Source organism: Streptosporangium sp. NPDC049376 (assembly GCF_044466505.1).
GTDB lineage: Bacteria > Actinomycetota > Actinomycetes > Streptosporangiales > Streptosporangiaceae > Streptosporangium.
The window spans coordinates 226,131-679,536 of the sequence record NZ_JBITMT010000002.1; the positions used below are offsets into that span (position 1 = coordinate 226,131).

Genomic DNA, 453,406 nt, shown 5'->3' on the forward strand with positions numbered 1-453,406 from the left:
AAGGACAACAACGACGTCACCGTCACGGCCACCCTCAAGAACCCCTTCAAGAAGGGCGCCGACGGGAAGTGGGCGAAGGACCAGGACAACAAGGCTGTACGGGACATCACCGCCCTCGGCGGGGAGATCGTCAAGACCGGGGCGACCACCGGCGCGAAGGTTGAGCTCGACCTTCCCGCCACTCCCACCATCACCGCGGACAACGAGCAGTCGGCCACCCTCGGCGAGGCCAAGGTGACCGGTAAGTTCACCGTCACCAAGGACGACAAGGACGGCAAGTGGCTGCTCAAGCTCAACCCCGTCCGCGGTAGCGCGCAGCCGTGTGTCGAGGAGATCGCGGTCGGCCCGCAGCTCAAGCTCGCGGGTGCCTCGGTGACCGACCCGGTCGTCGTCACCACGAACGACGACACCAAGGTCGCCGTCAAGGCCACCGTCCTCGGCGGCGCCACCTCGGTCTCGGCCCACCTCTACAGCAACGACGGCAACGACTCCGTCGACCTCAACCTCGACAAGGGCAACTCCGCCAACTCGTGGTACCAGGACACCTGGTTCGACAGCGACTTCAACACCGGCTCCTGGACCCTCGACGTGACCGTCACGCGCGGCAACGAGAGCATCAAGTACGAGCGGGCCGACGTCTTCACCGTCCAGCTCAAGAAGGCCAAGAAGAAGAAGGCCAAGACCAAGGTCTCCTTCGACGTCAACGCGAACAAGGTCCGCAAGGGCAAGACGGTCCGCTTCTACGGCGCCGCCTACCGGGGCAGCTCGGCCTACTCCGGCAAGGGCGTCGAGCTCTACTACCGCAAGAAGGGCTCCACCAAGTGGGTGTTCTTCGCCATCGCCAAGGCCAACCGCAGCGGTAAGTACAGCAAGGTCGTCAAGCCCAAGGCCGACGCCTACTGGCGCGCCGTGGTCACCGGCAACAGCACCACCTCCGGGTCGACCTCCGGTTACGAGTTCGTGGACGTCCGCTGACCACGAGCCCCACGTCACCTGTACCGCTCGCGTCCCCAACCCCGGGCGCAAGCCGTACAGAGGACTGACCGGCCGACGAGGACCGGGAGCGCCCGGCGGCACGGACCGCCGGGCGCTTCGCCGTTCCCGGCCGGGAGCACCTCACAACCCCAGATACGCCAGTACGGCCAGCACCCTGCGGTGGTCGCCGGGGGCGGGGTCGAGGCCGAGCTTGGCGAAGATGCCGGAGACGTGCTTCTCGACGGCCCCCGCCGTGACCGCCAGCCGGACGGCTATCGCCGAGTTCGAGCGGCCCTGCGCCATCAGGGCCAGCACCTCGCGCTCCCGCCCGCTCAGGGAGCCCAGCGGGCCGCCCGTGTGGTGGCGGTCGAGGAGCCGGTCGATCACCTCGGGGTCGAGGACCGTCCCTCCTGCCGCGACCCGGCGCACGGCGTCGAGGAAGTCGGTCACATCCGCTACCCGCTCCTTGAGCAGGTAGCCGAACGGTGCGGCTCCCCCACCGGCCAGTTCGGCCGCGTAACGCTCCTCGACGTACTGCGACAGCACCAGGACCGGCAGGGCCGGCTTCAGCGCACGGGCTTGGAGGGCCGCACGCAGTCCCTCGTCCCGATGGGTCGGCGGCATCCGCACGTCCACGATCGCCAGGTCGGGATCGTGCTCGGCGACCGCGGCCACCAGCGACGGGCCGTCGCCGACCGCCGCGACGGTCTCGATCCCGCCGTCATCGAGGAGCCTGGCCAGGCCCTCCCGGAGCAACACGGAGTCCTCGGCGATCACCACGCGCATGGTCCAAGTGTTCACCAGTCACAGGGGAGTTCGGCGCGGATCACGGTAGGGCCGCCCGGTGGGCTGTCCACCCCAAGGACGCCGTCAACGGTCGCCGCCCGGTCCGCCAGGCCCGCCAGCCCTCCTCCCGGACGGGCGAGCGCGCCGCCGGAACCGTTGTCGCGGACCTCGACGGACACCCGCCGGTCGCGCAGGCCGACCCGGACCGAGGCCTCGGTCGCCCCCGAATGCTTGGCCATGTTGGTCAGCGCCTCGGCCACCACGAAGTAGGCGACGCTCTCCACGGCCACCGGAGGCCGTTCGGCCAGTTCCACCGAAACGGCGACCCGCACGGGTGCCCTGGCCGCCAGCGCGGACAGGGCGGCGTCGAGGCCCCGGTCGGTGAGGATCGCCGGGTGGATGCCCCGCGCCAGATCGCGCAGTTCGGTGATTGCGGCCTTGGCCCCCTCGTGGGCCTGGGCGAGCAGCCGCCTGGCGGTCTCCGGGTCACTGTCCAGTTTGACCTGGGCGCGCCCCAGATCCATGGCCACCGACAGCAGCCGCTGCTGGGCGCCGTCGTGCAGGTCACGCTCGATCCTGCGCCGTTCGGCCTCGGCCGCGTCCGCCCCGCGCGCCCTGCTGGCGCGCAGCCGGGCCGATCCGGCGATCTTCTCCCCCGGGCCGAGCAGCGCCAGGGCCAGCTGCCCGTGCAGCCATGCCATCCCCCGCGTCGCGTACAGCGCCGCGACGAGCACCCCGAGCCCCGCCGGGACACACGCCAGCGCCCCGGCCGGGCCGTCGACCGTCAGCTCGCCGACGATCCGCACCTCCGTCACCCCGGACAGCACCAGTGGCGGCGTGACGAGCAGGGCGAGCGCGACGGCCCACAGGGCGGCCGAGACGACGAACTCCACCAGGCCGACCAGCGGTAACAGCAGCAGGTACAGCAGGTCCTTCCAGGTCGCGGGGTCGGCGAGCGCCCCTCCGCAGCGCAGCAGCGGGTTGCCGCCCCCACCCGGCCGGTAGGGGTCGGGGATCCTGACGCCGAAGGCCAGCCCGACGAGACGGCGTTCGAGCATCGCCGCGCCACGCCAGGCCACCATGGTCAGAGCGAGCAGCGGCGCCCCCACCCAGGCGACCGCCAGGGTCAGCGAGAACGGGATCACCGAGACCAGCACGGCGAAACAGACCAGGCCGTGGAACACGCTCCCCAGGAGGTACGGCAACGCCCGCCAGGTCATCGGGTCGACGAACATGCCCAGTGGACCGTTGGGACCCAGTGGGACGCGCAGTCTCAGCGGTGTCCGCGCCACGGGCGCCGTCCCAGCCGTCATGCGCGCCTCCCCACGCCCTGTCCGCTGTGCCCTGTAAGTGCCCTCGACGGGTCCTCCCGAGGTATGGATATCCCGGGGAGGCGGATCTCACAAGGGCCGGACAACGGCGAACGCCCCGGCCGTGAGGGCCGGGGCGTTCACCGTACGGGACGGGTGGGTCAGTCGCGATCGGAGCTGACGGTCGTCGTCCTGACCTGGAGGAGGAACTCCGCGTTGGACTTGGTCTCCTTCATCTTCTCCAGGAGAAGCTCCAGAGCCTGCTGCATGTCCAGCGCGTGCAGCACACGCCGCAGCTTCCAGATGATCTGGAGCTCGTCCTTGCCCAGGAGGATCTCCTCCTTGCGGGTGCCGGACGCGTCGACGTCAACCGCGGGGAAGATGCGCTTGTCCGCGAGCTGACGGTTGAGCTTGAGCTCCAGGTTTCCTGTGCCCTTGAACTCCTCGAAGATGACCTCGTCCATCTTGGAGCCGGTCTCGACCAGCGCCGTGGCGAGGATCGTCAGCGAGCCGCCGTTCTCGATGTTGCGGGCGGCACCGAAGAAGCGCTTCGGCGGGTAGAGCGCGGTCGAGTCGACACCACCGGACAGGATGCGTCCCGAGGCCGGGGCCGCCAGGTTGTAGGCGCGGCCGAGGCGGGTGATGGAGTCGAGGAGCACGACCACGTCGTGACCCAGCTCGACCAGGCGCTTGGCCCGCTCGATGGCGAGTTCGGCGACCGTGGTGTGGTCCTCAGCGGGACGGTCGAAGGTCGAGTGGATGACCTCGCCCTTCACCGACCGCTGCATGTCGGTGACCTCTTCGGGACGCTCGTCGACCAGGACGACCATCAGGTGGCACTCGGGGTTGTTCCTGGTGATCGCGTTGGCGATGGCCTGCAGGACCATGGTCTTGCCCGCTTTGGGCGGGGAGACGATGAGACCGCGCTGGCCCTTGCCGATCGGGGCGACCAGGTCGATGATCCTGGTGGTCAGGATGTTCGGCTCGGTCTCCAGGCGCAGCCGCTCCTGCGGGTAGAGCGGGATGAGCTTGTTGAAGTCGGGCCGCTGCCGCGCCTGCTCCGGGTCCATGCCGTTGACGGTGTCGAGGCGGACGAGGGCGTTGAACTTCTCGCGGCGCTCGCCGTCGCGGGGCTGACGCACCGCGCCGGTGATGACGTCACCCTTGCGCAGGCCGTTGCGGCGGATCTGGGCGAGTGAGACGTAGACGTCGTTGGCGCCCGGCAGGTAGCCGCTGGTCCGCACGAAGGCGTAGTTGTCGAGGATGTCCAGGATGCCGGCGATCGGGATCAGGACGTCGTCGTCACCGACCACGGGCTCGTTGCCGTCGAAGCGGTCGCGCCCACGGCGGTTGCGCTCCCTGAACCGGCCGCGACGCCCGCGACGGTCGTCGTCGTCGCCCACGCCGTGCTGGTCGTTGCGGTCCTGCGGGCCGCGGTTCTGCTGGTTCCTGTCGTTGCGGTCACCGCGGTCGTTCGACCGCTCGCCCCGGTCGTTACCGCGGTCGTTGCGGTCGTTCGACCGCTCCCCGCGGCTCTGGCCCGCGTCGGCGGCGCGCTGGTCGGGACGGCCCTCGCCGCGCTCACGCCTGTCGTTGCCGCGCTCGCCGCGCTCACCGCGGTCGCCGTTGCGGCGGCGGTCGCCGCGCTCACGGCGGCTCTCGCCGCGCTCGGGACGCGTCTCCGCCTGAACCGGCTCGGCCTGCTGCTCAACGACGGGAGCCGCGACGGGCTCGGCGGCGACGGGAGCGGGGGCCTGCTGGACGACGGGAGCGGGCTGCGCCTGCTCGGCGACCGGCTCCGCGGCCACCGGGGCGGCGGCGCGGGAACGTTCCCTCCGGCTGCGGGCCGGACGCTCGGCGACCGGCTCGGCCACGGGGGCCGCAGCGGCGGCGGGAGCGGGAGCCGCAGAGGCCTCCTTGGCCGCGACGGGAGCCGGGGCGCTCTCTGTGGCTACGCCCTGCTTCTCCTGGATCGCCGCGATGAGTTGGCTCTTGCGCATCCGCCCGGTCCCGCTGATGCCAAGGCCGGACGCGATGGCCTGCAGCTCAGGCAGCACCATGGCGGACAGGCCGGTGCCGGAGCGACGGCGCGGCTTGGCCGCGGCGCGGGTGGGGGTGTCGCCGGCCGTCGGCGATGCGCCGGCGGCGTCGGAGAGGAGTTCGGTGGTGTCGCTCACTAATGGGTCCTTCCCAGGGGTCGGGCGTGGCCATGATCAGCCAATCGTCCCGGTGGTGCGATCGACCCGGTGGGACAGACCGGGTCGGGTTGCACGTCGCGATCCTCGACGGCCCTTGGGGACCGCCGCCACTGTCGGGGAAGGGCACATCCATGCCGTCACCATCGAGATTCGCCGACGGTGGGGCTTGGAGGACACCCCCCGGATTGCTACCGGCAACCAGATGTCGAGGTAGTTCGAACGCGCATGTCCCCTCAAACGCCGCCTCTCGTTGCCCCAACCGAATGTGGAGCATTCGGAGGCGACGGATTCGGGGAGGCCACTGCGGCCCTCATGCCCCACGGTGTGGGAAATGAGACAGCGATGTGTGGCTGACAAGCACGCACCCAACAAGGGGGCACCTGGTGCGGCTACCAGCCTAACATCACCAGCGCACACAGCTATTCCCTGAAGGTCGAAGAGGTATCAGCGTGTCTCGGGAGAGACAACACGGGCACCGCGGGTTTCGACATCCAGTGGCTGGATGAGCCAATCCGTACCCACTTCCGGTGCGATCAAATCCTGCGTATCCACTGTGGAAAACGCAAGAATTGTGGGACCCGCTCCCGAGACCACGGCGGGGACCCCGATGCCGCGCAGACGTTGTACCAGATCCGCCGTACGTGGCATCGCAGGCGCGCGGTAGTCCTGGTGCAGCCGGTCCTCGGTCGCGGCGAGCAGCAGCTCCCGCTCGGGCCTGACGGTCAGCGCCGCCACGAGAAGCGCGGCCCGCCCCGCGTTCGCGGACGCGTCCGCGTGCGGCACGCTCTCGGGGAGGAGTCCCCGCGCGACCTCCGTCGAGAGGCGTTGGCGGGGAACGATGGCCACGGGCCGGATGTCGGCGTGCGGAACCAGTTTCAGCATATGCGGCGTGTTCGACCGGTCCGTCCAGGCGACGGTCAGGCCGCCCGCCAGGCAGGGGGCCACATTGTCGGGGTGTCCCTCGATCTCGGTGGCCAGGGCGAAGACGTCGTCGTCGCCGAGCGAGGACGTGCCCGCGAGCGCCCTGGCGGCCAGGACGCCCGCGCAGATCGCCGCGGAGGAGGAGCCCAGGCCCCGGGCGTGCGGAATGCGGTTGAGACAGTTCAGCCGGATGCCGTGTGGCTGCGGCAGGCCCATCCGCTCGAAGGTCGTGCGCATCGTCCTGACGATGAGGTGCCCCTCACCCTGGTCCAGCTCGCCGGCGCCCTCTCCCGAGACGGCGATCTCCACCGTCCCGGTATGGGAACCGTCCGGGGTGAACAGGCTCGCCTCGACCTCGTCGTAGAGGCCGAGGGCGAGTCCCAGGGTGTCGAACCCGGGCCCGAGGTTGGCCGATGTCGCCGGGACCCGGACGGTGACCTTGGTGCGTTCGGTCATCGAGAATCTGGGGCACGAGCCCCTGGCGTGGCCATGGGCGTGGAAGGCCCCTCCTCCTATCTGCCTGCTGTCCGCCTGACGCGGGACGGTCTGCCTGATGCTTCGGGAGTGCGCGCGAAGAGCCGCGGCGGCGGGGCCGCCGCGGCACGCGGGTCGGGGAGGTGCCCTGCGGACGGACGGTTCAGGCGAGTTCCAGCGCCTGGGCCGCGGCGTGGGCGTCGACCGAGATCGTCAGCGGGGTCGGCGCCCCGGAGATCGCCCAGTCGGGGTCCTTGAGGCCGTTGCCGGTGACCGTGCAGACGATCCGCTGGCCGGGGTCGACCAGGCCCTGGGAGTGGGCCTGCAGCAGGCCCGCGACGCTGGCGGCGGAGGCCAGCTCGACGAAGACGCCCTCCTCCTGGGCCAGCAGCTTGTAGGCGGCGGCGATCTGACGGTCGGTCACGGCCTGGATGACGCCGCCCGAGTCGTCACGGGCCGCTTCGGCCAGCTGCCAGGAGGCGGGGTTGCCGATGCGGATCGCGGTGGCGATCGTGTGCGGGTGGGGCACCGGGGCGCCGTTGACGATCGGCGCGGAGCCGCTGGCCTGGAAGCCGAACATGCGCGGGCTCCTGGTCGCGACGCCGTCCTTGGCGTACTCGGTGTAGCCCATCCAGTAGGCCGAGATGTTGCCCGCGTTGCCCACGGGGATGCAGTGGATGTCCGGGGCGTCGCCGAGGGCGTCCACGATCTCGAAGGCGGCGGTCTTCTGGCCCTGGAGCCGGAACGGGTTGACCGAGTTGACCAGCGCGATCGGGTAGCTCTCGGAGAGCTTCCTGGTCATGTCGAGACAGTCGTCGAAGGAGCCCTCGACCTGGATCAGCTTGGCCCCGTGGACGAGCGCCTGCGCCAGCTTGCCCATCGCGATCTTGCCGCGGGGCACGAGCACGGCGCAGGTCAGGCCCGCGCGGACGGCGTAGGCGGCGGCCGAGGCGCTGGTGTTGCCCGTCGAGGCGCAGATGACGGCCTTCGCGCCCTCCTCGACGGCCTTGCTGATGGCCATGGTCATGCCACGGTCCTTGAAGCTGCCGGTCGGGTTGGCCCCCTCGACCTTGAGGTAGACGTCGCAGCCGGTCAGCGCCGAGACCCGGTGTGCCGGAACGAGCGGTGTGCCGCCCTCCAGCAGCGTGACGACGGGCGTCGCCGTGGTCACCGGAAGTCGGTCACGGTACTCCTCGATGAGGCCACGCCACGCCCTGCTCATCATTGCTCCTCCCGCGCGTTCCCAGCACGCGCGTTCTACCTGCGGTGTTAGGCAGCAAGTCTACGGGTAATGGGATCTGAACCGGGATCTGCCGTCCACCAACTGGACACCTCAAGCGTCTCCCCAGGAAACGCTCAGGAAGCGTGGGTAGTGTCATCGGGTCCTGAGAAGCGGGAACGCAGACAAGGAGCGGCGGAACATGGCGGGCGGAGTGGCGACCAGACGGCCCCCGATCCGGCACAACGACTACTCCCCTCTCGATCCGCCGCCGCTGGGCGACTGGGCTCCCTCCCTGTCGGTCAGCGTGGTCGTCCCCGCGTACGGCGGGCAGCACGCGCTCGACCTCACCCTCGCCTCCCTGGCCGCGCAGACCTATCCCGGTCACCTCATGGAGGTGATCGTGGTCGACGACGGCAGCGATCCACCGCTGCGCCTGCCGGACATCGCCCCCGAGGGCGCCAGGATCGTTCCCTCCGCCTCGGACGGCTGGGGCATCGCGCACGCGCTCAACACCGGTGCCGCCGTGGCCGAGGGGCGGATCATCCAGCGGCTCGACGCCGACATGGTCGTCTGGCCCGAGCACATCGAGGCGCTGGCCCGCTGGCACCACCTGAGCGACTACCTGGTCACCATCGGCGCCAAGAGGTTCGTCGAGGAGCCGCCCCCGGACCTCTCCCCCGAGGAGCTCTACGAGCACGCGCGCGCCGGCTCCCTCGGCGAGGTCCTCGACCTGTCGAACGCGCTGGCCAGTTCGACGGAGCAGACGATCTCCCGGACCGACGGCCTGCGCAGCAGCCGCAACCCCTACCACGTGTGCACGGGGCCGACGGTCTCGATGCGGCGGGAGACCTTCCACGCCGTGGGCGGGGTCGATCCCGGCGTGCTCAGGGGTGAGGACACCGAGTTCGCCTACCGGCTGGCCACCCACGGGGTGGTCTTCGTCCCGGACATGGCGGCCAGGGCCGCGCACCTGGGGCTTCCCGCGCAGCGGGTCGACCGGGACCGGACGGTCAGGGCCGTCGCCCCCTACCTGGCCCACCGGGTTCCGCTCCGCCGCGACCTGCGCAAGGACGGGGGCAGACGGTGGCTGGTGCCGTACGTGGAGGTGGTCCTCCATGTCGACGGGGACGAGAGGCAGGTGCGGGCCGCGGTGAGCGCCGCGCTTGAGGGTTCGGTCTCCGACGTCCGGGTCACCCTGGTCGCGCCCTGGTCGCGTCTGTCGCCCGGACGGCACTCGGTGCTCGGCGACCCGTCGTTCGAGCTGCGCGTGATGCGGGAGCACTTCGCCCACGACGAGCGGATCAGGCTGGCCGACGAGGTCGTCCCGACGCCGGGGCCGACGCCGTTCCGCTACACGGGGCCGGTCTCGGTCCCGCTCGGCAGGGAGACGCTGGAGCGGATGATCGCCGCGGTCCAGGAGGACCGGTCGGGCATGCTCGTCGTCGATCTCGGTGAGGACGGGTCGGCGACGCTGGAACGGGCGGAGGCGCTGGGCAGGGCCAGGCTGCTCGGCGCGGACGACGTCGTCACCTCGATCAAGGCCACCCACGGGGTACGGCACGGCACGAAGGCGGAGTTCTGGCCCGCTCCCCGGCGTCAGGCACCCAGGCCGGCCCCGGCCAAGACCGCCAAGCCCTGCGCGAACCAGTCCTCCGCCTCCAGGGCGACCCGGTCCCTGCGTTCCAGGCTGGGGGCGGCCTTCAGGGAACTGCGGGCCTGACGGCGGAGGTCTCGCCCTGCTCCTGCTGCGGGCGGGGAACGACGCGCCGCCGTACGACCAGGCCGAAGGCGACGACGAGCAGGCCCGCGACACCCGCGACAGCGAACGGCGCCGCGGGCCGCCAGGAGCTGAAGAGCGTCCCGCCGACCGTGGAGATGACGAGGATGCCCACGGCGCCGCAGAGCGTCTGCACGCCGTAGGCGGAGGCGCGCACCGCCGGGGGGACCTGCTGGGCCAGCAGCGGACCCGCGCTGACGATGGCGGCGATCTCGCCGAGGCCGATGAGCGCGGCCACGGCCATCATGCCCGAGCCGAGCGGGTCGTCGACCAGCAGCGTGGACAGGTAGGCGACGGCGGCCAGGGCCTGGGCGACCAGGACGGCGTCCTGGCGGCGCAGCCGGTCGCCGAGCCAGCCGAACAGCGGGGCCCCGAGGGTGGCGACCGTCTGCGCGACACCGACCACGGCTCCGCCTCTGGCCACGGCCTCGACGGGGGACAGGCCGCCCTCCCTGACGCCGTGGACGACGACCCACAGCGGCAGGAACGCCGCGACGATGGACAGGTCGGCGCGGGCCACGAAGGAGGCCGCGTACGACAGCGCGACCCCGGGGTCGCGGGCGAGCGCGAACCCCTCCCTGACCAGGCGGACCAGCGGGATGCGCGCCGAGGCGGCGTCCACCCTGATCCTGGAGATGGTGACCCACATCAGCACGGCGACGGCCAGGATGATCACGGCGACGATCAGGAACGAGTAGCGGGCCGCGTCGACCGTGGCCGCCCTGCCTCCGTCCCCGCCGAGGTTCCTCTCGATGATCGCGGGCAGGCGGACCAGGCCGAGGACGGCCACCATGGCGCCCAGCCCGCTGAACAGGCCGATCAGTCCGTATGACTTGCCGCGTGAGCGGTCGCGGACGTAGTCGATGGCGACCGTGGCGAGCATCCCGTTGAGGGCCGCCACACCCAGGGCGAAGACGACCCTGAGCGCGACGAGCATGGTCACGTTGCCCGCGTAGGGGAACAGCAGGGTGGACAGGCCGCACAGCGCGAACCCGGTCACCACGACGGGCCGCCTGCCGAAGCGGTCGGCGAGCGCGCCGTACCAGGGGAGGCTGAGGATCATCGCGATCTCGGCGGCGGCGGCCAGCAGGGCGACCACCCTGCCCTGGTCGGCTCCCTGGCCGTCGAGCACGCCGAGCAGCAGGAGGGGCTGGGCGGCGGGCAGGAATGTGATGATCATGGTCGCCGCGAACGCCATGATCATGGACGCCACCAGGTTGCCTGGGCTGATGCCGTCGGACAGGTGAAGCCCGGCGAAACGGCGCGGGGGAAGGGCGGCCATGCGGCGATCTTGCCAGCCGCCTGATCACTTCTCCAGCGTTACCGCTCGATATGATCACGACAATTCCGGAAATATTTCTACCGGGGAGCAGCACGTGACCGATCAGGCACTAAAAGGCATCAACACCCAGATACCTAACGTTGCACGCATGTACGACTACTATCTGGGCGGCAAGGACAACTTTCCCGCTGACCGGGAGGCGGCGGAACGGGCCCTGACGGTCGTCCCCGAGATCAGGCACAGCGCCAGGTCGAACCGCGCCTTCCTGCGCCGCACGGTCGACTTCGTCGCCAGGACGGGCATCGACCAGTTCCTCGACCTCGGAGCCGGGCTGCCCACCCAGAACAACGTCCACCAGGTCGCCCCCGGCGCCAAGGTCGTCTACGTCGACAACGACCCGACCGTGCTGGTCCACGGCAGGGCGATCCTCGGCAAGAACGAGAACGTGACCATCGTCGAGGGGGACATGCGCCGCCCCCGCGAGATCCTGGAGCACCCGGACGTCCGCGCGGCGATCGACTTCGACAGGCCGGTCGGTGTCCTGCTCCTGGCGATCATGCACTTCGTGCCTGACGAGGACGACCCCTGCGGGATCCTCGCGACGTTCCGCGAGGCCATGGCCCCCGGCAGCCACCTGGTCATGTCACACGTCGCCATCGACGCCAGGCCCGCGGCGGCCGACGGGGTCACCAAGGTCTACGACCGGGCCTCCTCACCGTTCGTGGCCAGGACCAGCAAGGAGATCGTCCGGCTGTTCGAGGGCTTCGACGTGGTCGAGCCCGGCATCGTCAACCTGCCCGAGTGGCGCCCCGCCCCCGGGGACACCGTGCCGTACAAGGGGATCGGGTCCTACTTCCTGGGCGGGGTCGGAGTGGTCAACGGCGACGGGTGATCGCCCGCTTCACCGAGGACAGCAGACCGTACTGGACGACCTTCCTGGCCGCGGCCAGTTCCTTGCGCAGGGTACCGACCTCGCGCCGCAGCTCGACGGCGCTCCTGCGCCAGCGGCCCGCCTCCTCGCGCCACCGGGTCACCTGGCCGCGCAACCGCTCGGCCTCCTTGGTGAGGCGGGCGATCTCGGCCTGCGCCTCCGCCCTGGCCCGGTAGGCCCCCCTGCGCCCGGCCGGGGTCCTGGCCTCCCGCAGGAAGCCGTAGGTCTCCCCGTCCGCCCAGAAGACGCCGAAGGTGTCCTGGACCGCGTCGTCGAGCGGCTCGCCGTCGGCGGCCACGATGGCCGCGCGGGCGAAGGCCGCGGTCCGCTCCAGCCTGGCGACGGTGAGTCCCCGCTCCGCGTCTTCCGCCAGGAGCACACTGACCAGGCCGTATCCTCCGTCCGTCGCCAGGTCGAGCAGTCTGGCGAGGGTGTCCTCCCCCGGTGTCCATCCGGCGGGCAGCCGAAGCCGGTACGGCACCGCCCCCCACGACGACTCCCCCGGCCGTCCCGCCTGTCCCGGGGACGACGAGGTGAACCGCACCCGGCCCTCGTGCGCGTAGTGGCCGAGGATCAGCGTCAGGTCGAGGTGGGGGTCGCGCAGCGGGGCACGTCCCTCGACGCCCGCGTGCTCCCAGGGGCCGGGGACGGTGACCGCGACGTCGGGCACGGTGCCCGCGAGCACGGCGTCCACACTCGCCCTGACCTCGTCGTAGCCGGGGTCGCCGTCGCTCTCGACGACCACCTCCAGGTAGGGCACCTTCCACTGCCGCGCCGGGTGGGAACGCAGCCAGCGGTAGGCCGGGATCCGGTCGGCGACGAAGGCGTGACTGACCCGGTCGATCGGCGCCTTGTCACGCATCCGCATGGTCGGCCCCAGGTGGAAGGCGCGGGCCAGCGGCTCGGGCACGAAGACCGCGCCCGCCTGGGCGAGCCGGTAGCCCATCTCGGTGTCCTGACCGAGGACGAGATCGGTGTCCATGGGGCCCGCCTCGGCCAGCAACGCGGCGTTGACCGAGGTCGCGCCGCCGACGTGCAGGCTGAAGGCCCGGCTGCGGCCGTCGGTCAGGCCCGAGGTGCGTTCGATGAGGTCGACCAGCCAGGCGTGCGGCTCGGCGGGCTCGAACAGCTCGGCCAGGTCCGGCGCCTCGGCCACCTCCCGCGCCGTGGGCAGCGGCGCGGGCGTGAAACGCAGCCGCCCCGTCACCACGAGGTACGGCGCCGCGTGGTGCCAGCGCATGTGCGCCTCGACGGCCTGCCGGTCCAGGACCACGTCCGAGTCGAGCCAGTGGACCACGTCGCCGGTCGCGGCCCGCAGCCCGGCGTTTCGCGCGTGCGCCCTGCCCGGGACCGGGCAGGCGACCAGCCGGGTGCCCGCGGGCCTCAGCTCGGGCAGGCGCAGCGGCGGGTCGCTGCCGTTGTCGACCACGATGACCTCGGTCAGGTCCTCGGGGTAGGTCTGGCCCGCGAGCCCGGCGAGCACCAGGTCGAGCTTGTCCTGGCCGCCGTAGGCCGGCACGACCACGCTGACCCGCAGCGACGGGGTCCAGGCCCCCGGCTCCGGCGGGGTGAGGCTGCGGTAGTCGTTGCCCACGACCCGCGCGATCACGAGGCCTCCAGGATCAGGCTCGGCGCGAAGCCGTACCACTGGTACGACGCGACACGCAGGAAGTGGGCCAGCGGCAGCCGCCAGGTGTGCTCGGCGCTCACCGAGCGTCGCAGCACGTAGCCGAGACCGTGGGTGCGGTAGATCCGTGCCCCCTCGGCGTGTGCGGCCTTCAGGAAGGCCGCGTCGACCCCGCGCGGCAGGGCGGGGAAGCCCCCGGTCCGCGTGAACAGGTCTCTGCCGCTCAGGATCGTGCCGCCCGCGACGTGGTCGGACCAGATCTCACTGGTGTAGTCGGTGCGGCGGACCGTGACGCCCAGGGGCTCCAGGTGGAAGAACTCGGCGGCGGTGCCCACGATGTCGGCGCCCGAGTACGCCCTGGCCAGCAGAAGGTCGGCCAGGTGCTCGGGACCGTACCAGTCGTCGTCGTCCCACTTGGCGACGTACTCTCCCGACGCTCCGGCCGCCGCCAGGTTGAGCACCTCGCCGAAGGGCACGGCCGCGGGCGCCTCGGTCACCCTGACCGGCAGGCCGCTGTCCTCGACCGCGCGCCGTACCTCGGGGTGGTCGGCCGGGACGCCGTGCAGGCCGAGCAGGACCTCGGTCTCGACCCGGCGCTGGGCGGCTATCTGGGCGAGCGCCCCGCCGAGCAGGTGCGGGCGCATGGTGGACATCACGACGCTGACGGACGGGGTGCCCCGGGGAGGGACGCCCAGCAGGGACAGGCCGTGGCGGCGCAGCCGTACGCTGTGCTCCTCCCTGCGCAGGGCGGTCACCGAGTGCGGCGGCGGGTTCTCCTCCGGCTCTCCGGGGGTCCAGGCCGCCAGCAGGCGGGCCAGGCCGGGCTCGGCCCAGCCGGGCGAGGAGGCGGCGCGCAGCGGGACTCCGGCGGCGGCGAGCGCGGTGAGCGCGCCCGTGGGGACCTCCTGATCCGGCCAGCCGACGTTCAGGCCGAGCAGCGGCCTGAGCCTGTCGATCTCGGCGGCCTCCGGGCGCTCCCCGACGGGCTCACCCGCCGCGAGCCATGCGGAGCCGGACCACGTCAGCTCGGCCATCCCCTCCTTCGCCGTCCGCAGGAAGCCCGCCGGGGTCGCGGAAGGGGCCGGAACGGGCCCTGATGGGGGTGGGGACGTGGGCGGTGACGCGGAAAGGGCGGGGGAGGGCACCGACGCAGGATATCGAGGCCGGGAGATCACTTCCCAGCGCGTTCCAGGGTTGACACGGGCGCTCACCGACAGTCACTCACAGCATTCACCCAGGTCACAAAAACCTTGAGGTTTACCGTTTATCGCTATATCCACTCATGTGGAGTGGATAGCCTCGAACACTCCCCCCGACAGAACAGGCAACGAACGACAGAGCGGCACGGAAGGTAAGCGCGGATGTCCACGCCCCGAAAATTGACGCTACTGACGACGATCGCGGTCCCGCTGGTCGTGATCGCGCTGACCCTGCTCGCGGTCCTCGGCGCCGTCCCGGTCGTGGGCGCCCTCGGGCTCGCCGCGGCCGTGGCCGTGCTGGCCGCCCAGGCGCTGACCCTCGTCACCCTGCGCAGGACCGACGGGAAGGCCCAGCGTGTCGACAACCGGGTCAAGCGGCAGGAGGCGGAGCTGGCCAAGGTCAGGACGGCCGTCGAACGGCTGGACGGACGGCTCGACGAGATCGTCTCCCTGCTCAGGCAGGAGAGCGGCAGGCACGAGGAGGACCTGCGGGCGATCCTGGTCTCCCTGGGCGAGGACCGGCTGACGGCCGTTCCCCGGCGCAGGGAGATGGAGGAGTTGGTCAGCGAGCTGCTCCCCAAGCTCGCCGCGGCCGAGGCCAGGCCCTGGCGGGCCAGGCCGGAGGGCGCGGCGTGAGTGAGGCCCGAGAGCGCCGGGAGGCGGGTTCCGGTACGGCCGGCCCGTCCCTGGACGGAGAGGACGGCGCGCTCAGGACGGGCGGGGAGGACGGCACGGGACAGGTCGCCGTTCCCCCCGCCCGGAACACCGGAGGGGTTCCCAGGGTCAGGCACAACGACTACGGCTCGCTGACCCCGCCGGAACCCGGCCACTGGGAGCCCCGGCTCGGGGTGAGCGTGGTGATCGCCGCCTACGACTGCCAGGAGTCCCTCGACCGCACGCTCGCCTCCCTGGCCGCCCAGACCTACCCGGCCCATCTCACGGAGGTGGTCGTCGCCGACGACGGCAGCGAACCGCCGTTGCGGATCGACGGCCCCGCCCCGGCCGGAACCCGGATCGTCCGGGTGCCCGAGGGCCGCTGGGGACGCGGCTGGGCGCGCCAGACCGGTGCCGCCTCGGCGACCGGCGACGTCCTGCTCTGGGTGGACGCCGACGTGGTCCTCGACCGGGAGCACGTGGAGGCGCACATGCGCTGGCACCACCTGGCCCCGTACGCGGTCGTGCTCGGCGACATCCGCTTCACCCCCGAGCCGTCCGGGGACGCGCCGGGACCCGAAGAGGTCCTCGCGGCCGTACGGCGGGGGCGTGCCGAGGACCTCTTCCCCGTCTCCTCCCCGCACGCCTGGCGGGCCGAACGGTTCGCCGAGACCCGGCGGCTGCGGGAGGCCGGTTCCCGGGCCCACCTGCTCCACTCTGGGGCGGCGACCTCGGTCCCGCTGGCGCTGCTGCGCGCCGCGGGAGGGGTGAACACCGCGCTGAACATGGGTGAGGACACCGACCTGGGCTTCCGGCTGGCACAGGCGGGGGCGGTCTTCGTCCCCGACCCGCGCGCCACGGCCTGGCACCTCGGCCCCTCGACGGTCATGACCAGAGAGAAGGAGGTGCACCGGCACAACTGGTCGGTGCTGCCCGACCTCATCCCCGACCTGCGCTGGCTGCGCGCCCACCCGCGCAGGACCTGGCTGGTGCCGTACGTGCGCGTCGTCGTGGACGCGGCCGGGGCCACCTACGAGGAGGTCAGGACGAGTGTGGACGCCGCGCTCGCGGGCACCCTCGCCGACGTCGCCGTCACCGTGACCGGACCGTGGTCGGCCCTGCCCCGGGGACGTCGTTCCTCCCTCGACGAGCCGCTGCTCGACCTTCGCCTGGTGCGCAACCTGTACGGCGGCGAGCCGCGCGTCTCCTTCGCCGAGACCGTCCCCGACGCGGCCCCCGCCCCCTTTCGCCTCACCTGCCCCGCCGGATGGGCCCTCGGCCCCGACACCCTCGCCAGGCTGGTCGAACACGCGGAGAGCGAGGGGTACGGCCTGCTGAGCGTGGTGCTCGACGAGCGGGAGAACGGGGTCACCGCGGCCAGGCTCGAACGCACCTCGGCCTTCGCCAGGGCGGCGCTCGTCTCCGGGGACGACCGGGACGACCTGGTGCACGAGATGTTCGGCTCCCTGTGGGTGGGCGGGGAGGAGTTCGGCTTCACCCCCGCGGACCGGCCCCAGCCCGTCGCCGGGGACACCGCCAGGTGGCGGGCGGAGGCGGCCAGGTGGCGGCGCGAGGCCGAACGCCTTGAGGACGAGGTGCGGAGCCTGCGCCGGGAGGCGCAGGAGGCGCGCGAGCGGGCCGAACAGGCCGGGGCCGAACGGCGGCGTGGCCCGATCGGCGAGATCATCGCGACCGTCCGGCACAGGAGGGCGGGCTGATGTCGTTCCTGACCGACCTGCTCGGCGGCCGGGACGCGCGGGGCCTGCTGGTCTGCCACGCCGGGTTCGACACCCTCGAAAACCTGGAGCCGTACCGGGTGACGGACCTCGACGGCGACCTCGGCGGGCTGCCCGGAGCCCAGGACGGCGTGACGGAGGTCCTCGTCGTCGCCAGGACGCCGACCGACGTCCGCAGGGCCGCGGCGCTGCAGTCCCTGCTCCCCTCGGCCTCACGGGTCACGGTCGCCGTCGAGGAGGCCCCGTACTGGTACACCGCGCCGGTGATCTCCCCCGTCCCCGCGCACCGCTGGCGGTCCCTGACCGAACTGCGGGTGCACCGTCCCGCGAAGGACGCCTGGGCGGTCGAGGCGAGGTTCGCCAAGCCCACGCCCGCGGGCCGTACGCTCGCCGCGACCGCCAGGGCGTTCGGCGGGCACGGGATGGACGCGGTCGCGGCCCCGGTGGCCGGGCTGGCTGGCCCCGGAGCCGCCCACTGGCGTCCCGGCGACCCCAACGCCGCCCCCGCCGAGGTGACGGGCCCGGTCCCCGAGCGGTTCGGTGCCGCGGGAGCCGACCTGGTCCTGCGCGTCACCGACGAGGAGCCGCCCTCCTGGGAGGGCGCGGGGACCCCGATCGACCGCCCCGCCGCCGCGCTGATGAGCTGGGAACGGCTCGGCCGTCCGGGAGGGGCGGGCATCCTGCGCAGCGGCCTGGGAGACCTGTCGGAGCCCAGGACCATCCCGCCGGTCGACGACCGTTCGGTCAACCCGACGGGCTTCGTCACCGTGCCGTCGCTCGGCATGGCCGACCTGTCCGTCGAGTCGGGCCGCTGGGCGATCACCTGTGAGGGGCGCACGCTCACCGTCCTCGGCGCCTCCGGCTGCGTGACCGACGTGGACGTCACCAGGATCAGGCAGGTCAGAGGGGTGCGCGTGGACTGGCGGCGGGGCCACAGCGGGCCGGTCGCCGCGCTGCGGGTCGTCACCGGGCTCGCCGCGGCCGGGGTTCCGCTGGTCTGCGAGACCGTGCCCCCGTGGGCGGGCGCGCTCGGCCGGGACCTCGCCGAGCTGGTCACCTCCGCCGACGAGACCGCGCTCGCCGACGACCTGACACGTGAGGAGTACAGCGTACGGCTGCGCAGGCGGGCGCTGCGCGTCCACGGCGTACGGGCCCGCTGGGAGCAGCTCGGCGCCCCCGCCGTCCCCGTCCCCCTGGTCTCGGTGCTGCTGGCGACCCGGCGTCCCGAGATGGTGCGCTTCGCGTTCGAGCAGCTGTCCAGGCAGCGCGGCGCCGAGTTCGAGGTGATCCTCGCCCTGCACGGCATCCCCGCCGGACATCCGGACGTGGCGGAGGCGACGGCGTCCTTCGACCGGCCGCTCACCGTGTTCGAGACGGACCGGGCGAGCGTGTTCGGCACGGTACTCAACGAGGCCGCGGCCAGGGCGTCGGGGGCGTTCCTGCTGAAGATGGACGACGACGACTGGTACGGCCCCGACTTCGTCTCCGACCTGCTGCTGGCCCACTCCTACTCGGGGGCCGAGGTGGTCGGCATGGTGCCCGAGTTCGTCTACCTCGCCTCGATCGGGGTGACCGTCCACCGGGAACAGGTCACCGAGCAGATCACCAACTTCATCGCGGGAGGGACCATCCTCACCGAGCGTTCGGCCTTCCACGCGGTGGGAGGTTTCCGCCCGCTTCCCGGCACGATCGACGCCCAGTTCCAGCACGCCGTGCAGGGCGCGGGCGGGCGGATCTACCGCACCCAGGGGCTGGGGTACGTGCTGCGGCGCGGCAACGCCGCGGGGCACACCTGGCGGGAGCCCATCGGCACGTTCCTGCGCAGGAACAAACGCCAGTGGCGCGGCTTCCGGCCGAGCGCGCTGATGGAGCTGCCCGTGGAGGCGGGATGACCGCGCGGATCCCCGGCAACGACTACGGGGTGCTGGAGCCGCCCGCGCCCGGCACGTGGCGGCCCCGCATGGCGGTGAGCGTGGTGATCCCCGCCAGGGGCGGGCAGGAAAGACTCGACCTCACCCTGGCCGCCCTGGCCGCCCAGACCTACCCCGCCCACCTGCTTGAGGTGGTCGTCGTGGACGACGGAAGCGTTCCCCCGCTCCGTGTCCCCGGGATCGCCCCGGAACGCACCAGGATCGTCCGCTCCCCCCAGGGCAGGCGGGGCATCGCGGGCGCCATGGAGACCGGTACGGCCGCCGCCGACGGCGAGGTGATCCACAGGATGGACGCCGACATCGTCCCCTACCGCGACCACGTCGAGGCGCACATGCGCTGGCACCACCTGGCCGACTACCTGGTGGTGCTCGGGAGGCTGCGCTTCACCGCCGCGGCGGGCCCCCTCCCGGCCCCGGCCCAGGTCAGCGGGGTCGTCGCGGACGGCGGCGCCCACGGCCTCTTCGCGGAGGACCCCGAGCACGGGCACGACTGGATCGACGAGCTCGTCGCGGCCCATCGCGGCCTGCGCGACGCGCCAAGCCCCCTGCTGCACCGCGTCCACGTGGGGGCGACGGTCTCCTCACCCGCCGCCCTGCTGAAGGAGGCCGGCGGCCTGGACACCTCCCTGGCGCTCGGCGAGGACACCGAGCTGGGCTACCGGCTCACCCAGACCGGCGCGGTCTTCGTCCCCGACGCCGAGGCGGTGTGCTGGCACCTGGGCACCACGACGGCGATGCGCAGGCCCGCCGAGGTCAGACGGCACAACGGGCCGTTCATCGCCGACCGCGTGCCGTACCGGCGCAATCTGCGCTCCGACCCGGGCCGCCAGTGGCTGGTGCCGTACGTCGAGGTGGTCGTGGACGCGGCGGACGCCTCCTTCGAGGACGTCAGGGCGAGCGTGGACGGCGCGCTGGCGAGCACCCTGTCCGACGTGAGCGTGGTGTTGACCGGCCCGTGGGCCCTGCTCGACGCGCGTCCGCCCGGTGAGGAGGGCCGGACGCCGCTGGACGACCCGCTGCTCGACCTGAGGCTGGTGCGCGGGCAGTACGCGGGCGACGGCCGGGTGCGCCTGGCCGAGCGCGTCCCCGCGACCTCCTTTCCCGCTCCCTTCAGGCTCACCTGCCCGCCGGGGTGGGTGCCGGGGGCCGAGAGCCTGGCCATGTTGGTCGAGCAGGCCGACGGGGACGACGAGGGACTGCTGCTCGTCGCGCTCGACGAGAACGAGACCGGCGTCGTCACCGCGCGTCTCGAACGGACCTCGGCCGTCGCCAGGGCGCTGCGCGTCGCGGCCGAGGGCGAGTCCCTGGACGACGTGATCGCCGACCTGTACGGCGCCACCTGGCTGGACGCCGAGACCTGGCGGTTCCGGCCCGCCTCACGCGCCTATCCGGCCTGGGCCTCGGCCCGCAACAGGGAGGCCGTGCGCTGGCGCGCGGAGGCGGAGAGACACGGGCGGGAGGCCGAGCGCGCCAGGCAGCGGGTCGCCGCGCTCAAGGCCGAGCTGCGTGAACTGCGCGCCCAGGCGGCCAAGGGCGACCGCGCCGCCGCCCGGTGGAAGGAGAAGGCCGAGCAGCGCCGCCTCGAAGCCGTGGCCCTGCGCAGGGAACGGGACCGTTCCCTGCTGCGCCGTGCGGCCCGCAGGCTGCGGGGTCTCGCCGAGGGCGGCCGCTGACCCGCGCCTTCCCCTGCTTTCCCCCGCTTTCCCCTTGACACGCCTGGCATGCCTGGAACGGCGCCATGGTGACACCACAGCGGACTTGCCATGGCGCCATCGTGGCGTCATAGTGGCGTCATGGACCTGACGCCGTACGTCGATCACCTGCGCCGCGAGCTCACGGTCGTCGCGGAGACAGGCGGCGAGGAGGTGCGCGCCGCCGCCAGGCAGCTCACCTCCGCCCTTGAGTCGACCACCAGGCTCGTCCTGCTTGAGGCGCTGTCCACCGCCGCCGACGAGATCAGCCGCGACCTCGCCCCCGGCTCCGTCGAGGTACGGCTGCGCAGACGCGACCCCGACTTCGTGGTGACGCCTCCTCCGGCGGCCAGGCCGTTCGAGGAGGGCTTCGAGGCCGGGGCACCCACCGCCCAGGGCCCCGCCCCCACCGCGCCCGAGGCGGAGGACGGCGGCACGACACGCCTGTCCCTGCGGGTCCCCGAGCACCTCAAGCCGCGCATCGAGGAGGCGGCGGGCAAGGAGGGGCTTTCGGTCAACGCCTGGCTGGTCCGCGCCGTCTCCGCCGCCCTGGAGGCCGGGGCCCGCCCCTCGCCGCCTCCCCGGGTCTCCCAGCGAGGCGAACGGCGCTACACCGGCTGGGTGCGGTAGCCGACCGTCAGGAAGAGAGCGCCATGCCCACCTTCGACACCCCGGAACCGATCTTCGTCGTCATCGACATCGGGGCGGGCCACATCCGGCTCAACGCCGCCGAACGCGCGGACACGGTCGTCGACGTGCAGCCCGCCGACGAGCACGGCGGCGCCGACATCAGGGCCGCCGAGCAGACCCGGGTCGAGTACGACCAGGGCAGGCTCCTGGTCAAGGCCCCCAAGACCAGGATCGGCTCGCTGCTCGGGTGGGACGGCTCGGTCAGGGTCGTCATCGACCTGCCCGAGGGGTCCCGTGTCGACGTCAGCGCCATGGCCGACCTCCACTGCGAGGGGCGGCTCGGCGAGTCCACGCTGCGCACGGTCTCCGGCGACATCTGGCTCGGCCAGACCGGCGAGCTGCGGCTGAACACCGCCGACGGCGACATCACGGTGATCCGCTCCGTCGGGCGCACCGAGGTCACCACCTCCAACGGTGAGATCAGGATCGGCGAGATCGACGGCCCCGCGATGGTCAGGACCGCCAACGGCGGCATCACCATCGGCGAGGTCACCGGCGACCTGCGGCTGAACACGGCCTACGGCGACATCACCGTGGGCCGCGCGCTGGCCGGCGTCGACGCCAGGACGGTCTCCGGAGACATCCGCATCGGTGAGGCCGTACGCGGGTCGGTGGTCCTGGAGACCTCCTACGGCAAGCTGAAGGTCGGCATCCGGGAGGGAACCGCCGCCTGGCTCGACCTGAGCACGCCCTACGGCAGCGTGCGCAACACCCTGGAGGCCGTGGACGGCCCCTCCCCCTCTGACGAGACCGTCGAGGTGCGTGCCCGCACCCACTACGGCGACGTCGTGATCCATCGTTCCTGAAGTCCTGAAAGGCGAAACGAGGGACAGAATGCACAATTTCGCGATCTCGGCGTCCGGGCTGCGCGTGTCGTTCGGCGACAGGACCGTCCTGGACGGCGTCGACCTTGAGGTCCCCTCGGGGACGGTCTTCGCGCTGCTCGGCGCCGAGGGCTCGGGCAAGACCACGGTGATCCGCATCCTGTCCGGGGTGACCGGGGCCGACGGGGGCCTGGTGCGGATCACCGGGGAGCACGTGGGCCGCCGTTCTCCCCTGGACGACTCGCTCACCGGTGAGGACAACCTGCTCGCGGTCGCACGGCGGCGCGGGCTCGACCACGCCGAGGCCGCGCGGTGCGCCGCCGGGCTGCTCGGCCGCCTCGGTCTCACAGAGGCCTCAGGGACGGCCTCAGGGATGCCGGTCGCCGCCTACTCCGGCGGTATGCGGCACAGGCTCGGCATCGCGACGGCCCTGGTCGGCTCCCCCGAGGTGGTCCTCCTCGACGAGCCGACCGGCGGGCTCGACCCCAGTGGCCGCCGTGCCGTACGGCGGGTCCTGCGTGATCTCGCCGCGGAGGGCGTCACGGTCTTCCTGACGACGCGGCACCCACGGGACGCGGGCGAGCTGGCCGACCGGGTCGCGGTCCTGTCCCAGGGCAGGATCGTCGCCGAGGGGACCCCGCGGGAGCTGGGGCGCCTGGCCTCCTGCGGCCACGCCCACCTGCGTTTCGCCGACGCCGAGGAGCTCGAATGGGCCGTGCGCGTCCTGGGCGGCGTGCCCGGCGACGACGAGGCGTTCACCCTGCGGGTCCCGAACGACGGCAGCGTCGGCTCCCTGCGTGCCCTTCTCGACAGGATCGACCACCAGTTGCTCGCCGTGGACGGGCTCTCGGTCCACGCCCCCGACCCCGACGACGTCTTCCTCACGCTCACCGCCCGCCCCGTGACGGGCTGACAGGCCCGCCGTGACGGTCCACAGTACGGTCAGCCGCGGGCGCCGACCGCGTCCCGCAGCGTCATGACGACCGTGCCACGGCGTTCGCGGGCCGCCAGCCACGCCAGGAAGCCGTCCAGAACCTTCGGCGGCACCGAGTAGAGGCCGCAGTCGTCGCAGACCCGGTGGAACACCAGCGGAAGGACGCCGCCACCGGCCCGTTCCGCGTTGAGGACCAGCTGTCTCAGCTGCCGCAGCGAGGTGTCCTCACGGACGGAGCCCGGGGTGCGGATGCCGTACCGGTCCCGGGGGCGCCGGGGTTCGGTCTCCGGGCAGCCGGAGCAGCTCCACTGCCGCAGGCCGCCGACCGTGCGGGCGGCGTCGTAGCCGCATCCCCGCGCGACCTTCTTGGCCTGGGCGTCGACCGCGCCGAAGGGGTAGGCGAGGGTGACGGGACGCAGCCCCCAGGCGAGCAGCCTCCTGCGGTCGTCACAGATCTGCCCGCGCTGCTCGGCACGGGTCAGCTCGTCCAGCCGGACGTGGGTCAGGGTGTGGCCGCCGACCTCGTGCCCCGCCCGGGCCAGCGCGACGACCTGCTTGCGGGTCAGCTTGCCCGCGCGTCCGGCGGTCGCGGAGTTGACGTAGAACGTTCCCCGCATCCCTCTGCGCTCCAGCAGACGCGCCGCCGCCACGTGGGTGGCGTCCCCGTCGTCGAAGGTCAGCGAGACGACGGTCCTGACCTTCCCGGCGGTCTCGGCGGTCTCGGCTCTGGCGGGAAGTGCCCCGGCCAGTACGGCCAGCGCGACCGCCGGCGCGCCCAGCCGGTATGCGATCCTCACGACGGCCCGCCCTCCCCTACGACGCAGGCGCCCTCCCCGTCGCCGGGAAGGGCGCTCTTCGGCCTCGTCAGGAGGCGTCCTCACCCTCGACGCGCATGACGCTCACCACGTCACGGACGATGTCCATCTCCCGCAGGCCCTCGATGGTCGCCGAGAGGGCCGCGTCGCTGGCCCGGTGGGTGACCAGGACGAGCTGTGCGTCGTCGCCGTGCCCCTCCTGCCGGACGGTCTGGATGGAGACGTCCTGCTTGGCGAACATGTCGGCGACCCGGGCGAGGACACCCGGCTTGTCGGCGACGTCCAGGGAGACGTGGTAGCGCGTGACGGTCTCGCCCATCGCGTGCGCGCCCAGGTCGGCGTAGGTGGACTCCTCCGGGCCCCTGGTCCCGGCCAGGCGGTTGCGCCCGACGGCCACGAGGTCGCCGAGCACCGCGCTCGCGGTGGGGGCCCCACCGGCGCCCGCGCCGTAGAACATCAGCTGCCCCGCCGAGCGCGCCTCGACGAAGACCGCGTTGTAGGCCTCGCGCACCCCGGCCAGCGGGTGCGTCCTGGGGATCATGGCCGGGTGCACCCGGACGCCGAAGGAACGCCCGTCGTCGGAACGGGAGCAGATCGCCAGCAGCTTGATGACGTAGCCCATGGCCTTGGCGCTGGCCACGTCGGCCGCGGTGATCTCGGTGATGCCCTCGCGGTGCACGTCGGCGGCCGTCACCCGGCTGTGGAAGGCGATCCCGGCCAGAATGGCGGCCTTGGCCGCGGCGTCGAAGCCCTCCACGTCGGCCGTGGGGTCGGCCTCGGCGTAACCGAGCGCCTGGGCCTCCTCAAGCGCGTCGGAAAAGGAGGCGCCCGAGGAGTCCATCTTGTCGAGGATGTAGTTCGTCGTGCCGTTGACGATGCCCAGCACCCGGTGCACGTGGTCACCGGCGAGCGACTCGCGCAGCGGCCTGAGCAGCGGGATCGCGCCCGCGACGGCCGCCTCGTAGTACAGGTCGGCGTTGTTGGCCTTGGCCGCGGCGTGGATGGTCGCGCCGTCCTCGGCCAGCAGGGCCTTGTTCGCCGAGACGACCGACTTGCCGCTGTTCATCGCGGCCAGGATGAGCGATCTGGCCGGTTCGATGCCGCCGATCACCTCGACCACGATGTCCACGTCGTCCCGGGTGACCAGGGCCTCGGCGTCGGTGGTGAACAGCGCGGGGTCCACGTCGGTGTCCCGCCTGCGGCCCAGGCGCCGTACGGCGACGCCCGCCACCTCAAGCGGTGCCCCGATACGTGCGGCCAAGTCGTCGGCCTGCTCGTGCATCAGCCGGATCACCTGGGAACCGACGACGCCGCATCCGAGGAGGGCAACTTTCAGAGCCATACGGCCGCACTCCTCTTCTCGTTTCCGGATCGTTTCACGCTTGTCCCCTCAGGAGGTCGTCCTCGGTCTCGCGGCGGACGATCACGCGGGACTCCCCGTCCCTGACCGCGGCGACGGCGGGCTTGGGGAGGTAGTTGTAGTTGTTGGCGAGCGAGCGGCAGTAGGCGCCGGTGCCCGCGACGGCGATCAGGTCTCCGGTGGCCAGGTCTCCCGGCAGCCACAGGTCACGCACGACCATGTCACCGCTCTCGCAGTGCTTGCCGACCAGGCGGGAGAGCATCGGCTCGGCCGTGCTCTCGCGCGAGGCGAGCCGCGCGGTGTACTCCGCCCCGTAGAGCGCGGTGCGGATGTTGTCGCTCATGCCGCCGTCGACGCTGACGTAGGTCCGCAGCCCCTCGACGTCCTTGATCGTGCCGACCTCGTAGAGGGTCACGCCCGCCCGGCCCGCGATGGCGCGCCCCGGCTCGACGGTCAGCTTGGGGACGGGCAGCCCAGCGGCCTGGGCGACCTTGGTCACGATCTCCCGCAGGCCGTCGGCGATCTCCTTGACGTCGGGGGCGACGTCGCCCTCGACGTAGGGGATGCCGTAGCCGCCGCCGAGGTCGAGCTCGGGCAGGACGACGCCGTGCTCCTCCTTGATCTGCACCAGGAGCGTGGCCAGGCGGCGCGCGGCCACCTCGAACCCGGCGGTGTCGGTGATCTGGGACCCGATGTGGGAGTGCAGGCCGACCAGTTCGAGCTGGGGCAGGGCGAGGATGCGCCTGGCCGCCTCGGCCGCGGCTCCGCTGCTCAGCGAGAAGCCGAACTTCTGGTCGTCGTGCGCGGTGGCGATGAACTCGTGGGTGTGCGCCTCGACGCCGACGGTCACCCTGATCATGACCTGGGGGCGCCTGCCGTGCTTGTCGGCGAGGAAGCCGAGGCGGGCGATCTCCTCGAAGGAGTCGGCCACGATGTGCCCGACGCCGACCTCGACGGCCTTCTCCAGCTCGGCCGGGGACTTGTTGTTGCCGTGCATCGTGATCCGCTCGGGCGGGAAGCCGACGCTCAGCGCGACGGCCAGCTCACCGGCGCTGCACACGTCGAGGCCGAGGCCCTCCTGCATGATCCAGCGGGCGACCTCGCGGCACAGGAACGCCTTGCCCGCGTAGTGGACCTCGCCTCCGGCGAACGCCTCCCGGTAGTCGCGGCAGCGGGAGCGGAAGTCCTCCTCGTCCACCACGTAGAGCGGGCTGCCGTGCCGTGCCACCAGATCCCTGACGTCCGCGCCGCCGATCGTCACCGAACCGTCGACGCGGCCGGCCGTTCGCGGCCAGATCGTGGGGTCGAGCGTGTTCAGGTCGGCGGGTACGTGGGGAGGGCGGTCCTCGGGCAGCACTTCGGCGTGCCGGTCACCGGCGGGATGGGCGAATCGACTCACCCTATCGAGGCTATCGGACCCGGTGATCCCCATGGGACGCGTGCCCACGTATCGAGACGTGATCATCCTAAAAACCGCGTATTTTTCACGGTTTCTAGGGGTATAGGAGGATATTTTTGTGCTCGTGGACGGTTCCGCCGTCAGGACACCTGTCTGGCGGGGGCGACCCAGGTGTCACAGGAGGCCACCGTTCCCTTGCGCTCCCCTCGCTTCATCCATGCGACGGAGTGGGCCCATGAGCCGTGCGTGCGCAGGATCGCCGCCAGTTCCTCGGCCCTCCCGGGCTCCGCCTCCAGTCCGATGTAGGACGTGTACGTCTTCCGCGCGGATTCCAGTTCCTCCGGCAGCGCGGTGCGCAGCGTCACCGCGGCCAGGCAGCCGGCCTGCAGTTCGAGGCGGCGAAGAATGTCGTCGTCGACAGGCCGCGTCATCCACCGGTCGGTGATCGCGCCGGTGAACTGCGCGTGGTGGGCGTACTCGTGCGCGAACACGAACCAGGGCGTCGGCTCCCCATCCGTGATCAACACGTTGACCACGTTCTTCCCGTGGCAGTAGAGCCCGCCCCACTCGAAGGCGAGCGACGCGCAGGCCGCCTCCTCCGGGGTGCGGATCAGGCGTATCTCGGGTTTGACGTAGGTGACCCCGACCTTCGCCAGGGTGTCCGTCCACATGCGGTCGAGGCAGAGCGCCAGGGCCCGCAACGCCGGTTCGGGCTCGGCACCGGTTCTCAGGGACTCCGGCAGGTCGCACCGGGCGTCCACGGGGCCGAGTCCCCGGTAGGACTTGTGGGAGACTCTCAGCCACGCGGGCTGGGTCGGCGTCGCCGTGGGTGTTGCCGTAGGTGTCGCCGTGGGTTTCGTGGCCACGGCCGCCGCCCGTGCGGTCTCGTCCGGTCTTTCCAGGTTGGTGATGATGTAGACGGCGCCGGCGACGATCACCAGGACGATGAGGACCACCGGCACCCATCCGACGATGCCCCGGCGCCGTAATCCGGTTCCCACCCGTCCCCCTTATGGTCTTCCTGAACTACCGGATTTATCACAATCTGTCGGGAACTGTCTCACCAACTGCGGCCAACGCCTCGGTCAGCACCTCTCGTACGGCCTGCGCCAGCCGTACCCGGGCCGTGTGCAGCGCCGTGGGCTCCTCGTCCCCGGCGGGCAACGCCGGGGCGTGCTCGAAGGCGTCGTGGTAGGCCAGGGCGAGCTGCTCGGCATAGGCGGCCCAGCCGGGATCACGGCTGCCGCGCCTGCCGTACAGCTCGGCGAGCAACCTGAGCACCGCCCTGTCCTGCCGCCCGTCCAGCAGCTCGGGCAGGAACGGCCCCCCGACCCCCAGCTCGTCCGCCCAGCGCTGTACGGCCGCCGCCCTGACGCAGGCGTACCTGACCGTGAACCCCGGGTTCCGCCACGTCCTGGGGAAGTCGGGCCACGGCGACCCCGTTCCCGGGGAGGGAGCCACCGTCCCGGCGGCCCCGATCTCGGTCAGCAGTTCCCCGGGGGCCGTGACCACGATCTCCAGGAAGCCGCCGGGCCGTACCCGGACCTCGGCGACCCCCGGCAGGGCCCGCACCCGCGCCGCCAGCGCCTCGGGCTCCTCCCGCCCTCGAAGCGCAGCCGCCGAGACGTACAGCGCCTCCTTCTCCCACGTCCCACGCGGGACCGGCGGCGTACCGAGGACCTCCTCCAGCTGACCCGGCGTCATGCACGGCAGCCTAGTAAGGCCGTGACTCGCGGGGGCCGCGCGGTGGCGTGTGGACTCCCGTGCCGACGTCCGTCTCCCGGCCTGAGGCCGTGACGCGAAGGCACCGGGGAACGTGACCACCGCGGATTCGGTGACGGCCTCGCGTGACCGGCGCCGCCTGTGACATCGGCTCACATCACCAGGGGATCTCCTCTTTTCCGATGAGGTGCCGTACACCGCGTCGCGTCCACGGCCCGCGAAACCAGGTTGAAAAAGCTCATCGTCGTCCGCACCCTGGAGCAGGACGCCCCGCGAGACACACAGGAAATGCGACAGGAGTCCAGATGAACCGGCTTCCTTATATGGCGATCCTGGTTTTCGAGGTCATCGTGAAGGACGGCCGCACTCCTTCTGAGTACACCGAGGACTTCGTCGTCCTGTACGAGGAGTCGGACGAGAAGGCCCACGCGGCCGCCGAGGCGATGGGCCGCGAGGAGGAGACGTCGTACAGGAACCAGTACGGAGAGACCGTGGAATGGAAATTCCTCGGAACCGCGGACGTTCGGGCCGCCCTGTATGACGATCTGTCCTCGGAGACAAGTCTTTACACAAGAGGCTTCAGCGATATCTCACGTTACAGAGATCTCTTCTCCGTTTCTTTGCCGGACGACGGAAAAGAGGACCGGCGTCCTGGTTGAAATTCGCACGGTGACCGAAACGCAGAGCGCCGCCCGCTCCCATGCCCCCGGGCACGGGCGGCGCCCCGAGCACCTCACCGAGCCGACCAGTCGTCACGCCCGGCGGCCCGCGGCCCCGAGCCGCGAACGACTCACGGCCGGACGACCACCCGGCGGAACGGCAGGACCAGCAGGAGCGCGGTCGCGACCAGGGCGCCGCTGACCCAGACGGGGCCCGTTCCTGCGGAGCCGGTTGCCAGGGTGGCCGCGGCGAGGGCCGGACCGGCGACGGCCCCGACGTTGAGGGCGGCGGTGGCGTAGGACCCCGCCATGGTGGGTGCCCCCGGAGCCTCGTGGAGCACACGTGCGATCAGCGTGCTCCCGAGGCCGAAGGAGAGCGCCCCCTGGACGAGGGCCAGGACCAGCAGGGCGGCCGGATGGACGGCGGTGAGTCCGAGGACGACCCAGCCGCAGAGCAGCGACGGCCCGGCGACCGCGACGACCAGGCCGGGCCTCCGGTCGGACAGCCTCCCGGCGACGGTGACTCCGATGAAGGAACCAACACCGAACAGCACCAGCACGACGGGGACCCACAGCGGGTCGAGCCCGGCGACACCGGTGACGATCGGGGCCAGGAAGGTGAAGGTGCCGAAGGTCGCGGCGTTGACCAGCGCGCCCAGCGACAGGACCAGCACCAGCCTGGGGCGCCGCAGCTCGGCGAGCTCTCGGCGCAGGTCGGGAACCGGTCCGTCGGGCCGCGCCGTACCCGGGGGGACGCCGAGCACCACACCGAGCGCCGAGGGCACGCACAGCGCCGCGACCACCCAGAAGGTGGCGCGCCAGCCGAGCAGCGTCCCCAGCAGGGCGCCTCCCGGGACCCCGGCCACGGTGGCGATCGTGACGCCGCCCAGCAGGACGGCCAGTGCCCGGCCCCTCCGGTCGGCGGGCACCATCCCGGTGGCCGTGGTGAGCGCGACCGCCAGGAAGCCCGCGTTGGCGAGCGCCGCGAGGAACCGGGTGACGAACAGGACCGTGAAATCGCCGGTGAGGGCACCGGCGACGTGCGTGACCAGGAACAGGCCGAGGAGGCCCAGCAGGCCGGCCCGCCGTGGCCACCGGCGTGCGAGTCCCGCCGTGAGCGGGGCGCCCACCACCATCCCGGCGGCGAAGGCCGGGGTGAGCAGCCCCGCCGTCGCGACCGGGACACCGAGGTCGGCGGCGATGTCCGGCAGCAGACCGGCGAGCATGAATTCGGACGTGCCCATGGCGAAGATCGCCATGGAGAGCAGGTAGACGGGCAGAGGCATCGAGAGACCCCAGGGTGATGAGAGATCGGATGGGACGTCTCGTCACCGCGGTCAGCGGCCCGGCCGCTCCTGTCGCCACCGCCGTACGGCGGGACAGGGTCTTGAGTGGTTCAGGGGGCTGACGGGTGACCGAAAGCCCCCGTCCTGGATGCCTCAGGGCTCGACATGAAAGGCACGATACCCGAGCACACCGGTTCCATCCCCGCGAGAACCCGTCGGGCGCTCAACGACGTGTCGCCACCGAAGCCCCGTCGCCGTCAACCTGTACGGCGGCCACGGGGCGTGTCGAGCACCATGGACGAGTCGCCGAAGCCTGCAACGATCTTGAGCTGTACGTCACCCCAAGCGCGCCCGACGAATCAGAGTATTCGAACAGACACGATCCCCTCTCGGGACAACGCCAGGCCGTACGGTTCAGGCCAGGGCGTGGGGCTCCGGGGGGCCGTAGTCGACGAGCTGGGCGGAGCCGAGGAGCCAGCGGTCACGGTCACGCATGCGGACGTAGCCGAAGCGGTCGGCGGAGAAGACCTTCACCCCGTCCGTACGGCACTGCCGCATCAGCACCTCGTCCCACCCCTCGGAGACGTCGGCGAACCCGATCCCGCGCAGTACGGCCCGGCGGGCCAGCAGGGTGGCTCCCGCGACCTCGGGCAGGTAGGAGTACTCGGCGGACGGCTGGCGCAACACCGTCGCGGCGACGTCACGCAGGTGGGCGTAGTAGGCGGCCTTGCCGACGATGTCGGCGGTGGTGAACAGGAAGGCGCGGGCCAGGTCGGTCAGGTAGTGCTCGCCGTACACGTCCTGGGCGTCCATGACCGCGACCAGGTCGCCCTGGCACAGGTCGAGAGCCCGGTTCAGCATGGTGCCCGTGGTCAGCTCGGGGTCGCCGGGACGGACCACGACCTCGACCCCGGTGGGCATGGCGTCGCGGGCCCGCTTCAGGGCGTCCTCGGCGTCGGAGAGCAGGACGAGCTGGATGACGCCCTTCTGCGGCACGACCTGGGCGAGGGTGTGGTCGAGGTCGCCCCTGTCGATCATGATCACCGAGATGTTCAGGGTGGCGCGCGCGCTGGGCAGGCCGACCACGCCGAGCAGGTCGTCCACCTTCTGGCTCATCGTGCCCGAGGCGTAGGCCTGGCGCAGCGCCGCGTGCGCCCTGCGGGCCTCGGCGCCGGTGTCGGGTGTGGCGCCGAGCGGGAGGGGCTCGGCGGGCTGCGCGGGCGCCGCCAAGGGCGAGGCGGCGATCGGCGTGCCGCAGGCGGCCAGCTCGGCCATCCGCCACGGGTCGGTGCCCGGCGGGCAGTCGACGGCCTTCGGCCAGCGGTAGGAGGTGAGCACGTCGGGATAGGACAGGTGTGCCGGGAGCAGCTCCTCCAGGGTCAGCACCCGGTCGAAGCGGTCTCCGGCCAGCGGCAGCGGGTTGTGCACGCGGGGCTGCACGGCGAAGGGCAGCAGCCCGAGTGAGGGGGTGCGACGGCCCGGTTCCGGCTCGCAGGAGGCCAGGGCCGCCCCCCATTCGCCCACGCTCCTGGGCAGCGCGGTGACGATGTGCTCGAACAGCGAGGCGGCGGCGGAGAAGGCGGCCACCTCGCCCCCGGTGTGCCAGAAGACGGTGCGGATGCCCCGTTCGGCGCACCAGGCCAGCAGCGCGCGCAGCCCCTCACCGGCCCCCGCGAGCTCCTCGGCCCAGGGGCCGGTGGTGACCGACTCGACCAGCAGCAGGTGCGGCACCTCTGCGGCCAGCACCCTGGCGAAGTCGCGCGGGGTGAAGCCGGTGCTCTGGCGCCACTCGTAGCGCAGCAGCGCCTCGGCGTGCGGCTCGGCCACGACGGCGACGGTCAGGTGCGGTCGGGTGTTCGGGCCCGTCGGCACGCGGAAGGGCTTGAGCTTGACCGAGGCGCCGCCGACCGTCCTGGTCGAGGTGGTCGCCTGGAAGGAAGCGCCGGGGACCGGCTTGCCGGTGGCCCGCTGCGGGATCGGCTGCCGTTTGGGCGCCGCGGGGCGCTTGGCGGGTTTCGCGGCTCCGCGCAGCCCGCGGGCCAGCCGCACCGGGTTGCTCTTGCCGGTCCTGATCGCGTCGCCGAGCCTGGACCAGCGGGCCACCTGCACCGAGGACAGCTTCCACTTGGCCACCTCGGCCTGGTAGCGCTGCTCGGCAAGGTCCTTGCGGAGCTTCTCCTCGGCCGCCTGGACCTTCTGGAGCCGTTCCTCGGCCTCCTCCAGCCGCTCCTGGAGACCTCGCAGCTCGGCCGTCGCGTCCTGTGCCTCGGCCAGCCTGGCCTCCGCCGCGGCGAGCAGCCTGGCCAGCTCAGCGGCCCGCTCTCCTTGGGCCATGGCCTCCCGCAACGCCAGCCGGGTGCTTTCCAATTGCTCGTCCGCCACGCCGTCCTCCGTTTTCTGAGCCGGGCAAAGGATACCCTTTGCTCAATCGCGACACAGAGGAGTCAGCACGGTGCAGTGGCCGACGTTCAATGTGAGGCCGTACGTCTGCGGCGGCATCGGTCACCTCGACGAGGCCGCCCTTGAGACGCTGCGGAGCGCGGGACCGCGGGTCAGGCCCGCTCTGCGGACGCCGGAGGCCGCGCTGTTCAGCTCGGCGCCGCTGCCGCCGTACCGGCGGGACGAGCGGACGTGGGCCTTCGCCTGGGGCGAGCGCAGACCGGTCGGGGCGGGGTCGTGGATCTCCGTGGCCGAGGAGTTCGAGACGCCCGGGCTGATGGACGACGGCGAGCGGATCGTCCTGCACGCGGGCGGGCTCGGGCTGGTCGACGTCTACTACGTCATGCGCGGGGACGCGGTCTACTTCTCCTCGCTGCTCGAACCGCTGCTGTCGCTGGCGCGCACGCCGTACGAGGTGAACTGGGACGCCTGGGCCTCGATCATCAAACTGACCTTCCCGCTGCGGGACGACACCCCCTACGCCGAGGTCAGGCGGCTGGCCGGGGCCGGCGCGCTGGTCTTCGAGCGGGCCACGGGGCGGATCTCGACCCGCAGGGAGCTGCCCAGGTGGCTGCGGGAGGAGCCGCTGGACGCCGGGCACACGGCCGGGGAGATCCTGGAGATCCTGCACGACGTCTACAAGGAGTTCGACGGGCGGCCCCTGCTGGTGCCGGTCAGCGGCGGCTACGACTCGCGGCTGCTGTGCTCGGTGGCGGTGACCAGGGGCGCCGACGTCGAGTCGTGGACGACCAGCCCGGACGACGGCACCGACACCGACATCCCCTTCGCCCAGGCGATCACCCGTGAGCTGGGCGTGCCGCACCGGGTGATCGAGCAGGATCCCGCCGCCTACCCCGGTGACGCGCTGGCGGTCGCGCGGCGCCTTGAGTTCCTCACCCCGCACCACGCCTGGTACTCCCCCTTCGCCAGGGAGGTGCACCGGGCGGGGCGCACCCTGGTCGACGGGCTCGCCGGAGGCCCGCTGCTGAAGAACTTCATGGTCAGCGGGGCCGCCCTGGAGGCCTCCTCGCAGGCCGAGCGCAAGGCCGCGCTGCTCGGTTCGCTGGCGCTGGGCACCCCGTCGGTGCCGTTCCTGGCCGAGGAGGCCGCGGACTGGATCGCCTCCTCGGTCGGGGCCGCGTTCACCCAGGCGACCTCGATGCTGAACGGCCACCGGGCGGAGCTGCCGCTGTCCGTCCTGCACACCAGGACGGCGCGGGGCATCGCCCGTTCCCCGGTCAACCTGGTCGGTCCCGAGGTCTCCTTCGTGGCGCCGTTCATGCACCCGGCCTTCTTCGACGCCGCGCTCTCGGTCGGCGTGGCCCGCAAGGCCCGGGGCGCCTTCTACCGGGAGCTGCTGCACGCGGCCAACCCCCGGGTCGCCGCCCTGCCCTCGACCAACGTGGTCAAGCAGCCGCTGCGCCGGGTGCCGCTGCGTTCGGCCGCCGCCCCCGCCAGGGAGTACGGCCACCGCATGCTGGGCCGGGTCGCGGAGCTGGTGCCCACGCTGCTGTCGGAGCGGTTGCACGCCGTGGTCGCCGAGGGGCCGGACGCCCTGGCCCGGTTCAACGGGTGGAACGACCGGTTCTGGGTGCGGAGCCTGGTGTTGTTCGGAGCGTGGCTGGGCGACTACGAGAACCGGCTGACCGAACTCACCCCGCCCTGGTCTTGATCCCCTTTATGTAGATTTTACGGCTTCTTGTGTTTTTAAGGTAAAAATTCATGCCTTTTGATGGCATATCCAGGCGAGGGGATCGTCCGACCTTTACATGACTCTCGGTGAGCGTCCGAATCCACCACCGGATCGGGGTGCGGGAGGGGACGGAAGCCGGTTTTCACCCTCGGAAACCCGGCGTGCAAGGGCATGCGGCACCTCCGGCGGGGCCGTACCGAGCGCGAGTCGTCCACCGAGGTCAGGGCCCTGATCATCGCGTTCTCCACACCGAAGGACACTGGGTGAGCGGACGATTACGCGCCGACGACGCTAAGTTGACGGGATTCCGTGTCCCCTCGGGGAGAGGTACCTCTTTGGGAGGGCTTCGCAGCACTCACACGGCTGGTAGTCTTCGGCCCAGAAAGCGCCACAACGGATGGCACCGAACCACGAATTCGGTCCGCCGGGGGCATGGAGCACGTGGGGATGACGGCTCCTCCCAGCGCAGTCATCAAACATCATGAGCCGGACACTCCGGTGACTTCGTCCTGCCCTTTCTCACTGTGAGCGAGAACACGATGAATGCATCCCCCTGCCCGGATTCCGTGCCCGAGGATTTCGTCTCGGCCGATCCGCAGTGGTACAAGCGAGCGGTCTTCTACGAGGTGCTCGTCCGTGGGTTCAAGGACTCCAACGGCGACGGCACCGGGGACCTGCGTGGCTTGATCGAGAAACTGGACTACCTCCAGTGGCTCGGCGTGGACTGTTTGTGGCTGCTGCCTCTCTACGAGTCGCCGCTGCGCGACGGGGGCTATGACATCTCCGACTACATGAAGATCCTTCCGGACTTCGGGGACCTCGGAGACTTCATCCAGCTCATCGAGGAGGCGCACCGGCGCGGGCTGCGCATCATCACCGACCTGGTGATGAACCACACCAGCGACAAGCACCCCTGGTTCCAGGCCTCACGCCATGACCCGGAGGGGCCCTACGGGGACTTCTACGTCTGGGCCGACGAGCCGACCGGCTACCCCGACGCGCCGATCATCTTCATCGGCGCCGAGGAGTCCAACTGGACCTACGACCCGGTCCGCAAGCAGTACTACTGGCACCGGTTCTTCCACCACCAGCCCGACTTGAACTACGACAACCCCGCGGTTCAGGAGGCCATGCTGGAGGTGCTGCGCTTCTGGCTCGACCTGGGCATCGACGGCTTCCGGCTGGACGCGGTGCCGTACCTGTTCGAGCGTGAGGGCACCACCTGTTCCGGGCTGCCGGAAACCCACGCCTACCTGAAGAAGGTCCGCGCCGAGGTCGACCGGCTCTTCCCCGACCGGGTGCTGCTGGCCGAGGCCAACGGCTGGCCGGAGGACGTCGTCGAGTACTTCGGCGACCCCTCGGTCGGCGGTGACGAGTGCCACATGGCCTTCCACTTCCCGCTCATGCCGCGCATCTTCATGGCCGTACGGCGCGGCAGCCGCGAGCCGATCTCCGAGATCATGTCCAGGACCCCGAAGCTCCCCGACACCGCGCAGTGGGGCATCTTCCTGCGCAACCACGACGAGCTCACCCTGGAGACGGTCACCGAGGAGGAGCGCGACTACATGCACGCCGAGTACGCCAAGGACCCGCGGATGCGGGCCTACCTCGGCATCCGGCGCCGCCTGGCCCCGCTCCTGGAGAACCACAGGGACCAGATCGAGCTGTTCACCGCGCTGCTGCTGTCGCTGCCCGGCTCCCCCGTCATGTACTACGGCGACGAGATCGGCATGGGCGACAACATCTGGCTTGAGGACCGTGACGCGGTCCGCACCCCGATGCAGTGGAGCCCCGACCGCAACGCGGGCTTCTCGACCGCCGACCCGGGACGGCTCTACCTGCCCGCCGTCATGGACCCGATCTACGGCTACCAGGCGGTCAACGTCGAGGCGCAGCAGAACAACCCCGCCTCCCTGCTGCACTTCACCAAGCGGATGCTGGAGATCCGCCGTAACCACCCGGTCTTCGGCACCGGCGTCTACAACGAGCTGTGGTCCAGCAACCCCGCGGTGCTGTCCTACGTTCGCGAGGACGGTGACGACGTCATGCTGTGCGTCAACAACCTGTCGAAGTACCCCCAGCCGGTCGAGCTTGATCTGCGTCGTTTCGAGGGCATGACGCCGGTCGAGGCCAGGGGCGGCGTGCCGTTCCCCGTCGTCGGGGAGCTCCCCTACCTGCTGACCCTGCCGGGCCACGGGTTCTACTGGTTCTCCCTGCAGGGGTGACCCCGCGTACCGACGCCCGCCGTCCGGTGATCCCGGGCGGCGGGCGTCGGCGTGTCAGCGGGCCGTGACGGGCACCCGGGCGCGGGCCGCTCTTCTCGCGGGGATCAGCGCGACGAGCAGCGCCGCCCCGATCGCGGCCAGCACCGCCAGGACCAGGGTGAGCGCGGAGGGCGTACGGCCGATGCCCGCCCCGACGCCGCTGCTGTGCCCCTGAAGGTCGATCAGGCCGCCGACGACCGAGACCCCGGCGGCGGTTCCCGTGACGACGCCCAGCACGACGAGCAGGCCGGTTCCGGTGACCAGGGTCGCGGCGACCTGCCTCGGGGTCAGGCCCATCGCCTTGAGGACCGCCAGGTCGAACGCGTGGTCGCGCAGGCCCAGGGCGCTGGCGGTCAGCAGGTTGGCCAGGCCGAGCAGCGCGAGCACGGCGATCAGCGCCACGATCACCCCGCGGATGACCGAGAGCCGCTCGGCGGGGTTGACCACCCGCCGCGCCTCCAGCGCCTCGCCCGAGGCCGCGAGCAGCCGTGCCCTGACCGTCGCCGGGTCGGCCCCTTCCCTCAGCACCAGGCTGTGGAACTGCGGTGGCACGGCGTCCTTCGCCGCCAGGCTGTCCAGCCCCAGGGAGAGCACCTCGCCGTCCTGCTCGGGCTCGATCACCCGGCCGACGATGTGCACGATCAGCGGGGTGCCGCCGACGGTCATCCTGACGCGGTCGCCGATGCGCACCCCCATCAGGTCGAGCAGCCCCTGCCCGGCCACGGCCTCTCCCCTGGCGGTGAACATCCGCCCCTCGACCACGGAGAAGGGGTACGGCTGCGCCGAGGTGCCGACGGCACGCACGAGCACGCTCCTGGTCTGCTCGGGTTCGAGGGCGGCGACCTCGCTGCCCGGATAGACGGCCGCGACGTCCGGGTCGGCCCTGGCCAGCCTGGCCACATCCTCGGCCGGCAGCCGGTCCGAACGGACGGTGAGGGCCGCGGCCTGGCCGACCCGCTCCGGGTGGCTCAGGAAGTCGTCCAGGGTGGCCCAGCAGCCGAGCCCGACCACGATCATCATCATCGGGACCGCGAGGCCGAAGATGCTCAGGAACGCGGGCGCCCGCCTGCTGAAGGCGTCCCGGGTGCCGAGCACCAGGGCGGGCGGCAGCCGTACGAGGAGGGCGAGTCTGGCCATGCGCGACAGGTGGCCCCGCAGCGGCGCGGCCGGGGCGGCGGGGATGGGCGCGGTACGGCCGCCGCGCCAGGCGGGCAGGGCCACCGCGACGAGGACGACCACGGCGGTGCCCGCGGTGATGGCCAGCAGCGGCATCGGGGAGAGCGGCAGGATCGGCACGCCCCGCAGCGCGAAGGAGGAGGCGAGCTGCCCGCAGACGAGCCCGGCGGCGATGCCGATCATGCCGAGGGCGCCGTGCTCGGCCATGAGCAGGCCGAAGATCTGGCCCCTGGTGTAGCCGAGGGACTTGAGGGTGGCCAGGTCGCGGATCTGGCCGAGCACCCGGCCGCCGGCGGCGTTGGCGATGGCCAGGGCGGCGGCGACCATGCCGACGCCGCCGAACAGCGCCAGCAGCAGGCCGAGCAGCCGGTTGTCCAGCTCCATCGAGGCGCGCACCTCGCGCCAGGTGGACATGCGCTGGATCTGCCCGCCCAGCAAGGTGACCGCGCCGTGCACGACCGGCAGGGTGTCCTCGCCGTCGGCGAGCCTGAGCCCGGTGACCATCTCGCTGCGGCCGGGCGCGGGCTCGATCTTGACGAGGGTCGTGCCGAGGGTCCAGGCGAGGCCGGGCGTCGTCTCCGGGTAGAAGCCCTGGTCGGCCGTGTCCGCCAGGCCGACCACGTTCAGCGGGTGCAGCGCGCCGTTGAGGGCCGTCACGGTGAACGAGGAGCCGACCCGCAGGCCGAGCGCCTCGGCGAAGGACCGTTCGACGACCACCCCGTCGTCGTCCCCCTGGCGCAGCCACCGTCCGGCGCGGACCAGCGGCACGGCCACGTCCGGCGGCCTGGCCTCCATCCCGCGCAGCGTGACCGGCGTCCGCCTGCCGTTCATGGTGAGCATCACCGGCGCCGCCCGGTACGGCCCGGCGACCCTGACCACCCCCTGGAGGCGTGCCAGCGCCGCCACCTGGGGGGCGTCCCTGGTGTGGATCCACACGTGGGCGCCCTTGGACTCGGTGAACAGGCCCCGCCAGGGGTTGGTCCCGTCCTCAAGGAGGGTCGCCGCGGTGATCAGGGCGGTGACGATCCCGGCGACGGCGAGCACGGTCAGCAGCGCCTGCCCCCGTCGTGCCCTCAGGTCGGCCCTGACCCATCTGGCCGAGGCCCGCAGGGTGCTCACGTGGCCGCTCCGCTCGGGGGTGTGTTCTGGAACAACGCGGGCTATCCCCGCAGCTCGACGACGTCGCCCGCCGTGCCCCTCGGACGGCGGCGGGCGGTTCCCAGGGCTCCGTCGTCGACGATCTCGCCGTCGAGCAGGGTGATCACCCGGTCGGCCAGGCTGGCGACCCGGGCGTCGTGGGTGACCAGGACGATGGTCTGCCCGTCGCGGTGGACCTGGCCGAGCAGGCGCAGGACGTCACGGGTGTTGCGGCTGTCGAGGTTGCCGGTCGGCTCGTCGGCCAGCAGCAGGCTCGGCTTGTTGGCCAGCGCGCGGGCCAGCGCGACCCGCTGCTGCTCACCGCCGGCGAGCTGGGCGGGTGAGGCGTCGGCGCGGCCGGTCAGCCCGAGCTCGCCGAGCAGGTGCTCCCTGCGCTCCCTGGCGTCGCGGGCCGAGGCCCCGGCCAGCAGCGCGGGCAGCTCGACGTTGTCGGCCACGGTCATGTTGGCGACCAGGTTGAAGAACTGGAAGACGAAGCCGATCTTCCGGCGTCTGAGCAGCGCCCACGCGCTCTCGCTCATGGTGTCCGCCCGCTTGCCGTCCAGCCAGATCTCCCCGCTGGTGCGGGGGTCGAGGCCGCCGAGCATGTGCACCAGGGTCGACTTGCCCGAGCCGGAGGGGCCGGTGATCGCGACGAACTGTCCCGGCTCGACCACCAGGTCGACCCCGCGCACCGCGGGCACCGGCACGGCGCCGTTCTGGTAGATCTTGACCAGATTGACCGTACGGACGACCGGGGGGTGACTCACGAAAGGTCCTCCTGACATCGTTCGAGCCAGTCGAGGTCGGCCTGCAGATGCAGCATGGCCCCCTCGATCAGCAGGAGTGCGACGTAGTCCTCCCGGTCTGTCCGGTCGGCGAGTTCGTTGAGGTCGCGCATGAGCCCGAGATAGTGGCGGCGCTGGCGGTTGATCAGCGCCATCCGGTCGGCGATGCCGGTCATGGGGGCCAGGACGAGCTTCATGAAGAACTCGTCGCGGACCCTGGGGCCCTCGGTCGGCTCCTCCACCCACGCGTCCAGGGCGTCCCGGCCCGCGGCGGTCAGATAGTACACCTTCTTGTTCGGCCGGTTCGACTGCTCGACGTCCACGGCGCGGATCAGGCCGTCCTTCTCAAGACGGCCCAGCGTGACGTAGATCTGCCCGATGTTCGGTGACGGGTAGGCCCGGCCGAAGATCTGCTCAAGCGCCTGTTTCAGCTCGTATCCGTGGGCAGGTTCCTTCGCGAGGAGCGCCAGCAGCGACTGTCTCACCCCCCACCTCCTCGACATGCTCGTTACCTGAGCGTTACGGGACTATCCGTTGACGTCCACATTAACGCTGTGCATAACATGCATGCATCTACCTAACATGTATGTAGCCGCCAGGAAACAGGGAGGCAATCGTGCGCCACCTCCTTCTCGTCACTCTCGTCGTCGTTCTGGTGACGGGGTGTTCGGGAGCGGTCGCGCGGGACGCCGACCGCTCCGGCGGCAGCGGTCCGTTCACCTTCGTGACGGGCCGTGACACCACCGGTTATCTGCGACCGCTGATCGACCGGTGGAACCAGACGCACCCGGCGGAGCAGGCGACGCTCCTTGAGCTTCCCGAGGCCGCCGACGAGCAACGCGCGCAGATGGTCGCCAACCTGCAGGCCAAGAGCGACCGCTACGACGTGCTCGGCCTGGACGTGGTCTGGACGGCGGAGTTCGCCGACGCCGGCTGGATCGTGCCGCTCGAACGCGGCATGTTCCCGCTGGACAGGTTCCTGCCGTCCGTCACGGACACCGCCGTCCACCGGGGCAAGCTCTGGGCCGTGCCGTACACCAGCAACGCCGGGCTGCTCTACTACCGCAAGGACCTGCTGGCCAAGGAGGGCTTCACGCCGCCCACGACCTGGGCGGAGCTGCGCAGGCAGGCCCGTGCGCTGCACGACAGGTACGGCATCGGCGGCTACGCCGGGCAGTTCCTCGCCTACGAGGGGCTGACCGTCAACTTCGCCGAGGCCGTGCAGTCGGCGGGCGGGCAGATCCTCAACCGCGACGGCACCCAGGTCACGATGGACACCGCCAAGGCCACGACCGGGCTCGACTTCCTGGTCAACGGTCTTCGTGAGGGCTGGATCCCCCGCGAGTCCCTCTCCTACAAGGAGGAGGAGTCACGGCTGGCCTTCCAGGAGGGCCGCCTGGCCTTCTCCCGCAACTGGCCCCACGCCTACGGCCCGGCGACGACCTCGCCGATCGGCCGCAGGTTCGGGGTGACCCGGCTGCCCGGCCTCAACGGGCCCGGCTCCAGCTCGCTGGGCGGGATCAACCTCGCCATCAGCGCCTACTCCAAGCGGCAGAAGTCCGCCCTGGAGTTCATCCGCTACTTCACCGGGCTTGAGAACGAACGCCGGGTGCTCGCCGACGGGTCCTTCCCCCCCGTCTGGGCCGAGCTCTACGACGACCCCGCTCTGATCAAGCGCTTCCCCTACCTGCCGGTGCTCAAGGACAGCCTGCTGTCCGCGCGGCCCAGGCCGACGAGCGCCAACTACAACCAGCTGAGCCTGGTGATCGCCAGTGCGGTCTCCAACGCGCTCACCCCGCCCTTCGACGAGGACAGCGGCGACGTCGTCACCTCGATGAAGGGTCAGCTCGACGAGATCATCCGGGCTCGATGACGGGGGTCACCCCTCCGTTCCGCGAGTCGTCATCCCTTCCCTTCCCCTTGTTTCTGTCTCTTTCCGTCTCTCTCCGTTCTCGGCGGACGCCCGTGGGCATCCCCACCGCGCGGCGTCCGCCGTACCTCACGCCTCACCTCACCACCCCAGGACCGGGGACAGGCGGTCCCCCCGCACCGATCGCCTGTCCCCCATCTCCGTTCCGTCAGCACAGGAGGTTCGCCAGAATGCGTAAGACCATCGCCACGGTGACGTTGACGGGCCTGGCGCTCGCGCTCGCCGCGTGCGGCAGCCAGGACAACGCGTCCTCGACGCCCGCCCCGGGCGACAGCGCCCCGGCCTCCTCGGCCGCCTCGGGAGCCAAGACCCTGGACGGCGTGACCATCGAGGTCGCCGCCAAGTGGACGGGCCAGGAGCAGGAGAACTTCCAGCAGGTGCTCAAGGCGTTCGAGGCCAAGACCGGCGCCAAGGTCACCTACGCCTCGACCGGTGAGGACACCGGCGCCTACCTCGGCCCGCGCATCCAGGGCGGCAGCCCGCCGGACATCGCGATCCTGCCCCAGCCCGGCCTCGTCCAGCAGTACGCCAAGGAGAAGGCCCTCAAGCCGCTCACCGCCGAGGTCCAGAAGCAGATCGACGACAACTACACCCCGTACTGGAAGGAGCTCGGCTCCGCCGACGGCCAGGTCTACGGCGTGCTGGTCAAGGCCGCGCACAAGTCGCTCGTCTGGTACCGCGACCAGGCGTTCCAGGACGCGGGCGCCCAGCCCCCCGCCACCTGGGACGACCTCATCAAGACGGCCCAGACCGTCGCCGACTCCGGCACCGCCCCGTTCGCCCTCTGCGGCGCCTCCGGCTGGACGCTGACCGACCTGTTCGAGAACGTCTACCTCTCGACCGCCGGGCCGGACAACTACACCAAGCTCTCCAAGCACGAGATCCCGTGGACCGACGCGACCGTGACCACCGCGCTTGAGAAGATCGCGCAGATCGTCGGCAAGAAGGAGTTCCTGCTCGGCGGCCCCTCCGGCGCCCTGCAGACCGACTTCCCGACCTGCGCGACCCAGGTGTACGGCCAGGACAAGGCGGCGATGGTCATCGAGGCCGACTTCGTGGCCACCTCCGCCGAGCAGTCGGGCGCCAAGCTGGGCGAGGAGGCCAAGTACTTCCCCTTCCCCAAGGCCGGTGACACCGAGCCGGTCGTGCTCGGTGGCGACATCGCCGTGGCGCTGAAGGACTCCAAGGGGGGCATGGCCCTGCTTGAGTTCCTCGCCTCGAAGGAGGGCGGCGAGATCTGGGCCAAGCTGCCCGGCTACCTGTCGCCCAACCGCAACGTCTCGCCGGACAACTACCCGGCCGAGCTGACCAAGAAGCTCGCCCAGACGATCATCTCCGCCGGTGAGGCGGTCCGCTACGACATGTCCGACCTCGCGCCGAGCGCGTTCGGCGGCACCGAGGGCAAGGGCGAGTGGAAGCTCCTGCAGGACTTCGTCCGCGACCCCTCCGACGTCAAGGGGACCCAGACCAAGCTTGAGGACGAGGCCAAGAAGGCCTGGAAGTAGGGGGACCGGCCGTGACCAACCGGTTGGACGGCCCGCAGGGCCCGAGGGAGGGCGAGGGCGCCTCCCCCGGGCCCGGGCCCGGCCCCGCGACCCCGCAGGGCCAAGCGGACGATCCCCCGCCGTCCGCCACCGCGCCGGAGACGGCCGGGGCGACAGCGGGGGCCACGATGGGGGCCACGACGGCGGGAGCCGCGGCCCGGGGGTCTGCGGCTCCCGCTCCTCCCCCGAATCCCTCGAATCCCTCGGGCCGCCGGGGAAGGCTCGGCCCCTCCCCGACGCTGGCGCTGGTTTTCCTGCTGCCCGCCGCGGTCGTCCTCGGCGCGCTGGTGATCTACCCGATCGTCTACTCGATCTTCCGCAGCCTCTTCGACGCCACCGGGGACACCTTCGTCGGCGCCGGGAACTACGCCGCGATCTTCAGTGACTCCTCGACGCTGACCACGATCAGGAACAACCTGATCTGGGTCGTGTTCGCCCCCGCCATGGTCACCGCGATCGGCCTGATCTTCGCGGTGCTGACCGAGCGGATCCGCTGGGCCACCGCGTTCAAGCTGGTCGTCTTCATGCCGATGGCCGTCTCCCTGATGGCCTCCGGCGTCATCTTCAGGCTCGTCTACGAGCAGGACCCCGACCGGGGCGTGGCCAACGCCGTGATCACCTCGGTCCAGGGGATCTTCGGCCCCTCCCACGGCTATCCCGACGCCAGGCCGAGGGAGAACGACGCGGCGCCGGTCGTCCCACGCGACGGCGCGGTCGTGACCAGGCAGACCGTCAAGCCGGGCCAGGCCGTACAGGTGCCGCTGGTGGGCGTCAAGCCCGCGACGCTCGCCTCCGCCTCCGCGGCCAAGGCGGCGCAGCCGGTGCCCGGCGAGCTGACCGGCACCGTGTGGGTCGACTTCACCCAGGGCGGCGGCGGCACGCTCAACCAGGTCGACGGCACGGAGAAGGCGCTGGCCGGGGTGACGGTCGAGGCGGTGCGCGGCGACGCGGTCGCGGCGACGGCGACCACCGAGGCCGACGGAACCTTCCGCTTCGCCGGTCTGCCCCAGGGCGACTATCTCCTGCGGCTGCCGCCGTCGAACTTCCAGGAGCCCTTCAACGGCGTCTCCTGGCTCGGGCCGACCCTGATCACCCCGGCCATCATCGGGGCGTTCATCTGGGTGTGGGCCGGGTTCGCCATGGTGCTGATCGCGGCCGGGCTCGCGTCCATCCCGCGTGACGCGCTTGAGGCGGCCCGCATCGACGGGGCGACCGAGTGGCAGGTGTTCCGCAAGATCACCGTCCCGTTGCTCTCCCCCGTGCTGCTGGTCGTGTTCGTCACCATGATCATCAATACGCTCAAGGTCTTCGACCTGGTCTTCGTGATCGCCCCGGGCTCCGTGCAGCCGCAGGCGAACGTGATCGCGCTTGAGATGTGGCGGGTCTCCTTCGGCGGCGGAGGCAACCAGGGGCTGGGCAGCGCACTGGCCATCTTCCTGCTGATCCTGGTCCTGCCGTTCATGATCATCAATATCCGCCGGTTCAGAAGGGACAACCAGTGACGACCCCCGCGCTGGGCGCGCCGAGTCGCGGCCCCCTCGGCAGGGCCGTCGACCGGATCGGCGGCGGCCTGCTCCAGGCCCTGATGGTGGTGATCGGCCTGTTCTGGCTGGTTCCCACACTCGGCCTGTTCGTGGTCTCGATCAGGAACGAGACCGCCAACAACTCCACCGGCTGGTGGACGGCCCTGACCAGGCCGGCCGAGCTGACCCTCAGGAACTACTCGGACCTGCTGGCGACCGGCTTCACCTCCTCGTTCTGGAACACCGTCCTCATCACCGTCCCGACGACCGTCCTGGTGATCGGCATCGCCGCCATGGCGGCCTACGCCTTCGCCTGGATGGAGTTCCGGGGCAGGGACACCCTGTTCCTGGTGGTGGTCGGCCTGCTGGTCGTACCGGTCCAGATCGCGCTGATCCCGATCGCGAAGCTGTACGGCACGCTCGGGATCTTCGGCTCCATCGCCGGGGTCGTGCTCTTCCACACGGCCTTCGGCCTGCCGTTCGCGATCTTCCTGCTGCGCAACTTCTTCGCGGGCATCCCGCGCTCGCTGCTAGAGGCGGCGCGGATGGACGGCGCGGGCGAGTGGAAGATCTTCTCGACCGTGGTGTTCCCGCTGGCCAAGCCCGCGGTGGCCTCGCTGGGGATCTTCCAGTTCCTCTGGGTGTGGAACGACCTGCTCGTCGCCCTGGTCTTCGCCGACACCGGCAACCAGCCGATGACCAAGGCCCTGCAGTCTCAGATGCGGCAGTTCGGCACCAATATCGACATCCTTGCCCCCGGCGCCTTTTTGTCGCTGATAATACCGTTAATCCTGTTCTTCGCATTCCAGCGGTATTTCGTGCAGGGCATGATGGCGGGCTCCGTGAAATAACGACAGGGGCAGGTCAGGTACGGCTCGCGTGATTCGTCACGCGAGCCGTACCTGGTCGCAAAACTCGATAGGGTTTTCGGCATGGCCGCACGTCCTTTGAACGAAGTCGTGGAAGCCGGGTGGGCGCAGGCCCTGGAACCCGTCGCTGACAAGATCGCCGAGCTGGGTGACTTCCTCCGTCAGGAGGTCGCGGAAGGCAGGCAGTACCTCCCCGCGGGAGCCAACGTGCTCCGCGCCTTCCAGCAGCCCTTCGACCAGGTGAAGGTGCTTATCGTCGGGCAGGACCCCTACCCGACCCCGGGACACCCGATCGGCCTGAGCTTCTCGGTCGCCGCCGACGTGCGCCCGATCCCCGGCAGCCTCCGCAACATCTACAAGGAGCTGACCGAGGACCTCGGCCTGCCGATGCCGAGCAACGGCGACCTGACCCCCTGGACCGACCAGGGCGTCCTGTTGCTCAACAGGGTTCTCACCGTCATGCCCGGCAAGCCCGCCTCGCACCGCGGCAAGGGCTGGGAGGAGGTCACCGAGCAGGCCATCAAGGCCCTCGTCGCCCGCGACCAGCCCCTGGTCTCGATCCTGTGGGGCCGCGACGCCCGCTCGCTGCGCCCGATGCTCGGCTCGACCCCGGCCATCGAGTCGGCCCACCCGAGCCCGCTGTCGGCCCGCAGCGGCTTCTTCGGCTCCCGCCCCTTCAGCCGTGCCAACGACCTGCTGCAGCAGCAGGGCGCGGCACCGGTCGAATGGAAGCTGCCGTAGTCTGATCGTCCCCTGTCGGGGCACTAGGATTCCACCATGAGTGATGAATCGGGCACCGAACGCTATCTGCGTCTGACGATCGAGCTGACCGTTGAGGTGCAGGACCTCGCCGGGCTCCAGGAAGCCGCGCTGAAGGAGATCAACCACCCCGACGCCGACCTGGACGACGACGAGCGCAGGGAACAGGCGGAGATGGTCTCCGCCGACGAGACGGGGGCCACGGCCCTGCAGTGGCTCATCGAGCCGGACCACGTTCTGGGCCTGATCGAGCACGTGGAGCAGGTCGAGCCCCGCGAGGCCGTGCTGGGGGTCGAACCCTCAGACGGCCCCTCGGACGAGGAAGACGACCACGACCACCACGGCCACGACCACTGAGATCAGTCGTCGGCCTCGAAGCCGTCCCCGAAGGCCCAGAGCTGGCCCTCCAGATCGAAGGCCATGTAGATCCTGGTGCCCTCGGGGGTGGTCTCGGGCTCGACCACGATCTCGGCGCCCCGCGCCACGGCCTGCTCGTAGTGGGCCTCAAGATCCTCGACAACGACGAACACGCCCTGGCTGACCGCGGGCAGGTCGAGGGCGCTGCGCAGGTAGGGCTCGCCGGGCCGTACCGAGGCGAGCACGATCACCGCGTCCCCCAGAGTGAGCCGGGCGTACCCCACTCCCCCGTGAGAGCCGGGCACCGTGACCGACGGCCGGAAGCCGAAGACCTTGCCCAGCCATTCGATGGCGCCCGGGGCGTCCTGGTAACGAAGGAACGGAACCACACTGGGGTTCGACATGCGGCCCTCCACCGAGACGATGCGATGTCTTAAGCCCAGAGCTTGTCACCGTTGGCCGATCACGTCAGCATGTCCGCCACACCTTCCGTTCCGGCCGTCCGGTCCGCCCTCTCTCAGCCCGCGAGGAGTTCCTCCCTGCGGGCGATGAGCAGGTCGCGCTGACGCGCCAGCTCGGCGTGGTTGGTGGTCAGGGTCGCGACCGTCTCCTGCACCCATTGGGCGATCTCGGCGACCGCCTCGCCGGTGCGGGAGATCTTCTGGTGCTTGATCGCGTCCACGATGATGTTGTCGAAGAACATGTCGGCGAACCAGCGGGTGTCCACCTCGGGCATCTGGGGGTTGACGTGCACCCCGACGTCGGCCAGTTCCCTGGAGAAGACGTCCAGTGCCCGCTGCGCGTGCCAGGCCGCCTCGTCGGCGTTGCGCAGGTGGCCGTTCTCCACCATGTCGGCGAAGCCCCCGCCGCCACTCAGCATGTCCCAGCGGGAGGCGCCCCGGGCGCTGCCGAGACTGTGCAGGACCTGGCCAACGGCCTGGACCGCGCCGACCCCCGCCTGGCGCGCCTCCTCGTGCTCGCGCAGCCCGGCGTCGGTGTCGGCGAGCCGCCGGGAGATGTCGGTGAGCTCCCTGCCCTTCGGGTCGCCCGACTCGACCAGCATGCGCTCCTTGCGTTCGAGCAGCGCCGCGTACTCCTCGCGCGCCGTGCCCACCTCGGCGAGGCCGCTCTCCACGGCCGCCATGTCCGTCTCCAGCCACCCCAGGCGGCCGCGCTGCCCGTCAAGGCGCTGCCGTACGGCCTGCGCCTCGGCCCGCTCCTTGGCGAGCCGCTCCCCCTTCGAACCGGCGAGCCCCGCCAGGAACGCCGTGAAGCCGCCCGCCTCCAGCCGGGAGACGTCCTTCTCCTCCTCGGCGAGCCGTTCCTCAAGTTCCGCGAGCAGCCGCCCGACCTCGTCGAGTTGCAGGGCCAGTCCCTGACGCTGGGCCGTCAGCCGCTCAAGACGCCGTACCCGCTCACGGGCCGCGCGCAGGTCGTCGTCGATGCCGTCGAAGATCATCACATCAGTGCGACGTACGGCACAGGCGAATTGTTCCGCTCCCGACATATCAACACTTGCGGTCAGGGCCGAAACACGGCCCGCGACCTCACTCCATGGTCACCAGGGGTGGCGGGTAGCCCTCGACCCCGCCGGGCAGGCGCCAGGGCCGGTGAACCGCCCCGTCCGGTACGGCCCGCAGCTCGGGCACGTGACGACGGACGTACTCCCCCGCCGGGTCGAACCGTCTCGCCTGCCTCAGCGGGTTGACGACCCGGTTGGGCCTGGTGTCGTTGCCCGTCCCCGCGACCCACTGCCAGTTGCCGTAGTTGTCGGGCACGTCCCCGTCGAGCAGCAGCGAGAAGAAGTGCTCCGCGCCCACCCTCCAGTCCACGCCCAGCCTCCTGACCAGGAAGGACGCGGTGACCATCCGGGCGCGGCCGTGCATCCAGCCCTCGGCGAGCAGCTGCCGCATGCCCGCGTCCACGATCGGCACACCGGTCCTGCCCTCCCGCCAGGCCCGCGCGGCCTCCTCGTCGTGGCGCCAACGGTGTCCGCGCGGCCGGTAGTCGTCCCGCGTGATGCCCGGGAAGGCCCGCGTGACCTGGTGGAAGAAGTCGCGCCAGCAGAGCTGTCTGACGAGGTCGTCACCGGGCCGCCGTGATTCGAGCTCAAGGGGCGACAGGCAGCCGAAACGCAGGTAGGGGCTGAGCCGTGAGGTACGGTCGCCCGCGAGGTCGTCGCGCCTGTCGGCGTAGTTCTCCGCGTCGTACCTGAGCCAGGTGTTCATCCGCTCCCTGGCGGCCCGCTCACCGCCGGGAAAAGGCCCTCCGGGGCCGGGCTCGGGCAGGGTGCCGGCGTCGAGTCCCTCGGGCAGGACGACCTCGCGCGGGGCGTCCAGCAGCCGCCTGCGGCCGTGCTCCGCCCAGACCCGCCAGTAGGGCGTGAACACCCGATAGTGGTCACCGCCGCCGGAGGGCCGCAGGGCGCCGGGAGGCACGATCGTGACACCGGGGAAGGTCAGGAAGGCCGTCCGCGCGCGCTCGCACTCCTCGGCGAGCCTCCGCTGCCTACGCGAGGCCAGGGCGCTGACGTCCTCGCTGACATGCACGGCCCGGGCACCGACCTGACGGGCCAGACGCATCGTCTCGGTGACGGTGTCGCCCCGGCGGACCACCAGGTCGCCCCCTCGTTCGCGCAGGGACCGGCGCAGGTCGGCCAGGCTCTCGGCGAGGAAGGCCGCCCTGCCGTACGGCCGGACGGCGGGGTCGAGCACGAACAGCGGCACCACCCGGCGCGTCCCCGCGCACGCCTCGGTCAGCGCCGGGTGGTCATGGACCCGCAGGTCACGGGTGAAGAGGACGACGACGGTCTCGATCACACGGGGACCTTCGTTCCCGCGCTCCGCGTGGTTGCATCCGGCCGGGGCCGGGTGTCCGAAGGGATCGTCAGGGGGACGAGACTGGCAGGCTGTAGACCGTACGGGAGGGGCCCGTGGATGGGGTGAGACGGTGACGGACGAGCAGGAGCCGGGATACGGCATCGGGGCCGTCGCCCGCAGACTCGGTGTGCCCGCCCCGACCCTGCGCACCTGGAACCTGCGCTACGGCGTCGGCCCGAGCCGCCGCAGCCCCGGTGGGCACCGCCGCTACGACTCCGCCGATCTGCGCCGCCTTGAGGAGATGAACCGGCTGATCAGGCAGGGGGTTCCGGCGGCCGACGCCGCCAGGCGGGTCCTGCGGCCCGGCACCCTGCCCCTCCAGACGCCGGAGCCCGCGCCGGTCCCTGTCCCTGCCTCGGGTTCGGGCTCGGGCTCGGTCCCTGGCTCAGGTTCGGGCTCGGGCTCGGTCCCTGGCTCAGGTTCGGGCTCGGGTTCGGAAGGGGAGGCCGCGATCCCGACGGTGGCGATGCTGGCGCGGGCCGCGACCGCGTTGGACAGCGGGGGTGTCTCCGACTGGATCGACGCGGCGCTGGCCAGGCACGGCGTCGAGTGGACCTGGCACACCCTGGTGCTGCCGGTCTTCGAGGCCATCTGCAGGCGTCAGGCGGAGACCGGCGCGGGCATCGAGATCGAGCACCTGTTCTCCGAACGGCTGCTCGGCGCGCTGACCCGGATCGGTCGTCCCCCCGCCCTGCCGGTCAACGACCGTCCCGTACTGCTGGCCTGCGCGGAGAACGAGCTGCACAGCATGCCGGTCCACGCGCTGGCCGCCGCGCTGTCCCTGGAGGGCGTCCAGACGCGGGTGCTCGGCGCGCGGACGCCGTACCCGGCGCTGGGGGACGCGATGCGTCGTCTCGGCCCTGCGGTGGTCTTCGTCTGGTCCCAGATCCCCGAGACAGGGGATCCCGCGCCGCTCGCCTCGCTGCCTCCGCTGCGCCCGCCGAGCCGCCTCATCGTGGGCGGCGAGGGCTGGCGGGAGGGGTTGCCCGCCTCGGTTCTGCGGGTCTCCTCCTTCGCCGAGGCGCTCACCGGCGTCCACGCCGCACTGCGCTGACCTGCGCGAGTCGCTTGCCTTCATGCACGCCGGAGAGTATGAATAAGTTTTGAGTAGCTTTTTTCGGCAAGGGGGGCACCATGACAGACACCCTGAACGTCCGGTTCGCCGAGGGTGACGACGCGGCCCTGGCCGAGTGCCTCCACACGCACGGCTCGCTCGTGCGCTCCTACCTGCGGCGCTTCGTCGCCTTCCAGGACGTCGAGGACCTCCAGCAGGTCGTGTTCACCGAGGTCTGGCGGTCACGGCACCGCTTCGACCCGGCCCGCAGCCTTCCCGCCTGGCTGCTCGGCATCGCGCACAACCGGGCGGTCGACCACCTGCGGGTGCGCACGTTGCGGACGGTCCCGCTCGACGCGGTCGCCGACCCCGCGGGTCAGGACGGCAGGGCCCACGGGGAGGCCCTGGCCGAACGCGACGAGATACGGCGGGCGCTGGCCGAACTGCCCGCCCCGCAGCGCCAGGCCATCGAGCTGGCCTACTACGGCGACCTCACCCAGCGGGAGATCGCCGAGCGGCTGAGCGTTCCGCTCGGCACCGTCAAGGCCCGTACGGCCCGCGGACTGCGCCGCCTTTCGGCCCTGCTCACCCCCATGGCGGCGTGACCGTCAGCGGGTTTCTGGCCAGCGGCCGGTGGCCTTGGCGGCCTCGATCGCGGCGTGGCCCGCCGGGCGCATCCGGCCCTCGGCCGTCAGCGCCTCGGCCTTGGCGACGTTGATCTCCGACCAGGGGCTGCGGCGGGCGCGCGGTGAGTAACGCTGCAGGTAGTAGTCGCCGTCGAACGCCCTGCGGTGGCTGTCGATCCATCCGTGGCACAACGCCTCGTCGAGGGCCTCGTCCAGGGTGACGGTGGTGGCGTTGCCGTTCTTCTTGGCGATCATCAGCCAGACGTCGCGGGCGCTGTCGTGGTGCTCGGCCAGCCAGGCCTTCCAGGCGGCGGCGTCGTCCAGGATCAGGGCGTTCTCGGTCATCGTGGTCAGCCCTTCCGGCTCGCGAGGACGTTCATGTAGTGGTTGTTGATCATGATGCCGAGGATGTTGCCGAACGGGTCGCGCACCGAGGCGGTGACGAACCCGGGGCCGCGCTCGGTCGGCTTGTCGAACGGGACGGCCCCCATCTCCAGCAGCCGCTCCCAGGCCGCCTCCAGGTCGTCCACCGCCCAGTAGACGATCGCCCCGCCGTTCTCGGCGCTCCAGCCCTGCGGGGCGAAACGCGCGTCGATGATTCCCAGCTCGTGCTGGTAGTCACCCACCCGGAACTCCACATAGACCGGCTCGCCCTGCTCGGGCCGCTGGAAGTAGGCCTCCATCCCGAGAAACTCGGCGTACCAGTCACGGGCGGCGGCGACGTCGTGCGCGTAGAAGCTGATGGTGGTGAGTCCGCGAAGCATGTCCTGCTGCCTTCCGCTCGGTGGCTTGTGAGATCGATCCTGTCAGCCAAAGTGCTCACCAAATGAGCACTTTTATGGACGGTCATCTTTGGTTCAGCCAGCGTTGAGAAGAGCGCTGATGTCGCTCTCGCGGTAGCGACGCCGCCCGCTGGAGTTTCGCCCCGAGGGGATGCGGCCGGTCAACGCCCGGCGGTTGACGGTCCCGGTGTCAACGCACCTCGACGAGGTGCGGAGCCTGTCAGCCGTGGCCGGGGCGACGGCCTTGGGGAAAGCACGGAGTTCACCGCCACCGGCCGGAATCCTCCGTCAAGAGCGTGGAGAACGGCCCTTCCAGCTCACGGAGTCGACGCCTGAGCGCACCCGACGTCACGGCAGTGAGCGGGTGAGCCACACCACCTCACCGCTGTCCTCCGTGGAAAGGTGGTCCCGCTCGAAGCCGAGCTTCTCCAGGACACGGAGGGAGGGCGTGTTCCACGACCCGACGGTCGACCAGAGCCGTCTCCGCCCGGTCGCCACCGCCGCGTCGAGCACCGCGCGGGCCGCCTCGGTGGCGTATCCACGCCCGTGCACGCGCTGGAACAGCTCATACGCGATCTCGGGCTCCTCGACGGTGCAGCGGCCGACGATCAGCCCGCAGTAACCGATGAAGTCGCCCTCCGCCCGGCGCCGGATCGGCAGCAGCGCGATCCCCGTCGTCGCCGTCGCGGTGAGCTGCTTCACGATGATCGCCCGGACGTACTCGACCGTGGGTGTCCCCTTGCCACGTTCGGCATGCAGGTCCCGAAGCTCATCGGCGTCCGACTCGGCCCACGGCCGCAACGTCAGCCGCTCGGTCTCCAGATGAAACGCCATCGTCTCGTACGCGGCCATGACCCCACTCTGCCTCCCGTGGCCACCGGCCACTACCGTGCCCGACCCTAGGAGTCGATCTCCCAGAGGAGCGCGCCCTCCTCCTCCATGCCGGTAAGGATCTTCACCAGGGGATTCTGGGCGTCGGCACCTGGCGGGAGATCGACCGAGAGATAGGTGCCCTGCAACCACTCGTGAGCCAGCCCAATGGTCGCGACTTCGCCATGAAGAAGCTCGTGGAACCGGTCACGGTGAGGGTGCTCCCGGACCAGAGCGACCCGCAGGGTGCTGTGCCCCGACTTCTCGACCACGGCCGACACCAGGTGCCGGTCGTCGATGGTCACGACGTCGCGATGGCAGATGCCGTAGGTGAAGAACGGCAGACACGTGATCTCGAACCGGTCCGGGGCCACTCGGCGGGTCCACAGCTGTTCGCGCCAGCCGTCCACGCGCTCGGAAAGGTCCGCGTGGATCAGGTAGTCGCTGAGGTCGCGGCCGATCGGATCGTCGTGCGCGATGACGGTGATGACGCACCTTCCAGGTGAGAGCCGTTGATGTCAGATATCGGCCGCAGGGTCACTCAGCCCCGGACGACTGGAGTACCGCCAGCGATCTGGCGGGGAGAAGGAGGTCGGGGCCGGTCAGGGTGGTGGTCGGGTCGAGGGCCAGGAGGATGTGGCCGGGGCCGGTCGGCAGGGTGAGGGGGGTGGGGCCGAGGTTGGCCGCGATCCTCAGGGCGCCGCGCCGTACGAGGAGCCAGTCGTCGCCGTGCGAGACGGCGGTCCGGTCGAGCCGGGGGTCGGTCAGTTCGGGGTGGGCCCGGCGCAGCGCGATCAGGGCCCGGTACCAGTCGAGGTGGGCCCGGTGGGCGTCGTCGTCGAGTTCGCTCCAGTCGAGTTTGGAGCGCAGGAACGTCAGCTCCTCGCCGGGGTCGGGCGCCTTGTCCGCCCAGTCGTCGTAGCCGTGGCCGACGAACTCCCGGCGCCTCCGCTCCCCCTCGCCCTCGCGCAGCTGAGGCTCGACGTGGTCGGTGAAGAACAGGAACGGGGTGCGGGCCCCCCACTCCTCGCCCATGAACAGCATCGGGGTGAACGGGGAGGTCAGCAGCAGCCCGGCGGCCAGCCGCAGCGCCTCCGGCGGCATCCGGTCGCCCGTCGCGCGGTTGCCGATCTGGTCGTGGTTCTGCGCCGAGCAGACGAAGCGGTGGGCGGGCAGGTGCCCGGCCGGGCGGCCGTGACAGCGGCCCCTGAAGGAGGAGTAGGTGCCGTCGTGGTAGTACCCCGAGGTCAGCACCTTGGCCAGGGCCCCGGCCGGACCTGTGCCTGTGCCACCGACGACACCTCCGGCTGCGACCCCGGCGACGTCTCCGCCTGTGCTTCCGGCCGTGACCCCCGTTGTGGCCCCGGCTCCGGCCCCAACCACGGCCCCGGCTCCGGCGAAGTCGGCGTAGTAGCCGTGCCGTTCCCCGGTCACCGCCACGTGCAGCGCGTGGTGGACGTCGTCGTTCCAGGCCGCGGCCAGGCCGTACCCTCCCGCCTCGCGGGGGGTCATCAGCCGGGGGTCGTTGAGGTCGGACTCGGCGATCAGCGTCAGCGGCCTGCCGACGGCCGTGGAGAGGGCCTCGACCTCGACGGCCATCTCCTCAAGCAGGTGCACGGCCCGGGAGTCGTGCAGGGCGTGCACGGCGTCCAGGCGCAGGCCGTCCACGTGGTAGTCGCGCAGCCACTGCAGGGCGTTGCCCACGAAGTAGCGGCGCACCTCGTCGGAGCCGGGGCCGTCCAGGTTGACCGCCTGCCCCCAGAAGGAGGCGGCCGAGGGGTTGAAGTAGGGGCCGAAGGGGGCCAGGAAGTTGCCCGAGGGCCCCAGGTGGTTGTGAACGACGTCCAGGATCACCCCGAGTCCCCGCCGGTGGCAGGCGTCGACGAAGCGCTTGAACCCGTCGGGGCCGCCGTAGTTCTCGGTCACGGCCCACAGGTCGACCCCGTCGTAGCCCCAGTTGCGCGTGCCGGGCACCGGGGGGACCGGCATGACCTCGACGAAGTCGACGCCGAGTTCGGCCAGGTGCGGGAGCCTGTCGATCGCCGCGTCGAAGGTCCCCTCGGGGGTGAAGGCCCCGACGTGCAGCTCGTAGATCACCGAACCGGGCAGGGCGCGCCCGCGCCACAGGTCGTCGTTCCACGCGAACCTGTCGTGCTCGTAGACCCGGCTCGGCCCGAAGATCCCCTCCGGCTGCCTGCGTGACCTCGGGTCGGGCAGTCCGGGACCGCCGTCGAGGCTGAAGCGGTAGTCGGTGCCGTGGCCCGCGCCCGGCACCCGGGCAGACCACCAGCCGCCCGCGCCCAGGACCATCGGGTGGCGCACTCCGTCGATCTCCACGTCCACCGAGGACGCCTGCGGCGCCCAGACCTCGAACACGGGCTACTCCCTCTCAAGAAGCGCGACCGGGAAGACGGAAAGCAGGTGGGCCAGCGGGACACGCCCGGTGTGGCGGGCGCCGGACAGCAGGTCGAGCCATCTGCCGTGCGGCAGGGTGATCGTCTCACCGCCCCAGCCGCCGCGCGCGGCCAGGCCGACCGGCAGCCGGGTCGCGACCGCCACCGCCCTGTCCCCCCGGGCGAAGGCGACGGCGTGCTCCCCCGTCTCGACCGGCAGGTACGGCAGCGCCGGGTCGAGGCGTTTGCGCAGCCGCAGCGCCTGGGTGGTGACCAGCAGCTTGTCCTCGTCCCATGAGCCGCTCCTGGGCCCGCTCCCGGTCACGGCCAGCAGCGCGCGACGGCGGGCGAAGTCGACCGGGCGGCGGTTGTCCGGATCGACCAGCGAGAAGTCGGTGATCTCGTTGCCCCAGTAGAGGTCGGGCACGCCGGGCAGCATGAGCTGCACGAGCTTCTGGCCGAGGGAGTTGGACCTGGCGTACGGCTCGATCATGGCGGTGAACTCGGCGACCGAGGGGCCGCACTCGTCGACGGCCCGCATGACGAAGTCACGGACGCCCCGCTCGTAGGCGGGGTCCGGGGCCGCCCACGAGATCGCCGTCTTGGCCTCTCTGGCCGCCTTGAGCAGGTAGTCGAAGAACCTGCCCGGCTCGATCGGCCAGGCGGCCATCAGGTTCTGCCAGGCGAGATAGTCGAGCGCCGGGTCGAAGGAGACCTTCGCCGACCACTCCCCCACCGCCCGCGCCCACTCCTGCGGCATCTCGGAGAGTACGGCCAGCCGCGCCCGCACGTCCTCGGAGCGTTTGGTGTCGTGGGTGGACAACGTCGTCATGGTCCCCGGGGACATCTCCCCGCAGAAGGCGTGGAAGTCCCCGACGTCTCCGCCGAACCGGTCGGGCTCGCCGCCGACCTCGTTCAGGCAGGCCAGCGGGTACCACCGGTAGAGCGCGGTGTCCTCGACGCCCTTGGCCATCACGGGGCCACAGGTCTGCTGGAAGCGGACCACGGCGTCGGCGGGGCCGTACAGGACCCTGTCCACGACCTCGGCGACCGGGGCGCCCTCGGGCAGCCTGGCGGCGGCGGCCCGCCCCGCCGCCTCGACGATCGCCACCGACCGCTCGGGGACCGGCTCACCCGGCACGGCGTAGGCCCGGTAGACCGGCATCGCGACGAGCAGTTCGGCCAGCGCCGTACGGTCGGAGCCGATGACCGCGTGCAGCCGGTCGAGTTCGGCGCCGAGGAACAGGTCGATGACCTCCCGTTTCGCACGGCCGACCACGGCGGCGTACTCGCGGGGCATGCCGGTGCGCTCGACGAACAGGTCGGTCAGCGGCTCCTGCCCTGCCGGGTCGACGAACAGGCCGGTGATCCGGTTGAGCACCTCGTAACCGGTCGTGCCGTCGCAGTCCCAGTCGGCGGGCAGCCGTTCCTCCCCCACCAGGATCTTCTCGGCGACCGTCCACACCCCGCAGGCCTCGCGGAGCCTGGCGAGGTAGCCGCGCGGGTCGGCCAGGCCGTCCGGGTGGTCGACCCGCAGCCCGTGGACGATCCCGTCGCGGACCAGCCCGACGATCACCTCGTGGGTGGCGTCGAAGACCTTCTCGTCCTCGACCCGCAGCCCGATCAGCGAGGAGACGTCGAAGAAGCGCCGGTAGCCGGGGCCGCGACGCCAGTCGACCAGCCGGTAGTGGGTGTCGGGCAGCGGGAACTCGTGGTCGTGGTAGCGCAGCACGGGGCCGTCGGCGTGCGGCTCGACCTCGTCGCCGAGGACCGGCATGTCCACCCGGCCACCGCCGCCCGCCCAGTCGATGTCGAACCACCGCGCGTACGGCGAGGCCGGGCCGTCCCTGAGCACCGACCACAGCTGCCGGTTGCCCGACTCGGGGACCGGGACCGTCATGTGGTTGGGCACGATGTCGACCACGACGCCCAGGCCGTGCGCGGTCAGCCGCTCCGACAGCGCCCGCAGCCCCTCAAGGCCGCCGAACTCCTCCCTGATCCGGGAGTGGTCGGTCACGTCGTAGCCGTGGCGGGAGCGCGAGGTCGCCTGCAGGATCGGGGAGAGGTAGACGTGGCTCACCCCCAGGTCGCGCAGGTAGGGGGCCAGCTCGGCGACCTCGGCGAAGCCGAAGTCGGGGGTGAGCTGGAGCCGGTAGGTGGACAGCGGCGGTCCGAAGTCCCGCCCCGCGTTCTCCCTTCGCCCGTCAGACACGCCGCAACACCCGTACCGACCTGCCGGTCACCGGCACCTCCTCACCCGCTCTGCAGACCCTGGTGTCGACGATGATGGGCATCGCCGTGTCGATCTCCGTCACCCACATGTCGCCGTGGTCCTTGGGGATCGTGAACCCGATGACGTCGTGGTGGGCGTTGAACAGCAGCAGGAACGAGTCGTCGACGATCCGCCGTCCCCTGCGGTCCGGCTCGGTGATCGCGTCGCCGTTCAGGAAGACCGCCAGCGACTTGGCATAGCCCACGTTCCAGTCGGCGTCGGTCATCCGCTCCCCTCTCGGGGTGAACCAGGCGATGTCGCTGAGGTTGTCGCCGGAGCCCCGTACCGGGCGGCCGTAGAAGAAGCGGCGCCTGCGGAAGACGGGGTGCCCGGCGCGGAGCCTGGCCAGGCGCCGGGTGAACTCCAGCAGCAGCCAGTTCTCCCTGACGTCGGACCAGTCGACCCAGCTCAGCTCGTTGTCCTGGCAGTAGACGTTGTTGTTGCCCAGCTGGGTACGGCCGAGCTCGTCGCCGTGGGAGATCATCGGCACGCCCTGGGACAGGAACAGCGTCGTCAGGAAGTTGCGTTTCTGCTGCTCGCGCAGCGACTCGATCGCCAGCGAGGCGGGCCCCTCCGTGCCGCAGTTCCACGAACGGTTGTCGTCGGTGCCGTCCCGGTTGTCCTCGCCGTTGGCCTCGTTGTGCTTGCGGTCGTAGGAGACGAGGTCCTGCATGGTGAAGCCGTCGTGGCAGGTGACGAAGTTGATCGAGGCGGCGGGCCTGCGGCTGTCGTCCTGGTAGAGGTCGCTGGAGCCGGTCAGCCGGGAGGCGAACTCCGGCAGGGAGGCGGGCTCGCCGCGCCACAGGTCGCGGATCGTGTCGCGGTACATGCCGTTCCACTCGGTCCACCTGGCGGGGAAGTTGCCCACCTGGTAGCCGCCCGGGCCGACGTCCCAGGGTTCGGCGATCAGCTTGACCTGCGAGAGCACCGGGTCCTGCTGGACGAGGTCGAAGAAGGCGCTCAGCCGGTCGACCTCGTGCAGTTCCCTGGCCAGGGTGGCCGCCAGGTCGAACCTGAAGCCGTCCACGTGCATCTCGATGACCCAGTACCGCAGCGAGTCCATGATCATCTGGAGGACGTGCGGGGAGCGCATGAACAGGCTGTTGCCGGTCCCCGTCGTGTCCATGTAGTAGCGCCTGTCGTCGTCCACCAGCCGGTAGTAGCCGGGGTTGTCGATCCCCCGCATGCTCAGCGTCGGCCCCAGGTGGTTGCCCTCGGCGGTGTGGTTGTAGACCACGTCGAGGATGACCTCGATGTTCGCCTCGTGCAGCGCCTTGACCATGGCCTTGAACTCCAGCACCTGCCCGCCGCGCTGCCCGGTGCTCGAATAGGCGTTGTGCGGGGCGAAGAACCCGATGCTGTTGTAACCCCAGTAGTTCGTCAGGCCACGCTCGGCCAGGACGTGGTCGGTGACGAACTGGTGGACCGGCATCAGCTCGATCGCCGTGACGCCGAGGGAGGTCAGATGGTCGATGATCTCCGGGTGGCCGATGGCCGCGTAGGTGCCCCGGATCCGCTCGGGGATCTTCGGGTGGTTCACGGTCAGGCCCTTGACGTGCGCCTCGTAGATGACCGTGTCGTGGTACGGCGTCGCGGGCGGCCGGTCGTGTCCCCACCCGAAGAACGGGTTGATCACGATGGACCGGGGGACGAACGGGGCCGAGTCCGCGTCGTTGCGCAGGTCGGGGTCCCCGAAGCGGTAGCCGTACACGGCCTCGTCCCAGCGCATCTCCCCCTCGATGGCCTTGGCGTAGGGGTCGAGCAACAGCTTGGCGGGGTTACAGCGCACGCCCCTGGCGGGGTCGTAGGGGCCGTGCACGCGGTAGCCGTACCGCTGGCCCGGGCCGACGCCCGGCAGGTAGCCGTGCCAGACGTAGCCCTCGCACTCGGTGAAGGGGACCCGCGTCTCGTTGTCCTCCTCGTCGAACAGGCACAGTTCGACCCGCTCGGCGACCTCGGTGAAGAGCGCGAAGTTTGTCCCCGCGCCGTCGTAGGTGGCCCCGAGGGGATAGGGGTCACCGGGCCAGATCTCGATCATCACACCGCCCTTCAGCGGTGGGAAGACATGCCCCATGTTTCCCCTGTCATGCGTGGCGGTGCCCCGGCGTGAGCCTCGGCGCGGCGAAACCGGCATGACATGGGAGTATTCCTGGCCCTCAGGCGGGAGGACAGGACCGCGCCCGGCGATTCGCGGCCCGTCGCCGGGCCCGCCCGCCTACCGGCCCGTCCTCGCCTCCCCCACCGGCTCGGCCAGCCTGGCCTCCAGCTCGCGCAGCGCGGGCTCGTAGCGGGTCAGCCGGGCGCGAGTGACCAGGTCACGCGCCGCCCCCAGGTGGTCGTGGGCGCCCCGGACGTCGCCGTCGAGCAGGGCCAGCCGCCCCAGGCACAGGTCCGTCACCGACCAGCCGAGCAGCCTGCCCGCGTTGGGGGCGAGCAGGCCGTACAGGACACGTCCTGCCGCCCGCTCGCCCAGCGCCGCGCAGGCCTCGCTGAGGGCGTCGGGGACGAACCGGTAGGCCAGGTCGGGTCCGGCGGCCGCGAAGCCGTCCGCGGCGAGGACCGTGAAGACGGCGCGTGCCCGTTCGGTCTCACCCAGGTCGATCAGGGCCAGGCAGCGCAGGGCGAGCCAGGGCCGCTGCCCCGGGCGCAGGACGAGCATCTCGTCGGCGACGGCGAGCGCCCCGGCCGCGTCCCCGGCCGCCCGCAGCATCAGGAAGCGGAACACCCCGCGCCGCAGCCCGGCGTCGTCCCTGCCCAGCGCCCCCTCCGGGTAGGCGGCGGCGGACTCCTCGGCCGCGGTGAGGGCCGCCTCCGCGTGCCCGCACAGCCAGGCGTGCACGGCCCGCTGCCAGGCGGCCAGGCTCACCATCGAGGGGAGCCTGAGGCGTTCGGCCGTCTCGGTGAGCCAGGCCAGCAGTTCGGGGGCCCGTTCGGTCCTGCCCTGGGTGAGCAGCTCGACGTAGGCGGTCTCCCTGCCGACCCACTCGACGGCCAGGTCGCCGATGCGGTGGCCGATCTCGGTGATCTCGTCGATGACCGCCTGCCTGCGGTCGTGGTCGTGTTCGGTCCGGGACAGCAGCTCCTGGACGATCAACGTCTTGGCCAGCGTCCTGTCGTCACCGAGCCTGCGGGCCAGCCGTACGGCCTGCAGCGCGGTCCGCGTGCTCTCCTCGACGGGCCTGGTCGTCGCGCCGGTCAGCGCGGCGGCGGCCAGGAGCTGGGCCCGCCAGGGCGAGTCGGCGGCCAGCCCGGAGGCCAGGACCCGCTCGATCCGCTCGGCGAGCCGGTCGATGCCGGTCGTCTCCTCGTACATGGCCAGGGAGATCGGGTCGGTGAACCCCAGCACCGCCCTGGCCAGCCTGCTGTCGTCGCCGAGCCCCTCGGCGATCTCCGCCGCCGCCTCAAGGGAGGCGTGGGCCGCCACGCTCATCCCGGCGGCGCCCTGCGCCTCGGCCAGGTCGAGCAGCAGGTCGCAGCGGAGCGCGTCGTCGGATCTGGGCAGGGCGCCGACCAGCACGATCGCCTGCTCCAGGTTCTCCACCGCGTCCTCGTGGGCGAACTGCGCCGTGGCCTGCGCTGCGGCGCGCCGGGTGTAGCCGATCGCCTTGCCGGTCGTGGCGGCGGTGAGCAGACTCTGCCGGTAGTGGTGGGCGATCTCGGTCAGGCGCGCCCCGCCACGGGCCTCCAGCACCTCGGCGATCCGGGCGTGCAGGCGCCTGCGGCGCAGCGGGGGCAGCGCCTCGCGCAGCACGTCGCGGACGATGTCGTGGACGAAGCGGCAGGCGGGTCCCCGCCCCTCGGTCAGCAGCCCCGCGCCGACGGCGGCGTCCACGATGTCGAGCACCCGCTCGACGGACAGCCCGGTCACCTGGGTCAGGACGTCGGCGACCACCTGATCGCCGAGCAGCGCCGCGGTGGTCAGCACCTCCTCCGTCTCCGGAGGCAGGCCCGTCATCCGGCCGCGCACGACGTCGGAGAGCGCCGCCGGGGTCTCCCCGAGCCGCAGGACCTCCCCCAGGAAGAACGGGTTGCCCGCGGTCAGCCTGCCCATCTCCCCGGCCAGTCCGGGGTCGGCGCCGGCCCGCCCGAGGTACTCGCCGATCTCCGCCTCGCCGAGCCCCCGCAGCGGGAGCCTGCGCACGTACGGCAGCCGCGCCAGGGCGGCCAGGGCGTGTTCGAGCGCGCCGCCGGGCCGTACCTCGGTGTCGCGGTAGGTGGCGACCACGGTCAGCTTGGGGCACAGCCGGGTCGAGGCGAGGAATTCGAGCAGCCGCAGCGAGGAGGCGTCGGCCCACTGGAGGTCGTCGAGGACGACCAGGACCCTGCCGTGCTCGTTGAACAGCTCGGCGAAGGCCTCGTAGAGCTCGAAGCGGTCGCCTCCCGAGGGCCCGGCCTTGCCGCCCTGCCCGCCGGTCAGCTCCTGCGCGGCCTGCGTCCAGGGCCAGAAGGGCGGCGCTCCCGTGCCGTCCCAGCAACGGCCCCACACCACCCGGTTCCCCTCGGCCCGCGCGGTCCGCGCCGCCTGTTCGGCCAGGCTCGTCTTGCCGATGCCCGGCTCCCCGGCCAGCAGCACCACCCGGTACGGCCCGCCCGTGACCGCGGCGTCGAGCACCTCCGCCTCGGCGTCCCTGCCGATGAGCCGGGTCTCCCGAGGGTCCTCCGCGGGCCGGGGCGGAGCCGGTGTGGCCTGGACGCGGGGGGTCAGGGACGGGTCCTGGGCGAGGATGCGCCGTTCCATCTCCCTTGAGCGGGGGTCGGGGTCGAGGCCCAGCTCGTCGGCCAGTGTGTCGCGTCCCCTGGCCAGCACGGCGAGCGCGTCGGCCTGCCGTCCCGCCTGGTAGAGGGCGTGCGCGCCGAGCACGTGCAGGCGTTCCCTGAACGGGTTGGCGGCGACCAGCCGCGTCAGGGTGCCCGTCAGCTCCGCCCCCAGGCCGAGCGCGAGTTCGCACTCGGCGAGGTCCTCCTGCAGGGTCAGCCGCTGTTCACCCAGGTGGGCGGCCTCCCGCGTGGCCCACGAGGCCTCGGCGAAGTCGGCCAGCGGCTCCCCGCGCCACTCGGCCAGCGCCAGCCGCAGCCGTCCCGCCGCGGCCTCGTGCTCGCCCACGGCGGCCAGGCGCCTGCCCTCGGCCGCGTACCCCCGCACCCTGGTCAGGTCGAGGTCCCGTGCCGGGATGTCGAGGGCGTAGCCGCCCGGCTTGCTGACCAGGACCGTGGGCCGCGTGGCACGGCTCCTGCCGGGTTCGAGGGCCCGGCGGAGCTTGGAGACGTAGGCCTGGAGGGTGTTGAGCGCCCTGGGCGGCGGCTCGCCCTCCCAGAGCTCCTCCATCATCGTGGCCGCCCCGACGGGCCTGGGCGCGGCCAGCATGCACAGCGCCAGGACCGCACGCTGCTGGTGGGGACCGATGTCCAGCGGCGTCCCGTCACCGGTGATCACGCTGACCGGTCCCAGCACACGAAAGTCCATCAGGCACCTCGCTCACGAATTCGGCAGATGGTAACCCACCTCGGACCCGGACCGTAAAGTCGTGGTCGTGCGAACGTCATCGCTCAGTTACTCTCCGGGGCGGGCTTCGCGGTAGGCTCGGCGTCCACACGAGTGGAGGACGCACGGAATGACCGGATTCAAGAAGTTCCTGATGAGGGGCAACCTCGTCGAGCTCGCCGTGGCCGTGGTCATCGGCGCGACGTTCAGCGGCCTGGTCCAGGCCCTGGTCAAGGACCTCATCACCCCGCTGATCGCGGCGGTCACCGGCGGCAACGAGCCGGACTTCTCCGACTACGTCTTCACGGTCAACGGCGCCAAGTTCATGTACGGCGACTTCGTCAACCAGCTGCTGAGCTTCCTGATCATCGCCTCGGTCGTCTACTGGCTGGTCGTGCTGCCGATGAGCAGGGTCGTCGCCTACTTCGACAGGAACAAGGAGTCGACGGAGAAGAAGTGCCCCGAGTGCCTCAGCGACATTCCCGTCGCGGCCAGGCGCTGCGCGTTCTGCACGGCGGTGCTGGAGGACTCCGGAGCCACGGCCGCCTCCTGAGCGCCCTCCCCGTCGTCCGCGAGACGATGGGGTCATGAGTTTCGAACTGGCCGTCTGGCACGAACCCGAGCCGATCACCGCCGAGCGCGCGGCCGAGGTCCTGCGGGCGCTGCGCGAGGGCGACACCCGGGCCGTACGGCCTCATCCCGGGGTGACCGAGTTCACCGCCGCGTTCCCCGAGGCCGTGTCCTTCGGCGACTCCCCGGCTTACGCCCTGCTCACCGTGGACTTCGAACGCTCCGACGAGATCGCGGGCGAGGCCTTCGCCCTGGCCCGTGAGTGCGGGCTGGTCTGTTACGACCCGCAACGCGGGCTGGTGCACAACCTGGCCCCGCTGGGCGCCTATCCCGGCATGCAGCTGCGCACCGGGGACGGCATGATCGTCGTCGATCCCGACCTGCGGCTCGTCGGGGACGCGGTCGCCACGATGTCGCCGCAGAACCCGTTCACGGCGCTGGTCGTCTTCGGTGAGCACTTCGTCCAGTCGTCTCCGGAGATCACCGGATACGAGCTGGAGTACAAGGACAGCGCGCGGGACGTGATGGTCCGCACGCACGTCCCGGAGATCGGCGCGGTGCGGGAGGCCTTCGTCGAGTACGCCGAGGGGGGCCGTTCCTTCCTGGAACGCCACGACTGGCGCCGGGTCTAGGGCCTGTTTTGTGGATCTTTACGCCTACTGCGGTCGTCCAGGCGGCCCCCCGCCGCGTTGTCGTCGTCGCCCATAACTCCGTTATGAGCTCCTCCTCCGCCTTGCGGGGCATCCACCTGGACGATCCTCGCCACGGCGAAGATCCACAAAATAGGCCCTAGCGGCCGGGCGGGGCCGTACGGGGAGAGGGGCTGTGCACGGGCCGCCCCGGGGATGCGGGGGACGCCGGAAAACCGGCCGCGGGCTCATCGTCCACCACCCTCACCAGCCTTTTCACGACATAGACGACGCCAGGCGGAAAAAGGCGACAACACGGTGATGGCGGGGAAAAACAGTGATTTGTAAGCTGTGTCAGTAATATCGGTAAACCTCGGAGAATCCGAGAGGACACCGGCGGGAGCACCACGACCCAACCTTCCAGGAGCCCCCCGTGACCATCAAACGAGCCGCCTCGTACGCCCTGCTCGCCGCACTGACCGTCACCTCCTCGGTCGCCACGGCCGCCCCGTCGAGCGCGAACACGGCCGGCCACGCCGCGTTCGCCCTGACCAGCGCCGCCTTCACCGAGGGCGGGACGATCCCGAAGGTCCACGAGTGCACCAGCGGCGGCAACGACCCGCGCCAGCACAACGAGTCCCCGCCGCTGACGTGGGCGGGCGCGCCCACCGCCGCGCGCAGCTACGCGCTCGTCATGCGCGACCTCGACAACAACAACCTCATCCACTGGGTCATCTACGACATCCCGGTGAGCGTGACCTCGCTCCCGCAGAACGTCGATCACGCCTACCGGCCCACGGTCCCCTCGGGGGCCAGGCAGGTCTACTACCGCGGCAGCGCCAGCCTGTACGGCTACCAGGGCCCCTGCTCGCCCAGGACCGTCAACACCTACGAGTTCGTGGTCTACGCGCTCAACAGGGCGAGCCTGACCGAGCTGACCACGAGTTCCTCGACGCAGACCGCGGCCAGGGTCATCGCCAACGCGTCGCTGGGGTCGGCCAGGCTGACCGGGGAGTCCTGAGCGCTCCGTCAGCAGCCGCAGTCGCAACCGCAGCCGTCGCCGCAGCACCCGTCGCCGCCACAGCAGTCACAGCAGCTTCCGCAGTCGCCGCAGTTCCCGCAGCAGTCGCAGCCGCTGGCGTCGCACCGCTCACCGCATGACTTGTACCGGTCCTCATCCCACGGGGGCCGGTACAGGCCACAGGTGCAGCAGGCCATCGCCGCGCACATCATCGACAGCAGGCCGCCGGGGTCGGGCTTGAGCCGCGGGTCGCGGGGCCGGTCGTGGTGCGGGGTCTTGGGGTCCTTGTGACCCGGTCTCCCCCGCTGCCCGGCCAGGGCGAAGGTCCGTTCGACGGAGCGGGCGGTCTCCCTGACCAGCAGCGCCCTGACCAGGGTCCGCCGTTCCAGGTCGAGTTCGGCGACCGCGAGGCGCAGCCCGAGCAGCGCGTCGTCACAGTGGCGCCGGGCCTCGGTCAGGCCGGTCCCCGAGGCGATCAGCGGGTTGTAGGCGCCCCGGGCACGGTCCTCGGTCAGGTCCTCGACCGCGTCGAGCAGGTGGGCCAGGCGGCCGAAGTGGCGCCCCGCCTCCCGCAGCGCCTCCTGGTTGTGCGGCTTGCCGGTGAGCAGGGCGGTGTGCCCGAAGGCGGCGGCGACGGCCTCCTCGGTCGGGGCGGTCAGTTCGAGCAGCCGCAGCCCCGGCACGCCCTCCAGCCTGGTCTGCTCCGCCACCGCCCTGACCAGGACCTCGGGGTCGAAGCCGACCGCGACGGCCGTACCCGAGCCCGCCGCGGACCAGCGGGTGGCGACCCGGCCCGCGACGGCCGCGACCGGCCTGCGCGCGTAGGCGCCGTCCCCGTCCGCGACGTGGTCCCCGATCTTGCCCGCGGCCAGGATCAGCGAGACCGCCGCCGCGAGCCGTACCCCCTGCTGGGCCTCGACGACGTCGGCGCCCTTGAAGCCGCGCAGCGCGCACGCCGCGGCCCTGCGGTGCGGGGAGGAGGAGACGGCCTGGGCCTCGGTGAGCACCGAGACGAGCAGGCCGTCGTAGTTGGTGACCAGCCGGGAGAGGTGGCCGTGCTCGTCACGCAGCGCCAGGCAGAGCCCGCACAGGTGCGCCATCCACTCCTTGAACAACCCGTTGCACATCCCGTGGCGGCACGGACGGACGATTCCGAACATCTGCTTCCCTCTGTCACACGGCCGCCGTCGCACGGCACGCGAGCCACCGCCCTACCCCCCCGGTGGACAGGCGCTCCGGCGATAAGGATGCCCCATTTGGCCGTCTTGTGGGGATATATCGCACTAGGCGCGGACGGTGTCGCCCATTCTCCGATAAGCGGCGCGACAGAGGGCCCCTACGCCCGCCTCCAGCAGCCTTCAGCGGCCCCGGCGCGCCCGATGTGATCCATCAAAGACCCGGGGCCGTTTCGGCGGCTCGTAGGGCGGCTCAGCCCCGGGTGTCGGCGAGCAGGGCCTTGAGCACGAGGTTCGGGTGGTCGCGCAGCACGCCGCGCATGCGCCACTCGTCGCTGAACAGCGCGAGCAGCTCTCCGTCGATCGCCCGGGTGAGGACCTCGACACCCCGCTGACGGGCCAGGATGGGCGCGGACTCGGCGTCGGTGATCCTGGCCAGGCTGTAGTCGAGCCTGTCCATGACGATCTCGGTGTTGAACTCCCCCGCCAGGCGGTGCTTGACCACGTCGAACTGCATCGGGCCGACGGCGGCGAGCACCGGCGACTGGTCTCCTCTGATGTCGGAGCGCAGGACCTGGACGACGCCCTCGGCCTCCATCTGGTCGATGCCCTTGCGGAACTGCTTGGCCCTGCTCGAATCACGGCACCGGGCGGTCCAGAAGTGCTCGGGCGCGAAGCTGGGGATCTTGGGGAACTCCACGGGGACGCCGTCGTAGAGCGTGTCCCCCGGGCGCAGGGCGGTGGCGTTCACCAGGCCGACCACGTCGCCGGGGAAGGCCTCGTCGATGGTGGCGCGCTCCTGGCCGAAGACCGACTGGGCGTACTTGGTCGCGAAGGGACGGCCCGTCGCCGCGTGGGTCAGCACCATGCCGCGCTCGAAGCGCCCCGAGCAGACCCGGACGAAGGCGATCCGGTCGCGGTGCGAGGGGTCCATGTTGGCCTGCACCTTGAAGACCAGGCCGGAGAACGGCTTGTCGAGCGGGCGGGGGTCGTCCTTGACGTCAGGGCGGGGCGCCGGGGCCGGGGCGATGTCCACCATGGCGTCGAGCAGGCGGCCGACGCCGAAGTTGTTCAGCGCGGCGCCGAACAGCACCGGGGTCGACTCGTGGGCCTCGAAGGCCTTCTGGTCGTGGTCGGAGCCGATCGCCGACAGCAGGTCGGCCTCGTCCCTGGCCCGCTCCCAGTCCTCGCCGAGTTCGGCCGTGGCCAGCTCGGGGGTCAGCAGGGTCTCGATGGCCTTGGTCGCCCCACCGGGGGTCCGGGTGTAGCGGACCGCCTGCTCGGCGACGCGGTCGATCACCCCGTGGAAGAAGCCACCGGTGCCGATCGGCCAGGTGATCGGGGTCGGCCGCAGGCCGGTCTTCTCCTGGATCTCGTCGAGCAGCTCAAGGGCCTCCCTGCCGGGACGGTCCCACTTGTTGACGAACGTGATGACCGGGATGCGCCGGTGGCGGCAGACCTCGAACAGCTTCAGGGTCTGCGGCTCCATGCCCTTGGCCGCGTCGAGCAGCATGACCGCGCAGTCGACGGCGGCCAGCACCCGGTAGGTGTCCTCGGAGAAGTCGGCGTGGCCCGGGGTGTCGACCAGGTTGAACATGTGGCCGCGGTACTCGAACCGCAGGGCCGCCGAGGTGATGGAGATGCCCCTGGCCTTCTCCATGTCCATCCAGTCGGAGGTGACGCCACGCCTGCCGGCCTTGCCGTGCACGGCACCGGCCTCACTGATCGCCGAGGCGTGCAGCGCGAGCGCCTCCGTCATCGTGGACTTTCCCGCGTCGGGGTGGCTGATCACCGCGAACGTACGGCGCCGCCCCGCCTCCTGCGTGACCGCGGTCATTTCCTCAGCTCCTCGCCGTCCGGGGTGGTGGGGCTCCCGGCAATGTGTGCGGGGAGCCGAAACAGCTTACGCGCCACGGTGACCCCCAAAGGATGTGACGACACTTCCACAGGCCGCTTGCGCCACCATGGTGTTAAGTGGATTGTGGAACATCTCGGTTCGACCGTGCCGATTCCACCGCCCGAAAGCGACCCGCTCGTGCAACTCGACCTTCCAGTGGTGTGCAGATGATCACGCTCCGCTACGCAGCCGGTTCCGACGTCGGCCGTGTCCGCCAGGGCAACGAGGACGCCGGGTACGCCGGCGCCCGGCTGCTCGCCGTCGCCGACGGCATGGGCGGCCACGTGGGCGGGGAGGTCGCCAGTTCGGCGGCGATCGCCGCGGTCGCCTACCTGGACCACGAGTGTTCCGCCGACCTGGCGGCCGCGGCCGAGGCCGGGATACGCAGGGCCAACCAGCGCCTGCGCGAGCTCGTCGAGCAGGACCCGTCCCTCACCGGGATGGGCACGACGCTGACGATGATGCTCTGGGACGGCCCCCGGGTGGCCCTGGCCCACATCGGCGACTCCCGCGCCTACCTTCTGCGCAACGGCGACCTCTACCAGATCACCTACGACCACACCCTGGTGCAGACGCTGCTCGACGACGGCCGGATCACCCCGGAGGAGGCCGCCAGGCACCCGCACCGGTCGATCCTGCTGCAGGTCCTCGACGGCGGCGACAACGCCGACCCCGACCTGTCGCTGCGGGACGCCGAGGTCGGCGACCGCTACCTGCTGTGCTCGGACGGCCTGTCCGGGGTCGTCGAGGCCGAACGGCTGCGCCACGTGCTGGCCGAGGTCGACGACCTCTCCGAGGTGACGCGGCAGCTCATCGACCTGGCCTGCGAGGCGGGCGGCCCGGACAACATCACCTGTGTGGTGGCCGAGGTCGTCGAGGGACCCGGCTCCGAGGAACCGGTCGTCGTCGGCTCGGCGATTCCCTCCTGAGACCCCTTCTGACGGCCTTCCGAGGGTTCTGGTCGCGGCGCGGGGCAGGCGCTATCGTCGGTGCTCAGCGTTCCCGCAACGATCGTCACCCTCGAAGGGATGTCCGTCGTGTACAAGGAGTTCGCCATCGAGGCGATCGTGTGGCTCATCCCCGTCGTGATCCTCGTCGGGCTGGCCATCATGATCACGCGGCCCGCCTGAGGCCCCGAGGCCGGGGCGCGCAAGGCCCGCCGCCCCGGTTCTCACCCCTGCGACTACGCTGTTGGTGCCGATCAGCCTCCCACCGGGCCGGGCGGACACGTGTCAACCAGCGGGCGGTGCCGCCATCGCGGCCATCGTGCCGAGCGATCTCAGGGGATTAGGGAACAGTGAAGCTTCTCCACTCAGGGAAGGTCCGCGACGTCTACGAGGACCGGGGCGACATCATCCTGGTCGCCTCCGACCGGGTCTCGGTCTACGACGTGATCCTGCCCACGCCCATCCCCGACAAGGGAAGGATCCTCACCCAGCTCTCGCTGTGGTGGTTCGAGCAGCTCGCCGACGTCGTGCCCAACCACGTCATCTCCGCCACCGAGGTGCCCGACGAGTTCGAGGGCCGGGCCGTACGGTGCAGGCGGCTGGAGATGGTGCAGGTCGAGTGCATCGCCAGGGGTTACCTCACCGGCTCGGGCCTGAAGGAGTACCAGGCGACCGGCGCGGTCTCCGGGGTCGAGCTGCCGCCCGGCCTGGTCGAGGGCTCCAGGCTCCCCGAGCCGATCTTCACGCCGACCACGAAGGCGCCGCTCGGGCAGCACGACGAGTTCATCACCTTCGACGAGGTGGTGGCCCGGGAGGGCGCGGAGACCGCGCAGGAGCTGCGCCGGATCACCCTTGAGGTCTACCGGCGCGGCGCGGAGCTGGCACGCGAGCGCGGTGTGATCATCGCGGACACGAAGATCGAGCTCGGCCGGGACGCCGAGGGCACGCTGGTGCTCGGCGACGAGGTGCTCACCTCGGACTCCTCGCGGTTCTGGCCCGCCGACCAGTGGGAGCCGGGACGCCCGCAGTTCTCCTACGACAAGCAGTTCGTCCGCGACTGGGCGGCGAACAGCGGCTGGGACAAGAAGGGGCCCGCCCCCGAGGTGCCCGAGGAGGTCGTCGAGATCACCAGGGCCCGCTACATCGAGGCCTACGAGCGCATCACCGGCAGGACCTGGTAGTGCCGGGTCCGGTACGGCGGGCCGGCCTCCGATCCGCCCGCCGTACCGGTCACAGGGACAGTCTTCGCTCCGCCGCGGCGCCGACGACGAACCGGTTCGCGGAGGCGGGGTGGGTGCCGAAGTCGGCCACGACACAGGTGATGTTGTCGGGCCCGCCACCCCGGTTGGCCAGGTCGATGAGCCATCTGGCCGCCTCGTCGGGGTCGCCGATGTCGGTCAGCGTGTTGAACAGGGTCTCCGGGCCGACCACGGCGGTCAGGCCGTCCGAGCACAGCAGGTAGCGGTCGCCGACCTTGGCCTCGCGCAACGACAGGTCGAGCTCGCCGTCTCCGGTGCCCTCAAGGACCCGTAGCACCATGGAGCGGCGTGGGTGCTCGGCCGCCTGCTCCGGAGTGATCCGCCCGTCGTCGACCAGCGACTGGACCAGGGTGTGGTCGTGGGTGATCTGGTAGAGGGCGCCCTCGCGCAGCATGTAGGCGCGGGAGTCGCCGACGTGGGCCAGCGCGAAGGAGGCGCCGTCCCAGAGCATGGCGGTGAATGTGGTTCCCATCCCCCGCAGGGTGGGGTCCTGCTCGCTCCTCTCCCTCAGCGCGTGGTTGACGTCCCGCGCGGTGTTCTTGATGGTGGTCACCAGATCGACGCCACTCTGCGGGAGACTGTCGTCCAGTGCCGCCAGGGCCGTGACGGCCAGGGAGCTGGCGACCTCCCCGCCGGCGTGACCGCCCATGCCGTCCGCTATGGCCAGCAGGCGCGCGCTCGCGTAGCCCGAGTCCTCGTTCGCCTCACGGCGGACGCCGACATCCGAGCGGGCGGCATAGCGCAGTGCCGGTGCTTCGTTCAGTGCCATGAAGGCAGTAAATCATTGGTTGAAGCACTTCACAAGCAAAGCTGTTGTAGACCGCTGCGGCACAGTGAACTACTCTGGCCCAGTATGGAGGAGAGCCAGGAGATCACGGTGAACGCGGGCGACATCGCCCGGCTCGCCTCCGTCGGCCGTGCCGCGGTCAGCAACTGGCGCCGCCGCCACGACGACTTCCCCCAGCCGGTCGGCGGAACCACCTCCAGCCCGCTCTACTCCCTGCCCGAGATCGCCGCTTGGTTGCGCCGTAACGGCAAGACCTTCGAGGTCTCCCTCGGTGACCTGGTCTGGCAACGGCTGCGCACCTCGGCCGACGACCTGCGCCTCGGCGACCTGGTCGGCGGCGCCGGGGCCTTCCTGCTGTTCCTGCACCGTGAGCCTCGGGCCTGGCGTGAGCAGGGCAGACGCGCCCTGTCCCGGATCGCCGAGGTGACCGCCGACCTGCCCGGCACCCCGGCACGCGTCGACGACCCCGCGCTGCTGCGCCTGGTCGCCGAGCTGGCCGCCGAGCTCGGGCCGCTGCCCGCCTTCGAGTTCCTCTGCGAGCGCTACGTCGAGGCCCACTCCCGCAGGCTCTCGGTCACCAGGGACGACGTCGCCGCGCTCATGCACCGGCTGGCCGTGCAGGACGGCGGAACGGTGCTGGACCCGGCCTGCGGGGTCGGGACCCTTCTGCTGCACGCGGAGAACGCCCTCGGCCAGGAGATCAACGAGACGAACGCGCTGCTCACCGCGGTCAGGCTGCTGCTGCGGGGGACGAGGGCGCGGATCGTCGCGGGTGACTCGCTCCGCGAGGACGGCCTGTCGGACGAGCCCGCCGACGCCGTGGTCTGCGACCCGCCGTTCAACGAGCGCGCCTGGGGTTACGAGGAGCTCACCGGCGACCCCCGCTGGGAGTACGGCCTGCCGCCGCGCGGGGAGTCCGAGCTGGCCTGGGTGCAGCACTGCCTCGCCCGCGTACGGCCCGGCGGCCTGGTGGCGATCCTGATGCCCGCCGCCGCGGCGAGCCGCCGTCCCGGCAAGCGGATCAGGGGCAACCTGCTGCGCGCCGGGGCGCTGCGTGCGGTGGTCACGCTGAGCGCGGGCGGCCCCGACCTGTGGCTGCTGCGCCGTCCCGACGGGGAGAGGCCCCCCTCCCAGCTTCTGGTGGTCGACGCCAGTGAGAACCTGTCGGTCGTCGAACCCGCCTGGCGGGCCTACTGCGACGACCCAGAGGCCGAGATGACCGGCGAGAGCCGTACGGTGCGGATCATCGACCTGCTGGACGACGAGGTGGACCTCAGCCTGGCACGCGTCCGCCCCCAGCAGGGCGGCCCCGACTTCCTGCGTGACTTCACCGGGGCGCTCGACCGCTTCAGGGGCACCTCGGCGAGGCTCTCCGGCGCGCCCTTCGCCCTCGAACCGCTCACCGAACGGCAGGACCTGCCGACGACCACGGTGGGCGAGCTGGTCAAGGCGGGCCTGATCACGATCCTGCAGGCCCCGCCGAAGATGTCCGTCGAGAAGGGCCCGCTGCCGGTGCTGACCGCGGAGGACGCCGCCCTGGGCACCGCCCCCTCCGGCAGGACGACCCCTGACCCGGCGCCGGTCATGGTCACGCCCGGAGACGTCGTGACGACCGTCATGGGCGCGGTGCGGGTGGTCACGCACGGCGGGGCCGCGCTCGGCCCGCAGCTCACGCTCTACCGGGTCGATCCCGGGCGGCTCGACGCGGACTTCCTCGCCGGTTTCCTCCGTTCGGCGGACGCGGCGCGAATCCATCCCAGCTCAAGCCGCCTCGACGTACGGCGGGCCAGGGTGCCGATGCTTCCCCTGGTTGAGCAGCGCCGTTACGGCGCCGCCTTCCGTGAGCTGTTCGCCCTTGAGGACAGATTGCGCGAGACGGCGGCGCTGGGGGAAACCTTGATCCGGTTAGGCTTTGACGGACTGGTCGACGGTCATCTGCGGCCGTGCGACCAAGGAGTGTGATGTTCCGCGGGCTTGGAGGACCGGATGGTCATCGGCGACCGGTACGTGCTCGACGACCTCCCGCTCGGCCAGGGCGGCATGAGCGCCGTCTACGCGGGGCACGACAGGCATCTCGACCGCAGGGTCGCCGTGAAGTTCCTGCGGCTCGTCACGGGTCCCGACGAGGAGATGAAGCGGCGCTTCCTGCGTGAGGCGCGCATCCTGGCCAGGCTGGAGCATCCCGGCGCGCCCGTCCTGTACGACTTCGGCACCTTCGACCACCGGCTGTTCCAGGTGATGCAGTTCATCGCGGGCGTCACCGTGGCCGACCTGCTCAGCGAGCACGGCCCGCTGCCGGTTCCCTGGGCCGCCACGATAGCCGCGCAGGCCTGCGCGGTGCTGGTCGCGGCCCACGCGCTGAGCATCTACCACCGCGACCTCAAGCCGACCAATCTGATGCTCTGCCCCGACGGCAGCGTCAAGGTGCTGGACTTCGGGCTGGCCGTGCTCCGTGAGACCGGTTCGGCCCAGTTCACCCGGGTTGGGCAGATCCTCGGGACACCCGCCTACATGGCCCCCGAGCAGATCCAGAGCGGGATCGTCGGGCCCCGCAGCGACCTGTACGCCCTGGGCTGCGTGATCCACGAGATGCTGACGGGCGAGCAGTTGTTCACCGGCCCGACGGAGTACGCCGTGTTCGAGCGCCAGGTGAAGGAGCGCCCGCCCCCCGTCGGCGGCGTCCCCGCCGAGCTGAACCGGCTGATCCAGGACCTGCTGGAGAAGGACCCCGAACGGCGTCCCCCAGGGGCCGACGTCCTCTACGAACGGCTGCAGCCCTTCGCCGTGAACCCGCCGATGCTTCCCGGCTTCCTCAACCCGCCCTCGGTGCCCAGCCCGGGGCGGATGTACGCCCGGATGGTCGGCCGCGTGCTGGCCTGACGTTCAGGGGGCCGCGTCGACCGGCCTGCGGCACACGTACGCGATCCCCGGCGGGATGTTCCGCCAGACGGGCCCGGTGATCAGCACCTCGTCGAAGACCGCGCGCAGCCGCCGGCGCAGCGCCCTCGCCCCGGCCAGCGGCAGCGCGTGCAGGTAGGTCACGGTCGTGAACGCCCCGCCCGGGGCGAGGGCCCCGCTGATCTGGCCGAGGATGCGCTCCTGCACGTCGCCGGGGAAGAACGACCACGGCAGCGTGCTGACGACCGCGTCCACCCGCTCGACCCCCGCCTTGGCCAGCAGGGTGCCCAGGTCGGCGGCGTCGCCGTACAGGGTCTCCATCCACGGCCTGGTCCTGCGCAGGTGCGCGGCGAGGTCGGGGTCGATCTCGACGGCCAGGTGGCGGGAGCCGGGGGCCAGCCGTGCGTGGATGACCTCGCTGATCGGGCCGGTGCCGGGGCCAAGCTCGACCACGACCGACGCGTTCCCCGTGGGGACCACCGCGCTGAGCGCCCTGCCCAGGACGGGGGAACTCGGCGCGATCGCGCCGACGACGTGCTGTCTGCGCAGCGCGGCCGACATGAAGGCCCGCAGGTCCGGGCGTACGGCTGTCTGGTTCATGGCCCCCATGACACCGTCGCCGGGGTCGTGGACACAGGACGCCAAAGCCTAGTTTTCCGGGTATATCTGGCTATACCCCTATAAGTGGGGTTGCTCTCCTGGGGGCCTCCGCTCCGGGGACGTAGTGTCGTCGGATGCAGTCATCGGCGGCGTGGCGGGCCCTCACCCGGTGGGACCTGGTGCTGACCTCCTGGCCGTGGCGCTCGCTCGCCTACCTGGTCACCGGCGTGCTCGTCGGCGAGGTCGTCCTGGTGGTCTTCCTGCTGGGCCTGTTCACCGGGACCGTCCTGGCCGCGGTGCTGATCGGCGTGCCGCTACTGCTCGTGCTCGCCCTCGGCGGCATACCCGTGGCCGCGCTCGAACGCCGCAGGCTGCGGATCATCGACCCGGACCCGGCCCCGACCCCGCACCGCGCCGCGGAGTCCTCGGGGGTCGTCGCGTGGCTGCGGTTGCGGCTGCGGGAACAGGCCACCTGGCGGGAGCTCGGCTATCTGGTCCTGATGGTCACGGTGCTGTGGCCGATCGAGCTGCTGGCGGTGACCTTCGGCCTGGGCATGCCCGCCACGATGGTCCTGACCCCCGCCCTGCGCTCGCAGACGGGAGACGTCAGGGTGCTGAGGTTCTGGCTGGTCGACAACGACCTGTCGGCGATGGCCGCGCTCGCCATCGGCTCGCTCTGGCTCCTGCTGGCCCTGTACCCGCTGACGCTGCTCGCCCTGGCCCACGGCGCGCTGGCCAGGGCGATGCTGTCGCCGAAGGAGATCGACGCGGGACGGCGGCTCGCCGAGATCACCCGGTCGAGGACCCGGCTGGTCGCGGCCTTCGAGTCGGAGCGGCGCCGGATCGAACGCGACCTGCACGACGGCGCGCAGCAACGGCTGGTCGCGCTGACCATGACGCTCGGCATGGCCAGGCTGACGGAGGGCGAGGAGACCGCCGAGCTGGTCGCGCGGGCCCACGGCCAGGCGAAACTGGCCCTGGCCGAGATCCGCGACCTGATCAGGGGCATCCATCCGCAGATCCTCACCGACCGGGGCCTGCCCGCCGCCGTCGCCGACGTGGCCGACCGGTCGCCGATACCCGTCGACGTCTCGGTCACGCTGCCGCGCCTGCCCGAGGCCGTCGAGTCGGTCGCCTACTTCGTGGTCTCCGAGGCACTGGCCAACGTGGCCAGGCACAGCGGCGCCGCCCACGCCCGGGTCGAGGGCCGTCTCGACGGCGGCCTCCTGGTGGTCGAGGTCGGCGACGACGGCACGGGCGGCGCCGACCCCGCCAGGGGCAGCGGCCTGGCCGGTCTGGCCGACCGCGTCTCCGTCGTCGACGGCAGGCTCATGCTCTCCAGCCCCGCCGGGGGCCCTACCCTGCTACGTGTGGAGATCCCTTGCGTACCGACCGACCCCTCGACATAGTCCTCGCCGAGGACGGCGTCCTGCTGCGTGAGGGGCTCGCCGGGCTGCTGACCCGCTTCGGGCACCGGGTGGTCGCCTCGGTCGGCGACGCCGACGGCCTCGTCGAGGCGGTACGGGCACACACCCCTGACGTCGTGGTCACCGACGTGCGGATGCCGCCCGGCTTCACCGACGAGGGACTGCGGGCCGCGGTCGCGCTGCGCGCCGCCGACCCCCGCCTGCCCGTCCTGGTGCTGAGCCAGTACGTCGAGCAGACCTACGCCAGCGAGCTGCTCGACTCCGGCGACGGGACCGGGGTCGGCTATCTCCTCAAGGACCGGGTCGGCGACGTCGAGGAGTTCGTGGACGCGCTGTACGGCGTCGCCTCCGGCGGCACGGTCGTCGACCCTGAGGTGGTCAGGCAGTTGCTGCGCCGCCGCCGTGACCCGCTCGGCAGGCTCTCCCCGCGTGAGCGGGAGGTGCTGGCCCTGATGGCGGAGGGCCGTTCCAACGCGGCCATCGCCAGGGGGCTGGTGATCTCCGAGGCCGCCGTCGGCAAGCACATCGGGAGCATCCTGACCAAGCTCGACCTGCCGCCCGCCGAGGACGACCACCGCAGGGTCCTGGCCGTGGTGACCTACCTGCGCGGCTGACCTCCATGACCCGTGGACAAGCAGGCATATAAAGAATGAATTTTCCAGTTAAGGCCGGACTTTAAGGGTCATTGCCGCCTAAAAGGTCAATACAGCTGTTATGGACTCCAACACCGTACTGCTGGGAGTCGTGGTGGCCACCGCCCTGGCCTTCGACTTCACCAACGGATTCCACGACACGGCCAATGCGGCGGAGTCGTCGGGGCGACGCTGATCGCCGCGGGCCCCTCGGCCGTGAAGGCGGTCGGCATCGTCTCCAAGGTGCTGATCCCCGCCGTCCTGGCGCCGCTGGCCGCCATCCTGGTCGCGACCATCGGTACCTTCCTGGTCTACGTCATCACCAGGAACGTTCCCGAGGACATCCGCGGCAGAGGGTTCAGGATCGGCCAGGTCGGGTCGGCCTCACTCGTCTCGCTCGCCCACGGCACCAACGACGCCCAGAAGACCATGGGCATCATCACCCTCGCCCTGATCGCCAACGGCACCCTCGGCAAGGACGCGGGACCGCCGCTGTGGGTGATCGTCTGCAGTGCGAGCGCCATCGCCCTGGGCACCTACCTCGGCGGCTGGCGGATCATCCGTACCCTCGGCAAGGGGCTCACCGAGATCGAGACGCCGCAGGGCTTCGCCGCGGAGGGGTCCTCGGCGGCGGTCATCTTCGCCTCCTCCCACTTCGGCTTCCCGCTGTCCACGACGCACGTGTGCGCCGGGTCGGTGATCGGCTCCGGCCTCGGCAAGCGGCTGGCCGAGGTGCGCTGGAACGTGGCCGGTCAGATGGCCACCGCGTGGCTGCTGACGCTGCCCGCCGCCGCCCTGGTCGGCGCCGTCGCGTGGAAGGGCGCCGACCTCATCGGCGGGGCGGGCGGGGTGACCGTCGTCTTCCTGCTCGCGCTGCTCGGCGGCCTCGGTCTCTACCTCGCCTCCCGCCGCAGCACGGTGAACGCCGCCAACGTCAACGACGAGTGGACCGGACGCACCCCCGCCCCGGTCAAGGAGGCCGTGTGATGAACGCCTACCTCGACCTCGACGCCCTGTGGCGGGTCCTGGTCGCCGCCCTGGCCGGTGGCGCGGGGCTCGTCGCGGTCTTCTCCGTCGCCCTGGCCGGTCTGGCCGCCGCCCGGCCCACCTCGGCCGGAGGCGGCGGACGTCCCCTCGGCTGGGTCGTCGCGGTGGCCGGTTTCCTGATCGTCGTGAGCGGTGTCGCCCTCGGCATCTGGGTGATGCTGCACAAATGAGCCTCCCGTACGGCCCGGCCGCGCGGGCCGTACGGGAGAATGCCGTCCGTGGAGGGACGTTGGATCGAGGTCGCCGACCGGGTGCTGGTGCGGCGGCACAGTGAGCTCGACCTGTCCGTCGGGCTGGTCCTCGGCGACGGCGGCTGCCTGGTGGTCGACACGCGGGGCGACGCCCGGCAGGGCGCCGAACTGGCCGCCGAGGTACGGAGGATCACCCCGGATCCGTGGACGGTGGTGATCACCCACTCGCACTTCGACCACAGCTTCGGCACGGGCGCCTTCCTCGACTGCCCCGTCTGGGCGCACGAGGCCTGCCGTGGCGACCTGGTGGCGAACGGTTCGGCGGCCAGGGACACCTGGGCGCGGTGGTATCGCGACCAGGGGCGGGACGACGTCGCCGACGACATCGCGGGCACGGAGATCGCGCTGCCCGACCGCCTGGTGAGCTCGGGGGCCGAACTCGTCGCCGGAGGCAGGAGGGTCGTGCTGGCCCACTTCGGTCCCGGCCACTCCGGCAACGACCTCGTGGTCCACGTGCCGGACGCGGACGTGGTCTTCGCCGGTGACCTGGTGGAGAACGGCGCGCCGCCCGACTACGAGGACGCCGCTCCCCTGGCGTGGCCCGCCGCCCTCGACGGGCTGCTCGGGTTGCCCGGGACCACGGCGGCGACGACGGTCGTTCCCGGCCACGGCGACCCGGTCGGGCGCGGGTTCGTCGTCGCCCAGCGCGCGGAGATCGCCACCGTCGCCGACCTCTGCCGCCGGGTCGCCTCGGGCGAGCTGGACCGGGAGCACGCCGTACGGCTGTCGCCCTATCCGCGCGAGACGACCCTCACCGCCCTTGACCGTGTGTCATGAGGGCACGAAGCTGGGGGCCTCCCCGCTGAACTCGCTGTGCACGCGCTCACCGCGCACCCCCATGGCCAGCAGCCGCGCGGTCGTGTGGCGCACCATCTCCGGCGAGCCGCACACGTAGACGTCCCCGTCGGGGATGACCCGGTGGTATTCGAGGGCGTCGACCGCGGTGTGCCTCGGCCAGTGCTCGGGTTCGTCGGAGACGGCCTGGATGATCCGCAGACGCTTGTGCTGCGCCCGCAGGCGCCGCAGGTCGTGCATGTCGTAGGCCTCGGAGCTGTGCCGTACGCCGTGGAAGAGGTCGATGGAGGGGCGCTCCGGCGACCACGCCGACTCCTCAACGAGCGCCTTGAGCGGGGCGAGGCCGGTGCCGCCCGCCAGGAACACCAGGTGCGGGGTGCGCGCGTCGTTCAGCGAGAACGTCCCCCTCGGCGGGCCGATCAGGACGATGTCGCCGGGCTGGGTGTGCCGGACCAGCGCCGTGCTGACCCATCCGCCCGGCACGGCCCGCACGTGGAAGGACAGGCGGTTGTCGTGCCTGGGCGCGTTGGCGATCGAGTACGACCGCCACACCTTGGGCCACTGCCCGGTCTGCAGGGTGGCGTACTGACCCGCCCTGAAGGGGTAGGGCTGGTCGGGCTCGACGTTGATCACGGCGATGTCCCGGGTGCGCATCTCGTGCGAGACGACCGTGCCGATCCAGGAGGGCGGCGCGTGGACGGCGTCCTGTTCCGCGGCCTGGATCATCACCTCGGCGACGTAACGGTAGGCGTTCATCCACGCCTCGTCGTAGGCGGGCAGCCAGGCGCCGTGGGCGTTGGCCCGCATCGCGGCCACCAGGCAGTGGCCCAGCGCGGGGTAGTGCTCGGGGCGCACGCCGTACTTGCGGTGGTCCCTGGCGAGCTGGCCGAGGTAGTCGTCGAGCGGCTCACCGTTCTCCAGGCTGAGCACCACCTGGGTCAGCGCCTTGAGCAGACGGTCGCGCTGCACGTCCATCGCGGGCGGGAACATCTCTCTCACCTGCGGATACTCGGAGAAGAGCCTGCCGTAGAAGTGCATGGTGACCTTCTCGGCCACGGGGGCGACGAGCAGCCAGCTGTGGCGGATCAGCCCGATGTCGATCATCATGTCGTCACCCGGCCGGCTTCCCCGCCTTTTCCCTTTCCCTCTCGGCGGGCCACTCCCTCTCGGCGGGCAGCCCTCTTTCGATGGATCTCTCCCTTTCGACGGGCCGCTCTCCACGGCGGCCGACACCGAAGTGGTCCTCCCCCGCCGGTCTGCGCCGCGCTCCGTGCCTGCCTCCGCGTTCCTGCCTGGCCAGCAGCGGGATGTGCTTCGAGCAGTGGATGTAGGCCTCCTCGACCTCGATCCTGACCCAGCGCTCGGCCCTGCGTCCCGGGGCCGTCATGTCCTCGTCGGCCAGACCGTGGCGGCGGGCCGCGTCGTAGGCGGTGACGATGGTCGCCGAACCGTTGACGTGCAGCCCGACGAGCTCCTCGAAGAAGTCGACGAACAGCAGGCTGAGGTGCGGGTTCTCCATGATGTTGCCGAGACTGGCGAGCACACCGTTGCCGCGGAACTCCGGGTAGGCGAGCGTGGTCTCGTCGAGGACCCTGACGAATCCGGGAGGGCCGGCGCGGAAGGTCGTGTCGCAGTTTCCCGAGGCGTCGGCCGTACCCACGAAGACCATCTCCTGGCGGGCCACGAACTCCCTCATCCGCGGCGTCAGCCGGTCGGTGACCTGGCGTTCGTAGAACCTCTTCGCCCTGTCGCGGGTGGCGAACAGGAGCTGGAGCACGTGTTCCCCCCTCGAACCGGGGAGGTGGTCCCCGTCGTCCAGGCCGCCGCGCGGCGTGTACTGGTCCATCAACTCGACATCGCTCCCATCCATCGCGGACCCGTGGTCCGCGACGCGATCTGTGACATGGGCACGCGCCGGTCCTGCCTCCGACGGGAGCCGCTGGAGGAGGTCTGTGCCCGCTCCGTGCCCGCTCCTTGCCCACACAGGCGTTGGAGCCTAGACCACAAATCGTGCATGTCTTGAATGTTTACGAAACTTTCCTTCGGCTGTCACATCGGCCACTTCAGCCACAGCCGTCCCCGGTACCCGATGCCCGTGTGACCAAACACGGCTTCGCCAACTTCTTGTGACGGCCCCGCCCCGAGCCCGGTCGTCACACGTGTTTCGCCGAAATTAACAAAAAACACAGGAGAGAAAAAACAAACAGCTTCTCGACTGCCGGTGACGACTCGGCTACTCTTACTCGCATGACGAAGCGACAGGCCCTGACGCGGCGGCGGCACGTCGATCTCGCCCGCGTCTCCAGCGCCATCTGTCGTCCCCAGTCCTGAGAGCCCTTCCCCCTCTCACCCCCTCCCACCAGGCATTTCCCCCTTTCTCTGCCTGGCGTTCACGGCGTCGCCCCTCTTCCCAACCGCCTTCGGAATTCCCCTTCCAAGCGGTACGGCATCACATGTGAATTTGCCATGCCAATTTCCCGACCCCCCTTTTCTCGTCCGTCGTGAACGGTATTTCCCCATGCCGTGAACGACGACCACCCGGTTTTCTCCGTCATGCCCTCCCTCCATGTGCCGGGAGCCTTTCGATGTCCGCACCACCCTCCACAGAACCCGTGCGATTCGCCTACTGGGTGCCGAACGTCAGCGGCGGCCTGGTCACCAGCCGGATCGAACAACGCACCGACTGGAGCTACGAGTACAACCGTGACCTGGCCGTCCTCGCCGAGGAGAACGGCTTCGACTACGCCCTGAGCCAGGTCCGCTACATCGCCGGCTACGGCGCCGAGTACCAGCACGAGTCGACCGGCTTCAGCCTGGCCCTGCTGCTGGCCACCCGGCGGCTGAAGGTCATCGCCGCGGTCCACCCCGGCCTGTGGCATCCGGGGGTGCTGGCCAAGTTCGGCGCGACCGCCGACCACCTCTCCGGCGGCCGGTTCGCGGTGAACGTCGTCAGCGGCTGGTTCAAGGGCGAGTTCACCGCCCTCGGCGAGCCGTGGCTCGAACACGACGAGCGCTACCGCCGCTCAGAGGAGTTCATCCGCGCCCTGCGCGCCATCTGGACCGAGGACCACGCCGAGCTGGCCGGGGACTTCTACCGGATCCGCGACTTCTCCCTCAAGCCGAAGCCGCTGAGTTCCGCGGGCCGTCCGCACCCGGAGATCTTCCAGGGCGGCAACTCCACCGCCGCCCGCGCCATGGCGGGCCGGGTCTCCGACTGGTACTTCAGCAACGGCAGGGACTTCGACGGCGTCACCGAGCAGCTCGCGGACGTGCGCGCCGCCGCCGAGGGCGTGGGGCGCCGCCCGCCCCGCTTCGGTCTCAACGGCTTCCTCATCGCCCGCGACACCGAGGCCGAGGCCCGCGAGACCCTCAGGGAGATCGTCGCCAAGGCCGACACCGAGGCCGTGCGCGACTTCGGCGACGCCGTCAGGCAGGCGGGCCGTTCGACCGCCGACGGCAGGGGGATGTGGCAGGACTCGACCTTCGAGGACCTGGTCCAGTACAACGACGGGTTCCGCACCGGCCTGATCGGCACCCCCGAGCAGGTCGCCGAGCGCATCGTCGCCTACCGGCGGCTCGGCGTCGACCTCCTGCTGCTCGGCTTCCTGCACTACCACGAGGAGGTCGAGTACTTCGGCAGGCGGGTGCTGCCGCTCGTGCGCGAGCTGGAGTCCCGACTGCCCGGGAAGGAGAGCGAGCCCGCCACGCTCGGCTCCTGACCGCACCACCCCGGCCGCGGGCGCCGGGCGCGGGGCGCGGCCGGGGGCGCGGGCGCGCGCCACGGCGGCCCGCCGGCCCGGTACGGCCCGCGAGCCCGCCCCCGCCGCCACCCGACCGCCCCCCCAGCCCCCCCCCCCCGGAACAGCGAACCCACGACCGTCAGCCCGAACGAGAGGTCCGTCATGACCGCCGTCACTCCTTCCGCCTGGCAGACAGAGCCCTTCCCCGACAGCCCGCAAGGCTGGATCGACCGGGCCGCCGAGGTGGCCGCCGTGCTCTCGACCGACGCCGCCGCCCGTGACAAGGCCGCGGCGACGCCGTACGCCGAGGTCCGGTTGCTGAAGGACTCCGGGCTCGTCACCCTGCTCGGGCCCGCCGAGCACGGGGGCGGGGGCCAGAACTGGCCGACCGCCTACCGCGTCGTCCGTGAGATCTCCAAGGCGGACGGCTCCGTCGGCCAGCTGCTCGGCTACCACTACCTGTGGAACTGGGCGGCCAGGCTGGTCGGCACCCGTGAGCAGTGGGAGCACATCGAGGCGGAGGCCGCGCGCAACCGGTGGTTCTTCGGCGGCGCGGTCAACCCACGCGACAACGACGTCGTCGTCACCGAGGACGGCGACGACCTGGTCTTCACCGGGCGCAAGTCCTTCTCGACGGGCAGCAAGGTCTCCGACGTGACCGTCCTGGAAGGGGTGCTCGACGGGACGCAGACGCACATCTTCGCGATCGTGCCCTCCGACAGCCCGGGGCTGACCTTCCACGACGACTGGGACAACATCGGCCAGCGGCTCACCGAGAGCGGCAGCGTCACCCTCGACGGCGTCCGGACCCCCTGGGCCTCGGCGGCCGGTTTCGTGGACCGGGTGTTCCAGCCCCGCGTCTACAACACCCTCAACGTCCCGACGATCCAGCTCGTCTTCGTCAACCTCTACCTCGGCATAGCGGCGGGCGCCCTGGAGACGGCCGCGACCTACACCAGGACCAGGTCCCGTTCCTGGCTGCACGGCGGACACGACAACGCGGTGGACGAGCCGTACGTCATCGACGCCTACGGCGAGCTGACCTCCAGGCTCTGGGCGGCCGAGGCGCTGGCCGACCGGATCGCCGAGGAGGGTGAGAGGCTGCACGGCGACCCGGACGCGGTGACCGAGGCGGCGCGCGGGGAGTTCGAGGTGCGGGTCGCGGCGGCCAAGGCCGTGGCGACCGAGGTCTCCCTTGAGGTGACCGGCCGGATCTTCGAGGTCACCGGCGCGCGGGCGACCACGAGCGCCGAGGGCCTGGACCGGTTCTGGCGCAACGTCCGCACCCACACCCTGCACGACCCGGTCGCCTACAAGCGCCGGGAGGTCGGGCGTTTCGTCCTGACGGGCGAGATTCCCGAGCCGACCTGGTACTCCTGACCCCTCCGCGCCGGTGACCGCGGGCCCGGTCGTGACCGACACGGACGGCCACGACCGGGCACGCCCCGGTTCTCCCTGTACCGACCCCCTGGAGATCCCGCCGTGACCGCTCATGTGACCGCTCATGTGATCACCGACGACGCCGAGGCGCTGGAGACGGCCGGGAGGCTGGCCGCCGAGTTCCGCGCGGGCGCCTCCGAGCGGGACTCGGCGAGGAAGCTCCCGCACGCCGAGGTGGAGCGGCTCTCGGCGAGCGGGCTGCTCGGCGTCACCGTTCCCGCCGACCACGGTGGCGCCGACATCCGCCACGAGACACTGGCCGAGGTCTTCCGGCTGCTGGCCTCCGGCGATCCGAGCCTGGCGCAGATCCCGCAGAGCCACTTCGTCTACGTCAACGTCCTGCGCCGCCAGGGCACCCCGGCGCAGCGGGAGTTCTTCTTCGCCGAGGTGCTGGCGGGACGCAGGTTCGGCAACGCCCAGTCGGAGGCGGGCACCAGGCACGTCCAGGACATCCGTACCAGGCTCGTCCCGGCGCCGGACGGCTCGTTCCTGCTCAGCGGCGTCAAGCACTACTCGACCGGGGCGCTGTTCGCGCACTGGATCCCGGTGCTCGCCCGTGCCGAGGACGACACGCTCCACGTCGCCTACGTGCCGCGCGAGGCGCGGGGGCTGACCGTCGTCGACGACTGGGACGGCATGGGCCAGCGCACCACGGCGAGCGGGACCGTCAAGCTCGACCGGGTCGAGGTGCCCGCAGACCGGGTGGTGCCGCACCACCTGACCTTCCAGGGGCCGCAGCTGCACGGCGCGGTCGCCCAGCTGCTGCACACCGCCATCGACGTGGGGATCGCCGCCGCGGCCCTGGCCGAGGCCGCCGAGTTCGTCCGCACCAGGAGCAGGCCCTGGTTCGAGAGCGGTCACGAGAGCGCGGCCGACGACCCGCTGCTCATCCAGCGCTTCGGTGAGCTGGGCGTTCAGCTGCGCGCGGCCGAGGCGCTGCTGGCGACGGCCGCCAGGACCGTGGACACCGCGGGCACGCCGGGGGCCGGGCTCACCGAGGAAAGCGCGGCCGAGGCGTCCATCGCGGTGGCCGCCGCCAAGGCCTTCGCCGCGAGCGCCGCGGTCGACATCGGCGGCGCCCTGTTCGAGCTGGCCGGAACCCGCTCCGCGCTGGACGGCCTCAACCTGCACCGTTTCTGGCGGGACGCCAGGACCCACACCCTGCACGACCCGGCCAGGTGGAAGGTGCAGCACATCGGGCGTTACCTGCTCAACGGCACCCTGCCGCCCCGGCACGGCCTGCTCTGACCTTCTCCGGCGCGCCCTCTCTGGACCGTCCTCCGCGGTCGCGCGCCGTACGGGATCTTCGTGGCCCGTAATCCCCGGTGTCCGGATGGATATGTCCGGACATATAGAAAAACCGAGGGTTGACGGTGTATGTCAGCGCGAGTAGCTTCCCGAATTAAATAAGAAGGTTTCTTGTTTGTTGCTTCCCTGACGAGCGGATTCACCCGCCCGCCGGGAAGGTCACACGCGCGCGCGAACTATCTCGGGGGACACCTTTTTAGCTGCTTCGCCAGAGAGGAAGCACGATGTCCCGTCTCCGTTCATGGAGAGCAGTCGCCGTTGCGGTCATGTACGCGGCCGCAACGGCGGGAATGGCCGCGGTCGGTGCGCCCGCCGCGCACGCCGCGGCATCGCTGACCGCCAAGTTCTCCGCCTCCGACCGCGGTACCTGGTGGCAAGGAACGTACGAGGTGAAGAACGCCGGCGACTCGGCGGCGACCACCTGGACCCTCGAATTCGACCTCAACTCCGGCCAGTCCATCGGCAACTGGTGGAACGGCACGCCGACCATCAGCGGCAGCCACGTGACCGTCAAGCCCGGCAGCGGCAACGCCAACGTTCCCGCGGGCGGAAGCACGGGCGGCAACAGCTTCGGCTTCGTCGGCATGGGGCCGACCACCCCGCCGGCCAACTGCAAGATCAACGGCAACCCGTGTGAGGGCGGCCCGCCGCCGGACACCCCGCCGACCGCGCCGGGCAAGCCCGTCGCGACGCCGACGACCAACAGCGTCGCCCTGACCTGGGCCGCCTCGACCGACGACAAGGGCGTCGCGGGCTACGACGTCTACCAGGGCACCTCCAAGGTCACCTCGGTGGCGACCACCTCCGCGACGGTGAACGGCCTCACGCCCGACACCGAGTACACCTTCTCCGTCAAGGCGAAGGACACCGCGGGCCAGGAGTCGGCCTCCTCCCCCTCGACCACCGTCCGCACCCTCAAGGACGACACCCCCGACACCGAGGCGCCGACCACCCCCGGCACGCCGACCGTGAGCGGCAGGACGACCACCAGCATCACCCTGCAGTGGGGTGCCTCGACCGACAACAGGGGCGTCACCGCCTACGAGGTCTACAACGGTGACTCGTCGGCTTCCACTGTGACGGGGACGCCGCCGAACACGACCACCACGATCAACGGGCTGAGCGCCGACACCGAGTACACCTTCAAGGTCCGCGCCAAGGACGGAGCGGGCAACCAGTCCGGCTTCTCCGGGACCGTCACCGCCCGCACCGACAAGCCGGACACCGAGGCGCCGACCACCCCCGGCACGCCGACCGTGACCGGCAAGACGAACACCAGCATCACCCTGCAGTGGGGCGCCTCGACCGACAACAAGGGCGTCGTCTCCTACGAGGTCTACAACGGCAACTCCTCCGCGACCGTCGTGACCGGGACCCCGCCGGGTACGACCGCGACCGTCAGCGGCCTGACCGAGGACACCGAGTACACCTTCAAGGTCCGGGCCAAGGACGCCGTCGGCAACCAGTCCGACTTCTCCGGAACGGTCACCGGCCGCACCGACAAGCTGCCCACCGACCAGTCGGCCTGCCGTCCCGACGGCCTCTACCAGTCTCCCGGCGTGACCGGCGTGCCGTACTGCACGGTCTACGACAACAACGGGCGCGAGAAGATGGGCGCCGACCACCCGCGCCGCGTGGTGGGCTACTTCACCAGCTGGCGCACCGGCAAGGACGGTTCCCCGTCCTACCTCGCCAAGGACATCCCCTGGGACAAGATCACCCACATCAACTACGCCTTCGCCCACATCGACGGGCAGGGCAAGGTCTCCGTGGGCTCCCCCAGCGCGAACAACCCCTCCATCGGCATGGAGTGGCCGGGCGTCGCCGGGGCCGAGATGGACCCGGCCTACTCCTACAAGGGCCACTTCAACCAGCTCAACAAGTTCAAGAAGCAGCACCCCAACGTCAAGACGATCCTGTCGATCGGCGGCTGGGCCGAGACCGGTGGCTACATCGACGACAACGGCGTCCGGCAGGCCTCCGGCGGCTTCTACACGATGGCCAGCTCGCAGTCGAGCATCAACACCTTCGCCGACTCGGCCGTGAAGTTCATGAAGGACTACGGCTTCGACGGTGTGGACATCGACTACGAGTACGCGACCTCCGCCCCCAACGCCGGTAACCCCGACGACTTCAGCTTCTCCAACCCGCGCCGGGCGACGCTGATGGCGGGCTACGTCAACCTGATGAAGACCCTGCGGCAGAAGCTGGACGCCGCCGCCGCGGCCGACGGCAAGTACTACCTGCTCACCGCGGCGACCACCGCCTCCGGCTGGATCCTGCGCGGCAGCGAGACCTACCAGGTCACCCCGTACCTCGACTACGCCAACATGATGACCTACGACCTGCACGGGGCGTGGAACCACTTCGTCGGCCCGCTGCAGGCCCTCTACGACGACGGCAGCGACGCCGAGATGAAGTACTGGAACGTCTACGGCACCTACAGCGGCATCGGCTACATGAACGGCGACTGGGCCTTCCACCACCTGCGAGGCGCGATGCAGGCGGGCCGGATCAACCTGGGCGTCGGCTACTACAGCCGGGGATGGCAGCGCGTCACCGGAGGCACGGACGGCCTCTGGGGCACCTCCGACCTGCCGGACCAGAACAACTGCCCCGAGGGCACCGGCGGCAAGATCGGTTCCAAGGTGCCGTGTGGTGACGGCGCCATCGGCATCGACAACCTCTGGCACGACCTGGACAAGGCGGGCAAGGAAGTCCCGGCCGGCGTCAACCCGGTCTGGCACTTCAAGAACCTGCAGGAGGGCAAGCAGGGCAGCTACATCACCCAGTACGGCCTCACCCCGGACACCGACCCGACCGACCGCATCTCGGGCACCTACGTCCGTAAGTACTCCTCCTCCATGGTCGCCCCCTGGCTGTGGAACAACGACAAGAAGGTCTACCTGTCCACCGAGGACGACCAGTCCATCCAGGCCAAGGCCGACTACGTGGCCAACAAGGGCATGGGCGGCATCATGATCTGGGAGCTGGCCGGCGACTACAAGTACTACCCCGAGCGCGACGGCGGCAAGGGCGAGTACTTCATCGGCGACACCCTCACCACCAAGATCTACAACACCTTCAAGACGGCCGCGCCGTACGGGAACCTGAAGGCCGGCACCAGGACGATGCCGACCGAGACCCTCAACGTCCAGGCCGAGCTGTACGGCTTCGCGGTCGGCGACGCCAACTACCCGATCTCTCCCAAGTTCAAGTTCACCAACAACTCGACGACCACGATCCCCGGCGGCGCCACGATCGAGTTCGACTACGGCACCTCCGCCCCGGCGACCATGACCCAGCAGACGGGCTGGACGCTCTCGGTGGTCTCGACCGGGCACACCGGGCCGAACGTCGGCGGCCTCAAGGGCGACTTCCATCGGATACGGCTGACCGTTCCGACCTGGGAGAGCATCGCCCCGGGGCAGTCGAAGGAGGTCCAGCTCAGATACGACCTGCCCATCGCGACGCCGTCCAACTTCGTCGTGACCTTCGGCGGGAAGTCCTACCGGATGGCCGCCGACAACCCGCGGTGATCTCTCCCCGGTGATCTCCCGGTGATCCGGGAACCGCACCTTCGCTGACACGTTCCGCCCGGCCACACGGCCGGGCGGAATGTTTTTCCGCCCTTATCCAGCATTATCCAGATTGCTTACCTGTTGAGTCGGAAGCCAATAAGACCGCCCCACAACCCACATTGCATGCGCACTCAAAAACAAGGTTCACGGTGATATTGACCAAGCTTTACAACATGAGTGGCAATCTGGTATTAGTTAAAATATTGTTCCGCCTGTTCATATCAGGGAGGACGTGTTGGCTGGGCGCCCAGGTGCAACGAAAGGCGCGACCCGGATCCAACCGAAAAGGAATTCCATCGGAGAAAAGAATCATCACAGGGGTTCCGACGACGCCTACGGAGGCGTCCAGGTGACCCCCGTCGGTCTTCGCATCCCAGCGGAGTTGCCCTACGAGCTCTGGGAGAAGGCCGGTTTCCGGATTTCCGCGGTCGCCAACTCTTCCACATGGTGTCTCGGCGACTGGCTCGCCTACGGCCGGTCCCGCTACACCGACAGATACCGAAAAGCCATCGAGGCCATCGGCCTCGACTACCAGACACTTCGCAACTACGCCTGGGTCTCCAGGAGGGTCGACCTCTCCCGCAGACGCGACGGGCTGAGCTTCCAGCACCACGCGGAGGTGGCGTCACTGCCTCCCGAGGAGCAGGACCACTGGCTCGACCAGGCGCAACGGAACGGATGGACACGTAACCGGTTGAGGCGGAACCTCGCCGCCCTCCGCCAGGAGAAACCAGAGGCCGAAGGAAAGCGGGTCTCACTCGAACTCAGGCTGGGCGCCGACCGCATCGCCCGCTACCAGGAGGTCGCGGGCCAGTCGCAGACCAGCCTCGAATCCTGGATCGTCGAACAACTCGACACCGCGGCCGCCGCGTTTCTCGGCTGAACGGACCATCCGGGCGGACGACGCCGTCCGTAAATCTCAACAGGGGGCGAACGGCCTTCCCCTCTCGTTTTCCGGCCCGGCGCTCCCGTCATGTCCACGGTCTCTCCAGGCCCGACCGAGCGCGAAAGGACATCGGAAATGAGATCAACGCCGGAAGGAACGACCGGCGAACTCGACTGGGAGGTCTCCGAGGGGAAACCGGTGTCCGCGTGGCTCACCGGCCCCGACGACATCGCCGGGACCTGTGACCGGCTGAGCGCCCTCCTGCCCGAGTTGCGCGCGGCCCTGGCCGAACACGGTGCCGTCCACCTCCGGGGCCTGCCGCTGAAGGGCGTCGAGGACTTCGCGAGGGTGCGGGACGTGCTCATCCCCAGACACACGCCGTACCGGGAGAAGGCGACGCCGCGCAGCGACCTCGGCAGCGGGGTCTTCTCCTCGACCGACCTTCCCCCCTCGCAGCCGATCATGATGCACAACGAGAACAGCTACACCCTGACCTTCCCCGGACTGCTGCTGTTCGCCTGCCTGACCGCGCCGGAGGAGGGCGGGGCCACGCCGGTCGCCGACTGCAGGAAGGTTCTGCGGAACGTCCCCGCGCCCCTGGCCGAGAAGGTCCGGGCCTCCGGCTGGCTGCTGAGACGCGGCTACTCCGAGCACATCTCGACCGACTGGCGCACCGCCTTCTCCGCACAGGACAGGGGCGACGTCGAGCGCTACTGCGCCGACAACCTCATCGGCCACCGGTGGCAGGACGACGGGAACCTGCGCACCAGCCAGCTGCGCCCCGGCGTCATCAGGCACCCGCGCAGCGGGGAGGAGGTCTGGTTCAACCACCTGGCCTTCTGGAACGAGTGGTCCCTGGACGAGGAGCTCAGGGAGGTCCTCGTGACGGAGTTCGGGCGGGACGGCCTGCCGTTCAACACCGCCTTCGGCGACGGCGAACCCCTGACGCGGGACGACCTGGAGGACCTGCGGGCCGCCTACGAGGCGGCGACCGTACGCGAACGGTGGCGCCCCGGTGACCTGCTCATCGTCGACAACGTCCTGACGGCGCACGGCAGGGACCCCTTCCGCGGCGACCGCAGGATCGTGGTGGCGATGGGCGAGCCCGTCGACCTCCTCGACTGCGCGCCGACCGTCCAGCCCGCGGCCGGTCAGCTGTGAGCGGGCAGGAGCGGGACCTGCTGAGCCGTTTCTCCGCCACGGTCCGGCACGCGCCCGACCGGCCCGCGGTGCGCCACGGGGAGACCGTGCTCGACTTCGCCGAACTCGACGCCCGTACGGCCCGGCTCGCGGCGGCGCTGCGCGACCTGGGCGCCGGGCCGGGCCACCGGGTCGGGGTGAGCCTGCCCAGGGGCGCCGACCTGGTCGTGGCGCTGCTGGCGGTGTGGCGGGCGGGCGCGGCCTACGTCCCGCTCGATCCCGTCTACCCCGCCGACCGGCTCGCGTTCATGGCCGAGGACGCGGAGACGCGGATTCTGCTCCACACCGGTGAACGTCCCTCGTGGGCGGGTGGAGCGCGTTCCCTCACCCCGGATGCGACCTCGGGCAACGACGGGGCCTTGGACCTTCCGTCCGCCTCGGCCCCGGCGTACGTCATCCACACCTCGGGCTCGACCGGCAGGCCGAAGGGGGTCGAGGTGTCCCGGAGCTCCGTGGCCTCCATGGTCACCGCGCTCGAACGCTTCGGCGCCTACGCCGACCGTCCCCGGGTGGTCGCCTGGAACGCCAGCGTCTCCTTCGACGCCTCCGTGCAGCAGTGGGTCAGGGTGTGCCGGGGAGACACCCTGGTCGTGCTCGGCGAGCAGGACCGCACCGACCCGGCCCGGCTGCGCGCCCTGCTCGACGAGCACGCGGTGACCGACCTCGACCTGACCCCCTCACACTGGGAGACCCTGCGCGAGGAACTGCTCACCCCCCGCCCCGACGGACGTGTGCTGCGGCTGTTCCTCGGCGGCGAGGCCGTACCCGAACGGACCTGGCGGGAGATCGCAGGCTCGGAGCACGTGGAGGGGCTGAACCTGTACGGCCCAACGGAGTGCACGGTCAACGTCACCACCGCCTGGATCACCGGCGCCGGGCCGCACATCGGACGGCCGCTGTCCGGCTGCCACGTCCACGTGCTCGACGACGCCCTGCGCCCGGTGCCGCCCGGCGTGACCGGGGAGCTGTACGTCGCGGGCCCCCGCCTGGCCCTCGGTTACGTCGGCAGGCCCGCCCTCACCGCGGAGCGGTTCGTCGCCGACCCGTTCTCCGCGCCCGGCGCCCGGATGTACCGCACCGGCGACCTGGCCTCCCGCGCCGAGGACGGCACGCTGCGGTTCGCAGGGCGGGCCGACGGCCAGGTGAAGGTCCGCGGCTTCCGGATCGAGCCCGGCGAGATCGAGCACGCCCTCGGTGCCCACCCTGACGTGGCACGCGCCGTCGTCACGCTCCGCGGCGACCGGCTGGTGGCCCACGTGGTGCCCGCGGAAGGCCGCGAACCCTCCCCGGAACGGCTGCGGGAACACCTGGCCGCCGGGCTGCCGGAGTTCATGGTGCCCTCCGCCTTCGCCCTCGTCGAACGCCTCCCGCTCACCCCGAACGGCAAGCTCGACGTGGCCGCCCTCCCCGAGCCCGTGTGGGCCGCGGAACCCGGGGAAGCGCCGCGGGGCGAGTTCGAGGAGCTGATCGCGGGCGTGTGGGCGGAGGTCCTCGGCCGGGACGGGATCGGCCCCGACGACGACTTCTTCGCCCTCGGCGGCCACTCGCTGATGGCCATCCGGGTGGTCGCGCGGCTACGCAGGAACCTCGGCGTCGTCGTGCCGACCCGGCAGGTGTACCGGCATCCGCGCCTGCGCGACCTGGCCGGCTACGTCGAGTCGCTGCACCGCAACGGCTGAGGACCACGAGAGAGGAAAAGCGTGGACACCATCGTGGTGCGCCCCCGGCACCGGCCCGAGGCGACGCGGGCACTCGTCTGCCTGGGTTTCTGCGGCGGCGGCGCGGGCCCCTACCTGGGGTGGGCCGACGTCGTGCCGCAGGATGTGTCCCTGGCCGCGATCTGCTACCCCGGCAGGGAGGGCCGTTTCGCCGAGGCGTTCGCCACCGACTGGGACGAACTGGCCGAGGACGCGACCGCCGCCGTGCTCGCCGCCGCCGACCGGCCGTACGTCCTGTTCGGGCACAGCATGGGCGGCTGGATGGCCTTCGACGTCGCCTCCCGGCTCGAACGGCACGGCGGCAGGCCCCCCGAGGCGCTCGTCATCTCCTCGACGAACGCGCCGAGCGGCGGCCTGCGCCCCAGGGACATGTTCCCCGCCCAGGAGGAGACCGACGAGCAGTTGCTGCACTGGATGAGCGTCAACGGCCTGCTGCCCGCGCACGTGCTCGACGACCCTGACCTGAGCGAGATGGCGGTCGAGCTGATGCGCGCCGACATCAAGGTCCGCGACTCCTTCCGTCACCGGGCCGGGACACGCGCCCGGGTTCCCCTGCAGGTGCTCACCGGCGCCGCCGACGACGTCATCGAGCCCGAGGCGACCGAAAGGTGGCGGGAGCTGGCCGAGAGCGCCTTCCGGCACGACAGGCTGCCCGGTGGCCACTTCTACACCCCGGACGTCTGGGCGAGGCTGCCCGCGTTCATGGCACCGTTCGCCGGGGATCCGCCCGGGGCGTGAGCGGTCAGAGCAGGACGGTGCCCAGGGTCCGGGCGGCGGAGAGGTCGGCGCAGCCCGTCAGCAGCATGGCCTCACGCAGCTCGGCGCGCAGCAGGTCGAGCACCAGCCCGGCCCCCGCCTCGCCGTCCATCGCCAGCCCCCACAGCAGGGGACGGCCGAGCAGCACGCCGGCCGCGCCGTACGCCAGCGCGCGCAGCACGTCGGTGCCGCTCCTGACCCCGCTGTCGAACAGCACCTCGCACCGCCCGGCGACTGCCTCGACGACCCCCGGCAACGCCACGATGGACGGTACGGCCCCGGCCAGCTGACGACCGCCGTGGTTGGAGACGACCACGGCGCTCACCCCGGCCTCCACGGCCCGTACGGCGTCGCCCGGGTCGAGGACTCCCTTGAGCACGACGGGCAGGCCGGTGTGCCCGCGCAGCCAGGCCAGGTCGTCCCAGCCGAGCGTGTTCTCGAACATGATCCCGGTGTGGGAGGCGACGGCCGACCCGTGCGGCATGGGGACGTGCGCGGCCGACCCCGTCCCCTCGGGGAGGTTGGCGGCGACGACCGAGGCGGGCAGCGTGAACCCGTTGCGCATGTCGCGCGGTCGCCGCGCGGGCACCGGCACGTCCACGGTCAGCACCAGCGCCGTGCAGCCCGCCCGTTCCGCCCTGGCCAGCAGGTCGAGCACGAGCCCCCGGTCACGCAGCCAGTAGAGCTGGAACCACAGTGTCCCGGCGACCGCCGCGATCTCCTCGATCGGGACGCTGCTCAGCGTGGCGGCCGTGAACGGGACGCCCGCCTTCCCGGCGGCGCGGGCCATGGCGAGCTCGCCGTCAGGATGGCACAGCCGCTGGTAGGCCATGGGGGCGACGGCGACCGGCATCGCCGCCGTGCCGTGCAGCAGCCGTCCCGCCGTGTCGGCCCCGTCCGCCGAGGTCAGCACCCTGGGCACCAGGCGCACCCGGTCGAGGCAGGCGCGGTTGGCCGCCTGGGCGGACTCGTCTCCGCCTCCCCCGGCGACGAAGTCCCGGATGTCCGGCGGCAGGAGGTCCCCGGCGAGCCGTTCGACGTCCGCGACGCACACCGCCGCGTCCCCGGCGTTCACCGGGCCTGCCTGTTGCGCTGGATCTCCACCGCGGTGTAGAGGGCGTTGATGTTGCCGCTGCCGAAGGTGCGCGCCCCGGCCCGTTCGATCACCTCGAAGAAGAGGGTGCCGCGCGGGTGGACGCTCCTGGAGAAGATCTGCAGCAGCTGGCCGTCCTGGTCCTGGTCGACGAGGATGCTCAGCGCGCGCAGCTCTCCGAGGGAGTGCCTGGCCAGCCGCAGCCGCTCCGGCACCAGGTCGTAGTAGGCGCCGGGGGTGCCCAGGAACTCGATGCCGTTCTCCCGCAGCGTGCCCACCGCCCTGACGATGTCGCCGGTGGTGAAGGCGACGTGCTGGATGCCCGCCCCACCGTGGTCCTTGACGAACTGGTCGATCTGGCCGGGGTCGCGTGACACGTCGGGTTCGATCAGGGTGAGCGTCACCGCGCCGGAACGGCTCTGCACCACCTTCGAGTCCATGGCCTGGCGTCCGACGACGATGCGCTGGGTGAACACCATCTCAAAGTCGAGGGCCGTCTCGTAGAACTCGACCGTGGGGTCGAGCTGCCCGGCCTCCAGGCAGACGGCGAAGTGGTCGACCGTGCCGAGCCCGGCGTGTCCCGCCGGGTGCCGTTCCCCGGTGGCCGGGAACAGTCCGGGCAGGACACGCGGGTCGGTCGTGGGCGGGCGCTGGACGAAGGTGTGCAGGACGTCCGCGAAGCCGACGATCGAGGCGGTGACCACCCCGTCCCGTACGGCCGGCGGTGTCACGGGCCGGGCGCCGCGCCGTACGGCCTCGGTGTAGGCCGCCTCGGCGTCGCAGGTGCGCAGGGCGATGTCGGAGACCCCGTCGCCGTGCCGTTCCACGTAGGCGGCGGCCGGGTGGTCGGCGTCGCCCGCCTGGGTCAGCACCAGCCTGATGTCCTGGCAGCCGAGGGCGACGGTGAGGGCGCCCCCGGTCTCGGGGGGTTCCTCGGATCGGGCGTAGACGGTGAAGCCGTAGCGGTCGACGAAGAGTCTGGTCGTCTCCGCCAGATCGGCGACGGAGAATCCGACGTGGTCGACGGACAGCTCCTCGAAAACTGTCATCTCTTGCCTCCCTATGGGGCCTCACAACGCCGGGCGACGAAGCGCGCCAGCCGGTCGAGGCCGATGGTGATCTCGTCGGGCGTCAGATGGCTGAACGACAGTCGGATCTGCGGTCGTGGCAGGCCGTCGCCGTAGAAGTGGTGCATGGGCGTCCACAGGACGCGGTGCTCGCGGGCCGAGTGTTCGAGCAGTTCGTCGTCGGCGGGGAACGGGACGTCGAGGACGACGAAGAAGCCGCCCTCCGGGGTGTTCCAGCTGACGCGGCTCTCCGGTGGGAAGCGTTCGCGCAGCCCGTCGAGCATGTGCCGGAGGTTGCCCTGGTAGACCCGGGTCTCCCTGGCGTTCGCCGCGCGCAGGCTGCACCCGTTGGCGAGCAGTTTGCCGCCGATGACGGCCTGGGCGATGGGTGAGGTGTTGACCGTCAGCATGCTCTTGATCTTCGCCAGTTGGTCGGCGAGCAGCCCGTTCCCGGCGCGCTGGTCGGCCACGACGTAGCCGACCCTGGCACCGGGGATGCCGGTCTTGGCGAACGAACCGAGGTAGACCACCCGCCCGCCGGGGTCGAGGGCCTTGAGCGTCGGCGCCCGCTCCTCCTCGCCGTGGAAGAGGCCGTACGGATTGTCCTCAAGGATCAGCAGGTCGAGCTCCCCTGCCAGGGCGAGCAGGCGCTCACGGGTGGCGCGGCCGAGGCTGACGCCGGAGGGGTTGGCGAAGTCGGCGACCACGTACAGCGCGCGTGGCCGCATCCCGTCGGCCCTGGCCCGATGGACGGCCGCGACGAGGTCGTCCAGGTCGATCCCCTCCGGGGAGCCGACGACGGGCAGCAACGGCATGTCGGCCAGCGCCGCGGCGCCCGCCACCCCGACGTAGCACGGGAAGACGCTCAGCAGAGCGTCCCGCCCGTCGCGGCGCAGCGCCCGCACCGTGAGGTAGAGGGCCTCCTGGCAGCCAACCGTGACGACGATCGACTCGGGGTCGACGTCGATGCCCTCGTCCAGCAGGAGGTTCCTGGCCACGAGGTCGTGGATGACGCCCTTGGTGCGGCCGTACTGGAGCATGGTGCGCCTGACCAGGACCTCGTCCCCCAGCCGTTCCATCAGGTGGTCACGGTAGACGCGCAGGTAGCGGTGGACCTCCTCGATGTCGAAGAAGCCCTCGTAGGGCCGTCCCGCGGCGAAGGAGACCGCGTCGGGGAAGCGGCTGGAGACCTCGTTGAGGAAGTTCATCGACTCGATGACGGGAGAGCCGAGCGAGCCGTGCAGGCCGAGGAGGTCCAGGACGACCGTGTCGGCGAGGCCGGTGTCACGCGTCATGGGAGCCCGCCAGACCGCGGGGCCGCATGTCGGTCCAGTGCTCCTCCACGTAGGCGACGCAGTCGTCCCGGTGCGCGTCGTCGAGCCGCACCAGCCACCCGCCGGGTACGGCGGTGCCCGCGGGCCACAGTGAGTACTGGCCCTCGTCGTTGACCAGGACCTTGAACAGCCCCGTCTCCTCGTCGAACGGTCCGGGCATCTCAGCCTCCGCTTTCTCTCCCCGCCCCTCGCGGAGAGTCCGTCGTCATGTGGCCGTACCGGTGGGTCGCGCGGCGAGCATGAACCCCGCGCCGAGCACGGCGACCACCCCGCACAGCGCCCAGTGGCCGGCGGCGGTGTGCCCGTACAGGAAGCCGCCCGCGGCGGGGCCCGCCGTCTGGGCGACGGTCACCGCGACGCCCTCCGCGCCCTGGTAGCGCCCCCTGAGGTGGCCGGGCGCCAGCAGGCCCGGATAGGCCGTGGCCACCGGCGTGTAGACCATCTCGCCGAGCGTCCACAGCGCCACGGTCGCCACGAGCGCGGCCCGCTCGTCCGCGACCCCGGTCAGCGCGACCCCGGCGCCCAGCAGGACCACCCCGGCCGCGATCACGTACCGGGGCTGGCGGAGCTCGGTGAACCGGACGAGCGGCAGCTCGAACAGCACGATCAGCAGCGCGTTCACCCCGAGCAGCAGGCCGTAGAACTCGGTGCCGAGCCCCTGGTTCCTGACGTGCAGCGGGAGTGTCGCGATCGTCTGCGTGTAGACGTAGGTGGCGGCGGTCATCGACAGCAGGTACAGCACCATCGCCCGGTCGCGGAACACGGTCCGGTAGCCGCCGCGTGCCCCGGCGTCCTCGTGCTCGGGCGGGGCGGGCCTGGTCTCCGGCAGCAGCGTCAGCACCAGCAGCCCGAACAGCAGGCACGTCACCGCGTTGCCGACGAACAGGTAGGTGTAGGACAGCACGCTGAGCAGGCCGCCGACCACGCCGCCGACGGCCATCCCGAGGTTCATGGCCAGGCGCAGCAGGGAGACCGCGGCGATCAGGTCGCGGGCGGGCACGGTGTCGACGAGGATCGCGCCCGCCGCCGGGCGGTAGAGCTGCGCGAGGAATCCGACGGCCAGCGACAGCGCAACGATGACGCCGATGGTGTCGGCCAGCGGGACGAGCAGGGTGAAGACCGCGGTGCCGAACATCGAGGCGACGATCGTCCACCGTCTGCCGATCAGGTCCGCGATGCTTCCGCCGACCGCGTTGCCGAGGAAGCCGCCGAAGCCGACCGCGCCGAGCGCGAGCCCGGCCAGGAAGGCGGAGTACCCCCGGTGGGTGAGGTACAGGACCAGGAAGACGTTGAGGAAGGCGCCGAACTTGTTGACGAACATGCCCGCGCAGATGACCCAGGCCTCCCTGGGCAGGCCCATGATCCGCCGGGTGAGCGAGGTGGTGGTCGCGGTCATCGCGCGGAGCCACCGAGCGCGCGGAGCCCGTCCGTGCCTCCGTCCGTGCCTCCTTCGGTGTTCCCGTCCGTGCCCGCGTCTGTGTTCCCGCGTTGAGGGCCGCTCCGGTGGTCCGGGTCGGCGACGGCCTGGCGCAGCCTCGTGACGAACCCCTCGACCAGCCGCAGCGCGCTCTCCCGGTCGAACAGGTCGGTGGCGAACTCCGCGTAGCCGTCGAGCGCGCCGGGCGTGCCGTCCGCCTCCCGCCGGGCGATCAGGTCGAAGGTCAGGTCGAACCTGGCCGCCCCGGTCCTGGCCAGCGTCCACTCACCGCGCTCCGGCGTTCCGGGGGCCTGCGGATTCGTTCCGGGGGGCTCCGGCGTGAGGTCGAGGGCGAGGTCCGGGGCGTCGAGCAGGCCGAGCGTGACCTGGAAGACCGGGTGGCGGGACAGCCCGCGTGCCGGGTTGACCCGTTCGACCACCAGCTCGAAGGGGACGTCCTGGTTGGCCGAGGCGGGCAGCCAGCCGTCGCGCACCCGGCCGAGCAGCTCACGGAAGGTCGGTTCGCCCGAGGTGTCGGTCCGCAGCGCGACCATGTTGACGAAGAAGCCGACCAGCTCGTCGAGCGCCTCGGCCGTACGGCCCGCGGTCGGGCTGCCCACCACGATGTCGTGCCCGCAGCCCAGGTCGGTGAGCAGGTCCGCCAGCGCGGCGTGCAGCGTCATGAACAGCGTGGCCCGGCAGGAGCGCGCGAGGTCCTCAAGCCCCCGGCGCAGCTCGGCGGGGACGGTGAAGGCGACGGCGTCCCCCCGGTTGCCCGAGATCGGCGGCCGGGGCCGGTCCGGCGGCGGCGAGACCTCGTCGGGCAGGCCCGCGAGGCGCCGTTCCCAGTAGCGGAGCTGGGACGACAGCCTGCTGCCCGGGTCTCCGGCGTCGCCGAGCAGCTCACGGTGCCAGGCGGCGTAGTCGGCGTACTGCAGCGGCAGCGGGACGAACTCCGGGGCCGTACCCGCCAGCCTGGCCCGGTAGGCCAGGGACAGGTCGCGGCAGAGCGACGTCAGCGACCAGCCGTCTGCCGCGATGTGGTGCAGCACCAGCAGCAGTGTCGTCCCCCGCCCCTGGGACGGGCGCAGCAGCGCGCCGCGCAGCGGCAGGTCCTCGGTGATGTCGAACGGCCTGCGGACCTCGGCCGCGAGCAGCTCCTCCATCTCCGCCTCGGCGCAGACGGTGACCGTCAGCTCGGGGTCGCGCTCCCCGGGGTCCAGGACGCGCTGCCAGGGCCCCTCGTCGTCATAGTCGTCGGGGAAGACCGTGCGCAGGCTCTCGTGCCTGGTGACGACGTCGGCCATGGCCAGGCGCAGCGCGTCGGCGTCCACCTCGTACGGCAGGCGGAAGACCAGCGGGATGTGGTAGCCGGGGTCGCCCTCCTCCTGGAGCTGGTCGACGAACCACAGCCTGCGCTGGGCGTGGGACAGCGCGATCCGCTCCGGGCGCGGCTTCGGAACGGGCGGAAGGCAGAGACCCGCGGCGCGGGCCGGTGAGGTGAGGAGGCGTACGGCCAGCTCGGCGACCGTCGGCGCCTCGAAGACCTCCCCCGCCTCGACCCGGAGGCCGAGGGCGGCCTCGGCCCTGGCCGCCAGCCGGGTCGCCGCCAGCGAGTGGCCGCCCAGGTCGAAGAAGCCGTCGTTCACCCCGACCCGTTCGACGCCGAGCACGTCGGCGAACAGGTGGCACAGCACCTTCTCCGTCTCCGACGCGGGCTCCGCGCCACCCGCCGCGCGCGCCGGGGCGGGCAGCGCCCGTATGTCGAGCTTGCCGTTGTTGTTCAGCGGCAGCTCCCCGAGCACGACCAGCGCCGAGGGCACCATGTACGGCGGCAGCCGTTCGCGCAGGTGGCCCAGCAGGACGTCCGCCCAGGCGTCTCCGGTCTCCCCGGCGTCTCCGGCGTCCCCTGCGGGGACGACGTAGGCGGTCAGGGTCGTGTCGCCGTGCCGGTCGGCGGTGGCGACGACGGCGGCCCGGGCCACGTCCTCCCTGCGGGAGAGCTGGTTCTCGATCTCACCGAGTTCGATCCTGAAGCCACGGACCTTGACCTGGCCGTCGTGCCTGCCGACGAACTCCAGCAGGCCGTCGGGGCGGCGCCGTACGATGTCGCCGGTCCGGTACATCCGGGCGCCGTCACCCGCGAAGGGGTCGGCGACGAACTTCTGGGCGGTGAGGCCCGGTCTCGCCCAGTAACCCCGGGCGACGCCCCGTCCGCCGAGGCACAGCTCACCCTCGGCGCCGTCGGGGACCGGGCGCAGGTGCTCGTCGAGGACGTGGACGGTGACGTCCCGCATGGGCGAGCCGATCGGCACCGGGCTCGGCACGGGTTCCTCGACCGGGTGGTAGGTGGCGAAGACCGTGGCCTCGGTCGGGCCGTAGACGTTGACGACGGAGCCCGGCCCCGAGGCACGCAGGGTGCGCTCGACCGCCACCGGGGAGGCGGCCTCGCCGCCCATCCACACCTGGCAGCCCCCGGCGAAGGCGTCCGGGTGCTGCTCGGTGAGCACGTTGAAGAAGGAGGTGGTCATGAAGGTGCAGGTGACGGCCTCCTCCGCGATCGTCCGCGCCAGCGCGCGGGCCTCGACGGGGCCGGGCGGGGCGAGCACGACCGTGCCACCGCGCAGCAGGGGGACCCACATCTGGAACACCGAGGCGTCGAACTCAAGCGGGGAGTGCAGCAGGACCCGTCCCTCAAGGCCGGTCCAGCAGGGGTCGGCGGCGAAGGCGACCAGGTCGTGGTGGCAGATCGCCACGCCCTTCGGCGTCCCCGTCGAACCCGAGGTGTAGACGACGTAGGCGAGCTGCCCGGGGACGACCTGTTTCCGAGCCGTTCGCGGGCCGGGTCCCGACAGGTCGAGATCCTCACCGACGACGGCCACCCGGGTGCCCGGCTCGCAGAAGCCCCGGACGAAGGCCGCGCGCTCCGCCGAGTCGGTGATCACGACGCGGATGCCGCACTCGGTGAGGATCAACCGCAGCCGGGCGGCCGGTGAGCGAGTGTCGAGCGGGACGTAGGCGGCGCCCGACTTCACCGTCCCGACGATCGCCGCGACCACGTCGGGGCCGCGTTCCATGAGGATGCCGATCCGCTGCTCGGAACGAATATCACAGCGTTCCAGAAAATCAACGAAAATGTCGGAGATCTCATCCAATCTGCGGTATGAGAGAACGGTCCCACCCTGCTTGACAGCGGGCCTGTCGCTGTTCTCCTGGACTTGTTCGGCGAAAGCGCCGACTATGGTGCGCGACTCGCCAGACACCGGAGAATCCCCCTTCTCTCACACGCCCGCCATTGAAACACGATGCCGCGCGTTCATGTCAACGCGCCGCCGGAGCGGGTCCGCGCGCCGCCGTGATGTCCCGCCGGCGGGACATCGGCCCTCACCGGAGGCACTCGCTTGACGTCCACCGGCCATCTGGTTCAATCGGTCGAAAGTAACGTGGCAGATAACTCATACAAAAGCTATGCAGGATCACACGGGGAGTGATTTATCCATCCCTCGGCGTACGCATACCGGCCGCGAACACAAAGGGAAAAGGAACTGCATTGCTGAATGACATTCACGTTCACCGATTCCCCGGGGGAACCGTTTCCTCCGGGTTCGAGGAACTTCTTTCCGCGCGCAGAAAGCGCCTCTCCGAGGACCTCGCGCTCGGGCGTCTTCCGCACCGGAACTTCCCGGTGCTGGCCGTGCTCGCGCCCGTCATGACGCAGGCGGAGGGCGAGATCACCTACCCCGGCGACCCGATGTGCCTGTACGCGGCCCTCTCGGTCGCGGTGCGCAACGCCGTACGGGACGCCGGGCACTACAACGACCTGGCTCCGGGGTGGACCCGGTTTCCCGACCTCTCCTACCGCATGTCGGTCGGCGAGGACGGCTACCGGCCGTACACCGACTCGCCTAACACCGACGAGACCGTCTTCGACCCGCGTGTCTGGGACCGGGCGGCACGGGAACGCTGGATCGGCCTGCTGCGCGAGACCCGGCCGAGGATCGTGCTGATCAGCAGCGTCTCACCGGCCCACCGCTACGCCCTGGACATCGCGGGGCTGGCCAAGGCCGAGATACCCGGTGTCTACGTGATCCTGGGCGGGCGGCACGTCGACGAGACGACCACCTGCGTCCCCGGCGCCGACACGCTCATGATCGCGCCGAGCAGCACGCTCGCGGTCATGGACGACGGCAGGGTGCCGCACGTGGTCGACGCGACCGTCTCCGGCGAGGCCTACCACTCACTCGACCTGCTGATGCGCGCCGTCGCACTCTCCGTCGACCTGGACACCGGGTGGGTCGCCCCTTCGGCCGTCCGCCCCCGCCTTGAGGACCTGCTGCGACGGGACGGCCCTGCCCCGGGGCGCTCCCTGATCACGCTGACCGGCCAGGACGCCGTGCACGCCTACCCCCAGGAAGGGCCCAGGCTCGACCTGACCACACTGCCCTCGCCGTACGAGGCGTTCGCGATCCGGTCCCGGTTCCCCATCTTCACCGACGGCGCGACCGGAGAGATCCAGCGGACCGCGCACGTGATGGTGTCCAACGCCTGCCCCTACCAGTGCAACTTCTGCTCGGAGACGGCCAAACTCGCGGGCGGCCTGAAGAAGTTCGGCCAGACACACGCTGGAGTCGAACGTGTGTGCGAATATGTGGGATACGGCGCCGAGGCTCTGTTCTTCGACGACTCGGTCTTCTGGAGCGGCACCTTCCGGGACATCGCCGAGTTCTGCGCCGAGCTCGGCGGCGTCCGCCGCGCCACCGCCGGGGAACTGGACGAGGGCCTGCTGCGCTCGCTCGGCGGCGAGGACGGCCTGGCCCGCCTGCGCCGCCTGCAGTGGGGCGCGCAGCTGACCGTGGACGTGCTGGTCGGCCTGCACAGGCCCGAGGAGAGCGCGACGATCCTCGACCTGATGCGCGAGGCGGGATGCACCTACGTCTACATCGGCATCGAGAGCATGTCCACGCAGGTGATGGACCGCATCCACAAGAACCTCCGCCGCGTCGAGGGACGCGACTGGGCGCAGAAGGTGCGCGAGGCGACGTCACTGGTGAAGTCACACGGCCTGCGGGTCGGCACGTCCGTCCTGTTCGGCCTCGACGGGGAGACCCGCGCCAGCATCGACGAGACGATCACGGGGGTGAGCGAGCTGATCGACGAAAGGATCATCGACCTCGCCAGCCCGAACATCCTGACCTACCACCCGGCCACCCCGATCACCCGCATCCACGGCATGACCGACAAGCTCGACTACCACTCCCCGTGGGTCGACAACCGCAAGCCGTACATCTATTTCGAGGAGGCCTTTCCCGGCGTCGTGTCCGTCACACTGACGGAGGACGACCTCTGGTACATCCACAACGAGACGGAAAGACGCTGGGGCGCCATCCGTAACGACAGCGCGCCGGTGCCGCTCGAACAGGACCCCCGACAGGCTAGGTGACACATCGATGACCCTGGACGCCCTCGACCTCGCCACCCTCTCCCTGCGTGACGGGGAGAAATGGGCGTCCGCCCCGGCCGGGGTGCTGCCCGCGTGGGTCGCGGACATGGACTTCCCCATCTCGCCCGCCGTACGGCGCGCCCTGGTCGAGCGGATCGACACCGACCTCGGCTACCCCGCGTGGTACGACGAGTCGCGCGGCGGGCCACTGGGAGAGGCGTTCGCCGGGCGCATGCTCGGCCGGTTCGGTTTCGCCGCCGACCCCGCGCACGTCAGGCTGTTCACCGACATCAACCAGGCGATGCAGGTCGCGCTGCACTTCGGCACCTCACCCGGTGACCCGGTCGCGCTGCACTCCCCGGTCTGTCCCCCGTTCACCGAGATGCTGACCAAGCTGGGCCGCCCGCCAAGGCCCGTGCCGATCCGCTGGCGCGCCGGTGACTGGGACCTCGACCTCGACCGGATCTCCGAGGAGGTCAGTGGCCGTCACGGGACCCCGTGCCGCGCGCTGTTCCTGGTGAACCCGCACAACCCGACCGGACGTGTCTTCCGACGCGACGAGCTTGAGGCCCTGGCCGCGCTCGCCGTCGAACACGACCTGCTGGTGATCTCCGACGAGGCCCACGCCGAGCTGGCCTACGACGGACACCGGCACATCCCGTTCGCCGCGGTCTCCGAGGAGGCCGCGGCGCGCACGGTGACGATCACCTCGGGCAGCAAGGCCTTCAACCTGGCCGGGGTCCGCTGCGCCGTCGCGCACATCGGCGCCAAGGAGGTCCGCGACGCCGTGGACGCGCACCGCGGCATCCTGTTCGGCCAGGTGAGCGCCCTCGGAGTGGACGCGCTCAGGGCCGCGTGGACCGAAGGGGACCCCTGGCTGAAGACCGTGCGGGACCTGCTGGCGCGCAACCGGCTGCGGGTCGCGGAACGGCTGCCCGAGGGAGTGGTCTACCGGCTTCCCGAGGCCACCTACCTCGCCTGGCTCGACTGCCGCGCCCTGGGCCTCGGCGACGACCCGTCGGCGTTCTTCCTCGAACGGGCCAGGGTCATGCTCTTCAGGGGTCCGGACTTCGGCCCGGAGGGCAGGGGGTTCGCCCGGCTGAACTTCGCCACCTCACCCGCGGTACTCGACGAGATGCTCGACCGGATGCGCGCCGCCGTACCCGGCTGACCGACCTGAGACGAGAAGGGCACCGATGCACGACACCCCCGGTACGGCGCGGCCCCACGACCTCGGCGCTCCGCGTGACTCCCGTGGCCCACAGGACTCTCACGGCTCTCGCGAACTCGACGAGCCTCGTGACGCCCATGGCTTCCATGATTCGCATGTTCTCCACGGCCCGCGTGGCTCGCGCGGTCCTTGTGGTCCCCGTGGTCCCCGTGGTCCCCGCGAGGAGATCATGTGCGGGCTGTTCGCCGAGGTGCTGGGGGTGACGGACGTCGGTCCCGAGGACAACTTCTTCAGCCTGGGCGGGCAGTCGCTGCTGGCCACCCGGCTGGTCAAACGGGTCCGTACGGCGCTCGGCGCCTCGGTCGGTGTGCGCGCCCTCTTCCAGGCGCCGACGCCGAGAGGGCTGCTCGGCCGTCTCGGCGGACGGGAACGGCCCGCCGTCACGGCGGTCTCCCCCCGTCCCATGACGGTGCCCGCCTCACCGGGGCAGCGGCGTCTGTGGTTCCTCGACCGGCTCGCGGGACCGAGCCCCACCTACAACATGCCGGTCGCCACCGTGGTCCGCGGCACGCTCGACCCGACGACGCTGGCCGCCGCGCTGCGGGACGTCGCGCTCAGGCACGAGAGCCTGCGGACGGTCTTCGCCGAGGAGGGGGGCGAGCCCGTACAGCGGATCCTGCCCGAGCCCAGGACCGAGGTGGTGCTCACCGAGTGCCCGCCCGCCGAACGCGCGGCGGCGGTGGCCAGGGCGTGTGCCCACGTGTTCGACCTCACGACGGACTCGCCGCTGTACGCCGAGGTGATCAGGTCGGAGCCCGGCGAGTGCGTGCTCGTGCTGGTGCTGCACCACATCGCGGGCGACGGCTGGTCGATCGACCGGCTGGGGGCCGACCTGTCACACGCGTACGCGGCGCGGCTGACCGGGCAGGCACCCGGCTGGGAACCGCTACCGGTGCAGTACGCCGACTACGCCCTCTGGCAGCACGAAGCGCTCGCCGGGCAAGGCCCGAGTCGCAGGGTGGAGGGCGAGTCCGCCTCCCTCGTGGAGCAGGCCCCACGGCACCTGGCGGAGGGCGGAGTGCATGACCGAGCCGTCTCCCACCGGACGGAAGGCGGCTCGCACCACTGGGTGGAGAGGCTGCACGGCCTGCCGGAGGAGCTGACGCTGCCCACCGACCGGCCCCGCCCTCCCCGGGCCGACCACCGGTGCGGACGCGTGCTCGTCCCGATCGACGCCGAACTCGACCGAGGACTGCACGAACTCGCCCGGCGTCGTCACGCCACGGTCTTCATGGTGGTCCACGCCGCGCTGGCGGGTCTGCTGACCCGTCTCGGCGCGGGCACCGACATCCCGCTGGGCACGGTCGTCGCCGGACGCGGCGACGAGGCGCTCGACGACCTGATCGGATTCTTCGTCAACACCCTGGTGCTCCGCGTCGGCACCTCGGGCGACCCGGCGTTCACCGAACTGCTCGACCGGGTCAGGGAGGCGGACCTGGCCGCCTACGCCGACCAGGACGTCCCGTTCGACCACGTCGTCGAGGCCCTCAACCCGAACCGCTCCCCCTCCCGTCACCCGCTGTTCCAGGTGGCGCTGTCCTGGGCCGACAGCGGCGTCCTCGCCCTCGACCTGCCGGGAGCGCGCTGCCTGCCGGGCACCGCGGTCGCCCAGGGGGCCAAGTTCGACCTGGACTTCGCCTTCGAACGGCGGGGCCGGGACGTCGAGCTCACGATCACCTACGCGAGTGCCCTGTTCGACGAGCCGACGGTCGCCACGATGGCCGAACGGTTCGTCCGTGTCCTGCGTCAGATCGTCGCGGAGCCCGAGACCCGGCTGAGCACCCTGGAGGTGCTGTCCTCCCGGGAACGCGAACTGATCCTGACCAGCTGGAACGACACCGCCGCGCCCCGCCGCACCGCCTCGGTCGTCGAGGTGTTCGGCGAACGCGCCACCGCGACCCCCGACGCGCCAGCCGTCGTCGCCGGCCGTACCCAGCTCACCTATGACGAACTGGACGAACGCGCGGGACGCCTGGCCGCGGCGCTGGTCACGGCCGGGGTCGGCACCGGCACGACGGTGCCGGTGCTGATGGAGCGTTCCGCGGGACTGGTCGTCGCGCTACTGGCCGTACTGCGGACCGGGGCGGCCTACCTGCCGGTCCACACCGCCTATCCGGTGGCCAGGATGCGGGCCGTCGTCGAGGAGAGCGGCAGCCCGGTGCTGCTGACCGACCAGGTGTACGGCGCGCACGAACTCACCACGGGCTTGCGGACACTGACGGTGCACCCGGACGGCGGCCTCTCTCCTTTCCCCGCGAGCCTCTCGGAGAGCGGCCTTGACGAGGCACGGCCTGAGGACCTCGCCTACGTCATGTACACCTCCGGCTCGACCGGTGAACCGAAGGGCATCGGCGTGACCCATCAGGGCGTCGTGGACCTCGCCCTCGACCCGATGTGGGAGGTCGGCCCGCAGGACCGGGTGCTGTTCCACGCCCCGCACGCCTTCGACGCCTCCACCTACGAGATCTGGGTGCCGCTGCTCACCGGGGGCACCGTGGTCGTCGCGCCGCCCGGCGACCTCGACGCCCCGGTGCTCGAACGGCTGATCCGTGAGCACGGTGTGTCCCACGTGCACCTCACCGCAGGACTGTTCCGGGTCGTCGCCGAGGACCTCGCCGACTGTCTCACCGGTGTCCGCGAGGTTCTCACCGGCGGAGACGTCGTCTCTCCCCAGGCCGTGGCCTCGGTGCTCGACGCCTGCCCCGAGACGACCGTGCGGACGCTGTACGGCCCCACCGAGATCACCCTGTGCGCCACCTGGTCGCGCTGGCGGGCCGGGGACGGGCCGGGGACGACCGTCCCCATCGGACGTCCGATGGCCAACACCCGCGCCTACGTGCTGGACGACGCCCTGCGCCCGGTGCCGCCCCACGTGCCGGGTGAGCTGTACCTCGCCGGGGCCGGGCTGGCCCGCGGATACGTCGGGCGTCCCGGCCTGACCTCGGCGCGGTTCGTCGCCTGCCCGTTCGGCGCAGCCGGAGAACGGATGTACCGCACCGGCGACGTCGTCCGCTGGGACGAGCAGGGGCGTCTGTTCTTCCTCGGACGTGCCGACGACCAGGTGAAGATCCGTGGCTTCCGCGTCGAACCCGGCGAGGTCGAGGCCGCGCTGGCGAGCGTCCCCGGCGTCAGACAGGCCGTGGTGGTCGTCAGGGAGGACGCCCCCGGTGAGAAACACCTGGTCGGCTACGTCGTGACCTCCCCCTCCGGCACGCCCCCGGGCCACGAACCGCAGGAGACCGCACCGGACGGCGTGCCGGCCGGGCCCCTGTCCGGGCACCGCAGCCCGACGGACACCACCCTGATCGACGCCGGTCTGGCCCCGGAACAACCGGGCATCGCACCCGAAGGCCAACCGCCCCGGCCGAACGCGGCCACGACCGGCACCGGAGGCCTGGGCGTGGCGGACGCCGAGTGGTGTCGTGAGCACGTGGCCGGGTTGCTGCCGGAATACATGGTGCCGTCCGCGGTGGTCGCGCTTGAGGCGTTCCCGGTGACCGCGAACGGGAAGCTGGACCGGCACGCCCTCCCGGCTCCCGTACGGCGGGCGTCGTCGGGCGGTTCCGCGGGCAACCCTCGTGAGGCGGTTCTGCGTGAACTGTTCGCCGAGGTGCTCGGGGTGCCCGAGGTCGGCGTGCGCGACAACTTCTTCGACCTGGGTGGACACTCCCTGCTCGCCGTCCGCCTCGTCAGCCGCGTCCGTTCCGTGCTCGGCGCCGAGGTCGGCGTCTCCGCGCTGTTCGCCGACCCGACCGTCACGGGACTCGCGGAACGCCTCGGCGAGGAGAGCGGTGCCGTACCCGCCGTCCTGTCCTACCGCCCCCGTGGTGAGCTGTGCCCGATCTTCCTGATCCCCGCGGCGAACGGACTCGGGTGGTGCTATTCGGCGCTGCCCAGGCACATCCCCCGGGGGCATCCGGTGCACGCCCTTCAGGACCCCCGCCTCGCCGTCGGCCCGGTGCGCCCGATGTCGGTGCCCGAGCTGGCGGCCGTCTACGCCGAGCGGATGCGCGAGATCCGGCCTGCCGGGCCGTACGTCCTGGCGGGCTGGTCCTTCGGGGGTACGGTCGCCCAGCAGATCGCCGTCGACCTGGCCGCCACGGGTGAGCAGGTCGCGCTGCTCGTCCTGCTGGACGCCTATCCCGGTGACGTCAGAGGACGCGCGTCCCGCGGATTCTGGGCGAGAACCCCGGACCAGGCCTTTGAGGGTTCTCACAAGGAGTCCCTCGCGGAGGCCTCTGATGAGGCCCCTGCCGAGGTCGTTGAAGAGACCCTTGAGGAGGAGGTCGTCCGTACCGCCCTGGACGGTGTCGCCGCACCCAGGGGCTCGCGACGGGAGGCGCTGCGACGGGCGGGAAGCCCACTCGCCGCCCTGAACGAGGCCGTGATCGACGACCTGGTGTCGATCACCGGGGAGAACACCCACGCGATGGCCGCGCACTCCCCTGTGCCCTTCACCGGCCCCACCCTCTGCTTCGACGCCTCCCTCCAGGACATCCACGCCTCGGACACCTGGCGCCCCTTCCTGCCCGCCCTGACCGTCCACACCGTGACCTGCGACCACACCTCCATCGTCAAGCCCGAAGCCCTGTCCGAGATCTCCCCCATCCTGGCGAAACACCTGCCCGCCTCCGGGTGAGAGCCCGTCGCGCCCCGCTCGTCGAACGTGCTCGTGACCACTCCGGCCGGAGCGGACGATCCAGGCGTACGGATCACGCGTTCGACGCGCCGCCGACCTCGCCGACCATGTGGGCCGTCTCGAACCTCGGGTCCGGGACAGCTCTCCCCACGGCGGTCTCCTCGTCGGACCGACGAAAGCGCTGGGCGTCCAGCGCGCTACGCGTCTCCGCCTGTACAGGGGCTCCCACGCTGGTCATGTACCGTCCTCCTCCACCTCAGGGCCCCCACACCCGTCGTATACGAGCGCGCTGCGCGTTCCTCGTCACCCTCCTCGTCGCCCAAGGTCTCCGGTCAGCAGCCTGGCCGCGGGAACGCAACCGCCGTGCCCCGGCGGGTGTGCCCTCCCGGTCCACGAGTCACTGGGCCGTGGCGTCCCAGGCCATCCGGTAGACGGTCTTGGTCATCCCTCGGGGAACTCCCTGAGGAGCCCGGGAAGCCCGGTGATCGAATCGATCGTGTGGTCGGCTCCCCCGGCAAGGCCGTCCGCCCGCTGGTCGGCGTACTTGCCCGTGCGCACCTGGACGGTCCTCGCACCTGCGGCGTTCCCTCCGGCGACGTCGGTGGTCGCGTCGTCTCCAACGACCAGACACTCGGTGACCTCGACGCCGAGCGTCGCGGCGGCGAGGGCGAAGAAGTCGGTGGACGGCTTACCGAGCACACGGGCCTGGACACCCGCCGCGTACTCCAGCCCCGCCACGACCGCCCCGGTGTCCAGATGGTCGCCGTCCGCCCGCTTGAAATAGCGTCCGCGTTGCAGAGCCAGTAGCGCCGCGCCGGAGCGCAGAGCACGGAAGGCCCCGTCCAGCAGGGGGTAGCTCAATGTGTCCCGGCAGTCGCCCACCAGTACGTGGGTGAAGGGGGGCTCGTCGACGAGGCAGGAGAAGGACTCCCGCAGGGCCTGCGAGACCACCGCGTACACCCGGGCGTTTGGAGTGGCCGCCACCAGGGACTCGGCGGCCATCACCGGGGTGAACAACTCCTCCTGGCCGATCGGGAGACCGTAACCGGCCAGCCGGGCGAGAGTCCGCCCAGCGGGCTCGGAGTCGGTGTTGGTCAGGAACCGGAGCGCGAGCCCCTGTTCCCGTAGCTCGGTCAGGGCGGCGACGGCACCGGGAATCATCTCCCCGTTGGCGTAAAGCGTCCCTTCCAGGTCGAGCAGGACGGCGCGCACCGGATACTGCGATCTCATCTCATCTCCATGGGGAGTTCGGGTCGCGCGGCCACCGCGTCCTTGAGGAAGGCCCTCCGGGAGGGGTGACCCCGTACTCACCTCGTGAGGTCTGGGTCCACAACTGGTGGGCGCCAATGAGAACGGGCGAGGCTCCGTAAGACTGGAGACCCGCCCGTTCCTGTGCCATTTCCCCTTTTCAGCGAACAGATCGCCGATGAGGAGTTGGTGCCCCCTGCAAGATTCGAACTTGCGCTCCCGGCTCCGGAGGCCGGTGCTCTATCCCCTGAGCTAAGGGGGCCAACGAGTGAATAGGCTACCAGCATCCTGGAGGGAACCGACACTCGAAACCCGAAGCGGGTGATCTAGAGGGCAGACAGGCGGGAAGCCCTGGGTGGGCGGCTTGGGACAGGGGTGGAGATCGGACAGGCCGGGGAGAAGATCGCTCTGGGGTGAGGTCAGCCTGCGGGGCGAACGGCGCCCCGGTAACGGGCACGGTAGTAGGGCGAGGTGGCGAAGCTCGTTGTCTTGACGACGTCACCACGTCGTGGGGCGTGAATCATGCGGCCACCACCGACATAGAGCCCCACATGGGCGGGATCTCCACTGCCTCCGCCGAAGAAGACCAGGTCTCCGGGGCGAAGGCGGGAGAACGGCACCCTCCTGCCCTGCCTGAACTGACTGCCGGTGTAGTGGGTGAGCCTGACCCCCGCCCTCGCCCAGGCGTGCAAGGTGAGCCCCGAGCAGTCGAAGCCGCCGCGGGTCGGCCCTGTGCTCGAACCACCTCCCCAGACGTAGGGCCTGCCGATCTGGCGTAAGGCCGCGGTCACGGCCATCCGGCCAGGGGACAACGCGACAGCCGTCCTCACCGGGGATAAACGGCTCGACCATCGCAAGGCGATCCTGCCGGCCGCCTCGCTACGACCTGTGGTCGTCCCGGATCCGCGCGGTTCAGGACCGCTTGGCTCCGGGCTCGCCATCTCGGCGATCTCACCGGCTCCCCTGGCCATGCCGTTCTCTTCGGCATGGTGACCTGTCCTGTCGCCGACCTGACCGCCCTTTTCTGCGGCGTCGCTCGTCTCGTCGGCGCCAGCGAGCCCGTCCGAAGCCCTCAGGGAAGGTGGAGCAGGCGGGGAGCCGACCGGACTCCAGGCGTGAGGTCCGGGATACGTGGACGGAGGATTCGCTTTCATGGGGGCCATGGGGTGAGCGGCCTGCCCGCGGATGGACGTATCGGACCCGGCCGGCCCTGCGGAGGCCTCCTGCGGGGTGTCGCTGCTCGTAGCGGGCTCCGGTGTCAAGGCGGCCGCTCCTGGTGAAGGCACGGCTCCGGCCGTCTCCGCATGGCAGGCGTCCTGTTCGCCCCCGGACAGGCCCTCAAGGAGGCCTGGCGGACCGCCCATGATGAGCCGCCTCGTCCAGCTGTCGGCGGCCTCACGACAGGGTCGGGTCACGGATATCCGGGGGGTGACCACGAGTGCAGCCACAAGAACGGTGACGGTGACAAGGGTCGTGATCATGTGTGGCCTCCTGGGGTCGGTGAACGGTCGAGGCCCAGGATCAAAGAAACGGCGGGGTCGCCAAGCGACCGAACGCGGTTCTGTGGATAACTCAAGTTATCCACAGAACCGCGTTCGGTAACCGCTTCCGCGCGCCTCCGGGCTGAAGATGTTCTCCGACGCCCCGTACGGCGCAGCGCCCCGAACGACCACCCGAGGGAGAACCCCGATGATCGACGCCATCCGTGGAGCGCACGACGGTGACAGCCATCCTGGAGGTGGGAAACCTGACGAAAAACGTCTTCCTGGCCGGTCTCCGCCTGCGGGAACCTGTCGCCCATGAACAGCTCTGTGTACACATCCATCGAAAACCGCGCGGGACACCTCTTCGAGGAGTTAGCCTCACGGCCGTGGGCGAGCCTCTGGGAAAAGTGTTGGTGGTGGATGACGACGAGGTCATCCGACAGCTCATCGCGGTCAATCTCACCTTGGAGGGGTTCCAGGTCGAGACGGCCTCCGATGGGCAGGACTGCCTCGATCGGGTGCTGGACGTGCGGCCCGATGTCATCACGCTCGACGTCATGATGCCCAGGCTCGACGGCTGGATGACGGCGACAAGGCTGCGCGGCGACGAGGAGACGAGCCACATCAAGGTGGTGCTGATCACCGCACGGGCGCAGGAGGACGACAAGCGGCGTGGGCTGGGGATCGGTGTCGACGCCTATCTCACCAAGCCGTTCGACCCGTCCGAGCTCATTCAGGTCGTCCGCGACCTGGCCCTGGCCGCCCACAACGGCTGAACCCGCTCCTCCGAACGGCACAAGCCTGCCTGTCGTGGCCGTCCCAGCCGGGCGGCACGACCGATAACGGCCGCCCAGCACGCCGAGCAAGATCACATGCCTCCGGACTCCAGACAGACACCCGCCCGGGAACGCCCCAAGAACCCGCCGTTCGCTCAGAAGCCTCGGCCTCCCGACCGAAGATCATCTTCGGCGTCGAACTCGAAAACCTCGATGCCGCTTCTTTGAAACCTCCGCGTTCCGGAACCTCGGCGCCGAATCCAAGTAAGCGAACACCTCAGGAAAAGACTCGAAGACGCCACGGGCTCTCTTGACCCACTCCATCCAGGGCGTATTCTCCGGGCGGAACGCCTCCCGGATGAGAACGTTCCCTTTCAATGAAATGAAGAAGTCGCACATGAGCTCCGGAAACCACCGCGACATCCGGTTCGGGCGTGCTCTTCTTGTCACCGCGATCGCCGTTCCCACAGGACCGCTGACGACGATTCCCGCCGCACACGCGGACGGCGGCTACACCTGCTCCGACGGGACCCGACACGAAATCTCCCCGGCGCTGGGCTGGAGCATCCTGGCCGGCGACCGCACAGGCCGGGGAGACGGCGGATCGGCCCAGGTCACGATCACCTCCGGCTCCTACGCCGGGACCTACTCCTGCCACGTGGTGAAACGGCCCGCCTACCCTGCTGAATGCGAGTCGCCACTGAGTCCTGCCCCGTGTCTACGACAAGACAGGTTCACAACAAAGGCGGGCCCACCTATCGAAGCCCATCAAAACCCTCGAATCCCTGTTCCCGTCGGGTGATATCACTACAGGAAAACCAAGGACAGACCTCAGAGAAGGCCCCGCTTACGCGCGAGAGCGGCGGCATGCGTTCGAGAGGAGACACCGAGTTTGCCAAGAATGTTGGAGACGTGCACACTCACGGTCTTCTGGGCGATGAACAGCCGTTCGCCGATCTCGCGGTTGGGCAGGCCCTCGGCGACCAGGGCCAGCACCTCCTGTTCGCGGCTGGTGAGCAGGCTCTGCTGGGCGGTGACGAACCTGGCGCGTTGTCCCAGTTCGGCCAGAGCCTTGGCCAGAGGTTTGGCACCCAGGGAGTCGGCGGTCTCGACAGCGAGTCGCCACTCCTCAAGCGCGGCGGCGCGATCTCCTGAGGCAAGCAACGCCTCGGCCAGCCGCCACCGCGCGCGTGCGGTCTCGTAGACGAAGGCCGGGTCGAAGATCTCGACGACCCGACGCCAGGCCTGGACGTCGAAACGGCCGTTCGCGCGGTGCCACTCGGCCTCGGCGCGTGCCATCCATCCGTGTCCCTCGGTGCCCATCCCTGCCCTGACCGCACCATGGGCGCGGGCGAGCAGTTCGTCGGCCCCTTCGGTGCGGCCAAGGTCGGCCAGTGCCCACAGCGCGACGGCGCTGATACGGATCACCCCGAGGTCAGCGGGGTAGATCGTGTCCAGTACAGCGGTGGCATGCTCCAGGGCGAGCTCGGGGTCGCCCTGCCAGAGTGCGTGCTCGGCGGCCAGGCCGCGTGACATGTAAGCGACAAGGGGGTCGGACCAGAACGGCCTGAGCCAGGCGAGACGCTGCTCAACCTGAGGCGCCCCTGAGGCGACCTCCACGAACAACGCGAAGGAGGACAACACGGCTTCGGCGACCCTGCCGACCCTGGCGCCGAACCCGGCGGCCATCTCCGCGGCGCGGGTCCACTCTCCTGACGAGTAGTGGACGAGCAGCCACAGGAACCGCAGGTCGGTGCCGTAGGTGCTCCACGACAGTCCGGTGCGTTCGGCCAGCCGTACACCACGCTCGGCTGTCTCGGCCGCACTCGCCATGAATCCGCGCTCGTATCGCGTCCGGGCGTGGTGGAACAGGGCGCGCAGGTCCATGGCCAGGTCGCCGGAGTCTCGCAGGACGACGGAGTCGAGCAGCTTCTCGGCTTCTTCGACGTCCCCCTCGTATTCGGCGCAGAGGGCGAGAACGAGGATCGCTCCCTTCTCGGCGTCGCTCGTCCCGGTGGCCCTGGCCACCCCGAGCGCGCGTTCGGCCAGCACCTTGACCTCGGCCGGTCGTGGTGGCCAGGCGAGTGTGCGGGAGAGCGTGGCCAGTGCCCTGGCCAGGTCAGGGCTGTCCGGAGGTGCCGCATCGACGGCCGCCCTGGCGGCGGCGACCGCGCCCTCGACGTCGTCGGAGTCGTAGAGGTAGTAGGCGAGCCGCTCGTAGATCTCCGCCGAGGGGGTGAGAGAACGCAACTGGGCTATGGCCCGGTGGTTGTCGCCCATGTCGGCCGCGACGGCGGCGGTGCGCAGGGTGAGCCGTACGCGATCGGTCCCGGCGCGCTGTTCGGCGTCCGGGACGCGATCCCACAAGCTGAGCGCCTGCTCGAAGTGGCGGTGGGCCTCCGCGGGGGCGCCCAGACGTTCGGCCCTGCGTCCCGCCTCCACCGACGCGGACAGTCCTTCGGCGAGGTCGTGGCCCGCGAGGTAGTGGTAGGCGAGTTCGGCCGCCACTCCCTGACGGGCCGTGAGCAGGCGGGCGAACTCGGAGTGCAGTCTGATCCGCTCACCGGGCAGCAGGTCGGTGTAGACGGCCTCCTGGAGCAGGGCGTGCCGGAAGGCGTAGCCGTACTCGCCGTCGGGGCGGAGCAGCCCACGCGAGACGATCTCCCGCATGGCCTCGTCGAAGGCCAGGTCAGGCAGGCCGGAGGCCTCCTGGAGGAGGTCGTGGTCGACCCGCCTTCCCGCGACGGCGGCGCCGCGCAGCACCCGCTGGGCCTCGTCGGAGAGCACTTCGGCCCTGGACAGCAACAGGCCCGCGAGGTCGTCGGTCATCGAGGAGCCCTCGGTCACGGCTTCGAGCAGCTCGGCGCCGTAGAACGGGTTGCCCTCGGCTCGTTCGGCGACCTCGTCCATGACCCGGGCGTCGGTGCCGCCGAGGGCCGCGAGATAGTCGGCCATCTCGGCCCGGTCGAGCGGGGTCAGTTCGACGGAGGTCACCGAGGGCAGGAGTCTGAGCTCGGCGAGGACCCGGCGCAGTGGGTGGCGTCGATGCAGGTCGTCGGTCCGGTAGGTGCCGACCAGCAGCACACGTTCGGTCTGCAGCATCCGGCTGAGGAAGACCAGCAGATCACGGGTCGAACGGTCGGCCCAGTGCAGGTCTTCGAGCACCAGCAGCATGGGCCGTACGGCCAGGAAGCCGAGCATCGACCCGAACAGCCGCTGCTGGGTGAGGCCGGAGGCGCTCTCGGTGCCCGGGTCGGTGCCTCCCGGCAGCAGCCTCCCCAGGACGGGACGGGCGTCGATCTCCGTGCGCAGCTCGGCTGGGGCCCCGCGCAGGGCGTCGGCCAGCGGGAGGTACGGCAGCGCGTCACCCAGTTCGGCGCACTGACCGACCAGTACGGCGAAGCCGTCCCGTCTGGCCTGCTCGGCGAGCTCCGTGACGAGACGTGTCTTGCCGATGCCCGCGTCACCGCCGACCAGGGCGACACCCGCGAGGCCCTCGGAGGCCGCGCGGAGCAGCGCGGCGAGCCTGCCCAGCTCGGACGACCGTCCGATCAGGACTCCGCTCGAAGCGGTGCCCGAAGTGGCGCCCAGAACACCGTTCGAAGCTCTCTGTCCCACCTGGTGAGTATGCCACCGTGCGTCGACAAAGTTGATGGCCCGTTCCATAGGACCGAAACGCTCTTATGGTTGGGGCATGGTCTCGATGTCCACGTTCCTGGTCTTCGTGGTCGCATCCTCGGCGCTCGTCCTGATTCCGGGGCCGAACCACCTGTACATCGCCGCCCGGAGCATCGCCCAGGGCAGGTCCGGCGGGATCGCGAGCGTGTTCGGCGTCGGGACGGGCACGCTGGTGCACATCGCCGCCGCGGCCGCGGGACTGTCCTATGTGATCGCCAGGTCCGCAACGCTCTTCAACGTGATCAAGTGGGCCGGGGTGGCCTACCTGGCCTATCTCGGGCTCAGGGCGTTGGTCCGCAGGCACGAGGAGGCCTCCTACGAGGCCCGGCCCCAGCCGCTTCGCGCGATCTTCCTGGAGGGCATGGTGGTCAACCTGCTCAATCCCAAGGTGATCCTGTTCTTCCTGGCCTTCCTTCCACAGTTCGTGCACCCCGAGGCGGGGTCGGTCCCGTTGCAGGTTGTGGTCCTGGGTGTCACCCTCCTGCTTCTCGGCATGGTCTCGGACATGGTCTACGCGCTGGGGGCGGGAATGCTCGGCTCCAGGCTGCGTGGCCGTTCGAACACGGTCGGGCGCCTCAGCGGAGTGGTCTACCTGGGCCTGGGGGTCGCGACGGCGCTCGCCGGACGCTCGGTCTGAGAGATCAGGCTCTGCCTGAGAGACCGGACGTCCATCTGAAACCGAACCCTCAACCGGGAAACCAAACACACAGCCTGAGAGGCCGGACGTCCATCTGAGAAACCGAACACGCGACCAGAGAGGCCAGGCCCTCAACCCGGGAAACCCGACGCACGGCCAGAGAGGCCAGACGCCCGATCAGGAAGCGGACGCACGGCCCGAGGGATCGGCTCAGCCCGGGAAACCATCCGGGCCGGAGGCACAACCCGGCTCGGACCAGCCGCCCGGACCCACCGGGGAGCACGGCTCGACCTGGGAGCACAGGTCGTCGACGAGGCGGGCCAGGGGGCCTGGAGCCGCCAGTACACCCAGGTGGCCACGCCCGGGGATCAGGATGAGCCTGCCGTTCCGGCAGGCACGCAGGAAGTCGCGCTCGTCGGCCCTGAACGGGTCGCGGGAGCCGTTCACCAGCCACACACGGCCGGGGTACGCGGCCAGTGCGGTGAGCTGATCGTGCGCGGCGACGGCCTCGACCACTTGGGGCAGCACCTCGCACGACAGTCCCCCGGCGACCATCGCGGCGGCTGAGGGGGCGGGCAGGAGGCGGCGGAAGCCGTACTCGCTGATCCGGTTGGCCCGGGCGGGGTTCCTCGCGGCGAGCCTGGCGGCGAACCGGTAGACCCCGAGCATCGACTGGCTGCGGGACGTGCAGCCCATGGCCACCAGGCCCGCGACCTTGTCGGGGAAGCGCTCGGCGGTCGCCATGCCGACGTAGCCGCCCAGGGACAGGCCTGCCACGACGGCTCTGCCGCCGAGTGCGTCGATCGCGGCGGACACCGCGGAGACCGCGTCGTCCATGGAGAACGGCTCTCCCGCGCGGGTGCCGTGGCCCGGCAGGTCGACGGCCTTCGCGGGGCGGTCGAGGTGGTCGATGACGGGGTCCCACATGGTCGCGCTGACCCGGATGCCGTGCAGGAAGACGATTGGCCGCATGGGAGATCTCCAGACATGTCGGACGAACAACCCCATTGAAACACAACGCACCGTTGCGTTGCTATGGTTGGCGCATGGCACCGCGCAAGGAGCAGCAGATCTTCCAGGCGACGCTCGAACTGCTCACCGTGAGGGGATACGAGGGACTGACCATCGAGGGGGTGGCCGAGCGGTCCGGAGTCAACAAGACCACCATCTACCGCTGGTGGCCCTCCAAGGCGGCCCTGCTCGCCGCCGCGCTGACCCAGGCCGACCTGCTCCTGTTCGACCCTCCGGACACCGGCACCCTCAGGGGAGACCTGGAGGAGCTGGTGCGAGGGATGGCCACACTCCTGACCACCTCCCCCAGCTCGGACGTGGCGGTGGCGACGCTGGGCGCGGCCGTGAACCATCCCGAGCTGGCCACGGCGGTCCGGCGGTTCTTCACCGACCGGTTCGCCAGGGAGGAGGCGGTCTTCGACCGTGCCCGGCGGCGCGGCGAGCTTCCGGAGACGGCCGATCCGCTGCTGATCGTGGACCTGCTCGGGGGCGCGGTGTGGATTCGGACGATCTTCCGCGGCCTCCCTCTCGACGACGACTTCGCCGCCCAGGCGGTGTCCGTCGTCCTTGACGGAGTGCGCTAGAGGCCGAGGTCCCCGGCGATGCCGTCCAGCATCCAGCGCAGGCCTTGCTCGAAGTCCTCGTCCGCCGCGGCGGGGCCGGAGGCGATCTCGTTCACCAGTGGCGCGAGGTTGGGGAACTCGCCGCTTTCGAGAAGCTCACGTAGGTATGGCCGCATGAGGGCCTCACGCTCCTGCGGTGTCCAGGTGTATCCGCTGCGCCCCTCCCCCCGCAGCGTCTCCCTGATCACGAACCCCAGCGCGTAGTCGTCGACCGCGGCGATGATCCGCCACTTCTGCTCGGGCGGGATCGGCAGTCCGGAGAGCGCGGCCAGTGACTGCTCCCCGTGCCGCAGGCCGTTCGGGCCGACCTGGGGACGGCTGGCGACAAGATCGACCAGCCAGGGATGGCGCCGGATCGTCTCCCGCGTGCGCCGTACGACGGCCGAGATCGCCTCGCGCCAGTCGTCGGGCAGTTCCCCCTCGACCAGGATCTCCGCGTTCGTGTCGTCGGCCATGAGGTCGAGCAGGTCCTCCTTGCGCTCGATATGGGTGTAGAGGCTCATCGCCCGCGCCCCGAGCTCGGTGGCGATCCTGCGGATGGAGACGGCGTCGAGCCCCTCGGCGTCGGCGACCTCGATCGCGGTCCTCACGATCGCCTCGCGGGTCAGTTTCGGACGGCGCCCGGCCGTCTCACGTGCCCAGACCGGCCCCTGCGCCTGTTCGGTTCCCATTCGAAGAGTGTACGGCGTAGCGCATGAGCGCTACAGTGTACGGAAAACCGATACAACGTACGGAACGGTGATCTGGATGACCGTCACCCAAGCCCGATCCGACCCCGCACTGCGCGCCGTCTCCATCACCGTGGTGCTCGGCACGATCATGACCATGCTGGACGCGACCATCGTCAACGTCGCGATCGACGTTCTCGGCCGTGACCTGGGTGTCCCGCTCAGCACCGTCCAGTGGACGGTCACCGGCTATGTGCTCGCCCTGTCCATGACGATCCCGGTGACCGGATGGGCCATCGGGCGCTTCGGCGCCAAGACGACCTGGATCGCCTCGCTCGCGATCTTCGGAGCCGGGTCGGTCCTGTGCGGGGCCGCCTGGTCCGTGGGCGCCCTGATCGCCTTCCGCGTGCTCCAGGGCATCGGCGGCGGGCTGCTCATGCCGATCGCGCAGACCCTGCTCGCCCGCGCCGCGGGCCCCGAACGGCTGGGCCGGGTGATGGCCGTGATCTCGGTCCCGTCGATGCTCGCCCCGGTACTCGGGCCGCTGCTCGGCGGGGTGCTCGTCGACCACCTGAGCTGGCGGTGGATGTTCTACGTCAACGTCCCGGTGTGCGTGGTCGCGTTGCTGCTGGCCGTACGGCTGCTGCCCGGTGACCGGGAGCGCGACGCCGGGCGGCTGGACCTGCTCGGTCTGGTGCTGCTGTCCCCCGGGCTGGCCGCGCTGGTCTACGGACTGTCACAGTTCGGTGAGGCGGGGGGCGGTACGCGGGCGGTCCTGGGGCTCGGCCTCGGCGCCGCGCTCGTCGCGGTCTTCGTCACGCACTCGCTGCGCCGGGGCACCGGCGCCCTGATCGACGTGGGTCTCTTCCGCGACAGAGGGCTGACCACCTCCGCGGCGTCCCTGTTCTTCTACTCCGTCGGGGTCTTCGGTGTGCTGCTGCTGGTGCCGCTGTACTCGCAGAGCGTCCCGGGAACGGGCGTGCTGGACGCGGGCCTCCTGATCGCCCCGATGGGCGTGGGCGCGATCGTCACCATGCCGCCGGCCGGACGGCTCACCGACCGGCTCGGCGCCCGGCTGCCCGGGGTGGCGGGCATCGTGACCGTGCTCGCCGGGACCCTCGCCTGCGCCGTGATCGGCCCGTCGGCCGCCGCGCTCTTCGTGATCGGCCTCGGGCACGGTCTCGTCACCCCGTCGATCATGGCCTCGGCCTACCGCACCCTGCCCAGGGCGGCCGTTCCGGGTGCCGCGACCGCCTCGCAGATCGTGATCAGGGTGGGCAGCGCGCTCGGCGCCGCCGTGACCGCGGTCGTCCTGCAGGCGCTGACCCGTTCGTACGGCACCGCCGCCTTCACCGGTGGCTTCACCTGGACTCTGGTGATCATCGCCGTGGCCCTGGTGCCCGCCCTGGTGATCCCCCGCCACCGACCGGCGTGACAGTACCGTGACAGTGCCGTGAACGGTCAGCCGGACAGGGCCCCGGGGATGCGGTCGAGGATGGGGTACGGCATGAGCCCGTAGGCGTAGAAGTCGACCGCGTCCGCCCCGGCGACCTTGGCGGCCCTGACCTTGGCGGCCAGCCGTTCCGCCGAGTCGGTGTCCGGCATTCCGGGCCGGAGCACCGCCCGCAGCTCCTTGCCCGTGGAACGACGGTAGGCGACCAGGTCGTCCGCGACGCGCTCGGCGTCGCGGGCGTAGGCGAGCACTCCGAGCGAGGGGACCAGGTCACCCAGGGCGACCAGGTCGACGCCGAGCTGCCAGGAGTCGTGCGCGGACAGCCCGGAAGGGGGGAGACCGTCCATGTAGCCCTTCGCCGCGCCGGTCGCGTCGAGGAAGACGAACCTGGTGCCCTCCGCGGTGACCGCGGCGGAGACCTCGGAGACCAGTGAGGTCACCACCTCGGAGCGGGCCCGCGCGTAGGAGACGACCTCGGGCCCCGCGTAGGCGGTAAGCGCCGCCCTGGTCACCTCGCCCTGCGCGGGCGGGTCGCCGTCGAGGACACCGCCCACGATCCTGGCGCACTCCTCCCTGGCGACCTCCGCGTTGACACCGAGGTCCGCTGCGCGGCGGATGCAGAAGTCGCAGAAGCACAGGCCCAGAAGGAAGACGTCCATCGGCCCGAGCGGCACGAAGCAGCGGTCGTTGTGGTAGCCGCAGCCGAAGGTGCCGAAGTGCAGCGCCTCGGCGACCACACTGTCCACCCCCTGCCTGGCCACGGCCCTGCCGAGCGCCACCGCGTAGCGGCGCACGTCGGGGTTGGAGGGGCACAGCTCGGCGGGCGAACCCCGGTCACCGAAGCAGTTGCGCACGGTGACGTCGGGGTTGGCCAGGCCGAGTGTGGTGTTCTCCAGGAAGACGGTCCAGCCGTGCAGCTTCAGGCCCCGCTCCGCGGTGGCCAGACGCAACGCGGCCAGGGGCTCCTCCTCGGCACCCGCCTGCACAGGCGGGACGAGGCGGAGCCCGTCGAACAGGTCGGCCGGCGGAAGGAAGTGGACGCCGTCGTCGCGCACGGTCACCCGGGGGCGGCCGTGCGGGGTGACGTCGCGAGCGCGGTGATAGGCGGCGGCGACGGTCACGCCCGCCACGCCGTACCCGGTGACCCGGTCGAGGACCGCCTCAAGGCCCTCACCCCGCACGTCCTCGACGTAGACGTATAGCGAGCTGTCCAAACCGCCGCCTTCCCACGCAGTCGGTCAGACTCTAACGTGCCTTGTAAGCGACGAAGTCGATCTCGACGAGGATGTCCATCAAGTCGGAGCCGACGGTCGTACGGACCGGGTACGGCTGGGTGAAATACGACTTGTACACCTCGTTGTAGGCGGCGAAGTCCCGCTTCAGGTGCTGAAGGTGGACGGTCGACTTGACCACGTCGTCGAACCCGAGACCGTGGGCCGCCAGGATCGCGCCGAGGTTGCGCATCACCTGGTGGGTCTGCTCGGCCACGTCGGTGCCGACGACCTCACCGGTCTTGGGGTCGAGCGGGCCCGCGCCGGAGGTGTAGACGAAGTCACCGACCACGAGGCCCTGTGAGTACGCCCCGACCGGCGCGGCGCCCTCGTCCGTCCGCAGTTCCTGCTTGCCACTCATGTCACAACTCCTTAGGAGACTCTCTACGACAACGACAGAACGTCAGAAATAGGTCGTGATCAGATCGACGACCGTGTGGTCGTCGTCCACGACCGGGATGACCCGCCACTTGTCGAAGGCGGTGCACGGGTGGGAGATGCCGAAGGAGACCAGGTCTCCGGGCTTCACCGTCGAGTCCGGCGTGAGCCGCAGGATCGCGTGCTGGTCCTGGACCTTGAGCACGGTCGCGCCCTCGACGGCTCCCTTGGGCACCGGCAGCCCCTCGTCGAAGGGGGCGTCCCGCTTGCCGAAGCCCACCACGGCCAGACCGGGTTCGGGCACACTCAGCACGTACGCCCACACCTCAAGCGCAGCCCGCAGTTCCCCCTCGATCCGGTTGTACGGCGTGCGCTCGCTGTAGTAGCCGTCGTCATGGGAGACGTAGGCGCCGCTGCGCAGCACGACCCTGGCCTGGCAGGTGGCCAGCTCCCTGCCGATCACGTCGAACCACTGGCTGCCGCCGACCGACAGGATCGGGTCGCGCACCCGCAGGTGCTCCAGCGCCTCGACCAGCCTGCCGAGGTAGGCGCGCACCTCCTGCGCGTTCCCCAGCCCGCCCTCGTAGCCCGCGACGCCCACCAGTTCGACGCCGGACGCCTCCTGGGCCGCCGTGGCGACCTCAAGGAAGTCGGAGAGCGTACGGCAGCCCGCCCTGCCGCCCTCGTGTCCCAGCTCGACCAGCACCTGGAACGGCCTGCCGCCCGCGTGCCGGGAGAGTGTCTCGACACCGGCGACCGAGTCCGCGAAGCAGAGGAACTCGAACGACGGGTCCTGGTCCAGCTGGGCGGCGATCGCGTCGAGGCCCGCGGGGTCGAAGACCTGGTTGGCGATGAGGACGCGTGACACGCCGAACTCGCGCAGGGTCAGCGCCTGGCTCGGGGTCGCGACCGCCAGCCCCCACGCGCCCGCCTCAAGCTGGGCTCTGACCAGCTCCGGCGACATGGTCGTCTTGGCGTGCGGGGCGAGGAGCAACCCGTGGTCGGCGGCGAATCCCGCGAGTGTGGCGATGTTGTGTTCGAGCGCGTCACGGTTGGCCACCATCACGGGGAAGCTGAAGGCTCCCCCGAACAGTGAGGACCCGACCGCCCGACTGGGATCGACGATCCCCTTCACGTGTTACCCCCTTCGCTTCCCTTGCTGGACCCTATCCGTCAGGGTCTGATCGCCCTTCCGGGGGTGGCCCCGGTGAGCGTTCCTCCGGCGAGCACCGCGACTCCGGAGACGAGGACGTCGTCGACACCGGCCGCGGGGACGCGGGGGTCGGCGTAGGTGGCCAGGTCCTGGACGCGGGCGGCGTCGAGAACGACGACGTCGGCCACCTGACCCGCGCGGATCAGGCCCCTGCCGGTCAGGCCGAAACGCCGGGCGGGGTGGGAGGCGAGATGGACGGCGGCCTGCTCCAGGGTCAGGTCACCGGTGTCGCGGACGTGGTGGCCGAGCATGCGGGCGAAGGCCCCGTAGCCCCTGGGGTGCGGATGCCCTCCGACGTAGATGCCGTCGGAACCACCGGTGTGGGCGGGATGCCGCAGGATCGCGCGGACCGACTCCTCCCCTTCCGGTCCCTCGTCGGGGCGGGCCATCACGCACCCGGCCTCAAGACGGGTCGCGACCAGGATCGCGCGGCAGAACTCACCCGGTTCCGCGCCGGCCCGCTCCGCCGCCTCGGGCAGCGTCAGCCCCTCCGCCCACTCGGCCCCCGGGACGTGCGAGAGGGTGATCCTCGGCCAGATCGTCTCGTCCCACTCGATCCGCTCGGACTCCAGCAGACTGAGCGCCCTGTCCGTGTCGGCGGCCGGAATCCACGACGGCAGCGCGACCATCGCCAGGATCGTGCTGCCCCGCAGGTAGGGATAGGTGTCGAAGGTGACGTCGAGACCTTCGTCGCGCGCCCGATCGACCATCGGCAGCAGGGTCGCCGCCGGACCGTGGTAGTGCGAGACGTGCACGGCGGCGCCCGAGCGCCTGGCGATGTCGGTCACCTCGGTCATCCCGGTCGTGGCATTGGCGCCGTAGCCGCGCATGTGCGTGACGTACGGCAGAGCGCCGAGGGGCGCGCAGAGCGCGGCCAGCTCGGCGGCGTCCGCGTAGCGTCCCGGGGCGTACTCCAGGCCCGTGGAGAACCCGGCCGCCCCCTCGGACAGGCCGCGCTCGACCCGGGCGAGCATGGCGGCGAGCTCGTCGGCCGACGCCGCCCGTTCCGCGGCGCCCATCACGTCGTAGCGGATCGTGCCGTGCGGCAGCAGGTAGACGGTGTTGAGCGCGCTCGCCCCGTCGTAGCCCGCCAGCAGCTCCGCCACGCTCAGCGGGCCGTCCGCGTGGGGGTGGGCGCCGTTGACCGCGGCGAAGTAGCGGGTGGCGTAGGCGAAGGCCTCGGGGGTCGAGGTGGGGGCGAAGGACAGGCCGTCCTGGCCGAGGACGAAGGTCGTCACGCCCTGGCGCAGCGCGGCGAGCTGCACCTCCGGGTCGAAGACGAGGGCGTCGCCGTGGACGTGGCAGTCGATCAGACCGGGCATGACGTGGCGCCCCGAGGCGTCGATCACCGTCGCGGCCTCCGCCCCCGTCAGTCTGCCGACCGCGGTGATCTCGCTCCCGGTGATCCCGACGTCCGCCAGAAAGGCCGGGGCGCCGGTTCCGTCCAACACCCAGCCGTCTCTGATCAACACATCAAAGGACATGCTCGGATTCAATCATTGAAGAGGGATTCCGTGCATCTTCGAGCGTTCCAGCCGTCCGGGGGTGACTCGCCGTGACGCCGGAGGCGGTCGGCGAGTCCCCGCCGGAGTCAGTCGTACGGCCCCCGGGAGGAGGTGGTCGCGCACTCGGGGCCGGAGAGTACCGGGCGTTCGGCCAGCAGATCCCTGGCCCGCTGGCGGGCGAGGTTCCATCCGTTCCACGGGTCGGGGGCCGCGAGGTCGTTGGCGGCGACCACGTCCCGCAGCACACAGCTGCGCATCGGCTCGGGCAACCGGTCGAGCGCGGGTACGGCCTCCGCCCCGAGGTCGCCCAGGTAGGCCTGGTCGAGCCGTTCGACACCCCGGATGGCGACCTGGGTCTCGGCGACCCGCAGGTCGGGGTTCCACACGGCGAACGCCAGCAGCGCGACCCCGGTCATCATCACCATCGCCCTGGGCAGCCATCCCGCGTGGCCACGCCGGGTGAGCCGTACCGCCCCCGCGGCCAGGACCAGCACGAAGACGGCGCCCAGCCACCAGATCGCCGCCTCGACCGAGGCCCGCAGCCGGGAGAAGCCGTAGGCGTCGACATAGAGGTCGAGACGGTGCAGCGCGGAGGCCAGGACCACCAGGGTCAGCGCGCAGAGCAGGCCGAGCAGCCCGGCCATCAGCCACCTATCACGCCCCCCGAGATCGACCAGGACCGAGGCCGCCGCCACGATGGCCAGCACGAACACGCTGACGATGACGAGCTGGAAGAACCCTGACCTGGCGTACTCGGCGTAGGTCAGCCCCACGGCGGAGACCACCCACCGGGTGCTGCCGAACAGCACGGTCAGCTGCATCCCCACGAACACGGCGAACAGCAGGTTGAGAGCGACCAGCGGAGGCACCCACAGGCTCCGGCCGACCGTGAGCCGCAGCGTGGGAACCCTCGGTTCGGCCACGGGACGTAGACCGACCAGCACCGCCGCGGCGACCAGCACCCCGAAGACCGCGAACAGCACGATCCGCACCGGCATCGACGCCGCCCAGTCCTGCGCCAGCAGAATCCGTTCGACGGCGTCGGCGAAGACCGCGTCCGCCGAGACGAACAGCCCGCCGAACAGCAGCACGAGCACCAGGCTCAGCCCGACCCCGACCAGCGCGGGCACCACTCGTCTGCGCAGGGACGCCCCCTTGACCGACTCCGCGAGGAACCACGGCACGGGCGGTAGCGCGATCAGCACCGAGGCGGCGCCCCTGACCACCCCGAGCCAGCCGCGTCCCACCCCCGACAGGGCGAGGGCGGCCAGCAGGAACCCGGCCAGCAGGAGCGAGGCGACCAGCCAGTCCGAGTCCCTGAACACCGCGACCGTGACGAGTCCGTACGCGACCACCCCCAGCCCTGCCGACCACGGTGTGATCCGGTGCCGGGCGACCGGCAGAACCGCCACACCCATGGCGACGGCGACGAGCACGAACCCCAGCCCGATCCGGCTGTACGGCAGGGCCAGCGCCGCGACGAGGCCGACACAGGCGCCGGCGGCGAGCATCCAGCGGGGGGTGGCGGGCAGCTCGGGCCTGGGGAACAACGGCGGGGCCACATATCCCCCCGGCGGCCCTCCCGAGCCCTTTCCCGAAGGACCCCCGAAGGGGCTTCCCGGAGAACTTTCCGACGTCCCTGCCGGGAGGCCTTCCAGCGTGCCGTCCGGGGAGCCTCCCGAGGAGCCCGTCCCCCGCTCGCCACCGGTGGTTTCCCGCGTGGCGCCGGTCGCTCGTGCGCCCCACGGCCCGCTGCCGTGTCCCGCCGGCCTCGGTATGACGGGACGCTCCGGGAGGCTTCCCGCGGCCCTGGCGTAGGAGTCGGTGATCCCGAGCACCGTGCCGACGAACCCGCCGCCCAGCGTGATCAGGAAACCGGCCAGCGCCCCCAGCAGCGGGCTCATCGAGGCGATGATCAGCCCCGTGATCACCCCGCAGACCAGTCCGGCGATCCCGCCGCCGAAGAGTCCGGCGAACGCCCCCGCCCAGTTGCGAGGCGGCCGGGACCGACGGGGGACCTCCGGCATCGGCCCCCACGCGGCGGACCGATACGACCCGCCCACCGCGGGTCTCCGCTCGGAGGACAGATGCGACTCGCCTGCCCTCGGCTGCTCACGCGCTGAGGACTCGCTCACCACCGGCCCATTCGCCGAGGACGAGTACGGCCCGCCCACCGGCCCCCGCTCTGAGGACAGCCGTGACTCACCCGCCACCGGCCCGTTCGCCGAGGACGGGTGCGGCTCACCCGGGGCCGACGGCTCCGCCGCCCCGGGCTCGGTCCTCCGGGGAGGTTCACCGTCTCCTTCGGCGTACCGCGCGAATCCGGCTGCGCCGGCACTTTCCCTGGGTCCGGCCAGACCACCCTCGACGGCATCGGAGGGCTTCGCGTTCTCACCGGTTCCCCCGGCCCGGTGGGCGGGCCCGGCGGACTTGCCGGATTCCGTGATCTCCGGCGACCCCGTCCCCTCGGAGGAGGGTACGGCTTTCCCGACCTCGCCGTGTTCCCGGAGCGCCTCAACCCCCGAGTCCCCGGTGGATTCCGCCGTCTCAGGGAGCCGTGGGCCTTCCCCTCGCGCCTTGGCGGGGTTGCCGGGCGTTTCGGATCCCGCGATCTCCCGAAAACCAGATCCCTCGACGGGCGCCTCGTCCTGGGAGAGCCGGGCGCCCCCCGTGGCACCGGTACGGCCGGTGGCGTCAGCCGGTCCGCGCGACGCCCGGGTGAGGGTCGAGGCTGAAGAACCTTCCGGAAGGTCGACCACGACACGGCAGCCCCCGCCGTCCTCGACGTGGATGGAGCCGCCGTGCAGCTCGACGATCTCCTTGACGATGGCCAGCCCGAGGCCTGCGCCGCCCACGTCCGCCGCCCGCCCGGCGTCCAGCCGGGAAAAGCGCTCGAACGCCCGAGCCCGGTCCTCCTGCGGGATGCCCGGCCCCTGGTCGGTCACGCGCAGCCGTACGCCGTTCTCCCGTGGGGCGGCTCCGAGCACCACGACCCCGCCCGCGGGGCTGTGCCGTACCGCGTTGTCCAGCAGGTTCGCCAGCACCTGCGCCAGCAGGTCGGGGTCGGCGTGGGCGCTCAGGCCCGCGGGCACCTCACAGCGGGCGGTGACGCCCTCCCTGGCGAGTACGGCTTCGCGCAGCGCCTGTTCGCACAGCGGCCGGAGCTCGACCTCCTCAAGCTCGATCGGCCTGGCCCCGGAGTCGAGACGGGACAGGTCGAGAAGCTGGGCGACCAGTCTGCCGAGCCGCTCCGTCTGGGACAGGGCGGTTCCCAGCGTGACGGGGTCGGGCGTCGAGACGCCGTCGACCACGTTCTCCAGGACCGCCCTGAGCGCGGTGATCGGTGTGCGCAACTCGTGGCTGACGTTGGCGACCAGCTCGCGCCGCTGCCGGTCGACCTCGCCGAGGTCGGCCGCCATCGCGTTGAAGGCACGGGCGAGTTCGCCGACCTCGTCACGTGAGGTGGCGGCGACGCGCAGACCGTAGCGGCCCTTGGCGATGGTCTGCGCGGCGGCGGCCATCTCACGCAGCGGTTTGGTCATCCCCCGGGCGAGCAACTGCATCATGACCAGGGCGAACGCGACGGCGACCGCGACGCGGACGTTGCGCGGATATCCGGCGTTGATGCCGACCTCGTTGGCGACGAACGCCGCGGCGACGGCCAGCAGCATGACCATGCCGATCTTGACCTTGATCCTGCCGAGGAAGTCGAGGGGTCTCAATGGGGCCCGTCCGTTGGTCGAGTGGTGGCGGTTCGGAGGATTTCCGGTACTGAAAGAGGAGCGGGTCAGTTACGGACGAGGGCGTAGCCCACTCCGTGGACGGTCCTGACCACGCCGGGGCCGAGTTTGCGGCGCAGCGCGCGCACGTGGCTGTCGACCGTCCGGGTGGCGGCCGCCTCGGAGAACCCCCAGATGTCGGCCAGCAGCCGTTCACGTTCGTACACCTGGCCCGGCCGCTCGGCGAGACGGCACAGCAGGTCGAACTCGGTCCTGGTGAGCTGCGCCTCCTCTCCCCGCACGTAGACCCGCCGCTCCGCGGTGTCGATCTCGACGTCACCGACCCGGATGACCGTGTCCTCGACGGCGAGCTGGGAGGCCCGCTCCACCCGGCGCAGCAGCGCGTGCACCCGCGCGACCAGTTCGCGCATGCTGAACGGCTTGGCCATGTAGTCGTCCGCGCCGACCCCGAGGCCGACGAGCAGGTCGGTCTCCTCACCCAGCGCGGTCAGCATGAGCACGGGCACCGGCCTGGCGGCCTGCATCCTGCGGCAGACCTCCAGGCCGTCGAGGCCGGGCAGCAGCCGGTCGAGCACGACCACGTCGGCCCCGGCCCTGGCGTAGGCCGTGAGCGCCCCCTCCCCGTCACCCACGACCTGGACGTCGAAGCCCTCGGCCGTCAGCCGGTGCCCCACGGCCCGCGCGATCGTCTCGTCGTCCTCCACCACGAGGACACGTCGTTGTTGGGGGGATGTCATGCCTCGCAGCGTAAAGGGGCCGCGTGCAGATCACCTGTGATGAATTGTGAAGGTTTCGCGCACTCCGCCCGGCCCCCTGACCGACTTCCGGCGCCGATTCCGGCGCCGCGAGCGTCTCGAACATCTCTGATATCTCCGACATCACGACCAGAGGGCGCGGGCGCGGCCGGAACTACATGAGCACCATCCGGTGGCCGGTGACGCGGTAACCCAGCCGGGCGAACGAGGCGGCCATGGGGACGTTGCCCAGGTCGGTGTTGTCGTAGACCTGGGGCTCGCCCTCCGCGGCGAAGATGTGCAGCGCCTCGGTGACCAGATCGCCGGAGTAGCCGTGGCCACGGTGCGCGGGATCGACCCCGACGTAGCCGACCGTCGCCGAGCTGTCGTTGCGGGTCGGCATCACGACGCCGACCAGCGCTCCGGACGCGTCGTGAGCCAGGCGCCAGCGGGAGCGCCCGCCGGGATACCCCGCGAGCGCCGTGAGGGTCTCCCTCGCCGTCGCCTCGGCCCCCTTCTCGGCACTGGTGCGCCGGTCCCAGGAGTCGAGACTGTCCCCGGCGACCCTGGCGAGCAGGCCGAGCACGGTCTCGTCGTCGTCTGCCGGGGTGAAGGTGAGACGGACCGACCTGGGTGGCAGACCGTACTCGGGAAGCCAGCGCAGGTTGAGCCGTTCGACGGTCCTGCGCCAGCCCAACCGCTCGGCGGCGTCGATCCGGTCGGTCGCGTCCGCCAGCGCGTCCGGCTGCTCCTGCCAGCCGACGGGCAGGAACAGGTGGTACTCGGGCCGGGTGTCCCCTTCGGGAAACAACGCCGTAAGGGCGGCCTCCAGCAGGGCGGCGCCCGTCTCGACCCGGTCGTCACCGTGGCCGGGGTCGAACCAGTCGAGAAAGGCCGGACGGTCGGAACCCTCAGGGGCCCAGAAGGCCGCACGCGCGACCACCTCGTCGCCACGCGAGGCGACCCAGACCCACCCCGACCGGTAGCCGAGCTCCTCGAAGGGCCGGGGACGCAGGCCGACTCCCGATGCGGGCACCGGACCGTAGCGGTGGAACAGGGGGAACTCGTCCGCCTGGAGCGGACGGAACAGCAGATCGGACATGTGAAACTCCAGAAAGCATGTGCGCCTCCCGGATCTCAGGTGGTCTGCCACCCAAGACGGGGACGCGTGATCAGATCGGTGGGCATCTGTTCCTCACTCCTTTCTTTCCAGGGCCGGTCTCCTGAGGACCGGCGGGCAGACGTTAACCGGCCGAGCGACCCGCGCTCAACCGGATAAACCGGCCTCCGAGCGGGGCGCAGCCGCCTCCCCCGGAACCGTCACCGTGGGCATCACGCCGACAGGATGGCCCGATCCGGGAACGGCCGTCGGCACCGAATCCCGTTCTGTGGATAACTCCGCACCCCGTGCGCGGCCACCTTTCGTTTCAGCAAGTCCTCATTCATTGGTTCATATGGCGCTAAGTGGCTATGTTGCTGTCCGCGATGGGACGGCGAACGGGGTGGGTGGGATCGACACTCAAGTGCTAGCGGGCCGCTATCGGCTGCTCAATCCCCTCGCCGAGGGCGACACGGGGGCGGTCTGGCTCGCCGCTGACGAGATGCTCCGCCGTGACGTGGCGGTCAAGGAGGTACGGCTCCCGCCGGGCCTCGACCCCGTCCGGCGGCAGGAGGCGTGCGCCTCCGTTCTCAGGGAGGCCAACCTGGCCGCCCGCCTCAAGCACCCCTCGATCGTGACCGTCCACGACGTGGTGATCGAGCACGAGCGTCCCTGGCTCGTCATGGAGCTGTTGTCCGGAGCCTCCCTTGAGGAGACCGTCGGCAGACGGCAGCCGCTGCCCGTGCACCAGGTCGCCAGGGTCGGCGTGGGAATCCTCAGCGCGCTGGCCGCCGCGCACGCCGCCGGGGTCGTGCACCGGGACGTCAAGCCGGGCAACGTCTTCCTCACCCGCACCGGGCGGGCCGTACTGACCGACTTCGGCTTCGCGGCGGTCGAGGGAGAGGAGACGGCCGGACGCACCGGCCAGCTGATCGGCTCCCCCAACTACATCGCCCCGGAACGCCTGCGCGGCGAACGCGGCGGCCCCGTCTCCGACCTGTGGTCGCTGGGCGCGACACTCTACTTCGCCGTCGAGGGAACACCCCCGCACCCGGCGGAGAGCCCCGTGGCGGCGATCGGCCGAGTGCTGACCGACCCCGCCAGACTTCCCGAGCGGGCGGGGCATCTCGGCCCGCTGCTCATGCGGATGCTCGCCCCCAGGGCCGAGGAACGGCCCTCCTTCGAGGAGGCCGCCCGCATCCTGCAGGAGATCGCCCTCGGCCGCCCCGGCGCCGAGGTGGCCGTCGTCTCCCCCGCCCCCGAGTCCCTCCCCCCGGCGGAACCCGAGGCGGCGCCCGTCCCCGCGGGCAACCGCGGGCGCACCCTCGTGTGGGCGGCCGTCGAGGTCACGGCGGTCGTCGCGGTCATCGCGGCGACCACGGGGGTGGCCCACTTCGCCTTCGGCCGTACGGTCCAGCAGGGGCCGCCCAGGCTCAGTGAGAAGCCGGGCGCCTTCACCGTCCCGGTGGACCTGTGCGAGCTGATCTCCGCGGCCGACGTCAAGAAGCTCCTGCCCGCCGTGAAGGCCCCGGGCAAGCCGACCAACCAGGGAGGCTGTGAGTGGATGAGCCCCGGAATCGGCCTTGACGTCCAGCCCGCTCCCCCCGGCAAACAGTGGGGCAAGAGCCCACGCCAGGCCCACGAACTCTTCGTCAACCAGCGCAACGGCACGCTGCCCAGCGGGCAGATCGGGTGGGGCTGGTCCGAGATCGGGGCGGCCATGCACTCGGCCAGGACCACGGGGCCTCTCACGGTCAAACCCGTGGGGGACGAGGCGTTCGGCTACGACCTGTACGACAACAGGAAGACCGGCAGGCTCGAACAGAGCCACGTGGTCCTCCGCGTCGACAACCTGGTCCTCGACGTCACCTACACGGTGGTCAACGGTTCCAAGGACGGTCCCGCGATCCAGGCGGGCGCCCACACCGCAGCGACCTGGGTCGCGCAGGCACTGAACAAGCAGAAAGCGAGAGGATGAACCGTCCAGACGTCCCGGACTCGCAGGGCAGGCGCTCGGGCAGGCACGCGGTGAACGCGCCCGGTTCCGCGGTGCTCGAACAGTCCTCACTGGAGCAGGTGGTCGAGCGGGCCGGACCGTTGACCCCTCAGCAGGCCGCCACCATCGGCCTGGCCGTACTGGACCAGCTCGTGGCCGTGCACAACCGGGGGATGCTCCACGGTGACGTGCGTCCAGGTTCGGTGCTGATCGGCCCCCGTGACCATGTCACCCTCGCGACGCCCACCCTGCGTTCCCCGGCGTTCACCGCCCCCGAGGGGGTGACGGGGCCCGCGGCCGACCTGTGGTCGCTCGGCGCGACCCTCTACACCGCCGTCGAGGGACGTGCTCCCTCGCCCGGCGGGTCCCTGGACAACGCGGGGATGCTGGGCTCGGTGCTGTTCGCGCTGCTCTCCGGCGACCCCGCCCAGCGGCCCGAGCCCGGGGTGCTGCGCAACACCCTGCTCGACCTGTCCCGCAACGGCGGCCACACCCCGTTGCCGCCGGTCCGCGCGGACGCGGTGCCTCCGCCGTCCCCCTGGGCGGCCTCCACGCCCTTCCCCGCGGATCTGCCGACGATCCCCCCGGCCTCCTCCTACCCTTCGGACCCGTTCTCCTCCGGCCCCCTCTCCTCCGGGGCGTTCACCTCGGGGCCCTCGGAATCCTTCACCTCGGGCCCTTCGAGGGCGTTCACCTCAGGCCCCTCGGAGGCGTTCACCTCAGGCCCCTCGGAGGCGTTCACCTCAGGCCCCTCGGAGGCGTTCACCTCGGGACCGTCGGAGGCGTTCACCTCAGGCCCCTTCACCTCGGGCCCGGTCAGCTCGGACCCGTTCTCGTCAGGACCGTCAGGGCCGCCGGGACCGCCGCGCTCTCCAGGGGCGTCAGGAGCCCAGGGAACACTGGAACCAACAGGGCAATCAGGACCGTCCAGTCCCCAAGAAAACTCCCAGAACGGCCCTGAGAACAGCCGTCAGGCCGAGACACGACCCGGGCCCCAGCCTGAGCCCCAGCCCGAGTCGCTGTCTGAGCCGCTGCCCGAACCACCGACCGGAGCGGTACGCGAAGCAGTGCCCGGAGCACCGTCGAAACCGCTGGCCGAACTGCTGGCCGGGCCGCCGCCGGAGTCACCGCCGCAGTTCGAAGGGGCCATCCCCACCTCGCCCTTCCCGAACCAGCCCCAGAACCCGCATCCCCAGCCGCAGACCCCGGCACCGCGGCCCCCTGCGCCCCAGGCCCAGCAGATCCAGGCCCAGCAGATCCAGGTCCAGCAGCCCCAGCAGGCACCCGCCCCGCGTGAGCCGGTTCCGGTGTCGCCGATCCAGGAGAGCGCGACGCGACCGCCCACGTCGGCGCGGCGTTCCTCCGGGGTGCTCGTGCCCCGCCCGATCGTCGGGCTGACCGGCGGGTTGCTCCTGGCCATGGCGGTCGCCATCGGTGTCCTGCTCTCCCAGCGGATCGGCGCCCCCGTCGAGGCCGAGGCCCGCGCCCCCGGTCCCGGCGGCGCTCTTTTCGCCTCCGCGCCCAGGGCGTGCAGCCTGCTGGACGACAAGCAGGCCGCCGAGGTCGTGCCCGGCTTCCGTAGCTCCGAGGTCGAGCCCTCCTCCTGCGACTGGCTCGCCTCGCTCGACCTGCACAAACCGGGCGTCGAGAAGTTCGACCTCAGCGTACGGCTGGTCGCCCAGAAGCAGGACGCCTCCGGGGTGGCGCGCGCCAAGCAGTACCTGTCCGGAAAGCGGCAGGACATCCTGGAGAAGATCAAGGTGCTCACCCCCAAGCCCACGACGCCGAAGGCCCTCCAGGGAGTCGGTGAGGAGGCCTTCAGCACCGGGGTCTTCAACCAGTACAACCTGTACGGCGGGGCGTACCGGGTCACCGTGGTCCTCCGGATCAGCAATCTGGTCGCGGAGATCGACTACAGCCGGTACGGCGTCAAGAACGACTCGGACGGCCAGATCGCGGCGGGCGCGGAGAAGGTCGCCCGCTGGCTCAGCACCTCCCTGAAGACCAATGGCTGACCAGGCGCCGCCCGTGCTCGCGGGCCGTTACCGTGCGCTCGACCGGCTGGGCGCGGGCGGGATGGGGGTGGTCTGGCGGGCCAGGGACGAGCTGCTGCACCGCGAGGTCGCGATCAAGGAGGTGCTGCTCAACCGGAACCTGACCGAGGCCGAGCGGGTGGAGGCGTACGAACGCACCCTCCGCGAGGCCAGGGCGGCGGCCCGGCTGAGCCACCCGTCCATCGTGGCGGTGCACGACGTCATCGCCCAGCAGGGGCGCCCTTGGATCGTGATGGACCTCGTCCGGGGCCGTTCCCTCGACCGGGTGATCCGCGCCGAGGGTCCGCTGCCGCCCCGGCGGGTGGCCGCGATCGGGGTGGCGGTGCTCGACGCGCTGACCATGGCGCACGGCAGGGGCATCATGCACCGCGACGTGAAACCGGCCAACATCATGCTCGCCGACGACGGCGGGGTGCTGCTGACCGACTTCGGCATCGCGACGGTCGAGGGGGACGCCCAGCTGACCTCGGCGGACTCGCTGGTCGGCTCCCCCGGGTACATCGCCCCCGAACGGCTGCGCGGCGATGACAGCCCCGCCGCCGACCTGTGGTCCCTGGGCGCCGCGCTCTACGCCGCCGTCGAGGGGCGGGGGCCGTTCCAGCGGGGTGTCCCGGTGGCGACCCTGGGCGCGGTGCTGACCGAGCCGACCCCGTTCCCCGCCCGCGCGGGGGACCTGGCTCCGGTGCTGCTGGCCGTACTGGAGAAGGATCCCCGGCTGCGGCCCGGTGCGGCGATGCTCCGTACGGCGTTGCAGCGGGTGGCGCAGGGGCTGCCCGCGGGCCCGCTGACCCCCGCCGAGCCGGTCACCGAACCCGGTGGAGCCTCGCGGCGGGCGGGGCGGATCAGGACCGGGTGGCTCGTCGGAGGCGGGACCGCGGTCGTGGCGGCCGGGGTGACGACCGCCGTGCTGCTGGCCACCGGGGGCACGGCGACGCCCTCCCCCTCGCCGTCCCCGTCCGGGACGACGGCGGAGGCGGGCGCGGGGCGGTTCTCGGCGGATCCCGACCCGTGCTCCATGCTCGAACCCGCCCAGGTCCGCGCCCTCGGCCCCACCTCGGCCCCGTTCTTCGTCAAGGCCAAGGGGGACGAGGAAGCGTACTGCAGCTGGTCCGACCCCTCGGACGGCCCCGCGCTCAGGGTGCGGTTCGCCCGTAAGACCCCGGTCTCCGGGAAAACGGCGCCGGAGGTCGCCCACGCGTTCTTCGTCGCCGAACGCGTCAAGTCCAAGGCCGACGAGGGGAGCTCCCCCGCCGGCTGGGTCGGCCCGCTGCGCGATGTGAACCGGGTCGGCGCCGAGGCGTTCGCCTACGACATGGGCGTCCTCGACCAGGCGCACGCCGTGATCCGCTTCCGGATCAGCAACCTGCTGGTCGAGGTCAGCCTGTCGGAGAAGGCCAAGCGGGTGAGCCCCGAACTGCGCGCGCGGGGTCTGCGCGCCGCCAGATTCGCCGCCGAGGAGCTGAACAGCCGTGACTGACGTGTCCCCCGATCCCGGTCTGCTGGCCGGGCGTTACCGGCTGCTCGAACGCCGTGACCACACCGGCACCTCGTGGCGGGCCCGCGACGAGCTGCTCGGCAGGGAGGTCACGATCGCCGAGGTACGGCTGCCGCCTCCCGGCCCCGTCCGTGACCGGCTCCTCGCCCAGGTCCGCGCGGCGGCCGACCTCAGGCACCCCGGGGTCACCACCCTGCACGACGTGATCTCGGCCCCCGACCGGATGTGGCTGGTCGCCGAGGCGGTGACGGGCCGTTCGCTGGTCCAGATCGTCAGGCACGAGGGTCCGCTTCCCCCCGAGCGGGCGGCCGAGGTGGGCCTGCGCGTGCTGGACGCGCTGAACGCCGCCCACGAGCGGGGCGTCAACCTGGCCGCGACCCCCGACACGGTGGTGCTCGCCGCGGACGGCCGGGTCGTGCTGACCGGCATCCTGAACCCCTCCGGCGCCGACGAGATGCGGGATCTGGGCACCACCCTGTTCACCGCCATGGAGGGCAGGGCGCCGAGCACCGGGTCGGTGACCGTCCCCAGGATGGCGGACGGCTCGCCGCTCGCCGCCCCCTCCGACCTCACCGGCGGGGTGACCACGGGCTCGGGCGTGCTGGCGCCGATCGTCGAGGGCCTGCTCGCGACCGACCCTTCCCAGCGTCCCGACGCGACCTCGGTCCGTCTCGCGCTCGAACAGGTCTCCCCCAAGCCCGCGAGGTCGCCTCTCCGGTCCCCGCTCGTCATCGCGGCCGTCGCGGCCGTGGTGCTCGCGGTCGCCGGAGGGGTCGTCTGGGGCCTGACCCGCCCCTCCGCGCCCGTGGTCGAGGTGGCGCCGTACGTGGACCCCGGGCCCTTCGCCGGAAAATCCGCCGCGAAGGGGCTCTTCACCGCCGAGCAGCTCGGGCAGCTCGGTGTGAGGACCGATCCGACCGGCCCCGACGATCACCTCATCTGGGGTACGGCGAACGACAACGACCCGGGGAACCTCAAGCGTCAGCTCGCCGTCGAGGAGAAGCTGTATCCGTCCGCGGCCGAGGCCTCCGAGGCACTCGCTCGCCGCGTGGCCACGGCCGCCAAGAAGCGGACGAACGACTACGGAAGCTCGCAGACTCCTCTGAGGCCCGTCGGTGGGCTGGGCAACGAGGCCGTCGTGGGCGAGGTCTCCGGGGGTGGTTACTCGGTGACCGTGATCGTCCGGGTCAACAACCTGCTGCTCTTCGTCCAGTACCAGAACTCCGCCGGTCCGGCCGATGAGGAGATCATGCGCAACGCCCTCACCGCGGCCAGGTGGGGGGTCGAGTCACTCACCCGGGACCACTGATCCCGGCCGGGTTAACACGATATATCTCGGATGGAACCCGGGAGGGCGCCCACGCGTTGGACAGGAGACGCACAATGAACGACAGGCGGGGCGAGCGCTCCGCGTTCGGAGGATGTTGACGATGTCGCCGGTCCAGAAGTACCTGCTCGGCGCAGGCGCGGTGGTGTTCCTGTCGTGGCTGTTCCTGCCCGGTCTGCTGTTCACGCTCGTGGTCCTGGGCGTCATCGCCGCCCCGATCGTGGGCTACCTGATGCTCGACCCGTCGCAGCGCGCCAGGCTCAAGCGCGCCCGCAAGCGCGGCCTCGGACGATAGCCGGCGGGCGGGGCCGCGGCACCCCCGCGGCCCCGCCCGTCCATCAGGGCCGGCCATGAGAGGCCGGTCAGGCCGCCGCGAGCTCGGCCTCGACCCGCCGGGTGACCTTGCGCTCGAAGACGAACGACAGCAGCGGGACGGTGCCCGCGAGCATCACGCCCACGATGTACGGCCACGACCAGCGGGCCTTCATGCCCAGGTTCATCGCGGCCACGAGATAGAGCATGTAGAGGAACCCGTGGATCGGGGAGACGACCCTCGACGGCCCGGCGATGTCGAAGCCGTACCTGAGCACGATGCACGTGACCAGGACGAGCAGCATCACGCCGACGACGTACGCCAGGATGCGAAAGGGCTTGAGGGCGGATTCCACGTCATCTACCTCGGTCTGGGAGTTCGGGACACTAAACGATATGTCGGCTTCCGCGGGCCTTCAGGCCGTGGCGGGCTCGGGTTCCTGCTCCCGCTCCGCCGTACGGCTTCGCACCATGTCACGCAGGAAGTGCCACCACATGAAGACCGCGAAGAGACCGAAGATCCACCACTGGGCGGCGTAGGCGAGGTTGCGCCAGGAGAAGCCGCCGGGCTCGGTCGGCGGGGCGACGGCGACCGGCTTGACCGCCACGGCCGGGGCCGGGCTGTGGGCGGTGGCGATCACGAACCCGTCCCGCAGTCTCACCCCGCGCCACAGGTTGACCAGCTCCGCCGACGAGACCGTGAGCACCTGCCCCTCGGGCAGCCTCTCACCCCCGCGCCGCACGCTGTCGGTCGCCTCCGAGGGCTTCAGGCGCCCGGTCACGGTCACCGTCCCCGACGGTACGGCTCCCGCCCCGGCGGCGGGGTCCGTGGCCCCGGGCACCCAGCCGCGCACGACCGGGACGGAGGTGCCGTCGCCGAGGTCGAGGGGGGTGAGCAGCCACGCCCCGCCGTCCCGTCCGGCGACCAGCAGCTGCCTGGAGGCGTCGTAGGTCCCCGAGGCGGTGACCCTGCGGCTGACCGCCTCGCTTGTCATGTGCCTGCCGGGCTGGGTGAGGGTCGCGACGGCGACCGGTGCGGGGTCCTGCGCCGCCTGTGGCCTGCCCGAGTCCTCGAACACCCCCAGCTGCCAGCGGCCGAGCAGCCCGCACACGACGAGCGCTCCGATCGCGAGCAGGTGAAGCACCAGCGCGCGAGGAGAGAACAGGGTCCGGAGCATGACACCACGCTATCCGCCCGACCCGGTGGTCCTGTCTTCAGCATCGCCCACCGAATACCCAAGCACCATGGATGCCTACGAAAGTGACATGAACCGGTAGTGACGCGGTCATGGATGTCGCTAGAGTCAGCCCCATGTCTGAACCTCAGATGGACCCTGCGGGCAACACCCAGCAGTTCAAGGCGTTCGCCCAGCGTAACGAGCCCGAGGCCGCGCCCGCCGGGCGGTCGCTGCTCACCCCGATCCTGATCGTGGTCGGAGTCCTGATCGTGGCGGTCCTGGCCTTCCTCCTGTTCCGCTAGGGCCGCTCCCCCCGGGGCCACCCTGACAGAACGCAGCGCCGACGGCATTCGCCATCGGCGCGTTTCGCGTTCTCCGGGGCCGGGAGGTCGTCAGCGGCGCCCGCTCACCACCAGCGCGCTGCCGCCCCCTCGCCTGACCGGCTCGGCGACGGCCTGGACCCTGCCGCCGCCGAGGAACTCAAGACCGGTCGCCGCGCCGATCTCCGGGTTCAGCACGAGGCTGTGACCCCTGGCCGTCAGTTCGGGGCCGTAGCGGTCGATGAAGCCCTGCTCCGCCTGGGTCTGCGCGGTGTTGCGCTGGGTGGCGCGCGGCGCGGCCAGCGCCTGGGGCAGCGTCATGCCGAAGTCCCAGCGGTTGACCAGGATCTGCAGCACGGTGGTGATGATCGTCGAACCGCCGGGCGAACCGACCGCCAGCAGCGGCTCACCGTTCTTCAGCACGATCGTCGGGGCCATCGAGGAGCGGGGCCGCTTGCCGGGACCCGGCAGGTTGGGGTCGCCGGGGGCCGGGCCGAAGGTGAAGTCGGTCAGCTCGTTGTTGAGCAGGAACCCCCGCCCCGGGACGACGATGCCGTTGCCGCCGGTGGACTCGATGGTGATGTTGTAGGCCACGACGTTCCCCCACCGGTCGGCCACCACCAGGTGGGTGGTCTCCGGCCCCTCGGCGGGAATCGGCTTCGCGCTCTCCTGCGGTACGGCCCGGCACGTCCCGTAGGAGCCGTCCGGGTCACCGGGCGCGGCCGGGGCGGGGATCGCCCGCTCCCCGATCAGGCAGGCGCGCTCCTTGGCGAACCCCTCCGACAGCAGTTGCCCAAGCGGCACCCCGGGGATGTCGCCGACGTACTTCCCCCGGTCCGCGAAGGCCAGCTTGGAGGCCTCCAGATACTCGTGCGCCCCGACCCCGGGCAGGGCCTGCAGGATGTTGAGCGCCTCACCGACCGTCGAGCCGCCCGAGGAGGAGGGCGCCATGCCGTAGACGTCCATGTCCTTGTAGGTGACCTTGGTCGGCCGGCGTTCCACCGCCCGGTAGGCGGCCAGGTCGGACAGTTCCATCAGGCCGGGCCGTACGGTCCTGGTCGAGCCGGGGGTGACCGGCGGCCGTTTGACCGTGGCCACGATCTCGGCGCCGAGACGCCCGCCGTACAGCCAGGAGCCGCCGCGCCTGCCGAGCTGCCGGTAGGTCTCGGCCAGCTCCGGGTTGCGGAAGGTCGAGCCGACCGCGGGTGGCGCGCCCCCGGGGAGGTACAGCCTGGCGGTCGAGGTGAAGTCCTTGAACCGGGCGGCGTTCGACGCCGTCTGGTCGTGGAAGGTCTGGTCGACCGTGAACCCCCGTGAGGCGACCTCGATCGCGGGCCTGAGCGCCTGACCGAGCGAGAGCGTGCCGAACCGCCTCAGGGCCAGCTCCCACTGCGCGACGCTGCCCGGGACCCCGGCGGACAGGCCGCTGGTCACCGCGTCGTCGAACGGGACGCCCTCCAGCGAGGAGGACCGCATCGCCCTCGGCGCCGTCTCCCTGCCGTCGATGGTGTGCACCCTGCCGTGGCGGGCGTCGTAGTAGACGATGTAGCCGCCCCCGGCGAGCCCGGCCGAGTACGGCTCGGTGACGCCGAGCGTGGCCGCGCCCGCGACCGCGGCGTCGATCGCGTTTCCGCCCCTGCGCAGCACGCCGAGCGCGGCTCTGCTGGCGTCCAGGTCCACGGTCGCGACCGCGCCGCCGTACCCCTCGGCGACGGGTTGTTTCTCCTGCTGCGGGGCCGCGGTGGCGGGCCGTACGAGCAGGACGGAGCTTCCCGCCAGAATCGCGGCGGCGAGCACGGTTGAGCCTCGACTGATCATGTTGGCCTCCCGCAGCCCAGCTTGACTCAGTTGACCGCCCATGTCAGCCCCCCTCCTACGCCCGGCGGTGTAGTGCCGTCTGCCGCCGGGGGCGGACGCGCAGGTCAGGGCCGGGACGTAAAGTGCTCACCGTGCGCGTCACCCGCCTTCCCCTTCCGCTGCTGCCGCTCCTGGTGGCCGTCGTCCAGGTCGTGGGCAGCACCGGGGCCCAGTGGAACCAGGTGCACAGCGCCGGGCTGATGCGGGTCCCGCTGGACGCCGTGGGATACGCGCTGCTGCTGACCGGCCCCCTCGCCCTGGCCGTACGGCACCGCAACCCCGTCGTCAGCCTGGCCGTGACCCAGGTCGCGACCTGGGCGTACGTCGTCCTCGGATATTCCTACGGCCCCGTCTTCGCCAGCCCGGCCATCGCGCTCTACTGCGCCGTCTCCGCCGGGCACCGCAGGGCCGCCTGGCTGACCGGCGGGCTGATGTACGCCTTCCTCCTGTCCTACGCGACCTGGGCCGCCAACCTGCCGATCCCCTCCTGGTACCACAACCTGGCCGTGGCGGCCTTCATCGGCGTGGTGCTGGCGGCCGGCGAGTACACCAGGGCCAGGCGCGAGCGGATCGCCGAACGGAGGCGGGTCGAGGCCGAGGAGTCCCGGCGGCAGGCCAGCGAGGAGCGCCTGACCATGGCCCAGGAGCTGCACGACGTGCTGGCGCACAACATCTCCCTCATCCACGTGCAGGCCTCGACCGCCCTGCATCTCATCGACGACCACCCCGAGCAGGCCCGCACCGCGCTCACCACGATCAAACAGGCCTCCAAGGACGTGCTGACCGAGATGCGCTCGGTGATCAACGTGCTCCGCGAGGGCGCCCCCCGCTCCCCCACGGCCGGGCTCGACCGCCTCGACGAGCTCACCGGACGTGCCGAGCACGGCGGCCTGACGATCGAACGGCAGGTCGAGGGCCGGGTCAGGGCGCTGCCCCCGGGGACCGACCGGGCCGGGTACCGCATCGTCCAGGAGGCCCTGACCAACGCCGCCCGGCACGCCCCGGGCTCGACCGTCACCGTGCTCCTGCGGTACGGCCCGCGTGAGCTGCTGATCCGGGTCACCGACACCGGTGGCGTCGGCGCGGCCGAGCCCCTGGGCGGCGGCAACGGCATCCCCGGCATGCGCGAACGCGCCACGGCCCTCGGCGGCACCCTGACCTCGGGCCCGCACGGACGGGGTTTCCGCGTCGAGGCCCGGCTGCCGATCCCGGAGGAACCCGCATGATCAAGATCGTTCTCGCCGACGACCAGGCGCTGGTCAGAGCCGGGTTCCGTGCCCTGCTCGACGCCCAGCCCGGGATGACCGTCGTGGCCGAGGCCTCCGACGGCGCCCAGGCGCTGCGCCTTGCCGCCGAGCACCGGCCCGACGTGGTGCTGATGGACATCAGGATGCCCGGCATGGACGGCCTGACCGCGACCAGGGAGATGCCCCCGGGGCCGCGGATCATCATCCTGACCACCTTCGAACTCGACGAGTACGTCTTCGAGGCGCTGCGCAACGGCGCCAGCGGGTTCCTCGTCAAGGACACCGAGCCGGCCGAGCTCATCCAGGCCGTCCGCGTCGTCGCCGCCGGGGACGCGCTGCTGTCCCCCGGGGTGACCCGCCGTCTGATCGCCGAGTACGCCAGCCGGGCCAAGGCGCCGCACCCCTCCCAGGACCTCTCCCTGCTCACCGAGCGTGAACGGGAGGTCCTCACCCTGGTCGGCACCGGCATGACCAACGACGAGATCGCCCAGCGGCTCTTCATGAGCCCCGCGACCGCCAAGACGCACGTGAGCCGGACCATGATGAAACTGCACGCCCGCGACCGCGCCCAGCTCGTCGTCATCGCCTACGAGTCCGGCCTGGTCCGCCCCGGCTGGCTGTGATCGTTTTCAGGGAAAACCCATGCCCGCACGGCATGTCGGCGATACCCTGCGTGTTCCCAAGGACACGAAGGGAAACAATCGTGCTCATGATGTCACGACGGCGCCCCGCCACTCTGAGGCCCACTCCCGAAACCGCGTCCCACCCCCTGCCCGGGACGCCACGCGAACTGTTCGAGGCCCTCCCCCAGCTTCCCGGGCTTCGCACCGAGATCATCGACGGGAGACTCATAGTGAGCCCGGTGGGCACCCCCGAACACGGCTGGACTGCGACACTTCTTTCCTACGAGCTGCATCCTCTGGTCAGGGAGCGCGGCTGGCATGCCTACACGGGCAATGTCGACGTCTGCATCGACGGGCCTCGCGACCCCGTGGAGCCCGACTTCGTGCTCGCCCCGCCCGACTGCCCCCGCTGGGGAGAGCGGGAGCTGCTGTCGTCCGGTCTCATCATGGTGGCCGAGATCGTCTCGCCCGGCAGCGTCGCCGACGACCGTGACAGGAAGCCCGGCGTCTACGCCCTCGGCGAGGTCCCGGTGATGGTCATCATCGACCCCGTGGCCACCCCGGCGACCGTGACGGTCCTCAGCGACCCCAAGGAGGGGGCCTACCTGACCTCGACCCGGGTCGCGATGGGCTCGCCCGTGCACCTGCCGGAACCGGTCGGCTTCACGCTGGACACCTCGGTCTTCGTGCGCTCCTGAGCGGGTCGTATCCACCCCGGCCCCGGATACGCCCGGCGCCGTACGCCGTGATGGGACGTGGGGGCGATTGCCCGTCACGTCCCGCACGGGAGGGTGGGAGACGTCGAAGGAGGTAGAAGATGAACGTTCTCGCCGTGGGTCACGAGGTCGTCGCGGCGGCTCCGCCGTGGGGGTGGCACGTGCCCTGGTGGCCGGTCTTCCCGGTGTTCTGGGTGCTGGTGTGGGCCGGGGTCGCGACGCTGGTGGTGCGGGCCCGGCGCCGGGGTCTGGGGCCGTGGCGGCGTCCTGAGGTCCAGACGCCCCAGGAGGGCACGACGGCGGCGGCCGAGCGGATTCTCGCCGAGCGGTACGCCAGGGGCGAGCTCGGTGCCGAGGAGTATTTCGAGCGGATGTCGGTGCTCAGAAGCGGCGCTCTCTGAGAAGCGCTGACACCTGGGGACAACCCGGCCGTGACATTCCGCCGTTCGAACTCGGCACTATATGCGGAGAATTGGCGGCCGAAAACGGCTTTCCCGCGCGGAACCGAAGCGCGGGGCCGTACGCGGAGAGAGGGGGGCCGTGTCCCGCGCGCCGGGAGCGCGGGGCACGGTCACGGTGTGGAACGGTCAGTCGGCGATGACCTGCGAGACCGGGGTGTACGGCAGGCCGAGGGACTGGGCGACCTGGTCGTTGGTGAGCAGGCCCGCGTGGGTGTTGAGGCCCGGCGCCAGGCCCGCGTCCTGCTGCAGGGCCGACTTCCACCCGAGGCCCGCGAGCTTGACCGCGTAGGGCAGCGTCGCGTTGGTCAGGGCGTAGGTGGAGGTGTTGGCCACCGAACCGGGCATGTTGGCCACGCAGTAGAAGACCGAGTTGTGGACCTGGTAGGTCGGGTCGGCGTGGGTGGTCGGCCTGGAGTCCTCGAAGCAACCGCCCTGGTCGATGGCGATGTCCACCAGGACCGAACCCGGCTTCATCCTGGAGACCAGCTCGTTGGAGACGAGGGTCGGCGCCTTGGCCCCGGGGATCAGCACGGCGCCGATGACCAGGTCGGCCTCAAGGACCTCCTTCTCGATGGCGTAGGAGGTCGAGACGAGGGTCTTCAGCCGCCCCTGGTAGACGGCGTCGATGAAGCGCAGCCGGTCGACGTTGAGGTCGAGGACGGTGACGTCCGCCCCCATGCCGACCGCGATCTGCGCGGCGTTGAGACCGGAGACGCCACCGCCGATGACGACGACCTTGGCCGGGGCCACACCGGGCACGCCGCCGGGCAGCACGCCCCTGCCGCCGTTGAAGCGCATCAGGTTGTAGGCGCCGACCTGCGGGGCCAGGCGGCCCGCGACCTCCGACATCGGGGCGAGCAGCGGCAGGGTGCCGCCGACCTGCACGGTCTCGTAGGCGATACCGGTGACCTGCTGCCTTAACAGGGCCTCGGTGCACTCGGGGCCCGCGGCCAGGTGCAGGTAGGTGAAGAGCACCTGCCCCTGACGCATGCGGTGATACTCCTCGGCGATCGGCTCCTTGACCTTGAGGATCATGTCCGCCTCACCCCACACCTCGTCAGCGGTGTCGAGGATCTTGGCTCCGGCGAACAGGTACTCCTCGTCGGTCAGGTGCGAGCCGAGACCCGCGCCGCGCTGGACGTAGACGTCGTGGCCGTGTCGTACCAGCTCGTGGACGCCCGCCGGAGTAGCGGCGACGCGGTACTCGTGGTTCTTGACCTCGGCAGGCACGCCGATCTTCATAATCGGTCCTTTCAGCTTCCAAAGGATGTCACCGCATGGCCCGCTGAACGTGGTGACGTTTCAGCGAATGCCGTGACGATTGGGTGAGATCCATTGTGCTGCTGCCAGGGTGAAGTCAGAGCCGATTCCACGCTTCTGTCAGAACCGACCGCAGAATCGACTCGATCTCGTCGAACTCCTTGGGTCCGCAGATGAGCGGCGGGGCGAGCTGGATGACCGGGTCGCCCCGGTCGTCGGCCCGGCAGTACAGCCCGGCCTCGTACAGGGCCGAGGACAGATAGCCCCGGATGAGGCGTTCCGACTCCTCCAGGTCGAAGGTCTGCTTGGTCGTCCTGTCCTTGACCAGTTCGATGCCCCAGAAGTAGCCGGACCCGCGCACGTCGCCGACGATCGGCAGGTCCCGCAGGCGTTCCAGGGTGGCGCGGAAGACCGGCTCGTTGCGGGTCACGTGGCCGAGCAGGTCCTCGCGCTCGAACAGGTCGAGGTTGGCCAGGGCCACGGCGGCGGAGACCGGGTGGCCGCCGAAGGTGTAGCCGTGGGCGAACATCTCGGTGCCGTCCTTGAACGGCTCGAAGAGGCGCTCCGAGGCGATCATGGCGCCGATCGGCGAGTAGCCGCTGGTCATGCCCTTGGCGCAGGTGATGATGTCGGGGACGTAGTCGAACTTCTGCCCGCCGAACATGGTGCCGAGGCGGCCGAAGGCGCAGATGACCTCGTCGGAGACGAGCAGGACGTCGTACTCGTCGCAGATCTCGCGCAGGCGCTGGAAGTATCCGGGCGGGGGCGGGAAGCAGCCGCCCGCGTTCTGCACCGGCTCGACGAAGACGGCGGCCACGGTGTCGGGACCCTCCATCTCGATGGCCCTGGCGACGCGTTCCGCGGCCCAGTGACCGTACTGCTCGGGGGTCATGCCGGGCACGCCGGTGATCTCGTCGGCGCGGTAGTGGTTGGTGTTCGGCACCCGGATCGAGCCGGGGACCAGGGGCTCGAACATCTGCTTGAAGGCCGGGATGCCGGTGATCGACAGGGCGCCCTGGGGGGTGCCGTGGTAGGCGATCTGGCGGCTGATGACCTTGTGCTTGAGCGGCCTTCCGGTGATCTTGAAGTACTGCTTGGCGAGCTTCCAGGCGGTCTCGACGGCCTCGCCGCCGCCGGTGGTGAAGAAGACCCGGTTGAGGTCGCCCGGGGTCTGCTCGGCCAGCCGCTGCGCCAGTTCCGCGGCCTTGGGGTGGGCGTAGGACCACAGCGGGAAGAAGGCCATCTCCTGCGCCTGCTTGGCCGCGGCCTCGGCCAGTTCGCTGCGGCCGTGGCCCGCCTGGACCACGAACAGCCCGGCCAGGCCGTCGAGGTAGCGCTTGCCGTGGATGTCGTAGACGTAGCTGCCCTCGCCTCGCACGATCATCGGCATCTCCGCGTCCCGATAGGAGCCGTGCCGGGTGAAGTGCAGCCACAGGTTGTCCTGCGCGGCCTTCATGATCGAGGCGACGTCGGTGTTTTCGGGGTGGTTCATGGCGATCTTCCCTCGATGAGCTGGGCTCCCCACAGTCTGCACGCCGAACATCACCTTGCCAAGTGAAAACGTGGCAACGGACTGCAATGACATCGGAATCCGCAATGACATCCCACGACATCAACGAAATCCGCGAGCACGGCCCATGCCGCTCCGGTCTCCGGGTTCCGTCCCACGGAATGAGACGCGAAACCATTGGACGATGGAAACGGACACCAATGACGAAGGGTCGTCCACTCGTTGTGATCCAATAGGACGGACCAGATGTTGAGATGCGAGGGAACGTTGTGACTCCTGACGAGATCGAGGGCGCCGTCGCCGCGGGACTGCCCCAGGCGGTCGAGGACCTCAAGCGCCTCGTCGCCATCCCCTCCGTGGCCTTCCCCGGCCACCCGGAGGAGCCGGTGTTCGCCGCCGCCGCGGTGACCGAGGAACTGCTGCGCAGTACGGGATTGCCGCACGTCCAGCAGGTACCGGTCCCAGGGAGCTTCCCCGCCGTCTACGCCGAGGCTCCCGCTCCGCCCGGCGCGCCGACCGTCCTGCTGTACGCGCACTACGACGTGCAGCCCGCGGGCGACCCCGCGCTGTGGCGCACCCCGGCCTTCGAGCCGACCGAGATCAACGGCGCCATCCACGGACGCGGCGCCGCCGACGACAAGTCCGGCGTCATCACGCACGTCGCCGCGCTGCGCGCCTTCAGGGGCCGTTTCCCGGTGGGCGTCAAGGTGATCGTCGAGGGCCAGGAGGAGTACGCCGGGGAGCGCCTTGAGTCCTTCATCGAGCACAACCCCGAACTGGTCCGCGCGGACGCGATCGTGGTCGCCGACACCGGCAACCCCCGCGTCGGCGACCCGGCGGTGACCACCTCGCTGCGCGGCATGGCCGCCTTCACCGTCGAGGTGCGCACGCTGCGCGAGTCGCTGCACAGCGGCTCGTTCGGCGGTGCCGCCCCCGACGCGCTGGCCGCGCTGATCCGGATGCTCGCCTCCCTGCACGACGACCACGGCGACATCCGCGTCCCCGGCCTGCCTCGTGGCACCTTCCTGGGCACCGGCCCCTCCGAGGAGGACTTCCGGGCGACGGCGGGCGTGCTCGACGACGTCTCCCTGGTCGGCTCGGGCTCGCTGGCCGACCGGCTGTGGGCCTCCTACGCCATCACGGTCACCGGCCTGGACGTGCCGACCGTCTCCGGCGCCATCAGCGCCGTCCAGCCCGTCGCCAGGGCGCGGGTGACCGTACGGGTGCCCCCGGCGGGCGACCCGAAGGCCACGACCGAGGCCGTGCTCGACTTCCTGCGGCAGGTCGCCCCCTGGGGGGTCAGGGTGAGCTTCAGCGACCACGTGCTCGGCTCCGGCTTCCTCGCCGACACCGGTGGCGTCGCCCGCTCCGCGCTGAACCGGGCCATGGAGCGCGCCTACGGCAGGCCGCCGCGTGACGTCGGGGCGGGCGGTTCGATCCCGCTGGTCTCCACGCTCGTCAGGCAGTTCCCCGCCGCCTCGATCCTGCTCTTCGGCGCGGAGGACGACGACGCCTCGATCCACGCGCCCAACGAGCGTGTCGTCATCGAGGAGCTGCGCCGTACGATCGCCACGGAGGCGCTCTTCCTCCAGGAGTACGGCTCCGCACCCTTCTGACCTGCGGTGACGTGAAAGGCCCCGCCCGGGAACGGGCGGGGTTTTTCGTTGTGTTAGTTTTTGTACTGACTGGTCAGTTTGAAATGTGGAGGCGAGATGTTCACCGGGGTGGCGGTGCGCGCCGACGACCTTTCCCTCAGGGGCGGGCACGGCTGGGTCTACCGCGAGGTCACCGCCGAGGCCGCCCCCGGCGCGCTCACGGCCGTCGCCGGGCAGGCGGGCAGCGGGCGTACCAGCCTCCTGCTGACCCTGGCCGGCCGGATGAAACCCACCGCGGGCACACTCACGGTCGCCGGAAGGCACACGCCCAGGACCATCAGGCGGGTGGCCGCGCTCGGCCTGGTCGACGGGGTCAACGACCTGGAGCCCGCGCTGTCGGTCGCCGAACACCTGCGTGAGCGGGCACGGGGTCCTCTGGGGTCCCGGCGGGGCGGCCGGCAGGAGACACGGGCGGGCGTCGCGCTCGAACTGGCCGGCCTCGAACGCTCCCCCGGGGACAGGACCCTGGTGCGCGCCCTGGACCGCGAACAGCGTGTACGGCTCGGCCTCGCCCTCGCCCTGCTCGACGAACCGGGACTGCTCGTCCTCGACAACGTGGACACCGGGCTCGACGCGGTACGGCGCGCGGCGCTCTGGGCGACACTCACCGAACTGGCCGCGCTGGGGCTGACCGTCTTCGCCGCGTGCACCGAACCCCCCGAGCCCCCGCGGGCCGGTGGAACCCTCGAAACCACCACCCCCGGGGCCGCCAAGGCGCGCCCGGTTGGGACGCTGCGCCTGCCGGGCCAGGAGGAACGATGAGATCACTTCGGCTGGGCGACCTGGAGCTACGGCGTTTCACCCGGTCACGGCTGACCAGGGCGGCACTGGCGGGGGTCGTGATGCTGCCGCTGCTGTACGCCGGGCTGTACCTGTGGTCGTTCTGGGACCCGCAGGGCAACCTCGGTGACATCCCGGTCGCGCTGGTCGTCGAGGACCGGCCCGCGACCGTGGACGGGAAGACGGTCGACGCGGGCCGGGAGCTGGCCGACAGGCTGCGTGAGCGCGAGGTCTTCGACTGGCACACGACCGACGCGCGGCACGCTCTGGACGGCGTCAACGACGGCCGTTTCTACCTGTCGCTGACCATCCCCGCCGACTTCAGCGCCAGGCTCGCCTCCCCCTCAGGGGAGGGCGCGCCCACCCCGGCCGAGCTGGGCGTGCGGGTGGACACCGGCCGCAGCTACGTCATGCGCACGATCTCCGACGCGGTGTTCGCCGAGGTCAGGGAGTCCGCGGGCCGTACGGCGCTGAAGGACTACTGGGACCGGGTCTTCGTCTCCTTCGGAGAGCTGCACGAGGCGACGGCCAAGGCCGCCGACGGCGCGGGCGAGCTGCGCGACGGCGCGGCCAAGGCGGGCGAGGGCGCCTCCGCCCTGGACACCGGTCTCGACAAGGCCAAGGACGGCACCGGCAGGCTCGTCACCGGCCTGAGCGGCGCGAACGCGGCGACCGGCAAGCTCTCCTCGGGGGCGGCCGAACTTGCGGGCGGGCTGGGCAGGGCACGCGACGGCGCTCGTGAGCTCGGCCGGGGCCTGGACAGGCTCGGCGACGGCGCGAAACGGGTCGCGGCGGGCAACGCCAAGGTCCACCGGCAGGTCCGCGCCCAGATCGCGGCGCTCGACAGGGCGGCAGGCGAGCTGACCAGGCTGCTCGACGCCAACGGCGCGCGGCTGCGGTCCCTGGCCCAGGCCGTCGAGCGGGACGCGGCTCTGCTCGCGGACGGCTCGGGCGGGTCGGGCGGGCAGGTCTCCGGCCAGGCCGCGCAGCAGGCACGACGGCTGCAGAACTGGATCGCCGCCAACCCTGAGGCCGACTCCGCGCTGCGCGGCATCGCCGACCGGCTCTCCGCCTCGACCCAGGCGGGCGAGCCCTCGGGGCCCGCACGTGACGGACAGGCCGCGGCCAGGCTGCGGCGGGACGCGCGGCGCGTCTCCGAACTCGCGGGCCGCGCCGCCGAGATCGCCCCCTCTGCGGGCGCCCGCCTCGAACGGGCCAGGAAGGCCGTGAAACAGCTGGAGGCGGGCCTCGGCGAACTGGCCGCGGGCTCGGCCAAGGTCAGCGCCGGACTCGGCAAGGCGGGTACGGCAGGTGGCCGGCTCGCCTCCGGCCTGACGAGGCTCGGCACCGGAGCCGACCGCCTCAGCCAGGGCCTGTCCCGGCTCGGCGGCGGCATCGTCAGGCTGAGCGACGGCGCGACCAGGGTGGACAGCGGCGTCGGCAGGCTGAGCCGGGGCGCCGGAGAGCTGAGCGACGGCCTCGGCAAGCTGGCCGACGGGTCGAAGGAGCTGAGCGACAAACTCGGCGAGGGCGCGGCCCGCATCCCCGACTACGACGGGGACGAGCGCGCGCGGCGCGCCGACATGATGAGCGAACCGGTCAGGCTGGCCAGCCAGGTCCTCAACCGGGTGCCGAACTACGGCACCGGCTTCGCGCCCTTCTTCGTCCCGCTGGCACTGTGGGTCGGCGCGATGGTGAGCTACATGGTGCTGCGCCCGCTCAACCCGCGCCTGCTCGCCGGTACGGCTCCCGCCTGGCGGATCGCCCTCGCGGGCTGGCTTCCCGGGGTCGCCCTGGGCGCGGCGCAGGTCGGCGTGCTGCTGGCCGTGATCAGGTTCGGGCTCGGCATGGAGGCCGCGCACTGGGCCGGGGTCGTGGGCGTCCTGCTGCTGACCACGGCGGCGTTCCTGGCGATCGTGCAGGCGGTCAACGCCCTGCTCGGGCCACCGGGACGGGTCGCGGTGCTGGCGCTGCTGATGCTCCAGCTCACCTCGGCCGCGGGAACCTACCCCATCGAGACCTCACCGGGTTTCTTCAGGGCGATCTCGCCGTGGCTGCCGATGAGCTGGGTGGTCAGCGCGCTGCGCAGGCTGATCAGCGGCGGTGACCTGACCGTCGCCTGGCAGGCCTGCGGGGTGCTGGCCCTGTTCACCGTCCTGGGCCTGGCCCTGAGCGTCTACGCGGTGCACCGGGGCCGTACCTGGACCATGCGCCGCCTGCACCCGGAGCTGGCGCTGTGACTACGGTTGGCGCATGACGAGACAGCGGGCCGCGGGCGGGGAGGACGGCCGCAGGGCCGCGACACGGCTTCGGCTGTTCGGCGCGGCGGTAGAGGTGATCGCCGAGGACGGCTACGCGGCGGCGACCGTCGAGGCGATCGCCGAACGGGCCGGGGTGGCCAAGGGCACGGTCTTCTACAACTTCGGCAGCAAGGACGGGCTCTTCACCGCCCTGCTCGAACACGGCATCCGGCAACTGGCGGAGACGATGACCCGGGCGGCCCAGGCCCAGGAGAGCCCGCTGGAGGCGCTGGACGCGGTGATCATGGCGCAGCTGCGCTTCTTCGAGGAGTACGCGGCCTTCGCCCGGGTGCTGCTGACCGAGATGTGGCGTACGGCCTGGCAGGAGACGATCGCCACGCTCAGGCGGGAGGTGCTGGGCGTCTACGCGGACACGCTGCGCGAGGCGGTCATCCGGGGAACGGTCCGCGCTGACCTGGACGTGGAGACCGCGGCGACCGCGCTGTTCGGCATGGTCCTGACCACCTCGATCGAGCGCAGGGCGCTGCATCCCACCCGCCCGGTCGAGCAGTTGCACGCCACCCTCGTCGACCTCGTCCACGGACGGGTAGCCGATCACCTCTTGTCCGAGTAAAACGGTTCTTCCTACGATCGTCTGACGATGCACCGGCTCTTCGCCCTTGATCGCGGATCACGGTTCCCGCCGGGGCGGTGGCGAACTCCGCGTCGGACAGACACCACCATCCTCAGGAGGCCGGGTGCAGCAGCCGCAGCGACGACGCAGGAACGTCGCCCCGTTCGTCATCGCGATCCTCGTCGCCGGCAGTCTGATCGTCGGCCTGCGGCTGTTCATCGGAGCCCGGGACGACGAGGGCGGCGGAGGCGGCGAATCCGGGAAGGGCACCGAAACCGCGGCGGCCTGCGACGGCGAGAGGATACGGCTGACCGTGGCCGCCTCCCTTGAGAAGGCCGAGCTGCTGAGGAAGATGGCGGCCGGCTACAGCGGCAGGAAGGTCGGCGCCCGGTGCGCCGAGATCGCCGTGACCAGGTCGAGCGGCGGCCTGATCCAGGCGCTCGCCAGAGGCTGGGACGAGGGACGGGACGGCCCGCGCCCCGACGTCTGGTCCCCGGCGAGCAGCAGCTGGATCGCCCTGCTCAGGCAGCGCGCCGCCGCGGCGGACACCGCCTCCCCCGTCGCCGACGACAACCCGTCGATCGCCAAGACGCCGCTGGTCATCGCGATGCCCAAGCCGATGGCCGAGGCGCTCGGCTGGCCGGGCAAGAAACTCGGCTGGTCCGACCTGCTCGAACTGTCGAAGAGCTCGTGGGCCAAGTACGGCCATCCCGAGTGGGGTGCCTTCCGGCTGGGCAAGACCAACCCCAACTTCTCGACCAGTGGCCTGAACGCCACCATCGGCACCTACTTCGCGGCCACCGGCCTGTCGGGCGACCTGTCCGAGCACAACGTGGCCGACCCCGCGGCGCGGGAGTTCGTGCGGGGGGTCGAGCACTCGATCGTGCACTACGGCGACACGACGCTGACGTTCCTGTCGAACCTGCAGCGGGCCGACGACGCCGGGACCGGCCTGAGCTACATCTCCGCCGTGGCCGTCGAGGAGAAGTCCGTCTGGGACTACAACGAGGGCAACCCGACCGGCGACCCCACGACGCTCGGCGAGCACGGCAAACCCAAGGTGCCGCTGGTCGCGATCTACCCCAAGGAGGGCACCCTCTACTCGGACAACCCGTACGCGGTGCTGACCACGCCGTGGGTGGACGACGCCAAGCGCGCCGTGGCCGCCGACTTCCTGGCCTACCTCCAGGCGGCGCCGCAGCAGAAGCAGTTCACCGACCACGCCTTCAGGTCGCACGACGGCAAGCCCGGCGGGCTCATCACCCAGGCGAACGGGCTGCTGCCCGCCGAACCGGGGAACACGCTCAGCCCGCCCGCCCCCAACGTGCTCGACAAGGTGCTGTCCAGTTGGGCCGAGCTGCGCAAGCCCGCCAACGTGCTCATGGTGATCGACGTCTCCGGCTCGATGGGCGCCCAGGTGCCCGGCACGGGCAGGAGCAAGCTCGAACTCGCCAAGCAGGCGGCCGTCAACGCGCTGCCCCAGTTCGGGCCGCACGACCAGGTCGGCCTGTGGATGTTCTCGACCGAGCGGGACGGCGCCAAGGACCATCTGGAGCTGGCCCCGATGGCGACCGTCGACGACGCCCAGCGCAAGCGGCTGCGGGCCAGGCTCGGCGGGCTGACCCCGGACGGCGGGACCGGCCTGTACGACACGGCGATGGCCGCCTACCAGCACGTGCGCGGGCGGCACAGCGGTGACGCGATCAACGCGGTCGTCTTCCTCACCGACGGCAGGAACGAGGACAACAACAGTCTCTCCCTGGACAAACTGCTGGCCGGGCTGCGCACCGAGCCGTCCGGGGAGTCGGTGCGGATGTTCACGATCGCCTACGGCCAGGACGCCGACCTCGGCGTGCTCAGGCAGATCTCCCAGATGACGAACGCCGCCGCCTACGACTCCAGGGAGCCGGGGAGCATCGACCAGGTGTTCACCGCGGTGGTGTCCAACTTCTGATGTCCCGGCTCGGTGAGGAACTACGCGACCCGTGGGGGCTGCTGCTCGGTGTGACCGCGGCGGGCGCCGCCTGGGCCGTGAACGTGCCCCCGGCGGCCGCCGTTTTCGTCGGGGCCGCCGTCTGGCTGACCAAGGTGGGCAGCGCCGTCCTGCAGGGCCGGGACGGCGGCCGTACGGCGACCGTCACCTCGGGCAGCCAGGAGGAGCGGTGGCTGCGGCGGGCGGAGGAGGCGACGCGGAGCTTCGACGAACTGGGCGCCTCGATGGGGGACGGCCCGCTGGCCGGGCGGGTCGCGCTGATGCGTCCCCAGGTGGACGACGCGATGGCCGCCCTGCGGCGGCTGGCCCAGCAGGCGTCGCTGGCCTGTGCCGCGCTGGACAGGTTCGACCTCGACCAGCTCATGCGGGAGCGCCTCCGGCTGACCGGCGCCAGGGAGCAGGCCAGGAAGGAGGTCGTCGAGGACATCGACCGCGCGCTCGCCTCGCTGGCCGCCCAGCTTGAGGTGGTCGACCGGCTCGCGGAGACCAGGGACCGGGCGCTCGCCCGGATGGAGTCGAGCACGATCAGCATCGAGGGGCTCCTGGCGCGGGTGGTCGAGCTGGCGGCGACGTCGGCCACCGGGGTCCTGGACCCGGCACGGGTGCTCGACGAGCTGGCCGCCGGGCTCGAAGGGGTCCGCGTGGGCCTGCGTGAAACCGAACAGATCACTCGCGACGCGCTGGACCGGCAGCCCCCTCCGGAGCGGTAATCGGTAAGGAGTCCCCATGTTCGCACTCGTCCGCAGGGCCTGGCGCTATCTCGTCTTCGCCCTGTCCGGCAGGCTCTCCGAGCTGTCCGACCCCCGGGTCCAGATCGAGCAGGCCGTACAGGAGGCCAGGGAACGGCACCGGGTGCTGACCCAGCGGGCGGCCTCGGTCATCGGCAACGAGCACGAACTTGAGCTGCGGCTCACCCGCGCGACGGAGGAGACGGACCGTCTCCAGGAGAACGCCCGCCAGGCGGTCCTGCTGGCCGAGGGGTCCAGGGCCGCGGGGGAGGAGGCCAAGGCCCGTTCCTACGAGGAGTCGGCCCGCGCCTTCGCCTCCCGGCTCGTCGCCGCGGAGGACTCGCTGCGGGACACCCGGCTCATGTACGAGCGCGCGCGGCAGGCCTCCGACCAGGCCCGCGCGGCCGTCGACACCAACGCCGCCGCCCTGCAGCGCACGCTCGCCGAACGGATGCGCCTGCTGTCGCAGCTCGACCAGGCCGAGATGCAGGAACAGCTCAACAGGGCCATGGGTGAGCTGTCCGGGCTCGGCCCCGCCGGGGAGACCCCGACCCTCGGGGAGGTCAGGGAGAGGATCGACAAACGGTACGCCCATGCCCTCGGTGAGGCGGAGCTGACCACAGGCTCCGTCGAGGCCAGGATGCTGGAGGTCGAGCGCGCCACCCTCGACGTCGAGGGCGCCGCCCGCCTTGAGGACATCAGGCGCGGTCTCGGCCTCGGCCGGGAGGAGGGGCCGGGGGATCAGCCGACCGGCAGGTCATAGGCACGGCATGGCCGTACCAATGCATAACGTCCAGTGCCTGTCTTTCCGCTGATTCATCGATAACTTTGATACATGCTCGACGTCGTACGGCTTCGTGTCCTGGCCGCCGTCGCACGGCACGGCTCGGTGACCGCCGCCGCCAGGGAACTGCACTACTCCCAGCCCTCCGTCAGCCACCATCTCGCCCGGCTCGAAGCCGAGACCGGGGCCAAACTGATCCAGCGGGCGGGCCGGGGCATCCGGCTCACCGAGGCGGGGCGCCTGCTGGCCGAACGGGCCGCCGAGATCGTCGGCCGCATCGACTCCGCCGCCGCCGAGCTCTCCGCGCACGTCGGCCTGCGCGCGGGCCGGGTCAGGCTGGCCGCCTTCCCCGCGGCGCTCGGCACGTTCGTGCCCGGGGCGGTCTCGCGGCTCGCCAGGGAGCATCCGGGACTCGAACTGCGCCTGACCGAGACCGAACCGCACGAGGCGCTGCGGATGCTCCGCGCCGGCCACGTGGACGTGGCGGTCGTCTTCCACCACTCTGGCACCGGCGCCGAGGCCGAGGGCGTCCGGCTGACCCACCTGATGGACGACCCCGGCTACCTGGTCACCTCGGGTGTGCCCGGCGACCTGTCCGCGCACCGGGACTCCCCGTGGATCGGGGGTTGCGACCGGTGCCGCGGCCCCCTGCTGCGGTTGTGCGCGCGTGCGGGCTTCGCTCCGGACATCTCCTTCACCACCGACGACGTCGTCGCCGCCCAGGCCCTCGTGGCCGCCGGGATGGGGGTGACGCTCCTGCCGGGCCTGGCCCTGCGCGCGCACCGCAACCCGGGGGTCAACGCGGTGGAGGTGCCCGGCTCGACCCGGCACATCCACGCCGCCACGTACGGCGAGCCGCCCCCTCCCCCGGCGACGGCCGCCCTGCTGACCGCCCTGACCGCCGCGGCCCGCGCGACCGACGTCCCCTGAGGCGGAGCCGTACGGCCGGGCCGCGGCCCCGGACAAGGCCCCGGACGAGGCCCTGGACGAGGCCGTACGGCCAGGCCGCGATCCCGAGCCGGGCCGTACGGTTCCGGCTGCGGCTCCGGGCGGGGCCGTACGGTGGAAAAACCTGAGGCGAACGGCCAGGTCACCCTTCTACGATCCGGATATGCCGGACCTGACGACGCTCACTCTCTTCGCCGCCGCGACCCTCGCCCTGCTGCTCGTGCCGGGCCCCGCGGTCCTGTACATCGTGACCCGCAGCGTCGCCCAGGGCCGTACCGCGGGCATGTTGTCGGTGATGGGCATCCACCTGGGCTCCGTGGTCCACGTGGCCGCCGCCGCCCTGGGCATCAGCGCGCTGCTGGCCGCCTCCGCGACCGCGTTCACCGTGGTGAAGTACCTGGGCGCGGCCTACCTGGCCTGGCTCGGCGTCCGCAAGCTGATGGCGGCCCGCACCGAGGGCGACGCCCCCGCCGAGCTCGGGACCGCCTCCAGGTCGCGGCTGTTCTGGGAGGGCTTCGTGGTCAACGTGCTGAACCCGAAGACCGCGATCTTCTTCCTGGCCTTCCTCCCGCACTTCACCGACCCCGCGCGGGGCCCGATCGCGCCGCAGATCGTGGTGCTCGGCCTGATCTGGATCGTGCTGGGCCTCACGAGCGACGGGGCCTTCGCCCTGCTCTCCTCCGCGCTGGCCGGGCGCCTGCGCGGCTCCGCCCGTGCCCGGCGCCGCCTGAACGTCACCAGCGGCGTCGTCTATCTCGGTCTGGGAGCCGTCGCGGCGTTCACCGGCGAGAGCGCCCAGGCCGCCAGGGCCTGAGCGCGGGTCTCTCAACGGGTCTCTGCGGGCGTTCGCCGCCGAGGCGGTCGCGGCCGGGTCAGGAAGCCCGCCACGACGACCTTTCGGACGACCACCGTGAGCGCCGCCAGGGCGATCGCCGTCCACGTCTGGGCCCGAGAAAGGCGCAACAGACCCGCCGCGACGAGGAAGTCGAGCAGCACCGCCATCGCGCCCCCGGGTCCGCCGCCACGCGCCAGCACGGCGAACGAGGCGGCCAGTCCCATGGTGACGATCAGGACGACGGCTGTCCCGAGGAGGTCAGCCATCGCCGATCATGCTCCTCTCCCGCTCGATCTCCCTGCTCAGGAAGAAGTTCAGCGCGGTCCTGATCGTCGCGATCGCCGCCAGTTGCCCGATCTGGGCGAAGCTCGGTGAGACGGCCGTCCGCAGCACGTCACCGGCCAGCTGGAACTCCAGCCCCAGCGCGAGGAATCTGCCCAGGAACAGCCGGACGGTGACGAACCCATCACCGTCCCCGCGCACCGCAGCCAGCAGGAACCGCGCGAAGGCCGTGACCGCCCCGGCGAAGATGACGATCGCGCCCGCCGCCTCGACGAGACGGACGAGCAGGTTGACGACCTCCCCGAGGCTCTCCTCCGGCAGGAGATCAGGCATGTGGTGCTGGTACCCGCTGACCCGCGGGCCAAGCGGCCCCGCCCCCGGGCGACCTCAGCGGGCGGGCCTCAGCGGGCCGGGCCTCAGGGCCGGGCCTCAGCGGGCCGGGCCGAACCAGGTGGTGAGGGCGGCGCGCAGAGCGGCCTCCTCACCTTCGGAGAAGGCCCCGGCGACCCAGGCGACATGGCCGTCCGGGCGCACAAGCAGCGCCCGGGGGGCGGGAACCTCCCCGGCGCCCGGCACGGTCCACACCCGCTCCGCGCAGCTCGCCTCGACCAGGTCGACCCGGCCGTCCCATCCCTTGACGACCTCCCCCGCCTCCCCTGCCGGCCCGAGATCGAGCAGCACCGGCCTGGCCGTGTGCAGCAGGCCGTACAGCCTGACCGGGCCGTCCGGGGTCAGCAGGTCGAGGTCGGGGACCCGGCGGCCGAGCAGCGGGTGGTCCCCGCCCAGCGGGTACCGGACGTCCAGCGCGGTGATCATGCCGCTGAGCAGCCGGTTCACCTCGTCCACCTCGATGAGGCGGCCGAACGTCTCGCGCAGCGCGGTCATCTGCTCTCCGGGGCGCCCCAGCACCGTCTGCGCCCGTGTGTTGCGCAGCACCTCCTCGGCGACCGGGTGCCGTTCGGCGTGGTAGCTGTCCAGCAGTTCCTCCGGCGCCGTGCCGTTGACCACCAGGGCGAGCTTCCAGCCGAGGTTGAACGCGTCCTGCACGCCCGTGTTCAGCCCCTGGCCGCCCGCGGGGAAGTGGATGTGCGCCGCGTCCCCGGCGAGCAGCACCCGGCCCTCGCGGTAGCGCTCGGCCTGCCGGGCGGCGTCGCCGTACCGGGAGACCCAGCGGGGATCGTGCATGCCGTAGTCGGTCCCGGCGATCCTGACCATCGTCTCCCGCAGCGTCTCGAAGGTCACCGGGGCGTCCCGGTCGGCAACGTGGTCGTACTCGTTGGTCATCACCCGGTACCAGTCCTGGTCGAAGGGAAGCACCGTGAAGGAGCCGTGCTCCCTGCGCTCCTGGAAGATCACCTCCTTGGGCGGGTCGGCGAGCGACACGTCGCCGAGCAGCGCGGTCATCGTCGCCGGGGTTCCGGGGAAGCCGATCCCGGCGAGCTTGCGGACCGTGCTGCGCCCGCCGTCGCAGCCGACCAGGTAGGACGCGCGCAGCCTGCCGCCGCCTTCGGTCCCGACCTCGACGCCGGTCGCGTCCTGACGCAGGTCCGTCACCCCGGACGACCAGCGCACCCGCACACCGAGCTGGGCGGCGCGCTCCTCAAGCAGCCGTTCGATGGTCGTCTGCAGGACCATGAGCAGGAAGGGATACCTGGTCGCGAGGCCGCTGAAGTCCAGTGGCAGCGCGGAGAAGTGCCCCGCCTGCAGTCGCCGTCCGACGTCGAGGAAACCGCCGAGAAGGCCCCGCTGGTCGAGAACCTCCATGGTGCGCGCGTGGATGCCCCCCGCCCGTGACTCCCGGCCGCGCTCGGCGAGCCGGTCGAGCACGACGACCTCGACGCCCGCCAGCCTCAGCTCGCACGCGAGCATCAGCCCGGTCGGCCCGCCGCCCACGACCACCACGTCCGTCTTCTCCATGATCGCCCCCTTAACGCCGTTAAATTTAACTGCGTTAAGGATTAATTGAACGATGTTAAGCTGTCAAGGGCACAGGACGGAGAACGGGATGAAGATCACTGCCGAGGAGATCGCGCGGACCTCACTGCGACTCCTCAACGAGGTCGGCCTCGACGGGCTCACCATGCGCCTGGTGGCCAGGGAGCTCGGCGTGCAGGCCCCCGCCCTCTACTGGCACGTCAAGAACAAGCAGGAGCTGCTCGACGTCATGACCGGGATCGTGTTCGCCGAGAGCACCGTGGGGCTTGAGCTACCCGGACGCGGCACCCCCTGGGACGAGTGGCTCGCCGACAGGTTCCGGCTGCTGCGCCGTACGATGCTGTGCTACCGCGACGGAGCGCGGATGATGGCGGGCACCCATGTCACCGACCCGGCCATCTTCCGGACCACCGAACTGGCCCTGCGGACCCTGGGGGACGCGGGCTTCCCCCTCGACGTGGCCGCCCGCTCCCTGCCCACGCTCCTGCACTACACGATCGGCTTCACCATCGAGGAGCAGGCCCGCACCGGCGAGGCGTACGGCGAGGCGGGCAACCCCTACCAGGAGGGACTGCTGGCCGCCTCCCTCGACCCCGGGCGTTTCCCCCTCACCCTGCGGGCCCTCCACCGCCTCTTCGACGACGACGGGGACGCGAGCTTCGAGTACGGCCTGCGGATCATCCTCGACGGCATGCGCGCCCTCCTGAAGGAGGACTAACGGGGCATCCTCCGCCACACGGCGCGAGGCAGGACACGCATCACCGCGAACATCGCGCGCAGCGCGCCGGGCACCCACACCACCTCGGCACCGGAGCGCAGCCCGGCGACCACCGCGTCGGCGACCTGGCCGGGGGTCGAGGACAGCGGCGCCGGGGACATGCCCTTGGTCATCCTGCCGATCACGAAGCCCGGCCGGACGACCATCACCCGGGCACCCGAGCCGTGCAGCGCGTCACCCAGCCCCTGGGCGAAGCCGTCCAGGCCCGCCTTGGCCGAGCCGTACACGAAGTTGGCCCTGCGCACCCGGATTCCCGCGACCGACGACAGGACGACCAGCGTGCCGTGGCCCTGCTCGCGCAGCCGCCGGGCCGCGAAGAGCCCCGCGGAGACGTGCCCGCCGTAGTTGACGGCGACCGCCCGCGCGGCGGCCACCGGGTCGGCGTCGTAGACCTCCTGGCTGCCCAGCACCCCGAAGGCGGGGATGATCACGTCGAGGTCGCCGACCAGCTTCACCGCGGCCTCGATCACCTCCCCGTGCGTCTCCGGCGCCGAGGCGTCGAACTCAAGCAGGTGCACCTCGGCGGTGCCGATCGCCGGGGGCGTCTCACCGGGGTCCCGCGAGGCCAGCACGACCTTGCGGGCACCGTCGCGGACCAGCCGTTGGACGATCTCCAGACCGATCTCGCTGCGCCCGCCGAGCAGCAGCACGGTGTCCACCGAGCCCAGGGCGTTCTTCATCGGACGAGCCTCCCACAACCTGTCGTCTTCACAGCCCGAGTCTCCTGGCCAGGTCGGAGCGGAAGACCCCGGCGGGGTCGGCCTCCTCGCGGATCTTGCGCCACTCGTCGAGCCTGGGGTACATCGCGGCCAGGGACCGCGCCGACATGCGGGAGTCCTTGGCCAGGTAGAGCCGTCCGCCCGCCTCCATGACCCACCCGTCGAACTCCCGTAGCAGCCGGGCGAGACCCGCGCGGCCCGCCGGGATGTCCAGGGCGAGGGTCCAGCCGGGCATCGGGAACGACAGCATCCCCGGCGTGCCGGGACCGAACCGCTTGAGCACGGTCAGGAAGGACACCACGCCCTCGGCCGAGAGCCTGGAGACGATCCGCCGCAGCGTCGCCTCCTCGCCGAAGGGCACCACGAACTGGTACTGGACGAAACCGTTCGACCCGTAGACCCGGTTCCAGCCCTCGACGAAGTCCAACGGGTGGAAGAACGGCCCGATCTCCTGGATCAGCCCCGTCGCCGGACGCGACTTCCGGTACCAGGCCTCGTTGAAGGCCCGCACGGTCAGCGGGTTGAGCATGCCGTTCGGCGCCCACGGCGGTGCCTTCAGCCGCGTCCTCGGCGCGAAGGCCAGCGGCTCGGTCCCCCTGGGCAGCTCGGCGCGGCTCGCGTGGTCGCCCCGGGTGAGCACGCTGCGGCCCATCCTGGCCCCCGAGGCGAGCAGGTCGATCCAGGCGACCGTGTAGCGGTAACGGTCGTCGGTCGCGGTCATCGTCTCAAGCGTGTGCTCCAGGTCACGGGTGCGTTCGACGTCCACCCGGACCCGCGAGGTCTCGATCGGCACACACTGGAAGACCGCCTCGACGATCACCCCGGTGAGCCCCATCCCGCCGACCGTCGCCCAGAACAGCTCGTCGGCCGGTGTCACCGTACGGCTGCCGCCGTCCGCGGCGACCAGCGTCAGGGAGCGCACGTGGGCGCCGAAGGAGGAGTCCACGTGGTGGTTCTTGCCGTGCACGTCCGCCGCGACGGCCCCGCCGACCGTCACGTGCCTGGTGCCCGGTGTGACGGGGACGAACCAGCCCTTGGGCACCAGGGCCGTCATCAGGTCGTGCAGGCTGAGTCCGGCGCCCGCGGTGACCAGCCCGGTGGACTCGTCGAGGGACCACGAGGTCAGCGAGGTGCAGTCGAGGACGAGTCCTCCGGCGTTCTGCGCGGCGTCGCCGTAGGCCCGGCCGAGTCCTCTGGGGGCGACGCCCCGGTCCGAGGCCCGCCGTACGAGGTCGGCGACCTCCTGCGGTGAACGAGGCCTGGCCACTCGCGCGACGGTCGGCGCGGTACGGCCCCAGCCGGTCAGCAGGGTCATGTGAGGTAGATCCCGATCAGGAGCGGAAGAAGGAGAAGGGCGACGAAGAGCTGGGTGGGCCGGTCACGCAGGGCGAGTTCCTCGGGCTCCTCGCCGACGCCCCGGTCGACCAGCAGGTTGTGCCGCAGGACGATCAGCACGAAGGGGACGATGCTGATCGGGTAGAAGGGCCCCGAGTGCTCGTTCAGCGCCCACAGGCAGTAGGTCACGATCATGGCTCCCGAGGCCATCATCCTGACCCCGGCCAGATAGCCGGGCGTGTAGGCGGCCAGGATGGCCCGGGTCGCGTTGCCGGTCTCGTTGCCCATCGCGGCGCGCAGCTCGGTCTCGCGCTTGCCCGCGACGAGCTGCAGCGAGCCGAGCGAGATGACCACGAGGAACCAGCTCGTCACCGGCACCTGTACGGCGATCGCCCCGGCGAAGGCCCGGATGACGTGGCATCCCGCGACCGCGACGAGGTCGACCACCTCCTGGTGCTTGAGGTAGTAGGTGTAGGAGAAGGTCAGCGACAGGTAACCCGCCACGACGAGCGGCAGCCGCCAGCCACCGGACAGCGCGGCGATCGCGGGGGCCAGCAGCACGAACGCGATCCCGACCGCCCAGGCGAGCCGTATCGGGACCAGGCCCGCGGCGATCGGGCGGTGGCGTTTGCGCGGGTGGCGGCGGTCCGCCTCGACGTCGGAGGCGTCGTTGAGCAGGTAGGCCCCGCTGGCCGCGACGCAGAAGGCGGCGAAGGCGATCAGCGCGTCCAGCATTCCCTGCACGGTGAACAGCACGCCCGCCGCGGCGGGGGCCGCGAAGATCAGGCCGTTCTTGAGCCACTGGCGGGGCCTGCAGGCGCGCAGGAGGGCGACCGGCGAGAACCTCCGCGCCGGCTCGACGTCCACGGGTGGCTCAGGCTCGGCCTGCGGCGGTCCGAGCACCGTCTCATCGCTCGTCGCCTCACGGCTGGAACCGCTCATCGCTTCACGACTGGGACGGGGCCCGAAGGAGGCGTGGGGGGAATTGTCACCTTGGGCATGGTGATCTGATTCTTGCCTTCCTGTGGCGTCGTCCACAAGGTCATTGACGATGGGAAAAGTCATCCAGGCCGAAACCGTACAGTAGCGGCGCGAATCACCTGCCGGGTTCCGGGTCGCGGGGCAGGCCGAGCAGCCGTTCACCGATGATGTTCAGCTGGACCTCGGTGGTACCACCGTAGATCGTCATGGCCCGGGTGGCCAGGATGGCGCGGTTCCAGTGGCCCGCGTCGCCGAGCGTACGGTCGGCGGCGGTCACCGCCGCGGCGCCCAGCAGGCCGACCGCGCACTCGGCGACGTGCTGGGCGTGTGAGGTGGACAGCAGCTTGCGGACCGAGGCGTCGCCGCCGGGTTCGGCGCCGCTCAGCTGCCGCAGCGTCACCCGCAGGCCGAGCGCGTCGATCGAGTGGCCCTCGCAGAGCACCTCCGCCAGGTCCTGGCGTTCGACGGCGGTCAGCTCGCGGCCGAGCCTGCCCACGAACCCGAGCAGGTCGCGGATCGAGGAACCGGTGCCGCCCGTCCCCGAGGAGAGCAGGACCCGCTCGTTGGACAGGGTGTTGCGGGCGACCCGCCAGCCGTCGCCGACCTGGCCGACGACCAGCTCGTCGGGGACGAACACGTCGTCGAGGAAGACCTGGTTGAACATGCTCTCCCCGGTCATCTCGGTCAGCGGCCTGACCGTGACGCCCGGGGTCTTCATGTCCACCAGGAAGTAGGTGATGCCCTCGTGCTTGGAGCCGGTCGAGGAGGTGCGGGCGAGGCAGATGGCCCATTCGGCGATGTGCGCGATCGAGGTCCAGACCTTCTGGCCGTTGAGCCGCCAGCCTCCCTCAACCCGTTCCGCCCTCGTCTGGAGGGAGGCCAGGTCGGAGCCCGCGCCCGGCTCCGAGAACAGCTGGCACCAGACCGTCTCCCCGCTGAGGGTGCGGGGCAGGAAGCGTTCCTGCTGCTCGGCGGTGCCGTAGGCGACGATCGACGGCACGACCCACGCGCCGATGATCATCTGGGGTGGCCTGACCCGGGCCGCCCGCAGCTCCTGGAGGATGAGCACCTGTTCGAGGGGGGTGGCCTCGCGCCCCCACGGCCTGGGCAGGTGCGGCATGACGTAACCGGCCTCGGCCAGCGCCCGCCGCTGCCGCCGGCCTTCGAGCCCGGCGAACCCGGCGACCTCGGCGCGGACGCGTTCACGGAGCCCGGCGGCCTCCTCGGGCAGGTCGATCTCCATCTGCGGGCGCACGCCGTCCAGCGCCAGCCCGGCGACCTTGTCGGCCCACCCGGCGGAGGGACCGAGCAGCGCGCGCAGGCTCAGCGCGCGGCGGTAGTAGAGGTGGACGTCGTGCTCGTAGGTGTAGCCGATGCCGCCGAAGATCTGGATCGCGTCCCTGGCGCACCCGACGGCGGCGTCCGGCGCGACCACCCCGGCGACCGCGGCGGCGTAGGCCGCCTCCCGGGCGTCCCCCCCTGCCGCCCGCGCGACGTCGTCCTCGGCCGTCCGCGCGGCGCCGCCCTCTCCGAGGGTCCGTACGGCCGTGCCCTCCCCGGCCTCCTGTGCGACGTCACCCCCGGCCGTCCGTGCGACGCCGTCCTCCTCGGCGGTCCGCGCGGCCCGGACGGCGTCCCACACGGTCGCGCGGGCCTGTTCGAGCGCGACGAGCATCCGGGCCGCCTTGTGCTTGACCCCCTGGAACTGCCCGATGGGACGGCCGAACTGCACGCGGCCCCTGGCGTACTCGGAGGCGGCGCGCACGCACCAGGCGGCCACGCCCGCGGCCTCGGCCCCGAGCAGGATCGCCGCCAGGTCGTGGACGCGCTCCGAGCTCAGGCCGTCGAGGACCCTCCCCGGCGGCACCTCGACCGACTCGGCCTCGACCCTGGCCACTCCCCGGGTGAGGTCCAGCGCCTGGATCGGTGTCACGGTCACCGTTGAGGCGTCCACCACGACCCACACCCGCTCCTGCCGCGTGGCGACGGGAAGCACCAGGACGTCGGCGAGGGTGCCACCCAGGAGCGGTTCGACAACGCCGCCGACGGTCAGTGTGCCGTCCTCGCCGCGGGTGCCCGTCAGGGAACCGGCCGAAGGGCGGGTCAGCGCGACCGCGCCGGTCAGCGTGCCGTCGGCGAGCCCGGGGAGCAGTTCGGCACGGGCCTTGCCGTCCGAGGCCAGGATCACCGCGCTCGCCAGGACGGTCGGCAGGAGGGGGCCGGGGGCGACCCGCTCCCCCAGCGCCTCGACGGCCACGGCCGTCTCCAGCAGGCCGTATCCGCTGCCGCCGTACTCCTCGGGAAGGTGGAGGCCGAGGAGCCCCTGGGCGGCGAGGCTCGTCCAGAACGCCGGACGGGTCTCCTGCGGGGCCTGCACGGCGGCCCGCAGGACCTCGGGCGGGATGTTCCGCGCCGCCCAGCCGATCACCGACTCGCGAAGCTCCCGGTGCTCCTCCCCCAACCCGATCGCCATGACAGAGCCTCCAGACAGGGTTCAGTGACAGAAGCAGATTCTAGAATGTGTTTCCGTCAGAGCGCCCGGGCACTTGCCACCAACGGCGCGATATCAGCCCAGAGTTCCTTGCGGGTGTCCGGAACGGTGACGAAGAGGATGGCCGGTTTGCGGCGGCCGATGTCCAGCAGCGTGAGCGCCGCCTGCGAGGTGTGCCGCTTGCCCTTCACCGTGTAGGTCACCCGGTAGCCGAGCGTCCATCCCTTGCCCGTGGCCGGTTTCTGCGACGCCGTCCAGGCCACCTTGGCGCCCGCCGGATAGTGGTTGGCGACCGTCCACCTCACCGCGCCCGCCGCCGCCTTGCGGAACTCGGCGTCGGTCTTCAGGTCGGCCTGGGGAGAGGCGCCGGGGAGCAGGCCCGAGACGACCATCGTGCCCGGCTGCCGTGCCGTACCGACCTGCTGGCCCGCGGAGAAGGAGGGGATGTCGGCCACCTGCCACGGCTTGCCCAGCTTGGCGTAGGTGATCGCCGCCCTGCTGTCGGTGACCGCGCCGAGCACCGGGCTCGGCGTGCCGGGCAGCGCCCGCAACTTCGTCGTCGGGGGCAGGCCGGGCAGGGCGACCGCGGACGGTGACGGTGCGGGCGAGACGACGGCGGCTCCCGCTCCGGCCCCGCTGCCCGACTGGTCGATCCTGTGGGGCCTGTCGCCGGAGAACAGCACGAAGATCAGGAAGACCGCCAGGGCCGTGACGAGCGCGGCGCCGACGCTGTAGACGAACCGGACGGGGATGTCCCCGATCCGGGTCAGCAGGCCCTCCTTGCGCCGCTTCGCCGGGGGCGCGAAAAGCGCGGGCGGCGGGCCGGGCACGAGGGACGGCGTCGGCCTGACCGCGGGTTCCTCGGCCGGAGCGGGCGTCCAGACGGGCTTCGAGGGGGAGTCTCCGGCCGCGTTCCTGGCCGCGGCCTCCCAGGCCCAGACCCCGGACAGGCCGCCGGAGGGCGACTCGGCCGGCTCCGGCGCCTCGGGGGCGTGCTCCCTCTCATCCGTTTCGAGCCCGGGGAAGCCCGCCATGGGGAAGAGCCAGACGGACTCCTGCTCCTCGGCCGCCTCAGGCTCCGGCTCGGGAGACGGCTCAGCGGGCAGCTCGGGCCTGGGGACCAGCACGGTCTCCTCGCCGTCGCCGATGGGGAACCGGCGCGGCACCCGAGGGTTGATCAGCGTGCCGTCCTCGGCGCGGATGGCGGGGATGGGCGCCGTGGGCGCGTCGTAGGACGGGATGTATCCATCGTGAGGGCCCCCGGAGGAGTCGCCGCCAACATCCGCCATGAGCGCCAGGCTATGCCACCTCACCTGATGGGCGAAACGCATACCATCACGCTTCGGCCACGAGACACCGGGGAAGGGGCCGGTCCGCCGCTCCCCGTCAAGAGCATCTTCCGCGCTGAGCTGGGAAGATACTCCCGCATGCAGGGATGGAGTTCACGGACCGCGCTGTCCGTCGCCGTCGTCATGACGCTCGCGGGATGCGGTCAGAGCGCGAGACCACCGGCGGCGGGCCCCGAGCCCTCACAACCGGGCACGACGATCGCCACGCCACCACGGGCCTCGGCGGACGGCGCCTCCCCCGGCGCCCCCATCGGCCCACCGCCGGGCGGCTCCCCTGTCGGGCCCGAGGCCCTGGAGACCAAGTACGAGCAGGTCATCGCCACGGTGCTGCCGTCCATCGTGCAGATCACCACGAAGAGCGGCCTCGGCTCCGGTGTCATCTACGACACACAGGGACACATCATCACCAACGCCCACGTCATCGGACGTTCCACAACCTTCGAGGTGACACTGGCCAGCGGCGGCAAACCCCGCGCCGCACGGCTCGTCAAGGCGTACGGGCTCGGCGACCTGGCCGTGATCAAGGTTGACGACCCCACGGGGCTGAAGCCCGCCAGGTTCGGAGATTCGAGCAAGCTCCGGGTCGGGCAGCTCGTCCTCGCCATGGGCAACCCCCTGGGCCTGTCCGGCAGCGTCACCAACGGCATCATCTCGGCGCTCGGCCGTACGGTCAGCGAACCGCAGGAGGAGGGCGGCCCCGGGGCGACGATCACCGGGGCCGTCCAGACCTCCGCCGCGATCAACCCCGGCAACAGCGGCGGCGCCCTGGTGAACCTCTCCAACGAGGTCATCGGCATCCCGACCCTGACGGCCGTCAACCCGGAGCTCGGCGGCGGTCAGGCCCCCGGCATCGGGTTCGCGATCCCCTCGAACACCGCGACCGACATCGCCAACCAGATCATCAGGCACGGCAAGGTCACCAACACCCACCGGGCGGCCCTCGGGATCACCGTGCAGACGGTGATCGGCTCCGACGGCAGGCCCGCGGGTGTCGGTGTCGTACGGGTCGCCCCCGGCGGCAGCGGCGCGAAGGCGGGCATCAGGCGTGGCGACGTGATCCTGTCGATCAACGGCGCCCCCACCCTGGACACCCAGGCCCTGGCCGAGGCCATGGCGGGCCTCAATCCCGGCGACCGCGCCCAGGTCCAGCTCCTGCGCGCCGACGCGTCGAGGGCGACGGTCACCGTGACGCTGGGCCAGCTGCCGAGCGACTGACCGGCCCTCTCAGCCGCCCAAAATCGCGTTGAGCCTGCCGTAATCCAGGGCGCCCTCAAGAGGCGTGTAGGTGCCCGAGGCGAGGACCTCCCGGGTGGCCTCCCAGATCACGGCGTAGGCGGCTCCCACGATCGAGGAGCCCAGGCTGACCCGGGCGACACCGAGCTCGGCCAGCTCGGCGACCGTGGGGGCCCCGGGCCCCACCAGGATGTTCAACGGAGCCGCCACGGCCCCTGTGAGCGCGGCGACGGTCTCCGGATCGACGACCCCGGGCACGAAGACGCCGCTGGCCCCGGCCGCGAGATAGGCCTCGGCGCGCTCGACCGCCGCCTCGAACCGCTCCTTCGGCGTCTCGCCGACCTGACGCAGGTAGACGTCGGTCCGCGCGTTGACGTAGAGGGGGATCCCCGCCTCCTCGGCCGCCCGCCTGGCGGCGGCCAGCCGCTCGCACTGCTCCTCGACGGGACGCAGCGGCGTGTCCCCGCCGTGCAGGGCGTCCTCGATGTTGACTCCGACGGCACCGGCCGCGATCACCCGCCCGACCGTCTCGGCGACCCCCTCCGGGGTGTCCGCGAAGCCGCTCTCGATGTCGGCGGTGACGGGCAGGTCGACGGCGGCGGCGATCCTGGCGATCAGGTCGATCGCACGGTCACGGTCGAGCCGGTCACCGTCGGGGGCGCCGAGACTCCAGGCGACCCCGGCGCTGGTCGTCGCGACCGCCCCGGCCCCGGCCTCCTCCACGAGACGCGCGCCGGCGACGTCCCAGACGTTGGCGAGCACCAGCGGCGTGCCGCCCCGGTGCAACGAGTGGAACAGCTCTGCTCTCTCACGAAGGGTCGTCATGGCGAACAGTAAACCAGTTCGATCCTCTTCCAGGAGGGGAAAACCCGTTCGAGTCGCGACTTCGGAAAAACGCCGAGGGCGGCCGCGCGGACTCGGGTCCGTGCGACCGCCCTCAGACGATCTGCTCCGTGCGCGGGGCACGGAACGGGGGTGGAGGTGGCGGGAATCGAACCCGCGTCCTTCAACTCCAAGACAGGGCTTCTCCGGGTGCAGCCTGCTTTGCTTTTCTCAGCCCCGGCGATCACACAGGCAAGACGCCGACGGGCTCAGCCACTGTTTGGTTTCCCGATCTTCCCCGTGGCCGGGTCGATCGGTTGAGCCTCCTAGCGATGCCGGATCCGGGCCGGAGGCGCTCCCGGGCCGGCAGAAGTCACTCGCTGCTTAGGCGGCGAGCGCCAGGCGAGCCTGGCTGACTTCGGAGTGCGTCTTATTGGCACTTGTTGGTTGCGGTCACAGTGTTAACGAGGTTATGTCCGCAGTCCTCGACCCGCTTCTCCTGGCTTGCAAAGCCAAAGTCGAAACCAGTCACCCCCCTGTTGAATTGTCAACCCGGTCCTGGGACCGAGGATCCGAAGATACCCGGTACAACACCGGTAACGCCAACTCGATTCCCGGTGAACGGCTCGTTCCCCGGCGACCGGCGGGGCCGGCCGGTCGTGACGGGACCGAGGCCTCCCCCGAGACGAGGCCCCGGTCCCATCGAGGCGACCGGGTCCGCAACCCCCCAAGCGGTGCCCGGTCATCTGGGAAGACGCAGGCCGGACACCCGATGGTTGCTCAGGGCGAGGAGAAAATCTCAGACCGTCACGACTCGGTGTGCAACTTCTGGAAGAAACGGCCCGCGACGGTCGCCCCCGCGGTCGAGTCGGCGCTCTCCATCAGCACGGCCACCGCGATGTCGCCCTGCCAGCCGACGAACCAGGCCAGCGGCTTACGGCTCTGCGTGGCGGCGGCCGTGACGCCGTGCACCGGGTCGCCCGGCGCCGCGGCGGACCTGGCGGAGCCCGCGACCACTCCCGACCGCATGAGGGTGCGGAGCGTGGCGATGGCCTTGTCGTCGATCTTGATCGGACTCGGCGGTTTCGGCGGTTCCGCCTCCGCCGCGGGGTCCGGGCTGTGCGGGTCGGTGACCAGGACCGGCGGACGCCAGGTGCCCGAGGCGACCGCCCCGGCGACCAGGGCCATGGACAGCGGGCTGACCAGCACGTTCTGCCCGGCGATGGCCCTGGCGGTGGCCGCGTCCGTACGCAGGGGGCCGACCGAGCCGCTGAAGGACTTCAGCGGCAGTGTCCACGGCGACTCGATGCCGAACCTGGCGGCGCTGGCCGTCAGCTCGGCGCCGTCGATCCTGCGGGCCAGCGCGGTCAGCGCGGTCACGCACCCGCTGGCGAAGTCACCCTGGATGCTCGGCGCCGTCCCACCCGGCGGGTCCGCCTGGTGGAAGCGGGCGCCGCCGACACTGCGCTCCACGGGGCAGGCGAGCCGCTGCTTGGTGCTGATCCCCGCCTTGAGCAGCCCCTCGATCGTCATGATCGAGAACGTGGTGCCCGCGGGGAACCTGCCCGCCAGGGCGTCCTTCTCCTGGTTGTACTCCTTGGTGCTGCCGACCGCGCGGATCTCACCGGTCGAGGCCTGGACCGCCACCAGCATGCCGGGGGTGCCGCCGAAGAGCGCGGCGTCGGCCGCCTTCTGGGCCGGGCCGTCGAGCGTGGTGCGCACCGGCGAGGTCGAGCGGCTGGGCCGCCACTTGCGCAGCTCGGCCACCTGCTGGTTCGTCTTCAGGTCGACCGTGATGACCCGTGTCTCCGTCGAACCGGTCAGGTGCTCCTGGTAGGCCTTCTGCAGCCCGGTCCTGCCGACGGTGTCGCCCGCCCGCTGCGGACCGCCGAGCTGCTGCTCGGTCTCCGGGGTCACCGCGGTGACGGTGCCGACGATCTGGGCGGGCGAGTCGGGGGCGACCGGCTGCTTCTGCGGCGAGACGACGATGCCGGGAACGGCCGCCAGCTTGTCGCTGAGCTGGGCGTACTTGGCGCGTCCGAAGGTCACCAGCGGCACCTGGACGTTGGGCCTGGCCGACCTGATCCGGCTCAGCAGCCGGTCCTGGGGGAAGCCGGTGATCTTCGACAGCTGCTCGCAGACCGCCACCGGATCCTTCAGCGACGCCGGGACGACGTTCGCCACGTACAGCGTGGCCTCCTGCTGGAGCGGGTCGCCGTTGCGGTCGAGGATCGGCTTACGCCCCTCGGGGATGACGTCGACCGCGAAGCGCTGCCCCTCGTGCAGGTCGGGATGGAGCACGCTGGGCGACCAGCGCACCTTCCAGCGGCCGTCCACCAGGTGCAGGGGGAGCTTTCCTGTGTACTGCCACAGGGGGTTGTTCTCCCCCAGGTCGACCTCCGCGTCGAAGTCGGCCTCCGTCTCGTCCCCCGTACGGCGCATGCCCTTGACCTTGAAACGGAAGGACGCGGCGTCGAGCTGGACCTTGGCGTTCTCCAGGGCCTTGCTGACCGTCCGCTCGTCCCCGTCGGTACGCCTGGCCGCCGCGACGTAGTCGCCCGTCTGCCAGCCGACCAGGAAGTCACGCACCGCCTCGTGGGCCGAAGGCTCCTCGAAGCAGGCCGACAGCATGGGGACCGTCACCGCCAGCGTCAGTGCCGCGGCGACGGTCCGCCGAGCCTTCCCCGTCACAATTACCTGTTCCTGTGCCTGAGAGCGCGAGCCATCTCACGCTTGGCCTGCTTCTCCGCGAGGGTCTGCCGCTTGTCCCAGTCCTTCTTACCCTTGGCGAGGCCGATCTCGATCTTGGCCTTGCCGTCCTTGAAGTAGATCGCGAGCGGGATCAGCGTCAGGCCGCTCTCCTTGGTCTTCGCGACCAGCTTGTCGATCTCCTTGCGGTGGAGCAGAAGCTTACGGGTGCGACGCGCCGCGTGGTTGGTCCACGTCCCCATGGTGTATTCGGGGATGTGGACGTTGATCAGCCAAGCCTCGCCGTCCTTGAGGAGGGCGTATCCGTCGAGCAGAGAGGCCCTGCCCAGGCGGAGTGACTTGACCTCGGTGCCCTGGAGCACGAGACCAGCCTCGTAGGTTTCCTCGATGTGGTAGTCGTGCCAGGCACGCTTGTTCTGGGCGATGACCTTCCGCCCGGTCTCACGTGGCATGCCCCCGAGCCTACCGGGGACCGGGACGGCCGGCCGCGTCCCGAGGCGGGAGCGCGCCCGGCGGGCGCGCTCCCGGGCGCTCACACCCGCAGGTAGCGGCGGAGCGTGACGAACGAGGCGAGCACACAGATGAGCACGCCGATGACCATCGTGAGGCTGATCGTCGAGGCGACGGTCTCCCACGTGAGCGGGCTGGTGTTGGCCAGGTAGATCTGCACGCCGTCGAAGAGGAACACCTTGCTGACGATCAGCATCACCGCGGCGACCACACCTCCGATCAGGCCCGCGATGACCCCCTCCATGACGAAGGGAAGCTGGATGTAGAGGTTCGAGGCGCCGACGAGCCGCATGATGCCGGTCTCACGTCTGCGGTTGTACGCCGACAGACGCACCGTGTTGCCGATCAGCAGGGTGGCCGCGAAGACCAGGACGATGGCCACGACCAGGGCCGCCCAGCGCAGCCTCTCCAGCAGCCCGAAGAACTTGTCCAGGATCTCCTGCTGGTTGACCACGTAGGAGACGCCGCCCGCGCCCTTGACCTGCTCGATGACGGCCGGGTAGTCGGCGGGGTTCTTGAGCTTCACCCTGAACGACTCGGGCATGTCAGACACCTGCAGCACCGAGAGCAGGACGTTGTTGTCCTTGTACTGCTCGCGGAAGTTCGCGTAGGCCTGGGCCGCGTTCTCGAACTCCACCCGTTCGACCTGGGGCATGGACTCGATCTGCGCCTTGAGGGCGGCCTGCTCCTGGGCGTTGACGCCACCGCTGCCCTTGCACTGCGGGAAGGCGTCGTTCTTCTTGCACAGGAAGACAGAGATCTCGACCTTGTCCACCCAGAAGTCACGCATGGTGGAGATCTGAGAGTTGATCATCAAGCCGACGCCCAGCAACGCCATGCCGATCGCCACGGTCACGATGACCGCGATCGTCATCGTGAGGTTGCGGCGGAGGCCGATCCAGACCTCGGAGAAGATGAAGTTTGCCCGCATGCTCTTCCTGTCGCTTCGCTTCCTTGAGGTCCTGGGTCAGTACGCCTGGCCGTACACGCCACGCGACTGGTCACGGACGATCTTGCCGTCCTCCAGTTCCACTACGCGCTTGCGCATGGAGTCGACGATGGCGGCGTCGTGCGTGGCCATGACGACGGTGGTACCGGTCCTGTTGATCCGGTCGAGCACCTTCATGATGCCGATGCTGGTCGCCGGGTCGATGTTTCCCGTCGGCTCGTCGGCCAGCAGGATCATAGGGCGGTTGACGAAGGCACGGGCCATGGCGACCCGCTGCTGCTCGCCACCGGACAGCTCGTCGGGCATCCGGTGGGCCTTGCCCTCAAGGCCGACCAGTTCGACGACCTCGGGCACGACCTTGCGGATGAACCGGCGTGGCTTGCCGATGACCTCCAGGGCGAACGCCACGTTCTCGTAGACGTTCTTGTTCGGCAGCAGCCGGAAGTCCTGGAAGACGCAGCCGATACGGCGGCGCAGGTGGGGGATCTTGAAGTTGGACAGTCGGGCGAGGTCCTTGCCGGCCACGTGGATCGCCCCGGAGTCGGGACGCTCCTCCTTCAGGACCAGGCGGAGGAAGGTCGACTTCCCGGACCCCGAGGGGCCGACGAGGAACACGAACTCGCCCTTGTCGACATCGACGCTGACGTGGTCCAACGCGGGCCGCTTCTGGTTCGCGTAGACCTTGGTGACATTATCAAAATGGATCACGGGCGCATCACGGCATGCCAGTCTAGGGGTTAGGACAGTCGCGGTGGTGGCAGAGGTTCACTTCCGCCTCTCGCCGGCCGGGGGGCGCCGCTCTTTGCTAACGATCGACGTTCCGGTTGGCCGGAGCCCAGTCTAGGGGGAAGACTGGCATGGAACGTCCATAACGGAAACAAAACGATTCGGCGCCCGGTAACGACCACATAAAGTAGTTCTGACCTAGGAGACGGAGGCTCTCATGAGCTGTGAAGACCTCGTCTGCGCCCGATGCGCCCACCCTGTGGCGGAGGGCCGCTGCGCCCAGTGCCGCGCCTACCGCGACCGGATGCACCACGGCTTCGGCGGGCTGACGCCCGCCACGGTCGCGCTGCTGTTGATCGTGCTGTTCTTCCTCACCGTGGCCCTGCGGCACCTGGCGGGCCTGTGACGGCCCGCCACCGGGCGGGCCGTCGCGAAAAGCCTTACCCCTCGACGCCGGACTCCTGACGGCGGGTCCAGCGGATCTCCGCCTCGATGAACTCGTCGAGGTCTCCGTCGAGCACCGAGCTCGGGTTGCCCGCCTCCGTGCCTGTCCGCAGGTCCTTGACGATCTGGTACGGGTGCAGCACGTAGTTGCGGATCTGCGTGCCCCACGAGGTGGTCGACTCGCCCCTGATCTCGTTGAGCGCCGCCGCCTCCTCCTGCCGCTTGCGCTCCAGCAGCTTGGACTGCAGGACCGCCATCGCGGTCGCCTTGTTCTGCAGCTGCGAACGCTCGTTCTGGCAGGAGACCACGATGCCGGTCGGCAGGTGGGTCAGGCGGACCGCCGAGTCGGTGGTGTTGACGCCCTGGCCACCGGGGCCCGAGGAGCGGTACACGTCGACCCGCAGGTCGTCCTCGTTGATGTCGATGTGGTCGGTCGTCTCGACCACCGGCACCACGTCGACCCCGGCGAAGGAGGTCTGGCGGCGGCCCTGGTTGTCGAACGGGCTGATCCGCACCAGGCGGTGGGTGCCGTGCTCGCCGCGCAGCGTGCCGTACGCGTAGGGCGCCTTGACCGTGAAGGTGGCCGACTTGATGCCCGCCTCCTCGGCGTAGGAGGTCTCGTAGACCTCCGTCGGGTAACCCTTGCGCTCGGCCCAGCGCAGGTACATCCGCAGGAGCATCTGCGCCCAGTCGGCCGCGTCGACGCCACCGGCCTGGGAGTTGATCGTGACGACCGCCTCACGGGCGTCGTACTCGCCCGACAGCAGGGTGCGTACCTCAAGGGCGCCGACCTCGCTCCTGAGGGCGGCCAGCTCGCGGTCGGCCTCCTCGCGGGTGTCCTCGTCCTCCTCGGCCGCGGCCAGCTCGTACAGGACGGACAGGTCGTCGAGGCGCCGTTCGAGCCCCTCGATCCTGTTGACCTCACCCTGCAGGTAGGAGAGTTTGCTGGTGACCTTCTGGGCCCGCTCCTGGTCGTTCCACAGGTCGGGCGCCGCGGCCTGCTCTTCGAGCTCCTCGATCTGCTTGCGTATCGCGCCGAGGTCGAGCACGTCCTGGATGTTCTTCAGCGTGCCGATGAGCTCGTTGATCTCTTCTACCGGATCGATGAGTGCCACGTCTGTAAAGGGTACGCGACCGACGCACCCCGTTGTGTACGGCCGGGCCCGCGCGCTGGCTAGCATGGGGCGCCGGAGACCGTGAGGAGGCGGACGTGCGGGGACGTGGTGGACGGGGGCTGCTCGTGTTCACCCTGGCCCTGGTGACCGCGACCGCGGCCTGTGCGGACCAGGGCGGCGGCGCACGCGAGCAGGGCGCACAGGGAGCTCAGGGGGCCCAGACCGCGGGTCCCGCCTCAAGCCCGGTCCCGGCCGCGTTGCGGGAGCCTCCCGTCACGCTGGCCGAGGCGGGCAGGGCGCTGTCGAGCGTGCTCGGCGCGCAGGCGGTGCTCGAAAGCGCGACACCGCACCTGGAGGCCGACCGCAGGAACCTCCTGGAGCAGACCCGCGACTCCCAGGAGGCGCTCACCATGGCCGCCTTCAACAGCACGCCGGGCCCACTGCCGCACTACACCTGGGGCAGGCCCGAGCTGCTGGTGCCCAGGGTCCAGCGGGCCCCCTTCTGGTTCGCCGCGGTCGTCGAGCGCGAGGACAGCGCGGGCGAGCGGCGCCCCGCCGTCCTGGTCCTGACCAAGTACGGCGGGCGCGAGTGGTATCTCAGCTCGACCTCGCTGCTCGACCCCGGGGAACGGGTCCCGGAGATCGCCAAGGACGCCGGGGGCTACGCGACCGAGCTCGACGACGACGACCTGACCACGGCCATCAGTCCCCGTCTCATGGCGCCGCTGCACGCGACCTCGGCCGAGGAGGGCAGCGCGGGCTTCGCCGCGGGCCTGATCGAGAAGGGCCCGCACACCACGGACTACGCCGAGGAGATCGAGGGCAAGCGGCCGAAGTACAAGAGCGACTGTCTCGGCTACGACTCGATCTTCGGCGCGAGCAACTACCCGGTCCACGCCCTGCGCACCGCGGACGGGGGTTCCATGATCATGTACTCGCTGATCAGGACCACGACCGTGACGGCCAAGATCGAGCCGTGCGCCGACATCAGGGTTCCGCCGAACGCCGAACGGCTGGCCTCGGCGACGGGCGCGCGCAAGGAGCTGCGCACGGTCGAGACGCACCAGTACGTGAGCACGGTGCCCGCCAAGACGGGCAAGGGCCTCGCCCGGGTGATCGGCTACCTGGGCGGGGTCACCAAGGTCTCCGCCAACTGACGCCCGCTCCGCCGCCCCGTACGGCCGGGCCTGGCCGTACGGGGCGGCGGTGCCGTCAGGACTCGCCGAGCGGCAGGCTCGTCGAGGCGACCAGCGTGCGGATGGCGCGCAGCGCGACCGACAGCGTCGCCAGGTCGAAGTTGTCGCTCTCCCAGATCTCCGACAGGGTCTGCCGGGCCCTGGAGACGGCGGCCGAGTTGGCCTCCGTCCAGCGGGCCAGGCGCTCCTCCGGGGTCAGTCCGGGCGTGTTGTGGGCCAGGACGTCCCGGGTGAGCGAGGCGTGGGCGGCGTAGAGGTCGTCACGGAGGGCGGCCCGCGCCATGGAGTTCCAGCGGCTGTCGCGCGGCAGCCCGATCACCCGCTCGCGCAGCCTGGCCAGCTGGAGGCGGTCGGCCAGGTCGAAGTAGACCTCGGCGACCTCGTTGACCGGACGGTTCGCCTGCACGGCCACCTCGACCAGGTCGAAGGTGGAGTAGGCCGGGACCATCGAGGCGACCCGCTCGGCCAGCTCGTTCGGCACCCCCCTGGCGACGAAGGAGTCGCGCCGCTCCTCGAAGCCCGCCAGGTCGGAGCCGGTGAGCAGCTTGGGCAGGTGGGGCAGCAGGCCGTTCATCCCCTTGGCGAAGAAGGTCACCGTCGAGGCCAGGTCGAGCGGCGTGCGCCGGTTGCCGAGCAGCCAGCGGGTGCCGCGCTCGGCGAGCTTGCGGGACTCCAGGAGCATGGCGATCTGGGTGGAGGTGTCCACCTTGTTGTCCAGCTCCTCGACCTGACGCCAGAAGCTCGGCAGGTCGAAGACCTCGCGGGTGACCAGGTAGGCGCGGGCGATGTCCGGCGCCGAGGCGCCGCTCTCCTCACCCAGGCGGAACATGAAGGTGGTGCCGCCCGAGTTGACCAGGTCGTTCACCACGCCGGTCGTGATGATCTCCCGGCGCAGCGGGTGGGTGTCCATGTGCTCCCGCATGCGCTCGCGCAGCGCCGAGGGGAAGTAGGACACCAGCCAGGAGGCCAGGTAGGGGTCGTCCGGCAGGTCGGAGGCGAGGATCTCGGCGTCGGTGACCAGCTTGGTGTAGGCCAGCAGCACCGAGAACTCCGGCGCGGTCAGCCCGAGCCCGGCCTGGCGCCGTTCGGCGAGGGCCTTGTCCGAGGGCAGGAACTCCAGCTCCCGGTTGACCAGCCCGGCCCGTTCGAGCCTGCGCAGCTGGCGGGCGTGAATGTGCAGCATGTCCGACGCCTGGGCGCGGGCGGCGGCCAGCACCACGTTCTGGTCGTGGTTGTCCCGCAGGACCAGTTCGCCGACCTCGCCGGTCATGTCGAGGAAGAGCTCGTTGCGCTGCCTGTCGGTCAGCTCGCCGTCCCGGACCGCGCGGTCCAGCAGGATCTTGATGTTCACCTCGTGGTCGGAGGTGTCGACCCCGGCGGAGTTGTCGATGAAGTCGGTGTTGACGAGGCCGCCCTCGCGGGCGAACTCGATCCTGGCGAGCTGGGTGAAGCCCAGGTTGCCGCCCTCGCCGACCACCTTGCAGCGCAGCTCGGAGCCGTTGACCCGCAGGCCGTCGTTGGCCTTGTCGCCCACGTCGGCGTTGGACTCGCTCGACGCCTTGGCGTAGGTGCCGATGCCGCCGTTCCACAGCAGGTCGACCGGGGCCCGCAGGATGGCGCTGATCAGGTCGTTCGGTGCCAGCGAGGTCACCCCGTCGGCGATGCCGAGCGCGGCGCGCGCCTGCGGGGAGACCGGGATCGACTTGGCCGTGCGCGGCCAGACGCCGCCGCCCTGCCCGATGAGGGCGGGGTCGTAGTCGGCCCAGGAGCTGCGCGGCAGCGCGAAGAGCCTGGCCCGCTCGGCGTAGCTCCTGGCGGCGTCGGGGTCGGGGTCGATGAAGATGTGCCGGTGGTCGAAGGCCGCGACCAGCCTGATGTGCTGGGACAGCAGCATGCCGTTGCCGAAGACGTCGCCGGACATGTCGCCGATTCCGACCACGGTGAAGTCGGTGGTCTGGATGTCGACGCCGGTGGTGCGGAAGTGGTACTTGACGGACTCCCAGGCGCCGCGGGCGGTGATGCCCATGGCCTTGTGGTCGTAGCCGATCGAGCCGCCGGAGGCGAACGCGTCCCCGAGCCAGAAGCCGTACTCCTTGGCCACCGCGTTGGCGATGTCGGAGAAGGTGGCGGTGCCCTTGTCCGCGGCGACCACGAGGTAGGTGTCGTCCCCGTCGTGCCTGACCACGTCGGCGGGCGGGACGACCACGCCGTCGACGAGGTTGTCGGTGACGTCGAGCAGGCCGGAGATGAACATCCGGTAGCAGGCGACGCCCTCGGCCAGCAGGTCCTCACGGGTGCCGGACTTCGGCGGGTTCTTCACCACGAAGCCGCCCTTTGAGCCGGTGGGGACGATGACGGTGTTCTTCACCATCTGCGCCTTCACCAGGCCGAGGACCTCGGTGCGGAAGTCCTCCCTGCGGTCCGACCAGCGCAGGCCGCCTCGCGCGACCTTGCCGAAGCGCAGGTGCACGCCCTCGACCCGCGGCGAGTAGACGAAGATCTCGAACTTCGGCCTCGGCAGCGGCAGCACGCCGATCGACGGCGAGTCGAGCTTCAGGCTGACGTACGGCTTGCGCGCCCCGTCCACGGTCTGGAAATAGTTCGTCCGCAGCGTGGCGTCGATCATCTCCAGGTAGGCCCGCAGGATGCGGTCCTCGTCCAGGGAGGCCACGTCGTCGAGGGCGCCGAGGATCTCCTCGTGCAGCGCCTCGGACAGGTCGGAGCGGACCTCCTCCTCGCGCCTGGGGTCGTGCCTGGCCTCGAACAGGCGCACCAGCAGGCGGGCGAGCCGTACGTTGTCCAGCAGGACCCGCTCGATGTAGTCCTGGCTGAAGGTGGTGCCCGCCTGGCGCAGGTACTTGGCGTAGACCCGCAGGATCTCGGCCTGCTCCCAGGTCAGCCCGGCCGCCAGGACCAGGGCGTTGAAGCCGTCGCTCTCGACCCTGCCCCGCCACAGGGCGTCGAAGGCGTCCTGGAAGAGCCGCTTGAACTCGTCCCTGTCCACCTCGGGCGACAGGTCGTAGCGCAGCCCGAAGTCGTAGATCCAGGCGTCCTTGGTCGCCGGGTCCCGGTCGCGGTCGATCTCGTAGGGACGCTCGTCGACGACCTCGACGCCCAGGCGCTGCAGCAGCGGCAGCACGTGCGACAGGGAGATGGACGCGCCGATCCGGTAGAGCTTGAAGCGGCGCTCCCCCTCGGGGGCGTCGTAGGGCTCGTAGAGGTTCATCCCGATCTCGTCGGGCGGCGAGTCGGCGAGCGCCTCAAGGCGGCGCAGGTCGGCGACGGCCAGCCTGGGCGGGAAGTCGGCCTTGTAGCCCTCGGGGAAGGCCGTGGCGTAGCGCCGGACGAGGCGGGGAGCCTCTTCCTCCGAGCTCAGCTCGGTGATCGCGGTGGCCAGGTCGTCGTCCCAGGAGCGGGTGGCCGCGGCCAGCCTGCCCTCAAGCTCCTCGACGTCCAGCTCCTGCGCGTTCAGCGGCCTGCCGCGCTCGCCGCGCACGACCACGTGCAGCCGGGCGAGGGCGGACTCGCCGATCATCGCGCTGTAGTCGCAGGAGGTGCCGCCGACCGCCTTGAGCAGGAGGTCCTGCATCTTGATGCGGATCTGGGTGGTGTAGCGGTCACGCGGGAGGTAGATCAGGAAGGAGATGTAGCGGCCGTAGTCGTCGGGGCGCAGGAAGACCTTGACCTGCTTGCGCTCGCGCAGCCTGAGCACGCCGAGCGCGATCGGCAGCAGCTGCTCGACCGAGGTCTGGAACAGCTCGTCCCTGGGGAAGGTCTCCAGGATCTCGATGAGGTCCTTGCCGTCGTGGCTGTCGGCGGCGAGCCCGGCCAGGTCGAGGACCTCGGCCAGCTTGCGGCGCAGCACCGGGATGCGGGAGATCGACTCGCTGTAGGCCACGTGGGTGAACAGGCCGAGGAAGCGGCGCTCGCCGACGACCTCTCCCGCGTCGTCGAACAGCTTGACGCCCACGTAGTCGAGGTAGGCGGGGCGGTGCACGGTCGCCCTGGCGTTGGCCTTGGTGATGATCAGCATCTGCTGCTTCTCACGGGCCTTGGCGCGCAGCTCGGGCGAGAGCGCGGCGAAGCTCTCCGAGCCCGCCTTGTCGTGGCGCAGGATGCCCAGGCCCGTCCCCGGGACCTGGCGCAGCGCGTCGCCCTGCTCGCCCTCCTCAAGGCGGTACTCGCGGTAGCCGAGGAAGGTGAAGTGGCCGTCGGCCAGCCAGCGCATCAGCTCCAGGCTGTCCTCGACGCCCGCGAGGTCGAGCGGGGGCGGGTTGACCGAGACGTCCTCGGCCGTCTGCAGGGCCAGCGCCCGCATCTTGGCGAAGTCCTCGACGGCGTAGCGGACGTCCTCAAGGACCCGCTGCAGGTCGGTCTCCAGCTGCTTGAGCACGGCCGGGTCGTTCTGCCGGTCGATCTCGAAGTGCATCCAGGACTCGGTGATCTCCTGCCCGGCGGCCTGGTCGCGGTCCCCGCCGAGCAGCTTGCCTGTCACGTCCCTGCGCACCCGCATCTGCGGGTGGACGACCAGGTGGGTGGTGACGCCGTGCCGGTCGAGCTCCATGGTCGCGGAGTCGACCAGGAAGGGCATGTCGTCGGTCACCACCTCGATGACCGAGCGGCCGGGGTCCCAGCCGTGCTCCTCCAGGCTGGGGGTGTAGGCGCGCACCAGCGCCCGGCCCTGGGGACGCTTGTCGGCGAGCTGACGCTGGGCCGTCGCGGGGCCGTACACGTCGACCGGGTTGCGGTCCAGCAGGTCCTCTGGCGCGACATGCCGGTAGTAGAGCCTGAGGAAGTCGAGTGCCTCCTCGTCACTCCCGTGGTCGCCGCCGGGTGTGTGCCCGCAGATCTCGGCGGCACTCCTCAGCAGCTCATCCTTCGCCTCGTCGAGCGGCATGTCGCTCTCACTCCTTTGTGAGGGATTTTTCGTATTAGAAGAGGGATCTTCGATCAATGTCGTAGTTCCCGAGTAGGAGGGAAGTAATGCGGCATATGCCGCCTACCGAGAGATACGTCGCTTTAGGTCGTCTCTGCCCGGTCCTACGTGGATCTGTCACCCGGCCACCGCGTGGACGGCCCGCCGTGAGGCGGGCTCATGACGCGCCGGTTCCCGGACGTGCGCGACAGGACTTGACCGCCCATCGCCCACCCCTCCGACTCCCCGTCCAGCGGGCACGGCCCGTGGCACAACACCTCCAGCGGCCACCCGCCCCGGTCTCCGTTGACCTGAGCATGCCGCCGCTCTGATACCACCCGAAAAGCCGTGAAACGTCAATGTGACGGACGGCCAACATCAGGGGAAGTGGAGCGCTCCATCCGGGGTCGGTCGAGGGTCGGGAAGCCCTCGGAAGCCCGGGATCCCCGTCGCCTCACCGGCGGCGCAAACCCGGACCGACCGCACCCGATTGGTTCCCCAGTCTCCCACGGCCGGCCGCGCCGCGTCCCCGTCTCGGCCCTCCGCCCCAAGATTATGCTTCCGCGATCCACGGCACCCTCGCCACGCCGACATCCCCCGCGGCCCCCCACCGCGATCACCACACACACCGACAAAGGCCCCATTAGCCGCGACGTGATGTGAATGTAACCAACCAGACCGTAGGCGCGGCCGTCTCACCGGACAGACGACCAGCACCCAACGGGGAGAACAACCATGCAGCCCGCTCCGGACAGGCGGACGTTCCTTAGGCTCGGTGGTATGGCCGCGCTCACCATCGGAGCCGCTTCCTCCTCCTCGCCACGTCCGACCCCGGCGGAGTGGACCGCCCTCGGCAGGGGTCTCGACGGCACCCTCGTACGGCCCGGCGACGCCTCCTACGACGCCGCCCGCCGCCTGTTCAACACCGCCTTCGACGCGGTACGGCCCGCGGGAGTGGCCTACTGCGCCAACCCCTCCGACGTGGCCGAGTGCGTGACCTTCGCCAGGAGGATGGGGGTGCCGCTGGCCGTACGGTCGGGCGGGCACTCCTACGCGGGCTGGTCGACCGGCCCCGGGCTGGTCCTCGACGTCTCCCGGATGAGCAAGGTCTCCTACTCGGGCGGACGGGCCGTCGTCGGGGCGGGCGCCAAGCTGGTCGACGTCTACGACAGGCTCGCCGCGCACGGGGTGAGCATCCCGGCGGGCAGCTGCCCCACGGTCGGCGTCAGCGGTCTGACGCTCGGCGGCGGGATCGGCGTGGTGTCCAGGAAGTACGGCCTGACGTGCGACGTCATGGAGTCCGTCCAGGTCGTCACGGCCGACGGGCGGCTGCTGACGTGCGACGCCCATCACGAGCCCGACCTCTACTGGGCCTGCCGGGGCGGGGGCGGCGGCAACCTCGGGGTCGCGGTCTCCTTCGGCTTCAGGACCCACCCGACCCGCGAGGCCACGGTGTTCTTCCTGCACTGGCCGTGGGCCAGGGCCGCCAAGGCGCTCAAGGCCTGGCAGTCGTGGTCGCGAGCCGTACCCGACGAGCTGTGGTCCACGATGCACCTGAGCAGCGACGGCGGGATGGACGTGCAGATCGGCGGCCTCCACCTGGGCGGCAGGGCGGAGTGCGAGCGGCTGCTCGACCGGCTGACGAGCGCGATCGGCCCGGTCTCCTCCTCCTTCGTCAAGCAGACGTCCTACAGCCACGCCATGATGATCATGGGGGGCTGCTCGACGCTCACGGTCTCCCAGTGCCACCGGCAGGGCTCGCTTCCCGGGCAGACCCGCGACGGAAGGCTGCCGCGCGACTCCTTCAGCGGCAGGTCGCACATGGCCTACGCCCCGCTGTCCGAGGCCGGGATCAGGACCCTGGTGGCCCAGGTCGCCAAGCCTGGCAGCCACACGGTGCTGCTGGACGCCCTCGGCGGAGCCGTGGGGCGGGTACGGCCCGACGCGACGGCCTTCCCGCACCGGGCGGCGCTCTACAGCGTCCAGTACTACGCCCACCGCGCGGGCGCGGCCTCCTGGACCGCGAACGCCAGAAACGCCATGCGCCCCCACTTCGGCGACCACGCCTACGTCAACTACGTCGATCCCGGGCTGGCCGGCTGGCGCTCGGCCTACTACGGCGCGAACGCCACCAGGCTCGCCCGGGTCAAGGCCGCCTACGACCCCGGCCGTCTCTTCCGGATACCCCAGGGGTTCTGACCCGGGTGTCCCGGGACACCGGCCCTCCTGAACCAGGACAGAACACCGGTACGGTGTGGCGACCGGCTCGGAAGGCTTTCGGGAGACACGATGACCGTGCGCCTCGCGTGGGCCTGCTGCGCCCTGACGTCGCTGCTGGTCGTGGCCGCCGCCGTACTGGCCACGCGTAACGGGGTCGGCCCGCTCGGGCTCGGTCACCTGGTCTTCGTGGCCGCCTGCGCGCTCGCGGGCGGCCTGATCGGCTCGCGGCGTCCCGAGCACCCGGTCGGCCGGGCGCTGGCGCTCGGCGGCCTGTGCTTCGCCCTGATGGAGGCCTGCGGCCAGTACGCCATCCTCGGCCTGGTCACCGGCCCCCCGCTGCCGCTCGCCCGGGCCGCCGCCTGGCCGCAGACCTGGCTGTGGGTCCCGGCGAACCTGTCGATCACCCTGATCCCGATGATCTTCCCGGGCGGAAGGCTCTCCTCCCCCGGCCTGCGGCGCCTAGTCCGTCTGACGCTCGCCGCCGCCGTACCGGTCATGCTGCTCAGCGCGCTCAGACCCGGTGAGAACAACCAGGTCGGCACCGGCGCCGGCACCGGGGTGGTCAACCCGCTCGGGGTCGCGGCGCTGGCCGGTCCCGCGCCGGCGGCGGAGACCGCGATGACGGCCCTCATGGCGGTGGTCTTCGTCGTCGGCGGCGCCGACCTGGTCCGCAGGGCGCTGCGCAGCTCCGGGGTGGAACGCCGCCAGATCATGTGGCTGGCCTACGCGGTCGGCGTCGAGATGCTGGTCGTCGCCGCCCGCCTGGCCGCCGGGCTGACCGACGCGGTCCCCGGGCGCATCTGGCCCGCGACCGACACCCTCTGGGAGCTCGGCTCGGCAACCACGGCGCTGCTCCCGGCCGCCGTCTGCGTCGCGATCCTGCGTCACCGGCTCTTCGACATCGACCTGGTGGTCAACAGAACCCTGGTGTACACGCTGCTGTCCGGCTGCGTGAGCGCCGGATACGTGGCCGTCGCGGCCTATCTGGGCGCGGTCTTCCCCGGCGGGGACCTGTCCGTCTCCGTGCTGGCCGCCGGGCTCGTCGCCTTCGCCTTCGCGCCGCTGCGCGGGCGGCTGCAGGGCTGGGTGAACCTGCTGATGTACGGCGAGCGGGACGACCCCTACGCGGCCCTCACCCGCCTGGGCAGACGCCTGGAGAACAGCGGGGAGCCGGACGGCGTGCTGCCCGGGGTGGCGCGCTCGGTGGCCGAGGCGCTGCGGCTGCCCTACGCGGCGGTGGAGACCTCGGCGGGCACCCGGCACGCCTTCGGCACCCCCTCCGGCACCCTGGTACGGCTGCCGCTGACCCACAACGGTGAGCGGGCGGGCGACCTCGTCCTGTCGCCCAGGCCAGGGGAGAGCGGCTTCGGCCCCCGTGACCTGCGGGTGCTGACCGACCTGGCCAGGCAGGTCGCGATCGCGGCGCACGCCGCCCGGCTGACCGCCGACCTGCGGCGCTCGCGGGAGAGGCTCGTGATGGCCAGGGAGGAGGAGCGCCGCAGGCTCAGGCGCGACCTGCACGACGGGCTCGGCCCCACGCTGGCCGCGCTGACCATGCGGGCCGAGGCCGCGTGCGACCTGGTCGAGGACGGGCCCGCCCGGCGGCTGCTCACCGAGATCGTCGCCGACGCCGAGGCCGCGGTCGCCGACGTGCGGACCCTGGTCGACGGGCTGCGCCCGCCCGCGCTCGACACCCTCGGGCTGCTCGGCGCCCTGCGCGCCCACGCCGTACGGCAGCCGCCCGGCCTGCGGGTGACCGTACGGGCCCCGGACGGGCTCGGGCCGCTGCCCGCGGCGACCGAGGTGGCCGCCTACCGCGTCGCGGCCGAGGCGCTGGCCAACGTGCGCAGGCACGCCGGGGCGTCCCAGGCGTGGCTGCGGGTCGAGGTGTCCGAGGGCACGCTCATGCTTGAGGTGTCCGACGACGGCGACGGGCTGCGGGCCGGACCTTCGGGGCCTTCCGGAACGGACGGGGTGGGGCTGGCGTCGATGCGTGAGCGGGCGCTCGAACTCGGCGGCACGTTCGCGGCCGAGGACCGTCCAGGGGGCGGGGCCCTGGTCAGGGTCATGCTTCCCGCACGTGAGGGAGGGGATCACGATGATCCAGGTCCTGCTCGTTGACGACCACGCCGGGTTCCGCGCCGGGCTGCGCACGCTGCTGTCCACCGCGGAGGACATCGAGGTCGCCGACGAGGTGTCCAGCGGGGAGCAGGCGCTGGCGGTGGTCGGGCGGTTGCAGCCGGACGTGGTGCTGATGGACCTGACGATGCCCGGCATGGGCGGGGTCGCGGCGACCGGGCGGCTCGTCCGTGACCACCCGCACATCCGGGTGGTCGTGCTCAGCATGTCGGACGACGACGACTCGGTGTTCGCCGCCGTGCGGGCCGGGGCCCGCGGTTACGTGCTCAAGGGCGCGCGCAGGGCGGAACTGGTCAGGGCGGTACAGGCGGCGGCCGACGGCGAGGCCATCTTCGGCCCCGCCATCGCGGCCAGGCTGGTCGGCTACTTCACCGAGCGGGAACGCGCGCCCGCCGGGCAGGGACCCGCGCTGCCCGAGCTGACCCGGCGGGAACGGGAGGTGCTCGGCCTGATGGCCGAACGCCTGACGAACCCGCAGATCGCGGCCAGGCTCGGGCTGAGCCACAAGACGGTTCGCAACCACGTCTCCGCCGTCTTCACCAAGCTCCAGGTGAACGACCGGGCCGAGGCGATCACACGGGCGAGGCGGGCGGGGCTGTGAGGCCCGCCCGCCACGCGCTGTCCGAGGCCCGCAGCACCCGCAGCGCGACCCAGCCGTAGGCGAGCAGGTGGAACAGCGCGCCGAGCGCCTGTACGGCGGGTGCCCGATCCTGGGTCAGGAACGGCGTGAGGGTTCCAACGAGCGCGGCGACCGGCACCCACCAGGGGACGATCCTGGCGGTGAGCAGACCGACGAGCAGGACGAACAACCCGATGTGCGTCAGGAAGCCGGGCAGCAGCATGCCGTACAGGAAGCCCCACAGCTCGCCTGCCCGGGCCGTGACCGCCTCGGCCTGCGCGTCCGGCAGGCTCTGGGCCAGGGCCAGGTCGTAGAAGTCGGTGGTGAAGAGCGTGAGCGCGTGCCCGGCGCCGAGCAGTCCCAGCGCGGCGCCGATGTCCCCGGCCATCGGAGCCCGGCGGCGGAGCAGGTGGGCCAGGCCGAGGACGACCGGGACGAGGGCCAGCGTCGCCCAGAGGAACAGCAGGCCGCTGACCTGGACGAGGTCGGGATGTTCCCGGAAGACGGCGGGGTCGTGGGTCGCGGAGGGGGGTGAGGTCAGGAAGGCGAGGAATTCGAGGACGGGCCAGGCGAGGAGGGCGGTTCCGGCGACCACCCGACGGAACGAATCCGGATTTTTCAGCATTTGCCCATCGAATCCAGGGGGCGTCCCGGGGCACATGAGCCCTCTGTCCCGGGCGACCGGGAGGAATCCCGGGCCTCAGGCCGGGAGGGGCTGCGGGTTCCAAAACGACTGGACCCGCGTGTGGCGGAACGGCAGCATCGGGGGATGCGCAACTGGCCCCTCACCGGACTACGGGTGACCACCCCACGTCTCGAACTCCGCCTGCCCTCCCTCGACGACCTCGACCGGCTCGCCGACCGCGCCGCCGAGGGGGTTCACGACCAGGGCACGATGCCCTTCATCGTGCCCTGGAGCGACGCCGAGCCGCAGGAGCGGGCTCGCAGGACCATCCAGTACCACTTCTCCCTGTGGGGCGCCTGGACCCCCGCCGAGTGGACCTGCGCGTTCGCCGTGGTCTTCGAGGGGGAGGTCGTCGGCACCCAGGCGATAGCGGCCACCGACTTCGCCGTCACCCGCGAGGTCACGAGCGGCTCCTGGCTGGGCAGGCGCTTCCACGGCAGGGGCATCGGCACCGAGATGCGCGCGGCCGTACTGCACCTGGCCTTCGAGGGCCTCGGCGCCCGCTACGCCACCTCGGGCGCGTTCGCCGACAACCACGCCTCCCTGGCGGTCTCCCGCAAGTTCGGCTACGCCGACGACGGCGTCCAGATCCACAACAGGCAGGGCGAGCCCGTGACAACCCTGCGCCTGCGCCTGGCCCGCGAGGACTGGGCAGGCGGGCTCGGGGTCGGGATCCACGGTCTCGAACCCTGCCTGCCGCTGTTCGGCGCGGCCCCTACTTCCCCGGATCGATGACCGGGACGAAGTAGGACAGGATCTCCGGGTTGGCCATGGCGTCGAGGTTGGCCGCCTTCTCCGGGGGGACGCCGAGGAGGATCTTGCGGATCGGGACCTCCAGTTTCTTGCCGCTGAGCGTGCGGGGGATGCCGGGGACCTCGACGATCTCGTTGGGCACGTGCCTGGGGGACAGCTCCTCCTTGATCGCCCGGCGCAGCCGCATGATCAGCGAGTCGGACAGGCTCGCCCCCTCGGCCACCGTGACGTAGAGCAGCAGACGCCCCTCCTGGCCGAGCTGCCCGGTGTCGATCACCAGGCTGTCGGCGATCTCCTCGAAGCGCTCGACCACCCGGTAGAACTCGCTGGTCCCCATCCGCACTCCACCCCGGTTGAGGGTGGAGTCGGAACGGCCGTAGATCACGCATCCGCCGTCAGGCAGGATCTTGATCCAGTCGCCGTGCCGCCACACCCCGGGATAGTCGGCGAAGTAGCTCTCCCGGTATCTCGTCCCGTCGGGGTCGTTCCAGAACATGACGGGCATCGACGGCATCGGCGCGGTCAGCACCAGCTCCCCGACCTCGCCGGTCACCGGACTACCCGACGGGTCGAAGGACTCGACCCTGGCCCCCAGGCACCGGCACGGGATGACCCCGGCCCTGACCGGCAGCAGCGGGACCGCCCCGACGAAGCCGGTGCACACGTCGGTGCCGCCGGAGAACGAGCCGAGCTGCACCTCGGGCATCGTGTCGTGCACCCAGGCGAAGCCCTCCGGCGGCAGCGGCGAGCCGGTCGAGCCGACCCCCCGCAGCGCCCCGAGCCCCGAGGGGCGCAGGTTCGCCTTCATGGACGCCACGATGTACGGCGCTCCCGTGCCGAAGTAGGTGACACCCTCCTCGGCGGCCAGCCGCCACAGCGCGTCCGTCCCCGGGTGGGTGGCCGAGCCGTCGTACAGCACGATCGTCGAACCGGCCAGCAGGCCGCCGACGAGGTAGTTCCACATCATCCAGCCGGTCGTGGTGTACCAGAAGAAGACGTCGCCCTCCCCCAGGTCCTGGTGGAAGGAGAGCGCCTTGAGGTGTTCGAGCACCACGCCGCCGTGCCCGTGCACGATCGGCTTCGGCAGCCCCGTGGTGCCCGAGGAGTAGACGATCCACAGCGGGTGGGCGAAGGGCACCGGCTCGAAGCCGAGCGGCCCCTCCACGGCCCGCAGCTCTGACCACTCGACCGTACGGTGCCCGGCCTCCCGGCTCTCCCCGGCTTCCCGGGGCGGCGCGCCGTACAGGGGCATCCGTACCCGGGCGGCCAGGGTCGGCAGTTTGGCCGCGATGTCCTCGACCACCTGGGAGCGGTCGAACCACCTGCCGTTGTAGGCGTAGCCGTCGATCGCGACCAGCACCTTCGGCTCGATCTGGGTGAAGCGGTCGATCACGCTTGAGGCGCCGAAGTCCGGGGAGCACGAGGACCACACGGCCCCGAGGGAGGCGGTGGCGAGGAAGGCGACCAGCGTCTCGGGCACGTTCGGCGCGTAGGCGGCGACCCGGTCCCCCCGCCCGACGCCCAACGCGGCCAGCCCGGCGCGGACCCGCGCGACCTCCCCGGCCAGCTCGCCCAGCGTGAGCGTACGGCGTGACCCCGACTCGTCGCGGAAGACCACCGCGAGCCGCCCAGGGTCGGCCTCCGCCCCGCGCAGCGCGTTCTCGGCGTAGTTCAGCGTCGATCCGGCGAACCACTCGGCCCCGGGCATCGTCCCGGACAGGACGGGCCCCGCGCCTCGCTCCCCGACCACGCCGAAGTAGTCCCAGAGCGACGCCCAGAACTCAGCCGGCGAGTCGACCGACCACTGCCACAGATCCTGGTAGTCACCGGATCTGCCGAGCCACTCCATGTAACGGGTGACCTTGGCGTCCCGCACGGTCTGGGGGGTGGGTTCCCAAAGGAGCGTACCTTCCTCAACCATGCCCCCATCCTCCCGACGGCCCACCGGAATGTCATCCCCCTCGGGCACACACTCCCCCGGCACACGGTGTGGCCCGCCCCCACGTGCCCGCCGTACCGGAGACGGTCTCAGCGGGCGGCGCGGTGACGGCGGGGCCTGCGGAACAGGAGGAAGGCGCCGACCAGGCAGAGCAGCCCGACACCGAGTCCCGTTCCGCCGATGACGAGGTAGTCGGAGTCGACGGGCGGGTGATCGACGGGCGAGCCGACCGGGCCACCGCCGAGATACCTCTTGCCGGTGTAGGCGACGGCCTTCGCCGCCGGGGGCGGCGTGTCCGCGGCCTGGACCGCCGCGGCGGCGTCGACGATCCCGTGGCCGAGATACAGGGTGTAGCCCGCGGGGGGCTTCGTCGCGGTCCTGGTCAGGATCTCGCGGACCTGCCTGATGGTCGGCCTGGGGTTGCGCGACAGCATCAGGGCGACCGTGCCCGAGGTCAGCGCCGCCGCCGGTGAGGTGCCGCTGCCCGGCTCGTAGCCGCCCAGGTTGCGAGCGGCGTAGATGTCGACACCGGGTGCGGCGATCGTGGTGTAGGTGTGCACCTGGGAGAACTCCGCCCGCGCGCCGTCGGGGCCCGCCGCGGCGACCCCGATCACACTGGGAAAGGCCGCCGGGTAGGACACCCTGTTGTTGGCGTCGAGGTCCATGGCGTCGGTCGATCCGCCGTTGCCCGAACTGGCCACCACCACGACGCCCTTACTGGAGGCGTAGTCGACGGCGGCGGCGGTGTCCTCCTCGTATCCCGCCCACGACCACTCGTCGGTGCCGAGGGACATCGAGATGACCTTGGCGTCGTGGTCCACCGCGTAGCGGATGCCCTTGGCCACGGCGCCGGCCCACTTGCGGCTCTCCTCCTGTCCGACCTTCTTGCTCTTCTTCGCCGACTCCTCCGCCGGCTTGCGCGCGGGGTCCTCCCGGTCCCGGATGACCCGCACGGACAGCACGCGCGCCTGCGGGGCGACAGCGAGGACGCTCGACGCCATGGCGGTGCCGTGCTCGCCCCAGTACGACCGGCCTGGCCTGGCGCCGCCGCCGACGAAGTCGGGACCGGAGGTCACGCGCCCCCTGAAGGCCGGATGGTTCGCCATCACCCCGGTGTCCAGCACGGCGACCGTGACCCCCCTGCCCTGGGCCAGGGTCTGCGCCTGCCGTACCTTCATGACCTGGAGTTCCCAGCCGTGCGGCGCCTCGGCCAGCGCGGGCGCCGCCGTACCCGCGAGGAGGGCGGCGGTCAACGTCCGGCGGATCATGGTCGCACCTTCTCCGCCTCGGTCTTCAGGCGCGTGGACAGCGTCTGGGCGAGGCCGTACGCCGTCATCTTCCACGGTTCGCGGTCCTCCTGTTGCTTGAACTGCCCCTTCCCCCAGGGCTGCGGCACGTGTCCGGTCACCCGGCCGTCGACCGGGCCCGAGGTGACCACCACGAACAACGTGGCGTAGGGGGCGAAGACGCTGATTCCTCCGCTTCCGGCCCGGGCGCCGTCCTTCCACCGCACGCCCGGAACGCCGAGGGCGTGCACCGCCTGCTCGGCCCCGCCCTCGTCGTCCTGGGTCCGGGTGAGCACGTCGGTGAGATCACTGCGGTCGTTCTCGTTGGGAAGGGCCAGGACGACGGCCGTGGCCGCGGTCCCGCCACCGGGGTCGAGGTAGGTGGCCCGCAGCGCCGCCACGCAGCCGTGTCTGGTCGCCGCCGCCGCGAACCGCCCGGAGAGCGCCGCCTTGCAGGAGGTGTCCTGCGAGATCGCGGCCCTGGTCCAGCCCTTCTCCACACTGACGGTTGCGTCGGGGTCGCGCACCCCGATGGAGGCGGGGAAGACCGTCTCGACGGGCACGTTGCGCCACAGGTTGCGCATGTACTCCTTGCTGATGATCTCCTGCTCGCTGTTGGCGACCGCACGGGCAACGATCGTGCCGCCGCCCAGCGCCACCACCAGCCCGATCCCGGCGACGAGGGTCCCCGCGACGATCCCCCCGATCCCCCGCCTCGGCGCGGCCTGGGACTCCTGGGGTCCCGGCGGGTACGGCGTCTGCCCGTTCTGCGGGGGCGGCACCGGCGGCTGGGCGCCCTGGTACGGCGTACCCGGCTGTCCCTGAGGCGGGTACATCTGGGGTGCCCGCCCCTGCTGCGGATACGCCTGGTACGGATACGGCTGCTGCTGAGGCTGCCCGTAGGGCTCCCCCTGCGGGGGATACGCCGGCCACGGTTCATGGGAACGAAGACGGTCAGGCGCTGCGGACCGGGGTCGTCAGGCTCTCGACGGCGGCCACCACCGCTGAGGGGTCGGACAGGTCGGGAAGAACGACGTCGGCGCCCGCCTCCCGGAGTTCGGCCGGGAGGGAGCGGCCGGTGGCCACGGCGACCATGGAGGCTCCGGCGATCTTGGCGGCCTGGACGTCCCTGGCCGAGTCGCCGATCAGCACCGTGTTGGTCCCGTCGAACGCCGCGCCGTACTTCCGCCTGGCCCTGCCCTGGGCGACCTGGAGCAGGGTGGCCTTGGGGTAGACCTCCTCGCCGTAGCCGCCGACCTCGAAGTCGACGTACCTGTCCAGCTTGAAGGCCTTCAGCTTGTGTACGGCGTTGCTCCTGATGGTGCCGGTCAGCACCGACTGGACCGTGCCGCCGAGTCCGCCCACGGCCCTGAGCGTCTCGGCCGCGCCCCGCATCATCCGCCCCTCCCTGGCCAGCCGCCCCCGCCTGGCCGCGAACGCCTCGGCCAGGGCGTCGAGGAACCTGGGCAGGTGGGCGTCCTCGGCGACGATGTCGTTGATGGCCAGCGTCTCGAAGATGATCTCGGAGTCGGGACGGCCGTTGTGCTGGGTGAGCTTGACCAGGGGCCGTCCGGTGACCTGGCGGAAGGCGTCGGCGTACGCCTCACGGGTGAGGATGGACACGTCGACCAGGGTGAGGTCGACGTTCCAGAGAACGAGACGGCTAATCGTGGCCTCCGGGGTGGGGGTGAGGACCCGTCGGGCCCCAGAGTACGGCCGTCGCCCGCCTCACGATCACCGAACCGCCCCGCCGGGCACCCGCACGCACGAAACCGACGCTCAGGCGTGGTCGAGGGCGTCGGTGAGGGTGTCCACGACGGGGACGCCGAGGGCGTGCAGGTCGGCCCGGCTGGTCATGCCACCGGTGTAGAGGACGGCACGCGCCCCGACGTGCTGGGCCGCGTGGGCGTCGTCCACGCTGTCACCGATGACGAGCACGTTCGCCGGGTCGACGCCGAGCGCCTCGATGTGGGCCGCCATCGAGGCGGCCTTGTGCCCTCCCATGGCCGGGGGCGCTCCCGAGTCGGTGCGCAGCCCGTCGATCCGGCTGAAGTGGTGGTCGATGCCGAACTCGGCGACCTTCGGCCCCAGCCGGTCGTGCGTCCACATGGACAACAGCGACTGACGGTTGCCCGTGGCGCTCCACGCCTCAAGCGCGCCCACGGCGTCGGCCGTCAGGCCGCACTCCAGCATCAGCCGGTGGTAGTGGTCGTGGAAGCCCGCGTCGAGGCGTTCCCACTCGCCGTCGTCGAGGGGGCGGCCCAGCATGCGCTCGTAGGCCGTCCAGATCGGGCGCATGTAGACCGCCCGGAAACCGTCCGCGTCGTAGGCGGCTATCCCGTACGGCTCGAACACGATGTTCGTGGCGCCGACAACGGCGTCGATGTCGTGAAAAAGTGTGCCGTTCCAGTCCCAAACGATGTGTCTCATATCGTTCTCCAGGATAACCGCCCAGAACTCAGCCGATCAGGTCGGGAATCTCCTGGGTGGCGTACCACAGCAGTTCGTTGGCCTCGGCGCCGTCCACGGTGAAGCGGGCGTCGTCGTCACCGAGGTCCGCGGCGGGCAGCGCGGAGACGGCGGCCTCGACGTCGGGCGTCGCGGCCTCCTCGTCCACGTGGACCGCGGCGATCCTGCTGAGGGGGACCGCGGTCGACAGCCGTACCCGGGCGCGTTCCTCCAGGTCGGCCCCGCCGTTCACCTCGTCGTCGGGGACCTCGGCGGCGATCACCACGCGGCGGGCGGGCGCCTTGACGCCGTCGGCCCTGTCCTCGGCGATCATCCGCAGGGAGGCCCTGGCCGCCTCGGTCAGGGCGACGTACTCCAGTTCCTCGGTGTCACCCGAGGCGTACCATTCGACCAGCGCGGGGGTCACCGCGTAACCGGTCAGCGGGGCCGGGCCGAGCTCCCCGACCGTGGCCACACGGGCCAGCGCCGGGAGCGTGCACGGCAGGTAGACGCGCATCGATGCCTCGATCTGTTCTTCCGACGTGGCGCCGTCCGGCGCCGATCACCCATCGAGTGTGACAGCTCCGCCGCCCGGCCCGCGAGGTACGGCGCACCACCGGTCAGCGCAGTGGCGTCCCGAGCAGTCTTTCCAGCTCGGCGATGGTCGGCTCCGGGTCCCTGTGGTGGAGGCCGACGATGCCGAGGGCCCGGGCGGCGGCGACGTTGACCTCGGCGTCGTCGACGAACACGCACTCGGGACCGGTCAGGTTCAGCGCGCCCAGGGCGTGCTCGAAGATCCCGGGCTCCGGCTTCCGCATGCCGACCTCCCCCGAGATCACCACCGCGTCGAAGACCTCCTCCCAGCCCTCACGGGGGTACTCGTTGGCCCAGGAGTTGGACAGCAGGCAGGTGCGCACTCCCGCGGCACGGGCCTCACGCAGCATGCCGTACATGGACTCGACCCGGCGGAACCCGGCGAACATCCTGGTCAGCAGGCCCTCGGCGACCGGTGGAACGCCGTCGAGTGTGACGAGCAGGGCGGCCAGGCGCCGTTCGAAGTCCGGTCCGGAGATCTCGCCGCGTTCCAGGGCGTGGACGAGGTTCTCCTCGCTGTCACGGACACCGTCGTAGGCGCGTGCGACCAGCTCGCGCATCACCTCGTGGTAGTGGTCCGCGTCGATGCGGTCCACGGTGATCCACTCCGTGATCGCCTCGGTCATGTTCACGGTGAGCACGCCGCCCCAGTCGATCAGTACGCCTCTGAGCATTCGGCCTCCTTCGTGGAACCCGTTCCAGGTTAGGTCCGCCCTGTGCGGAGCACCGGCGAAGGGGGGTGCCAAACTGACCGCCATGGACTTCGCGCTCAGCACGAAGGCGGAGGAGTACCTCGCCGACCTGACCGATTTCATGGTGTCGTATGTCTACCCGGCCGAGCCGGTCTACCACGCCTGGCGGCAGGCCGCCGGACACGGGGACCACCGTCTGCCCCCGGTCGTCGAGGACCTCAAGGCGGAGGCCCGTTCGCGTGGCCTGTGGAACCTGTTCCTGCCCTCGGAGTCGGGGATGTCCGTTCTCGACCACGCCAGTCTCGCCGAGGTCACCGGCCGCTCCCCCGACCTGGCCCCCGAGGCGCTGAACTGCGCCGCCCCCGACACGGGCAACATGGAGTTGCTGCACACCTTCGGCTCGCCCGAACAGCGGGCCCGCTGGCTCACCCCGCTGCTCGCGGGCGGCATCCGCTCGGCGTTCGCGATGAGCGAGCCCGCCGTGGCGTCGAGCGACGCGACGAACCTCACGACCTCCATCGTCCGCGACGGCGACGACTACGTGGTCAACGGCCGCAAGTGGTTCGTCAGCGGTGCCGCCGACCCGCGCTGCCGGGTCGTGATCGTGCTCGGCAACACCGACCCGGAGGCCCCCGCGCACCGCAGGCAGTCGACGGTGCTGGTCCCGATGGACACCCCCGGCGTCGAGGTCGTCCGCCACCTGCCGGTGTTCGGTTACCAGGAGCAGCGCGGCTACTCCGAGCTCGTCCTGTCCGACGTGCGGGTGCCCGTGGCGAACCTCCTCGGTGAGGAGGGCGACGGCCTGCGTATCGCGCGGACCCGTCTCGGTCCCGGGCGTGTCCACCACTGCATGCGCGCGATCGGCATGGCCGAGCGTGCCCTTGAGCTGCTGTGCGCCCGCGCCGCGAACCGGGTGGCCTTCGGCGTGACCCTGGCCCAGCAGGGCGTCGTGCAGCAGCAGATCGCCGAGTCGCGGCTGGCCGTCGACCAGGCCAGGCTGCTGGGGCTGCGGGCCGCCTGGATGATCGACACCGTGGGTGCGAAGGCCGCCTCCGCCGAGATCTCCGCCGTCAAGGCCGTCGCCCCCAGGGTGGCCTGTGAGGTGATCGACCGGGCCATCCAGGTCCACGGCGCCCTGGGGGTCTCCGACGACGTCCCGCTGGCCTCGATGTACGTCCACGCCCGCGCGATGCGCATTCTCGGCGGCCCCGACGAGGTACATCTGCGGGCCGTCGCCCGCCGTGAGCTCAAGCCTCACCTTTCCTGACATCACCACTCTTCCCTCCTTAATGTCCGATTCTTGGAACGCGACCGCGTTTCGGAGACCTGGGGTGAGGAAGGCTAAAAGAACGCCCCAGCGCCGAATAACCGCACGTGAGAGGTGTCGCCGCCGCTCGCGGGCACCATGTTGGAACGATGTTGGAACGATCCCTCGACTCCTTTGGGGAGGGGCCATGACCGTAAGTCAGACAGGTGGCACGACGCGGAGCCGTACGGCTTCGAAGTCAAGCCCATCCGCCACGCGGAAACCGGCCGCGAGGAAGAGCACCGCGACATCCTCGGCGGCGAAGACGACCACCCGGCCGAGCACCACGCAGCGGTCCTCGGCGGGCACCTCGGCCAAGAAGCCGACCAGAACCTCGGCCAGGACCTCGGCCAAGTCCCCGGCGACGAAGGCCTCGACCACCAGGGCCTCGACTACCAGGGCTTCGACCGCCAAGGCACCGACCACCGGGACCACGGCGACCAGGGCATCGGCCAAGTCACCCGCCAAGTCCCGCGCCAAGACTCCGGCGAAGACCTCGACCGGCGCCTCGACCAAGTCCCCGGCGACGTCTTCGGCGGCCAAGCCCTCGACGACCTCGACGACCTCGACCGCCAAGCCCCGGGCCAGGTCTCTGGCCAAGACCTCGACCAGGGCCTCAACGAGGACATCGGCCAGGGCCTCGACAACGGGGACCACCGCGCAGCGCAGGAACACCGCCCAGCAGGCCACGACGCAGGGCTCGGCGGGAACCTCGACGCACCGGGCGAACGGCAGCGGCGGCAAGCGCGGGCTCACGGTGAACCTGCCCATGATGACCGTGAAGTTCCACGCCCCGCACCTCCACATGCCGCACGTCGGCCTGCCGCACGTCAACCGCCAGGAGGCGGGCCAGGCCGTGGACGCCGCCAAGTCGTTCCTGCCGCCGCCCGAGCGCATGGTCTACTACGGCGGGCTCGGCGCGCTGGCCGTCGCGGGCCTGATCGAGTGGCCGGTCGCCGCGGCCATCGGGGTCGGCACGGTGATCGCCCAGCGCGCCCGTGGGATGAGCCGTTCGGGGCGGGCCAGAGCCTCCGCGCGGTGACACGGCTGCTCCGGCGTGTTCCCGTGACCTGACCGCCAGGAAAGCACCATCCGCCGTCCGGCCCGCCCGCGCGGGCCGTACGGCTCCGTCATGGCCGTCAGGCCCGAGTGACCCGTCTGGAGAGCCGAATGTTGCTGTCACGTGTGCTCACGCTTTCCGCCGAGACGCTGTGGGAGGCCGTACCCGACGCCGTGCGCAGGGCGTTGCCTCGTCCCCGCGCGGTACGGGCGGCCCCGGGCGGCTTCCATGTGGACCTGCGCGCGATCGGCGGCCCCGGCACGGAACGGCTCGCCCGGCGGCTTGAGACGCTGTTGCTCGCGCTCGACGGGGTCGAGCGGGCCGAGGTCAACGGGGTGCTGGGCACCGTCTTCGTCGGCGGCGACGACGGAGTCGTCGACCTGAAGAGGCTGCTGTCGATCGTCGCGGAACTCGACGACGAGGACGAGTGGGAGCAGGAGGAGGACGAGGAGGCGCGAGAGGCGGGGGGCGCAGCGGAGGGCACGGCGGGGCGGGGCCCCGGACCGGCCCTGGCCAGAGTGGTCGAGCAGCGCACCCGGGCGGGCATCAGGCTGGGCGCGAGCGCCCTCGGAACGGGGCTCGCGGTCGCCGGGCGGCTTGCGCACCTTCCGCCGCTGTCCCCGGTCGTCCCCGCCCTGCTGCACCTGGCCGAGTCCACCCCGGCGATCCGGACGAGACTGACCCGCCATCTCGGCCACCAGGCCACCTCCGCCCTGTTCACGACGGCGAACGTGGTCACGGGCACGCTCGCGCTCCAGCCCGTCGGGCTGCTGGTGCAGGCGGTCTCCGCCGCCGAGCGTTACGTGGAGGCCCGTGAGGCACGGCGGGCCTGGGACTCGCGCGCGCGGGAACTGGCCTCCGACGAGGGCGCCTACCGGCACGTCCGCAGGCGCAGGAGGACCAGGACCACGCCGCTTGAGCACAGTCCCGTCGAGCGGTTCGAACGACTGGCGAGCCCGGCGGCGCTCGGTGTCTCGGTGCTGACCCACGTCGTCAGCGGCAGCCGTGACCGCGGTCTCGCCATGATGATCGCCGCGACGCCCAGTGCCGCGAAGGCCGGGCGGGAGGCGTTCTCCAGCGCGGTCGGGCGCACCCTGGCCAAACGTGGCGCGGTCGTCCTCGACAGTCACGCGCTGCGCCGGATGGACGGCCTCGACACGGTCGTGCTCGACGCCGCCCTGTTCCTGACCGGCTCGTGGACGGTCGAGCGCGTCGTGCCCCTGGCCGAGGGCATCGACCCCGCCGAGCTGAACGCCCTGCTGCCCGGCCTGCTCGACGCGACCGATCCCGGCGCGCGCCGTGAGCGCGGCCACTGGGCGGCCGAACCCGCCAGGCTTCCCGCCGCCGAGGGACGAGAGTGGCGCTCCCTGGGGCTGCGGCCGGTCCGGGTGACCAGGCGGGGCGTGCCGGTCGCCCTGGCCGGTCTGGCGCCCGAACTCGTGTCCATCGCGGACGCGCTGGTCACCGCCCCCCAGGGCTGCTCGGTGCTGCTGGCGGGTGAGGGTGCCCGCGAGGTGGTCAGACGGCTCGCCGTGGGAGGCGGAGGCGGGGACGGCACGCCGCCGAAGACCCTCCCGGGAGGCCACCGGCTGACGACGCGGATCCGCGCGCTCCAGGCGGAGGGCCACGGGGTCGCGGTGGTCTCCAGGCGGTCGACGTCCGCGATGGCCCAGGCCGATCTGAGCGTCGGCGTGCTCGGTGGTCCCGACGGCGTGCCGTGGGAGGCGGACGTGCTGGGCGACCTGGAGACGGCCCACCTGCTGCTGAGCTGCCTGGCCCCGGCCAGACGGGCCGGTGAGCGGTGCGTACGGCTCAGCCTGGCGACGGCGGCGGCGGGCGCGGCGCTCGCGGGCACCGGCCCCAGGACCGCCTCCGTGAGCAGGGCCCGCCTGGTCAGTGACGGTACGGCGCTGGCCGCGATCGTCGTGGGCGAGTGGACGGCCCGTGAACTGGGCAACGCGGCGCCCGCCGAGCGCGCCGACCCGACCCCCTGGCACGCCCTGCCGGTCGACACCGTGCTGTCCAGGCTCGGTTCCTCCCTCGACGGCCTGCCCAAGTCCGAGGCCGTACGGCGCAGGCCTCCGCCGCCGCCGGGAGAGCCGGACGGCACCGACTCGCTGCTGCGCGCCTCCCTTGAGGAACTGGCCAACCCGCTGACCCCGGTGCTGGCGGCCGGGGCGGGCCTGTCCGCGATGGTGGGCTCCGTCCTGGACGGCGTGCTGATCGGCGGCGTCATGATCGTGGACGCGCTCATCGGCGGCGGGCAGCGAACATCGGCCAACCGGGCCGTGCACCGCCTGACCGAGTCCGTCGCCGACCACGTACGGCTGCGCCGTCCCTTCTCCAAAGACGTCAAGGACCTCAAAGAGCCCAAGAAGGGCAAGAAGGCCAAAAAACCTGAGAGAGGCTCGGCGCACACGACCGAGGTGGCGACGGCGGACACGCTCGTGCCGGGAGACGTCATCGAACTGCGCGCGGGCGACGCCGTACCGGCCGACTGCCGGATCCTGTCGTCGATCGGCCTGGAGATCGACGAGGCGGGACTGACCGGTGAGTCCCTGCTGGTCCCGAAGGCGCCCGCCCCGGTGGACGCCTCCGCGGTCGCCGACCGCAGCTCGATGGTCTACCAGGGCACGACGGTCGCCGCGGGGCACGGGCTGGCCGTGGTCGTGGCGTCGGGTGAGGAGACGGAGGCGGCGCGCACCGCGCGGCTCTCGGCCGACGAGCGCCCGCAGAGCGGGGTCCACCTGCGGCTGCGGACGCTGAGCCGCAGGATCCTGCCGGTCGCGATCGGCTCCGGTGTCGTCGTGCTGGTCGCGGACCTGCTGCGGGGGCGGTCGATGCCGCAGGCGCTCGCCCTGGCGGTGAGCCTCGCGGTCGCCTCGGTGCCCGAGGGGCTGCCCTTCATCGCCTCGGCCGCCGAACTGGCCGCGGCCAGGCGATTGTCGAGCCGCGAGACCCTGGTGCCCAACCCCTCGACGATCGAGGCCCTCGGCCGGGTGAACGTGCTCTGCTTCGACAAGACGGGGACCCTGACCGAGGGGCGCATCAGCCTGCGGGTGGTCTCCGACGGGCGTTCCGAGCACTCGACGGAACGGCTGGACGAGGGGCTACGGCGGATCGTGGCCGCCGGGTTGCGCGCGAGCCCCCGCTACGAGGACGGCAAGCCCATCGCCCATCCGACGGATCGCGCGGTGGTCGAGGGGGCGCGGCGGCTCGACGTGACGCCGCAGGAGGGGCTGGGCGTCTGGAGCCGGGTCGAGGAGCTGCCCTTCGAGCCGGGACGCGGCTACCACGCGGTGCTCGGCCTCGGCCCCTCCGGGCACGTGCTGAGCGTCAAGGGCGCCCCCGAGATCGTGCTCACCGGCTGCGTGCACCTGCTGCGCGACGGCCGTACGGTCCGCATGACCGCCGCGGCGAGGAAGGGGCTTGAGGAGGAGGTCGACCGGCTCGCCCTGCAGGGTTACCGGGTGCTCGCGGTGGCCGAACGGCCCGCCTCCGACCGCCGCGACCTGGACGACTCCCGGGTCGACGAGCTGACCTTCCTGGGGTTCCTGTGCCTGGCCGACCCGGTCAGGCCTACGGCGGCCGAGAGCGTCGGCCGCCTGACGAGGGCGGGCGTCAGGATCGTCATGATCACCGGTGACCATCCGAGCACCGCGGCGGCGATCGCCGCCGAGCTCGACCTGCTGGACGGCGGGCGGGTGATGACCGGCCCCGAACTGGACGAGATGGACGACGCGACCCTGGTCGAGCGGCTTCCCGGGGTGGCGGTCTTCGCCAGGACGACCCCCGCGCACAAGGTCAGGATCGTCAGCTGCCTGCGCCGGGCGGGGAAGGTCGTCGCGGTGACCGGAGACGGGGCCAACGACGCCCCGGCCATCCGCGCCGCCGACGTCGGGATCGCCCTGGGCTCCCGCGCCACCCCGGCGGCCAGGACCGCGGCCGACGTCGTGGTGACCGACGACCGCATCGAGACGATCGTGGACGCGTTCATCGAGGGCAGGGCCATGTGGAGCTCGGTCCGCGACGCCCTGAGCATCCTGCTCGGCGGCAACGTCGGGGAGATCGTCTTCGCGGTCGGCTCGAACCTGCTCACCGGCGGCAGCGTGCTGAACGCCCGCCAGTTGCTGCTGGTCAACCTGCTGACCGACATGCTGCCCGCGATGGCGGTCGCGGTCAGGCCTCCGGCGGCGACCAGCCCGGAGCGGCTGCTGGCCGAGGGTCCTGAGGCGTCCCTGGGCGCCTCGCTGACCCGGGACATCTACCTGCGCGCCACGACGACGGCCGGGGCGGCGTCGATGGCCTGGCTGGTCGGGCGGGTGACGGGCACGCGGGGACGGGCGAACACGATCGCACTGGTCGCCCTGATCTCCACGCAGCTGTTCCAGACCCTGGCCAGCGGCGGCCGGGACCGGGTGGTCCTGCTGGCCGTGATCGCCTCGATGGGCGTCCTGGCGGCCAGTGTCTCCGTCCCCGTGATCTGCCTGTTCTTCGGCTGCCGGCCGCTGGGGCCCGTGGGATGGGGCATCGCCCTGGGCAGCTCCCTGGCGGCCACGCTGGCCGGAACGGCGTTCGAGCGGTGGACCCGCGATCCGTCACCGTCTGTTCATTAAAAGGAAACCTCAAAGTATTGATTTGTGACGCTATGTCGGCAATTATCCCCGAAGTAGTGTTTCAGTGATTTGAGGTAGACATGTCCGGATTCTTGAGCTCGGTCGTCGCCAAGGCCGTGGCTCTTCTGCTCGAAGCCCTCATCATGCGCATCGTGCAGTCGCTCACCCTCGCCATGATCCGTCGTGGCGGCCTCCTGCCCGTCTGACCCCGATCTTCACGGACCCGCCGGCGGGCCCCTCAGGGGACCCTCAGCGGGCCCGGCTGTTGATGAGCCGGGCGACCTTGCGGTGCTCGGGTGAACGCAGCACCCGCTCGGCCTCGTCCGGGTCGGCGACCGGCGCCTTCACCAGCAGGCCCCGGTTGAACTTCAGCTTCAGCAGCCGCCGTACCGACTGGTCGAGCCGCACCCTGGAGATCTTCCCCGACTTCACCGCGGTCAGCACCCCGTCGTAGGCCGCCGAGTAGTTGGGCGGCATCAGAAGCAGGTCCGCCCCCGCCTGTACGGCCCGCACCGCCACCTGGGCGTCGCCGTACTTCTTGCGCACCCCGGCCATGTCCAGCGCGTCGGTCGAGACGACGCCGTCGAAGCCGAGCTTGTCACGCAGCAGGCCGGTCAGGATCGGCTTGGACAGGGTGGCCGGGTCGCCCGACGGGTCGAGCTTGGGCATGACCACGTGGGCGCTCATGATCGCGTCGACGTCCGCACCGATCGCGGCGGCGAACGGCGGGGCGTCCAGCTTCTCCCACTGGGCCCGGGAGTGCTGGATGACCGGCAGCCCGGTGTGGCTGTCCACGTTGGTGTCGCCGTGCCCGGGGAAGTGCTTGGCCGTCGAGGCGACGCCCGCGTCGTGGAAGCCCTGGACCGCGGCGGCGACCATGGGCGAGACCTTCTTCGGGTCCGAGCCGTAGGCGCGGGGACCGATCACCGGGTTGCGCGGGTTGATGTTCACGTCGGCGACCGGGGCGAAGTCGAGGTTGATGCCCAGCGCCTTCAGCTCGGCGCCGGTCACCTTGGCGGCCCTGCGCGCCAGCGACGGGTCGCCGGTCGAGCCGATGACCGAGGCCCCCGGCATGTCGGTGACCAGCGGCGCCAGGCGGGACACCCGGCCGTTCTCCTGGTCGGCGCCGACGAGCAGCGGAATCCTCGGGGAGGCCTTCTGCAGCCCGTTGGTGAGCGCGACGACCTGCCGGACGCCCTTGACGTTGTTCGCCCAGGGGAACAGGATCACCCCGCCGGGACGGTACTTCTCGATCACCTTCGCCGGGGTGTCCACCCCGTAGCGGGCGCGGTTCTCCGGCGAGGAGGTGTCGGCGGCCGGGCCGTACAGAACCGGCATGAAGAGCTGGCCGACCTTCTCCTCCAGGCTCATCTTCCGCAGCACGGCCTCGACCTGGGCGGGAGAGCCCGCAGGAGGGGCCGTGGACGGCTCAGGCGAGGACGCGGAGGGAGATGCCACCGAGGGCGAGGCCGCCTGGGCCGAGGCGCTCCCGGCCTGGCTCTCCGCCCTGACAGGCGCCGAGGCCCCCGTCGCGGCACATCCGGCCACCATCGTCGCGATCACTGCGAGACCAGTCGTGCGAATACACCGAACCATGGGTTCCACGCTATCCGCGTCACGGACTCCGACACGCCGCGCCTCCCCGTTACGGAAAAGACCTCAGAGGGCGAGTCCGGCAAGTTCCGGCAGGTGGGCGCGGGCCGCGGCCCTGGCGTCCGACGGACTGGAGGCCGCCAGCGCGGCCTGCGCGGCCAGCACGCACCGCTCCCGCGTGTGCAGCGACAGAGCCGCCCGTACGGCGGGCAGCGCGGTCGGCGCCATCGACAGTGAGGTGACGCCCATCCCGACCAGCACACAGGCCAGGGCCGGGTCCCCGGCGGCCTCCCCGCAGACCCCGCAGGACCTGCCGCGCTCGGCGGCGCCGTTGACCGCCGCGAGGACCAGGTCGAGCAGCGCGGGCTGCCAGGGGTCGTGCAGCATGCCGAGGCCCCCGACCTCCCGGTCCGCGGCCAGGGTGTACTGGGCCAGGTCGTTGGTGCCGATGGAGAAGAAGTCCGCCTCGGCCGCCAGGTCACCGGAGCGCAGGGCCGCCGAGGGGATCTCGATCATCACCCCGGCCGAGGCGATCCCGGCCTCCTTGCACGCCGCCACGTACCAGGCGGCCTCCTGCCTGGTCGCCACCATCGGGGCCATCACCTGGAGCTTGGCCGAAGACCGCGCGGCCGCCCTGGCCAGCGCCCTGAGCTGGGTCTCCATGATCTCCGGGTACCGCTGGAAGAGCCGCAGACCGCGCTGGCCCAGCGCCGGGTTGGGCTCCTTGCCGGGCGGCGGCAGGAAGGCCAGCGGCTTGTCCGCCCCCGCGTCGAGTGTGCGCACCACGACCCGCCCGCCGGGGAAGGCGTCGAGCACCCCGAGATAGGCGGCGACCTGCTCCTCCTCCGAGGGCGGCGCCGTCCTGTCGAGGAAGAGGAACTCGGTGCGGTAGAGGCCGACCCCCTCGGCGCCGTGCCGCAACGCCCCCTCCACGTCACGCGGCCCGCCGACGTTGGCCAGCAGCGGCACCGGATGACCGTCCGCGGTGGCCCCGGGGCCGGTGGCCGCCGCGAGCACGGCCTGCCTCGCCGCCGCGGCCCTCGCCACGGTCTCCACCTCCTCCGGGGAGGGGTCGAGCCGTACGAGGCCGGAGAAGCCGTCGACGAGCACCTCGGTCCCCGCGGCGACGGAGGCCGCCCCCGGGCAGGCGACCACGGCCGGCACTCCCATGGCCCTGGCGAGGATCGCGGTGTGGCTGGTCGGCCCGCCCTGCTCGGTGACGAACGCCGCGACCACCTCCCTGGACAGCGCCGCCGTGTCCGCGGGCGCCAGGTCACGGGCCAGCAGCACGTACGGCCGGACACCGGGCGCGGGCAGCCCCGGGGCGGGCAGCCCCTCAAGGAGGGCGACGACCCTGTCCCGCACGTCGTCCAGGTCGGCCGCGCGCTCACCGAGGTATCCCCCGGCGCCGACGATCATCTCGCGGTATCCGCCGAACCCCTCGTAGACGGCCCTCGACGCGTTCATCCCGGCGTCGATCAGCCCGGCGACCCCGACGGCCAGCCCCGGGTCGCGCGCCATCAGCGCCTGGGCCTTGAGGATCTCCTGGGCCTGGCCCCCCGCCCTGGCCCCCCGCTCCTCCAGGTCGGCGGCGACCCGTTCGAGGGCGCGGGCGGCCCTGGCGCGCTCGGCCTCGGCGTCACCGTCGTGACGGGCGTCGGCGTCCGGCACGGGGACCTCGCGTGAAAGGACGTATCCGGGCCCGGATCCGACACCCGGGCTCACGCCGACCCCCGTGAGCGCGTTCATGGAGCCGATGCGATGAGTGCGAGCTCGTCCAGCAGCTCGTCGGCCCCCTCGCCCTCCGCCTCGATCACCACGGTGTCCCCCTGCCGGACGTCGAGGGAGAGGACCGCGAGAATGCTCTTGGCGTTCACCGGCTCCCCGCCCTTCTTGGCGACGGTCACCTCAAGGGACGCCTTGGCCGCGGTCTGCACGAACGTCGCGGCGGGGCGGGCGTGCAGGCCGACTTCGGACTCAACGGTGACTTGGCGCTGGGCCACGTGCTCCTCCTGCAGGGTCGACCGGGCGGTCTAGACCGCCCGGATCATCGAATGGTGGATGGAGGCCAGTCGACCGTCGTCAGGTCGGTGACCACAAGGTCCGCCTCGGCCAGCTCGGAGCCCTCGTGGGTCGTCGCTATCCCCACGCATGTCATACCCGCCGCCTTGGCCGCCGCAATCCCCGCGATCGAATCCTCGAAGACGACGCACCGCGCGGGTTCGACGGCCAGCCGCTCCGCGGCCAGCAGGAACCCCTCGGGGTCGGGTTTGCCGACGGTCACGTCCCGGGAGGAGACGACGGTCAGCACGAGGTCGCCCACCCCGGCCTCGGCGAGCCTCTTGTCCGCCCAGTCCGGGTGGGCCGAGGTGACGACGGCGATCCGCGCGCCGTACTCGGCGGCCCTGCGCATCAGGTCGGCGGCGCCGGGAACCTGGGTGACCTCGGGCAGTCCCGGGTGGTCGTGGAAGGAGCGGACCTCGGCGAGCAGGTCGTCGATCGCGACGCCGGGGAAGAGATCGGTCCGCTCGGCCAGGACGTCACGCCCCCGCCGCCCGATGAATCCGCGTAACACGTCGCGGTCGTGGCCGACCCCGTGCCTGTCGAACAACATGGCCCACATGGCCTGGCTCCGCCGCTCGGAGTTGATGAGCGTGCCGTCCAGGTCGAACAACGCAGCATCCATGGTCGTCCCCGCTAGAGATCGTCGTGGTCTTCGCGGGCCCCACTGCCGCGCGAAGGGCTCACACCCCGGGGAAGGGCTCACGTCCACACGAAGAGCTCGTCTCCTGTGCGCACCGGACCGTCGGCGATCCTGGTGACGGCCTCCGTGACGGCGTCCAGCGCCACGACGGGGCAGACCGGACAGCGTCCGCCCGCCTCGACCTCAGCGGGGTTCCAGGCGACCACGGGCTGTCCCGCCTCCACCCTGTCACCCTCCGACGCGAGCACCTCGAAACCCTCACCTCTGAGCTGGACGGTGTCGATACCCAGATGGACCAGGACCCCTCTGCCGTCGTCGCCGACGACGACGAAGGCGTGCGGGTGGAGCTTCACGATCTTACCGGCGATGGGAGCGACCGCCCGGCCCGGCTCCCTCAACGGCTCGATCGCCAGCCCGGGCCCGACGAGGCCCTGCGAGAACACCGGGTCGGGTACGGCTCGCAGAGCGAGAGCCGCTCCCGCGACCGGGGCAAGCACGGTGGTCATCACACCCCCTTGGCGCCCCACGCCGTCCCCCCACCGGTGAGGGTGAGAGGACGGCCCGGCGTCTCCTAGCCGATGATGTCCTCGATGTCGCTGGCGATGGTGTCGGCCTCCGGGCCGACCACCACCTGGACGATGTTGCCCGCGGCCATCACTCCGTGCGCGCCCGCCGCTCGCAGAGCCGCCTGGTCGACCTTGGCGGCGTCGTGCACCTCGGTGCGCAGGCGGGTGATGCACGGCTCGATCTCGATGATGTTCTCCGCGCCACCCAGTCCCGCGATGATCGCGTGGGCGTCAGCCGCCATGTCGTCCTCCAGTCGTCATCGGTCTCTGACCAGGCTAAACGACCCGAGACGATCAGTCCGTCTGGGTCACCTTGTTGAGACCCCTGGGGGCGTCGGGGTCGATGCCGAGCCTGCGTGCCAGGGCCTCGGTCAGCAGCTGGCCGGGGACGATGAGGCCGAGCGGGGCGACCCACTCGGGGAGGTCGGGGCCGTTGAGCGCGGCGGTGCCGGCCGCGGCGAGCGCGGTGCCGCCGCCGACGGTGAAGGCGGAGGCGCCCGCCCCGGTGACCCGCTCGGCGAGCGCGACGGTCCCGGCCAGGGTGGGGCCCTCGCCCGCGGCGACCAGGAGGGCGGGGGTGTCCTCGTCGACCACGGCGATCGGGCCGTGCAGCAGGTCGGCGTACGACAGGCCCATGGCGTGCAGGTAGCAGGCCTCCTTGAGCTTCAGGGCCAGTTCGAGGGCGGTGGAGAAGGCCAGGCCACGGCCGGAGACCACGACGCCGGGCTTGTCCGCCAGGCCCTCGACGATCGCGTCCAGGTCGCCGGGCTCGGCGATCAGCTTCTCCACCGCGTCCGGGACCCGCTGCAGGTCGGCGGCGTCGACGTCGGCGCCGAGACCGAGTCCGAGCACGGCCAGCGCGGCGAGCTGGGTGGTGTAGGTCTTGGTCGCCGGGACGGCCTTCTCCTCACCGGCGAGCGTGCACAGGGCCAGGTCGGCGGCCTGGGCGAGGGGGCTCTGCTCGCCGCCGTTGGTGATGGCCACGGTGCTGGCGCCGCAGTCCTTGGCCCAGGCGAGGGTCTCGACGATCTCCTCGGTCCTGCCGGACTGGGAGAGGGCGACCGCGAGCACCCCGTCGAGGTCGAGCCTGCGCCGGTAGGTGGTGGCGATCGACGGCGCGGCGAGGGTCGACAGGCGGCCCGCGTGCGCCTCGGCGAGGTAACGGCCGTAGACTGCGGCATTGTCGGAGGTACCGCGGGCGATGAACAGCAGCTGGCGAGTCTGTCCCGCGAGCCGTTCCACCTCCTCGACCCTGGGGAGGAGGGCGTCCAGCGTGGCTCGCAAAGCGGCGGGCTGCTCAGCGATCTCGCTGCGCATCTTGGTCGTCATCTCGCGCTCATCCTTCGGTCGGACGGACGGAGATCGGGCCGTTATCGATCCGTCGCCGGTCCGCACATTGACACCCTTTTCCGGCCTGTGGTCTAGTCCGGACTAGACCAGTACGAACCATAACTCATCCGTACTTCTCAGATCGAGAGGGGAGGATCTCGTGGCCCAGATCGATCCGGACAGCCCTGTCCCCAAGTACTTCCAGCTTCGCGAGATCCTGCTTGACCTGATCGAGAACAACGAGCTGCCGATCGGCGCGGCGATCCCGTCCGAACGCGAGCTCTGCCAGCGCTTCGAGCTGTCCCGCATGACCGTACGGCAGGCGGTCGACCACCTGGTCTCCGAGGGCAGGCTGCAGCGCGTCGCGGGCAAGGGCACCTTCGTCGCCCGCCCCAAGATCGAGATGGCCCTCAGACTGACCTCCTTCAGCGACGAGATGCGCGCCCGCGGCATGGAACCGGGATCACGCGACCTCGACCGCAGGATCGTCAGGGCCAGCGCGCACCTGGCCAGGGAACTCGGCATCCACCCCGGAGACGAGGTCCACTTCATCGAGCGGCTGCGCACCGCTGCCGACGAGCCCATGTGCATCGAGCGGGCCCACATCCCGGTGTCCCTCGCCCCCGACCTCGACGCCCACGACCTGACGGGCCGGTCCCTGTACGCCCTGCTCGAAAGCCGGTACGGTCTGATCCTCGACGCGGGTGAGCTGACCATCGACGGCGGAATCGCCGACCCCGGAGACGCCGACCTGCTGAAACTGCCACGTGGCGGCGCCGTGCTGCTGCTCCAGCGGCGTTCCTTCGCCGGGAACGTCTGCGCCGAGCTCGGGGTCTCCACCTACCGAGCCGACCGCTACCAGCTCCGCACGGTCCTGGAGACCCCGGCACGCCGCACCTGACCTCCTCGCGATCCCCACCCCCCTGGAGGAAAGTCCGATGAGTTCCCCCTCAGCGGACGCGGGACGCCCTCCCGCCCCGCCCTCGGCCGGGTCCGCCGTGATGAGCGTGCTCCAGCGCCTGGGACGCTCCCTCATGCTGCCGATCGCGATCCTGCCCGCCGCGGGACTGCTGCAGCGGCTCGGCTACGACGACCTCATCGGCCGTACGGACAACGTCCTGCTCGACGACATCGCCCACGTGATCGGCACCGCGGGCCAGACCCTCTTCGACAACCTGGCGCTGCTGTTCGCCGTCGGCGTGGCGATCGGGTTCGCCCGCAAGGCCGACGGCTCGACCGCGCTCGCCGCGCTCGTCGGCTACCTCGTCTTCCACGCGGTCAGCATGACCATCTTCTTCGACCTGTTCGACCCCGCCCTGAAGGACACGATCTCCAAGAAGCTCTTCAACCCGGCCCATCCGGGCGTCCCCGACGTGGTGCTCAACCTCGGCGCGGAGAACCCGACCCGGGTGCTCGGCGGCATCGTGATGGGCCTGGTCTCGGCGACGCTGTGGCAGCGGTTCTACCGGACCAAACTGCCGACCTGGCTGGCCTTCTTCAGCGGGCGCCGCCTGGTGCCGATCATCACCGCCTTCGCCGGTCTGATCATCGGTGTCCTGTTCGGCTTCGTCTGGCCGGTCATCGGCAACCTGATGAGCGTGTTCGGCAACTGGCTCGCCGCCCACAGCGTCGCGGGCGCCGGGATCTACGGCATGTTCAACCGGGCGCTGCTGCCCCTCGGGCTGCACCACATCGTCAACAACGTGGTCTGGACGCAGGTCCCCGACTGCGTGGTCAACGGCAAGCGGCTCGCCGGGGACCTGATCTGCTTCAACAACGGCGCCCCGGGCTTCGGCGGCTTCGAGGCGGGCCTGTACCCGGTGCTGATGTTCGGCCTGCCCGCCGCGGCCCTGGCCATCTGGCGGGCCGCACCGCCGCACCGCCGCAACGCGGTCGGCTCGATCATGGTCTCCGCGGCCCTCACCGCCTTCCTGACCGGGATCACCGAGCCGATCGAGTTCGCCTTCGTCTTCGTCGCCCCGGTCCTGTTCGTGGTCCACATCGTCCTGACCGGCATCTCCCTGGCGGTCGCCTCGGCCCTGGGCGCCAAGCTCGCCTTCAGCTTCTCCTCCGGCCTGATCGACCTCGTCCTGTACGGCACCGCCCCCAACGCCGAGGGCATCCCGATCATCATCGTGATGGGCCTGGTCTACGCGGTGATCTACTACGTCGTGTTCAGCTTCCTGATCAGGAAGCTGAACATCATGACGCCGGGCCGGGAGCCGGAGGCCGACACCGAGTCCGGCTCCCCCGCGGCGCCCGAGCAACTCCCCGAACCCGCTGAGCCCCCCGCTGAGACCCCCGAGCCCGCCGAGGCCGTACCCCGCAGAACGGAAGGCTGAGCGGCCCTGAGGCCGTGTATCCGCCGCGCCCGGTGGTAGATACCAGACATCCCCCGCCATCGACAGGCAGGGGGACCGGCAATGGGCACGGCGGCCGTGGAGCGCGGCCCTTCGGGGTGGGCGTCGGCTCTGGCGATCCTGCAGCGCGTCGGGCGCTCGCTCATGATGCCCATCGCGGTGCTGCCCGCCGCCGGACTGCTGTTCAGGTTCGGCCAGGAGGACATGCTCGGGCGGACGGACAACCTCTTCCTCGACCAGGTCGCGGGCGTCTTCGCGGCGGCCGGTGGCGCGCTGTTCGACAACCTGCCGCTGCTGTTCGCGATCGGCGTGGCGATCGGGTTCGCCCGCAAGGCCGACGGCTCGACCGCGCTCGCCGCGCTCGTCGGCTACCTCGTCTTCGACCGGGTCAGCAGGACGCTGTTCTTCACCTCGGCCCCGGCCTCCCAGGTCTACAAGAAGGTGGCGCTGACCGTCGTGGGCCCTGACGGACGGTCCGTGCCCGCGCTCAACCTCGGCGTCCAGAACCCGACCGGGGTCCTGGGGGGCATCGTCATCGGCATCGTCGCCGCCCTGCTCTGGGAGCGGTACTACCGGATCAAACTGCCCGCCTGGCTCGCCTTCTTCGGCGGGCGCAGGTTCGTCCCCATCGTCACCGCCGTCTCCGCACTCGTCCTCGGCGTCGTCTTCGGCCTGCTCTGGCGGCCCGTGGGCGACTGGCTCGCGGGCGTGGGCGACTGGCTCGCCGCCCACGGCACCGCGGGCGCCGGACTGTACGGCGTGGCCAACCGGCTGCTCATCCCGATCGGCCTGCACCACTTCCTGAACACGATCGTCTGGTTCACCCTGCCCGAGTGCCACGCCGGGGTCCAGGGCGCGACCAAGAACGCCGCGGGCGACCTGAACTGCTACTTCGCGGGCGAGCAGGGCGCCGGGATCTTCATGACCGGCTTCTTCCCGGTCATGATGTTCGGCCTGCTCGGCGCGGCCATCGCGATGTGGCGCGCGGCCCCGAAGGAGAAGCGGGGCGTCGTGGGCGGCATCATGCTCTCGGCCGGTCTCACCTCGTTCGTGACCGGCATCACCGAACCGCTCGAATTCGCCTTCATCTTCGTCGCGCCCACGCTGTTCGCGGTGCACGCGGTGCTCACCGGGATCTCGATGGCCCTGATGGCCGAGTTCGGGGCCAGGCTGGGGTTCACCTTCTCCGGCGGCGCCATCGACATGCTTCTCAACGCGGGCAAGTCCAACACCCACGAACTCGCCCTGATCATCGGCTTCGGCCTGGTCTACTTCGTCGTCTACTACCTGCTGTTCACCGTGCTGATCAGAAGACTGAACCTGGCGACCCCGGGCCGTGAGCCCGAGGAGGCCCCCGCCGCCTCGCCGTGACCCGTTCCGGTCGTCCGTGGAAGGGACGGCCCGGACGCCGGAACCGCAGGGCACCGCTCCAGCTTCGGGTGATTCGCCACGCCCTTTCCGGGCCCTTCACGGAGGAAACACCACCGGACGCCGGAAAGCTGGCGTGCCACGTATTCGGCGGCAGGACCGGAAACTCCTAGCTGTGTCAGCCCCTCGCAGGAGAAACCGGAGCCAGCATGCCGCGCCCCTCGCACCTCCCCCGCGTCACGTCCTCCTCCACCGTGGAGCCGCTCTACGACGACGAGCGGCCCTCCCCGAAGGCCGCCGCCGCGCCGCCGTACGTCCAGGGCGCGCTCGCCCTCGCCCTCGACCACGAGACGGGGACGGCCGGGCCGCCGGGGCCACCACCCGCGGTCCCCGAGGGGAGGCGGCTGCGGGCCCTGTGCCAGGCCGTCGCCGAGGTCCTGGCGGGCCTGAGGCCCCCCTCCAGCGTCGCCTCCCACCTCACCGGCAGGGCCGGCAACGAGCTGGCGCGCAGCGGAAGGGTCATGCGGTGCGCGCGGCCCCCGCGGACCGGCGTCCCCCACGTGTCCCAGCCGCGTGACGGGGTGGTGGAGATGTGCGTCCTGGTGCACTGCGGTGACCGGTCACGGGTGCTGGCGCTGCGGCTTGAGCGCGTGGGCGCCCGCTGGCTGTGCACGGACGTCGAGACGGCCCCCTGAGAGCCGCCTGCCGCCCTCGCGGCCCTTCTCTAGGGAGAAGCCCACAGGGCCCGTACGGGATCGTACGGGCCCTGTGAAGCGGATGGATCAGACCTCGGCGTTCCTGGGGTCGCCGTGGCAGCGCTTGTACTTCTTGCCGGAGCCACAGGGGCAGGGGGCGTTGCGCTCGACGTTGCCGTAGGCGTCGCGCTCGGCCTTGGTGCTGACCCTGGTGTGCTCGACGTCGCCGCTCTCGCCGGGCGCGGAGTATTCGAGCTCGGCCGGGCGCTGCGGACCGCGCAGGCCCCGGGCGATGATGGAGCGGGTCTCGGCGATCGCCTCGTCCTCGTGCTCCTCCTGCTCCTCGACGATCGGGTTGGTCTGGACCTCGACCTCAAGGTTGAACAGGTAACCGACCGACTCCTCCTTGATGCCGTCGAGCATCTGGGAGAACATCTCGAAGCCCTCGCGCTGGTACTCGATCAGCGGGTCGCGCTGGGCCATCGCGCGCAGGCCGATGCCCTCCTGGAGATAGTCCATCTCGTAGAGGTGCTCACGCCACTTGCGGTCGAGGACCGACAGGATGACCCTGCGCTCCAGCTCCCGCATGGTCTCGGCGCCGAGCTCCTCCTCGCGGCGGTCGTAGGCCGCCGTCGCGTCGGCCTTGACCTTCTCGGCGAGGACTTCCGCGGTGAGCTCCTCACGGCCGCCGACCTCCTCAAGGAGGTCGTCCAGGCCGAGGGTGATCGGGTAGAGCTGGCCGAGCGCCTTCCACAGCTTGTCGAGGTCCCACTCCTCGGCGAAGCCCTCCGCGGTCGCGCCGCCGACGTACTCCTCGATCACGTCGTTGACGAAGGTGCGGATCTGCTCCTGCAGGTCGGCGCCCTCAAGCACGCGGCGACGCTCGGCGTAGATCACCTTGCGCTGCCGGTTCATGACCTCGTCGTACTTCAGAACGTTCTTGCGGATCTCGAAGTTCTGCTGCTCGACCTGGTGCTGGGCGGAGGCGATGGCCTTGGAGACGATGCCCGACTCGATCGGGACGTCGTCCGGGATGTTCAGCCGCGTCATGATCATCTCGACCCTGGCCGAGTTGAACAGGCGCATGAGGTCGTCCTCAAGCGAGAGGTAGAAGCGCGACTCGCCCGGGTCGCCCTGACGGCCGGAACGACCGCGCAGCTGGTTGTCGATACGCCGCGACTCGTGGCGCTCGGTGCCCAGCACGTAGAGGCCGCCGAGCCCGGTGACCTCCTCGTGCTCGGCCTGGACGGCCTCCTTGGCCTTCTCCAGCGCCTCGCCCCAGGCCTTGTCGTACTCCTCCGGAGTCTCGACGGGGTCCAGGCCCCGGCCGCGCAGCTCCAGGTCGGCGCGGAAGTCGGGGTTGCCGCCGAGCATGATGTCGGTGCCTCGACCGGCCATGTTGGTCGCGACGGTCACGGCGTGCTTGCGGCCCGCCTCCGCGACGATCGACGCCTCACGCGCGTGGTTCTTGGCGTTGAGGACCTCGTGCTTGACGCCCTTGCGCTTGAGCTCCCTGGACAGGCGCTCGGACTTGGCGACGCTGGTGGTGCCGACGAGGACCGGCTGGCCGCGCTCGTAGCGCTCCTTGATGTCCTCGACACAGGCCAGGAACTTGGCGTCCTCGGTCTTGTAGACCACATCGGCCTGGTCCTTGCGGATCATCGGCCGGTTCGTCGGGATCGGGACGACGCCGAGCTTGTAGGTCTGGTGGAACTCGTTGGCCTCGGTGGTCGCCGTTCCGGTCATGCCGGACAGCGTGGTGTAGAGGCGGAAGTAGTTCTGGAGCGTGATCGTGGCGAGAGTCTGGTTCTCGTCCTTGATCTTCACGCCCTCCTTGGCCTCGATGGCCTGGTGCATGCCCTCGTTGTAGCGGCGGCCGTGCAGGACTCGACCGGTGAACTCGTCGACGATCAGGACCTCGCCGTCGACGACGATGTAGTCCTTGTCCTTCTTGTAGAGCTCCTTGGCCTTCAACGCGTTGTTGAGGAAGCCGACCAGGTGGGTGTGCTCGGGCTTGTAGAGGTTGTCGATGCCGAGCCAGTCCTCGACCTTCTCCACACCGGACTCGAAGATGCCGACGGTGCGCTTCTTCTCGTCGACGGAGTAGTCGCCGGTGTTCTCCTCGCCGTCCTTGCCCTCGGTGCCCCTGCGGAGCCTGGGCACGATCTTGGCGAACTCGGAGTACCACTTGCCCGACTGCTCACCGGGACCCGAGATGATCAGCGGCGTCCTGGCCTCGTCGATGAGGATCGAGTCGACCTCGTCGACGATGGCGAAGTTGTGGCCGCGCTGGACGCACTCCTCCAGCGACCAGGCCATGTTGTCGCGCAGGTAGTCGAAGCCGAACTCGTTGTTCGTCCCGTAGGTGATGTCGCAGTTGTACTGCTTGCGGCGCTCATCCGGCGGCATGTTCGCCAGGATCACCCCGACCTCAAGACCGAGGAAGCGGTGGATGCGCCCCATCTCGTCGGCGTCACGCTTGGCCAGGTAGTCGTTGACCGTGATGACGTGGACACCCTTGCCCGAGATGGCGTTGAGGTACGCCGGGAGCGTACAGGTCAGGGTCTTGCCCTCACCGGTGCGCATCTCGGAGATGTTGCCCATGTGCAGGTTGGCCCCGCCCATGATCTGTACGTCGAAGTGGCGCTTGCCCAGGACACGCTTGGAGGCCTCGCGAACGGTGGCGAAGGCCTCGGGCAGCAGGTCGTCGAGGGACTCGCCGTCGGCGTGACGCTGCTTGTACTCCGCGGTGAGGGCGCGCAGCTCCGCATCGCTCAGGCCGATGAAGTCGTCCTCGATGGAGTTGACCTGGTCGGCGATCCGCTTGAGCTTACGCAGAAGCTTGCCTTCGCCTGCGCGAAGAATCTTATCGAGAAAGGCTGGCACTTTAGGTAAGGCTCCTCGCAGGTCTTCCGTGGCCGGACGGCTCCGGATGAGGACGAGTCATGGTTCTCCGCTGCCATCGTAGGCGGTTCCACCACCCGACACAGCCACCTGAAAGACGCTCTTCGTGTCCGCGGAGTTCCCGGCACCCTATTCATAGAGGCTAGTGCTCACTTTAAAGGGTATGTCGCTTTGCAGAGTTGTATGACGATGAGTCAGGCCGTACGGCGCGTCGCGCCCGGGCCCCGAAGTCCCTGATGACACCGGCGTAGCATTTTCGTCGGTGTGGCGCGCTAGCCTCTGGGCCATGCTGACGTGTTCTCTCCCCGCCATCCGGCCATGACGCTCACCCTCTCCCCGGACGAGGCCCGCCGGATCATCCTGCACGCCCAGGGGTTCCTGGGGGCCGACGCCCGGCGCGCGGGCGTCGCCGCCACCCTGCGCCGCCTCGGCGCGGTCCAGCTCGACACGATCTCCGTCCTGGCCCGCTCCCACGAGCTGATCGCCTACGCCCGTCTCGGCGCCGTCGGCAGGGCGGAGATCGAGCGGGCCTACTGGGACGAGCCCGCCCGCGCCTTCGAGTACTGGTGCCACGCCGCCTGCGTCCTGCCGATCGAGGACTGGCCGCTGTACGCCTTCCGCAGAAGGCACATGCGCTCCTGGAAGCACCGCAGGGACGACATCCCCGCGACCATGGACAAGGTGCTCGACCAGGTCCGCGAGGCCGGCCCCGTCACGGTCGCCGACATCGGCGGCAGCAGGAAGGGCGGCGGCTGGTGGGACCGGTCGGACACCAAGATCGCCATCGAGTGGCTGCTCAACGTGGGCGAGGTCGTGTGCACCCGCCGTACCGGATGGCGACGTGTCTACGAGCTGGCCGAGCGGGCGGTGCCCGCCCACCTGCTGGCCGAGGACCTCTCCGACGCCGAGTGCGTCACCCGTCTCGCCACGGTCGCGGGCCGCGCGCTGGGGGTGGCGACCCGCGCCGACCTGGTTGACTTCCTCCGGCTTCGTGCCCCGGAGGCGGCGCTGCTCGACGCCGCGCTGCTCGACGGCTCGGCGGGGCTCACCCCCGTGCGCGTCCCCGGCTGGCCCGAGCGCTCGGTGAACGCGTGGGCCGACCCCGTGGCCCTGGAGACCGAGCCGAAGGGACGCCACCGCACGGCTCCGCTCTCGCCGTTCGACTCCCTCGTCTGGGACCGCGCCCGCACCGCCAGGGTCTTCGGCTTCAACCACCGGCTTGAGGCCTACGTCCCCAAGGACAAGCGCGTCCACGGTTACTTCACCATGCCGGTGCTCTCCGGCGGCCGTCTGATCGGCCGGATCGACCCGGCCCGCCAGGGGACGACGCTGGTCGCGCGGCAGGTCGGCGTCGAGGAGGGCGTCAGCCCGCGCAGGGCCGCCCAGGGGATGGCCGAGGCCCTGTGGGAGGCCGCGAGCTGGGTCGGCTGCGACGACGTGCGGGTCGACCGTGTCGATCCCCGGCTCGCCGCGCCGTTGTTCGAGGCCCTGATGCGCTGAGCGCTCGGGCCGGGGTTCCGGCCGGTTCCCGTGGGACCCGGCCGGAACCGGCCGTCAGGTGATCTCCAGCATCCGTTCTCGGACCGCGTAGACCACGGCCTCCATCCTGGAGTGGAGTTGCAGCTTGTCCAGGATGTTGCGGACGTGGTTCTTCACGGTGTTCTCCGAGATGAACAACTGCTTGGCGATCTCGCGGTTGTTCATGCCCTTCGCGACCAGGCGGAGCACCTCCATCTCCCGGTCCGTCAGCCTCGGGACCGGGAGCTGGGGGGGACGCTCCGCCTCCTTGCGGCTCATGTTGGCGAACTCGGTGATCAGCTTCGCGGCCATGGCCGGATTGATCAGCGACTGCCCTTCGTGAACGCCGCGCACGGCCTCGGGGACCTCGTCGAGCTGCACGTTCTTCAGCAGGTAACCGGTGGCACCCGCCTTGATCGCGTCGAAGAGGTCCTCCTCCTCGTCGCTCACCGTGAGCATGATGATCCGCGTGCTCGGCACCGAGGCCTTGATCTCACGGGCGGCCTCGATACCGCTCCTGCGCGGCATACGGACGTCCATGAGCATGACGTCCGGGGTGAGACGGTCGGCGAGCTCGATCGCCTCCTGCCCGTCGCTCGCCTCACCCACCACCTCGATGTCCGTCTCCGCGCTCAGCGCCATCTCCAGACTTCGGCGGATCAGCGCGTGATCGTCGACGATCAGCACGCGGATCGGGTCGCCTCGCCTGGCAGGGCGGGTCGCTTCGTCGGGTTCCGTCACGCCTCCTCCTCGGGGGGCCAGAGCCGTTGGACCGCCATGATTACACGGGTTTCAGGTCCTAGGGTTGGTCGGAGAGGATCTTCGAACGCGACCGTCAGGATTCGACGAGCCGCAGCACGCCGTAGTTGTAGCCTTGCCGGAGGTACACGACGCTCGGCTGCCCGCTCTCCTTGTCACGGAACAGGTAGAAGTCGTGTCCGACCAGCTCCATCTCCAGGAGGGCCTGGTCGACGGTCATCGGCTCGGCCTGGTGGTGCTTCTCCCGCACCACCAGCGGGCCGTCGCCGTCCATCTCGATCGGGATGATGGCCTTGTCCTCGGAGTGATCGGCGTCGTCCTCACGCCTGCGGGTCCCGTTGAGGGAACCGGTGTCCGCCCGCACGGTGTCGGCCTCGGCGGACTCCGCGAGCGCGGTGGCGGTCGCGGTCAGCTCGGCGACGGAGGGAGGGCAGTGGTTGCCGTGGTGGACCTTGCGCCGGTCGGCCAGGCGCCTGAGCCTTCCCTCAAGCTTGCCGATGGCGATGTCGAGGGCGGCGAAGCGGTCGTCTGCGGCGGCCTCGGCGCGGACGGCCGGGCCCCGAGAGTGGATGGTCAGCTCGACCCGCTCGCGCGATCCGTTGATCCGCTCGTTGGTCTCCCTGGTCACCTCCACATCAACGCTGATGAGCTTGTGGTCCAGACGCTCGATCTTGGCCAGCTTGGTTGTCACGTGGTCTCGGAATCGGTCACTCACTCCGGTGTGCCGACCCTTGACGATGATTTCCATGCACAGCCCCCCTTCGAACCTCGACGGTGGTACAGCGGCACCCGCTCGGCCGACCTGGTCTTCGTCCCCACATCCGCCTGCTGAGGGTTTCGCAGCTCTTTGCCACTACATGCCCTTCTCTTCTGGCGAGGAACATCTGGCTCCTCGGGAAGGCAGGACTTACCTCTAAGCCGCACCGTGATCGACCGACGAAAAGTCGTCTTACGTGGACCGTTTAGCCTGCGGCTGGCATCGGCTAGCCAGGCCGGCCCCCCTGAGGGAGTCGGTCCGGCGCAACCACGGACCCGAGCGGGTGCCATGGCACAGACGCTATCCGCATCGGGGCCGAATGTCAGCCTGGGAGACCGCCCGAACCTCACGTTGTGTGATCTCCAGGGAAGGTCTCCCGTCGGAGGGCCCCGCAGGATCAGGCGATATACCCATATATGGACACTTCCCATATCCATCCATCAGCGGCGAACTTCCGCCTGGGACAGGGAGATCCGACGCCGTGGTGACAGGCCCGTTCCCCTGCCCGCTCACCCTCGGTGACGATCGTGGGGTCGCTCCCACCGGCGTGTCGTGGCGACCGTCGCGGCCAGACGCGCCGTGATCCCGGCCGCTCCCAGCGCCCTGGCGGCCTCCGCCAGGGTCGCTCCGGTGGTGACGATGTCGTCGACCAGCACAACCGCCCCTGGGCCACCCCAGAATCCCGGCACAGGGCCGTTCCGGCCGGCCGGAACCCTCAATGCCCCGGAGAGGTTCGCGGCCCTCTGCGACGAACTCAGCCCCGCCTGGTCGGCGACACGGCGGCGTTGCAGGAGCAGTCTCTCCACCGTCGCGGGCCACCCCGCCGAGCGGAGGTAGGCCGCCGCCAGCGTGGCGAGCCGGTTCACCGGATCGTGCCCGCGCCGCCTGCCCGCCGAGCGCGCGCTGGGCACCGGGACGAGGACGACGGGCCGCCCGCCCGCCCCCGCGGCGACCGCCAGCGCCAGTGCGCCCGCGAGCGGGGCGGCCAGCGCCGTACGGCCGTGCTCCTTGTAGGCGAGCAGGGCGCGCCGGACGGCCCCGGAGTAGTCGGCGGCCGACCAGCACTCGGGCAGGCCCGGCGGGGACGGGTCGGGTGTCCTGCGCTCGGGCTCGCCGTGCAGCAGCGCGGCGCAGCGGGGACACACGAGGGCGTCCGCCGCGCCGCATCCGGCACAGCGCGCGGGCAGGACCAGGTCGAGCAGAGCGGTCGGCACGGAACCAACCGTGCCAGGCGCCACCGACAAACCACCGACAAACCACCGACGAGCCGCGCCTCAGTCCAGGGGGTAGGCGGGGAAGGCCGGTCCCTGCTCGGCGAAGTCCGTCCTGCCGTTCTCGTTCTTGACCCGGGGCTCCCACTTGGAGGAGGTCCAGTAGAGGATCTGCCGCTTGCCGTCGTCGTCGACCGCTCCGGCCAGCAGGGAGCCGTCCAGGGCGGTGATGTTCTGGATGCCCGTGTTGGAGGGCAGCGACTTCGACTCTCCGGTGAGCGAGACCTCAAGCAGGTCGGACTTGTCGGTCAGGACGTAGAGGGTCTTGCCGTCCTTCCAGGCGATGTCCCTGATCTTCTGCTTGTCCTCGACCGGCACCACGACCTGCAGGTTCGTGATGCGGGTCGCGCCGCCCCTGCCTATCACCGTGCCGACCTTGACCTGCTCGCCGGTGCCGTCCCGCACGACGACCGCGACGTGCACGCCGTCCCGCGCGACCTTGAGCAGGCTGACGTGGACGGAGTCCAGGTCGGGGGCCGAGACCGCGTACCGCTGCCCGTCGCGGATGCGGATGACCCGGGAGGTGTGGTCGTCGGGGCGCTCGACCGTCCACAGCGTCTGGTAGCGGTCCCAGCACGGCGGGGCCAGCGACCGCCCCGTCGCCCACTGCCGCCACTCGCCACCGGTGGCCAGCGGCGCGACCGACAGCGCCGTGCCGTTGTGGGAGAGGGCCGCCACCTGGGCGTGGGCACTGATCGCCATGTCGGTTCTCGTGCCGTCCTTCTCCCCCGCCTTGCCCAGCACGGGCTGACCGGTGTTGTCCTTGCCCAGCAGCCACAGCGCGTCGTCGGCCACGTAGTAGGGGTAGATCTCGCCGGGCGCCATCCAGGGGTCGAACCTCGTCTGCTCCTGGGCGTCGACGGTGAGCGGGTTGTCGGTGTAGTACGGCTCGCCCCTGACCCTGACCTCGAAGCCCCAGCCGCCCTTGGTCAGCGCGGCGAGCGTCCCGGCGAGCTGTGCCGTCATCGGCCCGACGAGGTCGGGGGCGACCCGGTTGGTCAGGTCGACCACGACGCGGTTGTCCTCGGTGGTGACGTCGATGAGCCTGGTGCCGTCGAACGCCGAGCGCACCGCGCCCTTGAGCGAGCTGCTCGGTCCCCGCAGCAGCCGTTCCACGGTCGTCTTCGCGAAGTTGGAGGCGGGGTCGATCGGCACCCTGACCTGGTCGATCACCAGGCCCTTCTCCTCGGCGTCGAGGAAGTAAAGGTCGACCTTGAGGTAGGCGCGCTCGGCGTCGGCCTCCGACAGCAACAACCCCGGGGGCGCGCTGTCGATCCGCCAGCCGCCGGCCCCCTTGACCAGGACGAAGGGCTCGTTCAGCGGTCCGCCGCTCGGCCGGTAGCGGCCGTCCTGGTCGATGAGCGCCGTGACGGTCCCCTTGAGGGTCACCCGGGTGTCCTTCTCCCCCTCCCCGACCTGCACGACCGGGGGCTCGCTCTGCCGGTAGACCGTGACCCCGCTCTGCGGGTTCCAGGTCCTGGCGAAGGAGTCGGTGAGGTACTTGCGCGCCACCTCACGCCCGGGGTCGTCCACGCTCGCCATGGCGGCCTTGAACCCGTTGACGACGTCGGCCGCCGACCAGTCGGCGCTCGGCGCCACCGCGATCACCCGCGCGTACGGGTCGCCGAGCGGGTTGCCCTTGTGGCCGTTCTCCCCCACGGTCGAGTGCATCCCGACGGGGATGACCGAGCAGGAGGCCAGCCCGCAGGCCAGCGTGGCCACCAGGGCCGTCACCCCCGCGCGGGCCCTGAGAGTCCTAGTCGGCATCGCGTCCCCCGTCGGCCACCGCCGGAGAGAGCACCGGCGTCATCTGTCCCCGCCACGTGCGCCGCATCTCCACCTCCGGCGGCACCAGCGGCAGCGGTGAGCCCCGCAGCGGCGCCCCGGCGACCCTGGGCAGCGAGAGCCTGAACTGCGAGCCCTCCCCCGGTACTCCCCACGCCTGCAGCCAGCCGCCGTGCAGCATGGCGTCCTCGCGGGAGATCGCCAGGCCGAGGCCGGTGCCGCCGATGGTCCGCGCCCGGGAGGGGTCGGCCCGCCAGAACCGGTCGAAGACCATGTTCTCCTCCCCCGGTTTCAGGCCGACCCCGTGGTCCCGTACGGCCACCGCGACCGCGTCGCGGTCGGCCCCGACGGAGACGACGATGTCGCGGCCCTCGCCGTGCTCGATCGCGTTGAACAGCAGGTTGCGCAGGATGCGCTCGACCCGGCGGCTGTCCATCTCGGCCATGCAGGGGTCACCGGGCAGCCGCAGGTCGAAGCGGGTCGAGTGGCGTTCGGCCAGCGCCTCGGAGTCGGCGACCGCGCGCAACACCACGTCTCTGATGTCCACCGGCTCGATGTCCAGCTCGGCGGCGCCCGCGTCGTAGCGGCTGATCTCCAGCAGGTCGGCGAGCATCGACTCGAACCGGTTCAGCTGGTTCTGCATCAGCTCGGCCGAGCGCGCGGCCATCGGGTCGAAGTCCTCGCGGGCGTCGTAGAGCAGGTCGGCGGCCATCCGCACGGTGGTCAGCGGGGTGCGCAGCTCGTGCGAGACGTCGGAGACGAACTGCCGCTGGACGTGGGAGAGCTCCTCCAGCTGGTGGATCTTCAGCGCCAGGGTGGTGGCCATCTCGTTGAAGGAGGCGGCCAGGCGGGCCAGGTCGTCCTCCCCCCTGACCTTCAGGCGCTCGTCGAGGTGCCCGTTCGCCAGCCGCTCGGCCGCCTGGCGGGCCAGCCGTACGGGGGTGACGACCTGGCGGGTCACCAGTGAGGCGATGGCCGCGAGCAGCAGGACCAGGGCGGCGCCGACCAGGATGAGCATCTGCCTGACCGAGGTGAGGTTCTTCTCCTCCTCCTCAAGCGGGATCAGGTGGTAGATCTCGTAGCCGTCGTCCAGGCCGGTGCCGTAGGTGTCGAGCCGGGTGCCGATCACCAGGCCGCGCACCGGCTCGGGCCTGCCCATGTAGCGCAGGTTCCAGTACTGGGTGCTGTCCTCGTCCGCGGGCTTCCTGAGCACCTCCTCGCGCAGCTTGGGAGGGATGCTCGCCGGGTCGATGTTCGTGGTGCCGTAGAACTCGCCCGGCCGGTTCTCGTTGCGGACGATCACCGAATATCTCACCGCGGGTCCCGCCCGCGCCGCCAGCGCCGCCAGCGCCCGGCCGAGCGGGCTGTCCTCGCCCTGCTGCGCCCCCTGGCCGGGGTCGGTCGACTGCTTCGAGGCGTCGCCGTCCTGCTGGTTCAGGTAGACGAGCACCGCCTTGCGGTCGGCCTGTGCCTCGCTGCGCGCCGCGCGGTCCCTGGCCCCCAGGATGGTCGCGCTGATCGACTGCATGAGGAAGACGCCGAGCACGGCGACGACCACGATGGAGATGACCATCGTGCTGGTGACCACGTGCAGTTGCAGGGAGCGCCGCCAGACCCTGCGCACGCCGCCCACCGCGCGCCGTGCTCTGCGCCGTCCCCCCCTGACGATCTGCGGGAGGGTACGGCGGCGCCTCTTCTGGGTGGGCATCTCGGGAGTCCCGGGGAGGCCGCAGGCCTAGGCCGGACCGGCCTTGTAGCCGACGCCGCGCACGGTCACCACGATCTCGGGGTGCTCGGGATCCTTCTCGATCTTGGCGCGGAGCCGCTGGACGTGCACGTTGACCAGGCGGGTGTCGGCCGCGTGACGGTAGCCCCAGACCTGTTCGAGCAGCACCTCCCTGGTGAAGACCTGGCGCGGCTTGCGGGCCAGGGCGACCAGCAGGTCGAACTCAAGCGGGGTGAGGTTGATGGTCTCCTCTTCGCGCTTGACCGAGTGACCGGCGACGTCGATGGTGATGTCGCCGATCTGCAGGATCTCCGGCGTCGGCTCGTCCGTGCGGCGCAGCCGCGCGCGGACCCTGGCGACCAGTTCCTTGGGCTTGAACGGCTTGACGATGTAGTCGTCGGCGCCGGACTCCAGGCCGAGGACGACGTCGATGGTGTCGCTCTTGGCCGTCAGCATGACGATCGGCACGCCGGACTCGGCGCGGATGCGCCGGCACACGTCGATGCCGTCGGCCCCGGGAAGCATCAGATCCAGCAGCACCAGATCCGGGCGGGTGTCACGGAACGCGTCCAGCGCCTTGTCCCCATCGGAGACGAAGGAAGGCTCGAAGCCCTCCCCGCGTAGCACGATGCCGAGCATCTCGGCGAGAGCGGCGTCGTCGTCGACGACCAGCACGCGTCCTTTCATGGCCCCTCATTCGTTTTACGCAGTTTGGGAGTTTTTGGGGTAAACGGCACGGCTGTCGAAGATTACCCTCGCCGGACCACCGGATGACACAGTCTGACCACCAGACATCCGAATGCCGAATTTTAGGCGCACACGACGTAAAGCGCGTAGTAGCACCCCCACGCGGCGTAAGCCCCCCACGTGGCCACCTCCGGCCACGGCGCCCTCGGGCACCGGATCGGCGACGGTCACGGTCCCAGTCTGAGGTAAACGACACCGTCTCGGCCATCCCTGGGACGGACCCGGCCACCCGGGGCGGTGAAACCTCGCCGTGATCTCCCGAGCAGCCCAAGCAGTGGGGCCACATGTCAGGATTGGGATATGTCAGACGGACACGGCTCCACTCCCGACACCCCACCCGGCTGGGCGTCCAACCAGCCCCCGCCGTACGGCGACGCCCAGGGAACGCCGTGGGCCGCGCCCGGATCGGGACCCGGCGGACCGTCGCCGTCCCAGCCCCCGCCACAGTACGGGCAGCAGCACGGGCAGCAGCAGCCGCCCTCCTCCCCGCCTCCGCCGTACCAGCAGCACCCCGGGCAGCAGCCGTACCAGGGGCAGCCGTACCCGCCGGGACAGCCGCATCCGGGGCAGGGATACCCCCCGCCTCCGTACGGCTACCAGCAGCCGCCCCCGGCGTTGCGGCCCGGGATCATCCCGCTGCGCCCCCTCGGCGTGGGCGACGTCATCGACGGCGCGATCAAGCTGATCCGCTCCAACCCCAAGGCCGTGCTCGGCCTGTCCGCGATCGCCGCCGCTCTCGGCGCCATCCCGGTCGCGATCGGCCAGGCCCTGACCTTCGGCAGGATCGGCGACGCCTTCAGGAACAACGACCCCACGGCGCTGCAGGCCACGGGGCAGACCGACTTCCTCGCCGACTACGGCGGCTCCCTCATCTCCTACGCCGTGCAGTTCGTCGCGGTGACCCTGCTCAGCGGCGTGCTGACCCGCATCCTCGGCCGCGCCGTCTTCGGCGGGAAGATCACCACCGGTGAGGCGTGGCGGCTGACCAGGGGACGGGTGCCCACCCTGTTCGGGCTGGTCGCCATCGAGGCGGGCATCCTGCTGCTGCCGCTGGCCGCGGTCGTGGGACTGCTGTACGCGGCCGCCGTCTCCGGCATCGACCTCGGGATGTTCGTGCTGGTCATGGTGCTGGTGATGATCCTCTACATGGTCTACGCCGCCTTCATCACCACCCGGCTCGTGCTCGCGGCGCCCGCCGCGGTGCTGGAGAAGACGGGCGTCATGGCCTCGCTGAGCAGGTCGTGGCGGCTGACCCAGGGCAGTTTCTGGCGGCTGTTCGGCATCCTGCTGCTCACGAGCATCCTCGCGGGCCTGGTCGGCCTGGTGATCTCCGTCCCGTTCTCCTTCGCCGCTGCCTTCGTCGGCATTCTCGTCTCGGGCGGGACGGGCGTGCAGATCCTCCTCGCGATCCTCCTCGCGATCGGCGGGACCGTCGGAGCGATGATCACCTATCCGTTCCAGGCCGGGGTGTACGGCCTGCTCTACGCCGACCGCAGGATGCGCGCAGAGGCCTTCGACCTGGTGCTGCAGACCGCGGCCATCGAGCAGCAGCGCCAGGGGTGGGTGCACGCCTCCGCCGACGACCTGTGGAGTTCCTCCGCCACCCCCGGGCAGCCGGGCCAGGGAGCCCCGTGGCCGGGCCGCTGACGGCGTCGGCGCTCACGGTCCCCGTCGACACCGATCGCGGACAGGCGGCGGGTGAGGCGATCCGTGAGCTGCTCAAGGCCGAGTACGCCAAGGAGAACGTCGTCGACCGCGTCATGCGGGTCGTCAACCAGTTCCTCGGCGACCTGCTCGACCAGGAGGCGGCGGGCACCGTGGGCAGCGTGACCGCGTGGATCGTCCTGGGCGTGATCGTCCTGGCCGCGCTCACCGCGGTCTTCCTGGTCGCCCGCAGGACGGCCGGGCGCGGTTCCACCAGGCGGGAGGGCGTCTTCGGCGACGGCCGCCGCAGCGCGGCCGAGCACCGGCAGGCGGCCGAGCACCTGGCCGCGCGGGAGCAGTGGGCCGAGGCGATCCGCGAACGGCTCAGGGCCGTGGCCAGGGACCTGGAGGACCGCGTCGTCATCGACTCGATGCCCGGCCGTACCGCCGACGAGCTGGCCGTCGAGGCGGGGCGCGCGCTGCCCGGCCTGGCCGCCGACCTGGCCGCCGCCGCGCGGATCTTCGACGACGTGACCTACGGCGAGGTGCCGGGGACCGCCGCCGCCTACGAGGTCATGCGCGACCTCGACGAGCGCCTGCGCGCCGCCCGGCCCGTGTTCGCCCGGGAAACCTCCCCGGAAACCTCCAAGGTGGCCGTCCCGTGAGCTCCCAGACGGGCCTGGCCCCCGTGAACGCCCTCGGGCCGACGCCGACCTCGCCGACCTCGCGGAGCCTGTGGCGCGGCGGCAGGGGCGCCCTGTCGATCGCCCTCCTGGTCGTGCTGGTGGCCGTCGGCGGGGTGCTGCTCGGCGGCGGCCAGGGCGAGGGCAAGCCGCTCGACCCGGAGAGCACCTCGCTGTCCGGGGCGAGGGGCCTGGCGCAGCTGCTGCGGGCCGAGGGTGTCCGGGTCGTCAGGGTCACCTCCGTGACCGAGGCCGTCGAGGCCGCCGGGACCCCGAAGGCCCCCGGCGGCAGCATGCTGCTGCTCGGCGACACCTCCTTCCTCACCGAGGAGGAGGCCGACCAGCTGGCCTCGACGCCCGCGGACCGGCTGGTGGTCGGCGCCCAGCCGTACCTCGGCCGGCTGGCACCCGGTGTGAGCCCCGGCCCGGAGACTCGGGCGCGCTCGCGCGAGCCGCGCTGCGCGCTGCCCGCCGCGGTCAGGGCGGGCAGCGCCTACCTGGGCGGGACGACCTTCACCGCCCCCTCGTGGGCGACCGGCTGCTACCCGGCGGACGGCTCCCCCTCCCTGGTCAGATACGAGGAGGCGGGCCGTACGATCACGGTCGTCGGCGACGGCCAGTTCATGAGCAACCTGCGCCTGGCCGAGGACGGCAACGCCGCGCTGGCGATGAACCTGGCCGGGACGCGGCCCACGCTGGTCTGGCTCGTCGCCCCGGAGACGCCGCCCACCGTGAGCGCCACACCGCCGACCCTGTACGACCTCATCCCGTCCGCGGTTGTCTGGGCCGTCGTGCAGCTGGCCGTCGTGGTCCTCCTGCTCGCGCTCTGGCAGGGCCGCAGGCTCGGTCCCGTGGTGACCGAACGGCTTCCGGTCGTGGTCAGGGCGGCGGAGACCGTCGAGGGACGGGCCAGGCTCTACCGGGCGAGGCGGGCCCGTGACCGGGCCGTCTCCGCCCTCAGGACGGGCTTCGTCGACCGCGTGACCCCCAGGCTCGGACTGCCCGTGGGGGCGGGCCCCGAAGCCGTGGTCGGCGCGATCGCAGAAAGGACCGGTCAGCCCGCCGCCTACGTGGGCTCCGCCCTGTACGGCAGGGCGCCGGCGGACGAGGCCGGGCTGATAGCCGTGGCCGCATACCTTGACATGTTGGAAAGGCAGGTCAGAGAGTCGTGAGCGAGCGCAGCGAGCCGGGCGCCGGATACCCCGATCCCGGGCCCGGCGGCGACCCCGCGGGCACGCCGCCGGACAACGGCGGTCAGGGCGGCACGCCGTCCCCGGGGCCCCAGACGCCCTTCCCCGGCGGCCAGGGCGGCTTCGCGGCGCCTCCCGCCCCACCTCCCGGACCGCCCGCCTCCTTCCCCGCCGGGCCCGCTGTGCCCCCAGGGGCCCCGGCGCCCCCGATGCCCGCTGTGCCCCCAGGGGCCCCTGTGCCTCCCGTCGCGGGGACCGACAGGGCGCGTGAGGCGCGTGAGGCCCTCAGCGCGCTGCGCGCCGAGGTCGCCAAGGCCGTGGTCGGGCAGGACGCGGTGGTGACCGGGCTGGTCATCGCCCTGCTCTGCCGGGGGCACGTGCTGCTCGAAGGCGTGCCGGGCGTCGCCAAGACCCTGCTCGTCAAGACGCTGTCCGCCGCGCTCTCCCTGGACTTCAAGCGGGTGCAGTTCACCCCGGACCTGATGCCCGGCGACGTCACCGGCTCCCTGATCTACGACGCGAAGACCTCGGAGTTCGAGTTCAGGCAGGGCCCGGTCTTCACCAACCTGCTGCTCGCCGACGAGATCAACCGCACGCCTCCGAAGACGCAGGCGGCCCTCCTGGAGGCGATGGAGGAGCGCCAGGTCAGCGTCGAGGGCAGGGCGCGCGCGCTGCCCGAGCCGTTCATCGTGGCCGCGACCCAGAACCCGGTCGAGTACGAGGGCACCTACCAGCTCCCCGAGGCGCAGCTCGACCGGTTCCTGCTCAAGCTGACCGTGCCGCTGCCCGCCCGCGACCAGGAGATCGCGGTGCTGGAACGGCACGCGCTCGGCTTCGACCCGCGCGACCTGTCCCACATCAGGGCGGTCGCCACCGTCGAGGACCTGGACGCGGGACGCGCGGCCGTCAGCCAGGTGCACGCCGGGCCCGAGGTGCTCGGCTACATCGTGGACATCGCCAGGGCCACCCGCCAGTCGCCGTCACTGCAACTCGGCGTCTCACCGCGTGGCGGCACCGCGCTGCTCGCCGGCGCCCGCGCCTGGGCGTGGCTCTCCGGCCGTTCCTACGTGACCCCTGACGACGTCAAGGCCCTGGCCAGGCCCGCGCTGCGGCACAGGATCCAGCTGCGTCCCGAGGCCGAGCTTGAGGGCGCGACCGCGGACGGCCTGATCGACGCCATCCTCGCCTCCGTCCCCGTCCCCCGCTGAGCGTGGCACCGATCGTGACGAGGACGCGCGAAGGAGAGGGCGAGGCGGTGCGGACATGGCACTGACGGGACGGGCCGCGCTGCTGGCCCTGCTGGGGACGCTGGTCGTGCTGTTCGCGCCCAGGCCCGGTCTGGCGGTCGCCGCCGTCGCGCTGCTGCTGGTCGCGCTGGTCGCGATCGACCTGGCGCTGGCCGCGGGCGTGCGACCGCTGCGCCTGAGCCGCGCGGGAGACCGCCTGGTACGGCTCGGCGAGACCGCGGCGGTCGAGCTGATCGTGGAGAACCCCGGCCCTCGCAGGGCTAAGGGACTGCTCAGGGACGCCTGGCCCCCGTCGGCGGGGGCGGCTCCGCGCCGTTTCGTCCTCGACGTCCCTCCCGGGGAGCGCCGCCGCCTGGTCACGACGCTCACCCCGTCCCGAAGAGGGGACCGGGAGGCGGTCACCGTCACCGTGCGGACGCTGGGCCCGCTGGGCATCGCGGGCCGCCAGGGCTCCCACAGCGTGCCGTGGTCGGTCCGGGTGCTGCCGCCGTTCCTCAGCCGCAAGCACCTGCCCGCCAAGCTGTCCAGGCTCAGGGAGCTTGAGGGCAGGCACCCCTCGATGATCAGGGGGCAGGGCACCGAGTTCGACTCGCTGCGCGAGTACGTGGTCGGTGACGACGTCCGTTCGATCGACTGGCGGGCGACCGCCCGCCGCCACGACGTGGTGGTCCGCACCTGGCGTCCCGAACGCGACCGCCGGGTGCTGATCGTCCTGGACACCGGGCGCACCTCGGCGGGACGGGTCGGCACCGCCCCGATCCCGCTCGCGGGTGAGCTTCCCCGCAACCGGGACATCCCTGGTGGAACCGGGGTGGCGCCCGGCTGGCCCCGCCTCGACTGGTCGATGGACGCGGCCCTGCTGCTGGCCGCGCTGGCCTCGCGGGCGGGCGACAGGGTCGACTTCATGGCCCACGACCGCGCGGTGCGGGCCTGGGTCTCCGGCGCGGGCCGTGGCGACCTGCTGTCCACCCTGGTCAACACCATGGCCCCGATCGAGGCCGAGCTGATCGAGGCCGACTCGGCGGACATGGTCTCGGCCGTGCTGTCCAGGGCGAAGCGGCGCTGCCTGGTCGTGGTGCTCACTGACCTGAACCCGGCCTCGCTTGAGGAGGGGCTGCTGCCCGTGCTCCCCCAGCTCTCCTCCCGGCACCTGGTACTGCTGGCCGCCGTCTCCGACCCTCAGGTCGCGGCGATGGAGGCCGGGCGCGGCACCGCCGAACTGGTCTACAACGCCGCGGCGGCCGAACGGCACAGCGCCGAGCGGCGCAGGATCACCGCCCGGCTCAGACGACACGGCGTCGAGGTGGTCGACGCCGCCCCCGAGCAGATCGCCCCCGCCCTCGCCGACGCCTACCTCGCCCTGAAGGCCGCGGGCCGCCTGTGACCCGGCCTCCGGGCTCCTACCCGGCGCTCGGGGCCAGGTCGGGCGCCCGCTCCAGGTCTCCGGTCTCCCCCGCGGCCACGGCACGGCGGCCGAAGAAGATCACGTAGGCCAGGAAGGCCGCCTCCGCGACGACCCCGATGCCGACGCGCGCCCAGGTCGGCAGGCCCGAGGGGGTGACCAGGCCCTCGATGAGCCCGGAGACCAGCAGGACGACGACCAGCCCGAGCGCCACGCTCACCACGGCTCTGCCCTGCTCGGCGAGGACCTCGCCCCGCCCGCGCGGCCCCGGGTTGACGACCGTCCAGCCCAGGCGCATGCCGACGGCGGCGGCCAGGAAGACGGCGGTCAGTTCGAGCAGGCCGTGCGGCGTGATGAGCCCGAAGAAGACGTCCAGCCTGTCGTGGGAGGCCATCAGACCTGCGGAGACGGCCACGTTGGCCGCGTTCTGCCACAGGATGTACGGGATCGGCAGGCCGAGCAGGATGGCCATCACGATGACCTGCATCGAGACCCAGGCGTTGTTGACCCAGACCTGGCCCGCGAACGAGGCCCCGGGGTGCTCCGAGTAGTAGTCGGCGAAGTCGTGCTCGACGAGCTGACGGATCTCCTCCGGCGTGCCGACCGCGGCCTGGACCGCGGGGTCGCGCGCGACCCAGACGGCCATGACCACCGAGACCAGCAGGAACGCCCCGGTCGTCGCGATCCACCACCAGCGGGCGCGGTAGGCGACCACGGGGAAGGAGACCGTGAAGAAGCGGACGAACTCCCGCCAGGCGGGGGTGTGCGCGCCGGTCACCGCGGAACGGGCCCTGGCCACCAGCGCGGAGAGCCGCCCGACCAGGAACGGGTCCGCCCGGCCTGAGCGCACGATGGACAGGTGCGTCGCGACCCTCTGGTAGAGCTCGACGAGTTCGTCGATCTCGGCGCCGTTCAGCGACCTGCGGCGCCGTACCAGCTCCTCAAGGCGGTCCCAGACGGGGCGGTGCGCGTTGACGAAGGCGTCGATGTCCACCAGGAAAGCCTAATGCCGCGCCCGGGGGCCCTTCTTGACCTCAAGGGGGATTGAGGTCCTAGGTTCGGAGACCTGTGGAGTGGTCGAGCCGGACGGGGACGGGACATGAACCAGGCGGGGCGTGGCTGGGACGGCGAGACGCTGGATCTGGCGGCCTATCTGGCGCGGATCTCCTTCGAGGGAGACCTCACGCCGACCGCGCGGACGCTGCGCGCCCTGCAGCGGGCGCACGCGGCCGCGATCCCCTTCGAGAACCTGGAGGTCGTGCTGGGCCGCCCGGTCCTCCTCGACCTCGAAGCCCTTCAGGACAAGATGGTGCGCGGGGCGCGCGGCGGCTACTGCTACGAGCACACCCGGTTGTTCGCGGCGGCGCTCGAACGGCTGGGGTTCGGCGTGACAGGGCTCGCCGCACGGGTGCGGATGGGCTCCGACAGGCTGCGGGCCGCGACGCACGCGCTCCTGCTGGTCGAGGTGCCCGGGTCCCCGGAAAGCGGGTGGATCTGCGACGTCGGCTTCGGCGAGGGACCGACCGAGCCGATCGAGCTGGTCGAGGGCGCCGAGTCGGAGCAGGGCGGCCGGCGTTTCCGGCTGGAACGGGCAGGGCGGGAGTGGGTGCTGAACTCCCTGCGCAGCCCCGCGGACGGCTGGCTCGACCTGCACTCCTTCACTCTCGACCCGCGCTACCCCGTCGACTATGTCGTTATAAATCACTACATCTCAACTCATCCGAACTCGCCGTTCGTCAACCGTCTCGTGGTCAGGCGACCCGGCCCCGGGGTCCTGTACGGCCTGCTGGGGACCACGCTGACCGCCCACCACCCCGACGGCTCCGCCGAGGAGCGGCATCTCGAACCCGGCGAGGTGCCGAAGGTCCTTGAGGAGACCTTCGGCGTCCGGCTCGGCCCCGCCGACGCCGCCGCCCTCACCGCCCGTCTCTCCTGACCCGTCCCGGCCCGTTCCCGCGAGCCGTACCGGTGATCGACACCGGTTACGGTGTCCTCCTAGACACATGAACCCACGGGGAGCGGCCTCATGTACTTCCAGCACGCGGACGACATCTGGGCGGAGCACCCCGGCCTCGCCGCCGGAGTGGTCCTGGCCACCGGGATCACCCCGGAGGCGTCCGTCGAGGAGCGGATCACGGAGTTCGCCGCCGTCGCCGGGCGGCGGCTCGCGGCGGGCTCCGAGGCCGAGTTCCCCGAGATCCAGGCCTGGCGGCGGACCTTCTCCAAGATGGGCCTCAAGCCGACCCAGTACCGCTGCGCCTCCGAGGCGCTGCTGCGGCGCTTCAAGAAGGAGGGGGACCTTCCCCGGATCCACCCGCTGATCGACCTGTGCAACGCGGTCTCGATCGCGTTCGCGATCCCGATCGCCGTGTTCGACCTGGCCAACGTCTCCGGGGGCCTTGAGGTCAGGCACGCGACCGGCGAGGAGACCTACCTGACCTTCTCCGGGGAGACCGAGAACCCGGAGCCGCGCGAGGTGGTCTTCGCCGACGCCGAGGGCCGGGCGCACGCCCGCCGGTGGACGAACCGGCAGAGCGGGCTGTCCGCCGTACGGCCGGGCACCGCCTCGGTCCTGATCGTCGCCGAGGCGCTGCACGACTCGGCGGCCGGGGACGTCGAGGAGCTCACGGCCACGGTCGCCGGGCAGCTCGGCGAGGTCTGGCCGGTCGCGCCCAAGGCCGTGACACTCAGCCGGTCGGCTCCGCGTCTGGAGTTCTGAGCGGCTCCCCGCCCGCTCCCGGGCCGGGCAGTACGTCCACGTCGGTGGCGCGCATCGGCTGCCCGCACGAGGAGCAGCACAGCTCGACGTGGCCGATCTCGCCGCAGGCGTGGTGGCGGTAGAGCACCGGCGGCCCCGCCTCTCCCGAGGTCCAGCGGTCACCCCAGCGCACCATCACCAGCAGCAGGTCGCACAGCTCCCTGCCCTTGGCGGTGAGCAGGTACTCGTCGCGGGGTGGCCGCTCCGAGTACGCCCGTCGTTCGAGCACGCCGTTCTCGGTCAGCCATCTGAGCCGTTCGGCGAGCACCTTGCGGGAGATGCCCAGGTCCTGCTGGATCTGCTCGAAGCGGTTCATTCCAACGTAGACGTCCCGCAGGATCAACGGTGACCACGGCTCGCCCACGACGTCCAGCGTGCGGGCGATGGAACAGGCCATGTCACCGAACCGAGTGCGTTGCATCGGCCCAGTCTAGGCGAGTGGGTTCCCTCAGGGAATGGTCTCTGCTACGGTCGCCCTATGAGTTCCCTCAGGGAACTGACAAGGAGAGGACTGATCCGCGATGTCGAAGAACCCGGTGGCCGAACTCCTGTTCAGCGAGGCCGACGCCACCCCCATCAGCACCGACCCGGCGACGGTGAAGTCCTGGGACCTGGCACGGACGTGCGTCGAGTCGGCGCACCGGGCGTGGCTGTCGACCGGACGGCCGGGCGGCGGCCCGCACGCCGTGCCGTTGATGCCGGTCTGGGTCGACGGCGCGCCCTGCTTCACCAGCCGCCCCCACTCCCGCAAGAGCAGGAACCTCGCCGGCGACCCCCGCTGTGTCCTCACCGCCGCCGACGAGACACTCGACCTCGTCATCGAGGGCGAGGCCGTACGGATCACGGACGAGGACGGCATCAGGCGGGTCCTCGACGCGTTCGGGGCCAAGTACGGCTGGGGGCTGTCGGTGCGCGACGGTTCGGCCTTCGCCGACGACCTGCCCGGCTCCCCCGAGTACGGTGTCTACCGGATCGTTCCGACCCGTGCCTTCGGCTACGGCGCCGACGGCTCGACGGCGACACGCTGGCGGTTCGAGGGAGAGTGACCAACTGCGTAGGGGAGTGGGATGGTCCGTCATAGGTAGGGTGCTGATGTGACCGATGTCGTAACCGGCGAGGCCGTCGTCGTCGAAGTCAGGATCGCCCAGCTACCGAGCCGGGCCCTGGCACTGCTGATCGACATGACGGTCCAGTTCGTGACGCTGTTCGGCGTTTCCCAGCTGATCGGCGTCCTGGCCTGGAACGCCGACGAGGCACTGGTCGTGATGCTCTACATCGCCTTCACCGTGTCCGTGCTCGTCGGCTACCCCGTGGTCTTCGAGACCCTCAGCAGGGGCCGCAGCCTGGGCAAACTCGCCCTCGGGCTCAGGGTCGTCAGCGACGACGGCGGCCCGGAGCGGTTCCGGCAGGCACTGTTCCGCGGCCTGTCCGGAATGGTGGAGTTCTGGATGCTCGGCGGCGCCCCGGCGCTGATCGGCTCGCTGATCTCCGAGAAGGGCAAACGGCTCGGTGACGTCTTCGCGGGCACCGTCGTGATCGCCGAGCGCTCCCCCAGGCAGTACGGCCCGCCCCTGGAGATGCCCCCGCCGCTGGCCGCCTGGGCCGCGACGCTCGAACTGTCCCGGCTGCCCGAGGGGGTCGCCGCGACCGCCAGGCAGTACCTCATGCGCTGGTACGACCTCTCGCCCGCCGTGCAGCACGAGATGGGGGTGCGCATCGCCACCGAGATGTCGGCCTTCGTCTCACCGCCCCCACCGTCCGGGGTGCCGCCGTTCGCCTACCTGACCGCCGTACTGGCCGAGCGCCGCAGGCGTGACCAGGTACGGCTGGCGCAGCGGATCGGCGCTCCCCCGCCCGACCCCCGGTTCCAGGCCCCGTCCCAGGCTCCGTACCAGCCGTATCCGCAGCCGCCCGCCCCGCCGCCCCCGCCGTACGGCCCGCCCTTGGCTCCCCCCACGCAGGCCCCTCAGCCCCCTCGGCCCCCGCAGGTCCCGCAGGCGCCTCCCACGACCACCCCCGGCGGCTTCGTCCCGCCCGCCTGAACACCGACGTGCCCCGGCCATGGCGGACCGGGGCACCGGAGAAGGGGAACGGTCACTCCGCCCCGACGCCGAACCAGCCCCTGTAGGAGGTCTGGGTCTGCACGTTCAACCGGTCGAAGCGGACCCACCTCGCCGGGTCGGTGCGCCTGTCGCTGATGTTGAGGACGTCGAGCCCGAAGTTGAAGTCACTGCCGTAGACGTAGCCGTTGTAGTAGTAGGCCGACCAGATGCCGCCGGAGCCACCGCTGGGGTCGGGACCGCGCTCGAAGAAGCCGATCTCCTTCGGGTGGGCCGAGTCGGTGAAGTCGATGACGGAGACGCCGCCCTGGTACCACGCCTGGACCAGGATGTCGCGGCCCCTGACCGGGATCAGTGAGCCGTTGTGCGCGACGCAGTTCTCGGTCTCCCCCTGGTAGCGGGAGATCTTGAAGTAGCTCTTGAAGACCAGCCTGCCGCGCCTGATGTCGAAGATGGCGTCGGCTCCCCGGTTGGGTCCCGTCTCCTCGTTGCAGGTGGCCGCGCCGCCGCCGCCGAGTTCGTCGGTGAAGATGACCTTGGTGCCCTCGTTGTTGAACGTCGCCGAGTGCCAGAAGGCGAAGTTCGGGTCGGTCACCCGGGCCGTGACGACCGGGTTCTCCCGGTCGGAGATGTCCAGCAGCACGCCGTCACCCATGCAGGCCCCGGCCGCGATGTCCTTCTCCGCGTAGACGGTGATGTCGTGGCAGCCGGTGGTCGGCAGCAGCAGACCGGGCTGGGTCTCGTTGCCGCCGTCGGGGAAGACGACCGGCGTGGTGACGACCGCGGCGTCCACCGGCCTGTGCAGCGGCACCTTGATGACCGAGATCTTGTCATGCGGCGGCTGGCAGTCGGGGAAGGCCGCGTTGGGGCTGTAGGAGGAGACGTACAGGTAGACGTTCCTCCAGCGGTCCCTGCCCTTGCCCGGCACCTGGGTCAGGGTGTGGGAGCCGCAGTTCGTCTCGACCGACTTGATGTACTTCGGATGTGCCTTGTCGCTGATGTCGAAGATCCGGACGCCCTCCCACGACTCCTTGACCGACGCGCTCTGCGCGGTGCTGCTGCAGGAGTCGTTGTTGCGGGAGGAGTCGACCGCGGTGAACAGCAGGTTGTCGTGGACGGTGACGTCCATCTGGGAACCGGGGCATACGACGCTGCTGACCACCTTGACGTGTTTCGGGTCGCGAATGTCGTAGATAGAGAAACCGCCGTAATTTCCGACGAACGCATAGTCACCCTGGAATGCGATGTCGGTGTTGATGGTCTTCTCCAGCCCGGCGGGCTTGGGAACATTCGTCACATGCGCCACATTCGCACTGGTGACCACCTGGCCGGGGGCCGGGAGATCGGAGGCCTGGGCCGGTACGGTGGCCAGGACCAGCGCCGCCGCGGCCGCGGCCGCGATCAGGAATCGGCCACCAAGGCCCTTCCTGAGAGGGGATAACACCGGTGATCCTCCTTGCCGCTTATGCCATAAAGCACAGATAAATAACTGAATTGTTTATCCGAACGGCAGACACCACAAGACCTGACCACGTCAGTAAATTTTCCCGCTCTGCGGCCTTTACTCCTTTCTCTCCCCGGGTTATCGTCCTTGCCCGGGGGAGTCGGGAGATCACGAAGGAGGCCGGGTGCGCGTCAGACTGGTGCTCGCCGTTTTCACGGCCCTGTCGGCCCTGTCGGCCACCGCCTGCTCGACCGGCGGGCGACCGGCGGCACTGTCCGCCCCGCTGTCGGCCGCGTCGCCGACCGCGCCCGTCATCGCGCCCGGCAGGCCGGGCGAGGCCGCCAGGACGCTCGGGGCGGACGAGGCGGCGACGGCGGTGCCCACCCCCACGGCGAACGCGGCCGACGTGCGGTACGCGCAGGACATGATCGTCCACCACCGGCAGGCCCTGGAGATGGCGACCCTGGCCCTCACCCACGCGGGCGACCCGACGGTCCGCGCCCTGGCCTCCCGGATCAGGGACTCACAGGGGCCGGAGATCCAGGTCATGTCCCGGTGGCTGACCGAGCAGGGCATGCGGCTGCCGGACCACCACACGAACCACGGCGCCATGCCCGGTATGGCCACCCCCGAGCAGCTCGGCGCCCTGGCCGCCGCCTCGGGCCCGGAGTTCGACCGCCTCTTCCTGCGGCTGATGACGGCCCACCACCGGGGCGCGATCACGATGTCGGCGGAGGTCCTGACCAACGGCTCGCACCTGAGGATCGAGGAGATGGCCAACGAGATCGCCACGGTCCAGGCCGGGGAGATCCGCAGGATGGCCCGCCTCCTGGCCTCCCCCTGAGGTCAGGAGCCCAGGCGCCAGGAGCGCAGGTACTCCTCCTGCTGCGTGGTCAGGTGGTCGACCTCGATGCCCGCGGCGGCGAGCTTGAGCCTGGCCACCTCCACGTCGACCTCCTCGGGAACGTCGTAGACGCCGGGTTCGAGCCGGGCCCGCTCACGGGCCAGCCAGGCCACGGCGAGGGCCTGGGCGGAGAAGGACATGTCCATCACGGCGGCCGGGTGCCCCTCGGCGGCCGTGAGGTTCACCAGACGACCCTCGGCCAGCAGCAACAGCCTGCGCCCGTCGGCCAGGACGTACTCGTCGGTGTTCGGCCGCACCCCGGGCCGCACCTCGCGGGCCAGTTCCTCAAGGGCCCTGACGTCGATCTCCACGTCGAAGTGGCCGGCGTTGGCCAGGATCGCGCCGTCCTTCATCGCCGCCAGGTGCTCACCCCTGATGACGTCGCGGTTGCCGGTCACGGTGACGAACACGTCGCCGACCACCGCCGCGGCGGCCATGGTCCGCACGTCGTAACCCTGCAGCGAGGCGTCGAGCGCCTTGACCGGGTCGATCTCGGTGACGACGACCCGGGCGCCCAGGCCCCTGGCCCGCTCGGCCACCCCCCGGCCGCAGAAGCCGAACCCGGCGACGACCACGACCTTGCCCGCCAGCAGCGTGTTGGTCGCGCGCATGATGCCGTCCAGGGTCGACTGGCCGGTGCCGTACCGGTTGTCGAACATCCGCTTGGTCCGGGTGTCGTTGACCGCGACGACGGGGAAGCGCAACGCCCGCTCCGCCGCCATCTGCCGGAGCCTGATGACCCCGGTCGTGGTCTCCTCGCAGCCGCCGGAGACCGTTTCGAGGAGTTCGGTCCGCTCGGTGTGCAGGATGTTGACCAGGTCACAGCCGTCGTCGAGAACCAGGTCGGGGACGATGTCCAGGGCCTGGTGGATGTGCCGGTAGTAGGTCTGCCGGTCGACCCCCGCCAGCGCGTGCACGCGCACGCCGTACGCGCCGAGGGCCTGGGCCACGTCGTCCTGGGTGGACAGCGGGTTGGAGGCGGCCAGCGCGATCTCGGCCCCGCCCGCCCGAAGGGCACCCATGAGGACGGCGGTCTCCGCCGTCACGTGCAGGCAGGCGGCGATCCGCAGCCCGTCGAACGGCTCGTCGGCCGCGAACCGTTCCCCGATCGCGGTGAGCACCGGCATCGCCCGCGCCGCCCACCCGATCCGCCGCTCCCCGGCGGCCGTCAGCGCGCTGTCCACGGTCCTCCCCAGATGGCCCGAAGGCCCCCGCGTGCCACGCGGGGGCCGGGTCTGACGGTTCGATCAGTAACGGTAGTGGTCGGCCTTGTAGGGGCCCTCGACGTCCACGCCGATGTACTCCGCCTGCTCCTTGGTGAGCTTGGTGAGCTTCACGCCGAGGGCGTCGAGGTGGAGGCGGGCGACCTTCTCGTCCAGGTGCTTGGGCAGCACGTAGACGCCGACCGGGTACTGCTCGGTCTTGGTGAACAGCTCGATCTGGGCGATCACCTGGTTGGTGAACGAGTTGGACATGACGAACGAGGGGTGGCCGGTGGCGCAGCCCAGGTTCATCAGACGGCCCTCGGCGAGCACGATGATCTGACGGCCGTCGGGGAAGGCCCAGGTGTGGACCTGCGGCTTGACCTCGGTCTTGACGATGCCCGGGATCTTGGCCAGGCCGGCCATGTCGATCTCGTTGTCGAAGTGCCCGATGTTGGACACGATCGCGTTGTGCTTCATCCGCGACATGTGGTCGGCGGTGATGATGTCGAAGTTGCCGGTCGTGGTGACGAAGATGTCGGCGATGCCGACGACGTCGTCGAGCGTGGTGACTTGGAAGCCGTCCATGGCCGCCTGGAGCGCGCAGATCGGGTCGATCTCGGTGACGATGACCCGGGCGCCCTGGCCCCTGAGGGCGTCGGCGCAGCCCTTGCCGACGTCGCCGTAACCGGCCACGACCGCGACCTTGCCACCGATCAGCACGTCGGTGGCGCGGTTGAGGCCGTCGATGACCGAGTGGCGGCAGCCGTACTTGTTGTCGAACTTCGACTTGGTCACCGAGTCGTTGACGTTGATCGCCGGGAAGAGCAGCGAGCCCGCCTTGAACATCTCGTACAGGCGGTGGACACCGGTGGTGGTCTCCTCGGTGACGCCCTTGATGCGCGAGGCGATCTCGGTCCAGCGCTTGTCCGGCCCGACCGTACGGCGCAGCAGCTCCAGGATGACCTGCCACTCCTCGGAGTCGCCCTCGGAGGCACCGGGGACGGCACCGGCCTTCTCGTACTCGACACCCTTGTGGACGAGCAGCGTCGCGTCGCCACCGTCGTCGAGGATCATGTTGGGGCCGTCACCGCCGGGCCAGACGAGCGCCTGCTCGGTGCACCACCAGTACTCCTCCAGGGTCTCGCCCTTCCAGGCGAAGACCGGAACGCCCTTGGGGTCCTCGACGGTGCCCTCGGGGCCGACGACCACGGCGGCGGCGGCGTGGTCCTGGGTGGAGAAGATGTTGCAGCTCACCCAGCGAACCTCGGCGCCGAGCGCGACCAGCGTCTCGATCAGCACGGCGGTCTGGATGGTCATGTGCAGCGAGCCCATGATCTTCGCACCGGCCAGCGGCTGGGAGTCCGCGTACTCCTTGCGGACGGCCATCAGACCCGGCATCTCGTGCTCGGCGAGCTGGATCTCCCGACGCCCGAAAGCGGCCAGGGAAAGGTCGGCGACCTTGAAGTCCATGAATTAACCCCTCTGGTTGATGGTCTGGCGCCGCATGCCCCCGCCGGGCTCGCCGCGTGCGCGGCCCCGCTTCGCCTCCGGGCACGGCTCTCACTCCACCGGAAAGCAGACGAAGTGAGTGTAGGCGCCCGATACGGCTCCGCGCACCTTGTGAGGCGGTAACCTTACACAAGAATGTGAGGTTTCCAGGAAAGGCGCGATATGCGGATCACCGAGGCCGCGAAACGGCTGGGAATGTCCCCCAGAATGCTCCGCTACCGCGAGGCCCTGGGACTGCTCCCGCCCGTCAGGACCCAGGGGGCGCACCGCCGCTTCGGCCAGGAGGAACTGGCCGCCGTGGCGCAGGGCGTCGAGCTGGAGAAGCGCTTCGACGTCTCCCCCGCCGAGCTGGCGTTCGCGCTGCGGGTGCTGAGCGAGCCCGCCGTCGCGCAGGCCGTACGGGATCTCGGGCTGCGGATCGGCCGCCTCCAGGCCCCGCGCAGGGCGCTGGACTTCGAGAAGGAGAAGGCCCTGCGCCTGCTCCAGGGGCGCTCCTGACCGCAGGAGGGGAACGTCGCTCCCAGGAGTGACGACGCCGGACGGCCTCCGTCGCGACAATTCTCCCCATGAACGTCGCAACCGTATTGACCGAGGCCGAACGGAGGGTCGACGCCCTGAACCTCCGGCGGGTCATCGCCTCCCCCCTCACCGACGTCGCCGTCGGCGTCCTGCTCATGTTCCTCGCCCTGGCCCAGCTTGGCGGCCGGTCCTCCCTGACCATGCTGGCCGCCGTGCTCGCCACGCTGCCGCACGTCGTACGGCGCAGGCATCCCTGGGCGGTCGTCACTCTGGTCTCCTTCGGCGCGCTCTGCCTGCTCTACACCGGCGTACTGCCCGACTACCCCCCGTTCGGCGTAGTGCTGTCCGGCGCGCTCACCCTCTACACGATCGCGCGGATCGTCGGCCCGCTCGTCGTCGGGCTGGTCATCGGCGCCCTGACGATCCTGCTCCTGGCGGCCGTGTTCCTGCTGAACGGGAGGGAGCTGCTGTCCATCGCCACGCTCGACAGACAGGCGGTCTCCCCGCTCGTCGTCCTGTTCCTCGGAACCGTCCTGCTGCTCTTCCTCGCCCATGTACGGCGCAGCGCCAGCACGATCACGGAGATGCGCGCGGGCAACCTGGAGACGCTCAGGGAGCAGGCCGCGATGGCCGAGCGGGCCAGGATCGCCAGGGAGATGCACGACATCGTGGCCCACTCCGTCTCGAAGATCGCCGTGCAGGCCGAGACCGCCCCCTACACGCTCGACGGCCTCGACGAGCGGACCCTCCAGGAGTTCGCCGAGATCGCGACCTCCGCCCGGACCACCCTCACCGAGATGCGCCGCCTGCTCGGCGTGCTGCGCGCCGACGTCGTCACCGCCCCGGAGACCGCGCCACAACCGGGGCTGGCGCGGCTTCCCGAACTGGTCGGACGACACGAGGGCGAGGTCGACCTCGACGTGATCGGGGAGGAGGTTCCCCTGCCGCAGGCCGTGGACGTCTCCGCCTACCGGATCATCCAGGAGGCGCTGACCAACGTCCGCGTCCACGCGCCCGGTGCCCGGGTCTCGATCGAGCTGGCCTACCGCCCTGCCCTGCTGGCGCTGCGGATCACCGACAACGGCCCCGGCCCCTCCGGCGACACCGAGAACGGGCACGGCCTGGTCGGCATGCGCGAACGCGCCCTCGCCCTCGGCGGCTGGTTCAAGGCGGGCCCCGGCCCCTCCGGTGGCTTCCTCATCCAGGTGGGTCTCCCCCTCGAATGACCTCCCCCGAACCTCCCGCCCCTTACGCCGAGGCTGTCACCGGCCCTCCGGCCGAAGCCCTCCCCGGTCCTCAAGCCGAGGCCCTCCCCGGGACGGCCTCCGGGGCTCCTCCCGGGACGGCCGTGGACGGCCGGATCCGGGTGCTGATCGCCGACGACCAGCCGGTCGTGCTGCGGGGCTTCGCCGCGGTGCTCAGGGCCCAGCCCGACATCACCGTCGTGGGAACCGCCCCCGACGGCGCCCAGGCCGTACGGCTGGCACGGCGGACCCGTCCCGACGTCGCGCTGCTGGACATCCGGATGCCGGAGATGAACGGCATCGAGGCGGCCCGCCGAATCCTGGAGACCGAGGCGACCAGGATCATCATGATCACCACGTTCGACCTCGACGACTACGTGTACGACGCGCTCACCGCGGGGGCGAGCGGGTTCCTGCTCAAGGACGTCAGGGCCGGAGATCTGGCGGAGGCCGTGCGGACGGTGGCCCGTGGGGACGCGCTGCTGGCCCCCAGGATCACCAGGCGACTGATCGCCGAGTTCTCCCGGCAGCGAAGGCCCGCCGCGGACGGCGGGCCGCTGACCCCACGTGAGGTCGAGGTGCTGCGGCTGATCGCCCAGGGGCTGTCGAACGCCGAGATCGCCTCCCGCCTCGTGGTCACCGAGCACACCGTCAAGACCCACGTGGCCAGGCTGCTGGCCAAGCTGAACCTGCGTGACCGCACGCAGGCCGTCATCCACGCCTACGAGACGGGACTGGTGGTCCCCGGCGCGTGAACCTCCCGGGTCACACCCGGCCGTTGGCCGCGTGCGGCCCGGGGGTGATCCCGCCCGTCTTGGCCCGGTCGAGGTCGGGCTCCAGGTAGATGACGCGGGCGATCGGCACGGCGGAGCGGATGCGCTGCTCCGCCTCGTCGATGCCCCTGGCCACCTCGGCGGCCGTGTCGTCGTGATCGACCGCGATCTTCGCGGCGACCAGAAGCTCCTCGGGGCCGAGGTGGAGGGTGCGCATGTGGATGACCCTGACCACCTCGGGGGCGCTCTCCAGGGCGGCGATGATCTGACCCTCGACCTCGGGGCCGGCGCTCTCGCCGATCAGCAGCGACTTCATCTCGACGGCCAGCACGATCGCGATGACGGCCAGCAGCACGCCGATCGCCATCGTGCCGACGCCGTCCCAGACACCGTTGCCGGTGACGACGGCCAGCGTCACACCGACCAGCGCCAGGATGAGGCCGACCAGGGCGCCCAGGTCCTCCAGGACGATGACCGGCAGCTCGGGCGACTTGGACCTGCGGATGAACTGGGTCCACGTCTGCTTGCCGCGCAGCGGGTTGGACTCCTTGATCGCGGTGCGGAAGGAGAAGCTCTCCGCGATGATCGCGAAGATCAGCACCGCGAAGGCCACGATCGGCGTCTCCACCGGGTGCGGGTCACTGATCTTGTGCCAGCCCTCGTAGAGGGAGAAGAGCGCGCCGATCGTGAACAGCACCACCGCGACCACGAAGGCGTAGAAGTAGCGTTCCCTGCCGTAGCCGAAGGGGTGCTCCGGGGTGCGCTTGCGCTCGGCCCGCTTCCCGCCGACCAGCAGCAACACCTGGTTCCCCGAGTCGGCGAGGGAGTGAATCGACTCGGCGAGCATGGACGACGAAGTCGTGACCAGGAAGGCGACGAACTTGGCCGCCGCGATCGCAAGGTTCGCGCTCAACGCCGCGATGATCGCCTTTGTACCGCCGCCCGCACTCACGACAGCCTCCGCTTACATAGTCCGAAAAAGACGAGAGGATACTATTGGGAAATTCTCGCCTTTAGTTCCGTGATGGCCGACACGGGGGTCGGATCGATCCCGTACCCCAGGGCGAGATAGGTACTCGCGTAGTCGCCCAGCCCGATCAGCGTCGCGAGCCGCTCAAGCGGATGAGCGCCCTCCGCGACGAGCTGGGTGGCCGGAACGCCCCTGTCCTCGGCCATCCGCACCGAGGCCTCACGCCGCCGCGCCTCCTGCGGATGTTCCTCCGTGTCACGCAGCATGAACAGCCGCAGCGACCGGCCCGCGTCGTCGGCGAAGATGTCCCGCTGCGCCAGCGGACCGTCGAAGGCCACCACCTGGTTGTGGTTGGCCTCCGGGATCTGCCCCCAGACGGCCGGGTACTTGCCGTTCTCGTTGAGCTGGCTGGCCCACCGGTAGGCGGCCACGGCCGAGAGCCGGGAGGAACCCCAGATCATCGGCACCGTCTCCGCCAGCTCCATGGCCAGCGTCTTGCCCGGGTTGATGAAGGACTCACTCACCGGACGGCAGCGGTGGGCGATCTCCTCAAGGCGCTTGGCGACCTCCTCGATCACCCCGTCGTCCATCTGGAGCACGCCGAGTTCGGCGGCGACCACGAGCAACGGCACCGACAGCGCCCAGACCGCCGCCCGGGGCTGCCCGCCGGTGGTCACCGGCACGAACGGCGCGCCCGACTGCCTGGCGACCGCGTGCAGCGGAGAGTTCGCCGCGGCCAGCACCAGCAGGCGGCACCCCCTGCGGACGGCCTCCGTGGCCACCGCGAGTGTCTCCTCGGTCTTGCCCGAACACGACACGGCGACCACCAGGTCCGTCGCGCCGACCCAGCCGGGCAACTGGTAGGAACGCACCGTCACGATCGGCAACGGAGCCCCGTTGCCGCACACCGCGTCGAGGATGTCACCGGCGATGCCGGAACCGCCCATGCCCGCGACCACGATCGCCCTCGGCCTGCCCTCCCCGATCACCCGGGTGAGGTCGGCCTCACGGACACCCCGATGTGAGATGCGCACCTGCGCCGCCGAGGCGGCGACGGCGCGCAACATGCCTGAGGGGTCGCCCTCGGTCAGCCACCCCTGGTCGTCGAGCCGATCCGACTCCCAGCTCACGACTTCCGAGCCTCGTCGACCAGCAGGACCGGAATGTCATCACGAACCGGATAGACCAGCCCGCACGAGGCCGAAGTACACGACAGCTCGTCCACCTCCGGCTCCGCACGCAACGGAGACTTGCAGTTGGGGCAGGCCAGGATCTCCAGCAACCACTCGTCGATCTTCACGTGCTCAGCTCCTCACGACGGCGAGGACCTCGTCCCTGATCGCCGCCATCTGAATCTCGTCGGCCGCCTCGGCGTTCAGCCTGAGCAGCGGCTCGGTGTTGGACGGACGAAGATTGAACCACCATCCGGGGCCGGAGACGGTCAGACCGTCCAGGTCGTCGAAGGTGACGCCGTCCCTGCCCTCGAAGACCTGCCTGACCCGCGCCGTCGCGGCCCGCTGGTCGGCGACCGTACTGTTGATCTCCCCGGAGGCGGCGTAGCGGGCGTAACCCGCGAGGATCTCCGACAGCGGCCTGTCCTGCTCACCCAGCGCGGCCAGCACGTGCAGCGCGGCCAGCATGCCGGTGTCGGCGAACCAGAAGTCCTTGAAGTAGTAGTGCGCGGAGTGCTCACCGCCGAAGACCGCGCCGCTCCTGGCCATCTCGGCCTTGATGAAGGAGTGCCCGACCCGGGTCCTGACCGGGACCCCGCCGTGCTCGGCGACGATCTCGGGAACGCCCCGCGAGGTGATCAGGTTGTGGATGATCGTGGCGCCGGGCTGCTTGGCCAGCTCACGGGCGGCGACCAGCGCGGTGATCGTGGAGGGCGAGACCGACTCGCCGCGCTCGTCCACGACCCAGCAGCGGTCGGCGTCGCCGTCGAAGGCGAGGCCGATGTCCGCGCCCACGTCGAGCACGGCCTTCTGCAGGTCACGCAGGTTCTCCGGCTCGATCGGATTGGCCTCGTGGTTGGGGAAGTCGCCGTCGAGCTCGAAGTAGAGCGCGGTCAGCTCGACGGGAAGCCCCTCGAAGACCACCGGCACCGTGTGCCCCGCCATCCCGTTGCCCGCGTCGACCACGACCTTCAACGGCCGGACACCGGACAGGTCGACCAGCGTGCGCAGGTGGTCCGCGTAGCCCTGCAGCAGGTCACGCCGGGAGACCGTACCGCCGCCCTCGCCGCCCTCGCCGCCCGAGGCGAGCAGTTCGGCCGCCCGGTCGCGGATCTCGGTGAGCCCGGTCTCCCCACCGATCGGCACCGCGCCCGCACGGCACATCTTCATGCCGTTGTAACGGGCCGGATTGTGGCTGGCGGTGAACATCACCCCGGCCATGCCCAGACTGCCGCTGGCGTAGTAGAGCATGTCGGTCGAGCCGAGACCGGTGTCCACCACGTCGGCCCCACGTGAGACGGCTCCGCTGGCGAAGGCCGCGGCCAGCGGAGCCGATGAGGCACGCATGTCGTGCGTGACCACGACGGACCCGGCACCGGTGACCTCAACGAAGGCCGCGCCGACCGCCCACGCGGTCTCCTCGTCTAACTCGTCCGGCACGACGCCGCGCACGTCGTACGCCTTGAAGATCCTGGCGAGGTCGCCCACTCCAGCTCCGCCCCTTTGACTCGTCTCTGCCGCCCCCAAGCCTAGGGGGTCGGTGTCCCTTTGCGCCGCCTGCTGTGTCTCCTTGCTCCGCCTGACGGCGTCGCGGGCTTGGGCGCCCTGGGTCGGTGCTTTCCCTCGTCGCTCATCCGCTGCGCTCCTTCGCTCCTCAGTCCAAGCACCGACGCGCCCAAGCCGGACACTCCTCACACACGGCGCCGGTAAGGCACATGCGAAACTCTTCACTCGCCGCGCCGAAGAAGGCCGTTCTGGGTGGGCTCTCCACTGCGGGCACCGTTGTCGGGGGCGCAAGGTGGGCGTCTCCGTGATGAGGTTCTTCTGAGCTGTGTCCCGGGTTCCGGAACCCTCGCCGCTCCGGGGGGTGGGGACGTACGGCTCAGCGGTCGCGCTGGGGCTGCGCGGGGTGGGGCTGTGGCTGGGCTGAGCGCAACACTCTCAGGTGTCCACGACGCCCGACCTCGACTCCCTGGCCCACGGGCTCGGTGCCCTTCGTCGCGGGCCTGGCCGCCTCCCGGACGGCGTTGGCGAGCGCTTCGAGGTCGTCGGTGCTCGGCGGCGCTCCGTCGCTCGGCAGCCGGACGACCTCCCAGCCCCGTGGGGCGGTGAGCCGCTCCGCATGCTCGGCGCACAGGTCGTAACAGTGCGGCTCGGCGTACGTCGCCAAGGGCCCGAGAACGGCGGTCGAGTCGGCGTAGACGTACGTGAGCGTGAATACGGCAGGCTGACTGCACGCGGTGCGGGAACAGCGGCGGACGGGGCTCACGGTGGGACCGTATCCGGTAAGCGTCCAGGGCGCCACTATCTGAGCGCTCTTAACGAGCGTGTCGCCACAATTCGGACACGTGTCCCGCCTTCCACCCGCCTGTACGGCTTGCACACCCTCCCGTCAACCCCTTTCCACCTTCCCACCAGGCATGTCTAAGCTTGGCCCGTGAGCCCGGCACCAGGTAGACCTCGCCCTCCTCGCAAACGCGACCGACACGGTCGTGGCATGCGGGGCCCGCTGGCACCCTCCCATGTGCCGATCGCCAAGTCGCGCAGCGAGCGCTTCGACGATCTCGTCCTGGACGCCGTGGACCGTCTCAAGCCCCGCTGGGGCGCCCAGCTCGCGTCCGTCGAGTTCGCGATCGAGGAGGTGCCGCCGCTGTCGGAGCTGGGCGACGGCCCGGGCCTGCTGTCCGGCGAGCCGATCCCGTTCGGCCGCTCGGAACCCGCCGTCGGCAAGCGCCCCGCCGTCGTGATCGTCTACCGGCGCCCCCTTGAGGCCAGGGCCCGCGACCGCGACCAGCTGGGAGCCCTGGTCCACGACACCGTGGTCGAACAGATCGCCGGTCTCCTGGGTCTGTCCCCCGAATCCGTAGACCCCGGCTACGAGGAAGACGACTAGCCCAATCGGGCTGCCTTACCTCACCGCCAGATCTCCCTTACCTCACCACTCCCCTCCACCACCCCCGCCCCACGCCACCCCAGGTTCCCCCGAGTACGACCCCCAGGGAACTCACCCCGGCGCCAAGAGCGGACTCCCCCAAGAACCCGACCACTCCCGGCACCGCACACAAGGCTTTTGCCCTTGTGCCTTACCGCCCCCAAGTGTGAGGGTTTCGGCCCCCTGCCTTACCAGCTCCCGGTGTGAAGCTTTTGCCCTTGTGCCCTACCGGCGCCGTGTGTGAGGAGTGTCCGGCTTGGGCGCGTCGGTGCTTGGACTGAGGAGCGAAGGAGCGAAGGAGCGAAGGAGCGAAGCGACGCAGTGACGAGGGAAAGCGCCGACTCGAAAGCGCCCAAGCCCGCGACGCCGCAGGCGGAGCAAAGAGACACGGCTTGGGCGCGTCGGCGCTTGGACTGAGGAGCGAGGGAGCGAAGCGGACGAACGACGAGGGAAAGCGTCGGCTCGAAGCGCCCGAACCCGCGACGCCGAAGGCGGAGCAAAGAGTCACAGCAGGCGGCGCAAAGAGTCACAACACCACCCCCATCGATTCCGTCGTAGGTGGCACCAGAGCCCACACTCGGGCCGCGGCGAGGGGTTGGACGGTCAGGGCCAGGCCCTTCTTGATTCGTTCGTCCATCACCCGCCCGCCGTACACGGGCCCCGATCCTTCCACCGGTAGCACCAGCACCCCGAAGGGGCCGTCGACCTTGGGGAGGCTCACCTGTTTGGTGCGGGCGGCGGGGATGTCCACCTCGAACGGTTCCGGTGCCTTTCCCTTGCGTGGCAGGACCCGCACGCTCACCTTGCCTGCCGTCTCCGGCGCGCTCAGCACGAGCCTCGCGCCCTTGTCCCCGCCGGTGTGGTTGTCGGCGACCACGCTGCCCAGGTCGATGGGGGCGGCTCCGGCGGTGAAGGCCACATCGGGTTTCTTGCCGGTCCCGGTGACCGTCACCCCGGCGAGGATGGGGGTCTCCGAGGTCAGCACGAGGGCGGCCGACCGGTCGTCCACGGCGTTCGACAGGTCCAGGGTCGCGACCGACTCGGCGGGCACTTCGAGCACCTCCTTGCCCTTGAGGGCGTAGGTCCCGTCCGAGGTGATCGCCTTGATCTCGACCAGGGTGTCGGTCTCGGCGGTCGAGGCGACCAGCAGCTGGCGGGTGCCGCCTCCGCCGGGGACGGCGGGGACCACGACGCGGGTCGCGGGAGGGGCCGAGGCTGGCAGCCAGTCCACGCCCTTTCCGCCGTGCATGATCGCCCGGGCCGCCGCGGTGACCCGGCCGGAGACGGTGCGTACCCCGACCGCCATGACGAGCGGTGAGGGCGCGACGTCCTTGAGGTCGATCGCCCTGGTCTCGCCCGGCTTCATGGTGATCACGTCGCCCGAGTCGGAGACCACCGGCCCCTCCCCCGCGTAGACCGTGAGCTCGACGGTCGCCTGGGCGAGTCCCGGGTTGGCGAGGTAGAGCGTGACGTCGGCCGCCGCCGGCCCGGGGCCGACCAGCCAGGTGTCGGCGGCGGGCTCGACGCACCGCACTCCGGCCAGCCCGCGGTGCCTGCCCGAGGTCTCCCTGCGGGTCTGGGAGGCCTCAAGGCCCGCCGCCATGTTCGCCTTGGCGGTCACGACGAGCGGGGCCGACTTGGCGGGGATCTTCTCGTGCCAGAGGGTGCCGGGGGTCCGCAGGGCCGTGACCGTGGTGTCCCCGGTGACGAGTGTGGCGGTTCCCGCGTCCTGGCCGCCCGGCGGGGTGACGACGGCGGCGTCGGTGTCACCGGGGTCGGGGCAGACGACCGTCACCGAGGCGACGGGGACCCGCCTGAGGCCCTTGGCCGGTTCGGCCTCGGGAGCGGGCCTGGTCGCGGAGGCGACGCCGTACAGGGCCAGCAGGGCGACCAGGACGAGCGCGAGGAGGCTGAACCGGTTCTCGATCAGGGACTTCATCGGCTGGACGGCTCCCTGCCTGGCTCGGGGACCTCGGTGCGAATCTGACTGTCGGCGCCGCGCGAGGCCGGGGCGGCCAGGACGGAGACGACCAGCAGCAGTACGGCCTGCGCCCACAGCCAGCGGCCGTGCCAGGGGTCGTCCTGCGGGGTGGGGGGCACGGTGACCGGCTGGGTCAGCTGCCACACGCCTATGGCACGCGACAGGCTCATCCTGGCCAGGGCGGGCTGGGAGTCGAGGGCGTGGCTGATCGTCTCGGTCACCGGCGGGACGACCACGACGAACCGTATGCCGTAGGAGGCGAGCACGTCGGCGTCGTCACCGCCCCTGCCCGAGGCCAGTCCTCCCGCGGCGACGGCGACCCGTTCCCTGGGGCCGGGCGGGGTGGGGATGTCGGCCTCGCCGACCAGCGGGGTACGGCCCCGCAGCACGGTGAAGGCCAGGGCGCCGTCCTTCTCGCGCAGCAGCAGGGTCCGTTCGCCGCCGCCGGAGTTGAGGGCGGCCAGCGCGGGCATCACGTCGCCGACGTCACCCCCGAGGGGGCCGCCCGCCCCCCTGGTGATCCACATTCCGGCCGCGAGGACCGGGGTCGAGAACGCGACGGCGACGACGGCGACCGCCACGGCCCTGCGCGGCCCGCCCGCCTTCCTGAGGTCGGCGATGCGGTTGGCGGTGAGCGCGGCGACGACGAGCATGCCGATCGCGGCGAGGGCGAGCGGCACGCCGGGCCAGGCGGGGGCCCGGGTGTCGGCGTTCAGCGAGGTGACCGGGGTTCTGCTGACCAGGATCGCGACCAGCGTGCCGAAGAGCGCGACACCCCAGCCGACGGCGACGACCGTCCGGTCACGGCGCATCAGCAGCGCGGCCAGGCAGGCGGCGATGAGGCCGCCCGTCACCCACAGCGGCGGCATCCCCGGGCCGCCGGGGCTGAGCAGCAGCAGCGAGGAGGCGGGCAGCGCGGCGTCGACCAGCTCGGGCCGGTGCAGGCCCGCTTCGAGCAGCAGCAGGCCGGGGGTGGAGACCACCTGGACCAGCCAGGGCAGCAGCAGCGCCACCGGGACGCCGAAGGCGATGACGACCGAGCCGGTCAGTCCCCTGCGGGGGAAGGCCAGCGCGGCCAGCGCGCCCAGGACCAACGTGAGCGGGTAGATCAGCGGGGCGAAGGCCGTACCGACGGCCAGCAGCAGGCCGAGTCCCCAGGCGGCGCGGCGCGCCCGGCGCGGGTCGGCGGTCAGCATCCTGGTGGCCAGCGCCGCGTAGCAGGGCAGCAGCGTGAAGACCACGGCGGTGCCGAGTCTCCCGGCCGCGATCGCCCCGGTGGCGACGGGCAGCAGCGCGTAGGAGGCGCCGAGCCAGACGCGGGTCCAGCGGCCCGGGATCATCGCCCTGGTCGCGGTGTAGGCGGAGAGCCCGGCCAGCGGCACGCAGCCGAGCAGCAGCACGGTCACGGCGAGCCAGGGTTTGCCGAACAGCACCGTGGACAGCCCGGCGAGCACCGCCACGTACGGCGGCGCCCACCCGTCACCGCCGAGTCCCGCCTGACGGTAGCCCTCGGTGTAGAGGTCCCACAGGTCGGAGGCGCCGCCGATCACGGGGACGAGCGCGCCACCGCCCAGCCGGGAGCCGCCGAGCAGGCCGCGTTCCGCGACCAGCGTGACGACGGCCAGGACCAGGAACAGCGCCATGCCCGGACTGCCGAACAGGCGCCGGGTCGCCCCGACGTCGTCGGTGAGCAGCTCTTCCCCGTCCTCCTGGACGGGGGTCGCGGCGTGGTGGCGTCCCGCCGACTCGACGAGGCCGTTGCCCGCCAGGTAGCCCTGGAACCGGTCGGCCAGCCGACGGTAGCCCGCGCCCGGCGGGGTGAGCAGCCTGGCCGCCGCGGCGCCGCCGCGTCTCCTGCCCGCGGCGCGGACGCGTCTGGCCCTGACGAGCCTGCCCGGGTGCCTGAGGATCGAGCCGAGCGCGAGCGCCTCGTCCAGCGCGTCGGCGGGCTGTTTGGCCAGCAGGAACAGCAGTGTGCTGACCAGCGAGCCGAAGAGGTTGCGCAGCAGCGCCCACGGCAGCGACCGCGCGGGCAGGTTCGCCATGACCACGAACATGGCGTTGCGGCGGTCGAGGCGGCGGGGGTGGTCGCCGCTGACGGTGATGCGGCGGCGGCGCCTGCCGGCCGCCTCCGCGTGCCAGGCGACGGCCTGGGTGACGTTGCGGACCCGGTATCCGGCGCTCCTGATCCGCCAGCACAGGTCGAGGTCGTCACGGAACAACGGCAGGAAGGGGTCGAGGCCGCCGACCTCCTCCCAGACGTCCCTGCGGACCAGCATTCCGGCCGTGGAGACCGAGAGCACGTCCCTGGCGCCGCTGTACTGGCCCTGGTCGAACTCGCGGGGTTCGATGCCGGTGTCCCTGCGTCCTCGCAGGTCCACGGTGACGCCGACCTCAAGCAGGAGCCGCCGGTCGAGCCAGTCGCGGAGCTTGGGGCCGAGTACGGCCGCGCCCGGGTCGTCGTCGGCGGCCTTCAGCAGGGCTTCGAGGGCGCCGTCGTCCGGCGCGCAGTCGTCGTGCAGCAGCCACAGCCACTCGTTTCCCTCAGAGGGCCCGAGCCGGTCGAGGACCTCGGCCACGGCCTGGCCGAAGCTCGTCGAGCGCGGCAGCGTGAGCACGGCGTTGCGGCCGAGGGTACCGGTCAGCAGCGCGGCGCTGCCGTCCTTGCTGCCGTTGTCGACCCCGACCGCCCGGTCGATGGGGCGGGTCTGCCGCAGCAGCGCGGCGAGGGTCTCCCCAAGCCAGCGTGCGCCGTCGTGGGCCACGACGATCGCGGTGACGGTGTGGTTGGGGCGGGGGGAGTCGGTGCTGGACATGCGTCCCGTGTTCAGGAAGGGCTGATGATCGGCGCGACCACGATACGGCACCCTCTGTTGAGGTATGCCTGATGCACCAAAAAAGGAGCATGTGGCCGGTCGGCCACATGCTCCGTCGATATATGATCAAGCACTCTCCGTGAACCCGTGGCCCCCGGTGAGCGCGTCAATCGTCCGCTCAGACCGCCTCGCGCTTGATCCTGCGGCGCTCCCTCTCGGAGAGCCCTCCCCAGATCCCGAACCGCTCGTCGTGCTCCAGAGCGTACTCAAGGCATTCGGCACGCACCTCGCACGAGCGGCAGACCTTTTTGGCCTCCCGAGTGGATCCCCCCTTCTCGGGGAAGAACGCCTCGGGGTCGGTTTGCGCGCACAGCGCGCGTTCCTGCCAACCAAGCTGCTCTTCAGCGATGCTGTCCTGTGCGATGACCAGGTCGGCCACTGCACACCTCCCTGCCGCCTGCCCGCAAATGGAGCCCCCCTATGAACGCCTCCCCTCTTACCCACCAGCGGGAAGGCGTAACAACACGTGTGTAATTACACGCGCGTGGCCTGTGTGACGTCAAGCGGCATGCCGGTATCCGGGGAAAGACCTGCTCTCCCCGGTAGTGGATCGTCCTACTGCCAAATACGGCGTTCACCCCGGTCTCCCGTGACGATCGCCTGGCTCTTCAGTGCTCTCGGCGGTCGGAACCGTACCAGGACATGTTCTGCTCCTGACCGGGACCCACCCTTTCTCTGTCCGGACTTTCCTCTCCCGTTACCTGGGTCGAGCGCTCCGGTTTGTAAATCGCGGTGGGGTCGATGGGGGGCTGCGAGTCCCACGAGCGCCCCGAGGGGCTCGGGCCGTTGAGCGGGTCGCCCTGGTATGCGGCGGGGTCGAACCTCAGCGTCGTCTCGGCCGGGGCCTCCCACTGGCCGCCGCCCTGCTGGTACGGCTGCGCCTGCGGGTACCCGAGGTTGTCGTAGTTTCCGCCCTGCTGGGGGGTCTGGGGGTTCGAGGTGTACTCGGGGACGCGCAGCTGCGGTTCCGGCGTGCCCGCCTGCGACTGCTGGTAGTTCTCCGCCTGCTGGTAGGCCTGCGCCATCTGCTGCGAGCGGGGGTCGACCGGGTCGGGCGCCGGGTAGTGCAGGTTCGGCTCGGTCTGGCGGACGTACTCGGAGCCGGAGTAGCCGGTGAACGGCTGGCCGTAGTTGTCCGGCGGCTGCGGGAAGGAGTGCTGCCCCTGCGCGTCGAACGTCAGCCGCGGCTCGCTGTCGGAGCCGTACGGCGCGGCCGCCTGCGGTTCGGGGCGGCCGCCGTAGGAGTCGGCGCCGTGGAACTGCCCGGCCTGCCGGCCGTACCCGGTGGCCTGGGGCTCGGCGGGCGGCGGGTAGGCGGACGGCTGGGGGTCGGCGTAGGCGTCGGTGTAGGACGGGGCCTGCGGCTGTGACGGTGGCTGCTGCTGAGGCTGCGGCTCCGTCCTCGGCCCGTAACCGGACTGGTCGTAGGCGGGCGGGTCGTAGGACGGCGCCGGAGGCTGGACGTCCGCCGGGACGTACGGCCCCGGGTTGTAGGACTCACCGTAGGAATCGTTGTAGGACTCCGCGGCGCCGTAGGAGGGGGCCGGGGAGGCGTGGGAGCCGGTCTGCGGGGTCAGCAGGTCCTGGCCGTGCCTCTCGCCGTATCCCTCGGCGCCGTACGCCTCGGCGGCGGCCGGGCCGGGGGGAAGGGCGGGCTGGCTGTGCGCGGGCCTGCTCGCGGGGGCGGGCGGAGCCTGCTGCGCGAACCCGTGGCTCCCCTGGTCCTGGACCGGGAAGCCGTGACCGCCCTGGTCCTGGGCCGCGAAACCATGACCGCCCTGGTCTTGGACCGGGAAGCCGTGGCCGCCCTGGTCTTGGACCAGGAAGCCGTGGCCGCCCTGGTCCTGGACGGGGAAGCCGTGCTGGGCCGTCTCCTGGGGGCGGGCCGCCTGCTCGTACTGCGGCGGGACCTGCTCGTGCGGCGGCCGGCCGTGCGAGGGGGGCTGTTCCTGGACGTTGGCCCCCTGCGGCGCGCCCTGCTGGTCGTACGGCGGGAAGCCGTGCTGCTCCTGGGGCGGGAAGCCGTGCTGCGGGACCTGCTCCTGGGGGTGGGCCCCCGGGAAGGGCACACCGGGCTGTGCGCCGGGCTGCGGAACGGAGTGCGCGCCGGGCTGCGGGGTGGGGAAGGCCTGGCCGTGGGAGAAGGCGGGTTCCTTCCGCGCGGGCCCGGCGGCGGCCATCCTGGGCAGGAGATAGGCCAGTGCGAGGCCGGTCAGTCCAAGGGTGGGGAGGCTGACGAGGAGGAACTCGACCTTCTCCATGAGGCCGGTCTCACCGGCGAACAGGCCGCCGAAGAGGCCGACCGTGCCGAACAGGGCGGCCAGGCCGAGCGTGCCGACCGCGATCTGCGTCATGAGCTTCAGCCGCGCGATCGCCGGGCCCGCGTTTGCCGCCAGCAGCACGGCGCCGACGAGCAGCGCGGTGGTCACCGGGGAGGTGAGTCCGCCCACCTGGCCGGCCGCGCGAAACGCGAAGGACCCTCCGAGCGATGTACCGAACAGCAGCCGCTCGACATCGACGAGAACGCCCGTGGACGCTACGGCGATCATGAGCCACGCGGCCGGCTCCCTGAGCCTGCCCGCTTCCGCATTGATCACGATTACTCCCAAAGGGTTCTCAGGTAAACCCGGGGCAAGTTTTGCACATGGCCGACTTAGGTGTCTGGAGTCCCAGCAAGCCCACTTATCCCATAAGTACTACATAGCATCCTATTCGGACATATTTCGGGCAGCCCTGAAGATCAGCCTGCCAGCGAAGACGCCGTGCATAACGATCAAGACAAGTCGTCCCGTCCCCTTGACGAACGCTCCCATACCCCATCAGGGCGGGACCGGTACGGCAGTGGAACACTGGACCGCATGCGCATTGTGTCCCTCGCAGGTGGGATCGGCGGTGCCCGTTTCCTGCGCGGCCTCCGTTCCGTCGTCCCCGATTCAGAGATCACCGTCATCGGCAACACCGGCGACGACATCACCCTGTACGGCTTGCAGGTCTGCCCCGACCTGGACACCGTCATGTACACCCTGGGCGGCGGCATCGACGAGGAGCAGGGCTGGGGCAGGCAGAAGGAGAGCCACGTCGTCAAGGAGGAGCTGGCCGCCTACGGCGTCGAACCGCAGTGGTTCGGCCTGGGGGACCGCGACTTCGCCACGCACATCGTGCGCACCCAGATGCTCTCCGCCGGATACCCCCTGTCGGCCGTCACCGAGGCGCTGTGCGCCCGCTGGCAGCCCGGCGTGCGGCTGATCCCGATGACCGACGACAGGGCCGAGACCCACGTGGTCATCTCCGACGAGCGGGGCCGCAGGGCCGTCCACTTCCAGGAGTGGTGGGTACGGCTGCGCGCCTCGGTCCCCGCCGAGCGGATCATCCTCGTCGGCGCGGAGGAGGCCCGTCCCGCCCCCGGCGTGCTCCAGGCCGTCGCCGAGGCCGACGTGGTGATCCTGCCCCCCTCCAACCCCGTGGTGAGCATCGGCACGATCCTGCAGATCAAGGGCATCCGCGAGGCCCTTGAGGCCAAGACGGTCGTCGGCGTCTCCCCCATCGTCGGCGGCGCCCCCGTACGCGGCATGGCCGACGCCTGCCTGACCGCGATCGGCGTGGAGACCACCGCCCAGGCGGTCCTCGACCTGTACGGCTCGCCGCTGATCGACGGCTGGCTGGTCGCCGAGGAGGACGCCGGGGTCGCCCTCGACGGCGTGCGCGTCGAGGCCCGTCCCCTGATCATGCACGACGTCGAGGCCGCCGCCGACATCGCGCGGGCCGCCCTCGATCTTGCCGTCTCCCTGGCCGGGACCGGCGGCTCGGACGGGGAGGCCCGATGAGCAGGGTCCGCCGTACCAGGGCCGGCTCCCAGGACGCCAGGCTGGAGATCTTCGCCGTCCCCGGCATCCCCGAGGTGAGGGAGGGCGACGACGTCGGCGGGCTGATCGCGGACGCCGTGCCCGACCTGCGTGACGGCGACATCCTCGTCGTCACCTCCAAGATCTCCAGCAAGGCCGAGGGGCGGGTCAGGCGAGGCATCACCCGGGCCGAGGCCATCGCCGCCGAGACCACCCGGGTCGTGGCCCGCTGGGGCGAGACGGTGATCGCGCAGACCACGCACGGGTTCGTCATGGCCGCGGCCGGGGTCGACGCCTCCAACACCGAGACGGGCACCGTCGTGCTGCTGCCCGTCGACCCCGACGCCTCCGCCACCGCGGTGCGGGAGAGCGTACGGCGCAGGCTCGGCGTCTCGGTCGGCGTCATCGTCTCCGACACCTTCGGCCGCCCGTGGCGCAACGGCCAGACGGACGTGGCGATCGGCGTGGCGGGGGTGACCCCCATCCTCGACTACCGGGGCATGTCCGACGACCACGGCAACGCTCTTGAGGTCACCCTGACCGCGGTCGCCGACGAGCTGGCCGCCGCGGGTGACCTGGTCAAGGGCAAGCTCGCCCAGACCCCGGTGGCGGTGATCAGGGGGATGGCCGAGTACACCACCCAGGAGGACGGCCCCGGCGTCCGCGAACTGGTCCGCCCGTCGGAGGAGGACATGTTCCGGTACGGTTCGCGGGACGTGCTCTTCGCCCGCAGGACCGTGCGTTCCTTCTCCGCCGAGCCCGTCGACGGCGCCAAGGTCCGCAGGGCCGTGGAGGCCGCGATCGCCGCCCCCGCCCCGCACCACACCACGCCGTGGCGGTTCGTCCTTCTTGAGTCGCCCGAGGTCAGGACCAAGCTCCTGGACGCCATGCGGGAGGCGTGGATCGCCGACCTCCGGGGGGACGGGTTCTCCGAGGAGGCGATCACCAGGCGGGTCGCGCGCGGGGAGGTGCTGCGCGGCGCGCCGTACCTGGTGGTGCCCTGCCTGGTGACGGACGGCTCGCACACCTACCGCGACGAGCGGCGCAACGCGGCCGAGCGGGAGATGTTCGTGGTCGCGGCGGGTGCCGGGGTGCAGAACCTCCTGGTCCAGCTCGCGGTCGAGGGGCTCGGCTCGGCCTGGGTCTCCTCGACGATGTTCTGCCGCGACGTGGTCCGCGAGGTGCTCGGGCTGCCCGGCGACTGGGACCCGATGGGCGCCGTCGCCGTCGGCCGCCCCGCGGCCCCGCCCAGGGACCGCGCCCCGAGAAAGGCCGACGACTTCATCGTCGTCCGCTGACCCTTTCACCGTCCCCCGGTTTCCAGTCCCCTCCTGGGCACCCCCCGCCGGGGAACTCTCCGCGGACGACCGGGCCCGGCCCACGGGCGGGCACGACGGCCCGCCCCGGTCGCGCGGGACCGGCCCGGTCTCCCCGTACGGCGACGCCCTCGCGGGGTGGAGTCCGCCCCCGGCGCCCGGCCCCACTCCTCCACGACGTCACTCCTGCGAGCGCGTCCCCGCCGCCCGGCGGCCCCGTGGCGGCGCGGAGCGGCCCCAAGCACGGCCCTCGTACAGTTGCTATGGACCGCTGATCTACGTATCCGTTGCAGTCGACGCCCCAGCATGTGCTTTGGAGTGTGACGATGGAAGAAATCGCAAGGTCAGATGCTCCGCGTCGGATGCCCGCACGGCTGCGTTCGCTCGCGACGGTCCTGATCGCCGCCCAGTGCGGTTTCTGGGGTGGCCGTGTCCTCGATGCGAGTTTCGGCGAGGACCTGCTGCTCGGCGGGGTCGTCGCGCTGGCCGTCGCCGGTGCGACCGGGATCGGTTTCCTCACCCTGAGGCGGCTGGGAGACGCCCTGGTCAGGTGGCGGGGGCACCGGACGGCCCTTGAGGCGGCCAGGGCGGAGCTGTTGTGCGCCGCCGCCATCGCGCAGGAGCGCGAGCGGATCGCCCGCGACCTGCACGACCTGCTCAGCCATGGGATCTCCACGATCGCCCTCAAGGGCGAGCTGGCCCGGCGGATCACCCCCGCGGAGTCCCCCCGGGTCAGGGAGGAGCTCTCGGAGATCATCGAGATCTCACGCAAGGCTCTGGCCGACGTCCGCGAGCTCTCGCACAACCACAGCAGGATGTCGTTGCGGGACGAACTGGACTCGGTGCTCTCGACGCTGTCCGGCCTGGGCATCAGGGTCGAGGCGGACATCTCCCCCGAGCCTCTCGACCCGGACACCGGGACCGTCCTGGCGATCGTGTTGCGCGAGGGAGTCACCAACCTCCTCAAACACGGCACCGGCCGGTGGTGCGAGGTCTCCGTCCGGTCCACGGGCGAGGCGGTCACGATGGTCCTGGCGAACGACTGCGCGCCGGGCAGCCCCTGGCGCCCGGCGAAGGACGGCAACGGGCTGGCCAACCTCGCGTCCCGGGTCGCCACGGTCAACGGCCGTTTCTCCGCGGCCCGTTCCGGCGGCCGGTTCGTCCTTGAGGTCGCGATCCCCAGGGACACCTTCTCCCCCGGCTCCCCGGGGTCCCCGAACTCCCTGGGCTCCTCCGGTGCCTCCGGCGCCCCGGCCGAGCGGACGTCAGGAGAGCCACCCCGATTCCTGTGCGAGACGTAGCGCGTCGATGAGGTTGCGCGCGCGCAGTTTGCCGACGATGGCGGTGAGGTAGTTGCGCACGGTCCCCGGCGACAGCGACAGGCGGGCGGCGATCTCCCGCGCTCCCGCCCCCGACCCGGCCATCCTGAGCACCTCGGCCTCGCGCAGCGTGAGGGGGTTGGCCCCGTCGTTCCACGCGGCGAGCGCCAGCTTGGGGTCGAAGACGTGCTGCCCGTCGGCCACGGCCCGTACGGCGTGGGCGAGTTCCTCAGGCGGGGCGTCCTTCAGGACGTATCCGGAGACCTTCGCCTCGATGGCGCGGTGCAGCGTCCCCGGTCTTCCCAGGCCGGTGAGGATGAGGGTGCGGCATCCGGGCAGGGTCTCGCGCAGCCTGTTGGCGGCGCTGATGCCGTCGAGTCCCGGCAGGCCCACGTCGATCAGGGCCACGTCGGGCCGGTGCCGTACGGCCTCGGAGACGATCCGGTCGCCGTCGCCGACCTCGGCGACCACCTTGAGATCGTCTTCGAGTTCGAGCAGGGCCACCAGTGCGCCCCGGATCATGTTGACGTCCTCGGCTATCAGGACTCGGATCACTACGCCCCCTTGGCTGGTGTGCCGCTTTTCTGCGAAAAATCCACCTGTAGCGCTTTAAAAGCCGTCATATCCCACCAAATAGGTCGGGTGCGAGGCTGGTTCAAGTGTTCCTCGATCGGCTCCGGCCATGCTGGGACCCGGTCGAACGCACGCCGGAGGCCGAGCCGCCGAGGGGGATGTCGATGAGCACCGTCACGCACGAACCGCCCGAGCCCGTGACCACGGGCCCCGCCTCTCCGATGCGCGAGCGCGTCGCCGCGCTGACGTGGATGCGGGCCCGTGCCAGGGTGGGGCCCGGCGAGCAGGCCTCCCGGGCGCAGCACGCCAAGGGCAAGCTGACCGTCAGGGAACGGCTTAGGCTGCTGTTCGACGAGGGGACCTTCACCGAGATCGAGGCCTTCCGCAGGCACCGCGCGACGGGCTTCGGCCTTGAGGACCGCAGGCCGTACACCGACGGCGTGGTGTGCGGGTGGGGGCGGGTGCACGGGCGCAAGGTCTTCGCCTACGCGCACGACTTCCGGATCTTCGGCGGCGCCCTCGGCGAGGCCCACGCCGAGAAGATCCACAAGGTGATGGACCTCGCGGAGACGACGGGCGCCCCGATCGTCGGGCTGTGCGACGGCGCGGGCGCGCGCATCCAGGAGGGGGTGACGGCGCTGGCGGGCTACGGCGGGATATTCCAGCGCAACGTCCGCGCCTCCGGGGTGATCCCGCAGATCAGCGTGGTGGTCGGCCCCTGCGCCGGGGGCGCGGCCTACTCCCCCGCGCTCACCGACTTCGTCTTCATGGTGCGCGGGGTGGCGCAGATGTTCATCACCGGCCCCGACGTGGTCCAGACGGTGACCGGAGAGAGCGTCACCCACGAGGAGCTCGGCGGCGCCGACGTGCACGCGCGCTCCGGCGTCGGCTCCTTCGTCTACGACGACGAGGAGACCTGCCTGGCGGACGTCAGGTACCTGCTGTCGCTGCTGCCGTCCAACAACCGGGAGTCCGCGCCCGTCCTCGCGCCCGCCGACCCGCCGGACCGGCGGGTGGAACGGCTGCTCGACCTGGTCCCGGTCGAGACCGGCCGCGCCTACGACATGCGAGCGGTGATCGAGGAGATCGTGGACGACGGCGAGATGCTGGAGCTGCACGAGCAGTGGGCGCCGAACGTCGTGTGCGCGCTGGTCAGGCTGGACGGGCAGGTCACCGGCATCGTCGCCAACCAGCCCGCCAGTCTCGCCGGGGTGCTCGACATCGACGCCTCGGAGAAGGCCGCCAGGTTCGTCCAGTTCTGCGACGCCTTCAACATCCCGCTGGTGACGATGGTCGACACCCCGGGTTTCCTGCCCGGGACGGACCAGGAGCACGGCGGCGTCATCAGGCACGGCGCCAAGCTGCTCTACGCCTACTGCAACGCCACGGTCCCCCGCGTCCAGCTCGTCCTGCGCAAGGCGTACGGCGGCGCCTACATCGTGATGGACTCGCGCTCCATCGGGGCCGACCTTTCGCTGGCGTGGCCGACCAACGAGATCGCGGTGATGGGCGCCGAGGGCGCCGCGAACGTCATCTTCAGGCGGGAGATCGCCGCGGCCGAGGACCCGAAGGCGGTCTTCGACCTGCGGACCGAGCAGTACCGCCAGGAGCTGATGCACCCCTACCACGCGGCGGAACGCGGCCTCGTCGACGACGTCATCGACCCGGCCGACACCCGCTCCGCGCTGATCGGCGCCCTGGCGATGCTGCGCGGCAAGCACCGGGTGCTGCCCTCGCGCAAGCACGGAAACCAGCCACAGTGACGCCGACGGTGACGGTGACAGTGACAGCGACGCCGATCCTGGTCGTCCGGGGCGAGGCGGGAGCCGAGGAGCTCGCCGCTCTCGCCGTCGTGCTGCTCGCGCTGGGCAGGCGGGGCACACCCGGTGCCACACCGCCCGGCGAGGGCGCCTCACGGCCCGTCCCATGGTCGGAGGGGCTGGACGGCTACCGTCCGCCCGGCTCCTGGGCCTCCGGTGAGCACCCCTCCTGGGCGGGGCTTCCCCGGGAGTCCCGCCACCCGTAGGACCGAACCGTGGACGGCCCCGCCGAAGACACGCGACGTGGACGGCCCGGCCGCGCCGTTCACAGGACCGGATCGCGGGCGGGCCCCGCCGAAGACGCGCGGCGTGCCGTTCACAGGACCGAGTCGCGGCCGTGTGGCAGCTCCCAGTCCGCCTCGACCGGTTCGACCTCGATCCGCGCCGGACCCGGCCTGCGGATCGAGGAGCGGTCCCTGCGGAAGGTCCCGAAGTCCGTGGTGTCGCGGAAGGCGGGCCGCTGGTACAGGTCGCGGGCGTAGGCCCACAGGTTCGGGAAGTCGCTCAGGCTCCGTTCGCTGATCTTCCCGAGCGGGTTGTCGAGGAGGTCGAAGCGGGCCAGGGTCGGCCACAGCCAGACGTCGGACTCGGTGATCGTGTCCCCGAACAGGAACCGGCGGGTGGCCAGGCGCCTCTCCATCCGGTCGAGGACGGCGACGACACGCCCGCGCGCCGCCTCGTACCCCTTCTGGGTGGTGGTCATCGCCACCTCCCAGGCGCCGCCGTTGAGGTCGGCGTGCAGGTAGGCGTTGAGCCTGTCGATCTCCGCGCGCAGCTCGGGCGGGTAGAGCCGGACCTCCGGGTCGCCCCACTCCTCGAACTGGGTGCCGAGGTCCACGGTGATGGCGGCGTAGTCGTTGCTGACGAGGCCGCCGGTCACCCGGTCCCACAGCGCGGGCACCGAGACCGGGCCGTCGTAGCCGGGCACGGTCGCCTCGTAGGCCTGCCTGAGGCGGCCGAAGCCGTTCACCGGGTCGGGGCCGCGCCGGGGGCCGAAGGTCCACCCCTCGGCGCCGAGGTCGTCCTCGACGTAGGACAGCGTGACGACCTCCCGCAGACCCTTGAGGTCGCGCACGATGGCCGTCCGCTGCGCCCAGGGACACGACCAGGCCAGATAGAGGTGGTAGCGGCCGGGCTCCGCGGGGTAACCGCTTGAGCCGTCGGCGGTGACACGTCCCTTCAGCGCGGAACCGTTCACTGAATTGCCTCCGTCGTTGGTCGGGGCCGGGCGGCCGGGACGAGGTGGGCCGTACCCGCCTGTTCGGACGGCCGGTCGAGTCTGGGGATCGCGGCCAGCAGTTCGCGCGTGTAGTCGGCCCGGGGCGCGGTGAAGATCTGGCCGACGTCGCCGGTCTCGACGACGCGACCCTCCTTGAGCACCACGACCCGGTCGCTGACGTGGTGGACGACGCCCAGGTGGTGGGAGACGAACAGGTAGGCCATCCCCAGCTCCGCCTGCAGGTCGGCCAGCAGGTCGAGCACCTGCGCCTGCACCGAGACGTCCAGGGCGGAGACCGGCTCGTCGCAGACCAGCACCCGGGGCCGCGGGGCCAGGGCGCGGGCGATGGCGACCCGCTGCCGCTGGCCTCCCGACAGCTGCCGGGGGCGGCGTTCCAGCACGCCGCCGTCGAGCCCGACCTGGTCGAGCAGCAGCAGGGCCTGGTCGCGGCGTTCCGCGCGGGGCACCCCGCCGACCATGAGCGCCTCGTCGAGGATGCGCCTGACGCTGAAGCGGGGGTCGAAGGAGCTGAGCGGGTCCTGGTAGACCACCTGGACGTGACGGCGGGCCTCACGGCGCTGCCGTGCCGTCATCTCCCCCCAGGTCCTGCCCTCGACCAGTGCCTGCCCGCCGTCGGATTCGAGGAGGCCGAGCACCAGTCTGGCGACGGTCGTCTTGCCCGACCCCGACTCGCCGACCAGTCCGAGCGTCTCACCCGCGCGCAGCTCGAAGGAGACCTCGTCGACGGCGCGCCGCCCACGGAAGTCCTTGACCAGGCCGCGCGCCTCGATCACCACCTCCCCCGGGGCACGGCGCGGCTCGGGCCGTACGTGCCCGGAGGTCGCCGACAGGCGGGTGCCCCTGCTGTGCTCTCCCGGGATGGCGGCCAGCAGCGCCCGGGTGTAGGGGTGGGACGGGGCGGTGAGGACCCGGCCGGTCGGCCCCTCCTCGACCACCGTCCCGTCCTTCATGACCAGCACCCGGTCGGCCAGCCGCGCGACGACCGCCAGGTCGTGGCTGATCAGCAGCAGCGCGGTGCCCGCCCGCCGCCGTTCGTCGAGCAGCCGCAGGATCTGCGCCTGCACGGTGACGTCGAGCGCGGTCGTCGGCTCGTCGGCGATGAGCAGCTCGGGGTCGCAGGCGATGGCCGAGGCGATCAGCGCCCGCTGGCGCAGGCCGCCGGACAGCTCATGCGGGTACTGCCCGGCCCGCAGTTCGGGCTCGGGCACCCCGACCTCGCGCAGCAGCTCGATGACGCGCCCGTCGATCTCGGCGCGCGGCACCGCGCGGTGCAGCCTGAGCGTCTCGGCGATCTCCCTGCCGACCGGCCGCAGCGGGTCGAGGGAGACCAGCGCGTCCTGCAGGACGTAGCCGATCCCGGTGCCGCGCACCTGACGCCACTGCCGTTCGCCGAACGCCAGGGCGTCCTGCCCGCCGACGCGCAGCCGGGCGGCGCCGACCGTGGCGCCCTCTCCGGTGAGCCCGATGAGGCTGCGGGCGGTGACGCTCTTGCCCGAGCCGGACTCCCCGACGATCGCCACGCACTCGCCGGGGCTCACCGCCAGGGACACTCCCCGTACGGCCTCGATCGCCCCGAAGGACACGGTCAGGTCCTCGACCTCGACCAGCGGGTCACCGTTCATCGGTCCCTCCCCTCAAGGCGCCGCTGCAGGGCGCGTCCGACGACCGTGATCGACAGCACGGTGAGCGTGACGGCCGCGCCGGGGAAGACCGCGACCCACCACGCGACCGAGAAGTAGTCCCGCCCGCCGGCCAGCATCGCCCCCCACTCGGGGGCCGGCGGCCTGGCGCCCAGCCCGAGGAAACTGAGCGAGGAGGCCGCGACCAGCGCGGTGCCGACCTCGATGGTGGCCAGTACCAGCAGCGGGGCGAAGGCGTTGGGCAGGATGTGACGCAGGACGATCCGGCTGCGGGTGAGGCCGAGCGAGGTCGCGGCCTCCACGTGGCCCGAGCGGCGGATCACCATCGTCTGCACCCTGACCAGCCGGGCGTAGCTGGGCATCGTGTACAGCGCGATGGCGTAGATCGAGTTGAGGGTGCCGGGGCCGGTGATCGTCAGGACGAGCAGGGCCAGCAGCAGGGTGGGCAGCGACAGCGTCACGTCCGTCAGCCGCATGATGATCTCGTCGGCGACCCGCCCGCCGAGCGCGGCCAGCAGCCCAAGCAGGGTGCCCGCGCCCACCGCGAGCACCGTGGCGCCGACCCCGGCCAGCAGCGACTGGCGGGCGCCGTACACGATGCGGGTGAAGACGTCCCTGCCGATGGCGTCGGTGCCGAACGGGTGGCCCTCCCCCGGAGGTCGCAGCGCCATCAGCGCGTCCGACTCGTGGGGGGCGCCGTCGGTCAGCAGGCCGGGCGCCACGGCGGCCAGGACGATCAGGGAGAGCGCGATGCCCGCGGCCCAGACGCCCGGCCGGACGCCGGGTCGTTCACGGGTCGCGGCCCGCAGGGTGACGGCCGTCATGTGGCCTCCCTCAGCCTGGGGTCGATGACCAGGTAGAGCAGGTCGATCAGGGCGTTGACGACGACGTAGACGGTCGCGGTGAGCAGCGTGACGCCCATCACGACCGGCAGGTCCTTGCCGGTGACGGCGCCGAGCATGAGCGTGCCGAGTCCCTGTCTGGAGAAGACCTGCTCGATCACGACCATGGCGCCGAGCAGCAGCCCGAACAGCCATCCGGCCAGGGTGACGACCGGCAGCAGGGCGTGTCTGAGGGCGTGCCTGAGCCGTACGGCGGCGTCGGACATGCCGCGGGCGCGGGCGGTCAGCACGAACGGCTCGTCCAGCGCCCGTTCCAGTCCCTCCCGCATGACCTGGGCCAGCAGGGCCGTCACGGGCAGGGCCATGGAGATCGCGGGCAGGACCAGCCCCGCGAGGCCGTCACCGCCCGCCGCGGGGAACCAGCCGAGCTGGAAGGAGAAGACCGTCAGCAGCAGGATGCCCACCCAGAAGATCGGCACGGAGGTGCCGACGAGTTCGGCGCCGGAGGAGACCCCGCGGATCCAGCGGGAGCGCTTGGCGGTCAGCAGCGCCAGCACCGTCGCCAGCACCAGCGCCAGCCCCATCCCGGCGGCGGTGAGCTGGAGCGAGGCGCCCAGCTGCGACCAGATGGCCGTGCCGACCGACTCGTTGAGCTGGTAGGAGTGGCCGAGGTCGCCCCTGACGACCATGCCGAGGTAGGAGAGGTACTGCGTCAGGACGGGCCTGTCGAGCCCGTAGTCGGCGATGATCTGCGCCTTGACCTGCGGGGAGACGATCGAGGTTCCCACCAGTGCGTCGGCCACGCTGCCCGGGGTGAGCTGGAGGGCCGCGAAGGAGACCGTGGCCGCCCCCCAGATCACCAGGAGTGAGGTGGCCAGCCTGACCAGCGCCGCGCGCAGGCGGCGCCGGTGGCGGAGGCCGGGGACGGTCCCGCTCATCGCGCGGCGACCCAGGCGTCGTAGAAGCTCGGGTAGGCCTGCGCCTCCCAGGTGACGCCGTGCACCCTCTTGGCGGCGCCGAGCACGTAGTTGAAGGTGTAGACGGGGAAGACCGCGGCGTCCTCGACGACCTTGCGCTGCACCTTGGCGTACAGCTCGGCGCGCTTGGCCGGGTCGACGGTGTCGAGGGTCTGGTCGAGCCAGGCGTCGACGTCCTTGTTCGAGTAGCGGGAGGCGTTGGCCCCCGAGCCGCCCTGGTCGTCGGGGATGTTGGCGGAGGCGAACAGGTCGCGCAGGGCGTCGGCGTCCACCCGCTGCCAGCTGTAGTCGGACAGGTCGTAGTCGCCCCGCAGGGCGATGGGCGCGTAGTTGCTCGGGGTGACGTCGAGGAACTGGACGTCGATGCCCGCCTTCCTGGCCTCGGCCTGCACCTGCTCGGACAGTACGGCGCGCTGCTCGCGGGCGATCATCTTGACGAACATCCACCGGACGGTCAGCCGTTCGCCGTTCTTCGTCCGGTAGCCCTGGGCGTCGCGGGCGGTCCACCCGGCCTCGTCGAGCAGCTTCGCCGCCGCCTGCGGGTCGTATCCACCGAGTTGTTCGGTGCCGGGGTCGTAGCCGAAGGTGCTGGGCGCGATGGGGCTCGCGGCGGGCTGGAAGACGCCGAAGTAGAGCTTGCCGATGATCGTCTTGAGGTCGATCGCCGCGCGGAAGGCCTGCCGTACGCGGACGTCGGAGAAGACGCCCTTGGCGGTGTTCGGGTAGTAGTTGTAGTTGCCGCCGGGGGCCTGACGGGTCTCAAGCCAGAGTCTGGAGTCGGCCTTGACCTGGCTGACGTTGACCGGGGGGACGCTTCCGATGGCGTCGACCTGGCCGCTGGTCAGCGCGCCGACCCGGACGGAGTCCTCCCGCAGGACCTTGAACTCCAGTTTGTCGAGGTAGGCGGGGCCGGTGTGCGCGGTGCCCCGCGGCGGCCAGGCGTACTTCGGGTTGCGGTGGTAGGTGATGCCCTGACGCGGGGTGAAGGCGTCGATCACGAACGGCCCCGAGCCCACGACCTTCCTGGCCAGGGCGTCGGCGCCGAGCTTCAGCGAGGCGGGCGACTGGATGCCGAGGTAGGGGGTGGACAGGGCCGACAGCAGCGGGGAGTGCGGCCGGGAGAGGTCGACGCGCACCGTGTGCGGGCCGATCACCTCGGTCCCCTTGTAGGGGGTGATGAGCCCGGCGGCGAGTTCGGACTTGGTCTTCGGGTCGACGACGTGGTCGAGGTTGGCCTTCACCGCCGCGGCGTCGAACGGCGTGCCGTCGCTGAAGGTGACGTCCTTGCGAAGTTCGAAGGTGTAGCTCTTCCCGTCCGGCGAGACCTGCCATGACGTCGCCAGCCAGGGGTGCACCCCGCCCTTGGGGTCCAGGGAGACCAGGGAGTCGAGCACGGGCCGAGTGAAAACGGCGGTTATGTCGGAGGGGCTCGCGTGCGGGTCGAGATTACTCGGTTCGGTATTGACCGCGTAGCGAAGAATTCCCCCGCTGACCGGTTTGGTGGATTTCGTGTCGCTTTCAGCGGCGGCGCCGCATGAGGAGAGGGCAAGGGCGGTGATGAGCAGCAACGCGGGAGGCGCGAATCTGCCGGTCAAGTACACTCCGTCAGCACCTTTACGGGTAGTGCGTGCCAGGAACCGGCCCGGGGCCGGCCGTCCAAATTACATATCTTCCTGGTAGGAAATGTAGCCTTCTTTTCATGACATGTCAGGTGCTTCGGCGCGATGTTCTACTAATTCGGGCTTCTCCGATTTATCCGACTGCTCTGATCCATGGGCGTCCGCGGGCCGTACACCGCGCAGCAGCAGGACCACCGCGACCGCGAGGCCGAAGACGGTGACCATGCCGATGCCCGCCGCGAGCCGCAGCCCGTGGGTGAACGCCTGCCCCGCGGCCAGGCGCAGGCTCTCGCCCAGCTCACCGGGCAGCCGCGCCGCGGCGGAGAAGGCCGCCCCCACCGTGTCGTGGGCCGCGGCGACGGCCTGCGGGGGCAGGCCCCGGGGCAGGTTCCCGGCCACCTCGCCCCGGTAGACGGCCATCCCGGCGCTGCCGATGGCCGCGATGCCCAGGGCGAGACCCAGGTCGGAGCCGGTCTCCGAGATCGCCGAGGCCGCCCCCGCCTGCCGTATGGGGACCGAGCCGAGCACCAGGTCGCTGCCCAGCGCGAGCGTCGGCCCGAACCCCAGCGAGGTCATCACGGTGGCCGCGACCACGATCCCGACCCCGGCGTCCGCGCTGATCTGTGTCAGCACCCCCATGCCCAGGGCCGAGAGGGCCAGCCCGAACGCCATGAGGTAGGCCCTGGGGATCCGGCGGGCGAGCACCGGGGCGAGCATGGTGCCGGTGATGCTCGCCACCGCGCTGGGCACGACCACCAGGCCCGCCCGCAGCGGCGACAGCCCGAGCACCGTCTGCAGGTACTGGCTGATGAAGAACTGCATGCCGGCGGAGGCCGCGATGGCCAGGGCGGTCGTGCCCAGCGAGGCGGTGAAGGCCCGGTTGGCGAACAGCCTGGTGTCCAGCAGCGGGTCGCGCAGCACCCGCTGCCGCCGGACGAAGACCACACCGACGGCCACCCCGGCGACCGTGACGGCCACGGCGGGCAGACTCACCCCGGCCGCGGCGATCCGCTTGAGCCCGTAGACCACGGCCAGCACGGTCGCCAGCAGCAGCCCGGCGCTGAGGAAGTCCAGCGGTCCCGGCTCCGGGTCGCGCTGCTCGGGCAGCAGGATCGGGCCGAGCACGACCAGCAGCACGGCCACCGGTACGGCCAGCAGGAACACCGACCCCCACCAGAACCGTTCCAGCAGCGCCCCGCCGACGACCGGGCCGAGCACGGCGCCCGCGGTGAAGCTGGAGATCCAGACGCTGACCGCGACCGCGCGCTGACGCGGGTCCTCGAAGATGGTGCGGATCAGCGACATCGTCGAGGGCATCAGGGTCGCCGCGGTGACGCCCATCAGCGCCCGCGCCAGGATCAGCAACTCGGCGTTCGGGGCGAGGGCGGCGAACGCGCTGGCCAGGCCGAACGCGCCCGCCCCCCAGATGAGCAGCCTGCGGCGGCCGATGCGGTCGCCCACGTTGCCCATCGTGATCAGGAATCCGGAGATCACGAACCCGTAGACGTCGATGATCCACAGCAGCTGCGTGCTGTCGGGCCGCAGGTCGGCGCTCAGTTTGGGCACGGCCAGGTTCAGCACGGTCATGCTGATCGCGATCACGACCGTCGGCAGTGCCAGCACCGCCAGGCCGAGCCAGTCGCGCGTGGTTGCGCGCGCCGGTGCAGCGGCGACCATCGGTTGATCCCTTCGTCGAGTTCGTCCGGAAGGCCGCCGCGCCGCGACGGTCCGCGTGGGATGGGGGCGGTCCTCACGCCCCCGGGTTCACAGCCCGATCGTGTCGGCCAGCAGGTCGACCTGGGCGGGGTCGGGGTCGTTGCCCGCGAAGATCAGCTCGTCGACGCCGATCTCGGCGAACCCGGCGACCGCCGTCGTGATCTGCTCGGGCGTGGTGAGCGCCGCCGAGGCGCCGTAGGAGGCGTACTCCTCGCCGGCGAAGGCGTAGTAGGGCTCGATGGCGGCCGAGACCGCCCGGCGGGCGTCCGGTCCCAGGGCGAACATCACGGTCGCGACCACCCTCGGGGCGCCCGGCCTGCCCGCGTCCGCCCAGGCCTTGGCCAGGCCGGGCGTGAACTCCCGCACCCCCTCGACCGTCGCGTCGCCGGCGATCCACCCGGTGCCCCGGGTGGCGATGCGCCGCAGGGCCGCCTCCGAGTGCCCGCCGAACAGCAGCGGGATCCCGCCGTCCGTCGCGGCGCGGGGGCCGACCGGGTCCTCTCCCCGGGAGACCCCGGCCAGCCGGTCGAGCAGCCGGTCGAACTGCCGTCCCCGGGTGGCGTAGTCGACGCCGCTCTCGGTGAAGTCGTCGTCCCGCAGCCCGGGGGCGAGGCCTAGCTGGAGCCTGCCGGGACCGGCGAGCTGGTCGAGGGTGGTGACGGCCTTGGCGAACAGCGCGTGGTTGGCCCGCAGCGGTGCCAGCAGCACGCTGGTGAGCAGCCGGATGCGGGAGGTGGCCCCGGCCGCGACGGCCAGCGTGATCAGGGGTTCGGGCGTCGTCCAGACCAGGCGGTCGCTGACGGAGAGCGTGGAGAAGCCGCGTTCCTCCGCCCGGCGTGCCCAGTCGACCAGGGCCCGGCCCTGTGTCCAGGGGGCGTGCCCGGGAAGCCCGATACCGATGTCCATGCGGGTGTGATTCCTCTCGTGCTGTCGTGTCGGTGAGGTGTCGAACCCGTCAGTCGCCCGCGACGGGCGCCGGGCGCAGCGCGTCCTGGAGCAGGCGGGTCAGGTCGGCGGGAGGCTGGATGCCGCTGACGGGCGGCCTGCCGTCGATGATGAGCATCGGCACGCCGTTGACGCCCCGCTCCTTCGCCCTGCGCTCGTCGGCGCGGACGTCCTTGGCGTAGGCGTCGCCGTCGAGCAGCGCGCGGACCTGCCCGGCGTCGAGACCGGCCTCGACGCCGACGCGCTCCAGGACCTCGGGGTCGCTGACGTTGCCGCCCTCGCAGAGGTAGGCGCGCAGCAGCCGCTCCATCACCTGGTCGGCCAGGCCGTGGTCGGCGGCCAGGTGACGCAGCCGGTGGGCGTCGAAGGTGTTGACGGGCCTGGCGAGGGTGAGGTCGATGTCCACGCCCTCCGCCCGGCCGAGGGTGTGGATCAGCTCGACCCTGGCGCTGCCCTGCTCGCCCCACCAGTCGCCCATCGCCTCGGCCGCCGTCCTGCCGGGAGTACGGCCCTCCTCCGGCGACAGCTCGTAGCTGCGCCAGACGATCTCAAGCCGCTCCCTGCCCTCCGTCCCGGCCAGGGCCGTCTCAAGACGCCTTTTGCCGATGTAGCTCCACGGGCACAACACGTCGGCGTAGACCTCGACGGTCCTGGTCTGGTTATCGGTAGACATGGGGAATCCTCCCGTCCCGCGGCCAGTGCGCGGCGAACTCGGAAAACGGGTTTCGACGCCTTCGATGCTGCAACCTCAAGCACGCTAGAGGTCAAGCCGGGAAGTGATTGTCGGCGTTTCGGCCAACCCTTAGGACGACCCTCCCGATATGGCGACGGCCCTCGATGATCTCGTGTGCCCTGGCCACCTGCCGGAGAGGGAGGACGGCGTGGACGACATCCTTGACGCTGCCGTCCCTGAGATGGTCCACCAGCAATTTGTGGTCCGTCCGATAACGATCGGGACGGGCGGCCCGCCAGGCGGAAAGGGCAAATCCCGTCACATATTTAATCCCTATCAACTCCATGGGCGATATGTGAGGAATATCCAATCCACCGTGCGATGACCCGTAGAACACCAGTCGTCCGAACGGCGCCAGCAGACCGATCCCCTGCCGGAGCACCTGCCCCCCGACGCTGTCGAGGACGACGTCCACCCCGGCGCCGCCCGTCGCCTCCCGCACCCGCTCCGCCCAGTCGTCCTCGCCGTAGTCCACGACCAGGTCGGCGCCCAGATCCCGGACGAAGTCGCGCTTGGCCGCCGACCCCGCCGTCGCGATCACCTGCCCCGCCCCCGCCAGTACGGCCAGCTGCACGGCCAGGTGACCGATGCCGCCGGAGGCCGCGTGGACCAGCACCCGCTCCCCCGGCCGCAGGTCGGCCACGCCGAGCGTGCCCATCGCGATCGGCCCCGAGCCGGGCAGTACGGTCGCCCGCACGGCGTCCAGGTCCTCCGGCACCGACACGAGCGAGGCGGCGTCGAGCACCGCGTACTCGGCGTAGGCGCCGTGCAGCGTGTAGGCGCCCACCCGGTCGCCGGGCCGTACGTCCTCGACGCCGGGGCCGGTCTCGACGACCACGCCGACGACGTCGCCGCCGAGCACGATGGGGAACGTCGGCCGCCACATCGGGGCGGGGAAGAGGTCACGCCGCATCTGGGTCTGCGCGAACCCCACGCTGACGGCCTCGACCTCGACCAGCACCTGCCCGGGTCCCGGCCTCGGCACCGGGACCTCCTCGGGGCGCAGCACCTCGGGCGGGCCGTACTCGTGGACGCGGACGGCGAGCATCGTCCCCTCAGTCGGCATGGGGCCGCCGTCCACGTCCCTCACGCAGGGTGCCCGCCAGCCATTCGAGCTCCCGCAGGATCTCCTTGGCCGTCGAGGCGTAGCCCTCGGGGTCCTTGGGCCTGCCGTCCTCGCCGAAGACCTCCCTGGGGAACTGGAAGGTGAGCACCTCGCGCACCGTGACCGCCTCAAGGGCGGCCAGGATCTGCCGGGTGTGCTCGGCCGCCCGTATGCCCCCCGAACGCCCGCCGTAGGAGACCAGCGCGACCGGCTTGGCCCGCCACTCGGCGTCGCTCCAGTCCAGCGCGTTCTTCAGCGAGGCGGGCAGGCTGTGGTTGTACTCGGGGGTGACCACGACGAAGGCGTCGGCGGCGGCGAGCCGTCCGGAGAGCCGGGCCGCGACGGCCGCGACCTCGGGGGCCGGGTCGCTCCCGAAGGCGGGCAGCACGACCGGCAACGGCAACTCCGCCAGATCGACGACGTCCGTGGTGAACCGCCCGTACTGGGCGACCTGCTCGGCGAACCAGCTCGCCACGGTCGGCCCGAAACGGCCCTCACGCACGCTTCCCACGACCAGGGCCAGGTGCAGGGGTGTCTGTGTCATCGGGACTCCTATCGGGAGGTGTGGACCAGCCGCTCGACGGCGGCCAGCGCCTGGGAGGGGCCGGGAAGCAGGGACATCTCGTGGGCGACGTCGCGGGCGCGCTGCCGGTAGGAGGGGGTGCCCAGCACCTCCCGGCAGGCCTCGGCCACGTTCTCCGGGGAGTCGTCCTCGGGAGGCAGCATCCTGGCGGCGCCGTAGTCGGTGAGCCTTCTGGTGAAGCCGAGCGCGTAGGGCAGGTAGGGGATGAGCAGCTGGGGCACTCCGTAGTGCATGTTCCCCAGGACCGTGGTGCCTCCGGCGTGGCTGACCACCAGGTCGCAGGTCGGGGCCACCACGTCCAGCGGCAGCCAGCCGGCCCTGACGTTGTCCGGCAGGGGCCGCAGCGCCTCCGCCACGTCGGCGGGCGCCGCGACCAGCAGCTCCACGTCCAGCGCGCCCACCTTGGCGACCAGGCCGCTGAGGATCTCGAAGTCGCGGTCCGGGGTGACCCGGCTGCCCGCGGAGACCAGCACCCGGGGCCTGTCCCCCTTGGTGTACATCCAGGACTCGACGCGGCCCTTGGTGGAGTAGGGGATGTATCTCATGATCTGGGCGGGCGGCGCGTCCGCCTCCCTGAGGCTGGGCGGGCAGATGTCGACGAACAGATCGGAACGCGGCATCTCGTGGAAGCCGAGCCGCTTCAGCCAGGGTCCCAGCTCCGCGGCGGCGGCCAGGTCGATCGTGCGGGGCTCGCCCATGTCGACCGCCTGCTTGACGTACGGCACGCCCGCGTGGCGGGCGACCAGCGGCGCGGCGAAGACCAGCGTGCCCCCGACCACCACGTCAGGGCGCCAGCGGTCGGCGAAGTCGAGCAGCCCCTCAAGGCACCAGCCGGCGTAGCGCCCGAAGCAACGCCCGTTGAAGATGTAGCGCTCGTGCAGGTCGGTCGGGATCGGGCGGCGCTCGCCGTCGTCGTACAGCAGGGTGTCCAGCATTTTGCGCGAGGTGACCGCGACGGCCGTCAGCCCGGCCGAGGTGATGGTCGGCACCACGTTCTCCGGGGCCGCCATCACCACCTCGTGCCCGGCGTTACGCGCCGCCTGGGCCAGCGGGATGATCGAGAAGATCACCCCGGACGTCCCCCCGGCCACGAACAGGACTCTCACGCCACGACCTCCTCGGTCAGCAGGGGAACGAGGTCGGCGGGCAGCGGCATCTCGTGGATCTCGGCGCGCAGCCGGTGCGCCGCCTGCCCGTAGGCGGGATCGGCCAGCACCTCCCGGCAGGCCGCGACGACCTCCTCCGTCTCCACCGGAGCCCCCGGGACCGCCGAGGCTCCGACCTGTCTGGCCGCCCCGAGACGCGCCAGCCTGTCGGCGTGCTCGTCGAGGCCGGGGTCGCCGGGCAGCAGGACCTGCGCCGCCGCCCGTGCCAGGCAGGTCAGGACGACGTCCGGGCGCCCCCGGTGGACCACGACGTCCCCGGGCCGTACGGCGACGCCGAGCGGGACCCGGCCTGCGCGCACGCCGGGCGGCACCGGCCCCTCCTCCCGGCCGGTCACCACGATCTCGGCCTCCAGCTCCCGCAGCCCCTCCAGCAGGTCCGGCCGCGTCTCACCGTGGTCGTGCACCAGGACACGCGGCCTGTCCTGTCCGGGGTGGACCCACGGCGGCAGGGCGCTCTGCGTCTCGTAGGGGATGTGCCGCAGCGGCAGGGCGGGGGCCGCGTCGGGGGCACGCAGGCTGGGCGGCGCCACGCTGACCGAGCGCCACGGCGCGGGAAGCTCGTACAGGCCGAGTTTCTCAAGCTCCGGTCCCAGCTCGGCGACGGCCGCCAGCATGTGGACGACCGGCTCCGCCAGATCGGTCGCGAACCGGACGTACGGCACACCGCCGTCGTGCGCGGCCAGCGGCGCCGCGTAGGCCGTGGCGACCCCTACCACCCGGTCGGGACGCCAGTCCCGCACCAGGGCCAGCAGCCCGTCCAGGCCGTCGGCGGCGAAGCGGCCGAACACCCGGCCCACGGCCAGGTCGTGTTCGTGTCCCGGCTCGGGAAGCTCGACGGTCCGCCCCCTGCGGTCCACGAGGAAGTCGGACAGCGTCCTCGACGAGATCGCGACCCCGGGCAGGCCCGCGGCGGCCACGACGGGAAGGACGTCCTCGTGACCCGCGACGAAGACCTCGTGCCCGCCGAGCCGTACGGCCTGGGCCAGCGGGACGAGTGGATGGCAGGCCCCGGCCGTGTGGCCCGCCACGAAGAGAACTCTCATGCGCACGTCCCCGGTTTCTGTCGAGGGTTTGGTCAGGCGTGACAGGCGGGCAGGCCGCCGTTGAACTCGACGATCTCCCCGAACACGGCGGGCACGTCCAGCGGCAGGCCCGGCTCACCGCCCGGTTCGCCGAGTTCGAGCAGTGCCCGGTGCAGGTTGCCCACGAGCCGCTCGGGGTCGAGCAGCCCGCCGTACTCGCCGAGGGAGCACTCGCGGGCCGTGCCGAGGGCGTCGAGCCCGCGCCGTGCCCCGTCGGCCGCGACCCGCAGCAGCCAGCGCAGGTAGGCCTCGGTCTCGTCGAAGGCGTGCGGCCCGGCGACGGGGCCGTGGCCGCCGACGACGACCTCGGGGCGCAGCTCCCGCAGCAGGTCCAGGGTGGCCAGCGTCCCGCTGACCGTCCCCATCATCACGAACGGCGTACAGCCCGGCATGACGATGTCCCCGGCGAACAGGACGCGTTCCTCCGGCAGCCAGACCACGGTGTCGTGCCGGGTGTGCGCGGGACCCGCCGAGATGAGTTCGATCCGCCTGCCGCCCGCGTGCACCGTCAGCCGGTCGGTGTAGGTGACGCCGGGCGGCACGACCCCGACGTCCCCCCACTCCACGTCGGGCCACAGCCCGGTCAGCGCGAGCCCGGTCTCGGCGATCTCCTCGCGCGTGCCCGCGTGGCTCACCACGGTCGCCTCGGGGCCGAAGACCGCGTTGCCGAAGACGTGGTCGCCGTGGAAATGGGTGTTGACCACGAGCCTGCGGTCTCCCCCGGCGACCCCGTCGACGGCGTCCCGCAGCGCCAGGGCCCGGCGTTCGGTGGCCGCGGTGTCCACGACCACGGCCCCGTCGGGCGTGGTGATCACTCCGGCGTTGTTGAGGCACCAGCCCCCGTCCGGCTGGAGGTAGGCGTGGACGCCCTCGGCCACCTCGACCAGCTCAGGCGCGACCATGAGACGTTCCCCTTTCTGTGGTCGTTCCTGTGGCCGGTCACCCCGCCGACGGCAGGGCGGACCGGCTCACGAACGCGCCCGCCACGGCGGGCAGCTGCAGCCCGGCGTGACCCGCGCCGGTGGTCACGTCGCGCCAGTGCCGTTGCAGCGGCTCGCTCTCCGACTGGCCCCTGCTCCCCGAGCTGCGCAGCAGCCGGTCGGCGGCGGTCGCGAGCAGGTCGGCCGCCAGCGCGCAGTCACGCCCGTTGCGCGCGGTGAGCAGGGCGTCGACGGGCGCCTGGTCGGCGACCTCGGCGACCCGCCGCAGCAGCAGGGCCGCCGCGTCCACCTCGCCGTCCGCGCGGGCCAGGGTCAGCTCGTAGGAGTCCCTGCCGACCCCACCGGAGATCGCCCCGGCGGGCGCGAGCAGCTTGTCGCGCACCAGCTCCGACCAGCGCCGCAGCGCGCCGCGCGCGGCGCCGAGCAGCGGGGCGGTCAGGGTGAGCCCGTTGCCCGCCTTCATCGGCACCCGGTGGCAGACGGCCCGCGCGTCGGGGGCCTCACCGGCGAGCAGGTCGTCGAGCGCGACCGAACGGGCCTCGGGGACCTCGGTCTCGTCGAGGATCAGGGTGTTGCTCCCGGTCGCCCGCATGCCGCTGTTGAACCAGGTGTCGGCGACGCCGTACGCGGCGCGGGGGACCGCGAAGAACCTGGCCCCCCGCTCCGTTCTCGCGCACAGCAGCGCCCAGTCCGAGTGGGCGATCCCGCTGACGTACGGCCACTGGCCGCGTACCCGCCAGCCGCCGGAGACCCGCTCGGCCGTACCGGCCTGGACGAGGCCCCCCACGATCACGGCGTGGGGGCCCTCGGCCCAGACCTCCCGCCGCCCCTCCTCGGGGAGGTAGGCGGCCAGTCTGCCGGTGCCCGCCGTCAGGGACGCGAACCAGGCGGCGGACGCACAGCCCTCCCCCACCTGTGTCACGGCGGACAGCAACTCGGCGAAGCCTCCCGCCGCGCCGCCGTACCCGGCGGGCACGAAGTGCCTGACGAAGCCCGCGTGGACGATCGCCTCGACCACGTCGGGGGTGAGCTGTCTGTTCGCCTCGGCCTCCGCGGCACGCTTGGCGGCCACGGCGGCGGTCTCCCTGACGGCGTCAGGGGACAGGGAGGCGGGGGTGGCTTCCGGCATGTCGGATCACCCGATGGTGGTCGTGGTGAAGGTCACGGGGCTCGCCGGGTCCACGTAGTTCTCGAACGGGTCCCACTGACCGCTGACGGTCTGCTCGCGGTACCAGTAGAAGGCCGGGTCGGCGAAGCTGGAACCGCCGGGCGAGGTCGTGACCGTGCCCGTGGCACCCGCGCGGACCTTGACCACCAGGTCGGGCACGTCGAACTCGACCCCGCCCTGGAAGGTGCCGTTGCTGCGCAGGACCAGGTCGGAGCCGTTCCGCTCGACCCAGAAGTGGGCGCCGCCGAGGTTGCTGCCCCCTTCGAGGCGGTAGCGCAGGATGGTGGCGTCACCGGAGACCCGGTAGGCGATCCGCAGGTCGGTCAGCGTCTTGTTGTGCGCGGGCACCGCGAAGATCGGCGCCGAGTCGAACCTGACACGGAAGTCGTCGCCGGGCTCGACCGTCGCGGGGGCGGTCACGGTGTAGTCGCGGGTGTAGCCCTCGATGGGGGTCCACACGCCGTCGATGCGGGTCCGCGAGATGTACGGAACCGTCACCGTCGCGGTGGTCCGCACGGCCCCCGTCGCTGTCCCCGTCGCCCCCGTCGTCGTGGTCTGCCGGGCCTCGGCCGGGGCGGTCAGGCCGGTCAGGGCCACGGCGGCGAGGCAGGCCGCGGCGGCGGTACGGAGGGTCCACTTGTTCATGCGTGTTTCCTTCGTTCGTTACCCATTGTTTTCCAGGAGGTTTTCCGGGTTTTTCGGCGTGAGCCGTCCCCGGCGTAGGAGAGACACGAGGTCAGGAGGAGATCAGGGTGGTGGTGAAGACCACCGGCGCGTCAACGGGGACGTAGCACTGGAAGGGGTCCCACTGGCCGTTGACCGCGTGCTCACGCGTCCACCCGAAGGCGGGCCGGTCGAACCCGGAGCCCCCCGGCGACGTGGTGACCGTGCCCGGCTCCTCCGCGCGCACCGTGACGACCAGGTCGGGCACCGCGACCTCGACCCCGCCCGCGATGGTCCCGCCGAAGCCGACCACCAGGTCGTCGTCCTGCCGCTCGGCGGTGAACTCCAGCCCGCCGGGGGTGTCGCCCCCGCGCAGCTCCCACTCCAGTACGGCCGCCTGGCCGGAGACCCGGTAGGCGATCCGCAGGTCGGTCAGCGTCCGGTTGAACGCGGGCAGGGCCAGGATCGGCGCGCTGGCGAAGACGACCGTGAACTCCTCTCCCGGCGCGACCCGTTCCGGAGCGGTCACCGTGAAGTCCCTGGAGTACTCGATCGGCGTCCACTCGCCGTCGATCCTGGTCCTGGCCAGGTACGGCACGCTCACCGCGACACCTCACCGTTCACTGGGCCGTTCACTGGGCCGCCCGCCGCCGCGCCGACCGTGGTGGCCGGTTCCGGCTGCCAGTCGTGCTCGACCCATCGGGACCTGACCAGCAGGCCGCCGTCGGCGTCCTCGACCAGCACGTCGTGGACCACGCAGCTCGGCGCGATCTCCGGCTGCCTGACCCCGGGGCGGGTCGCGACGACGAGCACGTAGAAGGTGGCGTGGATCTCGCCGCCGGAGCCCGGTTCCACGCGCAGCATGTTGAACCAGTGGCGCCGCTGCACGGGGTCGCCGGCGAAGCGCTCCCGGTGGAAGGCCTTCAGCTCCTCGGCGATGCCCGCGCGGGTCCTGGCCGCGGGCCGTCCCGGCGTGTGCCGGAACTCGCCGTCCTCGGTGAAGGTCTCGGCGTAGGCGTCGAATTCACCACCGTCGAGCGCGTGCATCTGGGTGGCGTGGAACTGCTGTATCCGCGCGTACAAATCCGGTGGGGCCGTAACTTCTCTCATCTGGCGGACTCCTTTCGAGAAGTCCTCATAATGCTAGAAAGAGGCGCTCGAATGACACTTGAGAAACGTGGCCGGCCGCTCATCCGGGCTCCGCCACGGTGCCGCGAGCCCCGTTCAGTTGCCGGATATTTCCGGATTCAACACAGGCAAGGGCATCAAGGATGGCATTCTGCCTAATGTCCCTTTTTGTGGAGAGTTCCGGGTAATTTCCCACGCCGTAGACCCGTTCCGCCTCCGAGCTCAGCAGCTCGATCGTCTCCTCCGTCAGCTCGGGACTGCCGAGTTCCCGCCAGCTCGCCTCAAGTCCCCGGCCCAGGTGCCCGAGCCAGCGGCGCAGACCTCCCTCGCCGCCCCCCAGGTGGAAGGCCTGGAACGGCCCGACCGTCGCCCACCGCAGGCCGATCGAGTTGACCACGACGCTGTCCAGCTCCTCCATCGTGACCACGCCCTCGCGGACCAGGTGGATGCTCTCCCGCAGCAGAGCCGTCTGCAGCCGGTTGGCCACGAACCGGGGCACCGGCCTGCGCAGCGCGATCGGGACCTTGCCGACCGAGCGGTAGAAGGCGATCGTCTCCTCGATCGCCTCCGGGGTGGTGCGCGTGCCGCCGACCACCTCGACCAGCGGCACCACGTGCGGCGGGTTGAAGGGATGGCCGACCACCAGCCTGCCCTGGTCCGGGACCCGCTCGCCGAAGTCGTCGGGCACCAGCGTCGAGGTCGAGGACAGCAGCAGCGCCCCGGGCGGGGCCGCGCCCGCGATCACCCCGAACAGCTCCCGCTTCAGCGCCGGGTCCTCCGGGGCGTTCTCCTGCACCACGTCGGCGCCGGAGACCGCCCGCGCCACGTCGGGTTCGAAACGCAGCCCGGCCAGCAGCTCCTCCGGGTCACGCCCGCCGCCGGGCAGCGTCGGCGCGAAGGTCCGCAGCCCCTCCTCGACGACCCGCCAGGCGTCGGGGCGCCTGCTGTTGACGGTGACGTCCAGCCCGTGCGCCGCGAACAACGTGATCCAGCCCAGCCCGATCGTGCCCGCGCCGATGACCGTCACGGCGCCTGGTCGCGTTCCCATCCGTTCCGTCCTCCCTGTCGGGCTTGTCGGGCTCACCAGCCGACCGCGCCGGTGTTGAGGCAGGCGAGCAGGGAGCGCGCCTGGACGTTGACGTAGTGCGGGTGCCGCGCCAGGAAGCGCAGCTGCCCCGGGGTGACCCAGCGGAAGCCGGGCGGCGGGTCGAGCGGCGCGTCCGCCTCGTTCACGTCCACCACCAGGTAGCGGCCCTCCGCGTTGAGGAACCTGCCGCCCTCCTCCGAGTGGATCGCCCGGTAGCGGACGCTCTCCGGCCTGGCGGTCAGCACCAGGTCCAGGAAGGGCGGCCGGTCGGCGCCGCTCAGGTGGGCGTAGTTCTCCGGGGTGTACTGGACGGTCGGGGCCAGCTCGATCGTGTCGCGCAGTCCCGCCTCCGCCTTGGCGTGCACCAGGACGTGCGGGACCCCGCCGATGCGCCTGGTCAGGAAGGCCGTGACGGCCAGGCCGTGCGGTTCGAGCAGCGGCTGGGTCCAGCGGGTCACCTCACGGTTGCCCGCCGCGACGGAGACCGCGACGATGCTGAAGTAACGGCCCGCGTCGTGGTCGATGGACCAGGGGCCGCGCCGCCAGTCGTTCACCCCGGTCAGCGGCATCAGCTCCACCCGCATCTCCCGCCTGGCCCGCTCCGCGGTGAACCAGGACAGCAGCTCGGTGTCGCTGTGCAGCGCGCCCGCCTCGTCGGAGCCGATCGGCGCGCAGGCCAGGACCGTACGGGCGTCCATGTTGACGACGTTGTCCCGGCGCAGCAGCTCCCCGATCTGCCCGAGCGTCAGCCAGCGGAAGTCGTCGCCGATCGGGACGTCCTCGTCCACCTCGACGATCATGTTGCGGTTGATCTTCTGGTGGAACCACGAGCCCTGCTCCGACTGGAGCACGTCGGCCAGGACCCGCCCCCTGGTGGGATCGACGAAGTACTCCAGGTAACGCACCTCGGAGCCCCGGTGCACCTTGGTGTAGTTGCTCCGGGTGGCCTGGACGGTCGGCGACAGTTGCAGCAGGTTGGGGTTGCCCGGCTCCATCTTCGCCTGCATCAGCAGGTGCGGAACCCCGTCGAACTCCTTGAGCAGCAGGCCGAGGATGCCGACCTCGGGCTGTTTGATGATCGGCTGGTCCCAGCTCAGGACGGGCCCCTGGTCGGCCGTGACACGCAGCCCCTCGACGGTGAAGAACTTGCCGCTGTGGTGGGCCAGCCTCGCGCCGTCCTCGACGAAGTCCCACTGGTCGAGTCTGGCGAACGGGATGCGTTCGACGACGAAGCGGTGGGCCAGGGCGCGTTCGGCCAGCCAGTCCGTGACCTGCGCGGTGCTCAGCTGCCAGCCCGCCGTCGTCTCCGCCAGCGAGCGCGCGAGCCGTTCGGCCAGTCCGGCGTCCTCCCTGGCGCGCAGCCTCGGCAGGTCGAACAGCCCGGCCGTCATGCCCCCACCCCCGCCGCCGTCCGCAGGGCGTGTTTGACCGGCCCCCACCAGCCGGGGTTGTCCCGGTACCAGGCGACCGTCTCGGCCAGCCCCCGCTCGAACGGTACGGCGGGCCGGTAGCCGAGTCGTTCACGAATCTTGGTGTCGTCGAGGGAGTAGCGCCGGTCGTGCCCCTTGCGGTCGGCCACGGGACGGATCACCGAGCGGTCGGCGCCGAGCAGCGCGATCAGCCGTTCGGTGACGGCGATGTTGGTCTGCTCGCTGCCGCCGCCGATGTTGTAGACCTCACCCGCGTTCCCCCGGGTCAGGACGAGCTGGACGCCCCGGCAGTGGTCGTCGACGTGCAGCCAGTCGCGGACGTTGAGGCCGTCGCCGTACAGGGGCAGCGGCTCGCCTTCGAGCAGGTTGGTGACGAACAGCGGGATCATCTTCTCGGGGTGCTGGTGGGGGCCGTAGTTGTTGGAGCAGCGGGTGATCGAGACGTCGAGCCCGTAGGTGCGCCAGTAGGAGCGGACGAACAGTTCGGCCGCCGCCTTCGAGGCCGCGTAGGGGGAGTTGGGCAGCGGCGGGCACTCCTCGTGCCAGGAGCCCTCCTCGATGGAGCCGTACACCTCGTCCGTCGAGACGTGCACCACCCGCTCGACCCCGGCCGCGAGACAGGCCTCCAGCAGCGTCTGGGTGCCGCCCACGTTGACGTGCGCGAACTCGGCGGCGTTCCTGAGGGAGCGGTCGACGTGCGTCTCGGCGGCGAAGTGAACGACCGCGTCGTGCCCGGGCAGCAGGTCGAGCAGCAGCGGCAGGTCGCAGACGTCGCCGTGCACGAATTCGAGGCGGGGGTGCCCGATCGGCAGGTTCGCGATGTTGCCGGCGTAGCTGAGCTTGTCGAGCACGGTGACCCGGACGTCGTGGAAGCCCGGGTAGCCGTCGTCGAGAACGGTGCGCGCGTAGTGTGAGCCGATGAAACCGGCGCCGCCGGTGACCAGCAGTCTCATGCCGCCGTCTCGATTCTGGCCTCGTCGCCGACCACGAGCCGTAACACGCCGTCCGGCGGACGCCCCCCGACGACCGTGCCGCGCCCGATGACGGAGTCACGCAGCCCGGCCACGCCCGTCAGGCGGGCCCCGTCCATCACGACCGAGTCCCGCAGCCGGGTGCCGCTGATCACGCACCCCCTGCCGACGGTCGTGCCGGGGCCGATCTCGCTGTCCTCGACCACGCTGTCGCCGCCGATGAGCGCCGGGCCCTCGATGCGGGACCGTACGACACGGGCGCCCGCCTCGACGACCACCGGGCCGGTGACGCCGCTGGCCGCGTCGATCGAGCCGTCGAGACGCGGGGGCAGGCCGCCGAGCAGCCGCCGGTTGCAGTCGAGGACGTCCTCGACCCGGCCCACGTCCCGCCAGTAACCGGGGTACTCGGCGGCCGTGACCTCGGCCCCGTCGTCGACCAGCCACTGGATCGCGTCGGTGATCTCCAGCTCGCCCCTGGCGCTCGGCCGGATGGCGGCGACGGCCCGGTGGACGGCGGCGGTGAAGAAGTAGACGCCGATCAGGGCGAGGTCGCTGCGGGGCCTTCGCGGCTTCTCGACCACCCGCTCAAGCCTGCCGTCGGGGCCGAACTCGGCCACCCCGAACGACTGCGGATCGGCGACCTTGCGTACCACCACGTGTGCGGCGGGCCGGTTCGCGGTGAAGCGCGCCGCGGGCTCGGCGACCCCCTCGGGCAGCATGTTGTCCCCGAGGTACATCACGAAGTCGTCCTCCCCGAGGAACGGCCTGGCGATCGTGACGCAGTGCGCCAGGCCGAGCGGCTCGTCCTGCGGGATGTAGGTCACGCTCATCCCCAGCCCGCCGCCGTCACCGATCGCCTCGCGGATCTGCCGTTCCCCGGCGCCGACGACGATCCCGGCCTCGGTGACGCCGACGGCCCTGAGGTTGTCCAGGACGTGTTCGAGAACCGGTCTGTTGACGATGGGGATGAGCTGTTTTGGCATGGAGTAGCTGAAAGGGCGCAGGCGGGTTCCCGTCCCGCCTGCCAGCACCAGAGCCTTCACGGCGGAGTCCTCTCTGGACGATCTCGACGATCGCGGCGCCGGGCCGCTATGTGCTCTCCCGCTGCCGCTGGAACCCGTTGACGACCTCAAGCCAGCGCTCGTGGTCGGTGACGCGCTCGGCGGCCTGGTCGGCGACCTCGGGATGCGGAAGGATCAGGAACCGCTCCTCGGCGATTCCCTTGAGCAGCGCGTCGGCGACCTCCTCCGGGCCGATGGCGGTGGAGGTGAGCGTCAACCCGCTCGAACTCGCGGCCCTGCGCGTCTCGGTGCGGACGCCGCGGGGGCAGACGGCGTGCACGCTGACGCCGCGGTGCCGGTAGGTCAGTGACAGCCATTCGGCGAAGGCCAGCGCCGCGTGCTTGGACACCGCGTACGGCGCCGCCCCGACCATGGTGAGCAGTCCCGCCGAGGAGACGACGGAGACGAAACGCCCCTGCCCCCGTTCGAGCCAGCCGGGCAGCAGGTCCCGCGCGGCCCGCACGTGGGCCATCACGTTGACCTGCCAGGCGCTCTCCCAGTCCTCCTCGGGCGCCTCGGGACCGCCGGCCCGTACGGCTCCCGCGTTGGCGCAGTAGACGTCGATCCGCCCGCCGAGCAGGCGCAGGGCCTCGGGCACCAGGCCCCGCTCCGCGTCGCCGGGCAGGGCGATCCCGCCGATCTCCCCGGCCACCTCCTCGGCGCGCTCAGGATGGCGGTCGTTGACGACGACCCGGGCGCCCTCCTCGGCGAACCGCCTGGCCAGCGCGGCCCCGATGCCGCGTCCCGCGCCGGTGACCACGACCGCCGCCTCTCGCAGGCCCATGCCGTACGGCTCCTCTCTCACGCGCCGTGCCCGGCGGCCCGCAGACCGTCCAGGGCCCGGCTCGCGGCGTAGTCCGGCAGGATCCCGGCGCGTTCCGCCTCGGCGAGCGTGGGAGCCCGCCGGTCGCGCTCGGACAGGATCAGGTCCAGGTCGCGCGGCAACGGCAGCCCCAGGGCCGGGTCGAGCGGCGAGACCGCCAGCTCGTTCTCCGCGACGTATCCCGTGGACAGCAGGTAGGAGACGGCCGTGTCGTCCTCAAGCGCGACGAACAGGTGCCCGACGCCGACCGGGAGGTAGACCGACCTGAAGTCCCGCTGGTCGAGGACCACGCTGTCCCACACGCCGTAGGTCGGCGACCCCACCCGGGTGTCGAGGACCACGTCCAGGGCGACGCCCCCGGCGCAGTAGGCGTACTTCGCCATGCCGGGAGGTGTGGCGGTGAAGTGGACGCCGCGGACCACCCCGCGCCGCGACCGGCTGTGGCTGGCCTGCGCCACCGGGAACAGCGGGCGCCCGACCGCCCTGACGAACGGTTCCTCCTGGTAGGGCGACAGGAAGAAGCCCCGTTCGTCCCCGAACACCTCGGGGGTCAGCTCGTAGGCCCCCTCGACCTTCAGCTCGCGGACGCGCATCCCGCTCACCCGGCGCCCAGGACGCCGACGTACAGGCCGGGCCCCGCCCAGTCGTGCTCGACGAACTCCGCGGCGAAGCCCGCGCGGGTGAAGGCGTCGAGATACTCCCGCCGGGAGAACAACGACATGACGTGGACGTCGGAGTGGTGGCTGATCCCCGTCTCCGGGTGGGCGGCCGTCCAGTGCACCTCCATCCGGCTGGCGGCTCCCTCCCGCTGCCACGTCGAGTGGGAGACCCGGGAGACCGTCAGGCCGCCGACCTTCACCACGTCCCCCTGGACGTGCCCGGGGAGGAAGTTCTCCGGCGCCCACCAGGGTTCGACGACCACGACGCCACCCGGGTTGAGGTGCCTGGCGAAGCTCTCCAGCGTCGCGGTCAGCTCACCGACGTCGGCCAGGTAGCCGACCGAGCTGAACATGCAGGTCACCGCGTCGTAGGTGACGCCGAGGTCGAACTTGCGCATGTCGCCCTGCCACAGGGGCACCCCGGGGACCCGGTCGCGGGCCCTGGCGAGCATCCGCTCGGACAGGTCGACCCCGGCGACCTCGCCGAACGTCCCGGCGAAGTGACGCAGGTGCGAGCCGGTCCCGCAGGCGACGTCGAGCAGGCTCCGCGCGCCGGGGTTGCGCTCGCGGATCAGCGCCGAGGTGACCGCGGCCTCCCGCTCGTAGTCCTTGCCCCTGCCCTCGTAGACCACCTCGTAGAGGTCGGCCCTGTCGTAGGCCCCGAGGACCTCGCTCTCGTTCATCTGACGCCCTCCAACGGGTCGGCTCCTACAGCGTGGACAGCACTTCGCGCAGCGCGGCGATCACCTTGTCCTGCAGCTCCTCCGACAGCGCCGGGTACATCGGCAGGGAGAAGATCTCCTTGGCCAGCCGTTCCGTCACCGGCAGCGACCCGGCGCCGTAGCCCAGGTGGGAGAAGCCGGTCATCGTGTGCACCGGCCAGGGGTAGCTGATGTTCAGGGAGATCCCGTACGACTTGAGCCGCTCGATGATCCGGTCCCGTTCCGGGTGGCGGACCACGTACACGTAGTAGACGTGCTCGTTGCCCGGCGCCGTGGACGGCAGCAGCAGCCCGCCGGGGCCGGTGAGGTCGCCGAGCGCCTCCTCATACCGCCTGGCGACCGCCTGACGTGCGGCGATGTAGGAGTCGAGTCTGCGGAGCTTGCGGCGCAGGATCTCGGCCTGCACCTCGTCGAGCCGGGAGTTGTGCCCGGGGGTCTGCACGACGTAGTAGACCTTCTCCATGCCGTAGTAGCGCAGCCGCCGCAGGTTCTGCTCGATCTCGTCGTCGGAGGTGGCCACCGCCCCCGCGTCGCCGTACGCGCCGAGCACCTTGGTCGGGTAGAAGGAGAAGGCCGCGGCGTCCCCGAGCGTCCCGGCCAGCCTGCCGTGGTGACGGGCGCCGTGCGACTGGGCGCAGTCCTCAAGGATCTTCAGCCCGTGCTCGTCGGCCAGGGCGCGCAGCGGCGCGAAGTCCACGCACTGGCCGTACAGGTGCACCGGCAGCAGCGCCTTGGTCCGCGGGGTGATCGCGGCGGCCACCTGGGCGGTGTCCATGAGGAAGTCCTCCTCGCGGACGTCCACGAAGACGGGCCTGGCCCCCGCCCCGTCGATGGCGACCACGGTGGGGGCCGCGGTGTTGGACACCGTGACGACCTCGTCGCCGGGGCCGACCCCGAGCGCCTCAAGCCCCAGCTTGACGGCGTTCGTCCCGTTGTCCACGCCGACGCTGTGCCTGAGCCCGTGGTAGGCGGCGAACTCCTCCTCGAAACCCTTGACGCTGGGCCCCAGGATCAGCTGGCCGGAACGGAAGACCGTGTCCACGGCGTCGAGGATGTCCTCACGCTCGTTGTCGTACTCCGCCAGGTAGCTCCAGACGTAGGTGCTCATGAACGTGCTCCCGGTCCTTCCGGTGGTCAGCTGTGGGCTCCGATGAGGGGGAAGACGCGGTCGTCGTCGAGCGGCTGGCCGGGCAGCAGCCCGCCCAGGTCGTCGGGGACGAGGTCGCTCGGCTCGTAGACGGCTTCGGCGTCCATGTAGACGGTGGCCAGCGAGACCCTGACCTCGTCGGTGTCGTTGCGGCCCGCCAGGTGCAGGACCCGCTCGTGGTGGAAGGTGACGTCCCCGGCCCGGACCGGGACGGTGACCCGCGGCTCCCAGACCAGGTTCACCGGGCAGCGGAAGGGGTCCTGGTCCCCGGAGTCGTCCCGCTCGTGCGGGACCAGGTGCGAGCCGGGGATGTAGCTCATGCAGCCCCGCTCGACCGGGACGTCGGTCAGCGCCACCCAGGCGGTCAGGCCGATGGACCGGCCGGCGAACGGGATGGCCGGGGCGTCGGCGTGCAGCGGGGTCAGGGCCGACCCCGCGGTGCCCTTGCGCAGGAGCTCCGACTTGAACAGCCGCAGCGGGCCTCCCGCCAGCCGTTCGGCGACGGCGGTCACCCGGGGGTGCAGCGCCAGGCCGCGCAGTTCCTCACTGACACGGTCGACGTGGGGAACCCAGTCCATGACCCGCCCGTCGGCCCGGTCCCAGTTCACCTTCTCCGCCTCGTCGAGACGGAGAAGGGAGACCGCCAGGAGGCTCTCCACCTCCTGCGGCGTCAGTACGCCGGGGATTCGGATGAACCCCTCCCGCCGATAACGCTCAACCACTTCGTCGGAGACGAGGTCGGGCATGTGCCTGCTCCTTCCCGTGTGCCCCGCGGCGCCCTCGTGGACGCCGGGAACGATCGGACGGCGCGAGTGTCTCCGACACGACTCGAAGCGCGGTCGAGCCTTCCTCCATCGGGTCCCCGAGCCGATTTCGAGCTGTGCTCAAGGCGGCTGACCCATGCTGCTGCTGGCTCCGCGATCGACGGACGCCCGCACACGGGTACACAGCCTGGAGGTACGCCGATGGAAAGTTCAGCCAGAGGCCGGCGCGTCGTCATGACGGGGATGGGCGTCCGCACTCCCGGCGGGGCAGGCACCAAGGAGTTCTGGGACCTGCTCACCTCGGGGAGGACGGCCACCCGCCGGATCTCCTTCTTCGACGCCTCGCCCTTCCGCTCGCAGGTCGCGGCCGAGGCCGCCTTCGACCCCGTCGCCGAGGGCCTGACCCCCCGGCAGATCCGCAGGATGGACCGGGCGACGCAGTTCGCCGTCGCCTGCACCCGGGACGCGGTCGCCGACAGCGGACTCGACTTCGACGCGCTCGACCCCTACCGGGTCGGGGTGAGCCTGGGCAGCGCGGTCGCCTCGGCGACCAGCCTGGAGAAGGAGTACCTCGTCATGTCGGACGCGGGCAGGAACTGGCTCGTCGACCCCGCCTACCTGTCGCCGCACATGTTCGACTACCTGAGCCCGGGGGCGATGCCCGCCGAGGTCGCCTGGACGGTCGGGGCGCAGGGGCCGGTGACGATGGTCTCCGACGGGTGCACCTCCGGCATCGACGCGGTCGGCCACGCCGTACGGCTCATCCGGGAGGGCAGCGCCGACATCATGATCGCCGGGGCGACGGACACCCCGATCTCGCCGATCGTCGTCGCCTGCTTCGACGCGATCAAGGCGAGCACACCGCGCAACGACGACCCCGAGCACGCCTCCCGGCCCTTCGACCGGACCCGTGACGGCTTCGTCCTCGCCGAGGGTGCCGCCGTGTTCGTCCTTGAGGAGTACGAGGCGGCGCGGGCCAGGGGCGCGCACATCTACGCCGAACTCGGCGCCTCGGCGACCCGGTGCAACGCCCACCACATGACGGGCCTGACCAGGCACGGCCGGGAGATGGCCGAGGCGATCAGGAACGCGCTCGACGACGCGCGGGCCGACGCCACCGACATCGACTACGTCAACGCCCACGGCTCGGGCACCCAGCAGAACGACCGGCACGAGACCGCCGCCTTCAAACTGGCGCTCGGCTCCCACGCCTACCGGGTGCCGGTCAGCTCCATCAAGTCGATGGTCGGCCACTCGCTCGGCGCGATCGGCGCCATCGAGATCGCCGCCTGCGCGCTGGCCATCGAGTACGACGTCGTGCCGCCGACCGCCAACCTCCACGAACCCGACCCCGCCTGCGATCTCGACTACGTGCCGCTGACCGCCAGGGAGCTGCCGGTGCGCACCGTGCTCACGGTCGGCAGCGGCTTCGGCGGCTTCCAGAGCGCCATGGTCCTGCGAGCCGTCGCGTGAGCGGCCCGGCCGTACGGCCCGCGCCGGCCGGGCACGTTCCCACGGTCGTCACGGGCGTCGGCGTGGCCGCGCCCAACGGCCTGGGCACCGAGGAGTACTGGCGGAACGTGCTCGAAGGCCGCAGCGGCATCACGGAGATGACCAGGTTCGACACCTCCGGCTACCCGTTCAAGCTGGCCGGGCAGATCACCGGGTTCGTCGCCGAGGACCACCTGCCCGCCAGGCTGCTGCCGCAGACCGACGTCTCGACCCGGCTGGCGCTGGCCACCGCCGACTGGGCGCTCGCCGACGCCGCCGTCGAACCCGGCGACGGGGAGAACTACGACATGGGGGTGATCACCTCCAACGCCACCGGCGGGTTCGAGTTCACCCACAGGGAGTTCCACAAGCTGTGGGACCAGGGGCCGTCCTACGTCAGCGTCTACGAGTCCTTCGCCTGGTTCTACGCGGTCAACACCGGCCAGATCTCCATCCGCAACGGGCTGCGCGGCCCCGGTGCCGCCCTGGTCGGCGAGCAGGCGGGCGGGCTGGACGCGCTGGGGCACGCCTGCCGTACGGTGCGGGAGGGCACCGGCCTGGTGATCAGCGGAGGGGTCGACTCCGCGCTCGACCCGTGGGGGTACCTCTCCCAGTTCGCGGGCGGCCTGGTCAGCGCGGAGTCCGACCCGCGCCGCGCCTACCTGCCCTTCGACGCCGCGGCCGGCGGCTACGTGCCCGGCGAGGGCGGGGCCGTACTGGTCGTGGAGTCCGCCGAGGCCGCCGAACGCCGGGGAGCGCCGCGGATCTACGGTGAGATCGCCGGATACGCGGCGGCCTTCGACCCGCCTCCCGGCTCCGACCGGCCGCCCGCGCTGCGCCACACCGCCGAGCAGGCCATCGCCCGCGCCGGTCTGCGGCCCGGCGACATCGACGTGGTCTTCGCCGACGCCGCGGGCGTGCCGCGCCTCGACCTGGCCGAGGCCCAGGCCATCAGCGGCCTTTTCGGCCCGGGGGCGGTGCCGGTGACCGCGCCCAAGGCCCTGACCGGACGGCTCTACGCGGGTGGCGGCCCGCTGGACGTCGTGACCGCCCTGCTGTCCATCAGGGACGGGGTGATCCCGCCGACCGCGCACACCAGCGACGTCCCCGGCTCCTACGGCATCGACCTCGTCGTCGGGGAGCCGCGCGCCCTACCGGTCTCGACCGCGCTCGTCGTGGCCCGTGGCAGGCACGGCTTCAACGCGGCCGTCGTGGTACGCGCCTGGACGAACTGATCCCGTTCCCAGCCCGAACCACGCCGTGGAAGACGGCGTGGTGTGAAAGGAGCACGACCATGTCCGCACTGAGCATCGACGACCTGCGCCGCGTCCTGGTGGAGTGCGCCGGGGAGGCCGAGGGAGCCGAGTTCGACGGCGACGGCCGGACGTTCGAGGAGCTGGGATACGACTCCCTCGCCCTGATCGAGACCGCCGCCAGGCTCAAGCAGCGCTACGGCATCGACCTCGACGACGGCGACGTCATGGCGGCCGAGACCCCGGCCGCGCTGCTGTCCCTGGCCAACGCGGCGGCCCGCTCCTGAGACCTCCCCGACCCTCCCGGGTCTCGGCGCCTTCCCAGGACCTCCTCGGACTTTCCGGGCATGGTGCCCTCCCGGGACGGGACCTTCCCCGACGTGACATCGAAAGGCCAGTAGATGAGCACACACCGCACCGAGCACACGCTCACGGTCGACGCCCCGGCCCGCGTGCTGTACGACCTGGTCTCCGACGCCGGGACCTGGCCCGCCGTCTTCGGGCCCAGCGTGTACGTCCGGCACCTGGAACGCGACGCGAACCGGGAGCGCTTCCGCATCTGGGCCGTGGTGAACGACGAGGTGCGGAGCTGGACCTCGCGCAGGGAGCTGGACCCGCAGGGGCTCTCGGTCACCTTCCGGCAGGAGCACAGCAGGCCCCCGCTCTCCTCGATGGGGGGCGGCTGGCGCTTCCGCGAGCTTCCCGGCGGCCGGACCGAGATCGTCCTTGAGCACGTCTTCGAGACCGACGGCACGCCGGAGGCCCTCACCTGGGTCACCGCCGCGCTCGACCGCAACAGTCCCGAGGAACTGGCCGCCCTCGCCCGGATCGCCGCCCTGGCACCGCGCCCACAGGACGTGGTCGTCTCCTTCACCGACACCGTCGAGGTGCCGGGGACCGCCGCCGAGGCCTACGACTTCATCCACCGCGCCGACCTGTGGGAGCGGCGGCTGCCGCACGTCGAACGGGTCAGCCTGCGTGAGGACGCGCAGGGCGCGCAGGTGCTGGAGATGAGCACCCGTACGGCGGACGGCGCGGCGCACGAGACCCGCTCGATCCGGATCTGCGAGCCGGGTGCCTGGATCGCCTACAAACAGCAGCTCACCCCGGCCCTGCTGCTCGGCCACAGCGGACTGTGGACGTTCACCGACGGCCCCGGCGGCACCGGCGGCGCTGTCGTGACCTCCCGGCACACCGCGGTGATCTCGCCGGAGGCGGTGCCCGCCGTCCTCGGGCCGGGCCGTACGCTCGCCGACGCCCGGGAGTACGTCCGCACGGCGCTGAGCCGCAACAGCCTGGCCACTCTGGAGGCGGCCGCCGCCCAGGCCAGGGCCGCCCGGTGACGCCCCGATGACATGACGCCGCCCCGGAGCCGAGCGGGCTCCGGGGCGGCACCGTCTGTCTGGCACTGTCTGTCTGGCACTGTCCGTCTAGGGCGATCGCGCCGTGGCGATCCCGTCCTGGACGACCCCGCCCTTGAGCGGCGCCGCCCCTCCTCGTCAGGTCGAGCCCGGCCGGGAGCCGTCAGTAGTTGCCCAGGCCGCCGCAGACGTTGAGGGCCTGGGCGGTCACGGCCTGGGCGTCGTCGTCGACGAGGTAGTCCACCATGGCCGCCACCTCCTTCGGCTCCACGTAACGCCCGATCGGGACACGGGTGGTGATGCGGCTCTTGGTCTCCTCCTCGTCCACCCCCCAGATCGCGGCGTAGTGCTTGCGCACCCGCTCGGCCATGGGCGTCTCGACGAACCCGGGACAGACCGCGTTGACGGTGATGCCGGTCCTGGCCAGTTCGAGGCCGAGCGCCTTGGTGAAACCGACCACACCGTGCTTGGAGGCCGAGTACGGAGCGGCGTGCACCACCCCCTGCTTGCCGCCCGTCGAGGCGATGTTGATGATGCGGCCCCGGCCCGCCGCCAGCATCCCGCCCGCGTTCAGCACCTCCTTCGTCATCAGGAACACGCTGTTGAGGTTGGTGTTGATGACGTCGAACCAGAGGTCGTCGTCGAGTTCGGCGGTGGCTCCTCCCCCGCTGCGCCCGGCGTTGTTGACCAGGATGTCGACGGGGCCGTACCGCTCCCTGGCCGTGCGCACGAACGCGCGGATCTCCTCGGGCCTGGAGACGTCACAGGTCGTGCCGTCCACCTCGTACCCCTGCTCACGCAGGGACTTGACGGTCGCGGCGACGTCCTCGGCCCCGCGGGCGCAGACGAAGACCGCGGCGCCACGGCGGGCGAGCCGTTCGGCGATCTCCCGCCCGATCCCGCTGGTCGCCCCGGTGACGAGGGCGACGGGACGCGCGGGACGGTCGGTCGGCGTGATGTCGGTCGTGTCGGTCAACTCGGCTCCCTCGCTTCGGCGAACACCTCACGTGCAGAGTGCCGCAGCGCGCTCAAACCCTGGTCGAGAAGCTCTCGGGGAGGCCGACGCCGTACGGCCTGGGCCGGATGCCTCCGCCGTCGGTGACCAGGTCGAGGGTCGGGTCCCCGGCGAGCATCGCCAGGTGCAGGCGGCGCAGGCGGGCCGACGGTTCGATGCCGAGCTCCTCGACGAGCTTGGCCCGCAGCCGGTGGAACTCCTCAAGCGCCCGTGACACGTTGCCCGTGCGGTACAGCGCCAGCATGAGCTGGGAACGGAAGCCCTCGTGCATGGGGTGCTCGGCGACCAGGACACTCAGCTCGGGGAGCAGCGCGGCCTGTCTGCCCAGTTGCAGGGCGGCGTCGATCCGCTGTTCGAGCACGCTCATCCGCAGGTGTTCCATGCTCATGACCTCGCGTTGCAGGATTCTGCCGTGCGGGACGTCCACCAGGGCCGGCCCCCGCCACAGCCGCAGGGCCCGTTCGAGCGTGGCCAGTGCCCGGGGGTCACCCGCCTCGTGCGCGGCGATGCCCGCGGTGGCCTGCGCCTCGAACTCCTCGGCGTCGGAGAGCCCCGGGCCGCGTTTGAGCATGTAGCCGCCGAAACAGGTGACAAGAAGCTCCTTGGGGGAACGTCCCGACTCCCTGGGCTGCGCGGCGGCGATCTTGTTACGCAACTGGAGCACGTAGGTCTGCAGGGTCGTGGAGGCGCTGCGCGGTATGCGGTCCCCCCAGAGTTCCTCCATCAGGGTGGACACCTGGACCACCCGTTCCCCGCGCAGCGCGAGAAGGGAGAGGACCTGCCGTGGCTTGCCCGCGCTCGGCACCACGGAGATTCCGCCTTCACTGATTCTCAGCGGACCAAGGACACTGATATCCAACAGATAACCCCCTCTTCTATTTACAGGTACTTTACATCTGACGTCTTCAACTCCCTGTCCAGCACCCTCAGAGCCTTACACACATCCATCTGTGAAACCATGTGACCACATCATGATCTTGACCGTGAAAAATACACGATGATTCATTCCCGTGTCCCCCGCACTACGGAACGACACACCTCACAGCGTTAACTTCGGCGTAACACGCAGGCCACACGCTCTTCTTCCACCCCTTCCCCCGGCACCCGATCCGCCTATTAGACAGGACGGACGAAGGCGTATCACTCTCCGTCGCCCATCGACTCCGGACCGGAGGAATTCTTTTCAAGAATATGTCAACCATTGCCACACGAATAATCCGGAGGTATCGGCGGGGAAGCGCCCGACGCTCTTTTCAATGAGCTTCGGGAACGTTCCCTCCACCGGGAACACCGTCACACCCACGGCTCGCCACCCCTTTCCCGAGGCGCCACAACCGCCCGCTCCCCTCCGGGAACGCCCTCCGAAGCGCCGTCCCCTCCGAGGCCGTCGCCTCCCGCATGACTCGCCCCGTTCCCCAGGAGCCGTCGCCTTCTCGGGAACCCCGCCATCACCCCCCACACAACTCGTCCCCGTTTCCCGGAGGCCGTCGCCGTCCGCCCTCCAGGAGTACCTCCACCCCATTACTAGCGCCGCTAGATTTCCTGCCTAAGGCATGCTAGCTTCACTCCTGTTCCTAGCGTTGCTAGCAAAGAGAGATGCTCATGCTCACCCCCGTCGCCTACGGGCTGGCCGTACTCCTCGATCTCCTCATCGCCTTCATCGGCCTCAGGTTCCTCCTGACGCCGGGCCCCGCCGCCGCCGGTTACGGCGTCCCCGCCAAGGAGAACGGCGACGCCGCCTACCTGACCATCAAGGGGCTGCGCGACCTGACCTACGGCCTCCTCGGCCTGGCCCTGCTGGCCTTCGCCGGCGCCAGGGCCGAGGCGTGGTTCATGCTCGTCGTCGCGATCGTCCCGTTCGTGGACACGGTCATCGTCCTACGCCACGGCGGCACCAAGGCCGTCGCCTTCGGCATCCACTTCGCCACCGCCGTAACCGTCCTCCTCAGCGCCGCCCTGCTGTTCATGGTCTGATCACCGCGACCGGGCCCGGAACGCTCGGCGGTAGGCGCCCGGGGTCGTGCCCAGGGCCGTGAGGAACCGCCTGCGGAGGTTGGTCGAGGAGGAGAGGCCGGCCCGGCGGGCGACGGCCTCCAGCGGGAGGTCGGAGGACTCCAGCAGGTCCTGGGCGACGGCGATCCGCTGGGCGAGCAGCCACTGTCCCGGGCTCGTGCCGAGCTGGTCGGTGAACCGCCGGGCGAGGGTGCGCGCCGAAAGCCCCGCCCACCCGGCCATGTCCTCGACGGTCACCGGTTCGTCGAGCCTCCCGGCGGCCCACTCCAGCAACGGCGCGAGCGTGCCGTCGATCTGCTCGGGGTGCGGCGGCGCCGAGTACTGCAGTTGCCCGCCCTCACGGTGCGGCGGCATGACCATGGTCCTGGCGATGTGCGCGGCGTACCGGGCCCCCTGGTCGCCACGGACCAGGTGCACGCACAGGTCGAACCCGGCCCCCGCCCCGGCGCTGGTGGCCACGTCGCCGTGGTCCACGTACAGCACGTCCGGGTCCAACCGGACATGCGGGAAGCGTCTGGCGAACTCCCCCGCCAACGCCCAGTGGGTGGTCGCCTGCCGCCCGTCGAGCAGACCCGCGTACGCCAGCGCGAAGGCGCCGGAGCAGATGCTGACCACCCGCGCGCCACGGGAGTGCGCGCGGCGCAGCGCCCGGACGACCTCGGAAGACGGCGGCTCCTCGACGGGCAGCCAGCCCGGGACGACCACGGTGTCCGCCTGGTCGAGTGCCTCCAGCCCGTCGTTCACGAGCATGTCGTACCCGGCGAGCGTCGGGATCGGGCCGGGCCGCTCCGCGCACACGCCGAAGGCGTACCTGACGGGAAGGCCCGGCCGTTCGACCCCGAACACCTGGGCCGCGCAGGCGAGTTCGAAGGTCGACTGCCCGGGGCGGACGAGCGCCGTCATCCGATGCATGGCAAGAAAGTACCGTACGACGTCATTCCTGACACTCGGCAGGGAGACGGCCGGCCACCAGGCTGGCCACATGACGACAGAGCGGTATGTGTGGTCCACCGTCCAGGACGCCCCGGTTCGTGAGCTCTTTCCCGGCATTCGCCTGCACTCCCTGTGGAAGGGGGGCAACGGCGCCAAGGCCTACGTGCTCCAGATGGACCCGAACACGTCCTGGCAGGGGATCGACGTCCACGACCCGGGCCCCGAGGAGGTCTTCGTGGTCTCCGGGGTCTTCAACGACGGCGACCGGGATTACCCCGCTGGCACCTTCATCCACGCCCCCGCGGGCTCCTCCCACGTCCCCCGGACGACCGTCGGCTGCACCCTCTTCCTCTTCTACCCGGAGGGCTGAACCCTTCCGCCAGAGGTCTGAGCCCCAGGTCACACGGTGCCATCCCACGAAAACCACGTCGGGCGCCGAACCGTGTTCACCGGACCCGATCCCCAGGGGCTCCAGGTCACGTGGACGTCGCCCAGGGAGGGCAATGGCCGAGAATCTGGCCGTCATATCGGCCAAGCAGATATCATGGACGTATGGAGATCATCCCGATCAGTGAGGCCAAGGATCGGCTGACCGAACTGGCCGACCGGGCCGCTCGCGAGCATGACCACTTCACCCTGACCCGGAACGGGCGGCCACACGCCGTGATCGTGTCCGTGGCCGAGTGGGAGTCCCTCCAGGAGACCCTGGAAATCCTCGCCGACCCACAGATGCGCGCCGACCTGGTCGAGGCGGCGTCCGCCGAGGCCCGCGGCGATGTGACCACCGAGGAGGAGATGGCCGCCATCATGGCGAACCGTCTTGGCAGGGCCAGCGCGTGAGCGACCGCTACACCGTCCTCCTGGCCCCTCCCGCACGACGTGCCCTGACGGCGAGTCTGCCCGAGACAGTGGCGGTCGCGGCCTGGGAGTTGATCACCGGCGCGCTCGCCAAAGAACCGTGGCGCGTCGGCAAACCCCTCCAGGAGCCATATGAGGGACTCCACGTCGCCCGACGCGGGACCTACCGGGTGATCTACCGCATCGATGAGGACAAGCACACGGTGACAGTTCAGGTCGTCAAACACCGCCGGGATTCATACCACACCTGACATCGTCACCGTGTGCGGTCTGTCCTCAGCCGCGCCGTACCTCGAAGTGGAAGCAGCCGAATTCGATCGCGCGGACGTGGACCACCGCCGTCTCCGGGTCCTCGAACACCTCCCGCAGCGCCGTGTCCGGGTCCTCGCCGGCGGCCAGGTAGCGTCCCCCCAGGATGTGCCCGTCCGTGGCGTAGGCCCGGAGCATCCGGTGCGACTCGTGCCCCGCGGGCCAGCCGTCGGACCCGGCGCCGGGACAGTCGCCGGCGTGCACGAAGATCGGCCCCTGCTCGTCGTAGGCGCCCGGGTCCACGCCCCGTTCCGCCGCCCACCGGCGCAGCGGCGCGTACGACAGCAGCGCGACCCTCTCCCCCGCTCCCGCCCTGGTCAGGCAGCAGCGCAGCGGAGCACCCTCCCGCTCGGTCGACACCCGGGGCGGACGGCCCGCGTCGTCGCCCTCCAGCAACTCCTTCACGACCTGGGCGTCGATCGCCCGAATCTCATATCCCATGCCGCCATCGTCGTACCGCCCGCACCCGGGCACCGGCGCTCCTCGGACCTCACATTTGCGACGGCCAGTTCCGCAGGAGGACGTCGAGGGCGTCCAGGTTTCTGGCCCAGGACTCGTCGATCGCCTTCGAGTGGCTGAACCCGCCCGCCGTCTCCAGGCTGACGTACCCGTGGAAGAAGCCGTGCAGCAGCCGTACGGCGTCCGTCTGGGCGGGTTCCGGCAGGTGGTAGCCGCGTAGCAGCGCCCGCGTCATCGTCGAGTGCCGGGTGGCCGCCTCGGCGGAGGCGTTCTCCGGGTCCAGTTCGAAGCGCGCCGCGGCGTATCTCCCAGGATGTTCCCTGGCGTAGTCGCGGTAGGCGTTGGCGAAGGCCACCAGCGCGTCCTTGCCCGAACGCCCGGTCAGCGCGGCGGCGGCCCGGTCGGCCAGCTCGGTCAGCGCGAGGATCGCCACCCTCGTCCTGAGGTCGCGCACGTTCTTGACGTGGGAGTACAGGCTCGCGTCCGTGACGCCGAATCCCCGCGCGAGCGCCGAGACGGTCACGTTCTCGAAGCCGATCTCGTCGGCCAGGTCCGCCGCCGCCCGCGTCAGCCGTTCGACGGTCACTCCCGCGCGCGCCATACGCCTCCCTCTCAAAACTTAGATGAATTAACCATTTGCCTAGAGTTCCTAGGAAAGGATAGCGTCCCAACCATGAGACCGGTTACCGAGCGCGACATCCGCGCGGCCTTCGTCAACTGCACCAAGGGAGAGGCGAAGCGGCTGGCCGTACCCCGGGATCTGGCCATGCGACCCTGGGACGACCTGGACTTCCTCGGCTGGCGCGACCCCGCCTCACCGGAGCGGGCCTACATGGTCGCCGAGTCCGGCGACGGCCTCGTGGCGATCGCCCTGCGCCAGGCCGCCCCCCACGCCGGTCATGTACGGCGCAGCATGTGCTCGCTGTGCCTGACCGTGCACCCCGGAGACGGCGTGAGCCTGCTGACCGCCCGCAGGGCGGGAAAGACCGGGCAGCAGGGCAACTCCGTCGGCGCCTACATCTGCACCGACCTGGCCTGTTCCCTCTACCTCCGCGGCAAGAAGGAAGTCGCCCCCGGCGCCCGCCTCCACGAGTCCCTGACCCTGGAGGAACTGATAACCCGCACCGCCACCAACCTCACGAACTTCCTGAACAAGGTCGTCGAGTAGTCCCACACGACCACCGGAAAGAGGTTCGTGTCGCTCGGCAACGCGTGTGGCGAAGTTCCGGCGACCGGCCGTACGGTCATCCGGAGGCGGCATCGCCTGTCTCGCGGTCGCCCTGGCGGATCTTGCCCATCTACGATGATCGAGTTCGGTGATCACCAGGGGAAGGGTGACATGGCGCAGGATCCGGATCATGCCTCCGTTCCCGGAACCCCGGCCGGAGGCAGGGTCATTCTGCTCAACGGCACGTCCAGTTCCGGCAAGAGCAGCATCGCCGGGGAACTGCTCGACGTCCTGGACGGGACGTGGTTCCACATGCCGGTTGACGCCTTTCACGCGATGCGGTGCAAGCGTGAGATAGCCGAGGAGGACCTGCAGGCCGAGGTCGACCGCACCGTGAAGGGCTTCCACCGCGCCGTCGCCGGTATGGCCGCGGCGGGGAACAACCTTGTGGTCGACCATCCGCTCAGCCGACGCTGGCGGTTGCTGGACCTTCTCGATGTGCTCGTGCCCGAGAACACGGTGCTGGTGGCGGTGCGCTGCCCACTGCCCGAACTGGAGCGCCGTGAGGCCGAACGTGGCGACCGGCGACCCGGGCTGGCGGCTCTGCAGTACCACCGGGTCCATTCCCACGAACTGCATGACATCGACGTCGACACGAGCGTCCACAGCCCGCGGGGATGCGCCGTCCGGATCAGCGACGCGCTGCCGGACCTGCCGCGCCCGACCGCCTTCGAGACGCTCAGGCGAACGCTGCGGCGGCCACGCTGATCACCCGGTGACCGCCGGTAGAGCCCGGGCCTTCTCGGACTCGGCCTCCTCGGACTCGGCGGGAAATCCCTTCACCGTCAGCAGCACTCCCAGGCCGACTTCGAAAAGGCCGCCGGGAACCGAAAGGGCCGTGCCGACGCCGTACCCGAGGATTTCGAGAATCGCACCCACCGCGAAAACGGCGTAGCCCACCGTCCCCCACACCGCCATGAATCCGGGCACGAGTTTCGCCCGGAACAGAACGCGGCAGAACAGCAGGCTGCCAAGGCCCAGGGAGACCATGGCGATCTGGTAGGCGTAAAGGTTCCCCTGCCGCAGGACGGCGGCCAACGACGGGGAAAGGGAGGTGTCCCGCGCGAGCGGGACCAGCAGAAGCAGGAAGACGATCCCGACGGCCAGCATCACCGCCTCGACGACCCTGGAGACCAGGTAGGCGTGGGCGGAGAGTTCGTGGTGGCGTTTCAGGACGGGGAACATCAGCACTCCGATGCCGGCGACGGCGACGGAGTTGACCAGCATCAACAGTGCTCCCGCCGACGTCCGCATCTGGTCGGCGGCGGCACCGGTCAGGGCGTTGCCGGGGATGTACACGACGAACGCGAGCAGAAAAAGAGCGCCCACGGCTCGTCCCGTTGCTCTGGCTGACATCTCTTCCCTCTTTCACCGGACCGAGCTTCACCGGACCGAGCTTCACCGGGCCGGGCTTCACCGGGCCGGGCTTCACCGGGCCCGGCGAAGCCCGGTCCGGAGTGCGCTCGTACTAAGTACGGTCACGGTAACGTACTAAGTACGAAACGACAATCGTCCAGGAGGGCGCGATGGCTCAGCTCAGCCGTGAACGGGTGTTGCGCGGCGCCCTCGCGGTCGCCGACGCGGGGGGAATCGGGTCGCTGACGATCCGCTCGCTCGCCCAGGAGCTCGGTGTCAAACCGATGTCGGTCTACCATCACGTCGCCGGCAAGGAGGAGATCCTCGACGGCATCGTCGACCTCGTCTTCCAGGAGATCGAGCTGCCGTCGGCCGACGGCGACTGGCGAGAGGAGATCCGGCGGCGGGCGTCCTCGGCCCGTCTCGTGCTGCGGCGCCACCCCTGGGCGCTCGGGCTCCTGGAGTCGCGGACCACCCCCGGCCCCGCGACCCTGCGGCACCACGACGCGGTCCTCGGCATCCTGCGCGGGGCGGGTTTCCCGGTGCGGATGGCCGCCCACGCCTACGCGCTGCTCGACAGCTACGTGTACGGCTTCGCCCTCCAGGAGGCGTCTCTGCCCTTCGACGGCCCGCGGAACGTGACCGAGATCGTCGAACCGATGGCGCAGCAGGCCTTCGCCGAGGGATATCCCCACCTCGTCGAGATGGCGACCGAGCACGTTCTCAAGCCCGGCTACGACTTCGGCGACGAGTTCGACTTCGGGCTCGACCTGATCCTCGACGGACTCACGCGGAGAAGATGACACGCTGGGCGGGAACCCCGCCGAGGGGCCCCGCCCAGCGACTCAGACCTGTTCGAGGGGCAGCAGGCCCCGGACACTGCGGCAGACACCGTCGCTGGCGGCCGAGGCGGCCAGCCGCTCGGCGTCCGGCGTGCCGTACTCCGTGGTCCGCTGACGGATCCGCCGCCCGGTCGGGGCCACCATCTCCCCGATCTCGGTGATCGTCTTGAACGAGCCGTTCTCCGAGCCCGCCATCCGGCTGATCGTCTCCTCCATCAACGTGCCGCCCAGGTCGTTGACGCCGCCCTGGAGCACCTGACGGCACAGGTCGTCACGGAGTTTGACCCACGAGCACTGGATGTTGTCGATCGCGCCGTGCAGCAGGATCCTGGCCAGCGCGTGCACGGCGCGGTTCTCCCGCGCCGTCGGTCCCGGCCTGGCGATCCCGGCCAGATAGATGGGCGCGCTGTGGTGCACGAACGGCAGCAGGACGAACTCCGAGAAACCGCCCGTCTCCTCCTGCATGCGGCGGATCAGCTGAATGTGCCGTACCCAGTGGGCGTGGGTGTCCACGTGGCCGTACATCATCGTCGAGGTCGTCGGGATGCCGACCCGGTGCGCGGTCGAGATGACCTCGATCCACTCCCTGGCCGGCAGTTTGCCCTTGGTCAGCACCCAGCGCACGTCGTCGTCGAGGATCTCGGCCGCGGTGCCGGGCAGCGAGTCGACCCCCGCCTCCCTGGCCGCGACGAGCCAGTCCTCGATGGACAGGTTCGTACGGCTCGCACCGTTGATGACCTCCATCGGGGAGAAGGCGTGGACGTGCATTCCCGGCACCCTCGCCTTGACCGCCCTAGCGATGTCGAAGTAGGCGTCGCCCGGCATGTCCGGATGGATGCCGCCCTGCATGCACACCTCGGTCGCCCCGGCCTGCCAGCCCTCCCAGGCCCGGTCCGCGACCTGCTCCAGGCTGAGGGTGTAGGCGTCGGCGTCGGTACGGCGCTGCGCGAACGCGCAGAAGCGGCAGCCGGTGTAACAGACGTTGGTGAAGTTGATGTTGCGGTTGACCACGAAGGTCACGTCGTCGCCGACCGCCTGCCTGCGCAGGTCGTCGGCGATCCGGCACAGCTCGTCGAGGGCCGCGTCGTCGGCCCCTGCCCCGTTCTGGTCGCCCGCCACGTCGAGCAGGGCGACGGCCTCCTCCTCGGTCAGCGCGGCCGGGCTCTCCGCGGCCTTCCGCAGGGCCCGGCCGACCTCCCCGACCAGCACGGAGGGAGCGGCGGCCACGGGCAGCCGTTCCCTGAGCGCGTCCCAGTCACCGTAGACGTCGTCGAAGTCCTCGCGACGGTCGGCGGTCCGCCCCTCGGTGTCCACCGCGGTGTGCAGGTCGGTACGGCCCGCCGAGACGAAGCCGCCGTCGGGCTCCTGCCAGGGACGGCCGACGAGGACGGCGTCCTCCCGCGCCAGCCCCGTCTCCGGGTCGGCGAGGGCCGCCACGTGCGCGTGAAGGCGGGGGTCGAGCCAGGGCTCACCCGCGAGCACGTACTCGGGGTAGATCGTCAGCCGCTCACGCAGCGTGAAGCCGGAGGCGGCGGTACGGGCGGCGAGTTCCTCGATCTGCGGCCACGGCCGTTCCGGGTTGACGTGGTCGGGGGTCAGGGGCGAGACACCGCCCCAGTCGTCGATCCCGGCCCTGATCATCAGGTCGTACTCGGCGTCGACCAGGTTCGGCGGGGCCTGCACCCGCATCCGGGGGCCGAGGACCAGCCGGGAGACCGCGATCGTGGCGGCCAGCTCCTGCAGGTCGGCGTCGGGCATGCCGCGCATCGCGGTGTCCGGCTTGGCGCGGAAGTTCTGGATGATGGTCTCCTGGAGACCGCCGTACTCGCGGGCCACCCTGCGCAGCGCGAACAGCGACTCGGCCCTGTCCTCGACGGTCTCGCCGATGCCGATGAGGATGCCGGTGGTGAAGGGCACGTTGCTGCGGCCCGCGTCCTCAAGGACGCGCAGCCGTACGGCGGGGTCCTTGTCGGGAGAGCCGTGGTGCGGCATGCCCTTTACCTCGAACAGGCGCCGTGAGGTCGTCTCCAGCATCATGCCCATCGACGGCGCGACCGGCTTGAGGCGTTGCAGGTCACGCCAGGTCATGACGCCCGGGTTGAGGTGCGGCAGCAGGCCGGTCTCCTCAAGGACCCGGATGGCCATCGCGCGGACGTAGGAGAGCGTGTCGTCGTAGCCGTGTGCGTCCAGCCACTCGCGGGCCTGGTGCCAGCGGTCCTCGGGACGGTCGCCGAGGGTGAACAGCGCCTCCTTGCACCCCATGGCGGCGCCCTGCCTGGCGATCTCCAGCACCTCGTCGGGGCTCAGGAAAACGCTCTCCAGCTTGTGCGGAGCGGTGGCGAACGTGCAGTACCCACAGCGGTCACGGCACAGGCGGGTCAGCGGTATGAAGACCTTGCGGCTGTAGGTGATGGTTCCCTGCCGTCCGACGGCTTCGAGACCCGCGTCCCTGACTCGGCCCGCGTGTTCGAGCAGGGTGTCGAGATGACCGTCCCTGGCGTGCAGGAGGACGGTGGCTTCGGTGAGATCAAGAGCTTTGCCGTCACGGGCGCGGGCCAGCGCCCTACGCATCGCGCTGTCGGTGGGGTTGTCGCTCATGACGGCACATTACGACCCTGCTCCGGACGGACCGGGCGCGGGGTACGGCTCCGACTTCAGCACTGCTTAAGTGGACCCTCAAGCAAATCTCGATAGACGTAAATTATTGCACCTGCATATATTGGAGGCATCCCCGGAAACCGCTCCACAGGAGTTCACGATGCTCTGGTTCCTCCTCGCCCTGCTCGCCGTGTCCGCGCTGGCCCCGCTGATAGGCACCGACACCCGTGACGGCCGTGACTGGCGCGACGACGACCCTGCCACGTCCAGGAGAAGGCTCCCCGTCAGAAGGATCGGTAGTCCCGCACCCGTGCCCTCGGCCCCCGTGCGGGCGGGCGTTCGCCGTCCGACCTCAGCAACCTGCTGACCCGGTGACGATGCCCCAGGTAGGGGGCGAGCAGCCGCAACATCCCCGCGTCGTCGGTCCGCCGCCCCGTCAGCGCCCAGCCGACCAGCGACGACAGGTGATAGTCGCCGACGGAGAGCGCGTCCGCGTCGCCGTGTGAGCGCTGGCGCACCTCGGCCGACGTCCACACCCCGATCCCCGGCAGCGCCCGCAGCAGCAGATCGGTGGCGGCGCTGTCCCCCGCCGCCTCCAGCCTCGCGGCGTACCGGGCGGCGTTCACGATCGTCCTGGCCCGTACGGCCTCGGCCCCCGCCCGGTGCCAGTCCCACGAGGGGATCGACCGGCACACCTCAGGTCCGGGAAAGACCCGCATCCCCTCGGGCGCGGGCCCCGGAGCCGGCTCACCGTAGCGGTACAGCAGCCACCGCCACGCCCGCCAGCCCTCCTCACTGACCACCTTCTGCTCCAGTACGGCGGGCACCAGGGACTCGAAGACCCGGAAAGTCCGTCCGATCCTGAGCCCTTCGTGCCGTTTCGCCGCGCGCCGTACCACCTCGTGCTCCGGGACGAAGCCCGAGACGTCGTCGTCCTCGCCGAGCAGCGCGGGCAGCGTCTCCAGCAGCCATCCGGCTCCGGGACCCCACGCCGCACCGGTGACGCGGCCGTCGGCGACGGCGACCCGCAGCGTGCCCGGCCCGTCGGGGGTGGCGCAGGTGCGCCAGAACGCCCCGTCGGGGGTGTGCCGCCAGGCGGGGTCCCCGGGACCGTGCCGCAACGGACGCAGAGTCGCCCTGAGATCGAGCGGCCGGTCCGGCCGCCACCGTCTTTCCGCCAAGGGAGAGGGTCAGCGGTCGCTGGAGAAACGGATGGCGCACTCGGGCAGCACGACACCCGGCCAGACCCGGCTGCCCGCGAGCAGTTCGTTGCCCGGCCCGACGACGGCGCCGTCACCGATGACCACGTCCCGCAGGACCGCGCCCGGCTCGACCCTGGCCCCGATGCCCACGACCGAGTCGGTCACCGACGCCCCGGCGCGGATCACGCAGTCGTCGCCGAGCACGCTGCCGGAGACCTGCGCCCCCGCCTCGACGACCGCGCGGGCGCCGACGACGGAACCGCCGTCCACCTTCGCCCCCGCGTCGACCACGGCGCCGGGCAGTGCCAGCAGGTCACCGGTCGGCCCGGGCAGGGCCGGGGAGGCCAGCCGGCCCAGGACCAGGTCGCGGGAACCCTGGACGAACGCGGCGGGGGTGCCCACGTCCAGCCAGTAGGAGGCGTCGGCGTAGCCGAGCACCAGGGCGCCGTCCTCGATGAGGCCGGGGAAGGTCTCCCGTTCGACGGAGACGACCTCCCCCGCCGGGATGGTGTCGATCACCGAGCGGGTGAAGACGTAGCAGCCCGCGTTGATCCGGTTGGTGACCGGGTTCGGTGTCTTCTCCAGGAACGCGGTCACCCGGCCGTCCCCGTCGGTCGGCACGCAGCCGAACCGCGAGGGGTCATCGACCTCGGTCAGGTGCAACGTCACCGCGGCCTGTCTGGCGATGTGCCTGGCGACCTGGTCGCCGATGTCGTGGCCGGACAGGATGTCGCCGTTGAGCACCAGCACCGGGGCGTCCGGGCCGCAGGTCAGCGCGTCGGCGGCGTTCCTGATGGCGCCGCCGGTGCCCAGCGGCGTCTCCTCCGTCATGTACTCCAGCGAGAGCCCGAACGCCGAGCCGTCCCCGAACGCCTCGGAGAACATCTCGGCCCGGTAGGAGGTGGCGAACACGATGCGCCGTACCCCGAACGAACGGGCCCGCGCCAGCTGGTGCGCCAGGAAGGGGACCCCCGCCGTGGGCAGCAGCGGCTTCGGGGTGCCCAGGGTAAGCGGACGCAGTCGCGTTCCTTGTCCTCCGACAAGAAGAATCGCCTCAAGCTCCGACAAAGAGGTCTCCATCATCCCGCGAGATTAGCTCACCGTTCAACGGCGTGCTGAATAGCCCATTAACCGATGGAAGATCGATTCTTTCGCTAATCGAGCGCACGCTGATAGGACAACAGATGGGCCTCGGCCGAGGCGTCCCAGGTGAACTCCTTCGCCCTGGAGTGCCCCGCCTCGGAAAGCGCCGCGCGGCGCTCCGGCGAGGTCAGCAGCGAACGCAGCGCGTCGGCGATGCTGGCCTCGTCGGGCTCGGTGTAGGCGACCGCGTCCCCACCGACCTCGGGCAGCGAGGTCCGGTGCGTGGTCAGCACCGGTGTGCCGCAGGCCATGGCCTCAAGGACGGGAAGCCCGAAGCCCTCCCCCCTGGAGGGGAAGGCCGCCACCAGCGCGCCGCCGAGGAAACCGGACAGGTCGGAGAAGGCCAGGAAGCCGGGACGGACGACCCTGACGTCCGAGGGCACCTCGTCGATCGCGGCGTCCACGTCGGCCTCGTGGACCCCGCCCGCCAGCACCAGCGCGGGTGGCGAGGGCAGTTCGCGCACCGCCCTGGCGAACCCCCTGATCAGGTTCGGCAGGTTCTTGCGCGGCTCCATCGGGCCGAGAAAGGCAACGTACGGCGTGCCGTGCAGCCCGAGCCGGTCGGCCGCGTGCGCCAGCTCCCGCTCCGAGGGCCGGTGGAACAGCCGGGGATCGACCCCGTGGTAGGCCACGTCGATCCTCGTCGGGTCGGCGGTCAGCACCCTGACCAGCTCGTCCCTCGTCGCCTTCGAGGGAACGACGACCCGCGCGGCGTGCCGTACGGCGGTGCGGGTCGCCGAGCGGAAGAAGGAGGCCCTGACCGTGTCGTGCTGGGAGGCCTCGGTGAACCACGTGACGTCGTGCACGGTCACCACGGCGGGCAGCCCCGAACGCAGCGGCATCGAGTAGTAGGGGGCGTGGATCACCTGGGCGCCCACCTGCTGGGCGACGACCGGCAGCCCGGTCTGCTCCCAGGCGATCCTGGCGGCCCGGTTGGCGATGCCGAGCGGCCCTGGAACGATCCTGGCCGAAGGGGCGAGCCCGGCGTAACGTTCGGCGTCGGCACGTTGGCACACGATCGCCAGATCGGCTCCCGCCCGGTCAAGCGCGGCGAGAAGTCCGTCGACATATCTGATCAGAGCACCACGGTCAGCCGGAACCGCGGCCGCGTCGACGAGCACTCGGGGCGTCAAGAACGATCACTCCCCCTCAAGGGTCAGCGCGGGCTCCTTCTCCCATTTCCCCCTCACTCTATTGCGAGCGTCTTCGAAAACGTGGGGTATATCACACGGGTTTTCCCGTTGTTTGATCGTGCGTGGGACCGACGTCACGACGGGCCGCGATCCCGGCCGCACCGGCGCAAACAAGGTCACCGACAACGATCACGATTCTGGAGCAGAGCGCCACCGTGATCGCCTGTCCCTGGCTCAGCACCGGGGCCAGCACCGCGACCATGGCCACCTCGCGCACCCCCGCCCCCGCCGGGACCACGAACGTCATGATGCCCAGGCACCAGGAGAGCGCGAACGCCCCGATGGAGAAGACGATCGCGGAAAGCCCGGAGGGGCCGAAGTCACGGACGACGGCGGCCAGGTGCAGGCCGTAGGCGGTCCAGCCGAGCAGCGCCCAGCCGAGCGCGGTGAGCATGCCCCCGCGGGTGAGCGGGCGTTCGAGCGGCTCACGCCCCAGCTTCCGCAGCCCGAACCCGAGGACCGCGTTGACCACCCGGGGCTCGAAGGCCACCGCGAGCACCGGGATCAGCAGGAACACCCAGGCGTACGGCGCCGCCGAACCCGGCATGGCGGCCAGCAGCGTCACCCCCGAGACCACCAGCCCGCTGCCCAGTTGCACCGGCATCGTCAGGAAGAACGCCGCCGCGCTGCGCGACCTGGGCACGCCGAGTTCCCTGCCCATCTCCATCTGGGCCAGGACCGGCCACAGCGAGCCGGGGATGTACTTGCCGAGCTGGCCGACGAAGAAGACCTTCGCGGCGGGGCGGAACGGCAGCGGCGAGCCGAGGTCGGCCAGCAGCGCCCGCCACGTCATCATCCCGCCGCCCAGCGCGGCGATGACGGCCAGCAGCGACAGGACCAGGCCGGGCCAGGAGAGCCGGGCGAACCCGGCGCGGATGTCGTCCCACTGCCGGGCGACCGCCCACGCGCCGAAGCCGAGCGCGACGACCAGGAACGCGATCCGGACCAGGCGTTTCACGCTCTCACGGTTCCAATCTCACAGGGGTCTCACAGAGGGAGCACCGGCTCCGGCGGCTGCGGCAGGGCGGCCCCCGCGGGACGGCGCCGCCCCTTGGTCGCCACCCACAGGTAGGTCGGCACGACCGGCAGCAGCGCGCCGAGCACCGGCCGGGGCAGCCGGGACAGGACACCCTCCGCAGCCCGGCCGACCGCGCCGGGGAACAGCTCGGACCCGGCGAACTCCGCCGGGGTGGCCAGCACCGGGAAGGTGTAGTCCCACACCCGCAGCCCCCTGACCATCCGGCGCAGCCCCCTGCGGGTCCGGTAGCGCTCGTAGTAGCTGTCGGCCCGCCCGGACAGGCGCACGTAACGGTCGGCGAGCGCGGGCGGCAGATAGGACAGGAACGGCAGCCTGTAGTGCGGCTCCATCACCCCGAGCCGGTTGCCCAGGCCCAGGTAGAGCACGCCGTCGGGGGCCAGCACCCGGCGCATCTCCGCCATGATCGCGTCAGGGTCCACCACGTGCTCGTAGATGTGGTTGAAGACCAGCACGTCGATGGAGTCGTCGGGGAAGGGCAGCGCCGTACCGTCGGCGCAGACGAAGCTGACCCGCTCACCGAACCGCGTCGAGGCCTTGCGCAGGCCCGGCACGTCGATGTCCACGCCGAACGTCCGCCGCGCGCCCGCCGCCGCCAGCTCGTCGGCGATGAACCCGGCCGAACAGCCGATGTCGGCGACCGTCAGCCCTTCGAGGACCCGCTCCCTCCTGCCGAGGAAGTGGCCGAGCACCGCCACGATCTTCGCGGCCTTGCGGCGGCGTTTCTCCTCGTCCAGCATGGCCGCCTGGAACTCGGAGTACTCCAGCTGCGCAACCCGCTCGCCGCTCATCGTCCGTTCACCGTTCCTCGTCGCCATCACGGCCCGCCCCTGCCCGCCGGGGCGCGCGGCCCAAGCGTACCGGCGTGCCGTGTCCCTTACCGGTCACCGACCAGAGCCGCCAGGTAGGCGTCCCAGTAGGGTTCGGGGTCGACCGGCTTGACCCCGGACCGCAGCCGTTGCGGCTCTCCCGGCCGGTAGAAGGCCTCAAGCGCGGCCCGCAGGGACTCCACCGAGCCCGGCTCGACCAGCAGGCCGTCCACGCCGTCGGTCACGTGGTCGCCGAGCGTCCCCACCCGGCTGGCGATCACCGGCACGCCCTGTTCGTGGCCGAGCCACACCTGCTGGCTGGCCGTACCGCCGCGGTAGGGCAGGACCAGCGCGTCCACGTCGGCGAACAGCTCCGGCACCTCGGTGTCGGCCACGTAACCCGGTCGCAGTTCGACCCGGTCGGTCAGCCCGAGCTGCGCGACCAACGCCTTCGTCTCGTCGAGACCGCCCCAGAACTCTCCGGCGACACGCAGCGAGACCCCTTCGGGCAGCGCCCTGATCAGCACGTCGAGCCCCTTGTACGGACGGACCAGGCCGAAGAACAGCAGCCGGCCGGCCACCTCCTCACCCGCCCCCCGGGCACGTCCGCGCAGGGCGGCGGGCAGGTGCGGCGCCATCTCGGCCACCGTCACCGGAGCGGGCGTCAGCCCTCGGGCCAGGTCCCCCTGCGCCCGCGAGTGGGCCAGCACCCCGTCGACCCTGCGCAGCAGCGCCCGCATCAACGGCACGTCGTACGGCTTGCGCTCGTGGGGCAGCACGTTGTGGCACAGCGCGACGACCCGGGTACGGCGCCGCAGGCCGTACAGGATGCCCAGGTAGGCGGGCACCTGCACCGGGCTGAGCACGACGAGGATCACCAGGTCGGCCCCCGCCAGGCGGCGCCCCGCGCGCACCCAGCCGTCGGGACGGCGCCAGTCGAGGTCGCGCAGGACGTTGGGGAAGGGGGCGCCGTCGGGGGTGTCCACGGTCTGGGTGCCTGGGTAGAGGAAGGAGGGGTACTGCGCCCGCCACGACTCGATCAGCACGTCGTGCCCGGCAGCCCGCAGACGGTGGGCCAGTTCCGTGGTGTGCGCGACCCCGCCGCCCTTGTAGGGGTGGGCGGGCCCGACGATCGCGACGCGCATCTACTCGCTCCTGGAGCGCACGATGAGGTCGGCCAGCAGCGCGAGCGAGCCGATGAGCAGACCGGACAGGAAGATGACGATGGTGTTGCTGGTCAGGTAGAACCCGTAGCGGATCATGTCGACCACGCCCTTGACCAGGCCGATGCCGACCAGCCACAGCGCGGGCGGCATGAGGACCTTGAGGGGGTTGAAGTACATGACCATCCGCAGCACCTGCAGGATGTAGCGGTAGGCGTCGGAGACGAAGCTGAACTTCGACGTGCCCGCCCGCTTGCTGTACTCGATCGGCAGATAGTAGACGTCGTGCTGGTTCGACAGGAACGACAGCGTGATCGTGGTGACGCAGGAGAAACCGGGAGGCAGCAGCCGCAGGTACGGCTTGGCCACCGACTTGCGGAAGGCTCGAAGCCCGCTGTTCAGGTCGGGGATCTTCTGCCCGGCGAGCCGCTCGGCCACCTTGCGGATGAACCACTTGGCGGGCACCCTCAGGAACTTGTGCGAGCCCTCCTCGGTGGTCCGCGCGCCCACGACCTGGTCGATCGCCGCGTCCTTGTCCAGGATCGCCACCAGCTCGGGGATGCGCTCGTTCGGGTAGGTCATGTCCGCGTCGGTCCACACGACGATCTCGCCCCTGGCCTCCTGCGTGCCGATCCTGCGCACGGTGCCCGAGCCGCCGTTGCGGTGGAAGGCCCGCACCCGCATGTTGGGGAAACGCGGCGCGGCCTCGTGCAGCCTGGCCAGGGTCGCGTCGGTCGAGAAGTCGTCGACGGCCACGAGCTCGTAGGTGTAACCGCTGTCGTCCATCGCCCGGCAGATGCGCTCGACCTCGTCGATGACGTGGTTCTGCTCGTTGTAACAGGGCAGGACGATTGTGACGTACGGTGTTGCGTCCACGGCGGTTCCACTCTTCGGCGTCTCGGGCGTGCTCACGACGGGCGAGGATACTCTGCCCGGCTGGGAGGCGAGTGCACTTCGCCGTCCGGCTCAGCCTGTCTCCACGACACCGGCGCCGCCGACGCCCGGCAGTTCCTCCATCGTCGCGGCGAATGACCGGGCGTCCGTCGGGTCGGCGAGCTTTACAAAGTATCCCTCGGACACGGTCGCTGAGTCGGGCAGGCGCCCTGCCCACATGAAGGACAGGACGCGCCGGGCGTGGGCGGCGTCCTCGACGTAGACGTGCTCGACCTCCTCCATGCCCGCCAGCCTCGCCTCGACGGCCTTCCTCTCCTGGGAGGTGGCCCGGCCGCGTCCCGCGCAGTCGTCCGCCCCGCACAGCGTGAGGTAGGCGTCGGCCTTGTACCGCCAGAAGGGGTGGCCGAAGGCACCGGCGTTGGCGACGCCCGGAGCCCGGTTGAGCGCGGCGGGGAAGGGGGCGATGTCGGCCCGGTCACGGAGCGTCCCGACGAACGACTCCGGCAGGTCCCCGGCCTTGAGGACGGAGAGCATGACCTCGTCCCCCGCGTAGGCCCTGCGGTAGTCCGCCAGGGCCTCCTGGCGGGAGACGAACCGCACGTCCTTCACCTGGGGCATCGCCCGCAGCCTCTCCCCGAGAGCGCGCCGTTGCTCGGCGGTCACGGCCCTGCCGTGGCAGTTCTCCCACGGGGCGTCGTCCCAGCACAGGAAGACGGAGAACGTCCCGCCCTTCGGCCAGGGACCGGCGGGCGGCGGGGAGAACTTCTGGCCGGTCGCGGAGGACCCCGTCGTGAGGGACGGCGCCTTGAGGGACGGGGCCTTGGGAGGCCGTGCCGTGGGAGTCGCGGCCTCGGGGGAGCGTCCCCGCGGGGACTCCGCCCGGGGAGCCGACGCCCTGGCAGCCGACGCCTCGGGGGACGGAGCCTTGGGGGATGACACCGCCTGCGCGGCCGTCGGCGGGAGCACCGGCAGTACGGCCACGGCCGCGACCCCGCTCAGTACGGCGCGGCGGGCCCGTGCCCGTCTCCGCGAGCCACCGGACCCGCTCCCGGGAACAATCGTGTCCAATGCGTCACCCACCGCGATAACCAGATGTCCTTCACAACAGCCATGAATGGATATCACGGATTCGATCACCGCTTGACGAGGTGGTCCCCGGCGGGCGAAACCGTTACCTACGGGCCTTCAGGAGGCGGGCGGGACGGTCATCCAGACGTCCACGGCCATCGACCAGGTGCCGTTCGGCGGCTCGACGAGGGAACGCTCGTCCTGACGGGCCCGCAGCTTCATCACCTGGACCGGATCGCCGTACGGAGCGAGCTGGTCGGCCCTGACCGCGAGCAGGACGGGCACCCGGCCCGCCGCCCGGACGCGGCCGACCAGGCGGTTGACGTCGGAGGGGATGGGGATGTCCGCGCCCTGCCGGTGGAAGACCTTGGCGGTCGGCACGCCGCAGGTGCCCCTGACGACCTGGGTGAACCGGTCACCGGTGACCCGTTCGACGATCAGCACGGAGGCGTTGGCGGGCAGGGCCGCGCACATCGCCTCGACCGCGGCGCGCTCACCGCGCTCGACCGGGGTGAAGGCGACGCCCGCCGAGGTGACCACGGGCGGCACGAGCAGCAGCAGCACGCCCGCGACGACCAGCCCGCGTTGCACGGGCCTGCCGTACCCGAGCCTGCGGGCCTTGTCCCTGACCCAGCGCAGCCCCCAGACCGCCAGCAGCACCAGACCGGGGATGACGACGGGCACCAGGCGCCGGGAGGCCCACGGGTGGTCGGGGGTGATGGAGGGCAGTATCAGCGTGGCGACCGTGGTCCAGCCGATCACGGCCAGCGGCAGCAGCCAGCCGAACCCGCGCCGCCTGACCAGCCTGCGCGTCAGCAGGGCGGCGGCCATGGTGGCCAGGGCGACGGCGGGAACGCCGAGGTACCAGATCACCCAGTAGAGCGACTCCTCGTAGTAGAGCCGGGTCGGGTCGGCCGCCAGGCCGTTGTCCGCCTGGGTTCGCTGGATGAACGCGGCGTTCAGCGCGTCGTCGGCGGTCACCGGGATGCGGGTCACGGTCTGCAGCCAGGGCCGGGCCACGAAGATCGCGACGACCAGCACCACCAGACCCGCGGCGATCTCGGGAAGCCCGCGCAGCCGTACGGCCCGCCGCAGCGGCGGGGCGAGCACCGGGGCCAGGGCCGCCGCCACCAGGGTGAGGGCCAGGACCGCCCCGCAGATGGCCAGCAGCGGCCTGACCGAGGCTCCCAGGTAGGTCAGGTACGGCCGGGACAGGAAGTAGGCGGCGGCCAGGCCGACCCCGGTTCCCACGGCCAGCCCGCACAGCAGCGGCAGGCCGAGCCGTCCCTCCTGACGGCCGCCGACCCTGCGCATGGCGATCAGCAGTCCGGCGTAGGCGAGCACGGGCAGGATGTCGCGCAGGCCGTCGATCCTGACCAGCACGGCCAGCCCGAACACCAGGCCCGCCAGGTCGGCTCCCGCGACGGCGCCGTAGGCCTGGGCCGCGCGGACCAGCCCCGGCCGCTCCCCCGAGGGGACCGGCGGCAGGTAGCCGAGCCCCATGACGCCCGAGCGCAACCTGGCCCGTGCGTCGTGGAGCAGGACGAGCCCGCCGAAGAGCATGATCAGGGACGGGATCTCACTGAAGGTGGTGCGCGAGGTGTAGAGGATCGGCAGGCTGACCGCGAACACCAGGGCGGCCAGCGGCGCCCAGCGGGCGCCGACGAACCTGGCGACGAGCCCGGCGACGACCAGCACCGCCATGGCGCCGAGCAGCGGGGGGACCAGCAGCAGGCCGCCCAGCCCGCCCAGCCAGTGGCCGAGCGCCTGGATCATCGGCGGCCCCGGCATGAACTGCGGCACGACCACGCCGCCGAAGTCGTAGAAGCCCATGCTGCCGAAGACCAGCGCCGGGTCGGCCCCGCCGAAGGCCGCCTCCTGGTACGGGATCGGCAGCGAGCCGTGTTCGGCCAGCCAGACGGCGTACTGCGCGTAGGTCGCCGGGTCGCGGCGGACGATGAGCTGCTCACTGCCGAACACGGTGTTGAAGATCGCGGAACCGGCCGCGACGGCGACGACCGCGGCCGTCTGCCCGGCGGTCGCCTCGACCGTCTCCGGCAGGCGGCGCAGGCCGTAGCGGCACAGCAGCGCCGCGACCAGCAGGCCGAGCGGCAGCGCGGCGACCGGCCTGAACCAGCCCAGCATGAGCAGCGCGAACCCGGCCAGCAGCCAGCCCGCCAGGACGAGCGCGGGCACGGCCGAGAGCACGGCGAGCACCCTGCCCGCCGTGGGTCCGCGCGCGCTGTCCCACGGGCCGATCCTCATGGCTGGCCCCGAGCGTAGCGGCCCCGCCGCGTGACGGCGACGGGGGCGCGCGACGGGCGGGCCGAGCCGGTAGCGTACGCGCAGCATGCGAAGGGGGCGGTAGTGGTCGGGTGGGTGCGGGGGCGCAGGGGGCTCTTCCCGGTGCCGGAGCGGGCCGCGCTGGAACCGCTGAGGCAGCGGTGGTTCCTGGTGGTGCTCGGTCTCGGCGTCGTCCTGCGGGCGCTCGCCATGCTCGGCTACCGGCCCGCGCTGTGGTTCCCCGACTCCTACACCTACGTGGTCACCGCGATGCGGCCCAGGCCCGACCTGGTGCGCCCGGCGGGCTACTCGATGTTCCTGCGGCTGTTGGAGCCCCTGCACAGCTTCGCCCTCGTCGCGGGCGTCCAGCACCTGCTCGGGCTCCTGACGGGCGTGATGGTCTACCTCACCGCCAGGCGGCTGCGCGCCCCCGCCTGGGCCGCGACGCTCGCCTGCGTCCCCGTCCTGCTGGACGCCTACCAGATCGAGCTGGAGCACCTGCTGGTCTCCGACACGCTGTTCACGACGCTCGTGGTGGCCGCCGTCTGCCTGGCCGTACGGGAGCCCGGGAGTCAGCGGGGGCGGATGGCCGGGGCGTGCGCGATCGGCCTGCTGGTCGCGGCGGCGACGCTGACCAGGACGGTCGGGCTGCCGCTGGTCGCGCTCCTGGGCGCGTGGCTGCTCTACCGGCAGCGGGGCCGGGTGGCGGTCGCGGCGGTGACGCTGGCCGCGGCGGCTTTGCCGATCCTGGGTTACGGCGTCTGGTTCCACGCGACCACCGGCAGGATCGGCCTGGTCGGCGCGAACGGCGCCTTCCTGTACGCCAAGACGATGACGTTCGCCGACTGCGCGGTGATGAGGCCGTCGGCGGAGCTGGCCGTCCTGTGCGACCCCCGGCCGCCCGCGTCGCGGCCCCCCTCGCAGGAGTATCTCTGGGGTCAGGACTCCCCGCTGGTCAGGCTGCCCGGCATCACCTTCACCCGGGAGACCGACGCGCTGGCCGGGGAGTTCGCCTCGCTGGCCATCCGCAGTCAGCCGCTGGACTATCTGGGCTCGGTCCTGACGGAGCTCGGCCGCTCCTTCACGCTGGACCGGCCCGTCTACCCCGACCAGGAGATCTACGACCACTACCTCTTCCCTGCCGCGACGCCCGAGCCGCCGGGACGTTACCCGGCCCTGGTCGGCGCCTCCTTCGCCCGGCTCTACGAGCGGGGGCCGATCGAGACCGAGGTGGTCGAGCCGTACGCGGGCTGGATGCGGGCCTACCAGGGCGTCGCCGCACTGCCCGGCGCCGCGCTGCTGGTGATCCTGCTCCTCCCTCCGGTCGTCGCGGGGGTACGGCGGGCCAGGTCGGCCGGATCCGTCCCGGTGGTGTGGGCGCTGCCCTGGGCGACGGCGGTGACGTTGCTGGTCATGCCCGCGGCGGTGGCGGAGTTCGACTACCGCTACGTACTGCCCGCCGTACCACTGGCCTGCCTTGCTGCGGCTTTCGCCGCAAGTAAACCTTCCTTCAGTAACATTCCAAGAAATGTCCGTATTTGAGTATGCTGGGCGGCCGGATCACCGCGCAGTCCCCGGGGGAGATCATGGCTGAGTTCGTACCATCACGACTCCCCACGCCGACTTCGTGACCTACTCTTTGGGCGCTATGAGCGAGCCGAGACAGCGGGTGTCGCCGCCGAGCAAGGAGATCGCATGAGCGACCAGCGGCACGTCGCCATGAGCGATCACACCACCCAGCCGGCCCTTGGGCGCAGGGCGTCCAGGCGCGCGGCCGGGAACGGCGTGACGCCTGAGGAGATCTCCCCTCTTTACCAGGAACCTCCCAGAAGGAACGGCGGCGGCCGGTCGAGAGGGTCGGGCGGCAAGGCCGCCAAGCTCGGCGTCGGCGCCTGGGTCAGCGTCGCGCTGACCGGCGTCATGGTGGTCGGCACCCTCACCGGCTACAAGTTCTACCGGGACATCGAGGGCAACATCACCCGTGAGGACGTCGAGGGCAAGCTGGGCGCCGACCGCCCGCCGGAGACGGGCGCGCTCAACGTCCTCGTCGTCGGCTCCGACAGCCGCGACGGCGCGGGCAACAAGAAGTACGGCCAGCACCTGCAGGGAACGGGTGAGCGGACCGACACGATCATCCTCCTGCACATCTCCCCGAACCGCGACAAGGCGACGCTGATCAGCTTTCCCCGCGACTCGATGGTCCAGGCGCCCGAGTGCCAGAACCCCAAGACCAAGGCGATCATCCCCGCCGGTCTCCGGCAGATCAACGCGACCTTCAACGACGGCGGCATCACCTGCACGTGGAAGACGATCGAGACGCTGACCGACATCCACATCAACCACTTCGTCAAGGTCGACTTCTCCGGGTTCAAGGGCATCATCGACGCCCTCGGCGGCATCGAGATCTGCCTGCCCAAGGACGTCACGGACAAGAAGGCCAAGCTCGAACTGAAGAAGGGCAAGCACATCGTCAAGGGCGAGACCGCCCTGGCCTACGTCCGCGCCCGCTACACGCTCGGCGACGGCAGCGACATCAGCCGCATCAAGCGCCAGCAGGTCTTCCTCACCCAGGTGATGAAGAAGGCGACCAGCTCCGACCTGCTCACCGACCTCGGCAAGCTGACCAGCTTCCTTGAGGCCGCGACCTCCTCGGTGACGATGGACCGCAACCTCACCACCGGACGGCTCCTGGAGATCGCGCAGAGCGCGGCCTCCCTCAACGCCAAGGGCCTGAAGTCCGTCACCGTCCCCTGGAAGCCGTACGCGCCCGACCCCGGCCGGGTCGAGTGGGCCCAGCCGAAGGCCGACCAGCTCTTCGCCGCGATCCGCAGCGACATCGAGGTGCAGCCGACCGCCACGCCGAAGCCCTCGGCCAGCCCAGGCCAGACCTCGGCCCCCGCCAAACCCGCGATCAAGCCCTCCCAGGTCAGGGTCCAGGTGCTCAACGGCACCAGCGTCGCCGGCAGGGCGCAGGAGGTGGCCGACGCGCTGGCCGCCCAGGGCTTCACGGTGACCGAGGTCGGCAACGCGCGGCTGCCCAGCGGCGCCGACCAGCCGAAGACACGCATCCTGTACGCCAGGAACGCCCAGGACGGCGCCGACTACGCCGCCCCGGTGGCCGCCAAGCTCCTCAACAAGGAGAAGGTCAAGCCGGAGGGCGGCAAGCTCAAGCCGGGCGGCAGCGAGCCGTACGTCCCGTCGGCCACCGGAACGGCCTCGACCGCGCCCACCGCGACGCCGACGGCGAGCGCCCCGGCCACCACGACGGACGGCCAGGGGCCGGTGATCCAGCTGGTCATCGGTGCCGACTGGCAGGGTGTCGCCGCTCCCATCAAGATCCCGGACAGCATCAAGGGCGACGTGGTCGACGCCAACACCAACCCCTGTCTCTGAGCCCTGTCCCCGGTGCCCTCCGGCACCGCCCCGTGCCCCGTTCCTCCGGGAACGGGGCCGTTCTCCCAGCTCCGGGCCGCCCCGACGGTCACGAAACCCCGTGAAACGCGGCGAGCTCGTGCGACAGGGCGTCCAAGAGCGTTTATGGTGGTCCGACCGGTGGACGACTCCGTCATCCGTCCGTGTCCCGGGCGATCTCGCCGGTCCGCTTCCCCGTCTCCGACAGATAGCTGAGCGTTTTCCTCGTGAGCGACACCCGACCCTCTTCCCCGGTACCGGCCCCATGGGACGACGGCGCCAGTGGCGCCGGAGGCGGCGGGCAAACCGGCGGACAGGACGGAAGGGCGGCGCCGTGGCCCCAGCCTCCGGCCCCCGACCCCGCGGAGGGGGCGGGCGAGGTGACCGCGTGGGGCTACCCCGCCTACCGGGACCCGGAGAACGCGCCCGGCGGGGAGACGGGCACGCCGTACTGGGAGGGGTCATCCGCTTTCGGGGGTGAGGAGACCTCCGGGGCGGGCGCGGCGCCGTCCGCCGCACGGCAGGCGCGCAGCCCCTACCCCAGCCCTCACGACCCCCCGCACACCACCGCGTCCCAGGAACCCGCCTCTCAGAGGCCGGAGGCCCGGGAGCGGGACGCGCGGTGGGCTCAGGAGTTCGGCGCGGCCCAGGCACGGGCGTGGACCTCGGGCACCCCGTCCGAGCCCCCCTCCTCGGAGACCTTCTCCTACTGGGAGAACTCCGCCCGGCAGCAGCCCGAGCCCCAGGAGACCGACCGTCGGCCCTCCGCGTGGGGAGAGGCGACCGTCTCCCCCTGGGACCGCCCCTCCCCCGTCCCGTCTCAGGAACCCCCCGCGCCCGCCGAGCAGGCCGGGTACACCGCACCGGCTCCCGCCGAGCTCCCCGAGCGGACCACGCCGCGCCGCCGGGGCTCACGGGCGGCCTCGCACCTGAACGCCCGGCCCAGAATCCCTGCCTACCTGGACGAACACCCCCAGGTCACCGAGCAGCAGAGGGCCCCGGTTCCCGTCGGCGCGCACGCCGCGGGACCGGTCGTCGCCCCCTCGTCCGTCGGAGGTCCGGCGGCCCTGGAGTGGGAGCAGCGGGCCTACGCCGAGGAGGAGCCCACCGCTCCCCCGGCGAAGAAGAAGCGCGAGCCGTACCTCGACAACGTCAAGTTCGTCCTGATCGTCATGGTGGTCATCGGGCACTCGCTGGTGCCGACCCTGGCCGCGCACTCCTCCAGGGCCGCCTACCTGTTCATCTACACGTTCCACATGCCGGCGTTCGTGCTGATCAGCGGCTATCTGGGACGCAACTTCTGGAACTCGAACGCGAAGATCAACAAGTTGGTCGACACCATGCTGGTGCCGTACGCGTTCATCGAGATCGGTTACGCCCTGCTGCGTTACGCGCTCGGCCAGAAGTGGACCCTGACGATCATCGACCCGGCCTGGCTGAACTGGTATCTCGTCGCGCTGGTGCTCTGGCGGATCTCCACCCCCATCTGGACGCGGATGCGCCAGCCGTTGCTGGTCGCGGTGACCATATACATGGTGGCCGGTTTCTCCGAGATATCCGGCGACTTCAGCCTCGACCGGTTCTTCGGCCTGCTGCCGTTCTACGTGCTCGGCCTGCTGCTCAAGCCCGAGCACTTCGACCTGCTCAAGCCGTTCTGGGTGCGGATCGCCGCCGGGTTCGTCGTCGCCGGAGGCGTCGCGGTGGCCGTCTACCTCGCCCCCAGGGTCGGCCTCGACCCGGTCTACTACCGCTACAGCTTCAAGTACATGCACCTCAGCTGGTGGATGGGCCTGAGCGTGCGCGCGGCCATGCTGCTGGCGGGCCTGGCGCTCTCGGTCGCGCTGCTGGCGCTCGTGCCGAGGCGCGAGACCTGGTTCTCCGACCTGGGCACCCGCACGCTCTACACCTACCTGCTGCACGGTGTCGTCGTGCTCATCGCCAAGGACCAGAAGTGGCTGAGCCTCCCCTGGCTGTACGGCCCGCTCGGCGTGCTGGCGATCGCGTCGAGCTCGCTCGTACTGGCGATCATCCTGAGCCTGCCGCAGACCCGCACGCTCTTCAAATGGCTGCTCGAACCCCGCCTGGTCTGGCTGTACCGCAGGCCCTCCTCGAAGGAGAGTTCAGCCGCCGTTCCCCGGTAGTTCACTCAACGCATCCGGTGCGGACGGAACCGGCACTCAGCATCGGCATATGCGGGTATGTGTCGGGACGATCGTCCATCACCCCGAAGACGCCCGGATCATGCATCGGCAGATCCGGGCGCTCCTCGACGCCGGGCATGACATCACCTATGTCGCGCCCTTCACCGACTGCAACGTCACGCCCGATCCCGGGATCAGGGCGATCGACGTTCCCCGCGCGACCGGGCGGCGCCGCAGGCGCGCGCTCAAGGCGGCCAGGAAGGCACTCAAACGCGGGATCGAGGGCGCCGACCTGCTGATCGTCCACGACATCGAGTTGCTGTTCCGGCTGCCCAGGCGCAGGCCCGCGACCGTGTGGGACGTGCACGAGGACACGGCCGCCGCCCTTGAGGCCAAGCCGTACCTGCCTGAGGTGCTGCGCCGTACGCTGCCGTCGCTGGTGCGCGGGGTCGAGGCCAGGGCCGAGCGGCGCATGCACCTGATCCTGGCCGAGGAGGCCTACCAGGAGCGCTTCTCCAGGCCCCATCCCGTGGTGCTCAACACCACCTACGTGCCCCGGCGCCCGCCCGCCCCGCCCGGGGGGAACCGGGTGATCTACGTCGGCCAGCTGTCGGCGGCCAGGGGGGCCGTCGAGCTGGTCGAGCTGGCCAGGCGGCTGCTGCCGCACGGGATCAGGACCGACCTGGTCGGGGCGGCCGACCAGGAGATCAGGCCGCTGCTGCGGGACGCGCAGCGGGAGGGCGTGCTCGACTGGTACGGCTACGTGCCCAACCAGCACGCGCTGCGGATGGCCGAGGGGGCGATCGCCGGGCTCTCCCTGCTGCACGACGTGCCCAACTACCGGCAGTCGATGCCGACCAAGGTCGTGGAGTACATGGCCAGGGGTGTCCCGGTGGTGACCACGCCGTTGCCCGCCGCCGCCTCGATGGTCGAGCGGGTCGGTTGCGGCGTCGTCGTGCCGTTCGGGGACGTGGACGCGGCGCTGCACGCCGTGCTCGGGCTGCGGGACGACCCCGGCGGGGCCACGGCGATGGGCAAGCGCGGGTACGAGCAGGCGCTGAACGAGCACCACTGGCCCGACCACGCGGGTGAGTTCGTCGGCCGCCTTGAGGAATGGGCCGGCAAACCGGTGACGTCCGCCGTGGAGATTGGTGTACTGGAGGCATGGCACGCCATCTGATCCAGGGACGTGAGATATCCACCCCCGTCCGCGTCCGCGACGCGGTGGCGTGCGCGGCCTCCTATCTCGTCAGAGCGGACGCCGCCCGGGCCGTGATCGCCTACTCGGGGTTCGACGTCGCCGAGGTGCTGCCGGGCAGGGCCCTGTGCACGCTGGCGTTCGCCGAGCACGCCGACGGTGACCTGGAGGCCTGCCGGGAGTTCGCCGTCTCCTTCCTGACCAGGCCGCCCGACGCCGGGCCGCCGCCCAGGGCTCGTGGCCTGCGGGCCAACCTCGCCGAGCTGCGCCGGGCCGGGGCGGGGTCGTTCGTCCACTGGCTGCCGTCCGACCGGGAATTCGCCGCGGAGGCGGGACGCGCCATCTGGGGCTTCCCCCGGGAGGTCGCCGACATCGACCTGCGGATGGCCTCGCCGTACAAGCGGTGCGTGGTGCGCAGGGACGGCCGCCTGGTGCTCGATCTGCTCGTCAAGCCGGGGGCGGCCGTCCCCTTCGTGGGCAGGGTCACGCCGCCGAGGGCCTACGGCCAGCTCGACGGTGTCACCCGCCGTGTCCCCTGGTCGGCCACCCTGCGCGGGGTCCGGGCCCGCCTCGGCGGGGCGCTGATCCGCCTGGGCAACCACCCGATCGCCAAGGAGCTGAGCGAGCTCGGCCTGCCCAGGCGCGCGGTGCTGACCGGTACGGTCTCCCACCTGGCCATGACGCTCGGCGAGGCCAAGCAGCTGTAGGTCAGCCCTCCAGTTCGAGGAGCGGCAGTTCGGCGCGGGTCGGCAGGCCCTGCCAGTCGCTGGGGCTCGACGCGGCGAAGGCCGCGAGCTGGGCGCCCCTGCGCAGCCTGTCCGTCGGGTGCAGCCGGTCGAGCAGGGCGCTGAGATAGCCCGCGACGAAGGCGTTCTCGCACCCTCCGGGGTCGACCACGGGCGCCACGATGCCCGGGGCGTCGTGGCGGACGCCGTCCACCCGCACGCTCGCCCCCCTGGTCCCCCTGAGCACCACGACCTGCCTGCCGCCGCCGAGGGCGGGTTTGACCAGGTCGAGTTCGCTCTGCCGTACGAACAGCAGGTCGGCCGAGCCTGCCAGGGCGCCGAGGACCTCCTCCGCCTCCCGCAGATCGGGCCAGAGCCGGTCGTGGTAGTCCACGGCCACCGAGACGACGACCCCCGCCGCCTGCGCCGCCCGTACCGCGGCCTGCACGGCGTCGCGCGCGCTCAGCGCGGCGGTGACCCCGCTGACGTGCAGGATGCGCACGGCCGCGATGCGGTCTATGGGAACGTTCCCCTGGGCGAGCCGGGTGCCTCCCCGGTAGTGGGTGACCTTGGCCGCCTGTCCCGGTCTGGTCTCCCGCAGGATCATCCCGGTCGCCGAGCCGTCCTCGGTCCTGGCGTCGGAGACGTCCACTCCCTCGCCGCGCAGCGCGGTGAGCACCCGCTGGCCCAGCTCGTCCGCTCCCACCTTGCCCAGCCACGCGACCTTGTGGCCGAGTCTGGCCAGGCCGACCGCGACGGTGAACTCCGATCCCGTGACGTCCAGCCTGACCTCGTTCTCGTGACGGATCCGGCTGCTGCTGACGATGGCGAAGGCCTCGCCGAGGGTGTAGACGTCCACGCCGGAACCTTTCGCGGCGCCGTAGGACGCCGATGGAGCCATGTTCGGATTTTCGAACTCTAGCGATTCTCCCCGTCCCGCTCTTCCCAGGGAGCACAACAGCAACCGGCCGGTGATCTCCGCGTGCTCTGACCTCCAGGGGTGCTGGGAGCCTTCGCCAGGAAGGCCTTCCCGGGCTATCGGAGCCTTATGGTCCCGGGTGCCTTCATGGGCTCCCGGAGGACCTTCGTCGGTCTTCAGAGGTCTGAGGACCTGTTAGGGTTCTCCCATCGAGGAGAGCCCATGGGAGGTGGGAGATGGCCGAGTCACCCGGCCTGCGGCACGGACCCGTCGTGCCGCAACTGGAGAGCCTGCTGCGCGAGCTGCTCAGGGAGCAGCGCTGGAAGGCCGGTGAACGGCTGCCCAGCGAGGTGCGGCTCGCCGAGGAGCTCGGCGTCGGCCGTTCCTCGGTGCGCGAGGCCATCCGCCTGCTGGCCCGTGACGGTCTGGTCGACGTACGGCACGGCTCGGGCACGTTCGTCACCGACCTGTCCGCGATCCCCCACGAGGGGCCGGACGTGCGCCAGCTCCTGCGCCGGGCCCGGCTGCTTGAGGCCTACGAGGTGCGCAGGGCCCTTGAGGTCGAGGCCGCCAGGCTCACCGCGCGGCGCATCCGCCCCGAGGACGTCGAGCGGCTGAGGGCGAGGCTGCGCGAGCGCCAGGAGCGGGTCGGCGGTGACCCTGCCGCCTTCGTCGACGCCGACCTCGACTTCCACCACGCGATCGTGGAGCTGTCCGGCAACGCCGTGCTCGTCGGCCTGTTCGACGTGGTGCGCCCCGTGCTGCGCGCGGCGCTGATCGAGATGGTCACCCACGAGGCCGCCCTGCCCGACGTCTCGTGCGCCCACGCCGACGTGCTTGAGGCGCTGGCGCGCGGCGACGCCGAGGCCGCGGTGGCCGCCACGGCCGACAACCTGGAGGGCACCATGGCGTTCATCAGGGCGGAGATGGCCGACCGATGATCGTCTCCCAGCCCTCGGAAACCGGGCCCGTCCTGCACGCGCAGGAGGTCGACGTCGTGCGCGACGGCAACCACCTGCTGCGGCAGATCTCCCTGACCGTGCACCGGGGTGAGCACTGGGCCCTGCTCGGCGCCAACGGCGCGGGCAAGAGCACACTGCTCAACCTGCTGGGCGCGGTCACCCACCCCACCCGCGGCGTCGTCGAGGTGCTCGGGCGCAGGCTGGGCCGGGTCGACATGCGGGAGCTGCGCTCCTACCTGGGTCACGTCGACCCGCGTCACGCCCCTGACTCCCCGCTGCGGGTCAGGGAGGTCGTCCTGACCGGCCTGACGAACACCATCGCGCTCGTGCCCCGCTGGGCGCCCACCGCCGAGGAGACCCAGCGCGCCGACCACCTGATCGAGCTGCTGGGCATGGGCGCCAGGGGTGAGGCGCGCTGGCCCACCCTGTCGCAGGGCGAGCGTGGCCGGGCCCTGATCGCCAGGGCGCTGATGCCCCGGCCACGGCTGTTGCTGTTCGACGAGCCGGCGACGGGCCTTGACCTGGCCGCCCGCGAGCAGCTCCTCGGCAGCATCGACCTGCTCAGGCACGAGCATCCCTCGCTGGCCACGGTCCTGGTCACCCACCACCTGGAGGAGCTTCCCGCAAGCACCACTCACGCGATGCTGCTCAGGAAGGGCCACTGCCTGGCCTCCGGCCCGGTTGACGACGTCCTGACCACCGACCTGATCAGCGCGTGCTTCGACCACCCGGTGCGGATCACCCGCAGCGAGGGCCGCTGGAGCGCCAAGGCCGCCACCCTGCTGGCGACCCCCTGACCTCTTCCCGGGAGTTCCGGAACTCCAGGGAAGATCGACACCTTATGTTGTCTGAGGTCTGAGGACAGTCCTCAGACCTTCACGAGAAGGACGCACGAGAGAGTGAAGAACCGCAGGGCCCTGGGGCTGCTCACGGTCACCCACGGGGTCAACGACATGTACCAGGGCGCCGTCCCCGCCCTGCTCCCCTTCCTGGTGGCCGAGCGCGGCTACAGCTACGCGCTGGCCACGGGGATCATCGTGGCCGCCACGGGGCTGTCCAGCGTCGTGCAGCCGCTGTTCGGCGTGGCCGTGGACCGCCGCCGGATGAGCTGGCTGGTCGCCGTGGGCATGATCGCGGCCGGCGTCGGGGTCGGCCTGTCCGGCCTGGTCGACGACTACGCGTGGACATGGCTCGCCATCGCGGTCTCCGGCCTGGGCGTCGCCGCCTACCATCCCGCGGCGGCCAAGGCCGCACGGATCGCCGGCGGCGGCTCCGCGCGCTCGATGGGCGTCTTCTCCGTCGGCGGCAACGTGGGAGGCGCGCTCGCCCCGCTGTTCGTCGCCCTCGTCCTCAACGCCGCCGGAACCCGGGGCACCTGGCTGCTTGCCGTGCCCGCCGTGGTGGCCGGAGTCGGCTACCTCCTGGCCCGGCGCGCCTCCGGCTCCGGCCCGGCAACCGCGACCACCCCGGCGGGCGCGGAGGGGGCCACGGGGCGCGACGACTGGCGGGCGTTCGCCCGGCTGTCGGCCCTGGCGGTCTTCTGGTCGATCCCCTATGTCGTCATGGGCTCCTTCGCCGCCCTGAACGTCATCGGCCGCTTCCACGTCTCGACCGCCACCGGGACGGCCACGCTAACCGTCTTCACCGCGGGCGGCGTGGTCGGCACCCTCGCGGGCGGATGGCTCGCCGAACGACGGGGACGGCTGAGCACGATCCGCCTCGGTTATCTGACGGCCGCGCTCGCGGTGGCGGGCGTCGTGTTCTCACCCGGCCTGGCGGGGGTGCTGTGCTGTACGGCGCTGTTCGGCACCGCCCTGTTCGTGCCCTTCGCCGCCCAGGTCACCCTGGCTCAGGACTACCTTCCCAACCGGGTGGGAACGGCCAGCGGGCTCACCCTGGGGCTGACCCTGTCGGTCGGCGGCCTGCTCTCCCCCGCCTTCGGCGCCCTGGCCGACGCCTGGGGGGTGCGCACCGTACTGGTCTGCCTCGTCGCGGTCCTGGCCGTGGCCGTCCTGATCGCACTGAGGCTTCCCGAGCCCTCCGGCCCCCTCCCGTCTCCCCGTTCCGACCCGGAGCCCGCGGACGCCGCCGCGTGAACCCCGGAGAGGCCGCGAGGCGCGCGGAACCCCCGGGCCGGACGACCACCGGCGCCGCCCTCGTACGGCTTCGGCGGACCTTGCGGCCCGGGGGCTCTTCCCCGCCCTTGGGTGCCGCACCCCTTCCCGCTTCTCACCACTTATCACCGCATAAGGGAAATTTGTCCCTTCTCTCCAGGTCAGCGGGATCACGATGCCGGTCGGCGATGTCGAGGGGCACCTGTTAAACGGCACAAAGCCGGGTACCGGCATGCTTGGGGCTCAACACACAGACATCAAGGGGAAATCGGATGACTTCGGTACCCATCATCAGGTTGAACAACGGCGTCGAGATCCCGCAGCTGGGGTTCGGGACCTACCAGGTCAAACCTGGCGAGACGAAGGCGGCGGTGCTGTCCGCGCTCGAAGTCGGCTTCCGGCACATCGACACCGCCGAGATGTACGGCAACGAGGCACAGGTCGGCGAGGCGGTCAGGGCGTCCGGTCTCGACCGGGGCGAGGTGTTCGTCACGAGCAAGCTGAACAACGGCTTCCACGCCCACGACGACGCCCTGAAGGCGTTCGACCGGACGCTGGAGGAGCTGGGGTTCGACTACCTGGACCTGTTCCTCATCCACTGGCCGCTGCCCGCCGTCGGTGACTTCGTGGAGACCTGGAGGGCCCTGGAGGAGATCTACCGTTCGGAGCGTGTCAGGGCCATCGGCGTCTCCAACTTCCACGTGAGCCACCTGCGCAGGGTCCTGGAGGAGACCGAGACCGTGCCCGCGGTCAACCAGATCGAGGCGCATCCGTACCTCACCCAGGACGACATCAGGGCGTTCGACGCCGAGCACGACATCGCCACCGAGGCATGGTCGCCGATCGCGCAGGGCAAGGTGCTCACCGACCCGACGATCGTACGGATCGCCGAACGGCACGGCAGGACACCCGCCCAGGTGACGCTGCGCTGGCACATCCAGCGGGGCGACATCGTCTTCCCCAAGTCGCTCAGGCGCGAGCGCATGCAGGAGAACTTCGACATCTTCGACTTCGAGCTCTCCGAGGAGGAGATGAACACGATCTCCGCCCTCAACCGCGGCGAGCGGGTCGGCCCCGACCCGGACACCTTCAACTGGATTCCCTAGTCCCTCTCACGAACTGGTCCACGGACCACAGCGATGGCGGCCGCCCGGCCCGGACGGCCGCCATCGGCGCCTCGCCCACCTCGACCGGCAGCGGCACCCGGAACAGCGGCTGGTCGAGGTGGGCGAGTACACCCTCCGCCCGGCGCCCCCACTCGACGCGCCCCACCCGGCGCCTTCCGCCCGGCGCGCCCAGGCCGACGGCTCCCTCCGTCCGCCCCACCGCGACCCCCTCCGGTCGCCCCGGGGCCCCGTCCATGGCGCAAGGTGCCCCCACCCGGCCTCCTCAGGACAAGGCCCCGGCAACCCGCCCTCGGGAGAGGCCGGGCAACCCGGCCGCTTGGGACAGGGCTCGTCGGCCCGGCCTCTCCTCACGACACAGCAGCCGCCTGTGACAGGCCGCTCGACGACGTGCGCCGATTGCCAAACGGAGGCAACCTCCGTATTGTGGTGTACACAAAACGGAGGGCCTCTCCGAATAATGGAGAGTCCTCCCATACCCCGGAGGCAGGCGATCGTGACCGTGGAAGAGACACGTCTGAGGCTGGGCCGGTTCGGTGTCTGGCTGGCCCCGCCCACTCTGCTGAGGACCCCTGTCGGCGTGCAACGTGAGCAGTTCTCCCGCGTCGAACGGCTCGGCTACGGCTCACTGTGGAGCGGCGAACCCCCGGCGACCTCCCTCGGCGCCGGACGTGAGGTGTTCACCCAGCACGCCGTGATGCTGGCCGCGACCGACCGGATCGTCGTCGGAACGGGGGTGGCGAACATCCGGATGCGCGAGCCCCTCGCCGCGCACGGCGGCGCCGCCACCCTCGCCGAGGCCTACCCCGGGCGGTTCGTCCTCGGTCTCGGCGGGCACGGCGGTGACCGCCCGCTGGGAGAGCTACAGGCCTATCTAGAGGCGATGGCGACCGCGGCGACGACGCTGCTCCCGGAAATCGGCTATCCCCTCGTCCTGGCCGCCCTGGGGCCCCGGGCGCACCGGCTCGCCGCCGACCACGCCGACGGAGCGCACCCGTTCATGCAGCCGGTCGAGCACACCGCGATCGCGCGCGAGCGGCTGGGGCCCGGCAAACTGCTGATCCCTCACCAGGCGGTCGTCCTCGACACCGACCCGGTCTCCGCCAGGGCGCGGATGCGCGCCCTGACCCCCGCCCGGTTCCGTGACGTCGAGACCCCCTACACCGTCAACTTCAGGCGCCTGGGCTACGGGGACGACGACCTCGCGGGTGAACGCAGTGACCGGCTCATCGACGCCATCCTGGGCTGGGGGGACGAGAAGACCGTCGCCGACAGGCTCGGCGCCCACCTGGAGGCGGGCGCCGACCACGTCCTCGTGCATCCCCTGGCGGACGACCTGGTCTCCGCCGTCGACCAGCTCGAACGCCTCGCCCCTTTCCTGGCAGCCCCCCAGGATCCGCACGCCCGAGGCGTATGACCGACCGGTCGCGCCCGTGCGGCCACCGGTTCGAAACCGGTGGAACCGCTCCTCGGCAAGGAGAGGACGATCTCGGTCAGCCGCACGCCGCCGCGCCCGGCTGACGGCTCAGACGATCGGGGGACGGCCCAGGCGGAGCATGCGCCAGGCGGTCTTCCAGCCCATCGGACGGCGCTCGCCCGCGGGCTCGCGCATCCCCTCGGTGAAGCCGGTGAACCAGGCGCGCAACGCCGGACGGGAACGTTCTCTGAGCAGGGTGAGAACGATCCAGTTGAGGAGGTAGAAAGCCGCCAGCGGCCAGGGGAGGTTGCGCCGGGCCAGCCAGACGCGGTTCCTGGCGTTGAGGCGGTAGAAGTCCGCATGGCGGGTCGGCGGGACCTGCGGGTGGTACATGACCGTCTGGGCGTCGTACTCGATCCGGTAGCCCTCGCCGAGCAGCCGCCAGGCCAGGTCGGTCTCCTCGTGGGCGTAGAAGAAACGCTCGGGGAGGCCGCCGACCTGGAGGAAGGCCGACCGGCGGATGGCGCAGGCGCCACCGAGGAAGGTGGTGACCGGTGAGGACCGCTCGGGGTCGCCCGCGCGCAGGCGCGGGACGTGACGGCGCTGACCGACACCGCCCTCGGGGTCCATCACGCGGAAGGAGACGACCGCCAGGTCCGGCTCGGTCGAGAAGCGCTCACGAAGGTGGGAGATGACGTTGCTCTCGCCGTACCAGCCGTCGTCGTCCAGGAAGAGGACGACGTCGCCGGAGCACTCCTCGACGCCGCGGTTGCGACCGGCCGGGATGCCGGTGTTGTGGCTGAGCCGGACGGTCCTGATCGAGGCCGCCGATCCCGCGGGCACGGTGACCGGCAGTTCGGGCACGTCCGCGCCGTTGCCGACGATGACGATCTCGACATCGCCGTCGACCTGGTTGACGGCCGACTCGACGGCCCGGGCCAGCTCAGGGACCCGGTTGCCCATGGTGAGGATGACGCACGAGATCTTCAACGCGTCATCGCCTTGACGCGTCGAGAGCACGTGCGGGGCATACTTTCATGATCACCGAGTCTGCTGGGTGGGGCGATTCTGGCTTCAGTACAACTTCCTGATTTACCGGGAAATAAGCGTATCGGAACCTCCGGCGAACACCCACCAAACAGTGGGACGTCCGCACCTACGACGCACCGAAACGCCATCCGGTTCCTCACGAAAGCCGCCTGGAGGCCAGAATGCTCACCAGGTGCAGAGCGGTCTGCAGCACGGCGACCACCACGCAGGCGACCATGAGCACCCGCGTCGCGGCCAGACCGCCGCTGAGGGCGTCCCACAGGGCCACGAGCACCACGATGAGGGACAGCTCGACCGCCTGGACGAGCCGGTGGAACTTCAGCGCCGCCGCGGCCCTGCGGGCCATGCCCAGGCCCCGCGAGCGGAACTGCTCCGCCGAACTCTCCGTCGCCGCGATCAGCCCGGAGCGGGCACGCGCCACGTCGACCAGGTCGGTCTCGGCCTTGATCAGGATGGCGCCGAGCGCGGCGGCGAAGCCCAGCACGGTGTACCAGTCGGGCAGGACCTCCGAGGCCCTGAAGCCAAGACCGATGAGCAGGGCGGCCTCGGCGAAGTAGTGCCCGACCCGGTCCAGGTAGACACCGGTGATCGAGGTACGGCCCGTCCACCGGGCCAGTTCCCCGTCGGAGCAGTCGAGCAGCAGGTAGAGCTGGATGAGCAGGGCCGCGCCCACCGCGGCCCAGAACCCCGGCACCGTGAGCACCACGCCCGCCAGCAGTCCGGAAAGGATCATCAGCCAGGTGGTCTGGTTGGGGGTGATCGGCGTCTTGGCGAGGAACCAGGTGACGTAGATCGACAGCTTGCGCATGTACAGCGAGCCCGCCCAGTGCTCGCCGCTGTTGCGACCCATGGTCGACTGCGGCTGGGCGACCGCGCGGAACTCAGCGACCGACGGCCCGGACATAGTCCCCCACCCGCTCGCGAATCTCCGGCTCGGACAGGCGCAGGTGCTCCAGGATCGTGTAACGTCCCGGACGCGTCGAGGGCGCCAGCATGACGGCCTCGGTGAACTGCTCCTCGGTCAGTCCGGCGTCGCCGGGGGTGACCGGAAGCTCGTGCCCGCGCAGGCACTCGACGACCTGGGTCAGTCTCCGCGAGTCCTCGCGGAGGAAGAAGCAGAAGGCGGCACCGATTCCGGCGAGTTCGCCGTGGTTCGAGGTGCCGGGGAAAAGCTGATCCACGGCATGCAGGATCTCATGGTCTCCGCCGCTCGAAGGACGGGATGACCCGGCGATGACCATCGCCATCCCCGACATGATGAGCGCCTCGGCCAGCACGGTGAGGAAGGCGTCGGACTCGATGGAGTCGTTCCTTCCGATCACCGCCTCGGCCGAGGTGCGGGCCATCGCGCAGGCCAGACCGTCGATCGGCTCGCCCCGCTCGGTGTTGCCGAGCTGCCAGTCCTCGATCGCCGACAGGTTGCTCACCACGTCGCCGACCCCGGAACGGACCAGGGAGTCGGGCGCGTCGTGCACGAAGTCGAGATCGACCACGATGGCCAGCGGCATGGGCACGCCGAAGGAGCCCTTGCCGCCGTCGTGGGTCAGCGACGCGACCGGCGAGCAGATGCCGTCGTGCGACAGGTTGGTCGCCACCGCGACCATGGGGATCCCGGCGAGCGACGCGGCGTACTTGGTCGCGTCGATCGTCTTGCCTCCGCCGATGCCGACCACCGCCTCGTAGGCGCCCTTGCGCAGGTCGGCGCCGAGCGAGACCGCGGCGTCGACGGAGCCGTTCGCCACCCGGAAGACCTGGGCCTCACCGAGCGAGGGGGCGATGACCGAGGCGATCCGGTCGCCCTGCCCCACTCCGACGGCCACCGCGACCCGCCCCGAGGTCGCCACCCTGCTGTCGGCCAGCAGCGTGCCGAGCTGGGCGACCGCGCCCCGCCGTACCTCCATGGTCAGCGGGGCGGGCAGCATCCTGGCTAGTATCGGCACGCGATCTCCCGGGCCCTCGCGAGGTCGTCGTGGTTGTCCACCTCGACCCACGGGACGTCCCCGATCGGGGCTACGGCGATCTTCTCGCCGCGGGTGACCATCTCCTGATAGCCGTCCTCGTAGTACAGCTGCGGGTCGCGCTCGAAGGTGGCCCTGAGGGCGTCGGCGAGCCGCTCCGCGGCACCCGGACGGATCAGCGTCGCGCCGATGTACTCACCGGCCGCGGCGGCCGGGTCCATCAGCTTGGTGATCAGCTTGAGGTGACCGTCGTCGTCGAGGGTGACCTTCATCTCCTCGTCGGCGAGCTTCTTGACGTTGTCGACCGCGAGCAGGATGTCGCCGGTCACCGGCGCGGAAAGCAGCGTCTCCTCGACGGAGGCCGGGTGCACGGTGTCGCCGTTGACCAGGAGCACACCCTGGTCGAAGTGGTCACGGGCGCACCACAGGGAGTAGGCGTTGTTCCACTCCTCGGCCTTGTCGTTGTGCACGAGGGTGAGCTTCACGCCGTGCCGCCGCTCCAGCTCGGCCTTGCGCTCGTGTACGGCCTGCGCCTGGTATCCGACGACGACCACGACGTCACGGAGGTCGGCCGCGGCGAGGTTCCGCAGCGAGATGTCCATGATCGTGGTATCACCGTCGACCGGCACGAGCGCCTTGGGCAGCGTGTCGGTGTACGGCCGCAGGCGTCGTCCGGCCCCGGCGGCCAGCACCATTCCCAGCAACGTGCACTCCTCATCCAAGTGAGCCCCTCGACGGGCACTCCTGGTCCCAAAGGTTAGTTGCCTTCAGGCCTTGATCGTGTAATCGGAGGTTTGCCGGGTGTTCTCAGTCACGCGTCTCCAGGCCGGCCGAACCCGCCTTCGAGCGGGGTACGGCCAGCCAGCAGGTAACGCTCTCCCACCCGAACAGACCCCACAGATACAGCGCAAGCAGGGCGAACACCAGCGTGACCTGCCCGGTCAGCCCGCCGAGCGCGACCAGCAGCATCCGGCCGTCCCAGCCGAGCCCGAAGGTCGCCAGCCACTGCGGCGGATAGACGCGTTGCCGCAGACGATAGACAAGATCATAGTGGTGGAAGGCCATCGCGCCGAGCAGGGTGAAGATCAACCAGGGCGGCACGTCGTGGGCGAACCCGACCGAGGCCACGAAGCCGTACTCGGTCAGGCGCAGGATCGGCGGCACCAGCCAGTCGAGACGGCCGTCGTGCGGGTGTGAGCTGCCGGGGCCCGCCAGCAGCAGCGCGACGGCGGGGGCCAGGACGGCCAGCCCGTCGGTGCCCGCGACCCCGACCAGCAGCAGCACCCCGGTCACGAACGTGCCGACCAGCACGGGCGGCAGCGGCGGCAACTGCCCGACGACCAGCGCGCCCATCCCCCGCGACAGCACCCCGTCGTCGCGGTAGGCGACCACGTTGCCGCGCGGCACCGGCGTCATGTGAACGGTGACCATGGCTCCCCTCTCACCTGCTCATCGACCTGGCGACCCGGCCGGAAAGCGTGTAGAGCATGGCGACGCAGCCCCACCCCAGCAGCGCGAGGAACGTCACCCGCGCGTCGAAGAGCGCCGCGGTCACCGCGATCAACGCCATCCGCTCCCCGATCGGCAGCACGATGATCTTCTTCAGCCAGCGGGTGAGGGAGTCCTGCTCCAGGCGGTGCGAGAGCCGTACGACCGCGTTGGCCCGCCGTGCGGGCGGCTCCTGAGGCACCTGAGACGCCGGGGGCGCTGGAGGCACCGGCGGCTCGGCGGGCGTCGCGACCGGTCCGTACGGATCGCGCCCCCGCCGCCGGGGCCCCTCGGCGGCCACGGCCACGTCGCTCCTGGCGGCCGGTGAACCCGCGGCCCCCGCCCAGGCGTGGCCCGCCCGCTCGGCGTCCGCCCTGGCGCCCACGTAGGAGAAGTCGACCGTGTGCCGCAGCGTCTGCAGGATCAGCGCCCCCACGGTCAGCGGCCAGATGCCCTCCCCCTGGTAACCGAGGGCGAGTCCCAGATAGACGACGTACTCCTTGACCCGGTCGAAGGTGGCGTCGAGCCAGGCGCCGAGCGGGGAGAACAGCCGGGTGTAGCGGGCGAGCTGGCCGTCGACGCAGTCGAGCACGAACGACAGGTAGACCAGCACGGCCCCGGTCACCAGCGCGGGACGGGTGCCCGCGGAGAACCAGACGGCGGCCAGTACGGCCAGGCCGACCGAGACACCGGTGACCGCGTTCGGCCGCAGGCCCAGCAGCGCCGCGACCCTGACCACGTGTCCGGACCACGAGCTGACGAAGAAGGTGGCGAAGAAGCCGTCGTCGCTCTTGATCGCCGCGTCCAGCCGGGCCTCGGACTCGTCCACCTCGCTCAGCCGCCGCAGGGCCGCGTTCGCCTCCTCCTGCGTCGTCACCCGGTCGCAGCGCAGCCGTCCGAGCCCGACGGCCCGCACCGCGACACCGGAGCGCAGCAGGCCGGACAGCAGCAGCTCGCCCGCCTCCGCGCCGTCCGTCGTGCCGAGGCCACCGGCCTCCGCCAGGTCGGCCAGCGTCTCCGCGGTCGCCGCCAGGGTCCGCACGTCGTCGGCGCCCACCTGGAAGGCACCGTGGAAGGCGCCGTTCGGGCCCTCCACGTCGTGGAGGGAGGTCCCCGCCGCGGAGACCAGCCCCCTGTCGATCCTGACCGGCGGGGTTCCGTCCCCCCTGGTGACCAGGGCGCCGGTGTCGCGTCCCGGGCGTTCGAGCAGCAGCGCCAGCGCCTCGGTGTGGGCCACCAGGTTCCCGGCGAGCACCGCGACCGGTCCCGTGGCCGTACGGGCGACGCCCGCGACCCTGCGCAGGTCGTCCGCCAGGCCGCCGGACCCCTCCGAGCCGATCATGTAGGCGCCGCCGGGCGCGCGGATGACGTCGCCTGAGCGGGTGACCACGTGCACGTCCCCGGTGGGCAGCCCGGAGAGCTGGGCGGTCAGCCGGTCGAGCAGAGTGCCGCCCTGCCCGCGCAGTCCCGCGGCGTCCGTCGTGGCGAGCACGACGGTGGCCGTCCGGGCGGCGGGAACGGGTGTGGAGCCGTCGGATGGAATGTCTGGGGGGAGGCCCTCCGCGGGGAGGGAGGCATCGGGATCGGGCAAGAAGAGCTCCTTCGTATCCGACGGCTTCGCCGTACGAATCGGGGAGTGCGCACTCAGGGTAGCGAGATCTTGACCGCATAGCACGGGACCGCGGGCCGGGATCGGACGGTCAACCGTTACGCTCGCCGTATCCAGACCGTTGGAGGAGTCAGACCTTGACCGTTCTTGAACCACGCCCGCACACCGTCGGGGTTCTCCTGGCCGGCGGGGTCGGCAGGCGGGTCGGGCTCGACACCCCCAAACAGCTCGTCGAGATCGCGGGCAGGTCGATCATCGAGCACACGCTGACCGTGTTCCAGGACGCCCCGGAGATCGACGAGATCCTCGTGCTGATGACGCCCGGCTTCACCGAGGACGTGGAGCGCGTCGTCGCGGCGGGGGGGTTCACGAAGGTCAGCCGGGTCCTTGAGGGCGGCGCCAGCCGTACCGAGACCACCTGGCGGGCGCTGCGGGCCCTTGAAGAGCACGAAGAGCACGAAGAGCGCGAGTGCGACGTGCTGCTGCACGACGCCGTACGGCCGCTGCTCGAACCGCGCGTCATCACCGAGTGCGTCGAGGCGCTGCGGACCCACCGGGCCGTCGAGGTCGCGATCCCCACCTCCGACACGATCGTGGTCGTCGGGCGGGGACCGGACGGGGAGGTCGTCCGTGAGGTCCCGGACCGGGCGGCGCTGCGGCGCGTGCAGACCCCGCAGTGCTTCCGCCTGCCGGTGATCCGCGAGGCCTACGAGCGGGCGTTCGCCGATCCCGGCTTCGCCGACCGGCCGCCGACCGACGACTGCGGCGTCGTGCTGCGCTACCTGCCCGACGTGCCGATCCACGTCGTGCCCGGCAGTGAGCGCAACATGAAGGTCACCCACCCGGTCGACGTGTTCATCGCCGAGCGGCTGTTCCAGCTCGCCGCCGAGCGGGTGCCGGAGCAGCCGCCCGCCGCGTACGGCGCGGCGCTGAACGGCGGAACCGTGGTGGTCTTCGGCGAAGGCGAGAGCGAAGGCGAAGGGGACGGGGTGGGCGCGGCGGTGGCCGAGCTGGCCGGACGGCACGGCGCCGCGGTGTTCTCCTTCCCCTGGACGCTGGTGAGCGACCCGCGCTCCGTCGAGGAGGCCCTGGCACGCGTGGCCAAGGAGAGCGGCGGGATCGACCACGTCGTCGGCGTGGTCGAGGCGCCGGCCGCCGGTGACCTGGGCAGGACCGGCGCCGCCCAGCTCGGTCCCGTCGTCGTCGCCGACGCCGCCCTGCCCCACCTGCGTGAGCGACGGGGTCACCTGCTGTTCCACTCCGCCGTGCCGTACCCCGGGGCGGGGCACGCCCTGCGGTCGGCCGCGCGGGCCTCGGTGGTCGCCCTGACCCGGGCGCTGGCCGTGGAGTGGGCGGCCGAGGGCGTGCGCGTCAGCTGCCTGGCCCCAGAACCGGCGGGACCCCTGACGGCACCGGCGCCCGAGCCGTCGCGTGCGGACCTCGCCCGCACGGTGGTCGACGTCCTCGTCTCCGGGGCGAGCCGTACGGCCCGCTGAGACTCCGGGGCGAGCCGTACGGCCCGCCGGGAACCTCAGCCCTTGGCGGGCTTGACCAGGCTGCGCGGGCTCGTCAGGAAGCCCCACCCCCACGACATGTGCATGGTCATGTAGACCAGCGGCAGTCTGAGCAGGGCGGAGGTCGGCAGTCCGCTCCCGGTGAGCGCGGACCCGGCGAGGATCGCCGCGAGGTAGCCACCGGGCAGCAGCAGGCCGGGCCAGAAGAACGGCGAGACGACCAGCCCCAGGATGATGGCCAGCACCGCGGCGGGCGGCGCCAGGTAGCGCAGGTTGATCGTGCCCTCGTGGGTGCGGGCGACCACCCTGCGCCAGCGGCCGTAGTGGAAGTACTGCTTGGCCAGCGCCTTGACGTTCGGCCTCGGCCGGTAGGACACGCGCATCCTGGGCTGGAACCACACCAGGCCGCCCGTCTCGCGGATGCGGTGGTTCATCTCCCAGTCCTGCGCCCGCTGGAAGTGCTCGTCGTAGCCGCCGACGCGTTCGAGCGCCTCCCTGCGGAACACCCCGAGATAGACCGTGTCCGCGGGCCCGGCGGTTCCGCCGGTGTGGAACCTGGCCCCGCCGACGCCGATCTTGGAGGTCATGGCGCGGGCGACCGCCTGCTCGAAGGGCGTGACGCCCTCGGCCGCCATGACGCCGCCGACGTTGTCGGCCCCGGTCTCCTCAAGGGTCTCGACCGCGACCTTGAGGTAGTCCTCGGGCAGCATGGCGTGGCCGTCGACCCGGGCGACGATGGCGTTGCGCGAGGCGGCGATGGCGGCGTTGAGGGCGTTGGGCGTGCGGCCCGTCGGGTTGGGGACCACGACCACCCGGGGGTCCTCCGCGGCGATCGCGTCCGCGACCTCCTGGGTGCGGTCCTTCGAGGGCCCGATCGCGAGCACGACCTCGATCGGGCCGTCGTAACGCTGCGACAGGACCTGGCGCACCGCCTCCCGCAGATGGCGCTCCTCGTTCAGCACCGGGATGACGATGGAGATGGGCGGCCAGACACGTGTCTCGGGAGACGACGCCGGCGCGGGCGAGTCGGGGAACTGCTTCATGGCGTCGCTCACGCTACTGTACGGACGGGTACCTCATCGACCCAGCAAGCCTAGGGGGCCACGCATGCGCGAGTCGGGAGAAGAGGACTCGGGGGTGCGGGTGGGCGGCGACGCCTACGGCAAGGTCCGAGTCGCCCCCCGGCGTGAGCGCAGGCCCGCCCGGGGTGCCCGGTCACGGCGGCGCGGCCTCGTCCTGGCCGGCGCGCTCTCCTGCCTGGTCCTCGGCGGTTCCGGGACGACCTGGGCGTTCACCAACTACGTGGGCAGCCAGATCAAGTCGGTCGACGCGGGGGTGCCCGGCTCGCAGGCCACCGGCGCGATGAACATCCTGGTCGTCGGCGTGGACAAGCGCGACAACCTCACCCGCAAGCAGCAGAACGAGCTCAAGCTGGGCCGGGAGAGCGGACAGCGCACCGACACCATGATGGTCCTGCACCTGTCGGAGGACCACACCCGCGTCACCGTGGTGAGCCTGCCCCGTGACACCTGGACGACGATCCCCGGCCAGGGCATGCGCAAGATCAACGCGGCCTACCAGCTCGGCGGGCCCAAGCTGGCCGTACGGACGGTGCAGAACGTCACCGGGCTGACCATCAACCACTACGTCGAGGTCAACGTGCTGGGCTTCATCCAGGTCGTCGACTCCCTGGGCGGCGTGGACGTCTGCACCCCCGTGGCCATCGACGACCCGAAGACCGGGCTGCAGCTCCAGGCGGGCAGCTACTCCCTCGACGGCGCCAAGGCCCTGTCCTACGCCCGGACCCGGGCCACCGCCCGCTCCGACCTGGACCGCATCGACCGGCAGCAGCAGGTCATCTCGGCCCTGCTGCAGCGGGCGCTGAGCGGCGGCACGCTGGCCAATCCCGTCAGGCTCAGCGCGTTCGTCAACAGCACCCTCGGCACGCTCAGTGTCGACGACGCGCTCCGCAGGGACCTGCTCGGCCTGGCCGAACAGCTCAAGAACGTCTCGACCGACGACGTCTCCTTCGCGACGGTCCCGCTCGCCGACGTCGACTACAAGACGCCGACCGGTGAGTCGGCCGTGCTGTGGGACAAGGAGGCCGCGGCCGAGATGTTCCGCAGGATCGCCGCGGACGACCCGCTCACCAAGCCCGCCAAGCCCACGAACAGCCCCTCGGCGACCCCCTCCGTGAAACCTTCCGTAACCCCTTCTGCGAAGCCGTCCGCGAAGCCGTCGGCGACCCCGCTGACCGTGCCGCCGTCGCGGATCGCCGTCAAGGTGCTCAACGGAACCCTGATCAGGGGCCTGGGCGCGCGCACCAGGAACGACCTGATCAAGGCCGGGTTCCGGGTGCCGCAGCCCGCCGGGGACACCCGCGAGCGTGACCACGACAAGACCCTCATCCGGTACGGCCCCGGCCGCGAGGACTCCGCGCGCACCCTGGCCGCCGCGCTGCCGGGGGCCGAGGTGCGCGTGGTCGACGACCTCGGCGACCGGATCGAGGTGGTCGTCGGCCAGAAGTACCCGGGAGCCAGGAAGGTCACCGTCACGGCCCCCTCGGCGACCCCGGCTCCGACCCCGAGCCCCTCGGCGAGCACGCTTCCCGAGGCGAAGACCGCGACCGAGAACATCTGCAAGAAGTGAGTCCGGCTCCTCCCAGGGCAGGAATCCGGTGAGGAGGTGATGGCCATGACGGTTCTTGAGGTCCGCAGATGGCGCAGGGGTCCCTGTGTCGTGGTCCACGCCGCGGGGGAACTGGACATGTCGGTCGCGCCGCGTCTCGACACGGAGATCGGCCGTGCCCTCGGCATGGTCGAACATCCCTGCCTGGTGCTCGATCTGACCGAGATCTCGTTCTGCGACTCGGTCGGCCTCGGTGTCCTGGTCGGCGCGCTCACCCGTGCCAGGGACGCCCAGGGCCGCCTCATCCTGGTCGTACGGCCCGGCATGGTCGCCCGTCTGCTGACCATGACCAATCTCGACAGGTACATCGAGACCCGGGGCAGCCTGCGGGAGGCTCTGTCCGTCGCCTGACCCCCGCGCGCCCGCGCGGGGGTCACGTACAACAGGGCGCGTGCCCGCGCGGGGGTAACGATCAGGGCACGCGGTAACCCGGTCGAGGGCCCAGGCACGTCGCCTAGACGTGGATTTGCTACGGCACGACGTCCAGGCCGCCACCGAACGGCGCATGGCCAGGATGATCGTCTACGCCAGGGCGGGCACCACGGCGTTCCTGCTCGTCCCGCTGGTCTCGTGGGACCGGCTCGCCCTTCCCTGGGCGGCGGCCTGCGTGGCGCTCCTGGCCGCCGTCGAGGCCGTGTGGTTCACGGCCAGGGCCTGGCACGGCACCCTGCACGACCCGCCGCTCGTCTGGGCCGACGTCCTGGTGAGCCTGGTCGTGATGACGATCGGCTCACGCGCCGCTCTCCCCCACGAACGCAACGTCGTCCTGACGGCCCTGCTGCCCTTCTGCCTGGCCACCTCGGCGGTGCTGGGCTTCGGGTTCGGCTGGAGCCGCAGGGCCGTGGCGGCGGTGGCCGTACTGGCCGTGGCGTGGACCGCCTCCATCTATCCCAACCTCACCCAGAAGCTGCTGTCCGACCTGCTGGGCTTCATGCTGTGGTTCCTGATCGCGGTACTGATCGGCAGGGAGCTGCGTGACCTGGCGGGCCAGACGGTGCTGGCGCAGCGACTGGCCGAGGAACGCCAGGAGCTCATCGCCGAGTACAAACGCCGCCAGGAGACGGCGCGCCAGCGCGAGTCGGCGCACCGGGCCATCCACGACGACCTGCTGCCGATCGTCGAACGGGTCGCGGGCAGCCCGTCCCTCGATCCGCCGACCGCCCGTGCCGCCCGCAGGGCCGCCCAGCGGGCCAGGCGGTTCATCACCGACGAGCACGCGACGGCGTTCGCCGACCTGATGGCCGAGGTGGCCGAGAGCGCCGCCGACCTGGGGCTTGAGCTCACCCACGTGCTGCGCGTCCACCACGACCCTCCCCCCGAGGTCGGCGCGGCGCTCGCCTCCGCCGCCCGCGAGGCGCTGAACAACGTGGCCAGGCACGCGGGCAACCCGGACGGCGTGCACCTGTACGCCGAGGCGCACGACGACGGTGTGACCGTGGTCGTGCGCGACCGGGGCCGCGGCCTGCCCGAGAGCCCCGTACGGCGGGGCGGCGGGATGTCGCGCAGCTTCGCCGCCGTCGAACGGCACGGCGGGAGCTGGACGATCGAGTGCCCCCCTGGCGGCGGCGCCAAGGTCGTCCTGCGCTGGCCCGGGGACCGGGAGTGAGCCGGGCACGGGTCGGGATCGTCGACGACCATCCGATCGTGTCCTACCCGCTGGCCGACGCCCTGCGCCGCGCCGGGCACACGGTGCTCGAACCGGTGACCGCCGTGGAGTCCTTGCCTGAGGGCGGCCCGGGGGACGTCGCCGTCTGTGACCACTCGCTTCCCGAGGGCCGCTCGGGCGCGGAGGCCGTCGCCCACCTGACCTCAAGGGGCTGGCGGGTGCTGGCCACCTCCGGGGTCGCGGGCCGTGCCCAGGTGCTCGACGTGGTCGCCGCCGGAGCCTGGGGATACGTGGAGAAGCGCTTCACCACCCACGCGGAGTACGTCCACGCCGTCGGCCTGGTCAGCGCGGGCCGTCACCACGTCTCCCCGCTGCTGGCCGCCCTCCTGCTCGACGACGCGGCGGCCCGCCCTCTGGGTGCGGGCGACCTGTCGGCCAGGCAGCGTACGGCGTTGCGCGCGCTGGCCGAGGGCGACGGCCACGAGGAGGTCCTCGCCGCCTTGGGAAACCTCTCGGGAAACGTCTCGGGGACCGGTGAGGCAGAGCTTGAGGCCGCGCTCGCGGGGGCGTTCGCCCTGACGGCCCGCCGCCGCAGGATCAACCGCCTCTCCCCCCGTGAGCTGGACGTGGTCGCCGTCGTCGGCGGCCGGGGCCTGGGCCTGAAGGAGACCGCCAGGGAGCTGGGGATCAGGCCGGGTACCGTCGCCGACCACCTGGAGGCGGCCAAACGGAAGTACCTGGCCTCCCACCCCGGGGAGAAGGACCTCTCCCCCCGTGCCGCGGCGCTGCGCTGGGCGATGGAGCTGCGCCTGTGCTGATCCTCCCGTCCCCCCTCCCCCGGTGGCATCCCCATGTTTGGGGATGGCGGCCCAAGGAGCGGCCATCCCAAAATCCCCTTGGGGGTCCGCCCTTTCCGTCAGGAGCACACCATGCGCACACGCGTCATCACGTCCACCCTCGCCGGTGCCGCACTGATCGCCGCGGCACTCCCCACGACCGCCCACGCGGGCACGGCCACCGGCCGGTCGAGCACGGCCGTCAGTTACAGCGTCGTCATCTCGGGCACCGTCAGCGGCAGGAGTTTCCGGCGTTCGGCCACGCTCGTCCTGCGCAGCACCGTCACCCGGGTCACCACGAACGGGACCAACCCGGTCGACGTCTGCCTGAAGTCGGGCTTCCCCGCCGGAGCCCCGCAGGTCGGCGCCATCTGGTACGGCAGCAACTCGGCCTGTTTCGGCGGCACCGCGGCCCTCGACATGGCCTATGTCAGGACCAGCGGGAACACCGCGACCGTCTCCCCCGACAGCCGGATCAGCGCCTCGGGCTCGAACAACTTCACCGCGACCGGCACCCTCACCAGCTGCGTCTACTTCCCGACGGAGGGCGGCGCCTCCTACACCTTCCGCAACGACGGCACCGTCTCCGGACGGATCTCGATACGTGGCTTCGGGGGCTACCCCTGTGGCTACTCCACCTACACCGCGAACCTGTCCGGCCGCCGCTGAGACCGGCGATCTTCCCCTCCCCGAGGGGAAGATCCGCCCGGGTCCGGGTAAACCGCCGTCGCGTCTGCTCACCTGCCCGGCATCGCCGGGTTACTTGTTCCTCAACTCGTTGTCACAGGCATCAGTCAGCTTGGAATCGTAGGTCATCCCTCCGACCCGAGGAGACCCATGTTCCGACGACTCGGCCTCTTCGTCACGACCGCACTCGTGGCGGCGCTGACGGCCACCCCCGCCGCCCCCGCCGCTGCCGCCGCACGGCCGGTGAGCGTCGTCGCCCATCGCGGGGCGTCGGCGTACGCGCCGGAGAACACCGTCACGGCCTTCGAACTGGCGCGTGAGCAGCGCGCCGACCTGTTCGAGCTCGACGTCCAGGAGAGCAGGGACCACGAACTCGTCGTGGTGCACGACACCACCCTGAACCGCACCACCGACGTCGAGCGGGTCTTCCCCAGCCGGTCGCCGTGGCGGGTCGGGGACTTCACGCTGGCGGAGATCCGCAGGCTGGACGCGGGCTCGTGGTTCGCCGCGAAGTACCGGGACGAGCGGGTGCCCACCCTGGGTGAGGCGCTGCGCGCGATGGACGGCAGCGGCCTCGGCCTGTTGCTTGAGATCAAGGCGCCCAGCCTGTATCCGGGCGTCGAGGAGCGCGTCGCCGACGAGCTCCGCCGCAATCCGGCCTGGCTGGCCCCGGGACGGCTCGTCGTGCAGTCGTTCGACTGGGACTCGATGCGGACGTTCCACCGGATCATGCCCCAGGTCCCGATCGGCCTGCTCGGCACGCCTCCGGCCTCCCGGCTCGACGATCTGTCCAGGTTCGCCCGTCAGATCAATCCGACGTACGGCGATCTCACCCCCGGCTACGTCAGGAACGTCCACGACCACCGCATGGAGGTGTTCACCTGGACCGTCGACGACCGGGAGGCCATGCGCCGGGTGATCTCCCAGGGGGTCGACGGCGTCATCACCAACCGGCCCGACGTGCTGCGCGAGGTGGTCTCCCGCGCCCAGCGCCGGGCCGTACCCCAGCTCAGGCGGCGTGGGGCCGCGCCCGGAGCGTCGCGAACAGCACGGCCAGCGTCGTGACGGAGGTCACGCAGATCGCCAGCGTCATGGACAGCGCGCTCGCGCCCGCCAGGGAGACCAGCGGCGGCACCACGGCGCCGAGCAGGAACTGCAGCACGCCCAGCATCGCCGAGGCCGTCCCGGCCCGTTCGCCGTGCGGCGTCATGGCCAGCGCGTTGGCGTTCGGCGTGGACATGCCGACACTCGCGACCGCCAGGAACAGGCCGGGCAGCAGGCCGTAGAGGCCCCAGCCCGCCAGCACCCCGGCGAGGGCGGCCGCCGCCCCGACCAGACCGACGACGAGTCCCGAGCCCAGCATCCGGCGGGCGCCGTACCGGCCGACCAGGAGACCGTTGACGTTGCCGCCGAGGACGATGCCGACGGAGTTGACCGCGAAGATCGCCGAGAAGGTCTGCGCGGTCACCCCGTAGCCCTCCTGCAGCACGAACGGGCTGAGCGTGATGTAGAGGAAGAGCGAGCAGCCCGCCAGCGCCAGCAGCATCGCGTAGCCGACGAAGACCCGGTCGCGCACGAGCACCGTGAACTGCCGTCCCGTCTCGCGCAGCCCGCCGGTGTGCCGCGCCTGCTTCTCCAGCGTCTCCGGCAGGGTGAGCCCGGCCAGGAACAGCAGCACGCCGATGACGGCGAGCGCGACGAACATGCCCCGCCAGTCGGTGAAGCGGGCGAGCTGGCCACCGGCGAGCGGGGCGACCACCGGCGCCAGGCCGCCGACCAGCATGAGCAGCGAGAACACCTTCGCCGCCTCGTCGCCGTCGAACAGGTCGCGGACCATCGCCCTGGCGATGACCAGCCCGGCCGCCCCGGCCAGTCCCTGGACCAGGCGGAAGCCGATCAGCGACCAGATCCCGGGGGCGAGCGCGCACAGCACCGACGCCACCGCGTACGTCGCGACCCCCAGCAGGAGCGGGCGGCGGCGGCCGATCCGGTCGCTGATGGGACCGGCCAGGAGCTGGCCGAGCGCCAGCCCGACCATGCACATCGACATGGTCATCTGGGCCAGGGCGTCGGTGGTCCGCAGTGCCCTGCCGAGCTCGGGCAGGACCGGCAGGTAGAGGTCCATCGACAGCGGGCCGAAGGCCGAGAGGGCGCCGAGCGTGACCAGCACCCGTACCCGCCGGAGCCCGGACAGCGCGGCGGGCCGTGCGGCGACCGTCATCGCGTCCGCCCGTCCTGGTGCCGTCCGTCCTGGCCGGGGGTGCCGACGTTCATGGATCTCCTTCTCGCGGGGTTCCGGTCCGTGCGGGAGCCGGCGGGGCGCTCGGGTCAGAACCAGTATCACGACGCCGATTTCCCTGATTCCCACCGGGTCCGGTCGTATACGACTTTTGCTGTGATGTCCTACATAGTGGGACCGTACGACTCGACGCGGGAGGGAAATGTCGTGGCACGGGAACTGAGACTGGACGAGGCACGCGCGATGGCCGAGGCCGCGCTGGCCCGCGCCGCCCAGGAGGACCTGCGGGTCAGCGTCGCGGTGGTCGACGCCCTCGGCCGGGACGTCCTCGTCGTCCGTGGTGACGGCGCCACCTGGTTCACCCCCGAGGTCGCCCGTTGCAAGGCCCGTACGGCCGCCGCCTTCCGCCGCGACAGCGCCGACCTGGCCGGGCTCAGGGAGAACTACCCCGAGGTGTTCGACCTGGCGGGCGACCAGCTGCCCTTCCGCCCGACCACCCTGGCCGGCGGTCTCCTCCTCGAACACGACGGCGATCCCGTCGGCGCCATAGGCGTGAGCGGCGCCACCCCCGCCCAGGATGTCCTGTGCGCCGAGGCAGGCGTGATCGCCTTCCCCACCCGCTGACGCGGGAGAGACCCGTGTTCGGATCGATGGTGCGTTTCACGTGCGAGGACCAGGCGGGCGCCGACGGTTCGACCGGTTGACCGCCCGGACCGTGGCGAAGGTCCGGGAGAGCGAACCCGACACGCCGATCTACACCACGCACACGGTCGAGGGGCGGCCGCCTCAGCGGATCTTCCACGAGCCGTACCGTGACCGCGCCGCCTTCGAGGCGCACCGCGAGCTTGAGCACGTCAAGCGTTTCGCGGCCCGCTGTGACGACCTGTCGGTCTCCTTCGAGGCCGACTTCCTCAACCTGCGGGAGAGCGGGACGACGGCCTGAGCCGTTTCCCGACGCCGAGGAGATCCGCCCACGCCTCCCGGGCTCACCGGTGAGGTGATGAGCCCTCCGCCGCGACCGGCAGGGGCGTGGAGTCGGCCGACGGCCGAGGGTCGGCCAGGTCATGGGCGGAACGGATCAGCCAGACCATGCCCAGGGCGTCGACGACCGTCAGTGCGTCTCGGACGGCCTCCCCTCCCGCGAGCAGCCCGGCCAGCGGCCAGAGAACGGGCAGCAGCAGGGCGGCGATGCCGTACTGGACGGTGGCCATCCGCCAGCGGCCGTCCATCCGCTGCGCCCGCAGCACCAGCACCGTCCAGACCAGGGTCGCCAGGGCGCAGATCAGGTTCAGCTGACCGGGCGTGTCCCGGCCGAGGAGGGCGAGCACCTCGGAGACGGCGACGCCCCCGTACGCCAGGACGCCCACGGCCCCCGTGCGGTCGGCGCCCTTCACACCGCGTGTCAGCACCGGCCGGAACAGCAGCACGACCACCACCATCAGCAGGGAGTCGAGCACCGTCACCCACCAGGGCCACGACGGCACGGCGAAGTAGAGCAACCAGGTCGCCGCGGTCGCGTACAGCGCCGCCCTCAGCCGCCGTTCGTCCCGGTCCAGGGTGGGCGACGGCCCCGCCAGCGGCCCGCGAAGGCACTGCCACAGCGCCCAGGCCCACAGCGCTCCGGCCAGGACCAGGACGACCACGTTCGGCCACGTCACCGCCGCGCCCGCGTCCGCCTCGGTGAACACCGTCAGCCACCACAGCGCACCGAGATCACCGGTGACCCACGCGGCCCCGGCGGCGACCACCACCGCGACGAGGTAGACGCCCATGACGAGCAGGGCGGGAACACCGAAACGATGACGACGTAACATGCGGCTCTTCCCGGGGGTCAAGATCGAAGGGGGTCAAGATCGAAGGCCCCACCCTAGCGAGTCGCCGCTCCGAGACCGACCACGCGCTCTCCCCGACGGCCCCGCCCGTGCCCGTCACCGTGAAAACACCTCGGCCGACCGGCGACCAGGGCCGGTATTCCACGGAACGGGAAACACCCTCCGGCCGGGTCCGTCGCTTTCTTCCACATCCCCTTTTATGTGGAAATAAGCAGACAAATAAACGATGACACAACCGCCGTGCCATTCTGACCGGCCAGGACACAATTCAATGCCCACCCGATTCACAACACATACCGCCTTGACGAAGCGCGGCAAAAACATACTGTTATTACAGCCGCTCTCTTTAATTGACCACTCTCCAAATCAAGTTCGAGTGGTTCCAAAACCAGAACGGCGCTACGGGAGGCATTATGGTGAAGATCAGATGGGTCGCGGGGGCGGTGCTCACAGCCGGACTCGTGATTCCGACCGCCAACGCGGTCGCGGTCAGCTCCTACGGCGGCGGCGCCCACGCCTGGGCGCCCGCACAGGGCAACCCGGGGAAGATCGCGGTCAAGGACAACAGCGACGACGGTGACCCGGTCAAGGCCGAGTACTACCGGCAGAGCAGCCCGGGGACCAAGCGGACCCTCTGGAACCACAGCGGCTACAGAAGAACCGTCTACTCCGGGAGCGGCTCGAAGATCATCAAGCTTCGCGCCATCGACGAGAACAACCACGCTCCCGACGACGTCGGGCCCTGGGTCTCCCCCTGACCCGAAGTCCATCACCTGGCCGGGCCGACACCGTCGACCCGGCCTTCGTCCTGACGCCCGGAACCGACGACGGGAGGCAAGTGCGTTCCCATGGCGTACCGCGGAGCCGTACGAGCCCCGGAGACCTGGGGTCCGGTCCCGTGACGGGCCGGTGGGCCCTCCTGGCCGCCTCGTGCGTGCTGGCCGTGGTCATGTCGGCCATGGTTCTCGCGGTCGCGACATACGAGGGGCGCGCGGCCAGGGACCGGGCGCGCGGCCCGGTCATCGCCGAGACGGCACGGGACGCCGTCGCCTGGTGGGCGTCGAGATTCGACGCGGTGGGGGGCCTGCAGCACAGCGTGGTGTTCGTGGAACCGCTGGACGCCTCGGCGCCGCCGCCTCCCGGGCTGACCCGGTGGCCCGCGCCGGGAGAGGCGATGCTCTCCCCGGAACTGCTGAGACGCGGGGCCACGGAGGAGGTCCGGACCCGCTACGGGCGCTTCGGCGGGCTCATCGGGCCGGAGGGGCTCCTGTCACCCTCGGAGCGGCTCGCCTACGTTCGCCCACCCACTTCCCCGAACGCGGTGGAACGCGAATCATGGTTGCCGATCACCGGGTTCGGACGGCCCTTCCCGCTGGTCGAGACGCTGGACCAGCGTGACCTGTCCGAGGTGCTGCTCGCACTCGGGACGTTCACGCTGGTGCCCGCCCTGGCGCTCATGACGGTCGCCGCCCGACGCGCCCCGCGAACCGGGAACCGTACCGGACCACGGTGGCGCCCGCGGACCCGATCGCGTCGGAGCGAGCGGGCCGGACCACGGTGGCGCCGGGCGTTGACGGGGCTCGGCGAGGAGGTTCCGCCGCTTGTGATCGGCAGCGTGGCGGGAGGTCTCGTGCTCGTCCTGGCCGCGTGCGTCGACCTGCCCGTGCCGACCACCGGCTACGTGCTGAACTCCGCCGACGTCCGCGCCGCCTGGCCTCTCGGCTGCGCGGCGATCCTCACGAGCCTCACCACCGGGCTCGTCCTCGTGGCCGCCCCGCGCCGGACGGAGCAAAAGACCTCCAAGGTGGAGGCGGACCACGAGACGGCACAGAAAGGAGACCGAGAGGCGGAAAGGGGTCCCGGCGCCCCGCCGTACTCCGTTCCGAAACGGCGCCTCGTGGCATGTGCTCTCGCGGCCGGGACCGTCGCCCTCAGCCAGTACTTCCCTCCGGCCGGGAAACTGATCGCCTTCGCCGTGGGCACGGCCGGCATGTGGGCCCTGCTGCCCTCGGCGGCCACCGCGCTCACCGTGTCCGGGGGCCGCGAACTCGCCAGGCGCGGCGCGGACTCGGGGCGCCCCGGACTCCTCACCGGCGGTCTGCGGCTCGCGGCGCGGCCCGCCCCGTTCGTGCGCCTGTTCACGGCGTTGGTCGTCCTGCTGGGGGTCCTGACCCTCATCCAGATCTGGGAGGGACGGATCGGAGACACGGCGAGAGCGGCCCTGACGACGGAGCGGCGCATCGGCGACACCCTCCTGGTCGTGCGTACGGCGGGGCACCCGGACTTGGAGAGGTTCTCCCGGGCCCTTCCCCGCACGTCGGCGCTCGCGGTGCTGACGATCGGTGAGGACGGCAGGCTCGCGACGCTCGTCGGGCCGTGCCGGACGCTCCGGATGCTGAAACTGCCGTGCGCCGGCGCGCTGGTCCCCGGGAACCACGAGGACGACAGGCTGAAGGAGCTCCGGAGCTGGTACGGCATCCGGACGCTGACCGGCCAGGTCGGCCGGGGCCGTACCGAACGGACCAGGAACCTGGTCGTGGTCGTCAGCGACACCAGGGGGCAGTACCCACGGGTCGCCCGCGCGGCCTACGCGACGCTGCCCGTGCTGGAGACCACGGCCCCGGGCGGCGGCTGGATCGACGGGGCGGTCCGGCGGACCGGGCTGGGGACGTGGCTGACACTGCTCGGCCTCGTGGGAGTGTTCGCGCTGCTCCAGGCCGCCTGGATCGGCTTCGCCGAAGACCGCGACGCCTCCGGGCCGGCCGCCTGGTGGCACCTGACGGTCCCCCTGCTCGCCATGACCGCCCTGGTGATCGTCATCACCGCCTGGCACGGCCTGTTCCTCGTCTCCATCACAGCAGGAGGCACCCTCCCCTGGCCCGTGCTGACCACAACGGCCGCGGCCTGCGCCCTCCTCGCAATCGCCCTGGGGCTCTTCCACCAGCGGACCCGGCCCTGGATTCAGATGAGGTCGTCAAAGGCCGCCCTTCATGCGGCGATGGCCGGTTCGAAAGCCGCCTGCTTCAGGAAAGCGATCAGACACCTGCTCCGAACCGTGAAAACCCCTCGGTCACAGTCACCCGGAACATGATCGTTCGATGATTTCTCCGAAGACCGGCGGTCATTCCTTCTTGGAATCCGTGGCGGTGGAATCGCCGTAAGGAAGCCCCTCGAACAGCGGCCAAAGCGGGCTGTTCTCGTCAATCTCGACGAGCTGGTCCTTGTCGATGACCTTAGCGTTCGACGTGTCGTCCTTCCCTGCCGGTGTGACCACCGATTGTCTCGCCTTCCCCGGATCGTCGCGGTCGGTCATATGGTCTCCGGTTGTGAGCAGCAATGCGGCGCCCAGAACGAACATCTGCCGGTAGCGCCATGTCCGTTTCTTCTCCTCCGACGTGTCACGGGCCTGGCCGGTCACAACCCGGTGTCCTCCCAGTACGGGGTGTGCGTTTCGATGTCCTCCGGCACGTGAATCCGCCCGTTCGACAGGACAAGTGGCGCGATCTCAACGCTCTCGTGGAAGCGCAGGTAACCGACGAAGAATCCGGCGCCACCGGCATGTGCGTCAACCGAACACCGGCCAAGCCAGTCCAGCAATGTCCGGAGCCGGTAGAAGTCGTCGGGATGGAGTTCCTGGCGTACCGTCAGCGCCCAGCCGTCCGATCGCTCTCGCGCGACCAACTCGGCGACGAGCGCGCCCCCCACCCGCCGGGCAGCGCCCCGCTGCGCGAACACGGGCTCCGCCTCCGCGTTCTCCCATTCGCAATCGGGGTCATCGGGATCACCGAGCGGATAGGTTTCCACGTATCTGTCGGAGCCGATCGGCAGCCACTCAGGCCGTGGCCCCTCCCCCACATGCCACCGCAGCTCGGCGAGCTCGTCGTCGGTCACGTCAGCGCGAATGTCCGCCGAAAGCACGAGTTCGTAGACGTCTCCCATCGGCACACCGTACCGCCACAACACCCAGAAAGATCGTTCTGTGAGGAGTTCACAGCTGTGGTCACCGATCTTCAGCAGGGTTCGGAGACTTCCAAAAAAGCCCTCCACGATATGACCGGATTCCATCAGCGGTTATCGTGTCAGGACCCGTTTGTGGTAGCTCTCAATGTCCCGGACCTCGACGGTGACCTGGGTGTTCAGTCCCGTCCCGGGCCTGAGGTGGTCGCACAGCGTCGCAAGGGTCAGATCTCCCAGACGAGCTTTGACCTCCGGATCGCGCCCGGGCAGGATCGCCAGATCTACGTGGACCATCGCCTCGGTGGCGGCACCGCCACCGATGACCGCTTCGGCGATCGAACGAAAGCGTGTTTTGAAATCCGGCAGGGCACTGCCGATCAACTCGGCCGCGGCCGGATGAAGTACCGACGCGAATCCGCGCCGGTCGAACGCCTCAGCGAGGGATGCGGAGTACTCGACAACGATCTGTGGCATGCCACTCATTGTTGAAGCCGCCCGCACCATGACCAAGCCGGTTTCCCGGTCCGAAGACCGCATGTCGAAGAATGAAGGTTCGGTACCGGCCGGACAGAGTCTCGTGCACCCACACCCCGGAACATCTGGAGAGGCCGGATTCCTCGGACCCCCCGGGACGACCGTTCCGGTGACCTTGTCCATCGTGACGACCCCCGCTCCGTGAGACACGGGGCGCTCCCCGTTCCGTCCCCGCTCCGCGTCTCACGGAACGGGGACGGAACAGAGCCTCATGGAAGCCACGAAGACCGGCGGACGGTTCTCAGCGACCTACTTCAGCAGCTGCCTGGCCATGACCAGGCGCTGGATCTGGTTGGTGCCCTCGTAGATCTGGGTGATCTTGGCGTCGCGCATCATGCGCTCCACCGGGTAGTCGCTGGTGTAGCCGTACCCGCCGAGGAGCTGGACCGCGTCAGTGGTGATCTCCATGGCCGCGTCGGAGGCGGCGCACTTGGCGGCGCTGGAGATGAAGGTGAGGTCCTTCTGCGGCTTGCCGTGCATGGCCAGCTCGGACTTGGCGGCCGCGGCGTAGGTGAGCTGCCTGGCCGCCTCCAGCTTCATCGCCATGTCAGCGATCATGAACTGGAGTCCCTGGAAGTCGGCGACGGGCCTGCCGAACTGCTTGCGCTCCTTGACGTAGCCGATCGCGTAGTCCAGCGCCCCCTGGGCGATGCCGAGCGCCTGGGCGGCGATCGTGACGCGGGTGTGGTCCAGGGTGGCCAGCGCGGTCTTGAAGCCGGTGCCCGGGGCGCCGATCATGCGGGAGGCCGGGATGCGGACGTCCTCAAGGATGACCTGACGGGTCGGGGAGGCCCGGATGCCGAGCTTGCGCTCCTTGGCCCCGAAGCTGACACCCTCGTCCGACTTCTCCACGACGAAGGCGGAGATGCCCTTGGCGCCCACGCCCGGCTCGGTCACGGCCATCACCGTGTAGTACTCGGAGACCCCGGCGTTGGTGATCCACATCTTCGCGCCGTTGAGCACGTAGTGGTCGCCGTCGGCCACGGCTCGGGTCTTCATCGCCGCGGCGTCACTGCCCGCCTCCGCCTCGGACAGGGCGTAGGAGAACATCGCCTCGCCCCGCGCGACCGGCGGCAGGTAACGCTGCTTGAGTTCCTCGGAGGCCGACAGCAGCAGCGGGACGGTGCCCAGCTTGTTGACCGCGGGGATCAGCGAGGACGAGGCGCACGCCCGCGCCACCTCCTCGATGACGACGACGGCCGCGAGCGCGTCCGCCCCGGCGCCGCCGTACTCCTCCGGGACGTGTACGGCGTGCAGGTCGGCCGCGACGAGTGCCTTGTAGACGTCCCAGGGGAACTCCCCTGTCTCGTCGGCTTCGGCGGCCCGCGGAGCGATCTTCTCGTCGGCCAGGGCACGGACGGTCTCCCGGAGCATCTGGTGCTCTTCGGGCAGCTCGTAGAGAGGGAAGCTCATGGAGAAATACTAGGACGTCCAACAAAATATGGACCGCTCCAGGGTGGTAGATCAGTGCAGCCAGATGTTTGTGCAGGTGGCGTGAGAGTACAGACAAGTGGATACCGCTACTCTGACGGCACAGAATCGGGCAGAAACCGAAAGGAACACCAGTGGCCTACCGCCTGACGATGGTGGGAACCGGATACCTGGGTGCGACGACGTCGGCATGCATGGCGGAGCTGGGCTTCGAAGTCCTCGGCGTCGACGTGGATGCGGAGAAGATCGCCCGCCTGCAGGCCGGGGACCTGCCTATCTACGAACCCGGCCTTCAGGAGATCCTCCGGCGCAATCTCGCCAACGGACGGCTGCGCTTCACCACCTCCTACGAGGAGGCCGCGGCCTTCGGGGATGTGCACTTCCTGTGCCTGGGCACCCCGCAGAAGCCCGGAGAGTACGGCGCGGACGTCTCCCATCTGGACGCCGCGGTCGAGTCGCTGGCACCGTTCCTGGAACGTGAGTGCCTGGTGGTCGGCAAGTCGACGGTCCCGGTCGGCACCGCGCAACGCCTGTCAGAGAAGCTCGCACGGCTCGCCCCCATCGGCTCCGGCGCCGAGCTGGCCTGGAACCCGGAGTTCCTGCGCGAGGGCTTCGCCGTGAAGGACACGCTGTATCCCGACCGGATCGTGCTCGGCGTCGCCTCGGAGAAGGCCGAGAAGGTCATGCGCGAGGTCTACGCCGCCATGCTCGAACGCCAGACCCCCCTGGTGATCACCGACTACCCCACCGCCGAGCTGGTCAAGGTCGCCGCCAACGCCTTCCTCGCGACCAAGATCTCCTTCGTCAACGCGATGGCCGAGGTCTGCGAGGCCGCCCACGCCGACGTCAAGCAGCTGTCGCTGGCGCTGTCCTTCGACGACCGCATCGGCGGCAAGTTCCTCAACCCCGGCCTGGGCTTCGGCGGCGGCTGCCTGCCCAAGGACATCCGCGCCTTCATGGCCCGCGCCGGAGAGCTCGGCGCCGACCAGGCGCTGACCTTCCTGCGCGAGGTCGACGCGATCAACATGCGCCGCCGCGCCCGTATGGTCGACCTGGCCCGCGAGCTGACCGGCGGCTCCTTCCACGGGTGTACGGTGACCGTCCTCGGCGCCGCGTTCAAGCCGAACTCCGACGACATCCGCGACTCGCCCGCCCTCGACGTCGCCGTCACGATCAGCCGGCAGGGCGGCCAGGTCACCGTCTACGACCCGGCGGCCCAGGAGAACGCCCGCCGGGCACATCCCCAGCTCGCCTACGGCGAATCCGCCCTCGACGCCGCCCGCGACGCCCATGTCGTGCTGCTGCTGACCGAGTGGCAGGAGTTCATCGACCTCGACCCCGAGGCCCTGGGCTCCGTGGTCGCCAGGCGCAAGATCGTCGACGGCCGTAACGCCCTCGACGCCGAGGTCTGGCGCGAGGCCGGCTGGCACTACCGCGCCCTGGGGCGCCCCTGACACACGCGACGGCCCCCTGCGCGTGAGAGCGTCAGGGGGCCGGTTGATCAGACGTCGAACGAACCCTGCCTGACCTCACCGAGGAACGCCCGCCACGCCGTACGGGTGAGGATCAGCTTCGGCCCGTCGGGGTCCTTGGAGTCACGTAGCGCGAACAGCGGGCCGACCGCGGCCATCTCGACGCACTCTCCGCCGTTGTCGCTGCTCAACGACGCCTTACGCCACACGGCCCCGCTCAGGTCTGCTTCCATGTCTCCATCACCTTCGTCATGAGATCGATGCTCGCCCCCGGGGACATGGCCTCGGTGCGAAGCTCCTCGTAGCGTCTGCTGACCTCCGCCACGTCACGCGGATGATCCGTTACCCGCCCTTCGATCGCGCATTCCACATAGGCGGTGTCCGTGGTGCCCTCGATTCCGGCGATGACGAACGCCCCGCTCAGACCGGCCGTGACGCTGGCGTCCCCCGGCATCACCTGGATGGAGATGTGACGGTTCTCCATCGCCGCGATGACGGCCGCGATCTGACCGCGCATGATCTCGGGGCTGCCGACCCGCCGGTAGAGCATGCTCTCGTCCAGCACCGCCCACAACAGGGGTGGATTGGCGCCGTGCAGCAGGCTCTGCCGTTCGATCCTGGCGGCGACCAGCTCCTCGATCCGCTCCTCCGGCATCGTCCGCCTGCCTTTCAGCAGGGCGCGGGCGTAGTCGGGGGTCTGCAGCAGGCCGGGGAAGACCAGCGGCTGCCAGTTCTTGAGAACGTGCGCCCTGCGTTCGATCCCCACCCATGGACGAAACCAGACGGGATAGGCGGCCTGGCTGAGAATCGGCCAGATCCGCATGAGCGTCCCCTCGGTGTTGAGCATCCGGTCACAGCGCTCGATGAAGTCACGCGACGGATTGCGCTTGGCGGTCTCGACCATCCCGACCAGGGAGACGGAGGAGGAGATCGCCTCTGCGAGCTGCTCCTGGGTCCATCCGGCCTGGTCGCGCAGGCGGCGAAGCTCTGCTGCGAAGAACGCCAGCGGGCCTGACCCGCTGTCGAGCTCACGCGACGATGGCATCCGAACTCCTGTCTTACGTCTCACACCGGTATCGCAGCATGACCGGTCATCAGGGGACACGATCATGCCTTCAGTGACAACTGCATCACGCACGGTAATGTGACACCGTCTCGTTTGGAAGCGCATCCCCAAAACACGTCAAGATCAGCAAAGCGAGACCCCGGCGATCACCCAGAGACCTTGACCGGGGGGATGGCCGCCAGGCACGAGGTGTCCGGCGTCCGGCCGTCACGGAGAAACGCGGTCACAACGCCCGCGACGCACCCGCTGGGTTCGAACTCCGACACATGGCCGACGTTGGGCACGGACACGAAGACCCCCCGGGGAAACTGCGCGGCGGCCTTGCGCCCGTTGGCCTCGGCGGTGATGCCGTCCAGGTCGCCGTTGAGCACCAGCACCGGCACGTCGGGGAAGCTCCCGGTCGAGACGTACGGCCTGCCGGTGCCCTTGGCGGGCCAGCGCAGGCAGTAGTCCCCGGCGTCGGCCTGCGCCCTGGCGAATCCCAGGGGGCTGAACGCGCCGAACTCGCCGGGCCTGGCCCGTCCGACCGCGCGTTCGAAGTGGCGGCGCCGTTCGGCGAGCGAGGCCCCGACCGGCCACGGGCGGGGGTAGTCGTTGCACGAGACGGTGGCCGCGATGCCCATGTCCATGCCCTCGTAGGCGGCCAGGTCTCCCGCCATGATCTCCCCCATCAGCGCGACCAGCTCACGGTCGTCCCCCCGGGCCGCGCCGCGCAACGCCCTGGGCAGCCTGCCGACGACCGGGACCTCCGAGGGCACCGCCCCGACGGCGACGCTGGCCGAGGAGTAGACCAGCTGCGCGAACCTGTCCTCGGTGAGCGCGACCCACCTGTTCCGTCCGCCGACGGTGAGGGGCACCCGCGCGGGTACGGCCCGCAGCCTGGCGGCCACCCTGCCCAGGTCCCGTACGGCCCGCTCCCCGTCGCAGGCCCCGCTCCGCTCGCAGATCCGCCGCAGCGTCAGGGAGACGGCCTGGGCGCTCTCCCTGCCCAGCGGGTCGAGGCCGATGGGGTAGGCGGCGGAGAACACCGCCGACTGGACCCGCTCCGGATGCCGCTGGGCGTAGACGGGCAGCAGGTAGGTGCCGTAGGAGAGTCCGTACAGCATGACCTTGGGGATGCCCAGGGCGGCCCTGACGGCGTCGAGGTCGTCGGCGGTCGCGGCCGAGGTGTAGCCGGCGGCGCGCGGGCCGAGGTTGTCCGCGCAGCGGCCGACCAGCCGTAACAGGCCCTCCCGTGGTTCGGTCACCACGGCACCCGCGGGAACGCCGCAGGTCAGGGGGCCCGACCGGCCCACTCCCCGGGGATCGACGAGCAGCAGGTCGTGGTCGGTGAGCAGGCCCCCGAGCAGGGCGGTGAACGTCTCGTGCTGGGCGATCGCCTGTCCTCCCGGGCCACCGGGATTGACGAGGATCGTCCCCTTGGCGGGGCCGGCCGTCTCCCGCCGGAGGATTCGTGCGTATCCGACGGTGACGGCGCCCAGGTCCGGCCTTCCCTGGACGAGGGGCCGGGGAAGCGTTCCGCACTCGACCCGGTGGCCGGGAACCTCAGGACACCAGGTGGTCTCCTGGGCGGGGGCGGACACACCGGACAGGGCGCCGGGCAGGGCGAGGGACAGGGCGAGAGCGATCGAAGTCAAGGTCACGATCGGGATTGTTGATCCTCACCCGGCCCGCCACCAGACCCAAACTTCGACCCCGGCGTCGATCAGTTGTCGAACTCGCCGAGTTTCACGCCGCCCACGAAGGCCTCCCACTCCGAGCGGGTGAAGAAGAGCTTCGGGCCTTCGGGGTTCTTCGAGTCGCGCAGCACGTACAGCGAGCCGAGGCCCGCCTTGTGGCCGGAGTCGACCGGGTCGATCACGGCCACCTCGACGCAGTCCTCGGTGGGGTCGTCACCCGTGACCGCCCTGCGCCAGACGGCCTTGCTCAGGTCAACGTCCATCTCTCATCACCTTCGCTGTCGGGTCGGCGCCGCGCCGGGCACCTTCATACGGAGATCCAGGATGACCGGTGACGTTCTCCCCCGCGCCGGATTCCCGCACACAGTATCCGCGGCGACGACCGGCGGCGGACAGGACCGTACGCGATTACCTAACGGATGACTGATTCCTCCCTTGATGGACTTCAATAACGTTCTGATCAGCGAAACAACCGAAAGATCCTGAGGAGATTGCCATGCCGTACTTCGAGACCGCCGACGGCACCCGTCTCGCCTACGAGGACTACGGCACCGGCAAAGCCGATCGTGTTCGTGGCCAGCTGGGCGCTGGGCGCCGACATGTGGGAGTACCAGGTGCCGTTCTTCGTCGAGCAGGGCTACCGGTGCGTCCTCCTCGACAGGCGTGGGCACGGCCGCTCCGACCGTCCCTCGGGGGGATACGACATCGACACCAGGGCCGACGACCTCGCCACCCTGATCGAGCACCTCGACCTGCGGGAGATCACCCTGGTCGGGCACTCCGCCGGTGGCGGCGAGGTGGCGCGTTACCTGGTCAGGCACGGTGAGGAGCGGGTCTCGCGGGTCGCGTTCGTCTCGGCGGTGCTGCCGTTCCTGAAGCGGACGGACGACAACCCGCAGGGCGCGCCCGAGATGCTCTGCGAGGCGGTGATCACCCGGTTCAGGAAGGATCGGCCCAAGTGGTTCGCCCAGCGGGCGCAGGGGTTCTACGCCACCCACCTGGGCAACGACGCCTCGCCCGCGCTGGTCGACCTCACGCTGCGGCGGTGCCTGGACACCGCGCCGTGGGCGACGATCGAGGTGTGGCGTTCGACCTTCCACGCCGACCACCGCGAGGGCCTGCGCGCGATCACCGTCCCCACGCTGGTGGTGCACGGCACGGCCGACCAGTCCGCGATCGTGGAGATGACCGGCAGGCGCACCGCGCAGCTGGTGCCGGGCTGCGTCTACAAGGAGTACCCCACCGGCGGCCACGGCCTGTTCGCCACCCACAGCGAGCAGCTGAACAACGACATCCTTGACCTGGTCAAGGGCTGACGGGGCGTTCCGCCGGACGGCCGAGGGGAAAAACGGGAGGACGGACACGGGCAGAACGTCCGTATACTCCTGGCATGATCCGACGACATTGATGAACGACCAGAGGTCGAAACGAGAGCGGATGCCGTGGGCCACCTGGCGCCTCAGAGCACCTGGAGCCCCGTCCCATCTCGTCTCGTGGAAAGACCTCATGATCGCACTTTCTCCGCGTGCGTCGGGCGCCCGCGTGAAGCGGCTGACCCGTCCCCTCTACCTCTACGCGGCCCTTGAGGACTTTGTCCTCCTCTATCCGGTCTACGCTCTGTTGTTCGCCGACCACGGCCTGTCGGTGCCCGAGATCTCCTCCTTGTTCGTCATCGGCGCCGTCTGCGGCATGCTGCTGGAGGTCCCCTCGGGCGCGTGGGCCGACGCCGTCTCCCGTCGTCTGCTGCTGTCGGTGGGGCCGCTGCTGTCCGCGGTGGGTTACGCCCTGTGGTTCCTGGTTCCGGCCTACTGGTCGTTCGCGCTCGGGTTCGTGCTCTGGAGCGCGGGTTCCTCGCTCCGCTCCGGCTCGATGGAGGCGCTCGTCTACGAGGAGCTCGACCATCTGGGTGAGGCCGGGCGCTATGCCACGGTGATGGGCAGGGTCCGTGCCATCGGGCTCGTCGCCGTCGCGGCGGCCACCGCGGCGGCGACCCCGGTGCTGAGCGTCGGCGGGTATTTCGCCCTCGGTGTGGCCAGTGTGCTGACCTGCGTGTTGTGCGCCCTGACCGGTATGGCGCTGCCCGAGCACCGGGTGGCCTCGGCGCGGCACGAGGACGCGAGCGGGTATGTGGCCGTGCTGCGGGCGGGCCTGGGCGAGGTGCGGGACAACCGGCCGGTCCGGGGCGCCCTGCTGCTCGTCGCGGTGGTGACGGCGGTCTGGGGTGGTCTTGAGGAGTACGTCCCGCTGCTCGCGGCGGCGACCGGCGTCTCCGAGGCGACCGTGCCGTTGCTCGTGCTGATCGTCTGGGGTGGCGTCGCGGTCGGGGGCCTGCTGGCCGGGGTCGCGAACAGGATGCCGGTCAGGGCCTTCGCCGCGGTGCTCGCCCTGGCCTCGCTCGTCATGGCGGCCGGGGCGCTGACGGAGCGGCCCGCCGGGCTGGTCGCGGTCGGCGCGGGCTTCTGCGTCTTCCAGCTGGCGAGCGTGATCGCCGACGCCAGGCTCCAGCGGCGGATCACCGGGCCGAGCCGGGCCACGGTGACCTCGTTCGCGGGCATCGGCATGGACGCGGGCACGGTGGTGGTCTACGGCGTCTACGCCGCTCTTTCGCCGTTCGCCGCGCATGGCGTGATCTTCGCGCTGTTCGCCGCGCCGTACCTCTGCGTCGCCGCCGCCCTCGCGTACGGCTCCGCCCCTGCCCCGTCCGCCTCGACGGGCTCCCGCTAGGCCGTCTCCCACCCGCCCGCGCCGCCCCGCGTCGTGCGTGGAGTGCCTGCCCGGTGACCGGTCACCACGCCGGCCGAAGCCCAGGGTCGCGGTGACCGGGCACGTGGCGGCCCGCCGGGCGTTCGACCAGCCCGTCGGGGGCGCGCCGCTGGAGGATCCGGCTGTTGCCCGCTTCTCCCGGCGTGGGGGCCGGGAGTGCCGCCTGCCCTGAGGTGAGGGGGCGGCGGGTGCCGGCTCCCATGCCTCCGAGGACCGCCAGGATCAGGACCGTCACCCCGAGGGTGGTCCGTATCACGTTTCTCATGGTTCCTCCCTCCTCATCCCGCCGAAGGTCCTCTCCTGCCCCGAAGGGCGGGAGATATCCACACGGATGAGGAGGGAGGGATCAGCCGCCGAGGGAGGCGGCCTCGGCGCGCAGCTTGGCGCCCTTGGCGTGGGCCTGGTCCCGCAGCGACTCCTGGAAGCCCTCCATCCGGACCCGCAGCGCCTCATCCGAGGCCGCCAGAATCCGTACGGCCAGCAGCCCCGCGTTGCGTGCGCCGCCGACGGCGACGGTCGCGACCGGGACCCCGGCGGGCATCTGGACGATCGAGAGCAGGGAGTCCATGCCGTCGAGATACTTCAGTGGCACCGGGACACCGATCACCGGCAGCGGGGTCACCGAGGCGAGCATGCCGGGCAGGTGGGCGGCGCCCCCGGCCCCCGCGATGATCACCTTCAGGCCGCGCCCCGCCGCCTGCTTGCCGTAGGCGATCATCTCCTCGGGCATGCGGTGCGCCGAGACCACGTCGGCCTCGAAGGGGACGTCGAACTCGGCCAGCGCCTCGGCGGCCAGCCGCATCACCGGCCAGTCGGAGTCGCTGCCCATGACGATACCGACGGCGGTCATGCTCTCTCCTCGCCTCGCAGCCCGCGGCCGCGCTTACGGACGTTCACGTGTAGCGGCCCTCGGACAGGTAGACCGCGGCGTGCTGGGCGCGCGCCCTGACCTCGTCCAGGTCGGTGCCGAGGGCGGTGACGTGGCCGATCTTGCGGCCGGGCCGTACGTCCTTGCCGTAGAAGTGGATCTTGACTCCCGGGTCGTGCGCCATGACGTGCTCGTAGCGGGAGAACAGGTCCGGGTCGTCGCCGCCCAGGAGGTTGGCCATCACCACGACGGGGGCCGCCAGTGAGGGCGAGCCGAGCGGCAGGTCGAGCACCGCGCGCAGGTGCTGCTCGAACTGGGAGGTGCGGGCGCCGTCGATGGTCCAGTGGCCGCTGTTGTGCGGGCGCATGGCCAGCTCGTTGACGACCAGCCCGGTGGCGGTCTCGAACATCTCGACGGCCAGCAGCCCGGTCACGCCCAGCTCGTGGGCGATCTTCAGGGCGATCCGCTGCGCCTGCGCGGCCCGCTCGGGGTCGAGCCCCGGGGCGGGGGCGAGCACCTCGACGCAGATGCCGTCACGCTGGACGGTCTCCACGACGGGGTAGCTGACACCCTGTCCGTGCGGCGACCTGGCGACCAGGACGGCCAGCTCACGCTCGAACGGCACGAACGTCTCGGCCATCAGCGGCACCCCGCCGGCCAGCACCTCGGCGGCCTCCTCCGCTGACCGGCAGACCCACACGCCCCGCCCGTCGTAGCCACCGCGCACCGCCTTGAGCACGACCGGCCAGCCGTGCTCTGCGGCGAACCCCGTCACGTCCTCCACGGAGGCGATCCTCCGCCACGGCGGGCAGGGAGCGCCGATCGCGGTCAGCCGCTCACGCATCACCGCCTTGTCCTGGGCGTGCACCAGCGCCTCGGCACCGGGGTGTACGGCGAAGCCGTCCTCGGTCAGCGCCCGGACGTGCTCGGTCGGCACGTGCTCGTGGTCGAAGGTGATCGCGTCGCACCCCTTGGCGAAGTCACGCAGGACCGCCAGGTCGCGGTAGTCGCCGAGCCTGGTGTCGGCGATCACCCTGGCCGCGCTCTCGTCGAGGGAGTTGGCCAGCACCCGCAGCTCGATCCCGAGGGCGATGGCCGCCTGCTGGGTCATCCGGGCCAGTTGACCTGCTCCGATGACGCCGACGACGGGACCGATGGGACTGACCGGGGAAGGGCTGCTCACGTCGGTCGAGTTTACCGGCCCTCCGCACGGGAACCGGCAGGGGCATCGGCCCCGCGCCACCGGGTACGGCGTGGGGCCGGTCATGTTTTGCCCTGAGTGCCAGGCGTGACATCCCGGGCCGGAGTAACGTCATACGCCTAGATTTATCGCCATAAATCCGATATTTCTTGAAACACCGTAACTGACTGCTTGCGGAACATCTGGTCAGCCGAAACACGGGACGAGCGGGTGCGCCGGTAACCTGACAGAACAACGTCCGAGGTCCTCCCAGCGACGGCCTCAGCCATCCGAAGGGACCGTGTGGGAGACGTGCTGTTTCTGCGACGCGCCTACGAGCAGCTCGTCGGCCTGATCCACGAGCTGTCCAAGTTCGGGGTCATCGGAGCCATCGCCTTCGTCATCGACACCGGCGGGCTGAACTTCATGCAGTACGTCCTGCACCAGGGGCCGCTGACCTCCAAGGTCGCCGCCACGACCGTGGCCGCCACCTTCGCCTACCTCGGCAACCGTTACTGGACCTTCAGGCACCGCGAGCAGAGCGGCCTGGCCAGGGAGTACTTCCTGTTCTTCCTGCTCAACGGGATCGGGCTGCTGATCGGGCTGCTGTGCATCGGCTTCACCCAGTACACCCTCAAACTGACCGACCCGCTGAGCTTCAACATCTCCAATCTGGTCGGTGTCGGCCTGGGGACGCTCTTCAGGTTCTGGTCCTACAAGAAGTGGGTCTTCCTGGCCGCGACCGAGGACATCCCCAGGGAGCTCCCGAACGAGAACACCCGGGTCCTCTAGGGCTCACGCGGGGCCGCTGACCACCCGGTTTCTCGTGGTGTCGTCCACCTGTCGCAGGAACAGCGCGAAGGCCGCCGGGCGAGGACGGATGAGTTCGAGACGGCCGCCGTCCGCGGCGGCCAGCGCCCGCGCCAGGGTCAGCCCGAGTCCGGTGCCCCCACCTCCGCTGACGTTCCTTTCGAAGATCCGTCCGGCGAGTTCGTCGGAGACCCCCTGCCCCTCGTCCGCGACCTCGATCACGATCGACCTGTCCTTGTCACTGGTGGTGACCGTCACGGTGCCGCCGCCGTGTTCGAGGGAGTTCTCCAGCAGCGTGGAGATCACCTGGCTGACGCCTCCGCTGGTGCCGAGCGCCTGCAGGCCACGCGTCCCGGACAGCTTCAGCTTGCGTCCCACCCTGCGGAAGGCCGGGCCCCACTCGATGAACTGCTGGTCGAGCACGTCGTCCAGAGTGACGGCGTCCGCCTGCGCCTGCCGCTGCCTTCTCGCCGCCGCCAGTAGTTCGTCGATCACCGCCGTGAGCCGCTCCGCCTGCACGATGGCCGCCTCGCCCTCCTCCTTGACGATTCCCGGCTCGTGCGCGGCCGCCACGATCTCCTCAAGTCGCATGGTCAGACCTGTGAGAGGGGTGCGGAGCTGGTGCGAGGCGTCGGTCGCGAACTCCCGTTCCCTGGCCAGCAGGTCCGAGATCCGGGTGGCGCTGCGGTCCAGCACCTCGGCGACCCGGTCGAGCTCCTGGATGCCGTAGCGGTGCTTGCTGGGTCTCGCGTCGCCGGAGCCCAGCCGCTCGGCGATCATGGCCAGGTCGCTGAGCGGCAGTGTCAGCCGGCGTGACTGCACGACCGCGAGCCCTACCGCGACTGCGAGGGCCGCGGCGGCCAGCGCCAGGATGAGCAGGAGCCATGCCCTGACCTCCCGCTCCACCTGCGTCTTGTCCCGGCTGACCGCGACGTACACGCCGTTCTCCGACTGGGCGTCCTGGGTCATCTTGCGACTGTCGGGGGGCTCGGTCCCCACCATCGTCACCTGGGGGGGAGTCCCTTTCGCATAGACTTGGATATATCGGTCGGGGTATTTGCGCTTGAGCTGCTCCGGATCGACGGGCTGGTCCTGAATCCGGGCATACTCCACCTCCCCCAGCAGGCTTTTGGCCTGGGAGGAAAGCTCCTGGGTCGCCTCTTCCTCGATCAGCCGGTTCACCGCGACGCCCAGGGGGATGCCCAGCAGCAACACCCCGATGACGGCGACAAGCAGGGTTGAGGAGAGCAGGCGGCGGCGCATTCCCTACTCGCGTTCGAAGCGGAAGCCAACCCCTCGCACGGTCGTGATGTATCGCGGCTTGGCGGCGTCGTCCCCCAGTTTGCGGCGCAGCCATGAGATGTGCATGTCCAGGGTCTTGGTCGAGCCCCACCAGTTGGTGTCCCACACCTCGCGCATGATCTGCTCGCGGGTGACCACCTTCCCGGCGTCGCGGACCAGGACGCGCAACAGGTCGAACTCCTTGGTCGTCAGGTGGAGCTCCTTGTCGCCCATCCACGCGCGACGGGAGTCGGCGTCGATGCGCACCCCCTGGACGACGGGCGTCTCAGAGGTGCCGCGCCGCAGCAGCGCGCGAACCCTGGCCAGGAGTTCGGCGAGCCGGAACGGCTTGGTGACGTAGTCGTCGGCCCCGGCGTCGAGGCCGACCACGGTGTCGACCTCGTCGACACGGGCGGTGAGGATGAGCACGGGCGTGCCGTGCCCCTCTGCGCGTATGCGTCTTGCGACTTCCAGGCCGTCCATCTCAGGAAGGCCCAGGTCAAGAACAATCAAGTCGATGCCACCCGACAGCGCCCGTTCCAGGGCCTGCGGGCCGTCGGGGCTCACCTCGACTTGGTAGCCCTCCCGACGCAGCGCGCGCGCCAGTGGCTCGGAGATCGAGGTATCGTCCTCGGCGAGAAGTACACAGGTCATGTTGCGATCGTAGGACCTTAAGGGATCGTTTCCCGGGCACAGCGCGCGGTTTGACTCGTCATTGACCTATCCATTGACCTGGGCAAACACTGATAAATCCCGGATAGTCGTCCCGCAACGGCTGGAGCCTTCGCGGTAGCGCTCCCGCATCAGAACCGCCTGGAAAGGGCAGCCCCGCCGGCCGTTCCCTCAAATGTTTCCGACAAAACAGAACACGCCCTCCGAAAGGAATTCGGCGGGCGTGTTCGGACGATCAACCTCAGGAGGCCGACGGTGGCTCGGCGTAGCGAGCCAGGTAGAGCTGCTCGCCCAGGCTGCTGATCAGCCCCAGCTCCGTCTCCAGATAGTCGATGTGGTGTTCCTCGTCCTCAAGGATCTCCTCGAAGAGGCGAGCGGAGGTGGCGTCGCCCTTTTCCCGCATGAAAATGATCGCGGGCTTCAACCGGTTGACGACCTCAAGCTCGATGTTGAGGTCGGATCTCAGCTGCTCCTCGACGGTCTGGCCGATGTGCAGCGTACCGAGCCGCTGATAGTTGGGCAGGCCTTCGAGAAAGAGGATTCGATCCGTCAGTTTCTCCGCGTGGCGCATCTCGTCGATGGACTCTTCGCGGGTGTACTTCGCGAGTCTGGTGTATCCCCAGTTCTCCTGCATCTTCGCGTGCAGGAAGTACTGGTTGATCGCGGTCAGCTCTGCCGTGAGCTGTTCGTTCAGCAACTCTATGATCTTCTTGTCGCCCTGCATGGCGGGCTCCTCGGGCTAAGCGGTCGGCAACAAGTCTTCAGACCGCTTCAGGATCGCACAGATCTTCCGCACGCAGGAGGCGCAGTCACCACCCGCACCGGTCCGGTCACGAACCTGGCGCGCGCTGCGGGCTCCCGACGCTATGCAGTCATGCACCTCGTTTTCGGTGACAGCGCGGCAGACGCAGACATACACGGCGGGAAAAGGCCTTTCTCAGGTGCACTACAAACTAGGTAAGGCATACCTAACATAACGCATTCAGTAAGGCTTTCCTATGTGATGTAGACCACACGAAGAACATTTCCCCGCCGCGCGTGTCCCGGCGCGTCAGACGATCAGTGCCCCCTCGCGATCCACTCCTGGAGATGCGGGGCCTCCGCGCCGATCGTGGTCGACTCGCCGTGGCCGGTCTCGACCACCGTCTCACCCGGCAGGGTGAGCAGCCTCTCCCCGATCGACCCGATGATCGTCTCGAAGGAGGAGAAGGACCTGCCCGTCGCCCCGGGGCCGCCGTTGAACAGCGTGTCGCCGGTGAAGACCACGCCCAGTTCGGGCGCGTGCAGGCACACCGCGCCCGGCGTGTGGCCGGGGGTGTGCAGCACGGTCAGCTCGACGCCGCCCGCGGTGATCACCTGCCCGTCCCCGAGCGGCGTGTACGGCAGGTCCGGGTAGACCATCTCCCACAGGACCTGGTCCGCCGGGTGGAGCATGATCGGCGCGCCGACCCGGGCGGCCAGGTCGGCCGCCGCGTCGATGTGGTCGTTGTGCGCGTGCGTGCAGACGATCGCCCTGACCTCCCGGTCGCCGATCCGCCCGGCGATGGCCGCCGCGTCGTGCGCGGCATCGACCACCACGACCTCGCGCTCGGAACCGACCAGCCAGACGTTGTTGTCCACCTCCCACGTCCCGCCGTCCAGCGAGAACGTCCCCGAGGTGACGACCCGGTCGATCACAGGACCACCACCGAGCGCAGCACCTCGCCGCGGTGCATCTTGGCGAAGGCCTCCTCGACGTCACCGAGGCCGATCGTCTCGGAGACGAAGCCGTCCAGGTTCAGCCGTCCCTGAAGATAGAGGTCGATGAGCATGGGGAAGTCACGGCTGGGCAGACAGTCGCCGTACCAGGAGGACTTCAGCGCCCCGCCCCTGCCGAAGACGTCGAGCAGCGGCAGCTCGATCGTCATCTCCGGGGTCGGGACGCCCACGAGGACCACGGTGCCCGCCAGGTCGCGGGCGTAGAAGGCCTGCCGGTAGGTCTCGGGACGGCCGACCGCCTCGATCACCACGTCCGCGCCGTTGCCGCCGGTGAGCTCCTTGATCGTCTCGACCGGGTCGCTCTCGCGGGAGTTGACGGTGTGGGTCGCGCCGAACTCCTTGGCCCAGGCGAGCTTGCGGTCGTCGATGTCCACCGCGATGATCTTCGTCGCGCCCGCCAGGTGGGCACCGTGCACGGCGGCGCCGCCGACCCCGCCGACGCCGATGACGGCCACGCTGTCGCCCCTGGTCACGCCGCCGGTGTTGATCGCGGCGCCGATGCCCGCCATCACGCCGCAGCCGAGCAGCCCGGCGGCCGTCGCCGGGGCCGCCGGGTCGACCTTGGTGCACTGCCCGGCGGCCACCAGGGTCTTCTCGGCGAAGGCGCCGATGCCCAGGGCCGGGCTGAGCGGCGTGCCGTCCTCAAGGGTCATCGGCTGGGTGGCGTTGTGGGTGCTGAAGCAGTACCACGGACGGCCCCGGCGACAGGCGCGGCACTGCCCGCAGACCGCCCGCCAGTTCAGGATCACGTAGTCACCGGGCGCGACGTCGGTGACACCCTCACCGACCGCCTCGACGACCCCGGCGGCCTCGTGGCCGAGCAGGAACGGGAACTCGTCGTTGATCCCGCCCTCGCGGTAGTGCAGGTCGGTGTGGCACACCCCGCACGCCTGGACGTTCACCACCGCCTCGCCCGGACCCGGGTCCGGCACGTGGACGGTCTCCAGGGAGACGGGCTCCCCCTTGCCTCGCGCGACCACGCCCTGCACGGTGTACGGCATGTCTGCACCTCGTCCTTGATCGTCTGGCATCGTGGCGGTGCCTCACCGGGCACCCCGGTGTCCATGCTTACCAGGCCGGACCGGGCTCCCGTCAGGCCCTTCTGAGCACGTACGGCTGGACCATGCCGAGCCCGCGCGCGGGGCGGCGGCGCATGCGCTGGACCGTGACCCCCGCCGCCCCCTCGACGGCCTCGGCCAGCTCGCCGTCGGCGATGATCGTGCCGGGACGGGCGATGGCCGTCAGCCGCGCGGCCAGGTTGACCGTGGTCCCGAAGACGTCGCCCATCATCGGCACCACGGGGCCGTAGGCGAGCCCGACGCGTACCTCGGGGCCGTAGTCGCGGATCGCCTCGACCAGGCCGAGCGCGATCCCCGCGGCCGTCCGCGGCTCCGCGGCGGTGAACAGCACCTCGTCCCCGAGCGTCTTGACCAGCCGCCCGCCGTACGTGGCGACCACGTCGGCGGCGCGTGACTCGAACCCCTCGACCAGGTCGGCCAGGCCGTTCTCGTCCAGTTCGCGGGAGAGCTGGGTGAAGGAGACCAGGTCGGCGAAGCCGACCGCGAGGGTCAGCCGGTTCGGCACGATCTCCTCGCTGAGGTCGGTCGTGGCGAGCAGGCGGGTCCCGGCCGCGGCGAGCTGGGCCCGCCAGACGTGGACCAGCACCTGCTCGAAGTCGGGCAACAGCCTGCGGGAGGCTTCCAGGACCGCGGCGAGGTCGGCGTCGCTCGGCCGTCCCTGCCCGTCGAGCACGGCGCCGACCATGATCTCGGCCTGCCACTGCGCCAGCCTGGCGGTCGTCTGGCCGATCGCCCTGGTCATCCTGATGACGGCCCGCTCGTCCAGCGGGCCGTCCTCCAGCATCGCCCTGACCCGGCCGAGCGCGGCCACGTCGGCGTCGGTGAAGGCGACCGCGTCGTCGGCCAGCGTGGCGAAGCCGAGCGCCCGCCAGATCCGTTCGGTGAGTTCCTGCGGCAGCCGCGCCAGCTCGGCGACCTCGACCCGGGTGTAGCGGGGCGAGGTGCCGACGAACAGGCGCTCGATCTGCTCGGCCGTCGGACGTTGCGCCACGTTCCTCTTCGCCGTCCCCTCCGTCGTGCTCAGGCTTCCGCCCAGGAGGTTACGCCACCGCCCGCACTCTCCGGGTCAGACCGGCGAGCTCCTATTTGAGCGCACCGGCCGTCATCCCCGCCTGGACCCTGCCCTGCAGGAGGGCGTAGACGATCAGGATCGGCGCCATGGCGATCGTGAGACCCGCGAAGAGGCCCGAGCGGTCACCGGCGTAGCCCTGTTCGACCGCCAGGTTGGCCAGTCCCTGTGACAGCACGAACTTGCTGTCGTCGCTGACGAGGACGAGCGGGATGAGGTACTGGTTCCACTGGCCGATGAAGTTGAAGATCCCGACGCTGATGAGTCCCGGTTTGGCCATCGGCAGCATGACCCTGAAGAAGGTCGCGATCTCTCCGCAGCCGTCGAGTGTGGCGGCCTCGGCGATCTCCCCCGGCAACGTGCGGAAGAAGGCCACCAGGAAGAACATGGAGAAGGGCAGCGAGTAGGCCGTGTAGACCAGGATGAGGCCGGGCAGCGAGTCGCCGAGCCCCAGGTTCTGGACCACGAAGAACAGCGGGACGAGCGCCATGAAGACCGGGAAGGTCATCCCGGCGACGAAGAAGTAGTAGAGCACTCCCTTGAGACGGAACTCGAAGCGGGCGAACACGTAGGCGGCCATGGCCGACAGCAGGAGCGTCAGCGTGACGCCGCCGCCGACCACGATGACGGTGTTGCCGAAGTACGTCCCGATGGAGGCGCTGTCCCAGGCCCGGGCGAAGTTCTCCCAGCGCAGGGCCGCGGGCAGCGACCACGGGTCGGCGACGATCTCGGGATCCGACTTGAGGGAGCTGACGACGGCCCACAACAGCGGCGCGGTCGAGATCACGGCCCACAGGACCAGGAACACCTGGGCGACGGCGATCGTGGGGCCGGACGACCTTCGCGGGCCCGTGGCGGTGGCCATCAGAACTCGATCCTCTCTCTACGGGTCGCCCGGAGCGTGAAGGCGGACAGGGCGAGGGTGACGGCGAAGAGCACGACGCCCATCGCGGAGGCGTAGCCGAAACGGCCGTAGGAGAACGCGTTCTGGTAGAGGTAGAACGAGGCGACCTGGGTCGAGTCGTTCGGCCCGCCGCCGGTCATGATCTGCACCACGGCGAAGGCGTCCAGTGCGGCGATTCCCAGATAGACCGTCGCCGTCCGGACGTTCTCCCAGATCAGCGGGATCGTGATGCGGAAGAAGATCTGGGTTCTCGACGCGCCGTCGAGCACCGCCGCCTCAAGCAGCGAGGCCGGGATGGCCTTGATGCCCGCGGTGAAGAGCACGACGTAGAAGCCGACGCCGTTCCAGACCAGTACGGCGAGCACGGCCCAGAAGGCGAGCCGTTCGTCACCGAGCCACGACGGCTGGACCTGTTCGAGGCCGACGGCGCGCAGCGCGCCGTTGAGCAGGCCGTTGATGGGGTTGTAGATGTTCGTCCACAGCACACCGATGATCGCGATCGACAGGATGTACGGGAAGAAGTAGACGACCCGGTAGAACCCGGCGCCCCACACGCCCCGGATCTCTCCGCTGCGGGGCCCGCCCGCGGCGTTGAGCATGAAGGCGAGGAACAGCGCCAGTCCTATGGTGACCACGGGCAGGGTCACCAGCAGGATCAGGTTGTTGAGCAGTGCCTTCCAGAACACCGGATCACCGGACAGTTCGGCGAAGTTGGCCAGGCCGACGAGGTCCACCTCGGCTGACAGGCCCCGCCAGTCGGTGAGGGCGATGTAGAACGCCTGCACGTATGGCGAGGCCACGAACACCGTGTACAGGACGACGGGCGCGGCGAGGAAGCCGACGATGACACGGCTCTGGTGCCGGTTGCGCATGGGGTGCTCGTCCTAGCCGCGGGCCGCGTCGGTGAGGCGCTGAGCCTCCTTGGCGAGCTGGTCCGCCTTCACGTCACCGTTCATGAAGCGTCCCATCACCTTGGCGATGTCGCCCCACAGCCGGCTGTCACGGGTGTCGAGGGTGACGCCGAAGACGTTGTCGCCCGCCTCGGCCAGCGCGGCGTCGATCGACACGAGACCGTGCTTGGCGTCCTTGGGCAGCTTCGCCCTGCGGTTGGAGGACAGGGTGCCCGCCTGGGCGATGAAGTTCGCGGCGCTCTCGTCGGAGAGCATCGCCCGCAGGAACTCCAGGCCGCCCGCGGTGTTCTTCGCCGAGCGCGGGACGATGTACGGCTCGCCCGCCTTGGCGCACAGGGCCCCGAAGGGCCGGTCGTCGTTCGCGGTGATCGACGGGACGCGGCAGATCGACATGTCGAAGCCCGCCGGGACGCTGTCGCCCATCTCCTTCTCCAGCCAGGAGCCGCCCGGGACGAAACCGGCCTTGCCCAGCAGGAACTGCATCTGCGCGTCGGTGTGGTTCAGCCCGGAGCTTCCCTTGAGCACCCAGCCGTTGGCGGGGATCGCCTCGAAGGCCTTCAGGGCGGCGACGGCCCGCTCGTCGGTCCAGGCGTCCTTCTCAAGGTTGTTGATCTTGTCGATGACCTCCTTGCCGGCCACCTTGTAGATCATCGAGGCCAGCCACCAGAACATGTAGTACGGGAACTGGCCGGGGTAGGTCCACGGGGTGATGCCCGCGGTGGCCATCTTGTCGCACAACGTGAGGTACTCGTCCCACGTCTGGGGGTAGGTCCACCCCTTCTCCTTGAACAGCGCGGAGCTGTACCACGCGCCGTAGGCGCCGTAGGAGTAGTTCAGGACCGTGAACTGGCCGCCGTGCGTGCCCACCTCGACCACACCGGGGCGCAGGGTGTCGCGCACCTTGGCCGCTGGATCGCTCCACGAGGGGGCGTCCAGCAGCGGAAGGAGGGGCAGCAGTGCCTCGTCCTTGACGAGCGCGCCGTAGTCGATGGCGTTGGAGCCGGAGTTGTTCACCACGTCCGGCGGGTTTCCGGCGACGAAGCGCGGCTGGAGGGACTGTTGGATCTGCTGGGTCGCCGTCTGGGTGATCTTGGCCTTGGGATGCTTGCCCTGGTACAGCTCGACGGGCAGCTTGATGTAGGTCTGGCCGTAGCCGCCGTCGAAGACGACGACCTCGATGGGCGCGCCCTGGGCCACCCCGAACGGGTTGCCCGCGGCCGCGGCCCCGGTCGGAGTGGCGGCCGGGGCGGCGCTCTGCCGGGTGCCGCCGGTGGCACAGCCGGCCAGCGCACCCGCGACAGGGGAGAGGGCGAGGAGCGCCAGAACCGAGCGACGGGTCGGCTGGAGCGGAGACGGACGGTCGTTCATGAGATGTACCTCCACAGGATCCTGAGCTTTTGACGATCCTGAGTAAGGTAAGCTACCTTACTAACATGGCTACAGCAACCGGCAATCCTCAGAGCCCGCCATGGAACACCTTCGACCAGGCCTTCGACAGCCAGCCCGAGGCGCTGACGCGGCTCGCCACGACGCTGCCGGACCTGCTCCGCCGCCACACCGCGCCACAGACGCGGCGCCTGGTCGTGTTCGGGATCGGGGCGAGCCGTGCCGCGGCCCACGTGCTGACGGCGGGGCTCACCGCGCGGGGGGTCTCGTGCGAGTTGCTGACCGGGGCCGACTTCACCGCCGAGCACGTGCGGCCGGGGACGACGTATCTGGGGATCTCCCAGTCGGGGCGCAGCGTCGAGATCGTGCGCGCGCTGTCGGCGGCTCCCGCCGAGTCGCGCATGAGCGTCGTCAACCGGGTGCCCTCGCCGGTGGCCGACCTGACGCCGCGGCACCTGTGGCTGGGCGACGTCGCGGACTCCCGGGTCTCGACCGTCGGCTACACCGCCACCGCCCTGGCCCTGGCCCTGCTGGCCGAGCACCTCACCGGCGGTGTCGACGAGGAGCGCTGGCGCTCCTTCGGCGGACGGCTGGCCACGGTGACGCGGTGGCGCGGGGCCGCGAGCCGTATGGCGGCCGACCTGCTGGCCGCAGGCCACGTCGACCTGGTCTCCTCAGGGGCGGGGCTGGCCGCGGCCGAGGGGGGTTCACTGCTGTTCCGTGAGGGCCTCACGATCCCCGCCTCCGCCTTCGACACCCGGTCCTACCTGCACGGCTTCATGGACAGCGCCAAGCCGGGCACCGTCCACCTGATCGTGAACCGCGGGTCGGAGGCGCTGCTCGCCCGGCAGCTGGCCGACCACGGTTCCACCGTCCACCTCATCGGAGCCGACCCGATCGAGTACGGCGGAGGCGGCCCCCTGCACCAGATCCACCTGCCGGGGCTGTCCGACGCCGAGCTGTCCATCGCGGCGAGCGTGATCTTCCAGATGGTCGTCCAGGAGGCCTGCGCGACCACCGGCCGCCACCCCGAGGACCCGGTGTTCACCCGCCTCGACACGAAGGTCGTGACGGCCGCGTGAGCACGGTCGACCGGCCGCGTCGCGGCGTCGCGGGCCTCGACATCGGCGGCTCGTACCTGAGGGTCCGCGTCGAGGACGCGATCACCGGCGAACCGCTCGTCACGGAGACCAGGTCGAACACGGGCTGGAACGACCTGTCACCCGTGGAGCGGGCCCGGCTGGTCCACGGCGCGCTGCGCCGGGTCACCCCCGGGGGTTACATCCTGGCCGCGGTCGGCGTCGGGGCGCGGGGATGTGACTCCGAGGCGCTGACCAGGGAGCTTGAGGCCGCGGTCGCCGCCGAGTTCGGTCCCGGCGTGGCCGTGCGGGTCTGCAACGACGCCCTGCTTGTCGGCCTGGCCGGGGGGTGGGAGCACGCGCTCTCGGTGATCGCCGGAACCGGCGCGGTGGTCGGCGGGCTGACCTCCGACGGGGTCACGGTGCTCACTGACGGCTGGGGCTGGCTGCTCGGCGACCACGGGAGCGCGCCGCGCATCGTGGTCGACGCGCTCCGGCTCTACACCGCGGGCCTGGACCGTGAGGAGAGCGACCCGGTGTTCGGCCGGTTCGTGGCCGGGGCGCTCGGCGTCACCGAGGACCGCAGGCTCCCCGGGGCCGTGCGACGCGCCCGGGAGACCCTCGGAGATCTCGCGCCGGGCGTCTTCGAGTGCGCCGAGGCCGGTTCGCCCTGCGCCCGGCAGGCCATAACCGACAACGCCTGGCGGCTCGCGGGCAACGTCGTGACGGCGCTGCGCCTCGGTGTCCGGGCCGACGCCGTCGTCGGCGCCGGTGCGATCATGGTCAAGCAGCCCTCCTTCCGGGCCGCGTTCGCCTCCGGGCTGGTCGCCCAGGAGGTGACGCTGCCGCTGTCGGTTCTCGACACGGAGCCGGTCTTCGGGGCCGTCCGGCTCGCCAAACTGGCCCTGCGCAACGCTGCTTCATGCAACGATGAGGAACAACTGACATGACATCCCATCTGCGTCATCTCGCCCTTGGCACCGTACTGCCCGCGTTCGAGGGGACCACGGCCCCGCAGTGGCTGCTCGACCTGCTGCGGGAGGGACTGGGCGGCGTCATCCTGTTCGGCCGCAACATCGTCTCCCCGCCCCAGGTCGCGGCGCTGGTGCGGCAGATCCTGGACGCGCGCCCCGACGCCGTCGTGGGGATCGACGAGGAGGGCGGCGACGTCACCCGGATCCACCACGACAGCGGCAGCCCCTACCCCGGCAACCGCGTGCTGAGCGAGAACGACGACCTCGACGCCACCAGGGCGGTCGGCAGGGGCATCGGCGCCGAGCTGCGCGACCTCGGCGTCAACTTCAACCTCGCGCCCATCGGCGACTACGTGACCAGCCCGACCAGCCCGATCACCACCCGCTCGTACGGCCGTACGCCGCAGGCCAACGCCGAACACGCCGCGGCCTGGATCGAGGGCCTGCAGAGCGCGGGCGTGGCGGCCTGCCTGAAGCACTATCCGGGGCTCGGCGGATCCCTGCTCGACTCGCACCTCTCGCTCGGCCGGGTCACCGCCGAACGCGCCGACTTCGAGTCGGAGCACCTGCGGACCTTCGTACGGGCCGCGGGCGCGAACGTGGCGAGCATGATGACCGCCCATGTCGTGATTGACTGTCTCGACCCCGGTGTCCCCACCACCCTGAGCGAGACTGTGATCGGCGACCTGCTCCGCGACGAGATCGGCTATGACGGCGTCGTCATCTCCGACGCGCTGGAGATGCGCGGCGTCCTCGACCACGCCTCGTCGCTGCCCGCCGCCGCGGTCGGCGCGCTGCGCGCCGGTGTCGACGCGCTGTGCCTGGGCGCCGAGCAGTACGAGGAGGCGACCCGGGCCGTCGTCGAGGCGATCGTCGCCGCGGCGGAGTCCGGCGCACTGCCCGTCGAGCGGCTGGAGGAGGCCAACCGGCGGATCCAGGCGATGGCCCGCGCCTACCCCGGCACGCCGGACGCGCCGGGCGCGACCGACACGACGGCCGAGCGTTCCATCGCCCTTGAGGCCGCGTGGGGGGCGACCGTCCGCGAGGGCGACGTCTCGATCGCCGGGGGCTCCGTGCACGTCCTGACCTTCGACGACCGGACCTCCATCGCGGCGGGCCCCGTCCCGTGGGGCATCGGGCCTGAGCTGCGCGCGGCCGGCGTCCCGTTCCACGACCTGGTCCTGAGCCCGCCGATCCACGGCCTTCCCGACCTGTCCGGTGTCGCGCCGTCCGACGTGGTGGTCGCGGTGGTCCGGGACCTGCCGCTGCACCCCCGCAGCGCGGAGGTCTTCGAGAGGCTGCGGGCCCCGCGCCTGGTCGTCGTCGACATGGGATACCCGGGGACGGAGTACCCCCACGCCACCGGCGTGATCCGAACCTTCGGCGCGTCCAGGGCGAGCTCGGCCGCCGCCGTACGCGCCCTGACCGAGACGGTGTGACCTCGATTGCATGACGACGTCCGTCCCCTGGAACTGCCCCCCACCCAGCGGCACGTCCTGAGTCACACGCTGGGGCACGGGTCGACCACCCGGCCCCGGCTGCTCGCGGCGACGGGCCTGTCGAAGCCGAGCGTCAACGACGCCGTCAGCTCGCTCGAAGGCGCCGGATACGTACGCCGCAACGGCAGGCACGTCCCGGCGACGGGCAAGCCCGCCGTGGTGTTCGAGGCGGCCGAGGAGGTCGGCTGGGCGCTCGGCGTCGACCTGGGCAGCTCCCACATCGAGCTGATGGCCGTCGACCTCGCCGGGACGGACCGCGCGCACGTCTCCGTCACCGAGCCCGGCGGCCCCGGGACCGCGCGGCGGCGGGAGCCGTCCGCCTCGGTCGTGGAACGGGCGGTCGAGCAGCTCACCGAGTGGTGCGCCCGGCCCGACCGGCTGCGGCGGCTGCGCGCGGTGACGATCGCCGTCCCGCAGATCGTCGACGCGGGCCGCCGCCAGGTCTCGGCCGCCGACGCCGACCGGGAGCGGGGAGCCGTCGCGGCCCTGCTCCGCGCGCTCGCGGACCACTACGACGGCCCGGTCCGGCTGGAGAACAACGTCAACTGCTCGGCGGTGGCCGAGATGCGGCTCGGGGTCGGCGCCGAGGTGCCGAGCCTGGCCTACCTGCAGCTCGGCGTCGGCGTCGGCGCCGGGATCATCAACGAGGGCCACCTCGTCCGGGGCGCCCACGGCGCGGCGGGCGAACTCTCCCGGCTGCCGTTCCCCTGGGCCGACGGCGCCGAACAGGCCTCCCGGTACGCGATGGAGGACCGTCTCGCGGCCTCCCGCCTGGTCGACGCCTACCGGTCGAGCACCCCCGGCGCCCAGGACTCCTCCGTCGGCGACGTGGTGCGGGCGATCCTGGCCGACGTCGCGACCGGCCCCGCCGAGGTGCGGGCCGTCCTCGACGAGTACGTGCGGGACGTGGCCAGGGCGTGTGTCGCGCTGGCGGCCGTCGTCGATCCCGACATCGTGGTGATCGGCGGCGAGATCGGCGACGTCCCCGAGGTCGTCGAGGCGGTCCAGGCCGCTGCCCGGCCGCTGCACGAGTTCCTGGTGGTCTCCGGCAGCGTCATCGGAGAGCTGGCCACCGTCTTCGGCGCGGTCGTCCTCAGCCTTGAGGCCGCACACGCCCGGCTTCTCGGCGAGCACGCGGTGCACGCCGCAGCCGCCGTCGACCGCCTGGGCCCGCGCTCAGACGTCTGACCTGCGGCATCACCCGCCGGGGTGCCCGTGACCCCGTGACCGTCGTCGCCGACCGTGTTCCCCCGCACCACCGACGGTTACCACCGTTGTCATGAAACGGTCAGGATTCCCCTGACCGCTGGTCGATGTGATTCGACCGCTCACCGACGCGGCGGGACCGGTGAGCGCTCCGGGAACGCCGTTCGTCCACCCCGGCACAGCATGCCTGTTCCGTACCATCGGCCCGTCCTATGGTCAGGGTGCCCTCTCGTGTTCATTTGCCCGGCAGATCGAAGTCGGCCCCACCGGCCGATCCCCCCAGCTCTGTTGTCGGTCCCAAAAGGAAACCCAACATGAAGACGAAGAAACGGCACTTCACGTTCACCGTGGGCGTGTCACTCGTCGCGGCTGCCCTGACCCTCACCTCCTCGGTCCCCACCGCTCTGGCCTCCGCCGCGCCGAGCGCTCCGGCGGGCGCGCCGACCGCCGCGGCCCCGCAGACGGCGGCCCCCGACTGTGCCCCCGACACCACCGTGCAGACCGACCAGGGTCCGGTGTGCGGCCTGGTCACCAACGGCGTCAAGTCCTGGCTCAGCGTCCCCTACGCCGCGCCGCCCGTGGGCGAACTGCGCTGGGCGCCGCCCGAGCGGCACGCCTCGTGGACGGAGACCCTGCAGGCCACCCAGCGTTCCACGCCCTGCCCGCAGCCCGCGTTCCTCACCCCCGAGACCTTCAACGAGGACTGCCTGAAGCTGAACGTCGCCGCTCCCGCCGACGCGGGCGGCACGCCGCTGGCCGTGATGGTCGAGTTCCACGGCGGCGGGTTCCGGCTCGGCTCCTCCTCCGACGGGACCTACCTGGCCGGCGCGGGCCGTGTCGTCCACGTCAGCGTGGACTACCGGCTCGGCATCCTCGGCTTCCTGGCGCACAAGGCGCTGGGCGCCCGCTCGGGCAACTGGGCGCTGCGCGACCAGCAGGAGGCGCTGCGCTGGGTCCAGCGCAACATCTCCCGGTTCGGCGGCGACCCGCGCAACGTGACCATCTACGGCGCCTCCGCCGGAGGGTCCAGCGTGTGCGCCCACACCACCTCGCCGCTGTCGCGGGGGCTGTTCCAGAAGGGCATCTCGCAGAGCGGCGAGTACAACTCGCTGCGCGGCCACGAGGCCATGTGGCAGACCCAGGACTGCAAGGCCGACCTGCCGACCGAGGCGGAGGCGCAGCAGACGGGCGACCGGTTCGCCGCCGCCGTCGGCTGCGGGGACGCCGCGGACGTGGCCGCCTGCCTGCGCGCGGTGCCCGCCAAAACCCTGCTGGAGAAGGCCGGCGACGGCCTCGGCCCCGACAAGGGCACGCTGGCCCCGATCGTGGACGGCACGGTGCTGCCCCTGTCACCCGCCGAGGCGTTCGCCACCGGCCGGATAAACCGGGTCTCCCTCATGCACGGCGTCGACCGCGACGAGACCCAGCTCCCCGGGGCCAACACCCCGGCGGACTACGAGAGGCTGGTCAAGGAGCAGTACGACACCCTCGCCCCCGAGGTGTTCAAGCGCTACCCGCTGAAGCGCTTCCCCGAGCCCGCGGCGTTCATCGCCTACCGCACCATCGTGGCCGACTCCAACTCCGTCTGCCCCGCCCTGCTGAACGACGAGCGGCTGTCCCGGCACATCCCGGTCTTCGGCTTCCAGGTGGACAACGCCGACGCCCCGCCGCTGTTCTTCCTCGACGCGACCAAGCCGAACGGGTCGTACCACATCAACGAGGTGCCGTTCCTGATCTTCCCCAGGACCGACCTGAGCGGCAACCAGCAGACCTTCGGCAGGCAGCTGGTCTCCCAGTGGACCGGGTTCGCCAAGACCGGCAACCCGACGGTGGACGGCACGCCGTACTGGTCCAGGTACACCCGCTCGCACCCGACGGTCATGTCGCTCGTGCCGGCCGGTGACAGCCAGCTGACCGAGGAGATCGCCAAGCAGCACCACTGCGGCTTCTGGCAGAAGTACGCGGCCTTCACGCACTGAGCGGCACGCCACAGCCGGTGACCGGACGATCCGACGCACACCTTCCCGTGTACGGCCCGGCTCACCGGCTGTTCGCCCTGCCCCCGCGTGCCGGTTGACCGTCCTCCACCATCGTGCCCGCCCGTCGTAACCGGCCCAAAGGACCGCCCCGGGTCCCGTGGGCCGCACCGAAAGAGGCCGGCCCACGCGACAACCGGCCTCCCCGTTCCCGGTACGGCGCGCCCCGCCGCCGGGACCACACATGGAGAGAAGATCATGGGAACACGTTCCATCCGCAGTGGAAGAGTGCTCAGATCGACCGCGGTCGTCGCCGCGTCGTGCCTGACCCTGCTGCTGAACACGCCTCTCACGGCGAACGCCGCGCCCCCCGACGACACCGCGCAGACCACCGAGGCGCTCGGCGGGGGCGGGCACTCCCTCCCCGGCGACTGGGCGTCCTGGCAGAAGGACCTGAGCGGTTCGCGCTCCAACCCCTTCGAGCGCAGGCTCACCCCGGCCAACGTGGGGCAGCTCAAGCTGAAGTGGGCCTTCGCCTTCCCCAAGAACGCGGGCACACCGCACAGTCAGCCCGCCGTCGTCGGCGACACGATCTACTTCGGCGCTCCGGACGGCCACTTCTACGCCCGGGACGCGCGCACCGGCGCCGCGAAGTGGGACTTCGACCTGAGCACCGTCGGTCCCGCGAGCTTCCGCGCCGTGGTGCAGGACGGGGCCGCCGTCTCCGGGGGCAAGGTCTACTTCGGTGACGGCCGGGGCTACTTCTACGCCCTTGAGCAGCGCACCGGCAAACTGGCCTGGGCCCGGCAGATCGACACCGAGGTCTCCTCCGGCGTGACCAGCTCGCCGATCGTCTTCGGCGGACGCGTCTACGTCGGTGTCTCCAGCGGCCAGAACATCATGGGCAAGACCTTCCCCTGCTGCACCTTCCGCGGCCACATCGACGCGCTGAACGCCGAGACCGGCGAGCAGGTCTGGCGCTACTACACGGTGCCCGAGCCCAAGCAGAACGGCACCTGGCCCAACGGAGTGCCGAGGTACGAGCCGTCCGGGGCGGGTGTGTGGAGCACCCCGGCCATCGACCCGGTCACCCGCACCCTGTACGTCGGGACCGGGCAGAACTACACCGGAAGCGCCGGAAACTACGACTCGGTCCTGGCGCTGGACCTCACGACCGGCAAGGCCCGCTGGACCAGGAAGATGACCGACGTCGACACCTGGCGGATCGAGTGCTCGGCCCGTACCCCCGAGGACAAGCAGTACTGCCCGAACCTCGACCAGGGAACCGCGCTCGACTTCGACCTGGGCGCCGCGCCCAACCTGTTCACGGCCGGTGGCAGGCACCTGGTCGGCATCGGGCAGAAGGCCGGGGTCTACCACGTGCTCGACGCCAGGACCGGAAAGATCGTCTGGCAGCGTCAGCTCTCCGAGCCGATGCCCAGCGGCGGCCTGTCCGGCATCCAGTGGGGCACCAGCTTCGACGGCCGGCGCCTGTACGTCTCGACCTACATGGGCAGGCCGGGCACCCTGTTCGCGATCAACCCGGCCGACGGCCACATCATCTGGAAGACCCCCAACCCGGCGGACGGCTGCACCACCGGTGGTGCCGCGCAGTACCCGAACGTCTGCCAGCTCGGCCACGGCCCCGCGGTGACCACCACCCCGGGTCTGGTGTGGCTGGGCAGCATGGACGGCAAGATGCGGGCCTACTCCTCGCGCACCGGTGAGGTGCTGTGGACCCACGACACGATCACCGAGGTCCAGGGCGTCAACGGCCTGCCCGGACGCGGTGGCGCCGTCTCCGGAGCGGGCGGCGCGGTCGTCTCGCACGGGATGGTCTACGTCAACTCCGGTTACATGTTCACCCCGTACCCCAACCCCGACCACGGTTCGGTCCTGTTGGCCTTCGGCCTGTGACCCCGATCTCCCTCAAGGGAGTGGGCTCTCCCTGAGGGAAGGGCCGGGGGCCGCACCTCCCCCGGCCCGCCTTTCCCCAGCTCATCCTGGATGGACGGCGCACCGATCCATCCTGAAGGGCCTGTCCTTCGTCTCGCGGAGGATGGGCCTCCAGCCGTCCCAGCCGGGGTTCACATGACGGCCGAGAACCACGGCGGCCACCCTTCCCGCGCCCGCCCGTTTGAGCGCGAACGCCACAGACTGAACACGTGCCCCTGTGGTCCAGGTGTCATCGAGCAGGAGGACACGGGCACCCCCGACGTCTCCGCCGGAAACCCGGAACCAGTCGGCGCGGAACTCCCGCACCTCCGAGGGGATGTCCGGATTCACCGACAACTCGACCCACGGCAGTCCAAGCCGGTTTCCGACAAGTGACCGCAGCGGATGATCATCCGGCCGGTTCCTGGTGCTGGGAACGACCGCCGCATGACTCCAGGTGGAGACGCGGGCGGCCTGGGCCACACAGCCGAGGTGGTCCCTGACGAAGAGCAGGAACAGACTGAGCAGGTCGGTCTGGATCTCTCCCGAGGGAAACCTCGCCTTGTAGACGGCGAGGTTGTGGGCGTGCTGGGTCCGTTTCTCCGCGTAGGAGATGGGGACCACGACATCGGCGACCCCCGCCCCCGCCGATCTCAGGTGCCGTTCACAGGGGCGGCAGCGGGACCAGCCTGGATTCACCGGTCCTCGGCACACGTAACAGACGGAGGGTGAGGGATCGAGGGGATTGCGGAGGTAGAAGGCCTGTTGGGCGACTCGGGCGCGAACGAACTGCCATGGATCAGTTGGTTGCGACAAGGTGGGCGGTCTCCGGAAGCGCTTCGGGGCCGGTGTGCAGGTCCGAGATCACTTGCTCCACCACCGAGAGTAGCTCGCCGAGGCCGGAAACCACATGCACTCCGGGCCTCTGGGAGTATTCCCGCGCCCAGTCGTGCTCCAGAAGCCGGTCGGGCATCACGACGGGGCGGCCGTGTTCAAGGGCCAGCCGCGCCTGGATACGGGCGCCGCTCTTCCAGGGAGCCTCCACCACGACCGTGGCGGCCGCGTAACCGCTCATCACCGCGTTACGCATGGGGAAGCTCTGCTTGCTGGGCGGGGCGTCGGGCCAGAACTGGCTGAGCACCGCCCCTTCGACGGCGATCCGCCGCTGAAGCGCCTGGTTCTCACTCGGGTAGAAACGGTTGACGCCCGTTCCGATGACGGCCACGGTCCGGCCGCCCGCTTCGAGCGCCGCCGTGTGCGCGGCCGTGTCGATGCCTCTGGCGAGGCCGCTGACCACGGTCACCTTGTTCAGGGCCAGCTCCCTGGCCACCACCGACGCGATCCGAAGGCCCTGTTCGCTCGCCTGCCGGGTGCCCACCACGGCGATCGCGCGCCGGTCCTCGGCGGGAACGCCCCGGGAGAACAGCAGCGGAGGCATCTGGTGAATCCCGCGGAGCTGGCTCGGATAGTCATGGTCGAAGCAGGCGTGGACTCCGATGCCCGCGGACTCCCACCCGGCCAGCGAGGTCGCGGCCTGTGCGAGGGCGGACGTCACGGGGTCGGCCTCGGGAAACAACGTTTCCTGAAGGCGGAGCCCCCGCTCCAGCACGGTCACCGCGCTGCCGACCTCAAGCACATCCAGCGCGATGTCCTGCCATTTGGCGCCAGGGCGCTGCAACAGCGCCACAAGCGCGGCGCGTTCACGCAGTTCCTGGAGCATGCTCCCGATGCTACCGAGCGACGAGGGCCCGCCCCAAGAACTTGCCTCACCGGAACCGTTCTGTCCCGCCCGGCCCTGCGACTCAGACAGGGCGGGGTTCGCGGGGTTCCTCGTCGTCGGCTTCGTCCACGGCTCGGAACAGGTCGGCGCGTACGTCCTGGATGTTCGGGATGTCGCGCAGCGTGACGTGTCCCTGCTCCCCCGCCGACTCGACGTTGAGCGTGCCGCAGCCGAACAGCCGTTCGAGCAGGGTCTGGTCGGCGCTGACCGTGTTGACCTTGGTCATCGGGATGTCCTCGGTCGACTTGTTCAGCACCCCTCTGCTGATGGCCAGCCGGTGCGAGGTCAGCACGTAGGTGGTGTTCTTCCACTGCAGGTACGGCACGAACGACCACACCGTCAGCAGCCCCACCGCGATCACCGCGACGGCGATGCGCGCGTAGCCGTCGTAGGCGAAGACCGGCATGAAGAAGATCCCGGCGCCGGACCCCAGAACGATGAGGACCAGCGCGAGGAACGGCGTGACGAGGCGCTTCCAATGGGGGTGGAACGTGCGGATGCGCAGTTCCCCCTCCGCCAGGTGGTGATCAGCGAGACCCATGGGGCAAATCGTGGCACGTCCCGACCCCGTTAGTCACGGGAGGTGCGGACGCACGTGCACGACGTCTCCCGCGCTCAGCGTGTGCGTGCTCCCCTGCGACTCGACGAGCAGATGTCCCGCCCCGTCGACGCCGACGGCGCGCCCGGTGAGCACCCGCTCGCCCGGCAGCTCGACCCGGACGTCGCGGCCGACCGTCGCGCTGAGCCCGAGATAGGCCGCCCGCAGCCCGCACGCGTCGGCGTCGCCGTCCGCCCGCGACCACTCGTGGTAGTGGGTCTCGATCTCCCGCAGCACCGCCCTGATCAGCGGGTCGCGGTCGACGCAGGCGGCCTCCTCGATCGCCAGCGAGGTCGCGGTCTCGACGGGCAGTTCCTCCGCGCGGATGCTCACGTTGAGCCCGACGCCCACGACCACCGCGCCGTCCACCCGCTCGGCGAGCACCCCGGCGAGCTTGCGCTCCCCGACCAGCAGGTCGTTCGGCCACTTCAGGCGGGCCTCGACCTCGGCGATCCTGCGGACGGCCGAGGCTGCGGCCAGGCCGACGAGCAGCGGCAGCCAGCCCTGCCGCGACGGCGACGGCTCGGGGCGCAGGAGCACCGAGAAGGCCAGCCCGGACCGGGGCGGCGCGCTCCAGACGCGGCCGAGCCTGCCGCGGCCCGCGGACTGCGCCTCCGCGACGACGACGGTTCCCTGTGGGGCGCCGTCGCGCGCGGCCTGGGCGAGGTCGGCGTTCGTCGAGCCGGTCCTGCCGACGACGGTGATGTCCGACCACAGACCGCCGGGACGGACCAGGGCGCGGGTGAGCGCCGTCTGGGACAGCGGCGGGCGGTCGAGATCGGAGAAGGGCGAGTCGAGCACCCGTCCATCTTCCCTCCCCAGGCGACCATCCGTTACCGAAGCAGGGCAATGAGCAGGCAACACCGGGGCGGTGACGACGACGCACGCCTGGAGCGCCAGGATGGGAACCATGAACGAAGACTCACGTCATCCGGTGCCCGGAGGGGTCGTCCGGCGCCCCGGCCCCAGCACCAGGACCCGGGTCAGGGAGGTGGCCGGCGGGGTCGTGCGGGACAGGCGTGACGACCTGGCGACCGAGGAGCCGCTGGAGATCAGGGTCCAGTCGGACGGCGCGCGCCGTACGGTGGCGATCACCATGCGGACGCCGGGGGCCGACTTCGAGCTGGCGGCCGGGTTCCTGCACGGCGAGGGCCTGGCCTCGGCGGCGGAGATCGCCTCCATCGCCTACTGCACGGACGAGGACGTGGCGCCCGAGGCCCGCTACAACACCGTCACGGTACGGCTGCGCGGCCCGCTGCCCGACCTGCCCTCCCTCGACCGGCACTTCGTGACGTCGAGCGCCTGCGGCGTCTGCGGCAGCGCCAGCCTGGACGCGCTGCGCGACCGGTGCGCCCCGTTGCCCGCCGGTGACGTGCGGGTCTCCCCCGAGACCCTGTACGGCCTGCCGGAGAGCCTCAGGCGGGCACAGGGCGTGTTCGGCAAGACCGGGGGGCTGCACGCCGCCGGGCTGTTCACCCCGGAGGGCGACCTGGTGGCGCTGCGCGAGGACGTGGGACGGCACAACGCGCTGGACAAGCTGGTCGGCTGGGCCCTGATGAAGGGCATGACGCCGCTGACCGGGCACGTCCTGATGGTGAGCGGGCGCACCAGCTACGAGATCACGCAGAAGGCGCTGAGCGCGGGCGTGCCGGTCGTCTGCGCCGTCTCCGCCCCCTCCTCCCTGGCCGTCGACCTGGCCAGGGAGTTCGGGATGACGCTGGTCGGCTTCCTGCGTGAGGAGCGTTTCAACCTCTACGCGGGTGCCGAGCGGGTGACCGGGTGAGGACCCGGTCACCCGCTCGAACGGTCAGCCGGTGTTCTGCAGGCCCGCGGCCACGCCGTTGACCGACAGCAGCAGGAGCGTGGACAGCCGCTCGCGCTCCTCCTCGGTCAGGGTGTCGCCGGAGCGCAGGGCGGACAGGGCGCGCAGCTGCAGGTGCGAGAGCGCGTCCACGTACGGGTCGCGGAGCTGGACCGCGCGGGAGAGCACCCTGCGGTTCTCCAGCAGGCGGCTGTGGCCGGTCACCTCAAGGGCCAGACGGCGGGTGCGGTCGTACTCGGTGAGCACCTGCTCGACGAAGTCGTCCCGTCCGCCGAGGGCGAGGTAGCGGGCCGCGATGTCCCGGTCGGTCTTGGCCAGCGACATCTCCACGTTGTCCAGCAGCGAGGCGAACAGCGGCCACTCGCGGTAGGCGGCGCGCAGCTCGTCGATGCCCGACTTGGCGACGGCCGCCTCAAGGCCGCTGCCCAGGCCGTACCAGCCGGGCAGGTTGACCCGGGTCTGCGCCCAGGAGAACACCCACGGGATGGCCCGCAGGTCGTCCAGGGACCTGGGCGCGCCGAGGCCGCGCCTGGCGGGGCGGGAGCCAAGGCGCAGCAGGCCGAGCTCCTCAAGCGGGCTGACCAGGGAGAACCACTCGGGGAAGCCGGAGGCCTCGGTCAGCGACCGGTAGGCCCGCTCCGAGGCGGAGGCGACCTGCTCGGCGAGGCCGCGGAAGCGTCCCGCCGCCCTGGCCGTACGGTCCTCGATGGTCGGGGTCGAGGCGAGCAGCACCGCCGAGGTGACCTGTTCCATGTGGCGGCGGGCGATGGCGGCGTGGCCGTAGCGGGCGAAGATGACCTCGCCCTGCTCGGTGACCTTGAACCTGCCTCCGACGGAACCGGGCGCCTGGGCGAGCACGGCGCGGTTGGCGGGACCACCGCCCCGGCCCAGGGCGCCGCCCCGGCCGTGGAAGAGCGTCAGCCGTACGTCGTGTTCCGCGGCCCAGGCGGTCAGCGCCTCCTGCGCCTCGTACAGCTTCAGCGTCGCGGCGGCCGGGCCGAGTTCCTTGGCGGAGTCGGAGTAGCCGAGCATGACCTCAAGCCGGCGGCCGTTGACCGCGAGCCTGTCCTGGATGCCGGGGATGTCCAGCATGCCGGACAGTACGGCGGGCGCGTTGGCCAGGTCGGCGCCCGACTCGAACAGCGGGACCACGTCGAGGCTGGGCGCCCGATCTCCCAGGGCGTGCCCGGCCAGCGTGTAGACGGCGGCGACGTCGTCCGCGGAACGGGTGAAGGAGACCACGTAGCGGGAGCAGGCGGTCGTGCCGAACCGCTCCTGGATCCAGCCGATCGTCCTGATGGTGGCCAGGACCTCGTCGGTGCGCTCCGAGGTACGGCCCTCGGCCAGCTCGGCCAGCGCCTGGGCGTGGACCTGCGAGTGCTGGCGCACCTCAAGCTCGGCCAGGTGGAAGCCGAACGTCTCCACCTGCCAGACGAGGTGCTGCAGCTCGCCGTAGGCCTGCCGGGACGCCTTGGCGGCGACCAGCGACTCCTGGGCCAGGCGCAGGTCGGCCAGCAGCTCCTCCGGAGAACGGTAGGCCAGGTCGAGGCCGCGCTTCCTGGTCGCCGCGATCCTGGCGGCGACGAACAGCAGCCACTGCCGGTGCGGTTCCTGCGGCGAACGGGTGGCCATCTCCGAGACCAGCTCGGGGTGGTCGTTCTCCGCCGCGTACAGCGCGGCCCGCAGCTCCGCGGAGGCGGGCGCGTAGGAGGAGGTCAGGGTGAGCGACCTGCCGATCCTGAGCGCGGCGTTCTCCAGCGCGATCAGCACGTGCTCCGACTGGATGAGCACGGCGTCCCTGGTCACCTTGGCGGTGACGTTGGGGTTGCCGTCGCGGTCGCCGCCGATCCAGCTCCCGTAGCGGATGAAGGCCCTGGCCAGCGGCTCACGGGTGCCGGTGCCCTCGCCGAGCGCGGCGTCCAGCGAGCGGTAGACCAGCGGCACGACCCGGAACAGCGTCTCGTCGAAGGCGGCCATGGCGGTGCGCACCTCGTCGAGCGGGTCGAGCTTGGTCGACCTGAGCTGCGCGGTCCGCCACAGCAGGTCGATCTCCTCAAGGAGCCGCCGCCGGGTCTCGGCCCGTTCGGCCGCGCCCCGGTCGGGACTGTTGTAGGCGGCGAGCCTGCCGCTGATCCGCTGGATCGCGGTGACGACCGCGCGCCTGCGGGCCTCGGTCGGGTGCGCGGTCAGCACCGGGTGCAGCCGCAGCCCCTCGACCAGCTCGGCGACGCGCTCACCGCCCAGTTCCTGTACGGCCTGCGCGATGGACTCCGGCAGCGGTTCCTCCCCCGTGTCACGGACACGGAGGGTGCGGATCCTGAAATGCTCCTCGGCGAGGTTCGCCAGGTGGAAGTAGCAGGTGAAGGCGCGGGCGATCAGCACCGCCCTGTCGACCGGCCACTGCGCGACCATCTCGGTGATCTCGTCGCCGGAGACCTTCCCGCGACGGGCGTCGATGACGGCCTTGCGAAGGCGTTCGACGTCGGCGAGCAGGTCGTCGCCTCCGTGCTCGGCGATCACCTGCCCCAGGAGCCCACCGAGCAGCCGCACATCCGCGCGGAGCTCGTCGGGCATCTCGGTGACAGCGGATGAACGTTCTGCGGTGTTCGCGATAGCGGACATAATCGTCAGCGTAGTCAGTCCGAATTCTTCACCGCAGACCGGTCCCACCTATTGGACTAGACCAATCAGCCCCCTCGGGAGACGGCCCCCACGAGCTCCGGATACCTGCGGAAACCGACGCTCCCCGCCACTCTCCGTCCCGCCCACGCGACCAGCAGCCCGTACGGCACCGCCAGCACGCTGACCCAGGTGGCGCCGAGCAGGACGGGCACGACGACGGGCAGCGACAGCAGGCCACCGCCGATCATCGCGCCGAAGGAGGCCACGAAGGCGAGGCCGCCCTGTCCCGGCACCGCGCCGGTGAAGGCGTTGAGCCGCTCCGGCACCGAGTACGGCACCAGCACGCTCGTCAGGGCGCCGACCCCGAGCCCGACACCCAGGACGCCCCAGCCGCTGAGCGCTCCGGGGATCGCCAGTATCGGGTCACCGGCCAGCAGGGAGGCGATCACGGCCACCAGGGCGAGCAGCGGCACGGCGATCGTCGCGACGGCCAGGTGCCGCCCGGCCAGGTCGGTCCGCCAGTCTCCGCCGGTGCCGTAGACCACGGCGTTCATCCACAGCGAGCGGCCGTCGATGCCGAAGGAGTTGGCCGACTGCAGGGCGATCATCACCGCGCCCAGGCAGGCCGGGCCGACCACCAGGCCGGCACCGCCCATCCCCTCTCCCCTGCTCAGGGAGAAGGCCATGATGCCGGTGACCACAAGGGAGGTGAACCAGACGACCCTGCCCCTGGGGTCGCGGCGGGCGTACTTCAGCTCCTTGGTCGCGACCGCGGCGAGCTGCCCGTCCGGCAGGAACCTGGCGAGCAGGCCCCGGGAGTTGCGCACCGAGGCGCCCTGGGTCGAGGCGTCCGGGGTGACCAGCGCCCTGCGCAGCGCGGCGATCCACAGCCGCCCGATCACCAGCACCAGTACGGCCAGCACCAGCAGTTCGGCGACGGCGACCAGGCCGCCGTCCGCGATGGCGTGGGCGGCCAGGCCCGGCGGGGTCCAGCGCAGCACCGAGGCCACGGCGTGCAGCATCCGCCCCGGGTCGGCGGAGAAGCCGCCGTTGAGCACCAGGTTGGGGATCTGCCCGGCCAGGACGAACAGGACGACGGAGACGGCGAGCACGTCGCGTCCCCTGCGGGTGCGCATGACGCCGGACAGGGAGGTGGTGACCAGCCGTGAGGTGACGATGCACAGCGCGAACTGCAGCAGCACCGCGACGACCCCGAGGAGCACTCCGCCGATCCCGCTCGCGATGCCGACGACCGCGCCGGACATGACGATCAGCGCGGAGATCGGCCAGACACCGGTGATCGAGGCGGCGAACATCCCGGCCGCGAGCCTGCCGGTGGTCAGCGGCAGCAGCGCCAGGCGCGACGGGTCGAGCGTGTCGTCGAGGCCGAAGACCAGCAGCGGCCCGATGGCCCAGCACACCACGAAGACGGTGAACAGCACCGCCCCGACGTCGGCCGCGATCTCGGCGGGGGCGAACCGCAGCGCGGAGACCCCGACGAAGCCGAGACCGGCGACGACCACGGCGGCGAGCACGGTGAAGACGAACCCGGCGACACGCGCGCCGTTGCCGCGCAGGTTCCCGGCGATCAACCTGAGCTTGAGCCGTACGAAGAGCATGGGGCCGACCCGCGCGGCCCGTTCGTTCACGCCGAGGTCGCGCCCAGCCATGACAGACCCTCCCCTCCGCCGTCGCCGTGTCCGTGGCCGCCCGCGCCGACCAGCCCGAGGAAGGCCTCGTTGAGGCTGCGTCCCGCGCGGACCTGGTCCAGCGGTCCCTGGGCGACGATCTGGCCCCTGCTCATCACGGAGACCCAGTCGCACAGGCGCTCGACGAGGTCCATGACGTGGCTGGAGAAGACGACGGTCGCGCCGGACTCGGTGTAGCGCCGCAGGACCTCGGTCAGTGTGTTGGCGCTGACCGGGTCGACGCCCTCGAAGGGCTCGTCGAGGAAGAGCACCCTGGGGTTGTGCAGCAGGGCGGAGGCCAGGCCGATCTTCTTGCGCATGCCGGTGGAGTAGTCGACGACGAGCTTGTCCGCCGACTCCGTCAGGTCCATGACCCGCAGCAGTTCCTCGGCCCTGCGTTCGACCTCGGCCTTGGGGATGCCCCTGAGCTGGCCGTTGTAGGACAGCAGTTCCCTGCCGGACAGGCGTTCGAACAGGCGCAGCCCCTCGGGCAGCACACCGATACGGGCCTTGACCTGGACCGGGTCGCGCCAGACGTCGAGGCCGTCGATGTGGATGGCGCCGCCGTCCGGGCGGAGCAGACCGGTGACCATGCTGAGCGTGGTCGTCTTGCCCGCGCCGTTCGGACCGACCAGTCCGGCGAAACTGCCGCGGGGCACGACGAGATCGACACCGCCGACGGCCACCTGCTGCCCGAATCTCTTGAAGAGCTGTTGTGTTCGTACCGCTTCGGCGCTGTCCATCATGACCTCTATTTTGCCAGAATTAACCTTTTGGAAGTCATATCTCCCAGCTCAGAACGGTCCGGGACCCCTCTGGGTTCCGGGATCACCGGAGGGCTACCCTGCTGGAAACGAGCGGGGAACGCGCCCGCGCGCCCGGAAACGTCAGGCCGCACAACGGCCGCCACGCCCGGACGCGCCTGTCACGAACGCAGCGAGGAGTGAAGGACCCGATGAGCGCCGAGCCGACAGCCCCGGGGATCGACATCCACACGACCGCGGGCAAGCTCGCCGACCTGGAACGCCGCCTGGACGAGGCGGCTCACGCCGGTTCGGCGCGCGCGGTCGACAAGCAACACGCCAAAGGCAAGATGACGGCCAGGGAGCGTGTGCTCTCCTTCCTGGACGAGGGCAGCTTCGTCGAGTTCGACGAACTGGCCAGGCACCGTTCGACCAACTTCGGCCTCGACCGCGAGAGGCCGTACGGCGACGGCGTGGTGACCGGGCACGGCACGGTCGACGGCAGGCCGGTGGCGATCTTCGCCCAGGACTTCACCGTGTTCGGCGGCTCCCTCGGCGAGGTCTTCGGCGAGAAGATCGTCAAGGTCATGGACCACGCCCTGAAGACCGGCTGCCCGGTGGTCGGCATCAACGACTCCGGCGGGGCGCGCATCCAGGAGGGCGTCGTCTCCCTGGGCCTGTACGCCGAGATCTTCAAGCGGAACGTGCACGCCTCCGGCGTCGTCCCGCAGATCTCGCTGGTCATGGGCCCGTGCGCGGGCGGCGCGGTCTACTCCCCCGCGCTCACCGACTTCGTGCTGATGGTGTCGGAGAAGTCGCACATGTTCATCACCGGCCCCGACGTCATCAGGACGGTCACCGGCGAGGAGGTGACGTTCGAGGAACTCGGCGGCGCGCACACGCACAACTCCAGGTCGGGCGTGGCGCACTACGAGGCCGTCGACGAGGCCGACTGCCTGGAGTTCGCCAGGGCGCTGCTGTCCTACCTGCCCTCGAACAACCTGGACGAGGCCCCGGTGCTGGACGCGGAGCCGGTCCTGGAGACCACCGACGAGGACAGGGAGCTGGACACGCTGATCCCCGACTCGGCGAACCAGCCGTACGACATGCACGCCGTCGTCGAGCACGTGCTCGACGACGGCGAGTTCCTTGAGGTGCACGCGCTGTTCGCGCCGAACATCCTGGTGGGTTTCGGCCGGGTCGAGGGACGTTCGGTGGGGATCGTCGCCAACCAGCCGATGAGTTTCGCCGGGACGCTGGACATCGCGGCCTCCGAGAAAGCCGCCAGATTTGTCCGTACTTGTGATGCCTTTAACATTCCCGTTCTTACTTTTGTGGACGTACCGGGATTCCTTCCGGGAACTGATCAAGAATGGAACGGGATCATCCGCCGCGGGGCCAAACTGTTGTACGCCTACGCCGAGGCGACCGTCCCACTGGTCACCGTGATCACCCGCAAGGCGTACGGCGGCGCCTACGACGTCATGGGCTCCAAGCACCTGGGCGCGGACGTCAACCTGGCCTGGCCGACCGCGCAGATCGCGGTGATGGGCGCCCAGGGCGCGGTCAACATCCTCTACCGGCGTGAGCTGGCCTCGGCCGCCGATCCCGACGCCGAGCGGGCCAGATTCGTCACCGAGTACGAAGACACCCTCGCCAACCCGTATCTCGCGGCCGAACGAGGGTATGTGGACGCCGTGATCCGCCCGTCCGACACCCGAGTCCAGGTCGTCAGGGCCCTGCGCGCCCTGCGCAACAAGCGAACGGTCCTGCCCCCCAAGAAGCATGGGAACATCCCGCTATGACACACCTGAAGATCGTTCATGGAGAAGCGACACAGGAGGAGGTCGTCGCGCTGGTGGTCGCCCTCGCCGCACGGACGGCCCCGGCGGCGAAAGCAGCACCAAAGCGCGAAAATTGGCGTAATCCCTCACACCGCATGCGAAAGTATCTGCCCACCGGACATGGTGCTTGGAGATCAAGCGGACTGCCTCGTTAGATCCATGGAACGGGGTGTCAAGTTGCACGAGACTTGGGACTATCTAAGAAATGGGCGCATATAGTCAGCCCGATCAGTGAGTTCCGAGGCCTGGAGGACGAGATGACCATCCTGGACCTCACAACGCATCCCGTCGCCGCCAAGTACGCCGTCCTCGTGGACGTCGGCTATCTCTACGCGGCGGCGGGAGAGGTCCTCCTGGGCGCCAAGGAGCGCAAGGAGTACCGCGTCGCCGCCGACGAACTCATCCAGGCGCTGCAGAAGCACGCCGAGGCGCGCATCCACGGCGAGCTGCTGCGGATCTACTGGTACGACGCCGCCAGAGACCGGGTGCCGACCGTCGACCAGCGCGTCATCGCCCAGCTCCCCTGGGTCAAGGTCCGGCTCGGCAACCTCAACGCCCGCGGCCAGCAGAAAGGCGTGGACGCCCAGATCAGGAGCGACCTGGAGGCCCTGGCCAGGCACCACGCGGTGAGCGACACCATCCTGCTGGCCGGGGACGAGGACATGGTCCCCGCCGTCGAGGCGGCCCAGGCCTACGGCGTGCGCATCCACCTGTGGGGCGTCGAGCCGCCCTACGGCACCAACCAGGCCGAGCGCCTGGTCTGGGAGTCCGACACCGTCGAGATCATCAGCGCCGACTTCCTGCGCTCCTTCTTCAGCCGCGCCCCCGCGCCCGTCCCCGTCCCGGTGCCGCCGGTGACGCCCTCCCCGGCCCAGGTCTTCGCCGGCCGTACCGCCGCCAAGCCGAAGGCCCCCGCCGGTCAGCCCGCCAAGCTCGGGCCGAGCCGCCCCCGGGTCGAGGACGTCGGCGAGCACGTGGCCCAGAAGTGGATCCTCACCCGGGGCCGCGACAACATCCGCGACCTGCTGCCCGGCCCGATCCTGCCCACGGTCATCGACACCGAGCTGCTCATCGAGGCCGAGAAGGAGCTGGGCCACTCCCTGCGCCCCTACCCCGAGGCCAGGGTCTGGCTGCGCGACGGCTTCTGGGCCAGGGTCTACCGCGAGTTCGAGATCGGGGTCGGCATCTCCTCGAAGTGATCTCCCCGCGGTGATCCACGGTCACGTCCGAATCCCGCCGGTCACACCCTCTACGCTGCTCATATCGTTGAGGACATGTCCGTCGCAGAGCTTGACTTCGACTCCTGTTACCGCGCGGTGACCGCCAGGGACGCCCGGTTCGACGGGCGGTTCTACACAGCTGTCACCTCCACCCGCATCTACTGCAGGCCCATCTGCCCCGCCCGCACACCCGCCTCACGCAACGTGCGCTTCTACCGCCACGCCGCCTCCGCCGAGGCGGCCGGGTTCCGGCCGTGCAAACGCTGCCGTCCCGAGCTCAGCCCCGGAGACCCCGGCTGGGACCACCGGGGCGACCTGATCGGCAGGGCACTGCGGCTGATCGACGAGGGCGTGGCCGACGACGGCGGGGTCGCCAGGCTGGCCGGTCGCCTGCACATCACCGAACGGCACCTGCACCGCCTGTTCACCACCGAGATCGGCGTCGGCCCACTGGCCGTCGCCAGGACGAAACGCCTGCTGCTGGCCAAACAGCTGCTCACCGAGACCGGCCTGCCGATCACCGACGTGGCCTTCGCCTCCGGCTTCGGCAGCGTGCGCCAGTTCAACGCCACCATGAAGGAGACGTACGGCTTCACGCCCGGCGAGCTGCGGGCGACCGCGAGCAGGGGCGGGGGCGGGAACGGGGGCAGGGCCGTGGCCGACACCTCGCTGACGCTGCGGCTACACCGGCGCGAGCCGTACGACTCGCGGGCGCTGCTGCGGTTCCTGCGGGCCAGGGCGATCCCCGGCCTGGAGACCGTCGACGAGACCTCCTACAGCAGGGTGGTCCCCGGCGGTGCCGTCACCCTCACCCCGTTGCCCGGCCACGTGCGGCTCGACGTCGAACTCGACGACACCCGGGGGCTTGCCCGCGTCGTGGCCCGCTGCCGCCGTCTGCTCGACCTCGACGCCGATCCGCAGGCCATCGCCGACGCGCTCGGGGGGACCTCCCTGGGCCCGCTGGTCACCGCCAACCCGGGCCTGCGGGTGCCCGGCGCGTGGGACGGCTTCGAGGTCGCCGTGCGCGCCGTGGTCGGCCAGCAGATCTCCGTCGCGGGCGCCCGTACCCTGCTGGGCAGGATCGTCGCCCGCGCGGGCCACGGGGGCGTGCTGTTCCCGGCCCCCGGCGAGCTGCTCGAAGCCGACCTCGAAGGGCTCGGGCTGACCGGGCGGCGGGTCGCCACGCTCAGGGCGCTCGCCGCGTGCGTCGCCGAGGGCGAGATCGACCTGGACGGCGCGCAGGAACCCGCCCAGGTCGTCTCCCGGCTGCTGCCGCTGCCCGGCATCGGGCCGTGGACGGCGAGCTACGTGGCGCTGCGGGCGCTGCGCGACCCGGACGCCTGGCCCGACGGCGACCTGGTGCTGCGCAGGACCATGGCCCGCCTGGACATCCCCGAAGATCACATCGAGCGGTGGCGGCCCTGGCGGGCCTACGCCGCGCTACACCTCTGGAGCGCCGCATGACCGTCGAGGCACAGGTCCTCCCCACCCCCATCGGCCCGCTGGCGCTGCTCGCCCGCGAGGGCGTCGTCGTGGCGGCCGGTTTCACCGCCGACCCCCAGGAGATGTTCGTACGGCTCCCGCCCGCCCTCAGGGCCCTCGACCTGGTCGTCACCGACGACCTGGGCCCGTCCGCGCGGGCCGTACAGGACTATCTGGACGGCGACCTCAAGGCCCTCGACAGCGTCGAGGTGACGCAGCCCGGCACCCCGAAACGGCAGCGGCTGCTCGACGCCCTGCGGCAGGTCCCGCCCGGCGTCACGGTCAGCTACGCCGAGCTGGCCGAACGGGCGGGGCTGCCCAGGACGGCGGCCAGGGCCGCGGGAGGCGCCTGCGCGCAGAACCTGATCGCCCCGTTCGTGCCGTGTCACCGCGTCCTGCCCTCGACCGGCGGCTTCGGCGGCTACTACTACGGCGTCCCGGTCAAGCGGTGGCTGCTCACCCACGAGGGCGCCCTCCTGCCCTGACCGGCCCGCCTCATTCGTCTCCCTTGACGACGCTCTGCACCTCGCCGACGGCCACGTCCCGGTCCGCGCTCACCTGGACCGGGGCGTAGTCGAAGTCGACCCCCGGCGCCGTGACGGGCCACACCGCGGTCACGGTCATCGTGTAGACCCCGCGCGGCTGGTCGGCCGAGGCCCGCCGGTAGGTCACCCCGCAGCTGAACCTGTCCTTCTCCCCCTTGCTGTACGGCTTGCCGCCCCCCTCACAGTTCTGCTTGACGTCGGCGCGATCGCCCGTGGTGCCCGACTTGATCTGCAGGCTCCCGAGGGTGGCCGTGACCGTGGCGCTCATGACGCCGGGCAGCGTCGCGGTCACCGAGCGCGTCTTGGCGCCGGTGTCACCGAGCCAGACCCAGGTGTCCAGGTTGACGTAGCTCTTGACGTTCGGATTGACCTCGATCTTCGGCTTGGGCACGGTCAACGCGGCCCTGGCGATGTCGGCCAGCTCCCTGACGGTGATCCCGGCGGGCGGGGTGGTGTTCGGCGGGACGAACACGTACGGTTCGAGCCCCGCCAGGCAGGACAGCGCGTTCGGGTCGGCCGCGTTGTAGGCGCGCGTCCACCAGTTCCCCTCCTTGCCGACCTTGTCCTTGAACTGCTTGAGGTCGTCCAGGTGCCTGCGCCACTCCGTCTCGGGGATCCACTCGGGCTTGCTCCCCTCCTGCTTCTTCAGCATGTCCTCGGCGTTTCCGCCAGGTTCGTACCAGCAGGGGCGCTTGACCCGGTAGCCGTCGCTCTTGCCGCCCGTCCCGTTCCCGGACACGACGATCCGGGAGTCCTTCAGGACGACGCCGACCTTCTCGTTGCCCTCGCCCCCCTGGAAGCCCGTGGCCTCGGGACCGCCGCCCCCTCCGGGAGGGGCCGCGAAGGCGACGGAGGGACTCGTGACGGCGAGCAGGGCCAGCCCCGCGACGGCCGTTCTCCCGATCATCGCAAACATCCCTTCACCCGTTCGCTGGGAAGTTCCGTGTGCCGCAGCAGCGCGACCCGCCACACCCCGTCGTCGCCGAGCCGCATCCCGGCCGCCTGCAGGAAGGGCTCACGGGTCCACGCGGGCTGGCGGGCGAGCGGTCTCCCGGTCGCCGTGTCGAGCAGACGCATGCCGGACTCGTCCATGCACGCCTCCATCTGCGCCCCTCTGCCGTCCACGGGGCCGACGGTCAGCGCGTAGACGCGGGCGGTGCCCCGTACCGAACGGTGCTGGTCGAGGAACTCCCCCACCCACGTGCTCAGCTCGCCGACCGCGTCACCGGTGACGGCGTCGAGATAGCCGATGTCCCTGCCGCCGGTGACGACGGCCCTGAACGACCCGGCCAGGTGGTCGCGGAAGGCGGCGACCATCCCGGCGGTGTCCCGGTCGGGGGCGGCGGGCCACTCGACGACCAGCCGTACGCCGGGGGCGACCTCGACCGTCTCCGTCCGTGCCGTGGGGGTCGCGACGGGCGCCCTTGAGAGGTCCGGCGTCGCGCTCGCCCCACCGGCGTCGCCCTGCGGGACGAACCTGTCCGGCTCCGCCGTACAGCCCGCGAGCAGGACTCCTGCCGCCGCGACCCCGGCCACCATGGCCCTCCCCGCCCTCATGCGGACGGCGCCGAGCGCATCCGCCACGAGGGCAGCAGCTCGTCGATCAGGGCCTCGGTCTCCGGGGCCATCCCGCTCCCGCCCGGCTGGGCGGCGGCCCTCCTGCTCAGGGCCTCGACCACGGTGCGCAGCCGCGCCTGGTCTCCGGTGAGGTGGGTGGCCCGCAGCAGGTCACGCCAGAGCCCCTCGTCGTCGGCGGCGAGCAGCAGGCCCGCCCGCACCGCGGCGACGGCCCGTCCCCCGTCGCCCTCCTCGATCCGGATGTCGCAGAGCCGGTGCGCGGCGTCCGCGACTGCCGCCGTCACGTCGTACTCCAGGTCGTCGTCGGCCAGCCAGGCGTACCGGCCGCGCGGGCGGCCGTTGAGCAGCGGCCCGCGCACCAGGTTCAGCGCCCGTTCGAGCAGTACGGCGCGCACCCCGGAGTCGGTGTGGGAGCGGCGGACCAGGTCGCGGAAGACCATCCAGTCGGTCCGCACCTCGGGGCCGAGGCGGAACCTGCCCGCCTCGTCGGCGTAGAGGTTGGGGCGCCCCGCGCCGTCGGTGCCCAGCCAGTCGACGACCCTGGCGATGGTCGCGTCCCTGACCGCCGCCTGCACGCCGCGTGGCCACAGGACGCCGCCGAGCACGACCGGGTGGACGCCGCCCGGGTGGGTCGCGAGGTAGACGACGAGTTCCACCGCGAGCGTGGCCCGTCCCTCCTCCATCGGTGAGGGGCCCGCGATCTCCACGGGGCCGAGAACCCGCACCTCGACCGAGGCGTTCGCCGGGACGGGCTCCGGCCGGTCGCTCATCGGCTCGCCGTCGAGCCGTCCCGCGGTCTCGAACAGGTCGATCAGGGCACGGTAGTGGCGGCGGGGCAGCAGCTGGGCGTCCACCTCGAAGCCGAGCGCGTCCACCTTCGCCCTGCCGTCCTCGGTGACCTCCCAGTTCCAGGTGGCGTGCGGGACCTTCCCCGCCACGACGTACCCGGCCGCGGTCCTGACGCCCTTCCTGGCGAGTACGGCCAGCCGGTGCCCCTCCTCCTCGTTCGGCACGAGCGCGGAGAGCACGTAGTGCGGCGGCCAGATCGGCTCCGCGGCCCGCCCCTGGATCCTGCCGGTCAGCACGTCCCCGCCCTGGCCGCGTTCCGCGGCCCTGGCCTCAAGCTCGGGCAGCAGTTCGGCGAGGGTCGCGACGTGCCTGACCCGGTCGGGGGCGATCACGGTCAGCTCCTCGCCGAACCCGACGAGCGTGACGGTCATCAGGTCCGACCAGCGATTGGTCGCCAGTTCGACGGCGAGCGCGGCCAGGGCCTCGGTGCTGCGCGGGCCGTCGAGGCTGATCAGGCCGTGCGCCGCCTCCAGGTCGACGAGCACGCGCCCCTCGCCGTTCGACCCGAGCGAGACCAGCCCGGGGTACGGCGCGGGCGCCTCGGACAGCGCCCGTTCGTCGAGCATCCTGCCCTCGTGGGCGGGCAGCTTCCACACCTGGCCGCCGTCGTGGGCGCTCCAGGGCGCGGGCGCCTCGGCCACGGGCGGGTGGATCCACAGGTCGAGGCTCTGCGCCGACAGGTGGGCGGCGTAGATGGTGGGCGGGATGCGCTTCTGCGCGGCCAGGGAGCGGCCGAGCAGCCGCAGCCCGATGTCCAGCATCCGGCTGCCCGGGGCGTCGGCGCCCAGTCTGAGCGCCACCTCCGCCTTGGCCGCGTCGTCCTTCGGCCTGGCGATCCTGCGCCCGAACGCCCTGTGCCACAGCTGCTGTCTGCGCCTGCGGCCCAGGGCCGCCAGCAGCCCGGCCGCCGCGAGCGAGGCCCCGGCCAGGTAGTCGAGCAGCTCCAGCCCCTGCTGCTGCCCCTGGTCGCGGCCCTGGTCCTGGCTCTGCTCCTGTCCCTGGTCCTTGGTCCTGTACGGCTCCCGCCTACCGCTGTCGGCGCTCTCCTCACGGGAGTCGGCGGGTCTGCGGGCCTCGCCCCTGTTCTCCCCGCCGCCACCCGCCTCCTCCCGGGCCTCGCCCGGCAGGTCGGAGCCTCCCTTGGCCGAGATGTCCTGGGTGTGGCCGTCGAGTTCCGCGGGCTTGCCCGGGTGGTCCTCAAGGGTCTCCCCGCGCGGCTGGGAGGCCGGGACGATGTGCACGTTCCTGGCGTCGTCCGGCATGTCGAGCACCCAGCCCGGCCTGATGAGGTCGGCCATGTGCAGGCGGCTGCCGTCGGGCTGCTCCTTGTGCTGGTTGAGCCGGTAGATCTCCGGATAGCGCCGCCCGTCGCCGAGGCACTTCTCCGCGATCTCCCACAGGCTCTCGTGGTGGCGCCCGTGCGGCGGCTGCACCACGTAGACCTTCCTGGCCTTCTCGACGTGCACCAGTGGCGCCCGTTCCTCGGGCTCCGGGGTGGTGACCGAGGCCGCCGCGGTCGCGGGGGCGGCGGGCGTCGCCGTGGGCCTGACGATCGGCACGACGACCGCGGAGACGGTGAACAGCAGCAGGACCGCGGAGACCAGCCGGTTGGCCAGCATCTGGGTGCCGCCGGAGAAGGGCACCCTGGCGGGCATGCCGACCCGGCGCAGCCCCGCGTAGATCTCGACGATCACGCAGACGGTCAGCTGCAGCCAGGCCAGCCAGACCAGCAGCACGAGGATGGCCACGATCATGCTCGTACCGACCTGGCTGGTCAGCAGGTTCAGGTGGAGCAGTTCGGGCGACAACGGCGGCCCGGCCAGCCTCAGCAGCGCGTAGGGAACCCCGCCGACCAGTGCGACCAGCACGACCAGCGCGCCGAGACCGGCGGCCAGGTCGCCCGCCGTACGTCTCGGTCGTATGCGCGTTGGCTGTCGCGTGGGCATGCGTCTCCCTTCGTGTCCAGGTTCTTCGTCCTCAGCCGGCTCCGCCAGCCGTTCGCCTCAATCGGTACGGCCCGCGCCCGTCACCCGTCGTCCCCCATGTCGGGCCCCGCGGTTGCCGAGGCCTCCATGTCGGAGCCGGGGAAGCCGAGCGCGGCCAGGAAGAACGACGTCCAGGCCGCGGAGACCCGGACCGTGACCTCGCCCTGCCCGCCGCCGACCGAGCACTCGCCGAGGCGGACGTCGGAGCCCGCGTAGCCGGAGACGATCTTCTTCGCCTCCGCGCAGACCTCGTCCTCGCCCAGCAGCCGGGCCTGACCGGTCTCCCTGAGGTACTCGACGTCTATCTTGTCGGCGGCGGCCCTGGCCGCCTGCTCGGCGATGTCCGCGGCCCGCAGCCTGGCGTTGATGGCGCCTCCGCCGTCCACGAGGAGCCCGGCCAGCATGAAGACCATCACCGAGAAGATCACCGTGAAGACCGACATCGACCCCCGGTCTCCGGGTCGGCGGGCAGAGGTCATTTCTCCACCCTCCGGAGCTGCTCAAGCGGGGCCACCGCGTCCCCCCGCATGTCCTTGGCCGCGCCGAAGCCGAGGAAGTCCAGGTCGAGTGAGCAGGTCACCGTCACCTTGACCTGGCCGCCCGCCTTCCAGTCCGTGCCGGCGAGGCTGACGTCCGGTTCGCACTGCCCGGACAGGGACCCCTTGGCGGCCTCGTCCGCGGCGCTCTCCGCGTCGGAGCGGGTGCGTTCGACGGAGGCCGCCCGCGCGGCGTCCCTGGCGGCGCCGTTCACCTCGCCCTGGGCCTCGACGATCCGTCCGGCGCCCACCAGGAACAGCAGGAACAGCAGGAAGACCGGTGCGAGGAGCACGGCCTCCGCCGACAGCGACCCCCGCTCGGGGTCCCCGCCCGCTCTCCTGGTCACTCCTGACACCCCTCACCGCCGTCGTCGGGCCGGAAGCACTCGACGGGGCCGCCGAAGCGCGAGGTGATGGTGAGGCTCGTCGAGGGCAGCAGCGGGACGACCTGGACCGCGGTAGCGGTGATCTCGACCCCCCGCTGGTCGCCCTCCTCCCAGGTCGTCACCTTCGCGCCGTCGAGAAGCTTGGGGCCGATGGCCTTGAGCACCTCCTCGGCCTTGGAGGTCGCGTCCTCCTGCCAGGAGTCGGAGTCGATCCTGGCCAGCCGTGACCCCTCCCGCGCCGCGGCGTCGGCCACCTGGCGGCCGTGGAACCACAGGGCGAACTGCACGACGAGCAGCACGACGGCCAGCACGACCGGCATGATCATCGCGAGTTCGACGACGGAGGCGCCGCGCTCGCCGTCCCGTCCGCGCACGCGCCGGGAGCGGCGCGCGGGCGCCTCAGCCGTTGCCGCCAACCGGGCCACCTCCGCCGTCGGTGCCGCCGCCCCCGCCACCGCCACCGCTTCCGCCGCCGAACTGGTCGGAGATCTCCCCCTGCCTGCCCTCGACGAGGGTCCTGATGAGGGTGGCCAGGCCGAGGGCGACCCCGGCGATGATGGCGGTGATGATGACCCACTCGACCGCTGAGGCGCCCCTGCTCGGAGCGTTGCGCGCCCGGTCGATCCGCACACTCAGGAAGGTCGTCGCGTAGACGATCCACGGATGGTTCAGCATGTCAGGACCCCAACATCTTCATCGCTGCCGGAAAACTCAGGAAGATCACAAAGCCGGCGCAGAGCAGAAGCTGCGCGACGAGCATCGACTGGGAACGCTCACCCGCCTGCCCCTCGATCTCGGCGAGCTCCCGCCGCCGCAGGGTCGCGGCGCGCGCGGTCAGCGACGAGCGGACCTTGGCGCCGTCGTCGGCGACCAGCCCGAGGGCGGCGGACAGGTCGCGCAGCTCGTCCACGTTGATCTCGTCGCCGAGCTGCCCGAGGGCCTGCCACGGGGTGATGCCGACGATCCTGGCGTTGCCGAGCGCCTCACGGATGCGGGCCATCGCCCAGTTGGCCTCCTCCTCGTCCCCGGCGGGCGCGCCGACGGAGACGGCCATCAGCAACGCCTCCGGCACGCCCCGGCCGCCCGCGAGGTTCATCGCGACCAGGTCGAGGAAGGCTCCGACGACGTGCCGGAAGTCGCGGCGCATCCGTGCGGCGTCCCGTTTGACCTGGAGGTCGGGCAGGACGAAGAACACCCCGGAGACCGCGAGGGCGACCCACAGCGGCATCGTGAGCGAGGCGTCCCAGCTCATCAGCGCCAGCCAACCGGCCAGCAGGGGGAAGGCCAGCAGCCCGGAGACGGCCAGCAGCACCTTGGTGGCCAGGAACGCCTCGAACGACCTGCCGAGCAGGGCCAGGTCGGACTTGGCCGAGCGCGCCTGCCAGCCCCTGGCCGCGTACAGGCGGGCCAGCCGTACGCCCAGCTCCCTGCGCAGGGCGCTGACGTCCTCGTCCGGCAGGATGAGCCTGGCCCTGGGCGCCTGGGTGCCCTCCCTGGCCGCGTCGAGGGCCAGCAGCCTGGTCACCAGCCCCGGCCTGGCCGGGAACAGCGCCCGCATCAGCAGGAACAGGCCGAGGCCGAACACGCCCCCGGCGAACAGCGCGTCAGTCGGCATCGCGCGCCTCGCCTCCCATGGTGCCTCCCACGGCCCCTCCGGTGGGCAGGCCGAGCAGTCTGGCGGGCTTGTCGAAGCGGGCCAGGCGCCGCATCCAGGCGAAGCCCGCGCCGAAGAACCCGGCCACGACCACGAGCACGGCCTGCCCGAGGGCGCTGTCGTACTCGGCGACGTAGGAGGGGTTGAACACCACGAGCGCCACGGCGAAGGCGATGGCCGTACCGACCACGATCTGCACGCTGCGCCGGGTCGAGCGGCGCTCGGCCTCGACGCGGCGGCGCATGTCCAGCTCCTCGCGGGCCGAGACGGCCAGCGCGCCGAGCACGTCGCGCAGGCCGGGGCCGCGCAGCTTGGAGTTGAGGATGAGCGCGGCCACGACGAGGTCGGCCGAGGGGTCGTCCAGCTCGTCGGCGAACAGCCTGAGCGCGTCCTGCAGCGGCATCCTGGTGTGCAGCCGGTCGACCAGCGACAGCAGGTGCGGGCGCAGGGTCGGCGCGGCGGCCCTGATCGACGACGGGATCGCCTGTTCCAGGCCCGCCGCCCCGGCGATGGTGTCGCGGAGCGACTCGGTCCAGGCGGCCAGGCCCTCAAGGCGCCGCATCGCCGTACGCTCCTCGGCCGCGCCGCCCGCCAGGCCCCGCCATCCGAGCGCGAGCAGTACGGCCCCGGCCGCCATGACCGGCCATCCGGTCACCACGAGCACCAGGACGCCCACGATCGCGCCGATGGCCGAGCGGGTGGACAGCGCCTTGAGAAGCTCGCGTCTTCCCGCCTTCCTGCCCGGGCTCGCGGGCCGGGGGCGCAGGCCGTACAGGGCCAGGCCGAGCAGGAACAGCCCGGCGCCGAGCGCCGCGCCCGCGAGCATGACCAGCGGGTCGAACAGGCCGGGGGGAAGGCCGTTCACGCCCAGCCTCCGGGGTCGTAGCCGTGGTGGGCCAGCTCCTCCATGCAGGACAGGGGGGCGTTCGGCAGGACCCGGCCGTCGGGGGCCGTGGCGAAGACCTCGGAGGAGAGCACCCGCCCGTCGACACCGGCGACCTCGCGCACGCTGGAGACGAAGCGGCGCAGCCTGCCGCCCTTGGCGTAGTCGTTGCGCTTCTCGATGAAGACCACGAAGTCGATCGCGCCCGCGATGAGCATGTGGGTCGCCTCGATCGGCAGACGCTCGGCGGCCTGGAGGGCGTAGGTGGCGATGCGGTTGAAGACCTCCATCGAGGAGTTGGCGTGGATGGTGGACAGGGACCCGTCGTTGCCCTGGGTCATCGCGTTGAGCATGGTGACGATCTCGTCGCCGAGGACCTCTCCGACGATCACCCGGGAGGGGTTCATGCGCAGCGAGCGGCGCACCAGCTCGGCCATCGAGATCTCGCCCTGGCCCTCGGAGTTGGGCAGCCGCTGCTCGAAGGCGACCACGTTCGGGTGCAGCTCGGCGAACTGGTCGAGGCCGAGTTCGAGGGCGCGTTCGACGGTGATGAGGCGTTCGTGGGGCGGGATCTCGTTGGCCAGGGCGCGCAGCAGGGTCGTCTTGCCCGCGTTGGTCGAGCCGGAGATCATGATGTTCTTGCGGGCCGCGACGGCCGCGGAGAGGAAGCGGCCGATCTCCGGGGTCACGGTGCCGTTGCCGACCAGGTCGCTGAGGAAGACCTTGCCCAGGCGGGAGCGGCGGATGGAGACCGCGGGGCGGACCGTCACGTCCATCACCGCGGAGAGCCGGGACCCGTCGGGCAGGCGCAGGTCGAGCTGGGGGTTGGCGGTGTCGAACGGCCTGCTGGACAGGCCGCTGTAGGCGGCGAGGACCTGGATCAGCTCGATGAGCTCCTCGTCGGAGTCGGCGACCGGCTCCCGCATGAGCTCCTGGCCGTCGGCGTAGCCGACGAAGACCCGGTCGCAGCCGTTGATGTCGATGTTCTCGACGTCGGGGTCGTCGAGCAGCGGCTGCAGGCGGCCGACGCCGAACAGCGCGGCGTGGATTCCGCCGGCGAGGGCCTCCTCCTCCTCTGCGGTCGGCGGGGTACGGCCGACGCCGATCTCCCCGCGGGCGAACTCCTCAAGCACCTGGGCGATCAGCGCACGGGCGAACTGGCGCTCGTCCTCGCCGCTCATCGGCGGCAGGCCGCTGGCCTGGTCGAGGCGGCGCTGGTGGGCCAGCCGGTCGCCGACCTCCTGCCGGAAGCGCTTCACCAGGGTGTGGTCTATGGTCACAGGACGTGCTCCGGGGCGCGGATCTGGGCGGCGAGGCGTCCGGCCAGCTCACGGGCGGTGCGGATGAGCAGCGAGCGGTCCAGGCGCCCGCCCCACTGGCCGCGCAGCAGCTCGGCGCCCTTGGGGTCGTGCGCGATGCCGGTGACGAAGGCGACCTGCCTGCCGGTCGCCGTGACGATCCGGCGGACGTCGTCGATCGTCGTGCGGTACTGGCGGGGGTCTGCGATCACCACGACCGCGACCTGCACCGACGAGGGCAGCACCTGGAGGCGTTCGCGCAGGTGGGCGACGTGGTCGAGGCTCGCCCTTGTGAACAGCACCACCAGGGCCGCCTCCGTGACCAGCTCGGTCATCTCGGGGTGGCCGCCCAGGCGCCCGCAGTCGGCCAGCACGTCGGCGCCGGGCAGCGCCGCGAACGCGCGGCCGAGCGGCCCCCACAGCCAGGTGAGGCCCGCGGCCTGTTCGCCATGGGTCAGCCCGGCCAGCACGTCGAGCCCGCCGACGATCCGCTGGGTGTGCTCGTGGATCTGCTCGGGCTGCAGCCCCCTGCGGGCCGTGGCCCCCAGGGTGAGCAGGCCCCTGCCCGGGTTGAGCACGCCGCCGTCCTGCGCGGGCAGGCGGTAGGCCAGGTCGCCTCCCGCCGGGTCGCACTCGGCGAGCAGGACCGAACGAGGCCAGACCGCGCCGAGCGCGGTGGCCGCCGTGGTGACCCCGGGCGCCCCCTTGTCGGCCGCCAGCACGATGAGCGCCATCTCAGCGGGCCCCGGGGAGCTCGACCACCGCGACCTCGCCGCTTGAGGCGTAGGTGCTGATCAGGGGCGCGTCCTTGACGTCCACCACGATCGCCAGCGGACCGGCCGGGGTTCCCCTGCTGGTCGCGGTCATCCGGTGGACGAGCGCGCTCTGCGCCAGGACCCGGCTCTGCGTCCCGTCGCCGCCCCGGCCCGGCACGTAGATCACCTGGACCCGGTCGCCCTCGTCGAGGGTGATGGGCAGCTGGCCGGGTTTGAGCGACAGGCCGACGATGGCCTTGCCCGGCCCGAGCTCCCCGCTCGCCGAGGCGACCATCCTGGGGGTCAGCAGGGTGCCCGGCAGGAGGGTGACGCTGGCGAAGTCATGGGCGACCTGGGCGCTCTGCGACCACGGAACGTAGTCGATGCCGGTGTCGGCGATCTGCACCTCCTGCATGGAGGTGACGAGCATCTGCTGCCCGGCGCCGATCTGCTTGACGATCCGGATCGCGGAGACCCGGTCTCCGCTGCGCAGCACCAGGAGGGTGGTGGCCAGCGCGCCGCCCAGGATGAGCAACAGGGCGAGGGCCGCGAGCGCGGGTTTGCGCTCACGCGGGGACACGGGGAGTTTGCGCGACGCCGGGCCGGAAAGCCCTGGTTGCGCGCCCGGCCGCTCGGCGTTCGCCGGGGGGCGGCCGCCCGGCTTCTCACTGGTCCTCATGGGTAGGGGGACTCCCAGAGTCTTCGCAAATGGGACTACTGCTCGAATTTACGCCATTATGCGCACCGCACCGATGAACAGGCAGACAAAATCCAGGTCCCATGCTCGTTTGATAGGAACAGGTCTGTCAACGCCGATCGCAAGGATGCTGACGGTTCGGTGAGATGACAAGAGACTTATCGGGGTGATAAGGGCATCTGATTAACTCGTGCGGCGTCCACCCCGGCGTTTAGGGGGCTCATTCGGCGGGAAAGACCCGCGCCCTTCACCATCCGGCCGGAAGGCCGTTCACCGTGTGTCATCCTTGCGTCATGGCTTGCGTCATGGCGAAGTGGTCCGGGTACGCCGCCCCGGCCCCACACCGGATGCGGTTCCCCCTCAGGAAAACGGATCACCCGTGTCACCGCGAAACCACATACGCGAAGACGGCGTCTCCCGTTGCCCGCCGTCCGCGTCCCGCCGCCACGACCTCCCAGGTCAGGCCGTACGGCGAGGCGGCGGCCTGAGTTTTCCACAGCCCCACCCGGCCATTCCCGTGCGCGGCCCGATGAGCGAACGCCCATTTAAAACGGCACGACCGGCCACTGTCATCAGGCGGTTTTCCACAGACCGCCACGTTTTCCACATACCGCTCCACAACCCATGGCATTGCCGCAAACCACTCCTTCGCGACAAGTGCCACTCTGTACCGTGGACCGGGGCTCCGACCCGAGGAGAGCGTCGATGCGGATCATGCTCACCGTGCTCAGCGAGCACACCGACCGCGATGTCGTGGTCGAGGGCGACGACACGACCACGGTCGCCAGGCTCGCCGAGGCGCTCGCCGGCCAGGGCGGTGAGCGGCCGAGCAACGTGGTACGGCTGACGCGCAGCAAGGCCCCCTACGGCCTGGACCGCGACATCGGGTCACAACCCCCGCCCATGTGGCTCGACGGCCGCCTCCTCGAACCGTCCGCGCCCGCCCTCGGCCTGCTCCGCGACGGCGACCTCGTCACCCTCGAACGCGACCTGGCCGCCGCGACACTCGCCGAGGAACCGGGCGGCATCGTGGAGATCCGGGTCGTCGGCGGGCCCGCCGCCGGGTCCGTGCACCGCATCAGCCTGGGTGTGCACACCATCGGCTCCGACCCGGCCTGCGCGGTCTCCGTCGCCGACCCCATGCTGCCCCCCAGGGCCGCCGTCGTCCGGCTCACGCCCGAGGCCATCACCGTCGAGGCGGGGGAGGGCGCCACGCCGAGACTCGACCGGGAACCGCTCGAAGGCCCGGCGCCCTGGCGGGAGCACGCCGTACTGACCTGTGGCGCGAGCGTGCTGACCCTCAGGGCCGTCGAACCTCCGGACGCGCACCTGGACGCCCAGCCCGACGGCGGCCTCGCCTACAACCGGCCGCCCAGGCTGCGCACCCCGCCGAGCACACGGCGCTTCGAGGTCCCCGCGGAGCCCAAACGCGCCGAGACCATGCGGCTGCAGCTGCTGACCGCCTTCCTGCCCGCCGCGCTCGGCGTGGTCATGGCCTGGACCCTGCACGTCTGGTACTTCCTGCTGATGGCGCTGATGACGCCGTTGATCATGATCGGCCAGTGGTGGAGCGACCGGCGGCACGGCCGCAAGCAGTACCGCCAGCGGATGAAGGAGTACAGGAAGCGCCTGAAGGACTTCGAGGCGGACGTCGAGCGCGCCCGCGCCGACGACGAGGCGGAGCGCCGTACCGCCGCGCCGGACCCGGCCGAGGTGCTGCTCACCGCGACCGGGCCGAGACGGCGGCTGTGGGAGCGCCGTGACCACGACCAGGACGCGCTCAGGCTGCGGGTCGGGCTCGCCGACCTGCCCGCCGACCTGGAGTTCACCCCGGAGCGCTCCGCCCCCGCCGACTGCGTGCTCCCCGACCCGCCCGACTGCCACGCGGTGCCCGTGGCCCTGGCCATGCGCCGTCTCGGCGTCGCCGGCCTGACCGGGCACAGACCGGCCGTCACGGGGCTGGCCAGGTGGCTGGTCGGCCAGGCGGCCGCCCTGCACAGCCCCCGCGACCTGGCGATCGTGGTGCTGTCGGCGCACCGCGACGGGGAGGAGAACTGGAACTGGGTGCGCTGGCTGCCGCACTGCGCCCCGCGCGGCGGCGAGGACTGCGTCGCGCTGGTCGGCGCCGACCCCGAGGCCGCCGCCCGCAGGGTGACCGAGCTGACCGCGTTGATCGAGGGACGCCAGGGCGAGGAGGAGGGGTCGGCGGCCAAGCTCGGCCGTATCGCCTCCGGATGGGGCGACGGCGCCCCGGCAGGCGCCGACGTCGCGCCCGTATACGACGAGCGGCCCTACGACGTGCTGGTCGTCCTGGACGGCGCCCAGGTCCTGCGCGCCCTGCCCGGCATGCCGCAGGTCCTGCGCCAGGGCCCCAGGGCGGGCGTCTACACCCTGGCCCTCGACGACGACCAGCGGCTGCTGCCCGAAGAGTGCGCCACCGTGGCGGACGTGGCCGGGGACGGCACCGTACGGCTGCGCGGAGGCGGCCTGGACGGGCTCGGCGAGATCCTGGCCGACCAGGTCTCCTCCTCCTGGTGCGACCGGCTGGCCCGCTCCCTGGCCCCGGTGCGCGACGTCAGCCGGGACGAGGCCGCCCTGGCCCTGCCCGGCTCCGCCAGGCTGCTCGACCTGCTCGACCTGCCCTCGGTCTCCGGCGCCGTCCTGGCCGAGCGCTGGGGCCGTACGACACGGGCGGTGATCGGCGCGGGCCCCGACGGCGTCTTCTCCGTCGACCTGCGCACCGACGGTCCGCACGCGCTCATCGCGGGAACGACCGGAGCGGGCAAGTCGGAGCTCCTGCAGACCCTGATCTGCTCCCTCGCGGTGGCCAACCGCCCCGACGAGATGACGTTCGTGCTGATCGACTACAAGGGCGGGGCCGCCTTCAAGGAGTGCGTACGGCTGCCGCACACGGTCGGCATGGTCAGCGACCTCGACGGCCACCTCACCCAGCGGGCGCTGGCCTCCCTGGCCGCCGAGATCCGCCGCCGCGAACGGCTGCTGCTGGCCGCCGGGGCCAAGGACATCGAGGACTACCACGAGCTGCGCGACGCGCAGCGGGCCCGCGCCTCACGGGACCTGATGGTGGCCGGGGCGGGCTCGGCGGTCAGGCAGCTGCCCCTGCGCGCCGACCCGCTGGCGGCGCTGCCCCGCCTGGTGCTGGTCATCGACGAGTTCGCGGCCATGGTCAGCGAGCTGCCCGACTTCATGACCGGCCTGGTGGACATCGCCAGGCGGGGCCGTTCGCTGGGCATCCACCTGATCCTGGCCACCCAGCGGCCCGGCGGCGTGGTCACCGCCGACATCCAGGCCAACACCTCGCTGCGCATCGCGCTGCGGGTGACGGAGGCCGCGGAGTCCTCCGACGTCATCGACAGGCCGGACGCCGCGCACATCTCCAAGGCCACCCCGGGACGGTGCTACGTGAAGTCGGGCGTCGGCACGCCCACGGCGGTGCAGACCGCGCGGATCGGCGGACGCGGGCCCGGCGCGCAGAGCGAGGTGCGGGCCAGGGTGACGGAGGTCGGCTGGCGGGCGCTCGGGCAGCCGCTCACGCCGCCGGAGACGGCCACGGAGAACGCCGCGGTCACCGACCTGTCCGTACTGGTCGACGCCCTGGTCGAGGCCGCCCGTGTCACCGGTGTCCCCAGGCAGCCGAGTCCCTGGCTGCCGCCGCTCGACGACCTGCTGGTGGCCCCCGGGGTCACCGTGGCCCCCGGGGACGCGCCGCCGTACCGGGTGGGGGTCCAGGAGGTGCCGCCGCTGGCGTTCGGGACGACCGACCTGCCGTGGGCGCAGGCCCGCAGGCCGCTGGCGCTCAACCTGGCCGCCGGGGGTCACCTGCTCCTGGCGGGCGCCTCCCGCAGCGGGCGTTCGACCGCGCTGCGCACACTCGCCGGGGCGATCGCCGCCGGGGCCTCCCCCGAGGACGTGCACCTGCACGCGATCGACTGCGGTTCCGGGGCCCTGCTGCCGCTGATGGCCATGCCGCACTGCGGCGCCGTGGTGACCCGTGACCAGCTCGACCGGGTCGAACGGCTGCTGACCCGGCTGCGCGCCGAGGTCGGGCGGCGCCAGCAACTGCTGGCCGAGGCGGGCTACGCGTCGCTGGCCGAGCTGCGCGCCGCCGCGACCGGGCCCAGGCTGCCGTGGATGGTGCTGATGCTCGACCGGTGGGAGGGGTTCGTCGCCGCGTTCGAGGGCTACGACTACGGGCGGCTGATCGAGTCGGCGATGCAGTTGCTCAGGGAGGGACCCGCGGTCGGGTTGCGCGCCGTGGTGACCGGGGACAGGTCGGTGCTGCTCGGGCAGATCTCCACGGTCTTCGAGGACCGGCTGATCCTGCGCCTGGCCGACCCCTCCGACTACGGCCTGGCCGGGCTGCCGGTGAAGGACCTGCCCGCCGCGCTGGCCCCCGGCAGGGCGCTGGCCACCGGGGAGCACGGGATCGTCGAGAGCCAGATCGCGCTGCTGTGCGACGATCCCGCCGGCCCCGCCCAGGTCGCCGCGTTGCAGGCGCTGTCCAGGGAGGTGCCCGGCCGCTTCGGCGCCTCCCCCGGTACGGCCGAGCCGGGGCGGTGGCCGTGGAACGGCGAGCCGCCACTGCGGGTCGACGCGCTGCCGATGCGGATCACCTCGGCGCAGGCGCTGGAGCTGGTGCCCTCCTTCGAGCCGCCCTCCCCGCTGTGGGCGCTGTTCGGCGTCGGCGGCGACTCGCTGACCCCGCTCGGCGTCGACCTGCTCGCCCAGGGACCCGGCGCGGTCGTCGCCGGGCCGTCCCGTTCCGGGCGTTCCTCGGCGCTGCTGACCGCCGCCCGTTCCCTGCTGGACAGGGGGACGCCCGTGGTGGTGGTCACCCCCAGGCGCAGCCCGCTCAGCACGCTGGCCGGGCAGGAGGGGGTGCTGGCCGTACTCGGCGCGGACGGCGACCTCGACAGGGCCGTAGCGGGGCACGAACGGTACGTGGCGATCGTGGACGACGCGGAGCTGGTCTCCCCCGACTCGCCCCTGGGCATGTCCCTTGAGCAGGTGTTGCGCACCGGCCGCGACAGCGAGCACGGCCTCGTCATCGGCGGTACGACGGGTGACCTGACCACCGCCTACCGGGGTTTCGTCGCCGAGGCCAGGAAGGCCCGCACCGGTCTGCTGCTCTCGGTGCAGAGCCCCGCGGACGGCGACCTGTTCACCATCCGGCTCCCCCGCGGCGCGGTCGGCGGCCCGCCGGGAAGGGGACTGCTGGTGACGCTGGGCACGGCCACCGCCGTCCAGACGGCCCTGCCCGGCTGAGGTACGGCGGGCTGAGGTACGGCGGGGCAACGAAAACGCCGCCCCGGTCTCACGAGACCGGGGCGGCGTGGCGGCCGAGTCAGCGCGTGGCGGACTCGATGTTGCCGCGGTAGGTGTTGATCACGCGGGATGCCTCGGCGAGCTCCTCGGACATGCGCTGGAAGGCGGCACGGTAGTTCTGCCAGGCCTCGGTGAAACGCTGGGCGCCCGGGCCGGTCCAGGCGGTGCCGACCTTTCCCGCCTCACGGTCCAGAGCCGCCATCGTGGCCCTCACCTGGTCGGCCTGCTGGGTGAACTGGGTGGCCATCTGCTGCATTTCCGCGGGATTGCCACCAAGCAAGTTCTGGCTCATGCCAGCACTCCTTCTGGATCGGTGTCGGGGGCTCACCAAACGACATCACGATAGGTGAGTGGATCACGGAGATACTCGGATTATGCCGAGCGGCTATGGATCTTCCCATACCCACGGACCGGATAACGCGTCATTCGCCGTAAGTCACATGTCATACCGGGAATCGTCATCCGAGAGGCGCCATGTGCCGGCGGCCGTGCCCACTCCGGCGCACGGGGATCATCACCAATACGGCCATCCAAAAACAACCCATGACATATCCCAATCCCGGCGGGCGGGACCCCGCTCTTCCCAGGCTCCGTACGGCGCCTAAACTCCGTTGGAGGCCCGCCAGCCCCCCGTTCGCACGTGATGAAGGGAACCATGTCGGTGCAGAAGGTCTTGGTCGCCAACCGTGGCGAGATCGCCGTACGGATCATCCGCGCCTGCAGGGACGCGGGCCTGGCCAGCGTCGCGGTCTACGCCGAGCAGGACCTGGACGCCCTGCACGTCCAGCTCGCCGACGAGGCCCACTCGCTGAGCGGCCAGTCCCCCGCCGAGACCTACCTCGACATCGCCAAACTGCTCGCGGTCGCCGAGACCAGCGGCGCCGACGGGGTCCACCCCGGGTACGGCTTCCTGGCGGAGAACGCGGCCTTCGCCCAGGCGGTGATCGACGCCGGGCTGACCTGGATCGGGCCGCCCCCCTCCGCGATCGTCGCCCTCGGCGACAAGGTGCAGGCCAGGCACATCGCGCAGAAGGTGGGGGCGCCGCTGGTCGCCGGGACCGCCGAGCCGGTCTCCGGGTCCGAGGAGGTGGTGGCCTTCGCCGCCGAGCACGGCCTGCCGATCGCGATCAAGGCCGCCTTCGGCGGTGGAGGGCGGGGCCTGAAGGTCGCCAGGACCCTTGAGGAGATCCCCGAGCTGTACGACAGCGCGGTCCGCGAGGCGGTCGCGGCCTTCGGCCGGGGCGAGTGCTTCGTCGAGCGTTACCTCGACCGGCCCCGGCACGTGGAGACGCAGTGCCTGGCCGACACGCACGGCAACGTGGTGGTGGTCTCCACCCGTGACTGCTCGTTGCAGCGCAGGCACCAGAAGCTCGTCGAGGAGGCCCCGGCGCCGTTCCTGACCGACGAGCAGATGGAGCTGCTGTACTCCTCCTCCAAGGCCATCCTGCGGGAGGCGGGCTACGTCGGGGCGGGCACCTGCGAGTTCCTCGTCGGCCAGGACGGCACGATCTCCTTCCTTGAGGTCAACACCCGGCTGCAGGTCGAGCACCCGGTCAGCGAGGAGGTCACCGGGCTCGACCTGGTCTCCGAGATGCTGCGGATCGCCGAGGGGCAGCCGCTCGGCTACGACGACCCGCGGGTGAGCGGGCACAGCATCGAGTTCCGGATCAACGCCGAGGACGCGGGACGGGGCTTCCTGCCCGCGCCGGGCACGATCACCGCGGTGCGCTGGCCCTCCGGGCCGGGCGTGCGGGTCGACGCCGGATACGAGGCGGGCATGACCGTCCCCGGCGCGTTCGACTCGCTGGTGGCCAAGGTCATCGTGACCGGGGCCGACCGGGGACGGGCGCTGGCCCGGGCCAGGCGGGCGCTCGCCGAGCTACACCTTGAGGGAATGCCGACGGTGGCCGAGTTCCACCGGGTCGTGGTCGAGGAGGAGGCCTTCACCGCGCCGGACGGCGCGTCGTCGTTCGCGGTGCACACCCGCTGGATCGAGACCGAGTTCGTCAACCCGGTCCAGCCGTACACCGGGCCGGTCGCCGAGCCGGGGACGGCCGAACGCGAGCGGGTCACGGTCGAGGTCGGCGGCAAGCGGCTTGAGGTCGTCCTGCCCGCCGGGCTGGTCGGCGGGCAGGGCGCGGGCGTGACGGCCCAGGGCGGCGCCGGGGGCAGGCGCGCGAGCAGGCGCCAGGGCGCCGGACGTGCCACGGCGGTGAGCGGGGACGGACTGGTCAGCCCGATGCAGGGCACGATCGTGAAGGTCGCGGTCGCCGACGGGGACGTGGTCGCGGCCGGGGACGTGATCGTGGTCCTGGAGGCGATGAAGATGGAGCAGCCACTGACCGCGCACCGGGCCGGAGTCGTCGCCGGGCTGAACGCGGCGGTCGGGCAGACCGTCACGGCGGGTGCCGCCATCTGTGACATCCGCGACAACTGACCCCTCCTTCTCCCGGGTGACGCGTCCAGGTTTGGAAAGGATTACGGTCAGGGGGGAACTCTGACGTCCACTCGCTCGTCTTCCAGGGCGAAGGAGGGCTTTCTGCCGTGACCACCAAGCAAACAGCGTCAGGTCGCCTCGGTGCCGCGATCATCGCGTTGCTCGCCGGGCTGCTGACCATTTTCATGATCGCCCCGGCGGCGAACGCCGCGGCGCCCGACCCGAGCACGATCGCGTCCGGCCTGAAGGACGGCGACCACTTCTACGCCGACCCCGCGGCGGACATCCCCGCCAGCGCCCAGGACGCCATGAGCAGCGCCGCCGAGCAGACCTCGACGGTCTACGTGGCACTGCTGCCCTCCGGCTCGATCACCAGCCAGTCCCAGGCGAAGACTCTGCTGACGTCCCTGCGCAAGGACGTCGGAGGCAAGGCGACCATCCTGGTCATGAACGGCAAGCAGCCGTTCGGTGTCTCCAACGTCAAGGGCATCGATGTGGACGAGCTGCTCCGCAGGGCCGCCACGACCTCAAGCCCGACGGACAACATCGTCAACTTCGTGAAGCTGGCCGACGACGCGGCCACCGGCGCCGGGCTGGGCTCCAGCCCCTCCCGCTCCTCCGGGGGCTCCTCGGGCGGCGTGCTGATCGGCATCCTGGTGCTGGCCGTCGCGGGCGGTCTGGGCATCTTCTTCTACTCCCGTAAGAAGAAGCGGCAGCGCGAGGCCCGTGAGGCCGCCGAGCTGGCCGCCGTCAAGCAGACCGTCGACGAGGACGTCACCAAGTTCGGTGAGGAGATCACCGACCTGGACACCGACGTCAAGCTGCTCGGCAACGGCTCCGATCACCTGCAGGACTGGCAGCGCGCCCTCGACTCCTACGAGCGGGCCAAGGTGGAGCTCGCGGCGGTCAACCGCCCCGACGAGCTCCGCGGCGTGACCACCGCACTTGAGGAGGGCCGCTACGCCCTGGCCTGCGTGAAGGCGCGCGTGAACAACCAGCCGCTCCCCGAGCGGCGCTCGCCGTGCTTCTTCAACCCGCAGCACGGTCCCTCGGTCCGTGACGTCCGCTGGGCCCCGCCCGGCGGCGCGGTGCGCGACGTGCCCGCCTGCGCGGCCGACGCCGAGGCCATCGAGCGTGGCTTCGAGCCGCAGACCCGTCAGGTCATGGTGGACGGCCACTACCGCCCCTACTACGACGCGGGCCCGGCCTACCAGCCCTACGCCTACGGCTACTACGGCGGCTTCGGCGACGTCATGAGCGCGATGCTCGTCGGCACGATGATGGGCAGCATGCTGGGCGGCGGCTGGGGCCACAGCGGTTACGGCGCCGGCTACGAGCAGGGCCTGGCCGACGGCGGTGGCGGCAGTGACTTCGGCGGCGGCGGAGGCGACTTCGGCGGCGGAGGCTGGGGTGACTTCGGTGGCGGCGACTTCGGCGGTGGTGACTTCGGTGGCGGCGACTGGTAGTCACCGCTGACGGATCCGGCGGCCACCACGGTCACCGGCTGAGAGCCCTCACCGGCCAGAGATCAGGACGGGCGCGTTCCCTCGGGGACGCGCCCGTCGTCGTTCGCGCGGGCGTGCGCCGTACGGCCCGGCACCGGGATGACGGGAGCCGGGGATCCGGAAACGACGTGGTGGGGACGTGCAAGCCTCCGTCTAGCGGGATGCAATGATCCACTGACACGATCGGGACTGTTCCAAGGAGGTTCCCGTGCGTCGTTCCGTTTCCCTGACACTCCTCGCCGCGATCTTCGCGCTGTCAGGGGCCATGATCTCTCCCGTCACGGCCCAGGCCGAGACGGCGGCCTCGGCCGCGGCCGGGCCGTGCAGGCCCGGCCAGGGCGCCAACCTGCGCGGCAGGGACTTCACCAAGGGCGCCGCGCTGCCGTACAGCCTGCGCTGCGCCGACCTGACCAAGGCGAAGCTGGGGGGCGTCGAGCTCATCCAGAAGGACCTGACCGGAGCGATCCTGCGCGGGGCCGACCTCAGGCAGGCCAACCTCACCCAGGCCACGCTGAAGTACGCCGACCTGCGTGAGGCGAACCTCAGTGAGGCCGACCTCGGACAGATGCACGCCGACCACGCCGACCTGCGCGGGGCGATCCTGGTCGACGCGGAGGCCGGGCAGGCCGAGTTCCCCTACGCCAACCTGACCGGGGCGAAGCTGACCCGGGCCGTGCTGACCCAGGTCAACTTCGTCAACGCCAAGCTGGTCGACGCCGACCTCAACGAGAGCAGGCCCGGCCAGATCAAGGGACGCAAGGCCGACTTCACCCGGGCCAAGCTGCACGAGGCCAAGATGGGGCAGTCCGACCTGGGCTTCGCGGTCTTCAAGGACGCCGACCTGCGTGAGGCCGTGTTCGACCAGGCCGAGCTCGACGGCGCCTCCTTCGTCGGCGCCCTGGTCGACGACGCCTCCTTCACCCAGGCCGACGACGCCGACCTGACCGGTGCCCGGGGAACCCCCAAGGGCATCGACGGGCCGTTCTCCGTGCCGACGCCCGCCGAGGAGCAGGCGAGCGACGACGAGCCGGAGAGCACGGCCACCCCGGACGCCCAGGCCTCACGGGGAGGGACGTCCGTCGGGCTGGTCATGGTCGTGCTCAGCGCGCTCGGCCTGGCGGTCACCGTGGTGGCCTGGGGGGTCAGCGCCCAGCGGCGCAACAGGCGCAACGCCAGGTTCGCGCTCATGCGGCGCGGGGCCGAGGAGGACATCACCCGCCTGGGCGAGGAGATCGACCAGCTCGACTACGAGTTCCAGATCAGCGGGCGGGGCGGCATGACCGCCGACGCCGACTGGCGGCACGCCCTCGACGCCTACGAGGCGGCCAAGAACGCGCTGGTGATGGCCAGGCGGGACGAGGAACTGCACTTCGTCGCGCGGGCCGTACAGGACGGCAGGAACGCCCTGAACAGGCTGCGCGCCAGGACGTCCCGCTGAGACGGGCTCAGACCGGGTGGCGGGCCAGGTGGGTGAGCAGGAGTTCGTTGACCCGGTCGGATGCCTCCAGCTGCAGCCAGTGGCCCGCCCCGTCCACACGTTCGTAGCGCCAGGAGCCGCTGACGTGCGCGGCCGTACCGGTCATCGACTCCTCGGTGAGGAAGCGGTCGCGGCTGCTCCACACCCCGAGCGTGGGGGTCCGCAGGGCGGGCGGCTCCGAGGGCGGGGCGACCAGGCTCTCCGGGGGCACGCCGGTCCGGTAGATCGCCAGGCCTGCGGTGAGCGCCTCCGGGTCGCGCATGCGCGCGACGACCTCTTCGGCGTCGGGATGCCCCTCAAGCATCTCCCTGGCGTTGCGGAAGTCGTTCTGGCTGAGCCATCGCTCGGCGACACCGGCGAACTGGAACAGCAGCATGTACCACGACTTCTCCCGCTGCCGCCAGCCGGCGGCGGCCAGCGCGGCGGGGTGGCCGACCGACAGGCAGGTGAGACTGGCCACCCGTTCCGGGGCGAACACGGCGAGGAACTGCGCGAGCGCCGAACCCCAGTCGTGTCCGACCACGTGCGCCCGCTCGACGCCGAGCGTGTCGAGGACGGCGAGCAGGTCGCCGACGAAGAGCCGGGGCTCGTACGCCTCAAGCCCGGCCGGTTTGTCCGAGTCGCCGTACCCCCGCAGGTCCGGCGCGATCGTACGGTATCCGGCGGCGTTCAGCGCGGCCACCTGGTAGCGCCAGCAGGTGTGGCTGTCGGGGTAGCCGTGCACGAGCAGCACGGCGGGCCCCTCCCCCTCGACCTGGACGTTGAGCCCGATCCCGTTGACGTCGAGACGTGTCATGGCGCTCCCGTCGGTTGGCGAGGTCAGATCCCGCTGGGGGTCATCGGCTGCATCAGGCGGCGGGCCGCCTCGGTGACGGACCCGGAAAGCGAGGGGTAGACCGCGAAGGTGTGGGCGAGCTGGTCCACGGTGAGCCGCTGCTGGACGGCCACCGAGACCGCCAGGATCAGCTCGGAGGCCCGGGGCGCGACCACGACGCCGCCGAGGATGATGCCGGTGTTCGGGCGGCAGAACAGCTTCACGAAGCCGTCGTTGAAGCCCTGCATCTTGGCCCTGGCGTTGGTGGCCAGCGGCAGCTTGACGACGTTGGCCACGATCTCACCGGCCTCGATGGCCTTCTGGGTGACGCCGACGGCGGCGATCTCGGGGTCGGTGAAGATGTTGGAGGCGACGGTGGCCAGGCGCAGCGGCTGCACGGCCTCCCCCAGCGCGTGCCAGACGGCGATCCTGCCCTGCATGGCGGCGACGGAGGCCAGCATCAGCACGCCGGTGCAGTCACCCGCCGCGTAGACGCCGGGGGCGGAGGTGCGGGAGACCTTGTCCACCTGGATGAACCCGCCCCGGTCGAGGGTGACCCCGGCCTCCTCAAGGCCGATGCCCGAGGTGTTGGGGATCATGCCGACCGTCATCAGGCAGTGCGTGCCCTCGGCCGTCCTGCCGTCCTCAAGTGTGACGACCACGCCGTCGGCGGTGCGTTTGACGGACTCGGCGCGGGAGCGGCCCATGACGTTCATCCCACGGCGCCGGTAGACCTCCTCCAGGACCTCGGCGGCGTCGGCGTCCTCGTTGGGCATCATCCGGTCGCGCGAGGAGACGAGCGTGACCTCGGAGCCGAGTGAGCGGTAGGCGCCGGCGAACTCCGCGCCGGTGACGCCGGAGCCGACCACGATGAGGTGCTCGGGCAGCTCCTCCAGGTCGTACATCTGCCGCCAGGTGAGGATGCGCTCGCCGTCCGGCTCGGCGGAGGGCAGGATGCGCGGGGTCGCGCCGGTCGCCACGATCACGACGTCGGCCCGGATCGTCCGGTCGCCCGCCCTGACCACCTGGGGGTCGACCAGCCGCCCGGCGGCCTTGATCACCTCGACCCCCTCGGCGGCGAGCCGCGCGGCGATGTCGGCCGACTGGGCCTGGGCGAGGTGCTTGACGCGGCTGTTGACCAGCGGCATGTCGGCGATGACGCCGCCGACCTCCCCGTCGGGGCCGCCGGTGAAGTGCACCCCGAGCATGCTGGCGTCGAGCAGGGCCTGCTTGCGGACCGAGGTCGCGATCAGGGTCTTCGAGGGCACGCAGTCGGTCAGGACGCAGGCCCCTCCTGGGCCCTCCTGTTCGACCACGGTCACCCGCGCCCCAAGTTGCGCGGCCACCAGAGCCGACTCGTATCCGCCGGGCCCGCCACCGATGATCACGATCCTCGTCACGTACCCCATTGTCCCGCATCCTTTGCGGCATTCGCCCCCTGGGGCCCCTTCGCTTGTCGCAGAAGGACCGGTTATGGCAAAGGACACCCGGGTACGGTGGGCACCGGCGTGGGACAAAAGACACCGACACCACACCGACACACGTGAGCACCCGCCGGATCTTCGATTAGTGTTGGACGCTGTGCCTGTCTACGCCGCCTACGGCACCAACATGGACCCGAAGCAGATGGCCCTGCGGGCCCCTCACTCCCCCATGAGGGGGTCGGGCTGGCTTCAGGGCTGGCGCCTCACCTTCGGCGGGAACGACCTCGGCTGGGAGGGCGCCCTCGCCACCATCGTGGAGGACTCCTTCGAAGAGGTCTTCGTCGTGCTCTACGACGTGCCCGAGTGGGACGAGACCTCCCTCGACCAGTGGGAGGGCGCCGCGCGCGGCCTCTACCACAAGGTCAGGCTCCGAGTGCAGACCCTGGACGGCGAGGTCGTCGCCTGGTTCTACGTCATCGACGGTTACGAGGGCGGCCTGCCGTCCGCGCGCTACCTCGGCATCCTGGCCGAGGCCGCGGAGAAGGCGGGCGCGCCGGACGACTACGTCAGGCGGCTGCGGGGCCGTCCCTGCACGTCCGCGGGAGGCTGACCGGCTCCGTCCCGCCGTTTCCCACGGCGGGACGAGTACCCTCAGTTCGTGACCAACGACCCTTATGCCCTCGCAACGGACGCCGCAGCCGCCCTGAGGAAGGCCGTCGGCGTGAGCTCCTTCGATGTCGCCCTGGTGATGGGTTCGGGCTGGGTCCCGGCCGCCGACGCGATCGGTGAGACGATCGCCGAGATCCCGGTGACCGACCTGCCCGGGTTCGCCCCTCCCGCGGTCGAGGGACACGCGGGCAGGATCCGCGCGGTGCGCACCGGGTCCGGCACGAACGCGTTGATCTTCCTCGGCCGCACCCACCTCTACGAGGGCAGGGGCGTCGACCCGGTCGTGCACGGGGTGCGGACCGCGATCAGGGCGGGCGCGGGGACGATCGTGCTGACCAACGCGGCGGGCGGGTTGCGCCCGGAGACCCAGCGGGTCGGCGAGGCCGTACTGATCAGTGACCACATCAACCTGACCGGCACCAGCCCGATCACCGGCGCCACCTTCGTCGACCTGACCGACGTCTACACCCCCCGGCTGCGCGACCTCGTCCGGGAGGTCGAGCCGTCCATGACCGAGGGCGTCTACGTGGCCTTCCGCGGGCCGACCTACGAGACGCCCGCCGAGGTCCGCATGTGCAGGATTCTCGGCGGCGACATGGTCGGGATGTCCACGGTGCTTGAGGCCATCGCGGCCAGGGAGGGCGGGGCGGACGTGCTCGGCGTCTCCCTGGTCACCAACCCGGGCGCGGGCCTGGTCGGCGAGCCGCTCAACCACGAGGAGGTGCTGGCGGTCGGCCGCGCCACCGCCTCGCGCATGGGCGACCTGCTCGCCCAGGTCGTCTGCAAGCTGTAGCGGGAGGCCACGATGAGCGACGATCTCCTGCGGCGCGCGCGGGCCTGGCTCGCCCAGGACCCCGACCCGGAGACCAGGGCCGAGCTGACCGATCTGCTCGACCGGTTCCCGGAGAGCCTGGAGGCGCTGCGCGAGCGCTTCCACACCAGGCTTGAGTTCGGTACGGCCGGGCTGCGCGGTGAGCTGGGCGCGGGCCCCAACCGGATGAACCGGGTCACGGTCATGCGCGCCGCCGCCGGACTCGCCCGGGCCCTCGGCCCCGGGGCGCACGTCGTGGTCGGCTACGACGCCAGGCACAAGTCCGACGTCTTCGCCCGTGACACCGCGGCCGTGCTCACCGGCGCCGGGCTGCGGGCCTCGGTTCTCCGCAGCCCGCTGCCGACCCCGGTGCTGGCCTTCGCCGTACGGCGTCTCGGGGCGGACGCCGGGGTGACCGTCACCGCGAGCCACAACCCGCCGAGGGACAACGGCTACAAGGTCTACTGGGGGGACGGCTCGCAGATCGTGCCGCCGGTCGACACGGAGATCTCCACCGCGATCGACGCCGTCGGGCCGGTCTCCGAGCTGCCGCTCGGCTCGTCGTGGACCGAACTCGGCGACGACGTCGTGGCCGCCTATCTGGAGGCGGTGACGGCGTTGCCCATCGGCGAGGCCAGGCGGCTGCGGGTCGCCTACACCCCGCTGCACGGCGTCGGCGGCGACCTGGCGGCACGTGCCTTCCTGGCGGCCGGATTCGACGCCCCCGTGGTCGTCGAGGAGCAGGCGGCCCCCGATCCGGACTTCCCCACCGTCGCCTTCCCCAACCCGGAGGAACCCGGCGCGATGGACCTCGCGTTCGGGCTGGCCCGGCGGATCGACGCCGACATCGTGCTGGCCAACGACCCCGACGCCGACCGGTGCGCGGTCGGGGTGCGCCTGCCCGGCGGGGGTCACCGGATGCTCACCGGCGACGAGGTCGGCGCGCTCCTCGGCGAGCACGTGATCAGGCACACCTCCGGCGAGGACCGCCTGGTCGCCACCACGATCGTCTCCTCCTCACTGCTCGGCAAGATCGCCGCCGAGTACGGCGTCCGCCACGCGGAGACCCTCACCGGCTTCAAATGGATCATGAAGGCCGGGCCCGGGCTGGTCTTCGGCTACGAGGAGGCCCTGGGCTACAGCGTCGGCTCCGACGCGGGCCTGCCCGTCCACGACAAGGACGGCATCGGCGCCGCGCTGACCGTCGCCGGACTCGCCGCCGAGGCCGCGGAGCGGGGACGCACCCTGCTCGACCTCCTCGACGACCAGGCCAGGAGGTACGGCCTGCACGCCACGTCCCAGCTGTCCTTCAGGGTCGCCGACCTGTCGCTGATCACCGAGGCGATGGCCGGGCTGCGCGCCGTACCCCCGGCCGAGCTCGGCGGGCGCAAGGTCGAGGCGGTCGACGACCTGGGTGCGGGCCTGGACGGGCTGCCGCCGACCGAGGGTCTGCGTTACCGCCTGTCCGGGGGCGCCCGCGTCGTGGTCCGCCCCTCGGGTACCGAACCGAAGCTCAAGTGCTATCTGGAGGTCGTGGTGCCGGTCGGGGAGGAGGTCTCGGCGGCCAGGGAGCGGGCCGTACGCGACCTGGGCGCCCTGCGCGCCGACCTCTCCGCCGCCCTGGGCCTGTGACCCGCCACGCCGGGCCGGCGGCCGTCGTCCTGGATCCGTGACCTGCGGTCTTGGAAATGCCACCTGCCGGTACGGGCCGGCGAACCGCCGGTCGGCTCCGGGCGGTAGGACAGCCCTCACCCCACGGCTACAGCTACCCTGAGTAATCGAATGCATGCTTTCTGATGCAGACGAGGCCGGGGCGTTCGCGCATCCGGTCTCCCTCCACAAGGAAGGCAGAGAGTATGCGTCCGATCCGCGCCCACCTGGCCGTGCTGGCCACCGTACTGGCCACCGTGCTGGTGCCCGGGCTGTCCACCGCCGCCTCCGCCGAGACCGCCCCGGCCCCCCTGCCACCCAGGGTGACGCTCACCATCGGCGGAGGGCACGTGGTGAACATCGACGGCAGGGTCTTCGCCGCCCTGCTGCCCTCACCCCCGGCCACCAGGTTCCGCCTTCTGCCCGCCCGCGGCGGCGTCCGGTTCCTTGACGAGCGCACCCACGGCCTGGTCTACGTCCCCGAAACCGAGCCCTTCACCCAGTTGCGCGTGAGCGGCCCCGGCCGTGTGCCCCCGCACTCGGTCTTCGTCATCGAGGCGGCCACTCCCATCGAGGACGACCTCGCCTCCGGCCCCACCTCCGACCTGACCCCCGACGGCCCCGGCGAGGCGATCCGGACCGCCAGGATCAGGCTGGCGGGCACCGACCAGTACATCGGCCGCAACCTCATCGAGGACCGCAGCCTGCTGCCCAAGTGGGTGGTGCTGCTGCCGGCGGGGGTCCGCGCCCCGGTGTTCGGCATCCACCCTGTCTTCTGACCCTCTGACGCGCTCTCCGGCGCCCGGCACCTGGGGCCGGACGTCAGGAGAGAAGGGCTGCGACGATCATGGCCACCGAGACGGCCAGGGCCGCCAGGGCGGTCGGTGACCAGGTCACCCTGACCGTCCCCGGCTCCGGCACGGTGCCGGTGGCCTTCGACGCCGTCCGCTTGGCCGAGCGCGCTCGTTCGAGCAGCTGCTCGGCGACCCAGTCGGCGTGGGTCTTGCCCGCCAGCGCCTCGACCGCCGCCTGCTCGCCCTTCGACCGCGCGGGCTCGGTCCTGAGCCGGCCCGCCTTGCTCGGCAGGGCCCTGCGCATGGCGGAGACCCGCTCACGCCCCGAGGCCTGCGGCGTCCAGCAGCGGATCTTCCTGCCTCCCGAGGTGATCATGATCGAATGGGAGACGCTGACGTCGTCCACGAGCAGCCACGGCACGAAGAAGTTCCTGAGGGGGTTGCGGACCAGCACACCGTCCTCGACGAACTTGGTCACCGGGCGCAGGCAGGTGATGAGGACCACCGCGGTCAGCACGGTCAGCACCGCGGCGGCGATCATCGAGGGCCGCCCGCTGAACCGGACGATCAGATCGACCGCGTTGAAGGCGGCGAAGGCCATCCAGATCCAGCCGAGCACCTGCACGGCCGTCGATCGGAACGCCTGTTTCATCACACAGCTCCCACTCTCGTCACGAACCTCCATCCAACCCGATCGCGGGAGACTTCAACACATCCGCGGGGAATCACGCCCGCCACTTGAGCCGTGCGAACCCGGGCTTGATGACGCCGTTGATGAGCGCCAGCCGTTCGTCGAACGGCAGGAACGCCGACTTCATCGCGTTGATGGTGAACCACTGCAGGTCGTCCCAGCCGTACCCGAAGGTCTCCGAGAGCTTGGCGAACTCCTCGGACAGGGAGGTGCCGCTCATCAGCCGGTTGTCGGTGTTGACCGTGACCCGGAAGTTCAGCGACCGCAGCAGCCCGATCGGGTGCTCGGCGATGGAGGGGGCGGCCCCGGTCTGGAGGTTGGAGGTCGGGCACATCTCCAGCGGGACGCGCTTGTCACGGACGTAGGCCGCCAGCCTGCCCAGTTTGGCCTGTCCGTCCTCGGAGACCGTGATGTCGTCGATGATGCGGACCCCGTGGCCGAGCCGGTCCGCGCCGCACCACTGGAGCGCCTGCCAGATCGACGGCAGGCCGAAGGCCTCACCGGCGTGGATGGTGAAGTGGGCGTTCTCCCGCTGGAGATACTCGAAGGCGTCGAGATGACGGGTCGGCGGGTAGCCCGCCTCGGCCCCGGCGATGTCGAAGCCCGCGACGCCCACGTCGCGGTAGCGGACGGCCAACTCGGCGATCTCCATGGACCTGGCCTGGTGGCGCATCGCGGTCAGCAGGGTGCCCACCTTGATGCCGCGGCCCCGTGAGCCGGTCTCGAACCCCTCGATCACGGCCTCGATCACCTCTTCGAGGCTGAGGCCCGCCTGGGTGTGCTGTTCCGGCGCGTAGCGCACCTCGGCGTAGACCACGCCGTCGGCGGCCAGGTCCTCCGCGCACTCGGCGGCGACCCGCACCAGGGCCTCGCGGGTCTGCATGACGCCGACCGTGTGGTCGAAGGTCTCAAGGTAGCGTTCGAGCGACCCGGAGTCGGAGGCCTCGCGGAACCAGGCGCGCAGCGCGTCCGGGTCCGTCGTCGGCAGCCCGGCGTATCCCGACTCACGCGCCAGATCGGCGATCGTCTCCGGCCGCAGGCCACCGTCGAGGTGGTCGTGGAGCAACACCTTGGGAGCCTGACGGATCTCCTCAAGGGCGAGTGGCTGACTCATCTCCTCATCCTAGGGGCGAGGTCCGGGACGGACGGCGGCAGCCACGCGACCGTTCCGGGCGCCCTGGAACGGACCGGCCGGCCCGCCCGGATCCCGGAGGACCCCTTCCGCACAATCGAAACGCGTGCGTACACTTCTTGATGTGAACGGCACCGTTTCGACAGGAGGCCGGGATGCCGACGCGCCGACGCGGCGAGATCCGGGAGGAAGCCATCCTGCTCGCGGCCATGAGCCTGCTGGGTGAGGTCGGCTACGACCGGTTGACCATCGAGGCCGTCGCGGAGCGGGCCCACGCCAGCAAGGCCACGATCTACCGACGATGGCCGGGCAAGGCCGAGCTGGTGGGGACGGCCGTACGGCGGTATGCCGGAACACCGGTGGCCGCCCCACCCGAAACCACGAACCTGCGTGACGACCTGGTGGCGGTGCTGCTGGAGCTGCGAGCCGGCCTCACCGGTCAGGACAGCGCGCTCATCCTCGGGCTCCTCGTCGCGATGCGTCGCGACCCCGATCTCGCGCACGCCGTACGGCGACACGTCCTCGACCACAAACGCGACGTGTTCGCGGCCGTCCTGGCCAGGGCCGCCGCCAGGGGCGAGGTTCCCGAGACGGTCGACCACGCGCTCCTCGCCGAAATCGGCTCGGCCGCGCTGCTGTCCCGTCTCCTCGTCACCGGCGAACCCCTCGACGACCACTTCCTGCACACGCTCGTGGACGCGGTACTGCTTCCCATGCTCAGCCGTCAGCTCGACCGACCATAAGGACTTCCACGATGTGGCAGACGATCGTTCTCAGTTTCCTCGGCGGCCTCGTCGCCGGTAACGGACTTCCGCACTTCGTCCGCGGCATCACCAGAAGGCGTTACCCGAGCGCCCTGGGCAACGGGCCCGTCCCCAACCTCGTCGCGGGATGGGCGGGCCTCGTCCTCGGCGGCGCGCTGCTGTGGTGGGCGCACATCGACCGGCACCCCGGACCGGCCTTCGCCTCCATCGGCGTGAGCGTCCTGCTCATCGGCCTCTTCCACGCGGGCCCTGGCGCCTTCGGGCGTGGGGAGACGGCCTGACGGCCGTCAGAACACGTCCAGGCGGGCTCGCTGGTCCTCCGTCAGCTCCAGGTCGACGGCGGCCAGGCTCTCCTCAAGCTGCGCGACGGAGGAGGCGCCGACCAGCGGGATGATCGGGTACGGCCCGCCGAGCTGCCAGGCAAGCACCACCTGGTTGACCGTCGCCCCGGTCTCCGCGGCGACCTCGCGCAGCGCCGCGAGCCTGACGGGCGTTCCCGGGTGGTCGTAGTCCGGCGGCAGCTGCTTGTCCTGCCGGGTGTAGACGCCGCCCATCAGCGGGGAGTAGGCGACCAGGGTGAGGTCGCGCTCCTCCTTCAGGTAGCTCAGCAGTTCGGCCCCTGCGTGACCGAGACTGCCCTCGGGGAAGATGCCGTAGGGCATGTCGTAGCGCGGGCGCAGGAGGCTGTGCTGGTACTGCAGGACCTCGTAGCCGGGCAGCCCGGCCTCGGCGGCGATGGCACGGGCCCGCTCGACCCGCCAGACCGCGTGGTTGCTCACCCCGAGCAGCCCGACGGTTCCCTCGGTGACCAGTTCGGCGAAGCCCTCGACGGTCTCCCGCGCCGAGACGCTCCTGTCCTCGATGTGCGCGTAGAGCATGTCGAGCCTGTCCACCCCGAGCCGCTGCCTGCTGGCCTCGGCGGACTCCCTGATCGCCTTCGCGGACAGCCCGTCGGCGCCGTCGGCGTAGCCGGTGCCGGGCACGAGCGGGCGGGCGCCCAGCTTGGTGGCGATGACGATCTCGTCCCCGACGCCGCGGCTGCGCCGCCACCGCCCGAGCAGTTCCTCGCTCCGCCCGCCCAGGCTTCCGTCGACCCAGTAGGCGTAGTTGTTCGAGGTGTCGACGAACGTCCCGCCCGCCTCGACGTAGCGGTCGAGGATCGCGTAGGAGGTGCTCTCGTCGGTCGCCGACCCGAAGAGCATGGCGCCCAGGGCGATCACGCTCACCTCGCGGCGGGTCTTCGGGTCGGTGCCGATGGTGCGGTACTTCATGGTGTCCTTCCGGTACGGCCCGGCGTTCGCGGGCCCCGGGAAAGGAGTCTGGGATGTGGAGTGCACTCCAGGTCAAGCTCGGAACCCTCCGGTCGTCATTCTGAGCGGTTGGCGCTCTCCGGGGAGAAGGCGGGCAGGCACACCGCGACGTACTCGGCGCCCTCGGGGCCGGAGCTGTACCGGATCCTCTCCCCCGGCTCGCTCACGAACGCCTGGCCCGCGCCGACCTCGGTGACGCCCTCGTCGTGCTCGACGACGACCGTGCCTCTGAGCACGAGGGTGTACTCGGCGAACTCCGGCGTCTGGGCGGGTTCGTCCCACCCGGGAGGAGCCGTCATGTGGGCGATCGAGATCTGGGTGTCGCCGCTGTTGACCCGGCCGACGTACTCGTCGATGGTCTTGCCGCCGGGGACGGGGATGCGGGTGGCGTTGTCGATTCTGCGTACCATCGGGCCAGTCTGCCAGCGCGCGGGCCGGCCGCGCCGCCGGGGGACGTCCCCGGAGATCACGCCGGTCCGCCGGTGTACGGCCGGCCCGTGTGCGCGGTCGGTGCCGTCACGCCGGCGAACCCCACGCGGACCTTCGTACGGCCGGCCCGTGTGCGCGGTCAGTGCGCGACGTCGATGACCAGGCGCTGCGGGTTGCGCTGCTCCAGGACCCGGAAGGGGGCCCGGTGGTCGAGGACGATGCCCACGCCGACCACGGCCTCGAAGTCTCCGGTCTTGACCACGCTGCGCACGTTGCCCAGCCCGGCGTGGAAGACCGGGCCGCCGACCCAGGTCGGGGAGCCGGTCTCACCGTGCGCGTTGGCGGGGGTGATGGTCACCTGGAGGTAGGCCCCTCCCGGGGCGTCGATCGGGTCGCCCGAGCCGTCCTGGACCAGCCTGGGCACCCACTGCACGCTGTAGCCGGGCTGCCCGCCGTTCAGGTCGATCACCACCCGGTCGAACCCGTCGTGTTTGGCGAAGCGCGCCCCGAGCACGAGGGGCGGGTTGTCCGTGGTCCGCCTGACCGTGACCTCCCGCGTGCTCGTCGGGGGCCCGAGCCGGGTCTCCCCGGGGAAGTCGGGGGAGGCCGGGGCGGCGGAGGAGACGGAGGGTGAGACGGTGACGGTGGCCGTGACGGTCGGGGCGGTCGTCCCCGGAGCGGCCGAGGGCGGGCCGCCGGACAGGCCGCAACCGGTCAGCAGGACGAACGGGGCAAGGGCGAGTGCGACGCGGGTGCGCTTCATTATGGCCTCCTGTCCGGTTAGATGCCCAGAGGCCGGGCCGGGTTCACCACCTGCGAAGATCCACACCCGGCACACGGCCTCAGGGCCGCCGACGCGCCCCGGTTCCTGCGTCGGCGGCCCTGAGGCCCGGGTTCCGCGAGCCGTACGGCCCGCGCGTCTCAGACGGTCTCCAGCACCCTGCCCTCTCCGGCGTCCCCAGCGTCCGCAGCTGCGGACTCCGAGCGGGGGCGGCGCAGCCCGGTGAGGGCGACCAGCAGGCCGACCACGGCGAGGATCGCGGAGACCGTGATCGCGGCGCGGAAGGCGTCCAGCGGGTTGGCACCGGTGTTCGAGGTGAGCACGGCCGTCACGACGGCCAGCACGATCGCCCCGCCGACCTGCCCCGAGGTGTTGAGCAGGCCGGAGGCCAGGCCCTGCTCGTCGTCGGCGACGCCGTTGGTCGCCTGGATGTTCAGTGAGGGGAAGGACAGGGCGAAGGCGATGCCCAGCAGGACCATGCCGGGGATGATCAGCGTGGCCAGGCTGGGATCTGCGTTGACCCGCAGGAACAGGGCGAAGGCGCCCGCAAGCGAGGCCGAGCCGACCGCGATCAGCTTGCCGGTGCCGAACCGGTCGGCCAGGCTGCCCATCCTGGTCGACGTCACGGCCACCAGGACTCCGGCGGGCAGGAAGGCCAGCGCGGTCTCCAGGGCCGACCAGTGCAGGAAGTTCTGGAAGTACTGCATGGCCACGAACTGGAAGCCGACGTAGGAGCCGAACAGGATCACCAGTCCGAGGTTGGCCCGGACGATGGGCCCGGAGCGCAGGATGCCGAGCCGTACCAGAGGGTGCTTGACCTTCGACTCGGTCAGCACGAACAGGCCGAGCAGTACGGCGGAGCCGACCAGGGAGCCGATGGTGCGCAGGGAGAACCAGCCCGCGGCGGGCGCCTCGACGACGGTGAAGACGAGCAGCAGCATCGAGGCGGTGATCGTCACCGCGCCGATGAGGTCGTGACCGCTCTCCGCCCTCTCCTCACGCCGCTTGGGCAGGACCTTCATGGCCGCGAACAGCGCGATGATCGCGACGGGGACCGGCATGAGGAACGTCCAGCGCCAGCCGAGTTCGGTCAGGAAGCCGGAGATGACCAGGCCCAGCGAGAATCCGCTGGCGCCGGAGGCCGTGAAGACGCTCAGGGCCCGGTTGCGGGCGGGGCCCTCGGCGAAGGTCGTGGTGATGATGGACAGCGCGGCGGGGGCGGTGAAGGCGGCGCTGACGCCCTTGACGAACCGGGCGGCGATCAGCATCGTGCCGTCGTTGACCAGGCCGCCGAGGAGGGAGGCGAACACGAAGACGGCGAGCGCGGCCAGGAAGACCTTGCGCCTGCCGAGGAGGTCGGCGGTGCGGCCGCCGAGGAGCAGCAGCCCGCCGTATCCGAGCACGTAGCCGCTGACCACCCACTGCAGGGCGGAGGTGGAAAGACCCAGGTCGGCCTGGATGGACGGCAGCGCGACTCCCACCATCGAGACGTCGAGGGCGTCGAGGAAGATGACGGCGCAGAGCACCGCGAGCGCTGCCCAGAGGCGCGCGTCCCAGCGCTCTTCCGTGGAGGAGATCATGCGGACAACCATACATGCAGGCGCATCTAATGCAAGCGAACTTAATTCTCGTGCATTAGTTGACTGGGGATGGTATGCTCCGCGACATGAACGAGGACTCCGTCGTGCACCTGTGGCGAGATGTGCTGGCCAGGCACGCCGCGGCCTCGTGCGCGCTGGAACGTGAGCTCTCCGAACGCCACCGGCTCGGGATGAGCGAGTTCGAGGTCCTGGAGCGCATGGTCGAGGGCGGCCGTGACAAATACCGCGTCCAGGAGGTGGCCGACGCCGTCCACCTGAGCCAGAGCGCGTGTTCGCGGCTGATCGCGCGGCTGGAGAAGGCGGGCCTGGTCTGCAGGAACATGTGCGAGGCCGACCGGCGCGGGGTGTTCGTCCGCATCACCGACGAGGGCCGCGCGCGCCACAAGGAGGCCCTGCCGACCCACCGGGCCGTGTTGATGAGCGCCCTGACCACGGAGTCACGCCCCGCGGAGGCCTGATCTCCCACGTCCGGAGAAGCGCGGTCCGTGGTCACGGGCCGCGCTCTCGTGGTGTTCAGGAACGGGAGGAGGTGATCACCCGTTCCGCGCGACCGCCGTACCAGGCGGACCACACGCCGAGCAGCAGCAGCGTGCCGACCAGCAGCAGCGTGGACAGACCCGCCATGACGTCCACCGGTAGCAGGTAGACCAGCGGGATCCGCACGGCCGACTCGACCAGCAGGGCGAACGCCCAGGTCAGCGTCATCACGAAGTAGATCCGCCGGAAGGCCGCCAGATCGGTGTAGAGCCTGTCCCAGCGGGCGGCGGTCGCCTCGTCCTCCGCGCCGAGGCGCTTGGCGATCCCGAAGGCCGCCGGACGCCCGGCCAGGCAGGTGCCGATCAGGACGAGTCCGAGGACCGTCGTGGTCACCGACTTGACGACCAGCATGAACCGCTCGTCCCCGGTGAGGAAGGAGAGGCCGAGACCGAGCGCGAACACCAGGCCCGTGCACGCGGCGAAGCCGTCCAGCCTGCGTTCCCTGACACCCACGTAGACCACGCGCAACGCGCCCACACAGGTGGCGGCCAGCAGCGCGGCGTACTCGCTCAGGCCCAGCAGGCGCAGCGCGTAGTAGGCGGCGATCGCGGGAAGCACGTCCCACAGCAGAACCGGCAGCATCTTCCTCATCGGAACGTCCTCTCCAGCCAGTCGCCGATGCGGGCCATCGCCAGGCGCTGGGCGCCCGACTGGCAGTGCGCGTCGGCCCCCTCGGACCCGTGGAACTCGATGAGCGTCTTGTCGCAGCTCAGGTGGGCGTACAGCGTCTCGGGCTGCCCCCTGAACGCGAAGTCGTCGGGGGCGGAGCAGACGAGCGTCGGGCAGGTGATCCGCTCGGCGACGCCGTCGCCCAGATGGTAGTCGTCGAGCATCGCCCTGGCGTAGCCGCTCGGCGAGGTGCCCGTCACCCAGGTGCCGTGGCCGATGGCCCAGCGCGTGACCGCGTCCCGCTCCATCAGCCCGCGCATGAACGTGTCGGCCTCCGGGTCGTCGAGGGCCCGCCTGGCCGCCTCCCTGTCGCCGCCGAACCTCTCGGCGATGACAACGCCCATGTCGTAGACGCCGTCGAAGGCGACGAGCGCCCTGACCCTGGGCTCGAACGCCGCCGCGCGCGGCGCCAGCAGGCCCCCCATGCTCGCCCCGAGCAGCGCGACCCGCTCCCCGTCCACGTACGGCCTGGCCTCAAGCCAGTCGAGCACCGGGCCGACCACGTTCTCCCAGTCGGGCCGGAAGACCAGGCCCTTCCTGATGGCGCCCGGCTGCCCGGGGCCGTCGAAGGTCAGCACGTTGAAGCCGCGTTCCCGCAGCGCCGCCGCCCCGAAGAAGTGCATCTCCTCCACGCTGCCGTCGAAGCCGTTGTGCATGACGACCGTGGCGCCCCCGCTGCCACGATAGAAGTAGCCGGGCAGCGTGGTCCCCTCGTAGGGGATCTCGACCGGCTCGATGTCATGGACCGCGGCGAACTCCCTGAAGGCCGCCACCTGCCGTGCGTAGGCGACCGCGAGGCGCGGGTCCGACGGGTCGCCGTGCAGGAAGAACTCGGCCGCGCGGTAGTAGTTGGACGCGCGCAGGAAGCCGTCGGCGGCGCTGATCCGGTGCCCGGCGGCCAGTGAGCGCTCCGCCTCCGCGGCCACCCGGTCCGCCGTGGCCAGCCACTCGTCGTGCCAGCTGTCGTAGTCGCTCTCGGTGATGCGCTGGGAGGTCGTGACGACCTCGCCGAAGTCGGCGCCGCCGTAGGCGATGTGGCCGAACATGCGCAGTGTTTCGTACCAGAACGTGGTGTCTTCCGTGAAGACGAGAGGACGCACCCCGAACTCCTTAATGCGAGTAATTTCGCTTCAAAGTAGCGCGCGCTCGACGCTAAAGCAAGGCAGTTCGCATTAGGCTGTTCTCATGCAACCTGTACAGCGACCGGGAGGGCGCACCGCGAAGGTCAGGACGGCCGTGCACGAGGCGGTGCTCGACCTGCTGCGCGAGGACCGCTGGGACGACCTGAGCATCGCCGTGGTGGCCGAACGGTCCGGCGTGCACCAGGCCACGATCTACCGGCGCTGGGGCACGCTCAACGCGCTGGTGGACGACGTGGTGGTCGAACGCCTGTCCCAGGGGTCCCCGGTGCCCGACACGGGCACGCTCCGCGGCGATCTGGAGGCCTACGCGCTCCAGGTGGCCGAGGACGTCGCGGGGCCGCTGGGCAACCTCTACCTGCGCGCGGCCATGATCGGCTCACGCGGCCCCGAGGGCGCGACCTACCTGGTCGACCGGGCGGTGCAGCTTGAGGGCATGCTCGACAGGGCCGCCGAGCGCGGGGAGCGCCCTCCCACGCTGCTCGAACTGATGGAGGTCGTCATCGCGCCCCTGTACTACCACGCGATGTTCTTCAACCGCCCGGTCGGCCCCGACCACGCCCGTTCCCTGGTCGACAGGCTCCTCAGGCTGGGCGGCTGAGACCTGCGCTCAGGCTGTGATCCGGTCGATCACCAGGGGCAGCGCCTCGGCGGCTCCCCCTTCGGCGATGACGTAGGCGCCGTCGAGCGCGGCCAGCGCCCGCTCGAAACGGGAGGCGTCGTCGGCGTGCAGCGTCATCAGCGGCTGCCCCCGCCGTACGGTCTCACCCAGGCCCGCGTGCAGCACGACGCCCGCGCCGAAGGAGACCGGGTCCTCCTTGCGCTCCCTGCCCGCGCCGAGCCGCCAGGCGGCCAGGCCGACACCGTAGGCGTCGAGGCCGGTCAGCACGCCGGATTCGGGCGCGGTCACCTCAAGGGTCTCCGCGGCCCTGGGCAGCGGGGCGTCGGGGTCGCCGCCCTGGGCGGCGATCATGCGGCGCCAGACGTCCATCGCGGAGCCGTCCCGCAGCGCCCGCTCCGGGTCGCCGTCGATCCCCGCCGCCTGGAGCATCTCGTGGGCCAGCCGCAGCGTCAGCTCCACCACGTCCGCCGGGCCACCGCCCGCGAGCACCTCCACGGACTCGGCCACCTCAAGCGCGTTGCCCACGGTCCTGCCCAGCGGCCGGTCCATCGCGGTGAGCAGCGCCACGGTGCGCACCCCGGCGTCCGTGCCCAGCTCGACCATGGTCGTGGCCAGCTCGCGGGCCCGCTCCACGGTCTTCATGAAGGCGCCCGAGCCGACCTTCACGTCCAGCACCAGCGCCCCGGTGCCCTCCGCGATCTTCTTCGACATGATCGAGGAGGCGATCAGCGGGATCGACTCCACGGTGCCGGTCACGTCGCGCAGCGCGTACAGCTTCCTGTCCGCCGGGGCGAGCCCCTCCCCCGCCGCGCAGACGACCGCGCCGGTCTCGCCGAGCACCCCGAGCATCTCCCGGCCCGACAGCGAGGCGCGCCAGCCTGGGATCGACTCCAGCTTGTCCAGCGTGCCCCCGGTGTGCCCCAGCCCCCGCCCGGAGAGCTGCGGGACGTAGCCGCCGCACGCGGCGACCAGCGGCGCCAGCGGCAGCGTGATCTTGTCTCCGACGCCGCCGGTCGAGTGCTTGTCCGTCGTACGGCCCGGCAGCCCCGACCAGTCCATCCTGGAGCCGGAGCGGATCATGGCCTGGGTCCAGTCGGCGATCTCCCGCCGGTTCATGCCGTTGAGCAGGATGGCCATCGCCAGCGCGGACATCTGCTCGTCGGCGACCACGCCCCGGGTGTAGGCGTCGAGCACCCAGTCGATCTGCCCGGTCGACAGCTCACGGCCGTCCCGCTTGGTGACGATGACGTCGACGGCGTCCATTCCTCAGTCTCCCCGGTCCAGGTCGTCCGGCCCGAACGCGTACGGCAGGATCTCGGCCAGCGTTCTGGGACCGTCCACGGTCTCCACGAGCAGGCCGGGGCCGCCGAACTCCAGCAGCAGCTGCCTGCACCTGCCGCACGGCATGAGCAGCTCCCCACGGCCGTCCACGCAGGTGAAGGCGACCAGCCTGCCACCCCCGCTCGCCTGGAGGGCGCTGACCAGGCCGCACTCGGCGCACAGGCCCAGGCCGTAGGAGGCGTTCTCCACGTTGCAACCGGAGACGACCCTCCCGTCGTCGACCAGGGCCGCGGCGCCGACGGGGAACTTCGAGTAGGGCGCGTAGGCGTGGGCCATCACCCGTACGGCCTCCCGCCTGAGGGACGGCCAGTCCACGTTCTCCCCGCTCACTTCGCCTGCCCCCTGCGGTACGGCACGCCGTCGGCAGCAGGCGGGCGCAACCGCTGGGCGGCCAGCGAGAGCACCAGCAGCGTGGTGACGTGCGGTGCGACCGAGGTGAACTCCGAGGGGATGGTGCTGGTCAGCGCGAACACCACGAAGACCGCGACCGCCGCGATCCCGCTGATCACCGCGGCCCGGGTGCGCCGCTGGGCGACGAGCTGGTAGACGGCCGCGGCGGCGACGAGGATCGCCACCACGAGCAGCAGCGCGTGCACCGACTCCCCACCCCGGCGGAGCTGGAGCGCGTCGGTGTAGCCGAACAGCGTCGCGCCCGCGGCCAGACCGCCGGGACGCCAGTTACCGAAGATCATCGCGGCCAGGCCGATGAAGCCCCGGCCTCCGGTCTGCCCCTCCCGGTAGGCGGTCGCGGCCACCAGCGAGAGGAAGGCCCCGCCGAGACCGGCCAGGGCGCCGGAGACGAGCACCGCGGCGTACTTGTGGAAGTAGACGTTGACGCCCAGCGACTCCGCCGCGACCGGGCGCTCACCGCAGGAACGCAGCCGCAGGCCGAAGGCCGTACGCCACAGCACGTAGTAGCTCAGCGGGACCAGCGCGATCGCCAGGACCGTGAACAACGAGACGTTCGTCAGCAGGCCCCGCACGATGCCCGCCAGGTCGGAGACCAGGAACCAGTGGCCGGACTCAAGGGCGGCCAGGCCGTCCCCGATCCCGGGCACGCTCACGATGCCGGGCTTGGGCACGGGGGGCGACTGGGAGTCGCCGCCACCCGGCATCTCCGCGAAAGTGATCTTGGAGAGGAACTCGGTGACGCCCACGCCCAGGATGTTGATCGCGACACCGGAGATGATGTGGTCGACCCCGAACGTCACGGTCGCGACCGCGTGCAGCAGGCCGCCCAGGGCACCGCCGATCGCCCCGGCGAGCACACCCGCCCACGGGTTGCCGAAGTGGAGCGCCCCCCAGGCACCGCACCAGGTGCCCATGACCATCATGCCCTCAAGGCCGATGTTGACCACGCCCGCCCGCTCCGACCACAGGCCGCCGAGACCGGCCAGGCCGATCGGGACCGCCAGCGCGACGGCGGCGTTGATCGCCCCCGCCGAGGTGAGGTCGGCGGCGCCGGTGACCGCCCTGGTGGCCGAGAGCAGCACGACCAGAGCACCGAAGGCGGACAGCAGGACCGGCCAGGTGACCCTGAACCGGCGCGGCCTGGGCGGCTCCACGACGGGAGCCTTGGCCAGGGTGAGACCGCCTTCGCTCATGCCGACGCTCCTTCGGCCTGGACCTTGGGTCCGCCGGACAGCTCCTTGCTGACCCTGCGCTGTCCCGCCGAGATCCGGTAGCGGTGGACCAGCTCGTAGGCGACGATCACCGACAGGACGATCGTGCCCTTCATGATCTCGACGATCTCCGGGGAGATGTCGTGGATCTGCAGGATGTTCGACGAGGTGTCGAGGAAGGCCCACAGCGCCGCGCCGAAGGCGATGCCCACGGGGTTGTTGCGGCCGAGCAGCGCGATGGCGATGCCGGTGAACCCGAGCCCCGGCGGGAAGTTCAGGCTGTAGCTGTAGGACTCGCCGAGCAGGTTCGGCATACCCGCCAGGCCCGCGACCGCGCCGGAAATGATCATCGTGGTGAAGATCATCCGCTTGACGTTGACGCCGCTGGCCACGGCCGCGGGTTCCGAGCGCCCGGTGGCGCGCAGGTCGAAGCCGAACCGGGTCCGGTTGAGCACCACGTAGTAGAGCAGGCCCATGACGGCCGCCAGGATGATCAGGCCGTCCACCTTCAGCGGGCTCCCCGGGATGAGCGGGATGCCGGGGACCTGGGCGGAGGGGCCGAGCGGCTGGGTGCCGATGTTGTTGCTGCCCGCGACCTCGACCGCGAGCCGGTCCTTGTTGAGCAGCCAGGAGCCCAGGGCGGTCGCGATGGCGTTCAGCATGATCGTGGAGATGACCTCGCTGACGCCGCGCCTGACCTTGAGCACCGCGGCGATCGACGCCCAGCCCGCGCCGACCAGCACGGCCACCAGCAGGATCGCGGCGACGTGCAGCGGGGCGGGCAGGGTGATCGCGCCGCCGACGGCCGCCGCGATGAGCGCCGCCAGCCGGTACTGTCCGTCGACGCCGATGTTGAACAGGTTCATCCTGAACCCGATCGCCACGGCCAGCGCGGACAGGTAGTAGCCGGAGGCGAGGTTCAACGCCAGCGTCAGCGGCCTGGGCTGCAGGCCGTAGTCGACCATCGTGCCCATCGTCTCGATCGGCGGGGCTCCGGTGACCAGCAGGATGACCGAGGTGATCAGGCCCGCGAACACGATGGCCAGGACCGGCGCGGCCAGGGAGAGCAGACCACCCAGTTTGACCCGGCCCATCAGCCTGTCGGCGAAGGTGGACCCCGCCTCCCGGCCGCCGGCCGTACCGTCGCTCATGCCGCCTCCCCCGCGCCCGTCATGGCCGATCCCAGCAGCTCGGGCGTGACCGTCGCCGGATCGACGTCGGCGACCAGCCGCCCGCGCAGGATCACCTTCAGCGTGTCGGACAGGCCGATCAGCTCGTCCAGGTCCGCCGAGATCAGCAGTACGGCCAGCCCGGCCGCGCGGGCGGCCCGCAGGTGGTCCCAGATCGCGGCCTGCGCCCCGACGTCCACCCCCCGGGTCGGGTGGGAGGCGATCAGGAAGACCGGCTCCCCGCTCATCTCCCTGCCGACGATCAGCTTCTGCTGGTTGCCTCCGGAGAGGGACGCGGCCTCCACGTCGATCCCCGGCGTACGGACGTCGTACTGCTCGACGATGCGCCGGGTGTCCGCGCGGGCGCCCGCGCGGTCGATCCAGGGTCCCCTGGCGTTCGGCCGCCGTGTCTGGTGGCCGAGGATCCTGTTCTCCCAGAGCGGCGCCTCAAGCAGCAGGCCGTGCCGGTGCCGGTCCTCGGGGATGTAGCCGATGCCCGCCTCACGGCGGCGCAGCGTCGTCCAGGCGGAGATGTCCTGGCCACCGAGGAGGATCTCCCCCTCCGCCTGGCGCATCCCCATGACGGCCTCGACCAGCTCCGCCTGGCCGTTGCCCTCGACGCCCGCGATGCCGAGCACCTCGCCCTTGTGGATGTCGAAGCCGATCCCCTCGATGAGGACCCTGCCGTCGGGCGCGCGGACCGTCAGGTCCCGCACCGAGAGCGCGACCTCGTCGGTGACGGTCGACTCGCGCGTCTCCGGGCTGGGCAGCTCGCTGCCGACCATCAGCTCGGCCAGCTGCCTGGCGGTGACGTCCCCGGGGTTCACCTCGGCGACGGTCGTGCCGCGCCTGATGACGGTGACGGCGTCGGCGACCGAGAGCACCTCGTCCAGCTTGTGGGAGATGAAGATGATCGTCAGGCCCTCACGGACCAGGTCGCGCAGGTTCTCGAAGAGCTCGTCCACCTCCTGCGGCACGAGCACCGCGGTCGGCTCGTCGAGGATGAGGATGCGGGCTCCCCGGTAGAGGACCTTGAGGATCTCCACGCGCTGCCGCGCGCCGACGCCCAGGTCCTCGATCATGGCGTCCGGATCGACGCCCAGGCCGTAGGAGTCGGAGATCTGCCTGATCCTGCGGCGCGCGGCGCCGAAGTCGATGGCGATCCCGCCGACACGGGGCTCGCTGCCGAGGATCACGTTCTCCAGAACGGTCAGGTTGTCGGCGAGCATGAAGTGCTGGTGGACCATGCCGATGCCCACGGCGATGGCGTCGGAGGGAGATTTGAAGGTCACGCCCGTGCCGTTGACCCGGATCTCACCCTCGTCCGGACGCTGCATGCCGTACAGGATCTTCATGAGGGTGGACTTGCCCGCGCCGTTCTCGCCGACGACGGCGTGCACGTGGCCTTGCTGGACGGACAGGGAGATGTCGCGGTTGGCCACGACGCCGGGGAACCGTTTGGTGATCCCCTCAAGCTCGACGGCCGGTGTCGAGGTGCTGATGACGGCCCCCTCCGTACGGATGGCCACGGTGGTGAAAGCGCAACGCTGGACGTTACCCAAAGGGCCCGGGGAGGAATCCGCCGGGCCCTTCGAGGTCGTGGATCAGGAGGTCTTGTCGGGGACGACGATCTCGCCGGAGACGATCTTCTGCTTGAGCTCGTCGAGCTGGGCCTTGATGTCGTCGACCTGGCCGCCGGTGGTCGAGTAGTCGACACCGCCCGCCTTGAGGTCGTAGACCGTGGTGCCCGGCTTCAGCGAGTTGGAGGTGAAGCCCTTGAGGAAGTCGAAGACGGCGACGTCGACCTTCTTGATCATGGAGGTCATGATCACGCCCTGCACCTCGGGCGCGGCGGTCTTCGCCTGGTCGGAGTCGACGCCGATGGCCAGCCCCTTGGCGGACTTGGCCGCCTCGAACACGCCGCCACCGGAACCGCCCGCGGCGTGGTAGACCACGTCGGCGCCCGCGTCGAACATGCCCTGCGCGGCGGTCTTGCCCTTGGCCGGGTCGTTGAAGCCGGTGAAGTCCGGCGGCTGGGTGAGGTACTTGACGTCGATCTGGACGTCAGGCTTGATCTTCTTCGCCCCGGCGTAGAAACCAGCCTGGAACTTCTGGATCAGCGGCACCTGGACACCGCCGACGAAACCGATGTGCTCCTTCTTCGACTTCAGCGCCGCGGCGGCACCGACGAGATAGGAGCCCTCCTGCTCGGCGAAGAGCAGGTTGGAGATGTTGGGGCCGGTGGCCGCGGCGTCGTCGACGATCGCGAACTGCACGTTGGGGAACTCGGCGGCGACCTTCTTCAGCGAGGCCGAGTAGGCGAAACCGATGGCGATGACGGGGTTGTAACCGCCCTGGGCGAGCAGCCTGAGTCGCTCCTCCTTGGCCGCCTCGGTCTCGCCGCTGCCCGCTTCGAGCTCCTTGGTGTCGGCCAGGCTCAGCTCGGTCTTGGCCTTGTCGAGGCCCGCGGCCGCGGCGTCGTTGAAGGACTGGTCACCGCGACCGCCGATGTCGTACGCCAGGCCGACCTTCGGTCCCTTCTCCTGCGGAGCGCCACCCGCGCTGGCGTCGGGCTTGGCCGACGTCGCCGGCTCCTCGCTTCCCCCGCACGCGGCAGCCCCCATGAGCATGCCTCCCGCGACCACCGCCGCGGTCAGCCTGCCGAACCGGTTCCGAAGCAAGATGGACCCCCTTCGCGTTCAGTGCACGCGCGAGGAGACGCACGGCAACCCTGCACGGAAGATAGTTGGTTGACCAGGGTTGACCAAACCAGCACACCAGTCCGCAACAGGTCTGTTATGCAGCTCACGCCACCTCGTGACCCACAGGGACGGCCGATCCTACCGAACGGTAGCTTCGGGTGTCGTCACGGTAGCGTCACGGTAGGGCACCGTCTTCCATGCGGAGGCCCACGGGTGATCCGTCCGGGTTTCACCTACTCCGGTCACCGGCGGCCACCCAGACGCCGGTGACCGGCGTCCGGGACGGCGCTTCAGGCGACGTCACTTCAGGAGAAGGCACTCATACGGCGGCGCTTCGGGCGACGACGCCTCAGGCGATGGCCCCCGCCACGTGCTCGCTCGCGCTGGGCCGCTGCCCCTCCCACAGGGCGGTCAGCGCCGTGGCCGCGAGGAAACGCACCCCGGCCGCGATGCAGGACTCGTCGACGTCGAAGGTGCCCTGGTGGATGTCACCCGGATGCGGCGTCCCCGGCGTACGGGTGCCCAGCCTGGCGAAGGCCCCGGGGATCGACTCCAGGTACCAGCCGAAGTCCTCGCCCCCCAGGCTCTGCTGCGTCGGCTCGGCCGAACCCTCGCCCAGCACGCCCCCCGCCGCCTCGGCCAGCATCTGCACGCTGACCTCGTCGTTGACGACCGGCGGCACACCTCTGACGTAGTCCATCCGGGCCTCGACACCGTAGGCGCCCGCGACGGACTCCAGCAGGGCCTTGATCATGTCGGGGGCCGCGTGCCACGCCTGCTCGTCCAGGCAGCGCACGGTGCCCTCGGCCAGCCCCTCGTCGGGAATGGCGTTGGCCACGGAACCCGCCTCGACCCGGCCCCAGACCAGGCTCAGCGAGGAACGCGGGTCGATCCTGCGCGACAGCGCCGCGGGCAGCTCGGTCAGGATCTTGGCCAGGGCGAAGACCAGGTCGGCGGTCAGATGCGGCCTGGCCGTGTGCCCGCCGGGACCGCTGACCCTGATGAAGACCTTGTCGCAGGCGGAGGTGATCGGCCCCGTCTTCAGACCGACCTTGCCGACGTCGACCCGGGGGTCGCAGTGCAGGCCGAAGATGCGGTCCACACCGCTGATGCCGCCCGCCGCCATGACCTCAAGCGCGCCGCCGGGAAGCTCCTCCGCGGGCTGGAAGATCAGCCGGACCCTGCCGGGCAGCAGACCCGCCTCGGCCTGCCTGGCCAGGAAGAGGGAGGTGCCGAGCAGAACCGTGGTGTGCACGTCGTGCCCACAGGCGTGGCACACCCCGGGAACCGTCGAACTGTAGGGAACGTCCTTCTCATCCGGCACGGGAAGCGCGTCGATGTCGGCCCGCAACGCGACGGTCGGCCCGTCGCCGCTGCCGACCTCGCAGATCAGGCCGGTACCGCGCGGCAGCACCGAGGGCGTGAGACCGGCCGCGATCAGCCGGTCGGCGACGCGCTGGGTCGTCCGGTACTCGGCGAACGCCAGTTCGGGATGCATGTGCAGGTCACGCCGGAAACCGATCAGCTCCTGCCCGGTCTCGGCGAGGAACACGTCCAGTTCCCCCCGCAGATTATGCCCCCGCATTGGTCACCGTCCTATCCGCGCCTGCCAGCTCTGGGTCCCGACGCACCGTGCCACTGCCCTCAATCACGTGAATCATGGGGCAGTCGACAAAACGATCACCGCACCGACAAGCCTGAGGGGGTGCCCAGAGCCGTTCCGGCGCGGACCGATGGACCGCCAGCACGAAAGCGGCAGGCCGGTCAGAGTCCACCGGCGTGTTGACGATGACTTCGACTTTATCTCCCCTCGGACACACCTCGCCGTCATCTCGGCCAAATGTTTTGCCGCCCCATGCTCTCCATTCACATCTCCTGACCCACTTGGACCAGGGATGATGGCCCGGATTGACTAGACGTTTGGCGCCGCCTGCGGCGGCGCGGGCTGTGTCTCTTTGCGCCGCCTTCGGCGTCGCGGGCTTGGGCGCCCTGAGTCGGCGCTTTCCCTCGTCGCTCATCCGCTTCGCTCCTTCGCTCCTCAGTCCAAGCACCGACGCGCCCAAGCCGACACTCCTCACACCCGGCATCGAGAAAGCCAAGATCAAACCCTGTGCGTGAGGGGGCGGGGGCGAACCTTGTCGGCGTTCACGGGGCGAGGGTCGCATCGGCGAGGGGCCCTCCCGGGGTGTCCCCGGGTGTTCTCGATCAGAGGCTTCCAGCCGTCGCGGGTGGCGATGTTTGGGGTGAGGAGTGGGGAGGGGGACCGTTCTGGGGGTAGTGGCAGGTTTGTGGGGGTTTGAAACGTCGAAGGGCTGCCAATTTCCGTGTCCTCAGGTACCAGTCATAGAACCCGACGGAGTGATGCAAAGGGGAGGAATGCATGTTTAACTCCGCCTATGATCACTTGCATCCCGTTCGGGGAGAAGCATTCCGGATTGAGCATCTTTGAACCGGACGAAGGGACCATAGTGATCGTCCCTTCACTGTCGCTTCCCCAGGACGAACTCCGCAGGATCACGGGCGCCTACTGCTACGAGGAACGCATGTTGTTCTTCCTGCTCACACTCCGGCGCCCGGGTGTCGAGGTCGTCTACCTCTCCTCGGCGCCGGTGGACGCCGCCACGGTTGACTACTACCTGAGCTTCCTTGACGACCCCGCTGAGGCTCGTTCGCGGTTACATATGATCAATTTGGGTGATACGGGAGCGACCCAACTCACCGAGTCCCTGTTGCGCCGCCCCGACCTGCTGGCGAGGATCCGCACGGCCCTCGACCGTACGGCCGACGCCTGGATGGTGCCGTTCATCGTCAGCGAGCACGAGGAGCGGCTCTCGGCGCTGTTGAACCTGCCCATCTACGGGCCCGCGAGCAGACTGGCCTCCTTCGGGTCGAAGAGCGGGAGCCGTACGCTCGCCGAGGCGGCCGGGGTGCCGGTGGCACGGGGATTCTCCGACCTGCGCTCGCTGAGCGAGGTCGAGCACGCGGCCCGCGCGCTGAATCCCGCGGCCCGGCTGATGGTCAAGCTCAACAACAGCTACTCGGGGCTGGGCAACGCCGTCGTGACCAGGGGGGACGGGCCGCTCAGCGCGAGCCCGACGAGCTTCTCCGCCCCCGACGAGACATGGGTGACCTTCGCCGAGAAGATCGCCGAGCGGGGCGCGGTGCTTGAGGAGTTCATCGAGGAGCGCCCGCTGCGCTCCCCGAGCGCCCTGGCCATGATCACTCCGGGCGGTTCCTGCCACGTGGTCGCCACGCACGAGCAGATCCTGGGCGGCCAGAACGGCGACGTCTACAAGGGCTGCGTCTTCCCCGCCGCGGCCGACTACCGCGCCGAGGTCCAGGAGTGCGCGGACCGGATCGCCAGGGCGCTCGCCGGACGCGGTGTGGTCGGGCTGTTCGGTGTCGACTTCTTCGCCATCAAGACCGACGCCGGGTACCGCGCGCTGCTGTGTGAGATCAACCTGCGTCTCGGCGGCACCACCCACCCGTTCGGGGCCGCGCTGCTGACCACCGGCGCCTCCTCCGGCGGGCAGACAGGGCTGGTGAGCGGCGACCGCCCCAAGTACTACGTGGCCACGGACAACTGTGCCTCGGACGGCCTGCTCGGCCGTACGCCCGCCGATGTCGTCAAATTCGTCAACGACAGCGGGCTCGGCTTCGACCGCGACAGCCGTACCGGGAACGTGTTGCACCTGCTCGGCGCGATCCACAGGTACGGCAAGCTCGGCTTCACCAGCATCGGGGACTCCCCGCAGGAGGCCGCCGACCTGCATGACAGGACCCTACGGGCGCTTTGCGAGCCCGCGTAGCCCGATCACCCCGAGGGCGATTCCCAGGAGGATGTTGACCCCGATCAGGACGCCGTGCACGACGTAGAAGGCCGTTGGGTGGCCGTCGGCGAGGTTGAAACCGAGGTTTATCCACTCGAAGATCATGAAAACCGCGACGGCTACCAAGAAACCGGCGATCTTTCGCGACATTTGCATGCGTTCAGTACTCCGTCGCACCATTGCGCCCCTGATCAGGGCGTCGTGTACATGATGCGAATCAGTACGAAGCTACCCTGTGATCACTATGGGGATGAGACACGTCGCGCCCGTCGGGGTGCTGCTGGCGGCGAACGCCCTGCTCGGGCTTCCCGCACACGCCGACAACGAGCCGGTCGGCGGCACCACGCACTCCGCCGGCAGGGCGCCCGTCGGCGGCGCCGCGCTCGGCACCCGGGGCATCGTCGCCCCCTCCGGGGTGAAGGCGCCGCCGAAGACCGCCGCGAAGTCCTACGTGGTCGCCGACGCGGAGACCGGGGAGGTGCTCGCCGCCAAGGACCCGCACGGACGCTACCTCCCGGCGAGCACGCTCAAGACGCTGACGGCGCTCACCCTGATCCCCAAGCTCGACAAGAACATGAAGGTCAAGCCGAGCAGCCGCGCGGTGAACGAGGAGGGCAGCGCCGTCGGCCTGGTCTCCAAACCCCTGTACACCGTGGACGACCTCTTCAAGGCGTTGCTGCTGGTCTCGGGCAACGACTGCGCGATGGCGCTCGCCGAGACCAACGGCGGCCTCGCCAAGACCCTCAGGGAGATGAACGCCGAGGCCAGGCGCCTGCAGGCCTACGACACCGTGGCCAAGACGCCGAGCGGCCTCGACAAACCCGGGCAGAGCAGTTCGGCGTACGACCTGGCGCTGATCGCCCGCGCCGGGCTGGCCAACCGCGACTTCCAGCGCTACACCAGCACGAAGACCGGGAGGTTCCCCGCCCCCAAGGGCTACTACGAGATCGGCAACCACAACAAGCTGCTGTGGCGCTACAAGGGCATGATCGGCGTCAAGAACGGCTGGACGTCCAAGGCCCTGGGCAGCTTCGTCGGCGCGGCCAGGCGTGACGGCCACACGATCATCGTGACGATCATGCGGCACGACGGCTACTTCTGGAACGAGGTGGCCGACCTGCTCGACTGGGGGTTCGCCGCCAGGAGCAGGGTCACGCCGGTCGGCACGCTCGTCGACCCGCTCCCCGAGGCCGCCCCGACGCCGACCGGCCAGGCCGTACCGAGGACGCCCCAGGTGGCGCGCTCGACCGCCCCGAGGGCCGACGCCGCACCGGCCGGGAACGGCGGCCTCTCCCCCGCCGTCTACGGGCTCGGCGCGGGTCTGCTCGGCGGCGGCGTCCTGCTGGTGTACGGCCTGCGCAGACGTTCCCGGAGCGGGTCCTCCTGAGCCTCGCCGGGGTGGAGTTTCCCTCACCTTTTTCCGGGATACCTCGCCCATGTCACACAAGCACGGCCAGTCCATACCTTTGATGCCATGAACGAGGTGCTCACCCCCTGGGACCGGGTTCGGGCCTGGGCCCGCGCCCACTGGTCGGCACTCACCTGGCTGCGCACCATCCACGTGGTGACAGGACTGCCGATCGCCCTGCTGTCCTCCGGCGTGGTCATCGGCCTGGTCGCGGCCTCGATCGTGCTGGTGTGGACCGTGGTGGTCCCGATCGCGGCGTTGCTGCTGCTCGTCTGGGCCGTACCGCTGCTCACCCACCTGCAACGGGCCCGTTTCCAGGCGTTCCTCGGCGTGGACATCCCCAGGACGCACCGCCGCTTCGGCACCCGCAACCCGTTGAAGCTGCTGGTGCGCGCGGCCAGGGACGGCGGCACGTGGCGGCAGCTCGGCTACCACCTGCTGGCGCCGCTGATCGGCCTGGTCGGCTTCCTCGGGGTCGTCTGCGGCTGGGCCGCCTGCCTGGTCGCGCTCCCCACGACCGTCCAGATCTGGCGGGCGGGCGGTGAGTGGTACATGATGCCGCCCGTCGTGATCGCGCTGGCGCTCTTCGTCACCGTGCCGTGGGTGGCGCGCGGGATCACGGCCCTCGACCTGATCGCCGCCGAGGCGCTGCTCGGCCCGAGCAGGAGCGACCTGCTGGCCCAGCGGGTGGAGAGCCTGCGGGAGAGCCGTGCCGAGGTGGTCGACGCGGCGGACGCCGAACGCCGCCGTCTGGAGAGGGACCTGCACGACGGCGCGCAGCAGCGGCTGGTGTCGCTGGCGATGAACCTGGGCATAGCCCGCACCACCCTCACCGACCTGCCCGCCCCCGCCCACGAGGTGATCGTCCAGGCGCACGAGGAGGCCAAGCAGGCGCTCAAGGAGCTGCGCGACCTGGTGCGCGGCCTGCATCCCGCGGTGCTCAACGACCAGGGGCTCGACGCGGCGCTCTCCGGGGTCGCCGCCCGCGCCCCGGTCCCGGTCAAGCTGCAGGTCGAGGTGGAGGAACGGGTCTCCCCGACCATCGAGGCGGTGGCCTTCTTCGTGGTCTCCGAGGCGCTCACCAACATCGCCAAGCACGCGCGGGCCTCCAGGGCGGAGGTCAGGGTGCTGCGCCGCGACCGGCTGTTGCACGTGAGCGTCCACGACGACGGCCGGGGCGGTGCCCGCCAGGACGGTGGCACCGGTCTGCGCGGCCTGGCCCAGCGGGTCGGCTCCGTGGACGGGAGACTGAGCATCCACAGCCCGGACGGCGGGCCCACGACCATCACGGTGGAGTTGCCATGCGAGTGATCCTGGCCGAGGATTCGGTGCTGCTCAGGGAGGGACTCGTCCGCCTGCTCGCCGGTGTCGGCATCGAGGTCGTCGCGGCGGTCGCCGACGCCGCCGCGCTGCTGCGCGCGGTGGACGAGCACACCCCCGACCTCGTCGTCACCGACGTGCGCATGCCGCCCTCGCACACCGACGAGGGACTGCGCGCGGCGCTGGTGCTGCGCAGGCAGCATCCCGGGCTGCCGATCCTCGTGCTGTCGCAGTACGTCGAGGAGCGTTACGCCACCCAGTTGCTGTCCACCGCGACCAGCGGCGTCGGCTACCTGCTGAAGGACCGGGTCGCCGACGTCGCCGAGTTCGTGGACGCGCTGCGCCGGGTCGCCGAGGGCGGCACCGCGCTCGACCCCGAGGTGGTCGCCCAGCTCCTGCTGCGCGGGCGCAGCGACCCGCTGGACCGGCTGACCCGCAGGGAGTACGAGGTGCTCGCTCTGATCGCCGAGGGGCGTTCGAACGCCGGGATCGCCGAGGCCCTCGTCGTCTCCGAGAGCGCCGTCGGCAAGCACATCAACAACATCTTCACCAAGCTCGACCTCTCCGGTGCGGACAAGGACCACCGACGGGTGCTCGCCGTACTGCGATTTCTGAAGATCTGAGGAAGGACAGGCATGCGAACCGGTGTCAGGGCCGCCTGGATCGTCGTCGGCGGGGCGCTCAGCGTCGCCCTCGTACTCGGGCTCGCCGTCACGACCTGGGGCCAGATCGAGCTGCCCCGCGCCTACGACTTCGTCTACCCCGGATCCTTCGGCTCCTCCCTCATCGAAAGCCGGGGGACCTCGGACGGCGAGAGCACGAAGGTCTACTCGCTGGCCGCCCCCTGGGTCATCGTGGACGCCACCGGCCCGGTCGGCGTCAGCGTCACCCCCGGTACGGCGGGCAGGCTCACGGTGCGGCAGAAGCTCACCTCGACCCAGGTCTCCCGCACGATGCGGGAGGTGTGGGAGAAGGGCAAGACGCTGCGGGTCGACCTCGACTGCCCCGGCTACGGCCCGCCGTGGGCGCCCTCCCCGCCCTGCCGGGCCGACTACACCCTCGCCGTCCCTCCGGGCGTCAAGGTCGTGGTCGTGACCCGTTCGGGGACCATACCGTGCCCGCTCACCTCGGAGCGGACGGTCTGCCGGTCCCCGGACGCGGAGGCGGAGGCGGGCTGAGCCCTCAGGCCGGCTCCCCGCCCAGCGCGCCCGCGTCGGGGATGGGGGTCGGGTCCGGCGGCGGGCCGAGCCTCGCGGTCTCCGTCCAGGCGGCCGCGTAGAGGATCACCCTGGCGGAGAGGTTGATCCAGATCAGCAGGCCGACCATCACCGCGAACACCCCGTAGATGGGGTTGTTGAGGGTCCGCGACAGGATCAGCGCGGCCAGCTGCTTCAGGATGCCGAAGCCGACCGCGCCCAGCAGCGCGCCCCGCACGATCACCCCGAACGGCTGCCGCGACCGGCCCATCCAGCGCAGGACGATCACGAAGAGAACGGTGTCGGCGAGCAGGCCGACCGCCACGCCGAGCAGCCACAGTGACCAGCTCCCCGCGATCGAGGCGGACAGGCCCAGCTTCTCCGCGACGAACCCGCCCGCCTGGGTGGCGACTCCGCCGACCAGCACGGAGGCGATCATCGTGACGCCGACCAGGATGAAGGCGGCCAGGTCCCTGAGCTTGGCCAGGAGGAAGTTGAGCGGGGGTTCGGCGGTCATCGACATCTCGCGGAGCGCGCCGCGCAGCGCGTCGATCGCGCCGAGCCCCGCGTAGAGCAGACCGAACAGGCCGATGACCCCGGCGCTGCCGCGGGAGTCGGCGATCTGCTTGATCGGCAGCTGGTCGGCCAGCCCGGGGAGGTACTGGTCGATGGCCTGCTGCAACGTCGCGATGGCGTCCGGCCGTACGGAGAGGAAGTAGCCGAAGACCGCGAAGGCCAGCGCGATGATCGGGAAGAACGACAGGAAGGCGAAGTAGGTCACCGCTCCGGCCAGCCGGTCACCCGACTGGAGCTGGTAGCGCTGCACGGTTCTGATCAGATGGTCGAACCAGGGACGCCTGATCCGCTCCGAGGCGATCGTCGCCCTACCCCGCTCACGGATCGCGACGATCCGCTCTCGCACGCTTGTCACGCGCGTCACCTACCCAAATACCGCCGGGCCGTACGTATGACTCCACGTGGGACGTACGGCCCGGGGCGGGAGGCGTCAGACGGTGGGCAGGAACCCCACCCGGTCGCGGACCTTGGCCATGGTCTCCGCGGCGACCGCGCGGGCCCGTGCGGCGCCGACGGCGAGCATCCGGTCGAGCTCGGCCTCGTCGGCGAGCAGCTTCTCGGTGCGCTCCCTGATCGGGGTGAAGGTGTCGACCACGGCCTCGGCGACGTCCTTCTTGAAGGTGCCGTAGCCCTGCCCGGCGTAGCGGGCCTCAAGCTCAGGGATCGGCGTGCCGGTCAGGGCCGACTGGATGCGCAGCAGGTTGGTGACGCCGGGCTTGTTCTCGTCGTCGGCCAGGACCTCGGAACCGGTGTCGGTGACGGCGCGCATGACCTTCTTGCGCAGCGGCCCCGGCTGTTCGAGCAGGTCGAGGATGCCGCCGGGCGAGGAGGACGACTTGGACATCTTCGCCGTCGGGTCCTGCAGGTCGGTGATCTTCTCGACGTCCTTGACGATGTGCGGCTTGGGCAACGTGAAGGTCTCGCCGAAGCGGTGGTTGAAGCGCTGGGCCAGGTCGCGGGTGAGTTCGAGGTGCTGCTTCTGGTCGGCTCCGACCGGGACCTGGTCGGCCTGGTAGAGCAGGATGTCGGCCGCCTGCAGGATGGGGTAGGTGAACAGGCCGACGCTGGCCGAGCCCTCGCCGTAGCGGGCGGACTTGTCCTTGAACTGGGTCATCCTGGCCGCCTCGCCCATGCCGGTGAGGCAGATCAGCACCCAGGCCAGCTCGGTGTGCTCACGGACGTGGCTCTGTACGAAGACCGTCGAGCGCTCGGGGTCGAGACCCGCGGCGAACAGCTGGGCGGCGGCGATCCTGCTGCGCCTGCGCAGGTCCTCGGGCTGGTAGTCCACCGTGATCGCGTGCAGGTCGACGACGCAGTAGAAGGCGTCGAACCCCTCCTGCATGGCGACGTACTGACGCACCGCGCCGAGGTAGTTGCCCAGGTGGAAGGAGTCTGCGGTGGGCTGGATTCCGGAGAGGACACGGGGACTGGCCATAGCTGGTAATTGTGTCAGCTGTCGGGAGTGTTCGGTGCGCCGGACGCGGGCGCTCGACGCTTTATCCGGATTCTTGACGCTCTGCGGCCGTCCATTCCGGTGACCGACAGCTCGAACCCGGGGATCTCGACCCGTTCTCCCGTCGAGGGCAGGTGTCCCAGGGCGGCCATGACGAACCCGGCGAGTGTCTCGTACGGCCCGTCGGGGAGCCTGATGCCGGTCTCCGCCTCGACCATGTCGAGGTTGGCCAGGCCGTCCAGCTCGACCTCCCCCGCGGGCAGCGCCACCCGCTTGTGCTGGACGTCGTGCTCGTCACGGATGTCGCCGACCAGTTCCTCGACCAGGTCCTCAAGCGTGACGATGCCCGCCGTCCCGCCGTACTCGTCGATCACGATCGCCAGGTGGTGCCCCTCCCCGCGCATCTCCGACAGCGTGGTCAGGACACGTTTGCTGGTGGGGACGAGCTTGACCGGGCGGATCGGCACCAGTTCGCTGATCGGCTCGATGGACCCGGTCAGCACCGGGTCGAGCAGGTCCCTGATGTGCACGAACCCCACGACGTCGTCGTAGGAGTCGCGGTAGACGGGGAAGCGGGAGTGCGGCATCGCCGCGGCCAGCACCGCGGCCTCGGCCAGCGGGGTGTCGACCGCCATGAACTCGACCTCGGTGCGCGGCAGCATCACCTCGCGGAGCTGGCGCTTGGCCGCGGCGAAGACCTCCGCGATCAGGTCGCGCTCGTCCTGGGTCAGCTCGTGGTGGCCGACGACCATGTCGCGCAGTTCCTCGGTCGTGATCTCCTCGCGGTCGGCCTCCGGGTCGCCGCCCAGCGTCCTGACCACGACGTCGGTCGAGGTGGACAGCGCCCAGATGACCGGGCGCGACAGCGCGGCGACCCGGTCGAGGAAGGGCGCGACCAGCAGCGAGATGCCCTCGGCCCGCTGTCTGGCGATCCGCTTGGGCACCAGTTCGCCGAGCACCAGCGAGAAGTAGGAGATCGCCAGCGTCACCAGCACCAGGGCCAGCGGGGCCGCGACCGCCGTGGGCACCCCCCAGCCGGCCACGACCGGCTGGAACTCCCTGGCGAGGGTGTCGGCGCCGAAGGCCGCCGAGAGCATGGTCGCCACGGTCACGCCGATCTGGACCGCGGACAGGAAACGGTTCGGGTCGTGGGCGAGTCTGGCGGCCCTGGCGCCCCTGCGCCCCCGGGTCTCCAGCCTGCGCACCTGGCTCTCCCTGAGGGAGACCATCGCCATCTCCGCCGCCGCGAAGAAACCCCCGACCAGGATGAAGACCAGGACCAGGGCCGCGTTCGCCAGGACGTTGTTCACGAGATTGTCTCCGTCATGGCCGCCGCCCGTTCCGACTGTGGCCGATATTTGAGGTGCAAGCATATGCTGGCACCGTCCTCACAAAAATAAACACATACCCACATCATCAAACAGGAGGTCTTGTGAAGCTGCTGGTCACCGGTGGTGCCGGATATATCGGGAGCGTCGTGGCGGCGCAGCTCGTCGAGGCGGGCCACGAGGTCGTCGTGCTCGACGACCTCTCCACCGGTCACGCCGACGCGGTCCCCTCCGGCGCGCGGTTCGTCCAGGGGTCGATCACCGACGCCTCCGGCGTGCTGACCGGCGTGGACGGTGTCCTGCACTTCGCGGCCAGGTCCCTGGTCGGCGAGTCCGTCGACAAGCCCGGCCTGTACTGGGGGCACAACCTCGGCGGCACCCTCGCCCTGCTCGACGCCATGCGGGCCGCCGGAGTCGGCCGGATCGTCTTCTCCTCCACCGCCGCGACGTACGGCGAGCCGGAGCGCTCCCCCATCCTGGAGACCGACCCGACCCGGCCGGCCAACCCCTACGGCGCCTCCAAGCTCGCGGTCGACACGGCCCTGACCGCCTTCGCCGGCCTGTACGGCCTGGCCGCGGTGAGCCTGCGCTACTTCAACGTGGGCGGCGCCTACACCGCGCCGGACGGGCGAACCTACCGCGAACGGCACACCGTGGAGACCCACCTGATCCCTAACGTCCTCGCCGTCGCGCTCGGCGGGCGCGAGACGGTCAGCCTGTTCGGCACGGACTACCCCACGCCCGACGGGACATGCGTGCGCGACTACGTCCACGTCGCCGACCTGGCCAGGGCGCACCTGCTGGCGCTGAACGCCTGCTCCCCCGGCGAGCACAGGATCTACAACCTGGGCAGCGGCACCGGCTTCTCCGTCCGCGAGGTGCTGTCGGTCTGCCGCGAGGTCACCGGCCACCCGATCCCCGCCGTCGAACTCGACCGCAGGCCAGGCGACCCGGCCGTACTCGTCGCCTCCTCCGAGAAGATCCAACGCGACCTCGGCTGGAAGCCCGAGCACCCGACCCTCAAGGAAATAGTCACCGACGCCTGGACCGCCCTACAGACCCCCTGACCACAACTCCTCCCCCGGCACCGCGCGTGAGGGTTCGGCTTGGCCCTACCGGCACCGGGTGTGAGGGGTTTGATCTTGGCCTTACCGGTGCCGTGTGTGAGGGGTGTCGGCTTGGGCGCGTCGGTGCTTGGACTGAGGAGTGAGGAAGCGAAGCGGACGAACGACGAGGGAAAGCACCGACTCAGGGCGCCCAAGCCCCGCGACGCCGCCAGGCGTCGCAAAGGATCACAACCTGATGCGCGCCATGTTGTTCGCCGGGCGGCGGTCTCCCACGTGGGAGGAGTAGACCGTCGCCCTGGCCTTGGGGGCCGTTCTTCTGGCGCGGAAGGCGAGTCTGAGGTTGATCCGGCTGCCCGAGCCGACCGCGCCCAGCGCGCAGCCGACGTAGCCCGCGTACGCGTGGCAGCGCGCCCCCTCGGCCGACAGGAAGCGCGCCTTGACGGTGCGCAGGAAGACGGAGGCGTCCCTGACGGTTCTGGGACCCCGGTTGTGGACCACGGCGTCCATCGTCACCAGGCGGCCCTGCCGGGTCTTGCGCGCCAGCCGTACGGCCAGGTCGGCGCCCTCGTCGACCTGGGTGGTGAGCCGGGCCGAGTTGTTCGTCTCGTCGGCGTCGACCACCTCGGAGGTGAGGGCGGCGGTGGCGGTCAGCGGGCCGTGCGCGCCGGTCCTGACGATGCCGCTGATGGTCACCCCGCCGTCGGTCCCGGCCAGGACGTCCTGCTGGGAGGGGCAGATCACCTCGTTGGTCGTCCTGCCCGGCACGCATTCGGCGACGTTGACGCTGAGGACGTCCACGCCGTGCGGTAGCCGTACGACGAGGAGGGGAAGCACCGCGTCCTCCGGGCCCGCGTTGTGCACCTCCACCCGGTAGGACAGTGGTTGCCCTGGTTGCGCCACTCCCGGTAGGGCGTGGATCCGTACCGAAAGGTCCGCTCCACCGGGTCTTTCTCCCCTGTTCTCCGCCTGAGCCGCCCCCGGCATTACGAAAGCCGTGAAAAGGGCAAAACCTGCAACTGCGGCGACAAAACGCCCCGCACCATACGCTGTGAACACCGATCCCCCGAACGTCAGTGGTCATTCAACGCGAGACACCCTCCCGGGGCATGCTGACACGCCGTCCGCCGACGCTCTGGAGACCTGAACCGGTTCACCCGGGGAGACGCGAGAGGGGGCCCCGGCGGACCGGGACCCCCTCTCGCGTGCGGAACGCGACCGCTCGGATCAGATGAGACCGAGCTCGCGTACGGCGGCGCGCTCCTCCTCAAGCTCGCGCACCGAGGCGTCGATGCGCTCGCGGGAGAAGGCGTCGATCTCCAGACCCTGGACGATCTCCCACCTGCCGTCACGGGAGATGACGGGGAAGGAGGAGATGAGGCCCTCGGGCACGCCGTAGGAGCCGTCGGAGGGGATGGCGGCGGAGGTCCACTCGGAGCCGTTGACCCAGTCGTAGACGTGGTCGATCGCGGCGTTGGCGGCGGAGGCCGCCGAGGAGGCGCCCCGGGCCTCGATGATCGCGGCGCCGCGCTTGGCGACGGTCGGGATGAAGGTGTCGCGCAGCCAGGCCTCGTCCACCTGCTCGGCGGCGATCTTGCCACCGACCTCGGCGTGGTAGAGGTCGGGGTACTGCGTGGCGGAGTGGTTGCCCCAGATGGTCATCTTCTTGATCTCGGTGACCGGGACCTGGAGCTTGGCGGCGAGCTGGGACAGCGCGCGGTTGTGGTCGAGGCGGGTCATCGCGGTGAAGCGCTCGGCCGGAACGTCGGGGGCGTGCTGCTGGGCGATGAGGGCGTTGGTGTTGGCCGGGTTGCCCACGACCAGGACACGGATGTCGTCGGCCGCGTTGTCGTTGATGGCCTTGCCCTGCGGGCCGAAGATGCCGCCGTTGGCCTGCAGCAGGTCGCCGCGCTCCATGCCCGCCGTACGGGGACGGGCTCCGACCAGCAGGGCGACGCTGGCGCCGTCGAAGGCCTTGTTGGCGTCGTCGGTGACCTCGATGCCGCTCAGCAGCGGGAAGGCGCAGTCGTCGAGCTCCATCGCGGTGCCCTCGGCGGCCTTGACCGCCTGCGGGATCTCCAGCAGGCTCAGCTTGACCGGGACGTCGGCGCCCAGCAACTGGCCCGACGCGATGCGGAACAGCAGCGCGTAGCCGATCTGACCGGCGGCGCCGGTGACGGTGACCTTTACGGGAGTCTGGGCCATGACCTTCCCCCACTCGTAGGATGAATTGCGACGTTCGGATGTTACCCGTCGACGGTCGCCGACCTCGCGGCGAGTACCTTGATCCGTCCGGA

Annotated in this window: 399 protein-coding genes, 1 tRNA gene and 1 other RNA gene (2 of these 401 only partly in view); 170 read left to right on the forward strand and 231 right to left on the reverse strand. The window is 71.1% G+C overall.

Going from position 1 to position 453,406, the window contains the following annotated elements:
• A protein-coding gene (locus tag ACIBVQ_RS06515; protein ID WP_399176032.1) for a hypothetical protein crosses the window boundary here: on the forward strand, positions 1-975 show its 3' portion. It extends 165 nt beyond the left edge of the window; 975 of the gene's 1,140 nt are visible here — the last part of the coding sequence; the start codon falls outside the window, past its left edge; its stop codon occupies positions 973-975.
• A 141-nt stretch (positions 976-1,116) separates the two neighbouring features.
• Here the strand turns inward: ACIBVQ_RS06515 and ACIBVQ_RS06520 are convergent, their stop codons facing one another.
• The 5 genes from ACIBVQ_RS06520 to thrC all read right to left on the reverse strand — a co-directional run bounded on the left by ACIBVQ_RS06520 (position 1,117) and on the right by thrC (position 7,886).
• Positions 1,117-1,761, reverse strand: a complete 645-nt coding sequence (locus ACIBVQ_RS06520) for a response regulator transcription factor (protein WP_386193030.1) — start codon at positions 1,759-1,761, stop codon at positions 1,117-1,119.
• An 11-nt stretch (positions 1,762-1,772) separates the two neighbouring features.
• Positions 1,773-3,074: a sensor histidine kinase gene (locus ACIBVQ_RS06525; RefSeq protein WP_399176034.1), complete on the reverse strand. Its 1,302-nt coding sequence runs from the start codon at positions 3,072-3,074 to the stop codon at positions 1,773-1,775.
• Positions 3,075-3,232: 158 nt separating this feature from the next.
• Complete coding sequence (gene rho, locus ACIBVQ_RS06530; RefSeq protein WP_362777108.1) at positions 3,233-5,248, reverse strand: transcription termination factor Rho; 2,016 nt, start codon at positions 5,246-5,248, stop codon at positions 3,233-3,235.
• 465 nt (positions 5,249-5,713) lie between these two features.
• Entirely contained in the window at positions 5,714-6,646 is a 933-nt protein-coding gene (thrB, locus tag ACIBVQ_RS06535; protein ID WP_352009669.1) for a homoserine kinase, read from the reverse strand.
• A 181-nt stretch (positions 6,647-6,827) separates the two neighbouring features.
• Entirely contained in the window at positions 6,828-7,886 is a 1,059-nt protein-coding gene (thrC, locus tag ACIBVQ_RS06540; RefSeq protein ID WP_352010164.1) for a threonine synthase, read from the reverse strand.
• A 199-nt stretch (positions 7,887-8,085) separates the two neighbouring features.
• Here thrC and ACIBVQ_RS06545 point away from each other — a divergent pair, with 199 nt between their 5' ends.
• On the forward strand, positions 8,086-9,606 hold the full coding sequence (locus tag ACIBVQ_RS06545; RefSeq protein WP_399176037.1) for a glycosyltransferase: 1,521 nt from the start codon (positions 8,086-8,088) through the stop codon (positions 9,604-9,606).
• On the opposite strand, the gene ACIBVQ_RS06550 is transcribed toward ACIBVQ_RS06545, so the two are convergent.
• Positions 9,587-10,945 (reverse strand): MFS transporter, encoded by a 1,359-nt coding sequence (locus ACIBVQ_RS06550; RefSeq protein WP_399176039.1) that lies wholly within the window; start codon positions 10,943-10,945, stop codon positions 9,587-9,589. The two genes, ACIBVQ_RS06545 and ACIBVQ_RS06550, sit on opposite strands and share 20 nt — an antisense overlap.
• A gap of 94 nt (positions 10,946-11,039) precedes the next feature.
• Between ACIBVQ_RS06550 and ACIBVQ_RS06555 the strand changes: the two genes are divergently transcribed.
• Positions 11,040-11,837: an SAM-dependent methyltransferase gene (locus tag ACIBVQ_RS06555; RefSeq protein ID WP_362909868.1), complete on the forward strand. Its 798-nt coding sequence runs from the start codon at positions 11,040-11,042 to the stop codon at positions 11,835-11,837.
• Here the strand turns inward: ACIBVQ_RS06555 and ACIBVQ_RS06560 are convergent.
• Positions 11,821-13,485, reverse strand: a complete 1,665-nt coding sequence (locus ACIBVQ_RS06560; protein ID WP_399176042.1) for a glycosyltransferase — start codon at positions 13,483-13,485, stop codon at positions 11,821-11,823. The two genes, ACIBVQ_RS06555 and ACIBVQ_RS06560, sit on opposite strands and share 17 nt — an antisense overlap.
• Positions 13,482-14,537, reverse strand: coding sequence for a glycosyltransferase (locus ACIBVQ_RS06565; RefSeq protein ID WP_399176044.1), 1,056 nt, complete (start codon positions 14,535-14,537; stop codon positions 13,482-13,484). The genes ACIBVQ_RS06560 and ACIBVQ_RS06565 overlap by 4 nt, the downstream gene beginning before the upstream one ends.
• Positions 14,538-14,864: 327 nt before the next feature.
• On the opposite strand from ACIBVQ_RS06565, the gene ACIBVQ_RS06570 reads away from it, so the two are divergent.
• The 7 genes from ACIBVQ_RS06570 to ACIBVQ_RS06600 all read left to right on the forward strand — a co-directional run bounded on the left by ACIBVQ_RS06570 (position 14,865) and on the right by ACIBVQ_RS06600 (position 23,141).
• Positions 14,865-15,338: a hypothetical protein gene (locus ACIBVQ_RS06570; protein ID WP_362909874.1), complete on the forward strand. Its 474-nt coding sequence runs from the start codon at positions 14,865-14,867 to the stop codon at positions 15,336-15,338.
• Positions 15,335-17,074, forward strand: a complete 1,740-nt coding sequence (locus ACIBVQ_RS06575; RefSeq protein WP_399176045.1) for a glycosyltransferase — start codon at positions 15,335-15,337, stop codon at positions 17,072-17,074. The genes ACIBVQ_RS06570 and ACIBVQ_RS06575 overlap by 4 nt, the downstream gene beginning before the upstream one ends.
• On the forward strand, positions 17,074-18,984 hold the full coding sequence (locus tag ACIBVQ_RS06580; RefSeq protein WP_399176047.1) for a glycosyltransferase: 1,911 nt from the start codon (positions 17,074-17,076) through the stop codon (positions 18,982-18,984). Before ACIBVQ_RS06575 ends, ACIBVQ_RS06580 begins: the two co-directional genes overlap by 1 nt.
• Complete coding sequence (locus tag ACIBVQ_RS06585; protein ID WP_399176049.1) at positions 18,981-20,696, forward strand: glycosyltransferase; 1,716 nt, start codon at positions 18,981-18,983, stop codon at positions 20,694-20,696. Before ACIBVQ_RS06580 ends, ACIBVQ_RS06585 begins: the two co-directional genes overlap by 4 nt.
• 120 nt (positions 20,697-20,816) lie before the next feature.
• A complete protein-coding gene (locus tag ACIBVQ_RS06590; protein WP_362909882.1) occupies positions 20,817-21,344 on the forward strand; it encodes a toxin-antitoxin system HicB family antitoxin in 528 nt (175 codons plus the stop codon).
• Positions 21,345-21,367: 23 nt separating this feature from the next.
• Positions 21,368-22,210 carry a DUF4097 family beta strand repeat-containing protein gene (locus ACIBVQ_RS06595; RefSeq protein WP_352009680.1) on the forward strand — a complete coding sequence of 281 codons (843 nt, stop codon included), beginning with the start codon at positions 21,368-21,370 and terminating at the stop codon, positions 22,208-22,210.
• A 28-nt stretch (positions 22,211-22,238) separates the two neighbouring features.
• Positions 22,239-23,141 (forward strand): ABC transporter ATP-binding protein, encoded by a 903-nt coding sequence (locus ACIBVQ_RS06600; RefSeq protein ID WP_399176051.1) that lies wholly within the window; start codon positions 22,239-22,241, stop codon positions 23,139-23,141.
• 29 nt (positions 23,142-23,170) lie between these two features.
• Here the strand turns inward: ACIBVQ_RS06600 and ACIBVQ_RS06605 are convergent, their stop codons facing one another.
• The 5 genes from ACIBVQ_RS06605 to ACIBVQ_RS06625 form a co-directional block, all read right to left on the reverse strand.
• Complete coding sequence (locus ACIBVQ_RS06605; protein WP_352009682.1) at positions 23,171-23,959, reverse strand: polysaccharide deacetylase family protein; 789 nt, start codon at positions 23,957-23,959, stop codon at positions 23,171-23,173.
• A 67-nt stretch (positions 23,960-24,026) separates the two neighbouring features.
• The gene (locus ACIBVQ_RS06610) at positions 24,027-25,319 is read right to left on the reverse strand and encodes a homoserine dehydrogenase (RefSeq protein WP_362909889.1); all 1,293 of its coding nucleotides are present in this window, start codon (positions 25,317-25,319) and stop codon (positions 24,027-24,029) included.
• A gap of 34 nt (positions 25,320-25,353) precedes the next feature.
• Positions 25,354-26,736, reverse strand: a complete 1,383-nt coding sequence (gene lysA, locus ACIBVQ_RS06615; RefSeq protein WP_362909892.1) for a diaminopimelate decarboxylase — start codon at positions 26,734-26,736, stop codon at positions 25,354-25,356.
• A gap of 140 nt (positions 26,737-26,876) precedes the next feature.
• Positions 26,877-27,737: a neutral zinc metallopeptidase gene (locus ACIBVQ_RS06620; RefSeq protein ID WP_399176054.1), complete on the reverse strand. Its 861-nt coding sequence runs from the start codon at positions 27,735-27,737 to the stop codon at positions 26,877-26,879.
• A gap of 37 nt (positions 27,738-27,774) precedes the next feature.
• Positions 27,775-28,440, reverse strand: a complete 666-nt coding sequence (locus tag ACIBVQ_RS06625; protein ID WP_399176056.1) for a DALR anticodon-binding domain-containing protein — start codon at positions 28,438-28,440, stop codon at positions 27,775-27,777.
• 323 nt (positions 28,441-28,763) lie between these two features.
• Between ACIBVQ_RS06625 and ACIBVQ_RS06630 the strand changes: the two genes are divergently transcribed.
• On the forward strand, positions 28,764-29,117 hold the full coding sequence (locus ACIBVQ_RS06630) for a DUF4288 domain-containing protein (protein WP_352009687.1): 354 nt from the start codon (positions 28,764-28,766) through the stop codon (positions 29,115-29,117).
• A 131-nt stretch (positions 29,118-29,248) separates the two neighbouring features.
• On the opposite strand, the gene ACIBVQ_RS06635 is transcribed toward ACIBVQ_RS06630, so the two are convergent.
• Together ACIBVQ_RS06635 and ACIBVQ_RS06640 are read right to left on the reverse strand one after the other, a co-directional pair.
• Positions 29,249-30,403 (reverse strand): Cmx/CmrA family chloramphenicol efflux MFS transporter, encoded by a 1,155-nt coding sequence (locus tag ACIBVQ_RS06635; protein WP_399176058.1) that lies wholly within the window; start codon positions 30,401-30,403, stop codon positions 29,249-29,251.
• Positions 30,404-30,817: 414 nt separating this feature from the next.
• The gene (locus ACIBVQ_RS06640; protein WP_352009689.1) at positions 30,818-32,785 is read right to left on the reverse strand and encodes a glycosyltransferase; all 1,968 of its coding nucleotides are present in this window, start codon (positions 32,783-32,785) and stop codon (positions 30,818-30,820) included.
• 70 nt (positions 32,786-32,855) lie between these two features.
• Here ACIBVQ_RS06640 and ACIBVQ_RS06645 point away from each other — a divergent pair, with 70 nt between their 5' ends.
• Together ACIBVQ_RS06645 and treS are read left to right on the forward strand one after the other, a co-directional pair.
• Positions 32,856-34,514, forward strand: a complete 1,659-nt coding sequence (locus ACIBVQ_RS06645; RefSeq protein WP_399176061.1) for an asparagine synthetase B family protein — start codon at positions 32,856-32,858, stop codon at positions 34,512-34,514.
• A 560-nt stretch (positions 34,515-35,074) separates the two neighbouring features.
• Complete coding sequence (treS, locus tag ACIBVQ_RS06650) at positions 35,075-36,760, forward strand: maltose alpha-D-glucosyltransferase (protein WP_352009691.1); 1,686 nt, start codon at positions 35,075-35,077, stop codon at positions 36,758-36,760.
• Positions 36,761-36,814: 54 nt separating this feature from the next.
• Here the strand turns inward: treS and ACIBVQ_RS06655 are convergent, their stop codons facing one another.
• From ACIBVQ_RS06655 to ACIBVQ_RS06665, 3 genes are read right to left on the reverse strand one after another with little or no spacing between them, the layout of a single operon-like run.
• Positions 36,815-39,094 carry an FtsX-like permease family protein gene (locus ACIBVQ_RS06655; RefSeq protein WP_362777154.1) on the reverse strand — a complete coding sequence of 760 codons (2,280 nt, stop codon included), beginning with the start codon at positions 39,092-39,094 and terminating at the stop codon, positions 36,815-36,817.
• Positions 39,095-39,135: 41 nt separating this feature from the next.
• Entirely contained in the window at positions 39,136-39,900 is a 765-nt protein-coding gene (locus ACIBVQ_RS06660; protein WP_386193077.1) for an ABC transporter ATP-binding protein, read from the reverse strand.
• Complete coding sequence (locus ACIBVQ_RS06665) at positions 39,879-40,385, reverse strand: PadR family transcriptional regulator (RefSeq protein ID WP_352009694.1); 507 nt, start codon at positions 40,383-40,385, stop codon at positions 39,879-39,881. The genes ACIBVQ_RS06660 and ACIBVQ_RS06665 overlap by 22 nt, the downstream gene beginning before the upstream one ends.
• A gap of 131 nt (positions 40,386-40,516) precedes the next feature.
• Here ACIBVQ_RS06665 and ACIBVQ_RS06670 point away from each other — a divergent pair, with 131 nt between their 5' ends.
• The 6 genes from ACIBVQ_RS06670 (at position 40,517) to ACIBVQ_RS06695 (ending at position 46,882) form a co-directional block, all read left to right on the forward strand.
• Complete coding sequence (locus tag ACIBVQ_RS06670) at positions 40,517-41,773, forward strand: ABC transporter substrate-binding protein (RefSeq protein ID WP_352009695.1); 1,257 nt, start codon at positions 40,517-40,519, stop codon at positions 41,771-41,773.
• Between the two features lie 227 nt (positions 41,774-42,000).
• Entirely contained in the window at positions 42,001-43,335 is a 1,335-nt protein-coding gene (locus ACIBVQ_RS06675; protein ID WP_399176064.1) for an ABC transporter substrate-binding protein, read from the forward strand.
• Between the two features lie 167 nt (positions 43,336-43,502).
• On the forward strand, positions 43,503-44,876 hold the full coding sequence (locus ACIBVQ_RS06680; protein ID WP_399176671.1) for a carbohydrate ABC transporter permease: 1,374 nt from the start codon (positions 43,503-43,505) through the stop codon (positions 44,874-44,876).
• A complete protein-coding gene (locus ACIBVQ_RS06685) occupies positions 44,873-45,748 on the forward strand; it encodes a carbohydrate ABC transporter permease (protein WP_352009698.1) in 876 nt (291 codons plus the stop codon). The genes ACIBVQ_RS06680 and ACIBVQ_RS06685 overlap by 4 nt, the downstream gene beginning before the upstream one ends.
• A gap of 81 nt (positions 45,749-45,829) precedes the next feature.
• Positions 45,830-46,507 carry a uracil-DNA glycosylase gene (locus ACIBVQ_RS06690; protein WP_352009699.1) on the forward strand — a complete coding sequence of 226 codons (678 nt, stop codon included), beginning with the start codon at positions 45,830-45,832 and terminating at the stop codon, positions 46,505-46,507.
• A gap of 36 nt (positions 46,508-46,543) precedes the next feature.
• Positions 46,544-46,882 carry a hypothetical protein gene (locus tag ACIBVQ_RS06695; RefSeq protein WP_352009700.1) on the forward strand — a complete coding sequence of 113 codons (339 nt, stop codon included), beginning with the start codon at positions 46,544-46,546 and terminating at the stop codon, positions 46,880-46,882.
• Positions 46,883-46,884: 2 nt separating this feature from the next.
• Here the strand turns inward: ACIBVQ_RS06695 and ACIBVQ_RS06700 are convergent, their stop codons facing one another.
• From ACIBVQ_RS06700 to ACIBVQ_RS06710, 3 genes are all read right to left on the reverse strand, one after another.
• Entirely contained in the window at positions 46,885-47,286 is a 402-nt protein-coding gene (locus ACIBVQ_RS06700; RefSeq protein WP_352009701.1) for a VOC family protein, read from the reverse strand.
• Positions 47,287-47,399: 113 nt separating this feature from the next.
• Positions 47,400-48,341: a hypothetical protein gene (locus ACIBVQ_RS06705; protein WP_399176068.1), complete on the reverse strand. Its 942-nt coding sequence runs from the start codon at positions 48,339-48,341 to the stop codon at positions 47,400-47,402.
• An 88-nt stretch (positions 48,342-48,429) separates the two neighbouring features.
• Positions 48,430-49,701, reverse strand: coding sequence for a cryptochrome/photolyase family protein (locus ACIBVQ_RS06710; RefSeq protein WP_399176070.1), 1,272 nt, complete (start codon positions 49,699-49,701; stop codon positions 48,430-48,432).
• 130 nt (positions 49,702-49,831) lie between these two features.
• On the opposite strand from ACIBVQ_RS06710, the gene ACIBVQ_RS06715 reads away from it, so the two are divergent.
• The gene (locus ACIBVQ_RS06715) at positions 49,832-50,815 is read left to right on the forward strand and encodes a MerR family transcriptional regulator (RefSeq protein ID WP_399176072.1); all 984 of its coding nucleotides are present in this window, start codon (positions 49,832-49,834) and stop codon (positions 50,813-50,815) included.
• An 80-nt stretch (positions 50,816-50,895) separates the two neighbouring features.
• Positions 50,896-51,420 (forward strand): RNA polymerase sigma factor, encoded by a 525-nt coding sequence (locus ACIBVQ_RS06720; RefSeq protein ID WP_399176074.1) that lies wholly within the window; start codon positions 50,896-50,898, stop codon positions 51,418-51,420.
• 3 nt (positions 51,421-51,423) lie between these two features.
• Here the strand turns inward: ACIBVQ_RS06720 and ACIBVQ_RS06725 are convergent, their stop codons facing one another.
• The 8 genes from ACIBVQ_RS06725 to ACIBVQ_RS06760 all read right to left on the reverse strand — a co-directional run bounded on the left by ACIBVQ_RS06725 (position 51,424) and on the right by ACIBVQ_RS06760 (position 63,222).
• Positions 51,424-51,786 carry a hypothetical protein gene (locus ACIBVQ_RS06725; RefSeq protein WP_362777169.1) on the reverse strand — a complete coding sequence of 121 codons (363 nt, stop codon included), beginning with the start codon at positions 51,784-51,786 and terminating at the stop codon, positions 51,424-51,426.
• Positions 51,787-51,791: 5 nt separating this feature from the next.
• Complete coding sequence (locus ACIBVQ_RS06730) at positions 51,792-52,205, reverse strand: VOC family protein (protein ID WP_362909921.1); 414 nt, start codon at positions 52,203-52,205, stop codon at positions 51,792-51,794.
• A gap of 366 nt (positions 52,206-52,571) precedes the next feature.
• Positions 52,572-53,075 carry a GNAT family N-acetyltransferase gene (locus tag ACIBVQ_RS06735; protein ID WP_399176076.1) on the reverse strand — a complete coding sequence of 168 codons (504 nt, stop codon included), beginning with the start codon at positions 53,073-53,075 and terminating at the stop codon, positions 52,572-52,574.
• 47 nt (positions 53,076-53,122) lie between these two features.
• A complete protein-coding gene (locus ACIBVQ_RS06740) occupies positions 53,123-53,503 on the reverse strand; it encodes a DUF4265 domain-containing protein (protein ID WP_399176078.1) in 381 nt (126 codons plus the stop codon).
• A 127-nt stretch (positions 53,504-53,630) separates the two neighbouring features.
• Complete coding sequence (treZ, locus tag ACIBVQ_RS06745; protein WP_399176080.1) at positions 53,631-55,469, reverse strand: malto-oligosyltrehalose trehalohydrolase; 1,839 nt, start codon at positions 55,467-55,469, stop codon at positions 53,631-53,633.
• A 3-nt stretch (positions 55,470-55,472) separates the two neighbouring features.
• Positions 55,473-57,698, reverse strand: coding sequence for a malto-oligosyltrehalose synthase (treY, locus tag ACIBVQ_RS06750; protein ID WP_399176082.1), 2,226 nt, complete (start codon positions 57,696-57,698; stop codon positions 55,473-55,475).
• Positions 57,691-59,796, reverse strand: a complete 2,106-nt coding sequence (glgX, locus tag ACIBVQ_RS06755; protein ID WP_399176084.1) for a glycogen debranching protein GlgX — start codon at positions 59,794-59,796, stop codon at positions 57,691-57,693. The genes treY and glgX overlap by 8 nt, the downstream gene beginning before the upstream one ends.
• Positions 59,797-59,973: 177 nt before the next feature.
• The gene (locus ACIBVQ_RS06760) at positions 59,974-63,222 is read right to left on the reverse strand and encodes a BTAD domain-containing putative transcriptional regulator (protein WP_399176086.1); all 3,249 of its coding nucleotides are present in this window, start codon (positions 63,220-63,222) and stop codon (positions 59,974-59,976) included.
• Positions 63,223-63,370: 148 nt separating this feature from the next.
• Here ACIBVQ_RS06760 and mscL point away from each other — a divergent pair, with 148 nt between their 5' ends.
• The 3 genes from mscL (at position 63,371) to ACIBVQ_RS06775 (ending at position 65,460) form a co-directional block, all read left to right on the forward strand.
• The gene (gene mscL, locus ACIBVQ_RS06765; protein ID WP_352009724.1) at positions 63,371-63,793 is read left to right on the forward strand and encodes a large conductance mechanosensitive channel protein MscL; all 423 of its coding nucleotides are present in this window, start codon (positions 63,371-63,373) and stop codon (positions 63,791-63,793) included.
• 34 nt (positions 63,794-63,827) lie between these two features.
• Entirely contained in the window at positions 63,828-64,442 is a 615-nt protein-coding gene (locus ACIBVQ_RS06770; RefSeq protein WP_399176088.1) for a hypothetical protein, read from the forward strand.
• Between the two features lie 430 nt (positions 64,443-64,872).
• A complete protein-coding gene (locus ACIBVQ_RS06775) occupies positions 64,873-65,460 on the forward strand; it encodes a YbhB/YbcL family Raf kinase inhibitor-like protein (protein WP_386193126.1) in 588 nt (195 codons plus the stop codon).
• Between the two features lie 8 nt (positions 65,461-65,468).
• Here ACIBVQ_RS06775 and ACIBVQ_RS06780 read toward each other — a convergent pair whose 3' ends face one another.
• Together ACIBVQ_RS06780 and ACIBVQ_RS06785 are read right to left on the reverse strand one after the other, a co-directional pair.
• Positions 65,469-66,620 carry a DUF5685 family protein gene (locus tag ACIBVQ_RS06780; protein ID WP_386193129.1) on the reverse strand — a complete coding sequence of 384 codons (1,152 nt, stop codon included), beginning with the start codon at positions 66,618-66,620 and terminating at the stop codon, positions 65,469-65,471.
• Positions 66,621-66,888: 268 nt separating this feature from the next.
• Positions 66,889-68,472 carry a peptide chain release factor 3 gene (locus tag ACIBVQ_RS06785; RefSeq protein WP_352009728.1) on the reverse strand — a complete coding sequence of 528 codons (1,584 nt, stop codon included), beginning with the start codon at positions 68,470-68,472 and terminating at the stop codon, positions 66,889-66,891.
• Positions 68,473-68,699: 227 nt separating this feature from the next.
• On the opposite strand from ACIBVQ_RS06785, the gene ACIBVQ_RS06790 reads away from it, so the two are divergent.
• Positions 68,700-69,461, forward strand: coding sequence for a protein phosphatase 2C domain-containing protein (locus ACIBVQ_RS06790; protein ID WP_352009729.1), 762 nt, complete (start codon positions 68,700-68,702; stop codon positions 69,459-69,461).
• 368 nt (positions 69,462-69,829) lie between these two features.
• Complete coding sequence (locus ACIBVQ_RS06795; RefSeq protein WP_352009730.1) at positions 69,830-70,660, forward strand: phosphoribosylaminoimidazolesuccinocarboxamide synthase; 831 nt, start codon at positions 69,830-69,832, stop codon at positions 70,658-70,660.
• A gap of 49 nt (positions 70,661-70,709) precedes the next feature.
• Here the strand turns inward: ACIBVQ_RS06795 and ACIBVQ_RS06800 are convergent, their stop codons facing one another.
• A complete protein-coding gene (locus tag ACIBVQ_RS06800; RefSeq protein WP_399176092.1) occupies positions 70,710-71,507 on the reverse strand; it encodes a PP2C family protein-serine/threonine phosphatase in 798 nt (265 codons plus the stop codon).
• 84 nt (positions 71,508-71,591) lie between these two features.
• Between ACIBVQ_RS06800 and ACIBVQ_RS06805 the strand changes: the two genes are divergently transcribed.
• Complete coding sequence (locus tag ACIBVQ_RS06805) at positions 71,592-73,487, forward strand: N-6 DNA methylase (protein WP_399176094.1); 1,896 nt, start codon at positions 71,592-71,594, stop codon at positions 73,485-73,487.
• Positions 73,488-73,511: 24 nt separating this feature from the next.
• The gene (locus ACIBVQ_RS06810) at positions 73,512-74,405 is read left to right on the forward strand and encodes a serine/threonine-protein kinase (protein ID WP_362909941.1); all 894 of its coding nucleotides are present in this window, start codon (positions 73,512-73,514) and stop codon (positions 74,403-74,405) included.
• Between the two features lie 3 nt (positions 74,406-74,408).
• On the opposite strand, the gene ACIBVQ_RS06815 is transcribed toward ACIBVQ_RS06810, so the two are convergent.
• On the reverse strand, positions 74,409-75,023 hold the full coding sequence (locus tag ACIBVQ_RS06815; RefSeq protein ID WP_352009734.1) for an NAD-binding protein: 615 nt from the start codon (positions 75,021-75,023) through the stop codon (positions 74,409-74,411).
• Positions 75,024-75,157: 134 nt separating this feature from the next.
• Here ACIBVQ_RS06815 and ACIBVQ_RS06820 point away from each other — a divergent pair, with 134 nt between their 5' ends.
• The 5 genes from ACIBVQ_RS06820 to ACIBVQ_RS06840 all read left to right on the forward strand — a co-directional run bounded on the left by ACIBVQ_RS06820 (position 75,158) and on the right by ACIBVQ_RS06840 (position 79,157).
• Entirely contained in the window at positions 75,158-76,432 is a 1,275-nt protein-coding gene (locus ACIBVQ_RS06820) for a sensor domain-containing protein (RefSeq protein ID WP_352009735.1), read from the forward strand.
• Positions 76,405-77,064, forward strand: coding sequence for a response regulator (locus ACIBVQ_RS06825; RefSeq protein WP_399176097.1), 660 nt, complete (start codon positions 76,405-76,407; stop codon positions 77,062-77,064). The genes ACIBVQ_RS06820 and ACIBVQ_RS06825 overlap by 28 nt, the downstream gene beginning before the upstream one ends.
• Positions 77,065-77,298: 234 nt before the next feature.
• Positions 77,299-78,069 (forward strand): anion permease, encoded by a 771-nt coding sequence (locus ACIBVQ_RS06830; protein WP_399176099.1) that lies wholly within the window; start codon positions 77,299-77,301, stop codon positions 78,067-78,069.
• The gene (locus ACIBVQ_RS06835; protein WP_399176101.1) at positions 78,069-78,299 is read left to right on the forward strand and encodes a hypothetical protein; all 231 of its coding nucleotides are present in this window, start codon (positions 78,069-78,071) and stop codon (positions 78,297-78,299) included. Before ACIBVQ_RS06830 ends, ACIBVQ_RS06835 begins: the two co-directional genes overlap by 1 nt.
• Positions 78,300-78,338: 39 nt before the next feature.
• On the forward strand, positions 78,339-79,157 hold the full coding sequence (locus ACIBVQ_RS06840; protein ID WP_399176103.1) for an MBL fold metallo-hydrolase: 819 nt from the start codon (positions 78,339-78,341) through the stop codon (positions 79,155-79,157).
• Here the strand turns inward: ACIBVQ_RS06840 and ACIBVQ_RS06845 are convergent.
• Together ACIBVQ_RS06845 and ACIBVQ_RS06850 are read right to left on the reverse strand one after the other, a co-directional pair.
• Positions 79,152-80,282, reverse strand: a complete 1,131-nt coding sequence (locus tag ACIBVQ_RS06845) for a globin domain-containing protein (protein WP_399176105.1) — start codon at positions 80,280-80,282, stop codon at positions 79,152-79,154. The genes ACIBVQ_RS06840 and ACIBVQ_RS06845 overlap by 6 nt on opposite strands.
• Positions 80,283-80,286: 4 nt before the next feature.
• Positions 80,287-81,021, reverse strand: a complete 735-nt coding sequence (locus tag ACIBVQ_RS06850; RefSeq protein ID WP_399176672.1) for a pyridoxamine 5'-phosphate oxidase family protein — start codon at positions 81,019-81,021, stop codon at positions 80,287-80,289.
• A gap of 401 nt (positions 81,022-81,422) precedes the next feature.
• Between ACIBVQ_RS06850 and ACIBVQ_RS06855 the strand changes: the two genes are divergently transcribed.
• From ACIBVQ_RS06855 to ACIBVQ_RS06895, 9 genes are all read left to right on the forward strand, one after another.
• The gene (locus tag ACIBVQ_RS06855) at positions 81,423-81,506 is read left to right on the forward strand and encodes a putative leader peptide (protein WP_352001415.1); all 84 of its coding nucleotides are present in this window, start codon (positions 81,423-81,425) and stop codon (positions 81,504-81,506) included.
• 254 nt (positions 81,507-81,760) lie between these two features.
• Positions 81,761-82,894: a dimethylsulfone monooxygenase SfnG gene (gene sfnG, locus ACIBVQ_RS06860; RefSeq protein WP_399176107.1), complete on the forward strand. Its 1,134-nt coding sequence runs from the start codon at positions 81,761-81,763 to the stop codon at positions 82,892-82,894.
• Positions 82,895-83,077: 183 nt separating this feature from the next.
• On the forward strand, positions 83,078-84,295 hold the full coding sequence (locus tag ACIBVQ_RS06865) for an acyl-CoA dehydrogenase family protein (RefSeq protein ID WP_399176110.1): 1,218 nt from the start codon (positions 83,078-83,080) through the stop codon (positions 84,293-84,295).
• Between the two features lie 102 nt (positions 84,296-84,397).
• On the forward strand, positions 84,398-85,603 hold the full coding sequence (locus ACIBVQ_RS06870) for an SfnB family sulfur acquisition oxidoreductase (RefSeq protein ID WP_399176112.1): 1,206 nt from the start codon (positions 84,398-84,400) through the stop codon (positions 85,601-85,603).
• 326 nt (positions 85,604-85,929) lie between these two features.
• Positions 85,930-89,202, forward strand: a complete 3,273-nt coding sequence (locus ACIBVQ_RS06875; protein ID WP_352009745.1) for a chitinase C-terminal domain-containing protein — start codon at positions 85,930-85,932, stop codon at positions 89,200-89,202.
• A gap of 391 nt (positions 89,203-89,593) precedes the next feature.
• Positions 89,594-90,127, forward strand: a complete 534-nt coding sequence (locus tag ACIBVQ_RS06880) for an LmbU family transcriptional regulator (protein WP_352009746.1) — start codon at positions 89,594-89,596, stop codon at positions 90,125-90,127.
• 138 nt (positions 90,128-90,265) lie between these two features.
• On the forward strand, positions 90,266-91,291 hold the full coding sequence (locus tag ACIBVQ_RS06885; protein WP_362909958.1) for a TauD/TfdA family dioxygenase: 1,026 nt from the start codon (positions 90,266-90,268) through the stop codon (positions 91,289-91,291).
• Positions 91,288-93,009 carry an amino acid adenylation domain-containing protein gene (locus tag ACIBVQ_RS06890; protein WP_399176115.1) on the forward strand — a complete coding sequence of 574 codons (1,722 nt, stop codon included), beginning with the start codon at positions 91,288-91,290 and terminating at the stop codon, positions 93,007-93,009. The genes ACIBVQ_RS06885 and ACIBVQ_RS06890 overlap by 4 nt, the downstream gene beginning before the upstream one ends.
• Before the next feature lie 21 nt (positions 93,010-93,030).
• A complete protein-coding gene (locus tag ACIBVQ_RS06895) occupies positions 93,031-93,786 on the forward strand; it encodes an alpha/beta fold hydrolase (protein ID WP_362909962.1) in 756 nt (251 codons plus the stop codon).
• Between the two features lie 4 nt (positions 93,787-93,790).
• On the opposite strand, the gene ACIBVQ_RS06900 is transcribed toward ACIBVQ_RS06895, so the two are convergent.
• Genes ACIBVQ_RS06900 through ACIBVQ_RS06925 form a run of 6 tightly spaced genes read right to left on the reverse strand, consistent with a single transcriptional unit; the run spans position 93,791 to position 101,978 of the window.
• Positions 93,791-94,879: an alpha-hydroxy acid oxidase gene (locus tag ACIBVQ_RS06900; protein WP_399176117.1), complete on the reverse strand. Its 1,089-nt coding sequence runs from the start codon at positions 94,877-94,879 to the stop codon at positions 93,791-93,793.
• Entirely contained in the window at positions 94,876-95,946 is a 1,071-nt protein-coding gene (hppD, locus tag ACIBVQ_RS06905) for a 4-hydroxyphenylpyruvate dioxygenase (protein WP_352009751.1), read from the reverse strand. The genes ACIBVQ_RS06900 and hppD overlap by 4 nt, the downstream gene beginning before the upstream one ends.
• An 11-nt stretch (positions 95,947-95,957) precedes the next feature.
• A complete protein-coding gene (locus ACIBVQ_RS06910) occupies positions 95,958-97,259 on the reverse strand; it encodes a PLP-dependent aminotransferase family protein (protein WP_399176119.1) in 1,302 nt (433 codons plus the stop codon).
• Complete coding sequence (locus tag ACIBVQ_RS06915) at positions 97,249-97,458, reverse strand: MbtH family protein (protein WP_399176121.1); 210 nt, start codon at positions 97,456-97,458, stop codon at positions 97,249-97,251. The genes ACIBVQ_RS06910 and ACIBVQ_RS06915 overlap by 11 nt, the downstream gene beginning before the upstream one ends.
• A gap of 45 nt (positions 97,459-97,503) precedes the next feature.
• The gene (locus ACIBVQ_RS06920; RefSeq protein WP_399176123.1) at positions 97,504-98,694 is read right to left on the reverse strand and encodes an MFS transporter; all 1,191 of its coding nucleotides are present in this window, start codon (positions 98,692-98,694) and stop codon (positions 97,504-97,506) included.
• Positions 98,691-101,978, reverse strand: coding sequence for an amino acid adenylation domain-containing protein (locus tag ACIBVQ_RS06925; protein WP_399176125.1), 3,288 nt, complete (start codon positions 101,976-101,978; stop codon positions 98,691-98,693). Before ACIBVQ_RS06925 ends, ACIBVQ_RS06920 begins: the two co-directional genes overlap by 4 nt.
• A 287-nt stretch (positions 101,979-102,265) precedes the next feature.
• On the opposite strand from ACIBVQ_RS06925, the gene ACIBVQ_RS06930 reads away from it, so the two are divergent.
• From ACIBVQ_RS06930 to ACIBVQ_RS06940, 3 genes are all read left to right on the forward strand, one after another.
• Complete coding sequence (locus ACIBVQ_RS06930) at positions 102,266-104,155, forward strand: B12-binding domain-containing radical SAM protein (protein WP_399176127.1); 1,890 nt, start codon at positions 102,266-102,268, stop codon at positions 104,153-104,155.
• A 7-nt stretch (positions 104,156-104,162) separates the two neighbouring features.
• Complete coding sequence (locus ACIBVQ_RS06935) at positions 104,163-105,326, forward strand: MalY/PatB family protein (RefSeq protein WP_399176130.1); 1,164 nt, start codon at positions 104,163-104,165, stop codon at positions 105,324-105,326.
• Between the two features lie 229 nt (positions 105,327-105,555).
• Positions 105,556-110,025, forward strand: a complete 4,470-nt coding sequence (locus tag ACIBVQ_RS06940; RefSeq protein WP_399176131.1) for an amino acid adenylation domain-containing protein — start codon at positions 105,556-105,558, stop codon at positions 110,023-110,025.
• Positions 110,026-110,098: 73 nt separating this feature from the next.
• Here the strand turns inward: ACIBVQ_RS06940 and ACIBVQ_RS06945 are convergent, their stop codons facing one another.
• From ACIBVQ_RS06945 to ACIBVQ_RS06960, 4 genes are all read right to left on the reverse strand, one after another.
• The gene (locus ACIBVQ_RS06945) at positions 110,099-110,263 is read right to left on the reverse strand and encodes a hypothetical protein (protein WP_399176133.1); all 165 of its coding nucleotides are present in this window, start codon (positions 110,261-110,263) and stop codon (positions 110,099-110,101) included.
• Positions 110,264-110,466: 203 nt separating this feature from the next.
• On the reverse strand, positions 110,467-111,255 hold the full coding sequence (locus ACIBVQ_RS06950) for an HAD-IIA family hydrolase (RefSeq protein WP_399176135.1): 789 nt from the start codon (positions 111,253-111,255) through the stop codon (positions 110,467-110,469).
• A gap of 205 nt (positions 111,256-111,460) precedes the next feature.
• Positions 111,461-111,535: transfer RNA gene (locus tag ACIBVQ_RS06955), tRNA-Arg, on the reverse strand.
• A 157-nt stretch (positions 111,536-111,692) separates the two neighbouring features.
• Complete coding sequence (locus ACIBVQ_RS06960; protein WP_352009761.1) at positions 111,693-112,070, reverse strand: C40 family peptidase; 378 nt, start codon at positions 112,068-112,070, stop codon at positions 111,693-111,695.
• A 1,094-nt stretch (positions 112,071-113,164) separates the two neighbouring features.
• Between ACIBVQ_RS06960 and ACIBVQ_RS06965 the strand changes: the two genes are divergently transcribed.
• Positions 113,165-113,533, forward strand: a complete 369-nt coding sequence (locus ACIBVQ_RS06965) for a response regulator transcription factor (RefSeq protein ID WP_184713476.1) — start codon at positions 113,165-113,167, stop codon at positions 113,531-113,533.
• A gap of 831 nt (positions 113,534-114,364) precedes the next feature.
• Here ACIBVQ_RS06965 and ACIBVQ_RS06970 read toward each other — a convergent pair.
• On the reverse strand, positions 114,365-117,151 hold the full coding sequence (locus ACIBVQ_RS06970; protein WP_399176138.1) for a helix-turn-helix transcriptional regulator: 2,787 nt from the start codon (positions 117,149-117,151) through the stop codon (positions 114,365-114,367).
• Between the two features lie 76 nt (positions 117,152-117,227).
• Here ACIBVQ_RS06970 and ACIBVQ_RS06975 point away from each other — a divergent pair, with 76 nt between their 5' ends.
• Positions 117,228-117,848 carry a LysE family translocator gene (locus ACIBVQ_RS06975; RefSeq protein ID WP_362909983.1) on the forward strand — a complete coding sequence of 207 codons (621 nt, stop codon included), beginning with the start codon at positions 117,228-117,230 and terminating at the stop codon, positions 117,846-117,848.
• 210 nt (positions 117,849-118,058) lie between these two features.
• Here the strand turns inward: ACIBVQ_RS06975 and ACIBVQ_RS06980 are convergent, their stop codons facing one another.
• Entirely contained in the window at positions 118,059-118,820 is a 762-nt protein-coding gene (locus ACIBVQ_RS06980; protein ID WP_399176140.1) for an alpha/beta fold hydrolase, read from the reverse strand.
• A gap of 74 nt (positions 118,821-118,894) precedes the next feature.
• Between ACIBVQ_RS06980 and ACIBVQ_RS06985 the strand changes: the two genes are divergently transcribed.
• Positions 118,895-119,443: a TetR/AcrR family transcriptional regulator gene (locus ACIBVQ_RS06985; RefSeq protein WP_399176142.1), complete on the forward strand. Its 549-nt coding sequence runs from the start codon at positions 118,895-118,897 to the stop codon at positions 119,441-119,443.
• Here the strand turns inward: ACIBVQ_RS06985 and ACIBVQ_RS06990 are convergent.
• Entirely contained in the window at positions 119,440-120,153 is a 714-nt protein-coding gene (locus tag ACIBVQ_RS06990; RefSeq protein WP_399176144.1) for a TetR/AcrR family transcriptional regulator C-terminal domain-containing protein, read from the reverse strand. The genes ACIBVQ_RS06985 and ACIBVQ_RS06990 overlap by 4 nt on opposite strands.
• Before the next feature lie 76 nt (positions 120,154-120,229).
• Between ACIBVQ_RS06990 and ACIBVQ_RS06995 the strand changes: the two genes are divergently transcribed.
• Positions 120,230-121,585 (forward strand): DHA2 family efflux MFS transporter permease subunit, encoded by a 1,356-nt coding sequence (locus ACIBVQ_RS06995; RefSeq protein ID WP_399176146.1) that lies wholly within the window; start codon positions 120,230-120,232, stop codon positions 121,583-121,585.
• 26 nt (positions 121,586-121,611) lie between these two features.
• Here the strand turns inward: ACIBVQ_RS06995 and ACIBVQ_RS07000 are convergent, their stop codons facing one another.
• The 7 genes from ACIBVQ_RS07000 to ACIBVQ_RS07030 all read right to left on the reverse strand — a co-directional run bounded on the left by ACIBVQ_RS07000 (position 121,612) and on the right by ACIBVQ_RS07030 (position 131,546).
• The gene (locus ACIBVQ_RS07000) at positions 121,612-122,817 is read right to left on the reverse strand and encodes a hypothetical protein (RefSeq protein WP_352009769.1); all 1,206 of its coding nucleotides are present in this window, start codon (positions 122,815-122,817) and stop codon (positions 121,612-121,614) included.
• Positions 122,818-122,848: 31 nt separating this feature from the next.
• Complete coding sequence (locus ACIBVQ_RS07005) at positions 122,849-123,235, reverse strand: Rid family detoxifying hydrolase (RefSeq protein ID WP_352009770.1); 387 nt, start codon at positions 123,233-123,235, stop codon at positions 122,849-122,851.
• Between the two features lie 42 nt (positions 123,236-123,277).
• A complete protein-coding gene (locus ACIBVQ_RS07010) occupies positions 123,278-124,387 on the reverse strand; it encodes an alanine racemase (RefSeq protein ID WP_399176149.1) in 1,110 nt (369 codons plus the stop codon).
• Positions 124,388-124,425: 38 nt separating this feature from the next.
• Positions 124,426-125,949 carry an amidohydrolase family protein gene (locus ACIBVQ_RS07015; protein ID WP_399176150.1) on the reverse strand — a complete coding sequence of 508 codons (1,524 nt, stop codon included), beginning with the start codon at positions 125,947-125,949 and terminating at the stop codon, positions 124,426-124,428.
• Between the two features lie 107 nt (positions 125,950-126,056).
• Positions 126,057-129,692: a DUF4153 domain-containing protein gene (locus ACIBVQ_RS07020; protein WP_399176152.1), complete on the reverse strand. Its 3,636-nt coding sequence runs from the start codon at positions 129,690-129,692 to the stop codon at positions 126,057-126,059.
• A gap of 65 nt (positions 129,693-129,757) precedes the next feature.
• Positions 129,758-130,447: a response regulator transcription factor gene (locus ACIBVQ_RS07025; RefSeq protein WP_399176154.1), complete on the reverse strand. Its 690-nt coding sequence runs from the start codon at positions 130,445-130,447 to the stop codon at positions 129,758-129,760.
• A gap of 172 nt (positions 130,448-130,619) precedes the next feature.
• Entirely contained in the window at positions 130,620-131,546 is a 927-nt protein-coding gene (locus tag ACIBVQ_RS07030; RefSeq protein ID WP_399176156.1) for a GNAT family N-acetyltransferase, read from the reverse strand.
• Positions 131,547-131,967: 421 nt separating this feature from the next.
• Between ACIBVQ_RS07030 and ACIBVQ_RS07035 the strand changes: the two genes are divergently transcribed.
• The 5 genes from ACIBVQ_RS07035 (at position 131,968) to ACIBVQ_RS07055 (ending at position 138,710) form a co-directional block, all read left to right on the forward strand.
• Positions 131,968-133,521, forward strand: coding sequence for a serine/threonine-protein kinase (locus ACIBVQ_RS07035; protein WP_399176158.1), 1,554 nt, complete (start codon positions 131,968-131,970; stop codon positions 133,519-133,521).
• The gene (locus ACIBVQ_RS07040) at positions 133,518-135,554 is read left to right on the forward strand and encodes a hypothetical protein (RefSeq protein ID WP_399176160.1); all 2,037 of its coding nucleotides are present in this window, start codon (positions 133,518-133,520) and stop codon (positions 135,552-135,554) included. The genes ACIBVQ_RS07035 and ACIBVQ_RS07040 overlap by 4 nt, the downstream gene beginning before the upstream one ends.
• Complete coding sequence (locus ACIBVQ_RS07045; protein WP_399176162.1) at positions 135,547-137,070, forward strand: serine/threonine-protein kinase; 1,524 nt, start codon at positions 135,547-135,549, stop codon at positions 137,068-137,070. The genes ACIBVQ_RS07040 and ACIBVQ_RS07045 overlap by 8 nt, the downstream gene beginning before the upstream one ends.
• Positions 137,063-138,397 carry a hypothetical protein gene (locus ACIBVQ_RS07050; RefSeq protein ID WP_399176164.1) on the forward strand — a complete coding sequence of 445 codons (1,335 nt, stop codon included), beginning with the start codon at positions 137,063-137,065 and terminating at the stop codon, positions 138,395-138,397. The genes ACIBVQ_RS07045 and ACIBVQ_RS07050 overlap by 8 nt, the downstream gene beginning before the upstream one ends.
• Positions 138,398-138,518: 121 nt before the next feature.
• Positions 138,519-138,710, forward strand: a complete 192-nt coding sequence (locus ACIBVQ_RS07055) for a hypothetical protein (protein WP_352009780.1) — start codon at positions 138,519-138,521, stop codon at positions 138,708-138,710.
• Between the two features lie 67 nt (positions 138,711-138,777).
• On the opposite strand, the gene ACIBVQ_RS07060 is transcribed toward ACIBVQ_RS07055, so the two are convergent.
• Both ACIBVQ_RS07060 and ACIBVQ_RS07065 read right to left on the reverse strand, forming a co-directional pair.
• Positions 138,778-139,083, reverse strand: a complete 306-nt coding sequence (locus ACIBVQ_RS07060; RefSeq protein ID WP_352009781.1) for a DUF3817 domain-containing protein — start codon at positions 139,081-139,083, stop codon at positions 138,778-138,780.
• A 60-nt stretch (positions 139,084-139,143) separates the two neighbouring features.
• Positions 139,144-139,905, reverse strand: a complete 762-nt coding sequence (locus tag ACIBVQ_RS07065; RefSeq protein ID WP_362910007.1) for an SURF1 family protein — start codon at positions 139,903-139,905, stop codon at positions 139,144-139,146.
• Between the two features lie 134 nt (positions 139,906-140,039).
• Here ACIBVQ_RS07065 and ACIBVQ_RS07070 point away from each other — a divergent pair, with 134 nt between their 5' ends.
• Positions 140,040-140,207, forward strand: a complete 168-nt coding sequence (locus ACIBVQ_RS07070; protein ID WP_352009783.1) for a hypothetical protein — start codon at positions 140,040-140,042, stop codon at positions 140,205-140,207.
• Between the two features lie 90 nt (positions 140,208-140,297).
• Here ACIBVQ_RS07070 and ACIBVQ_RS07075 read toward each other — a convergent pair whose 3' ends face one another.
• The gene (locus ACIBVQ_RS07075; protein WP_399176166.1) at positions 140,298-142,043 is read right to left on the reverse strand and encodes a gamma-glutamyltransferase family protein; all 1,746 of its coding nucleotides are present in this window, start codon (positions 142,041-142,043) and stop codon (positions 140,298-140,300) included.
• Between the two features lie 131 nt (positions 142,044-142,174).
• Between ACIBVQ_RS07075 and ACIBVQ_RS07080 the strand changes: the two genes are divergently transcribed.
• From ACIBVQ_RS07080 to ACIBVQ_RS07095, 4 genes are all read left to right on the forward strand, one after another.
• Positions 142,175-143,308, forward strand: coding sequence for a sensor histidine kinase (locus ACIBVQ_RS07080; protein WP_399176168.1), 1,134 nt, complete (start codon positions 142,175-142,177; stop codon positions 143,306-143,308).
• Positions 143,305-143,952 (forward strand): response regulator transcription factor, encoded by a 648-nt coding sequence (locus ACIBVQ_RS07085; protein ID WP_362772291.1) that lies wholly within the window; start codon positions 143,305-143,307, stop codon positions 143,950-143,952. Before ACIBVQ_RS07080 ends, ACIBVQ_RS07085 begins: the two co-directional genes overlap by 4 nt.
• Before the next feature lie 86 nt (positions 143,953-144,038).
• The gene (locus ACIBVQ_RS07090) at positions 144,039-144,650 is read left to right on the forward strand and encodes a Uma2 family endonuclease (protein ID WP_399176170.1); all 612 of its coding nucleotides are present in this window, start codon (positions 144,039-144,041) and stop codon (positions 144,648-144,650) included.
• A 119-nt stretch (positions 144,651-144,769) separates the two neighbouring features.
• A complete protein-coding gene (locus ACIBVQ_RS07095; RefSeq protein ID WP_352009788.1) occupies positions 144,770-145,069 on the forward strand; it encodes a hypothetical protein in 300 nt (99 codons plus the stop codon).
• A gap of 186 nt (positions 145,070-145,255) precedes the next feature.
• Here ACIBVQ_RS07095 and ald read toward each other — a convergent pair whose 3' ends face one another.
• Together ald and ACIBVQ_RS07105 are read right to left on the reverse strand one after the other, a co-directional pair.
• On the reverse strand, positions 145,256-146,371 hold the full coding sequence (ald, locus tag ACIBVQ_RS07100; protein WP_352009789.1) for an alanine dehydrogenase: 1,116 nt from the start codon (positions 146,369-146,371) through the stop codon (positions 145,256-145,258).
• A 115-nt stretch (positions 146,372-146,486) separates the two neighbouring features.
• Complete coding sequence (locus ACIBVQ_RS07105; protein ID WP_352009790.1) at positions 146,487-147,881, reverse strand: aspartate aminotransferase family protein; 1,395 nt, start codon at positions 147,879-147,881, stop codon at positions 146,487-146,489.
• Between the two features lie 287 nt (positions 147,882-148,168).
• On the opposite strand from ACIBVQ_RS07105, the gene ACIBVQ_RS07110 reads away from it, so the two are divergent.
• The 9 genes from ACIBVQ_RS07110 to ACIBVQ_RS07150 all read left to right on the forward strand — a co-directional run bounded on the left by ACIBVQ_RS07110 (position 148,169) and on the right by ACIBVQ_RS07150 (position 158,475).
• Positions 148,169-149,515 carry a M20/M25/M40 family metallo-hydrolase gene (locus ACIBVQ_RS07110; protein ID WP_352009791.1) on the forward strand — a complete coding sequence of 449 codons (1,347 nt, stop codon included), beginning with the start codon at positions 148,169-148,171 and terminating at the stop codon, positions 149,513-149,515.
• 96 nt (positions 149,516-149,611) lie between these two features.
• Entirely contained in the window at positions 149,612-150,316 is a 705-nt protein-coding gene (locus ACIBVQ_RS07115; protein ID WP_399176174.1) for an ATP-binding cassette domain-containing protein, read from the forward strand.
• Positions 150,313-152,574 carry a YhgE/Pip domain-containing protein gene (locus ACIBVQ_RS07120; protein ID WP_399176175.1) on the forward strand — a complete coding sequence of 754 codons (2,262 nt, stop codon included), beginning with the start codon at positions 150,313-150,315 and terminating at the stop codon, positions 152,572-152,574. The genes ACIBVQ_RS07115 and ACIBVQ_RS07120 overlap by 4 nt, the downstream gene beginning before the upstream one ends.
• 13 nt (positions 152,575-152,587) lie before the next feature.
• On the forward strand, positions 152,588-153,208 hold the full coding sequence (locus ACIBVQ_RS07125; protein ID WP_352009794.1) for a TetR/AcrR family transcriptional regulator: 621 nt from the start codon (positions 152,588-152,590) through the stop codon (positions 153,206-153,208).
• A 124-nt stretch (positions 153,209-153,332) separates the two neighbouring features.
• On the forward strand, positions 153,333-155,162 hold the full coding sequence (locus ACIBVQ_RS07130) for an extracellular solute-binding protein (RefSeq protein ID WP_399176178.1): 1,830 nt from the start codon (positions 153,333-153,335) through the stop codon (positions 155,160-155,162).
• A complete protein-coding gene (locus ACIBVQ_RS07135) occupies positions 155,162-155,911 on the forward strand; it encodes a hypothetical protein (RefSeq protein WP_399176180.1) in 750 nt (249 codons plus the stop codon). Before ACIBVQ_RS07130 ends, ACIBVQ_RS07135 begins: the two co-directional genes overlap by 1 nt.
• 16 nt (positions 155,912-155,927) lie before the next feature.
• Positions 155,928-156,692 (forward strand): PspA/IM30 family protein, encoded by a 765-nt coding sequence (locus tag ACIBVQ_RS07140; protein ID WP_399176182.1) that lies wholly within the window; start codon positions 155,928-155,930, stop codon positions 156,690-156,692.
• 72 nt (positions 156,693-156,764) lie between these two features.
• The gene (locus ACIBVQ_RS07145) at positions 156,765-157,643 is read left to right on the forward strand and encodes a LysR family transcriptional regulator (RefSeq protein ID WP_386193251.1); all 879 of its coding nucleotides are present in this window, start codon (positions 156,765-156,767) and stop codon (positions 157,641-157,643) included.
• Between the two features lie 181 nt (positions 157,644-157,824).
• A complete protein-coding gene (locus ACIBVQ_RS07150) occupies positions 157,825-158,475 on the forward strand; it encodes a LysE family translocator (protein WP_362910031.1) in 651 nt (216 codons plus the stop codon).
• 11 nt (positions 158,476-158,486) lie between these two features.
• On the opposite strand, the gene ACIBVQ_RS07155 is transcribed toward ACIBVQ_RS07150, so the two are convergent.
• The 3 genes from ACIBVQ_RS07155 to ACIBVQ_RS07165 form a co-directional block, all read right to left on the reverse strand.
• Complete coding sequence (locus ACIBVQ_RS07155; RefSeq protein ID WP_362910032.1) at positions 158,487-158,762, reverse strand: hypothetical protein; 276 nt, start codon at positions 158,760-158,762, stop codon at positions 158,487-158,489.
• A complete protein-coding gene (locus ACIBVQ_RS07160) occupies positions 158,755-159,111 on the reverse strand; it encodes a DUF1622 domain-containing protein (RefSeq protein WP_352009801.1) in 357 nt (118 codons plus the stop codon). Before ACIBVQ_RS07160 ends, ACIBVQ_RS07155 begins: the two co-directional genes overlap by 8 nt.
• Positions 159,112-159,207: 96 nt before the next feature.
• A complete protein-coding gene (locus tag ACIBVQ_RS07165; protein WP_399176185.1) occupies positions 159,208-160,695 on the reverse strand; it encodes an FAD-dependent monooxygenase in 1,488 nt (495 codons plus the stop codon).
• Between the two features lie 88 nt (positions 160,696-160,783).
• Between ACIBVQ_RS07165 and ACIBVQ_RS07170 the strand changes: the two genes are divergently transcribed.
• A complete protein-coding gene (locus ACIBVQ_RS07170) occupies positions 160,784-161,431 on the forward strand; it encodes a TetR/AcrR family transcriptional regulator C-terminal domain-containing protein (protein ID WP_399176187.1) in 648 nt (215 codons plus the stop codon).
• Here ACIBVQ_RS07170 and ACIBVQ_RS07175 read toward each other — a convergent pair.
• From ACIBVQ_RS07175 to ACIBVQ_RS07195, 5 genes are all read right to left on the reverse strand, one after another.
• Positions 161,428-162,171 carry an SDR family NAD(P)-dependent oxidoreductase gene (locus ACIBVQ_RS07175; RefSeq protein WP_362910038.1) on the reverse strand — a complete coding sequence of 248 codons (744 nt, stop codon included), beginning with the start codon at positions 162,169-162,171 and terminating at the stop codon, positions 161,428-161,430. The genes ACIBVQ_RS07170 and ACIBVQ_RS07175 overlap by 4 nt on opposite strands.
• 28 nt (positions 162,172-162,199) lie before the next feature.
• Complete coding sequence (locus ACIBVQ_RS07180; RefSeq protein ID WP_386193265.1) at positions 162,200-163,525, reverse strand: FAD-binding protein; 1,326 nt, start codon at positions 163,523-163,525, stop codon at positions 162,200-162,202.
• Positions 163,522-164,487, reverse strand: coding sequence for a decaprenyl-phosphate phosphoribosyltransferase (locus ACIBVQ_RS07185; protein ID WP_352009806.1), 966 nt, complete (start codon positions 164,485-164,487; stop codon positions 163,522-163,524). The genes ACIBVQ_RS07180 and ACIBVQ_RS07185 overlap by 4 nt, the downstream gene beginning before the upstream one ends.
• 154 nt (positions 164,488-164,641) lie before the next feature.
• The gene (locus ACIBVQ_RS07190) at positions 164,642-166,999 is read right to left on the reverse strand and encodes an acyl-CoA dehydrogenase (RefSeq protein ID WP_399176190.1); all 2,358 of its coding nucleotides are present in this window, start codon (positions 166,997-166,999) and stop codon (positions 164,642-164,644) included.
• A gap of 56 nt (positions 167,000-167,055) precedes the next feature.
• Positions 167,056-168,306, reverse strand: coding sequence for a hypothetical protein (locus tag ACIBVQ_RS07195; RefSeq protein WP_399176192.1), 1,251 nt, complete (start codon positions 168,304-168,306; stop codon positions 167,056-167,058).
• A 138-nt stretch (positions 168,307-168,444) separates the two neighbouring features.
• Here ACIBVQ_RS07195 and ACIBVQ_RS07200 point away from each other — a divergent pair, with 138 nt between their 5' ends.
• Complete coding sequence (locus tag ACIBVQ_RS07200) at positions 168,445-169,581, forward strand: S1C family serine protease (RefSeq protein WP_399176194.1); 1,137 nt, start codon at positions 168,445-168,447, stop codon at positions 169,579-169,581.
• 9 nt (positions 169,582-169,590) lie between these two features.
• On the opposite strand, the gene ACIBVQ_RS07205 is transcribed toward ACIBVQ_RS07200, so the two are convergent.
• The 6 genes from ACIBVQ_RS07205 to ftsE all read right to left on the reverse strand — a co-directional run bounded on the left by ACIBVQ_RS07205 (position 169,591) and on the right by ftsE (position 175,297).
• Positions 169,591-170,424, reverse strand: a complete 834-nt coding sequence (locus ACIBVQ_RS07205; protein WP_399176196.1) for an isocitrate lyase/phosphoenolpyruvate mutase family protein — start codon at positions 170,422-170,424, stop codon at positions 169,591-169,593.
• A 148-nt stretch (positions 170,425-170,572) separates the two neighbouring features.
• Positions 170,573-170,957: a transfer-messenger RNA gene (gene ssrA, locus ACIBVQ_RS07210) on the reverse strand.
• Positions 170,958-171,228: 271 nt separating this feature from the next.
• The gene (locus ACIBVQ_RS07215; protein WP_399176198.1) at positions 171,229-173,112 is read right to left on the reverse strand and encodes a penicillin-binding transpeptidase domain-containing protein; all 1,884 of its coding nucleotides are present in this window, start codon (positions 173,110-173,112) and stop codon (positions 171,229-171,231) included.
• Positions 173,113-173,114: 2 nt separating this feature from the next.
• Complete coding sequence (gene smpB / locus ACIBVQ_RS07220) at positions 173,115-173,582, reverse strand: SsrA-binding protein SmpB (protein ID WP_352009812.1); 468 nt, start codon at positions 173,580-173,582, stop codon at positions 173,115-173,117.
• A gap of 80 nt (positions 173,583-173,662) precedes the next feature.
• On the reverse strand, positions 173,663-174,571 hold the full coding sequence (ftsX, locus tag ACIBVQ_RS07225; protein ID WP_352009813.1) for a permease-like cell division protein FtsX: 909 nt from the start codon (positions 174,569-174,571) through the stop codon (positions 173,663-173,665).
• A gap of 36 nt (positions 174,572-174,607) precedes the next feature.
• Positions 174,608-175,297 (reverse strand): cell division ATP-binding protein FtsE, encoded by a 690-nt coding sequence (gene ftsE / locus ACIBVQ_RS07230; protein ID WP_184713049.1) that lies wholly within the window; start codon positions 175,295-175,297, stop codon positions 174,608-174,610.
• Between the two features lie 235 nt (positions 175,298-175,532).
• Here ftsE and ACIBVQ_RS07235 point away from each other — a divergent pair, with 235 nt between their 5' ends.
• A complete protein-coding gene (locus ACIBVQ_RS07235; RefSeq protein WP_352009814.1) occupies positions 175,533-175,721 on the forward strand; it encodes a hypothetical protein in 189 nt (62 codons plus the stop codon).
• 34 nt (positions 175,722-175,755) lie between these two features.
• On the opposite strand, the gene prfB is transcribed toward ACIBVQ_RS07235, so the two are convergent.
• Positions 175,756-176,874 (reverse strand): peptide chain release factor 2, encoded by a 1,119-nt coding sequence (gene prfB / locus ACIBVQ_RS07240; RefSeq protein WP_352009815.1) that lies wholly within the window; start codon positions 176,872-176,874, stop codon positions 175,756-175,758.
• Between the two features lie 95 nt (positions 176,875-176,969).
• On the opposite strand from prfB, the gene ACIBVQ_RS07245 reads away from it, so the two are divergent.
• Entirely contained in the window at positions 176,970-178,031 is a 1,062-nt protein-coding gene (locus ACIBVQ_RS07245; protein ID WP_399176202.1) for a hypothetical protein, read from the forward strand.
• 55 nt (positions 178,032-178,086) lie between these two features.
• Here the strand turns inward: ACIBVQ_RS07245 and ACIBVQ_RS07250 are convergent, their stop codons facing one another.
• Entirely contained in the window at positions 178,087-182,967 is a 4,881-nt protein-coding gene (locus ACIBVQ_RS07250; RefSeq protein WP_399176204.1) for an NAD-glutamate dehydrogenase, read from the reverse strand.
• Positions 182,968-183,765: 798 nt separating this feature from the next.
• On the opposite strand from ACIBVQ_RS07250, the gene ACIBVQ_RS07255 reads away from it, so the two are divergent.
• The 3 genes from ACIBVQ_RS07255 to ACIBVQ_RS07265 all read left to right on the forward strand — a co-directional run bounded on the left by ACIBVQ_RS07255 (position 183,766) and on the right by ACIBVQ_RS07265 (position 187,945).
• Complete coding sequence (locus ACIBVQ_RS07255) at positions 183,766-185,184, forward strand: FAD-binding oxidoreductase (RefSeq protein WP_399176205.1); 1,419 nt, start codon at positions 183,766-183,768, stop codon at positions 185,182-185,184.
• Between the two features lie 90 nt (positions 185,185-185,274).
• On the forward strand, positions 185,275-187,326 hold the full coding sequence (locus tag ACIBVQ_RS07260; RefSeq protein WP_399176207.1) for a sensor histidine kinase: 2,052 nt from the start codon (positions 185,275-185,277) through the stop codon (positions 187,324-187,326).
• Positions 187,304-187,945 (forward strand): response regulator, encoded by a 642-nt coding sequence (locus ACIBVQ_RS07265; RefSeq protein ID WP_399176209.1) that lies wholly within the window; start codon positions 187,304-187,306, stop codon positions 187,943-187,945. Before ACIBVQ_RS07260 ends, ACIBVQ_RS07265 begins: the two co-directional genes overlap by 23 nt.
• Here the strand turns inward: ACIBVQ_RS07265 and ACIBVQ_RS07270 are convergent.
• Positions 187,917-188,558: a hypothetical protein gene (locus ACIBVQ_RS07270; protein WP_399176211.1), complete on the reverse strand. Its 642-nt coding sequence runs from the start codon at positions 188,556-188,558 to the stop codon at positions 187,917-187,919. The two genes, ACIBVQ_RS07265 and ACIBVQ_RS07270, sit on opposite strands and share 29 nt — an antisense overlap.
• A gap of 174 nt (positions 188,559-188,732) precedes the next feature.
• On the opposite strand from ACIBVQ_RS07270, the gene ACIBVQ_RS07275 reads away from it, so the two are divergent.
• Positions 188,733-189,383: a GNAT family protein gene (locus ACIBVQ_RS07275; RefSeq protein WP_362910059.1), complete on the forward strand. Its 651-nt coding sequence runs from the start codon at positions 188,733-188,735 to the stop codon at positions 189,381-189,383.
• On the opposite strand, the gene ACIBVQ_RS07280 is transcribed toward ACIBVQ_RS07275, so the two are convergent.
• The 7 genes from ACIBVQ_RS07280 to ACIBVQ_RS07310 form a co-directional block, all read right to left on the reverse strand.
• On the reverse strand, positions 189,364-191,322 hold the full coding sequence (locus ACIBVQ_RS07280; RefSeq protein WP_399176213.1) for an acetoacetate--CoA ligase: 1,959 nt from the start codon (positions 191,320-191,322) through the stop codon (positions 189,364-189,366). The genes ACIBVQ_RS07275 and ACIBVQ_RS07280 overlap by 20 nt on opposite strands.
• A 107-nt stretch (positions 191,323-191,429) precedes the next feature.
• Complete coding sequence (locus tag ACIBVQ_RS07285) at positions 191,430-192,608, reverse strand: S8 family peptidase (RefSeq protein ID WP_399176215.1); 1,179 nt, start codon at positions 192,606-192,608, stop codon at positions 191,430-191,432.
• Entirely contained in the window at positions 192,605-193,462 is an 858-nt protein-coding gene (locus ACIBVQ_RS07290; RefSeq protein ID WP_399176217.1) for a hypothetical protein, read from the reverse strand. The genes ACIBVQ_RS07285 and ACIBVQ_RS07290 overlap by 4 nt, the downstream gene beginning before the upstream one ends.
• A 118-nt stretch (positions 193,463-193,580) precedes the next feature.
• Positions 193,581-194,294 carry an HAD family hydrolase gene (locus ACIBVQ_RS07295; RefSeq protein ID WP_399176675.1) on the reverse strand — a complete coding sequence of 238 codons (714 nt, stop codon included), beginning with the start codon at positions 194,292-194,294 and terminating at the stop codon, positions 193,581-193,583.
• A 111-nt stretch (positions 194,295-194,405) separates the two neighbouring features.
• On the reverse strand, positions 194,406-195,056 hold the full coding sequence (locus ACIBVQ_RS07300; protein ID WP_362910067.1) for an HAD hydrolase-like protein: 651 nt from the start codon (positions 195,054-195,056) through the stop codon (positions 194,406-194,408).
• Positions 195,057-195,084: 28 nt separating this feature from the next.
• Positions 195,085-195,591 (reverse strand): DUF6912 family protein, encoded by a 507-nt coding sequence (locus tag ACIBVQ_RS07305; RefSeq protein WP_352009827.1) that lies wholly within the window; start codon positions 195,589-195,591, stop codon positions 195,085-195,087.
• A 103-nt stretch (positions 195,592-195,694) separates the two neighbouring features.
• A complete protein-coding gene (locus tag ACIBVQ_RS07310) occupies positions 195,695-196,342 on the reverse strand; it encodes an HAD family hydrolase (protein ID WP_399176219.1) in 648 nt (215 codons plus the stop codon).
• An 82-nt stretch (positions 196,343-196,424) separates the two neighbouring features.
• Here ACIBVQ_RS07310 and ACIBVQ_RS07315 point away from each other — a divergent pair, with 82 nt between their 5' ends.
• Positions 196,425-197,627, forward strand: a complete 1,203-nt coding sequence (locus tag ACIBVQ_RS07315) for an acyl-CoA dehydrogenase family protein (protein ID WP_362772379.1) — start codon at positions 196,425-196,427, stop codon at positions 197,625-197,627.
• 198 nt (positions 197,628-197,825) lie between these two features.
• Here ACIBVQ_RS07315 and ACIBVQ_RS07320 read toward each other — a convergent pair whose 3' ends face one another.
• Entirely contained in the window at positions 197,826-198,422 is a 597-nt protein-coding gene (locus ACIBVQ_RS07320; protein WP_362910072.1) for a hypothetical protein, read from the reverse strand.
• 13 nt (positions 198,423-198,435) lie between these two features.
• On the opposite strand from ACIBVQ_RS07320, the gene ACIBVQ_RS07325 reads away from it, so the two are divergent.
• From ACIBVQ_RS07325 to ACIBVQ_RS07335, 3 genes are all read left to right on the forward strand, one after another.
• Entirely contained in the window at positions 198,436-198,708 is a 273-nt protein-coding gene (locus ACIBVQ_RS07325) for a hypothetical protein (RefSeq protein ID WP_362910074.1), read from the forward strand.
• A 128-nt stretch (positions 198,709-198,836) separates the two neighbouring features.
• On the forward strand, positions 198,837-203,342 hold the full coding sequence (locus ACIBVQ_RS07330; protein ID WP_399176222.1) for an HAD-IC family P-type ATPase: 4,506 nt from the start codon (positions 198,837-198,839) through the stop codon (positions 203,340-203,342).
• A gap of 80 nt (positions 203,343-203,422) precedes the next feature.
• Positions 203,423-203,548, forward strand: a complete 126-nt coding sequence (locus ACIBVQ_RS07335; RefSeq protein ID WP_352009833.1) for a hypothetical protein — start codon at positions 203,423-203,425, stop codon at positions 203,546-203,548.
• A gap of 43 nt (positions 203,549-203,591) precedes the next feature.
• On the opposite strand, the gene ACIBVQ_RS07340 is transcribed toward ACIBVQ_RS07335, so the two are convergent.
• The 7 genes from ACIBVQ_RS07340 to ACIBVQ_RS07370 all read right to left on the reverse strand — a co-directional run bounded on the left by ACIBVQ_RS07340 (position 203,592) and on the right by ACIBVQ_RS07370 (position 209,534).
• Entirely contained in the window at positions 203,592-204,905 is a 1,314-nt protein-coding gene (locus tag ACIBVQ_RS07340; RefSeq protein WP_399176224.1) for a glycoside hydrolase family 3 protein, read from the reverse strand.
• Positions 204,906-205,001: 96 nt separating this feature from the next.
• The gene (gene ptsP, locus ACIBVQ_RS07345) at positions 205,002-206,684 is read right to left on the reverse strand and encodes a phosphoenolpyruvate--protein phosphotransferase (RefSeq protein ID WP_352009835.1); all 1,683 of its coding nucleotides are present in this window, start codon (positions 206,682-206,684) and stop codon (positions 205,002-205,004) included.
• Complete coding sequence (locus ACIBVQ_RS07350) at positions 206,681-206,938, reverse strand: HPr family phosphocarrier protein (protein ID WP_352009836.1); 258 nt, start codon at positions 206,936-206,938, stop codon at positions 206,681-206,683. Before ACIBVQ_RS07350 ends, ptsP begins: the two co-directional genes overlap by 4 nt.
• A gap of 44 nt (positions 206,939-206,982) precedes the next feature.
• Positions 206,983-207,621: an HAD family hydrolase gene (locus tag ACIBVQ_RS07355; RefSeq protein WP_399176227.1), complete on the reverse strand. Its 639-nt coding sequence runs from the start codon at positions 207,619-207,621 to the stop codon at positions 206,983-206,985.
• Positions 207,622-207,698: 77 nt separating this feature from the next.
• Complete coding sequence (locus tag ACIBVQ_RS07360; protein WP_352009838.1) at positions 207,699-208,145, reverse strand: PTS glucose transporter subunit IIA; 447 nt, start codon at positions 208,143-208,145, stop codon at positions 207,699-207,701.
• A 65-nt stretch (positions 208,146-208,210) separates the two neighbouring features.
• Positions 208,211-208,447 carry a PTS glucose/sucrose transporter subunit IIB gene (locus ACIBVQ_RS07365; RefSeq protein WP_352009839.1) on the reverse strand — a complete coding sequence of 79 codons (237 nt, stop codon included), beginning with the start codon at positions 208,445-208,447 and terminating at the stop codon, positions 208,211-208,213.
• A 52-nt stretch (positions 208,448-208,499) separates the two neighbouring features.
• Entirely contained in the window at positions 208,500-209,534 is a 1,035-nt protein-coding gene (locus ACIBVQ_RS07370; RefSeq protein ID WP_399176229.1) for an SIS domain-containing protein, read from the reverse strand.
• Positions 209,535-209,694: 160 nt separating this feature from the next.
• On the opposite strand from ACIBVQ_RS07370, the gene ACIBVQ_RS07375 reads away from it, so the two are divergent.
• The 4 genes from ACIBVQ_RS07375 (at position 209,695) to ACIBVQ_RS07390 (ending at position 213,957) form a co-directional block, all read left to right on the forward strand.
• Positions 209,695-210,435: a GntR family transcriptional regulator gene (locus ACIBVQ_RS07375; RefSeq protein WP_352009841.1), complete on the forward strand. Its 741-nt coding sequence runs from the start codon at positions 209,695-209,697 to the stop codon at positions 210,433-210,435.
• A gap of 37 nt (positions 210,436-210,472) precedes the next feature.
• A complete protein-coding gene (locus tag ACIBVQ_RS07380) occupies positions 210,473-211,876 on the forward strand; it encodes a PTS transporter subunit EIIC (RefSeq protein ID WP_352009842.1) in 1,404 nt (467 codons plus the stop codon).
• Between the two features lie 81 nt (positions 211,877-211,957).
• The gene (locus tag ACIBVQ_RS07385; RefSeq protein ID WP_399176232.1) at positions 211,958-213,265 is read left to right on the forward strand and encodes a PTS transporter subunit EIIC; all 1,308 of its coding nucleotides are present in this window, start codon (positions 211,958-211,960) and stop codon (positions 213,263-213,265) included.
• 206 nt (positions 213,266-213,471) lie between these two features.
• A complete protein-coding gene (locus ACIBVQ_RS07390) occupies positions 213,472-213,957 on the forward strand; it encodes an Rv3235 family protein (RefSeq protein ID WP_399176234.1) in 486 nt (161 codons plus the stop codon).
• Between the two features lie 87 nt (positions 213,958-214,044).
• On the opposite strand, the gene secA is transcribed toward ACIBVQ_RS07390, so the two are convergent.
• Positions 214,045-216,843, reverse strand: coding sequence for a preprotein translocase subunit SecA (gene secA / locus ACIBVQ_RS07395; RefSeq protein ID WP_362910090.1), 2,799 nt, complete (start codon positions 216,841-216,843; stop codon positions 214,045-214,047).
• 336 nt (positions 216,844-217,179) lie between these two features.
• Here secA and ACIBVQ_RS07400 point away from each other — a divergent pair, with 336 nt between their 5' ends.
• Entirely contained in the window at positions 217,180-218,361 is a 1,182-nt protein-coding gene (locus ACIBVQ_RS07400; protein ID WP_352009846.1) for a DNA glycosylase AlkZ-like family protein, read from the forward strand.
• Between the two features lie 54 nt (positions 218,362-218,415).
• On the opposite strand, the gene ACIBVQ_RS07405 is transcribed toward ACIBVQ_RS07400, so the two are convergent.
• The 6 genes from ACIBVQ_RS07405 to mtrA form a co-directional block, all read right to left on the reverse strand.
• Positions 218,416-219,120: a response regulator transcription factor gene (locus ACIBVQ_RS07405; RefSeq protein WP_184713016.1), complete on the reverse strand. Its 705-nt coding sequence runs from the start codon at positions 219,118-219,120 to the stop codon at positions 218,416-218,418.
• Positions 219,121-219,214: 94 nt separating this feature from the next.
• Positions 219,215-219,886, reverse strand: a complete 672-nt coding sequence (gene hpf, locus ACIBVQ_RS07410) for a ribosome hibernation-promoting factor, HPF/YfiA family (protein ID WP_399176237.1) — start codon at positions 219,884-219,886, stop codon at positions 219,215-219,217.
• A 518-nt stretch (positions 219,887-220,404) separates the two neighbouring features.
• Entirely contained in the window at positions 220,405-221,109 is a 705-nt protein-coding gene (locus tag ACIBVQ_RS07415; RefSeq protein WP_399176240.1) for a ComF family protein, read from the reverse strand.
• A 60-nt stretch (positions 221,110-221,169) separates the two neighbouring features.
• Entirely contained in the window at positions 221,170-222,933 is a 1,764-nt protein-coding gene (locus tag ACIBVQ_RS07420; RefSeq protein ID WP_399176242.1) for an LpqB family beta-propeller domain-containing protein, read from the reverse strand.
• On the reverse strand, positions 222,923-224,659 hold the full coding sequence (mtrB, locus tag ACIBVQ_RS07425) for an MtrAB system histidine kinase MtrB (protein ID WP_362910098.1): 1,737 nt from the start codon (positions 224,657-224,659) through the stop codon (positions 222,923-222,925). The genes ACIBVQ_RS07420 and mtrB overlap by 11 nt, the downstream gene beginning before the upstream one ends.
• Before the next feature lie 27 nt (positions 224,660-224,686).
• A complete protein-coding gene (gene mtrA, locus ACIBVQ_RS07430; RefSeq protein WP_030907316.1) occupies positions 224,687-225,364 on the reverse strand; it encodes an MtrAB system response regulator MtrA in 678 nt (225 codons plus the stop codon).
• Positions 225,365-225,724: 360 nt separating this feature from the next.
• Between mtrA and ACIBVQ_RS07435 the strand changes: the two genes are divergently transcribed.
• The 5 genes from ACIBVQ_RS07435 (at position 225,725) to ACIBVQ_RS07455 (ending at position 231,572) form a co-directional block, all read left to right on the forward strand.
• A complete protein-coding gene (locus ACIBVQ_RS07435; RefSeq protein ID WP_399176245.1) occupies positions 225,725-227,071 on the forward strand; it encodes a glycerophosphoryl diester phosphodiesterase membrane domain-containing protein in 1,347 nt (448 codons plus the stop codon).
• Entirely contained in the window at positions 227,056-227,733 is a 678-nt protein-coding gene (locus ACIBVQ_RS07440; RefSeq protein ID WP_399176247.1) for a DUF4129 domain-containing protein, read from the forward strand. The genes ACIBVQ_RS07435 and ACIBVQ_RS07440 overlap by 16 nt, the downstream gene beginning before the upstream one ends.
• A complete protein-coding gene (locus ACIBVQ_RS07445) occupies positions 227,730-228,923 on the forward strand; it encodes a DUF4350 domain-containing protein (RefSeq protein ID WP_399176249.1) in 1,194 nt (397 codons plus the stop codon). The genes ACIBVQ_RS07440 and ACIBVQ_RS07445 overlap by 4 nt, the downstream gene beginning before the upstream one ends.
• A gap of 227 nt (positions 228,924-229,150) precedes the next feature.
• Entirely contained in the window at positions 229,151-230,149 is a 999-nt protein-coding gene (locus ACIBVQ_RS07450; RefSeq protein WP_362910354.1) for a MoxR family ATPase, read from the forward strand.
• 55 nt (positions 230,150-230,204) lie between these two features.
• Positions 230,205-231,572 (forward strand): DUF58 domain-containing protein, encoded by a 1,368-nt coding sequence (locus ACIBVQ_RS07455; RefSeq protein WP_352009854.1) that lies wholly within the window; start codon positions 230,205-230,207, stop codon positions 231,570-231,572.
• Between the two features lie 16 nt (positions 231,573-231,588).
• Here the strand turns inward: ACIBVQ_RS07455 and ACIBVQ_RS07460 are convergent, their stop codons facing one another.
• Positions 231,589-232,584: a stage II sporulation protein M gene (locus ACIBVQ_RS07460; RefSeq protein ID WP_362772423.1), complete on the reverse strand. Its 996-nt coding sequence runs from the start codon at positions 232,582-232,584 to the stop codon at positions 231,589-231,591.
• A gap of 105 nt (positions 232,585-232,689) precedes the next feature.
• Between ACIBVQ_RS07460 and ACIBVQ_RS07465 the strand changes: the two genes are divergently transcribed.
• Both ACIBVQ_RS07465 and ACIBVQ_RS07470 read left to right on the forward strand, forming a co-directional pair.
• Positions 232,690-233,526: an arylamine N-acetyltransferase gene (locus ACIBVQ_RS07465; RefSeq protein ID WP_362910106.1), complete on the forward strand. Its 837-nt coding sequence runs from the start codon at positions 232,690-232,692 to the stop codon at positions 233,524-233,526.
• A gap of 90 nt (positions 233,527-233,616) precedes the next feature.
• Positions 233,617-234,309 (forward strand): phenylalanine--tRNA ligase beta subunit-related protein, encoded by a 693-nt coding sequence (locus ACIBVQ_RS07470; protein ID WP_352009857.1) that lies wholly within the window; start codon positions 233,617-233,619, stop codon positions 234,307-234,309.
• On the opposite strand, the gene ACIBVQ_RS07475 is transcribed toward ACIBVQ_RS07470, so the two are convergent.
• On the reverse strand, positions 234,278-234,769 hold the full coding sequence (locus ACIBVQ_RS07475) for a helix-turn-helix domain-containing protein (RefSeq protein WP_352009858.1): 492 nt from the start codon (positions 234,767-234,769) through the stop codon (positions 234,278-234,280). The genes ACIBVQ_RS07470 and ACIBVQ_RS07475 overlap by 32 nt on opposite strands.
• A gap of 100 nt (positions 234,770-234,869) precedes the next feature.
• Here ACIBVQ_RS07475 and ACIBVQ_RS07480 point away from each other — a divergent pair, with 100 nt between their 5' ends.
• Both ACIBVQ_RS07480 and ACIBVQ_RS07485 read left to right on the forward strand, forming a co-directional pair.
• Positions 234,870-235,394, forward strand: coding sequence for a pyridoxamine 5'-phosphate oxidase family protein (locus ACIBVQ_RS07480; protein WP_362910110.1), 525 nt, complete (start codon positions 234,870-234,872; stop codon positions 235,392-235,394).
• Positions 235,395-235,442: 48 nt separating this feature from the next.
• Positions 235,443-236,390, forward strand: coding sequence for an RDD family protein (locus ACIBVQ_RS07485; protein WP_399176253.1), 948 nt, complete (start codon positions 235,443-235,445; stop codon positions 236,388-236,390).
• Positions 236,391-236,442: 52 nt separating this feature from the next.
• Here the strand turns inward: ACIBVQ_RS07485 and ACIBVQ_RS07490 are convergent, their stop codons facing one another.
• Positions 236,443-237,852 carry an LVIVD repeat-containing protein gene (locus tag ACIBVQ_RS07490; protein WP_399176255.1) on the reverse strand — a complete coding sequence of 470 codons (1,410 nt, stop codon included), beginning with the start codon at positions 237,850-237,852 and terminating at the stop codon, positions 236,443-236,445.
• Positions 237,853-238,036: 184 nt separating this feature from the next.
• On the opposite strand from ACIBVQ_RS07490, the gene ACIBVQ_RS07495 reads away from it, so the two are divergent.
• On the forward strand, positions 238,037-238,696 hold the full coding sequence (locus ACIBVQ_RS07495) for a DUF305 domain-containing protein (RefSeq protein WP_399176257.1): 660 nt from the start codon (positions 238,037-238,039) through the stop codon (positions 238,694-238,696).
• Positions 238,697-238,698: 2 nt separating this feature from the next.
• On the opposite strand, the gene ACIBVQ_RS07500 is transcribed toward ACIBVQ_RS07495, so the two are convergent.
• Entirely contained in the window at positions 238,699-239,940 is a 1,242-nt protein-coding gene (locus tag ACIBVQ_RS07500; protein WP_352009863.1) for an adenosylhomocysteinase, read from the reverse strand.
• A 63-nt stretch (positions 239,941-240,003) separates the two neighbouring features.
• The gene (gene ahcY / locus ACIBVQ_RS07505) at positions 240,004-241,431 is read right to left on the reverse strand and encodes an adenosylhomocysteinase (protein ID WP_352009864.1); all 1,428 of its coding nucleotides are present in this window, start codon (positions 241,429-241,431) and stop codon (positions 240,004-240,006) included.
• 201 nt (positions 241,432-241,632) lie between these two features.
• Between ahcY and ACIBVQ_RS07510 the strand changes: the two genes are divergently transcribed.
• From ACIBVQ_RS07510 to ACIBVQ_RS07520, 3 genes are all read left to right on the forward strand, one after another.
• Entirely contained in the window at positions 241,633-241,968 is a 336-nt protein-coding gene (locus tag ACIBVQ_RS07510) for a MerR family DNA-binding transcriptional regulator (RefSeq protein ID WP_352009865.1), read from the forward strand.
• Positions 241,969-242,036: 68 nt separating this feature from the next.
• Positions 242,037-243,215: a sensor histidine kinase gene (locus tag ACIBVQ_RS07515; protein ID WP_399176260.1), complete on the forward strand. Its 1,179-nt coding sequence runs from the start codon at positions 242,037-242,039 to the stop codon at positions 243,213-243,215.
• A 122-nt stretch (positions 243,216-243,337) separates the two neighbouring features.
• The gene (locus ACIBVQ_RS07520) at positions 243,338-243,988 is read left to right on the forward strand and encodes a response regulator transcription factor (RefSeq protein ID WP_352009867.1); all 651 of its coding nucleotides are present in this window, start codon (positions 243,338-243,340) and stop codon (positions 243,986-243,988) included.
• Positions 243,989-243,998: 10 nt separating this feature from the next.
• Here the strand turns inward: ACIBVQ_RS07520 and ACIBVQ_RS07525 are convergent, their stop codons facing one another.
• The 5 genes from ACIBVQ_RS07525 to ACIBVQ_RS07545 form a co-directional block, all read right to left on the reverse strand.
• Positions 243,999-244,958 carry a cation diffusion facilitator family transporter gene (locus tag ACIBVQ_RS07525; protein WP_399176262.1) on the reverse strand — a complete coding sequence of 320 codons (960 nt, stop codon included), beginning with the start codon at positions 244,956-244,958 and terminating at the stop codon, positions 243,999-244,001.
• A 41-nt stretch (positions 244,959-244,999) separates the two neighbouring features.
• Positions 245,000-246,106 carry a bifunctional phosphoglucose/phosphomannose isomerase gene (locus ACIBVQ_RS07530; protein ID WP_362910124.1) on the reverse strand — a complete coding sequence of 369 codons (1,107 nt, stop codon included), beginning with the start codon at positions 246,104-246,106 and terminating at the stop codon, positions 245,000-245,002.
• Positions 246,103-246,276, reverse strand: a complete 174-nt coding sequence (locus ACIBVQ_RS07535; RefSeq protein ID WP_184712993.1) for a Trm112 family protein — start codon at positions 246,274-246,276, stop codon at positions 246,103-246,105. The genes ACIBVQ_RS07530 and ACIBVQ_RS07535 overlap by 4 nt, the downstream gene beginning before the upstream one ends.
• Positions 246,277-246,280: 4 nt before the next feature.
• Complete coding sequence (locus ACIBVQ_RS07540; protein WP_399176265.1) at positions 246,281-247,636, reverse strand: phosphomannomutase/phosphoglucomutase; 1,356 nt, start codon at positions 247,634-247,636, stop codon at positions 246,281-246,283.
• A gap of 394 nt (positions 247,637-248,030) precedes the next feature.
• The gene (locus ACIBVQ_RS07545; protein ID WP_352009871.1) at positions 248,031-248,417 is read right to left on the reverse strand and encodes a DUF3499 domain-containing protein; all 387 of its coding nucleotides are present in this window, start codon (positions 248,415-248,417) and stop codon (positions 248,031-248,033) included.
• 228 nt (positions 248,418-248,645) lie between these two features.
• Here ACIBVQ_RS07545 and ACIBVQ_RS07550 point away from each other — a divergent pair, with 228 nt between their 5' ends.
• The gene (locus ACIBVQ_RS07550; RefSeq protein WP_390036226.1) at positions 248,646-249,041 is read left to right on the forward strand and encodes a metallopeptidase family protein; all 396 of its coding nucleotides are present in this window, start codon (positions 248,646-248,648) and stop codon (positions 249,039-249,041) included.
• 565 nt (positions 249,042-249,606) lie between these two features.
• On the opposite strand, the gene ACIBVQ_RS07555 is transcribed toward ACIBVQ_RS07550, so the two are convergent.
• The 4 genes from ACIBVQ_RS07555 to ACIBVQ_RS07570 all read right to left on the reverse strand — a co-directional run bounded on the left by ACIBVQ_RS07555 (position 249,607) and on the right by ACIBVQ_RS07570 (position 256,534).
• A complete protein-coding gene (locus tag ACIBVQ_RS07555) occupies positions 249,607-251,019 on the reverse strand; it encodes a DUF5719 family protein (protein ID WP_352009873.1) in 1,413 nt (470 codons plus the stop codon).
• Entirely contained in the window at positions 251,016-253,877 is a 2,862-nt protein-coding gene (locus ACIBVQ_RS07560) for a glycosyltransferase family 2 protein (RefSeq protein ID WP_399176268.1), read from the reverse strand. Before ACIBVQ_RS07560 ends, ACIBVQ_RS07555 begins: the two co-directional genes overlap by 4 nt.
• 178 nt (positions 253,878-254,055) lie before the next feature.
• Positions 254,056-254,316, reverse strand: coding sequence for a WhiB family transcriptional regulator (locus ACIBVQ_RS07565; protein ID WP_012888122.1), 261 nt, complete (start codon positions 254,314-254,316; stop codon positions 254,056-254,058).
• A gap of 229 nt (positions 254,317-254,545) precedes the next feature.
• Positions 254,546-256,534 carry a hypothetical protein gene (locus ACIBVQ_RS07570; RefSeq protein ID WP_399176270.1) on the reverse strand — a complete coding sequence of 663 codons (1,989 nt, stop codon included), beginning with the start codon at positions 256,532-256,534 and terminating at the stop codon, positions 254,546-254,548.
• Positions 256,535-256,795: 261 nt separating this feature from the next.
• On the opposite strand from ACIBVQ_RS07570, the gene cofD reads away from it, so the two are divergent.
• The 3 genes from cofD to ACIBVQ_RS07585 all read left to right on the forward strand — a co-directional run bounded on the left by cofD (position 256,796) and on the right by ACIBVQ_RS07585 (position 260,396).
• On the forward strand, positions 256,796-257,761 hold the full coding sequence (gene cofD / locus ACIBVQ_RS07575; RefSeq protein WP_399176272.1) for a 2-phospho-L-lactate transferase: 966 nt from the start codon (positions 256,796-256,798) through the stop codon (positions 257,759-257,761).
• Positions 257,758-259,077, forward strand: coding sequence for a coenzyme F420-0:L-glutamate ligase (locus ACIBVQ_RS07580; protein ID WP_399176274.1), 1,320 nt, complete (start codon positions 257,758-257,760; stop codon positions 259,075-259,077). The genes cofD and ACIBVQ_RS07580 overlap by 4 nt, the downstream gene beginning before the upstream one ends.
• Positions 259,078-259,457: 380 nt before the next feature.
• Positions 259,458-260,396 (forward strand): sensor histidine kinase, encoded by a 939-nt coding sequence (locus ACIBVQ_RS07585; RefSeq protein WP_399176276.1) that lies wholly within the window; start codon positions 259,458-259,460, stop codon positions 260,394-260,396.
• Here the strand turns inward: ACIBVQ_RS07585 and ACIBVQ_RS07590 are convergent.
• Positions 260,361-260,969, reverse strand: a complete 609-nt coding sequence (locus tag ACIBVQ_RS07590; RefSeq protein ID WP_352009879.1) for a response regulator transcription factor — start codon at positions 260,967-260,969, stop codon at positions 260,361-260,363. The two genes, ACIBVQ_RS07585 and ACIBVQ_RS07590, sit on opposite strands and share 36 nt — an antisense overlap.
• A 182-nt stretch (positions 260,970-261,151) precedes the next feature.
• Between ACIBVQ_RS07590 and ACIBVQ_RS07595 the strand changes: the two genes are divergently transcribed.
• Together ACIBVQ_RS07595 and ACIBVQ_RS07600 are read left to right on the forward strand one after the other, a co-directional pair.
• Positions 261,152-262,750: an acyl-CoA carboxylase subunit beta gene (locus ACIBVQ_RS07595; RefSeq protein ID WP_386193402.1), complete on the forward strand. Its 1,599-nt coding sequence runs from the start codon at positions 261,152-261,154 to the stop codon at positions 262,748-262,750.
• A 14-nt stretch (positions 262,751-262,764) separates the two neighbouring features.
• Positions 262,765-263,013 carry an acyl-CoA carboxylase epsilon subunit gene (locus tag ACIBVQ_RS07600; RefSeq protein WP_399176279.1) on the forward strand — a complete coding sequence of 83 codons (249 nt, stop codon included), beginning with the start codon at positions 262,765-262,767 and terminating at the stop codon, positions 263,011-263,013.
• Positions 263,014-263,123: 110 nt separating this feature from the next.
• Here ACIBVQ_RS07600 and ACIBVQ_RS07605 read toward each other — a convergent pair whose 3' ends face one another.
• From ACIBVQ_RS07605 to ACIBVQ_RS07730, 26 genes are all read right to left on the reverse strand, one after another.
• Positions 263,124-264,005 (reverse strand): glutathione S-transferase C-terminal domain-containing protein, encoded by an 882-nt coding sequence (locus ACIBVQ_RS07605; protein WP_352009881.1) that lies wholly within the window; start codon positions 264,003-264,005, stop codon positions 263,124-263,126.
• Entirely contained in the window at positions 264,002-265,669 is a 1,668-nt protein-coding gene (locus tag ACIBVQ_RS07610; protein ID WP_399176281.1) for a dipeptide ABC transporter ATP-binding protein, read from the reverse strand. Before ACIBVQ_RS07610 ends, ACIBVQ_RS07605 begins: the two co-directional genes overlap by 4 nt.
• The gene (locus tag ACIBVQ_RS07615; RefSeq protein WP_399176283.1) at positions 265,666-266,511 is read right to left on the reverse strand and encodes an ABC transporter permease; all 846 of its coding nucleotides are present in this window, start codon (positions 266,509-266,511) and stop codon (positions 265,666-265,668) included. Before ACIBVQ_RS07615 ends, ACIBVQ_RS07610 begins: the two co-directional genes overlap by 4 nt.
• Positions 266,508-267,467 carry an ABC transporter permease gene (locus tag ACIBVQ_RS07620; RefSeq protein ID WP_352009884.1) on the reverse strand — a complete coding sequence of 320 codons (960 nt, stop codon included), beginning with the start codon at positions 267,465-267,467 and terminating at the stop codon, positions 266,508-266,510. The genes ACIBVQ_RS07615 and ACIBVQ_RS07620 overlap by 4 nt, the downstream gene beginning before the upstream one ends.
• Positions 267,464-268,900: an ABC transporter substrate-binding protein gene (locus ACIBVQ_RS07625; protein WP_399176285.1), complete on the reverse strand. Its 1,437-nt coding sequence runs from the start codon at positions 268,898-268,900 to the stop codon at positions 267,464-267,466. Before ACIBVQ_RS07625 ends, ACIBVQ_RS07620 begins: the two co-directional genes overlap by 4 nt.
• A 303-nt stretch (positions 268,901-269,203) precedes the next feature.
• Positions 269,204-270,802 (reverse strand): MFS transporter, encoded by a 1,599-nt coding sequence (locus tag ACIBVQ_RS07630; RefSeq protein ID WP_399176287.1) that lies wholly within the window; start codon positions 270,800-270,802, stop codon positions 269,204-269,206.
• A gap of 87 nt (positions 270,803-270,889) precedes the next feature.
• Positions 270,890-271,747, reverse strand: a complete 858-nt coding sequence (locus ACIBVQ_RS07635; RefSeq protein ID WP_399176289.1) for an LLM class flavin-dependent oxidoreductase — start codon at positions 271,745-271,747, stop codon at positions 270,890-270,892.
• A 49-nt stretch (positions 271,748-271,796) separates the two neighbouring features.
• The gene (locus tag ACIBVQ_RS07640; protein ID WP_386193411.1) at positions 271,797-272,459 is read right to left on the reverse strand and encodes a DsbA family oxidoreductase; all 663 of its coding nucleotides are present in this window, start codon (positions 272,457-272,459) and stop codon (positions 271,797-271,799) included.
• Positions 272,460-272,550: 91 nt separating this feature from the next.
• A complete protein-coding gene (locus ACIBVQ_RS07645; RefSeq protein WP_399176291.1) occupies positions 272,551-273,585 on the reverse strand; it encodes a zinc-binding alcohol dehydrogenase family protein in 1,035 nt (344 codons plus the stop codon).
• Complete coding sequence (locus tag ACIBVQ_RS07650) at positions 273,575-274,168, reverse strand: NADPH-dependent FMN reductase (protein ID WP_399176293.1); 594 nt, start codon at positions 274,166-274,168, stop codon at positions 273,575-273,577. The genes ACIBVQ_RS07645 and ACIBVQ_RS07650 overlap by 11 nt, the downstream gene beginning before the upstream one ends.
• A gap of 8 nt (positions 274,169-274,176) precedes the next feature.
• Positions 274,177-275,313: a nucleotide disphospho-sugar-binding domain-containing protein gene (locus ACIBVQ_RS07655; protein WP_352009891.1), complete on the reverse strand. Its 1,137-nt coding sequence runs from the start codon at positions 275,311-275,313 to the stop codon at positions 274,177-274,179.
• Positions 275,310-276,416: a nucleotide disphospho-sugar-binding domain-containing protein gene (locus tag ACIBVQ_RS07660; RefSeq protein ID WP_399176295.1), complete on the reverse strand. Its 1,107-nt coding sequence runs from the start codon at positions 276,414-276,416 to the stop codon at positions 275,310-275,312. The genes ACIBVQ_RS07655 and ACIBVQ_RS07660 overlap by 4 nt, the downstream gene beginning before the upstream one ends.
• Positions 276,417-276,448: 32 nt before the next feature.
• The gene (locus ACIBVQ_RS07665; protein WP_399176297.1) at positions 276,449-277,357 is read right to left on the reverse strand and encodes an MBL fold metallo-hydrolase; all 909 of its coding nucleotides are present in this window, start codon (positions 277,355-277,357) and stop codon (positions 276,449-276,451) included.
• Positions 277,358-277,394: 37 nt separating this feature from the next.
• Positions 277,395-278,525, reverse strand: coding sequence for an acyl-CoA dehydrogenase family protein (locus ACIBVQ_RS07670; RefSeq protein WP_399176299.1), 1,131 nt, complete (start codon positions 278,523-278,525; stop codon positions 277,395-277,397).
• Positions 278,526-278,531: 6 nt separating this feature from the next.
• Entirely contained in the window at positions 278,532-279,209 is a 678-nt protein-coding gene (locus tag ACIBVQ_RS07675) for a hypothetical protein (RefSeq protein WP_362910161.1), read from the reverse strand.
• A 91-nt stretch (positions 279,210-279,300) separates the two neighbouring features.
• Positions 279,301-279,831: a hypothetical protein gene (locus ACIBVQ_RS07680; RefSeq protein ID WP_362910163.1), complete on the reverse strand. Its 531-nt coding sequence runs from the start codon at positions 279,829-279,831 to the stop codon at positions 279,301-279,303.
• Complete coding sequence (locus tag ACIBVQ_RS07685) at positions 279,828-280,337, reverse strand: nuclear transport factor 2 family protein (protein ID WP_362910165.1); 510 nt, start codon at positions 280,335-280,337, stop codon at positions 279,828-279,830. The genes ACIBVQ_RS07680 and ACIBVQ_RS07685 overlap by 4 nt, the downstream gene beginning before the upstream one ends.
• Before the next feature lie 79 nt (positions 280,338-280,416).
• Positions 280,417-281,403, reverse strand: a complete 987-nt coding sequence (locus ACIBVQ_RS07690) for a 3-hydroxyacyl-CoA dehydrogenase NAD-binding domain-containing protein (RefSeq protein WP_399176302.1) — start codon at positions 281,401-281,403, stop codon at positions 280,417-280,419.
• Positions 281,404-281,435: 32 nt separating this feature from the next.
• On the reverse strand, positions 281,436-282,833 hold the full coding sequence (locus ACIBVQ_RS07695; RefSeq protein WP_399176304.1) for an NDP-hexose 2,3-dehydratase family protein: 1,398 nt from the start codon (positions 282,831-282,833) through the stop codon (positions 281,436-281,438).
• A complete protein-coding gene (gene rfbB, locus ACIBVQ_RS07700; RefSeq protein WP_362910171.1) occupies positions 282,830-283,825 on the reverse strand; it encodes a dTDP-glucose 4,6-dehydratase in 996 nt (331 codons plus the stop codon). The genes ACIBVQ_RS07695 and rfbB overlap by 4 nt, the downstream gene beginning before the upstream one ends.
• Complete coding sequence (locus ACIBVQ_RS07705; RefSeq protein WP_352009901.1) at positions 283,822-284,886, reverse strand: glucose-1-phosphate thymidylyltransferase; 1,065 nt, start codon at positions 284,884-284,886, stop codon at positions 283,822-283,824. Before ACIBVQ_RS07705 ends, rfbB begins: the two co-directional genes overlap by 4 nt.
• A 46-nt stretch (positions 284,887-284,932) precedes the next feature.
• Positions 284,933-285,688, reverse strand: a complete 756-nt coding sequence (locus tag ACIBVQ_RS07710) for an SDR family oxidoreductase (RefSeq protein ID WP_352009902.1) — start codon at positions 285,686-285,688, stop codon at positions 284,933-284,935.
• Between the two features lie 17 nt (positions 285,689-285,705).
• On the reverse strand, positions 285,706-286,320 hold the full coding sequence (locus ACIBVQ_RS07715) for a dTDP-4-dehydrorhamnose 3,5-epimerase family protein (RefSeq protein WP_362910173.1): 615 nt from the start codon (positions 286,318-286,320) through the stop codon (positions 285,706-285,708).
• A 5-nt stretch (positions 286,321-286,325) separates the two neighbouring features.
• Positions 286,326-287,069, reverse strand: coding sequence for a class I SAM-dependent methyltransferase (locus ACIBVQ_RS07720; RefSeq protein WP_352009904.1), 744 nt, complete (start codon positions 287,067-287,069; stop codon positions 286,326-286,328).
• A gap of 25 nt (positions 287,070-287,094) precedes the next feature.
• Entirely contained in the window at positions 287,095-288,216 is a 1,122-nt protein-coding gene (locus ACIBVQ_RS07725) for a DegT/DnrJ/EryC1/StrS family aminotransferase (RefSeq protein ID WP_352009905.1), read from the reverse strand.
• 26 nt (positions 288,217-288,242) lie between these two features.
• Complete coding sequence (locus tag ACIBVQ_RS07730; RefSeq protein WP_352009906.1) at positions 288,243-289,001, reverse strand: phytanoyl-CoA dioxygenase family protein; 759 nt, start codon at positions 288,999-289,001, stop codon at positions 288,243-288,245.
• A 219-nt stretch (positions 289,002-289,220) separates the two neighbouring features.
• On the opposite strand from ACIBVQ_RS07730, the gene ACIBVQ_RS07735 reads away from it, so the two are divergent.
• The 4 genes from ACIBVQ_RS07735 (at position 289,221) to ACIBVQ_RS07750 (ending at position 293,106) form a co-directional block, all read left to right on the forward strand.
• Positions 289,221-290,492 (forward strand): beta-ketoacyl-[acyl-carrier-protein] synthase family protein, encoded by a 1,272-nt coding sequence (locus ACIBVQ_RS07735; RefSeq protein ID WP_352009907.1) that lies wholly within the window; start codon positions 289,221-289,223, stop codon positions 290,490-290,492.
• Complete coding sequence (locus ACIBVQ_RS07740; RefSeq protein ID WP_399176308.1) at positions 290,489-291,745, forward strand: ketosynthase chain-length factor; 1,257 nt, start codon at positions 290,489-290,491, stop codon at positions 291,743-291,745. The genes ACIBVQ_RS07735 and ACIBVQ_RS07740 overlap by 4 nt, the downstream gene beginning before the upstream one ends.
• Before the next feature lie 59 nt (positions 291,746-291,804).
• Positions 291,805-292,050 (forward strand): acyl carrier protein, encoded by a 246-nt coding sequence (locus ACIBVQ_RS07745; RefSeq protein ID WP_352009909.1) that lies wholly within the window; start codon positions 291,805-291,807, stop codon positions 292,048-292,050.
• A 114-nt stretch (positions 292,051-292,164) separates the two neighbouring features.
• Complete coding sequence (locus tag ACIBVQ_RS07750) at positions 292,165-293,106, forward strand: aromatase/cyclase (RefSeq protein WP_399176310.1); 942 nt, start codon at positions 292,165-292,167, stop codon at positions 293,104-293,106.
• A 181-nt stretch (positions 293,107-293,287) separates the two neighbouring features.
• On the opposite strand, the gene fabG is transcribed toward ACIBVQ_RS07750, so the two are convergent.
• Positions 293,288-294,100 carry a 3-oxoacyl-ACP reductase FabG gene (gene fabG, locus ACIBVQ_RS07755; protein ID WP_352009911.1) on the reverse strand — a complete coding sequence of 271 codons (813 nt, stop codon included), beginning with the start codon at positions 294,098-294,100 and terminating at the stop codon, positions 293,288-293,290.
• A gap of 52 nt (positions 294,101-294,152) precedes the next feature.
• Positions 294,153-294,947 (reverse strand): AfsR/SARP family transcriptional regulator, encoded by a 795-nt coding sequence (locus ACIBVQ_RS07760; protein WP_352009912.1) that lies wholly within the window; start codon positions 294,945-294,947, stop codon positions 294,153-294,155.
• Positions 294,948-295,741: 794 nt separating this feature from the next.
• On the opposite strand from ACIBVQ_RS07760, the gene ACIBVQ_RS07765 reads away from it, so the two are divergent.
• Positions 295,742-296,113: a DUF4267 domain-containing protein gene (locus ACIBVQ_RS07765; RefSeq protein WP_399176313.1), complete on the forward strand. Its 372-nt coding sequence runs from the start codon at positions 295,742-295,744 to the stop codon at positions 296,111-296,113.
• Here the strand turns inward: ACIBVQ_RS07765 and ACIBVQ_RS07770 are convergent, their stop codons facing one another.
• On the reverse strand, positions 296,114-297,055 hold the full coding sequence (locus tag ACIBVQ_RS07770) for a GlxA family transcriptional regulator (protein ID WP_399176677.1): 942 nt from the start codon (positions 297,053-297,055) through the stop codon (positions 296,114-296,116).
• Between the two features lie 79 nt (positions 297,056-297,134).
• Between ACIBVQ_RS07770 and ACIBVQ_RS07775 the strand changes: the two genes are divergently transcribed.
• The 3 genes from ACIBVQ_RS07775 to ACIBVQ_RS07785 all read left to right on the forward strand — a co-directional run bounded on the left by ACIBVQ_RS07775 (position 297,135) and on the right by ACIBVQ_RS07785 (position 298,194).
• Positions 297,135-297,455: a cupin domain-containing protein gene (locus ACIBVQ_RS07775; protein WP_362910185.1), complete on the forward strand. Its 321-nt coding sequence runs from the start codon at positions 297,135-297,137 to the stop codon at positions 297,453-297,455.
• A 182-nt stretch (positions 297,456-297,637) separates the two neighbouring features.
• A complete protein-coding gene (locus tag ACIBVQ_RS07780) occupies positions 297,638-297,925 on the forward strand; it encodes a type II toxin-antitoxin system Phd/YefM family antitoxin (protein WP_352009915.1) in 288 nt (95 codons plus the stop codon).
• Entirely contained in the window at positions 297,922-298,194 is a 273-nt protein-coding gene (locus tag ACIBVQ_RS07785; RefSeq protein ID WP_352009916.1) for a type II toxin-antitoxin system RelE/ParE family toxin, read from the forward strand. The genes ACIBVQ_RS07780 and ACIBVQ_RS07785 overlap by 4 nt, the downstream gene beginning before the upstream one ends.
• Before the next feature lie 25 nt (positions 298,195-298,219).
• Here ACIBVQ_RS07785 and ACIBVQ_RS07790 read toward each other — a convergent pair whose 3' ends face one another.
• Together ACIBVQ_RS07790 and ACIBVQ_RS07795 are read right to left on the reverse strand one after the other, a co-directional pair.
• Positions 298,220-298,693, reverse strand: coding sequence for a DUF1203 domain-containing protein (locus ACIBVQ_RS07790; protein WP_386193452.1), 474 nt, complete (start codon positions 298,691-298,693; stop codon positions 298,220-298,222).
• A gap of 49 nt (positions 298,694-298,742) precedes the next feature.
• Entirely contained in the window at positions 298,743-299,312 is a 570-nt protein-coding gene (locus tag ACIBVQ_RS07795; protein WP_362910191.1) for a WHG domain-containing protein, read from the reverse strand.
• A 72-nt stretch (positions 299,313-299,384) separates the two neighbouring features.
• Here ACIBVQ_RS07795 and ACIBVQ_RS07800 point away from each other — a divergent pair, with 72 nt between their 5' ends.
• Both ACIBVQ_RS07800 and ACIBVQ_RS07805 read left to right on the forward strand, forming a co-directional pair.
• Positions 299,385-299,879, forward strand: coding sequence for an FBP domain-containing protein (locus ACIBVQ_RS07800; protein ID WP_399176318.1), 495 nt, complete (start codon positions 299,385-299,387; stop codon positions 299,877-299,879).
• Positions 299,880-300,050: 171 nt separating this feature from the next.
• The gene (locus ACIBVQ_RS07805) at positions 300,051-300,647 is read left to right on the forward strand and encodes an AAA family ATPase (protein ID WP_399176320.1); all 597 of its coding nucleotides are present in this window, start codon (positions 300,051-300,053) and stop codon (positions 300,645-300,647) included.
• Here the strand turns inward: ACIBVQ_RS07805 and ACIBVQ_RS07810 are convergent, their stop codons facing one another.
• Entirely contained in the window at positions 300,648-301,268 is a 621-nt protein-coding gene (locus ACIBVQ_RS07810; protein ID WP_399176322.1) for a DUF4386 domain-containing protein, read from the reverse strand. It lies immediately after the preceding gene.
• Positions 301,269-301,465: 197 nt separating this feature from the next.
• Here ACIBVQ_RS07810 and ACIBVQ_RS07815 point away from each other — a divergent pair, with 197 nt between their 5' ends.
• Positions 301,466-302,098, forward strand: coding sequence for a TetR/AcrR family transcriptional regulator (locus ACIBVQ_RS07815; RefSeq protein ID WP_352009922.1), 633 nt, complete (start codon positions 301,466-301,468; stop codon positions 302,096-302,098).
• Between the two features lie 42 nt (positions 302,099-302,140).
• On the opposite strand, the gene ACIBVQ_RS07820 is transcribed toward ACIBVQ_RS07815, so the two are convergent.
• The 10 genes from ACIBVQ_RS07820 to ACIBVQ_RS07865 form a co-directional block, all read right to left on the reverse strand.
• A complete protein-coding gene (locus ACIBVQ_RS07820; RefSeq protein WP_399176324.1) occupies positions 302,141-304,735 on the reverse strand; it encodes a bifunctional FO biosynthesis protein CofGH in 2,595 nt (864 codons plus the stop codon).
• A 284-nt stretch (positions 304,736-305,019) separates the two neighbouring features.
• Complete coding sequence (locus tag ACIBVQ_RS07825) at positions 305,020-305,856, reverse strand: DNA-3-methyladenine glycosylase 2 family protein (RefSeq protein ID WP_352009924.1); 837 nt, start codon at positions 305,854-305,856, stop codon at positions 305,020-305,022.
• Positions 305,857-305,925: 69 nt separating this feature from the next.
• Entirely contained in the window at positions 305,926-307,020 is a 1,095-nt protein-coding gene (locus ACIBVQ_RS07830; protein WP_399176327.1) for a sugar phosphate nucleotidyltransferase, read from the reverse strand.
• Positions 307,021-307,091: 71 nt separating this feature from the next.
• Positions 307,092-308,213: a glycosyltransferase family 1 protein gene (locus ACIBVQ_RS07835; RefSeq protein ID WP_352009926.1), complete on the reverse strand. Its 1,122-nt coding sequence runs from the start codon at positions 308,211-308,213 to the stop codon at positions 307,092-307,094.
• Between the two features lie 91 nt (positions 308,214-308,304).
• A complete protein-coding gene (locus tag ACIBVQ_RS07840) occupies positions 308,305-309,231 on the reverse strand; it encodes a lysylphosphatidylglycerol synthase transmembrane domain-containing protein (RefSeq protein ID WP_352009927.1) in 927 nt (308 codons plus the stop codon).
• 29 nt (positions 309,232-309,260) lie between these two features.
• Complete coding sequence (locus ACIBVQ_RS07845) at positions 309,261-310,100, reverse strand: class I SAM-dependent methyltransferase (protein WP_399176329.1); 840 nt, start codon at positions 310,098-310,100, stop codon at positions 309,261-309,263.
• 86 nt (positions 310,101-310,186) lie between these two features.
• Positions 310,187-311,263 (reverse strand): glycosyltransferase family 4 protein, encoded by a 1,077-nt coding sequence (locus ACIBVQ_RS07850; RefSeq protein ID WP_352009929.1) that lies wholly within the window; start codon positions 311,261-311,263, stop codon positions 310,187-310,189.
• Entirely contained in the window at positions 311,264-312,193 is a 930-nt protein-coding gene (locus tag ACIBVQ_RS07855; protein ID WP_352009930.1) for a glycosyltransferase family 2 protein, read from the reverse strand. It abuts the gene before it with no gap.
• A 54-nt stretch (positions 312,194-312,247) separates the two neighbouring features.
• A complete protein-coding gene (locus tag ACIBVQ_RS07860) occupies positions 312,248-313,255 on the reverse strand; it encodes a permease-like cell division protein FtsX (RefSeq protein ID WP_399176332.1) in 1,008 nt (335 codons plus the stop codon).
• Between the two features lie 105 nt (positions 313,256-313,360).
• Positions 313,361-315,508 (reverse strand): hypothetical protein, encoded by a 2,148-nt coding sequence (locus ACIBVQ_RS07865; protein WP_352009932.1) that lies wholly within the window; start codon positions 315,506-315,508, stop codon positions 313,361-313,363.
• A 102-nt stretch (positions 315,509-315,610) separates the two neighbouring features.
• Here ACIBVQ_RS07865 and ACIBVQ_RS07870 point away from each other — a divergent pair, with 102 nt between their 5' ends.
• The 5 genes from ACIBVQ_RS07870 (at position 315,611) to ACIBVQ_RS07890 (ending at position 322,983) form a co-directional block, all read left to right on the forward strand.
• A complete protein-coding gene (locus tag ACIBVQ_RS07870) occupies positions 315,611-317,068 on the forward strand; it encodes a phospholipid carrier-dependent glycosyltransferase (RefSeq protein ID WP_362772578.1) in 1,458 nt (485 codons plus the stop codon).
• A 153-nt stretch (positions 317,069-317,221) separates the two neighbouring features.
• Positions 317,222-318,919, forward strand: coding sequence for an LCP family protein (locus tag ACIBVQ_RS07875; RefSeq protein WP_352009934.1), 1,698 nt, complete (start codon positions 317,222-317,224; stop codon positions 318,917-318,919).
• 245 nt (positions 318,920-319,164) lie between these two features.
• On the forward strand, positions 319,165-321,078 hold the full coding sequence (locus ACIBVQ_RS07880; protein ID WP_399176335.1) for an acyltransferase family protein: 1,914 nt from the start codon (positions 319,165-319,167) through the stop codon (positions 321,076-321,078).
• 49 nt (positions 321,079-321,127) lie between these two features.
• The gene (locus tag ACIBVQ_RS07885; RefSeq protein ID WP_352009936.1) at positions 321,128-322,258 is read left to right on the forward strand and encodes a glycosyltransferase family 4 protein; all 1,131 of its coding nucleotides are present in this window, start codon (positions 321,128-321,130) and stop codon (positions 322,256-322,258) included.
• Entirely contained in the window at positions 322,243-322,983 is a 741-nt protein-coding gene (locus tag ACIBVQ_RS07890; RefSeq protein WP_362772587.1) for an acetoacetate decarboxylase family protein, read from the forward strand. The genes ACIBVQ_RS07885 and ACIBVQ_RS07890 overlap by 16 nt, the downstream gene beginning before the upstream one ends.
• A gap of 1 nt (position 322,984) precedes the next feature.
• On the opposite strand, the gene ACIBVQ_RS07895 is transcribed toward ACIBVQ_RS07890, so the two are convergent.
• Positions 322,985-323,902 carry a PfkB family carbohydrate kinase gene (locus ACIBVQ_RS07895; protein WP_399176337.1) on the reverse strand — a complete coding sequence of 306 codons (918 nt, stop codon included), beginning with the start codon at positions 323,900-323,902 and terminating at the stop codon, positions 322,985-322,987.
• Between the two features lie 254 nt (positions 323,903-324,156).
• Between ACIBVQ_RS07895 and ACIBVQ_RS07900 the strand changes: the two genes are divergently transcribed.
• The 5 genes from ACIBVQ_RS07900 to ACIBVQ_RS07920 all read left to right on the forward strand — a co-directional run bounded on the left by ACIBVQ_RS07900 (position 324,157) and on the right by ACIBVQ_RS07920 (position 329,537).
• Complete coding sequence (locus ACIBVQ_RS07900; protein ID WP_352009939.1) at positions 324,157-324,861, forward strand: FCD domain-containing protein; 705 nt, start codon at positions 324,157-324,159, stop codon at positions 324,859-324,861.
• Positions 324,858-325,679 carry an ABC transporter ATP-binding protein gene (locus ACIBVQ_RS07905; RefSeq protein WP_386193487.1) on the forward strand — a complete coding sequence of 274 codons (822 nt, stop codon included), beginning with the start codon at positions 324,858-324,860 and terminating at the stop codon, positions 325,677-325,679. The genes ACIBVQ_RS07900 and ACIBVQ_RS07905 overlap by 4 nt, the downstream gene beginning before the upstream one ends.
• Before the next feature lie 102 nt (positions 325,680-325,781).
• Entirely contained in the window at positions 325,782-326,978 is a 1,197-nt protein-coding gene (locus ACIBVQ_RS07910; protein ID WP_399176340.1) for an MFS transporter, read from the forward strand.
• Between the two features lie 290 nt (positions 326,979-327,268).
• Entirely contained in the window at positions 327,269-328,102 is an 834-nt protein-coding gene (locus tag ACIBVQ_RS07915) for an aldo/keto reductase (protein WP_362910224.1), read from the forward strand.
• 520 nt (positions 328,103-328,622) lie between these two features.
• Positions 328,623-329,537, forward strand: a complete 915-nt coding sequence (locus tag ACIBVQ_RS07920; RefSeq protein WP_399176342.1) for a TIGR03620 family F420-dependent LLM class oxidoreductase — start codon at positions 328,623-328,625, stop codon at positions 329,535-329,537.
• 108 nt (positions 329,538-329,645) lie between these two features.
• Here ACIBVQ_RS07920 and ACIBVQ_RS07925 read toward each other — a convergent pair whose 3' ends face one another.
• The 6 genes from ACIBVQ_RS07925 to ACIBVQ_RS07950 form a co-directional block, all read right to left on the reverse strand.
• Positions 329,646-330,527 carry a glycosyltransferase family 2 protein gene (locus ACIBVQ_RS07925; protein ID WP_352009944.1) on the reverse strand — a complete coding sequence of 294 codons (882 nt, stop codon included), beginning with the start codon at positions 330,525-330,527 and terminating at the stop codon, positions 329,646-329,648.
• 196 nt (positions 330,528-330,723) lie between these two features.
• Complete coding sequence (locus ACIBVQ_RS07930) at positions 330,724-331,491, reverse strand: CDP-alcohol phosphatidyltransferase family protein (RefSeq protein ID WP_352009945.1); 768 nt, start codon at positions 331,489-331,491, stop codon at positions 330,724-330,726.
• A complete protein-coding gene (locus tag ACIBVQ_RS07935) occupies positions 331,469-332,509 on the reverse strand; it encodes an iron-containing alcohol dehydrogenase family protein (protein ID WP_352010172.1) in 1,041 nt (346 codons plus the stop codon). Before ACIBVQ_RS07935 ends, ACIBVQ_RS07930 begins: the two co-directional genes overlap by 23 nt.
• Positions 332,510-332,514: 5 nt before the next feature.
• A complete protein-coding gene (locus ACIBVQ_RS07940; RefSeq protein ID WP_352009946.1) occupies positions 332,515-333,249 on the reverse strand; it encodes a phosphocholine cytidylyltransferase family protein in 735 nt (244 codons plus the stop codon).
• Between the two features lie 103 nt (positions 333,250-333,352).
• Positions 333,353-333,976 carry a DUF5941 domain-containing protein gene (locus ACIBVQ_RS07945; RefSeq protein WP_399176345.1) on the reverse strand — a complete coding sequence of 208 codons (624 nt, stop codon included), beginning with the start codon at positions 333,974-333,976 and terminating at the stop codon, positions 333,353-333,355.
• Positions 333,977-333,986: 10 nt separating this feature from the next.
• A complete protein-coding gene (locus ACIBVQ_RS07950; RefSeq protein WP_399176347.1) occupies positions 333,987-335,624 on the reverse strand; it encodes a CDP-alcohol phosphatidyltransferase family protein in 1,638 nt (545 codons plus the stop codon).
• 155 nt (positions 335,625-335,779) lie between these two features.
• Here ACIBVQ_RS07950 and ACIBVQ_RS07955 point away from each other — a divergent pair, with 155 nt between their 5' ends.
• Positions 335,780-337,138: an SDR family oxidoreductase gene (locus tag ACIBVQ_RS07955; protein ID WP_399176349.1), complete on the forward strand. Its 1,359-nt coding sequence runs from the start codon at positions 335,780-335,782 to the stop codon at positions 337,136-337,138.
• A 35-nt stretch (positions 337,139-337,173) separates the two neighbouring features.
• On the opposite strand, the gene ACIBVQ_RS07960 is transcribed toward ACIBVQ_RS07955, so the two are convergent.
• Positions 337,174-338,199: a glycosyltransferase gene (locus ACIBVQ_RS07960; RefSeq protein ID WP_352010173.1), complete on the reverse strand. Its 1,026-nt coding sequence runs from the start codon at positions 338,197-338,199 to the stop codon at positions 337,174-337,176.
• Positions 338,200-338,263: 64 nt separating this feature from the next.
• On the opposite strand from ACIBVQ_RS07960, the gene ACIBVQ_RS07965 reads away from it, so the two are divergent.
• The 6 genes from ACIBVQ_RS07965 (at position 338,264) to ACIBVQ_RS07990 (ending at position 344,038) form a co-directional block, all read left to right on the forward strand.
• Positions 338,264-339,805, forward strand: coding sequence for an LCP family protein (locus ACIBVQ_RS07965; protein ID WP_399176351.1), 1,542 nt, complete (start codon positions 338,264-338,266; stop codon positions 339,803-339,805).
• 45 nt (positions 339,806-339,850) lie between these two features.
• Positions 339,851-340,195, forward strand: coding sequence for an STAS domain-containing protein (locus ACIBVQ_RS07970; protein WP_352009951.1), 345 nt, complete (start codon positions 339,851-339,853; stop codon positions 340,193-340,195).
• Between the two features lie 109 nt (positions 340,196-340,304).
• Positions 340,305-341,450, forward strand: a complete 1,146-nt coding sequence (locus tag ACIBVQ_RS07975) for an ATP-binding protein (protein ID WP_399176353.1) — start codon at positions 340,305-340,307, stop codon at positions 341,448-341,450.
• Positions 341,447-342,268 (forward strand): response regulator, encoded by an 822-nt coding sequence (locus ACIBVQ_RS07980; protein WP_399176355.1) that lies wholly within the window; start codon positions 341,447-341,449, stop codon positions 342,266-342,268. The genes ACIBVQ_RS07975 and ACIBVQ_RS07980 overlap by 4 nt, the downstream gene beginning before the upstream one ends.
• 111 nt (positions 342,269-342,379) lie before the next feature.
• Complete coding sequence (locus ACIBVQ_RS07985) at positions 342,380-342,955, forward strand: hypothetical protein (RefSeq protein ID WP_399176357.1); 576 nt, start codon at positions 342,380-342,382, stop codon at positions 342,953-342,955.
• A 168-nt stretch (positions 342,956-343,123) separates the two neighbouring features.
• The gene (locus ACIBVQ_RS07990; RefSeq protein ID WP_399176359.1) at positions 343,124-344,038 is read left to right on the forward strand and encodes a glycerophosphodiester phosphodiesterase; all 915 of its coding nucleotides are present in this window, start codon (positions 343,124-343,126) and stop codon (positions 344,036-344,038) included.
• Here ACIBVQ_RS07990 and ACIBVQ_RS07995 read toward each other — a convergent pair.
• Positions 343,983-345,194, reverse strand: coding sequence for a multidrug effflux MFS transporter (locus tag ACIBVQ_RS07995; protein ID WP_399176361.1), 1,212 nt, complete (start codon positions 345,192-345,194; stop codon positions 343,983-343,985). The genes ACIBVQ_RS07990 and ACIBVQ_RS07995 overlap by 56 nt on opposite strands.
• Before the next feature lie 225 nt (positions 345,195-345,419).
• On the opposite strand from ACIBVQ_RS07995, the gene ACIBVQ_RS08000 reads away from it, so the two are divergent.
• Both ACIBVQ_RS08000 and ACIBVQ_RS08005 read left to right on the forward strand, forming a co-directional pair.
• Positions 345,420-345,836, forward strand: a complete 417-nt coding sequence (locus ACIBVQ_RS08000) for a heme-binding protein (RefSeq protein WP_399176363.1) — start codon at positions 345,420-345,422, stop codon at positions 345,834-345,836.
• Positions 345,837-345,912: 76 nt separating this feature from the next.
• Entirely contained in the window at positions 345,913-346,155 is a 243-nt protein-coding gene (locus tag ACIBVQ_RS08005) for a putative quinol monooxygenase (protein WP_399176367.1), read from the forward strand.
• 43 nt (positions 346,156-346,198) lie between these two features.
• Here the strand turns inward: ACIBVQ_RS08005 and ACIBVQ_RS08010 are convergent, their stop codons facing one another.
• Complete coding sequence (locus ACIBVQ_RS08010; RefSeq protein ID WP_399176369.1) at positions 346,199-347,026, reverse strand: hypothetical protein; 828 nt, start codon at positions 347,024-347,026, stop codon at positions 346,199-346,201.
• Between the two features lie 431 nt (positions 347,027-347,457).
• On the opposite strand from ACIBVQ_RS08010, the gene ACIBVQ_RS08015 reads away from it, so the two are divergent.
• Complete coding sequence (locus ACIBVQ_RS08015) at positions 347,458-347,802, forward strand: hypothetical protein (protein WP_352009960.1); 345 nt, start codon at positions 347,458-347,460, stop codon at positions 347,800-347,802.
• Positions 347,803-347,942: 140 nt separating this feature from the next.
• The gene (locus tag ACIBVQ_RS08020) at positions 347,943-350,135 is read left to right on the forward strand and encodes a hypothetical protein (protein ID WP_399176371.1); all 2,193 of its coding nucleotides are present in this window, start codon (positions 347,943-347,945) and stop codon (positions 350,133-350,135) included.
• Between the two features lie 30 nt (positions 350,136-350,165).
• On the opposite strand, the gene ACIBVQ_RS08025 is transcribed toward ACIBVQ_RS08020, so the two are convergent.
• From ACIBVQ_RS08025 to ACIBVQ_RS08040, 4 genes are all read right to left on the reverse strand, one after another.
• On the reverse strand, positions 350,166-350,462 hold the full coding sequence (locus ACIBVQ_RS08025) for a hypothetical protein (protein ID WP_386193535.1): 297 nt from the start codon (positions 350,460-350,462) through the stop codon (positions 350,166-350,168).
• The gene (locus tag ACIBVQ_RS08030; protein WP_399176373.1) at positions 350,459-350,983 is read right to left on the reverse strand and encodes a hypothetical protein; all 525 of its coding nucleotides are present in this window, start codon (positions 350,981-350,983) and stop codon (positions 350,459-350,461) included. Before ACIBVQ_RS08030 ends, ACIBVQ_RS08025 begins: the two co-directional genes overlap by 4 nt.
• Before the next feature lie 132 nt (positions 350,984-351,115).
• Positions 351,116-351,475, reverse strand: coding sequence for a hypothetical protein (locus ACIBVQ_RS08035; protein WP_362910254.1), 360 nt, complete (start codon positions 351,473-351,475; stop codon positions 351,116-351,118).
• Positions 351,476-351,784: 309 nt separating this feature from the next.
• Entirely contained in the window at positions 351,785-352,948 is a 1,164-nt protein-coding gene (locus ACIBVQ_RS08040; protein WP_362772661.1) for an acyl-CoA dehydrogenase family protein, read from the reverse strand.
• Between the two features lie 152 nt (positions 352,949-353,100).
• Between ACIBVQ_RS08040 and ACIBVQ_RS08045 the strand changes: the two genes are divergently transcribed.
• Positions 353,101-354,420 carry a UDP-glucose/GDP-mannose dehydrogenase family protein gene (locus ACIBVQ_RS08045; RefSeq protein ID WP_352009966.1) on the forward strand — a complete coding sequence of 440 codons (1,320 nt, stop codon included), beginning with the start codon at positions 353,101-353,103 and terminating at the stop codon, positions 354,418-354,420.
• Positions 354,421-354,467: 47 nt separating this feature from the next.
• Here ACIBVQ_RS08045 and ACIBVQ_RS08050 read toward each other — a convergent pair whose 3' ends face one another.
• The 4 genes from ACIBVQ_RS08050 to ACIBVQ_RS08065 all read right to left on the reverse strand — a co-directional run bounded on the left by ACIBVQ_RS08050 (position 354,468) and on the right by ACIBVQ_RS08065 (position 357,446).
• Positions 354,468-354,671, reverse strand: coding sequence for a DUF397 domain-containing protein (locus tag ACIBVQ_RS08050; RefSeq protein ID WP_352009967.1), 204 nt, complete (start codon positions 354,669-354,671; stop codon positions 354,468-354,470).
• Entirely contained in the window at positions 354,656-355,483 is an 828-nt protein-coding gene (locus ACIBVQ_RS08055; protein WP_352009968.1) for a helix-turn-helix transcriptional regulator, read from the reverse strand. Before ACIBVQ_RS08055 ends, ACIBVQ_RS08050 begins: the two co-directional genes overlap by 16 nt.
• 167 nt (positions 355,484-355,650) lie before the next feature.
• The gene (locus tag ACIBVQ_RS08060) at positions 355,651-357,147 is read right to left on the reverse strand and encodes an alpha/beta fold hydrolase (protein WP_399176376.1); all 1,497 of its coding nucleotides are present in this window, start codon (positions 357,145-357,147) and stop codon (positions 355,651-355,653) included.
• A gap of 62 nt (positions 357,148-357,209) precedes the next feature.
• A complete protein-coding gene (locus ACIBVQ_RS08065) occupies positions 357,210-357,446 on the reverse strand; it encodes a DUF397 domain-containing protein (protein ID WP_352009970.1) in 237 nt (78 codons plus the stop codon).
• A gap of 303 nt (positions 357,447-357,749) precedes the next feature.
• Here ACIBVQ_RS08065 and ACIBVQ_RS08070 point away from each other — a divergent pair, with 303 nt between their 5' ends.
• Together ACIBVQ_RS08070 and ACIBVQ_RS08075 are read left to right on the forward strand one after the other, a co-directional pair.
• The gene (locus ACIBVQ_RS08070; protein WP_399176378.1) at positions 357,750-358,499 is read left to right on the forward strand and encodes an alpha/beta fold hydrolase; all 750 of its coding nucleotides are present in this window, start codon (positions 357,750-357,752) and stop codon (positions 358,497-358,499) included.
• A gap of 190 nt (positions 358,500-358,689) precedes the next feature.
• The gene (locus ACIBVQ_RS08075) at positions 358,690-359,907 is read left to right on the forward strand and encodes an MFS transporter (RefSeq protein WP_399176380.1); all 1,218 of its coding nucleotides are present in this window, start codon (positions 358,690-358,692) and stop codon (positions 359,905-359,907) included.
• Positions 359,908-359,968: 61 nt separating this feature from the next.
• On the opposite strand, the gene ACIBVQ_RS08080 is transcribed toward ACIBVQ_RS08075, so the two are convergent.
• The 3 genes from ACIBVQ_RS08080 to ACIBVQ_RS08090 all read right to left on the reverse strand — a co-directional run bounded on the left by ACIBVQ_RS08080 (position 359,969) and on the right by ACIBVQ_RS08090 (position 361,925).
• Complete coding sequence (locus ACIBVQ_RS08080; protein WP_386193552.1) at positions 359,969-360,211, reverse strand: hypothetical protein; 243 nt, start codon at positions 360,209-360,211, stop codon at positions 359,969-359,971.
• A gap of 81 nt (positions 360,212-360,292) precedes the next feature.
• A complete protein-coding gene (purE, locus tag ACIBVQ_RS08085) occupies positions 360,293-360,796 on the reverse strand; it encodes a 5-(carboxyamino)imidazole ribonucleotide mutase (protein ID WP_352009974.1) in 504 nt (167 codons plus the stop codon).
• Between the two features lie 43 nt (positions 360,797-360,839).
• The gene (locus ACIBVQ_RS08090) at positions 360,840-361,925 is read right to left on the reverse strand and encodes a 5-(carboxyamino)imidazole ribonucleotide synthase (RefSeq protein WP_362910362.1); all 1,086 of its coding nucleotides are present in this window, start codon (positions 361,923-361,925) and stop codon (positions 360,840-360,842) included.
• 381 nt (positions 361,926-362,306) lie between these two features.
• On the opposite strand from ACIBVQ_RS08090, the gene ACIBVQ_RS08095 reads away from it, so the two are divergent.
• A complete protein-coding gene (locus tag ACIBVQ_RS08095; protein WP_352009975.1) occupies positions 362,307-362,786 on the forward strand; it encodes a GtrA family protein in 480 nt (159 codons plus the stop codon).
• Positions 362,787-362,789: 3 nt separating this feature from the next.
• Here the strand turns inward: ACIBVQ_RS08095 and ACIBVQ_RS08100 are convergent, their stop codons facing one another.
• The 10 genes from ACIBVQ_RS08100 to ngcE form a co-directional block, all read right to left on the reverse strand.
• Positions 362,790-364,067, reverse strand: coding sequence for an ATP-binding protein (locus ACIBVQ_RS08100; RefSeq protein ID WP_352009976.1), 1,278 nt, complete (start codon positions 364,065-364,067; stop codon positions 362,790-362,792).
• 3 nt (positions 364,068-364,070) lie between these two features.
• Positions 364,071-364,739: a response regulator transcription factor gene (locus tag ACIBVQ_RS08105; RefSeq protein ID WP_012888073.1), complete on the reverse strand. Its 669-nt coding sequence runs from the start codon at positions 364,737-364,739 to the stop codon at positions 364,071-364,073.
• A 259-nt stretch (positions 364,740-364,998) separates the two neighbouring features.
• Positions 364,999-365,481, reverse strand: coding sequence for a bacterioferritin (gene bfr / locus ACIBVQ_RS08110; protein ID WP_362772684.1), 483 nt, complete (start codon positions 365,479-365,481; stop codon positions 364,999-365,001).
• A gap of 15 nt (positions 365,482-365,496) precedes the next feature.
• Positions 365,497-365,676 (reverse strand): (2Fe-2S)-binding protein, encoded by a 180-nt coding sequence (locus ACIBVQ_RS08115; RefSeq protein ID WP_352009978.1) that lies wholly within the window; start codon positions 365,674-365,676, stop codon positions 365,497-365,499.
• Between the two features lie 140 nt (positions 365,677-365,816).
• The gene (locus ACIBVQ_RS08120) at positions 365,817-366,434 is read right to left on the reverse strand and encodes an MBL fold metallo-hydrolase (RefSeq protein ID WP_352009979.1); all 618 of its coding nucleotides are present in this window, start codon (positions 366,432-366,434) and stop codon (positions 365,817-365,819) included.
• Positions 366,431-367,516 (reverse strand): S-(hydroxymethyl)mycothiol dehydrogenase, encoded by a 1,086-nt coding sequence (locus ACIBVQ_RS08125; RefSeq protein ID WP_352009980.1) that lies wholly within the window; start codon positions 367,514-367,516, stop codon positions 366,431-366,433. The genes ACIBVQ_RS08120 and ACIBVQ_RS08125 overlap by 4 nt, the downstream gene beginning before the upstream one ends.
• Before the next feature lie 91 nt (positions 367,517-367,607).
• Positions 367,608-368,585 carry an adenylate/guanylate cyclase domain-containing protein gene (locus tag ACIBVQ_RS08130; RefSeq protein WP_399176385.1) on the reverse strand — a complete coding sequence of 326 codons (978 nt, stop codon included), beginning with the start codon at positions 368,583-368,585 and terminating at the stop codon, positions 367,608-367,610.
• Between the two features lie 91 nt (positions 368,586-368,676).
• The gene (locus ACIBVQ_RS08135; protein WP_352009982.1) at positions 368,677-369,528 is read right to left on the reverse strand and encodes a carbohydrate ABC transporter permease; all 852 of its coding nucleotides are present in this window, start codon (positions 369,526-369,528) and stop codon (positions 368,677-368,679) included.
• Positions 369,528-370,439, reverse strand: coding sequence for a sugar ABC transporter permease (locus tag ACIBVQ_RS08140; RefSeq protein ID WP_362910269.1), 912 nt, complete (start codon positions 370,437-370,439; stop codon positions 369,528-369,530). Before ACIBVQ_RS08140 ends, ACIBVQ_RS08135 begins: the two co-directional genes overlap by 1 nt.
• Positions 370,440-370,451: 12 nt before the next feature.
• Positions 370,452-371,846: an N-acetylglucosamine/diacetylchitobiose ABC transporter substrate-binding protein gene (ngcE, locus tag ACIBVQ_RS08145; RefSeq protein WP_399176388.1), complete on the reverse strand. Its 1,395-nt coding sequence runs from the start codon at positions 371,844-371,846 to the stop codon at positions 370,452-370,454.
• 65 nt (positions 371,847-371,911) lie between these two features.
• Between ngcE and ACIBVQ_RS08150 the strand changes: the two genes are divergently transcribed.
• From ACIBVQ_RS08150 to ACIBVQ_RS08175, 6 genes are all read left to right on the forward strand, one after another.
• A complete protein-coding gene (locus ACIBVQ_RS08150; protein ID WP_399176390.1) occupies positions 371,912-372,946 on the forward strand; it encodes a hypothetical protein in 1,035 nt (344 codons plus the stop codon).
• Positions 372,943-373,893 carry a BadF/BadG/BcrA/BcrD ATPase family protein gene (locus tag ACIBVQ_RS08155; protein ID WP_399176392.1) on the forward strand — a complete coding sequence of 317 codons (951 nt, stop codon included), beginning with the start codon at positions 372,943-372,945 and terminating at the stop codon, positions 373,891-373,893. Before ACIBVQ_RS08150 ends, ACIBVQ_RS08155 begins: the two co-directional genes overlap by 4 nt.
• Positions 373,890-375,356 (forward strand): glycoside hydrolase family 3 protein, encoded by a 1,467-nt coding sequence (locus ACIBVQ_RS08160; protein ID WP_399176394.1) that lies wholly within the window; start codon positions 373,890-373,892, stop codon positions 375,354-375,356. Before ACIBVQ_RS08155 ends, ACIBVQ_RS08160 begins: the two co-directional genes overlap by 4 nt.
• 6 nt (positions 375,357-375,362) lie before the next feature.
• Positions 375,363-376,604: an ROK family transcriptional regulator gene (locus ACIBVQ_RS08165; protein ID WP_352009988.1), complete on the forward strand. Its 1,242-nt coding sequence runs from the start codon at positions 375,363-375,365 to the stop codon at positions 376,602-376,604.
• 332 nt (positions 376,605-376,936) lie between these two features.
• On the forward strand, positions 376,937-378,601 hold the full coding sequence (locus ACIBVQ_RS08170) for a carboxylesterase/lipase family protein (protein WP_399176398.1): 1,665 nt from the start codon (positions 376,937-376,939) through the stop codon (positions 378,599-378,601).
• A gap of 255 nt (positions 378,602-378,856) precedes the next feature.
• Positions 378,857-380,515 (forward strand): PQQ-binding-like beta-propeller repeat protein, encoded by a 1,659-nt coding sequence (locus tag ACIBVQ_RS08175; protein ID WP_352009990.1) that lies wholly within the window; start codon positions 378,857-378,859, stop codon positions 380,513-380,515.
• Between the two features lie 81 nt (positions 380,516-380,596).
• Here ACIBVQ_RS08175 and ACIBVQ_RS08180 read toward each other — a convergent pair whose 3' ends face one another.
• The 4 genes from ACIBVQ_RS08180 to ACIBVQ_RS08195 form a co-directional block, all read right to left on the reverse strand.
• A complete protein-coding gene (locus ACIBVQ_RS08180) occupies positions 380,597-381,232 on the reverse strand; it encodes a phosphoribosyltransferase (RefSeq protein WP_399176400.1) in 636 nt (211 codons plus the stop codon).
• A gap of 100 nt (positions 381,233-381,332) precedes the next feature.
• Positions 381,333-382,253: a DNA-processing protein DprA gene (locus ACIBVQ_RS08185; RefSeq protein WP_362910283.1), complete on the reverse strand. Its 921-nt coding sequence runs from the start codon at positions 382,251-382,253 to the stop codon at positions 381,333-381,335.
• A gap of 82 nt (positions 382,254-382,335) precedes the next feature.
• Positions 382,336-382,854, reverse strand: a complete 519-nt coding sequence (locus tag ACIBVQ_RS08190) for a PH domain-containing protein (protein WP_352009993.1) — start codon at positions 382,852-382,854, stop codon at positions 382,336-382,338.
• Positions 382,855-382,887: 33 nt separating this feature from the next.
• A complete protein-coding gene (locus tag ACIBVQ_RS08195) occupies positions 382,888-383,712 on the reverse strand; it encodes a biotin--[acetyl-CoA-carboxylase] ligase (RefSeq protein ID WP_352009994.1) in 825 nt (274 codons plus the stop codon).
• Between the two features lie 109 nt (positions 383,713-383,821).
• Between ACIBVQ_RS08195 and fdhD the strand changes: the two genes are divergently transcribed.
• Complete coding sequence (fdhD, locus tag ACIBVQ_RS08200; RefSeq protein ID WP_352009995.1) at positions 383,822-384,694, forward strand: formate dehydrogenase accessory sulfurtransferase FdhD; 873 nt, start codon at positions 383,822-383,824, stop codon at positions 384,692-384,694.
• Positions 384,695-384,718: 24 nt separating this feature from the next.
• Here the strand turns inward: fdhD and ACIBVQ_RS08205 are convergent, their stop codons facing one another.
• The 3 genes from ACIBVQ_RS08205 to ACIBVQ_RS08215 form a co-directional block, all read right to left on the reverse strand.
• Positions 384,719-387,355, reverse strand: coding sequence for a phosphoenolpyruvate carboxylase (locus ACIBVQ_RS08205; protein WP_362910286.1), 2,637 nt, complete (start codon positions 387,353-387,355; stop codon positions 384,719-384,721).
• A gap of 65 nt (positions 387,356-387,420) precedes the next feature.
• On the reverse strand, positions 387,421-389,025 hold the full coding sequence (locus tag ACIBVQ_RS08210; protein WP_399176404.1) for a hypothetical protein: 1,605 nt from the start codon (positions 389,023-389,025) through the stop codon (positions 387,421-387,423).
• Positions 389,001-389,789: an ABC transporter ATP-binding protein gene (locus ACIBVQ_RS08215; RefSeq protein WP_362772717.1), complete on the reverse strand. Its 789-nt coding sequence runs from the start codon at positions 389,787-389,789 to the stop codon at positions 389,001-389,003. Before ACIBVQ_RS08215 ends, ACIBVQ_RS08210 begins: the two co-directional genes overlap by 25 nt.
• Before the next feature lie 209 nt (positions 389,790-389,998).
• Here ACIBVQ_RS08215 and ACIBVQ_RS08220 point away from each other — a divergent pair, with 209 nt between their 5' ends.
• From ACIBVQ_RS08220 to ACIBVQ_RS08240, 5 genes are all read left to right on the forward strand, one after another.
• Positions 389,999-391,591, forward strand: a complete 1,593-nt coding sequence (locus tag ACIBVQ_RS08220) for an acyl-CoA carboxylase subunit beta (RefSeq protein WP_399176406.1) — start codon at positions 389,999-390,001, stop codon at positions 391,589-391,591.
• Positions 391,588-391,785, forward strand: coding sequence for an acyl-CoA carboxylase epsilon subunit (locus ACIBVQ_RS08225; protein WP_362910291.1), 198 nt, complete (start codon positions 391,588-391,590; stop codon positions 391,783-391,785). The genes ACIBVQ_RS08220 and ACIBVQ_RS08225 overlap by 4 nt, the downstream gene beginning before the upstream one ends.
• Before the next feature lie 102 nt (positions 391,786-391,887).
• On the forward strand, positions 391,888-392,829 hold the full coding sequence (locus ACIBVQ_RS08230; RefSeq protein ID WP_352010001.1) for an NYN domain-containing protein: 942 nt from the start codon (positions 391,888-391,890) through the stop codon (positions 392,827-392,829).
• 75 nt (positions 392,830-392,904) lie between these two features.
• The gene (locus tag ACIBVQ_RS08235; protein WP_399176409.1) at positions 392,905-394,314 is read left to right on the forward strand and encodes an AlkA N-terminal domain-containing protein; all 1,410 of its coding nucleotides are present in this window, start codon (positions 392,905-392,907) and stop codon (positions 394,312-394,314) included.
• Positions 394,311-394,817 (forward strand): methylated-DNA--[protein]-cysteine S-methyltransferase, encoded by a 507-nt coding sequence (locus ACIBVQ_RS08240; RefSeq protein WP_399176411.1) that lies wholly within the window; start codon positions 394,311-394,313, stop codon positions 394,815-394,817. The genes ACIBVQ_RS08235 and ACIBVQ_RS08240 overlap by 4 nt, the downstream gene beginning before the upstream one ends.
• Before the next feature lie 10 nt (positions 394,818-394,827).
• Here the strand turns inward: ACIBVQ_RS08240 and ACIBVQ_RS08245 are convergent, their stop codons facing one another.
• The 12 genes from ACIBVQ_RS08245 to ACIBVQ_RS08300 form a co-directional block, all read right to left on the reverse strand.
• Positions 394,828-395,784 carry a hypothetical protein gene (locus tag ACIBVQ_RS08245; RefSeq protein WP_399176413.1) on the reverse strand — a complete coding sequence of 319 codons (957 nt, stop codon included), beginning with the start codon at positions 395,782-395,784 and terminating at the stop codon, positions 394,828-394,830.
• Positions 395,781-396,461, reverse strand: a complete 681-nt coding sequence (locus tag ACIBVQ_RS08250) for a hypothetical protein (RefSeq protein WP_399176415.1) — start codon at positions 396,459-396,461, stop codon at positions 395,781-395,783. Before ACIBVQ_RS08250 ends, ACIBVQ_RS08245 begins: the two co-directional genes overlap by 4 nt.
• The gene (locus ACIBVQ_RS08255; RefSeq protein WP_399176417.1) at positions 396,431-399,250 is read right to left on the reverse strand and encodes a hypothetical protein; all 2,820 of its coding nucleotides are present in this window, start codon (positions 399,248-399,250) and stop codon (positions 396,431-396,433) included. Before ACIBVQ_RS08255 ends, ACIBVQ_RS08250 begins: the two co-directional genes overlap by 31 nt.
• 80 nt (positions 399,251-399,330) lie before the next feature.
• Positions 399,331-399,768, reverse strand: coding sequence for a pilus assembly protein TadG-related protein (locus tag ACIBVQ_RS08260; RefSeq protein WP_362910303.1), 438 nt, complete (start codon positions 399,766-399,768; stop codon positions 399,331-399,333).
• Entirely contained in the window at positions 399,765-400,172 is a 408-nt protein-coding gene (locus ACIBVQ_RS08265; RefSeq protein ID WP_352010008.1) for a TadE/TadG family type IV pilus assembly protein, read from the reverse strand. Before ACIBVQ_RS08265 ends, ACIBVQ_RS08260 begins: the two co-directional genes overlap by 4 nt.
• Positions 400,169-400,636, reverse strand: coding sequence for a TadE/TadG family type IV pilus assembly protein (locus tag ACIBVQ_RS08270; RefSeq protein ID WP_386193596.1), 468 nt, complete (start codon positions 400,634-400,636; stop codon positions 400,169-400,171). Before ACIBVQ_RS08270 ends, ACIBVQ_RS08265 begins: the two co-directional genes overlap by 4 nt.
• On the reverse strand, positions 400,611-400,886 hold the full coding sequence (locus ACIBVQ_RS08275) for a hypothetical protein (RefSeq protein WP_352010010.1): 276 nt from the start codon (positions 400,884-400,886) through the stop codon (positions 400,611-400,613). The genes ACIBVQ_RS08270 and ACIBVQ_RS08275 overlap by 26 nt, the downstream gene beginning before the upstream one ends.
• A 1-nt stretch (position 400,887) precedes the next feature.
• Entirely contained in the window at positions 400,888-401,826 is a 939-nt protein-coding gene (locus tag ACIBVQ_RS08280) for a type II secretion system protein (RefSeq protein ID WP_352010011.1), read from the reverse strand.
• Positions 401,816-402,730 carry a type II secretion system F family protein gene (locus ACIBVQ_RS08285; RefSeq protein WP_362910305.1) on the reverse strand — a complete coding sequence of 305 codons (915 nt, stop codon included), beginning with the start codon at positions 402,728-402,730 and terminating at the stop codon, positions 401,816-401,818. Before ACIBVQ_RS08285 ends, ACIBVQ_RS08280 begins: the two co-directional genes overlap by 11 nt.
• Positions 402,727-404,028, reverse strand: coding sequence for an ATPase, T2SS/T4P/T4SS family (locus ACIBVQ_RS08290; protein ID WP_352010013.1), 1,302 nt, complete (start codon positions 404,026-404,028; stop codon positions 402,727-402,729). Before ACIBVQ_RS08290 ends, ACIBVQ_RS08285 begins: the two co-directional genes overlap by 4 nt.
• On the reverse strand, positions 404,025-404,780 hold the full coding sequence (locus ACIBVQ_RS08295) for a hypothetical protein (RefSeq protein ID WP_386193602.1): 756 nt from the start codon (positions 404,778-404,780) through the stop codon (positions 404,025-404,027). The genes ACIBVQ_RS08290 and ACIBVQ_RS08295 overlap by 4 nt, the downstream gene beginning before the upstream one ends.
• A 1-nt stretch (position 404,781) precedes the next feature.
• Positions 404,782-405,480: a hypothetical protein gene (locus ACIBVQ_RS08300; RefSeq protein ID WP_352010015.1), complete on the reverse strand. Its 699-nt coding sequence runs from the start codon at positions 405,478-405,480 to the stop codon at positions 404,782-404,784.
• A 723-nt stretch (positions 405,481-406,203) separates the two neighbouring features.
• On the opposite strand from ACIBVQ_RS08300, the gene ACIBVQ_RS08305 reads away from it, so the two are divergent.
• A complete protein-coding gene (locus ACIBVQ_RS08305; protein ID WP_399176422.1) occupies positions 406,204-410,784 on the forward strand; it encodes an FtsK/SpoIIIE domain-containing protein in 4,581 nt (1,526 codons plus the stop codon).
• Between the two features lie 79 nt (positions 410,785-410,863).
• Here ACIBVQ_RS08305 and ACIBVQ_RS08310 read toward each other — a convergent pair whose 3' ends face one another.
• Positions 410,864-411,136 carry a WXG100 family type VII secretion target gene (locus tag ACIBVQ_RS08310; RefSeq protein WP_012888044.1) on the reverse strand — a complete coding sequence of 91 codons (273 nt, stop codon included), beginning with the start codon at positions 411,134-411,136 and terminating at the stop codon, positions 410,864-410,866.
• Positions 411,137-411,505: 369 nt separating this feature from the next.
• Here ACIBVQ_RS08310 and ACIBVQ_RS08315 point away from each other — a divergent pair, with 369 nt between their 5' ends.
• The 3 genes from ACIBVQ_RS08315 (at position 411,506) to ACIBVQ_RS08325 (ending at position 416,224) form a co-directional block, all read left to right on the forward strand.
• Positions 411,506-413,281 (forward strand): acetyl/propionyl/methylcrotonyl-CoA carboxylase subunit alpha, encoded by a 1,776-nt coding sequence (locus ACIBVQ_RS08315; RefSeq protein WP_399176680.1) that lies wholly within the window; start codon positions 411,506-411,508, stop codon positions 413,279-413,281.
• A 107-nt stretch (positions 413,282-413,388) separates the two neighbouring features.
• The gene (locus tag ACIBVQ_RS08320; RefSeq protein WP_352010017.1) at positions 413,389-414,747 is read left to right on the forward strand and encodes a hypothetical protein; all 1,359 of its coding nucleotides are present in this window, start codon (positions 413,389-413,391) and stop codon (positions 414,745-414,747) included.
• Positions 414,748-414,994: 247 nt separating this feature from the next.
• Complete coding sequence (locus ACIBVQ_RS08325; protein WP_362910315.1) at positions 414,995-416,224, forward strand: pentapeptide repeat-containing protein; 1,230 nt, start codon at positions 414,995-414,997, stop codon at positions 416,222-416,224.
• Positions 416,225-416,231: 7 nt separating this feature from the next.
• On the opposite strand, the gene ACIBVQ_RS08330 is transcribed toward ACIBVQ_RS08325, so the two are convergent.
• The gene (locus tag ACIBVQ_RS08330; RefSeq protein WP_399176425.1) at positions 416,232-417,059 is read right to left on the reverse strand and encodes an alpha/beta fold hydrolase; all 828 of its coding nucleotides are present in this window, start codon (positions 417,057-417,059) and stop codon (positions 416,232-416,234) included.
• Between the two features lie 23 nt (positions 417,060-417,082).
• Positions 417,083-418,477: an NAD(P)H-quinone dehydrogenase gene (locus ACIBVQ_RS08335; RefSeq protein ID WP_362772768.1), complete on the reverse strand. Its 1,395-nt coding sequence runs from the start codon at positions 418,475-418,477 to the stop codon at positions 417,083-417,085.
• Positions 418,478-418,658: 181 nt separating this feature from the next.
• Between ACIBVQ_RS08335 and ACIBVQ_RS08340 the strand changes: the two genes are divergently transcribed.
• From ACIBVQ_RS08340 to ACIBVQ_RS08355, 4 genes are all read left to right on the forward strand, one after another.
• On the forward strand, positions 418,659-419,111 hold the full coding sequence (locus ACIBVQ_RS08340) for a gamma-glutamylcyclotransferase (protein ID WP_352010026.1): 453 nt from the start codon (positions 418,659-418,661) through the stop codon (positions 419,109-419,111).
• Between the two features lie 48 nt (positions 419,112-419,159).
• On the forward strand, positions 419,160-419,963 hold the full coding sequence (locus ACIBVQ_RS08345) for a purine-nucleoside phosphorylase (protein ID WP_352010027.1): 804 nt from the start codon (positions 419,160-419,162) through the stop codon (positions 419,961-419,963).
• 12 nt (positions 419,964-419,975) lie between these two features.
• Positions 419,976-421,613, forward strand: coding sequence for a phospho-sugar mutase (locus ACIBVQ_RS08350; protein ID WP_399176428.1), 1,638 nt, complete (start codon positions 419,976-419,978; stop codon positions 421,611-421,613).
• A 224-nt stretch (positions 421,614-421,837) separates the two neighbouring features.
• Positions 421,838-422,410 (forward strand): hypothetical protein, encoded by a 573-nt coding sequence (locus tag ACIBVQ_RS08355; RefSeq protein WP_399176430.1) that lies wholly within the window; start codon positions 421,838-421,840, stop codon positions 422,408-422,410.
• A gap of 43 nt (positions 422,411-422,453) precedes the next feature.
• Here the strand turns inward: ACIBVQ_RS08355 and ACIBVQ_RS08360 are convergent, their stop codons facing one another.
• Positions 422,454-423,077, reverse strand: a complete 624-nt coding sequence (locus ACIBVQ_RS08360; protein ID WP_399176431.1) for a hypothetical protein — start codon at positions 423,075-423,077, stop codon at positions 422,454-422,456.
• Positions 423,078-423,150: 73 nt separating this feature from the next.
• Positions 423,151-424,230, reverse strand: coding sequence for an adenosine deaminase (locus ACIBVQ_RS08365; RefSeq protein ID WP_362910323.1), 1,080 nt, complete (start codon positions 424,228-424,230; stop codon positions 423,151-423,153).
• Positions 424,231-424,403: 173 nt separating this feature from the next.
• Here ACIBVQ_RS08365 and ACIBVQ_RS08370 point away from each other — a divergent pair, with 173 nt between their 5' ends.
• Both ACIBVQ_RS08370 and ACIBVQ_RS08375 read left to right on the forward strand, forming a co-directional pair.
• Positions 424,404-424,991, forward strand: coding sequence for a TetR/AcrR family transcriptional regulator (locus ACIBVQ_RS08370; RefSeq protein WP_352010032.1), 588 nt, complete (start codon positions 424,404-424,406; stop codon positions 424,989-424,991).
• Positions 424,992-425,002: 11 nt separating this feature from the next.
• Entirely contained in the window at positions 425,003-425,293 is a 291-nt protein-coding gene (locus ACIBVQ_RS08375; protein ID WP_352010033.1) for a hypothetical protein, read from the forward strand.
• Positions 425,294-425,299: 6 nt separating this feature from the next.
• Here the strand turns inward: ACIBVQ_RS08375 and ACIBVQ_RS08380 are convergent, their stop codons facing one another.
• The 4 genes from ACIBVQ_RS08380 to ACIBVQ_RS08395 form a co-directional block, all read right to left on the reverse strand.
• Complete coding sequence (locus ACIBVQ_RS08380; protein ID WP_399176434.1) at positions 425,300-426,283, reverse strand: aldo/keto reductase; 984 nt, start codon at positions 426,281-426,283, stop codon at positions 425,300-425,302.
• Positions 426,284-426,378: 95 nt separating this feature from the next.
• Entirely contained in the window at positions 426,379-426,732 is a 354-nt protein-coding gene (locus tag ACIBVQ_RS08385; protein WP_399176436.1) for a cupin domain-containing protein, read from the reverse strand.
• 158 nt (positions 426,733-426,890) lie between these two features.
• On the reverse strand, positions 426,891-427,514 hold the full coding sequence (locus ACIBVQ_RS08390; protein WP_386193653.1) for a hypothetical protein: 624 nt from the start codon (positions 427,512-427,514) through the stop codon (positions 426,891-426,893).
• 158 nt (positions 427,515-427,672) lie between these two features.
• Positions 427,673-429,112 (reverse strand): MFS transporter, encoded by a 1,440-nt coding sequence (locus tag ACIBVQ_RS08395; protein ID WP_399176438.1) that lies wholly within the window; start codon positions 429,110-429,112, stop codon positions 427,673-427,675.
• Between the two features lie 86 nt (positions 429,113-429,198).
• Between ACIBVQ_RS08395 and ACIBVQ_RS08400 the strand changes: the two genes are divergently transcribed.
• A complete protein-coding gene (locus tag ACIBVQ_RS08400) occupies positions 429,199-429,591 on the forward strand; it encodes a MarR family transcriptional regulator (protein ID WP_352010038.1) in 393 nt (130 codons plus the stop codon).
• A gap of 55 nt (positions 429,592-429,646) precedes the next feature.
• Here the strand turns inward: ACIBVQ_RS08400 and ACIBVQ_RS08405 are convergent, their stop codons facing one another.
• Together ACIBVQ_RS08405 and ACIBVQ_RS08410 are read right to left on the reverse strand one after the other, a co-directional pair.
• Positions 429,647-430,261: a VC0807 family protein gene (locus ACIBVQ_RS08405; RefSeq protein WP_352010039.1), complete on the reverse strand. Its 615-nt coding sequence runs from the start codon at positions 430,259-430,261 to the stop codon at positions 429,647-429,649.
• A complete protein-coding gene (locus tag ACIBVQ_RS08410; protein ID WP_399176440.1) occupies positions 430,258-431,439 on the reverse strand; it encodes an alpha/beta fold hydrolase in 1,182 nt (393 codons plus the stop codon). The genes ACIBVQ_RS08405 and ACIBVQ_RS08410 overlap by 4 nt, the downstream gene beginning before the upstream one ends.
• An 85-nt stretch (positions 431,440-431,524) precedes the next feature.
• Here ACIBVQ_RS08410 and ACIBVQ_RS08415 point away from each other — a divergent pair, with 85 nt between their 5' ends.
• On the forward strand, positions 431,525-432,079 hold the full coding sequence (locus ACIBVQ_RS08415) for a TetR-like C-terminal domain-containing protein (RefSeq protein WP_352010041.1): 555 nt from the start codon (positions 431,525-431,527) through the stop codon (positions 432,077-432,079).
• A 9-nt stretch (positions 432,080-432,088) separates the two neighbouring features.
• Here the strand turns inward: ACIBVQ_RS08415 and ACIBVQ_RS08420 are convergent, their stop codons facing one another.
• The 7 genes from ACIBVQ_RS08420 to ACIBVQ_RS08450 all read right to left on the reverse strand — a co-directional run bounded on the left by ACIBVQ_RS08420 (position 432,089) and on the right by ACIBVQ_RS08450 (position 440,519).
• Positions 432,089-433,363: a thymidine phosphorylase gene (locus ACIBVQ_RS08420; protein WP_352010042.1), complete on the reverse strand. Its 1,275-nt coding sequence runs from the start codon at positions 433,361-433,363 to the stop codon at positions 432,089-432,091.
• Between the two features lie 3 nt (positions 433,364-433,366).
• Positions 433,367-433,771, reverse strand: a complete 405-nt coding sequence (locus tag ACIBVQ_RS08425; RefSeq protein WP_352010043.1) for a cytidine deaminase — start codon at positions 433,769-433,771, stop codon at positions 433,367-433,369.
• Positions 433,768-435,045, reverse strand: coding sequence for an ABC transporter permease (locus ACIBVQ_RS08430; protein WP_386193667.1), 1,278 nt, complete (start codon positions 435,043-435,045; stop codon positions 433,768-433,770). Before ACIBVQ_RS08430 ends, ACIBVQ_RS08425 begins: the two co-directional genes overlap by 4 nt.
• Positions 435,042-436,214: an ABC transporter permease gene (locus tag ACIBVQ_RS08435; protein ID WP_362772802.1), complete on the reverse strand. Its 1,173-nt coding sequence runs from the start codon at positions 436,212-436,214 to the stop codon at positions 435,042-435,044. The genes ACIBVQ_RS08430 and ACIBVQ_RS08435 overlap by 4 nt, the downstream gene beginning before the upstream one ends.
• On the reverse strand, positions 436,211-437,761 hold the full coding sequence (locus ACIBVQ_RS08440) for an ABC transporter ATP-binding protein (protein WP_399176444.1): 1,551 nt from the start codon (positions 437,759-437,761) through the stop codon (positions 436,211-436,213). Before ACIBVQ_RS08440 ends, ACIBVQ_RS08435 begins: the two co-directional genes overlap by 4 nt.
• A gap of 75 nt (positions 437,762-437,836) precedes the next feature.
• Positions 437,837-438,913 carry a BMP family protein gene (locus ACIBVQ_RS08445; RefSeq protein ID WP_399176446.1) on the reverse strand — a complete coding sequence of 359 codons (1,077 nt, stop codon included), beginning with the start codon at positions 438,911-438,913 and terminating at the stop codon, positions 437,837-437,839.
• Between the two features lie 370 nt (positions 438,914-439,283).
• Positions 439,284-440,519, reverse strand: coding sequence for an amidohydrolase (locus tag ACIBVQ_RS08450; protein WP_352010048.1), 1,236 nt, complete (start codon positions 440,517-440,519; stop codon positions 439,284-439,286).
• Positions 440,520-441,402: 883 nt separating this feature from the next.
• Here ACIBVQ_RS08450 and ACIBVQ_RS08455 point away from each other — a divergent pair.
• Positions 441,403-442,743, forward strand: coding sequence for a peptide ligase PGM1-related protein (locus ACIBVQ_RS08455; RefSeq protein WP_362772810.1), 1,341 nt, complete (start codon positions 441,403-441,405; stop codon positions 442,741-442,743).
• Here the strand turns inward: ACIBVQ_RS08455 and ACIBVQ_RS08460 are convergent.
• Positions 442,717-442,914, reverse strand: a complete 198-nt coding sequence (locus ACIBVQ_RS08460; protein ID WP_362910341.1) for an SCO4848 family membrane protein — start codon at positions 442,912-442,914, stop codon at positions 442,717-442,719. The genes ACIBVQ_RS08455 and ACIBVQ_RS08460 overlap by 27 nt on opposite strands.
• Positions 442,915-443,014: 100 nt before the next feature.
• On the opposite strand from ACIBVQ_RS08460, the gene ACIBVQ_RS08465 reads away from it, so the two are divergent.
• The 4 genes from ACIBVQ_RS08465 (at position 443,015) to ACIBVQ_RS08480 (ending at position 446,670) form a co-directional block, all read left to right on the forward strand.
• Positions 443,015-444,151: a D-alanyl-D-alanine carboxypeptidase family protein gene (locus ACIBVQ_RS08465; protein WP_386193677.1), complete on the forward strand. Its 1,137-nt coding sequence runs from the start codon at positions 443,015-443,017 to the stop codon at positions 444,149-444,151.
• Between the two features lie 87 nt (positions 444,152-444,238).
• The gene (locus ACIBVQ_RS08470) at positions 444,239-445,483 is read left to right on the forward strand and encodes a sensor histidine kinase (protein ID WP_352010052.1); all 1,245 of its coding nucleotides are present in this window, start codon (positions 444,239-444,241) and stop codon (positions 445,481-445,483) included.
• On the forward strand, positions 445,474-446,115 hold the full coding sequence (locus ACIBVQ_RS08475; RefSeq protein ID WP_352010053.1) for a response regulator transcription factor: 642 nt from the start codon (positions 445,474-445,476) through the stop codon (positions 446,113-446,115). Before ACIBVQ_RS08470 ends, ACIBVQ_RS08475 begins: the two co-directional genes overlap by 10 nt.
• Before the next feature lie 12 nt (positions 446,116-446,127).
• Positions 446,128-446,670: a hypothetical protein gene (locus tag ACIBVQ_RS08480; protein WP_352010054.1), complete on the forward strand. Its 543-nt coding sequence runs from the start codon at positions 446,128-446,130 to the stop codon at positions 446,668-446,670.
• 4 nt (positions 446,671-446,674) lie between these two features.
• Here the strand turns inward: ACIBVQ_RS08480 and ACIBVQ_RS08485 are convergent, their stop codons facing one another.
• From ACIBVQ_RS08485 to ACIBVQ_RS08495, 3 genes are all read right to left on the reverse strand, one after another.
• Complete coding sequence (locus ACIBVQ_RS08485) at positions 446,675-447,619, reverse strand: YihY/virulence factor BrkB family protein (RefSeq protein ID WP_399176451.1); 945 nt, start codon at positions 447,617-447,619, stop codon at positions 446,675-446,677.
• A gap of 75 nt (positions 447,620-447,694) precedes the next feature.
• A complete protein-coding gene (trpS, locus tag ACIBVQ_RS08490) occupies positions 447,695-448,699 on the reverse strand; it encodes a tryptophan--tRNA ligase (RefSeq protein WP_352010056.1) in 1,005 nt (334 codons plus the stop codon).
• Positions 448,700-448,713: 14 nt separating this feature from the next.
• The gene (locus ACIBVQ_RS08495; protein WP_352010057.1) at positions 448,714-450,027 is read right to left on the reverse strand and encodes a hemolysin family protein; all 1,314 of its coding nucleotides are present in this window, start codon (positions 450,025-450,027) and stop codon (positions 448,714-448,716) included.
• 122 nt (positions 450,028-450,149) lie between these two features.
• Here ACIBVQ_RS08495 and galE point away from each other — a divergent pair, with 122 nt between their 5' ends.
• Positions 450,150-451,112, forward strand: a complete 963-nt coding sequence (gene galE / locus ACIBVQ_RS08500; RefSeq protein ID WP_362910348.1) for a UDP-glucose 4-epimerase GalE — start codon at positions 450,150-450,152, stop codon at positions 451,110-451,112.
• A gap of 225 nt (positions 451,113-451,337) precedes the next feature.
• Here galE and ACIBVQ_RS08505 read toward each other — a convergent pair whose 3' ends face one another.
• The 3 genes from ACIBVQ_RS08505 to ACIBVQ_RS08515 all read right to left on the reverse strand — a co-directional run.
• Positions 451,338-452,096: a hypothetical protein gene (locus tag ACIBVQ_RS08505; protein WP_362915991.1), complete on the reverse strand. Its 759-nt coding sequence runs from the start codon at positions 452,094-452,096 to the stop codon at positions 451,338-451,340.
• Between the two features lie 240 nt (positions 452,097-452,336).
• On the reverse strand, positions 452,337-453,314 hold the full coding sequence (locus ACIBVQ_RS08510; protein WP_352010060.1) for a malate dehydrogenase: 978 nt from the start codon (positions 453,312-453,314) through the stop codon (positions 452,337-452,339).
• Between the two features lie 41 nt (positions 453,315-453,355).
• Positions 453,356-453,406 carry the 3' portion of an MDR family MFS transporter gene (locus ACIBVQ_RS08515; protein ID WP_386193686.1) on the reverse strand. 1,410 nt of this gene lie beyond the right edge of the window, so the window shows 51 of its 1,461 coding nt (coding positions 1,411-1,461); its start codon lies beyond the right edge, outside the window — the gene reads right to left on this strand; it ends in the stop codon at positions 453,356-453,358.

What these genes read in the sequence shown, in the direction of transcription:
- ACIBVQ_RS07675 (WP_362910161.1), bottom strand. Translation starts at nt 279,209, where the DNA reads ATGAACAAGTGGACCCTCCGTACCGCCGCCGCGGCCTGCCTCGCCGCC.
- ACIBVQ_RS08135 (WP_352009982.1), bottom strand. Translation starts at nt 369,528, where the DNA reads ATGGCCACCGCCACGGGCCCGCGAAGGTCGTCCGGCCCCACGATCGCC.
- ACIBVQ_RS08010 (WP_399176369.1), bottom strand. Translation starts at nt 347,026, where the DNA reads ATGTTACGTCGTCATCGTTTCGGTGTTCCCGCCCTGCTCGTCATGGGC.
- ACIBVQ_RS08080 (WP_386193552.1), bottom strand. Translation starts at nt 360,211, where the DNA reads ATGAGAAACGTGATACGGACCACCCTCGGGGTGACGGTCCTGATCCTG.
- ACIBVQ_RS06550 (WP_399176039.1), bottom strand. Translation starts at nt 10,945, where the DNA reads ATGGCCGCCCTTCCCCCGCGCCGTTTCGCCGGGCTTCACCTGTCCGAC.
- mtrA (WP_030907316.1), bottom strand. Translation starts at nt 225,364, where the DNA reads ATGAAAGGACGCGTGCTGGTCGTCGACGACGACGCCGCTCTCGCCGAG.
- fdhD (WP_352009995.1), top strand. Translation starts at nt 383,822, where the DNA reads ATGAACGAAGACTCACGTCATCCGGTGCCCGGAGGGGTCGTCCGGCGC.
- ACIBVQ_RS08030 (WP_399176373.1), bottom strand. Translation starts at nt 350,983, where the DNA reads ATGGGAGACGTCTACGAACTCGTGCTTTCGGCGGACATTCGCGCTGAC.
- ACIBVQ_RS07595 (WP_386193402.1), top strand. Translation starts at nt 261,152, where the DNA reads ATGAGCACCGTCACGCACGAACCGCCCGAGCCCGTGACCACGGGCCCC.
- ACIBVQ_RS06730 (WP_362909921.1), bottom strand. Translation starts at nt 52,205, where the DNA reads ATGCTTCGCGGACTCACCACCATCAGCTTCTACGCGCACGACGTCGCC.
- ACIBVQ_RS06835 (WP_399176101.1), top strand. Translation starts at nt 78,069, where the DNA reads ATGAACGCCTACCTCGACCTCGACGCCCTGTGGCGGGTCCTGGTCGCC.
- ACIBVQ_RS07895 (WP_399176337.1), bottom strand. Translation starts at nt 323,902, where the DNA reads ATGGCTCCATCGGCGTCCTACGGCGCCGCGAAAGGTTCCGGCGTGGAC.
- ACIBVQ_RS06865 (WP_399176110.1), top strand. Translation starts at nt 83,078, where the DNA reads ATGACCGCCGTCACTCCTTCCGCCTGGCAGACAGAGCCCTTCCCCGAC.
- ACIBVQ_RS07900 (WP_352009939.1), top strand. Translation starts at nt 324,157, where the DNA reads ATGGCCGAGTCACCCGGCCTGCGGCACGGACCCGTCGTGCCGCAACTG.
- ACIBVQ_RS08175 (WP_352009990.1), top strand. Translation starts at nt 378,857, where the DNA reads ATGGGAACACGTTCCATCCGCAGTGGAAGAGTGCTCAGATCGACCGCG.
- ACIBVQ_RS07045 (WP_399176162.1), top strand. Translation starts at nt 135,547, where the DNA reads ATGGCTGACCAGGCGCCGCCCGTGCTCGCGGGCCGTTACCGTGCGCTC.
- ACIBVQ_RS07615 (WP_399176283.1), bottom strand. Translation starts at nt 266,511, where the DNA reads ATGACGGCCGTCACCCTGCGGGCCGCGACCCGTGAACGACCCGGCGTC.
- ACIBVQ_RS06810 (WP_362909941.1), top strand. Translation starts at nt 73,512, where the DNA reads ATGGTCATCGGCGACCGGTACGTGCTCGACGACCTCCCGCTCGGCCAG.
- ACIBVQ_RS06840 (WP_399176103.1), top strand. Translation starts at nt 78,339, where the DNA reads ATGCCGTCCGTGGAGGGACGTTGGATCGAGGTCGCCGACCGGGTGCTG.
- ACIBVQ_RS08230 (WP_352010001.1), top strand. Translation starts at nt 391,888, where the DNA reads ATGACCATCCTGGACCTCACAACGCATCCCGTCGCCGCCAAGTACGCC.
- ACIBVQ_RS07360 (WP_352009838.1), bottom strand. Translation starts at nt 208,145, where the DNA reads ATGACCACCGTGCTTGCCCCGGTCGCGGGAGCGGCTCTCGCTCTGCGA.
- ACIBVQ_RS08140 (WP_362910269.1), bottom strand. Translation starts at nt 370,439, where the DNA reads ATGCGCAACCGGCACCAGAGCCGTGTCATCGTCGGCTTCCTCGCCGCG.
- ACIBVQ_RS07390 (WP_399176234.1), top strand. Translation starts at nt 213,472, where the DNA reads ATGCCGCGCCCCTCGCACCTCCCCCGCGTCACGTCCTCCTCCACCGTG.
- ACIBVQ_RS07125 (WP_352009794.1), top strand. Translation starts at nt 152,588, where the DNA reads ATGACGAGACAGCGGGCCGCGGGCGGGGAGGACGGCCGCAGGGCCGCG.
- ACIBVQ_RS07475 (WP_352009858.1), bottom strand. Translation starts at nt 234,769, where the DNA reads ATGCAACGCACTCGGTTCGGTGACATGGCCTGTTCCATCGCCCGCACG.
- ACIBVQ_RS07735 (WP_352009907.1), top strand. Translation starts at nt 289,221, where the DNA reads ATGGAAAGTTCAGCCAGAGGCCGGCGCGTCGTCATGACGGGGATGGGC.
- ACIBVQ_RS08420 (WP_352010042.1), bottom strand. Translation starts at nt 433,363, where the DNA reads ATGGACGCCGTCGACGTCATCGTCACCAAGCGGGACGGCCGTGAGCTG.
- ACIBVQ_RS06850 (WP_399176672.1), bottom strand. Translation starts at nt 81,021, where the DNA reads ATGGACCAGTACACGCCGCGCGGCGGCCTGGACGACGGGGACCACCTC.
- ACIBVQ_RS06915 (WP_399176121.1), bottom strand. Translation starts at nt 97,458, where the DNA reads ATGCCCGGACCGTTCGACGAGGAGACGGGGCTGTTCAAGGTCCTGGTC.
- hpf (WP_399176237.1), bottom strand. Translation starts at nt 219,886, where the DNA reads ATGGAAATCATCGTCAAGGGTCGGCACACCGGAGTGAGTGACCGATTC.
- ACIBVQ_RS07250 (WP_399176204.1), bottom strand. Translation starts at nt 182,967, where the DNA reads ATGCCGCTCGACGAGGCGAAGGATGAGCTGCTGAGGAGTGCCGCCGAG.
- ACIBVQ_RS06725 (WP_362777169.1), bottom strand. Translation starts at nt 51,786, where the DNA reads ATGACCGAGAACGCCCTGATCCTGGACGACGCCGCCGCCTGGAAGGCC.
- ald (WP_352009789.1), bottom strand. Translation starts at nt 146,371, where the DNA reads ATGAAGATCGGCGTGCCTGCCGAGGTCAAGAACCACGAGTACCGCGTC.
- ACIBVQ_RS07660 (WP_399176295.1), bottom strand. Translation starts at nt 276,416, where the DNA reads ATGAGAGTTCTCTTCGTGGCGGGCCACACGGCCGGGGCCTGCCATCCA.
- ACIBVQ_RS07155 (WP_362910032.1), bottom strand. Translation starts at nt 158,762, where the DNA reads ATGGCTGACCTCCTCGGGACAGCCGTCGTCCTGATCGTCACCATGGGA.
- sfnG (WP_399176107.1), top strand. Translation starts at nt 81,761, where the DNA reads ATGTCCGCACCACCCTCCACAGAACCCGTGCGATTCGCCTACTGGGTG.
- ACIBVQ_RS06545 (WP_399176037.1), top strand. Translation starts at nt 8,086, where the DNA reads ATGGCGGGCGGAGTGGCGACCAGACGGCCCCCGATCCGGCACAACGAC.
- ACIBVQ_RS06720 (WP_399176074.1), top strand. Translation starts at nt 50,896, where the DNA reads ATGACAGACACCCTGAACGTCCGGTTCGCCGAGGGTGACGACGCGGCC.
- ACIBVQ_RS07140 (WP_399176182.1), top strand. Translation starts at nt 155,928, where the DNA reads ATGTTCGCACTCGTCCGCAGGGCCTGGCGCTATCTCGTCTTCGCCCTG.
- ACIBVQ_RS08390 (WP_386193653.1), bottom strand. Translation starts at nt 427,514, where the DNA reads ATGAAGCGCACCCGCGTCGCACTCGCCCTTGCCCCGTTCGTCCTGCTG.
- mtrB (WP_362910098.1), bottom strand. Translation starts at nt 224,659, where the DNA reads ATGCCCACCCAGAAGAGGCGCCGCCGTACCCTCCCGCAGATCGTCAGG.
- ACIBVQ_RS06680 (WP_399176671.1), top strand. Translation starts at nt 43,503, where the DNA reads ATGGGGGCCACGACGGCGGGAGCCGCGGCCCGGGGGTCTGCGGCTCCC.
- ACIBVQ_RS07380 (WP_352009842.1), top strand. Translation starts at nt 210,473, where the DNA reads ATGAGTTCCCCCTCAGCGGACGCGGGACGCCCTCCCGCCCCGCCCTCG.
- ACIBVQ_RS07145 (WP_386193251.1), top strand. Translation starts at nt 156,765, where the DNA reads ATGCTCGACGTCGTACGGCTTCGTGTCCTGGCCGCCGTCGCACGGCAC.
- ACIBVQ_RS07645 (WP_399176291.1), bottom strand. Translation starts at nt 273,585, where the DNA reads ATGCCGACTGAGGGGACGATGCTCGCCGTCCGCGTCCACGAGTACGGC.
- ACIBVQ_RS08160 (WP_399176394.1), top strand. Translation starts at nt 373,890, where the DNA reads ATGACATCCCATCTGCGTCATCTCGCCCTTGGCACCGTACTGCCCGCG.
- ACIBVQ_RS07935 (WP_352010172.1), bottom strand. Translation starts at nt 332,509, where the DNA reads ATGCTGCCCGCCCCGCTGACCATGGAGGTACGGCGGGGCGCGGTCGCC.
- ACIBVQ_RS06950 (WP_399176135.1), bottom strand. Translation starts at nt 111,255, where the DNA reads ATGAGATCGCAGTATCCGGTGCGCGCCGTCCTGCTCGACCTGGAAGGG.
- ACIBVQ_RS07750 (WP_399176310.1), top strand. Translation starts at nt 292,165, where the DNA reads ATGAGCACACACCGCACCGAGCACACGCTCACGGTCGACGCCCCGGCC.
- ACIBVQ_RS07315 (WP_362772379.1), top strand. Translation starts at nt 196,425, where the DNA reads ATGGACTTCGCGCTCAGCACGAAGGCGGAGGAGTACCTCGCCGACCTG.
- ACIBVQ_RS06565 (WP_399176044.1), bottom strand. Translation starts at nt 14,537, where the DNA reads ATGGCCGAGCTGACGTGGTCCGGCTCCGCATGGCTCGCGGCGGGTGAG.
- ACIBVQ_RS07970 (WP_352009951.1), top strand. Translation starts at nt 339,851, where the DNA reads ATGACGGTTCTTGAGGTCCGCAGATGGCGCAGGGGTCCCTGTGTCGTG.
- ACIBVQ_RS07775 (WP_362910185.1), top strand. Translation starts at nt 297,135, where the DNA reads ATGACGACAGAGCGGTATGTGTGGTCCACCGTCCAGGACGCCCCGGTT.
- ACIBVQ_RS07510 (WP_352009865.1), top strand. Translation starts at nt 241,633, where the DNA reads ATGCGGATCACCGAGGCCGCGAAACGGCTGGGAATGTCCCCCAGAATG.
- bfr (WP_362772684.1), bottom strand. Translation starts at nt 365,481, where the DNA reads ATGCAGGGCGACAAGAAGATCATAGAGTTGCTGAACGAACAGCTCACG.
- ACIBVQ_RS07875 (WP_352009934.1), top strand. Translation starts at nt 317,222, where the DNA reads ATGAGCGACCAGCGGCACGTCGCCATGAGCGATCACACCACCCAGCCG.
- ACIBVQ_RS07200 (WP_399176194.1), top strand. Translation starts at nt 168,445, where the DNA reads ATGCAGGGATGGAGTTCACGGACCGCGCTGTCCGTCGCCGTCGTCATG.
- ACIBVQ_RS07260 (WP_399176207.1), top strand. Translation starts at nt 185,275, where the DNA reads ATGACCGTGCGCCTCGCGTGGGCCTGCTGCGCCCTGACGTCGCTGCTG.
- ACIBVQ_RS08330 (WP_399176425.1), bottom strand. Translation starts at nt 417,059, where the DNA reads ATGACACGTCTCGACGTCAACGGGATCGGGCTCAACGTCCAGGTCGAG.
- ACIBVQ_RS08400 (WP_352010038.1), top strand. Translation starts at nt 429,199, where the DNA reads ATGAACGAGGACTCCGTCGTGCACCTGTGGCGAGATGTGCTGGCCAGG.
- cofD (WP_399176272.1), top strand. Translation starts at nt 256,796, where the DNA reads ATGCGCATTGTGTCCCTCGCAGGTGGGATCGGCGGTGCCCGTTTCCTG.
- ACIBVQ_RS06600 (WP_399176051.1), top strand. Translation starts at nt 22,239, where the DNA reads ATGCACAATTTCGCGATCTCGGCGTCCGGGCTGCGCGTGTCGTTCGGC.
- ACIBVQ_RS08170 (WP_399176398.1), top strand. Translation starts at nt 376,937, where the DNA reads ATGAAGACGAAGAAACGGCACTTCACGTTCACCGTGGGCGTGTCACTC.
- ACIBVQ_RS08240 (WP_399176411.1), top strand. Translation starts at nt 394,311, where the DNA reads ATGACCGTCGAGGCACAGGTCCTCCCCACCCCCATCGGCCCGCTGGCG.
- ACIBVQ_RS07120 (WP_399176175.1), top strand. Translation starts at nt 150,313, where the DNA reads ATGAGATCACTTCGGCTGGGCGACCTGGAGCTACGGCGTTTCACCCGG.
- ACIBVQ_RS07025 (WP_399176154.1), bottom strand. Translation starts at nt 130,447, where the DNA reads ATGACATCCCCCCAACAACGACGTGTCCTCGTGGTGGAGGACGACGAG.
- ACIBVQ_RS07965 (WP_399176351.1), top strand. Translation starts at nt 338,264, where the DNA reads ATGCGCGAGTCGGGAGAAGAGGACTCGGGGGTGCGGGTGGGCGGCGAC.
- ACIBVQ_RS07040 (WP_399176160.1), top strand. Translation starts at nt 133,518, where the DNA reads ATGAACCGTCCAGACGTCCCGGACTCGCAGGGCAGGCGCTCGGGCAGG.
- ptsP (WP_352009835.1), bottom strand. Translation starts at nt 206,684, where the DNA reads ATGAACGCGCTCACGGGGGTCGGCGTGAGCCCGGGTGTCGGATCCGGG.
- ACIBVQ_RS07665 (WP_399176297.1), bottom strand. Translation starts at nt 277,357, where the DNA reads ATGGTCGCGCCTGAGCTGGTCGAGGTGGCCGAGGGCGTCCACGCCTAC.
- ACIBVQ_RS07160 (WP_352009801.1), bottom strand. Translation starts at nt 159,111, where the DNA reads ATGCCTGATCTCCTGCCGGAGGAGAGCCTCGGGGAGGTCGTCAACCTG.
- ACIBVQ_RS07780 (WP_352009915.1), top strand. Translation starts at nt 297,638, where the DNA reads ATGGAGATCATCCCGATCAGTGAGGCCAAGGATCGGCTGACCGAACTG.
- ACIBVQ_RS07150 (WP_362910031.1), top strand. Translation starts at nt 157,825, where the DNA reads ATGCCGGACCTGACGACGCTCACTCTCTTCGCCGCCGCGACCCTCGCC.
- ACIBVQ_RS06625 (WP_399176056.1), bottom strand. Translation starts at nt 28,440, where the DNA reads ATGACGCCGGGTCAGCTGGAGGAGGTCCTCGGTACGCCGCCGGTCCCG.
- ACIBVQ_RS08450 (WP_352010048.1), bottom strand. Translation starts at nt 440,519, where the DNA reads ATGCGGGGGCATAATCTGCGGGGGGAACTGGACGTGTTCCTCGCCGAG.
- ACIBVQ_RS07325 (WP_362910074.1), top strand. Translation starts at nt 198,436, where the DNA reads ATGATGACCGTGAAGTTCCACGCCCCGCACCTCCACATGCCGCACGTC.
- thrC (WP_352010164.1), bottom strand. Translation starts at nt 7,886, where the DNA reads ATGAGCAGGGCGTGGCGTGGCCTCATCGAGGAGTACCGTGACCGACTT.
- trpS (WP_352010056.1), bottom strand. Translation starts at nt 448,699, where the DNA reads ATGGCCAGTCCCCGTGTCCTCTCCGGAATCCAGCCCACCGCAGACTCC.
- ftsX (WP_352009813.1), bottom strand. Translation starts at nt 174,571, where the DNA reads ATGCGGGCAAACTTCATCTTCTCCGAGGTCTGGATCGGCCTCCGCCGC.
- ACIBVQ_RS07165 (WP_399176185.1), bottom strand. Translation starts at nt 160,695, where the DNA reads ATGGAGAAGACGGACGTGGTGGTCGTGGGCGGCGGGCCGACCGGGCTG.
- ACIBVQ_RS08275 (WP_352010010.1), bottom strand. Translation starts at nt 400,886, where the DNA reads ATGCTGAACCATCCGTGGATCGTCTACGCGACGACCTTCCTGAGTGTG.
- ACIBVQ_RS07255 (WP_399176205.1), top strand. Translation starts at nt 183,766, where the DNA reads ATGGCCGCGCTCACCATCGGAGCCGCTTCCTCCTCCTCGCCACGTCCG.
- ACIBVQ_RS08260 (WP_362910303.1), bottom strand. Translation starts at nt 399,768, where the DNA reads ATGACCTCTGCCCGCCGACCCGGAGACCGGGGGTCGATGTCGGTCTTC.
- ACIBVQ_RS07850 (WP_352009929.1), bottom strand. Translation starts at nt 311,263, where the DNA reads ATGCGCGTCGCGATCGTCGGGCCCGCCCACCCCTACAAGGGCGGCGGG.
- ACIBVQ_RS07650 (WP_399176293.1), bottom strand. Translation starts at nt 274,168, where the DNA reads ATGACACAGACACCCCTGCACCTGGCCCTGGTCGTGGGAAGCGTGCGT.
- ACIBVQ_RS07170 (WP_399176187.1), top strand. Translation starts at nt 160,784, where the DNA reads ATGAAGATCACTGCCGAGGAGATCGCGCGGACCTCACTGCGACTCCTC.
- ACIBVQ_RS06635 (WP_399176058.1), bottom strand. Translation starts at nt 30,403, where the DNA reads ATGCCTCTGCCCGTCTACCTGCTCTCCATGGCGATCTTCGCCATGGGC.
- ACIBVQ_RS07765 (WP_399176313.1), top strand. Translation starts at nt 295,742, where the DNA reads ATGCTCACCCCCGTCGCCTACGGGCTGGCCGTACTCCTCGATCTCCTC.
- ACIBVQ_RS07610 (WP_399176281.1), bottom strand. Translation starts at nt 265,669, where the DNA reads ATGAACGGTGACCCGCTGGTCGAGGTCGAGGACCTGACCGTGTCCTTC.
- ACIBVQ_RS06760 (WP_399176086.1), bottom strand. Translation starts at nt 63,222, where the DNA reads ATGGACTTTCGTGTGCTGGGACCGGTCAGCGTGATCACCGGTGACGGG.
- ACIBVQ_RS08235 (WP_399176409.1), top strand. Translation starts at nt 392,905, where the DNA reads ATGTCCGTCGCAGAGCTTGACTTCGACTCCTGTTACCGCGCGGTGACC.
- ACIBVQ_RS07190 (WP_399176190.1), bottom strand. Translation starts at nt 166,999, where the DNA reads ATGGCGATCGGGTTGGGGGAGGAGCACCGGGAGCTTCGCGAGTCGGTG.
- ACIBVQ_RS08185 (WP_362910283.1), bottom strand. Translation starts at nt 382,253, where the DNA reads ATGCTCCAGGAACTGCGTGAACGCGCCGCGCTTGTGGCGCTGTTGCAG.
- ACIBVQ_RS06700 (WP_352009701.1), bottom strand. Translation starts at nt 47,286, where the DNA reads ATGTCGAACCCCAGTGTGGTTCCGTTCCTTCGTTACCAGGACGCCCCG.
- ACIBVQ_RS07385 (WP_399176232.1), top strand. Translation starts at nt 211,958, where the DNA reads ATGGGCACGGCGGCCGTGGAGCGCGGCCCTTCGGGGTGGGCGTCGGCT.
- ACIBVQ_RS07135 (WP_399176180.1), top strand. Translation starts at nt 155,162, where the DNA reads ATGTCCCGGCTCGGTGAGGAACTACGCGACCCGTGGGGGCTGCTGCTC.
- ACIBVQ_RS06590 (WP_362909882.1), top strand. Translation starts at nt 20,817, where the DNA reads ATGGACCTGACGCCGTACGTCGATCACCTGCGCCGCGAGCTCACGGTC.
- ACIBVQ_RS07585 (WP_399176276.1), top strand. Translation starts at nt 259,458, where the DNA reads ATGCCCGCACGGCTGCGTTCGCTCGCGACGGTCCTGATCGCCGCCCAG.
- ACIBVQ_RS07470 (WP_352009857.1), top strand. Translation starts at nt 233,617, where the DNA reads ATGTACTTCCAGCACGCGGACGACATCTGGGCGGAGCACCCCGGCCTC.
- ACIBVQ_RS07720 (WP_352009904.1), bottom strand. Translation starts at nt 287,069, where the DNA reads ATGAACGAGAGCGAGGTCCTCGGGGCCTACGACAGGGCCGACCTCTAC.
- ACIBVQ_RS07715 (WP_362910173.1), bottom strand. Translation starts at nt 286,320, where the DNA reads ATGCGCGTCCGCGAGCTGAAGGTCGAGGGGGCCTACGAGCTGACCCCC.
- ACIBVQ_RS06695 (WP_352009700.1), top strand. Translation starts at nt 46,544, where the DNA reads ATGAGTGATGAATCGGGCACCGAACGCTATCTGCGTCTGACGATCGAG.
- ACIBVQ_RS07450 (WP_362910354.1), top strand. Translation starts at nt 229,151, where the DNA reads ATGCCCGCTGTGCCCCCAGGGGCCCCTGTGCCTCCCGTCGCGGGGACC.
- ACIBVQ_RS08125 (WP_352009980.1), bottom strand. Translation starts at nt 367,516, where the DNA reads ATGCCGTACACCGTGCAGGGCGTGGTCGCGCGAGGCAAGGGGGAGCCC.
- ACIBVQ_RS06990 (WP_399176144.1), bottom strand. Translation starts at nt 120,153, where the DNA reads ATGGGAACCGAACAGGCGCAGGGGCCGGTCTGGGCACGTGAGACGGCC.
- ACIBVQ_RS06570 (WP_362909874.1), top strand. Translation starts at nt 14,865, where the DNA reads ATGTCCACGCCCCGAAAATTGACGCTACTGACGACGATCGCGGTCCCG.
- ACIBVQ_RS06935 (WP_399176130.1), top strand. Translation starts at nt 104,163, where the DNA reads ATGACCCTGGACGCCCTCGACCTCGCCACCCTCTCCCTGCGTGACGGG.
- ACIBVQ_RS08215 (WP_362772717.1), bottom strand. Translation starts at nt 389,789, where the DNA reads ATGATGGACAGCGCCGAAGCGGTACGAACACAACAGCTCTTCAAGAGA.
- ACIBVQ_RS06690 (WP_352009699.1), top strand. Translation starts at nt 45,830, where the DNA reads ATGGCCGCACGTCCTTTGAACGAAGTCGTGGAAGCCGGGTGGGCGCAG.
- ACIBVQ_RS08050 (WP_352009967.1), bottom strand. Translation starts at nt 354,671, where the DNA reads ATGGAAGCAGACCTGAGCGGGGCCGTGTGGCGTAAGGCGTCGTTGAGC.
- ACIBVQ_RS08505 (WP_362915991.1), bottom strand. Translation starts at nt 452,096, where the DNA reads ATGCCGGGGGCGGCTCAGGCGGAGAACAGGGGAGAAAGACCCGGTGGA.
- ACIBVQ_RS07795 (WP_362910191.1), bottom strand. Translation starts at nt 299,312, where the DNA reads ATGGCGCGCGCGGGAGTGACCGTCGAACGGCTGACGCGGGCGGCGGCG.
- ACIBVQ_RS07370 (WP_399176229.1), bottom strand. Translation starts at nt 209,534, where the DNA reads ATGACGACCAAGATGCGCAGCGAGATCGCTGAGCAGCCCGCCGCTTTG.
- ACIBVQ_RS07310 (WP_399176219.1), bottom strand. Translation starts at nt 196,342, where the DNA reads ATGCTCAGAGGCGTACTGATCGACTGGGGCGGCGTGCTCACCGTGAAC.
- ACIBVQ_RS07820 (WP_399176324.1), bottom strand. Translation starts at nt 304,735, where the DNA reads ATGAGCGACAACCCCACCGACAGCGCGATGCGTAGGGCGCTGGCCCGC.
- ACIBVQ_RS06705 (WP_399176068.1), bottom strand. Translation starts at nt 48,341, where the DNA reads ATGATCTTCGACGGCATCGACGACGACCTGCGCGCGGCCCGTGAGCGG.
- ACIBVQ_RS07030 (WP_399176156.1), bottom strand. Translation starts at nt 131,546, where the DNA reads ATGTCCGATCTGCTGTTCCGTCCGCTCCAGGCGGACGAGTTCCCCCTG.
- ACIBVQ_RS06630 (WP_352009687.1), top strand. Translation starts at nt 28,764, where the DNA reads ATGAACCGGCTTCCTTATATGGCGATCCTGGTTTTCGAGGTCATCGTG.
- ACIBVQ_RS07335 (WP_352009833.1), top strand. Translation starts at nt 203,423, where the DNA reads ATGTCCGGATTCTTGAGCTCGGTCGTCGCCAAGGCCGTGGCTCTTCTG.
- ACIBVQ_RS07085 (WP_362772291.1), top strand. Translation starts at nt 143,305, where the DNA reads ATGATCAAGATCGTTCTCGCCGACGACCAGGCGCTGGTCAGAGCCGGG.
- ACIBVQ_RS07640 (WP_386193411.1), bottom strand. Translation starts at nt 272,459, where the DNA reads ATGTCTACCGATAACCAGACCAGGACCGTCGAGGTCTACGCCGACGTG.
- ACIBVQ_RS08355 (WP_399176430.1), top strand. Translation starts at nt 421,838, where the DNA reads ATGCGTCCGATCCGCGCCCACCTGGCCGTGCTGGCCACCGTACTGGCC.
- ACIBVQ_RS08055 (WP_352009968.1), bottom strand. Translation starts at nt 355,483, where the DNA reads ATGCCATCGTCGCGTGAGCTCGACAGCGGGTCAGGCCCGCTGGCGTTC.
- ACIBVQ_RS06945 (WP_399176133.1), bottom strand. Translation starts at nt 110,263, where the DNA reads ATGACCAGCGTGGGAGCCCCTGTACAGGCGGAGACGCGTAGCGCGCTG.
- ACIBVQ_RS07105 (WP_352009790.1), bottom strand. Translation starts at nt 147,881, where the DNA reads ATGAACCACCCCGAAAACACCGACGTCGCCTCGATCATGAAGGCCGCG.
- ACIBVQ_RS07725 (WP_352009905.1), bottom strand. Translation starts at nt 288,216, where the DNA reads ATGAGCACCTACGTCTGGAGCTACCTGGCGGAGTACGACAACGAGCGT.
- smpB (WP_352009812.1), bottom strand. Translation starts at nt 173,582, where the DNA reads ATGCCACGTGAGACCGGGCGGAAGGTCATCGCCCAGAACAAGCGTGCC.
- ACIBVQ_RS08365 (WP_362910323.1), bottom strand. Translation starts at nt 424,230, where the DNA reads ATGAGTCAGCCACTCGCCCTTGAGGAGATCCGTCAGGCTCCCAAGGTG.
- glgX (WP_399176084.1), bottom strand. Translation starts at nt 59,796, where the DNA reads ATGATCGAGATCTGGCCCGGTGACCCCTATCCCCTCGGGGCCACCTAC.
- ACIBVQ_RS07420 (WP_399176242.1), bottom strand. Translation starts at nt 222,933, where the DNA reads ATGCCGACTAGGACTCTCAGGGCCCGCGCGGGGGTGACGGCCCTGGTG.
- ACIBVQ_RS07115 (WP_399176174.1), top strand. Translation starts at nt 149,612, where the DNA reads ATGTTCACCGGGGTGGCGGTGCGCGCCGACGACCTTTCCCTCAGGGGC.
- ACIBVQ_RS08100 (WP_352009976.1), bottom strand. Translation starts at nt 364,067, where the DNA reads ATGCGCCGCCGCCTGCTCTCCTCAACCCTGCTTGTCGCCGTCATCGGG.
- ACIBVQ_RS07090 (WP_399176170.1), top strand. Translation starts at nt 144,039, where the DNA reads ATGATGTCACGACGGCGCCCCGCCACTCTGAGGCCCACTCCCGAAACC.
- ACIBVQ_RS08255 (WP_399176417.1), bottom strand. Translation starts at nt 399,250, where the DNA reads ATGCCCACGCGACAGCCAACGCGCATACGACCGAGACGTACGGCGGGC.
- ACIBVQ_RS06675 (WP_399176064.1), top strand. Translation starts at nt 42,001, where the DNA reads ATGCGTAAGACCATCGCCACGGTGACGTTGACGGGCCTGGCGCTCGCG.
- ACIBVQ_RS07550 (WP_390036226.1), top strand. Translation starts at nt 248,646, where the DNA reads ATGCGGGGCCCGCTGGCACCCTCCCATGTGCCGATCGCCAAGTCGCGC.
- ACIBVQ_RS07960 (WP_352010173.1), bottom strand. Translation starts at nt 338,199, where the DNA reads ATGAAGCAGTTCCCCGACTCGCCCGCGCCGGCGTCGTCTCCCGAGACA.
- ACIBVQ_RS06790 (WP_352009729.1), top strand. Translation starts at nt 68,700, where the DNA reads ATGATCACGCTCCGCTACGCAGCCGGTTCCGACGTCGGCCGTGTCCGC.
- ACIBVQ_RS07670 (WP_399176299.1), bottom strand. Translation starts at nt 278,525, where the DNA reads ATGCCGGAAGCCACCCCCGCCTCCCTGTCCCCTGACGCCGTCAGGGAG.
- ACIBVQ_RS07300 (WP_362910067.1), bottom strand. Translation starts at nt 195,056, where the DNA reads ATGAGACACATCGTTTGGGACTGGAACGGCACACTTTTTCACGACATC.
- ACIBVQ_RS06940 (WP_399176131.1), top strand. Translation starts at nt 105,556, where the DNA reads ATGTGCGGGCTGTTCGCCGAGGTGCTGGGGGTGACGGACGTCGGTCCC.
- ACIBVQ_RS08360 (WP_399176431.1), bottom strand. Translation starts at nt 423,077, where the DNA reads ATGAAACAGGCGTTCCGATCGACGGCCGTGCAGGTGCTCGGCTGGATC.
- ACIBVQ_RS07815 (WP_352009922.1), top strand. Translation starts at nt 301,466, where the DNA reads ATGGCTCAGCTCAGCCGTGAACGGGTGTTGCGCGGCGCCCTCGCGGTC.
- ACIBVQ_RS07685 (WP_362910165.1), bottom strand. Translation starts at nt 280,337, where the DNA reads ATGAGAGAAGTTACGGCCCCACCGGATTTGTACGCGCGGATACAGCAG.
- ACIBVQ_RS07055 (WP_352009780.1), top strand. Translation starts at nt 138,519, where the DNA reads ATGTCGCCGGTCCAGAAGTACCTGCTCGGCGCAGGCGCGGTGGTGTTC.
- ACIBVQ_RS08295 (WP_386193602.1), bottom strand. Translation starts at nt 404,780, where the DNA reads ATGGCGCTCATCGTGCTGGCGGCCGACAAGGGGGCGCCCGGGGTCACC.
- ahcY (WP_352009864.1), bottom strand. Translation starts at nt 241,431, where the DNA reads ATGGACTTCAAGGTCGCCGACCTTTCCCTGGCCGCTTTCGGGCGTCGG.
- ACIBVQ_RS06885 (WP_362909958.1), top strand. Translation starts at nt 90,266, where the DNA reads ATGAGATCAACGCCGGAAGGAACGACCGGCGAACTCGACTGGGAGGTC.
- mscL (WP_352009724.1), top strand. Translation starts at nt 63,371, where the DNA reads ATGACCGGATTCAAGAAGTTCCTGATGAGGGGCAACCTCGTCGAGCTC.
- ACIBVQ_RS08105 (WP_012888073.1), bottom strand. Translation starts at nt 364,739, where the DNA reads ATGACCTGTGTACTTCTCGCCGAGGACGATACCTCGATCTCCGAGCCA.
- ACIBVQ_RS06770 (WP_399176088.1), top strand. Translation starts at nt 63,828, where the DNA reads ATGAGTTTCGAACTGGCCGTCTGGCACGAACCCGAGCCGATCACCGCC.
- ACIBVQ_RS07365 (WP_352009839.1), bottom strand. Translation starts at nt 208,447, where the DNA reads ATGGCGGCTGACGCCCACGCGATCATCGCGGGACTGGGTGGCGCGGAG.
- ACIBVQ_RS07465 (WP_362910106.1), top strand. Translation starts at nt 232,690, where the DNA reads ATGAACCAGGCGGGGCGTGGCTGGGACGGCGAGACGCTGGATCTGGCG.
- ACIBVQ_RS07205 (WP_399176196.1), bottom strand. Translation starts at nt 170,424, where the DNA reads ATGACGACCCTTCGTGAGAGAGCAGAGCTGTTCCACTCGTTGCACCGG.
- ACIBVQ_RS07690 (WP_399176302.1), bottom strand. Translation starts at nt 281,403, where the DNA reads ATGGGAACGCGACCAGGCGCCGTGACGGTCATCGGCGCGGGCACGATC.
- ACIBVQ_RS07195 (WP_399176192.1), bottom strand. Translation starts at nt 168,306, where the DNA reads ATGGCGGATGTTGGCGGCGACTCCTCCGGGGGCCCTCACGATGGATAC.
- ACIBVQ_RS07800 (WP_399176318.1), top strand. Translation starts at nt 299,385, where the DNA reads ATGAGACCGGTTACCGAGCGCGACATCCGCGCGGCCTTCGTCAACTGC.
- ACIBVQ_RS07630 (WP_399176287.1), bottom strand. Translation starts at nt 270,802, where the DNA reads ATGGTCGCCGCTGCACCGGCGCGCGCAACCACGCGCGACTGGCTCGGC.
- ACIBVQ_RS07930 (WP_352009945.1), bottom strand. Translation starts at nt 331,491, where the DNA reads ATGTCCGGGCCGTCGGTCGCTGAGTTCCGCGCGGTCGCCCAGCCGCAG.
- ACIBVQ_RS08225 (WP_362910291.1), top strand. Translation starts at nt 391,588, where the DNA reads ATGACACACCTGAAGATCGTTCATGGAGAAGCGACACAGGAGGAGGTC.
- ACIBVQ_RS07710 (WP_352009902.1), bottom strand. Translation starts at nt 285,688, where the DNA reads ATGGGCCTGCGAGAGGCGGCGGTCGTGGTCACCGGCGCGGGACGCGGC.
- ACIBVQ_RS07275 (WP_362910059.1), top strand. Translation starts at nt 188,733, where the DNA reads ATGCGCAACTGGCCCCTCACCGGACTACGGGTGACCACCCCACGTCTC.
- ACIBVQ_RS08370 (WP_352010032.1), top strand. Translation starts at nt 424,404, where the DNA reads ATGCCGACGCGCCGACGCGGCGAGATCCGGGAGGAAGCCATCCTGCTC.
- ACIBVQ_RS07235 (WP_352009814.1), top strand. Translation starts at nt 175,533, where the DNA reads ATGAGCTGTGAAGACCTCGTCTGCGCCCGATGCGCCCACCCTGTGGCG.
- ACIBVQ_RS07175 (WP_362910038.1), bottom strand. Translation starts at nt 162,171, where the DNA reads ATGAAGAACGCCCTGGGCTCGGTGGACACCGTGCTGCTGCTCGGCGGG.
- ACIBVQ_RS07865 (WP_352009932.1), bottom strand. Translation starts at nt 315,508, where the DNA reads ATGAGGATCGGCCCGTGGGACAGCGCGCGCGGACCCACGGCGGGCAGG.
- ACIBVQ_RS07265 (WP_399176209.1), top strand. Translation starts at nt 187,304, where the DNA reads ATGATCCAGGTCCTGCTCGTTGACGACCACGCCGGGTTCCGCGCCGGG.
- ACIBVQ_RS07280 (WP_399176213.1), bottom strand. Translation starts at nt 191,322, where the DNA reads ATGGTTGAGGAAGGTACGCTCCTTTGGGAACCCACCCCCCAGACCGTG.
- ACIBVQ_RS07985 (WP_399176357.1), top strand. Translation starts at nt 342,380, where the DNA reads ATGCGCACACGCGTCATCACGTCCACCCTCGCCGGTGCCGCACTGATC.
- ACIBVQ_RS07555 (WP_352009873.1), bottom strand. Translation starts at nt 251,019, where the DNA reads ATGAAGTCCCTGATCGAGAACCGGTTCAGCCTCCTCGCGCTCGTCCTG.
- ACIBVQ_RS07805 (WP_399176320.1), top strand. Translation starts at nt 300,051, where the DNA reads ATGGCGCAGGATCCGGATCATGCCTCCGTTCCCGGAACCCCGGCCGGA.
- ACIBVQ_RS06595 (WP_352009680.1), top strand. Translation starts at nt 21,368, where the DNA reads ATGCCCACCTTCGACACCCCGGAACCGATCTTCGTCGTCATCGACATC.
- ACIBVQ_RS08385 (WP_399176436.1), bottom strand. Translation starts at nt 426,732, where the DNA reads ATGGTACGCAGAATCGACAACGCCACCCGCATCCCCGTCCCCGGCGGC.
- ACIBVQ_RS08395 (WP_399176438.1), bottom strand. Translation starts at nt 429,112, where the DNA reads ATGATCTCCTCCACGGAAGAGCGCTGGGACGCGCGCCTCTGGGCAGCG.
- ACIBVQ_RS06580 (WP_399176047.1), top strand. Translation starts at nt 17,074, where the DNA reads ATGTCGTTCCTGACCGACCTGCTCGGCGGCCGGGACGCGCGGGGCCTG.
- ACIBVQ_RS08035 (WP_362910254.1), bottom strand. Translation starts at nt 351,475, where the DNA reads ATGCCACAGATCGTTGTCGAGTACTCCGCATCCCTCGCTGAGGCGTTC.
- ACIBVQ_RS08280 (WP_352010011.1), bottom strand. Translation starts at nt 401,826, where the DNA reads ATGCCGACTGACGCGCTGTTCGCCGGGGGCGTGTTCGGCCTCGGCCTG.
- ACIBVQ_RS07065 (WP_362910007.1), bottom strand. Translation starts at nt 139,905, where the DNA reads ATGCTCCGGACCCTGTTCTCTCCTCGCGCGCTGGTGCTTCACCTGCTC.
- ACIBVQ_RS08460 (WP_362910341.1), bottom strand. Translation starts at nt 442,914, where the DNA reads ATGTCGCGAAAGATCGCCGGTTTCTTGGTAGCCGTCGCGGTTTTCATG.
- ACIBVQ_RS08350 (WP_399176428.1), top strand. Translation starts at nt 419,976, where the DNA reads ATGAGCGACGATCTCCTGCGGCGCGCGCGGGCCTGGCTCGCCCAGGAC.
- ACIBVQ_RS06875 (WP_352009745.1), top strand. Translation starts at nt 85,930, where the DNA reads ATGTACGCGGCCGCAACGGCGGGAATGGCCGCGGTCGGTGCGCCCGCC.
- ACIBVQ_RS08210 (WP_399176404.1), bottom strand. Translation starts at nt 389,025, where the DNA reads ATGGCTGGGCGCGACCTCGGCGTGAACGAACGGGCCGCGCGGGTCGGC.
- ACIBVQ_RS08430 (WP_386193667.1), bottom strand. Translation starts at nt 435,045, where the DNA reads ATGAGCGAAGGCGGTCTCACCCTGGCCAAGGCTCCCGTCGTGGAGCCG.
- ACIBVQ_RS07830 (WP_399176327.1), bottom strand. Translation starts at nt 307,020, where the DNA reads ATGATGGAGACCTCTTTGTCGGAGCTTGAGGCGATTCTTCTTGTCGGA.
- ACIBVQ_RS07635 (WP_399176289.1), bottom strand. Translation starts at nt 271,747, where the DNA reads ATGGACATCGGTATCGGGCTTCCCGGGCACGCCCCCTGGACACAGGGC.
- ACIBVQ_RS07915 (WP_362910224.1), top strand. Translation starts at nt 327,269, where the DNA reads ATGACTTCGGTACCCATCATCAGGTTGAACAACGGCGTCGAGATCCCG.
- ACIBVQ_RS07620 (WP_352009884.1), bottom strand. Translation starts at nt 267,467, where the DNA reads ATGAGCGGGACCGTCCCCGGCCTCCGCCACCGGCGCCGCCTGCGCGCG.
- ACIBVQ_RS06660 (WP_386193077.1), bottom strand. Translation starts at nt 39,900, where the DNA reads ATGTCAGGAGGACCTTTCGTGAGTCACCCCCCGGTCGTCCGTACGGTC.
- ACIBVQ_RS07560 (WP_399176268.1), bottom strand. Translation starts at nt 253,877, where the DNA reads ATGTCCAGCACCGACTCCCCCCGCCCCAACCACACCGTCACCGCGATC.
- ACIBVQ_RS08090 (WP_362910362.1), bottom strand. Translation starts at nt 361,925, where the DNA reads ATGACCCAGCAGGCGGCCATCGCCCTCGGGATCGAGCTGCGGGTGCTG.
- ACIBVQ_RS07075 (WP_399176166.1), bottom strand. Translation starts at nt 142,043, where the DNA reads ATGATCAGTCGAGGCTCAACCGTGCTCGCCGCCGCGATTCTGGCGGGA.
- ACIBVQ_RS06975 (WP_362909983.1), top strand. Translation starts at nt 117,228, where the DNA reads ATGGTCTCGATGTCCACGTTCCTGGTCTTCGTGGTCGCATCCTCGGCG.
- ACIBVQ_RS07845 (WP_399176329.1), bottom strand. Translation starts at nt 310,100, where the DNA reads ATGAGCGGCGAGCGGGTTGCGCAGCTGGAGTACTCCGAGTTCCAGGCG.
- ACIBVQ_RS06845 (WP_399176105.1), bottom strand. Translation starts at nt 80,282, where the DNA reads ATGATGATCGACATCGGGCTGATCCGCCACAGCTGGCTGCTCGTCGCC.
- ACIBVQ_RS06780 (WP_386193129.1), bottom strand. Translation starts at nt 66,620, where the DNA reads ATGTTCGGAATCGTCCGTCCGTGCCGCCACGGGATGTGCAACGGGTTG.
- ACIBVQ_RS06820 (WP_352009735.1), top strand. Translation starts at nt 75,158, where the DNA reads ATGCAGTCATCGGCGGCGTGGCGGGCCCTCACCCGGTGGGACCTGGTG.
- ACIBVQ_RS08040 (WP_362772661.1), bottom strand. Translation starts at nt 352,948, where the DNA reads ATGAGCTTCCCTCTCTACGAGCTGCCCGAAGAGCACCAGATGCTCCGG.
- ACIBVQ_RS07770 (WP_399176677.1), bottom strand. Translation starts at nt 297,055, where the DNA reads ATGACGGCGCTCGTCCGCCCCGGGCAGTCGACCTTCGAACTCGCCTGC.
- ACIBVQ_RS08465 (WP_386193677.1), top strand. Translation starts at nt 443,015, where the DNA reads ATGAGACACGTCGCGCCCGTCGGGGTGCTGCTGGCGGCGAACGCCCTG.
- ACIBVQ_RS07400 (WP_352009846.1), top strand. Translation starts at nt 217,180, where the DNA reads ATGACGCTCACCCTCTCCCCGGACGAGGCCCGCCGGATCATCCTGCAC.
- ACIBVQ_RS06735 (WP_399176076.1), bottom strand. Translation starts at nt 53,075, where the DNA reads ATGGCCGCGTACGAGACGATGGCGTTTCATCTGGAGACCGAGCGGCTG.
- ACIBVQ_RS07990 (WP_399176359.1), top strand. Translation starts at nt 343,124, where the DNA reads ATGTTCCGACGACTCGGCCTCTTCGTCACGACCGCACTCGTGGCGGCG.
- ACIBVQ_RS08220 (WP_399176406.1), top strand. Translation starts at nt 389,999, where the DNA reads ATGAGCGCCGAGCCGACAGCCCCGGGGATCGACATCCACACGACCGCG.
- ACIBVQ_RS08375 (WP_352010033.1), top strand. Translation starts at nt 425,003, where the DNA reads ATGTGGCAGACGATCGTTCTCAGTTTCCTCGGCGGCCTCGTCGCCGGT.
- purE (WP_352009974.1), bottom strand. Translation starts at nt 360,796, where the DNA reads ATGACCGCCGTCGGTATCGTCATGGGCAGCGACTCCGACTGGCCGGTG.
- ACIBVQ_RS08380 (WP_399176434.1), bottom strand. Translation starts at nt 426,283, where the DNA reads ATGAAGTACCGCACCATCGGCACCGACCCGAAGACCCGCCGCGAGGTG.
- ACIBVQ_RS07015 (WP_399176150.1), bottom strand. Translation starts at nt 125,949, where the DNA reads ATGTCCTTTGATGTGTTGATCAGAGACGGCTGGGTGTTGGACGGAACC.
- ACIBVQ_RS08245 (WP_399176413.1), bottom strand. Translation starts at nt 395,784, where the DNA reads ATGATCGGGAGAACGGCCGTCGCGGGGCTGGCCCTGCTCGCCGTCACG.
- ACIBVQ_RS07580 (WP_399176274.1), top strand. Translation starts at nt 257,758, where the DNA reads ATGAGCAGGGTCCGCCGTACCAGGGCCGGCTCCCAGGACGCCAGGCTG.
- ACIBVQ_RS06815 (WP_352009734.1), bottom strand. Translation starts at nt 75,023, where the DNA reads ATGAACCAGACAGCCGTACGCCCGGACCTGCGGGCCTTCATGTCGGCC.
- ACIBVQ_RS07890 (WP_362772587.1), top strand. Translation starts at nt 322,243, where the DNA reads ATGGCACGCCATCTGATCCAGGGACGTGAGATATCCACCCCCGTCCGC.
- ACIBVQ_RS07905 (WP_386193487.1), top strand. Translation starts at nt 324,858, where the DNA reads ATGATCGTCTCCCAGCCCTCGGAAACCGGGCCCGTCCTGCACGCGCAG.
- ACIBVQ_RS07305 (WP_352009827.1), bottom strand. Translation starts at nt 195,591, where the DNA reads ATGCGCGTCTACCTGCCGTGCACGCTCCCGGCGCTGGCCCGTGTGGCC.
- ACIBVQ_RS06985 (WP_399176142.1), top strand. Translation starts at nt 118,895, where the DNA reads ATGGCACCGCGCAAGGAGCAGCAGATCTTCCAGGCGACGCTCGAACTG.
- ACIBVQ_RS06910 (WP_399176119.1), bottom strand. Translation starts at nt 97,259, where the DNA reads ATGACGCGTGACACCGGCCTCGCCGACACGGTCGTCCTGGACCTCCTC.
- rfbB (WP_362910171.1), bottom strand. Translation starts at nt 283,825, where the DNA reads ATGAGACTGCTGGTCACCGGCGGCGCCGGTTTCATCGGCTCACACTAC.
- ACIBVQ_RS06800 (WP_399176092.1), bottom strand. Translation starts at nt 71,507, where the DNA reads ATGGCACTGAACGAAGCACCGGCACTGCGCTATGCCGCCCGCTCGGAT.
- ACIBVQ_RS08205 (WP_362910286.1), bottom strand. Translation starts at nt 387,355, where the DNA reads ATGTCCGCTATCGCGAACACCGCAGAACGTTCATCCGCTGTCACCGAG.
- ACIBVQ_RS08075 (WP_399176380.1), top strand. Translation starts at nt 358,690, where the DNA reads ATGATCGCACTTTCTCCGCGTGCGTCGGGCGCCCGCGTGAAGCGGCTG.
- ACIBVQ_RS07435 (WP_399176245.1), top strand. Translation starts at nt 225,725, where the DNA reads ATGTCAGACGGACACGGCTCCACTCCCGACACCCCACCCGGCTGGGCG.
- ACIBVQ_RS08015 (WP_352009960.1), top strand. Translation starts at nt 347,458, where the DNA reads ATGGTGAAGATCAGATGGGTCGCGGGGGCGGTGCTCACAGCCGGACTC.
- ACIBVQ_RS06610 (WP_362909889.1), bottom strand. Translation starts at nt 25,319, where the DNA reads ATGGCTCTGAAAGTTGCCCTCCTCGGATGCGGCGTCGTCGGTTCCCAG.
- ACIBVQ_RS07480 (WP_362910110.1), top strand. Translation starts at nt 234,870, where the DNA reads ATGTCGAAGAACCCGGTGGCCGAACTCCTGTTCAGCGAGGCCGACGCC.
- ACIBVQ_RS06585 (WP_399176049.1), top strand. Translation starts at nt 18,981, where the DNA reads ATGACCGCGCGGATCCCCGGCAACGACTACGGGGTGCTGGAGCCGCCC.
- ACIBVQ_RS07285 (WP_399176215.1), bottom strand. Translation starts at nt 192,608, where the DNA reads ATGATCCGCCGGACGTTGACCGCCGCCCTCCTCGCGGGTACGGCGGCG.
- ACIBVQ_RS08300 (WP_352010015.1), bottom strand. Translation starts at nt 405,480, where the DNA reads ATGAGGACCAGTGAGAAGCCGGGCGGCCGCCCCCCGGCGAACGCCGAG.
- treS (WP_352009691.1), top strand. Translation starts at nt 35,075, where the DNA reads ATGAATGCATCCCCCTGCCCGGATTCCGTGCCCGAGGATTTCGTCTCG.
- ACIBVQ_RS07515 (WP_399176260.1), top strand. Translation starts at nt 242,037, where the DNA reads ATGAACGTCGCAACCGTATTGACCGAGGCCGAACGGAGGGTCGACGCC.
- ACIBVQ_RS07185 (WP_352009806.1), bottom strand. Translation starts at nt 164,487, where the DNA reads ATGAGCGGTTCCAGCCGTGAGGCGACGAGCGATGAGACGGTGCTCGGA.
- ACIBVQ_RS07070 (WP_352009783.1), top strand. Translation starts at nt 140,040, where the DNA reads ATGTCTGAACCTCAGATGGACCCTGCGGGCAACACCCAGCAGTTCAAG.
- ACIBVQ_RS08405 (WP_352010039.1), bottom strand. Translation starts at nt 430,261, where the DNA reads ATGAGGAAGATGCTGCCGGTTCTGCTGTGGGACGTGCTTCCCGCGATC.
- ACIBVQ_RS07790 (WP_386193452.1), bottom strand. Translation starts at nt 298,693, where the DNA reads ATGGGATATGAGATTCGGGCGATCGACGCCCAGGTCGTGAAGGAGTTG.
- ACIBVQ_RS08065 (WP_352009970.1), bottom strand. Translation starts at nt 357,446, where the DNA reads ATGGACGTTGACCTGAGCAAGGCCGTCTGGCGCAGGGCGGTCACGGGT.
- ACIBVQ_RS07355 (WP_399176227.1), bottom strand. Translation starts at nt 207,621, where the DNA reads ATGGATGCTGCGTTGTTCGACCTGGACGGCACGCTCATCAACTCCGAG.
- ACIBVQ_RS08480 (WP_352010054.1), top strand. Translation starts at nt 446,128, where the DNA reads ATGCGAACCGGTGTCAGGGCCGCCTGGATCGTCGTCGGCGGGGCGCTC.
- ACIBVQ_RS07945 (WP_399176345.1), bottom strand. Translation starts at nt 333,976, where the DNA reads ATGGTCACCGTTCACATGACGCCGGTGCCGCGCGGCAACGTGGTCGCC.
- ACIBVQ_RS06525 (WP_399176034.1), bottom strand. Translation starts at nt 3,074, where the DNA reads ATGACGGCTGGGACGGCGCCCGTGGCGCGGACACCGCTGAGACTGCGC.
- ACIBVQ_RS08310 (WP_012888044.1), bottom strand. Translation starts at nt 411,136, where the DNA reads ATGAGCCAGAACTTGCTTGGTGGCAATCCCGCGGAAATGCAGCAGATG.
- ACIBVQ_RS08190 (WP_352009993.1), bottom strand. Translation starts at nt 382,854, where the DNA reads ATGGGTCTCGCTGATCACCACCTGGCGGAGGGGGAACTGCGCATCCGC.
- ACIBVQ_RS08305 (WP_399176422.1), top strand. Translation starts at nt 406,204, where the DNA reads ATGCGGATCATGCTCACCGTGCTCAGCGAGCACACCGACCGCGATGTC.
- ACIBVQ_RS07180 (WP_386193265.1), bottom strand. Translation starts at nt 163,525, where the DNA reads ATGACCCTGCTGACCGGCTGGGGCCGTACCGCGCCGACCGTCGCGCGA.
- thrB (WP_352009669.1), bottom strand. Translation starts at nt 6,646, where the DNA reads ATGACCGAACGCACCAAGGTCACCGTCCGGGTCCCGGCGACATCGGCC.
- ACIBVQ_RS07885 (WP_352009936.1), top strand. Translation starts at nt 321,128, where the DNA reads ATGCGGGTATGTGTCGGGACGATCGTCCATCACCCCGAAGACGCCCGG.
- ACIBVQ_RS07730 (WP_352009906.1), bottom strand. Translation starts at nt 289,001, where the DNA reads ATGCCCGACCTCGTCTCCGACGAAGTGGTTGAGCGTTATCGGCGGGAG.
- ACIBVQ_RS07095 (WP_352009788.1), top strand. Translation starts at nt 144,770, where the DNA reads ATGAACGTTCTCGCCGTGGGTCACGAGGTCGTCGCGGCGGCTCCGCCG.
- ACIBVQ_RS06805 (WP_399176094.1), top strand. Translation starts at nt 71,592, where the DNA reads ATGGAGGAGAGCCAGGAGATCACGGTGAACGCGGGCGACATCGCCCGG.
- ACIBVQ_RS06980 (WP_399176140.1), bottom strand. Translation starts at nt 118,820, where the DNA reads ATGCGGCCAATCGTCTTCCTGCACGGCATCCGGGTCAGCGCGACCATG.
- ACIBVQ_RS06520 (WP_386193030.1), bottom strand. Translation starts at nt 1,761, where the DNA reads ATGCGCGTGGTGATCGCCGAGGACTCCGTGTTGCTCCGGGAGGGCCTG.
- hppD (WP_352009751.1), bottom strand. Translation starts at nt 95,946, where the DNA reads ATGACAGTTTTCGAGGAGCTGTCCGTCGACCACGTCGGATTCTCCGTC.
- ACIBVQ_RS07745 (WP_352009909.1), top strand. Translation starts at nt 291,805, where the DNA reads ATGTCCGCACTGAGCATCGACGACCTGCGCCGCGTCCTGGTGGAGTGC.
- ACIBVQ_RS06785 (WP_352009728.1), bottom strand. Translation starts at nt 68,472, where the DNA reads ATGACCGCGGTCACGCAGGAGGCGGGGCGGCGCCGTACGTTCGCGGTG.
- ACIBVQ_RS08475 (WP_352010053.1), top strand. Translation starts at nt 445,474, where the DNA reads ATGCGAGTGATCCTGGCCGAGGATTCGGTGCTGCTCAGGGAGGGACTC.
- ACIBVQ_RS06920 (WP_399176123.1), bottom strand. Translation starts at nt 98,694, where the DNA reads ATGACCGCGACCACCACCTCGCTCACCCGGCGGATCATGGGCCTGCCC.
- ACIBVQ_RS07995 (WP_399176361.1), bottom strand. Translation starts at nt 345,194, where the DNA reads ATGACGGTCGCCGCACGGCCCGCCGCGCTGTCCGGGCTCCGGCGGGTA.
- ACIBVQ_RS08470 (WP_352010052.1), top strand. Translation starts at nt 444,239, where the DNA reads ATGAACGAGGTGCTCACCCCCTGGGACCGGGTTCGGGCCTGGGCCCGC.
- ngcE (WP_399176388.1), bottom strand. Translation starts at nt 371,846, where the DNA reads ATGAACGACCGTCCGTCTCCGCTCCAGCCGACCCGTCGCTCGGTTCTG.
- ACIBVQ_RS08415 (WP_352010041.1), top strand. Translation starts at nt 431,525, where the DNA reads ATGCAACCTGTACAGCGACCGGGAGGGCGCACCGCGAAGGTCAGGACG.
- ACIBVQ_RS07455 (WP_352009854.1), top strand. Translation starts at nt 230,205, where the DNA reads ATGGCACTGACGGGACGGGCCGCGCTGCTGGCCCTGCTGGGGACGCTG.
- ACIBVQ_RS08435 (WP_362772802.1), bottom strand. Translation starts at nt 436,214, where the DNA reads ATGAGCGACGGTACGGCCGGCGGCCGGGAGGCGGGGTCCACCTTCGCC.
- ACIBVQ_RS07005 (WP_352009770.1), bottom strand. Translation starts at nt 123,235, where the DNA reads ATGAGTGGCAAGCAGGAACTGCGGACGGACGAGGGCGCCGCGCCGGTC.
- ACIBVQ_RS07330 (WP_399176222.1), top strand. Translation starts at nt 198,837, where the DNA reads ATGTTGCTGTCACGTGTGCTCACGCTTTCCGCCGAGACGCTGTGGGAG.
- ACIBVQ_RS07695 (WP_399176304.1), bottom strand. Translation starts at nt 282,833, where the DNA reads ATGACGGCCGGGCTGTTCGACCTGCCGAGGCTGCGCGCCAGGGAGGAC.
- ACIBVQ_RS07290 (WP_399176217.1), bottom strand. Translation starts at nt 193,462, where the DNA reads ATGTACCCGCCTCAGGGACAGCCGGGTACGCCGTACCAGGGCGCCCAG.
- ACIBVQ_RS06855 (WP_352001415.1), top strand. Translation starts at nt 81,423, where the DNA reads ATGACGAAGCGACAGGCCCTGACGCGGCGGCGGCACGTCGATCTCGCC.
- ACIBVQ_RS08510 (WP_352010060.1), bottom strand. Translation starts at nt 453,314, where the DNA reads ATGGCCCAGACTCCCGTAAAGGTCACCGTCACCGGCGCCGCCGGTCAG.
- ACIBVQ_RS08150 (WP_399176390.1), top strand. Translation starts at nt 371,912, where the DNA reads ATGGCTACAGCAACCGGCAATCCTCAGAGCCCGCCATGGAACACCTTC.
- ACIBVQ_RS06960 (WP_352009761.1), bottom strand. Translation starts at nt 112,070, where the DNA reads ATGGCCGTGACCGCGGCCTTACGCCAGATCGGCAGGCCCTACGTCTGG.
- ACIBVQ_RS06995 (WP_399176146.1), top strand. Translation starts at nt 120,230, where the DNA reads ATGACCGTCACCCAAGCCCGATCCGACCCCGCACTGCGCGCCGTCTCC.